Below are 461,373 nucleotides of genomic sequence, written 5' to 3' on the forward strand. Positions count from 1 at the left end.
CATAGAAGGCAACGCCGGTAGACCGCGCTGGGTTCACCGAGGTGTTGCTGACCGGGATAGAGATCAGGTGGATGAGCGTTAGGCCAAGGCCGATCGCAATCGGGGCAAAACCGGCTGGCGCCTTTGGCGAGGTCGAGCCCAGAATGATGATCAGGAACATCGCCGTCAAAACAACTTCTGCGATCAGAACTGCGTTCATCGAATAGCCGCCCGGTGACAGCTCACCAAAGCCATTGGAGGCAAAACCGCCTGCACCGCTCCAGTCCGCGGCTCCACTAGCGATCACGAACAATATGCCGGATGCGACGAATGCGCCCAGCACCTGAGCCGCCCAATATGGGATCAACTCAGCCCAGGAGAAACGTCCGCCAACGGCCAGGCCGAGCGAGACGGCAGGGTTGAAGTGGCCGCCAGAAATATGTCCCACGGTGTAAGCCATGGTCAGGACAGTCAGACCGAAAGCCAGCGATACGCCGACAAAACCGATCCCCAATTCAGGAAAAGCTGCTGCGAGCACCGCGGAACCGCAGCCTCCAAACACCAGCCAGAACGTGCCGAAGAATTCAGCGAATAGTTTTTTTGTCATTTTGGATCCCTCCCTCTCATTCTCGACGACCAGAACCGTCAGGGGAGCAGTGTTAACGCAGAATTCACCATAACGCTCGGCGAAATTATAAATTTACATTGCAGCGCCTGCGAGCGCAGCAATCTGCTTTAGCGCGAAATCCCCCGATCCCGATCAAGCAGCAATTGAAACAGGATTGCGCCAATTTGTCCATCAATGACGCCATCGATCAGCTCTGGCCGCCAGCGGCGCTGAAACGCCTCAACCGCTTTGATACCGTCGGTGATGTCATAACCATAGCGTTCCAGAGCGAGGTAAAATGCCCCATCATTGTCGAACGGATCGCCAAGTTCGAGCTTGGCTGGTTTGGCGAGAGTGAGGCCGCAGCGCGCGATCCGATCCCACGGGAACAGCTCGCCCGGATCGATCTTACGCGCCGGGGCAACATCGGAATGGCCGATCACATTGGCGCGTGGGATGTCATATTGCTTCACAATCCGCGCCATCAGCGGCACGAGCGCCTCGATCTGAGCCTCTGAAAACTCGCGGTAGCCAAGGCCGTGCCCCGGATGGTCAAGCTCAATCCCAATGCTGGCAGAATTCACATCACTCTCGCCCCGCCAATAGCTCTTGCCGGCATGCCAGGCCCGCTTTTCCTCAGGGACCAGCCGCGTGACGACACCGTCTTCGCTGATCAGGTAATGCGCGCTGACGCCTGCTTCCACGTCGCACAGACGCTCTATCGCGGCCTCGGCGCTTTCCATTTCGGTGTAATGGACGACCAGCATATTGATCGCCGTCTTGCGGTCGTTGAAATTGGGGGAGAGCCGCTCTGCATGGACCAGCTCATCGCCAGTGCCTAAGCTCGGCTTTGATCCCGGCTCTGGCCCCTTCCCCGGCCCAGCCACGAGCTTAGCCGATCATCCCGGCAGGCTGCGGCATAACCGCGCCCATCACCAGAGCATTGTCATCCAGCTTATATTGCAGGCCGCCGCCGTTTTCTTCCGCCAGCATTGCAATCATATGCGCCGCCGCCGTGCGGCTCGACAGTTCCGCCGGCTTCAAATCGCCTTGCAATGCGCTGCCGATATTCTCGTCGAAAGCGATCCGATTGCCGTTCGCGCGGACCACGATTTCGACATTGCCTTCGTGCAATTCTGCGCCAATATCCATCGTCCCGCCCCGGATCAGCGCATCGAGCGCAATGTGCGCCAGGTTCAGCATCACTTTCACCGCTGGCTTAGGCAGGGTTTTCTCGGTGATGGCCCAATTGAGCTGCACCTCTTTGGCGTCCGAGGCGAGCGCGGCGATCACATCATGCGCTTCTTCCACTGGCACAGCCTCGCCAAATCCGCCCGCCGCGCCGAACGCAAGACGGAAGAATTTGAGCTTGTCAATGCTGATCTTGGCGCTCTGTTCCAGCAGTTCGACCACCTTCTCGCGCATTTCGGGATCCTGCTCTTCAGCGAGCAGTTCCAGCCCATTGGCGAGCGCCCCAACGGGGGAGAGCATATCGTGGCAAAGCCGCGAGCACAGCAGGCTCGCGAGGTCAGTTGGCGAAGTCATGTTGACTGTCTTAGCCCTCCAAAGGCTGTCTGCAAAGCAATTCGAAGCCGCCTTCCACCGCACGGTAGAGGCCAAGCGCGCCCTCGCCTGCTATCACCCAGATCATTCCATCGCTCGCCGACATGGCTATGTCAGTCTTGGATGGCTGCGCTGGCCCGGCCGGGTGCGAATGGAAATAGCCCAAAACCTGCGGGCTATCACCCGTTCGCGCGGCGCGGTGCGCGTCAATAAGCGCCTGAGGATCGATTTCGAAATGGGTTTCCGGCGAAGGGTGAACATTGCGCGCCGGAATGAACCCGGTGACCTGCTCCGCGCCGTCTTGGGTGCGCGTGCCCGTCAAGATCCCGCATGCCTCAAGCGGGTGGGCATCGCGGGCTGCCTTGGCCAGTGCAGTGGCCACATCTCTTGTCACTGGGATCGCCATCGCGCATGGCCCTAGCATGAGCGGCGACAAAGTCATCACCGGCACAATTACGAACGCGGCGCGCCTCGATAAAGCGCTGGCCGAGGCGACCGAGCTGTCCCGTGCGCGGGTGCAGGCCCTGATCGCGGAGGGCCGCGTGACGCTGGGCTCTGCACCCGCCACCTCTCCCAGCGCCAAGGTGAAGGCCGGGGCCGAATTCTCGATCCATGTGCCCGCCGCCAGCGAAGCGGAGGCTCAGCCGCAGGATATTCCGATTGAGGCGGTGTTTGAGGATGAACATCTGATCGTGGTCAGCAAGCCCGCCGGGATGGTCGTTCACCCAGCGGCGGGCAATGTCGATGGCACGCTGGTCAATGCCCTGCTGCACCACTGCAAGGGCGAGCTGTCCGGCATTGGCGGGGTTGCGCGGCCCGGCATCGTCCACCGGATCGACAAGGATACCTCTGGCCTGCTGGTCGTCGCCAAATCCGACGCTGCGCACGAGGGGCTGGCCAGGCAATTCGCGGACCATTCGCTGCACCGCCGCTATATCGCGGTTTGCGCCGGCCATCCGGCGGAGAAAGAGGGAACAATTGACGAGCGAATCGGACGTTCAGACGCCAATCGCAAGAAAATGGCTGTGCTGGACAAGAATTCCTCGCGCGGGAAACATGCGGTAACCCATTATAAGGTGCTCGATCGGCTCGAATCGAGCGCGGTGATCGAATGCTGGCTGGAAACCGGGCGAACCCACCAGGTCCGCGTTCACTGTGCATCAATTGGCCATCCGCTATTAGGAGATCCAACTTACGGAAAGACACCCAAGACGCTGAAATCCCTGCTCACTTCGCTCAAATTCGCGCGGCAAGCGCTGCATGCGGCGGAATTGGGCTTTCTCCACCCGATTTCTGACGAAAAACTAAGGTTTCGCGTGGATTTACCGGAGGATATGCGGGAACTAATCGACGAACTGGGGCGTTTTAATCGATGAAAGTTGAAGCAAAATACAGCCAAGCAACGTATATGTAACCGCGTGGCCCGAAAAAACGGATGCTCATTAGAGGTCCAAACGCAGCGGGTTGACGCAAGAAAGGTTAGGAACACAGTGACTAAGACGAAAACGGCAGTCCCGGCCCTGAGCGGCGAGCAAAGCCTCAATCGCTATCTCTCCGAGATCAAGAAATATCCCGTGTTGACCGCTGAGCAGGAATATATGCTCGCGAAGCGCTATCAAGAACATGAAGACCCTGAGGCAGCATCTCAACTGGTGTCCAGCCACCTGCGACTCGTGGCGAAGATCGCCATGGGTTACCGCGGCTATGGCCTGCCGGTCAGCGACCTCATTTCAGAGGGCAATGTCGGCTTGATGCAGGGCGTCAAGAAATTCGAAGCCGATCGCGGCTTCCGCCTCGCGACCTATGCGATGTGGTGGATCAAGGCATCCATGCAGGAATTTATCCTGCGCAGCTGGTCGCTCGTAAAAATGGGCACCACTGCTGCTCAGAAAAAGCTGTTTTTCAACCTTCGCCGGATGAAGAAACAGCTTGAGGCGTACGAAGACACCGACCTGTCGCCCGAGGACGTGACCAAGATCGCAACCGATCTGGGCGTGCCGGAGCAGGAAGTCATCAACATGAACCGCCGCATGATGATGGGCGGCGATGGCTCCCTCAACGTGCCGATGCGCAATGGCGAGGACGGCTCTGGCGAATGGCAGGATTGGCTGACCGATGATCGTCCTTTGCAGGATGAGATGGTTGCGGATGCTGAGGAAGCCAATGTGCGCCATGAGATGCTGGTTGAGGCGATGGATAGCCTGAACGAGCGTGAGCAGCACATTCTGACCGAGCGCCGCCTGACCGAGAAACCGCAGACGCTCGAAGAGCTGAGCCAGGTTTACGAAGTGTCGCGCGAGCGCATTCGTCAGATCGAAGTGCGCGCCTTTGAGAAGCTGCAAAAAGCAATGCAGCGGATCGCGGGAGAGCGTTTGCTGCCTGGGGTGGCTTAAGCCTTAGGTCTGCTAAAAGAACACGAAAGGCGGTCCATTTCGGGCCGCCTTTTTTGTGTCCACCGCACCCGTCATCGCAGCGGATGCTGGGATCTCAAGCGTTGAAGTGCTTCGATCAGAAGCAGCGCTTCATCGCACTGGATCCCGGATCAAGTCCGGGATGACGTTGGAGGGTTTGGATGCGTTAGTTCGGCGAGCGCTCTAGCGGCGCGTCACAGACAGACACATAGAAGCGTTAGGGTGCTCCTCGAGCGTTTTGTGTTGGGCTGCTGCAAAACTCGATGTAGGATCATATCAATCAGGGGAACCCAAATGACAAACCGATTGATTTGGCGGGCATTACTGGCTCTTTGCATTGCGCTCGCACCCAATGCAGCGACTGCGCAGTCGCAGGTCGAAAACCCCGAAGATCCCTATGTGCATAAAGCGATTGGAATTGAGTTTCCGCAGCAGATCGAGAAATACATTCGGGCTCGTGTGATCGAGTACGACCAAGATGGAAGCGATGCGAGTATTGGATACATCTATGAGGGCGTGCATTCTGAATTCACGCTCTATATTTACCCTTCACGCGGAGAAACCTGCATTGGCCAGTTCGCAAGCGCGAACGACGCTATTGGCCAACGTGTCGGCTCAGCTCCTACCGAGCAAGACCCCGAGCACTTATTTCCGGCTTTTACCGATCTGGAGCAATATCAAGCACGCTATGACATTCCTTCAAGCTATTATGGACCTGAACATCCTGACATGGTCTCATACCTTTGGGTTGGGTGCACGCCCGGCGATCAATGGATCGTAAAATATCGTGGGTCTTTTCCACTTGAACTTGAACCGACAGCCGAAGCATTGGCAGAGGGGTTATTTGCCCGCATCGACTGGACCCCTTTGATACCGTCCCAATGATCCGCACGCTCGCTCGCTTTACGGCCAAGTTCCTGTTGTGGTTTTTCGGGATATCGCTCGCGCTGATCGTCCTGTTTAAATTCGTGCCCGTGCCGATCACCGCAACCATGCTGATGGATGAAAACTCCGTCACCAAGGATTGGGAAAGCCTGGACAATATCGATCCCAATCTGGTTGCCGCCGTTATCGCCGCGGAAGACAGCAAGTTCTGCACGCACACTGGCTTTGACACCGAAGCGATTGAAAAAGCGCTGGAATACAACGCAAAGGGGGCCGCATACGCGGCGGCTCCACCATATCGCAGCAGACCGCCAAGAACGTGTTCCTGTGGCAGGGCGGCGGGTATTTCCGCAAAGGGCTGGAGGCCTATTTTGCCTTTGCGATTGAGAAAATCTGGGGCAAGCGCCGGATTATGGAAGTCTATCTCAACGTCGCAGAAACCGGCATTGGCACATATGGCGCAGAGGCCGGGGCACAGCGCTATTTCGGCAAGTCTGCCGCACGGCTCGCCCCGATAGAGGCCGCCCGCATGGCCGCCGCCCTGCCCCTGCCCAAGAAACGCGCCGTTATCGCGCCCAGCGGATGGCTGGCCCGCCATGGCAACACGATCCGCGCCCGAATCAATGTGGTGAAACGTGACGGGCTGGATGATTGCGTCTACGATTAAGTGGATGGGGTCATCGCACGCACATAATCGTGATAATCACGCTCATGATGATGGGCACTCGCATGGTCATGCGCACAGCCATGCGCCGGGCCATTATGGGCATGGCCATTCCCACGCTCCGGCCGATTTCGGCATGGCCTTTGCCATCGGCATTGCGCTCAATTCGATCTTTGTCATTATCGAGGCCACATACGGCTTCCTATCGGGATCCATGGCGCTGGTCGCCGATGCGGGGCACAACCTGTCCGATGTACTCGCGCTGATCCTGGCCTGGGTCGCCAATATCGCCTCAAAAAAGCCCGCCAGCGCGCGCTATACCTATGGCTTCAAAAGCTCCACGATCCTGGCCGCGCTCGCCAATGCGCTGCTGCTGGCGATGGCGATTGGGGCAATCCTGTTTGAGACCGCGCACCGCCTGTTTGAACCGGCTCAGCCGCAAGGCATGGTGATGGTCGTGGTCGCCGGGATCGGCATTGTGATCAACACCGTCACCGCCCTGATGTTCATGCGGGGGAGCAAATCGGACCTTAATATCCACGGCGCGTTCCTGCATATGGCGGCCGACGCCCTGGTCTCGCTCGGCGTGGTAATCGCAGGAATTGCAATTATTTACAGCGGATCGGTGTGGATTGACCCACTTGTCAGCCTGATCATTGTTGGCGTAATTGCATGGGGAACATGGGGACTGGCCAAGGACAGCCTCAAAATGGGCTTGCTCGCCGTGCCTGCCGGGATTGACGAAGCCGATGTGCGGCTTCATTTGGCAGAGCTTGATGGAGTGGACGAAGTGCACAACCTGCATATCTGGCCAATGTCGACAACGGAAACCGCACTGACGGCGCACCTGGTGGCACCCGGCGGATGTGACGAAAGCTTTTTGCGCACAGTGACCGACCAGCTGGAGCAGAAATTCGGCATCAGCCACACCACCATTCAAATCCACCGCAAGCGTGATGATGCGGGCTGCTGTTGATGGCGGATGGGCCCACACCGGCCAGCGCGGAAGCGCGCGAGGCGCTAAAGGCGGCCATGGCGCGGCTGGCCGAGGGTGACCGCAGTGCGCTGGAAGATATTTATCGCGCCACACGGGTGAAACTGTTTGGGATTTGCTTGCGTATCTTAGGCGACAGGAAAGAAGCCGAGGACGCGTTGCAGGACGTCTATGTAAATCTGTGGCAAAGGGCGGATCGCTATGATCCCACCCGGGCGAGCCCGATCTCGTGGTTGGCGACGTTCGCGCGCAACCGCGCGATTGATCGTCTGCGCACGGGCAAGGTGCGCGGCGGCGCTGTGCCTGTGGAAGAGGCCGCTCCTCTGCCCGATCAGGCACCGCTGGCCGACAGTCTGCTGGTCGATGCGGAGCAAACCGCACAAATTCACACCTGCATTGAGGGGCTGGACGAAAACGCGCGCGGTCACATTCGCGCCGCCTTCTTCGATGGAAAGACCTATGCCGAGCTGGCTGAGCATGCCGATGTTCCGCTGGGCACGATGAAGAGCTGGATCCGCCGCGGGCTGCAACGCCTGCGCGCTTGCCTGGAGGCGAGCGAATGAGCGACGAGAACGGCATGGAACGCGAAGAGATCAAGCGCGACGATCCGATGTTGGCGGCGGAGTTCTCGCTTGGCCTGCTGGAAGGTCAGGAATTGCTTGCCGCGCGCGGGAAACTGGCCAGCGATCCCGACTTTGCCTGGCGCAAGGATTGGTGGGACAATTGGTTCGCACCGTGGACCGATGAAATCTCCGGCGCAGAGCCGAGCGCGAAGGTGTGGGATGAGATTGAAGCCCGCGTGCGTGCGGCATCAACCCATGCGGAGACAGGCCTGGACGGCGCCAATGTCGTAGAATTGCAAAGCAAGGTGCGACGCTGGCAATGGGTCAGCGCGCTAACCAGCGCAGCAGCGGTCGCGGCCCTTGCCTTGGTTGTCCTGCCGGCCGGTACGGACAGTGTTCCGACGCCCGGCGCGAGCGAAGCGCCGCAAATCGCGGCGGCAAACCCGCTGGTCGCACAAGTGCCGATTGGCGATACCGGTCTACGCCTCGATGTGACATATATGCCCGATAGCGAGCGCATGTTGGTGGGCGCGATTGGCCTGACTGCAGACGGCGTTCACGATCATGAGCTGTGGCTGGTGCCAGCCGATGGCAGCGCACTGCAATCCCTTGGTGTGGTGACGCCGGGCGAGGTCCGCAGTGTTACCTTACCGTCAGAGATCACTCAGAATATGGGTGATGGCGCCGAGCTGGTGCTGACGCGTGAACCGATTGGCGGCAAGCCAGAGGCGCAGGATGCCGGCCCCGTGGTTGCACAGGGCGCATTCAATCAGGTTTAGACCGCAGGCTTTCCGCCCGCTCCACTTACATTACCATTGGCGCGCTTTACGCCTGGCAGGCCAAAGCTCTGCCAGAAACCGGGTGCCTTGCGGATCGCGGCAACATCCGTCTTACCATTGAACAGCAGCCGCAGCAGCGCAAACCGGCGGACCATCGTTTCATGGAACAGGATCACCGTTGCCGCCGCCGTGACCGCCAACAACGCCCATTCCAGCGCAATCGGCCATTCCACATGGGTAAACCCGCGCCCGTAAATATAGACCAGACAATGGTGGAACAGATACATCGATAGAGCACTGTCGGCGAGCCACCGGGTGCGCAGGCTGTCGTTTGAAAAGTGGCGGTAAAAGAATTGGATCAGGAACAAGACGAGTGTCCAGATCGCCAACTGGTTGAGGAACAGCATCGCCATACCAGCCGCGAAGCCTTGATCAGGGTTCGCATACGGTTGGAAAGCGAAGGCCAGCACCGCAGCAAACGGCATCCATGCGCGCCATGTGCGCAGCCGGTTAAGCAGGCTAGGTGAAAGCGCAGCCGCCACACCGAGCACGAAGAAGGGAAACTCGCTGATCAGCTTGTACCAGCTTTGAAAGCCTGGAAAGAGCAATTCATACCCACCCGGCACCTGGCTAGCGACGGCGAAATTCACAGTGTTGGCCGCAGCCAATGCGAGCACGAATAGAGCAAAGGCCCAGCTTGACTTCAACCAATCAGCGGCGCGCTCCACCATGCGCAGCGCGCCTGTGCGGATCGCAGCCCCCTTCGGGATTGCAGCCTGGACGATGGCCGAGAAGATAAACATCGGCACCAGGCTGACCAGGAACCACAGATGCAGCGACCATTCCCCGCTGACCCAGATCTGCGCGAACCCGCCGCTGTCGATCCAGCGCATCAGTCCGCTGTCGCCGGTCTTGTCATTCCAGCGCAGGTAATGTTCCAGCATGTTGAACGACAGCGCGATCGCAATCAGTGGAACGACGGTTCGCATAAAACGATTGCGCAAAAACCCGCCCGGTGTGCGGCGCGCCAGCATGAGGACGGTGAAAAACCCGCCGACGAAGAAAAATGTCGGCGTGATCACCAGATGCAGACCGAAAATCACCCAATCGAAGAATTCATGGCGCTGTGCATTGCTGGTGATCCAGGGACGTGCAGGCGCGTATACCGTCGCCGCATGCAACGCGACCGACAGGAACATCAACACAGAGCGCATGCCGTCGATATCGTGATAATGTTGGGCTGGCTTCGAATTGGGCATTGAGGGTTATAGATCCGTCGCTTGATATTGAGAGCTGTGCTGGTCTGTCACACACTGCCTGCCGCTCGCTTGCAATCGCGCGCAAAGGCGCGTCCCAATTCGAGATGACGGCTCTTCAAAGCGTTAATCTCATGCCTTTTAAGAACCCCATAAAATCCGCGAAATTCAGAGCGTTTCCGTACAGTTTCTGTACCTGCGACAGAAAAATTTTCACATTGTCCGCATCCAGCACATGAGCGTTTGCGTAGCTCCCACCATGCAAGAACGGGAGGTCTTGCGGATAAAGGAGAACCCGAATGCCTAAGACCTCGACCAGTTCAAAAGTTAAGGCCGCCGCCCTTGCAGCGATCGCCGCAACCACCGGCTTTGCTGTGCTGAACACCACCCCGCTTGCGGCTCATGGCCACAAGAACGCTGAGAAAAGTCAGCCAAACATCGTACAAACCGCCCAGAGCACTGGCGTACACAACACGCTCGTCGCTGCCGTGACCGCCGCGGATCTCGCAGGCACGCTCCAAAACCCTGGCCCATTTACCGTGTTTGCGCCGACCGACGCGGCGTTCGCGAAGCTACCAGAAGGCACAGTCGACACACTGCTCAAACCTCAAAACAAGGGCACACTCACCAACGTGCTCGTCTACCACGCAGTGTCCGGCGCGGTATCGTCGAGCGACCTCGTAAAACTGATTAACAAACATGGTGGCGAAGCGACAATAGACACGCTCGCTGGTCAGAAACTGACGGCACGTCTTGTCGGCGACACCATCGTGATCACCGATGCAAAAGGCCGTGCGACCGCAGTGACCACCGCCGACATCATGACCTCAAACGGTGTCATCCATGTGACCGACGGCGTGTTCCTCCCCGCGTAAGAACACCGCCTTCCCCTTTCGCGCCGCTGCGTCCTTCCCTTCCCTCCCACATGCAGCGGTGCAAACCAAGAACCCCGCTTGGCTGAGTGATCGGCGAAGCGGGGTTTTTTAGTTTTGGGGATGAGTTGGTGGGATGTCGCTGTGATGACGGACGCTAGGCTTAGCCCGACCGGAGCCATGGACGCATGCGGTCTTCCAGCAAGTCGATCAGAGCCTGATCCATAAACGCAAAATCGTCCGGAATATTCAGAACGACAATCCGTTTGTTTTTCAGCGTCCCACGGTGGCCATTTCGCAGCTTTGTGCGGTGAACCCGTTCCATGACGAAGATGACATCGGCCCATTCAACTAGATCGTCGCTAAGCCCAGTATCAGCATTGCGATTCGTGCCCGCAGACATTGTCGCTATACCCGGAAGGTCGGCAAAAATATGCTCAGCTGTCGGACTGCGCAGCTTGTTCTGGCTGCAGACGAATAGAAAGTGACGCTTCGCGCTCATCCAGTCTGCTTTGGCCTCAATCGCTTCGCGCGCGCAAGCCTCGGCAAAGGGCTGGTCACTCTTCGGCGACGTTAAGCCGCCTCTTCCTTCTCTTCGCCCTTGCCGCCGAGCACCTGGACCGGCGCTTTTTTCCCTCGACCACTTCGGCATCGACCACAATTTCGGTCACGCCTTCAAGGTCGGGCAAGTCGAACATCGTGTCGAGCAAGATACCTTCGACGATTGAGCGCAGACCGCGCGCACCCGTCTTGCGCTTGATCGCGCGCTCCGCGATCGCTTTGAGGGCATCATCAGTGAAGGTCAGCTCGACATCTTCGAGCTCGAACAATTTGCCATATTGCTTCGAAATGGCGTTCTTAGGCTCGGTCAGGATAGTGACCAACGCATCGACATCCAGATCGTGCAGGGTCGCAATCACTGGCAGACGGCCAACGAATTCAGGGATCAGGCCGAATTTCAGCAGATCTTCCGGTTCGCTCAGCTCCAGCAATTCGCCCACATTGCGCTTGTCCGGGTCAGCAACATGGTTGCCAAAGCCAATCGAGCGCTTTTGCAGGCGATCAGCGATAATCTTGTCGAGGCCCGCAAACGCGCCGCCACAGATGAACAGGATGTTCGTGGTGTCGACTTGCAGGAATTCCTGCTGCGGGTGCTTGCGGCCGCCCTGCGGCGGGACAGAGGCGGTGGTGCCCTCCATCAGTTTCAGCAACGCCTGCTGAACCCCCTCACCCGACACGTCGCGGGTGATCGATGGATTTTCAGCCTTGCGGGTGATCTTGTCGATCTCGTCGATATAAACGATGCCGTGCTGCGCTTTTTCAACGTTGTAATCCGATGATTGCAGCAGCTTCAGGATGATGTTCTCAACATCTTCACCGACATAGCCCGCTTCCGTCAGAGTGGTCGCATCCGCCATGGTGAATGGCACGTCGAACGTGCGCGCCAGAGTTTGCGCGAGCAATGTCTTACCCGTGCCGGTCGGCCCGACTAGCAGGATGTTGGATTTCGCCAGCTCAACACCGTCGGCTTTGCCGGAATGCTTCAAGCGCTTGTAGTGGTTGTGAACCGCAACCGAGAGATTGCGCTTGGCGCTGTCCTGGCCGATCACATAATCATTGAGCGTTGCGAAGATTTCCGAAGGCGTTGGAACTTCGCCCTCTTTCTTGCCGGCGATGCCAGCCTTCGTCTCTTCACGAATGATGTCATTGCACAGCTCAACGCATTCATCACAGATGAACACGGTTGGCCCGGCAATGAGCTTGCGCACTTCATGCTGCGACTTCCCACAGAAGCTGCAATATAGGGTGCTCTTACTGTCAGTTCCGCTCAACTTGGTCATTTCCTATTGTCCTGGGCCTTCACTCGCACTGGTCTAAACTACAGCGTTTGTAATCCAATTACCAAACCGAGTGCCCGGTGGGGATTCGCTCAACAATATATAGGGCCGGTTGTGAATCAACATTAACGCGGCTCTTTTTGGGCGATTGCCCGGTTTTGGCGTCTTTAAAGTCGCACTTTGGCCGCCTGTGTCCCGGCGTGGGATGCCGAACGAGCGATTCTTAATCGCGATTCGGCCAAGCACGGCCAAAAATGCAGTTCAGACCGCTCGCCTTATTCCGGCGCGCCGCCCGAACCCTTCTCATCATCGCCCGAGTCGCCCTCTGGACGGGTCTCAAACACTTTATCGACCAGACCGAATTTCATCGCCTCGTCCGCTTCCAGAAAGGTGTCGCGGTCCATCGCCTTTTCGATCTCAGACAGTTTCTTGCCCGTGTACTTCACATAGAGATCATTCATGCTCTTTTTGATCCGCAGGATCTCACGCGCCTGAATCTCAATGTCAGAGGCCATGCCGCGCGCACCGCCGGATGGCTGGTGGATCATGATCCGCGAGTTTGGCAGAGCGACACGCATGCCCGGCTCACCAGCAGCGAGCAGGAAGCTGCCCATGGAGGCCGCCTGGCCCATGCAAACGGTCGAAACGCGCGGTTTGATGTATTGCATCGTATCGTGGATCGCCATGCCAGCGGTCACAACGCCGCCTGGCGAATTAATGTACATCGAAATTGGCTTCGACGGGTTTTCGCTTTCAAGGAACAACAACTGAGCCGTGATCAGCGAGGCCATGCCGTCTTCAACCTGGCCAGTTACGAAAACAATCCGCTCTCGCAGCAGGCGGGAGAAAATGTCAAAACTGCGTTCACCGCGGCTGGTTTGCTCAACCACCATCGGCACCAATGCGCCGGTTGCCGGATCGCGAGTGAATTGCCCCTGGGTGCCGTGCGTTTCGCCAGAATTGCCGAACAGGTTGATCATGTGCTGGTGGTCCTTCTTTATCTCGGTTCTGCTATGTCGGGGGCACACGGAAAATGTTCAAGGGCCTTAACCTTCACCTGTGCATTCAATCACAGTTTCTTTTTGCGAGATCAGACGCGTGAACGCACGCGCAAATGCCGCCAAACTGGAATGGAAATCCAGCCGGCGGCATTTCTGTATTGCTTAGTTTTAGCGCGGCAGCGGGCCGAGCCGCCACCTGTCTGTGGGCTTAAGCTGCGCGCACCTGCTTAAGGAATTCGGCGACCTGCTCACGCAGTTTCTCAGATTGGACCGACATTTCCTGCGAACTAGCGAGCATTTGCGTCGCTGTGCTGCCCGCCGTCATGGAAACTTCGCTCACATCTTCGATGGTCGCGCTGATATCTTGGGTATTACGGGCTGCCAAATCGATGCTTTGCGCCAGATCCTGACCAGCAACGGCCTGCTGATCGACGGCGCTGGCAATCGCGGTTGCGGTCGATTCCAGAGCAACCACTTCGGTCGAGATCAACGCCAGCGCAGACGCGCTTTCACCGGTTGCGTCCTGCATTTCGCGAATCAGACCCTCAACTTCTTCAGTCGCGCGTCCGGTTTGCGAGGCCAGCTCCTTCACTTCGGACGCGACGACAGAGAAGCCACGTCCCGCTTCACCGCCGCGAGCAGCTTCGATCGAGGCGTTAAGTGCGAGCAAGTTAGTGCGTTGAGCAATGCCGGCGATCACTTCAACGATCTGGCTGATGCGGTCGGCAGAACCGGTCAGACCGGTAATGGTTTCATCCGCTTTCGCAGCTGCTTCAGAAGCTTTGCGGGCGCGTTCAGACGACGAGGCCGCCTGGCGGCTAACCTCATTGATCGACATCGCAAACTCATCAGATGCCGACGCTGCGCCAGTGATGCCGTCCGATGCTTGCTTCAGGCTGGAATTGGCGGCGTTAACCGTCTGGGAAGAAGATTCGACATTACGCGCCAGATTGGTGGCGGAATCTTCCATTTGACTGGAGGCGGCGGCCACCCCGGAGGCGACATCGCCAACAGTCTTTTCAAATTTGTCGGCGAGCGACTTGAGCAATTTACGTTGCTCTTCCTGAGAACGTTCGCGTTCTTCTTTGATTTCACGCTCACTCTCAAGCTCACGCTCTAACTCGCGTTTGGCCTGCGCGTCAGCTTCGCTTTGAACGCCCCGCAAAACAGTAAGAGCAGCAGACAAAGTGCCGATCTCATCTTCGCGCTCAGCCGATGGGATCTCAAGGTCAGTTTCACCAGCGGCGATCCGTTCACTAACATCGCTGATGTCAACGATAGGTGCGACGACTTGTTTGGCGACCAGACGTTTGCCTAGGAATACCAAGCCGAGTGCGATGAGCAAACCAGCGATCAAGGAAGCGATCAGAACCTTGATTTCGAACAAGCCTTCGCCAGAGGCGGTTTTGACGCGGGCGGCCGCGTCTTCACGCACCTCAACAATCAGGCCGACGGTTGCGTCGATTGCCTCATAGCGTGGTCCAAGAAAGCTCTCTTGCAAGGCGATGTCACGCGGCGCATCGCGCACCTCACCCAGAATGGTGACGATGCCATTCAGCTCATTATCGAGCTGCAACACTTTGGGCATATAGGCTTCATCAACAGAACCCGCCGCAATCGCCAAACGGTCATTCATTTCAACCGCTTCATTGGCATATTTGAACGCAAGTTCTATACGTTCGTTGTCAAAGTTTCTCGCACGATAAGCGCCCATCTCGTCTTTTGAGAGCGAGACGTTTCTGTTCATACTTGCCGTAAGAAATGCGACTTCAGTCAAGCTGGCAAGCGTGTTGGAGCGTTGCTCCATCCGCAGAGCACCAATGGTGCCCACTGCGCCGAGCACCAAAACCAGCAAGGCGAACATATTGAACACCCGGCCAACCTGACCATTAATCGAACCGCTTTCAAAACGGCTTTTGACCCACGACATGCTGAACCTATTACTCATAATGCATGTTAACCCATTGTTCCTGGGGCCACGTCAGGCGACATGCCTACGTAAGTTGCCCTAAAATCGACTTAGGGTTTAGCCGCACATGGTTAAGGATGAGTTAGGATGGGCGCAGCGAACGCGGGCCTCACCTGCGTGCTGCTTACCAATACAAACGAGCCGCAACCCATTATCTGGATCACGGCTCGTTTTATGTCAGAGCTTTGCCTGGCTTGCCCCGCCACATCGCAGGGGCAAAGCGACCGCGCGTTATTTCTTCTTCGCGGGCGCTTTCTTAGCTGCCGGTTTCTTAGCTGCTGGTTTTTTAGCCGGAGCCTTTTTTGCAGGTGCCTTCTTGGCGGCTGGCTTTGCATCCGCTTTTGCCGCCGGTTTCTTGGCAGGAGCTTTCTTCGCCGGGGCTTTTTTGGCCGCCGGTTTCTTGGCTGGTGCCTTTTTCGCCGCTGGCTCTTTCTTATCCGCAGCCTTCGCAGGCGCTTTTTTCGCTGCCGGCTTCTTAGCTGGTGCCTTTTTCGCCGCCGCTTTCTTGGCCGGGGCCTTCTTCTTGGCGGCTGGCTTGCTATCAGCGGCTTCATCCGCTTCGATTGCAGCTTGCAGTTCTTCCTGCGTCACTTCACGCTCGGTGACTTCCGCCTTGTCAAACAGGAAGTCGACGACCTTGTCTTCATAGAGCGGCGCGCGCAGCTGAGCAGCGGCCATTGGCTCTTGCTGAATATACTGCATGAAACGCTCGCGATCTTCTTCGCGATATTGCTGAGCAGCTTGCTGCACCAGCATTTGCATTTCTTGAGCGGTCACTTCGACGCCATTTACCTGTCCGATTTCGCTGAGCAACAGGCCCAAACGCACGCGGCGCTCGGCGATAGAACGATATTCGTCCTTCTCCGCTTCGATTTCTTTCAAAGCGTCTTCAGGTTTCTCTTCCTTCGCGGCTTCTTGCTGAAGCTGAGCCCAGATTTGCTCAAATTCGGCATCAACCATGTTCTCTGGAACGGCAAAGTCATGACCCGCTGCCAATTGATCGAGCAAGGCACGCTTCATTTGTGTGCGTGTAAGACCAGCAGTCTGCTGTTCCAGCTGACTCTTCATGATCTCTTTCAACTTGTCGAGATCATCTAGGCCGAGGCCTTTGGCAAAACCATCGTCGATCTTGGTATCGGTTTCGACCTTTACTTGCTTCACAGTGATGTCGAACTGAACCGCTTTACCGGCGAGATGCGCGGCCTGGTAATCTTCAGGGAAGGTGACGTCGATGGTCTTCTCATCGCCGGTCTTCGAACCCGTCAACTGCTCTTCAAAGCCTGGGATGAACTGGCCTGAGCCGAGCACCAATGGCGCGTCTTCGGCTTTGCCGCCTTCAAACTCTTCGCCGTCAAGCTTACCCACGAAATCGATGATCAGCTGATCGCCATCCGCTGCCTTCTTCGATTTGGCTGCGTCTTTGTAGCTCTTGTTCTGACCAGCGAGACCTTGCAGCGCTTCTTCAATCTGTTCGTCCTTCACAGGAACGACCAGCTTCTCGAGTGTCAGGCCATCGGTGCTTGGCGCTTCAACCTCTGGGAGAATCTCAAGCTCAACCGAAATCTCGGCGTCTTTGCCTTCTTCATAGCCCTCGGCCAGCTCAACCTTAGGCTGCATCGCAGGACGCAGGCCTTCGTCGGTGAGCAATTTTTCCAGCGAATCGCGAATCGTGTCGTTCACAACCTGCGCATGCAGCTGTTCACCGTGCATTTTCTTGACGAGATTGGCTGGCACTTTGCCGGGACGGAAGCCAGGCATTTGCACCTGCGGGGCGACCTTCTTGATCTCCCCGTCAATCTTTTGCGCCAATTCCTTGGCAGTGACAGTGATCTGATAGGCGCGCTTCAGGCCTTCATTGGTGGTTTGCTTGGTCTGCATTGGAAAAACTGAAACCTTCTCAACAATCTCGTAAGTTCAGATACTTAACGTCGCAACGACGTGTATCTGATATGCGAATTCTCAACACCGGCGCGGAAAAACATTGGTGCGGGCGAAGGGACTCGAACCCCCACATCTTTCGATACTGGTACCTAAAACCAGCGCGTCTACCAATTCCGCCACGCCCGCTTGATTGAACGAAGCCGCGCGGGAAACCAACCGGCCCCCGCGCGCATTGCGCTCGCCTCTAGTCTGGTGCGCGAAAAAGGGCAAGCGGAACGATCTTGTTCCGCCGCGCACCTGCGACTATGGACGCTCCAGAACTTTCAAACGCTTGTCCCCGCCGTCTTTGGCCAACCCATGTGCATATCGCCATGAGTGGCCAGAATATCAGCGTGGGCAAACTCTGGATTTGGATAAAGAGCATGACTGAAGAAACAAAGCCAACGGCCGGCACCGACACGCCGCCAGATCATCTGTCTGTTAATCCGCGCAGCAAGCATTTCGATGCAGACGTTCTGCAGCGCGGGATCGGCATTCGTTTTAAGGACCGCGTGCGCAACGATATTGAGGAATACTCAATTTCCGAAGGCTGGGTGCGCGTACAGGCAGGCAAGACGGTCGACCGCAAAGGCCAGCCGCTCACCATCAAATTGAACGGCCCGGTAGAGGCATGGTTCGAAGACCTGGGCGACAGCCCGCCCATTGCCAAAGCGGAATAAACCCGCCGCTCGCCTACACCGCTGCTGCGGCGCAGGCCTGAACAGGACAGCGCGCGAGCGGTAAGGACAGCATCATGACACCGACAGATAAACCGCAAGTCATCATTATTGGCCGGCCCAATGTTGGCAAATCGACATTGTTCAACCGACTGGTGGGCAAAAAGCTCGCGCTGGTCGATGATCAGCCGGGCGTCACGCGTGATCGCCGAATGGGTGATGCCGAGCTTGCTGGCCTGGAATTCACCGTGGTCGACACAGCCGGGTGGGAAGATGAAGACCCCGACAGCCTTTCTGGTCGGATGCGTCAACAAACCGAGGTCAGCATTGAGGGCGCAGATGCGATCCTGTTCGTGATCGATGCACGCGCGGGCGTGACCCCACTCGATCAAGAGGTTGCCCGGTTCCTGCGCGAACAGCGCGAGATCAAGGGCGAGAAAGTGCCGGTCGTGCTCGTCGCGAACAAAGCCGAAGGCAAACAGGGCGAAGACGGCATTCTGGAAAGCTACTCGCTCGGCATGGGTGAGCCGATCGGGGTTTCCGCAGAGCATGGCGAAGGGGTCGCAGATATGTTTGGCGCGCTGTGGCCGCTGATCGGGGACAAGGCAGAGGCGCTGAAGGCCGCAGCACAATTTGCACTTGATGAGGGCGAAGAGGCCCCGCTCGGTCCGCTGAAGCTGGCGATTGTTGGCCGCCCGAACGCAGGCAAATCGACGCTGATCAACCGGATGCTGGGCGAGGACCGCCTGCTGACCGGGCCAGAAGCCGGGATCACTCGCGATTCGATCGCGATCGACTGGGACTGGACGGATCCCGACACAGGTGAGACGCGAGAGATCCGTCTGATCGACACCGCAGGCATGCGCAAGAAACGCAATGTGACCGAAAAGCTGGAGAAGCTGTCCGTCGCCGATGCCCGCCGCGCGGTGGACTTTGCCGAGGTCGTGGTGCTGCTGCTCGACGCGACTCAGGGGCTTGAGCACCAAGACCTCAAGATCGCCAGCATGTGCCTGGAAGAAGGCCGCGCGCTGATGATCGCTATCAACAAATGGGACATTGCCGAGGATCCCAGCGGATTGTTCAACGGCATTCGCCGCGCGCTCGATGATGGTCTGGCGCAGGTTCGCGGGCTGCCCCTGTTTGCGGTCTCTGCGAAGACCGGCAAAGGGCTCGACACCATGCTCTCAGGCGCGTTTGAAATTCGCGAAAGCTGGTCGAAGCGTGTGCCCACCGCCGCGCTCAACCGCTGGTTCGACGATGCGCTGGCGAACAATCCGCCGCCCGCACCAAAGGGCCGCCGGATCAAGCTGCGCTATATCACGCAGGTTGGCACCCGCCCGCCACGCTTTGTTGTGTTCGGCAGCCGTCTGGAAGTGCTCCCGACCAGCTACGAGCGCTATCTGGTGAACGGCATCCGCTCAAAACTCGGCTTTGACGCTGTGCCAGTGCGCGTGTCGTTGAAAAGCCCGAAGAACCCCTACAATGCCAATCGCGGCGGAGGCGGCAATTACTCAAGCGGGAGCGGGGATCGCTAATGCTCCTCGACCTGCTTGCCTCATCCGATATCGCCGCTGACCTCATCGAACGGACGTCCAGCACGATGCGCGTTCAGGAAATCGTCCGGCTCAGCCTGGCGCCAGCCTTCCTGCTCGCAGGGATCGGCGCGGTGATGAATGTGATGATGGCGCGGCTGATCTGGGTCGCGGGCCGGATTGAGCGGTTGGAAGAGCGTCTCACCCAGGATCGTCCTACTCGCGAACAGCGTGAGCTTGCCCGGCTGCTACATCGCCGCCAGCTGGTTCAGCGTTCTGTGATGTTCAGCACTGCCGCCGCACTCTCGATCTGCGTGGTGATCATCATGCTGTTTGTCAGCGCCTTTATCCGGCCTCAGATCGGGACGCTGATCGCGGGCGCCTGGATCGCGACCATGGGGTTTTTGACAACGGGCCTGGTGCATTTCGCGAAGGAGACATTGGTGGCCGCTGCCGGACAATCAGACAAAGCCACCCCTGATGATGGAAGCTAACACTATGCCTGTAGTGACCAATAAGAATGCAGCGTTCCGCCGTCCATTAACTGCTGCAATCGCGGCGCTCGCGCTGTTGGGATCGCCGGTACTGGCGCAGGATGATGTGCCAGAACAAGCTGAGCCTGTCTCTGCGCAGGAAGAGAGCGCAGAGACCCAAGAGGGCGTTTTCGGCTCTTCTGAAACACAATCGATCCTACCCTCCGATATTTCCGCTGATCAGTTCATCCAGTTCTTCACTCTGTTTTCGGCCAACCAGGAAATGAGCCAAGCGATCGATCCGTTGATCGCAGAAATGATGGCTGAAGGCCCGGTTGCCGAAAATTGGGAGCAATCGGGGATCGATATCCTTGCTGAGTTCGGCGCCAAACCGGGCGGTCTGGCAGAGAACCTGCTGCTGGATGAAAGCGATAGGGTCATCGCGGTCATAGACTTCTCAGGTATGGTCAGCCCTTCGCTTGAAGGCTTTCGCAGCTACGCGCTCAGGCCAGAAATTGCTGGTCAATCAGCTGAACGTGTATTTACGCAATTCGCACCGGGCATTTGGTTTGAGACTGCGCATCAAAGAGAGGTCCGCGGCAATGCGCTGTGCTACAGCGGCTACGTCGGTGTTACCCTCCATAGCAAAGTGCCGCACACCGAATGGAGTGAAGACGACTTGCTGAGTGCCGCGTTCATTTTTGCAATGGTGGACCGACTCGCAAGTCTCAATTTTTGCGCCGTCTACGACAAAGAGGAATCGGGCAATTATCCGAGCAAATTCTTCACCTTTAACGGAGCGTCGCTTCCGCAACTGGATGAAATGAACTCGGTTACGACCCTCCTGCCTCTAACCGAATTAGACGGTATTCTCCAAGGCAAGTGACCAGCCTAGGCTGCGCGCCTACCTGGGCCGCCGCTATAAATTTGCGCCAAACGTGAAAAAGGGCGGAGCTGCCTAAACCGCCCCGCCCTTCTCTATTGATAGACCTATCAGGTCGCTGAAGGCTACTCTGCGCCTGCTGGCTTGCTTTGCAATTGCACGTAATTCTCCAGCCCCATCCGCTCAATCATATCGAACTGAGTCTCGAGAAAGTCGACGTGCTCTTCTTCATTCGCAAGAATGCCAGCGAAGAGATCACGGCTCACATAATCCCGGACTTTCTCGCAATATTCAATCGCATCGGTCAGCAGCGGGATCGCGTCTTCTTCCACCGCCATGTCAGCCTTGAGGATCTCCTCAACCGTCTCGCCAACGCGCAAATTGTGGATCGCCTGAAAATTGGGCAGTCCGTTGAGGAACAGAATGCGCTCAGCCAGTTTGTCGGCGTGCTGCATTTCTTCGATGGATTCCCCGCGTTCATATTCGGCGAGTTTGGTGACGCCCCAATCGTCGAGCACGCGGTAATGCAACCAATACTGGTTGATCGCGGTTAGCTCGTTGGTGAGCGCCTTGTTGAGAAATTCGATGACTTTTGGATCGCCCTTCATGGGTGATGCTCCTTGAATAGATGGCGCGCTGTGGGGCGCGGATTGGCGGTGACACTGTTTTTGGTATGCGCACTATATGCGCGCAAAACCGCCACCATTCAAGGTATCGATCCATAAAAATGTATGATTTTCAGCTACTTGCGATGATCTCGCAATAGCGCCTCGCCAGTTCAGATTGCGAGTTCTTTGCAAGAAGCAAGGCGCTCAGCCACGCGGCGCACTTCATCCAGAATTTTGTCAGCATCTTGAAGGCATTGGCCGCAATTGGGACGCTTGCCGAGCTTCGCATAGACCGCTTCTGCATCGCCAGACGTACCGCGGCCCGCTTCACGCAGGTCAGATTCACGGATCGCATTGCAAATACAGATATACATGACGGCTTTTCGCTACTCCTGCGAATCAATTGCAAAAGTAATTTATGCGAATTAATCTCAATAGCAAGAGGATTCTACTCGGTCCGCACACCACGCGGCGTGCGAAACCCTCGAATCCGGCAGATAAGTCCTCGCCTCTGCGGGTGGACATGAGCCCTTGCGGTCACCGACGCGGCTGAACTCCGCTTCGTTATGTTTTGAGAGCAAAGCCTTTGGAGCCGACCGGGATAAAATCCGGATGGACGGATAGAGGGGCGAGCGGCTGCGGTTCTAAAATGAAGGAGCCATCACCGCCTCATCGGGAACAATCTGCCATAGGTCAGGCAGCGCCAAAGCCATTCCAGCGGGCCATAGCGGAACCTATCCAGCCAAGGCTTCGACCAGGCCAGCATAATGATGCAAACGGCCAACACCACCATGTAAAGCTGAGGTCGATTGAGCTCACCGAACAGGCCCAAGGCCCAGCCGTGGAATACAAACAGCATCAGCACCGAGGTGCCGATATAATTGGTGAAGGCGGCGCGTCCTGCGGCGGACACCCGCTGTCCCAGCCATCCGGTCGCCTTGGGGGCGAACAGCACCAGCAATGCCGCCATTCCCAGAACCATCATCAGTCTGGGTAGCGGGCTGATACCCACAAAGGCGGCGAGCGTTCCGTAATAGGTGAAGCCGTTTGACCTGGCCCACAGCGCAATCAGCAGATGCAGCAAGGCACCGCTGACAAGGCCGATCCAGCCCCATTTGCGCAAGGTCGAAGGTGCCCAACCCCCGCTGAAAAATCCCATCCGGTAAAGCGCCATACCGAGCAGCATCAGGGGAAATGTCTCAAGCGCAAAGAACATCGCATTGCCGAAGAGATCAAACCCATGTTCCTGCGCGCGGTGCTGAACAAACGCACCATAATCACCCGATTGCTTGATCTTCGTTTCAACCACATAGTCAGCTAATGCTTCTTGCTTGGCGCTCTCCAACCCATCACGCATCTCGCTGAACGCGGCTTGATCCCCCATCGGCGTGTCGGCCACAAAGGGTAATGGCACCATCATCAAAGCGTAGAGGATTGCGCCGACCAGATAGCCCAGCAGCCCGACCTTAAGTTGCGTTTCGGCCTGCCATTTGAGGCACGGCAATACGATCCACCCGACCAGCGCATAATAGGCCAGAATATCGCCCGCCCAGATGAAGAAGAAATGGATCAGACCAAACAGCAACAGCCAGAACAATCGCCGCGCCTGCAGCCAGCGCGTCTCGCCGCGCGCCCATGCCCGCTCCATAAACAGATAGAGCCCCGCGCCGAACAGGATGGTGAATAACCCCCGCATCTTGCCGTCTATCACGGTGAATTGCGCGACCCATTGCCACCCGCCAGGATCATTGGCGGGGACGAGAAACGCCTCGGGGAACATGTAAGCGCTAAACGGTTGGCCAAAGGCGATGATATTCGCGGCCAGAATGCCCATCACGGCAAAGCCGCGTATGAAATCGAGGCTGCTAATACGGTCTGCGGTTTTAGCAGGCCCTGCATCAGGCACGTCATCGCCAAACGTATGTTCGGCCGCTTGCTCGTTCAGCGTATCACTCATGCAGATCCCACCCTTTTCCGGGCTGCATGATAGCATGCCTTACCTTCAAGGAAAGTCGGGCTGCGGGTAGCGCGTGAGCAGCATTCGGGCTTTCACCGAACGACCAAGCGTTATTTCTTGGTGACGAGACAGCCTTGACCTTGAGCTTTCAAAGCGTTGCAGGCCTTTTGCGCCGATGCGCGTGAGGCAAAACCGCCCGCTTGCAGACGCGTGACCCGGCCTGCTGGAACCAGAATTTTGCGCGCGCCCCGCAATGCATTGGAACCGGAAAGCTTTTTCCAAAGCCGATCAGCATTGCCAGCCACGCCAAACGCACCGAGCTGAACCCGCCATGGGCCATTCCCCGCCGCGGCAACGCGCGGCGCAGGCGCAGCCGCGGGAGCCGGAGCAGCAGTGCTGGCAGTCGTAGGGCCGTTAAGACTAAAATTAGTGTTCAATTGCGACCCGTTTGACGAAGGGGCCGGTGTAGCTTGCGCGATCCTCGGCGCAGGCTGAGCGCCGGATGGCAGGCGATTAAGCTCCGCTTCGGCCAATTGCGCAGCGCGCAGCTTTGCAGCTTCTGCCTCCAAATCACGCGCGACTGACTGAGCCATTTGGCGCTGCTCAATCGGGATATAACGGTCCATTTGCGCCACGGCATCCTTTGCCTGTGGGAGCCCAGCAGAAACCGACAAGGTCAGAAAAGCATAGGCACGCACCCAGTCCTTTGGTGCGTAGTCGCCATTAAAATGCACCAGACCCAAAATATACTGCGCGCGCGGATCGCCGCGTTCCGCCGCCGCTGTTACCAGCGGCATAGCTTCTGATTGTTCGCCCTGCTGGAACAACAGCAGGCCGTAATTATCCGCCGCCTTTACGTGTCCCTTGCGCGCTGCCTCTGCGTAAAGAGCGCGAGCGCGCTCGACGTCGATTTCAACCCCGCGGCCAAGGCGGTACGCCTGGGCGAGGTTGAACATCGCATCGGCATCGCCGCGCCCAGCCGGGCCGCGCCATTGCTCAACTGCGGTGGTGAAATCGCCAGAGCTCCATGCGTCCACACCCGCCTTCACATCAGCCAATGCCGGCGCTGCTGCCATAGCGATAGCTGCGACTGCACCGCTTACGGCCAGCCGCATCCCGGCAAGCACGCGGGCAGGTGCAGACTTAGAATCGGCATCAAAGGCAAGGAAATGGACCATGATCATTCTCTTATAAATAGCGTCAAAACGTATTTTTACCGCGCGATTGCTGGCGCATCCGAGCGGGCAAGTGTGCCTTATAGTGAACGATCCGTTAGGAATTCGTTGCCATACCCTAATCGCAAGCAAGATGTTGGTTTCGCAAACCTCGTTAACTGTAAATTAGGGGTATCCTGCGATCTCAGTGTCATCCAAGCCGCAATCAGGCGGCGCCAACGGCCTAACAGGGGGACCAAGGCTTTGCGTGTACTAGCTTTAGCATCGCAGAAGGGCGGATCAGGGAAGACTACCCTTTCCGGACATCTCGCCGTCCAAGCACAGCGTGCGGGCGCTGGCCCAGTCGTATTGATCGACATCGATCCGCAAGGATCGCTAGCCGATTGGTGGAACGAGCGTGAGGCAGAATATCCTGCCTTTGCTCAGACGACTGTTGCTCGCCTCGCCAATGACCTTCAGGTTCTGCGTCAGCAGGGCTTTAAACTGGCTGTGATTGACACGCCGCCAGCGATCACCATGGCCATTCAGTCAGTTATCGGCGTTGCCGAGCTGATCGTGGTGCCAACTCGTCCAAGCCCGCATGATCTGCGCGCTGTTGGTGCGACGGTTGATCTGTGTGAGCGCGCTGGTAAGCCGCTGGTGTTCGTCGTGAACGCCGCGACGCCTAAGGCGAAGATCACTTCAGAAGCCGCCGTGGCCCTGTCACAGCACGGCACCGTTGCCCCGATCACGCTGCATCATCGCACCGATTATGCCGCCTCAATGATCGATGGCCGCACGGTTATGGAAGTTGATCCGGAAAGCCGCAGTGCGGCTGAAATGACAGCGCTTTGGAAGTATATTTCTGACCGGCTTGAGAAGAATTTCCGCCGCACCGTATTCGCCGCACCTGGCACTCAGCAGCAAGCTGTCGGCGGTGGCCGTCCAGCTGGCGGTGGTGGCTTCGGTCGCCGCGTCGCTCAATAAAGGAGCACCTGCGCGATGACTGAAGCAAGCTTTGCCTCGCTGAATTCCGCGCTGCTCGCTCGTAAGGGCGGGGCAAAACCGGCTATGCGCCCTCAGCTCACCAATCTTCCTGATGCAGGCAAGCCTGCAAATCTGGAAGACCTGGGCTGGAACGATATGGGTGCAGAGGACGAAACAGAGAACCAAGCGTCTAGCGCAAATGTGGTTCACTTGTCCCCGGCAGAACCCAATGACGCAGACGCTGAAGAGCATGAGTGGGACGAAAACGCGGACACACCCGATGTGCTGCGCCAGCAAGAAGAGCTGGCCACGCGCATTGAAGGGGAAGCCGCCGAAGCGCCCGCAGCGGTGCCTGCCAAAAAGAGCAGCAAGCCCGCCAAAAAGCGTAAATCCGCGAAAGCATCCGGCAGTTCATCTGGCCGCCGCGCTGCTTTCACTTTGCGGCTCGACACCGATCGCCATCTCAAACTTCGCCTTGCTGCGACAATGCAGGGCAAGAGCGCACAAGCGGTTGTTACCGAAGCGCTCGACGCCATGCTGGAGCAGATCGACGACCTCGATACGCTCGCGCAGAAGATGAAACGCGACTGATTTGTTAACTTTTTGCATCGTACCAAGACAGCAGAGTTACTCACAAGGACTATGACCATGGACCGCAGCGAAACCTACAAAATGACCGGCCCGAAAATGAGCCTCATTGTTTCGACCGCACTTGCGAGCGTTGCGCTTGCAGGATGCACCACCTCGGCTGCACCGCCTGCCCTCTCCTCTTTCAGCAAGGCGCAAACCGCGCTTGAAAAAGGTCAGGTCGATAAGGCTGTTACGCATGCTGAAGCAGCAGTTTTGGCTGATCCTCGCAATGCAGAATTCCGTGCGATGCTCGGCGCTGCTTATCTGGAATCGGGCCGCTTCCAATCGGCCGCGACCAGCTTTGACGATGCCCTGGAACTTGGCGACACCGATCCGCGCACTGTCCTCAGCTATGCGCTGGCTAAAACCGCGCTCGGCGACAAAGGCAGCGCGCTTGCGAAACTGGATGCATGGTCTTCTGATATTGATCCTGCTGATCTTGGCCTTGCCTATGCCTTGGCTGGCAAGCCGCAGCAGGGCGTCCACGTTCTGACCAATGCTCTACGCGGCGGCCAGAACAGTGCAAAGGTTCGTCAAAACCTCGCCTACACCTACGCCCTCGCCGGCAATTGGCGCGCTGCCCGCGTTATGGCGGCAGAAGATGTGCCAGCTGGTGAAGTGAACAACCGGATTGCTGAATGGGCCGCACAAAGCGCGCCTGAGCAATACCAAACCCGCGTCGCAGGCCTGCTGCGCGTAAACCCAGCGCAAGATGGCGGCCAGCCGCAATATCTCGCGCTGAACAATTTCCCAAGCCAAGACGTAATGGTTGCTGAGGCTGCTGCTCAGGCACCAGCAAATGCAGTGGAGCCAAGCGCAAGCGAAGCTCTCGCCTTTGGTGTTTCAAACGACAGCGCCGTTGAAACCTTCGATCCGGCACCTGCCGCGGCTCCTACACGGGTTGCTGAGGCACCCAAGCCTGCCCCGGCTCCGGCCCGCGCTCGCTTCGTTTCAAAGCCTGTCGTGCAGGCTCTGCCTGCAAGCTACACCAGTAAAGAGAAACGTCCAACACGAGTGGCTGCGGCGTCAAGCCAGCGCCGCATGGCAGCGGTCGCAAGCGGCTCTGCTGACACGCACATGGTTCAATTCGGCAGCTTCTCAAGCCGGGCCGAAGCCGACCGTGCCTGGAAAATCTACCAGTCACGCTATCCGCAGCTGAAAAATCACGATGTCGTGATCACGCAAGCTGAAGTGAAAGGCAAAACCTTCTTCCGCGTCGCCGCCGCAGGCTTTGGCCTCAGCAGCGCACGCAGCATGTGCTCGACCGTCCGTTCGGCCGGCAAAGGCTGTTTCGCCTATGCCAAGATCAACCCGCCAAAGGGTGCGATCGATCGCGGAGTGCGGATCGCAGCGCGCACAAGCTAAGATACAAAATCCCTCTGGAACTTTTCCAGAATTCAGCAAGACTGCCCCCGGTGTCGCGAAACGCCGGGGGCATTTTTTTGGGGTAATATATGCTGCGGGCTGGCTAGGTCAAACCACGACAAACGCCGCTTAAACGACCTGCACGCCGCCTTTGAACAGCGCCTTCACCCTGCCCTGAGTGCCTTGGCGGTCAAACGGGGTGTTATCGGCCGTCGCGGACATTTTGCGGCGATCGATGATCCACGGCGCTTCTGGATCGATCAGCGCAACATCCGCCTCCAGCCCGGCTTCTAGCTGGCCGGCTGGCACACTGAGTAACCGGGCCGGGTTGCCTGCGAGCAATGCAAAGGCGCGCGCCATATCAATCACCTCATCGCGTACCAGGGTCAGCGTCATCGCCAGCAAGGTCTCCGCCCCGGCCATCCCGGCCTCTGCATCCGCAAAGGGCAGGCGCTTATCCTCTGGCCCGCGTGGATCATGGCCCGACGCAATCACATCGACGGTACCGTCGCCAATCGCCGTAAGCGCCGCCTGCCGATCCGCTTCACTGCGAAGAGGCGGTGAGAATTTCGCGAAAGTCGGGAATTGCACCGTGGCGAGATCCGACAGCATGAAATGCGCAGGGGTGATCCCGCAGGTCACATTCACGCCGCGCGCCTTCGCCGCGCGCACCAGATCAAAACCCGCTTGCGTGGTCACCTGACGAATATGCAGCCGAGCGCCTGACATTTCAGCCAGCGTAATATCGCGCGCAATCGCCAGTGCCTCTGCCTCTGCCGGAGCGCTCGGCAAGCCCATGCGGGTCGCCATTTCGCCAGCGGTCGCCGCTGCCTCGCCGCTCAAGGCATCGTCCTCACCATGCGCGACAACGACCAGATCAAGTATTGCAGCATATTGCAGCACGCGCAGCATCACCCCGGAATCCGCAATCCAGCGCCGTCCGGTGGCAATCCCTCTCGCACCTGCATCCTGCATCAGTGCGATCTCTGCGAGCTCTCGCCCCTCCAGCGCGCAGGTCGCTGCCGCCAGTGGATGAACCCACAGGTCTGGCTTACCGCTTTTGGCGATCATGCTGACCCGGCTGGGGTAATCGAGCGGGGGGATTGATTCGGCATCAGAGCCGCGCGTGTGATCCCACCAAAATGAAACGACGCCTTGTCGATCCGGAACACGCCCAGATCCACCAGACCCGGCGCGATTATCTGTCCGCGCGCATTGACCACTTCGTCGCCGTCCTGCGCGGCAATATCTGCGCCGACTTCCGTGATCAGGCCGCCATCCAGCCGGATGCCGCCGCTGACCAGACCGCCGGGCATCGCCAATTGACCGCTAGTGATTGTGAGAGGCCGTGACTGCTTCATGATGCACTCCCCTCGCCAATATTCCAACCTTCAACCCCGCGCGCGCTGCGGGTCAGAATGTCAAGCGCTGCCATGCGGATTGCGACCCCCATCTCCACCTGCTGGGTGATGATCGACCGGTCGAGCATGTCAGCAACCTCGCTGTCGATCTCGACCCCGCGATTCATCGGACCGGGGTGCATCACCAGCGCATTTGGCGCCGCATTCGCAAGCCGTGCCTGCGTAAGGCCGTAGAGATGGTGATATTCGCGTTCAGATGGGATGAATTGCCCTTGCATACGTTCCGTTTGCAGGCGCAGCATCATCACCACATCTGCGCCCTTCAAAGCGTCATCGAAATTGTGGAACGGCTGCGCACCGATCGCCTCCACGCCTGCTGGCATTAAGGCCGGCGGTGCGCATAACCGCACGCTTGCACCCAATGCTTGCAGGCACAGCAGGTTGGAGCGCGCCACCCGGCTGTGCAGGATATCGCCGCATATTGTGATGGTGAGCCCGGTAAAATCCTCTGCAGTCTCGCCGCGTTTGCGCAGCGCATGCCTCAGAGCCATCGCATCGAGCAGCGCCTGGGTTGGGTGTTCGTGACTCCCATCGCCCGCATTCAACACGGGGCAGTCAACCTTGTCGGCGATCAATTGCGTCGCGCCGCTCGCCCCGTGGCGGATCACGATAGCATCAGGGCGCATTGCGTTAAGAGTGATCGCCGTATCGATCAGCGTCTCCCCTTTTTTACAGAGCTTTGCGCAGCATGCATATTCACCACATCCGCGCCCAGTCTTTTGCCCGCAATCTCAAAGCTGAGCAGCGTGCGGGTCGAGTTTTCAAAGAACGCGTTGATGATCGTTTGCCCGGCCAGCAGATCGGTGTGCTTGGAGGGTTGCCGGTTGAGCTCCACCCATTGCTCCGCAGACTCAAGCAGATAAAGGATCTCGTGGCGCTCCAGCTGGCCAATGCCAACCAGATCGCGATGCGGGAAGGCCAATCGGCCCGCTGGATAGCGGCCGGAGCCTGTGTTTTCGCCGGACAATGTCATTAAAGCCATGCCTTTAGTCGAGGGCTGTCGCACGCTCAACCCATTGATGGGTAAGTTTTGCGCTGTTTGCGATGGAAGTTTGCGCAAAGCATGCCTAGTTTAGGCGAAACACGCGCATGGCGCGCGATAATTGGGAATGATTTCATGAGTTTTGTGGGCAAGGTTTGGAAACTGCTGGTCGGTGTTAAAGACGGGCTGGTGCTGATTTTCATGCTGCTGTTCTTCATGGCGCTGTTCGCGGTGCTCTCCGCCCGCCCCAGCCCCGGCCAAGTGCGCGAAGGCGCGCTGCTGATCGAGCTGGATGGCTTTGTTGTAGAAGAACGTTCCGAGATTGACCCGCTGCAAACCTTCCTGAGCGGTCAGGCCCCTGTTGCCGAACACCAATCCCGCGATCTGGTCACCGCGCTCAACGCCGCGGCATCGGACGATCGGATCAAGGCTGTCGTATTCGATCTCTCCTCCTTTGTCGGCGGAGGCCAAGTGCACTTGCAGGCCATTGGCGAGGCGATGGACCGTGTCCGCAAAGCGGAAAAACCGGTGCTCACCTATGCACTTGGTTACGGCGATGATCACATGCATCTGGCCGCGCATGCAACCGAGGTATGGCTCAATCCGCAAGGTGTCGCATTGATTGCCGGGCCTGGTGGCAGCAATCTTTACTACGGCGATCTGCTGGAACGTTTGAATATCAACGCTCGCATCTACCGGGTTGGCACATTCAAATCGGCGGTTGAGCCTTACTCACGCAATTCCATGTCTGATGCCGCGCGCGAGAATCTGGCCGGATTGTTCGGTGCAATGTGGGAAGAATGGCAAGCCAACGTGAAGAAAGCCCGCCCATCGCTAGACCTTGAGCGGGTGACCAGCGATCCGGTAGAATGGATCACCGCATCACAAGGCGACCTGGCCAAGGCGGCGCTTGACGCTGGCCTGGTCGACAAGCTGGGCGACCAAATTTCCTTTGGTGAGCGCGTTGCCGAACTTTCAGGCGAAGACGCATGGAGCAAGAAACCGGGTGCCTTTGCAAAGGCTGAATTTGCCCCCTTCCTTGCCGATGTCACCCCATCGGCTTTTGGCAAGACCATCGGTGTCGTAACAGTCGCAGGCGTCATTGTAGACGGCGATGCTGGCCCTGGATCGGCCGGCGGAGAGCGGATCGCTGGTATACTCGACGAGGCGCTGGATGATGATCTTGCAGGCCTCGTCGTGCGTGTCGACTCCCCCGGTGGCTCTGTGTTCGCATCGGAAGAAATACGCCTCGCGATTGAGCGTCACCGGGCGAAAGACGTTCCGGTTGCCATCTCATTCGCCAATGTTGCGGCCAGCGGCGGCTATTGGGTTGCAACCGCAGGTGATCGGATATTCGCGCAACCGGAAACGATCACCGGTTCCATCGGTGTATTTTCCGTTCTGCCAACATTTGAAGGTGCTGCGGCGGAGCTTGGCGTGAATGCAGACGGCTATCGCACTACGCCATTATCGGGCCAACCTGATCCGATTGCGGGTTTCAGCCCAGAAGTTGACGCGATTTTGCAAGCTTCGGTTGAAAACACATATTCGGATTTCCTCGGCATTGTGGCGAAAGCTCGCAATATGGACAGCGCACGAGTTGATGAAATCGCGCAAGGGCGCGTTTGGGACGGCGGGACGGCGCGCCAACTCAAACTCGTCGATCAGTTCGGCGGGCTAGAAGAGGCGCTTGCCTGGGTCGCGGCCGAGGCAGAGCTTGAGGAAGACGGCTACAGTCCGCGCTTCCTTGGTGCTGGCACCGCGCAATATGATTCCCTGATCCGTCAAATGCTGACCAGCACCAGCCCGGAAACCGCGGGCACGCGCGGCGGCGATCTGTTTGCGATGGCCGCGCGGGAACGTGGCGTTCTGCTCGGCCAGCTCGCCAGCGACGTTGAGCGCCTGTCGGGGACGCCTGGGATACAGGCCTATTGCCTCGAATGCCCTGCGCCCCCCAGCGCCGCGCAGAATAGCAAGGGACAAGGCATACTGACCATGTTGAAGGCTCTGTTCGCGGATTAACGGGCGCGCGGACGACTGCAATTGGGCGGCCTAAATTGCTAAGGCGATTCTATGAGACGAGAGAAGTGCGCTTCTAGGAGCCCTTTTCCAGGCCTCTACTTACAGTCGACCTCAACCAAATCGGCGGCGGCGTTCCCTTTGGACGGGTACCGTTGCTGCATTCGCGCCCGCGCGGCCTTGCGCACCCTCGCCCCAGCCGCTGGTTGGCACATCAAATGCGCGAACGTAATCGGCAAAGCGCTCTGCCACCTCATCCGCGCTCACATGAAAATCACTGAGCCGGTAGACATGCGGATGGCGCTTCAGCGATTTTGACCGCTCCAGATAATCTGCCATCTTGGCCTCTGCCGGACCCATATCGAGATCGAGGAAGCGATAAATCCGCTCCATCTCACCGCGCCAATCGCGCTCCACATCGTCATATTGCACATCGATCATGCGCTCCGGCCCCAGCCCCTCGCGTGCCGCACGCATCCGCTCAATCTGCTGCTCGGTCTTAGCCAGCCAATCGCGCCCAATGCATGCTGGATCAACATGATCGGAATAGATGATCGTCTGATTCCAGGCGAGCGAGGCGGCGCTGCCAACAAGGCTCCTTGGATCGCGGTGGGCAAAGATCAGGCGCGCATCGGGAAACACATTCAGCAAGGCGGGCAGATCCAGCATGTGCTGCGGTGTCTTCAGGATCCACGGGCGCAGCGGAGAGGCTTGCTGTGACCAACCAATCAAGCGCAGCAGATTGGCGAGATGGCGGTAAGCCGGCGTCGCATCTTCAGCGGCGCACCACGAGGAATAGCTGGGCACCTGCCACTGCGCATCATGTTTCATGCCCCACATGCTGGAGACGAGCAGGCCCAGCTCCTCCTCCGGCTCAAAGGGGCCAGTGGGATGGATCGAGAGCGTGCGCGGATTGGCCGCCCGCGCGACCTTCATGATCCGCCGCGCCAGCACCGGGCGGAAATCCTCCGCTTTGCCCGCCAGCACGTCCTCAAAGTCCGGGCGCGGCACCGGGCTGATCGTTTCAAAACTGCGCATATGGGTGAACCGCCGATCGCTTGCCAGCAGCCGGTGCAGCCGCGTGGTGCCTGAGCGCATCGGACCCACGATCACCACTGGACGCGGAATTGGTCGCTCCAAAATTTCCGGGAACCGGTCGAACCAGTGCTGCGCCCACAACCGGTCGGTCAGCACTTTGTTGAATTGCAGCACCGCGCTGTGCTGCCCTGCGAGATTGAGCCGTGCCTCACTGCGCACCGCATCCAGCAGCACCTCAAAGGGTCGCTCAAACCATGGGTCGCCAAAATCGGCTAGGCCAGTCTTGCGCGCTGCATCCTCCATCAACGCACCCATACTGAAACGCGCCGGGGCCAAAGCACCCAATCGTTCACCCGCACCAAGCAGGCGGTTCAGCCCAGCGATAAATACGGTTCTTTGCGGCGGCGCGACCCGTCCGTGCTGCATGAGGTTACCCTCTGTTATTGCCCCTGTTCGCCGCGTTTGCCCAGCGGCGCTGATCTGACGTCAGGCCTCTGGTCTAGTCGGTTTGGATCACCGCGCAACCTGGTGCAGGGCACTTGTCCGCATATGCACTGGAATTTGGCCAGCCAAGCGGGCATAGGCTGGCCCCATGCACGATATTCGAATTATCCGAGACGATCCCGCCGCCTTTGATGCCATTTTGGCACGGCGCGGGCATAAACCTGTGGCGCAAAACATAGTGGCGTTGGATGAAGAGCGCCGCGCGGTCGCAACCAAGCTGCAAGAAGGACAAAGTCGCCGCAACGAGGCCTCTAAAGCGATCGGTCAAGCCATGGGCCAGGGCGACACCGCCAAGGCCGAAGCGCTGAAAGCAGAGGTCAGCGAGCTCAAAAAGACACTGCCCGCTTTGGAAGAGCAAGACCGCGAATTGGGCGAAAAGCTGAAGATGGCTTTGCTCGTTCTGCCCAATGTGCTGGCTGACAGCGTGCCAGACGGGACAAACGAAGACGACAATGTCTACTTGCGCGAATGGGGCGAGAAGCCGGTCTTTGATTTCGATCCACAGGAACACGCCGACATCGCCCCTGCGCTCGGCATGGACTTTGAGACTGGCGCGAAAATCTCTGGTGCGCGCTTCACGTTTCTGCGCGGAGATATTGCTCGTCTGCACCGGGCGCTGGGCCAATTCATGCTCGACACGAACACAAGCGAGCATGGCTACACCGAGTGTAATCCGCCGCTGCTGATCCGCGAAGAATCGGGCTATGGCACCGGTCAATTGCCGAAATTCGCCGAAGACCTGTTCCGCACCACAGAGGGCCATTTACTGATCTCCACCTCAGAGATGACGTTGGGCAATTCGTTCCGCGAGCAGATTTTTGAAGAGAGCGATTTTCCGATGCGGATCACCGCGCTGACCCCTTGCTTCCGCGCGGAGGCTGGCGCGGCGGGGCGCGACACTCGCGGCTTCATCCGCCAGCACCAATTTGAGAAGGTCGAGTTGATCAGCGCCGCCCTGCCCGACCATGCAGCGGAGGAACATGCGCGGATCACCGCCATTGCTGAAGGTTTGCTGCAAAAGCTTGGCCTGCACTACCGGGTGATGGAACTTTGCGCGGGCGACATGGGCGCGACCATGACGAAGACCTATGACCTGGAGGTTTGGCTGCCGGGACAAGGCGCCTACCGCGAGATCAGTTCCTGCTCGGATGGCGGCACCTATCAGCCGCGCCGGATGAACGCGCGTTACCGCCCAGAAGGCGAGAAAAAGACCGAGTATTTCCATCTTCTTAACGGCTCCGGCCTGGCAGTGGGCCGCACTCTGGTAGCAATCATGGAGAACTACCAACAGGCCGACGGCAGCGTTCTTATCCCAGAGGTTTTGCATCCATACATGGGCGGTGTGACCAAGCTGGAGCCTCAGGCAAAGGCAGGCGGCGCTTAATGCGCATATTGCTGACCAATGATGACGGCATCCACGCGCCGGGGCTTGAGGTGCTGGAAGAACTCGCGCGGCAGTTTTCAGACGACATCTGGGTTTGCGCCCCATCAGAGGAACAATCCGGCGCTGGTCACTCGCTGACACTCAATCAGCCAGTGCGCCTGCAGCAATTTGGCGAACGGCGCTATGCAGTCACTGGCACGCCGACCGACAGCGTAATGATGGCCCTGCGTGAGGTGATGGACAGCCCGCCGGACTTGATCCTGTCCGGTGTCAATCGCGGGGCAAACCTGGGCGATGACATCACCTATTCGGGCACCGTCTCCGCCGCGATCGAGGGTGCACTTGCCGGTATTCGTTCAATAGCTTTCTCGCAGGTTTACTCGCGCCAGAGCATGGAAGGCGCCGATCCCTTTGACGCCGCCCGCCAATGGGGCGCAAAGGTGATTGAGCCGCTGCTTGACGTGCAATTTGCCGAGCGCACGCTGATCAATGTCAATTTTCCGCCGCTTGAGGCCGATGCAATCAAAGGTATTCGCGTGGTTCGTCAGGGCTTTCACGATTACTCACGCGGCAGCATTGTCGAGGGATGCGACCCACGCGGCAGCCGCTATTTCTGGTTCGGTCTGCACGCCATTGAGCACACGCTCGATCACGGCACCGACCTAGAGGCGATTGACGATAGCTACATTGCCGTTACCCCTTTGCAGCTTGATTTGACGCATTATTCTTCGCTCGACATTCTAGCGGGGAAGCTCGCCGGATAGGGGCGCAGGACGGGGCATGGCCAAGCAACTCGACACTTTGTTACCCAAGGAAGCGCCCAAGCAGCGCAAGTCCGGTTTTCGCCCGTTAAGACGCGCGGTCAAAATCCCGGTGTGGGGCGATTTGGGCATTCGCCTGGGCCTGGCCCTACTGCTGATTTCCATCGTGGTCATGATCCATTGGTTCGATCGCGGCGGATTGGTCGACAGCGTCGATGGCGAGGTAAGCTTTCTCGACATCGTCTATTTCACCATGATTTCGATTACCACCACCGGCTTTGGCGATATCGCCCCGGTTACGGACCGGGCGCGGCTGGTCGAGGCGGTAATCGTGACTCCAATCCGATTTGCCGTGTTTTTCATCTTTGTGGGCACCGCCTACAATTTCATCATCAAGCGCAGCTGGGAGAAGTGGCGCATGAACCGCATTCAAGAGAAGCTCTCGAACCATGTCATCGTCCTCGGCTTTGGCGTTTCCGGCTCTGAAAGCGTCGCCGAACTGATCGAGCGCGGCATGGAGCCAAGCAATATCGTGGTCGTCGACCCGAGCGAGGACCGGCTGGTCGAAGCGGAAAAACTCGGCGTCAACGTGATGAACGCGGATGCGACCCGCGACCAAACCTTGAACGCGGTGCAGGTGGGCACCGCGCAATCGGTGTTGGTGTCCGCTGGCCGGGACGACACATCGATCCTGATCGTGCTGACTGTGCGCCATCTCGCGCCCAAAGTCCCGATCAGCGTCGTCGTGCGCGCCGATGATAACGAGCTGCTGGCGCGGCAAGCGGGCGCAGACAATGTCATCAACCCGGTGCGCTTTACCGGCCTGCTGCTGGCAGGCTCCGCGCGCGGCGCGCATATCTCGGACTACCTCGCAGACCTCGCCTCTGTCACAGGCCGCGTCCAGCTGGTCGAGCGGGTCGTGACCGAAGAGGAATGCGGCTGCTCCATCGAACAGCTCAGCACGGGTGGGCGCGGCCTGCGCGTTTACCGCGACGGCCGGGCAATCGGCTTTTGGGAAGACGAATGCCAGACCTTGCAAGCAGGCGACGTGGTGGTTGAGATCGTCCCGAGCATGAACGGCGAGACCAAGGGCGACGGGCACTAAGCCGGGCGGCACCCCATCTGATCTCGCCTAATGCTATGGCAGATAAGCGTGAACGAAGCCCATCGCGGTGTAGAACAGCAGCCAGTAACCTGCATCAATGAAGAACAGCGCTTTGCCCTTTTGCGAGAACAGGTAGGCCGTGCCCAGAGCCGGCACGATAAAGCCCAGCGCAACGCCAAATGCGGTCATCACCTTAGCCTTCACAGATAGATCTGCATCCAGCAATTCGTAGCTGTGAAAGGTGTGTGCGAGAGCCCAGCTGGCGAGCAGTGAGAACGCAAATGCTCCGCCATAGATCAGACCCATATTGCCTTCTTTGATCTGTTCTTCGGTCAGGCCGACAGCGCCCATCCATTTCTTGCCCATGACCGGTCCGTACCAAATGCCGCCCACCACAAATCCGGCGAGCGCGGCCAGAAAAACGGCCAGCCAATTCACATCAAACAGGTTCATAATTACCTCTCCCAAAGGCGCGACCCACCGCAAGTCCTAGCGCAAGTGGCTCGCGCGGTGTAGGGGCGCGGCCAGATATGACGACAAACACATCAACCACCGCTTTGCCTGACCCAAAGAAGGTCGGCATGGTCTCGCTCGGCTGCCCCAAGGCGCTGGTCGATTCCGAACGCATCCTCACGCGGCTGCGCGCCGATGGCTATGCCATGTCACCCGATTATGCCGGCGCGGACGTGGTGCTGGTCAACACTTGCGGGTTCCTGGACAGCGCGAAGGAAGAAAGCCTGGCTGCGATTGGCGAGGCGATCAATGAGAATGGCCGCGTTATCGTGACCGGCTGTATGGGCGAGGAAGCCGACACCATTCGCGCCGCGCACCCGCAAGTTCTGGCGGTCACTGGCGCGCATCAATATGAGCAGGTGGTGGAGGCCGTGCACGAGCATGCCCCGCCCAGCCAAGGGCCGTTTATCGACCTGATCCCGCAGCCGTCTGAGCACGACATCAAGCTGACCCCGCGCCATTACAGCTATCTCAAGATCTCTGAGGGCTGCAATCATTCCTGCGCATTCTGCATCATTCCGGATTTGCGCGGGAAACTCGCGAGCCGCCGGATTGACGCGGTGCTGCGCGAGGCGGAAAAACTGGTTGCCGCCGGTACAAACGAGCTGCTGGTGATCAGCCAGGATACGAGCGCTTACGGGGTCGATACCCGCCACGAAACCAAGCCCTGGAAGGGCCGCGAGCCGCGCGCGCATATGACAGACCTCGCCCGCGAGCTGGGCCAATTGCGCACGCAGTCGGGCCAAACGCCTTGGGTGCGCCTGCACTATGTCTATCCCTATCCGCATGTCGACAAGGTCATCCCGCTGATGGCCGAAGGCTTGCTGACGCCCTATCTCGACATTCCGTTTCAGCACGCTTCGCCCTCGGTTCTGAAACGCATGAAACGGCCCGCGAACGAGGCCAAAGTGCTGGAGCGGCTGCGCAATTGGCGCGATATCTGCCCCGATATTGCAATCCGATCGAGCTTCGTCGTCGGTTTCCCCGGCGAGACTGAAGACGACTTCAAATATCTGATCGATTGGCTGGAGGAGGCTCAGCTCGACCGCGTCGGCGCCTTCCGGTTTGAGCCGGTCGAGGGTGCGCAGGCCAATGCCCTGCCCGATCCCGTGCCAGAGGCGATCAAGGAAGAACGCTATACCCGGCTGATGGAAGTGACCGAGAGGATCAGCGCAGCCAAGCTAGCCGGCAAAGTCGGCCGCGCCTTGCCGGTGATCATCGACGAGGTCGGAGAGCCGGATGAGGACGGTGATATTGGAGCGAGCGGACGATCTCAGGCCGATGCGCCTGAAATCGACGGCCAAGTGCATTTGCGCAATGTCCCAGCTGATGTGACGCAAGGCGACATTGTCACCGCTGTCATCGAAGAGGCCGATGCGCATGATCTATTTGGCGTGATCGCCGAGCCTTAAGGCCAGACATCTAATTTTGGCTCGAGCCCCAGAGATAGAGACCGCCGATGATCAGCGCGATCACGAACAGCTGCTTCCAATAGGAACCAACGATCCCCGCAGGGATGAGCGGCACGAGGTAAAGCGGCCATCCCTCCAGCTCTGAGTTATCCGAGAGATAGCCGAGCGTTAGCAGGTAAGTGACGCCAAAGAACACGTAATTGCCTGCGGTCCATTGCTTTGCCGTGCTGTGGGCGGCGGCCTGATGCCGCGCCTTGGCAGGCTTTGCCCCGCGCTTCGTTGGCGCAGAGCCGCGCGCGGGCGATGGGTCCGCCACCGTTCCGGCGCCATGGCAATTCCAGCACGTGATCGTGTCGCGGTCACCAGTTCCGCTACCTCCGCATCCCATGCAAGCCTGGTTCATATGGCTGCCCTGGCCCGATCCGCCACAACTCGCACAATTGCGATAGCCATTGTCGATCTGGCCACCAGAGCAATATGGACAAACAGCCAACGCACCCTCCCCCTGACTTCAAGAATCGCGTGACACCAAGCTAGCGCACCAATCTTGAAACGAAAGAGGGATTCGATGCCTGTCGGGCCAAGACCATTCTGTGACACGTCATTAGACGAGCTTTACACGATCGCGATTGGCCCAATGGCAAAACAGTGGACCGTGATGGAACATTTGCCCTCTCCGGACAAAACGGCCACTGGTTGTGGCTGCTGGGCGCGGGCTAGAAGCAGAGGCGAGCTGGCTGAATATCCCAGACGGGACAATTGGGCCTGAAAGAGCGCAAGAAGCGCATATTTGAGGACAATGTGCCTGCCAGATTTGAGTGACCTATGCCCCTCGACATCCATGCGACCTTCACTTTCGAATTCGATGAGCCGGGCGATGCCTTGCTGCAGTTTCAGGTTGCGGAACTGCCCAGCCAGCGGATTCTCTCGCAGAACCTCGAACTGACAGACGAGGCAGCGAGCACTAGAGTGTCAGCGCATGATGGGATTGGCACACGCATTTGGGTGAGCAGCACCGGTCGGTTCGAAACCACATATCGCGCTAAGGTAGAGACGCAGCGTACCGCAGTAGAGCTGGCTACCCTGCCCCAGCTGGCCATGAGGTCCATCACTGGAGAGGCGGCGCAATATCTGTTCGATCTCGCGCTATTGCTCGGTCGGTCCGTTTCAAAACTTCGTCGAGGCGGAATTTTCCGGCACATCAGGCGGCGCGAGGATTGCCGCAATTGCAAGCTGGCTGACGGACAATATGCAATATGAGCCGGGAACAAGCGGCGAGCAAACCACCGCCACTGACAGCTTTGTCGCGCGCCAAGGGGTGTGCCGCGATTATGCCCATGTCCTGATCGCGCTGGCGCGGGCGTCGCAGATTCCTGCGCGCTATGTCGCCTGCTATGGCCCCGACGTAAGCCCGCAGGATTTTCACGCAGTGGCCGAAGTGTTTCTCGCCGATCCTGATCATCCGGAACACGAAGCATGGCACTTGGTAGATGCGACCGGGATGGCGAAACCGTCGGAGCTCGCAATTATCGGGGTCGGGCGCGATGCGGCAGATGTGAGTTTCCTCACAACGTTTGGTCCAGCGCGTTTTCTATCATCCAAGGTCGAGGTGAAGCGGATTTAAGATTTTCGGTTGCGACCGCGCCACCCGCACCCTTCCACCCGGATAGTATCCCGGTAGGCTCCGGGTGAAAGGGTGGAGGGCGCCGGTGGCTACGGCTTAGTCAAACGACAACCCAATCAAGAACTCCCGCGCTTCAGCAGCTTCACCGGCACGCGACGTATCCCGGAATGCGGCCCGCCAGAGGTCACAGCCTCGACCAGCAAACGCCCCGCCTGATCCAAATCCGGCTCGATCGTGCTGAGCGTTGGGCTGGACAGCTCACCCGCTTGCAATCCATCAAACCCGATCAGCTTGATCTCTTCCGGCATTTTGCGATCTGCCGCGTTCAGCGCCTCCAGCACGCCAAAGGCCAGCGCATCGCACACCGCGAATACACCATCCGCCGCAAAGCCATCGGCCAGCATTCGCTCCGCCGCCGCGCGCCCTTGGTCATGGCGGTCGTCTTCATCGCCGATTTCAACCAAATGCGCCTCTAGGCCAAGTTCTCTTGCGCGAGCGAGAAAAGTATCCGCACGCTCTGCAAACTGCCGCTGTGTGCCGCCGCGCGAGCCGATACAGGCCAGTTTCATACAGCCTTGCTCGGCCAGATGCTCTGCCGCCATGCGCGCACCCGCATCATTGTCGGACGAGACCCAGTCGAGATCTCCCAGCGGAGAACCCCAATAGGCGACCAGCTCGCTGGTCTCGCCAATCCCGCGAAAGTACTCCCAAGCCGGACGGTTCAGAGTGGTGCCGATCACGATCAATCCCTCGGCCTGGCCGCGCTCCACGTAATGACCAAACAGCTTGTCCTCATCGCCTTGCAGCGAAACCAGCACTTCAAGCCCGCGCTCGGCGGCCGCAGCGCAGACCCCGCCTAACAGCGCATAGGAAAACGGGTTCACATCGCGGGCATTGCCGCCTGGCTTGGTGATCACCACTGCCGCCAAAGTTCCGGTATGCCCGCGCCTTAGCCGCGCGGCGCGCTCGTCAACGAAATAGCCGAGCTCACTAGCCACCTCCAGCACGCGGCTGCGCGTGGCCTCGCTGATCACAGCCGAGCCGGATAGCGCGCGCGACACCGTCGACTGGCTCACGCCCGCCCGCTCTGCAACGTCAAAACTGGTAACCCGCGATTGTCTGCGCGCAGGATCCATCTTTCCCTCCCGATTAGCCTTGCTGGGCAATCTAGATAGCCTAGCTGAATAGCTATGCGAACCTATGGCCCAGCAATGCGCTTCGCGCTAGAACCCAATCGCCGCAATCCATAGCTGCGGCGCGCGGGAGAATTAAACGCATGCCTGAACCCAAGCTCTCTGCTGATCGATTGCTCTTGTTTGGAGCGACCGGCGATTTGTCGCGCAGAATGCTGTTGCCGAGCCTTTGTGCATTGGATGCAGACGGGCTGCTCTCGCCTGATCTGAAGATCATCGGCACCGCGCGCAGTAACATGGACGATGCGGAATTTCGCAATTTGGCGCGCGAGGCGCTGGAAACCTATCTGCCTGACGAACGGCGCGGCGGAATGGCAGCATTCCTCAATCGTCTGTCTTATCAGGCACTTGATGCCAGCACGCTCGACGGGTTTGACGCGCTTGCGGACAAAGTGAACGAGGCCGGCCCGAGCGATTCCGGCATGGCGATTTTCCTCTCAACCGCGCCCAGCCTGTTTGGCCCAACGATTGCTGGCCTGAAACACGCGGGGCTGACTGGTGACAATGTCCGTATGTGCCTGGAAAAGCCACTCGGGACTGATCTGGCGAGTAGCTGCGTCATCAATGACGCGGTCGCCGATGCATTCCCGGAAGACCGGATTTTCCGGATCGACCATTATCTCGGCAAGGAAACGGTGCAGAACCTGCTCGCCCTGCGCTTTGCTAATATTCTGTTCGAGCCGATCTGGAACTCGAACTATATCGACCATGTGCAGATCACGGTTGCCGAAACCGTTGGTTTGGAAGGGCGCGTTGCCTTTTATAACGATGCCGGGGCGCTGCGCGATATGGTTCAAAACCACATGCTGCAATTGCTGGCACTGGTGGCGATGGAGCCGCCGACCAGCTTTGATGCAACCGCAGTGCGCGATGAAAAGGTAAAGGTACTACGCGCCTTGCGCGAGGTTCAGGCCATCGAAACGGTGACGGGGCAATATCGCGCGGGCGCAATCGGCGGCGAGGCTGTCCCCGGCTATGACGAGGAGCTGGGCAAGCACTCTGACACCGAGACATTTACCGCGATCAAGGCGCATGTCGACAATTGGCGCTGGAAGGGCGTGCCATTTTACCTGCGCACCGGCAAACGCCTGCCCGAACGCGTGACCGAGATTGTCGTCAAATTCCGCTGCGTTCCGCACTCCATCTTTGAAGGCATGGGCGCAAGCATGCTGCCCAACCGGCTGGTGATCGGCATTCAGCCGGAAGAGAACATCTCGCTGTCTCTGATGGCGAAAGTGCCCGGCCTGGGCCAGGACGGCATTTCCCTACGCGAAGTGCCGCTCGACATTGCCATGCCCGATGCCTTTGTCGGCCAACACCGGCGGATCGCTTACGAGCGCCTGCTGCTCGATCTCATTCAAGGTGAGCAGACCTTGTTTGTGCGCCGCGACGAGGTGGAGGCGCAGTGGCAATGGGTCGATCAAGTCCGCAGCGCTTGGGAAGCCGCCGGGGTCAAGCCGCAAACCTACACCTCGGGTAGCTGGGGGCCGAGCAGCGCCATTGCCCTAACCGAACGCGATGGGGTGACTTGGCATGAGTAATCTCAACGATGTGATCCACCGGGTGACTGAGCGGGTGATTGAAAATTCACGCGCCAGCCGCTCCACCTATCTGGAGCTGATGAAGCGCGAGGGCGATCGCCGCCCTGAGCACAAGGATGTGGCGTGTTCCAACCTCGCCCACGCCTTTGCCGGCGCGCTGGAAGACCAAGACGCGATGAAGGGCGGGCGCGGCCCGAATGTCGGCATTGTCTCCGCCTATAACGACATGCTGTCCGCGCATCAGCCCTATGGCCGCTATCCCGACCGGCTGAAGATCTACGCCCGCGAAGTCGGCGCCACTGCACAGGTCGCTGGCGGCACGCCCGCCATGTGTGACGGAGTGACGCAGGGCGAGGATGGGATGGAGCTGTCGCTGTTCAGCCGCGATGTGATCGCAATGTCGACCGGCGTCGCCCTGTCGCACCAGATGTATGATGGGATCGCCTGCCTGGGCATTTGCGACAAGATCGTGCCCGGCCTGATGATCGGCGCATTGCGCTTTGGCCATTTACCCGCGATTTTTGTGCCCTCCGGCCCGATGCCATCGGGCATTTCCAACAAGCAGAAACAGGAAACCCGCCAGCTCTATGCCGAGGGCAAGGTTGACCGGGACGCCCTGCTTGAAAGCGAACTTGGCAGCTACCATTCGCCCGGCACCTGCACCTTCTATGGCACGGCCAATTCCAACCAGATGATGATGGAGATGATGGGGCTGCATGTGCCCGGCTCTGCCTTCGTCACGCCTGGCACGAAATTGCGCCAGGAGCTGGACCGTGCAGCCATGCACCGATTGGCCGAGCTTTCCGGCACGGCCGAACGCACACTGGCGCAAGTGGTCGATGAAAAGGCGATAATCAACGCGGCGATTGGCCTGCTCGCCACCGGTGGTTCGACCAATCACGCGATCCATATTCCGGCGATGGCGCGGGCCGCCGGCGTCATTTTTGACTGGGATGATCTGGCCGAGCTTTCCAGTGTCGTGCCCTTGGTTGCCCGTGTCTATCCCAATGGTTCCGGCGATGTGAACCAGTTCCATGCGGCGGGCGGCATGGCCTATGTCGCGCGCACTCTGCTGGAAGCCGGATTGTGTCACGGCGATATATTGACCATGTGGGACGGCGGATTTTCGGCCTACACTGCGGAGCCTGTGCTGGATGCCGAGCAGAAGCTGAGCTGGGTCGACGTGCCCGAAAGCCGTGATCTCGACATGCTGCGACCGGCCAGCGATCCTGTACAGCCCGATGGCGGAATGAGGCTGCTGACCGGTAATTTGGGCCGCGCGTGCTTCAAGTCCTCTGCGGTTGAGCGCGAACGCTGGACCGTCACGGCGCCCGCGCGCATTTTCGAAACGCAGGCTGACGTGGTCGCCGCGTTCAAGGCTGGCGAGCTCGACCGGGATGTTGTGGTCATCGTTAGGTTCCAGGGGCCGCGCGCCAATGGCATGCCAGAACTTCATGCGCTCACCCCTTCGCTCACCGTGCTGCAAAATCGCGGCCATAAGGTCGCATTGGTCACCGATGGCCGGATGTCCGGCGCGAGCGGGAAAGTGCCCGCCGCGATCCACATCACGCCAGAGGCCAAGGGCGGCGGGCCGCTTGCCCATTTGCAAGATGGCGATGTGATTACCGTTTGCGCGGAGACCGGAGAGCTGTCGACCACCGCCGATCTATCGGCGCGCAAACCCGCCGCTGACCCGGCGCAGGAACAAGGCGTGGGCCGCGAGCTGTTCCGCATGTTGCAAAACCAGGCCGACGGGGCGGAGCAAGGCGCCTCCGCCATGCTCGCCGCGGCGGGGCTGTAAAGCATGAGCAGCACGGATATCGTCGCGGTTGATATTGGCGGCACGCATGCCCGCTTTGCCATCGCCAGCGTTTCAGCAAATGGCGCAATCGCACTGGGTAATCCGACCACGCTTCACACAGAGGACCACGTCAGCTTCCAAACCGCTTGGGAGGATTACCGTGATCGTTCTGGCGGCACTCTGCCCCACAATGTTGCGCTGGCGATTGCTGGACCGATCACTGGCGAGGTGATCCGCTTCACCAACAACCCCTGGATCATCCGCCCTGCCCTGGTGAATGAGAAACTGGGCACCATCCGGCATACGATCGTCAATGATTTTGAAGCGGTCGCCTATGCAGTCGCGCGCCTGCCAGAGGAGCACTTTGTGCACTTGACTGGCCCGGAACAGCCGCTCGCCGCTACCGGCACGCTGAGCGTGATCGGCCCTGGCACGGGTCTGGGCGTCGCCCATCTTTGGCGCGGGGCGAATGGGGAATTTCGCGTGCAGGCGACCGAGGGCGGTCACCTCGATTTCGCTCCAGTGGATGCTATTGAAGACGCGATCCTTGCCCGGCTGCGCAAACGCCACAATCGCGTATCGGTGGAGCGGATCGTCTCTGGCCCCGGCATTGTCGACATCTACCAAACGCTTGCCGCACTGGAGAACCGCACAATCGCCGAATGCGATGATATCGAAATCTGGACCAAGGGCACGTCTGGCGAAGACAGTCTTGCCGCCGCCGCTGTTGACCGCTTTTGTATGGCACTGGGCAGTGTGGCCGGCGATATCGCGCTTGCCCAAGGCGGCTTTGACGGCGTCGTAATCGCGGGCGGACTTGGCTACCGGATTCGCGAAACGCTCGCTTCCTCTGGCTTTGCTGGCAGGTTCCGTCACAAGGGACGCTATCAAGAATTGATGGCCAGCATACCAGTCAAAATCGTCAGCCATCCGCAACCTGGCCTGCTCGGCGCAGCAACCGCATTTGCAAGAGAACATCTGTGAACACCAAGCCTTTGAAATCCGTCACTGATCTGCATGCCCGACTAAGCGATCTGCACCAGCAGACGCGCGAGACGCCGCTGTTCAATCCTGTGTTTCAGCTGGGGCTGGACCTCTCGCGCGCGCTCGAAGGCGGCAATGCCAATCTCGACGAGCTGGAGGCGATGGTGGCTGAGCTGGAATGCGCCAGCCTGCAATCGCGCGCCTCGCGCCTGCGCCGACTGGTGTCGCCCGTTTCGAATGAGGCGAACCGCGATGCGCTGAACGCCAGCCTCTTAGGCGTGAGCGATTTTGCTAAGCTGCGAGCGCGCTGGGAGAACCCCAGCCTACACGCGGTGTTCACCGCACACCCCACTTTCCTGCTGACGCCGGAGCAATCAGATGCGGTTGCCACCGCAGCCGGCAGCGACGGCGATATCGGCAAAGAGGTGTGCCTCACCGGGACAGAGCGCCCGGCGATCACCCTGCAATATGAGCACGGACGCGCAATGCGAGCCATCGGCCATGCTCAGGATGCGCGCGATGCCATCGTCGGTGATGTGCTGAGCCATGCGCAGGCAACTTGGCCCGACCAGTGGCAAGAGCTGGCCCCCGTACCGTTCCGCTTCGCCACCTGGGTCGGATATGACATGGATGGGCGGACCGACATCAAATGGTACACCTCCATCGGCTTCCGCCTCGCTGAAAAGGCGGAACGCCTGGGCCGCTATGCCGATAGCCTCGCCGCGATTAACGGCGAACACAGCCTGATCAAGACCCTGCGAGATGCCCAAAGCCATGCGGCCCTCAGCGCGCGCGAGTTTACCAGCGATCTTAGCTCTCCCGAGGCGCTTTCGCTCGCCGCGAACCGGCTGACCGCTGACAATCCGGCCAAGCTGCTGTCGCTCAAACCTGTGATTGCACAGCTGGAAGACGAGGCGAGCGCAGCGGAGGCCGCGCGCGCAGTTGCGCTGAAGACGCTGGCTGCGGCCATGCGCGCCGATGGCCTTGGCATGGCGCATGTGCATTTCCGCGTGAATGCGAAGCAGCTTCACAACGGCATCCGCCGCCGGATCGATCCGGACAACACGCTCGATCTGGCCAGCAAGGGCGCGATGGCTACCCTGCGCAAGCTGCTGGGCGAGGTGAAGCCGCTGCGCACCAATTTCGCTTCGCTCGCGATCGAAAGCTCCACTGCGATCCGGCAATTCCTAGCGATGGCGCAAATCCTGGGTTCTGTGGACGCGGACACACCGATCCGCATGCTGATCGCGGAATGCGAACAGCCATCGACTATTCTTGCTGCGCTCTATTTCTCAAAGCTGTTCGGGATCGAGGATAAGGTAGACGTATCGCCTTTGTTCGAAACCGAAAGCGCGCTGGAACACGGCGGACGTTTCCTAGAGGCGCTGTGCGCTGAGCCAGAATATCAGGCCTATGCCCGCACGCGAGGCAGAATGTGCATTCAAACTGGCTTTTCCGATGCGGGCCGGTTTGTGGGTCAAATCCCTGCCAGTCTCGCGATCGAGCGCCTGCAAGGGCGCATGGCACAAGCCATGGCGAAGAACGGCCTGAATGATGTCTCGGCGCTCATCTTCAACACACACGGCGAAAGCATGGGCCGCGGCGCGCACCCCAGCGGCTTTGATGACCGGCTTGCGTGGCCGCTAAGCCCGTGGGCCCGCAGCCGCTTTTCGGACAAAGACATCGTGCTGGAGCCTGAGGTCAGCTTCCAGGGCGGCGATGGCTATATGTTCTTCGCCACGCCAGAGCTGGCCCGAGCGACCCTGACCCGGATTGCGACCGCACCGCTCAATGATCCAGCGACGGCAGAGGATCCGTTCTACAGCCGTACGGACATCAGCCTCGATTTCTACCGCGCCATCCGCGCGAACCAGCGTCAGCACCTGCGCAGCCAGACCTATTCGCGCGCGGTCACCGCGTTCGGATTGGGTCTACTCAATTCCACCGGCAGCCGCGTTTCACGGCGTCAGTCTGACCTCTCGGCGGATCGTGATATGTCACTACGCCAAATCCGCGCGATCCCGCACAATTCGATCCTGCAACAACTCGGCTATCCGGTGAACATTATTTCCGGCATCGGCAGTGCGGCGGATGGCAATTATGAAGAGCTAGCCGCTCTGATCAAAGAGAGCCCACGCGGGCGCCAATTGATCCGCTTGGCGCGTGCATCCAATGCGCTGGCCAGCATCAAAACTGTCGCCGCCCACGGCGAATTGTTCAATTCCGCCTATTGGGCGAGCCGACCCTATCGCGGCACGGAAAGCCATCTGTCCGCCGCGTGCGAGACCTTGGCCGAATATCTCACCAAAGATGACCGTACCGGGGTGTTCCGCCGGCTCGCCTCGCGCTTGCGCGTCGACGCGCTCAAATTCCATCGCTTGCTCGATCTGATCCCAGACGAAGCGCCGCTGGAAGACCGCGAGAACACCCGCCGCACCATTGGCGCTGCTCAGGCGCTGCGCCTAGCGTTGATGCAGCATATTTTCCTGCGCGCCGTTTCAATCCCGGCCTTTAGCCGCGCGAACGATATTAGCCGCGACGATGTGCTGGAGATGGTATTCAGCCTCAGGATTGAAGACGCACTGGCGCAGCTCCGCCGTGCTTTCCCAACCTCATTCCCTCAGCCAGAGGATTTCGCCGTTGATGCAGCGAGCGATTATCCCGACGGGGACAATGAAGGTTACGCGCAGATTGGCCGTGATTACATCGATCCAATCGAGCGAGCTTACGATCTGATGCTGAGGTTGACGACGGCCATTGCCAACGAATTTGGCGCTCATGGGTGAACCATTAGAGCGGGACGAGTAGAAACAAAAATCAGCTAACGAACTACCTGATGTTAACATTTTCACATGGAGATCGTCTCGCGAAGGGACGCACAAGCGTTAGCCACTAGCGACTCACGAGATTTTACGGCATAAAGCGCGATATGTTGAAAATCATCAAATCTGCCCGCATTGCTGCCGCGGTCACCCTCGTCTCCCTGGCTGGTACATCAAGCCTAGCCGATGATCAGATCGCTGCCGCTGACGCGGCGGAGGCTGCAGAGCAAGTTGCCGATGCCGCTGCTCAAGAGGCAATCCGTCCAATCGACCCAACGACCGGCGGCGAAACCCTGGTGGTCGATCCAAGCCTGCCGACTCCATATGATGCAGAGGCCGCTGCGATTGCCGCTGGCCTGCCACCGATTGACGAGGTGGCACCTGAACTGCCGGTGCTCACGCCCCGCGCTGCTGGCCGGGAAGCCGGCGTGACAGCTGCCCGAACGATCTCACGCGAGGTGATCCAAGACGTACCTCCACCGCCGCCAGAGCCAGACGATCCATTCGTCGTCAATTCAATCCTGCCGATCGAAGGCACGATTAGGTATGGCGAGTGGTTCTGGGACGAAAGCAATGCGCCCAAGACGGGAAAGCTGGTAATCACAGTTGATCTTGATGCCCGCGTGATCAGCGCATTTCGCGATGGCCACGAAATCGGCACCGCTGTCGCTCTGCTCGGTACGAAATCTCATCCGACTCCGCTCGGCAAGTTCCCAATCCTGACGAAGGAAAAGGACAATGTGTCTGAGAAGTATAACAATGCGCCGATGCCTTACACGCTGCGCCTGACCTGGGATGGAATAGCCATTCATGGCTCACCAGTGCTCAATGGCTATGCCAGCCACGGCTGTGTGGGTGTGCCAGAAGAATTCGCAGCCAAACTGTTCGCCATCGCGAAGCGCGGCGACAAGGTTGTGATCACACGCGGCCAGATGATCGGCGTGGGGGACGCAATCATCTGATCCGCTGATGCGGTGTGCGCATTCCGCGCCGAGTGCTGCTTAATGCATCGCTCTGGGCGGTTCGGGGGCGAACCGCCACACTCGCGTCGTGATTCCTAAGTTCTCGATTTTTTCCGTTCCTGGCGTAATCAGCACGCCGCATAGTGAGGCATTTTCGCCCTCCCACAGGCGGTTGAACGCGCGGCCCGCTTCGCTGCGGCTCGCATTTCCACCCAGAGCAGCGATGATACGAATGATCGTCTCAATCGAAATCGCGCGTGGGACATTGGCGTAATATTTGTATTCGGGTGCGCCGCCGCTGCCCTCTTCTCGGTAAACCTGAGTTTCCCAATCCTCATCTGCGTACCATTCGATCGCGCGCCAGGCCTCGGTTAGGTGCTGCGCGCTATTTGCCAAAGCGCTGGCATCGAGCCAATCAGCCTCTGCGATACGTGCGCGCATCCGCGCCCGGTCAAAACGATCATCGCGGTTGGATGGGTCATCAGCGGCGGTGATCCCGGCATCCGCGACAATCTGCTCCAGCTCTGCCTTGCACCAGCTTAACAGCGGGCGCAGCAGCGCGATCTCAGTTCCGGGAAGTTTGGTCGCAGCGCGCACTCCGGCAAGACCGGACAGACCGCTGCCCCTGCCAAGGCGCATCAGCAGGGTTTCCGCCTGATCATCGGCATGATGGGCAGTTGCAACCGCTCCAAGCTGATATTCTGCGGCCCACTCGGAAAGCGCGGCGTAACGCGCATCGCGCGCTTTAGCCTGCACATTACCACTGGCAAGCTGGACACTCAGCGCGGTGAAAGGCACGCCGAGTTCTGCGCAAATGCGCTCCACCAACGCCACCTCGCTGGCAGCTTCAGCCCGAAGTCCGTGATTGACGCTGGCGACCGCGATTTCGCCGTCATTCTCGGCTGCGGACGCATGTGCAATCAACAGCATCGCAAGACTGTCTGCTCCACCTGAAACCGCCAAACCAAGCGGGCCCTTGCGTTCATCCAGCGGCCACAGCGAGAGCAAATCCTCCCGCCATCGCCTGGTCAGGTCAGATGAGACCGCCCTATCAATTGCAGGTCACTCGCTGGCGATTGCGCTCATATTGGTTGGACAGGCGCCCGCTGGCTAGCGCTGGATAGGTCTCGCCAAACTCCGCCAATGCGATGCAGGCCCGGTTTGTATCATTGAGCGCGATCATCGCCTCTGAGAGATAGAGCAGGCTGTCGGCAGCACGCGGGGCCTGACGGTCAGCCTGATAATTGCGCAGGAACCACTTGGCCGCCTCTTCCGGCATATTGTCGTCGAGATAGGCCCGGCCTAGCAAATTTCGGCCATAGGTTACGCGCCAATGCGAGCCATATTGCTCTACAAAACTGTTGAGCTGCTGGCGAGCTTCAGGGAAGTATCCAGCATTCCACAAGCGAAAGCCATAGGAATATTCATCATCCGCTGGGTCTTCAGTGATCGGCTTTGTGATCGCCTGAACCGCGGCGAGGCGCTCAGCGCTTGGTCCGCTGGCGGCATTGGAGGTGCTATCACCGGCAGACTGGCTGCCCGTATCGGATGCACCATCGCTCATCGCGCTAAGATTGCTATCCGATGCGCCAACGTCGGGTACCGTGTCGATGCTCGGCGCAGGAATGCTGCTCGATTCAAGCGCGGTCACGCGGGCTTCGACTTGACTGATCGAATTGCCATTCTGCTCTGCAAGGGCGGTCAGTTGCTGCAATTGCTGCTCCATCGCATCCAGCCGAGCGAGAATATCAGTCACCGCCGTGGTCGAATTGCTGTTTGTTGGGCGAGTTGTGGTTTCACCGGGCGCAATCTGCGGCTCAAAAAAGCGGCCATCGCCGCCAGGGAAGACATTGCGCTGGAGCGCGCGAATTTCCGCCTCGATCTTGCGCAGGCGCGCCTCAGAATTGTCCTGTGCCATAGCCGGTACAGGCGTGGTTGCGACGACCGCCGCGGCCAAACCAGCGGCGAGCAGTCGCCCTCCGGCCTTGGTGAAAAGAACACGGTTTGAAATGAGTGCGCGCATCTTTGATCTGGCTCCCTCTTTGCAATTGCGGCGCTTTACCAAGCGATTAAGACCCCCCGCCATGGCCAAAAGCCTCCGATCCTGAGGCTCTTACGGCAAGGCGCATGCATGATTTGACGCAAAGCGCATGAATATAGTCCGAATCTGTGCCGAGGTCATGACGTCAAGTCGAGGGTCATAGGGGCTAAAATCCGTGGGTAAGATGCTCCAACACGCCAAATTGCAGCATGCGCAGCACATTTCCCGCCGCATACCGGCATAATTTTAGTCTAGGATGGCCAAGTTCGCCCTACGTGTCTGGGGTCGCGTCTTCGCCAGCCTGCTGCGCGCGGGCAAGCAAAGCATCGGCAGAGATCGCAACATCGCGCATGATAAAATCATCCTCTGCCAATTTGGGCACAGACTTGCCATCTATGGTGATGGCAAAGGCATCAGGTCGCCCGGTCCATATTTGGGGGCCCTGGGCATCGGATGGGATTTCAAACCGTTCGCCGCTGGCCATCTGCTTTTGCAGCAGCTGGTTATCATGGGCGTCATAGAACTTAACCCAGACGCCCTCTTCCAATGCCGTAAAGACAACCTGCCCGTCGCCGCTCGCCGCGCCCGACGCGTTAGCGCCATCAGCTCCGTCTCCGGCGTTTTCGCCACCATCGGCCAAGACAGGCTCATCCCCCACCAGCGGCGCGGGGCCAGCACCAGAACCGTAGTAGGATGAATAGAACGTCGCCATTCCGGCAATCAACAGGACCGCCGCGAAGGCTCCTGCCCATGCAAGGCCAGAAGACGGCAGTTTCGCCGCATCACCCGGCTCCATGCCCAGCGGGACCAATTCGCGTCCGGCCTCTGCCGTACTGAGTTCCGCCCGAACCTGATCCGCGATCTGCGCCTCGTCCAACCCCATCATCCGCGCATAGGTGCGCGAAAAGCCAATCGCATAAGTGCGCGCTGGCAAGGCAGAAAAGTCGCCCGTTTCAATCACTTCCAGATGGCGTTCTGGAATGCGTGTTTCGGCTGTTACCTGCGTGAGCGAGAGACCGCGCTCCTTGCGCGCACGGCGCAATTGTGCGCCCACGCCCTCAAGAGGCAGTTCTTCAACCGCTGTTTCTTGTTCGTTGTCCATGACCCGAACCATACGACCTTTTGTTTGCGGGCCTTTGAACAGACCCTTATTTTTCCCCGAAGGTGCTAAACAGCAGACAATCGTTTGCAGCCTGCGCTGTCAAGCATTCTTGCAGTTCGCCGCAGCATCATTCCGACAGAACGGCGCTGACGCACGCTCAGTTAACGCACGAATACGTCAATCGGTTTCAATATCGCGATCAGCCGCCCAGCGGCTCAACTCATCGCGCAAATTGACGCTGGGGTCCGCCAGCCAGTCATTCATGCTCAGAGTTATGTCTTTAAGATCGACCTTGCGGACCAATTCCTTGATCGGACCAACCGCAGCTGGCGTAATTGAAAGTCGCCGAAAACCGATACCCAGCAGTGCCAAAGCCTCTAACCGGCGGCCACCCATCTCGCCGCATACACCGAGCGCCACATCCATACCCTCGGTCGATTGGGTGATCCGCCTTAGGAACCGCATGATCGAGGGGCTGAGCCAGTCATAGCGTTCGGCGAGCAAGGGGTTCGCGCGATCCGCAGCAAACAGGAATTGCGTGAGGTCATTTGTGCCGACTGAGAGAAAACTCAGCTTCGGGCAGAGAATATCGAGCACTTCGGCAAGCGCCGGTACCTCCAGCATGGCACCATAATAAATCGCATCCGGGATCAGCTTCTTCTTCGACCGCATAAACGCGAGCTGTTCTTCAAACACACTCTTGGCCGCATCAAATTCCCAAGGCTCTGAGACCATTGGGAACATAACGTATAGCGGACGGCTCGCAGAGGCTTCTAGCAAAGAGCGCGCTTGAACCTTCAGCAGGCCCTCACGCTCCAGCGCCAGGCGCAAGGCGCGCCAACCCATCGCCGGGTTCTCGTCATCATTTGCCTGGTTCGAGGCTAGATAGGGCACCGCCTTATCGCCGCCGATATCAACTGTGCGGAAAATCACCGGTTTATCGCCAGCCGCCTCCAGAACGTCGCGGTAAAGCTTCGTCTGCCGCTCTCGTTGCGGCAAGGTGGCGGAAACGAGAAATTGAAACTCCGTACGGAACAGGCCCACACCGTCCGCGCCTGTCATGGCCAGCGAGCTCATGTCATCGCGAAGCCCCGCATTCATCATCACTTCGATACGGGTACCGCAGCGCGTGAAAGGCTCCACATCGCGCAATTCCGCATAGGCGGCCTGCTTCTCACGGGATTTGGAAAAGCGCGCGTCAAATGCCTCGGCCATTTGTGCACTGGGCCTCACCGTCGCATTCGCCTTGTCCGCGTCGAGCAATATCTCATCGCCTTCACGTATAACTCCGCGCAGGCCAGTCGCACGGCCGAGCACTGGCACGCCCATGGCCCGCGCAACAATCACGACATGCGCGGTAAGCGAGCCCTCCTCCAGGATCACGCCTTTTAAGCGGCGGCGATCATATTCGAGCAATTCCGCCGGGCCCAGATTGCGCGCAATCAGGATAGTATCCCGGCGCAGACCCTGGCTGGCTGCCGTACCAAGCTGGCCAGAGACAATCCGCAGCAGCCGGTTGGATAGGTCCTCCAGATCATGCATGCGATCCGCCAACAGGGCGTCATCAATCTCGCGCATGCGCATCCGGGTGCGCTGCTGGACCCGCTCAATCGCGGCCTCAGCCGTCAACCCGCTGTCAATCGCCTCGTTGATGCGGCGCGACCACCCCTCATCATAGGCAAACATTTTGTAGGTCTCGAGCACTTCCTCGTGCTCTCCGCCGACCCCGAATTCCGCCTGGCTGGAGAGGTGATCAATCTGCTCGCGCATCTTGTCGAACGCGCGGTAGACCCGCGCCCGTTCGGCCTCAATATCATCGGCCATAACCTGTTCGATCTGCACCCGCGGCTGGTGGTAGACCGCCAGCCCGGAGGCCAACCCCTTCACCAAAGCCAGTCCATTCAAAGTCTGGGTGCCGGTCAAACCCTCGGCGAGGCCGCGTGCTTCCTCCTCATCAACCAATTCGGCATTGGCGATCAGTTCAGACAGCACCATTGCCGTGGTCTGCAGAGCCTCGATCTCGATATCTTCGTATCGGCGCGGCTCAACATGCTGGACGCAAAGCACGCCCACGGCTCGTTCCCGGTAAACAATTGGCACGCCGGCAAAGGAGTGGAATTTCTCTTCGCCCGTTTCTGGGCGGTAGAGAAAGTCAGGATGCGCCTTTGCCTCAGCAAGGTTGAGCGTCTCAACCTTGTCAGCGATCGTTCCGGTCAGCCCCTCGCCAATGGCCATGCGAGTCACGTGCACCGCTCCTTTGTTCAGACCCTTGGTCGCGAACAATTCCAGCATGCTTTCACGCAGCAAATAGATTGAGCACACCTCGCTGCTGAGAGTATCGCCAATGATATCGACGACAGAATCGAGCTTGCCTTGCGCGTGCATACGCGAAGCCATCACCTCATGCAGGCGGGTGAGAATTTGACGAGCAGAGGCGGCGGCGGACATCACCGCTCCTAACTAGGCAATGGCGCCTGCAAAAGCAAAGCCGCCACCAAGTGAAATTGCGTTTGTAATGGTGGCTTTGGATGCGGGCGCGCATTTAGGCCCTGTTGATTAACTCCCTCGGGGTCACGGCGACACAAGAAACGGCCAGATAAAGGAGTGAGGACGAAGGACATGCTCTTACATATTCAAGGACGAACGACGCTTAGCTGGCCGTTTCTTGTGTCGTCCCCGTTTTCGATCTCTTGTGGGATTCGACCAAAATTCGCCCTCACGGCGTTGCAATCACTTGAAAGTGCGCCGCACTTCCTGCGTGATTGCGCCTTGTGAAATGCGAATTTTGCTTCAAACCGTGACCCCGAGGGAGTTAATCAACAGGGCCTAAGTGCTGTGCGACCAGATCGAAGTTAGATGCGCTGAATCTCTTCCTTCAAACGCAATTTGCGCTTTTTTAGCGCTTGAATAGTGGCAGCATCAGGCACGGGCCGGTTCATCTCGTCGCGCAATTGGGCCTCTAGCCCCGCATGCTTTGTTTCAAGCGCATTGACGTGGGATAATCCTGCAAACGATGCCATAAATGATCTCCATCATGATGAGGTTAAACAAACCCCTGTTGGAGCGACTCGCCTGCGTGCGGACGAACCGCCGAGCGACATAGAACCATAAGATCGCCTGCTTGCAAAGCGGTACATTAAGGCCATTGCGTGGCACGTGGCTGGTATCAGGCAGGCGCCCTCGGCCAAGGCCTGCTTCTGCGAATTCGCAATCATAGTTGGCCGGAACGCTTCGGGCAGAAGTTTATTTGATAGGCTTATTGGTATCTTTGCGCGGATCGGCATAATGCGCACAAAGAGCAATGCATAAGAACACATAAGAAGAGTGATGCACCCGCATGAATCAGGCTGAACTTGAAAAGCGGCTGACCTTATTGGTGTCGGAGCACCGCGATCTGGACGTCGCGATTGATGCGCTGACAGAGGCGGGGCAGAAGAGCGGCTCGATCGATCAACTGCAAATCGCGCGGTTGAAGAAACGCAAATTGCGGCTGAAGGATCAGATCGCACTGATTGAGGACCGCCTGCTGCCGGATATCATCGCCTAGACCGCTGCGCAAAAGGCGAGAAAAGCTACCCGTTTGTGTGTCAGCACGGGACGGTTTATAATTTCGCTCAGATATTCTGGTTACCAAGCTGGCGGCACTTTCGCATCGAGCCTAGCAACTTGGGCCACATATGACCCGCACAACCAATCTCTCTCGCCCGATCATTGAGGCACTCTATTCCGAAGCTCTGGTGCTGGCGGATGATGTCCGCGCAGTGTTTGCACTGGGCGCCAAAGAGCCCGGCATGGGCGAGAATGACGAAGTGCGCCTTGCCCTCTCAATTGAAGGGCTGAAGACCACAACGCGCATGATGCATGTGCTGGCCTGGCTGTTGAATCAGCGCGCATATTTCTCTGGCGAACTGACAGAGAATCAGGTTCGCCGCCATGGCGAATTGCCCGGTGACCGCGACAGCGATGCAGCGCAATTGGCTAAGCTAGAGCCGGAAACCCGCGAACTGATCGAAGAGACCGTGAAGCTTCATCACCGGATTGCCCGGCTTGACGAGGCATGGCGCAAGGGCTTTGAAGTGGCCTCACCAGCGCGCGCGTTTCAGGACAAGATCGGCCGCGCCTTGGGGCGTTTCGGCTAAGGATTTCTCTGCGCGGGTGGCTATGGCATCCTAAGACTAAGCCGCCGCCAGCGCCTTCTTCCAACGGGCCAAGCGGTCTTCACGCACATCATCGGACATTGCCGGCGTAAAACTGTTGAGAGTGCCGCGCATCGCCTGCGCTGCCGTTGAGAGATCGCTGTGCATCCCCGCCCCAGCCGCCGCTAGCATCGCTGCGCCAAGCGCGGTCGTCTCGACGAATTCAGGCCGCTCGACGGTGATGTTCAGCACGTTGGCCAAATCCTGTGCCATCCAGTCATTGGCGCTCATCCCGCCATCGATCCGCAAGGTGCCCCAGCCGGTGCCATCCTTGGCAAAGGCCGATGCAAGGTCATGCGTTTGATGCGCCATCGCCTCCAAAGCTGCCCTGGCCAATTCCGCCTTACCACTCGCAAAGCTCAGTCCAGAAATAAGGCCGCGCGCCTCCGCCCGCCAATGCGGCGCGCCTAATCCGGCAAGCGCCGGGACAATCGTGACCCCGCCCGTGTCAGAGATACTGCGCGCCAGTTCCTCTGTCTGACTAGCAACGTCCACAATGCCGAGCGAATCTCTCAACCATTGGACCAGCGAGCCAGCCACGAAGACCGAGCCTTCAATCGCATAGGTCCGCTGCCCGCCAATCTGTGTGAGCACAGTCCCAAGCAGGCGGTTTTGCGAGCGCGGGATCTGCGCGCCTTGATTGGTCAGCACAAACGCGCCGGTCCCGTAGGTCGCCTTGGTTTCGCCCGGTGAGAGGCAGGCCTGACCAATCGTCGCCGCTTGCTGATCGCCGACCATGCCGGTGATCGGGATTGCCCGGCCAAAGATGTCAGGTGCCGTCTCAGCCAAGGCGCCAGACATATCGACTACCTCTGGCAAAGCGGATTGCGGCACGCCCAGCAATTCGCACAGCCCCACATCAAATTGCGCACCATCCAGCTCGAGCAGCAGCGTGCGGCTCGCATTGCTGGCATCAGAGATATGGCGTCCCGCTGTCAGCTTGAATGTCAGCCAGCTCTCAATCGTGCCAAAGGCCAAGGTGCCTCTATCCGCTGCACCGCGCACCTCGGGCGAATTGTCCATCAGCCAGCGCATTTTCGTGCCGGAGAAATAAGGGTCGAGCAGCAATCCGGTGCGCTTTTGCACATCCGCCTCATGCCCTTCCGCGCGTAGACCGACGCAAAATGGCTCCGTCCGCCGGTCCTGCCACACAATCGCGCGGGCCAGCGGCTCTCCAGTGTTTTTATCCCAAGCAACCACGGTCTCGCGCTGATTGGTGATGCCGATACAGGCGATGCGCTCTGCCCCGCCCGCTTTCTCGATCACAGCGCGCGCGCAGGCCAAGGTTTTGTCCCAAATCTCGGCCGCATCATGCTCAACCCAGCCTGCCTCAGGGTAATGCTGAGTCAGTTCTTCCTGAGCGCTGCCATGAAATGCACCCGCCGCATCGAACAGCATCGCACGGGTCGAGGTGGTGCCTTCATCTAGGACAAGGATGTAATCAGACATGGGATTCCCTCTATTTCTTTGCCTTTCCTAATCGGTCACGCAGCGACCGCAAGGCCGACAGAACTTCGTTGTGTTTTTCTGAGTACCGGAGCCGCCCACACCCTCCACCCGGATCGTATCCGAAACTATTCCGGGCGGCAGGGTGGAGGGTGTGGGCTGGCTAGGCAATTCTCGACAGAGAACTCAAACGCCTTCATACGCAAGTGCATGACCGGACTTCCTCAAAAACCCTGGCCGACGGGCACCGCTGAACAGCTCGATCCGCTGATCCGCCGGGTGCTTGCGCCCAATCCATCGCCTTACACCTACACTGGCACGCAGAGTTATGTTGTGGGCGCAGGCGACGATGTTGCGGTGATCGATCCCGGCCCCAATGAGCCCGCGCATATCGACGCCATTCTGGCCACAGTGGGTGAGGCGAAAATTACCGCGATCATGTGCACCCATACGCACCGCGATCACTCGCCCGCTGCCGCGCCATTGGCGCAGCGCACTGATGCGCCGATTGTTGGCTGTGCGCCGCTGGTGCTGAAATCTGATCGTCCGCGCGCCGACGAATCTTTTGACACCACCTATGCGCCTGACCGCGTTTTGGAAGACGGCGAGCAGATGACCGGCACGGGCTGGACGCTCACCGCCGTGCACACGCCGGGCCACACCTCCAACCATCTGTGCTTTGCGCTGGAAGAGAGCAAAGCTCTGTTCACCGGCGACCATGTGATGGGATGGTCGACCAGCGTCGTCATCCCGCCCGATGGCGACATGGGCGAATATATGAGAAGCCTGGAGCGGCTGATGGCGCGCGATGACACAGTCTATCACGCGGCCCATGGCGCCGCGATCACTAAGCCTCAACAACTGGTGCGCGGCATGATTGGCCATCGCCGTCAGCGCGAAAATCAAATTTTGCGTCTGATGGGCGAAGCCGCCCGGCCCATCCCGGAGTTTATTCCGGCGATGTACAAGGGGCTGGATGAGCGGCTGATCCCAGCGGCAGAAATGAGCGTCGAGGCACATCTCATCGATCTGGAAAAACGCGGGCTGGCGGCCCAGGACGCGGGCGTTTGGCGCACGATCTGAGCTGGGTTTAAACCACCAATTCTGCTCGATTTCGCCGCGTTTCCTACCTATATGACCCCAGCAACTGATTTTCACGGGATCTGATATTATGACCGCCCCAACCAAAGTGCCCTCTGGCAAAGACTTGCTGGCTGAAATTGATCGCCTGCGTAAAGAACGCAATGCTGTGATCCTGGCGCATTATTATCAGACGCCCGATATTCAGGACATCGCCGATTATGTCGGGGACTCGCTCCAGCTCAGCCAGATGGCGGCGGATACGGATGCGGATGTCATCGCCTTTTGCGGCGTGAAATTCATGGCCGATACTGCGAAAATCCTCTCGCCAGAGAAGATCGTAGTGCTGCCTGATATGGATGCCGGGTGCAGTCTGGAAGACAGCTGTCCTCCAGAGAAGTTCAAGGCCTTCCGCGAAGCGCATCCCGATCACATTGCGCTGACCTACATCAATTGCTCAACCGAGGTGAAAGCGCTCTCGGACATCATCGTCACCAGCTCCAGCGCGGAGACGATCCTGCAGCAAATTCCAGAAGATCAGAAGATCATCTTTGGCCCGGACCGGCATCTTGGCGGCTATCTGGCGCGCAAGTTCAACCGCGAAATGCTGCTGTGGCCGGGCGTGTGCATTGTGCACGAGGCATTCAGCGAGACGGAACTGCTCAAGCTTAAGGAACAGCACCCCGATGCGCCAATCGCCGCGCACCCGGAATGCCCGCCGACGATTGTCGATCATGCGGATTATGTCGGCTCAACCAGCGGCATTCTGAAGTTTGCCAAGGAATTCTCTGGCGACACGCTGATCGTCGCGACCGAGCCGCACATCATCCACCAGATGGAAAAGGCCCTGCCGGAAAAGAACTTTATCGGCGCGCCGGGCGCGGACGGAAACTGCTCCTGCAATATCTGCCCCTATATGGCGCTCAACACGATGGAGAAGCTCTATGTCGCGCTGCGCGATCTGGAGCCGCAAATCGTGATTGAAGAAGAGCTACGCCTAAAGGCCAAGGAGAGCCTCGACCGGATGCTCGGCATGGCCGGCGGCACGGTGGGCCTGGGCGATTTGGGCAAGGTGGCGTTCACGGCGGATTGAAACGTTTGCCCAACACGGCCGCAATCTCTCACTGGATAAAAGCTGACCGCGAGAGGTAGGCACTGCTTGGTCATGTGCGGTCACTTGACCTACCCGACTGTTGGGTCGGTGCAGGCTTCGTAAGAGATTTAGTGTGGGCGAAGCTGCACGACAAGAGAAGCCAAATTTCCGGTGACGTTGACGTAATTTGGTTCAACCCGGTTTCCGCATCCGAAGAGCGAGATCGCGCTCTCGAAATGCGGCTCCGTAACTTGGCACCCAAAGTCGAATGGTCAGTTAAGAACCAGGCGCGAATGCACAGTCGCAACCGTGACAATCCGTATACCTCAAGTGAAAATGCGATGCGACACTGGTGTGAGACAGCAACGGCGGTAGGTGTCAGGCGGAACAAAGACGATCACTGCGAAGTCTGTGCGCCCTTCGGCTTGGCGGATCTCTTCGAACTAAAAATTCGACCGACTGAGGACTTTCTCAAAACAAAGCGAGCCGAATTTGATGAACGCGTTTTTGGAAAGCGCTGGTTAGAGAGGTTTCCAAAGCTACGAATTGTAATCTAACCCCGCTTCATGCGAGCAATCACCAAAGCGCTCCCCACCAGCACCATCCCAAGCAGATCGAGCGGCGTCAGCACCTCGCCGAATACGCTGTATCCGATCAGCGCCGCGACCGCGGGCTGGGTCAGCAGCGCCAGCCCAATGATCAGCGGCGGGAAATGGCCAAGCGAATAGACCAGCAAGCCCTGCCCGATCAGTTGGCTGCTCACAAACAGGATCAGGATCGGTGTCCAATCGGTCGGCCAAACTGGCTCGCCCAGCGCCAGTGCCAGCACAAGCAACACCGGACACGCAAACACGCTGACCCAGACCAGCAGGCTCCACGAGCCAAACTGCGAGCGCGCGCCCTGCAAAGTGATCAGGTAAATCGCATAGAGTAGCCCCGCGGCGAGGCAGAACAGATCACCGACAAAGGTCGAGGTCGAAATCTCCAGGCTGCGTCCCATTAGGATCGCCGCACCGGCAAGGGCACAGATAATCGCGAGCCATTCAAACCCGCGCGGCAACATGCGCGCCATGATGAAGCCTGAAAACAGCAGGATGATCGACCCGGCATTGCCAAACAGGGTCGCATTGCCCAACCGGGTTAGTCCAATCCCGATATGCCAGCTCGCCAGATCCAGCGCGAAGGCGGTCGCGCCCAAAGCCACCAACACCATAGTCTTGCGCGGCATCCCGCCCAGCCGCTGGCCGCTCATCCGCGCGAACAGGATCAAAAATGGCAATGCCAGAAACAGGCGCCAGAACCCGGCGCTGACCGGGCCAGTGTCCGCCAGACGCACAAGCCACGGCCCGGTTGCAAGGGCGATATTTCCGCCCAGCAAAGCCGCGAGCAACATCACCGCTTTCGCATCGAACAGCTTTTTTGGGACGTCCCAGCGTTTTCCATGCTTGCGCCCTAGCCCGCAATTCCCCAAGTGCTCAAACACAAAAGATTGCAAAAGAGGACCAATCCTATGCACGATGCTCTCTTCCAGCCGCTGAAAATGGGCGCGCTTGAGGCCAAAAACCGTATTTTTATGGCGCCGCTCACACGCGGGCGCGCGGCCGAACCCATGTTTGTGCCGAACGCCTTGATGCGCACATATTATCGGCAGCGCGCGGGTGCTGGCATGATCCTGACCGAGGCAACCGGCATCAGCCGCGAAGGCCTCGGTTGGCCATCAGCGCCCGGCATCTGGACCGACGAGCAGACCGAAGCGTGGAAACCAATCGTTGAGGGCGTACACGAAGAAGGCGGTCTGATCGTCTTGCAGCTGTGGCATATGGGGCGGATCGTTCATCCCTATTTCCTCGATGGGAACCCGCCGCTTTCCGCCAGCGCGACGACTGCGCCGGGCGAAGCGCACACCCCCATCGGTAAGCAAGCCTATGCCGAAGCGCGCGCGGCCACGCTCGATGATATCAAGCGTACGATCGAGGATTATCGCCGCGCCGCTGAGAACGCCAAGAGGGCCGGGTTTGACGGCGTGCAATTACACGGTGCCAATGGTTATTTCATCGACCAGTTCCTGCGCGACAAGACGAACCTGCGTACCGACGAATATGGCGGTTCGCCTGAGAATCGCACGCGCTTGATGCGCGAAGTTCTCGAGGCGCTGATCGATGTCTGGGGCGCGGACCGCGTTGGCATTCGCCTGTCGCCCAATGGCGATTCGCAAGGCACGGACGACAGCAATCCAGAAGCAACCTTTGGCGCAGCGGCCAAGGTCTGCAATGATCTGAACCTCGCCTTTGTTGAGCTGCGCCAGCCAGGGCCGGATGGCACTTTTGGCCAAACGGACGTTCCGCAACAGGATCCACTTTTCCGCGAGCATTACAAAGGCCCGCTAATCCTCAATTCTGACTACAGCGCCGAGGAAGCGGATGCGGATGTGACCAGCGGTCGCTGCGACGCCGTCAGCTTTGGGCGCCCCTACATTTCCAACCCGGATCTTGACGTGCGGATCGCCAAAGGCGCGCATTTCAACCCGAACACGAATGTACCGAAGAGCTGGTACTTCCCAATTGCCGAAGGCTACACCGACTATCCAACGTTGATAGAAGAGCAGGCAGGCGCGGAAAACGCGGCCTAATTACTCGCCTGCGTCCTCTTCAGGGGCAGGTTCAGAAGGCGTTTCTGGGGCCGGAGCATCTGCGGATGTTTCGGCCTCTGCCGTTTCAGCCTCATCTTCACTGGCATCGCCAGCATCACTCGCATCGCTATCACCGCCCGAGGAGCTTGGCGCACCGCTTGCACGCGGGGCCAATGGCGATTGCGAGCGCACCTCCTCAAGGGGGAGCATGTCGTCGCTAATCGATCCGCCCAGCACTTCGCCTGTCGCTTCTGCCACCTCGCCGCCGCTGCTCGCCTCTGGCGCAGGATCATCACCGCACGCCGCCAGTGCCACGGCCAGCGGCGCAAGCATAAGCGGGTGGGCTTGAGTTATTGTGATGCGCATCGTCGTGCCTCGGCCTTATCGAGTGTTTCCAAAAACTCGCCAGCATGGGCGATCAGCGCCTCGTCCCATTTGGCGGGCGAAATGTCGAGGCCCAAGCGCGATAGGCTGGTGACCCCGTATTCTTCGATCCCGCACGGGACAATCCCGGTAAAATGGGTGAGATCCGGATCAAGATTGACCGAGAAGCCATGCATCGTGACCCAGCGACGCACGCGCACGCCGATCGCTCCGATCTTTGCCTCGCGCCCGTCGACATCCCGTGTCCAGATGCCCACCCGGCCATCGACTGCCCAACTTTCCACCCCGAATTCGCGCAAAGCGGCAATCACCCAGCCCTCCAGCGCATGAACAAAGCAACGTACATCTTTGCCGCGCCTATTCAGATCGAGCATAACATAACCAACCCGCTGACCCGGCCCGTGGTAAGTGTAGCGTCCGCCGCGCCCGGCCTTCACCACCTCAAATCGCGGATCGAGCAGCTCGTCCTCTGCAGCGCTGGTACCTGCGGTGTAGACCGGAGGATGTTCCAGCATCCAAACCTGCTCACGCGCGCTTCCCTCTGCAATCGCCTGGTTGCGCGCCTCCATCTCTGCCAGGGCGTCAGTGTAGGGCACCTGCCGCTCCTCACGCCGCCAATCGATCGCAGTGATCGAAGATGCGGGCAAGGTATCTGGTGATGTCTTGGCGGCAGCGGTCATATGATGATTGCTTGGGGGCATCGAGTGCGCTTATCAAGAGCGAAATTATCTAGGGGAAGTACACGTGAAGCTGGATATGGGCCAAGCCTGGACGCACGCAACCGCGATGCTCGGAGCCAATCGCGAGCTGGTGATTATCATCGCGGGCCTGTTTCTATTCCTACCGCAATTCGCATTGGCCGTGTTTCTTCCAGAAGCGGTGAACCCGCCGCCGCCGGCAGGCGATCCTTCTGACTTCCAAGCGATCATGGATGCATCGATGAGCGCGATGACCGAGCAGTACAGCAAGTACGGCTGGTTGTTCATCGGCATCACTCTATTTCAAACACTCGGAACCCTGGCATTGCTGACGTTACTAACGGACACATCCAGACCAACCGTGGGCGAGGCAATCAAACTTGGTGCACGCGGGCTGCTGCCTTATATTGGTGCAGCAATTATCATGGCGCTTGGCGCAGCTATTGTGATTGGCGTTCCGGTGGGCTTGCTAAGCGCGCTCGGCGGCCCGGCGGTTGCTCTCGCTGTGCTGATCGCAATTCCATTGGTCATATATGTCGCGATCAAGTTCTCGCTCTACACCGCCGTGATCGCGATTGAACGTGAGTACAATCCCATCAACGCGCTGAAGCGATCGTGGCAATTGACCAAGGGCAACAGCTTTCGCTTGTTGTTGTTCTTGTTCCTCCTTTTCCTCGCTTTTGGAGTCGTGTCGCTCGTCCTGACTTTGGTCACGGGTACGATCTTCGCCGCATTGGGCGGAACAATCGAGCAGATTGGCAACGGATTTATTGCTGCCTTGGTCAGCGCCGTATTGGGCGCAGTTTTTCTGGCCGTATTCGCAGCGGTCCATGCGCAATTGTCTGGCGATCAAGCTGGCCGCAATGTGCAGGATGTTTTTGAGTGAGGGCTGAGCAGAGCCTTACGCAGTCGCGGGTTTTGGCGGTTAGTCCTTAGGCTCTTTCCAGGCCCAATAGAGCTTGCACGGCAGGATGTTGAGCCATTCAAAACCTGCATCAATGCGCTCAAAGAACTTCGCCGATTCATCACGAACTGCCGAGCTGAACTGATAGGCGAGGAATGCGCCGTCTGGCTTGATCACTTTGTAGGTCGCCTCGGCAATCTTGGTCGCAACGCCTGCGGGCAGGGTTGAGAACGGCAGGCCTGACAGCACATAATCCGCATCAGACAGGCCGAGCTCAGCCAAGTGCTGCTCGACATGCTCAGCTGAGCCAAGCACCGCATGAAAGCGCGGATCGCGGATCGTCTTGGTCAGATAATCGATGTAGAGCGGGTTGGTGTCGATCACGACTAGCGCGCCATCCCCGCGCAGGCGATCGAGGACGGGACGGCAGAAGGTGCCGATGCCAGGGCCGTATTCCACGAACACCTCGCATTTGCCCCAATCCACCGGCTCCAGCATTTTTCGCACGGTAAAACGCGAGGATGGGATAATCGAGCCGACCATCCGGGGGTGCTCCACAAATCCGCGAAAAAACACCGCGCATTGCGCGCCGTAACGCTGCCAGCGTGCGCGCCAGCCGCCGCGGCTGCCAATTGCCAAATCTTCAGATTGCATCGAGTGGACCTATCGTCGCTTATGATAAGGGGGCAAACAAGAAACGCTGATCCGCCTTGCAGAGGCGCTAACCAATTGCAAGCCGAGGCGCGCTGGCCTAGCGCAACTGCGACCTATGACCGATGCAAAACCCGATCTCGAAACTCAGCCCGACAATGCGCTGAACACCGCCAGCGAGGGCACGAGGCAAAGTTCGGTTTCGCGCGGCCGCATGACATTACTGTTCACGGTTATGCTGGTAACGGCGGCGGGCAATACGGCGATGCAGTCGGTCATGCCCTCGATTGGCACCGCCCTAGAGGTCAACGATGTCTGGATCAGCCTAGCCTACAGCTGGTCTGCGCTGTTGTGGGTGGTGTGCGCGCCGATATGGGCGCGCAGATCAGACAAGCGCGGCCGCAAATCGATGATGGCGCTCGGTCTTACCGGCTTTGTTGTATCGATGGTGCTATGCGGAGCCGCGTTATGGGCGGGTCTCGCAGGCTTTATGACGGCCTTTTGGACCTTGATCGCCTTTGCTGCGGCGCGCAGCCTGTTTGGCGGATTTGGCAGCGCCGCACCGCCAGCCGTGCAGGCCTATGTCGCATCACGCACACCGCGTGCGGAGCGGACCAATGCGCTATCGCTCATTGCCTCCAGCTTTGGGCTTGGTACGGTGATTGGGCCAGTGCTGGCTCCCCTGATGGTGGTGACATTTCTGGGCATTGGGCTGGTTGGCCCATTCTTGGGCTTTGCGCTGCTTGGCCTCGCGGCGTTGGTGCTGCTGCGCTTGTACCTGCCCAATGACGTACCGCAATTTGCCGCGCGCGGACAGGCCGCCTCCTATTCTGGAGGGTCTGAAGGCCTCGAACTTGATCCGGACGATGAGGAAACGGACGGGCAGCCTAGCGCACCTGATCGCCTGAAGTGGCTAGATACACGGGTGCGTCCATGGGTTTTGGCGGGGCTGATCGGCGGCCATGCACAGGCCATGATCATGGGTATTACCGGGTTCTTGGTACTCGATCGGCTGAACCTGCGGGCTGATCCGGAACAAGGCGCAACCTATGTCAGCCTGGTGCTCGCCTTTGGCGCAGTGGCGACCTTGCTCGCACAATGGGGGCTAATCCCGCGCTTTAAGATGGGACCAAGGATAGCGACATTATCGGGCGTGATTGTTGCGGCGTTTGGAACTGCGATCCTGGGGGCAACCAACGAGCTGTTCGGCTTGTCGCTTGGCTATGCCATTGCCTCTTTGGGTTTTGGATTGTTCCGGCCAGGCACAACAGCGGGCACGTCTTTGGCCGTGACGCGGGCCGAGCAAGGGCAAGCGTCGGGCATTGTCGCGAGCGTTGCGGGCGCGAGCTTTATCTACGCCCCCGCGCTTGGCGTATGGCTGTATGGCATCAATGATTGGCTGGGTTTCGGCCTGGTGATCGTTCTGTGTCTGATTGTCGCGATCCTGGGCTGGCGAGGCCTTCAGGCCGACGCGCAACTGACCGGCAAAGAAGCTTAGAGGATCTCGCGCACCACGTCCTGCGGCCGGCAGAGCCGAACGCCCTTTTCAGTCTCAACCAGCGGGCGCTCCAACAACGACGAATCCGCCGCCATCGCATCGAGCACAATATCTGCCTCGGCATCTGGCAGTCCGCGTTCCGCCGCATCGGTGCCGCGCAGACGGAGCCCTTGCTGAGGGGTAATTCCAGCATCCCTGTAAAGCTGAGCCAGCTTTTCGCGGCTCGGCGCGTCTTTCAAATACAGCACCACATTGAGCTCAATGCCGTCTTGCTCTTCGAGGATTGCCAGGGCTTTGCGCGAGGTGCCGCATTTGGGATTGTGCCAGATGGTCGCTTTCATAGGTGCCGTTCCGCTTAGTGTTTGGATGGATGTTTCAGGCGCCAGATAACCGATTGCGCACACAAAAACCACACTTGCAATAAATAGTATTGCGAATCATTTTCAATTCACTTGCAAATGATAACGGCTTGCAATAGCAGCCTGTCCAACACTCTTTGGACGGAAAGATTCTCACCTATGAACACTCGCCTCTCCCGCGCTACTCTCCTACTAAGCAGCGCATGTTTTGCATTCCCAGCTATGGCCGAAACGGCTGATGATACGGGCGAAACAGGTTCCTCAGACGGAGCTCGGATCGTAGTCACGGGACAGGTGCTTCAATCAAACGAAATCAATTCGGTGAAAACGCCGACCCCAATCATCGACGTGCCGCAATCACTGTCCATCGTGACCTCTGAGCAGATCACTCAGCAGGGCTTTGACAGCATCGGCGACATCATCCTTTACACCCCCGGCGTCACCAACTCTCAAGGCGAAGGGCACCGAGATGCAGTGGTTTTCCGCGGAGTACGCTCCACGGCTGACTTCTATGTCGATGGCGTGCGCGACGACGTGCAATATTACCGCGGCCTCTACAATCTGGAGCAGGTTGAGATCCTGCGCGGACCCAACGCGCTGCTCTTCGGACGCGGTGGCACAGGCGGTGTCGTCAACCGTGTCACCAAAAAAGGCGTCATCGGCGAACAATTTGTCGGCTATCAGGGCTCTATCGACACATTTGGCGCATTCTCTGGTCAAGTGGACCTGAACCTAGCGACCAGCGAAAGCTCCGCCTTGCGGATCAATGCCTCATACGAAAATCTGAACAATCACCGCGACTTCTTTGACGGAGAGCGGATCGGCTTCAACCCGACTTTCCGCGCGCAGTTGGGGCCAGATACGATCATCGATCTGTCGTACGAATTTGCCGATCACGAACGCTTTATTGATCGCGGCATCCCATCAAACGATGCCGGCGATCCCGCACGTCAATTTATCGACATCACCTTTGCCGATCCGGAAAACAACTTCCTCGAATTCGAAGCGCATGTCTTTCGCGGGACGATCCAGCATGGCTTTTCAGAGAACCTAAAAGGCAATTTCACGGTCTCGTATGGCGATTACGACAAACTCTATTCGAACCTCTTCCCGGTCGGTTTTAACGAAGATACCGGTCTCGTGCGTCTCGACGGCTATGTCGACACCACTCAGCGCACCAACCTGGTCCTTTCCGGCAACCTTGTGGGCGAGTTTGAGACGGGCAGCGTTCTGCATACGCTGCTGTTCGGTGCTGAATACATCGACACGGTGAACAACAATGATCGCTTCAACACGGTCTTCGCAACTAGCGCATCGGACATCGCAGCAAACGATGCGGCCACCGCAGCAGGAGATCCGCTGCCGTTTCCGAACGCGGTGAGCCGGACCGACCAAGCCGATTTCTTTCCCGTTCGTCCGCTCTCTATCAGAAACTTTTCTGGCACCAGCGGATTTGTGGACGCCGCGGGCAATGTATTGGCGCGACCCGAGAGCTTCGCCTTTGGCGCGCTCAACGATGACACCGATGCCGATGTGCGGGTCTTCTCAATCTACGTACAGGATGAAATTGAACTGACTGACTGGCTCAACATCGTAGTTGGCGGACGCTATGATCGCTTCGAAATCGACGTTTTGAATGTGGCCAACGGCGATTTCCGCACGCGCACCGATGAAGAGTTCTCGCCGCGCGGCGGCCTCATCATCAAGCCGCAAGAAAACCTCTCAATCTACGCCAGCTATTCGGAAAGCTTCCTGCCGCGTTCGGGTGAGCAATTTGCCAATATCAACGGGAACAACGACGCGCTCGATCCCAACACATTCACCAATCTGGAGGCCGGCATCAAATGGGACGTCGCGCCCGGCCTCAACCTAACCGCTGCGGTGTTCGAGATTGAGCAATCCTCTCCAGTGGTCTCAGACTTGGATGCCGGATTGTTCGATATCATCGACACCCGGGTCCAAGGTTTTGAGCTGCAGGCGCAAGGCAAGGTGACCGATTGGTGGTTCGTTTCCGCAGGCTACAGCTATCTCGATGGCGAGCAGGCCAATGAGGCTTTGCGTCCGCGCGAATTGCCTGAGAACGCGTTTTCGATCTGGAACAATTTCCAGCCCACGGATCGCTTTGGGGTTGGGCTCGGCATCACCTATCAAGACGATAGCTTTGCCGACAATGGCAATAACGTCACGTTGCCTGACTATGCGCGGGTAGATTTGGCCGCATTTTACGATGTCTCCGACAATCTGCGCATTCAGGTGAATATCGAAAACCTGTTTGACGTTGATTACTTCCCGAATTCACACACCGCCGACAATATCACCGTGGGCGCGCCGCTAAACGCGCGCTTCACAATCAGCGGACGGTTCTAAAAAATTCAGTGGGCATGCGGTCTTGCCGGAGAAAATCCGGCAGGCCGCTACTCATTTGGTGAAGGGGACTCTTCCGCCACAGCCTCCGGCGGGGCACCCGTACCTGGGGTGCCATTGCCAACCCTGAGGGCCGGAACATTCTCTGCCGCGTCAGCCGAGCTGATGCCCGGTGCAGGCGCTGCGCTAATGCTCTCTTGCCTGCGGACGACCCGCCCCGCGCGCTCAACCGCGCGGATCAGGCGCGGATAGACACCGCAGCGACAGATGTTGGGAATCGCCGCTTCGATTTCCTGCTTGCTCGGCGCGGGATTGCGCTGAATGAGCGCCGCTGCGGCAATGACAATGCCCGGAGTGCAATAGCCGCATTGGATCGCTTGTTCGGCCACCATCGCCTGCTGAACAGGATGAGAGCGGTCGCGCGACAACCCCTCGATCGTAGTGATAAACCGGCCTTCAGCCTCGGCAATGGTAATCAGGCACGAGCGCAGCGCGGCGCCATCGACCAGAACCATGCAAGCGCCCACGCATGATCCTCCGCCGCAGCTTTTCGTGCCTGTAAGGTTCGCTGCCTCGCGCAGCGCGTAAAGCAGCGGAGTATCGGGATCCATGTCGAATTCGACTGGACGATCATTGACTGTCATGCGCGGCATCAGCGCATCCTAACCAGACAAGCCTGCTCGACGATCAGTCGCGCCAGGAGGTGTCGATCCGGTCAATCTTGCGCTTCCACGCCTCAAAATCGAACACACCTGCGCCGCCTTGGCTTTGCATGACGGAGATATCGCGTTGGTGCACATCGACGACCTCTTGAGGGACAATGTTGGGATTGCCCATACCTAGAGTTGCGACCTGAATTTCGCAGGCACGCTGGAGCGCCCACATCTTCACGAACATGCCCTGGATCGTTTTATCCATCACAACCGGGCCGTGATTGCGCAGCATCAAGATCGTATGATCGCCGAGGTTCTCGACAAGGCGCTCACCCTCTTCTTCGCGAACGGTGACGCCTTCAAAATCGTGATAACCAATCTGACCCTGGAAATTGCAGGCGTAAAAATTGGTCGGCATCAGGCCGTCTTTGTGGCTGCATACCGCCATCGTAGCAGTCGTGTGCACGTGACAGATCGCGTCTGCCCGCGCGCCCAAATGCTTATGGAAATAGGCATGCTGGGTAAAGCCGGCCTTGTTGACCATATATTGCGATTGCCCGACATTGTTGCCTTCAACGTCGATCTTTACAAGGTTGCTCGCTGTTACTTCATCATACAGCAGGCCGAAGGGATTGATGAGGAAGGTATCTTCCTCGCCCGGCACCTTAATCGAGATATGGTTGTAGATGGATTCGCCCCAGCCCAGATGGTCGAAAATCCGATAGCAGGCAGCGAGATCGAGCCGCGCCTGCCACTCTTCTTTGCTGCATTCGATGCTCGGTTTCAACTGGGTCGCCATTGGGCTCGCTCCTCAATACAAATTGTTGTTCGATGCACTTATCGCATGATTGCCGCGCGCGGCACAAGCATTTCGCCGATCACCGTCGCACTTTAGCGGCATTTCGCTTTGCCAAGCGGCGACAGCCCAGCTAGTCGCGGTGAGAAATGAGCAATACTGATCAGCCGCAATCGGCCGAACCCAAAAAGGTATCGGCCAAACTAGCCAGCGGCTCCATTCCCGGTCATTTGATATCGCAAACCATGCCTATGGTGATCGGTGTGGCCGCGATCATGTCGATTGGCCTCGTCGATTCCTATTTCATTGGTCAGTTGGGCAGCGCGGAGCTAGCCGCGATTGCTTTCGTCTTCCCCATATCTGTCGCGCTGAGCAGCCTGGGCGTCGGCGTAATGGTCGGCATCAATTCTGTGGTCGCGAGGGCGCTGGGCGAAGGTGACCGTGACAAAGCGCTGAGGCGGGCCAATTTTGGTGTGCTGTTTGCCATTGCAACCGGGCTGGCGATTGGGCTTACCCTATTCGCTATCCTCGATCCGCTGTTCAAGCTGATGAATGCGCAGGCGGAGCTACTGCCAATCATCAAGGTGTACATGCAGCCCTTTGCCCTGGGCTTTCCGTTGATCGTCATCATCATGGGTCTGAACGGTGTGCTGCGCGGACAAGGTGAGGCGCGCAAAACCAGCTATGTCTCGGTCACCTATGCGGCGGCCAATTGGGTACTCGATCCCATTTTGATCACCGGCGCATTCGGGTTTGAAGGCTATGGGATTATCGGCGCCGCCTATGCGACCATCATTGGCTGGGTCTTGGGCCTGATGGTAGCACTGTACCTGCTGTCGCGCACGCAATTGCCCTTCAGCCCGTCGCAGCTACGCGGCGGCGCAAAACTTGAACCGATGCTGGCAATGCTGCGCGTTGGTGTACCTGCAGCATGCTCGAATGCGATCAATCCGATTGGGCTCTCAATCCTCACCGCGCTGATCGCCGCAGAAGGTCAAGCCGCCGTCGCGGGCTTTGGCGCTGCGGGCCGGCTACAGAGCTTTGCGGTGGTGCCGCTGCTCGCGCTATCCGGCTCAATTGGTGCGATTGTCGGGCAGAATTGGGGCGCGCAGCAATTCGACCGAGCGCGCGAGGCCACCCTTTATGCTGGCGGTTTCTGCATTATTTGGGGCCTAACGCTGGCCATTGCCATGGTCGCAGCCGGGGAATGGTTCGCCGATTTCTTCACTGAAGACCCGGCGGTCATCGCCGAATTCGCACTTTACCTCCAGATCGCTGCCTGGGGCTATGCCGGGTTTGGCCTGCTGATTGTCGCCAATGGCATTTTGAACGCGGTCGACCGGGCAAGTTTTGCTCTGTTCCAATCGGTCTCTCGCGTCTTCCTGATCATGCTCCCTGTGGCATTCGTGCTGCAATCAGAACGGGGCAGCGCCGCCATCTACATCGCAGAACTCGCCGCAAACCTGTTTGGCGCGGTAAGCGCATGCCTGATTATCACCTTCGTTTTGCGCCGCGCGCGGTCCAGATAACATGCACAAAACACGGCTTTGGTGACCGTTCGTTAACCATCGTGAGCCATAGAGACCTCTGGAAACAATTAGGGGCAATGGCGTCATGGATGACCTGCTGGCGGATTTCGTCGCAGAAACCCGGGAAATGTTGGAGGCTAGCGAAGGCGAGATCATCGCCTGGGAAGCCGATCCAACAGATCGCGCGCGTTTGGATACGATTTTTCGGTTCGTGCACACGGTGAAGGGCAATTGCGGCTTCTTCGATTTTCCGCGTTTGGCGAGCTTAAGCCACGCCGCAGAAGATGCCCTGTCCGATTGCCGTGCTGGTCGGCGCGAAGCCGATAGCGCTCTGGTGAGCGCGGTTCTGGCCGTGATCGACCGGATCGTGGAAATGGTCGACATTATCGAGGCTGGCGATGAAATCCCTGAAGGCAGCGATGAAGCCCTGATCGCCGCATTGGGCGAGAACAGCGACCTGGCCGCAGGTGAGATTGATGGTTTGTCCGATCTGGTTGGCGCCGTTGAAGAGGTAGCCGCCGCGATAGAAAATGCCGAAGAAGGTGCTACTGACGAAGGGCAAGGCGAGCAAGAAGCCCCGCGCGCGCCGTCTCAAAATGCCGGTGTCCAGCGCTCCATCCGCCTGCCAGTTGACCTGCTTGATCGCGTAATGAGCGGCGTTTCCGACATGGTTCTGGCACGCAATGACTTGGCCCACCGCCTGCGTCAGGCAGGCAACCAGCCAACCATCGATGGCCCGTTTGAGCGCCTGACCACCATTCTTTCCGATGTCCGCGATGCCATCACCCGAATGCGCATGCAGCGGATCGAAACACTTTACACCGCCCTGCCCCGCTTGGTTCGCGATCTGTCGGCCGACCTTGGCAAACAGGTGATGATCGATCTGGAAGGCGGCGATGTTGAGCTCGACCGTGAGATGATCGAGACCGTCCGCGATCCACTGACCCATATTATCCGCAACGCGATCGATCATGGGATCGAAGAGCCGAGCAATCGCATGTCAAAGGGCAAGCGCGAGATCGGCATTTTGTCGATTTCTGCTCGTCAGTCTGGTAACACGATCTCCATCGTGGTTAGCGATGACGGCGATGGTCTGAATGAAGAGCGGATTGCCGCCAAAGCGGTTTCTGTTGGTCTGATCACCGCAGCCGAGCGCGCAGCAATGAGCCGCGAAAAAATCCTGCAACTTGTGTTCGAGCCTGGTTTCTCAACCGCCGAAACGATTAGCAATGTCTCAGGCCGCGGCGTTGGCCTTGATGTCGTTCGCGACAATCTAGAGCGCGTGGGAGGCTCCATCAGTGTCTCCAGCACGCCTGGTGTCGGGTCGATGTTCACTCTGAAGGTGCCGCTAACGCTTAGCATCATTGCAGGCCTCACAGTCGAAATCGGCGATCAGCGCTTTGCTATTCCGCAAAGTTACATCGAAGAGATTATCGATTCGACCTCAAAGTCACTCGATTTCACTCGAGTTGGCGAGACCGCTTTGATCACCTTCCGCGGCAACCGGATCCCATGCCTATCCTTGGCAGAGGTGCTGGGCCTACCGAGTACAGACATCGCCGAGGGTGAACACACCATGGTGCTATTGCGCCTGGCCAGCGGCGATCTGTTCGCATTGGCGATCGATCGCATTCACCACCACGGTGATCTGGTCGTCAAACCACTGGCTCCAGCGGTCATGAACTGCGGCGTCTATGCCGGTTCAACCCTGTTGGATGATGGACAACCGATCTTGCTGCTGGATGTGACCAATGTCGCAGCAGAACATGGTCTGGTCTCTGATGCCCGCACCCGCGTGCTGCAGGCGGCAAACGAGCAAGATCAAGACGCCGGTGAGGCGCTCAGCCGCGCCATGCTGTTCACCGATTACGAAGGCCGCAAGCGCGCCGTTCGTCTTGAGCTGGTCCAACGGATCGAAACCGCCAAGGCGAAAGAAGTCGACATTTCGCCGGATGGCAAGCGCGCCGTTATTGACGGTGTCATTCTGCCACTGGTCGGGCTGCCGGGCGGTCAAAAACCCACTGGCAAGATACGTCTATTGAGGTTGTCGGATGACACGTGCGAGTTGCTCTACGCCGTACGCGAGGTTGATGACGCCGTTGAATTGCAAAATGCGCTTAAACCGGTCGATGATGATCCGCTGGTAGAGGCTCTCACTCTGGTTGATGGACAGACAATCGCGCTCATCGATGGGCATGAGATCTTTGCTCGCTATGGCGAGCCACCAGAGCTGACAAGCAAGCCAACCTGTCATCTGCCCGACAGCGACTGGGCGCGCACAATCCTAGGCCCTCTGGTCAGCGCCGCCGGTTATGAAGTCGTAAGCGGCACTGACGAGGCAGGTGATATCGCCATCGTCCTGGATGACAGCGAACCAGATACGAACTTGGCCGAGGGCGAGTTCATTCGCCTTCGCAGCCATCCAGATACATCCGACAATGATGGCTCCATCTACCGCTATGATCGCGATGGATTGGTCGATGCGCTGCGCCGCGCACGCGCGGGAGGTAAGTGATGAACGATTTGATGGTCATGGTCGAAATTGGCGGCCGCAGCTGCGCATTGAACGCGCATGATGTTTCCTCTGTGATAGAGCTTGGCGTGGTCACGCCTGTGCCACGCACAGCTGACTTTATCGCTGGGATCACAGCTATGCGCAGCCAATCGCTGACCGTAATCGATTGCCGACGCGCCCTGGGCATGGATCCGAAGAAATTTCCGACCGATCACCGCGGTGCCGTGGTTTCGATCGCCAACCATTCCTACGCACTGATGGTTGATCGGATAGACGACATTAATACTGCTACGTCCGAAGCTGAGAATGTCAGCGGCGGGTTCGGGCCAGAATGGTCACGGATCACCACTGGGATGGTTGAAACCCCAACCGGCCCAGCTTTGCTGATCGATCTTGCTCTGCTCATCGCAGGTCCAGAATCTCTCGGAGCGGCTGCTTAAGACAAAACTTACGGGTGAGGCGTAAGCAACATCGAAGGAACAACAGGGGTCCTTATGAAAACGTGCCTGATAGTCGATGATTCGCGTGTAATCCGGAAGGTTTCAAGACATATTCTCGAAACCCTTGGATTCGTCGTGGACGAGGCCGAAAACGGCCAGATGGGGCTTGATCGCTGTGATGAGCAAATGCCCGATGTGGTGCTGCTCGATTGGAACATGCCGGTCATGACCGGTATCGAGTTTATCACACAGCTACGCAAGCGTCCGGATGGCGACAAACCTAAGGTCGTGTTCTGCACTACCGAAAATGATGTCGCGCACATTCGCGAGGCAATCCAAGCCGGTGCTGACGAATACGTCATGAAGCCGTTTGATCACGAAACACTCCAGATCAAACTGCAGCTGGTTGGATTCGCGTGAGCGCACACACACCCATATCTAAACGTCCTTTACGCAGGAATTCGCCCAGCAAAGAAACTGGCGATTCTTCTGTCAAAGTGATGATTGTCGACGATCTCGCTTACGGTTCGCACCGTTTTCAAGCGAATGGTTGAAAGTGACCAGGCGATGTCGATCGCTGGCACAGCGAGCAGTGCAGAACGCGCGATCGCAGAGCTTAAAACCACACATGCCGATGTAATTCTGCTCGACCTGGAAATGCCAGGAATGGGTGGGCTGGATGCCCTGCCCGAAATTCTCAAGACCGCAAAAGATACACAAGTCTTGGTCGTATCTTCGCTGACGCAAGACGGCGCAGAACACACAATGGCCGCTCTTTCCATGGGCGCAGCCGACACAATGCTAAAACCGCGCCCCGGCGGCTTCAACGAAGAATATCGCGAGCAATTGCTCGGCAAAATCAGAGCGCTGGGCAGCCATGAAGGCAAAAGCAATGACGCGGCTCCAAAGGCGACAGCCAAAAAGCCAGCGAAGCGCGCAATTGCTCCAGCGAAGAAACGCCCAGAGTTGCTGGCCATTGGCGCATCGACCGGCGGCATCCATGCGCTCAATCTGCTGCTGCGCGATTTGCCGCCGAGCTTCGACCTGCCAATCCTGGTCACTCAACATCTACCAGCGTCTTTTATCCCAGTCTTTGCCCGCCAAATCGAAGTCGCATGCGGGCGCAAGACGATGGTCGCTGAAGAAGGCACCGTCATCACGCCTGGGGAAATCGCTGTCGCGCCGGGGCATGGCCACATGACGCTGCGTCGCAGTGGTGACCGCTTGATCACCAAAACATCGAATGCGCCTGCGCGCAGTGGATGTATGCCGTCTGTCGACCCGATGTTGGAAAGCATTGCCGAAGTGTGCGGCGGTCAAGCCTTGGCGATTATCTTATCGGGCATGGGCCGCGACGGTGCGCAAGGCGCCGAGGCACTTTACAACAACGGCGGCGTTGTTTTTGCTCAGAACGCCGACACCAGCGCTGTCTGGGGTATGCCAGGCGCGGTAACAAAGGCCGGCCTCGCCAGTCTGGTCGGAACACCTGAGGATTTGCGTGAGGCGATGATCGCTCTTGCTGGCCCGGCGCGCGCGGATGCTGCAGCATGGAAGTAAGCGAAGCATCCCACCAGATTATCGCGGATCTCTTGGCCTCGCATACTGGGCAACACCTGACCGAAAGCCGCCGATGGCGAGTTGGCACGGCTCTATCCGGTGTGTTCCGCGAGCATGGCATTAGCAATATCGACCAGTTGGTTTGCCTATTGGCAGATCAGGGGCAGGAAAGCCTCGGCCAAAGCGTGGTCGAGGCACTGCTCAACAACGAAACCTATTTCTATCGCGACAAGCCAACTTTCGATCAGCTACCAGACAATGTTCTACCAGAGCTCGCCGAAAAACGCGCAGCAGCCAAGCGCCTCTCGATTTGGAGCGCCGGCTGTTCAACTGGGCAAGAAGTGCACTCAATCGCAATGATGTTTGCTGAGCAAGCAGCGCGTTGGCACGGCTGGACAATCGAAATTCTGGGAACAGATATTTCGCACAGTGCCATCGCCACCGCTCGCAGCGGCAGCTACACTCAGTTCGAAGTGCAGCGTGGCCTTAGCGTCGCGCAGATGCTGCGCCATTTTGATGAAACCACCACCGGTTGGCAGCTTCACGACGACGTCTTGGCCTACACCCGTTTTCAACAACACAATGTGCTCAAAGAACCGCCTAGCCGCCAGAAATTTGACTTGGTCTTGTGCCGCAATGTGCTGCTGTATTTTGACCCTGTCACACGCCAGGCAGCCTTTGAGCGTTTGCGCAGCGCGCTGGCACCCGATGGATTCTTGATGCTCGGCGCTGGGGAGACTGTGGTTGGGCAGACAGATGCCTTTGCGCCGATTTCAGGCCGCGCCAGCATTTACAGTCCGGTCTATGCTACTACTCAAGCCACACGCATGGCCGCAATCGGATAGATCACTCTTTGCTCACATCGTCAAAGTGCGCCGACAAATTCGTTCAGCAGCTACAATTTCACGAATGGCTCATGATAAAAATGTTATTTTTCAATAACTTCAATAAAACGCAATTTACGCTTCTTTAGCTAATTCCCCTTAGCAACGACATTCGCAAAAAAAGCGCCATAGAGCGCAATACGGGGAAATTTTGGTGCTAAACAAATTGACAACTTTACGGCTCACGCCGTCTACGATGGTCGTCGCACCATTCGTAATTTTGTCACTGATCTTTGGCGCCATCTCTCTCATCGTCATCATGAGCGACGAGATCGAGTTTCGCTCTCCCTCCAGCCTTTTGATTGCTGGGATCCTCGTCTACGCTGCAACCATCTTCTTGCTCAGCCGCCTTGGCCTAATGCAGGCCCGCGAGCTGGAGGCAATGACCACAACCGACACGCTAAGCCAACTGCCCAATCGGCGCGCTTTACACCAAGATATCGACAATGCTCTGCGCACGCCAACCGAGGTAGCAGTCGCCATTATCGACTTGGATAGCTTCAAGCAGGTCAACGATCATTTTGGCCATTCCGTCGGTGATCAGTTAATCCAGAAATGCTCCGACATTCTGCGATCCGCTAGTGAGCCAGAGGCGCGCTGCTATCGTTTGAGCGGCGATGAATTTGCAATTCTAATGGTCGGCGAAGTCGCGGGAACCATTCTGGAAGGCATGTCGCGCACCGTCCTGGAACAATTGGCCAAACCACTGGCGATCGGCGAACGCCGAATTCCCGTTGGAGCGAGCGTTGGCCTGGCCCGCTGCACGGGTGATGAGCCGGTCGAATCTTCGGAACTCATGCGCCGCAGCGACGTCGCTATGTTCATGTCAAAGCGCGGCGGCAAGATGCGTTGCACTTGGTTTAACGAGAACTTTGACCGTCGCCGCGAAGCCGTACGTGAACTCGATGAGGGCCTCCGTAAGGCTCTTGCAGAGGGTGAATTTGCACTGGCCTATCAACCGTTGGTGGATGCGGATGACGGCACGATCGTGGCGGTTGAATCACTCTTGCGCTGGAACCGTCCGGACGGAGAAAACATAGGTCCAAATGTGTTCATCCCGGTTGCTGAGGAATCCGGCCTGATCAATGCAATCGGTCTTTGGGTTCTGCGTCAGGCCGTAACCGATGCCTTGTCGTGGGACGAAATCAAGTTGTCTGTGAACATATCAGCGGCTCAATTACGTAATCCCGAGTTCCCGGTCCAATTGGGGCAAATTCTCGAAGAAAGCGGCTTCCCGCCGCAGCGTCTCGAGCTTGAAATCACAGAAACCTGCCTCGTGCTCGACCCAATCGTGGCGGAGCGCACGCTCGATGTCATTCGCGGCTTTGGCGTCAATGTGGCACTAGACGATTTCGGCACAGGTTACGCGTCAATTGGTTTCTTGCGCCAGTTCCGGTTTGAGAAGCTGAAGCTCGACCGTAGCCTTGTGGTCCAAGCCGGTGATGATGAAGGCAGCCGGGCGATGATGCTCTCCAGTATCGCTGTGGCGCGCGCTCTTAAGATGGAAGTGACTGCTGAGGGTGTAGAAACAACAGCTCAGGCTGATTTGGTTCGCACGGCCGGTTGCGATCAAATCCAAGGCTGGCTCTATTACAAGGCCATGCCCGCTGGTGAAATTGCAGGATTGCTTACCTCACCGACTGGAGAGGCTGGATGCGCAGCTGAGCTTAGCGACGAAACCGCGGCATAATTATCAATAATAAAATTCAATTATTGATACTGCATATTTATTATATCCAATATCAAGAAATTCACTTCAAATATAAATAATGACAATCCTAACATTCTAATGAAGGATTTATAAAGGATTTTCGTTCAGGAATTTTCTTAGACGACGACCTGAGTTGGGATATTCCGAAATGAACATTACGACGCAGCAGGAAGAGCTCGGACGGCTCGCAATGCCTGAATTTGCGCGCAAAATGGAAAAAGAGATCGCTGCTGAAATTGCGGATCTCGACCAGTCTACTGATCAAACGAACAAGAGTTTTCTCGACCGAATTAAGTGGTTTCGCAATTTGCGGATCGCTGGCAAGATCAAGGCAATATTCGGCACATTCTTTGCGGTTTGCTTCGCGATGACCCTCGTCCTCGGTCTCGGGCTGACCGAGCTGTGGCAGCGCACCCAGACCAATAATGAAATCAACAATGCGGTCCTCGCATCGGTTGATCTGCGCGGCACCACTGGAGAGCTACGCTACAATTCTGTTCGCTACATCTTCGGCGGCGAAGACATAGCGCTAGAGCGGCAGCGCGACAGTTACGAGGCGGCTCAAGCACAGGTTAACCAGATCGAAGGCATCGTCTCGGCGCAAGTTCCGCAAATGAGCGATCGACTGACGCAAATTCAGACCGATCTTGTTGCGTACAATGCCACATTCAACAATCTGCGAGATAGCTTGGAGCGAGAGGGTCGCAGCGAAGCATCCATTGCACTGTCTTACGAGCTATCAAACCAAGGCGATACTTTGTTTGCAGACTCACGGACTTTCGCAATCGACCTTTCTGTCTACGGCGAGCAAGTGCGCGAACGAGGTGTCGACTATTTCTTCGCCATGGTCGGGATCGTCGCTGCGCTTGGCTTCTTCGCGACACTCATCCTGCTGCTCGGCCTGCGTTACATGTCGTTCGGCATTGGCCACAGCATTTCAGACATTACAGAAGGCATGAACCGCTTGGCCAAGGGTGATCCCAATTTCGAGATACGCGGTCATGGCCGCGGCGATGAAATCGGCGACATGGCGAAATCGTTGGAGCTGTTCAAACGAGCCAACCGCCAAATGGAAATCTGGGCTCGCGAGCGAGCAAAGCGCGCTGAAGAACAGATCCAAGAGCAAAAAGAGCGCGAGCAAGAGCGCGATGAGAACGAGAAGCGCAAAGCGGAAATGCTCAATGAGCTCGCCAAGCAATTCGAGCAAACAGTAGGCGATGTTGTCCAAGGCGTGGCCGCCGCATCGAGCCAATTGCAAGTCACCGCAACCAATATGGCCTCTTCCGCTGAACAATCGAGCCAGCGCACTAGCGAGGTTGCACAAAGCATGAAAGAAGCCAATTCCGGCGCGACCGCTGCGGCAGCAGCAAGCGACGAGTTTGCCATGTCAATTGGCGAGATCAGCCGTCAAGCGACCTCTTCAAGCGAGCTCGCTCGTCTGGCAACCGATGCCACCAACGAAGCAGATACGACCATCTCGGAACTCTCAGCCTCTGCGGAACAAGTTGGCCAAGTGGTTGAACTGATCCAGACTATTGCTCAACGCACCAATCTGCTTGCGCTGAACGCCTCGATTGAGGCTGCGCGCGGCGGCGAGGCAGGACGCGGCTTTGCCGTGGTTGCTAGCGAAGTGAAAGAACTGGCGATGCAAACCAGCCGTGCGACTGAAGAAGTCGCCGCGCAGATCAGCGCCATGCAGGATACAACCGGCGCAAGCGTCAATGCTCTGCGCGCGATTGCCGGCCAGGTTCGCGATCTGGAAAGCACAGCGATCTCAATCGCCAGCGCCGTTGATCAGCAATCGGTCGCTGGGCAGGACCTCGCCCGAAGCATCGATATGGCTGCACGAGGAACCGATCAGGTGTCAGTCCACATTTCCGATGTGCGCGAATTGTCACTCTCAACCGGGACCGCCGCCGGCCAAGTGCTGACCAGTGCCACCGACCTTGAGGAACAGGCTGGCAGCCTGAAAGAACATGTACAGGCGTTTCTGACCCGCGTGCGTGCTGGATAAGGCCTCTACAAGCTCTCTAACGCGCCACCTCGGACCGCGTGTAGACAGCCGAGCCAACCGATCTCAGTGACAAATTTGGATGCTTTGCAAACCGCTTTTGCGATTCGTTCTAAGCAACATTGAGACGGTTTGGCATTAAACTTAAAGCAGGCTAATTTTTCCTGATTGCGCCTGTTGAAGGCCCCATTTACTCAAAATTTACTGCTGCGACGCAGCAGCTGTGCCACTTTGCTGATTTCAGCCGTCAATCGCAGCGCCGTCGATGGTCTTCAGACTTCTTAATATTTTAACCATTCACATCAATCCAAGTCCAACTGACCCTCTGTAGTCCATGCAACACGAAGGCGTCCCTGCACGCCGAATGATTGATTGGATGAACAGAATGGCTAACAAGTTTGCATCAGGAGTTGCTGGAATTGCGATAGCGGCATCGCTCGCAGCCCCTGCCTATGCGCAAGATCAAACGGTCGAAGAACTTCCTATTTTGGATGAAAGAGACCTCGTTCTTGCTAATGAACTGTCGGCTAACACGCATCGCCTGTTACCACTGAATGCTAAGACGGTGCAGGAAGATATCCTTAGCTCGCCAGCATTCGTCGCTTGGTCATCAGATCAAGCCACCGGCAATGTTGTCACCGCGACCCCAATCAACGCGGCCATCAACACTGTTCGCACGCCAGCCGCTCCAACCGTTAATACCGACCTCAGCGCAAACACAGGCCGTGTGACGCTGCGCAGCATCGACCCATTCTACGGCGACATTAATCCCTTCTATGGCGACATTGGCGCATTCTACGGCGACATTGGCGCGTTCTACGGTGATATTAACCCGTTCTATGGCGACATCGATGCCTTCTACGGCGACATCAGCCCCTTCTACGGCGACATCAGCCCCTTCTACGGCGACATTGGCGCGTTTTGGGGTGATATTGACGCATTCTATGGCGATATCGGCGCATTTGATGCGACCAACCTGAAACTGCTGGGTGATTTCTGGGCTGAGAGTGGCGCTCAAATGGCCGCTGCCGATGAAGTCTGGGGCAGCCTCAGATACACCGAAAGCAACGGCCAATTCACGCCTGTCTATGATGGCACCCCGAACCGCATCCTCAATGCGCTTGGCACGCTCATCGACCAAGCCGAAGCTCAGTTTGGTGCAGCCTATGAAGCCGAAACTGGCCGCTCTTTCCGTGATGATTTCGTCACAGAGGTTCTCGCGCGTCACGGCGTTGACCTGAACGACCGGGTTTCGCTCGCTGGCAAATCAGCCAATGATCGCGCCGCATTCTTCCTCGATTGGCACGACAGCCTGATGGGCTATTCCGGGATCGATCATGTTGATCACTGGATGAATACGATCAACTGGACCCCCTCAGTTACGCAAATTCAAGGTTCAGGGAGGCAGGCCGTTATCGGCGTGGTCGACGGCAGCTTTAGCGCCGATTCTGACCTTGCTGATAACATTGCCTGGTCGGGCGGCGGCGCAACATCGGTCAATGGCCATGGCGCAGGCGTTGCCAGCCTGATTGCCGCTGCGCATGATGGCGAAGGTATTTTGGGCATCGCGCCACAGGCACAGCTCGCAACATACAATCCATTTGATGCCGATAACACCGCGACTTGGGCCGGAGTGCAGCAGGGTATTGAAGAACTGCTACTCGCATATGTTGGCGGTAACGACACAGGCTATGTCAGTGTCGTGAACCTGTCGCTGGGCGAGAGTGGTTGGGCGGTCTCGCAAGGCCTGGCTGATGTATTGAACAGTAATCATCTGAGGCGGTACAATAATGAGACGACATATGTTGTCGCCGCTGGCAATGATGGCATTACGCAAACGGCTGATATTGATTGGGATTATTCCAGCGACACAACCTTTATTCTGGTAGGTTCGCTTGGTCTGAATGGTGAAATTTCCAGCTTCTCCAACCGTCCGGGCAGCGCCTGTCTGCTCGACAGGGGCGTATGTGAAGCCGGCAATGAGCTTTACAATCGTACGATTGTCGCACCGGGCGAGTTGATCCTTGTATCGGATGGCGCAGGCGGCGTGGTCCGCCGTTCAGGCACGTCTTTTGCTGCCCCTCTGGTATCAGGTGCCATTTCTCTGCTGCATGATCGCTGGACTTGGCTTGCACGCAATCCTGAAGAAACGGCAGAGATCATCTTCCGTTCTGCGCGCGATCTGGGCGCACCTGGAGTGGACGAAGTATATGGCCATGGGTTGCTGGACGTTGCAGCGTCGCAATCGCCGCTCGATTTCAATGCTTTGACATTCAAATCTCATCGCGGAAATGGCAAATCCACTGTCGCGGTCACCACTTCGGTCAGCGAGCTGCTTGGAGCGGGAATCCCAGGGCACTGGGAAACTGATGGGGCATTCATCACAGCGATCGAAAAGATCGGTAACACATACCGTGACTTTGCCATCCCGGTATCGTCACTCACATACGGCGGGACCACAGATGTGCTTGGCCGCGGTGAGCAGCGTTTCCAGGACTTCATCAGAGGCCGGTTTGAGAAATGGCTTCTCAGCAAAGGCACAGACAAGAATGGTAACGGCAAAGTTGGCGTGACCCAGATCACTTCTGCCGTTGCTCCAACTCGGGGCGAGTGGAGCCTGCAATATGATATGATCGCACCGCGTCTGACTGATGAAGGTGCCATTGATCCTGTCCACACCGCAGCCAGCCTGACTGATCCCAGCGGCAAGTTCTCTTTCACCGTGGGTCATGGCCAAGGCGCGCTTTCGCTGACCGGACAACGTTTCGGCTTGATCAGTGATCACGATCAGGATGTTGGCGGTGTGAACCCTATTTTGGGTCTTGCATCGGGTGAAGTCTTTGGTTCTGCAAGCTTCAAGCCAACGCCTTCGACCACCATCACTGCTGGTTTCAGCGAGGAACGCGAAGATTGGCAAGATATCTCGGGTGTGTCGGAACTGCAGCGTGAAATTCAGCGTAACCTTGGCGCGCGCGAGGCGCGTGCCATGACCCTTGGCGTTGAGCAGAAGGTGACAGACAATGTCTCGCTCAACATTCAATGGACCAATCTGCGTGAAGATGATGCGCTGTTGGGTGTGCAAACATCCTCTGACGAATTCCTCGGCAATGGTTCAAGAACGGACGCTGTGACCATTTCTGCGACCGTCAATGTTGGCCAGGGCTTTTCATTCGACCTGTCGGCAACCGGAGCGGGCACCGATACTGCTGGCGGCCAATTGTTCGCGAATAGCAATCGTATCACCAGCACCGCTGGCCAGATCACGATGAACAAGCGCGGCCTGATGGGCAGCAATGATGTGTTGCGCGTCTCAGTCGGCCAGCCGCTAACAGTGGAATCTGGGCAGCTTGAATTTACCTCAGAACAGGTTGTTGATCGTGAGACCGGCGAATTGGGTTTTGTGACCCAATCTATCGGTATTGAAACAAAACGCCGCATGACAGGGGAAATTGTTTACGCAACGCCGCTAAGCAAGTCTTCGGAGTTAGGATTGTTCGGTCGCTACATCAGCGATGGCGATGGCGATGACCGCCGCAGCTACGTGCTTGGTGCGAGTGTCGGCCTACGATTCTAATCCGAAACGGCAAATAGTCCGACCTTGAAGGTATCTATCAAGGCGGAATGGGGAAACAGGGGACTGACATGAGCAGACTGATCAAAGGATGGACCGCACTGCTTGCGGCTGCATTAGCGGTCTCTATGCCGGTGTCCGCCGCGGCGACTGCTCCTGCCCCCGCTGGCGCATTCGAAGACACGATTGCTGAGGCAAAGTCCCTGATGATGGGCGATTCTGCGCAGGCGCTTAAACTCGCCCGTGAAGCCAAAGATCTCGTTTCAGGCGACACTCAAGCTGAGACCAAGTCACGCCTGATCGCGCAATGGCTCGAAGGCGAAGCCCTGATGCGGCTCAATCGCGGCGACGAAGCGCAAACAATCATCGCATCGGCATTGAACGAAGTGGCTGAAAGCTTCCCTGGCGACAAACTGCACGCTGATCTGTTGCGTTCGCAAGCCTCTTATAAGGCTCGACAGGCTGAATATGGCGAAGCTCTCTCGTTCTTCCTCGAAGCGGATGAGCGCTACAAAGCTCTGGGCGAAAACCGCAGCCGCGCGATTGTGCTGCAAAATATCGGTTCGCTCTATTCTGATGCGCGAGATTATGAGCGCATGCTCGGCTATTACCGCCAGGCGGGCGAGGCCTATCCTGAAGACAACGCCCTCGCCCTCTCAGCGCACAACAACACCGGCAACGCGCTGAAGCAGCTCGATCGGTTGGAAGAGGCCGAGGACGAATTTCGTCAGGCGCTATCGGTGGCGGGGAAAATGTCGAGCCCGCTGCTAGAAGCTCGGATCCTGACCAATATCGCATCGACCCAATATCTGAACGGTCAATATGCCGCTGCGGAAGACACGGCGGCGCGCGGCCTACGCATCGCATACGACCAAGCGCCGGAATGGCGTCCATTCCTATATGGTGTGCGCGCACAAATCGAACTCAACCGCGGTGACCTGAACCGCGCCGGTGAATACATCGGCCGCGCATTTGACCGTCAGAAACTGGATGCGACCTCGCCTCTGTTCCGAGATTTTCACGATGCCGCCCACAAGATTTATTCTGCGCGCGGAGAGTACAAGCTCGCCGCCGATCACTTGGCCGCATTCCACCGGATTGAGGGCCAGGCACAGGATCTCTCCGCTGTCGCGAACAATGCCCTACTTGGTGCTCGCTTCGATGCAGAAAACAGAGAGCTGCGCATTTCGAAGCTGTCGGCAGAAAAAGAAGCGAACGAAGCCCGTCTGACCAGTGCGCAGAACCAAGTGTACTTGCTCTCAGCCGTCATCGGCCTCGTCATCGCTGCCTTCGTTGTCGCTCTCCTGATCCTGCGTACAGTGAACCGCAGCCGGGCCGCGATTAGCGCCGCGAATGAGAAGCTTACCTATGTGACCCAGCATGACAGCCTGACCGGGCTATTCTCGCGCGATCACTTCCGCAGCCAGCTTGAAAGCGTCTCTCAAACCTGCGCAGAAACAGGCGAGCAAGGCGTTCTGATGCTGATCGACCTTGATCGATTTAAGCAGGTGAACGACGTGTACGGTCACGCGGTCGGCGACAAACTGCTGGCAAAAGTGGCAGAGCGTTTCCGCATTGCTGCTGGGCCGGATGCCGTTATCGGCCGTTTGGGCGGCGATGAATTTGGCCTGTTCCTGCGGCCATCAACCAGCATTGAAGAAGCCGCCAAGGTTGCTGATAAGCTCATCGAGCAAGTTGGCGAGCTTTACCAGGTTGGCGATTTCGAACTCGCAGTTGGCGCATCGATTGGCCTGACGTCAATCACCGGCGGCGTCTCCGACAGTGTGTTGATGACCAATGCTGACCTTGCTCTCTACGAGGCCAAGCACCGCGGCCGCGGTACCCACGTGTCCTATGCGAAGAGCATGCGTGATCGCCTCGAAGATCGCTCTGACCTTGAAAACGATCTCTCGGCTGCGCTTGAGAACGGCCAGCTGTCGATTTCTTACCAACCAATCATCAGTGGTTCGAACCGCGAAGTGATGGGCCATGAAGCCTTGATGCGCTGGAACCACCCCGAACGAGGCATCGTCCCGCCAAGCGTGTTCATCCCCATCGCTGAAGAAGCGCTGCTGATAGAACAGCTCGGTGCGTGGATGCTGCGGTCCGCATGCGCAGAGGCCGTAAACTGGCCGGAGCATGTCAAACTTACCGTCAATGTCTCATCCTTGCAGCTTACGACCGGCGCGTTCCTCGCAACCGTGGTCGATGCGCTGGCTTCGAGCGGCCTTGCTCCAAATCGCCTGTTGCTGGAGCTCACTGAAACAATCCTGCTTGAAATGGACGACGAGCTTGAAGCTCAGCTCAAGAGCCTGCGAGAGCTTGGCGTGTCGTTTGCACTGGATGATTTTGGCCGCGGTTATTCATCGCTCAACTACATCGAGAAAATGAACTTCTCGATGATCAAGATTGACCGCGATTTTGTGCAAGCTGCGGCAGCTGGTTCGCGCAAGAGCCAAGCGGTTGTGACCGCTATCGTCTCGTTGGCGCGCTCGCTGGAGATTGATGTGACGGCAGAAGGTATCGAGCAAGAAGAGCAAGCTGAAGCGATGCTTGCGCTCGGTTGCTCTTGCTTCCAGGGCTTCCACTTTGGACGCCCTGAGCCGGTGGCGCATGACGGTTCTGAGGATGATGACGTCTCTGCTCTGAAAGTGGCATAAGCGCGTTACGCGCCAACCACGCCAAGGCCGAGAATACGGTTCGATACCTTGGGGCAAAGAGTGGCCTGCAAGCTGGAGTGGTAGTGGACCGAGCAACTTGCTTTCTCCTACTCAGTACCCAGCATCCTTCGCATCTGCACTAGCCATCGCGGTCGCCGGGGCAGCGACGGCAGTACGGATCAAAGTCTGAGCCTCAGCAATAGCAGCCACTTGTTCCATCTCCCCGGTCTGGATTTGCGTACCCATCTCAAGCAAACGGCCACTGATCACAGTACCTGTGTTTGCCTCTTCTTCGACGGTCACGCCATTGCCGCTTGCAATCGCCTTGTCCCATTCTGCTCGAACCACCGCCCAGTACTCTTCAGTTGCTGTCCAGTATGCGTCAGCGGCTTGGGCCGGATAGCCGTCAAACGCGACATAAGTGTTAAGCACACTCTCCTGTACATAAGGCACTGCTTTACCATCGACCCACTTCATCTTGGTGTTGTCCTGCCAGTGAATCCAGCCGCCAGGAAAAGGCTGATGACGGTTGATCGACTGGTAGTGGTCATATTCAGGGCTGCGCGTGGCATCGCGCCGCGCGAGTGGCCGTACCGTCCAATTGGAACGCCAGCGGCGCACGCCATTGGTGGTTTCCCACTGGCCCCAGCCAGCATAGCGCGGGCTGTCATCAACCTGATACACTGTTTGCGACCAACGGCCGGCACGCATGGGCTCGGGCACATCTTCGAGCAACCATTTGCCCGTGCTGTTGTACGTCAGGATCTGCTGGGGCTCATATTCCCAATCTTGCCGCCAATGCTTGATAACAAACGGATTCGCTTCCGGCCCGACTACCAGCAGGTGCTGCAGCACGATCTTGCGGCCCGTATCCTCGATTACCCGCACGCTTTCGTGCCCGCCAGAGATTTTGGCATCAATCGGCTCATAGTCTTCGCGCCATGGCGTGGTTTCTTTCATGTCGAAAGTGACCTTGAAATCGCCCGCCATTGCCAGAATATCGGCACGGTCCGCCTCGAAAGAGGCGCTTTCTTGTGCGGCGGTGCGCTGGCCAATTGGAGCGTCGGCGAGCGCTGGACTGGCGGCGAGAGCGATGGCGCAGACAGCGCTGCCAATTAGGTTTGGAAGTTTCATGGGTTCATTCTCCAAAGGTCAAAAGGTGGCGCTAAGCGAGACGCTGAAATTGCGGCCAGGCTGGGTGAAGGCCTCGGTGATGTCGGACGTTTCGGTGAGGCCGCGAACATCGCTCCAATAGGAATAAGTTTCATCCGTGATGTTGAAGAGACCAGCTCTGAGCGTGAACATGTCGTTGAAGCGATAGAATGCTGTCGCATCAAGAATCGCGAATTCGGCCGGGCGAAAGCAGGCATCACTACAAACGCCGACGGTTTCGTTCGCCTCTTTACGCGCATTGTAAGTCACGATTAGCTCGCCGCCGAACCGGCGGTCTGGATCACGGTAGCCGATGCCGAACACTGCATTGAGCGGATCTATGGTTGAGAGTGCGGCGATGGGTGCGCCGGGCGACCTAACTTCACCATCGGCATAGGCGATTGCAAAACGGGCGCGAAAACCGTTTTCGGCTTGGTAACTGGCCCGTGCTTCCACACCGTGAACCTTCACGCTGTCGAGGTTGATGAATTGAAACACCGCTGGATCAAACGGAGTGAACGTACCGCTGACCTGTTCCTGGCTGATGAAGTTGTCATAATCAGCGATAAAGCCGGTGAGCGACAAATCGATCGCATCCGTGCCGTAGCGCACACCGCCCTCCAACGTTTCGCTGGTTTCTGGTTCGAGATCTGGGTTGGGCGCAGAGGTGTAGCCAAAGGCCAGATTTTCAAAGAAGTTGTTGACCTGGCTTGGCGTTGGCGCCCGAAAACCGCGCGCGTAATTCGCAAACAAGCGGACATCGCCCCCGCCCAGCTTCAGCACCGCTCCGATTTTTGGCGATAGCTTCGAGCCGTCCTGACCCGTGGCTGTAAAGGTCGGCAAAAGCGGATCATCAGCTGGGTCGAGGTCATAAAAGTCGAACCGCACAGCCGGGTATAGCGTGAACGTACCACCAGCGATCTCTATCGCATCGCCAACGAAGATACCTCCCAATGTGAAGTCAGTGACTGGGAATGCTCTGCTCGGAAAGCTCTCTCCAAATGGAGGGACCACTCCGTCGCGCAGGCCTTCTTGCCGGGTGAAGCTAATGTCGCCGCCATAGGACAGTGTATGCGAGACCCCACCGGTTTCAAAGCTCGAACGGAAGTCTACGACGCCTCCATAGACGCGGTTCTCAAAGGTGTTGAGCCGTTCACGATCAGGACGCGGTGTTGCGCCGGTCGGCGAGCGATCTTCATCCGCAAACTGGCGATCTTCGCCATCCTGCCAATACGCCGCGAGATGAACATAGTCGATGAAGCTGGTACCAGCCTCACCAGCGGTCCATGTCCAATCGGCTGAAACGCGGGTGCGCTCGGTTGTATCGAGCGCAGTTAAGTCATCGACAATCCAGCTGGGGGTCGGTCCAAACAGAAACACCGGGCCGCGCCCGGTCAGCACATCGGAAAACACTTCGCGTTCAAGATACTCGCCAGTCAGACGGATGCGATGGCCGCCATCGCTCCACACCAGTTTGCCGAGCAATGCGTTGGACTCGCTATCCTGCGGATTAGGCAGCGTGCGCGTAGGGCCTTCGCCGCCGATGCTCGCTTGATTGTCCAATTCCTCGAAGTCGCGGCGCGAATAGGCAAGCAACGCAGAGAAATTTCCGACACTGCCCGCAATGGCAGACGTGCCAGCGAATTCATTGTCGGCGGAGCCATATTGTGCACGCATAAAGCCGCCGATGCGATTGCCGTCATCAATAAAATCTTCGGGGTCCGAAGTCGTGAAGCTGATCGCTCCTGCCAACCCATCACTGCCGTAAAATGCAGACGCAGGTCCGCGTAGTATCTCAACTGACTTGATCAGGCCAAGATCGCTAGCGCTGTCCCGCCCCACGCTCTGTGCGCCGAACGCAAAGCCTTGCGGCGTACGGATGCCATCAACTTGAATGAGCACGCGGTTGCCGCCGATACCGCGAATATTGAAATCCTCATTACCAGCGCGGCCAGTTGTGCCGAGCGCTGCGCCAAAGCGGGCCGGTGCACGGCGAACAGTCACTCCAGGCTCGAAGCGCACCAGGTCGCGAATGTCGGTGACCAGCTCATCCGCAATCTGTTCAGCATCAATAACCGTCACGGTTGCGGGCGCGTCAGCGATTGTTACCGGCGCCCGCGTAGCCGTGACTGTGATGGTGTTTTGGTCGGTTTGCTGATCTTCTGCGGCTTCTTCCGAAGCCTGCGCCGCGCAGGCGGACATAATAGCGATTGCAGAGCATGCTGCGCGGGCAGCATAACTGAAGCGGGATGATGACAAGTGATGTTCCTCCATAGCGAATCGCGAATGCGAGTCACTTGCATTAGCATCTAATGGAGTATGAAGCTTGTCAACGCATTGTTTCATTCACGCAGCCAGGAACCGCAAATCGAAGCCCTTCATGCGCACCGATCCGTCCAAACGAATGCTTTTGAGAAAAAGGGAGCTGATGCCCAGGGGCAAGTCCCATTATCTAGACGGCTAGCCAGTCGTGCAATTTGGCCGTTGGTTTACTGTGCCATTGGCTATCGGTTGCGAACTGCGGCCCAAACTTGTTCCACCGAAACCAGACAGTTTCATGCGTGAGGCCCATCGCGTGCTAGGCTAAAACATACACAACATTCCAAAGCGAAAGCAGGACGGGAAATACATCTGCACCGCAGTCCGAATGACCTCGAACGACGGGCCAGCATATGAAATGGACTAGTCAATTTAGCTGCCGGCTTATGAATCATATCACGCTTCTATCAGCGCTGAATTTAGCCTAGCCCACGGCGTCAGCATGAAAGGCTCAAGCCCCACGGATAGGTGCAAAAACGCGGTCGATAAACTCTTTCGCCTTCTCTTCTCGGTCAAATTTAGGGCGGCCGCCCGCTTCGCCCAGCTTTGCATCTTCGAGGGCAAGTAGGCGCTCTTCTTGTACCCACGTTTCCTGCGCGAGGTTCATAACTACCGCAACAAAACGATCCATTGCAGGGTCGGCGAAAAAGCGCGGATTACCCTGGTCGTCATAAAGGTTCGGCGGGCCATCTTCAGGGCGGAGAGCCGCGTCGCTCATTTCGTCCTCATTCACTTCTTGAATGCTCCAAACCCATACCACATCACACCTTCGGCCAAGCGGCCTGTCGTCTCTTGCCCAACGCCTTCAGACCGATCACCACGGGCGGCATCCGCCACGGCCTGCTCGCCGTAAATGCCAATCGAGGGCACAACAAACTCAAAGAACGCGTGCTCTTCAAAACCCGCGCGGGCACACAATTCGCCGGGCACTTCATCACGATACCCTTTGTAGTAAGGTTCGTTGTTGTAATAGCTATCCCAGTCCAGGTAGAAGCCATCAAAGGCCCCCATCTGCTCGTTTGGCGGCAACTCCATATGGATCATCAATCCACCTGATTTGAGCACGCGGTAGGCTTCATTGAACGCCTTGGCACGCTGCTTCTTCGACAATTCGTGCAAGAACATACTCGACCATACGACATCGAAGCTTTCGTCCTCGAACGCTAAATCATCCGCGCACATCTGGTGGAAGGCAATGTCCTGCCCCTGCATCTTGGCACGCGCGCTGCCATAGGTAAGCGGGCCAGGCGCAGCATCAATCCCGATCACTTCAGCGTCGGGATATGCCTGCTTCCACGGCAGGGTGTTGTGACCAATCGTGCAGCCAGTATCGAGGATCCGTTCCGGCACAAAATCAGGAAATCGCTGCTTCACGTATTGGCTCATCGACAAACCAATATCATCTAAGTTTGCGCCCATCAGACCCATCGAAAACACTGCGAGGCCGCGATCATAGACAGCACCTGCCTCTAAGCTGTCACTTCCTCGCGTATAGCTATCGGGCATCAGGTGCACGTCGATAGCGTGGACATTCTTGGGCACCTCTAGATTGGGATCTAAAGACACTGAACCTGGCGCATCCAGGGCCTTCTCAGCCTCGGCTGCCAACCGCTCACTTTCGCGCTCGACACCGTCGATAACGCTTGTCCAAACCATCTTTTGCGCCTGCACGCGCATCGCCGAATAGATGTTAAAGGCCAGATCTCCGCGCAAGGCTTGGTGCGCCTCGCGGCTCGTTTCCGGCTCATGGCCATGTTTCTTCTTAAAGGCAGGGGCTGCGCGCCGATCATAAGCAGAGCGCATATCGGCTGCGAGATCATTGAGGATCAGGCTGCGCATTCCGGATGTGAACCGGCCACGCGCAATTTCATCAGGCGTGGCATCCGCTTTCATTGGATGCTCAAGTTCGACCGTCATGGAGTGCCTCCCTTAGTGTCTCAAACAACCTCTACTGATCCTACTTGCAGTACGCGGTGACGAGGCTGCCAGACTAAAACGAACTTGTCTCTGATTGATGGAGTTTTGGCAAGGATCAGCGCAGATCGGACAACGAGAATCTGCACCTTAGTCATCACCCAGATACAGCCATAGGCTGCGCGCCAAGCCTTACCTGCGTCCAAAGAAAAACCAGCCGATGCACATGGCACCGGCTGGCTCCCCCATCGACCTAGACAGCCCAGGTCAATTTGGGATTAGAACTCGAAGCGAACGCGAACGCCGCCAGAGTGTGATTGATAGCCCGAAGCGAAACGGCCGCGGTATTCTGCACCGATTGACACACCGTTTTCGTTTACGAAGTCCAATCCTGCACCGATATCGAAGCGCGATTCCGAAGCTTCGTCAGCGACCAGTACGAAGCTGTCAGCGCCGCCATTGAACGATGCATTGACCGCCAATGGATCGCTGCTCAGGTCGTAAGCATAATCGATGCTTGCGAATGGGATAACACCCGTTTCAGATGCTCCGGCAACCTTCACACCAAGGCGCGCTTCGAAGAACTCGGCGCTTTCGCTGTCCAAGGTCAGACCAAGTCCGCCGGTTTCGGTGAAGGTATCACGCGACAGCTCTGAATAGCGCAGACCACCGTTCGGAGTGATCACCACGCCACCAGCATCAATGTCATACCCTGCATTCACGCTACCATAGATACCATCGACATCGCTCTCTCCGAAGATTTGAGCGCCGAAGGCACCGCGGCTGTTGTCAACCGAGCTGAATGAATAGCCGAGCTCTGCATTCACGAAGGCATTGCCCAGATCGAACCCAGCATAACCGCCCAGTTGGAAGGCGCTGATTTCGCTTTGTGCGTTCGCCGTGCCGTTCGCATCCACATCGATGTCAGCATAGTTGAACAATACACCGACAGTGGTCGTGTCGCTCAACTTGCGGTCGAGACCGAGAGTGAAGCCGATTGCGTCAGCATCGTATCCTTGTGAGCTGATGCTAGAGCCATCACGGTCCGCCGAACGGTAGAACGCTTGGCCCCACAGTCCAGTTTCCTCACCAGCCAGGCGTCCTTCCAACAGCGAGCTTGCGAAACGTTGGGTTTCGTAGATTTCGCGGGTCACGCCATCGTTGATGGCAGGAAGGAGGGCCAGTGACGCGGCTTCGAACTCGCTCGCAGACGTCACCGCATTCAGAGCATCAAAGACTGCTGCTGGCAGACGATTGTTCGCCGTGGCTGAAGTGATTGCACCGCCGAAGCTGTTGATATTCGCATCGGCTGAAACCGCGCCAAGATCAGCCGCCGCGAGCGACACTGATACAGAACCAAGGTTGACGGTAAAGTCGACCAGGAAGTCAGCATCGAGTACGTTCACGGTGGTGCCATTGTCGGTGAAAGCACCGGTTTCGGTGATCACGTCGATGATTTGGCCAATATCAGCAACACCGACTTGGTTGGTCGAGATGTTGATGGTGCTGCCAGCACCCAGCACTGTGTCACCATCGACCGCGAGCGCATCAGCACCCAGATCGAAAGCAAGAGTGCCGTTCGCTGTCAGGCTGCCTTCGATCGACCGCTGACCTTGGACAGTTACGATACTTGCCGCATCAGTGGTGACCGCGACACTGCTCAGGACATCGCCTGTCAGTGCAAAGTCACCCGCACCAATGCTGAGCGTGTCAGCAAAAGCTGATCCAACAAAGTTGCCATTCAGTGCGCCGCCATTCTGGACGAAGTTCAGTGCACCCAGCGCCGCTGAAGCATCAACCGCGTTTACTGCGCCAGTAATCGTACCAGAGTTGGTTACAGTTCCTGCGAAATCGACATTCTCGATCAACAGGCCAGCTCCTGTTTCCGAAGAAATTGTGCCGGTGTTGGTGATGTCACCGCCGACTGAGACGCCGTTAACGCTAGAGAACAGACGAACACCAGAGCTGTCACCACTTGGCAGTGCCGCGCCGCGTCCATCAATCGAACCTGAGTTGGTCAGGCTGAACGTACGTGTGTCGCCGTCGGCTGCGCCCAGCTGTAGTGAGACACCAGAGCCGCCAACAACCGCGTCAATCACACCATCATTGTTGATAGTGAAGCTGTTGGCCGTCCCGTCCGCATAGACGGTGCCATTGCGCTGATTGCCGGTGCCAAGGATCGAACCGCTATTGTTCACGGTCAGACCAATGCCATCAATGTTCAACGCCCGGCTGCCCGATGAGATCGTGCCAGAGTTGTTGACGATAGCATTGCTAAAGTCGCCCCCGCCAGCAGGCGTCGGGTTGCCGAAGTAAAGACCGTTTTGAACGCCCGAGATCGTGCCCGAGTTATCCAGCTTGCCTTCAAAGCTAACACCATTGACGAAGCGGATGCCCGCAGTCGTGCCGTTGGCCGCTTCGCTGTCGATCGTGCCAGTGTTGGTGATATTGCCAACAAACAGGCCATCGGTGGTGCCATCCAGCATGCCAGCCACGCGGGTCCGCTCAAAGCGTAGGCCATCGCCAGCGCCAGTTGCACCAGCAGCAGCGTTGCCGCGCCCCTGGATCGTGCCATCATTGGTGATGGTAAAGGCGTTGCCGCCGGTTGCAGCAGAGGCCAGCTCAACCGAGAAGCCTGCACCTTCCAGCCCAGCACCGGCATCAATAACGCCGCCCGCCAGATTGTTCAGAGCAAAATCCTGCGCAGTGCTATCCGCATAGACGGTGCCGTTACGCTGATTGCCGGTGCCAAGGATCGAACCGCTATTGTTCACGGTCAGACCAATGCCATCAATGTTCAGTGCCCGACTGCCAGAGCTAATCGTGCCAACGTTATCAACCACACCGCCGGTGTGATCTGCATCATTGCCGAAATAGAGACCATTCTGGGCACCGGAAATTTCACCGCCTACTTCATTGGTAAGGGTACCCTGGAAACCGATACGATTGGCAAAACGAATGCCCGCAACCGTTCCCTGTGTGCTCTCGGAATTGATCACGCCGGAATTGGTGATGTCACCTTCATAGATATAATCAGGCGCAAGCCCCGGGCCAAAGAAACGGATGCCGTCGCCAGCGGTCCCGCCCATTGGTGAGGCCTGGCCGCGGCCTTGGATAGTGCCCGCGTTGTTGATCGCCCCGCCGCGAGGCGCTCCACCGCCGCCAACTTCGATCGCAACGCCAGCGCCTTCAACGCCTGCATCGATGCTGCCAGTGGCCGAGTTGTTGATGGTGATATTGTTCGATGTGCGATTGCCATAGACGGCGCCATTGCGCTGGCTGCCAGTGCCGAGGATCACACCATCATTGTTAAGCGTCGCGTCGCTTCCGTCGAAATTAACAACGCGCGATGCGGCTTCGAGCCGGCCAGTCGCAGCATTATTGATCACGGCGCCGGTTGTGCCTTGGTTAACCTGGATCGTTTGCGTCACACCTGTGGTGGCCAGCGTGCCCGCATTGTCCACGGTCACCGCATTGTTGGCGACAACGACGACTGGTGCGCCATCAACCGTGCTGGTGACACCTGCTGCTGCTGAGATGGTCTCACCGTCTGCAGCCGACGTAACTGTTGCGAGGATTAATCATTGTGCTGCCTTTCATTTCCCAAAAATTGGATGAAGGCAGATCAGGGGGTAACCTGCCTTCGAGGCAGTGATCTATGGGCAGATATTCAACCTGTATAATACAAGCTTTTGATGATCGTGATAAGCTAATCTTATCACACAAGTCATTGATATATAATTGTAATCATTCACACAGAGAAGACCGACTTGCATTCGCAAGCCGGTTCCCAAAATGCGTTCTTGGCGCTGTATCTGAACGTTCGAGTGCTATACCGTGGAGGTTACATCTCCAGGTGGGAACGCGCGAATTTGATCGCACAATGCCATCAGGATGTGCTCCCTTGGGCACCCTTCGCGAGACAAAAATCCAATGTCGCGGCCGTAGTTCTCGTCCTCGATCTCAACAAAGCTGATATTCGGATTTGCCTGTTCCAAAAATGGGCGAGCCAGGATCGGCATGAGCGAGCAACCGACACCTTCGGCGAGATAGTGCGACATTGTCAGGAAGTTGTTCGCTAGGATCTGATGCGGCAAATCGATCCCGATATTCTTGCCCTGGCAGAGTGATAGTGTTTCTGCGCGCAGACAGTGCTCATCCGTCAGCAAAAGCAATTCCTCAGTGGGAATCTCGCTGGTGGCTACTTTGCTGGTGTTGGCCAGCCGGTGCGTGTTTGAGACAACCAGCATTAACGGTTCGCGAAAAACCGGCGTGAATTTATAACCCGACAATTCGATTGGGCCACTAACCAGGGCAACGTCGATCATCCTGTTTTCCAGCTCAGCCAACAGCTTTTGCGTCGGCTGCTCTCGATAGATGGTCATCAGCTCATCCGACAGAACTTTGATCGATTTCGAAATATACGGAACGATAAAGGGAGCCAGCGTTGGGATCATGCCGATGCGGAGAGGTGCGGCGAACGGATCGCGATATTCCGCAGCCGTGTCTGTAATCCGCTGCGCAGAATGCAACACGTCTTTGGCTGTGGCGACGATGCGGACGCCGGCATCCGTGGTCAAAACACCGCTGTTCGTGCGCGCGAACAGCTCGACACCTAGCCGCTCTTCCAACTTTTTCACTTGCGCGGAAAGCGCGGGCTGGCTCACGTGACATGCTTCGGCGGCCTTACCGAAGTTACGATACCGATCGATCGCCGTGACATATTCCAGATCGCGCAAATTCATGAGACCTCCCTCTGACTATGGAGGTGTTTCGCTGGATCAGGATATTTGGTTACAAGTGAGATCGAGTTCCGTGTGGATTGCTTCGCGTGTTCAACAAATCCTGCCGTCGTAGCGCTTTGGAGTGCCTCGACCTTCCGACGGTTTAATGGTCACCTGCGCAAACGTAGGCTCAGCTCGGTAGATCAGCGAACGGTAAGTATCCGGGTCAACTTTGCAGCCGGCATCAAAAGCCGGAGAACCCTGGACATCCGCCGTGAGGTGCCACAACTTCAGCGCCAACACCCCGAAGTCGCCCACAACAGCCACATTGATCGATGGATTTACTGAAGGCCGCTCTGCAGCGAGCGCACCATCATTCCATCAGCGACGAGCGTGGGATTAGGCGGCAAGTGTTCAGACACCCTCTCAAGCCAAGCCTTAATCGAAGGGGCGCAGCCGCGCTCAAACGCTCCTCGAGGCCGAACATATAGCCCCAGACCAATTGCGGAAAGACTGCCAGATCCAGCATAGTTGGCTTGCTAAAACCGCCTAGAAACGGCCCATCGCCAATATGCGCAACCAGCTCCCCTGCGAGCCGCATTTGCATGTCGGGAATGCTCTCGTTGAGATCCATGTGCTTGGCCATGGCCTGAATGAAGGGTGCACGGCGAAGCGCATCGGGCCAATGATGCCGGACCTCTTCTGGTAACGGCGTATGCGCGCTCAGCAGCGCCGCCAATCGCCACCCACGGTACCGGAACTGAAGGTTGTCTTCGCCGTCGATCGGGTATCGAAAAATGCTCATCAGGAAACTGTCGCTGATCCATGCATCAATCTCTTCAATCTTTGTGCGATGCTCAGGCGGGCAGAGCGGCTTTTCAGGAAATAGTTCGTCAAGCCAGTGGGCGTGTGCTGAGGATTCCGTCCGCCATTCCCCATCGATCTCTAGGACAGGGACCTGCGTTTTCCCGGTAAAGCCAATTGTCGCCTCCGGGTTGGTCGGATCGACCGGAACATGAGTGAATTCAATGTTCTTGTAGTAGAGGAAGCAACCTGTCTTGCGCACAAACGGGCTGGTTGCATATCCATAGAGTTTGACCTCGGTCATGGAATCACTTTCATCTCTTACTCAAAGCGGATCATCGGCAGGCAGGCTGGCCCGATCGGTTTGCTTATCAGTTAACCGCGTGATCCATTCAATCTTTCTTGCTGACGCTGAACAGGCAAATTGCCAAGAGCACAGTGACCAAGACGCCAGATGCTCCCGCAATCGGTGATGGGAAAAAGCCCTGAAAACCGAACATCATCACAATGGCGTTCGTCACGAACGCCAACGCGCCAACCACCACTGTCGCTCGGCCGACAACACGGTCACCCGCGCGCAACCTTGCCACGCCGAACACTACGGCTGCCAAGCCCAGCAGTATGTTCCCGGAATTGTAGCAGAAGAATGAAAGGTCGAGTATCGATGTTGCGACGTCGCTGAGGTCGTTATTGAGTTCTGCAGCCGCAGTGAATGGACCGAACTGCGTCAAGCCCAGACCGACTGCCAAAAGCTTGAGCAGGGCGCTGAGCGCGATTGCAGCAAAGCCCAAAGCGTGGCGCTTTACCAAGACCAAGGCTGATGCAGAGAACGCCGCCAACAGAACAAATAGGAGCCCCTCCAGCCTCCACATAAAGAGACGGTCAAAATCGGGAGCACCAAGAAATAGGGCAGTGTAGATCGGTTGTGTGATCGCCAGAAGCAACAGGAGCAATGCGACAATTTTGACAGTTCGGCTCTGTGTGAATTCCATCGTTACTTCCTTTATCGAATGTGGCGTTTGCAAGTGTTTGGCTAGACCGAAAAGGATGGCAGCAGTGCAGCTAGGCCGGAGGGACTTCCATGCCTGCCTGCACTGCCGCTCGTTCTGTCATGGTCGCATGCCATCGCTCGATGTTCTCGAAATTTTGCTGAGCCTGCTCGCTGACACGAGCAATCGCCGGTTTGGACCAGGGGTAGATCGCCATGTCAGCAACTGAATATTCGCCGGCGACAAATTTCCCTCGTGCCAATTGACGATCCAGCACGCCAAAGAGCCTTGCAGCCTCATCAAAGTATCGCCGCATGGCGTAGGGGAATTTCTCGTCTGCAATGTTCACGAAGTGATTGAGCTGGCCGAGCATAGGGCCGAGCCCTCCGGTCTGCCAGCTTAGCCATTCAAGAACGTTGATCCGTTTGAAAGGTGTTTCAGGAAGAAACTGACCAGATTTCTCAGCGAGGTAGATCAGGATCGCTGTGCTCTCAAAAACCGATCTACCGGTATCGTGATCATAGATTGCAGGGATTTTGTTGTTTGGGCTGATTTTCAAAAAGCTCTCGGCAAACTGCTCATCGTTTCTGAGATCGACCAAATGCACCGCATAGGGGAGACCCATCTCCTCCAACGCGATGGATATCTTGCGTCCATTTGGCGTCGCCCATGTGAACAGATCGATCAAACCGGTGCTCCTTTCCCAATGACAGATCGAGCTAACGTGCTATTTCTAGGGCGTCACACGAAGTTTACGCACCATTCCGGTGCGTAGATTAGCCATCATGAGAAGGACTATAGGAACATGCTGGGCGCCAAGGGCTTGGACTGGGAAGAACTAAAGAGCTTTGCCGTGGTCGCCGATGCTGGCTCAATCAGGCGCGCGGCGCGCGAGCTTGGCGTGCATCATTCAACGATTAGTCGCAGAATCGACAATCTCGAATATGCATTGGGGGCCAAGCTATTCCTGCGCCAACCGGAAGGTTACGTCCTTAGCGCAGCCGGGGAGGAGATGGTCACAGTTGTACGCGAATGCGGCATAAAGCTGAACGTTGCCGAGCGGCTCATCACTGGTCAGGATCGCGACCTCAACGGCACTGTTACGGTTACTATGGCAGGCCCTGTTGCAGAGCTTATCTTTGCCCCGCGGCTTGCCGAATTTGCAGATACACATCCTGACATAGAGGTGCGCATTGCCGCCACCACCCAAATTCTGGACATCTCACGGCGCGAGGCGGATGTTGCGATCCGCGTCGACAATAACCCACCCCAATCCCTCGTCGGCAAACGGTTGTTTCCCTATTACGAAGCCGCTTACGCATCGCAGGGTTATCTCGATGCCCATGATTTCGAGAGCGCGCCAGAAGCTGCAAGGTGGATTTGCTGGAAGGATACCCAGGATCGGTTCATCGACCGCACCAAAGAAGCCGGCTTTGGCAAGGTCCCGCTGTGGGGCTACTTCCTGATCCCGCCGTGCAACGAGCAGCCGCACGTGGAGGCCTGGGCCTGGCTTTACTGCCTTGTTTCATTGGCGATACCGATCCCGGTCTTGTTCGAGCGTCAGAGAGAAAGCCGCTAAAGGCGCGTGATATTTGGCTGCTGACCCATAGTGATCTGCGCCGCACTGCACGGATTAGGGCCTTTATGGAGTTTGCTGAAAAGGTCCTGCGCGAGGCGGAGCCAGTGTTTCAGGGAATTCAGCAGCACGATAGGTAGCCTGTTGTGTGGCGCGCTGACGCACCGGTTAGGTGCATAATGAACTCGTGACAACATACTGGCGCGCCTCCACCCTATCCGTCAGCAATGGGGTCAATTCAACCCTATGGTCAAACAAAGAGGGGTCCCATGACATATCCTTACACGGCCGCACTGGTCGGCGCATTCCTGTATATTCTTCAGCAAGGGCTGATGATGAACACCGGCACATATCGCGGCAAAGCGGGTATCGGTGTTGGGTTTGGCGATGATAAACATCTCGAACGCAAGATCCGCCGGCACGGGAACCTAGCCGAAAACGCAGCGATATTTATCGCCGTACTGGCACTAACTGAAATGCTTGTCGGCACCGGCCCAATCGTGATTGTCTTTGGCACTGTCTTTGCTCTTGCACGGGTCTCACATGCGTTCGCATTCAACTCACTCGGCGGTTCACACGAAAAGATCGAGGGTACGCAAAAGTACCTTTTGGCTCGCATGCTCGGCGCGTTCCTCAGTGGGCTGACTGGCATCTTGCTAAGCCTATTCCTGATCTACTCGGTCTTCACTGCAAATGCTTGAGAGGTCTGCTTGACCAAACGATCCGATCCCACAGGAGAGTATCGGAGCATGCCAGGTGCTTATTGCGCACACGCGTCGCCAAAGGGCTAAAGACCACTTTCACGAACCACTATACCGACGAAATATCATTGTCGGATGCGCTGGATAGCGGGACTGTTTCGCAGTACAATGCCGAGGGTATGGGCCGCAAAACTCTCATCTGATCGCAATTGCTAATGTGATCGGAAACTAAACTGCGTGCACGCTGGGTCGCGCTAGCAAGAAGGAGGAGTGAACCTACCATGCTCAAAGGGATACTCATTAGTGTTGGCGTTTTGATCGCCGCGATGGCCGTGACGGTCGCCTCTATGCAATCCTCAGAAGAGTGGAGCACAGGAGAGGTCGTTCGAACCCCAGACAGCCAATTTGAGAACCTCCCCGACTATGATTTTGAGCCAAACTATGTCGATGTCGCAGGATACAGAATCCACTACGTCGATGAAGGACCAAGCGATGGTCAAGTGGTTCTGTTAATGCATGGCCAGCCATCGTGGAGCTATCTCTATCGCCATATGATCCCACTGCTTAGCGATGCAGGTTACCGGGTAATTGCACCAGACAATGTGGGGTTCGGTAAGTCTGATAAGCCAGTAGACTGGTCAGATCATTCCTATCAGATGCACGTCGATGTCATGACCGGTTTCGTCGATGCGATTGGGATCGAAAACGCCACCCTGTTTGCCCAGGATTGGGGCGGATTGATTGGACTTCGGGCGGTTGAACAACGCCCTGACCGATTTGCTCGAATAATGCTGTCGAACACAACTTTGCCCGCCGCTGGCGGCGTGCAGGGCTGGTTCGGCTACCCCTTGTTTCGGGCGGCAGTGTGGAACGAAGGAGACGTTCAGGAACTGAACTTTGATGGCGAGGAGTTTTCGTTCACGACTTGGGTCGCCTATGCAAGAACAAGCGACAAATTCGACTTCTCAGTGCTTTTCCAGAACGGGACCACTCGCGATCTGTCAGAAGCTGAACTGGCAGCTTATGCAGCGCCATTTCCAACCGAAGAAACTATGGCTGGCGTGAGAATGTTTCCAACTCTGGTGGCAAGTCAGCTCCGACAGAATCAGGCGATTCTTGACGATTTTTACGCCAGTTGGGACAAGCCGTTGATCACGGCATTTGGGACAGATGACACTTTGATGGCCGGACTGGATAAGGATTGGCAAGAGCGCGTGCCCGGTGCCAAGGGACAAGCTCACACTTTGGTCGAAGGTGGTGCCCATTTCATTCAGGAAGACAAGCCAGAAGATCTTGTCGAGCTCTTGGACCAGTTCATTCAATCCAACTGACACTTGTTGGATACTCGCGGCCGGATAATTTTCTGACGCTCAGAAGGGCGCGGTCTGCTATCTGCATACACTTATTGCTGATTTTTCTACTTCGAGATGCCCAACCGGGCGCGACCGCACGCAATTACGGGCATCGCTAAACTCCACCAATTGCACGAAACATACAGTCCGCCGCGCGGATACTTCCTACTAACCCTTAGGCAGCGGCTGGCCTTCTCACCCTGATGAGAGACAGGTTCAGCTCTGTATTCCTGGTCGAACCGTATGACACCGTGGCACAACTCGATTGAGCTAAGGTGCGCATCAAACTGCTTACAGTTGGAACGCAAAAAAGCCTCACTGGTACCAGTGAGGCTAAACTATAATGGATTTTCAATGATACGATGGTTGCGGGGGTTGGATTTGAACCAACGACCTTCAGGTTATGAGGGCTCTTCGGCAGTCCTACCTCACCTTACGCTCCAGGACCTTAAAACCCTTATTTACAACGCGTTAGGTTGACTGTGAAAGCGTGTTGCGACTGAGTGCCTACGCGCGCTTTCGCGGCATTTCGTTCCCGCATGCTTCCTATATGCTTACGGATAGAGCCTCGAAATCGCCGCTGGTAACAGGAGGTGCAAAATGGCCAAGTTAACTAAGCGTCAGATCGAAACTCTCGAGCCGAACGAAAAAGACTATTTCGTGTGGGACACCGAGCTGTCTGGTTTCGGTATCAGAGTATTCCCAACCGGACGCAAGCAGTTCGTTGTTCAATACCGATATGGCCGTGTCTCACGCAGAATGAGCCTTGGCAGATTTGGCGCAATCACGCCTGATCAAGCTCGAGGATTGGCATTGGAGGCGTTAGTGAAGCTTCGCAATGACATCGACCCACTCGCTGAAAAGCGAGCGAAGCGAGATGCACTGCTCGTAAAGGAGTTAGCTGAACGGTTTGATGAAGAGCACATCGCCGTTCATCTGAAAGCGAGCACTGCCAAGGAGTATAGGCGCAATTTGGAGCTGTTCATCTTGCCAGCGATTGGGCATCTGAGGATCGTCGATGTCACACGCGCAGACATCGCAAAGTACCATCACGATTGGCGGCATCGCCCTTACCAGGCGAACCGGAACATCGAGATCATCTCTAAGATGTTCAATCTGGCTGAACTTTGGGGCCTAAGGCCCGATGGGACAAATCCCCGCCGCCACATCAAGAAGTATCCTGAGAAGAAGCGCGAGCGCTATTTCTCAGCTGGCGAGCTTCAAGCCATTGGCCGTGTCCTAGAGGAAATGGAAGAGGAGCGGATTGAGCTACCTTCAGCCATTGCAGCGATCCGGCTTCTACTCTTTACTGGCTGCCGTTTGAACGAGATCCTGACGCTCAAATGGAAGCATGTTGATCTCGCTAGCCCAGCACTCCGCCTGCCTGACTCTAAGACTGGCGCTAAAGTGGTGCATATAGGACAGGCGGCCGTTTCGGTGCTCCGACAGATCGAGCGGCTTGAGGACAATCCCTGGGTTATAATTGGCCGAAACCCCGGCGCACATCTAACTGATCTCCAGCCGTTCTGGCAGCGCGTCCGTGGACGTGCTGGGCTCAAGGACGCGCGGATCCATGATCTCAGGCATACATTTGCATCGATAGCGGTGAGCAACGGCCAAAGCCTGCCCATGATCGGCAAGCTCTTGGGGCATACACAAGTGCAAACGACAGCGCGCTATGCTCACCTTGCGAATGAGCCGGTGCTCGAAGCCGCCAACGACATCTCTTCCCTCATCGAAGAGAAACTCACCGCGAAATAGTCCGCCGGACCTTCGCTGCTGTCTTTTGAGCTTGAACTAACGCCCAGCCTCGTCAATTGTCGCCCTGCTCCCGAGAGATGCGGGAGCGGGGCTTAGGAACCTCTCTATCACAAACCGGTCACAGCATCACTGCGGCCGGATGGCGTTCACGCATGTCCAGCTGGCTTGCCAGTAAAGGTGTTCGCCCTGTGTGATAGCAGGTTTCTAACATCCGGCTTTGGCCGTCGCCCCAGGATCAACACGGGGCGGCGCTGGAGGCCTTTTTGCCAGCCGCCCTCAAGAACGGGTGGAATGATGCGTAATCTGAAATGGTGGCAATGGGTCCTAATAGTATTTTTCGGCATCCCCATGATTGGAGCCACAGTCGATGTACTGACCAACGGGACATCAAACTCTTCGTCCGATAAGGTTCGCTACCAGCCAGCAAATGCGGAATTCAGACCAATCAGCGGTGACGCGATCTTTGCAATGACGTTCAATCCAAAAGCAGACCCTGCTTTAATTCCGGAGATTGCTCGAGAGCACTGTGACGGCCGAGATTTCTGCAATGTCCTGGGTTGGACGGATCCAAAGTTCGCTGCAAAAGGCTTCCCTCTTACAGAACGTGAAAGTCACCAGCTAAAGTTTCAATACACCGTCAACCGAAATAGCGGATTGGAACAAGCGCTGTGGGACTGCAGAGTTTGGGACCAAGCCAATAAAGGCAAATGCCTGCCGTTCGACTAAGTTGGGCGCCATCATTGTCAGTTGAAGGCGGCTTTGCGCCCCAATCTCTGTCGTTCGAGGTGGCTTTGCCTGTGTCCGAAAGCGGACACTTGCGGACAGTTGATGAGTATTGGCTGTCATTGCTGGCCCCGCCGCGCAGCCTCTTCGGCTAGTCTGCGATACTCCAAGGCGAATGTGTCAAACTCATCCTGGAATTGGATATAGCGCGCATTCAGGACTGCGAGATGCGCTGCATTCTCGGTGACTGCCAACACCACTGGCATCACATCATCATTCAAAGAGAAGAGCGATTTCAAGTCCAGTAGTGCATTTCCAATCTCAGCCAAATCCAACAACACCGAGAGGGTTCCAAGAGCTTTACCCATCGGCGCGGCGGCCTTACCGAGCACCATCGACCGATACAGGCTGGATATTGATTGGCCTCCCGCAATTGCAGAGCTAAACAATTCACGCTCAGTGGCTGTTGGATCATAGTCGACTTGTGCTCGGCGAAAAATCTCTTGCATATCCCGATCAACTTCGAACTGATCGGGAGGATCGCCGGCTGCCTCTCGCTGCGCATATCCGGTTCTCAAGTTTTCAAGCAGCGGCACCAAAGCCTCTGCTTGTGCTTGAGCAACACCATCGCTTGTCAACACCGCTTTCACAGCATCAACCGCCGTTTCTGCCAACGCTCCGCGTAGAGAACCCACATCACCGAGTTCTTCGTAGAGATAGCGTGTATATGCTTCTTGCACCGCGCGGGCCTGTGCCAACTCTTCCGGCAAATCTTCTGATTTTCGAATTTCCAATGCCTGATCAAAAGCCTGCGCAAACAGCCAATGCTGCTGAATGGCTGCATGATTAAGGCTGGGGCAGTCTCGGTCACTTCGCACAGCATTGAGGAGTTCTTTTGTCGCTTGGCGATATTCGGAAATGATGTTCCGTCGATTGTCGCGCAGTACGTCATCTGGCCCGCCATTGCGGATGATTTGTCCGGTCAAGGCTTCCCAGCGGCGGATTTCCTCGTCTTGTTCCTCTTTGACAAAATCCGCCCTTATGTAAGGATAGCGTTTGCTGCCAATCACAGTTGGATCATTGTCAGCAATGCCCATGGTATCCTTTTCAAAAGCATCGATCAGTTGCTCTATCTCATCCCGCATGAAGCGCGTGTAAGTGCCGACTGAACACTTTGTGCCATTCGTCAAAGTTGGCTCTATTGTTGCACCGCTTACTTTGATCCACTCTGCGTGCCCGCTGAGGCCACCTTTCGCGGTTGGCAATAGCTGAAGTTTGGGATCCCCTTGATGGATTGCAATCAGCGTGTCCCGCCATTCATCGGATGAATTGGAGAGGTGCCGAAACTGTCCTTCGCCGGTTCGCACAGCATAAATGCTGGTTCCCGGCGCATTGGTAAATGGCTTGTCCAATCCCCTGAATACATACATGCCCTCGCGATATCCCGCCTCACGCGTCAATTCGCTGGTTTTGCCAATGCGGCCAACCACACGCCCATCTGACTCCATTGTAAAAATAAGAGTCGCTCCGCTGCGGGCTTGAGCGAAAGAGCCTGTACCTTCATATGTGGATTCCCAGGTTCCAAGCAGCCACTCGAAGGCCTCGCGCTTCTCCTCCAAATATTCGTCGGTCGATGTTGCAGCATCCGCAGGCTGGGAATATGCAAGATTAGGTGCGAAGGTCAGAGCTAGGACAACCCCAACCAATAGTTTCCACCATCTAGACTGATTCAGCATTCCTTCGATCTCCTTGCTGGATGCGCAAACACCAAACAGTGCTACGCTCCGATCGCTCGCCGGACATCCTGCACGAAATTCGTTCTGCGAATGATCTTATAGATTGTCCTTCCAAGCAGCATTCCTGGAATCCGCATTGGTCGGACGACTTGCAGCATCAAGACGACGCGCGGTTGCCCAGTTTCATTCCACACTTCGTGAGGGAATGTTTCATCAAAGACCAGCCACTCACCTTCGCGCCAATGCACGATTTCATTATCTATGCTCATTTCGCATCTCCCGTGGTTTGTGGGAATAACCAGTGGAAGATGACAATTGAGCCAGGCCTTGGTCAGCCCCCGATGCCGTGGAACATGTGCCTCTCCCTGCATGATCGAGAAGAAGGCGACAACTAGGCCTGGCACTGAATCAAGCAATTCAGCGGTGCGGGGGCACTTTGCCCGATTGGCACTGGATTTGAAGCCATATCCTTCAAAGAAAAAGCTCTTCCATTGCGGCCCATTGGCGATACGACGATGGTCGGGTGACACTTTGCCAAAATCAGGAATTTCTTCTTTCCCGATAAGGAGTGAGACTAGTTCTTGGTGTATTATCTGCCAGTTGTCCGCCAGCTCGGCGAGTTGTGGCAGGTCAGCAACTGATAACAGCGGGGTTGTTGCTATTTTGGATTGCTTGGCGAACCAGGCGTTTATGGGATCGCGCAGGCTCTTACCTAAACGCATAAGCATTGATTGTTTTGGACGTACGTAGCGGGGTCGCGCTCCCACGCTGCGCAGAGAGAGGGCGCCAGATTTACCAGCACTCGATTTCTCACTAACGTCGCTCCTAGCCACTGCAATTCCGCTCCTACCTCAGGTGTGCTTCGGTAGTGTCTAAGCAGTGGCCGTAACTGATACATCACCCCCGCGGGTTAGGCCAATTCGTTCATCCGAGCGAAGTCGAGAAACAGTCCGGCGATTGCGTCGGCATGAGTATGCTGTGCCAATTGCCCAGCGCCCTCGACGGGCAAGACCGTTACATGACTGTATTTCTGTGCGTAAAAACGCGCCCAATCCAATGGGCAGAACTTGTCCTCGGTTCCATTGGCATATGCCAGAGGACATTGCATACGCTCTATCCAACCTGACCAATCATCAAATATCCAGCCGGCATCACCTACAAATCCCTTATAGCCGCCATCACGGATCAGCTCTAACCCTTGGCGCAAGGCTTGGAGTGTGCTCCCATCGTCCAGTCCCGTCGCATCGCATGGACTGTTTGCATAGGATTGCCGGATAAAACGGTCTTCCCCTCCGGCGAGGGAGGTATAATTGGACGCCACCGATAGAAAGAAGCGCAACGCTTGTGGACTGGTCTTTGCAGTTCGCACTATCCGCTGTAACGGCGCCGGATAGTTTCTAATATCGTCCTCATCGATGCTCGGCACGCCCCCGGAAATGGCGAAGACGCCGTCTACAAGATGCGGGTGAAAAGTGGCGCTGGCGCAGCCATACATGATCCCTGATGTGTGAGTCATCAACGTGACCTTCTGAGCACCCAGCTGCTCCAGCAATGATGGGAAATCGCTGACCCATTGCTGGACCGGCGAGCGCCAATTCCGCTGCGGGTCTGATCGACCATATCCTGGCCTATCAACACGGATAAGTTGCCAGCCAACCTCAGTGATACGGTCAATGAAACCCTGCGGCAAGTTATGACCTTGCACCATACCGTGAAGATATAATAGGGCGCGCCCTTTGGCTGGCCCATGCCGATAAACCGCAATGCGCTGAACACTCCTCAACTGCACATATTGAGGCAGTCCGGCAGACGAATCCTGATGAGATGGTACGTGCCCCGTACCAACGAGCAGATGCAATCGCATAGCCAGCAGAATTGCCGATTCCCGGCCATCCACATCCAGTTTCCGGTATATTGCCTTCGATTGCGACTTTATTGTTTCAGGAGACTTTCCAGTCAGCCTTGAGATGGCGGAAAAACTGCGGCCTGCGCAAATGGATTGCATCAGTTCAGTTTCGGCCGGTGTCAGATCAAATTCGTCTCGCCAGATATCAACCAATGAGGCATCCCAGATCCCATCTGATGACTGCACAGAAATCAGATTTGATTGCTCGTCGGGTGATGCAGGCATTCGACGAAAGGAAAGGGCGAACAATCCTCCTTGCTGCTCGTCGGCGATCGTCAACAATCTTATCGGAAGTTTGGCTGCGTCTGCCACTTCCTGAATAGCATCACGAATTCTACTCTGTGTGCCTGCAGCCTCGGTGATATCCCAAATTTTTGTCTGCGCTGCGCGATATTTGTCCTTCCAACGCTCATTGCTTGAGAGGATTTGTCCAGCCCGATCAATCAAAGCGGCAGGAGCGCTTAAGCCTTGCAGATAGGACTGCGATGATATCTGGGATTCGCCAGCATGTTCGAGCCTTTCAGCGATTGCCAGAGCGCGATCGATATGTTCAGCTATAGGATCGTCTTCGAGCGAAGCAGCCAGCTCCAAATACAAGTCCCATTGCTCAGCGAACTTTTCATATGCAGTGGGTGACAAGGCCGCTTCATAAACGCGGCTTATTGTTTCAAGAACAACTCTTTGCTGCAAAACCCCCTACCCAAACCTCCGGCGTGCTTTGATCATAGGAGCCAGACCGACGCAATCGCGGTACTTAGCCTGGGCTGTCTAAACCGGTCGATGGCGCGACGCAATCGCCCCAAAAGCAGTCCGATCAACGCGGAGCATTCGAAGTCGCTTTTGTGCAGGCCATCAAGTGTCTAGCTTGCGATAGAAATTCCCCAATTGTTGACGGTCCGTTGTCGGCTCAATTGGTGATGCAACAAATTTCATCGAACCACTTTCCAGTGAGGTAGAACTTCACGTAGCAATGAGGGCCACATGCCAACTTACGAAAAACCAACACGCGTACTTATGCATGAATGGGCGAGTCAAAATCTCGAATCAGGGCAAACATTCGAAAAAGCCGAGGTAGTCGCTTGGTTTGCGAAACATTATCCACTCACAAAAAAGGGCACTGTAACGGCTCACGTCGAGGGCATGGCCGTCAATACTCGGGCTCGCCATAGCCATCCCGCGATCAAACCAGGTTCAGGTTACGACTTGTTCTATAAGGTTGGTCGCGGCACCTTTCGATTGTGGCAAGAGGCAAGCGATCCCGCTCCAACCTACAAAGCTCAGCACGAGCCGACGCTGCAGCAAAACGACGTTGACGAAGATGACGGGCCACAAGGCAGCACTTTCGCGTTGGAGGCACATCTACAAGACTTCCTTGTCAAGAACCTTGGTCAGATCGAGCAGGGCTTGATCCTATACGACGATGAGGGACTGACAGGCCGCGAATATCCTGCTGACAACCGTAGGATCGATATTCTTGCTGTCGATGCCAAGGGGGCGTTTGTCGTGATCGAAACAAAAGTTGGCAAAGCCTATGACCGCGTAATCGGCCAGCTCATGTTCTACAAAAACTGGGTTTCAGAAAACCTCGACACAAACAAGCCCGTGCGCGGGATCATCATTGGTTCCGAGATTAGTTCGTCGCTACGTCTTGCGACTAAGAATTTGCCGCATATCGAACTGGTTGAATATCAAATCGCGTTTTCAATTAGTAAAGTTCCCCAATGACCGGTGATTAGTTTGCTAGGTAGATGACGAAGCGTCAGCTTTCTATTGTCAACACGCCAATAGTGGACTTGCAGCTAACGGCCCATTTGCTGACACTCTCACCAAAAGAACAGTCTACTTGGTCTCCGGCACTTCTAGGCGCTGGCGCACTGCTAGTTCGAGAAGATACAATAGTTGCTCCACCTCGACGCACAGGCTTTCCGGAATCCTGCGGGCAGCTGGTCCTTCTACATGTCTGATTGCTGCCTCCATGTTCTCACGGGTCGCGAGTATTTCATCAGGGTCTAGCCCAGTCAAAAACTCTGCAGTCATACGAAATTCCCTTGGACGTAAAAATGCCGCATCAATCTTGGAAGCATACGCCAGTAAATCAAAGACTATCTGCCGAAATTCCACTTTTGTGTGAGATCAGCTAATGAAATCAAATTCTAACGCCACAAGATGTGCGATCTACACACGCCAGAGCATTTCTAAAGGCTTAGATGCTCACATGAACTCGCTCGCTACCCAGCGCGAAGTTTGCAGCGCGTACATTGCTAGCCAAAAATATAAATCCTGGACTGAACTCTCACAACGGTACGACGACAGCGGCCAGTCTGGGGGCGACTTGGATAGACCGGCACTGGCAGCGTTGATGCGAGATATCGAAGATGGAAAGATAGATAACGTAGTCGTCTACAAGGTTGATAGGCTCACTAGGAGCCTCATAGATTTTGTTCGGCTTATCGATCTCTTCGAGCAAAAGCGGATCAATCTAGTTTCGATATCTCAGGCGTTCGATACCTCTGACAGCATGGGTCGAATGGTTCTCAATATACTTCTCACGTTTTCACAGTTTGAAAGAGAAATGATCGCTGAACGTGTGCGAGACAGTTTGCGAGCACGTAAGCGTCACGGGAAAATTCACGGTGGAAAACCGCCCTTTGGTTACCAGCTAGTCGATGACGAACTGCAAATCGATGAACACGAGGCCGAGATTGTCAGGTTTGTCTTTGCCGAGTTTCTTCGAACTGAGCGCTACATCGCGGTCCAGCGAGCTGTTACCAAGCGTGGCTACGTTAGTTCGATGAAGCCTCTCAGGAAAGGAGGGCTCAGAGGAGGTACGCCCATACCTCCTAGAACTGTCTATTCGATTCTTCACAATCCAATCTACGTTGGAGAAATAAAGGGTCACGAACGAAATTACCCGGGAAGACATGAGCCTCTAGTATCCAGAGATACTTGGGAAACTGCCATCAAACTGACCAAGGCACGCCGCAAGCCAAAACCTCACGCAAAAGGCACTGAACACTTTCTCACAGGCCTGCTGAAGGATGAACTAGGACGGCCAATGTTTGTTGAAATCACGCGAAGCAAGGGCAAGGTTTTTACGTACTATACATCTGTCGCTTCCAGCTGGGCTCGCACCCATTACATAAAGGCTTATCGGACTCATGCTGGGCGCTTCGACGACCTCATGATTGCGGCCTTAGGCGAGCTACTATGTGATCGAACCCGGGTAAGGGCAGCGCTAAAGAAATTGGGCGTTCGAGATGAGGAGTTGGAAAAGCTAGCAAGTCTTGGATTAGATGCAGCCAAGCGGCTTAGCGAGATGCCGCGCCCGAAAGTGGCGGACGCGATCAAAGCACTGGTCTGCGAAATCGAACTAGGTCGAGAGCAAGTGTCAATTTCTATCCGAGCTAGTGAGCTGAAAAGATTCATCGAATGGGATGACGTGTCCACATTTAGCGCGCGTCCAGCCGATAGGCCATTGAGCGATGCACGGTTTGATTTTGTGATCGAAGTTCAAGCTACATCGACTGAGAAATGGATGAGGCTCAACATCAGTCCTCGCTGCGATGAGCTGGATTCGGCAATTGATAAACCGTTGGTGGACCTAATCAAAAGCGCAAGAGACGCTCAGCGATTGGTGGACGCTCACCGCAATCTTTCCATCCCTGATTTGGCAGAAAAGCGAGGCATTCGCCCCTCTCAGTTCGCGCGCCTTATCCGTGTGAATTACCTCGCACCTGACATAGTCACTTCGATCCTCGATGGCACGCAGCCTCAAGAACTCACGAGAAAAGGGTTGTTGAGTTCCAACATCCCTACCGATTGGGCTCTACAGCGCAGACTACTTGGATTTCCGGTGCCAGAACGAGAGCCAATCGTTCAACGCGACACGGGGTTGTGGAGCCCAAAGAGTGGTGCACAATGATAGGCGTCACCTAAGTTCGAAGAGAAGCAGAGTTCAGCGCGAGATTACTGACCGAATTTGGGGGAGGAGGATCACTCTGACCACTCTTACGGCGCTTCTTGGAAAGCAAGACACGCTGTCAATTGGCCGCGCTCTAGTCGCTAGCGTTTGTTCTCCCAGCAACGAACAAATCGTGCTCTGCACCATCCTCCCAAAGACGGTCTATTGCTTCGTCAATTAGAGGCTTGCTAGATACCGGGGCGAGACGGAAAGTCTCGCTCGGCAGGCCTTGCTCCAGTCGCACTCTCCTTCGCGCAGTGAGAAACTCTCTTACCTCATCAAACGATCGTGGTCCTGCATCTGGAGCAAAATTCTGAAGCCCCAAATCTCCCCTTTCGATCAAAAGTATGTATCTCTGTTCTTGCAAAGCCCCCTCCTGCTGAGCGAGGTGGTCGATTGTGCGAATTCTAAGAACTTAAGTTTTTCTGTAGTGCAGCGGTTGTATTCATTGGCTGCTTTCATCGGTTTTAGAATGAACTTTCCTACAGTTAACAATTCTGTCTATCTCAAGTGACCCAATCACAATCGGAGAAACTAATGGCAGATTTGGATACCTCACTCATCACAGCAATTGCAGGCTTGGTTACCGCGATAGCTTCACTAATCTGGGCAGTAAGGCGGCAACCTCAGGGCCGAGAAAAGAGCTAGTTACCCCAGGGAACTTGATCGGTTCATTGCTATGAATACCAAGTGACATGGATCATCATTTGGGATGTCAGCTTCCACCCCCAAGAGCTGATCGAAATCTGATCGGGCCGCAACTCCAAAAGCCGTCTGACAGCGTCGTATCAAGCTGTGACAAAAGCGGCTGGTCGGGTGTCGCCAGTTCTTGACGTCACATACTTGGCTTCTTGCTTGGATTGAGGGCCGAAGCTTCAATGTGGCCTCTTGTTCGCACGCGCCGATTTTCGATACGCTGACGGTGCTGTGCCAAACCATCTCTTCGCCGCAGCAATAAATGTTCTCTCCGACGAATAAACTAGGTAATGTGCCAAGTGACCAATCGCGATGTCAGACTTGATGAGAAGCCGGCTCGCAACGCCTCTCCTGGTATCGTCGAGGATTGTTGAAAAGTCAGTTTCTTCATCGACAAGCAGCCGCTGCAGCTTCTTTAGGCTCAGATCGAGCATAGCAGCAATGCCTCCTACGTTGCATTGATCGGTGCCAAAGACCTCACAGATCAACCTAGAAACCGAAGTGGAAACAATGCTGCAGAGCTCATCCTTTTGCCGGAAGAAGCGTGTCATGAAGTTGTCAATCAGCAGCGCAGACACGCGCTGCATAAAGGTTGGTGGATGAAGCAGGCAGGCATTGCGACGAGCTCAGTCTTCGCAGCGTCGAATACAATCTCACACCCAAAGATCTCTTCATGCAGACAACACTCTTCAGGCCTACTATGCCCAAAACTAACCCGCTTCAATTCCAACTCAGGAATGTGGATCTTGCCCATTCGAGCAAGCCCTCCCATCGTTGACTCAACGTTCTGCCGGCATGGTGGAGCAAATGGATGAATATGAAACCTGCACTTCATCTCGCCCGCATCTAGGTCATTACTGTACTCAAACCGGATGCCATTCCCATGTGCACTCTGGTAGCGAACCAGCAAGCGAAAGAAGTGATCGAGATCAATCGCGTTTCTCGCAATCCATATTGTCGGTCCGCTGTTAGGCCAGTGATCTGCAATAGTGGGGCAGAAGAGCAATCCGAAGTTTGGTTGGTATAGTTTTTCAGCGGTTAGCTCCAGAAACTCGCAACTCGCCCCAAACTCCAAGTAATCTTGCGACCCCCAAGAAACTTGGTAACCCGGCTGCCTTCAAAAGTTGATGCGGGTCTCCACCAAGCTCCCGGGTGAACTCAGGAATACCATCCAGACATATGGCACGTTGAAGCAGTTTTTCACGACGCATGATGTTCCCTATCGGAGGTGATTGTGGGCTTGTCACTATTTATTCGAGACCTGCTCTGTTCTTAAAAAGCGGCTGGAGTTTGGAAGCCACAAGAATTCCACAGACAAAGCGCAGTTCTCATGGTCGGAAAGAGCGTAAACTCATAATTCAGGACACAAGTTGCTTCCTGAAAGGTCAAAACAAAGAAATTCCTCGGAGATGTGTTTTATATCTCCGTAAAATCTTCGGGGGACCCAATGAATTTTTCTGCCTTTGACATCTGTGCGGATACCCGAATCATTCAAAAAAAGCGGATTTCTCTTGATCTCCTTTATCGGAATCGATGGGCAGGTATTTGCGGATTTGCAGCTGATTTTAAACTCCGAGAGATCATACTTCGTATCAGCGCGATTATTATTTTGGGAGGTTTGATTCTAGTCGAAGGGGTGTCCGCTCAAAGCACGGTGCGTCGCACCTGCGAGCCCGGTAACAACTCCGCTAATGGTCAGGTTGTTGATCGGCTCCGATTTCAGCAAGATTTTGCGCAGTTCAGCAACGTGCCCGACGATGCACGGTTTGTGTTCACTGTCCGCCAGAATGGCGGGCCGCAGAACGCGAGGAGATCGGGAGCGCGGATTACCCGCACAGGAGGGAATTTGCTGACCACCTACAACGTCAACTTTGGCCCCTTTGGAAGAAATGGCAGTCGCACAGAGACGCGGGTTGTCCGCAGCGGCACGGCCACGGGTGGAAGCGTGAATTTCCGCATACAGATCAACGGTAGTGGCGCGCCCCGGCGTACTGGTTGGCAGATTACCTGTCTCGATGATGGCCCAATTGTGACTGGTGATCAGGATCAAACTGTAAACTCAGGCGTGTTGGTAGAAGTCCCTGTTGTTGGAAGCGAACCGAATGATCCCGACCCAGTATCATACGCTTGGACGGGGCCTGCTGACATTGTTTTGCTCGATGCAGGTACCGCAACGCCTAGCTTTCAAGCCCCTATAATTCCGCCCGGAAGTCCACCTCGTATTATTCCTTTAACACTCACCGTTACCGATGATGACGGCGATCAAATCACCCGGACGGTCAACATTACGGTCCTCCCCGCTGTGCTTGCCGACCTAGTCACCACCAAAACGCTTCTATCGGGCACCAACACCCCTCGGGAAGGTGACACGGTAACTTACCAAATTGCCGTTCTGAACAATGGTCCATCAGATGCAACCGGTGTTGTCTTAACCGACCTCTTGCCCTCGGGCTTGACCGCGACGCTCAGCAACGGTGGCACCAATGATGGTTCAGGCAATGCTGTCGGTTCCTATGACGATGTCACAGGTGTTTGGAGTATCGGTGCGCTCTCCAATGGCGCAACAGTTACACTGACGCTTGAGGGCACTGTTAACAATGATCAGAACGGAAACACCATCATCAACTCGACCACCGCAGCCATTAGCAATCAGGTTGATCCGGAAACGGCAACTGATGACCTAACCGAGGAGGTAACAGTTCAGTTGGTTGCAGATCTGTCTATTACAAAGACAAATACCCCGGGCGTGAACGGAAATGTCGACCAAACCGGTGATACGGTGTCGTCTGGATCCACGGCCTCCTACACTATTGTGGTCACTAACAATGGACCAGATAGCGCCACTGGCGCGGTTGTTACAGACAATCCTTCGTCCGGCTTAAGTTGCAACGCGGCCGACACAGTGAGCATTACCGGCGACGGCGTTCCCTTGGGCAGCTTCACATTGTCGGACCTAACTGGAAGCGGAATCGCTTTGGGGACCTTGGACACTGGCCAGTCCACAACCTTGGTCTATTCCTGCACCGTCAACTAATGGCCTTCAATCAGTACTGACGCGGCCACGCTCGCTGTTCGATCCAGCGTTTGTCGAACCATTGGCATTCTGTCCGCTTTCACCCCCAGCATCCGCCATCGTCAGATCAGAAGGAATACGCTGCAAGCAGACGGCGCCGTTCCCGTTCATACCACCCCAGTCGCCAATATGACTCCTCGACACTCTCAGTTACGCCAGAGTGCGCATCAGCCTGCTTCCTATGTGCTTACAGTTCGAATGCAAAAAGCCCCACTGGTAACAGTGAGGCTGATTTATTATGCATTTTCAATTAGATGGTGGTTGCGGGGGTTGGATTTGAACCAACGACCTTCAGGTTATGAGCCTGACGAGCTACCGGACTGCTCCACCCCGCGGCACCGTTTGACGCCATTAGAGACGTCAAAAGGGCTGTCCTTGACGGATCAGCCCTTTGACTAGTGAATGGGTTTATCCCGCAATCCGCAAGCTACAATGCCTGGCAGCGACCTACTCTTCCATGCCTTAAGACATAGTACCATCGGCGCTATCTGGTTTCACGGCCGAGTTCGAGATGGGATCGGGTGGGTCACAGACGCTATGACCACCAAGCAATGAAGCTTGCGGAAAACGGGTTTAAATCGATGCACTTGGTTTAGTGTTCTTGGGCGTATCTGGCCTGAGAAATTCTCTACCAATCAATGAAAGCCACGCAGGGCTGACGTTGATGGTGCAGATTCTACAAGCGCGAACAGAACTATTAGGACTGGTTAGCTACACGCATTACTGCGCTTCCACACCCAGCCTATCAACGTAGTGGTCTACTACGGTTCGATGATACCTAATCTCAAGGGAGGCTTCCCGCTTAGATGCTTTCAGCGGTTATCCCGTCCATACATAGCTACCCAGCGGCACTCCTGGCGGAATGACTGGTACACCAGAGGTATGTTCACCCCGGTCCTCTCGTACTAGGGGCAACTCCTTTCAAGTATCGACGCCCACGGCAGATAGGGACCAAACTGTCTCGCGACGTTCTGAACCCAGCTCACGTACCACTTTAATTGGCGAACAGCCAAACCCTTGGGACCTGCTCCAGCCCCAGGATGTGATGAGCCGACATCGAGGTGCCAAACACTGCCGTCGATATGAGCTCTTGGGCAGTATCAGCCTGTTATCCCCGGCGTACCTTTTATCCGTTGAGCGATGGCCCTTCCACGAGGGACCACCGGATCACTATGACCGACTTTCGTCTCTGCTCGACCTGTCGGTCTCGCAGTCAGGCATGCTTATGCCATTGCACTCTCGCAGCCGGTTTCCAACCGGCCTGAGCATACCATCGCGCGCCTCCGTTACTCTTTAGGAGGCGACCGCCCCAGTCAAACTACCCGCCATAGAGGGTCCCTGGTCCGGATAACGGACCTAGGTTAGACATCAGAAAACAACAGGGTGGTATTTCACAGGTTGGCTCCACTCGGACTGGCGCCCAAGTTTCAAAGCCTCCCACCTATTCTACACAGTTCTTTCCTAATGCCACTCTAAAGCTGCAGTAAAGGTGCACGGGGTCTTTCCGTCTAACCGCGGGTACTCCGCATCTTCACGGAGAATTCAATTTCGCTGAGCATATCCTGGAGACAGTGGGGAAGTCGTTACGCCATTCGTGCAGGTCGGAACTTACCCGACAAGGAATTTCGCTACCTTAGGACCGTTATAGTTACGGCCGCCGTTTACTTGGGCTTCAATTCGGAGCTTGCACTCCTCCTCTTAACCTTCAAGCACCGGGCAGGCGTCAGACCCTATACGTCGTCTTGAAGCCGACTTAGCAGAGTCCTGTGTTTTTGATAAACAGTCGCTACCCCCTGGCCTGTGCCCCCTGATAAGAGTTGCCTCGAATCAGGGCCTCCTTCTTCCGAAGGTACGGAGGCAATTTGCCGAGTTCCTTCAGGATACTTCTCTCAAGCGCCTTGGTATACTCTACCTGACCACCTGTGTCGGTTTCGGGTACGGTCTATATGAAGAGGCTATTTCCTGGAACCGCTTGGCTGCTCCCTCAATCCAATAAGAGGAAACAACTTCCACGATCCGTCACACATCTTCAGGCCCACGAATATTAACGTGGTTCCCATCGACTACCCCCTTCGGGCTCGTCTTAGGGACCGGCTTACCCTGCTCCGATTAGCGTTGAGCAGGAACCCTTGGTCTTTCGGCGAGAGGGCATCTCACCCTCTTTATCGCTACTCATGTCAGCATTCGCACTTCCGATATCTCCACCGTCGGTTACCCTTCGGCTTCATCAACTTACGGAACGCTCCGCTACCGCTGCAGTAAACTGCAACCCTAAGCTTCGGTGAATACCTTTAGTCCCGTTACATCTTCGCCGCAGGAACCCTTATTTAGACCAGTGAGCTGTTACGCTTTCTTTAAAGGATGGCTGCTTCTAAGCCAACCTCCTGGTTGTTTTGGGATTCCCACATGCTTTCGCACTTAGGTATTACTTGGGGACCTTAGCTGTAGGTTAGGGCTGTTTCCCTTTTGACGACGGACCTTAGCACCCGCCGTCTGTCTGCCAGACAAGACTCGATGGTATTCGGAGTTTGGTTAGGTTTGGTACCGCTCGCGCAGCCCTAGCCCATCCAGTGCTCTACCCCCATCGGCATACATCTGACGCTCTACCTCAATAGATTTCGCGGAGAACCAGCTATTTCCCGGCTTGATTGGCCTTTCACCCCTAAACACAACTCATCCGAGCATTTTTCAACATGCAACGGTTCGGCCCTCCAGTGCGTGTTACCGCACCTTCAGCCTGGTCATGCCTAGATCGCCGGGGTTCGGGTCTAATCCAACATACTCAGTCGCCCTATTCAGACTCGCTTTCGCTTCGCCTACACCTAACGGCTTAAGCTTGCATGCTAGATTAAGTCACTGACCCATTATGCAAGAGGTACGCTGTCACCCCCTATGGGGCTCCAACTGCTTGTAAGCATCCGGTTTCAGGTACTGTTTCACTCCCCTAATCGGGGTGCTTTTCACCTTTCCCTCACGGTACTGTGTTCGCTATCGGTCATGTACGAGTATTTAGGCTTGGAGGGTGGTCCCCCCATGTTCAGACAGAATTTCACGTGTTCCGCCCTACTCAAGTCCTTTTCAATCATTTTTGCATACGGGACTGTCACCCACTACGGTCTCACTTTCCAGAGAGTTCTGCTAATTTATGAAAAGGCACTGGCCTGGTCCGCGTTCGCTCGCCACTACTAACGGAATCTCGGTTGATGTCTTTTCCTCCAGGTACTGAGATGTTTCAGTTCCCTGGGTTCGCTTCACCAAAGCTATATATTCACTAAGGTGATACCTTATCCACCTCTCTCGGATCACCCAAAGGTAACCAGAAAGAAATGGTGAAGGTGGGTTTCCCCATTCGGAAATCGCCGGATCAAAGATTGCTCACATCTCCCCGACGCTTATCGCAGCGTGCCACGTCCTTCTTCGCCTGTACATGCCAAGGCATCCACCAAATGCTCTTACCTCACGCTTGAGAATCCACACCATCAACGACAAGCCTGCATAAAAGCTGCCGTCTTCATGATAGTGCAGAGAATTATCTCAGCCAGATAATCAATTTGATTGATTTGTGATGGCACCATCCCTCCAGCCAGAGCCTAAGCCCTTACCAGCAAGACGATACCGCCACGGCATCGATTTAAAAACCCATTCACAATGTCAAATGATGTGCGGCCGAAGCCGCATACTCGCGATCAGAGTAAACTCTGCGCGAGATCCGCTTTCTTTTCATCCTGGAGTACGATCTAATTTGTCTGGTGGAGCCTATCGGGATCGAACCGATGACCCCCTGCTTGCAAAGCAGGTGCTCTCCCAGCTGAGCTAAGGCCCCTAAAGACCAGACAATAACTGGTAGGTCCGAGTGGATTTGAACCACCGACCTCACCCTTATCAGGGGTGCGCTCTAACCAACTGAGCTACGGACCTACACTCCTCGAGCGGCCGTTAGACCGCGAGGGGCGTGAGCCAGCTCAGGTGTTTGCACCACACGCAGCTTTCCAGCTGCCCGAGGGCAATCTCCAGTGATGAAAGGACATGAGGACGACGGCAATGTTCTTTGGAAATTACGAAGCTCTTCCCGACGCAAGGCCAGGCGCTTTCGTAAATATCCTTAGAAAGGAGGTGATCCAGCCGCAGGTTCCCCTACGGCTACCTTGTTACGACTTCACCCCAGTCGCTGATCCCACCGTGGCTAGCTGCCTCCTAAAAGGTTAGCGCACTATCTTCGGGTGAAACCAACTCCCATGGTGTGACGGGCGGTGTGTACAAGGCCTGGGAACGTATTCACCGCGGCATGCTGATCCGCGATTACTAGCGATTCCGCCTTCATGCTCTCGAGTTGCAGAGAACAATCCGAACTGAGACAACTTTTGGAGATTAGCTCACACTTGCGTGATAGCTGCCCACTGTAGTTGCCATTGTAGCACGTGTGTAGCCCAGCCTGTAAGGGCCATGAGGACTTGACGTCATCCCCACCTTCCTCCGGCTTATCACCGGCAGTTTCCTTAAAGTGCCCAACTAAATGATGGCAACTAAGGATGAGGGTTGCGCTCGTTGCGGGACTTAACCCAACATCTCACGACACGAGCTGACGACAGCCATGCAGCACCTGTCACTAGGTCCCCGAAGGGAAGGAATCTGTCTCCAGAAACCGTCCTAGGATGTCAAAGGCTGGTAAGGTTCTGCGCGTTGCTTCGAATTAAACCACATGCTCCACCGCTTGTGCAGGCCCCCGTCAATTCCTTTGAGTTTTAATCTTGCGACCGTACTCCCCAGGCGGATAACTTAATGCGTTAGCTGCGCCACCCAAGCTCTATGAGCCCGGACAGCTAGTTATCATCGTTTACGGCGTGGACTACCAGGGTATCTAATCCTGTTTGCTCCCCACGCTTTCGCACCTCAGCGTCAATAATTGTCCAGTAAGTCGCCTTCGCCACTGGTGTTCTTCCGAATATCTACGAATTTCACCTCTACACTCGGAATTCCACTTACCTCTCCAATATTCTAGCTCACCAGTTTCAAGGGCAGTTCCGGAGTTGAGCTCCGGGATTTCACCCCTGACTTGATAAGCCGCCTACGCGCGCTTTACGCCCAGTAATTCCGAACAACGCTAGCTCCCTCCGTATTACCGCGGCTGCTGGCACGGAGTTAGCCGGAGCTTATTCTCTAGGTACTGTCATTATCATCCCTAGTAAAAGAGCTTTACAACCCTAAGGCCTTCATCACTCACGCGGCATTGCTGGATCAGGCTTTCGCCCATTGTCCAATATTCCCCACTGCTGCCTCCCGTAGGAGTCTGGGCCGTGTCTCAGTCCCAGTGTGGCTGATCATCCTCTCAGACCAGCTATAGATCGTCGACTTGGTAGGCCATTACCCCACCAACTATCTAATCTAACGCGGGCCCATCTAAAGGCGATAAATCTTTGGTCCGAAGACATTATCCGGTATTAGCTCAAATTTCTCTGAGTTATTCCGAACCTAAAGGCAGGTTCCCACGCGTTACGCACCCGTGCGCCACTCACCCCGAAGGGTTCGTTCGACTTGCATGTGTTAGGCATGCCGCCAGCGTTCGTTCTGAGCCAGGATCAAACTCTCAAGTTTGTGTCACATACAAAACCAGCACGAACCGAAGTTCGTTAGCCAGTCAAGCATGAGCTTCAAGGAGCCGATTACCTGCTGTCAAACGTAATGGATACGAATGAACATGCATCATTAAGGATGTGCGTGGTGCACTTCCAAAATGTGGCAATCGGCATAATTTAACCGGTATCCAGAGCCTTAAAATCCCTGGACCGGGCGCCGTCGCCCACATGTCCCTTCATCATATACTAACAATGTCAAAGAGCCATCCAACATAAGAAGCGGACAACAATGGTTCCCCGATTTGCACCGGGGGCCGGTTGTCCGTTTATGTTGGCGACCGTTGCGATCGAAGCCGGTAAAAGCCGTCAGCGCCGCGTCGGTGGAGGTCATCTAGGCGGGGACTGAGATTCGGTCAACGCCTTTTTGCAATTTTATTTCAAAGAACCTCAAAACCCACGCTTTTCCGAGGGTTTCACGGCACTCTAGCCTGCTCAAAATGGGGTCATACGGCTCATTTTCAACACTTGGCCGCAATGAATCGCTGAAATTGCTCACGCTGCGTGGTCCGATTTGGCCATTTGGAAAGGCAGATTCTTCACCTTTTAAGGTTAAGGGCCATGGGATGAGCGGGACGCACCCTATTTCCGGAGCAAATTCGGCCGATGATTCGCGCACAGGCGATAACCTGCATGCCGCAAAGCTGGAGGGTGTGGAGCAAAGCACAGACGGATTTGCCGGACGCGTTCGGTCCGCGGTGAAATGGCGGTGGGGCACGCAGGTCGCGGCTCAGATCATTACCTGGACTTCTACCATATTGGTCGTGCGCCTGCTCGAGCCAACCGACTACGGCCTGTTTGCCATGACCCAAGTGGTCTTGGCCGCGCTCGCGATCCTCAACGGCCAAAGCTTTGCGACATCTCTGGTGCAGACCGAGAAGATTGACGAGCGGCGCATCGGGCAAATCTTTGGGCTGCTGCTCTTGTTCAACGGATCAATGGCGCTCGTGCAGTTTCTGTTTGCGCCTTATGCGGCCACTTACTTTGGAGAACCCTTGGTCGCGGACATGCTTCGGATCCAAGCGGTGATCTTCTTCACGGTACCGTTTACCGCCCTACCCTCTGAGCTACTGGCTCGGCGATTGGAATTCCGCAAGCAAGGTCAGGTCAATATGGCCTGCGCCGCCATCGGAGCCATCACCGCTCTGTCGCTCGCATGGCTTGGCTTTGGCGTTTGGTCGCTGGTTTACGCCCCGATCGCCATGTTCATCAGCCGGGCCATTGGGCTTTCCATCGCAGCGCGCCTGTTAGTGAAGCCGATATTCGATCCGCGCGGCGCACTGGGATCTCGTAACTTTTGGCGGCACGCTGACGCTCTGCCAAATCTTCTGGATCATCCAGAGCCAGAGCGACATCGTGATCGCCGGCCGCCAAATGTCGACCTATGACCTAGGCCTTTACTCAGAGGCCCTATTCCTAACCCTCATCGTCACTGGCAGATTCTTGCCGCCGATCAACGAGGTTGGCCTTGCTGCCTATTCAGAGCTGCACCGCGCCAACAAGCCGCTGGGTCCATATTTCTTGAAGACGGCGCGAATGGTCATGATGGTGACCGCACCTATATATGTCGGGCTGGCGCTTACCAGTGAAGCAGCCATATTGACGCTGTTTGGCGAGAAATGGGCCGGGATGATCCCGATTGTCGGCGGGCTGGCGCTCGCAATGCCATTCTTTGCGTTGCATCTGATCTGCTCGCCAGTGACCAATGCCATGGGCCGCACGCAGGTCTATCTAACGACCAGCCTTTCAGGCGCCATCATTATGCCGATTGCATTCCTTTGGGGCGTTCAGTTCGGAGCGATGGGGCTGGTTCATGCCTGGTGGGTCGCTGCGCCATTGCTGTGCTGCATCACACTATCGCTCACTTTGCCACGCATCGGTGCCTCACCGCTCGCTCTTTTGAAGGAGGTAGCGCCAACTGCGATTGCTTGCGGCGCAATGGCGCTCGCCGTGCTCACTCTGCAAAGATACGCGGCTTTCGGCTCGCCGCTGCTTGACCTGGTATGGAACGGGTTTGCCGGGGCAAGTGTCTATGCCGCCACTTTCTGGTTCGGTTGGAAGGTCAAAGTGCGCGAGACCTGGAATTTGCTGCGCAATCGAGGCGCTGAGCCAGCCTTGGCAAAAGATTAAAGCTCCCGCAAACGCAACCCTATCTCACTTCGGCTTGGGGAATCGCCGATCGTCTGATAGTCTAATTCCCTCAGGCAGCGCACAGCATCCCAGCATGCGCTCATGGTAGGACACATTATGCATTCTCTCTGGTACGGACCCGCACTTTCCCTGGCATTCATTGGCATGGGGCAGCAGCAGGGGGATCAATCGATCGCGCCCAACTTCACCAATCCGAACACCGAGATCTTAAGCCTTGAAGAAGAGCGCAATGAACGCATGACTGTGCCGGTCACTATCGACGGTGCTGGTCCTTACAACTTCATGATCGATACCGGCAGCCAGGCAACCGCTGTCACACACCGCATCAACAATGCGTTGGGCCTGGAATCGCTTGGTATGGCGACCCTAGTCGGGATGGCCAGCCGCCGCCCGGTCGAGGTGGTGGAATTGGACAGCCTGGAACTCGGGGGAAGCACGATCCACAATCTTGCGGCTCCGGTTCTCTACAGGGACCATGTTGGTGCCGACGGCATCATCGGGCTCGATACCTTGCAAGATTTCAGAGTGCTGATTGATTTCCGCGAAGAAACCATGGTGATTGAAGACGTCACCAAACAGAAAACCAGCCGAAGAGGCTTTGAAATCGTGGTGCGGGCGCGCCACAAGCTGGGACAATTGCTGATTACAAACGCGCGGGTTGAAGGAGTGATGACCACAGTCATTATCGATACGGGCGCGCAGGCTAGCCTCGCCAACAACACGCTGCGCAGGCGCATTCGCACCAAGCGCGCCGAAACCGTGCAGACCACTGACGTCAACGGCGTTTCCGCCTCTGGTGAAATGTCATTTGTAAGAAGACTCGAGATCGGTGGGGTCAATCTTAGTAATGTGCCGATTACCTTCGCCGACACACCAGCCTTTGAAGCGCTTGGCCTCAAGGACAAGCCGGTGCTGTCGTTGGGTATGAACCATCTGCGGTTATTTGACCGAGTCGCAATCGACTTCTCGCGCCAACGTGTGCTGTTTGACCTCCCACGCTCGGCGGACAGGGGATTACGCGACATAACGCATTCGGCCCGCTACAACTAAGCTCCAAGATTACACCACCCTCTTGAGAGCCTTGCGCTTGGCGTAAGGTGCGCCCACATGGTCGCCACCGATGCCGCCTGACACATCCACATCTGCCGACCATACAAACCGCCCGCCTGAGGCGGAAAGCTGGGCAACGCTAAAACGATTTCTCCCCTACCTCTGGCCCAATGACAATCCGGGCCTGCGCTGGCGCATCGTCATTGCGATGGTCCTTGTACTAGCGGCTAAGGGCGTCACATTGGCGCTCCCATTCGCCTATAAACATGCCGCCGATGCGATGGCCGGACCAGTCAGCGAGGGCGCAACCGTCGCTCTGGCATTGGTGGTCGCATACGGACTGGGCCGCTTCACCTCACTGCTGTTCGACAATTTGCGCAACATCGTGTTCGAGCGTGTCGGTCAGGCCGCGACCTTGAGCCTGGCGGAAGATGTCTTCCACCGGTTGCACCGTCTGAGCCTGCGTTTTCATCTGTCGCGCCGCACGGGAGAAGTCACCAAGATCATCGAACGCGGAACGAAGAGCATCGACATGATGCTCTACTTCCTGCTGTTCAACATCGCGCCGACCGCCATTGAGCTGATCGCGGTGGGAGTAATTTTCTACCTCAATTTTGGGTGGGAGCTGGTCGCCGCCACCGCCGTCACGGTGGTCACTTATATTGCGGTCACGCGCTGGATCACCGAGTGGCGCACGAAGTTGCGGCGCGAGATGAATGATCTTGATGGTCAGGCATTGCACCGCGCGGTCGACTCGCTGCTGAACTTTGAAACCGTAAAATATTTTGGCGCTGAGGAGCGCGAGGAAAAGCGCTACAGCCAGGCTGCTCGTGCCTATGCCGAGGCTGCAATCAAGAGTGAGAACTCACTCGGTCTGCTCAACATAACGCAATCGCTGATCACCAACGCTCTGATGGCAGGCGCGATGGCCTACACTGTGTGGGGCTGGAGCAAGGGCGAGCTGACAGTCGGTGATCTGGTGCTGGTCAACACCTTCCTGATGCAGTTGTTCCGCCCGCTCGATCTGCTCGGTTGGGTGTATCGCACGATCCGTCAAGGCCTCGTCGATATGGCTGAGATGTTCAAATTGATGGATACAGAGGTTGAGGTGCGAGATGCACCAGACGCTCCTGCGCTCATCGTTCGCCAACCTCATTTGGCATTCGACAATGTCACCTTCGGCTACGAGCCAGAACGGACGATCCTTCACGGGCTGAGCTTTGAAGTGCCGGCCTCCGGCAGTATCGCAATTGTTGGACCCTCGGGCGCAGGAAAGAGCACCATCGGGCGGTTGCTGTTCCGTTTCTACGATCCAACCTCCGGTCGGATCTTGATCGACGGCCAAGACATTGCTGAGGTCGCGCAAGACAGCGTGCGCGAAGCAATAGGTATCGTCCCGCAGGATAGCGTGCTGTTCAACGATACGCTGCATTACAATATCGGCTATGGCGCTGCCGGTGCGAACAACGATGTGATAGAGAAGGCCGCTCAGGACGCGGCGCTGACGCCGCTCATTGCTGGATTGCCCGATGGGTTTGAGACCATGGTCGGCGAACGCGGTCTGAAGCTATCCGGCGGCGAAAAGCAACGGGTGGCGATTGCTCGCACGCTTGTCAAAGACCCGCCAATCCTGCTGCTCGATGAGGCGACTAGCGCGCTCGATACGCGGACCGAGCAAGAAATATTGGCCACTTTGCGTCGCATCGCCGCTGGCCGGACGACCATCGCAATCGCGCACCGGCTGTCAACAATTGCCGATGCGGATCAGATCATCGTGCTGGAGACTGGGCGCCTTGCCGAGCAAGGCACGCATTCCGAGCTGCTCGGCAGGCGCGGTCTCTATGCCGAAATGTGGGCGCGACAGGCCAATGAGAGCGCAGAAGAGACGGCAGGCATTGCAGAGCGATGAGAGGCAAAACGCCCCTCACCGCTCCTCATGTCTGGTCTTTATTCGCCCACTGAGGCTGAACCGGATGGCTTACGCAAATCGCTCGCTGCTAGGTCAAGATCGTCAAAAGCGATCACCTCAACCTCGCCGCGCAGAGCCTGAAGATCTTCCAAGAAGTCCTCAGCCTTACCGACGATCACCAGCGATGTGCGATCTTTAGTCAAATATTCCGCCGCAACCTGTGCCGCTTCTTCAGCGCTCACATCCGACAAACGATCAGCGATCTGGAACGCCTCATCCGGCTCAAGCCCGCGCAGCATTGCACCAGCAACCAGCCCATTAAAGCCGCCGCTGGTTTCCAGGCTGCGAGCGATCGCTCCGCCTAGGAACAGACGGCGCTTCTCGATTGCGTCTTCGCTCGCTGGCTGAGCGCTCAGCTTCTCAAACTCATCGAAAAAGACCGCTGCGACCTCATCCGCCGTCGCGTGATCAGTCTGCGCAACTGCGCGCCAAACGGCTGCATCTGCAAGCTGAAGCATTTGGGAATAGGCGCCGTAAGCCAACGCACGCTTGGTCCGAATCTCTTCAAACAAGCGCCCGTTGGAGCCTGAACCAAGCACGGTATTGGCCAGCCACACAGGATAGAAATCCTCGTCCGAACGCGAAGTGCCGCGAACACCGGCAATCACAGCGGCTTGGCCAGCATTAGGCATATCAATCACCAAGGTGCGCGGAGCAGTGCCGCTACCAGCAGGGTTCTGAACCTCGGCGGGCGGCGCGCTGCTGGTCTGCCATTCGCCAAACAGATCCCCTGCCAACGTTGCAGCCTCTTCTGCGGCAATGCCGCCGCTCACCACAATCTTCGCCGACCGCGGATGCCAATAGGCGGCGCGACTAGCCAGCAAGTCTTCGCGGGTAATATTGGGAATACTGCTCACTGTGGCCACCCGGCCATATGGGGCGTCGCCATACATCACGCGGGTCGCGACCAATCCGGCCAGCGAGCTTGGATCGTTAAGCGTCGCGTCAAGTCCATCCAACGCCCGTTGACGTTCCCGTTCCAATTCCTCGCTTGGGTAGCTGGCATTCTGGATGATATCGACCAGAACCTCTCCTGCCTTATTCAGATTGACCGCAGGCGCGGTAAGGCTGGCAAAGGTGCCGTCCTGGCCGGTACTTATGTTGAGCGAAGCACCAAGCGATTCCAATGTCACTGCAATTTCAGGAGCGCTCCGCGTTGTCGTTCCTTGATCGGCCAGGCTTGCAACAAATCCAGCAAGGCCTGCCTTGTCAGCCGGATCGCTTGCGTTCCCTCCAGGGAATACGACGGTGATTGTTGCGATTGGCACATCGCTGGTCTGGGTTGTGACCAGCGGAATGCCATTGGCCAGCGTGCTCGTCACAAAGTCGCTACGCACAACCTCCGGCGCATCAATAGGAGCCGGGGGTGCCATGCGCTCACCTTCAGGCAGCAGCTCCAGCGGTGCACCCGTGGCGGGCGGCACGGTTCCATAGTTAGGGCGCGGCGCCGGATTAGCATAGCTGGACGGATCGTCCTCACCAGCAGCATAGGTCATGGCGACTTTCACATTCGGATCGAGCCATTTGGCAGCCACGCGTCGCACGTCTTCGGTTGTGACCGAAGCGATTCTGACTAAGCGCGCATCAGCGGCATCGGGATCGCCGGTTGAGACCAAAGCCTCACCCAGCTCAAAAGCGCGTCCACGCACAGTCTGACGCCTCGACAGAGCAGAGGAGAATATCTCGTTCTTAGCCTCGGTCAGCTCCGCTGCGCTCACCAGCTCTGTACGAACACGCTCCAACTCAGCGTTCAAAATCGCATTCGCTTCTTCGGAATTTGCTGTCGGGCTGAGCACCGCGAAATTGGCGATAAAGCCGCCGTCCATCGTCATTGTATCGAAATGCGCCGCCTGAACCGCTTTGCCGCTACGCACCAAAGCCGTGTGCAACCGGCTACTCTGTCCACGCGACATGATCTCAGATAACACTTCGATCGCGGCTGCATCCTCGCTGCTAACAGAGGGCGCTTTCCAAATGCCGCCGACAACAGGCAGAGACACATTAGGCGCGGTTGCAGCGATTGAACGCGGTTCCGTGCGTATAGGCTCTTCGCCTTCGATCTTTAGGCTGATCGGATTGGCGCGCGGCTCGATATCGGCGAAATATTGATCGACCAACCCACGCAGTTTTCCCATTTCGAAATTGCCCGCAACGATCAACGTTGCCGTGTCGGGACCATAATAGGCCTGATGGAACGCCCGGGCGTCTTCCAACGTGGCCGAATCCAAATCTTCGATCGATCCAATACCAGGACGGCGCATAGGCAGCACATCAAAAGCGTTCTCTGGAATCACGACCCGCTGGAGCCGGCCATAAGGCGGCGCAAGCACGCGGGTGCGCAGTTCCTCTTTCACCACATTGCGCTCATTCTCAAACACTTCGGCATCGACCACTGGGAATGCCATCCGCTCGCGGTGGGTCCACAGCATCGTCTCAAGATATTGCGCAGGCACCGTTTCAAAATAATTGGTGCGGTCGATCCAGTTTGAGGCATTGCGCTGGCCGCCAACATCCTCGGTTAGCTTATTGATCATGTTGTACGGCATATTCACCGTTTTGCGGCTGAGGATATGCTCGAACAAATGCGAAAAGCCCGAGCGGCCTTCCGGGTCGTGTTTCGACCCAACCTTGTACCACAGCGACGTCGTTACGTTGGCCGTTGTATTGTCTGGCAGGGCGATCACCGTCAGGCCATTGTCCAGCTGCCAACGAGTATATTCGATCTTAGGAGCAGAGAGAGTTGGGGCCTCCTGCGCGCCATCACCGGAATGGTCATCGGCAAAGGCGGGCGCGCTAAAGGCTAAGGCAACGGTTGCAACGCTGGCAAGAAAAGTACGGTGAAATGTCTGAGTGATCATGCTTTCAGTCCCCGGTCATGAAAGTGTTGGGAGCTGTTAGAGCCTTCTTAGCCTGTAAGCTCAAGCGATGATCGGGGCCTTGCTCGCCGAACGGCTGAGAATCATCGATCTGCGTCGTTGGCGAGTGCACTCAATATCCGGACCGCTTCGTCTCTGCGATCCCACGGTACAAACAGATGATCATGGTGAAACGCTGCAATGACATTGCAGGCGATGCCCGCCCCCGCCAGCGCAGTGGATGCAGCGGCAGTTAGGCCCACGCCTTCCAGATCAGAGTGCACTTGCAAGGTGATCCTCGCGAACCGGGGCAGGCCCGCCGCCATCTCCCATTCCTGGTCCAGCGCGAACACATAAGTCGTGCCCTCGTCCTCGTGGACGGAGGCGAACATGCCGCTCAGTTCAATCGAAAAATCGGTCCAGCGATCCTCCGACATGAACACATAAGGCAGGTCATGCAGCAACGGATCCATTCCCTTGAGCATGCCAGACAGGTCACTGATAGGTTTACTCGTCATAGGATATACTTCGACAGATCGCTATTGCCGGCAAGCTCAGTCAAGCGGCCGCGCACATAATCCGCGTCGATTGTAATGGTTTCGCCAGTGTGCTCTTCCGCTTCAAAGCTGATCTCTTCGAGCAATTTTTCCATCACGGTCTGCAAGCGCCGCGCACCAATATTCTCGATGCTCTCGTTCACTTGCGCGGCAATCTTGGCGATTTCCCTCACCGCATCATCCTTGAAATCCAAAGTGACATCTTCAGTCCCGATCAGCGCGCGATATTGCTCGACCAGATTGGCCTTTGTCTCACCGAGAATGCGCACGAAGTCTTCTTCGGTCAACGCGCGCAGCTCAACCCGGATCGGCAAGCGACCCTGCAATTCAGGCAGCATGTCTGATGGCTTGGCCAAGTGAAACGCCCCACTGGCGATAAACAGCACGTGGTCCGTCTTCATCGGGCCATATTTGGTGCTGACCGTTGTTCCTTCAATCAACGGTAGAAGGTCGCGCTGCACGCCCTCGCGACTAACCGAACCACCGCGAACATCAGAGACGGCGATTTTATCGATCTCGTCTAGGAACACGATCCCGTTGGTTTCGGCATTACGCAATGCCGTTTGCGCAACGTCATCATCATCGAGCCGCTTGTCCGCCTCTTCATCGACAAGCTTGTCCCACGCCTCTGGCACACGCATTTTGCGGCGCTTTGTGGGGGTCTTGCCGAGCGCCTTACCCATCATATCTGACAGGTCGATCATGCCCATATTGCCGCCCATATTGCCCATATCAAACGGCATATTGGGCGTCTCAGTCACGTCGATTTCGACCTCGACCTCATTCATTGCATCTTGCACAATGCGCTGACGGAAGCTCTCACGGGTTGCCTCTGAGGCGTTGTCGCCGACCAATGCGTTGAGCAGACGCTCCATCGCCGCATCGGAAGCAGCTTCGCGGACAGCATCTCGGCGGCGCTCTTTTTCAAGCCGGATCGCTTCTTCGGCCAGGTCGCGGGCAATCTGCTCCACATCGCGGCCGACATATCCGACCTCGGTGAACTTGGTGGCCTCGATCTTCACAAAGGGCGCTTCTGCGAGCTTGGCGAGGCGTCGGCTGATCTCCGTTTTACCGCAGCCCGTTGGACCGATCATCAGAATGTTCTTAGGCGTGACCTCGTCGCGCAGATCCGCGTTCAGTCTCTGCCGGCGCCAGCGATTGCGCAGAGCGACCGCGACGGCGCGCTTGGCGTCCTTTTGGCCGATGATATGCTCATCCAGCGCGGCAACAATTGCCTTGGGTGTAAGATTGTCTGTCATGATTATCCGTCAGGAAGAAAGAGGAAGCTCAGCGATCGGCGAACAACGAACTTAAACCGTTTCGAGTGTCACATTGCCATTGGTAAAGACGCAGATGTCCGCTGCCACTGCCATAGCCTTGGTCGCGATCTGCTCCGCATCTTTCTCATAGTCGGCCAGTGCCTTGGCCGCGGCAAGCGCATAATTGCCGCCTGATCCAATCGCCGCAATGCCGCCTTCCGGCTCCAGCACGTCTCCATTGCCGGTTAGCACCAGCAAGGTCTCGCTGTCTGCGACGATCATCAAGGCTTCAAGATTGCGAAGATATTTATCAGTCCGCCAATCCTTGGCAAGCTCCACCGCCGCGCGCAGCAATTGACCGGAATATTGTTCCAGCTTTTTCTCAAGCCGTTCAAACAGGGTGAAGGCATCGGCGGTCGCGCCTGCAAAGCCAGCAACAACCTTGCCGCCCTCGCCAATTCTGCGAACCTTGCGAGCGTTGGGTTTCATCACGGTATTACCCATGGAGACCTGGCCATCGCCAGCGATGACGATTTTGCCATCGCGCTTAACGCCAACAATGGTGGTGCCGTGCCACTGGGTCAGGCCGTGGCTCGCCGTATCGTTACTCATGGCAGGCGATATGGGCGCTCAATTCCGGCAATCAAGCAAGCGCTATTGCGGTCCGCCCGGCCCAACGCCGGAGCCAACCGTGCCGATATTGCCAAACAGGTCTTCTAGGAAACCGCGCTCGCGGCCCAGGGTCGGCGTCTTATCACCATCAGGTGAGAGGAAGACGACTTGATCAAGTCCAGCGTTTTCGACGGAGGCGACATTGCCCTCTGCATCAAATTTAACCGCCAGAACGGAATGTTGGCGAATGCGCGGGCGCACCAATGGACGGCGGCCGGTGACGCTGGAGACATAATACCAAGTTGGTTCACCATATTGACTGGTGAAGCTCGGGCGGCCCAAGGTACCCTCGACAGAGCGCTGATTATCAATCCCAGGTTGGACCGATTGAAGCAGGACGTTGTCGACGACATAACCGCGCGTCTCTCGAATAGAAGAACACCCGGCCAGCACCAGTCCAGCACCGCCCACCAAGATCAGCACGCGTGCCTTTCGCCAGATGTTCGCGCCCGCTGCACTATCAAGCCTATTCATCGTGTCCGCCAATCCTTCAATTCATGACCAATCTGAGGCCATCTATTGCCGCATTTCAGCGGCTTCCTATATCACATCTCGCAAGGCTTTAAGCGGCTGATCCGCACCTTGCAACGCCGCTGTCTATCGCAGCTGGGGTGAACTGGTTGAATTCTGGCTGAATGCGGCGGAGAATCGTGCCCGCGAGGCTGAATGTTGAGGCGAAAGGGCCCTGAATGTCATTCCTATCGAAACTGCTCGGCACGGCGCCTGATCCGCGTGAGAAAGTGCGACCCCTGTGGCACCGTGTAATCGAGCTTGCGCGAGAGCCAAGCTATTATTCTGAATGCGGCGTCGATGACAGTGTGGATGGCCGGTTTGACATGATCACCGCTGTGCTCAGCGTCGCGATCCTGCGCCTAGAGGCAGCAGAGATGCGTAGCGAAAGCGCTTTGCTCGCAGAATTGTTTGTTGAGGACATGGAGGGCCAATTGCGCGAATTTGGCGTCAACGATGTGGTCGTGGGCAAGCGGGTCGGCAAATTAATGGGCGTGCTTGGCGGCCGGTTGGGCGCCTATCGCAGCGCCTTTGGCGAAAGCAATGCCGCCAAAATTACAGACGCGGTCGCGCGCAATGTGACATTTTTGGAAGGCCGCGATGAAGCGGTATCGGCGACTTGTGTTTCAGGTAAGTTGCAAGAGCTTTCGGTCCGTCTGGCCGCGCTGAGCGATGAGCAAGTGATTAAGGCAGACAGCGTAGCATGAGCGCATCTGAACTCAGCCGAATGGTCAAGGTCCGTCCTCTGCCTGCAAAGCCTGTCGTGATTGAGGCGGATGACGCGGAAAGGAGCGCTCTGGCGAGCCGGTTTGCGCTGGCCAGCATATCCTCCTTAAGCGCCGAGATGTCTCTAGAAAGTGCTACGACTGACGCAGTGCTGGCCAATGGAACAATGCACGCCAAATTCACACAGATTTGCGCCGTATCGGGCGAGGAATTTCAGGTCGAGGTAAGCGAAGAGATTGCGCTCAAATTCGTCGATGCGGAAACGACCCGCGCCGCCCTCGCCGATGCCAGCGAAGACCTCGAAATTGAACTCTCGGATGAAGATCTCGACGAGATTGAATATTCGGGCGACGCCTTTGATCTGGGCGAAGCGGTCGCGCAAAGCCTGGGCCTAGCGATTGATCCTTACGCAGAAGGACCAAACGCCGATGCGGTCCGCACCAAGGCAGGCATTGTCGCGGAAGGTGAGCAAGACGGCCCGATGGCAGAAATGCTCGCCGCGCTTAAGAAGAGTTAGTCCGCCTTCCACGGATTGAAGAACAGCTCCTCGACCGCAACATCGAAATAGGCGGCCAAGCGGTACGCCATCGGCAGTGAGGGATCGTATTTGTCGGCCTCCACGGCGATGATAGTCTGGCGCGAAACCTCCAAAGCCTCAGCAAGATCAGCCTGATTAAGGCCCCGCCCTTTACGCAGATCGCGCAGGCAATTCTTCATTCTACCGCGCCCCGGCCGCGAAATTTCCAGACGAGCCAGACAATAAGCATTCCGGCAAACTCAGCGCCGAATACGTACCCTGCTCCCATGCTCATTTCACTGTGCCGACCGGTCATCACTACCAGGGTGATCAGCATAACCACCGCACCGATGTTTCCACCCCACCACCAGCTAATCAGTTGACCCTGCTGCTGCAGGTCATCGGTTTTTTGCCACCACAGCCAAGATGCGAAAGCAACGACGCCTGCAACCACAAACAAGGCAGGCAGGACAACTTCTGGATTCTCAACACCGCCAGTCGCCGGCACGGTTCTTCCGATTATGAAACCCGCAACGAGAGCGGACCCAAAAGCCAAAGCAGCCGCCAGCCAAAACATCTTGCGATACGTCATTTACGCATTCCTCTATTGCAACAACAATGTACAAACTTTTTAACATTTTTTGGGAAATGTCAAACTCTTTTAACATTTCACATTTCGGCAAACAAAAAGCCCCGCAGAATTGTCTGCGAGGCCCTTTGATGTTTGGGTTGGTTTGAACCGATCAAAACGGGATGTCATCGTCGAGGTCATCGTAACCTCCGCCGCCGCCAGCGTTCCCGCCGCCTTGATTGCCCCCGCCAGAGCTGCCCCCAGAACCACCACCTTGGTTCCAACTGCCTCCGCCTTGGCCGCCGCCTGAGCGACCACCACCGCCGCCTTCGCCGCGACCATCAAGCATGGTCAACGTGCCATCAAAGCCGCGCAGCACCACTTCAGTGGAATAGCGATCATTGCCCGATTGATCTTGCCATTTGCGGGTCTGAAGCTTGCCCTCGATGAAGACCTTTGAACCCTTCTTGAGATAGTTTTCGACCACGTTGACCAGGCCCTCTGAGAAGATCGCTACGGTATGCCATTCGGTGCGTTCTTGCCGCTCACCTGTGTTGCGGTCTTTCCAGGTCTCGCTGGTCGCGATGCGCAGGTTGGCAACCTTGCCGCCATTCTGAAAACTGCGAATTTCGGGGTCAGCGCCCAAATTGCCGATCAGCATTACCTTGTTGAGCGAACCCGCCATGTCTTGAAACCCTTTGCTTGTGTTGCTGGGAACGCGGCAATGCCCGCGGCCCATGTTTGCGATTCCCTGATGTCATAAGCGAGCAGGCAGGCAGAGGCGAGCGCTGAACACGCTTATCCACCTCCATCTTAGAGGAACCTTATGTGCTTGGGTAACGCAGACGTCCGAGGAAGCGTGACAGGCTGAAGGTCTCGCGTTCGCCGCCTAAAAACTTCGCCTTGGCTTTTTCAAACTTCATGACGCCATCGATGCGGCGATCGAGGAAGGCATAGGTTGTCTCTTTGCCTTCACTGTCGTCGTTCACGAACACGGCCAGTGTCGCGCTGTAGATTCCGGCCAGGATCGTGCGCTTCGTATAATGGTTGTAATCGGTCGCGGTGTCACCAGCGAGCCGCCACATCAAGTCAGCGGAGCTCCAGCCGATTTTGAGCGATGCAGGCGCGTTGTGCGGCATGGCCATGATCGACAGCGCCCGGCGTAGAGCCTCATCCAGGCCATCAACCGCTTTCAAGCGAAACGCGACCAGCTCACGAATGCGCTCGCGGATCTTCAGCTCACCGAGCTTTTCAGCGGGCCATTCCGCCTCCATTTGCGCGTCGATATTCTCGATCCACGCCTTGATCATATCCATCGCGCCGCCAGGATAGGCCAGCTTTGCGACATCTGGATCGGCGCCTGCCATATCCGCGGCAGCGAGCAGAGCCGTTTCGTTCCAGCCATCAAAGATGGCCGAGGCCGCGATATCCGGGGCCAACGCGACGCGCAGCTCATCCAGGGTCATGTCAGAAAAGTCGGTCATCTCAAAAGAAGGCCCGTAGTTGCGATCCGTTCCCTTTTCTTCGCGCTCTTTGTCGGCGCGCGTGAACTCCGCGAGGATAGCGCTGTTGGAATTCATCAACTCAACATAGTCCCGCGCCGAACGTCCGGAATTGTCATTGCGGTCTGGGTCAGCCCCTTTTTCCAGGAGCAAACGGATAACCGCAGTGTCGCGTCGATGCACGGCAGCAATCAGCGGGGTTTCGCCAGCCTTATCGCTTACGTCTACCTGTGCGCCGCGTTTAACCAGTTCCTCCACCCCATCAACAAAGCCCAGCGTGGTGGCCATTTGCAGCGGAGTTACGCCTTTCTTATCGCGGATATTGGGATTGGCACCGCGTTGCAGCAGGAAGCGCACCCAAACAGTGTCTCGCCTAGCCACCACGATGTGCAGGCCGGTCTCACCAGAGGTGATGTCGCGGCTGTTTATGATGGTCGTCCCCGGCTCATTCAGAAAATCTGTCGCCGCATCACCGTCACGGTCTTTCACCGCCTTTAGAAACTCAAATCCGTCGGAAAAACCCTGAGCTGCCAGAGGGGCTGTCATCACCGCTCCACCAAGTCCCAAAGCCATTGCTCCGCCGCAAGACAATACCGCCGCAGCGCTAACACTGCGCAAAAATGAGCGCCCCAAGCTTCTATCCTTTCACATTTCCTGCCAGATCATTATTGAGGACGCAGTTAAGCGAAGCCCCAATGTTTCGATCCGTTTGAACCAAGCCCAGTTAGCAGACCATGAACCAGCGCGCCAACACCTTGAATCCAGCACCGCGTTTTTTTGCGAGCCTTGCGCTTGCCGCCAGCCTGGCATTGGCAGGCTGCTCTGGCATGCCAAACCCTGCAGAAGACGCCGGGGGGCCGCCGCTGGCTGGCGCCGATATCGGCGGCCCGTTTGAGCTGATCAACTCCGCAGGAGAAACGGTGCGCTGGGCCGACTTTGATGGACAATATCGCATCGTCTATTTCGGCTTTGCCTTTTGTCCGGACGTATGCCCCACCGATGTGCAGCGCATGATCCAGGGACTTGGTCAATTTGCCGAGATCTCTCCGGAGCGTGCTGACAACATCCAACCGATCTTTATTTCCGTCGATACAGAGCGCGACACGCCGGAGATCGTTGGCGAATTTACCTCAGCCTTTTCTGATGAGCTGATCGGCCTCACGGGCAGCGCCGAACAGGTCAAAACAGCAGCGGACAATTTCCGCATCTTCTACGAGCGCGGCGAAGACACGCCAGGCGGCGGATATCTGATCAACCACTCCGCCATCACTTATCTGTTTGGGCCTGGCGGCGAACCGCTCGCCACTTTACCAACCGATCAGGGGCCAGAGGCGGTTGCAGCAGAACTCGACAAATGGGTGAGCTAAGAGACGAATTTTGGACGCTTAAGCTGGCAGAGCTTAACCGCGCCGAATGGGAAGCCTTATGCGATGGCTGCGGACGCTGCTGCCTGCATAAAATCGAAGACGCTGACACGGGCGAAATCACCGACACCAATGTCGCCTGCAAATTGCTCGATTGCGACAGCGCGCAGTGCAGCGATTATCGCAACCGCAAGGCCTTCGTGCCGGATTGCCTGCGCCTTACACTCAAGATCGTAGAGGACGTCCCCTGGCTGCCCTCGACTTGCGCCTATCGAATGCGCGCAGAGGGGCGCGATTTGCTGGATTGGCATTATTTGATCAGCGGAGACCGCGAAACGGTGAAAAACGCCGGAGTGTCAGTGGCTGGCCGGGTTGTAAGCGAGAATGGCGCTGGCCCGCTGGAACATCATATCGTCGAATGGGATGAAGGCGTAGGCAACTCGCCTTTCGTAAAGGCGGCACCATGATTGATTGGCTGCGCCGCGCCGAGACCAAAACGCCCGTCACCCACGAGATTGAGCTGGGCGATCAAACCCTACCCATTGCGCTCAGGCGCATGAAAAATGCGAAGCGGCTGACCTTGCGTCTTGCGCCTGATGGCAGTGAAGTGCGCATCAGCATGCCTGCCTGGGCGCGCACGGGCGAGGCGATCAATTTTGCCCGCTCGCGCACCGAATGGCTAACCGAGCAATTGGCGCGCATCCCGCGCCGCTGTGTGCCCCAGCCTGGCGGTGAAATCCTGTTTCGCGGTGAGCCACTCGTGGTTGACTGGTCGCAGGATGCCCCCCGCCGCCCGCGCAAAATAGGCGAGCAGATACAGATTGGCGGGCCGGAAAACGCGCTGGAGAAACGCCTCAAAAGCTGGCTCGAACGTGAGGCTCTGGCGCTGTTTGAACAAGACGTGTCGGACTATTGCGAGCGGGCCAAGCTGGAAAAAGTGCCCGTTGGTCTATCACGCGCGCAAAAACGCTGGGGCAGTTGCTCTGAGAAAAGCCGCATCCGTATCAATTGGCGATTGGTGCAGGCACCAGATTTCGTCAGGCGCTCAGTGGCCGCGCATGAGGTTACCCATCTGATCCATTTCGATCACAGTCCGGCATTTTACGCGCTGCTCGATGATCTCTACGAAGAGGATATCAGCCGCGCCGATCGCTGGTTGAAGGAACAAGGCCGCACGCTTTACGCCAGCTTTGGCTAGACCAAGCGACCGTGCAAAAGCACCACTGGCATAGCGTCCATTTGCGCCCTATATTGCGGGCATGCTGTCGAAATCGCGTTTCAATCCAAAGGCCGGCATTGCAGACTTCTGGTCGGAGTTTCGCAAGCCTAATCCCTATCGCTGGCCGATCCTGTTCGTGTCTTCGCTGCCGTTTGCGCTCATCATGCTGTGGGCGACATCGGAAACCGTATACCTACCGCCTGAACGCCCGAGCGTGACCTACATCACCAGCTTTGCGCCGGATCGCACTGACGAAGAAATCATCGCCTCCAACGAGGAAAATCAGACCGCGAAAGACGAGCGCGCAGCCCGGATCGCGGAATATGAGCAACGCAAACGCGACGCTTACAAGGCCCTAGGCGCAGCGAGCGGTTTCGACGTTGAAGAAATGGAGCGCCAAGCGGAGGCGGACCGCGCCGCAGAAGCCGCAGCCGAAGCGGCGCGTCTTGAGGCGCTTTCATCCCGCAACCAGCAGACATCCGCGGCGACCAGTGAAAGCGAAACACCATAGCGTTGCGGGCCGCACATTCCGACGATGTCTGGATGGAGGCAGCCGCCCGGCTGTCTGCTCGCGCCCGCCCACTCAGCCGCCCCAATCCAGGCGTAGCCGCGCTGATCGTGCGCGATGGACGGCTAATTGCTCGCGGTTGGACACAGGCTGGTGGCCGCCCGCATGCAGAGGCGCACGCCCTATCCACTCTAGGCCCAGACGGCGCGAAAGGCGCGACCATCTACGTGACGCTGGAGCCATGCGCGCACACATCAGAGCGTGGGCCATCCTGCGCAGACCTACTTGTTGCAGCTAAGCCCGCGCGCGTTGTGATCGGACAGAGTGACCCCGATCCGCGCACCGCGGGCGCTGGCATAGAGCGCCTGCGCGCGGCCGGGGTTGAGATTGCCGTGCTGGAGCACACAGGCGCACAGCGCAGCCTCGCCGGCTATTTGACGCGGGCCAAGCTTAGCCGCCCCTATGTGACGCTAAAGCTCGCTATGTCATTGGATGGCTGCATCGCGCTGGCCGATGGGACCAGCCAATGGATCACTGGCGAGGCTTCGCGCGCGCATGTTCACGCTCAGCGGGCTCGCCATGATGCGATTCTGGTCGGTGGCGGCACTTGGCGCGCGGACAAGCCGCGTCTCGATGTTCGACTGCCCGGTCTTGAAGCGCGCAGTCCCTCGCGCGTCGTGCTGACCCGCGGCAACGTGCCGGAGGGCGTTGAAGCCCTAAGCACGCCAAGCGAGATCAGCGCTCTTGAAAGCGTACAGCACCTCTATGTTGAAGGCGGCGCGCAAACAGCGGCAAGCTTTCTGAAACAAGACCTCGTTGACGAGCTTCACCTTTACCGCGCGCCCATTGTCATCGGCGACGGCCTGCGCGGCCTAGGGGCATTGGAAATGAAATCGCTGGACACGGCGCATGGCCGGTGGATCAGGACGGATCAACGCCAGCTTGGCAGAGACACGTTCACGTCGTATCTGCGTCAGCGCTAACAAGGAACGCATTCATGTTTACCGGAATTGTTACCGCCATCGGCACGATCCAGTCTCTCGATCAGCGTGGCGATTTGCGCGTTCGAATTGCCGCCCCATTGGACCCTGCCCGGATCGACATTGGCGCTTCTATCGCTTGCTCCGGCGTTTGCCTGACGGTGATTGATCGCGGCGGAGAGGCCGGTGATGCCTGGTTCGACGTGGATGTCTCAGGCGAGACTGTGTCCTGCACAGTAAGGGATATGTGGACCGAGGGCCGCATACTCAACATTGAGCCCAGCCTGCGCGTTGGCGACGAGATTGGCGGCCATATCGTGACCGGCCATGTCGATTCGATTGGTGAGGTTGTGCTGGCCAAAGAGCAGGGCGATTCCTGGAAAGTCGCAATCCGCGCGCGGGCCAGCATGGCCCCCTTCATCGCGGCCAAGGGATCAATCACCGTTGATGGCGTGTCGCTAACGGTGAATGATGTGCGTGATCGCCAGGATGGTGCCTGCGACTTTGCACTCAATATCATTCCGCACACCAGCGAGGTCACCACACTTGGTCGGCTCACGACGGGTGATCAGGTCAATCTGGAAATTGACGTGCTCGCGCGCTACCTAAAGCGGATGCAAGGTCTGCAAGCGGCGCCTTAACTCTCATCAGCTTCGTCATCTGAAGCTTTCAGGACGAGCGGCCCAGAGGCGAAGCTCTCCGCAGTAATCTCATAGACGATGTGGAGCACCCGTTTGCCCTGATATTGGGTCAGTTCAGTGCGGCGCGAACGCTCTGCACCAATATTCTCGAGCGCAATGCGAGAACGATAATTGGTCTCACCCACCCGAAAGTCGATCCGCGCAACGCTCTCAAAAGCGTGCTCAAGCATCAATCGTTTCATCTCTTGATTGATGCCCCGACCCCAATATTTTGAGGCAAGAAACGTCCAACCGATCTCCACCGACCCGCCATCCGCTTCGTCAAACACCTGAAACCGGGTCGAACCGATGATAGCATCTTTGGCCTTGTCGATGATCGCCAGAGCCCCACCTTGTGCCATCGCATCGTCAAAAAATGGACGGAACACATCTTCCCGCCAGCGGTCATGCATCGGGTGCTGTTCCCACACGGCAGGATCAGAGGCGATGGCAAACAGCGCCTCCCAATCGTCTTCGTGCAGAGGTCTTAAGAGAACCCGCTCCCCTTCCAAGGTTGGCTGACGGTCCACTCGCGCTGTCCTTAACCGGTTACATCAGCGACAGCGGCAATGAATTTGTCAATATTGCCCATGTTCAAACCAGCGATGTTGATACGGCCCGATGCGGCCATATAAATTCCATGGTCTTCACGAAGCGTCGCCACTTGCTCCTTGCTCACCGGAAGAACAGAGAACAGGCCGTTTTGCTGACCCAGCGGCGCCAGATCGACCCCGCCAGTCTGTCCAGCATCTGCAAGGCGCGTCCGCACTTGGCGCATCCGCTCACGCATGGTGTCCAGTTCATCGAGCCAAAGCCGTGTGAGTTCTCCATCGCGCAGGATCTCACGCACCGCTGAGCCGCCATGGTCAGGCGGCATAGACCAGCTTGCCCGTGCCAGTGCATTGGCGTTCGAGAACGCCTTATCGAGCACGGCCTGATCGTCGGCCATGATGTAAAACGCCCCAACGCGGTCGCGGTACATGCCAAAGTTCTTGTCGCAGCTGTAGGCGATGAAGGCCTCTGGCACTTTGGCTAGTACGCTGCGCAGTCCCGCTGCGTCTTCTTCCAGCCCATCGCCGAGCCCTTGATAGGCGGTGTCGATGATCGGGAAGATGCCTGTTTCCGCTATGGCATCGCCAATCGCGTCCCATTGTGCAGAGGTGTATTCCACACCCGTCGGATTGTGACAGCAACCATGCAGAAGAATGCCCGAATTGGGCTGCGCAGAGCGAATGGCCTCTAGCACGTCATCAATATTGGCTGTCCCGTCCGCCTTGGCGTGTTCAAACGGAGCGAATTCAAGCTCAATGTCGCGAAAGATTTGCGCATGGTTTGGCCAACTTGGCGTGCCCATATACAGCCGCTCCAGCCCAGCCTTCTGCGCCAAAGCCGCCGCAAGCCGAACAGCGCCGGTCCCGCCGGGAGTCTGCATTCCCGCGATCCGCCCGCCCATCGTCGCATCATCACCAAAGATATAGGGCATCAGCGCATTGACGAAGCCCATATCGCCCTCTGGCCCGAGATAGCTTTTGCTGTCCTGATTATCGACCAACCGCTGCTCTGCCGCCTTGATCGCGGCGAACACCGGCGTGTCGCCGTCATCCGTGCGATAGACACCGACACCAAGGTCGATCTTATCGGTGCGACTGTCGTCAGCGTAAAGCTTGATCAACGCGAGCAGCGCGTCGGGCGATTGGGTTTCGAGTCGATTGAGCATAACGCCATGCGCAATGCCGCCTGGCGAGCGATGCCGCAACCAGCTTTTGCGCCATTTTGGCTAAGTTATACGGAACAATTCCGGTTTTGCTTAGAACGGCAGCCAACGCTGCTTCTTGGAAAACTTCATGTAGCCCGCGTTCACGCCCAGCCGTAGGCCAGCACCAACCCGGATCGGGATCAGCACAACGTCGCCCTTGCGCATGTAGCTCGCGTGCATACCGCCCACGAGATAGGCTTGACCTTCGCCCGCTGGATAGCGCTCGTAGAGCTCCTCAGTGTCATGCAGGTTGTAAACCAGCACGAAGGTGTTGCCCGCGTTTGCGCCCGCATCAAAACCAATCGATGGTCCGGTCCAATAGACTTTGCGCTGACCTTCGATCTTATGGTGCAACATGCCCGAGCCATAGCGCGCGCCAACGATAAACGCACCGCCAGCTTCGCGTCCGATGATATAGCCGTTGGGCTCGCCCTGTTTCTTGAGCAAATCTTCGATCAATCCGGCCAGACCCTCTGCGCCTTTACCAAACACGCCCTCAGCCGCGCCAATCAGATCATCTTCGCCATAGGTGTCGGCATTGGCGGCCTGGATCGATGGATCAACGCCAACCTCGCCAGCCGCATCAGGGTTCGACCATTCCGGGGCTGTTTGTGCATCGGTGGAGTAGGTGGCGAATTCATCATCGAAGGTCGGCTGAGCCGGCTGCGATGCGGGAGCGGAAACTCCCCACTCAGTCGAAGAATTATTGTTCGCTGGTACTGGCACTGGGGTATTGCTGCCCGTTGCCGCGGCACTTGCAGGGTCGAGCAAATCGCCATCGATTGGAGCAAGATCAGCCTGCGCAGAGGCATCATAGGCCTCATCAGGATCGAATGACTCAACCCCTTGGGCCGCCAGGGGCGCGCTCAAAAGCGCGATACTTCCCGCAAGAGCGAGACCCGTTCGAGTGATCAGCTGCTGTAAAACCATCAGGTTTGACCTTCCTATTTTCGTCTTCAGGCCTGTTCAGGGCCGAGCAGAGTCCTTTGCTGCACGCACGACAATTGCCCGGCGATGAATCGAATCGAAAACGCGATGAAGCGAATCGATTTCCCGATAGATTGCGAAAATGCGACGCTTTAGAGCCAGTCTGATGCGCATAATCATGGCGCGAACCCGCCTATGCCACCGATCAGATCGACACGATCCGCCTATCTTCGCAAATTTTTTGAAAAGAGGTACCTTGCCGCTGGCAATCGCCGCGCCTATAGCGCGCCTTCGCAGCGAAAACGCAGTGCGAGCGTTGCGGAGACGTGGGTGAGTGGCTGAAACCAGTTCCCTGCTAAGGAACCATACCTACTACGGGTATCGAGGGTTCGAATCCCTCCGTCTCCGCCACCATTCTTCAAAAGTTACGAGAGTGACCAAGCGGCGAAGACAAGCGCGCTGATTTGTATCCCTGCCTCAATATGTGGCGGTTGCCGGGCTGACTTTCTTTTCTGCGTCTTTCGCCAAAGCCTTTGTCAGTTCGTCTGCGCTCATCGGTTGGCCAAACAGAAAACCTTGAACCGCATCGGCCCCAACACGCTTGGCAACCAAAAGATCGACTTCGCTTTCGATCCCCTCCAGCAAGCACGCAACCCCCAAAGTGCGCGCCATGCCAGCGAGGGAGAAGAGCACCTTCTCTGTCATGGGATCGCCTGAGTTCTCCATCAGCGATCGGTCCACTTTTAGCTTTTCAATTGGCAAACGCCTCAGATAGCTGAAGTTGGAATAGCCGGTGCCAAAGTCATCCAGAGCTATAGAGAAGCCAATCTCGGAAAGGCGCTTGAGATTGGTGGTCGCTTTGTCGAGGTCAATCATCATGGCCGTCTCGGTCACCTCGAATTCGACCAAGGCCGGGTCAATTTCAAACTCTTCAGCCATTTCGACTATCTGATCAATGCTCGGATCACTGATCAGATCGTGGCACGAAAGGTTGATAGCGATCGGCACCGGAGCTGCCCACATCGATAGCGTGCGGAACGCCTGCTCGACGACCGTCAAAGTGATCTGCGTAATCAGGCCGCTTTCTTCTGCCACCTTAATAAATTTGCTCGGCTCCACTTCGCCGATAATCGGACTTGACCAACGCGCCAAAGCCTCCGCCCTGACAATCCGATTATGGCGCAGGTCCACCTGCGGTTGATACAGCAGTTCAATTTCATCTGGCAGGCTCGCAAAGCGAAGCGCCTGCTCGACCTTGTAACGTTCATCTGCCTGCCTTGCATGGACTTCGGTGAAGATTACCGTGCGGTTTTTGCCTTGCTTTTTGGCCGCCATCAAAGCGTAATCGGCTTCATTGATTTGCGACCGCGCCCCTTGGGTCAAGTCCATCATCTTGCATCCCATGGACCCTGAGACGCGCACATAGCGCCCTTCGATCACATAGGATTTGGCAAGCTCTTCCAGCAATTCATCGCACCAGGCTCTGACGTCCGTTTCATCACCGCTGGACTTGAGGATGATATTAAATTCATCACCGCCCATCCGGCTGACATGCGCCGTGTCACCGCAATGGGCCATAAGCCGTTCGGACACTTCCTTAAGCAGCAGATCGCCGACCAAATGGCCGTGCACATCATTGACCGCCTTAAATCCATCAAGATCGACTAGGATCAGCCATAGGTTTTGCACCTGTGCCTTTGGATCGTCCCGGCTTTCTTTTGCTTGGCGGCTGATATCATGCTTTGATTTGCGAAGAGCCTCGAAGAATGCGCGGCGATTGGGCAGGCCAGTTAGGCTGTCGGAGAGCGATTTGTGCCGCAAACTCTCGCCAACCACTCGGGCTTCTTCCAGTTGATGTTCAGCGTCGAGCTTTGAAGTGGCGATGTAAGTGATCGCTTTGCGCAGGTAATAGGTGATCGAGAGCGAGGCCATGATCGCGCCGAAAATCAGAAAACCATAAGTCGCCTGATCACTCGTCTCAAGCCTCGGGACGTAGGTGAGGAAAGCGAGACATGCGAAGACGATTGAAAGCACGGATTGGCGCGTGCTGACGCTGGAAAGTGCAAACAGCATCACCAGAATCACGAAGTAAACCATCTTTTCGGGCTCAAACATCAGATTGAGCGTTGTCACGACGTTCATCACAACCAAAAAGTTCAGAACGACCAGCAGGCGTTCCAGCATTTCGATCTCAGTCTTTTCACGCAGCCGAAAAAAACCGACGACGGCAATAACAGAAGTTAGCGACGCGATGCCGACGACGGCCCAGAGATCAAAGCCTTCAAAGTAAAAGAAATTAGTCGGTAGGAGCAGTAGATAATACGCAGCAAAAACTGCGAAATAGCCACGAATAATCGGCCGATAGATCTCCTGCACCGCCGAGGCAGTTTTGGATGTCATTGAGGCTGATAGCTTCGCCATTGGCGTTTACGCTCCGAGATCGAAGGAAACCCAATAGATGTAAGTGGTTAAGGCGAGGTAAGCATTCGCACGCAGATTCTGCGGTCAAATCTTCATTAATTCTGAGATTTGTGCTGTTGAAATGGCGCCGAAGTAATGCCGTCAGCTGTTTGAGTTAGGTAGAATGTTCTTCGCGCGCCAATTCATGCAGCCAATCGGCGTGACGCGGGGCTTTCTTCGTCTCTGACCATTCATCCAGCATCAGCGGGGCAACCCGCTTTAACTCCGCATATTGCTCGGCTGTGCCGATGTCGGCGGCGAGTTCGACGCGGTGACCATTGGGATCGAAGAAATAGATCGACTTAAAAATGCCGTGATGCGTGGGGCCAAGCACATCGATCCCCTGCGCCTCCACATGGGCCTTTGCCGCGAGCAATTCGGCTTCGCTACCCACCCGGAAGGCCAAATGTTGCACCCAGGCCGGCGTGTTCTCGTCGCGCCCCATATCTGGTTGATTGGGCAGCTCGAAAAATGCCAGAATATTGCCGTTCCCCGCATCAAGAAAGACATGCATGTATGGATCATAATCGCCCGTCGAAGGGACATGATCCTCGGCAAAAGCCGTCGTGTATTCCATGCCCATGACGCGGGCGTACCATTCGACGGTCTCTTTGGCGTCCTTGCAGCGATAGGCGACGTGATGGACGCCGCCCAGTTTCACGGGATGAGAGTTAGCGGCCGCGCTCATTCAGCCGGCTCTTTTTCAACATCAAGGACACCGCGCGCGACCTGATCGCGCTCAATGCTCTCAAACAGAGCTTTGAAATTACCTTCACCAAAACCGTCTTTGTAGTCGCCCACGCGCTGAATGAATTCGAAGAAGACCGGGCCGATACGTGGTTCTGCGAAGATCTGGAGAAGCAAGCGAGGGCTGCCGCCTTCGGTCGTTCCATCTAGCAATATTCCGCGCGACTTAAGCGCTGCTTCGTCTTGACCATGGCCTGGCAGGCGTTCCGGCAGCATCTGATAGTATGTCTCAGGCGGGGCAGTCATAAAAGGCACATCCAGCTGCTTAAGACTGTCCCAACACGCAACCAGATCATCACAGATCAGGGCAATGTGCTGAATGCCTTCGCCGTTATATTCGCGCAGATATTCCTCGATCTGTCCCTTGCCGTTTTCGCCTTCCTCGTTCAGCGGAATGCGGATTTTGCCATCAGGTGCTGTAAGCGCCTTCGAAGTGAGGCCGGTATACTCGCCCTTGATATCGAAATAACGGATTTCCTGGAAGTTGAAGAGCTGCTCATAGAAGTCGGCCCAGTAGGCCATCCGCCCTCCATAGACGTTGTGCGTCAAGTGATCGATCAATTGGAAACCGCAACCTTCAGGGTGCTTTTCGACGCCAGGAAGGTATTCAAAGTCGATGTCGTAAATAGACAGGCCTTCGCCCGCGTCATCAGCATAGCGATCAATCAGATAGAGGATCGATCCACCAATTCCGCGAATGGCCGGAATGCTGAGCTCCATTGGGCCAGGAGCATTGGCAACAGGCTCTGCACCTTGCTCCAAAACATGCTCATAAGCAGCAGCGGCATCACGTACACGGAAACCCATGCTGCAAGCGCCAGGGCCGTGCTCACGCGCAAAGTACCAAGCGGCGCTGCGCGGTTCATAATTCACGATTAGATTGATGCCGCCCTGACGCCACAGATTGACGTCCTTGGACCGGTGCGTCGCTACATGGGTGAAGCCCATGGCTTCAAAAACAGGTTCGAGCATGCCCTTTTCAGGAGCGCAAAACTCAACAAACTCAAAGCCATCAAGGCCAGCCGGATTATCGAACAGATCAGATGGATGCTTGGTCATGCGCACGCCTACTCAAGAGTTAGTTGGTTACGTTTGTAACTAAATACTCTGTTCGTGGCACTATGTCAAAGGGCAAACGCACCGATTTTGGAGTGGAACCCCCAGGGCTAGGCCCCAACGTCTTTGCTAAACGACGCGCCCAATGTTGCGCCTGCGCTTATCCTGAGTGACGGCCAGTTTTGCGCCGAATGGTTGCCCTCCAAGAAAGGCTTTTGCGGTCGCTTCATCGCTGAGATCAGCATTGCCGCTCACACGCTCTCCATTGGCGTTCCGGCCGAGCCAGATGGCATCGCTGCCCACCTTTGAGTGATTGATCGTATAGCTTTCAACGGTGGCGCTATCGAATGGTCCCTCACCGCGCGGCACGGCATTTGTGGCCATGGGCAGCTTCTCAAACCGGTCATTTGCTGACCAATCTGCGGGCTCGGCCGAGTAAATACCAGTCGCATATTTGCTCATCCAACCGCCATTTGCTCCGACCAAAGCGTACGCGCCGCGATTGCTGCGGACGCGCTCCACGGCCTCGCAAATCGCATGGGCTGAGTAATTGTTACCGGCACCGCCAAAGAACGGCAGCCCGCCGGTCAACGTCAGCCCGCGCGGGTCATCATGCGCGATGCAAAAATGCTCGCATTGGTTGAACACTGGGATCGCGAAACAGGAGTAAAAGTCGAGAAATTGCATCTCTGTCATGTTCCTGCCTGCGCGTTCCAATGCTGCCTCAACGCTGGCAATTGAGGCCGGATTGGCGGACAGATCTGGTCGCTGAGACAGTTCCAACTCGGTCGCCGATGACACCGCATGGATATGCACCCATTGGTCTTCGGGCACACCCAGCTCGCGCGCTTTTCCGGCACTGGCGAGGATGATCGCGGCCGCTTGGTTCACCTGATCACGGGCAACCGTCATTCGCGCATAGGGTTCTGCAACAATCCGGTTGCGGTCCGTGATTGTTGCCAGTTCTTCGGCTGTGCGCTCTTTGGGGGCCGCTGCATGAGGATTGCTCGCCGCGACCCTGGTAAAAGGCGCAAACAGCTCACCAATCTCGCGGCGATATTCGTCGAGGTTCTTACCTGTCTTCGCGCGCCGCGCGTTTTCGGCCAGGGCGTAGAGCGGGATGGCGCCGGTTGCGCCATGCGCGAACAGACCCAGCTCCATCAGCCCGTCATTGCCGAACCCGCGATCTTCGAGCTGCCCACCAACCTCTTCTGACCAGTCTGGCTTCTCGCCCTTCGCCGCCAGAGCAAGAAAGGTGGAGATCGCCTCTGATCCGACAATCGCCGCGCAATCGGATTTGCCAGCCGCAATGTCGCTCGCAAACTCGCCAACCAAATGCTGATTGTACTGGCCGCCAGTGGTCGAGAGGATCGCGCGTTCAGGGTCCGCACCCACCCGTTTCGCAAAGCTGCGCGGAACATTATCCGATGCGCCAAAGGGCGGTTGGCGGTCCGGACGCGACAATTCAAACGCCCGGATCGCCGCCAGAGTATCAATCGCCGAAGCAACATCCCCGTCTGCGCCAGTATCAGCAATAGCCGCCGCGAGAGCCCGCCCTCCCAGATCAGCATAGGACAGCGCTTCGTAGCCGGCCTGCTGGACCCGTTCGGAATGTTGACCAACGCCAATAATGACGGGCGTGTTGTCAGCAATCATATACTTAGCCTTAGTCTACGAAATCAGTCACACGCTCGACAACAATCGCCGGAGCCATACCGCCCGCCGCACACATCGTGACGAGGCCGTAGCGCTTGTCTTGCCGCTCAAGCTCATCCACCACAGTGCCGATCAGGATCGACCCGGTTGCGCCAATCGGATGGCCGAGAGCGATAGAACCGCCGTTCACATTGACCTTGTCCCAATCGAGATCAAGATCGCGGACAAATTTGGCCGCTACAACCGCAAACGCCTCGTTGATTTCAAACAGGTCGATGTCGTCTTTGGTCAGGCCGGCCTTTTCCAACACCTTCTTGGCCGCTGGCACCGGCGCGTTGAGCATTAAAGTGGGATCATCACCCATATTTGCCGTGGCAACGATGCGTGCGCGCGGCTTCAATCCGTTTTTCTGAGCGTAGTCTTTGCTCGCGACCAGAACCGCCGCCGCGCCATCAACCACGCCGGAAGAATTGCCCGCATGGTGGAAGTTCTGAATGTCGACATCAGGATACTTCTGATTGATCAGCCCGCGAAATGTGGTGCCATTGGCATCCAGCGGAACGTCTGCGATCTTGGTGAATGCAGGTTGCAGCTCAGCCAGCCCTTCACGCGTGGTTTGCGGACGCGGATACTCATCCTTGTCGAGGATCACATTGCCCTCATCATCGACCACAGGGACAACAGAGTTATTAAATCGGCCCGCCTCGATGGCTTCGGCGGCGCGCTGCTGAGAGCGATATCCAACCTCGTCCAATTCCTCGCGAGTAAAGCCCTCAATTGTGGCAATTGCATCGCCGCAAATGCCCTGATGCGATTGCGGATGAACGCTTTGCAGGCGCTCGTTATAGCTGCCCATCATTGGCGGCTTTATACCAGCCTTCATCTTCTCCTGCGCCATAGCAGCGGTAAGGCTCATCATCTCTGTCCCGCCTGCAACTACGCAGTCTTCCATACCGCTCATTACCTGAGCGGCCGCCAAACTCACCGAGGTGATGCCGCCGCCACAAAACCGGTCGAGCGTCGTGCCGCTAGAGGTTATGTCATAGCCTGCATCGAGTGCAGCCATCCGGCCAAGATCGCCAGCCTGCATCCCGTCCTGCGTGGAAACCGACCAGATCACATCATCAACTGTGCCGGTGTCCAGGTTGTTACGATCCTTGATCGCCCGCATCACGGTTGCCGCGAGATGCTGCGGATGTTCTGCTGCCAGAGCGCCTTTACCCTGCTTGCCAATTCCGCGCGGGGTGCGCACCGCATCGATGATATATGCCTCAGCCATGATTTCCTCTTCCACTTTTCCAAATTGCAGTTGACGTGTCCGTAAACCGCCTGCACCACTGATACAAGAATTCAGTTTCAAATCGAAATGGCAAAATGAACCGCCATCAGAAAAATGGAGAGAGCGAATGAGCGAAGGCGCAACTCAAGAAGTGCTAACCGAGGAACGTGATGGCGTCTTGATCATGACGATCAATCGGCCGGAAGCCAAAAACGCAATGACGAAAGCGGCATCCGAAGCGATTGCCGCAGCGCTAGATCGGCTGGATGCAGAAGACCACCTGCGCGTAGGCATCATTACCGGCGCTGGCGGCACATTCTGCTCCGGCATGGATCTAAAGGGCTTCCTGCGCGGCGAGACCCCGAGCGTGCCGGGCCGCGGCTTTGGCGGACTTACGGAAAAGGGCCCGGCTAAGCCGTTGATCGCAGCGGTTGAAGGCTACGCGCTGGCCGGCGGAATGGAGCTGATGATCTCTTGCGACCTGATCGTCGCCAATAAGGACTCGAAATTCGGCATTCCGGAGGCGAAGCGCGGGCTCGTTGCAGCAGCGGGCGGCCTCATCAAACTACCAACAATGATCCCACCCAAGATTGCGATGGAACTGGCACTAACTGGTGAGTTCATCGGTACGGACCGGGCTTATGAATTGGGCCTGCTCAACCATGTGACTGATGGGCCAGCACTCGACGCGGCATTGGAACTGGCCAAGAAAATTACGGCCAATGGTCCGCTCGCGGTCAAGGTCTCGAAACAGATCGTCGCCGAATCCCGCCTGTGGGGCGATGACGAGCGCTGGAAAGAACAGGCTAAGCTGATGGGACCAATCTTCGTCTCGGATGATGCGCGCGAAGGCGCAGCGGCCTTCGCGGAGAAGCGCGCGCCCAATTGGAAGGGTAAGTAGAAAATAGTTTTTGCTTGAGAGGCCGGGGCCGCCCGCGCCCTCCACCCTTCCGCCCGGATTATCCCGGTAGGCTCCGAGTGGAAGGGTGGAGGGCGCGGGTGGTCTCGGTGCACAGGAGAGAGAAATGCCAGTCATCAATGTAGCGCAGCCAGAATTCATGGAAGACGAAGAGATTTCGATCTTCGCTGACGCGGTTGGCAAATTTTATCAGCAACATGCACCGGAAAAGCGCATCCTAAAATGGCGCGAAGACGGTCAGGTAGAACGCGAGTTTTGGAATGAGGCCGGCGAAGCGGGTCTGCTCGGTGTCTCTGTGCCGGAAGAATATGGCGGGCACGGCGGCGATTTCCGTCACGACATCGTTGTGATCGACCAACAGGCAAAGCACGGCGTCGAAGGGTTCGCCGCTAGCCTGCACAACACCGTGATCCTGCCATATCTCGTGCGTCACGGCACGGAAGAGCAGAAGAAGAAGTATCTGCCCAAGCTGGTGACCGGCGAGCTCGTCAGTGCGATTGCGATGACTGAACCCGGCGTTGGGTCAGATCTACAAAGCATCACGACGACGGCGCTGAAGGATGGCAATGGCTACCGCATCAACGGCGCCAAGACCTATATCTCTAGCGGGCAGACAGCCGATTTCATTATCGTTGTCGCCAAGACTGATCCCAATGAACGCGCAAAGGGCATCTCGCTTATGCTGCTCGAAACCGAGGGTGCAGAGGGGTTCCAACGCGGCAAAAAGCTCGACAAGATCGGGATGGACGCGGCGGACACCTCAGAGCTGTTCTTCGACGACGTGTTCGTTCCAGCGGAAAATGTGCTGGGCGGGGTAGAGGGCAAAGGCTTTTATCAGCTGATGGGCGAGCTGCCTCAGGAACGCTTGATCATTGCCATGGGCGCGATGACAGGAATCGAAAAGGCGCTCGAGACCACCATGGAGTTCGTCAAGGATCGCAAGGCCTTTGGTCAGACCATCTGGGATTTCCAGAACACGCAGTTTGTGATGGCTGAGCTGGCTGCTCGCAGCACAGCAGCGCGGGTCTTCGTCAATCATTGCATCGCCTTGCACCTGAAGGGTGAGCTGGATGTGCCCACCGCGTGCATGGCCAAACTCATGGTCACAGAACTGCAGGGTGAAGTCGTCGATAAATGCCTGCAGTTCCACGGCGGGGCTGGCTTCATCAACGACTATCCAATCGCTCGCATGTACCGCGACTGCCGCATCACACGGATCTTTGGCGGCTCAAACGAAGTAATGAAAATGGTGATCGCCCGCGGGATGTAAGGTTCAGCGCACTACGCCGAACAGCACCCACGCGGAGCATCTCACATATAAAAAGGGGCGGCTCGCTTATGCGGACCGCCCCTTCTCTTTGCCCTCTCCCAAAGGCAAATTAGCTGATCGACAAAGTGGTCAGAACTTTGCTCGCACAGTCACGCCATAGGTGCGCGGCTCTTCGAGGAACGCACTGCGACCCTCAGTGCCCGCAGCGACTGAGCCAACCAATGGAGTGTTGAACGTGATCGCACGCGTCACCTCATTGGTGACATTACGACCCCAAAGCTCGATTGTGTATGTGTCACTCGGATCAGTGAAACCAAGTCGCAAGTTCAGCTTAGCGTTGGCGTCCTGAACATCGAACGGAATAAGACCAAGACCGTCTTGCGGATTGGTGCTCGTCCGACGGTCCGATTCATAGCGCAGGTTTGCATTGGCCAGCATGTTCCAGCCACCCCCGCTAATCGGACCATCATAGGTCATTCCGAAGATTCCCACGATTTCAGGTGCGTTGGTTAGCGAGGAACCGCACAACCCAGCAGCCGGATTGGCTCCACCTGCGGCAATCAGGCTTGCGTCGCAGTTGGCGCCATATTGCGCGTCCGTATATGTGACGGCAACTGTGTTGCTGATGTAATCGGTCCATTGCGCAAACAGCTCAAGCTCAATGCCTTTCGAAGAAACATCATCGACGTTGAACGTCTGGAACTGTGTGCCAGTGAATTCAAGCACCTGAAAATCGGCCAGGTCGGAGTAAAACAACGCGATATTAGCGCGTGCCCGTCCATCCAATAACGTGGATTTCAGACCGATTTCATAAGCATCAATCTCTTCCGAACGGAATCTGGGATCAGCTCCGCCGATCGCAGCCGACGCATCGAGATTGAAACCGCCCGCTTTGTAGCCGTGCGTAAAACCAGCATAGAGAAGCAGATCTGCATTCGGTTCGTAGCCAACCTGCGCGGTGTAGATAAATTCATCGTCAGTGAACGTATCGTCAAATTCGACAGGCAGGCCTGCCGTCGCAGGGTTGGTTCCACCAAAGGGATCGGCTGGCGCTGCGAAAACAAAGCAGTTGAGTGCTGCCCCTGCGCCCGCAATCGCCGGAATTTGCAAAGCGCCTGCACCAGCTGGGCCAAAGATGGGTGCCAGCGCACCGTTAATCGCGTCCAGCCCCGTAGTATCTCCGCCAGCCGCGGCACCAAGTGCCTGTTGAAGCCCGCCAAAGAACGCACGGCTCGCGGCGCACGCATTGCCGGTTGAACTCAGCTGATCGTAGCGAGCATCCTTCTGGTCATCGACATAACGCGCACCCAGAGTGATACTCAATTCATCCGTCACATTGAAAATGTTGTGAGTGAAGACAGAGAAAGAAGTGCCTTCCTGTTCAAACCGGTTGAGACTTGACTGCGCTGCAATCGGGCTTTGCGCAAAGGCTCCCTGCGCAAAAGCCGCGTCGGTCGGATCAAGCACACCGTTAGAGAAGATTGAACCGGCATCGGCGACACCCTGGAGTGCAAAACCAGGCAGACCGAAGGACTGGCCGATCAGATCGCCAAACTCTGGTCCCAGACCGAGAGCGAACTCTTCGACAATCTGCTCGTCAGAGTAGAACACTCCGACCAGCCAATCGACTACGCCATCAAAGGCATCGCCTTGCAAACGTCCTTCGACTGTCCAGGTTTTGATGTCGTCAAAAGTGGGCGGTGTTCCGGCTGGGAATGTCGATCCTGACACGGAATAGACGAGCCCCCCGTTAAAATCGTCCTGCCGGCTTTCACCAAGGAAGTCGCGATAGGAGCCGATGATGGTCAAATCAGCACCACCCAAATCCCAGTTCAACTCGGCAGAGACACCCCATTGCTCGATATCGTTCTCGAAGCCCTGTGAGTTCGAAATCCGATCGAGCGGAAATGGGAACTCGTTAGTCGTTAAAGTCCCAGGCGCCTGTGTGCCATTAGGGAAAAGCGCATCTGAAACCGCCTGAGGCGCGCCTGTTGCCGGGCGCAGGGTAACCGAATCACAGCAATTCTCATCAGTTTGCTGATAGTCGGCGATCAATCGCAAGCTTAAATCCGCGCTCGGTTCCCACAAAAGTTGGCCACGCAATAGAAAGCGATCTCGGTCGTTCGATTCTGTCCCATTGAACGGATTGGTCACGAAACCATCACGCTGACGATAGGAGCCGCTAAAGCGAACACCCAGCGAGTCCTCTACCAGAGGCGCATTTAATGCGCCTTGGACGTTGATCAGATCGAAATTTCCGTATGTCGCCGTCACTTCGCCGCCAAACTCGTCCAGTTCAGGCAGCTTATGGCGAACGACCAGCGCACCGGCTGTTGTATTGCGTCCAAACAGTGTGCCTTGGGGACCGCGCAGAACCTCGAGCTGAGCCACATCCACCAGCTCGCCAAGAGCGATCCCGGGACGTGACTGATAGACACCATCGATGAACACACCAACGGCGCTTTCAAGGCCAATGTTGTTGCCGGTCGTACCTACCCCGCGCAAGCGGATCGAGGTGCCCTGCGATTCCGTTTGAGAGGATTGAATATTAAAACTTGCAGAAACAGCGCCCAGCGTTTGGATATTTGCGATCCCTTGCTGTTCGAGCTGCTGCGGCGTGACCGCCGTCACGGCGATTGGAATATCCTGAACGTCCGATGCGCGCCGCGTCGCGGTAACGATAATTACGTTATCCGGAGCCTCAGGTTGGGCCGACGCTTCTGCGTCTTGCGCGAATGCCGGTGCTGTGAATGAACTGCAGGCCATTAGGCCAGCCGCGTATACTGCGAACTTTTTCGTCATAGGTTTCCTCTCCAACAAACCGATGTCTTATTTTTTATGGACCGCAGACTAGTCACGCGTGAATTCAATTCGCAAGGGCGCGGCGCTAGTTCTCAATGATTGATGCAAAAATGCAACATATCGTGCTGCAGCGCAGCAAAAATGCAATTTCTGCTGTGCCTGCGAAATATCCTTGCGGGTTAGTCGGAATTAGCCCGCATAGCGGCTAGGTCAGTTTTGCCGCTGAATTAAAGACCGTAACGCAGGCCAAACCACACAGTGCGCGGCACTCCGAGATCAATCGCACCGTTCGAATTGCGGGTGACGATTTCTTCATCCAGCAAGTTCTCACCGCGCAGCACAGCTGAGAATTGCCCGGCAATTGGCACTTGGAAAAACGCATCAAGAGTGGTTGCCGCAGGCAAGGACGTGGTTTCTTGATCGTCCTCGAACTGAGCGCCAGTGTGGCGCAGCGTGCCTGCGAGCCGCCAACCTTCGGCTGGTTGCCACGCAAGCGTCGCGGAGAAAGCAAGCTTTGGCGTTTGCGGAGGGCGATTGCCGTCGAGCGCGATCGATGCACCGGATCCAGCGATCTCAGCATCCGTGTAGGCAAGCGAACCGTTGAAGGTCACCTGACCCAATTCGAGCCCAAGCGCGGCCTCAACCCCTTGCGCTTCAATGGCTGGCAGGTTTTGCCGCTGCCGCAAGGTCGGCGTGAGCGTCACGTTTGCAATGGCGTTCTCAACCTGATTGTCAAACGCAGTCAAAGCCAGACTGACATTCTCATTGGGCCGCCAATCCAAACCAATTTCAAACCCTTCGAGCCGCTCATTTTCGAGCGCCGCATTGGCCTGTGTCACAACAGGAAACACCACAAAGGGACGGTACAGCTCGTTCAAGGTTGGCAGTCGCAAGCCGGTATAGGCCGCCGCGCGCAGGGCCAGACCGCCGCCAACATCATAGGATGCGCCGGCACGCCAAGAAAGCGTCCAGTCGCTGCGACCAGGAGCGATCGTTTCGCTGACCAACGCCCCGCCTGCATCGACAGCCCGGAAGAAGCCATCGGAGATTACTGTGCGGTCGGCCCGCAAACCACCCGTCAGCAGCAGCGCACCAATCTGCCAATCGTCCTCGACGAACAGGCCGAGATCGCTGTTGGTGCCGCCCGCGCGGCGGCGTTCGCGCAAATTGCCAGTGAAGGCACTGAATGCCTCCTCCTGAAGCTCACCATCAGAGCGGCGATAGTCCACGCCCAGCCGGACATTGTGACCGCCGCCAACCGGCGGGCGCACTTCGATTTTGCCGCCAAGCCCGGTTGAGGGCGTGTTGCGCTGATCAAGCACGCGCACAAAGCGGGTGGAGCTGATCACGATATTGGAGAAATTACGCGCCTGAACATAGGCCAACGCATCAAACTGCCAATCGCCTCGGCCCACGAATCTGATACTGGCGTCTTGGCCTTCGCTGGTCGAATCAGCACCGTCAAAGCGCAGCGTGCGCGCATCATCAAAGACCTGCACCCGCGCTTGCAATTCAACGTCATTGGTCAACGGCGCTGCGGCGCGCACTCCGACACTCCAGCTATCAAAAGCAGCCCGCGCTGTTGCGGGTACGCGTTGGTCCTGAGGCGTAGTGAAGAACCCCTGCCCGCGGTCCCACCGGCCGCTCACAACCGCAAAACCGGAGCCTAGATTGGCACCAAGACTGGCGCTCGCTTCGGTTTCCTCACGGTCGTTCACCAGCAGGCTAGCGTTCACCGGACCAAGCGTATCGAGGCCCGCGCTTTCAAGCTCAATCGTGCCTGCCAGCGCGCCCGCGCCAAACGGGCCAGAGCCGCCACCACGCGTAACGCGCACCCGGCCCAATTGCTCCGGTGCGATCGAACTGAGCGGGACGAAACCAAAGAACGGGTCGGTGATCGGCACACCATCAAGCACCACCAATGCGCGGCTTGTCGCATTGCCGCCTAGCGCCCTCAGGGTAACGCCCTGTGCGCTGGGGTTGGAAGAGCGGCTGTCGGAGCGGCGGAACTGCTGGAAACCGGCGACATTGCGCAACGCATCCTCGATCCGGCCAGAGCCGGTAGCGATTATCGCATCGCGGTCAATTTCGCTCGACGCATAGACACCGGTGGATGCTGCCTGTTCCAGCCCTTCACCGGTGACGACAATCACATTGTCATCGACATCGGAATCGGAACCTTGATCTTGAGCATAAAGCGGGGCGGATAGAACGAGGGGGAGAGCGGCCGAGAGCGACCATCGTATTTTCAACATGAGCAGGCGCTTAGCGCAGCCGCACACGCAAGTCAGTTGCAAAATGCAATCGTGACTCGCTTTTACAGCCATCGTGTGCTTACCTCCACACCAATAGGAGAGAGAAGACGATGCTGGCCACTGCACCAGAGGTTGATGTTCTAATTGTTGGAGCCGGAATTTCCGGCATCGGCATGGCTGCGCACATGGAAATGAAATCGCCGCATCATTCCTATGCGATCGTCGAACAGCGCGACAATTTGGGCGGGACTTGGGATCTGTTCCGCTATCCCGGCATCCGGTCTGACAGCGATATGCACACGCTGGGTTTTGATTTTGAGCCTTGGCGTCACGAGAAAAGCATCGCTGATGCACCATCCATCCTCGAATACCTCAACAAAATCGCCGATGAGCACGGCATTCGCCAGCATATCCGCTTTGGTCACAAAGTGATCTCAGCCGATTTCCGCGATGACGAGGCCCGCTGGCATGTCGAGATGGAGTTGGGTGATGGCACCCGCACTCGCATCACCGCAAACTTCCTTTACCTCGGCTCTGGCTATTACGACTATGATGAGCCGTTCGACCCCGGGTTCGATCTGGGCGAATTTGAGGGCACGGTGCTGCACCCGCAATTCTGGCCAGAGGATTTGGACTACAACGGTAAGCGCGTGGTCGTAATCGGCTCCGGCGCGACAGCGGTTACGATCGTGCCTTCGATGGCAGACAAAGCCGCCAAGGTTACGATGCTCCAAAGAACACCCACCTGGATGTTCTCGCATCCTGCGAAAGATAGATTCGCCAATTTCCTACGCAAGGTGCTGCCAGAAAAGCTCGCCTATAAGATCACCCGGTTCAAAAATATCTGGATGCAGGACTACGCGTTCAAAACAGCGCGTGACAAACCGCAGAAGGTCAAGGACAACCTCTACAAACGGATCGAGAAGGCGCTCGGCAAGCACTACGACAAGGCCGCCTTCACCCCGCCCTACAACCCCTGGGAACAGCGCCTGTGCCTGGTGCCCGATGCCGATCTGTTCGAGGCTATGAAGGCTGGTAAAGCTGAGATTGTCACTGGGCATATTGCAAAATTTGAGAAAGGCGGCGTGCGGCTGAAATCCAGGGAGCTGATTGAGGCCGACATTGTCGTAACGGCAACCGGATTGAAGCTCGCTGTCGCAGGCAAGATCGCGCTTAGCCAAAACGGCACCCCAACGGATCTCAGCCAGCGCTTTTATTACAAAGGCTGCATGTTCTCTAATCTGCCCAACCTTGCTGTGGTTTTCGGTTATCTAAACGCCAGCTGGACCCTGAGGGCGGATATCAATTCAGATTACATCTGCAGGCTGCTCAATCACATGCGCGAGACCGGCACAACCATTGCCACCCCCACCCTCACCCAAGAGGCGGAAGCGGGCTTGGAAGAGGATGATATTTTCGATTTCTCCAGCGGCTATATTCAGCGCGGCAAGCACATCATGCCAAAGAACGCGGTTGATTACCCGTGGCGGCTCAATCAGGAATATGTGCTCGACCGGAAACGGATGGCGAGCGACCCTCTGGACGATGGTTGGCTGAATTTCAGCAACACCAGAGAAGAAACAGGTGCATCAGGCGGTGAACTTCAAGCGGCGGATTAGGCACACACGCAAGAGCGCAAACGCTTGAGGTCAAAGCAAGACTCACCTAGGCCGTTCGCCCATGACCACATCGGATAAAATCTGGACTGCGGGCCTCGTCATTATCGGTGATGAGATCCTTTCCGGCCGCACCCAAGACAAGAACATTGCACAGGTCGCATCCTGGCTGCAGGTGCAAGGCATCCGTCTGGCAGAGGTGCGGGTGGTGCCCGATGTCGAGGACAAGATTGTCGAGGCGGTCAACGCTCTGCGCGCTGACAATGACTATCTGTTCACCACCGGCGGGATAGGTCCAACGCATGACGACATCACAGTCGATGCCGTTTCCAAGGCGCTCGGCGTGCCCGTCGTCATCAATGAAGAAGCGCGGGCATTGTTGACCCGCTATTATGAAGACAAAGGCGGGATCAACGAAGGCCGTCTGCGCATGGCCCGCGTGCCTGACGGCGCTGAGCTGATCCCCAATCGCATGTCCGGCGCACCCGGTATCCGGCGCGGCAATGTGATCTTGATGGCCGGTGTCCCGCATATCGCCGCAGGCATGCTGGATGCACTCACTGGCAAGTTGGAAGGCGGCGCGCCGCTGATCACAGAGACCGTCGGCTGCTGGATCGCGGAAAGCGAAGTCGCGAAACTGCTGGCCGAAATCGAACAGGCCCATGAAGGATGCCAGATTGGCTCCTACCCGTTCTTTCGTGAAGGCAAAGTGGGCGCCAATTTTGTGCTGCGCTCAACCGACTCAGAAACGCTGAAATCATGCGTCGATGCGCTGTGCGATGGGCTAGCAACAAGCGGTTATGATTTCACTCCAGGCGGTATTTAACCAGAAATCGGCAAAGATTGGCGCGTCCTTACAAGGAATCGCCGTTATTTCTATTTCGGACAAAAGCAAATTGCGTCATCTTCTCTTTGTCTAATCAAAGGGGAGATTGTGAGATGCCCAACCCATCACCTTCCGTCATTACCGCACTTGCTCCCAGTAATGTGCGGCCCTTGGGAAAGACTGCTGAAGGCCATCCGGTTGTTCGCGTCGAAGCGGGGCCAGATGGCGAACGCGCAGACTACATCATTGCAGACGCCGGCGCGGTTGCGCTCGAAGGCGAAGCGATCAACCGGGCTGAGGCCAATTCCATCCAGGTGGATGACAATCTGATCGAAGTCGTGGCACAGCGCCGCGCAAGCTTTGAACATGCCTATGTTGAGGCCTTGTTTGGCGGCCCACCGCCCAGCGGCACTATTGAGGACATCGTCAACAATGCGATGCGCTGGATCGCGATCCTGCCTGACAGCACGCGAGTGGACGTGAAGCGCGGCCTGTTCCTGTTGGAACTGTGGCTGCGGCGCAGCTTCACCGAACTCTCAATCGCGGAACGCCAACAGCGACTGACGGACAAGATTGCCGAGGCTGATTTTGGAATCATCCGCTCGCTTGGGCGGCTAAGGACGGTGTTCTACTCCGCCTATTATCAGCAGCCCGGCAGCTGGAACGGCATCGGTTTCGTCCCCCCGCAATCGCGCGCCAATGCAAAGCCATTTGCAGACACCGATGATCTCACCTGCAGCGATCTGGCCGATACCGAAAACTGCGATTGGCTGGTGATTGGCTCTGGCGCGGGAGGAGCCGCTGCTGCCGCCGCGCTTGCGGCCAAAGGCGACAGTGTTTTGATCATTGAAAAGGGCGATTATTGGTCGACGGCGGAGATCCGTCATAGAGACGCAGAGCAATATGCTGGCATGTATATTGGCGGCGGCTTGATGACCTCCAGCAATCGCGAGATTGCGATCCTTCAGGCCGAGTGCATTGGCGGATCATCTCTGGTCAATAACGGGATTTGTTTCCGCCCCGACCAGGCCAATCCGCACCCACGCACGCAGGATGTGATCCAGCATTGGAAAGACGAATATGGGGTCGATGTGAACGCTGGCGGCAAGCTGACCGCAGCGTTTGACCATTTGTGGACTCGGCTCGGCATTGCGGAAATCCCCGAGGAAATATCAGGACCAAACGGCGCGCATCTACGCACTGCTTGGAATGCATTTAAAGCTCAGGGTCACGGCCGCGCGGACGATGCCAATGTCGAGGCCACTCGGTTTGAGAAGAACTATGGCCATGGTTCGCGCAAATGCTGGGGCTGCGGCTATTGCAATTCCGGCTGCGCCTATGATCGCAAGAGTTCGGTTGTCCAAACCCTGCTGAAAGACGCCCTAGCAAACGGTGCGCGGATTGCGGAAAACACCGCCGCCTTTCGCATCAATATTGGCTGGAACCTGCACAACAAGCCGGTGAAATCGGTTGAGGCGCGCCAAAACGGCCGTCATGTGCGCATTCGCCCGGCCAAGGGTGCAATTATAGCGGCGGGCACTGGCGCGTCCTCGGCCCTGATGGAACGGTTCAATTTTGCCGATATTGGCGAGCAGATTGCCTGCAATCTGGCCTGCCCGGTGATCGCAAAAATGCCTCATCCGGTGAACAGTTGGGACGGCGTGCAGATGGGCACTTATGTCGACCGCGGCGATCACCTGATCGAAAGCTGGTTCCACCCGCCCGCCACTTTCTCTGCCTCAATGGGCGGATGGTTCGGTGAATACGTCCGCCGGATGGAATCCTATTCGAACCTCGTTTGTCTCGGCATCCTCATGCCTGTCAGCGATATGGGCGAGGTAAAAGGCGGACAGTTCAGGGTCAAATTGAAACGCAAGCACCGCGAGCAATTGCGCGGATTTGTGATCGATACTGTAAAGATGCACTTCGCCGGCGGAGCAGAGGAGGTTTACCTACCCACCTCCAGCAATGTCACCGTTCGGCCAGGCGACGATATTGAGGCTCTGGTGGAGCAACACCTCAAAGACGGGCACGACTTCATTGTCAGCACGTCCCACCCGCAAGGGGGCAATGTGATGGGTTCAAACCCCAACCGATCTGTGGTGGGCGCAGACTTGAAGGTGCATGGCACCGGCAACCTCTATGTCGCTGATGCGAGCGTGTTCCCATCCTCAATTCGGATCAACGCGCAAATGTTCACCATGGCGATGGCGCATTCTGTCTTTGCGTGACGGGCCACCTTTGCATGACGGGATTGCGGCATGGGTCGCTCAAACGACCCTTTAACCCTTTTTCGTTATTCCGCAGGCGCGATGACGCAGGCCTTTATCACAATTGATACCGAATATTCCGCCGGGCTGTTCACCGGCGTGAGTAAGGCGGAGCGGGAAAGCAATTTCGCGCGCTCCATCGCCTGCATTACGCCCGACGGTCCGGCCGGGATCACGCACAAGCTTGCCAAGTTTGCCGAACACAATTTGAAGGCTGTGTTTTTCGTCGATCCTATGCCTGCCATGATCTGGGGTATTGCCGCGATCGAAGATGTGGTCGGACCAATCATCGAAGCCGGTCAGGATGTTCAACTGCATTGCCATACCGAATGGCTGGAATTGGCCGGTTCTGCAGCCGTCCTGAAAGACCGCATGGGCGGCAATATCAAAGACTTCACATTCGAAGAACAATGCCAGCTGCTCGAATATGCACGCGATGTGCTAATCGCGGCAGGGGCACCCAAACCGGTCGCCTTTAGAGCCGGCAATTATGGCGCGAACAATGACACATTGCGAGCGTTGGCCGCCATCGGAGTGCGCTATGACAGCAGCCATTGCCCCGCTCTGGTGGAAGGCGGCGCATGCGAGATTGCGTTGACCGAACGCGACCGCTCGCCAATGCTGTATGAAGGGATCATCGAGGTACCAGTGGGCGCGATTGCGACCATCACCGGCGGTCTGCGCCACGCTCAGATAACCGCGCTTTCGCTCGGCGAAATGACTGCGGCATTACGATATGCGCGCAGCACCGATCAACCCAGTTTTACGCTGGTGACGCACAGTTTTGAGCTGGTTAATCGCACCAAGATGACGCTGAACCGGGTTGTGAACACGCGGTTTGAAGGCCTGTGTGAGGCGCTCGCGGAAATGGAGGGCGTCACTACCAGCAATTACCGGGACACCCCGCCGCTTCATGGCTCCGCCGCAAACCCGCTGCCGTCCAACCCGCTGCCCGCAAACCCGCTGCGCACTGGTTGGCGCATTGCAGAGCAGTTCGCATCAAATACGTTCTACGGCGCGCTTTGATGATAGGCGCAAGCACCTCTATTGACTTCACAGTCGGTTCGCGGCGCTTGCTGTCCGTCGGCCGGGCGCTGTCGACCTGGGCCTTCACCTTGCAAGACGTGCTGGCAGCAGACGATGCGCCTTTAAGTGCAGCGAAGTCGGGGCCGGACGGACTGCGCATCCTATCCGCACCGCAATCCGCTGTGGCCGCGATTCAGGCGCAATTCCCGCAGTACCTGATCGGCGGACGGCAGGATTATCAGCGCCACTATATCGATATGCGACCGGCGGTTTGTCCGAGTTATGAAGATTATCTCGCCCGCTTTTCCGGCAAGACTCGCTCCACCCTGCGGCGTAAACAGCGCAAGCTGGCGAGTGAGGCAGGCGAGGGCTTTGCCATTACAGAGCACCGGACGCCAGACGAAGTCGCCGCGTTTTTCGATGCGGCGCTGCCATTGTCGGCCAAGACCTATCAGGCGCGCCTGCTTGACGCTGGCCTGCCGGAAACGCCGGAGGCAAGGACCAAGCTGCTCACCAAGGCAGAAGCAGGCGAAATGCGCTGTTATCTGCTGCATGCTGGCCCCAAAGGTGCCAGTAAGCCGATCGCCTATCTGTCTCTGCCGGTAATCGGCGACACGCTTGTCTATGCACATCTAGGCTATGACCCGGAATGGTCGCGGTTCTCGCCAGGCACAGTGTTGCAGATGGAAGCGCTAGAACGCCTGTTTGCGGAAGCGCGCTTTGCCTATTTCGATTTCACGGAAGGCGACGGCGCGCATAAAGCCATGTTTGGTAGCGATAGCATAGACTGCGCTAGCTTCGTGATGCTGAAACCAAGCGTTGCCAATCGCACATTGCTCAGCGCTCGCGCCGGATTTGATGGTTTGGTTGCAGGGACCAAAAGCGTCGCAGGACGCTCAGGGGCATTGGGCAAATTTCGCGGCTTGCTAAGGGCCTAGATACAAAAAGGGCCGGAAGCTTCTGCTCCCAGCCCCTTCTATCAGTATGAACCAATTGGTTCCGGAGGAACCGCAAGGCCGACTGGCCGCCCGCAGCGATGCGACCGCAAGGTCGCATGAGCGAGGAAGCGAGAGCGCGGATGCGCACTCGCCCCAAGTCAATTATGCGCCTTCGATCTCAGCGAAGTCGATCTTAACACCTGGACCCATGGTCGAGGTCAGAGTGACCTTCTTCACATATTTGCCCTTTGCGCCCGATGGCTTGGCTTTGACAATCGCTTGCGTCAGCGCTTCAAAGTTTGCCTTCAGCGCATCGTCAGAGAACGACAGCTTGCCGATGCCGGTGTGGACAATGCCCATCTTCTCAACGCGGAACTCAACCTGGCCGCCCTTGGCGTCCTTAACGGCTTGCTCAACATTTGGAGTGACCGTGCCCAGCTTCGGGTTTGGCATCAGGCCTTTTGGACCCAGAACCTTACCGAGGCGGCCAACAACGCCCATCATGTCCGGAGTCGCGATGATCCGGTCATAGTCGAGATTGCCAGCCTGCATGTCTTCCATGAGGTCTTCCGCGCCAACTTTGTCAGCGCCAGCGGCAGTGGCCTTATCCGCATTATCACCGCGCGCAAACACAGCAACTTTCACGTCTTTACCGGTGCCTGATGGCAGCGAGACCATGCCACGAACCATTTGGTCAGCGTGGCGTGGGTCAACACCCAGGTTCATTGCAATCTCTACAGTCTCGTCGAACTTCTTCGACGCATGCTCGCGCAGGGTCTTAATCGCATCGTCAACGCCGTAGAGCTTTTCTGAATCGAGCTCAGCGCGCAGTTTTTGATTTTTGGTAAGCTTCACCATGATCAGCCCTCCACCACTTCGAGGCCCATCGAACGAGCAGAGCCCGCGATGATCTTCACAGCCTGGTCAATATCGTTCGCATTGAGGTCTTTCATTTTCGCCTCAGCGATTTCCTTCAGCGCGCTGGTCTTGATCGATCCAGCAACAACCTTGCCCGGCTCGCCAGAGCCTTTCTTCAGCTTCGCGGCCTTCTTGATCAGGTACGATGCTGGCGGGGTTTTGGTGGTGAAGGTGAACGAGCGATCCGCATAAACCGTAATGGTCGTCGGGATCGGGGCATTCTTCTCAAGGTCCTGTGTCGCGGCGTTAAACGCCTTACAGAATTCCATGATGTTCACGCCGCGCTGGCCCAATGCTGGGCCGATTGGCGGTGATGGATTTGCTGTACCAGCTGGAACTTGCAGCTTGATATAGCCTTCGATTTTCTTGGCCACGCAGGGCCTCCTTTCACACTGTCAGATGCGCGTTTCAGCTCACCTGCATGTTAAGCGGTCAAACAGCCCATTTGCATGAGCCTCCCGCACGAGATTTCCGTCAGCAATGCCGCGGAAGCGGGCGCAATAGCCATGCGCGCCCAAAATGCAAGCAAAACTCGACGCCCTACGCCCAGCAAGGAGGGGGCCCGTGGTCGTCGCTATTGGCGCTCTTCTAAGCACACAATGTAATCGGTGGGCGCGCATCTCATTAAATTGCCCGCATTTACTTTAGCGCAATAGGTGCCGGTTATTTCGCGAGGTCAAGTAATTCTGGGGGACTAAAACCATGATCCATGTAGCCGTACGCGTGCGCGAAATCGTTTCTAGCAATGTTGATAGCATGGCCAAGAAGGCCAGCGATCCGCGCAAGATGCTGCGTCTTCTCCTTACCGAGATCGAAGAAAGCCTGATTGGCTTGCACAGCGATGCCTTGAAAACGCGCCGCGAGCACGAACGCACCACGCGCAAGGCACAGCGAACCTCAGAACAAGCCGAGGAATGGACCGCCAAGGCGAAGATTGCGGTCGATCACAAGCGCGAAGATTTGGCGCGATCAGCCCTGCTCGCCCGCGAGGACGGCCGGAATCAAGCGAGCCTCTTGGAAGAAGAAGCAAGCAAGCTGAGCGACGCAGTGGCTGAAATGGAAGACGCAATCGCGCAGCTCGAAACCAAGCGTAGCGATGTACTTCAGCAGCTTAAACAACTGCCTGACCCATCCTCCTCATCGAACCAAGCAGCGGCGGCTGGCGACAGCAAGACCGCACGCCGGATGGACCGGATTGATAGCATCGAGCGCCGCGTTGGATTTGGCACAGAGGGAGCAATCAAGGAGGCTCCAACCAATATCGAGGCCGAGATCGCGGCCCTGCAGCTCGATAGCAACATCGATGCAGAGCTATCAGCAATGAAGAAGCCCGCTGCCAAATCATCTGCGAAACGGAGCGGCAAGAAAGCGAAGTAGGCCGTTCAGCTTGTACCGCGCCGACGTGCTAGCTCCGCGCGCGGCGTTTTCATGCCCTTGGTCCGGCTGGTGAAGTGATATTTGCGGCATAGCTCGCAGCGATAGGCACGCAGCTTAAACGGTGCCGCCTCGGCGGCTGCCTCAGCCTCATGGGCAGAGGCAAAACGCGTCTTCTTGCGGCAAATGGAAAGCTTGGTCTTCATAAAGCAGCCTTTACCTAAGGCGTGGTTGTGACCTCGAACTTATCAACCCAGGCCACGCCTTCGCCATCCATAATCTCCGTGCCCACTTCGATATCTGCAACATAGAACTGTTGAAGTCCGAGATCTTTGAATAGCGGGTCCGCAAGCAAGCTTGCCGCGTCAAATCGCATTTCGAATGACGGTTCTTCGGCTTTGATCGCCAAATAAATCCATTGGTTATCGTTTACGCCGGACGCGTCGCCCCAATTTCGATCAAGCCAAACTGACCATTTCTGACCGCCATCCTCGATTACGCCGATGCGCTCACCAGCCGGATCCATCTGCCCTTTGGTCGCATAGGTCCAAAACATGATTTCGGCGCGGATGATCGCGCGGTTTTGCTCATCACCAATCTCGGGACTGTCGACCAGCCACATGGTGGTCGCGATGTTGTAATTGCCGTTTGAAACGACACGCAGCCTATGCGCGATTTCGAGCTTTTGCGTATCGGCCAGAGCCAATGGGAAACGGTCGTCAATCTTGGGCAGCGGATCCCAAGGCGAAGAACCAATCTTTACCTGGGGCTGAGCGAAGATGTCGCTGCTGGAGTCCGGCCACCGCCAATACCAGCCATAGGTCGGATTATCGGCGTTGCCGCCTTCGACAATGCATTGGCGCCAATCGAAGCCGCCTGCTGCACCCTTGTTCCAGACATTGTTGTAATAGATCGCGCCGCCATGTTCGACGGATACATAGTCAGCGCAATTGAGCTCGGTGAACTCAGGCAGATCGATAGGAATTGGCTCTTCAGCACAACTAAGCAGAGCCAACACACCGAGGAGCGGTGCGGCCTTTGCCAATCGATGCAAACGTGAACGCAATGCGCCTACTTGACCAGTTCAACCTGTTCAAAGTCGAGCTCAACAGGGGTCGCCCGGCCAAAGATCGATACCGATACCTTGACCTTCGCCTTGTCGAAGTCGAGCTCTTCGACCACGCCATTAAAGCTGGCGAATGGCCCGTCGAGCACTTTGACGCTGTCGCCAATCTCGTAATCGACATTGACTTGCTGCTTGGGTGCAGCCTTCGCCTCTTCGACCCCGCCGAAATAGCGCGCGGCCTCTTTTTCGCTGATCGGTTGCGGCTTGTTGTTGTTGCCGAGAAAACCGGTGACCTTCGGCGTGTTTTTGACGAGGTGATAAATGTCGTCATTCATCCGCAGCTTCGCCAAAACATAGCCCGGCATAAACTTGCGTTCGACCTGAACCTTCTTACCGCGTTTCACCTCGGTAATGGTCTCGGTCGGCACTTCGACTTCCTCAACGCCCTCGGACAAGCCAAGCCGCTCAGCCTCAGAGATAATCGCCTCTTTGACCTTGTTTTCGAAGCCCGAATAAGCGTGGATGATGTACCAGCGAGCCATGATTAATCCCTAGAAAGTCGAAAATGAACCGGTGAACCAAGCGGCGGGCACTGCCTCGCCGCGGGTCAATTTACGCGAGTGTTAGCAGCCAGCTGACGATAGCGCTGAAGACAGAATCAACGCCGAGGAAGAACAGCGACAAAATCACCATCATGATAAAGACGAAAATCGCGGTGCGGATCGTCTCTTCACGCGTCGGCCACACAACCTTGCTGGTCTCAGACCGAACCTGGTTCATGAACTCAGCGGGTGATGTTCTGCTCTTTTTCTCTTCGGCCATAATGTTTAAGCCTTGTCGTCCTTGAATACTCTCGCGGGTCTTTCCGCCATAGACTTTCAGGTAGGGTTCTACGCCGCCCCGGACAAGGTCCGGGAGGGGCTGGTCTGATTATCAATGTCTGAAAGACGGCTGCGTACTTACTAGCGAGCCGCAGCAATAGCAAGCGCTCTCGACCACGAAATCCGATTCCAGACCTCGCTCACAAGGCGAAAGTTAAAAAGCTGGCCAAGGCGCAGGCACCGCTCTAGCGTGCGCCGCTTCATGCCAAGGGGATTACTCCGGGCATTCGCTATTAATTCAATTCCTTGGGGGATACGCCGAATCATGGCAGCAACAGACACCGGATCAAAGTCGCTGGTCGACCACGTGGTCAATGTTTCCGATTTCATATGGGGCGGCGAATGGAACGGTGAACCCGTCTCATGGCTCAGCATCGGCGATGTTGCCGTTCCTCCGATGGTGGTGGTCCTGCTCGGTGTGGGCATGTACATGATGATTGGACTTCGGTTTTACCCGATCGTCAAATTTTGGTCTGCGCTCAAAGGCCTGTTCAAAAGCCGTAAGGGCGAAGGCTCAGGAGAAATCTCACCATTCGCGGCGCTTTCTACCGCACTTTCCGGTCAAGTCGGTACCGGCAACCTCGCTGGCGTGGCCTTTGCTATTGCCTGGGGCGGACCGGGCGCTGTCTTTTGGATGTGGGTCACGGCACTGATCGGCATGGCACTGGCCTTTGCAGAGGGTTCATTGGCGATCAGATACCGGGAGAAGACGTCTGACGGCACGTACCGCGGCGGCCCCATGACATACATTATGATGGGTCTTGGTCCGAAATATACGTGGCTAGCGATCATCTTTTGCCTCGGCACCTTGTTCTCCGCCCTTGTTACCGGGAATTCAATCCAGGCCAACGAGGTGGCAACCGGCCTCAATGAGCTGTTTGGAATTGAGCGCTGGGTTGGCGGTCTCGTCGTCGCTTTTGCCGTTTTCGTAGTGATCATCGGCGGGATCAAATCTATCGGCAATGTCGCAGAGCGAGTGGTGCCTGTTATGGCTGCGGCGTACATTGTGCTGGCCATTATTGCCTTGATACTGAATGCTGGCGACCTGCCAGAAACGTTCAGTCGCATATTCGCAGGCGCGTTTAACAACCAGGCCGCAGAAGGCGGTTTTGTTGGCGCATTGATTATCATCGCAATCCGTGCAGGCGTTGCTCGCGGACTGTTCTCTAACGAGGCTGGCCAAGGTTCGACACCGATCGCGCACGCGGTGGCGCAGACCAACGATCCTGAACAGCAAGGCCGTATGGCGATGCTGGGTACTTTCATCGATACAATCGTGATTTGTACGATGACCGCACTGGTAATCCTGACCGTCCAAGGTGACTTCACCGGTGGCGGCCAAGCTGTTGACCATGTCTGGCAGTCAGACCTGAGCACGGTAGAAACAGCCGGTGTCTCGACCACAATCGCCGCTTATGCCGCGGCATTCCCAACGCTGATCGCAGGCGTACCGTTGGGAACTTTGGTGGTAAGCGTAGCGCTCATCTTGTTTGTGTTCACCACCTTGCTCACCTGGAGTTATTACGGTGAGCGAGCGATCACCTTCCTCTATGACCGGGTCCCTGGTTCAACCCGTGGCGGCGAGAAGATCCTGCATATCATCTGGCGAGTGATCTGGTGCGTCGCGATCTTTGTTGGCGCAACGCAGCCTTCGCAATTGGTTTGGCGCCTCGGCGATATTTCCAACGCTGCAATGACCCTACCAAACCTGCTCGCTCTGATCTTGCTATCTGGCGTAGTGTTCAAACTCGCTCGCGGAGACAAGACTGCTGGCGAAGATCACCATGCAGACACGCCGGAAGAACCAGAGGAATACTAAGCCCTAAACATGAAGGGCCGGTCTGCCAGGTACAGACCGGCCCTTTTGGGGTATGAGACAGTTGGAGTTATCGGATCGCCTAGAGGCGGCCCTTGGTTCAGCGTCTGAAAAACAAGCGAACAAAACGTTCGCCCGCACCCGGTTCATCATATTCCATCGGACGAATGGGGCCGTGTTTTTTCCGCCGCAGCAACTCATCAGTGTACGGTCTGGGGCTAGACCAGTGATCTCGCTTGCTACCGTTCTGACTGACTACACCTGACAGACGCCTCTCCATGAATAGCTCCATGCTGTTGGCCCATTGAGATAGTCGTCTCGCTGGGACGTGCTTCATATGGCTCAAAGTCGTTCGCAAGAAACAACTGCTGGATTAAGGTGTACCCCCAATTGACCCGGGAATAATTGTCGGAACGCGACAATCTGATGACGTGTTTGACCTTGGCCAGTGGCATTAGGTCGCCGCCTGTCCAGCCTGAACGGATTTCACACGCAATGCTCGCTCGAATCGGCGCTGCAGTTTCTCGAATGTGGGGAAATGGCAGGGGCACAGAGACTCGAACTCTGGACCTTCGGTTTTGGAGACCGACGCTCTACCAACTGAGCTACGCCCCTGCATGGGCGGGCTGCGCATTAGATCAGCAAATCAGGATAGGCAACACAAGATCAACATACTTATGGTGAGGGCACATCTCATCCTGCTATAGGTAGGCGCAATATGCACTCGCCCTTCCCCTCGCCAATCCCGCCCGACATGCTGTTGCTCGCCTATCAAAGCGGCATTTTCCCGATGGCGGACCGGCGCGATGATCCTGATGTCTTTTGGGTCGAGCCGCGTGAGCGCGCGATTGTTCCGCTTGAGACCTTCCGCATGTCGAAATCACTACGCAAGACCGTGAGGCAGGATCGCTTCGCCGTCACGCTCAACCGCGATTTCTCCACCGTGATGCAGGCCTGCGCCGCGCCGCGTCCGGGCCATCCGGAGAGCTGGATCAGCGAGCGGATCATTGCCAGCTACAAGGAGCTGCACGCGCATGGATCGGCGCATTCCATCGAATGCTGGATCACGCCAGAACAGGAGGATGGCAGCGCGCCAGTGCTCGCCGGCGGACTCTATGGTGTGTCGTTCGACCGGGTGTTCTGCGGGGAAAGCATGTTTTCGCGCGCGGACAATGCCAGCAAGGTCGCGCTGACGTGGCTGGTCGCACTGCTGAGGCACGCGGGATATGAGCTGCTCGACTGCCAGTTCATGACCGATCATCTCGCGTCTTTGGGTGCAGTCGAAATGCCTCAAGCAGATTATCTGGAACTGGTTCAGAAAGCCCGCGAAGCGCCGCCTCGGCTCAGTCTAAACCAAGCATTTAGAGAATTCGCCGATCCCGGCGCTCATTCCCCAGGTCACTCTTCGCCAGGAAAGGCCATCGCGCAATCTTTGACCCAGACGTCATAGACCGGGTGCTCAACCACATTCAGGCTGGGTGAATTTTTGAACAGCCATCCGGAAAAGACCGTTCCAAAATCATCTGAACCGCGCTCTTGCACCAGCACCTGGACAAAGGCGCCAGTTTCCTGAGGCATTTCCCATGGCGCGGTGCGCTCGCACGCCTGAAGCCGGATCACGACCGGGCCAGAACGGCGGGTTTCACCCGGCTTGATCTCAAAATCCTGGCTAACGTTATTGCGCTTGTTCAGCAGACCAATGGTCGCCACGCGTTCGGTCATCGGGGTCGCACCCTCAACCTCTTCCACGTCGATTTCGGAAACTTCCGAACCTTCCAGGCCTTCTGGTACTTCGGTGGCGCGGGCGGCCGGCTCCGTTTCAGGAGCGCCGCTTTCGCACGCAGCCAATGCCAGCGCCAATACGGGAATGAAAGCCGCGCGCATCAGGCTCACCCCTCCGGGGTCCACGCCTCGTAATCTCCAACTGCGCGGGCGCGTTTGCCGCCCTTTTCCAGTGCGCCTTGCGGACGGTAAGCTTGGGCTGTGCCGGTCGCATTCGGGGTGTAATCCGCTTCCCAGATCTTTGCCGGGGGCAGGTTACTCTCTGGTACATCATCGAACGAGCCATGCAGCCATCCATGCCATTCTGAGGGCACTCGGCTGGAATCGTTGGCGCCGTCATAGATCACCCAGCGCCGCTCACGACTGATATTGGAGCCATTGGGCTTATCGCCCGCACGCGGATTCTTGGCCTGGCGATAATATTTATTGCCCTGCGCATCGGTGCCAACATGCTCGCCATTGCGGCCCGACCACAGAAGCGTACCGATGGTGGCGCCGTCCCACCAAGTGAAGATTTTTCCGAATAATCCCATGGGCGAAGCGATTAGTATGATTCGGTGCGGGCTTCAAGCGCCAGGAGACGCGGATTTGGGCATTCTCGCACCCGCGGCGCGTCAGCAGGAGCGAAGGTTACTCAGGCAGCTTGTACGTCACGAGGTCTCCGGGCTTGATGCCCAGCTCTTCTGACAGGCCTGCACGCACTTCAAACACCGCGCTGGCGATCCCTTTCGAAGGCACCGATCCGAGCGAATAGGGCACAGTGTTGGCGGCAATATTGCTGATCCGGCCGTCCGTGCCGATGAAGATAATATCGAGCGAGAGCGGTGTGTTCTTCATCCAAAAGCTGCGCTGCTCCGGCGGGTAAGAGGGAAACAGCATGGCCTCATCATCGCCAAGCTCGGTACGGAACATCAGTCCGCGAGCCTGCTCTTGCGGGGTGATGGCGAGCTCTGTGTTGAACACATGCGTACCCGCTGCGCCTTCGATGGTGACGTCGATCACCTGCAAGGTTGAAACCGGATGATAGCGCGGTGCCTCTTGGGTCACCACGGTCGTATCAGCGCCACTGCTGGCCGATTGGCTGCCCGCCGCCTCAGGCCCAGCCTCTGCCGGCGAACATGCGGCAAGCATGGCTGCCAAAATAAGCGATGCAGACTTCACCACGGCCCCGCGCCCGTGCGGCCAAATTCCTCGCTCTCGCTGTCCTCGTCCTGCGCCTCGGCTAACCATTGTTCTATCTCTTCCTCGTTCTCAGCGCTCACAATAAAGCGCGCGGCGGCAAAGTCATGCCCGCCTCTTAGCATCGCTGCAATCTGCTTTTCGCGCAGCTTGGGATCCATGTCTTTCTGGCAAAACGGGCCAAAGCGGCGTTTCTTTGCGAGCAATATCGCCGCATGCCGGGCCGCCGCCTCGCTGGGGGTCTGATCGCTGCGCACGCCCTCTTCAATGCCAGCCGCATAGAGCGCTTGATCCACCCGCCTAGCGCCAAGGCCGCGCGCCATCATGTCGCGGCTCTTTGCTTTGGCATAGGCCGCATCATCGACATAACCCAGCTCGATCAGGCGCTCAACAATTGCGCGCACATCAAGCCGGGGCTGAGCGCCGTCGTCATCATCATCGGCTCCCGCGACCCCGCGTTCGCGAATTTTGCGCGCCAGATAGGCCTCAAGTTTGGCCCCGCTGGTCGCAAAACGAGCGACATAGGAAAGTGCTAAATCACGCAAGGAAGTTTCATCGAGCGGGCGGCGGCGACGGCTCGCTCGGTCGTTTCTTGCGCCATGTTTTGCGCGACTCGCCGAGAAGGGTTTGGTATCTTTTGAAACCATCTTGCCTTATTGGTGCCACACTCGTTATCAAATAGCTAAGTGTGGAGCGTGTTGGATTAGATGTCCAGCGCGCAACGCAGACGGGATTTGGCGTGCTATGCCGCGCTGTAACTGACGGGTTTCGCTAGAAAATTATGACCGACGCCGCATTGACGCCGACGCCGAATGATTGCGAATTGCCGCGCATCAGAGCGCAGTTTGAGACGTTCAACGACGCGATTGACTACGCTGCGAAGAGCCAAAAGGGCCTCAACTTCCATGATATGCGTGGACAATTAGAGCGCGTTTACCCCTATTCTGAGCTTCGCGAAGACGCCCTTGTCATGGCTCGCCGCCTCACCGCGAGCGGGATTGGCAAGGAAGATCGCATCGCCCTGATCGCGGAAACCGGACCGGAATTTGCCGCCCTGTTTTGTGCCTGCGTCTATGTTGGCGCGTGGCCCGTGCCTCTACCGCTACCAACCAGCTTTGGCGGCAAGGAAAGCTTCATCGATCAGCTTGCGGTGCAATTGAACAGCTCCGATCCAAAGATCCTGATCTATCCAGAAGAAATCGCTGAAATGGCGAGCGCTGCGGCGACACGCCAAGGTTGTCCCAGTGAAAGCTGGCAGGATTTCGTGAAACGCGAGGCGCCCGAATGCGAGCTGCCGAAAGCTGATCCGGAAGACATCTGCTATTTGCAATATTCCTCTGGCTCGACGCGCTTCCCCACTGGGGTTGCGGTGACCCATCGGGCTCTGCTGCATAATCTTTATGGCCATTCAACCAGCATGCAACTCGGCGAGAACGAACGCTGCGTCAGCTGGCTGCCGTGGTATCACGATATGGGTCTGGTCGGATGCTTCCTGTCTCTGATCGCCAATCAGGTTTCCGGCGATTATCTTAAACCAGACGCCTTCGCCCGCCGACCGCTAGCATGGCTCGACGTGATCAGCCGCAATCCTGGCAGCACGCTCTCTTACTCACCGACCTTTGGCTATGACATTTGCGCGCGCCGCATTTCCAGCCAGAGCAATGTCGCGGAACGTTTTGACCTGTCGCGCTGGCGCGTCGCGGGCAACGGTGCAGATATGATCCGCCCGGACGTCATGCAAAGCTTCGTCAACGCCTTTGCAGACGCTGGCTTTAGAGCGAGCGCCTTTACCCCCTCATACGGCCTGGCTGAGGCGGTTCTGGCGGTAACTGTGATGCCGCCAGGCGAAGGCATTCGGGTTGAGCTGGTCGAGGAAGAGCGCCTGTCCGGCACGCCGCGCGACATCTCACGCCCGGCCCGCTACCGAGCGATCGTCAATTGCGGCAAGACCCTGCCCGATATGGAAGTCGAAATTCGCGGCGAAGACGGCCATGCCCGCGGCGACCATCAAATCGGCAAAGTCTGGTGCCGCGGCCCCAGCGTGATGCATTCTTACTTCCGCAATGAAGAAGCGACCGAGGATTGCCTGGTCGATGGCTGGCTCGATACCGGTGATATGGGATATTTGGCCGACGGCTATCTGTTCATTGTCGGCCGCGCCAAGGACATGATCATCATCAACGGTAAGAACCACTGGCCGCAGGATATTGAATGGGCGGTCGAGCAATTGCCCGGCTTCAACCACGGCGACATCGCCGCGTTCTCGATCGAAACCGACAATGGCGAAGAAGCGCCCGCTGTGCTGGTCCATTGCCGCGTCTCTGACCCGGCGGAGCGCATTCACCTACGCGAGCAGATCGCCGACAAGGTCCGCTCGGTCACCGGTATGAGCTGCGTTGTCGAATTGGTGCCGCCGCGCACTTTGCCGCGCACCTCCTCTGGAAAGCTAAGCCGGGCCAAGGCGAAGAAGCTCTACCTGTCAGGCGAGATTGTCCCGCTGGAGCTGGCGGCTTAGTCTATTAAGTTTGAGCAATCGCTCAAACCTGCTGAGCCACCCGCTCCATACTCGATAGCAAACCTATTCGGACAGATCAGCCCAGCGCGCGCGCACTGTACCAGAGCTCGCCTCGACGCGGGCCTGCAAGCTGTTTTCCGCCATCAGCTCGGCGGCACGGGCGGCATTTTCTGCATTGCCCGAAATCACCACAGGCACATCGAGCCTTTGCCCCGCCCAAGCGATGACGAGCAGCGAAGTCATGCCTGCGGCTGTTGGCTCGCCCTCTTCAAATTCGATTGTTTCCGGCAGGCGCCCCATTGGTGGGAGCAGTTCGATAGTCCATTCTGGCTCAGTCGCAGCAATCCGTTCCTCCAGCGTGCGATAGGCGGACAGGGACGCACCATCGAGCCGCTTAGAACGCACCATCGCCTTGCGCCGCGTGCGATCAACCAAGACGTCCTCAACCGGAACGCCTGCGATCAGCGCCAATCGCTGAGCCAGGTTTTCCGCGCGCGCTGTCGCGGCGGCCTCTTCATTGGCGCGAGTGGCGGAAATTTCGGCCTCTTCAGCCGCGCTGGCGCTGGTTCCGACCTGGTATTGCGTCAGGGTCAGTTCGACCGGACGCCCCAGCCGACTCATCAATGCACGTTCAACATCCGTTTCCGCATCCGCGCGCAGTCGCGGCGTCAGGACGGTGGCATTCACACCCAGCCCTTCTCCGCCAAATTCAATCTCCATTTCGCTCAGGCGAGAGCGATCATCAAAGGTCTCAACGATCTCGCTGCGGACAATCCGCTGAGCATTCGCCTCCCACGCGATTTGGCTAAGCGACAGGCCCAAAGGCACGGCGAGCGCGATAAAGACCACCGCCACCATCAGATTTTGAAAATAGGTTTGCCGCTGGCTGAGTGCATGGCGGAAACCATAGAGGCGCGCCATCGCCCAGGCGACCAGCGCAATCGTGATAAGGTTGGTGACATACAGCAGCAGCGCGCCGGAGAAGACCGTCCAGTTCGAGGTCGCCAGGCCAAAGCCGACAACCGCAAGCGGCGGCATCAAAGCGGTCGCAATCGCAACGCCTACAATCGTGCCCTCGCGCCCGCGGATCATCGCATAGGCACCCGCCAGCGCCGAAAACAGCGCGACCATCAGATCAAACAAGTTGGGCCGGGTGCGCGCTGCGATCTCTGGCGTAATCGTCTGGATCGGCGAGAAAAACACGATCAGCGCGCATAGAGCGACCGCCATCACACTGCCCCAGGCCAGGCTGCGCGCAGATTGTTTCAGCCACTGATAATCGCCAATCGCCAGGGCAAAGCCGAGGCCCATAATTGGCCCCATCAACGGGGAGAGCAACATCGCGCCGATCACCACCGCTGGTGAGGACAGCAGCAGGCCGAGGATCGCGATCCCGCCGCTCATCGCGGTCATAAACAGATAGCGCTCTGAAAGGGCGCAATCCTCGCGCCGCTTCTCAATCACGCTCGATTGCTGGACGGTCCCCACAACATCTTCGAGCCACCACCGCCGCCAGCTAAACAGGACACGCGAAAAGCTCGATTTTGAAGGGGTGGGATCGGGATGGCCGGTCGCCCTGGAGGCAGCAGATGTACCCGCAGCCGATGACGCCGCCGCCATGGCCGAGCCTTGCCCCGTATTGCGCGCGGTGTCCTGGTCCTCGCTCAAATTCGCCCTGCGATCCCCATCATTCTGCATGATTATGTCCGTGTCTTTCTATGCTCACTCCTATGCGGTTACGCGTAAAATCCCGCAAACAAAAGCATGCTCGCGAATGCCCGGCTGTCACGCCGGGGCCAGCGCACGCTTTTGAATGGACGCATGCCCAGCGATAAGGCACTATCTTGAATAGTGTGTCTTAGATTACTAATACAGTAAGAGAGATGCAGCCAGTTCAAGCCGCTGCCACCAGCATATAGGCTGGCGTAAGCCACGACTTCAGGGAGTTGAAGAAGCCCGATGAATACGACGGAAACCACCACCAAGACGGCCACCGATTTTGAATTGAGCCCGCCAGATCCCGTGCCAGCGGTTGCGCCGGAAAAGGCCGCAGGGCTGGTCCCGGTGGACGAGGAAAAGAAGTCCAAGCTCGATGAGAAGGTCGATGGCTTTGTGACGGAACTCGTTGCTGAGGACGCCAATTCACCAGCCTTTGGCGAGAAGGTCGATCAGATCACGCGCATGGGACAGGAGCAAATCCGCGCCGCCGCCGCAATGTCCAACCGCTTCCTCGATCGCCCAGTGCGCTCAATGGACGGTGACGGCACAGTTGGCGCCGATCTGGCGGAGCTGCGGCGCACGGTCGAAGACCTCGATCCGGGCCGCAAGGGTAAGCTGCTGGCGCCGCGCAAGCTGTTTGGCATAATCCCGTTCGGTAACAAGTTGCAGAACTATTTTGACAGCTACACCTCTTCTCAGGGCCACATTCAGGCCATCCTGGAGCGTCTTTCATCCGGTAAGAAAGAACTGCACGAGGACAATGCAGCGATTGACGTCGAACGGCAAAAGCTGTGGGCGGCAATGGGTGAACTGGAGCAGATGATCCACATCGCCAAGAAGCTCGATGCCAAGCTTGAGGCGAAAGCCGATGAGCTGGATACGACCGATCCCGCCAAGGCAAAAGCTCTGCGCGAAAGCGCGCTGTTCTATGTCCGCCAACGCACGCAAGATCTGCTGACGCAAATGGCGGTCAGCGTTCAAGGTTATCTCAGCCTTGATCTGGTGAAGAAAAACAACGTCGAGCTGGTCAAGGGCGTGGACCGCGCCAGCACCACGACCGTGGGCGCATTGCGCACGGCGGTGACGGTGGCTCAGGCGATGACCAACCAGCGGCTTGTGCTGGGCCAGATTACCGCGCTCAACCAGACCACAAGCGACATTATCGATTCCACCAGCACGCTGCTGCGCGAGCAGACCGGCCAAATCCACGAGCAGGCAGCCTCCAGCACCATTCCATTGGAAACGCTGCAGCGCGCGTTCCAGAACATCTATGACACGATGGACGAGGTCGACGAGTTCAAGGTGAAGGCGCTGGCCAGCATGAAGCAAACCGTCACCGTTCTGACCGATGAGGTTGAGAAGTCGAAAGGCTATATCGCCCGCGCAGAAGGACAAGCGCAGGCTGAGGCCAAGGTCTCCTCTGAGCCGTCATTACTGGCGCTGGAGAGCTAAGGCTGGCGATGCAAGATACCACCACACAATCGGATCAGATCCTGAGCGCGGCGGGCAAGAGCCTGCAGGTGCAGCGCGAAGGCGGCACGCACCGGCCCGGCGATAGCATCGGCAAAGGATCCGCTGGGCTAAAGACCAAGAACTTGCTCAAGAAGGTGCGCAATATCGTACTTGCGGTGTTCGCGATTTGGTTAGGAGCAGGCATTGCGGGCGCCATGTTCAATGGCATCCAATTTTGGGGCCTTATGGCAGTCGTTGTCGCTACTGCCGTCGCCGTCGCGGTCTTCTCGAGTTTTCCCAAGATCAAAGTGCCCAAGCGCACTGAGCTGAAGCAGGGCGAACCGAAACAAATGGTCGCCCGCACCGAGCTGTGGCTGGAGGCTCAGCGCCCCGCCCTGCCCCCACCGGCGGTGAAGCTGGTCGATGAGCTTGGCGTGCAATTGGATGCCCTCGGGCTGCAACTGGAAACGGTCGATCAATCCCACCCCAGCGTCGCCGAAGTGCGCGAGCTGGTGGGTGAATATATCCCTGAGACAATCGACAACTACCGGAAAATTCCGGAGCATTTGCGCAGCGAAGATCACGTCGGCAAATCGGCTGATGACCGTCTGGCTGATAGCCTAGGCAAGATCAGCGGTGAGCTGGACCGCGTCACCCGCCGCCTGGCGGAGGGCGCGTTAGACGATCTGGCGATCAAGGACCGTTATCTCGAATACCGCTATGGCGGGGCAGAGGCCCTGGAGGACACGCCGAAATGAGAATTGCCCTGCCGCACGAATTGGGGCGCGAGGAGGTTCGCCGCCGCATGCACGAACATGCTGGTGAAATCGGCGGGTTTTTCCCTGAAGGCATGGCCGAGGTTGAAACGTCTTGGCCGCATGAAGACAGAATGGACCTGCAGGTCAGTGTTTTCGGCCAGAGCGTTACCGGCTTTGTAGAAGTGGAAGACACACAGGCGATCATTGAGTTTGAACTGCCGGTAATCTTGAGCATGGCCAAACCGCTAATTGAAAAGGCCGTTCGAAAAGAAGGCGGCAGATTGCTCGAAAAGCACTAGAGCGTATTCCTTCCTCCAATGCAGCAGAGGCGGCGCGCTCAAACCTGTTTGGCGCTAATCAGCAAAGTCACCTTGGCATCGGAAAAGTCGAACAGCTTAAGGCCGCTCGCAACCACACATTCACCGGCTTGGGCGCGCGTATCGTCGCCAGCGCCCTCCGCCTGAGCAGACCATCTGACCTCACCTTCGATTGGCAACACCAACATCGGGCCGTCAAAGGCCGCGCTGGTTTCTGCATCCGGAACACCCTCAACCCGGTCGACACGGAAATGCGGCGCATCGAACAGGGCCTGCCCTCGTTCGGCAATCGTGCCTGCATGCCTGGCCTCATACCTGCCGCAGCTCGCAACAGCCATCGCGCGCTCTAAATGCAGTTCGCGTGGGCGACCGTAATCATACAATCGGAAGGTGGTATCGCTGTTCTGCTGCACCTCGATCAGCTTCAATCCCGGCCCAATTGCATGGACCGTCCCCGCTGGCAGAAAGAACAGATCGCCAGCCTTCGCCTCATACCAGGTCAGCAGGCCTTCAATATCACCGCTGATCGCGGCCTGTTTCATTTGCTCAGACGTGACCGGCTCTTCAAATCCAATTGCCAGCTTCGCACCCGGCTGTGCATCCAGCACCAGCCAGCATTCGTCTTTGCCCGCTTCATCGCCCTGGGCATCGTCATCACCCGGGTGCACCTGAACCGACAATTTCTCGCTGGTGAAAAGATATTTGACCAGCAGTTGTTCCAGCTCTGGAGGGGGTTCAAACCAGACCTCACCGACCAGCATTGGCCGGCCGTCAGGGCCCTTGGTTCGCGCGACCGACCGGCGATCAAACGGCGAGGGTAAATTGGCCCGCCCCCATACCTTCTCAACCCGGCGCGTGGCAAGCTTGCGAGCGAAGTGTCCCGGCTCCGTTTCGAAGCGCTTGGTTGCTGGATTAGGGCTCATTACTCATTTGGTCCTGAGAGCTTGCCCACTTTCTGTGCGCCATCGCGGGTGGTTACCAATACCTCGTCGCCATCGACGATGATGCACACATCCTCAAGCCCAATTGCAGAAATACGCGGTCCATCGCTGATCGCGAGCACGTTTTTGCAATCGGCAAGCTCGCCATTTTCGGGGGCGACATTTCCGCTCTCACCACTTTGCAGTGCATCATGCAGCGCGGCCCAATTGCCAATGTCCGACCAGCCCATATCAGCGGGCACCATGGCCGCCCGCGCGGTGTTTTCCATAACCGCATAATCCACCGACTCGCCGGTGATCGCCGCAAAGGCATCGCTGGATGGATTGAACCGCGTGCCTTCCTCGTCACCATGATCGACAGCACGCTGAACCAGCTCCGCCATATCCGGGCGATGCGCAGTCAATTCGTCCAAAAACGCACCCGCACGAAAGGCAAAAATGCCTCCGTTCCAGCTGTAATCACCGCTGTCGAGATAGGCCCGCGCTGTCTCCAAATCTGGCTTTTCGACAAAGCGCTCAATCACAAAACCACCCGGTAAAGGCTCGCCGCGCCTCAGATAGCCATAGCCCGTTTCAGGGCGATCTGCCGCGATCCCAAAGGAAACCAGGTGGTCGTCCTCCGCCAACTCAGCAGCAGCACTGGCGGCTGCGCAAAAGGCTGCTGTATCCGCAATGTGATGGTCGCTCGGGCACACCAGCATGATCGCAGTCGGATCAAGCCGCGCCGCAGCCAGCGCAATGGCCGGGGCCGTATTGCGTGCCGCCGGTTCAATGATCAGCTTTGCGGTGCAGGATATGTCCGCCAATTGCCGCTCTATCAGATCCGCATGCGCCTGACCCGCCACAACCATAGGCGCTGCGAACTGCCCGGCCTCATTGGTCCGTTCAATCGCCTGCTGAAACAAAGTCGTCTCGCCGATCAACGGCAGGAACGGCTTTGGCTTGTCCCGGCGACTAACCGGCCACAGCCGAGTGCCCGCGCCGCCGCACAAGATAACAGGATGAATTTTGGCTGAGGTCATAGGGCAGGAGTCATAGCGCGAGAGGGACTAACGATGGGTAACAAGGGTCAGGACCCCGGGATATCAAAACCACCTTTGCCGCCAATAGAACGGCGCTGCAACAGGATTACCATTGGCATCTTGAGCCGGCCGAAAACCCAGCCTGCTCTCGACCAACTGGCAAGTGATGCGGTCGGCCTCTGCGTCCGGGCTAGCCCGATAGATTGAGCAATTGCGGGCACGCCCATCAACCCCAACCGTCACTTTCACGATCACTTCGGTTCCGCGCCGCGCTTTGCGGCCACCCTCTGGGACTGGATAATCGCGCGCATTGTTGATCGATCCGGATATATGGACCGGCTTGCTGACAGCAATGCCGCCCTGCCCGCCGCCGCGATTGCCGCTGCCTGTGCCCAGGCCGCTGCCCGCTGCGCCCGTGCCATCGCCGGTCTCACGAGCGCCAGAATTGACCGCCGTGCCGGTTGATGAGGCGCGCGGTTGAGGGCGGTCTTGCTTTACCAGCACCTTCGGAGTGGGCGCGGTGACGGGTTTCGGCACGGCCTGGCGCCCTGGATCGCCTTGCGCGCCCTCATCAGGTTGCGGCTCATTTTCAGGTGGTGGCGGATCTGGCGGAGCAGTAATCGTTACCGAGAATGTCGAGACGACGCTGCGTTCAACCGATGCCGTCAAGTCAGGCGCAAAGGCACGGGCAAGACCATAGAGCGCGGCCAAATGAGCCAGCACGATGAAAACCAGCAAGGGCCAACGCGGTCGGCGGCCACGCGCCGCATAGTTCGCTTTTGCCATAACCTCCCCATTGTCCTTTGCGTCTTTAGGTATTTGTCCGCATCTCAACGCGAACGCGGCGGTATGCACTATACGCCATTGTTCAAGGGTTAGCGATGGAGTGCAAGGTTCGTGCACGCAGTAAAACCCACAGAGCCGGCGCGCCTGGCTTGCTTTGCAATAGGTACGATCGACCGCCGCAGCGCGATGGGCGCGGCAATTGGCTTTGTCGTGTTTGCAGCGCTGGCGATCATCAGCCTCGAATTATCGCGTTTTGGCGGCGCCTTGGCCAAGATTTGGCTCCCGAATGCGGTCGCTGTAGCGTTTCTGCTGCGCGCCCGATTGAACAATGAAATCCCATTTTTGGCCGCGATCTTTGTGTCAGGCTTTATTGGCAATCTCAGTCCCGATTTCCCGCTTCATCAGCCGCTGGTGTTTGCCGCAGCCAATATCGTCGACATTGCGATTGTCGTCTCTCTCGTACGGCTAGCGTGCGGGACGCATCCCGACATGACCAACCTGGAGCACCTGGCCAAGATTGTCCTGGTCGGCGGGCTGGTTGGTCCTTTGCTGTCCGCATTCGTCGCAGTGCTTGCGATGGTTCCTGACATGGCGGCCATGGCTGACACGGTGAAGACATGGTTCCTTACCGACAGCCTCGGCATGGTGTTGATCGTTCCGACAGCCTTGCTCCTCTATGACGCCATCCGAAACTATCGACGCCCTGACAATGCGCAGCTGATTGAGCGATCCGTCTTACTGGTGGCGGGCGCCGGTTGCGCTTTCCTGGTGTTCTACCAACCCAGCTATCCACTGCTGTTTCTGATCCCGCCGATCACTTTGCTGCATGCATTTCGTTTAGGCAGCACGGGCACCGCGATCTTCGTGGTATTGCTGGCGTTTGTCGCCATGGCCATGACCTGGAGCGGACACGGCCCCATTTCAGCGGCCGGCGCGCCCGCTCAGATGCAGGCGCATCTGCTCCAGGCGTTTGTCGCTGCCAACTTTCTAACAGGCCTGCCTGTTGCCGTTATTCTGGCCGGGCGCGAACGGATGATAGAGGAGTTGGAAATAGGTCGGCGTGAGCTAGCCCTATTGGCGGACAACACCACCGATGCATTGATGTGTTTTGACCTTGAGGGGCGCTGCACATACGCCTCGCCATCGGTTGCGAGCGTGATGGGAGAGTCGCCAGAGAACTTCATCGGGAAGCGGCCTAGCGATCGCACACACGAGGATTCTCGCGAACTCATCTCTGAAGCCCAGGAGCGCTTGATCTCCGGCGCAAGCACAAATGAGCGCTTCACCTATCGCCGCTTTTCCGACAGCGAGGACGGCCTGCCAGTTTTCATCGAGGCAGAATGCGCGATCGCTTACAGCCCCGAAACCGGACAGCGCGAGGGCATTGTTGTTTCAGCACGAAATGTGACTGAGCGAGTGGAGCTGGAACTCCTGCTTACCCGCGCCCGGCGCAAGGCAGAGCGTGCAGCGCGGGCGAAATCAGAATTTCTCGCCAATATGAGCCATGAAATCCGCACCCCCATGAACGGCGTGCTCGGATTTGCGGAACTGACCTTGCAAAATGAGCTCGATCCAGAGCAACGCCGGAACGTGGATCTGATAGTGCAATCGGGTCGTTCCATGATGTTGCTGCTCAATGACATCCTCGATTTCTCCAAGATAGAAGCGGGGCAGATCAGCATCGACAAGCAAGCCCTCGATCTCGATGCGACCCTGGAGGAATGCACCGCCCTGCACCGGCCAAGCGCCGAGAAAAAAGGCCTAGAGCTCCATTTCGAAAGCGAAGCAGACGAATCCTGGGTGACAACCGATGGGCTGCGTGTGCGGCAAATTGCCCTCAACCTGATCGCCAATGCGATCAAATTTACCGAGTTCGGCCGCGTCACGGTTAGCTATCGGATTGAGACCGGCAAGATCATTGTTCAAGTGTTCGACACCGGAATCGGGATCAGTCCCGAACGCCTGAGCAGCATCTTCAAACCCTTTACTCAGGGTGAGAACAGCACAGCGCGCCGATATGGCGGGACTGGACTGGGCCTTTCCATCAGCCGTCAACTGGCTGAATTGCTGGGCGGTAGCTTGAATGTCCAAAGCGAGCCAGGGCGCGGCTCATGCTTCACACTGACACTGCCATTTTCCAAAGCCCAACCCTTGCCAGCACTGGAACCTGCATCCGAACCGCCAAAGCCAGAGCAGTTGCCGCGCGGATCGCGCATCTTGCTGGCGGAGGATCACGATGTGAACCGCCTGCTGGCCACGGAAATGCTCGAGCAATGCGGCCAGAACGTCGCGACCGCGCATGATGGGAATGAAGCGATCGCTATGGTGATCGACGCATACCTCCGCGGCGATCCCTATGACCTTGTATTGATGGATGTGCAGATGCCGGGGTGTGACGGTTATGCCGCAACCCGCGCGATCCGCGGCGAAGGGATTGGCGGAGATATTCTGCCGATCATAGCGCTCACCGCCAATGCGTTTCCCGAAGACATCACCGCTGCGCGCGAATCCGGCATGCAGGCACATCTCGCCAAACCGCTCCAATTCACCAAGCTGGCCCGTGCCCTTCAGCGCTGGCTACCGACCAGGATTATCGATGCCGGTCCTTCGGCTCAGCACGAAGACGATCCCCTACAACAACAGCTCTCGGATCGTGAAGGCGCGCCAGAAAGCCATGCTGAACTTGCAGCCAGCTCGCAGATTATCGACTTTCCGGCCCCTCCAGGCGAGCAATTCCACTCGCATTCCCCCGCCTTGCTGCAACGGTGGGAAACCCGCCGTGAGGAGGCTTTGGAAGCGCTGCAAACCGCGCTCAGCCTAGGCGGTTTTGATGAAGAGCAAAAGGAGGAGGTGATGCGGCTGCTGCACAAGCTTGCCGGAACCGCTGCCATGTTTGGAGAGGCGGAGCTGGGCGACCGGGCTGCCATGTTGGAACGAGCACTGCGCAGCGAGTTTGATCCTACGGTCCAACTTAATTTGCTGCGCGATGTGCTCAGCATTGCCGAGGACCGAGACCAAACCGCAGCGCGAAGCGGCGGCGCTGGCGGTTAAACCAGTCCTCAAAACGCAAACGGCGGAGCCCGTTAAGGCCCCGCCGCTCGTTTCGTTAGTCAGTATGCGACGAATTAGAATTCGTAGCGAGCACCGACTTGAATGCGCCATGCAGTGTTAGATTCGAAGGTGTTGGCTTCGCCTGCACCATCGTTGAAGTTTGTGATGACGTAACGACCTTGGTCGTCAAACGCACCATCGACAAGATCGACACGGCCATCAAAACCACCGAGTGCACGGCGAGTGTTCCAGCCGCTGTCGAGGAAGTTGAGGAAGTTGTCGAAGTCAGCAAACAACTCGATCTTATCGTCCTTGATACCAGTCAAGCTTCCAAGGAATGGAAGTTCCTGACTGATCCGTAGGTCCATGTCGAAGAACCAGCTGTTGCGGCATTGATTGCGCTCAACCGTCTGACCCGGGGTAAAGTTGCAGTTCAGATTGCTATCAACACCTTCACCAGTCTCAATAGCGGCAAGCAGCCTTGTTACCGCGTCAGCCTGATCAGCTAGAAGCGCCGCGCGTTGATCAGCATCGGCGACGTTGCTAAAGTCGGTTAGATTCGGATCGTTCACACCGGTCGGCACATAAAGCAACGCGTTCTGTTCAGCCGAGTTCGTGTCATTGAAGAATGGGCGGCCATCATCAAACACTAGGCTGTATGGGCGGCCTTCCGATGCACGGAAGAAAATGCCCAGCGAAGTGCTGTAATCATCGAAGAACTCTTCGCGGAAGTTGAACGCTGCTGTAAAGTTGTGACGCGTTTCAAAGCCAGACTGCGAAACTGCAAGGTTCTGACGGTCGAAGGCAGGCGTATTGTCAAAGTTTGACGTAGCCGTTGCAGAACGGAAGTTAATCGTTTGCTCTGAGTCACTGAAAGCATAACCGAAGCTGAGGTTCACACTGCCATTCTCGGTAAAGACACCTTCGTCGAAACGCTTAGACAGAAGCAACGAGAAGTTGTGGCTGTCGAAGCTTGGACCGTTGGTTAGCTGCAAGAAATCGTCGAGGCGCGTATTAAAGCAGGCAGGAGTAACATTCGAATATGTTGGCACGCCGCCCGTTGTCTGCAACTCTGCGTTACAGCCCGCAGCCAGTGGGTCGATTGGCCGCAGAATTGGTCGGCCATCTACGGTGAACCCGTTGTTACCTAGCGAAGGATCAACGACTTGCACCAGATCGACGACGCTGAGTGTGTCATTGAAGCGAGTGTAGATGTAGTCCGCGTTTAGACGCCAATCGCTAAAGAACCCGGTCTCGGTACCGAAGTTGGTTGCGAAACCAATGTTGGCGCGAACTGCTGTTGGAATGTCGAAGTCTGGGTCCGTCGATTGAACATCCGCTTCACCCGCAGCCGCACCAGCTGACGCCGCTGCAATCGCGCATGCAGGGAAGCCGGTGAAGTTACCACCGGTAACAACATCAATCTGACCTGTTGCAGCATCAACTGTTAGGTCTGCTGGGTCACAATCGAACGTATCTCCGTTCTGAGTCGAGAAACCATTATTGGAGAACGCGTTCGAGAAAAACACGACAGGGTCGCCGCCAGCGAAGACACCGACGCCGCCGGTTAGGCTCGAGTTACTGAAGAACCCATCATTGTCGAACTCATAGGTAGCTGCGACGCGTGGCAGGACAACCGGGGCAATACTGCCGAATGAATTGGCATTGGTGAAGCCAAAACGCTCAGTGAACAGTGGATTGTTCCGAGGGGCATCGCCATCATAGAGCTGAACACGGATGCCCGCCGTGACGTTGAGTTGATCAGTTGCCTGCCATTCATCCTGAGCGAATACCGAATAGATGCGACGACTGAACAGAGCTGCTGCTTCGTTGATATCACCTGAGCCAGTGGCTGCGATTGTGCCACCATTGAACCCGAAGAATACGTTTGACGCAGTGCCGCTGTTACCGAGCAAACCTTCTTCAAAGTCAGCCAAATTGTCGAAGAAAAGCGAGCCCGTCGCGTTAATCGCAAACAGGTTGAACACTTCCAAATCGTTGATTTCGGCGCCAAGCTTCACAAAGTGGCCAGAGCCAGCATCAACATTCAGGATGAAGCGAGCTTGGTCAATCTTGGTGTCCAGCTGGTTAGCCGAACGGAACACGCCTGGGCCAGTGGCAAGGCGACCATTGTCGCCTGGGCCAACAGTGCCAACAACCAAGCGCACCGTTGGATTTTCAGATTGCGCTTCTCCAAAACCAACTGGACCTTGAACATCGCCCACTTCTGCGCGGCTAAGGCGCAGTTCGGTTGAAATCGTATCGCTCCAATCGGAATAAAGACGCAGCGAATAGTAATCCGAGATCGTGCCTTCGTCTTCAAACGAGTTGAAGCCGCCGAATTCGTTGTTCAGGTTGTCTGTCTCAATATTGCTTTCTTCAAGACGCTGATAGGTTGCCTCAAGACGGTGGTCGTCGTTAATCTGTGCGTCGAGACGGCCAAAATAGCGAACGTTTGTTTCCGGAAGTTGTGTGGGAATTCCGCCTACATCCTGTCCATAAACGCGGTTTGCAATCTCAGCGAATTGGTCAAATTGAGCCTGGGTGAAGAAATCAACTCCTGTGGTTCCTGGGCCACCGTTGAAACCGTCACCGAGATCAACTTCTTCATAACCGAAAGAGAAGAACAGACGATCTTTGATAATCGGACCAGAGAGTGTCACACCCCAACGTTGCTCGCGGCCAGCGTTGAAATCATCGACATCACCGTCAGCTTGCTCAACTGAGTCAGCTTGGAATCCTTCGTCAAAATAGGTGTAGAAGGCCGAACCGCTAAATTCGTTGGTACCGGCCTTGGTAACAACGTTAACAAGACAGCCGGTGAAGTCCGAATATTCCACATCAAACGGCGCGAATTCAACCGATGTCTGTTCGATAACATCGAATGGCAACGGCAGCGAGTTGCGTGAAGCGAATGGGGTACCGTTCAAGCCAAACGCGTCAGATTGGATAATGCCATCTACCGTAAAGGTGTTGGCCCGGTCATTGCCACCCAGACATGAGATACGGTCAACATCGTTAGAACGTTCCAGGCTGACGCGCGGATCAAGCCGGATGATATCGCGGACGTCGCGGGTGATTGATGGGAAAGCTTCGAGCGTTTGCGTGTCGAAAGCTGTGCCCGGGCCAACTGCGAGCTGGGTTACGCCAGCACGGGCGCCGGTCACGATGATCACATTGTCGGTGCCGCCAGCTGCGCTTGCTTCGAGAGTGAAGCGGAATGCGGTGTTACCTGAAATGCTTGTGAAGACATCTTCGACCGTCTGACCTTCAAAGCCAGGTGCAGTTACTGTGACGGTGTACGGGCCACCGGGCGGCAATGAACCGACCCGGAAATTACCATCCGCTCCTGCCGTAACTTCGCGAACGGCGCCGGTGCGCGTGTCGGTGATGGTTGCGGTCGCACCTGGAAGCGCATTGCCGCTAACGTCGATTACCGAGCCTTCGATGCCGGATGTAATGCTTTGCGCGGCGGCTGGCGCTGCGATGGTTGCCGCGGCTGAGAGGCTTACGACGCTCGCCGCCAAGAGATATTTGAGTTTCATTGGTAGAGTCCCCTGATCACAGTGGATGGATGTGAACACGCCCCCAATAGGGCCGTTGCGGGACGCTAAAAAGACCGATTTGTGACAAATCCGTTACGCTATCCACTGCCTGAGCGGCCGAGCGCAATCATGACAGAGTTTTCCACCGCAAGACTCGCGGTTTCCTGCAGGTTAGCGGCCTGGTGTTGCTGCAGTGCAACAAAATATTAGATTCGTGACGATTTCGGTCAGTGGAGGGCTGATCAGGCCAGATTGATCTCGCGCAGGCGCTGCATCAGAAAGTCATGGGCTGAAATTGGCTCTGCGGGTGCCGAGTCGCTCGATGCGTCGGTGCAGCTTGCCAGCGGCTCGATCAGGTAATCAGGCCGGAAATGCAGGAAAAAAGGCATAGAGTAGCGCGATCTTTGTGCCGCCGGGCCGCGCGGGTTCACCACCCGGTGAGTGGTTGAGCGCAGGCGGCCATTCGTCAGCCGCTCCAGCATATCGCCAACATTGATGACCAATGCGCCCTCAGGCACATCAATCGCCTTCCACTCGCCACCCTTGGTCAGCAGTTCGAGCCCGGCCTCTTCTGCGCCGAGCAACAAAGTGATGGTGTTGATATCGCCATGCGCAGCGGCGCGGATCGCGCCCTCTGGTGCATCGGGGCCGAGCGGCGGATAATGCAGCAGACGCATCACCGAATTGCCGTCCTCAACCGTCGCTGCGAAGAAATCCTGCGGCAGTTCCAGATGCAGCGCAATCGCCTCCAGCGCGCGCGCGCCGGCCTCTTCAAACGCGGCGTAAAGCTCGCTGAAGGTGCCCTCAAATCCGCCCACCTCGGTGGGCCACACATTCGGCCCCATGAACTCTGCCAGCGGGTGATCGGCGGGCAGGCCCCGGCCAACGTGCCAGAATTCCTTCAGGTCATGGACGCTCGCATCCTTGGCCTTCTCCGTGCCGAACGGGGTATAGCCGCGCGCGCCGCCTCCGCCCTCGATCTTATACGCCCGCTTGACCTCGTCAGGCAGCGCAAAGAACTCTTTGGACAGCGCCTCAGCCCGGTCGATCAACTCCTGGGGGATGCCATGGTCGCGCACAACCGCGAAACCATATTCGGCAAAGCTGCGGCCAAGCTCGTCAGAGATCGTCTCCAGCGGCTGAGCCAGAGAGACAATTGCGATATCAGGGGCGGTATCAGTCATAGCTAAGTACGTAATACCTATGCTGCGATTGTTCCAGCCTACAGCGGCAAGAACAGGCCAGCCAGCGCTGCGCTCATCAGGTTGGCGAGGCTACCAGCGGCAAGCGCTTTCAACCCGAGCTTCGCAATCACGGGGCGCTGGTTCGGGGCCAAGCCGCCCGTCACCGCCATCTGGATCGCGATGGAGGAGAAGTTCGCAAACCCGCACAAAGCAAAGGTGACAACCGCGCGGCTGCGCTCGGTCAGGCCTTCGACCGCGCCCAGTTCGATGAAGGCGACAAATTCGTTGAGCACGATCTTGGTCCCGAACAATCCGCCCGCAATCTGCGCCTGATCCCAATCCGAAATCCCGATCAGGAACATCACCGGCGCGAACAAATAGCCGAGCAATTGCTGGAACGAGATATCGGGATAGCCGAACCAGCCCCCGACCCCGCCGAGGAGACCATTTGCCAGCGCAACCAGCGCAACAAACACCATCACCATCGCGCCTACGGCCACGGCCAGCTTTACGCCCGTGGTGGTGCCCTGGGCCGCCGCTTCGATGATATTGGCGGGCTTTTCGCCCTCTTCAAAGGTCTCCGACACGGTCGCATCCGCGATCAGCGCGTCATGCGCCGCCGCCTCTTCTGGATCATCCGGCATGATGATCTTCGCCATCAAAATGCCGCCTGGCGCGGACATAAACGCTGCCGCCAGCAAATAGGGCACCGCCTCATCGCCCAAGAAAGACGCATAGGCGGCGAGGATTGTGCCCGCGACCCCGGCCATGCCGACGCACATCAATGTGAACAATCGCGATGGCGGCAAGGCGGCGAGGTAAGGCCGCACGACCAACGGGCTTTCGGATTGGCCGACAAAGATGTTGGCCGCGCTGCCCAGCGCCTCAACCTTGCTGATCCCGGTCAGCCAGCCAATCGCCCCGCCCAGCCAGCGCACCAGACGCTGCATAATGCCCAGGTAATAGAGGATCGAAACCAGCGCCGCGAAGAACACGATCACCGGCAAGGCCGCGATCAGGAACGTGTTGGCAAAGGGATTGCCACCCATCGGGCCGAACAGGGTCTCAATCCCCTGCACAGAATAGCTGAGCAAGGCGATCACGCCGTTCGACATAAATTCAATCGCGCCAACGCCAAAATCCGTGCGCAATACGAGCAGCGCCATCAGCGCCTGCAGGGCAAAGGCGGCGCCAACCACGCGCAGTTTGATGCGCTTTTTCCCATTGGACAGCAGAAAGGCGATGGCCAGGATCGCAGCGATCCCGATAAGGCTGAGAACAAATGGCGGCATGTTTAAGCGCGAGGCTCCCCTAAATGCGCGTACCCTGCGCAAACAACATGCGCGCCGCGATGTCCCGGCACGCGGGAGGGAACCTTGCCGCTTGCGCGCAAACAGTCAATTCTCGCGGGTGTGAGAGGCGTTGATAGCGCGCGCGCCATCGCTTTTCTTTTCCGCCCGTGGAACTTACACGTGATCCATGAACACAGCGACACCGGCGCAGGCCCAATCCACCAGCGAAACGTCCCCAGCCGCCAGCGCGGCCGACATGATACAGATGCCGCGCGGGCTGTTTGTCTATCTGATGCTGTATGGCGGGATGACGGTGCTGGCAGGCGTGTTGGCGTTTAAGCAAGTGCAATTGTGGCCGACCGATCTAGCGGTGGAATCGGGCATTTTCGCGTTTCTCATTCTGGTCGTGATTTCCAGCACAGTGTCACAGCTCTATGGTCAGAAATACGCGACCCGGATCGTTTGGCTGGGGTTTGTGCCGCTGCTGATCGCCAGCGTGCTGATGCAATTGGTGCTGGCTCTGCCCCCCTCAGTGGAAATGCTGAGCGGGCGTGCAGACGACCTCGCCGCGTTTGAACGAGTGCACAACACCGTATGGCGCGTATGGGCGGCGGGTCCAGCGGCCTATATCGTGTCGCTGCTGCTCAATATCTGGATCTTTGACCGGCTGCGCGGCAGCGGAGAGGCCAGCACGATCGGCCTGATGATCCGCGGCGCGGTGGCCTCTGCGCTCAGCCAAGCAGTGGACTCGGTGATCTTCATCACCCTCGCCTTCTACAAGTTATTCGACATCACCGACCTGCTGATCGGACAAGTGATCGCAAAGGTGGCGCTGTCAATTGTGCTGGTGCCGTTCCTGATCACCGGCGGCGTGCGTCTGGCAAAGTGGCTTGATGCGCGAGGGTGATGTTGGTGTTGTGGCGGCGCATTGGTGTTGCCATTGTGATCCCGGCATCCTGAAACCATACGCGTCATCCTGAACTTGGTTGACCTGCGGTCAGCTGCGCTTCCAGGATAACCGTTGCAGCTCGCGCGAGACCAAAAGGGTTATCCCGGATCAGGTCTGCTTTGCAGAGCTACGCTTCCCGGGATGACGATTGAGGTGCGCCTGGTTGCTGACAAACGTAACTTGTTCCCCGCGCCACCCCAAATCCAATCCCGTCATGCTGAACTCGTTTCAGCATCCATCGCTGCGCTCCAACGAAGATATTCGTCCTGAGGATGGACCCTGAACCAAGTTCAGGGTGACGAAACAAGACAAGGCACGGCAGCGCGTGGATTTTCCTACTTGAGGGCGACTGGCTATGCCGGGCCTATGCTTTTGCTCGCCGCGCTCCAACACCCGACTAATCGACCCACTCGATCAATCGCCCCATCTGTGATCGATTGGTTTTTCGCCCCAAGACTGTGTTCCAGCCGCTCCAAGCGTGCTTCACCAACGACGAGTGGAGCGGTCATCAAGCGCTTCGGCGCAGGCGCCCTACTCGGTCAGGAACTGCGGCGTCAGTCGCTTGTCCGAGGCTTGCTCATAGGCATAGCCCGCCTTCAGCAGCAGATGCTCCGACCACTTACCCGCGTAGAAGCTGATCCCAATCGGCAGACCCTCGATCCCGCCCATCGGCACGGTCAGGTGCGGATAGCCAGAGGTCGCGGGCAGCCAGCTCGCGCTCGGCCCGGAGAACGTGTCGCCATCGCCCAGGGTGGAGCGCCATGCCGGCCCCAGCGTCGGCGAGACCAGCACGGCGACGTCGTTCTCGCGCAGCAGGCGGTCAATGCCCTGCTCGCCCGCAACCCGCTTGGTCGTCTTGAGCGCCGCCAGATAGCGAGGATCGGTCAGGCCCTTCTGCTCTTGCGCTTGCAGGAACAGCTCCTGGCCGAAATGCGGCATCTCAACCTCGGCATTGGCCGTGTTGTAAGCGATGAGATCAGCCAGGGTTCGCGTCGTCACGGCCTTCGGCGTGGTGGCGAGATAGGCGTTGAGATCGGCCTTGAACTCGGTCAGCAGGATGAGGAACTCCGCCTCGCCCAGCGCCTCTTGATCGCTGTCGCTGATGCCGCGAGCCTCGATCTCGACCAGCACCGCACCCTGCGCCTCCATCACGGAGAGGGCGGCGTCGAACTGCTCTATGATCGCGGGGTTGTCGCCCACCTGATCTCGCATCACGCCGATCCGCATGCCCTTGAGGCCGTCCGGAGTAAGCTCCGCCGTGTAGTCAGCTTTCTGACCATCCGCCTCTGCGGTCGCGGCGTCATCCGGGTCGGTGCCGGCCATCGCGGTGAGCATCATGGCGGCATCCATCACGCTGCGCGTCATCGGCCCGGCGGTGTCCTGAGTGTGGCTGATCGGGACGACATGGGTGCGCGAAACCAGCCCGACGGTCGGCTTCAGACCGACCACGCCATTGGCAGAGGACGGGCACATGATCGAACCGTCGGTCTCCGTGCCGATCGTGCCCGCAGCCAGCGCCGCCGCCATGGCAGAGCCGCTACCACTGGAAGAGCCGCAGGAGTTGAACGGCAGGCGGTGCGGGTTCTTGACCAGCCCGGCGACCGAGGTCCAGCCGCTGGTGGAATTGGTGGAGCGGAAGTTCGCCCATTGCGAAAGGTTAGTCTTGCCCAGGATGATCGCGCCTGCATCCTTGAGGCGGCGGATCAGCGGCGCGTCGCGGTCTGTCACATTGTCGCTGAGCGCGGTGGAGCCGGCGGTGGTGGGGACGGGACCAGCGACCTCGATGTTGTCCTTCACCAGCAGAGGGATGCCGTGGAGGCTGCCCAACTCATCGCCATCACAGCGCTCTGCATCGCTGGCCTGCGCGAGTTCCAGCGCGTCAGGCATCAGCGAGAGGACGGCATTGAGCTGGGGTCCGCCATCGGCATCGTCGAGCTTCTCGATCCGCGCAAGATAGGCTGTAACAATGGCCTCGCTTGAGGTCTCACCCGCCTCCAGCATACGCGCGAGGTCCGCTAGGGAGTGGTCCTCCACATTGCCAAGGTTGGCGCTGGCCGCGGCCAGCTCTGGCACAGCGCAGGTGCCCGAACCGAAAGCGGTGCCAATCGCATCACACGCCGTTAGCGACGCACATGCCGCTACGCTCAAAACCACCCTACGCAGCATCAACCACCTCATCGTTTGTCATAATAGCCCAAAACACCAAGGGGCGGAGCAGTGTGGTAACTGCCCCGCCCCTTGGTGTCACTGTTTGCGGCTCAATTTGTCCGCATGCCAATGGTTAGATCAGAACGATCCGGATACGCCGAAGAAGAAGAAACGGCCACGTGGGCTAACCGGGCGGGCCAAGCTGCCAAGGAACGGTTCTTCATCCGTAAGGTTGTTCACTCCGCCAAACAGCTGGATATCATCACGAAGATCATAGCTTACGCTGATATCATGCTCGAGGGAGCTGCCGGTGGTGAGCTGAGAAGGATCAGCCAGCCCCACGTTCGGTGAAACGACTACAGCGTCACCAACGATCTCAACATCGGTCGCTGCCGCGTTGGAGAACTGCAGTGCAGAATCTTCAAAACGACCTCTCCAACCGATGTTCCAACCTTCAAACTGCCAGTTTACGCCAAAATTGACGATCCAATCCGGATTGCCAACCACCCCGAGTAGATCACTGACTGTAGCTTGGTCAGCAATCAGCAATTGCTGTTGGAGTGGGTCAGGTTCGGAAGCGATTGTTTGCGCAATTACCGGATCGCTTTCCGTGAAACGCTCAATGAAGTGCGTGCCCGCTGCAGACAGCTGGAATTCGCCCCAATTGCCATTTCCAAACGGAGCATCGAAAGTATAGCGCGCTTCGAAGTCAACGCCTCGTGCACGAAGTACCGACAGGTTGATATTCCCGGAAGTAAAGCCGGAAATCGCGCCACCATTGTTCGCATCACGTTGAATTGCATCACAGAACTGGTTGTCAGTCGAAGGTAAGTCAACGCAGGCCGACGCAATAGCCGCACCGGTCAGACTACCCACAGCATCGGTAATTTCGATGTCATAATAGTCTGCAAGAACAACCAAACCGTCCAAGGCTCCACCGAAAATGCTGTTACCGGGTTCGAAGATTCCGCCAATTGTCAAACTATCGGAGGTTTCTTCTATCAAGTCCGGATTGCCGCCAGTCGTGCCAGTAACAAACGCGGTCAAAAAGTTTGATGAATCAAACCCTGGCGCAACGAATTCTGCGCAATTTGTCGGACGATTGGCACTGCCATTGTTGATGTTGCCATCGTCACAAGGGTCAGCGTCCACGCCAATGAATGCAGCCAATTGTGGATTGAACAGCTCACCAATGTTTGGAGCACGAATAGCTCGAGACAAGGTGCCACGCAGAGTAAACCAGTCAACTGGGCGGTACGTAGCACCGAACGAATAGGTTTCTGTGCTTCCGATCGTGTTGTAATCAGAGATGCGGCCCGAGGCGGTCACCTCCAAGTAGTCTGCAAACGGAAGATCCGCCAGCAATGGCAACTTAATTTCACCAAAACCTTCGTAAACGCTGATGCCTTGGCCGTCAGTCGGAGAGACGTTCACGACCGTGCTAGCATTACCAACTACGTTGCCTTCAATTGAACGGAAGCTGTCTGGAATGAATTGTGACGTGTCTCTGCGCCACTCGAAACCAGCGGCAAAGCCGACTGGCCCGCCAGGAAGCTCAAAGAAATTGCCAGTGTCGCCAGAAATGACAGCTAGGAACTGCTGCTGCTCAATTGTGGTGTCGTTTTCTAGGTCAGCAAAGGCGAAAGCAGCGCCTGCACCCTGAATAGCTTGCGAGCCAAGAATATTTACAGGCGCGCACTGCCCATCACCGATTGCGAACGTAACTGGCCGGGTCAAGCTGCCAACGTCGGTTGGATTGCCATCAGCTCCGACGAGTTGTGTCCCAGCTGCAAATAGCGGCGGTCCACCAACGAAAAGAGCAGCGGGTGATGGCAGACCGGTTAACTCTGACCGGCACACGATATCGCCAACCTGGGCGGAGCCTGCATCAATAACGAGATCCTGCCCACCGCGAATTGCATTGAGGGTGCCAGGTCCGCCGGCCGCAAAAGCAGCATTTGGATTGGTTCCATCAAGGTCCGCTGCCGTCAGTGCCACTGCATCAATGGCGGTGAAGTAACGGTCATTCAGACGAGAGGCGCGAGCAATACTGTTTATGTCAGTACGACCCCAGGAATACGAAACTTCAAAGTCGACATTCGTTCCAGGAATCTCGCCTTTGAAACCACCGGTCGCACGGATCGTTGAACGCTCCACGGTCGTGCCAGCGCCAATTTCCGAACCCAGATTGTCGCGCGCGACAAAGATACTTGGCGTCGAGGCCGGGTCCAAAGCATCAAGGATCGGGATTTGATCCTGAATAGCCTGCGGAAGGAAAGGGTTGTCCAGAGCGATCGGAATATCATCGGAGAATGGAATTCCCGCGATATTGCTGGTTTCAGTATATGCAAACTTAGCGTCCGCGAAGAATGTAATTCCGCTGGTAATTTCATAGTCAACGCCAGCCGCCGCGACCACACGGGTCAGGTCAGGGATCAGGCTGAGACCGGGTGCGGTTTGGCCGATAGGAATACCGTCGCCGCCGATGGCGTTAAATGCACCGGTTGAAATGCCCGGATTAAACGCTCGAACTGCACCCGTGACGGGATCGATAACCTGCAACACTGGAATAGTCGTACCAGGAATGTTCGGCACTGTATCCGTTGCTGGGTTAAAGTTAGTAACAAAGGAACCCAGCGCACCAAACGGGAACGCGAACGGCGTTGGGTCAACAGCGATGGTCGAACCTGCGCTAGATACTGGGAGTGTGCGATTTGGCACGAAGGCTTGCTCTGCGTCAGGATCAAGCCCCAAGATACCATTCAAGAACGCATTACTGTTGTTCAATGAGGAAAAACCGGCAGCAGCAAAACCCGGCCGATCACCGTTCAAAATACCTTCGGATTGCGAGTACTCAACGGCGAAAACAACGCTACCTCGCTCATCACCGAAAGTACCGCCGCCAGCGACCGAACCGAAAAACTCCTCTGAGTCACCTTCATCGCTTACGCCGCCCTGAAGACGGTATTCGAGACCATCAAAATCTCGGCCCGAGCGAGTGATGTAATTGACGACGCCTGAAACAGCATCCGCACCATAAACTGCCGATGCACCGCCTGTCAGGACCTCGACACTCGAAATGAGCGCCGATGGGATTGAGCCTACATCAACCGTCGCAGTGCCTGCGAGACCAGGGACGTGTCGGCGACCATCTTGCAACACCAACGTACGGTTAGCTCCGAGCTGGCGTAAGTTCAGCGTGCTGGCACCAGACAAAGCGAGGCCTTGAGCTGTATCAAGCGTTGATGGGTCCGAACCCTGCAATGCAGGAATTTCACGGAGTGTTTGAGAGATGTCGATCTCACCAGCATTACGAAACTCTTCCGCTGTGAGCACCTGAACAGGACTTGGCAAAGCAGTCGTCGAGTCGGTCGCAATGCGCGAACCGGTAACAACAATTGTATTCTCTTCTTCGACCGTCTCTTCATCCGGCCCAGACTGCGCATGAGCGGCAAATGGCACCATGCTGGTCGCGGCGAGGAGCAGTGCGTGACCTGAAAGTTTAAAGCTGCGCATAAAATTCCCTGTTTGTTGTTTTCTCTTCCCGTGAGAAAACTTGCTGCAATGCAATATAGTGTCAAGACGATATGGAGCGATTGGCGTTCGAAAGACGCTTCAAAGGCAATTTTGTTGCAAAAATGCACGCATCACAACCGTCCAGGAGCGTAGAGGGCCTTTTGGACGTGCGGCGATGCGCCTAATCCGACGGTACAGGCGCGGAAAAGCATCGTGCCAGTTGCTTACTCCGACTTGTAAACTTCGCCCTGCTTCATGACGAAGGTCACATTTTCGAGCAGTGAGATGTCCTCCAAAGGATTACCGCGAACCGCGATGATATCGCCCGAGGCGCCGACCTTGATCACACCGACATTTCCCTTTTGGCCCAAAGCTTCAGCGGCATTATATGTCGCTGCCCGCAGGGCTTCCGCAGAGGTCATGCCAAAACGCACCATGCGCGAGAGCTGCTTCGCGTTATCACCATGGGGGTAGACCCCGGCATCAGTACCCAGCACCATTTTCACGCCAGCTTCATGCGCCCGGCGGAAATTTTCGCGCTGCGTCTGGCCAGTCATCCGCTCTTTTTCCAGGCTCTCGGGCAAAATTCCTGCTGCCTCCCCCTCACCCAAGATGAACTCAGTGACGTAAATGTCCATCGACAGGAATGCGCCGTTCTCTCTCGCCAGCCTGATGCCTTCGTCATCGATGAAGCTTGCATGCTCAATCGTATCGACGCCCGCCTTCAGAGCATTGATGATGCCTTCGCTTCCGTGCGCATGGCTAGCGACCTTCATCCCGTGGCTGTGCGCTTCTTGGGTAAGCGCGGTCAGCTCTTCCAGAGTGTATTGCGGCGCACCAACTTTTGTCCCTTTGGACAGAACACCGCCGGTAGAGCAGGTCTTGATCAAATCGGCGCCAAACTTTCGGTTTTTGCGCACTTTGGAACGCGCGGCCCACGGGCTGTCAGCCACGCCTTCGCCAATTGCTTCATATTCTGGGGGCAGGAGATTGTTATCCGAGCAATGCCCGCCAGTAATCCCGATCGGCGGACCAGAGACGAACATGCGCGGTCCAGGCACGTCGCCTTCTGCGATCGCATCGCGCAATGCGACATCGCCAAAACTGCCCGCGCCAACATTGCGCACCGTTGTAAACCCAGCCATCAGCGTGGTCTTGGCGTTCACCACGCCAGTGATCGTTGCGCGCTCATCAGAAATTGCGAGCCTGCGATAGCCGTGGCTATCGGAATCGCTGGTCAGGTGAACGTGCATATCAATCAAACCTGGCATGATCGTCATTTCGCCGAGATCAATGACTTCATCAGCCTCCACATCGGCCGCTTCATTGAAGGAAATATCGGTGATTACGCCGTCAGTGATTGTAATCACCGGGTCATTGAGCAGCCGCCCACTTTCCACATCGACCATACTGTCGGACGTAACAATAACCGTCTCCGCCACAAGCGCCGTGGAGCTGAGGAGCAATGATGAAGTGAAAGCAATGACCGGCAGTTTCAAGCATATTCCCCTTGTTGCATTGCAGCGAGAGTTAGCAGCTTTCCGGCGCGCGGCAAGAGCAAGCGCTAGCCTAGCTGGCTTCTTGCTTTCAACACCGCCAGCGCGCCTGATCAAGTCGCCGACAAGTTGCCTGATTCTAGGTCCCACACACGCGCTGTGCCATCAAGACTGGCCGTTACAGCTAGAGAATAGTCGGGACTGATTTCTATTGAAGCAATATCACCAAAGCCATGATCTAAATGGTCTTTCAATGTCCTGATATGCCTTCTAGACAAAGCATCCCAAAGCCTAACTCTCGCATCACTATCCGCTGTGGCAAGTGCTCGACCATCTGGGCCTAGGCTTGCATAAATGACGGGATGGTCTTCGCTGCGAAAGATGTCTTCGCTTTTGAAAGTATTGCCCAGGTCACCACGACACCGTCAGCAACCGACTCATCGCGCCACGCCATGGGGTTGGAGCGCCGACGAAAACGCGGGAGCAATTGCAGGACCAAACAGATGCAGAGACCTACGATGAGAACAGCGTTCAGGAACAGGGATGTGGCATAGCTATCCGTCAGTTGCATGAGACCGTCTGCCTAGGGAGTTCATTAATAAGAGACGTGATCGTAGCTGAAGGAACGCTGCATTCGCCAGCCATTTTTGGTTTTGATCCAAAGGGTAAACAGCCGCGCAATGTCGGTCAGTTCTTCCCGGCCATCTGGGTGGATCGCGTAAAATTCATGCGTCGCCGTTTGGATCGCTCCATACAATCGGTCACCATTGTACATCGGGAAAACAACCATCGTGTGAGGCAAAAGCCGACGGTGAGCGCGATAGTCATTGTCGCATACGGACCTGTCCAGGCTGTCGACAAAGCTCGCCTTTGAACCATTTGTGCCCGCAAGATCGTGATAGAATTCAAAGTCTGCGGCGGTGACATCCCTGATCCGCTCCATGTTGCACTGGTTGAAGCCTTGCTCAAAAAGGACGGCGTCAAGCTGCAAGACGATGTCGTAAAGCTCCCGCTCATCGCCATTCGGCGCTCTCTGATGCGCGTTGTCCAATGGCGTTGTGCAGCTTGCCAATACTGCACAAAGCACTGCTTTGATGGTTGATTTAATCAGCATGACTCGACCGTTCACTTGTGCAAGATGTCGAGCCAGTGATCGTTTGCGTGGAACTCTTCGACGACGTTGCGGATGACGACCTCGCCATTTGATCCGTTGGTCAGAACGACGAGGCCAAACTCTTTCTCGGGGACAAAATAGGCCAGTGAGCGAACGCCCCAGTCCCCGCCGCGATGCATGATGATGGTCTCGTCCTGGTACGCCAATATACCCCAGCCTAGCGCATATCCCGATTGAGTTTCGACAAGGCAGTTTTGATAAGCGTAATCGCAAACACTTTCCTCGCCTGGATGATCAATCACATAACGCTTTGATGCGAATTGGTGGGTCAGGCCCTGATTCCGCATGACCGCCAGCATAAATCGCGCATATGCAGAGGATGTCGCAAGGACATCACCCGCTGCATTCCATTCAGAATGCCTCGGCGCCGCGCCATATTCGCTTTGAGGGCCTTTGGGGGCGGCCAATCGCCCTTCGAACTCATCTTGATAAATATAGGATAGATCACGCAAATCCAACGCGTTGAACACGCGCTCCACAGCCAACATGTCGAAAGCCTGTCCGAGTTTATTTTCCGCCGCTCTGGCCGCATAGCGGTAACCTTCTCCGGAATATCCGAATTGTGTTCCTGGGTCCCATCGAATGCTGAAAGTCTGGTTGGGCTGCTCATGCCGCCAGTTTGGAAAACCCGTTTGGTGCGACAACGCTAGGCGAGGCGTCAGCCAATGATGTCGTGCATCCTGTACAACTGCCGGGTCCGTCCAGAATAGTGATAAAGGCTCATCAAGCTGGAAGTCTCCATCTTGCGCAAGCCTCAAGAAGACCTCAGCCGTGATGGGCTTTGTGAGCGATGCAATATTGTAAATCGTCTGATTTGTGGCTGGCTGTCCAGGCGCTTGCTCGCCAAACGTGCCAGCCCACGCAATCTCACTATCATGGATCAACGCGATGGACGCGCTGGGCACGTCATTGGCACTGAGCCATGCGGGAACCTGCCGCTCAATGCGGCTAACGGCTTCCTCCCATGGCTGTGCCGGTTGAGCATGGAGGTTGGCCGCATCGAATGTACAAGCCAGACCTATGCAAGTGTAAGTGAAGGCCTTTCGCATTGTGATCTCCCTCTAAAATCAGTCGGAGGTTAGATGCGCCAAGAGGGTTATTGGATGTGGCTTTTTGAAAATTAGAAAAATTTTTGGGTGGGACATCCAAATGTTGAAGCTGTGCATCTAAGCTTGAAGCCAACGCTTGCTAGAGAGGAACGGGATCAATGGGGTGGAGGGAAATTGAGGCGGTTCTGCCAAACCTCTTTGTGACGGGAGTTGTGATCACGCTACTCGCGTCATGGCTTTTTCAATATCTTAAGAGCAGGCATAACAAGGCTATCGTTTTGAAGCTTTTGGAAACGCAGTCAGACATAAATGTCGATCAAATCCGGCTGATCGTTCAACCGCCAAAAGACCCGCTTTCTGACCTGAGGCGGGGGGTCTTGCTTCTCGGCCTTGGCATCGCTTGCGCGGTTGCTGCCATGTGGATGATGGACCCAGAGTATAGGTTTGCTTTGCTCGGTCTTTCAGCCTTCCCGGTAACTATTGGGTCGATCCACCTGCTGTTCCATTTCTTTATCAACAAGCGCGGGAGCAAAGGCGAAGGTTAGGGCAAGACGGTGAGAGATCTAGCTGACGCTAAGCTGGTGGTGTTGGCCGCGACGCTTCAAGACAAAGGCGCCTACACCGAATTGTTTCGCAGACATTGTCCGGTGCTGCAGGCCTTTCTCCTCCGCCTTGCCGGCCATCAGGCCGATGCTGAAGATCTGACGCAGGCGACGTTCCTAAAGGCATTTGACAAATTGCCGCAATTCCGAGCGGAAGCGAGCTTTAAAACCTGGTTATTCAGGATCGGATACACTGAGTTTCTTCAGCACCAACGCAGCCAACGATATCAAGAACGGCTTAGAAACGATCTGCTCACTGAATATCCCAACAGCAACCCTTTGTCTCAGGACACTGCGATAGATTTGGAGAAAGGGCTGGCGCAATTAAGTGCTGAAGAGAGATCGGCTATTCTCTTATGTGACGCTGTTGGTTTTTCGAACAAGGATACAGCGGAAACTATGTCCGTGCCGCTCGGTTCCATGAAGACATATTTGAGACGCGCACGGCGTAAATTGCGTATCCATATGGAAGGGGAGAGAGGCCATGACGGATCAGTCTGACGATCAACCAATAGAACTGCTCGCTGCCGATCACGCTCGGATCGTGAAGGAGGGAGAAGGCGAAAACGGTCAGCCTTCACCATTTAGGATGATCCGGGCGATGATATGGATGAAAGCCGTATGGCGCACAGCGTTGATGTCCTGCGCGATCCTGATTGCTGTTGTTGTTATCGACAATTACATTCTCTGGCATTCTGACACCGAACCAACAACGCGTTGGATCACAGTGATCATTATGTCTGTGATTTTCTCCGTCATACATCTGACAGCAGGGAGGGATGGCTAAAGGTAGATGCTCTGGATCAATTCGTTCAATTCCTGAGCGATTTCATTCAAGTATGCGTCCGCTTTCACCTCCCAAAGTGGGCGAGTTTCGAACTGAAGTGCAAATCCCAAATCGGTCTGTCAGGTCTACCACTCCGCGATCCAAAAGCAGCTAGTTAGCCGTCGACTCAAATGCAGACACTCGAAAGAGACAGAATGGGTCAGGAGCAGGTGCGCCATATCGTGGAGCGCTACGTTAAGCTGGGCACCGTCCCAGCTTTGATCGAAGAACTAGCGCGCGAGGGATATCGCACCAAGGTCCAACATCGTGCGAGCGGGCCGCATCGCGGCGGCATCCGCTACGCTCCGCTCGCGGCACGCTGTACCATCTGCTTTCAAACCCTATCTATCGCGGGATGATCGTGCACAAAGGAGAAAGCTTTAAGGGCGAGCATAGCGCGATCGTCGGCGAAGAGCTTTGGAATAAGGTTCAAGCAACTAGGGCAAAGCACACAGCCGGTGCTTCAAAGCGACGCATTGCTGACCAGCCAAGTTTGCTCACCGGCCTCCTCGAAGACCAATATGGAAGGCCGATGACGCCCAGCCATTCTGGCAAAAGCCGAAAGGCAAAGCGTTATCGCTATTATGTAACCCGGCCTGATAGGTGCGGCGGCCGCCAGGCATGCCGTGTTTCAGCAAATGATCTTGAGCAATTGATCTGCAGAGAGCTAGCCGCAAAGCTCAGTCATGATGGATTCTTGCTCGATTGTTTGGGCCGTCAGATCAGTGATGCAGGCGTGCTTAGAGAGCTCCGGAACCAAGCTAAACTGACGGCCTCTCAACTGCGCAGCGATAAGCCCACCGACAAAGTCCGATTGCTGCATAGCTTGCTTAACACCGTAAAGTTGGACGAGGGCGAGATCAGACTCACCCTTGATCGTGCTGGCTTAGGCCAAGTGCTGGGTGTCTGCATAAGGGACCTTGTGCTCGCCAATCCATCGCTTTCAATGAATGCGCTTGCCAAGCAGCAAGGGCGGTGCCGAACTAGGCTCACCAAATTGGTCGGTATCTCTTGCCTAGCTCCTCATCTCGTTGAAGCGATAGCGGGAGGCAGGCAGCCAGCAGCACTCACAGCAGAAAAATTGCTAGCGAAACAGCTGCCGCTAGCTTGGGCGGAGCAAGCCAGTGGGTTTGAGGGTTAGTCTGCTATGATGTGACCTATAGGTTGCTTCTGCAGCACCTTGAGACCTTCACGAAGCGAGATCCGCTCAACTCGCTTGGCGTTCACAATTGGGACCGTAAGGCTCTTTGCTGGCTAAGATCGAAAAGCGGACATTCCGCTTTCGACCCAATTGCGGACGTTCAGCATTCGGTGGGTCAATAGCGAAAAATGATCAATTTTTGCTACGCAATCGAGCTAATCGAGGCGGAAATTTGGAGTTCTCGATGAGGCAATCTGCGAATTCTGCAAATATTGCGCGGGTCCGATCTGGAGCATCTGTGGCGACATGGTGGCCAGATTGGAGAACCTCGACGCGGCCCGGTAGCTCCTTGGTCTTGGCCAGATAATCGCTTGTCCGTGGGTCATCGGAACCGAGAACAGTTCTCGAGCAAGGTGAAGAGCTTAGCGATATGTCCTTCCAAGGATAATCGCGCTCTCCGACGTATTTAGGCACAAACTCATGCATTGGGAGCATGATTGAGTGGTCGAACTCGGCCTCCGCCGGGGAACCTGAATATATATTGAAGTGCACATATTGACCCCAGAAACCTCCTTGGGCCTCAGCCTCAGCCAACTTTTCTTGCGCGATTGAAGCAGAATTTCGAATGTGGTGTTGAAGACCATCCATGACGGGCACCAGAGCGAGGATGTCTGCGCCTCTTAATCTTTCTGCGCCTAGCGCACCATAAGCCAGATGGTTCCCAAGGCTGGTCGTCAGCAAAGGCGGTTCGACAATGGCTTGATCACGATAATAGTCTATGGCGTTTTGAACATCTTCAATCGCGAGTCCCATCTCGTCGGGGGCATTGAAAGTCCGCAAATTCATGCCCCAATAGCCGACCGATACAATTGTGAAGCCTCGTTCCATCAAACTGTAGTAGGGAGACTTCGCCATCTCTCCATACAAGAGGTCTTCGAGTTGATTTTCTCTTGCATTCTGGATGAACTCATAGGTGATCGCAGGGTCGACCGCGAATGGCTCATCACCAGGGCCGCCCGGGATATCGATGACAAAACGTCCCTCGTCGGGGACATCCATAAGCCGGGTTTCGACAATTGGAACCTGCCCCCCTTCGAAACGCAGGCTAATGAGCGAGGATGTAACGCCCTGCGCACTCCAAGTTTCACACACGCGCCGCTTTGCGACTAAGTCGTCCTCCGAAAAATTGCGAACCTGGCAGTCTAGCCAGTCATAACCAAATCGCCCCTTAGTATGCTCGGAGCGCGAATTTTCCACCATTTCTCGCAGGTTTTGGTTGAAGACTACCTTTCCAGACTGTCTCGCGCCATCATGCTGCCCCCATCGGTAACCAGCCCACAGTACCACAGCCGCGATCATCAATAGGGCGGTTGTAATAGCCAAAATTCTAGTGATTTTTGGGCTGAACATTTTGGCAGAGTAAGGTCAATTTTTTAGATTCCCAAATGAAAATGACGCTTTGTTATCGTTAAGCTCAGCGAAAGAGGTACGGCTGATGACGTTGGAGCGTCCACTTACACCTCCAACTTCGGTTGCTGAGAGGAGGCTCGAACTGGGCCGGTAGCGGACTGGCTGGTTCGGACCAACCAAGGCTGAAAGGCCGATTTCTACTTCCAAGCCAATCCCGAAACATCTCGATGTCGACCCTCATCCTTGGCACCGATCCGTTTCAATCTTGAGCTGGCTTACCTGATCGAACGGATGCGGCTGGCGCTGAAGACTGCAATCACAGCAAGTCCCGCGGAAATTTGCATAAGCGGCGTAAGCTCAGATTGAGACAATTCACTGGAACTAAGAATGATCGCGAGGCTTGGAGCGATGATAGCTGGCAGCGTGTTCGTGAGGTTCATGATGCCCAATGTTCTGGCCCGTGATTTGGAGCTAGCCAGCAATTGCGTCACGATTGCGGTGTCGATCGTAAGGAACGCCGTAAGTCCGGCAATGAACGCGATATAGGCGGCCAAGACCACGTTCCATACCGGCAACAAAACCATGCTAGCCAGAGCAATTGCGATGGCACACGCCGCACTGAGTAGGAACGCCTTGCGGGCGCGCAATCGATCAGAGAAATAGCCGATCAGCAAAGCAGTGAGAATTGCTACCGGGGCCGCGCCAGAGGTCATGATGCCCATGGCTTGCTCCGCAGAACTGGCCGGAAACTTGGCCTCGTATCTGACCACATCTTGTAGGTAGTAGATCAGATAACCAAAGATCACCGCGCCGGACACTTGGATGCAAAATCGTGCAATCCAAGCCCAGACAAGGTCATTCCCGGGAGGGCTATCCGTTCTTGCTAGCAGCAGGTCTTGCGGTTCTGCATGCGAGAGGTTCGGCTGTGCTCTGGCTAGAATGAGCAATGGCATGATCAGGATAAAGATGATGATTGCGATCGCCAAAAGCCGCTGATCATTGGTTTCAAACAGTGGTCTGGTCAAAATAGCGACGGCAAAAGTACCAATCGGCAACCCCATATTGACCAAGGCGGCTATGCGCCCCTTCGCATGATGCGGGACTTTGTCAGCGATAAGCGCGCCCAGCGGTGAAAAGAGAAAGTTCAAACTCAGCTGGAACAGCACAATCGAAAAGATGAGCGCCGTCCATGAATTGGCATTGGCGAAGACCAGGTAGGATATGAGGATCGCGCCGAGACTGGCAGTGATCTGTACAATCCGGCTGCCGCGTCGCTCAAATAGCCTGTCGCTGACCCATCCTGCTGCGATATTGGCAAGGCTTGCGGTTATTGCCCCTGCGAGCAACGTGAAGCTGAGCAATAACAACTTGTCGTCTGGCGCAATCTCCTCCGCCTTGAGCGGCAGAATAAGAACCAAGAGCGGCACAAATGCGATGGTTGCACCAGCGTTTGCCGCAGCATAGCCAGCTACGAATAGGCCCAGTTTTGATGGCTCGTCGCTTGCCGTCATTCCGGAGCAGGTCCGGTCGTCCTGCGAATGATGAGCTCAAATGGAAGAGTGATTTCAGCCCCTTCTTGACTGTCAATTTTCTGCTCGATCAGCTCACTTGCGGCGCGGCGAGCCATAGCTGCAATAGGCTGCCGAATTGCGGTAAGCGGCGGCACGCTAAAACGGACGCCCGGTGTATCATCGAAGCTGATCACCGAGAGGTCTTCGGGCACGCGAATACCAAATTCGTCGGCCTGATGCAGGACAGCGAATGCCATCTCATCATTGCTGGCCAGGATCGCAGTGGGCCTATTTTCTGACGCGAAGAGGTTCTTTGCCGCCAGTTCGCCAGAAGCAAAGCTGAAGTCACCTGGCTGCTCCCAATCTGGATCAATCGGCGAATTGGCCTCGGCCATTGCTTCACGATAACCCTTCAACCGCGAAGAAGACGCAAGATAGTCTGAGCTGCCCGCGATGAACGCAACTTTGCGATGTCCCAAGCCAACCAAGCATTGTGTTGCCGCTTGAGCCGCCGCCATGTCATCCATCACGATATTGATGCCGTCGGTTTTGTTTGAGGAACCGATCCGCGCAAAAGGCGTCCCGTTTGCCATCAGCAGATCGGCCAAGTCCTGATTTTCGCTATGCGGGGGCGTTAAGATGACACCATCCGGGCGAAGCGACGACAGCGCGCCGGCCAACTGCTTTGCAGCAGCAGGATTTTCTGTGTCGACCAAGTCGAAGATGAGGCGAAAGCCGTTCTTCTCGCATTCCATCATGCCGCCAAACAGCATTTGATCGACCCAGTCATTTCCGCGCCCGACACCCCAGTTATCCAGTGTCCGCGCCCGGTCATTGATCGCGAGAATCAAGTAGGATCGATTGCCCCCCATTCTGCGCGCGGCGATGTTTGGAACGTAGCCGAGTTGGTCAATTGCGGTTTGGACCTTCTCTCTCAAGGCCACTTTTACATTCGGAGATTTGTTGATGACGCGCGAGACGGTCTGGTGCGAGACGCCAGCCGCCGCTGCCACATCCCGGATTGTTGGGGACTTTGTTCGCGATTCGCTCGCCAATTTCTTCCCCCTAAGACATGGGTGGACCATCCCAGCCACCATAATTCGCTGCGCACCCTACCAAAATTGTCACACAAAACCAGTAAAATGTGAACGATCACATTTTTTAGTTGTGAACGATCACATTTTCATTCTATGCATGACTCATACGCAATTCGTGACAAGCGAATGCAAGGGGAGAGGCAGGATGATTCTACGTCGTACAATTCTATTGGCAGGTGTCGCGGGTGTTGCGCTGGCACAGCCGGCTTTGGCTCAAGAGCAAACCACACAGGGCGAAGCCGAGCCAGCGGCTGAGGCCGAAGATACGAGTTCCGACAACTCAATCATTGTTACCGCCGATCGGCGCGAGCAATCACTGCAGGATTTCGCCGGAACTGCATTTGCTATTAGCGGCGAAGATCTGCGAGCCATCGGCGTGCAGAACGTCACCGACCTGCAAGAGAGCATTCCCGGGCTTTCGATCGCCAACAACCAAGGCAATATCGAAGTCTTCATTCGCGGCATCGGTAGCACCAACAACACCGAGCTGGGCGATCCCGCCGCAGCGTTTCACTTCGATGGTGTGAACATTCCGCGGCCGCGCGGCATCGGCTCTGCCTTTCACGATATTCAGCGTGTTGAGGTGAACGTTGGACCACAGGGCACGTTGCGGGGGCGCAACGCCACCGCTGGCTCTATCAATGCAATCACTATCCGTCCCGGACTCGGCTCACTCGATGGTTCAATCGAAGCGGAGTATGGGAACTTCGATCACCTCTCTCTACGCGGCACACTCAATGTGCCGATCGGTGACGATGTAGCGGTTCGTTTCTCTGGGCTCTATCTGGAGCACGATTCCTATTACAACAACGTCGGGCCTGTTCAGGGCATTGACGTGGCGGAGGCAGAAGAGAACTTCGCTGGCCGCGCTCAGATATATTGGGAGCCAACCGATCGCTTCTCAATTTTGCTCGCGGGCGAATACATCGACGAAGGCGGCACAGGCTATACCGGTTCCAACTTCGCACTGCCGCTTGGCGTCGCTGAAGAGCTATCAGAAATCGAAAATCGCGAAGTGTCTTTGGACGAAATCGGCATTGGCGATCCGCGCGATGTAATTGCGCGCGGAATCACTCCAATCTTGGACACCCAGCACTGGGGCATTCGCGCCCATATTCAATATGAGGGCGATGGCTTTAACATTGAATACACCGGTAGCTACCGGGACATTGATTATGATTACACCGCGACCACGCCGCTGACCCCCAATTTTCCGGGTGTGCTTGACCGGCTTGCAGGCATCCCGCTTGATGGCAGTGCGCCGGGTGTGGACCCAGCGATTATATTGGCGGAATCGCTCGACAATTTCTCACGCTTTCAATCGATCACAGATCTCGCGCTCTCACTTCCATGAGTTGCGGCTCTTCAACAACGAAGGGCCTTTGATCTGGAGCTTGGGCGCACAATTCATCCGTGAGGACCAATTCTCGTTCTTGGCTTCAACTGGAGACCGTAGTCCGTTTTTCCAAGGCATTGAGTTTAACACCAATGTCGATACCGAATCCTATGGTGCCTATGCCGATGTGACCTATTCGGTGACGGATCAATTCCGCGTGACTGGCGGTATCCGCTATACCGACGACAGCAAAGAACGCTCCGGCGTCGCTGCCCGCTATGGCATTGCCTTGGGTGATGATAACTTCAACTGCTGCCTAGGGGTACGAGTAGGTACGGAAGGGTTCGAATTTGCTGGCCGCGGCCGCACGATCTTCAATCCCGATACAGATGGTGATGGCATCATCTCTGAAGCGGAGACCTTTGCCTTTCACCGTAATGGCATCGCTGTGTTTGGCGCGCGCGACAACCTCGGCGCTATTTTGGACGCGGGTCCGATCCAGGGGCACTTTGATGATGTTCCCAATGGCGTCCCATGCCTGGATACAAATTCAGGCGACGGACTAACCTGTGATGGTTTCGCGGCGACAACTCAGTTTACGTTCTCAGTCCCGTTCCAAGGTCAGATCTTCCAACAACAAGGTAACTTTGACGATAGCTTCGTCGATTGGCGCCTACGTGCAGAATATGACATCACAGAAGACAACCTGCTCTATGCCTTGGTCGCAAACGGCCATAAATCGGGCGGTTTCAACGACAATATCGGTGATCTGGGACCTGCTCCGACGTTCGATACTGAAAATGTTGTTCTCTATGAAATCGGCAGCAAGAACCAGTTCGACATCGGCGATGTTGGTGTCCGTCTGAATGCTTCCCTCTTCTACAATGATTATAGTGACCAGGTTTTCACAGGCCTGCTGAGCGTTCAGACTGCGGTTGATTTCACCAACAGCTTTGGCGGCGATATCATCGCACCACCTGACGGCACCAACACAGATCTGGTCGTGTCATTCACCTTCAACGCAGCCGACTCAGAGATCTATGGTGCGCAGATAGATGGCGGATTTGATCTGCCACATAACATCAAGATAGATTTCTCCGCCCTGTGGCTCGAAGCTGAAATCTTGGATTCTGTCGCAATTCCAGACTTCCGCTTCCAACCTGATGTGGATGCGGTGAACTCGGGACTTCGCGAGATCGAGGGTTTCCGTCCGCCGCGCACTCCGCGTTGGCAGCTGAACAGCAAGATTTCGCAAGTGTTTGAATTGCCAACGGGGCAATTGGATTACGTGATCTCGATGGGGTATCGCTCATCGCAGTTCCATACCATTTTCAACAGCAACCAATTTGACGAAAACGGTCTGAACCCAGTGCAGGTAACCAATGGTCGGTTGCTGGATCGGATTGATGGCTACTTCACCATGGATATCGGTGCGGGTTGGACGATCGATGACGAAGGCAAATATCGACTTGAGGCCTATGCCAACAATGTGACCAATGCGGTGCACGAGGCGGCGATCCAGATCACTCAGTTCGACAACACCCGGTTCTTCACCCGGCCGCGGACCTATGGTGCGCGCATCCGCGCCAAGTTCTAGGCGCTAGCAGCTAAGGGAATATTGGCGCTGTGCGAGGGCACACGCCGATATTCCCGCCGATTGTGTTGTTGGAGAGGATTGGCGAGCTATGATGAAATCACTCAGTATTTGTGTTCTCGCGGCCGGTTCGCTGGCTGGAATTGCCGGCTCTGCGATTGGTCAAGATAACGCTGCGAACGCACCGGAAGTAGTCACGGATACGGCATCGACCATGTCCAAAGTCGCTGGCGAAACTGTCCAAACGAAAGTTCCAGTCGGCTATGAATTGGTGTGGTCGGATGAGTTCGATCAGCCCGGCCTGCCTGATCCGTCGAAATGGAAGTACGATGTCTATCGCAATGCGGACGGCTGGTACAATAACGAAAGACAATATTACTCGGCCTCTCGCCTCAAGAATTCGCGGGTGGAAAACGGTCACCTGATCATTGAAGCTCACCGCGAGGAACTGACCAAAGACGAGTTCCCAGACTGGGGCGGCCAAGATTACAGTTCCGCTCGCCTCATGACCAAAGGCTTAGGCGATTGGACCTATGGTTTCTTTGAAATCCGGGCCCAAATCCCCTGCGGTTTGGGTGCGTGGCCTGCGATCTGGACCTTGCCATCCGATCCCGATGTTGAATGGCCCTCCGGCGGGGAGATTGATATTATGGAGCATGTCGGCTTCGAACCCGGCACCATCCATCATAGCGTCCATACCACAGCGTTTAATTTCTCTCGCGGATCGCAGATGACGTCAAAGCACGATCTGCCCGCGGCATGCGATGCAATGCAGAAATACCAACTTCTGTGGACGCCTGATTTCCTGCTGTTTGGCGTCAATGATCAACCCAAATGGCTGTTCAAAAAGGAAAGCTCGAACAAGAAACGCTGGCCGTTCACAAGGCCGCAGCACCTGCTGGTAAACCTTGCGGTGGGCGGCAATTGGGGCGGGCAGAAAGGCCTTGATAGCGACATTTTTCCTGCCCGGATGGAGGTCGATTACGTGCGTGTCTATCAACCATCGACCCAAGCTGGAGATGAGCAATGATCCGCTCTTTGATTGCAATTGCCTCTTTGGCGCTGCTGGCCTCATGCTCGCTGGCGCAGGATCCGGCGGAAACGCGGGCACTCCAATTGCTGGAGCGGATGACCGTGGAGGAAAAGGTCGGCCAGATCATTCAGGCTGATATCGCCTCAGTCACTCCGCAAGATGTGACGACATATAATCTTGGCTCAGTGCTCAACGGCGGCAATTCTGCCCCCGGCGGCGCGAAGACCGCCCTCCCAGAAGAGTGGATCGCACTGGCTGATGAATATTGGGAGGCGTCGACTGACACGTCCGATGGCGGTGTTGGTATTCCGCTATTGTGGGGCACGGATGCAGTGCATGGTCATAACAACCTCCAATCCGCGACGATCTTTCCGCACAACATCGGACTTGGCGCGGCCAATGATCCCGAATTGATCGGACGGATCGCGCAGGTCACGGCCCGCGAAATTCGCGCCACGGGAATTGATTGGACCTTCGCCCCGACTTTGGCGGTTGCCCGCGATGACCGCTGGGGTCGCACATATGAAAGCTATTCTGAAAACCCTGAGATTGTCGCGCGCTATTCCGCAGCGATGGTCGAGGGTTTGCAAGGCAAATCAGGCGAAGATGGCTTCTTGCTGGGCGAAAACGTGATTGGCACGGCCAAGCATTTCATCGGTGATGGCGGTACGGGCCTCGGCATCGACAAGGGCGATACACAGGGGGATCTTGCCGACGTTTTGGAGCTGCATGGTGCCGGTTATGGCCCCGCCATCGACGCCGATGTGCAAGTTGTCATGGCGAGCTTCTCCAGCGTGAATGGCCGCAAGATGCACGGTTATCAGGAACTGCTTGATGATCATCTGCGCGGCGAACTGGGCTTTGAAGGCTTCGTTATTGGCGACTGGAACGGTCACGCGGAAATTCCGGGCTGCACAGCGACCAAGTGTGTCGCGGCGCTCGATGCCGGGCTCGACATGTATATGGCACCAGACAGTTGGCGCGGGCTCTATGACGAGTTGCTGGCCGCTGCGAAATCGGGCGAGCTCGATATCGACCGGCTTGATGAAGCTGTGCTGCGCATTTTGAAGGTGAAGATCCGTGCTGGCTTGCTTGATGCGGTCAAACCGTCAGAGCGTGCTGCGAGCACGCCCGCCGCATTGGGCGCAGATGAGCATCGCACCATTGCCCGTGAGGCGGTTCGCAAATCATTGGTGCTGCTCAAGAACAATGGATCAGTTCTGCCATTACAACCGGGGCAAAATGTCATTGTTACCGGCAGCGGCGCCGACAGCATCCAACAACAAACCGGCGGATGGACGCTCAATTGGCAGGGCACTGGCAATACGAATGACGAGTTTTTGGCCGCGCAGAGCATCTTTGCAGGGCTGAGCGAAGCGCTCGAAGCCATAGGCGGCACGGCTACTTTGGTGAGCGGCAATGGCTCTTCGATCGATGCTGATGTGGCGGTCGTGGTCTTCGGTGAAGAACCCTATGCCGAATATCGAGGAGACCGATCAGATCTTGTCTATGAAACAAGCGAAGGCGCTGATCTGGCATTGCTGAAATCGTTCAAGGAACGCGGCATACCAGTTGTCGCAGTGTTTCTGTCGGGCCGCCCACTATGGGTGAATGCCCATATCAATGCCTCGGATGCATTCGTTGCGGCATGGTTGCCCGGGACAGAGGGTGGCGGCGTCGCGGACGTATTGGTTGGGGGTATTGAGGGCGCGGCCCGTCACGATTTTGACGGCACACTCTCCTTCACCTGGCCAGCTCTCGGAGATGGCAAGCCGATCAATGGGAAGGATGCAGACGGCGCATTGTTCACCCTCGGCTATGGGCTGAGCTATGGCTCAACAAAAGCGCTAGAGCAGCTCTCAGAGGATCCCGGAATTGACTTGAGTAGCGCCTTTGATGGGACAATCTTTGCTCGCGGAGACGCGGCGTCTGGATTCAGTGTCTTTCTTGGCGACAGTTCGAATGCGAATATTCCGCTGACTTCACTCGCCGGGCAAAGCTTGTCGGGCTCGATCAGCGTCAAAGGCGTTGATCACTTGGTGCAAGAAGATGCGCGAAAGATCACTTGGGACGGCAATGGCCAGGGACAATATAGTCTTCGTGCCAATCGAGAGCTCGACATTGGCGCTTCTGATCTATCAGCTTCGCTTGATCTGGTGATTGAATGGAATGTCGAAACCGTCCTGACAGATGAACTTGAGTTGATTGTGGGGTGCGGAGAGGGCTGCTCCGGCGTGCTGGACATCACTCAAATCGCGCGGCAGGCGATCGACAGGGGATGGACCAGCGTTCGCGTACCTTTGACGTGCTTTGAGCAGGCTGGGCTCGACAAGGGGCGTGTGAAGACACCCTTCGCTTTACGGAGCAGTGGGCGAGCACAGATTTCGATCCATTCGGTTACTTTTGAAGAGCGCGGTTCAGAACAGATCGAGTGCTCAATATATCGGTAACGGCCGGTCTAAGGCATAGAAAAGCGCTCCTTACACGCGCTTTGAGGGAGACGAGTTTGTGACGCTTGAGACGATCGATGTAGTGATCATTGTTGGTTATGCAGTTGCGTTGCTTGGGATAGCCTTGGCGGTGAGCCGGGAGCCTAAGGGGCGGGATAAGAACACCGAGGATTACTTTTTGGCCGGGCGGGCTTTGCCGTGGTGGGCAATCGGTGCCTCGCTGATTGCATCGAACATCTCAGCTGAACAGATTATTGGCCAGTCGGGTCAGGGCTTTGCCGTGGGCATGGCGATTGCGGCCTATGAATGGCAGGCGGCGCTGGTCCTGATCATCGTTGCAAAATACTTCCTACCGATCTTTTTGAAGCGGCGCATTTATACGATGCCGCAATTCCTCGAGCAGCGCTATGGCGGCGGCGTGAAGACGCTGATGAGCGTGTTCTGGGTCGCGCTGTACACTGCGGTGAACCTTACAACGGTGCTGTGGTTGGGCGGCCTTGCGGTGGAAAGCCTGACGGGGTGGAGCGTGCTTGCCTCCATGGCGGCACTGGCGGCCTTTGCGGCGCTGTACTCGCTTTATGGCGGGCTTAAAGCCGTGGCGCTGACGGACATCATCCAGGTGGTCATCCTGATCCTGGGCGGCTTTGCGATCACATGGTTTGCATTGGACGCTCTGCCTGCGGATGGCGCGCTGGGCGGGCTGGGTTATCTGATGGGTGAGATGCCGGGCCACTTTGAGATGATCCTGGAGCCTGAGCATCCTGCCTATAGCAATCTGCCGGGTATCTGGACGCTGCTGGGCGGGCTGTGGGTGCTGCACTTCAGCTATTGGGGGTTCAACCAATACATCATCCAGCGCGCGCTTGGCGCAGAAAACCTGGGCGAGGCGCAAAAGGGTTTGGCCTTTGCTGCGTTCCTAAAACTGGTGGTGCCGTTTATCGTTGTGATCCCTGGGATTGCTGCGGTTATTCTGGCTCAGCAAGGCGCGCTTGATGGCACGGCTCTGGCAGAGCGTTCAGACCGCACCTATGGCGAGCTGATGGGCTTTGCCCCTGCTGGCCTGCGCGGTCTTGTGTTTGCGGCATTAATCGCGGCGGTGGTCAGCTCGCTGGCTTCGATGATGAACTCGATCTCAACGATCTTCACAATGGACCTCTATCGCAGCGTCAAACCGGAAGAGAGCGAGCGGCATTATGTGACTGTCGGCCGTGTGGCTGCCTTTACCGCTATGGCGCTGGCACTGGTTCTGGCTCAGCCGTTCCTGGGCGGGTTTGAAAGCGCGTTCCAAACGGTTCAGGAATACACTGGCTATATCGCGCCGGGCATTGTGATCGTGTTCCTGCTTGGCTTCTTTGACAAGCGTGCCAATGCAGCCGGCGCCTTTACCGCGCTGATCGGATCGGTTGCGCTCAACATTATCGTCAACGCGGCGCTGCCCGATCTGCCATTTGTGGTGCGGATCTGGATCGTGTTCTTGGTTGGCCTGGTTGCAGCAGCTGTCGTCTCACGCATGACGGCGGCGCCTGATGAAGAGCAGACTGTGAAGCTGGGCGACATCGCCTTCGCCACCAGCGCGCTGTTCAACACGCTGGCAACCATCACCATCGCTATCCTCATCGGTCTCTACGCATACCTGTGGTAAAGGGAAGCTAAGAGCAGTTCCGATTTCGCTCGCATCTAGAATATAAAGAGAGACGCAAGTTGGGCTCCTGAACGTCCGCTTTCATCCCCAAATCGGCCTAATCTTGAAATGAGGCCCAACTTGAGGAACGGTCTGTGGCGTTTCACTCTGACTGGTCTGTAGGCTGTTACCCCATCAATTCAACTTGTTAAGTTGAAATGCTGGCCCACAACATCGTTGCAAAAGAGAGTCCACTGGCAACACTGCGAACCCAATGACGCGGACTCCATAGGTTCAGGAGTCGTTTGGTTTCCTCCTCACTTCGATTGGCGGTAGTATCAAGCAATTGGTCGTTTATGGGTTTTAGGACCACCACCGTGTAGGGAATGACGAATAGTAAAAGACCAGCCCCGATCAACCAAACCATGCTCCCCTCAAAGAACCACATAACCGCTGCGGCCAATGTTCCGACTAATGCCGCGACTATCTGCATTGGCGCTGCCAGTCCGTACATTGGAGGGAAGAATGCAGAAGCAAACGGAATGCCAGCCCGCATGGTGGCAGGATGTTGTGCGATTGAAATGTAAACTGCTGCTCCAAAAAAGGTTCCGCAGAAAAACAGCGCTACCAACTCTACTAACAACATAAGACCGCTCCGATCATTGCTACATCATCCTTGCGTAGCATGCTTTGGCATGATCATCGAATGCACGAGATGCCGCAAATTTGATCAGATGCCCTTGCCGTTAACCTGATATCCCCCATGTCCGCTTCCACCCCCAAAAGCGGACGTTGAACGATGGCTCGAACTGGGCCGATTGCGGAATGGCCGCTTTACACGTCGATCGGCTAGAAAGCAGACCTTCAGCTCACGACCCAAAAATGGTCGCCACACAATGACGCATTGCCGATGTGCTCGCGGGCGTATGCATGAGCATTTGCCCGAAAAGCCCTCCCAATGGAACGCTTTCCCTCAGCCAGTCTCGAACAGATTGTCATCGGAATTGCGATCAACATATTTGTTGTAGGGGTCGATCCCGACATATGTCGGTTGCTTGTCGGTAACGATCCGAATTTGCTGCTCTCCGCTTTTTACCGGCTGTCGCTCCATCAAGAGGACATTCGATTTATCGAACGCCCCGAGGCCAGGTCGGGCCGTAAACGCCCCCACTTCGATCTGGTCGGCTAGCGGCGCTTCTGTCTCAGCACCTTCTCCATCGGCATAGAATTTGGCCGCGCTTACCGTGATGACTGTTTCCCATGAACCATCTGGCAATTCGCTGCTCTCTGCCTCTTCAACCTTGAGATCATACAGCGTGATCTTGCGCAGCAGATCCTCAACCAGCTGGCGCTCTTCAGCATTGCGGGCGAGGCTTTCAAAGCCCTCTACCAGATCGGTTGAGATCGCATAAGGAGGCCCCTTGAAGCGATAGCGATCAAGCAGCTCGGAAAGCATCACATTGACACGGTCTTCGCCAAGCCTGTCCTGAAGCAGATACATAACGACTGCGCCTTTGCGGTAGTGGATGTAGCCCTGATCCTCAACCTGGACGAGTGGCAGCTCTTCAATCGCTTCACCGCCGCGTGAGGTGAGGTAATTGTCGAGCTCAAATTTGAGGAAGCGCCGCATTTGGTCTTCCCCATAGATTTCCTTCATCACCATCATGGCTGAATATTGCGCCATGGTTTCGACCAAGATCGTCCCGCCTTGTTGGTTAGCGCTGATGATCTGGTGCGCCCAATATTGGTGGGCGACCTCGTGGGCGACAACATAAGTCACTGCATCGATGTCACCCTCATCAGCGTAATCGGCAACAAAGCCTATGCTTTCGGAATAGGGCATCGTGCCAGCGAAAGCCTGCGCAAAGCTGGCGTAGCCGGGAAACTCAATGATGCGGGCATGCGGGAACTGATATGGTCCCAAATTTGCCCGGTAGTATTTGAGCGATTTCTCCAGGGCGTTGAGCATGCGCTCAACATTGGTGTCGTGCGTCTCGTGGTAATAGACCTGCAGCTCTACGCCATCGACATTGCGCGTCGCAATTTCGTAGTCGGCGGACTGAATGGAGAAGAACGAGAGGATTGGACTTTCAGAAACGAAGCGCGCGGTACGCCTGCCCCCTTCGACCTCGTCCGATACGCGCACACCCGGCGCAATGGGCGTTTGGCCAGCATCGGTCGTCACCGTGATGTCAGCTGTGACCCAGTCTGCGCCAACATAGTTCTCCTGCCTCGACGCCTCGTCTCCAAGCGGCGCAGGGCGTAGCTCAGATGGTAGATCATATTCACGGCGCGTCGCCCGATCTTGCAGCAGGCCCGAACGGTTCATACCGATTTGCGGCGCGAATTCTGAATTGTTCAGGAAGGTGCCGTTCTTCACAAGGCGCGTATCGTTCCCGCTTGCACGGATGCCGCGTTGCCAACGCCTAGTCTCGAAAGTCAGTTCGCTGGTCGCCCCAGGGGCCAAGGGCTCATCGAACCGATAAATGCGGTACTTGAACTTCTCATCATTGGTCTCGAGCGTAGCGCCCGCCACCTCAATGCCCAGGATTTCGGCATCTGCATCTGGCAGGCGCACATGCAGATGCTCAATCACCTCGTCGGTGTCATTGAGGATCGCATAACGTCCCCTCGCCTCCATCCGTATCTCCTCAGGAAAGAGATCAACCTCGAGGCTGACTTGCGTGACGGCCGGCTGCACCAGAGTTTCGTACTGGAGGTACTTTTTCTCATATTCAGCAAGCGTCGCTTCATTGTCGTCGCTAGTCCGGTACTGCTCCACCCGATTCATCTGGTTGAACAGATAACCGCCAGTAACAGCAGCGAGCAGAACGCCAACGCCCAACATGGCACCTGCAGGCGATTTAAGGCCCTCGGGCAATCGCTTCAGGCGCGGCTTCAGCGCAGCGTCCGCGCCGCGGCGCCACAGCAAGTGCGCGAGCACAGCAAGGATCAGCGCGAAAGCGCCCCAATATAGCCTCAGCCCCCACCCAAGAGCATCCCCAACGGCGTTCCCGTTGATGTCGGAAACCGGGTTTCCGCCCGTCGAACCGTAGAGATAGAGCGGATGCTCAAAGCCCAGGTTCGACAGTACAAGCTGCGCTACGATGTAGATCACCATGATGCCCCAACCGACGAACTTATTCGGGCTAAGCGCCTGCACAAACACGGCAAGGATTGCGGTAATCAGCATGTTGATAGAAAAGGGCAACAGGTACCAATCGAGATACTTGCCGATCTCTGGCGTGGCCCCGCGAATGGACTGGATCAGGACGGCTGACACGACACTTGCCAGAAGTGCGGTGAACAAGACAACGCCCACAGCAATCGTCTTTGGCACCATGTAACTCCACCCGGGGACCGATGTGGAATCAATCAGCTCATGCATTTTGCGGTCGCGGTCACGCCACACCAACTCGCCAGCATAGTAGATGGCGATGATAACCGGGATGATGCCGAAACCGCCCTGCAGGATAGGAATGACCGTAAATGTCAGCGGTCGGCTCGGCGTCCCATACAGCTGGTTGCCGAGGAGCAAAGCGCCCGATGTATTGAACAGACCGACGAGGATCAGAACGAAAAACGCCGGGTGTTTGATGACCTGCGCCACCTCGAACCGGGTCCGAGTGATCAATCGCACCCATGCGCTATTCTCTGGACGCAAGGCTGGAAGAGTTTCGACAATACGCGGCTCAACCTTGGCAAGCTTCGCCTGCTTTTTGGCTTCCTTCCGCAGTTTGCGCTTGGAGACGCCTTTCTCTGTGAAGCTGAAACGCCAATAGGCAAGGCCCAGCATCACCAATGCAAAGCCGATCCAGATGATACGATTAGCCAGCAATCCGCCTTCTAACGCGGGTACCAGAACATTGGATTCCGCCGCAGTCCAATAGCGGGTCGCATTGGCAAGAGCACCAAGACCAAAGGGCTCAAACAATGCCGCGACATCTTGCAAATCAGGCCGGCCCTGGACTGCTGAAATCAGAACCGTCCAAAGGACCAGGAACGCCACAACCGCGACATAGGTGTACATCATTGACCGGGTCATGGTCGCGACTGCGAAGAACAGCGCGGAGACCATGAACAAGCCTGGCAATGCGAACACGAAATAGGCGCTGGCGTAGTATGATAGCTTGTTCGGCCCGAGGGTCTCTGGATCGACCCAGGGCATGAGTGAACCGAGCCAGATCGCCAGTGGGACAGTCGCAAATGCGAGGGTTGCAGCTAAGAATGCGCCCAAAAATCGCCCAAGCAAATAGTCGAATTTCCCGACCTGCGTTGAACGGACCATTGGCCCAAAACCGCTCTCATCATCACGCACAATCACATTCGCCACAAATGCGGTGGAGACGAACATGAAAAACACGGTCAAAACCAGGTGCGTCTGGATTATGGCGAGCGGGCTATTGGCGTTGATATTCCCGCCGCTGCCGATCTGAATGTCACTGCTGGTTGCCGCGCCAAAGGTGATCAGGAAGAATATGACAGCGGCAACCCAGAAAACCGGATTACGCAATTGATAGCGCAATTCGAATGCGGTGATTTTACCGAACATTGCGGTTCTCCTCAGGCCGCAGCAGAAGCAGCGGGAACATCACGGCGCGAATGCGCGAGGGTCGAGAAATAGACATCCTCAAGACCACCATCGATGCTCGAAAAACCGTCTCCCGGATCGCTATCCGACAGTATGTGCACGATGGTCCGTCCGGCAAAAAGCCTGGTCGAGATGACTTCGTACTGCTCTCGCACCTTTGCGAGATCGGAGCGGTCAATCGTCTTCGCCCAAACGGTACCGCGCGCTCTTTCGATCAGGTCTTTAGGGGCGCCTTCAAGCTTGATTTCGCCCTGTACGATCACGGCCATGTTAGGGCAAAGGTCCGATACGTCCTCAACAATGTGGGTTGAAAGAATGACCACAACGTTCTCACCAATTTCGGCTAGCAGGTTAAGGAAGCGGTTGCGCTCTTCAGGATCCAGACCGGCGGTTGGCTCATCAACGATGATAAGCTGAGGGTTGCCAATCAAGGCCTGAGCAATGCCAAAACGCTGCCGCATACCCCCAGAAAAGCCGGCAATGGCCTTCTTACGCACGTCCCACAGGTTCGTTTGCGCCAGTAATGTTTCGACCGTGTCTTTTCGTTCGGAGGAGGACGCGACGCCTTTGAGCACGGCCATATGGTCGAGCATATCGTAAGCCGAAACACGGGGATACACGCCAAAATCTTGCGGCAAGTAGCCAAGCGTTTCGCGTAGTTTCTCAGGTGTAGCGAGCACATCGATATCGCCAAATTTAATCGTGCCTTCGCTCGGTGTTTGCAGCGTGGCGACCGTCCGCATCAGAGTGCTCTTGCCCGCCCCATTGGGCCCCAACAGGCCGAACATCCCGTTGGGTATGGTCAGCGATACGTTGTTAAGGGCTCGTGTTCCGTTCCCATAAACATGGGTGACGCCGTTCAGCTCGAGCATAATACAATCCCTCCGTTTGGAAGAAGGGTATCAGGGTGTCATACATTGATAAAGCACCTCTGTCGAAAAATATGTGCTGTTCGACCGGGTGGTAATTTTCGCCTTGCACCGCTCGTTGTCACCCATTCAACGCAAAAGCCCTTCAGCCAGGATCCGCTTTCACCCCCATGTGCCGCCAGAACTGATGCTGATCGTTCAATCCGATTGCGGTCTGTCAGCTAAATCGGTGTGACATCGAAGAGCGGCTGGTCGGCCAACGACCCAAATGCTGACGCCAGCCAAGAGTAGATATATCGCGCTGATGCCGTTCGAGAAGAATATCGATTCAAGGCATCGAAGCTACGTCGTCCGCGAGGAACTGGATTGCATCCGCATAGCCGGTGAACAGCCCGTTTTCTGGGAATAGGTCAACCTTTCGTTCGGGAAGGATTCCTTGGCCTTCGTACCAATTACCATCGGCGTCCAGCACCTGCTGATACGCGATTGTCACGCGGAACCCGCGCGGTAGAGGTTTCGGGAGAAGCGATGAGATATCGCCTCTTGTGGTCTCTCCGACATGTTCGACGTGCGGCAGTGCGCGCATCATGAGGACGAATGCCTCAGCCGCGCTCGCTGTAATCTCGCTTGATACCAGTTGGATGCGCTTCGGTTCTTTGTCACGCGACGGCGACAAGCGAACGGTTTGATCCGGCACGCCAGTGACGCGGTAGGTCAACACATCGCGGGGCAGGTCGAGAAAGTGTTCAACGACGGTCATCGCCGCTGCGTCGTTGCCGCCGCCATTGTGGGCGACATCCAATACTATTCGTTCGGTTGGTTCGAGGTCATTGCTCATGCGTTCCAAGCTCTCTCTGAGGGCCGAGAGTTCAGCTTGCCTTGACGGAGACTTTTCCAGGAATCCACTGAAGCGGTTTATCCGCAGATAACCCACAGTACCGCTAATCACTCCCCATTCGAGAGCGGCATCTGCGCCGACGCGGTGAGTGCCAACGTCCAACAGGTCGATCGCGGAGTCCCTAACCGTCCGGCTCCAGTCCGCGACGAATTGCCTCTCAGTTACGCTTCGGTCAGTTTGCGCCCATGCTACTGCTAGGCGTTGCCTTAGCTTAGGGCTTCCAGCGTTGAAGAACCGATCTTCTCTGGTGAGGTTAACATGACCGTCTCTGAGTGGAGCCAGCATCTCCGAAATCAGATCGAACAGTTCGTCATCTGAGCGAACTGACAGAGCACGAGGCCGAAACAGTTCCCTCTGCGCATTCCAATCGACGCTGCGCTCCGCGAAGGCCATGTAGTGGCGGTCGAACACTTCCCATACCGCGTCGAACACATCGATGAGCGGTGCACCCGCAACAATCGACTGATCGAGACACCGCCTAGGCTCCCCTTGTAATTTGACGTATTCTAGCGGGTTCTGGAGTAGAGCCGGATTTTCTCTGTAATCGTAGTAATGGAAGTACGCGCGTTCGGATCGTTCATTAAAGTCAACAAGCGAGAACGCGGGGACTACGCCTGTGTCCGCGATGCAGAAGTCACCATATTCATGGAATATCTCCCTATGCCCATCTCCAAAGACAGCGACATGCCCAAGGCCTGGATTTCCCCAAACGCCTAACAAGTGTGCCTTTGCATCAGCGGAATTCATGGCGGTCCAATTTCGTTCGACCCGTGTTTGACTTGGAGACGAACAGCCCGACAAAGGAGCCACTAGAAGGAGAATTGGGAGCGTTAATCTCTGCGTATTAGGTTGATCACGCATTATGACCCTCTCATTTTCCTAGGCCTATCCTACTGGTTAAACGCCATTAAGAAACAGCATCACCTCAAGTCCTAGATCGGACACTTGGTTTGCATTGGTGAAAACAACTATCCCCCAACCTTGATCTTTCTCGATGGCTATCGCGCTTGAGAAGCCGGGATTGTTACCATTGTGGACATGGAATTTGCCCAAAGGGGTATCGAATATGGCAAAGCCAAGCGCGTAGTCTTGCGACAGGATAAGCGGATTGCCATCACTTGGTACTGGTGCATTCTGCGCAGCGAGATAGGCTTGATAGGACGCCTCAGAAAGCACCTCTGCGTCCATCAGACCGATAAGCCATTTGGAAAAGTCAGCGGCCTCTGAATGGACGCCATAAGCTGCGCCAAAATCCTCATAAGAATTTGCTTCAATAACGCGAACCGGCGCGCCGTCTACATGGGGAGTGACTCTACGCGCAAGCAAAGCGCTCGAGGGAACAATTTGAGTTTGGGTTAGGCCAAGCGGCTGCGCAACCCTTTCTTGGAAAAGCGCTTCTAGACCTGCGTGATCGACGCCTGCGATCTCTTGCAGGACGAGCGACAGATATTGATAGGCTTCGCCCGAATAAGAAAATCCGGCTCCAGGTTCGAATTGCAGGAACAGCTGGTTGTCCTCAAAGTCGGTGCGCCAGTTGGGCAAACCAGTCTGATGAGAAAGCGCCATACGGGCCGTGATCAGTTTGTAGCGATCATCATGCGCGATATCAGGGTTGGGCAGGTATTCATGTAGCGACCGATCAAGGTCAAGCAGGCCTTCTTCGACGAAAGTCATCACGAAAAAACCAAACAAGGGCTTTGTGATCGAGGCGCCCTGAAAGATCGAGCATCGGTTCACTGGCTCCCTTGTCGTGGAGTTCGCTTCGCCAAGTGCCCGGTGGTAGACGACCTTCTTATTGTTGATCACAGCAACAGAAACGCCCGGAATATTGCGAGCTTCCATCCGCTCAAGCAAAAAACGATCTAAGCTTTCGGCTGGCACGGCACCGCCAACCAGATTTTTCAATTCTGAGGCAGCATGAATGCTCGATTGCGCACAATCCGCGGATGGGAATGGTGTGGTCGCGGGCGAAGAATGGGGTTCATCCGCCAGCACAGGGGCGGCCAATGACGCTGAGAGGACCAGAGAAAGAGGGCCAAGACAGCAGGAAAGACGGAACATTCGGTTCTCCATTGAAAAGGAAAGTGTCACGAATGTTCTGTGATTTCACGTAGCAGATGTCTGTTCGGAATCGAATCCACCCGAATTTTTCGCTTCTTGCTTAGACTTTTTCAATTTTGCACAGGCGTGTAGGGCCTCTTGGCGGCTTCGCGCAATTCGCGCCGTCTGAATTCAGACGGCGTCTCGTTTTCAAGCGCTCTGAAAGCACGATTGAATGTCGAAAGCGTCTTGTATCCCGCATCCATGGCAATGGTGAGGATCGGCGTTTGAGCTAGTTCGAGGTTTTGCAGATCGGATTTTGCATGCTCTAACCTGTACGCATTCAGATAGGCCGCAAAGTTCCGATATCCGAGCGTCTGATTGATGAGACGCCTCAACTGGTGTTCGGGCAGCCCGATTTTCTCGGCCAAAGATGTGACCGTTAGGTTTTGGTCTGTGTAGCCACAATGGTCTTCCATATACTCAGCAAGTTTCCGGAACGCGCTTTCCATTCGTTCGGGTATGGCGACATCAGGCATCAAGCCTTGTTTTTTGTTTTCCAAAAACAGCTTTTGCGGCGTCAGTTTGGTAAGCCAAATATTGGCCCATAGGAGCATGGGAAGAACGGTCGCGTGGATAAACACCGCTTCCAGTTCTCTGGAGTATCCTACCAATTCCATAATCAGATTTGTGCCGCCAGTGACGGCGACAAAAAACACGAACCAAAGCCTCGCTCGCCGCCGCTCTTCGACTAGATCCGCCCTTAGCCCCGTGATGGCGATCCACATGATGTGAAACATCAAAAGGATGTTCAACACATAGGAACCTATGAGCCGAAACTCGTAAGCAGGCGGAAAGATGCCCACCCCTTGAAGACTCCAACCCAGTTTGAACAAGCAGGCCGCGGCCATTATCGCCCAATCAATGGATATCGGGCTATAGTCGTCTTCCAAAATTGATCGAGCAAGCCACCAGAGGAGCGCTGAACCTGGAATAGAAACGAACAATGCTGCGACATAAATGGAATAAGGCAGCCCAAGCTCGCTTGGCATTGTGTGGAGAGACGACGCGATTGATGTCGTCAAAAAGCAGGCCGCTAATACCGCTTTGACGCTTTGCCTCGCATCGCGGATCAGCAATACAATCAAGACGAAACACAGGGTGAGGTTGGGAAAGCGGACCAGACTGTCGAGCAATAGCATTGGGCACCTGTATTCAAGTGAACCCCGCGCACATCACCGATGATGGTTCGATCTGCAATTTCGAAAAGACGAAGATTCAAAATTGCACATAGTTTTTCGGTTTCGTGCAGCGTCCAACGTTCCCATTTCGTCAATCATTATCCGTCGCGCTGCGCCATTGATGCCAGCATTGAACTGACACCTTCGAAGTTTTGGCGCTTAGGCTTCTTGATTGGGCAAGGCCAAGAGCGTCTGTAGCTCATCTGTAGCAACGATCAGCTCTCGTTGGGCTGCAAGTTCTCTGGCGATCCTGGCATCAATTCTCTGGCCGCCGTCAGAAGCCATAACAATCTCCAAATAAGGAGAATTTTTGAGCCAGTTCCTATCCCGCCAACCAAGGCTGACAGCCTGCAATATCAGATTGGCACTTTCGCTGGAGTTGCCTAAGGCCGCATCCACTTCGGCCAGTTGGATAAGTGTCAATGCTTCTGTTCCTCCAGCAATAGCGTCCCGCTTTTCTTTAGGAAAGAGCCTCTCTGCGACGCTAGGATCTCCATTGGCGGCAGCACTTGCTGCAAGCAAATAATGCCCTCTCCAGCCCGCATCACGAAGGGCTTTTTGAGCTTCCTTTTCTCGGCCTAGTTGAATTAGCACGCGGCCCTTTAGTGCCAACAGTTGAGGGGATGATCGGTCGTCGCCATCATATTGCTCAATAGCCGAAAGCGCTTCATCGGGGCGCCCGGCTCGAATGTGGCTGGCCGCTATCTCTTGCGTAACGACAACTTGACCCGGGTTGAGCAGCGAGGCTTGCTGCCTCCACCAAGGCGCAGAAGGATCTTCGATCAACTCTTGGATCTGCGCGATCTGGATCTCAGCATAACGCGAACGGCCGCCAAATTCGCGTGCTTTCGCCTCAAGCAGCAGAGCCTGTTGCAGATCACCTTTTAGGAGCAGCAGATGGGCTGCGCTCGAGATAGCAGGAGCGTTTTCAGGATTGATTTCATACGCCCGACGGTAGGCGGCAAGCGCCTCGTCCGGGCGTGCCAGAGAGCTGAGAACATACCCAAGGGCCGACCAGGCATTACTGTTTCTTGGTTGTTCCTCGATCAAGGAGCGCGCAAGGCTTTCAGCCTCTATTTTCTCCTCATAGTCACCTCGGAACTTTGTGGCATATGTGGTCAGGGCAAAACTGAGTGTGAGGCGCGCATCGAACATTTGTGGGTCTTCAACCAAGGCTGCCCTCAGCATTTCAATCGCCCGTTCGGTCTCCGCTGGTTGGTGTAGCTCCAGCTGCGCCTTCGCCCGATCGACCAAGAGGTTGGCGCTACTTTCATTGGCGATAGGTTGTCCGCTCGCTTGGACCTCGATCTCATCGCCCCAGTGAGGCAACCCAGCGATCACTAGACTCAATACGACCACCAATACGCTTGCCGAAGCTGCCATCGCTGGCATCGATGACCACATCATTCGACCAGATTCCGGTTGCTCCTCCATTCCCGTCTGCCGGATGACAGGCCCCATAATCGCATAGCCTGCCCCTCGAACTGTCCGGATATAGCGAGGCGCTTTGGGATCATCGCCAATTGCCTTTCTAAGCAGAGCAATACGCTGAGTAATCGTATCCCCGCTGACGTGAGGCGTCTTCCAGACTTTCAGGGAAAGGTCCTCAAGACTAAGAGGCTCCGCCGCTGAGCTGAGCAAAGCTTGAAACAGATCAAAAGTAAGGTCCGAAAGCTTAAGCTGCGTCCCATCCTTTGTGACGATCCGTTTGTCGCCATCAACAATCAGGTCCTCAATCTCAAAAACGGTGCGCATTTTCAAAACTTCACTCAAATCATTGCCTTCAAGAATCTTCAGAATAATTCATGTGACGCCGTGCGAGTGAATACCCACAGTCTGCACATCCATCCAAATTGGACACAAGGAAATGGAATGCGCTCTCAAACGGTTTTCTCGTCATTGACTCTTTTGCTTTCCAGCATAACTTACACGAGTTCGGCTGTTGCCCAACAGGTTGCTCCCCCTATGGGCTTGTGGACTTGGCAAGCTGAAGAGCGACCTGCCATTATCGATCTCACTATCGAACTGACCGAGGGCACTTGGATCGCAAGTTTCATGGGGCAACGGGTAATCGCTTCGCAACACGGTGGAGAAGTTTCATTTAGTGCTGCTGACGGGAGCGAATTTAGCGCTCGATTGAGTTCGGACCGATCAACACTAAGCGGCTATTGGAAGCAGCCAGAGGCGGCCCATCATTACCAAGCAGTTGTCACGCCCGTTGAGCTTTACGCATCGGATACCAATCACTGGCAGGCTGAATTCTCCATTCAGCCGCGTCCATTCCGAGTCTTTCTCGATGTTTTCGAGCACAAAGAGGAAGGCACTTCAGCCCTTATCCGCAACCCGGAAGGCAATGACATACTTGGGAGTTTGCGTTTCAACCTTCAGTTGCGCGGCGACCAATGGAGCTTAGTCAACGCATGGGATGGTAACGAGGAAGTTCATGTTTTGCGCCGCGATAGTGCTGGCAACCTTGTGCTGTTTCATAGTGATCTGGGCAGAAACATTGCGCTCACACCTTCAGGTAGCGAGTCCACCTCTGGCTATCTAGCGCGCCAGACCGACGACAGGTCAGGTACGTTCCGATCGCCAACTCAGCTGGATGATGGTTGGACCATCGCTCAGCCAAATGAAGTGGGATTCGACGCAGACGAGTTATCCGCTCTAACCCGCAGGATTGCGAACCTTGATCCTCAGAACGACCCTGCGCTCTTGATCCATTCGGTACTCGTCGCTCGGCACGGAAAGCTCGTCTACGAAGAGTACTTCTACGGTCACGATCGAAATGCCCGTCATGACGTTAGATCGCTTGGCAAGGTGTTTGGTTCAGTAATGATCGGTGCATTGCAACAACAAGGTGTGGCAATCAGTTCCGATCATCGTCCTATCCCCGACCTTTTGCGAGGAGCAGGCCGTGAAATTGGCGACCCTCGCAAGGCCAATATCACGCTTGCGAACCTGCTGACGTATACGAGCGGCCTCGATTGTGATGTTAACTCAGCGAGTTCAGCGGGATCGGAATTCGCAATGTGGCGACAGACCGATGAAGAAAACTATTGGCTCTTTACCGCCGGGCTTCCCCAATTGTACAATCCGGGAGAACGCTATGCTTATTGTTCGGGGAGTGCCAATTTGGTGGGGTCGAGCCTGGCCGCATTCGATGATCGTCCCGTCCATGTCCTATTCAACGACCTGATTGCCAAGCCTCTAGAATTCGGCGCGTATCATTGGCCGGTCGCACCAGACGGACAGGGCTACCTAGGCGGTGGGATGTACATGCTGCCCCGCGACATACTGAAGCTGGGGGCGATGTATGCAAATGAAGGTCAATGGGCGGGGGAACAGATTATTGCTCCATCCTGGATTGAGGAATCTACGCGCGCGCATCTATCAGTGACTCCCGAGACGACAGGCATGAGCGAGGAGCAGTTTCAGAACAACTATTTTGGCGGACAGCAAGGCTATATTTGGGCTGTGAATGAGTTCGCTCACGAAGGGCGACGATTCAGTTATTACCAGGCCAGCGGCAATGGTGGTCAATTACTGATTGTTGTTCCGCAATTGGAGCTCGCCATCGTTGTTACCGGCGGAAACTATCGAATGGGTGGCATTTGGGGCCGATGGGGCAGAGCCATTGTCGAGGATTTTCTGTTTTCGGCTATGACTGACCTCAAATCAGAGTCCGTTCCTTAAGTGGTGACGCCTTTGCGGCCGAGGCCCTTATAAATACCAACAACCCGCCGCCAGCTGTAAGGATTGGATGGAAAGACGATATGCGTATTCAAACTTTGTTTTGCGCTGCTGCCCTTTTGGCTCTTGTTTCAATAGCACCTGGGGACTTGCTCCATCGGCAAATGGAACTGTGTCTTCAGAATTGACTTCACTAGCATCGAGCGCGGGCTCGGAGGCCGAAGAAATCGCGCCCTATGTCTTGTCCCAAAGCGAAGTACGTGAAGTCCACTCTGAAACTCTTGGACGAGCCTATCGACTTCAAATCAAGCTACCGCCCGGATACGACGACGCTGACAATGCGCAGCGCCAATATCCCGTTATTTATTTCAACGATGCAACTTACACATGGCAGACGGCTGTACGTGTTACGATTTTCCCGTTCCACACGGACGTGTTCGAAGACGCTATACTGATCGGAATAAGCCATGCCGTCGGCGAAAAATCGCAGCTGAGTCGCACCCGCGACTACACGCCAACCGACGATCCGAACACGCGTTTCCCATCAGGAGGCGCGCGCGAATACCTCACGTTTTTGAAAGACGAGGTTCTTCCGTTTGTCGAAACAGTCCACCGGGCTGATCCTGATCGACGCGTCTTGTCAGGGGTGAGCTATGGCGGGCTTTTTGGCGCATATGCGCTGCTTGAAGAGCCCGGGCTATTTCAGGATTACATTCTGACCAGTCCTTCGCTGTGGCATAATGATCGCGCGATGTTCGATCTTGAAGAACAAGTTGCCGCGTCCGGAAAGGAACTTAGCGGCAGAGTATACTTCGCAACCGGAGAAACTGAGGTGCCCACAGTCTCTCCCGGGTTCTATGACATGGTCAGTCAACAGCGATCGTTCGCGGAAAGGTTGCGGTCCCGACGATACGAAAGCCTCGAAGTGCGTGATGAGATCATTGAAGACGGAACCCATCTCACGACTTACCCTATAGGCTTAACAAGAGCACTTAGATGGCTCTTACCCGGCAATGAGCCTTATCATGGCTAGAATTTCCATCATCGATAAAGGTCCACTAACATCGCAGAAGTGGACGCTGGCAAAGTCTAGGCCAGCACACCTAATTCCTATCAGATCTCGGTCTTCTCAGCGAGCGTGAGAGCGTCCTCTATGTCGACGCCAAGGTATCGAACCGTGTTCTCAATCTTGGAATGGCCAAGCAGAATTTGGATCGCTCGGATGTTCCCCGTGGCTTTGTAGATGATTGAAGCTTTGGTCCGCCGCAGTGAGTGCGTTCCGTACTCCTGGGGCGTAGGCCGATCGCCTCAACCCACTCATCAACCAGACGAGCATACTGCCGCGTGCTGAGAATACCGCGAGCGATCATTCCGGCTGGGAAACACAAAGTCCTCGACGTCACCACCTCTGAGTTCCAGCCAGGCGAACAGACTGGCACGTGCGTCCGCCGCAATCTCGAACTGAACAGGTCTGCCAGTCTTGCGCTGCGTGATTGTCACTCGTGACCTGATTTCTGGACCACTAACCAGATCACCGATCTTCAATTCGACAAGGTCACAGCCTCGCAGCTTGCTATCGATCGCCAAATCAAACATCGCGCGATCTCGAATGCGTTCTTCGCGATCGAGGAAGAAACGGATCGCCCAGATCTGTTTCTGGTTGAATGGACGCTTGGGACCAATCTTCGCTCCGAAGTTCCAGGGCGCTCGATTTTGGCCAGCAGGGTCAAAGTGTGAATAGGTCATCTTCGTTCTCCTGGGTCGGAATGGCCGAGAAGAATGTCAGCTTTCGGCATCAATTTCTCGAAAGGCTATGCCTTGGATTGGGGCGCGTTGCAGTCATTCACTCAAAACGCGAGCCGCACGGACTAGCGCGGAGATTCTGTCGCTTGAATTCTTCAGTTGATCCAAGACCGCATTCAGTTCGTCTGAGGGTTCGGAAGAAACTTTAAGCGCTAGGAAGCTGTTGTCTTCCATCTCGGTGCCGATCTGAGCGCAAATGCCGACAATCAATTGTTTGGTGTGTCTATCCACTCCGCAACCAAGCCATCGATCAGCGCACAAGTCCACCCACGAAAACATGGATTTGCAGTCGGGTTCCGCGCCAGTGGAGAAAATAAGCCAGCCCTCGAAGAACTATTCACAGGCATCGCCTAAGTCTCCGGCTGCAAGCCGGATACTTTTATCACCATAGCGACGCAGAACCCCGCCTCTTCTGGCCACTATTGCGTTTCCAGATAGCTGCAGTCTGAAGATCAGGACTGTTTGGTGCGGTCGAGAAGACTCGAACTTCCACGGGCGTTAGCCCACAACGACCTCAACGTTGCGCGTCTACCAGTTCCGCCACGACCGCACACAGTCAGCAGGGGCAGGCGATGCCTCACCCCTCGGTAGGAGCGCGCCCCTAGCAAGGGGTATCGGCCACGGCAAGCACTTTGCTGTGCCGCGGCAAAATTGCATCAAAACTGCGCTTAGTTGGGTGCCCAACCGATTTCTGCAAAGCGAGCTGTCGCTGGCACATCGGTAACCGCTTCAGTCACCGTCATGGTCTCGCCTGGGGCCAGCTGTGACTGCGGCGGAGCAACATTCCAATCGAACACAATCCGCTCTCGCTCATCGCGCAGGACGATGCGCAGCGACGGCACATCAACCGTTTCGCGGCCAGTGTTGGTGATTGTGCCGCGCGCGCGGAAAATCTCTGTGCCGCTGGGCAGGGTTTCGGTGCGTTGCTCAGCGGCAGGGAAATCCAGCTCAAGATCAGACTGGCCGATCCCGAATACAGGCCGGTTGAACGGTGCCCAATCGGGCATGCCGTAATAATTTACTGCGGCAATGGTGCCTGCGGCAAGTAAGGCGAAAATCGCAGCCGCCGCAGTCCACATTTTGAGCGGATTACGGCGCGAGGTGAAAGGCGGGCGATAGTCGAAACGCGAGCCCTCATCGCTATCATATTCTTCGGCCTCAGCGGACTCATCAGCACCGTCACCGTCGTAGCTGCTTGAACTATAGGACGCGGCTGGACCGATATCGTGATTGGTGCTTTCTTCGGCAGTATCGTTTGGGTGAGCTTGATCTTCCGCTTCCGGCTCTTGGTCGAGCGGTGCGCGATCTCGATGAAGAGCCGATGCGGCTGATGCCGCCGCTGCGCTGACCGCATCTTTTGTGGCAGCAGGTCGGTCACTGGTGCGCCAATGATTGATCGAAGGCGCGCTAGGCGCTTCTTCCGCGTCCGCCTCAGGTTCTGGGGCAGAGGGCGGCGCTGCCTGGGGCGCTGCGGGTGGAGACGGTGGCGGTGTAGCAGGCTCTGCAGCCGGTTCTGGCGCTGCGACCTCAGCCTGAGGTGGCAAATCAAACACCGCCTCTTGAAACCAACTATGCTTGCACTTGGCGCAGCGCACGGTCCGCCCGTCATCGCCAATGGCGTTGTCCGGGACAACATAGCGTGTGTTGCAGGCAGGGCAGGCTATAATCATGGTTATTACGGCAATACGCGCCCCTAAGTTGCGCACAAGTGCATCAGGACCTTTGGGCCGCAAATGTTGGCTTTTTTCCACATTGCTGCGCTTGTTTCGCGCGCTGAGCACTATGGGCTTTTCCCCTCGGCAGGCATGGGATAGGGGCATAGCCATGAATGAACGCGCAGGCGATACGGTGAATTTCGACAATGTCGGGCTGCGCTATGGAACCGAGCCTGAAGTGCTGAGCGACCTCAGTTTCACGCTCTTTCCCGGCAGTTTCTACTTTCTCACCGGGGCAAGCGGGGCCGGAAAAACCAGTCTGCTCAAACTGCTGTATCTGGCTCAGCGCCCCTCGCGCGGCGGCATCCGCATGTTCGGCAAGGATATGATCACCCTGCCTAGGGAGCAATTGCCGACCTATCGCAGGCGGTTGGGCGTGGTGTTTCAGGACTTTCGTCTGGTGAAGCACTTAACTGCGTTCGATAATGTTGCCTTACCGCTGAGGCTGGCCGGTGTGCCCGAAAGCGAGCTGCAAAAGCCAGTTGATGATATGCTCGATTGGGTGGGGCTGTCACACCGGGTGAAGGCCCGCCCAGCAACAATGTCCGGCGGGGAACAGCAACGCGTCGCCATTGCGCGCGCGGTAATCGGGCGGCCCGATATGCTGATCGCCGATGAGCCAACCGGCAATGTCGATCCGGAAATGGCGCTCAAACTGCTGCGACTGTTTGAGGCACTAAACCGGCTCGGCACGACAGTTGTTGTTGCCACTCACGATGTGCACTTGCTCAAAAAAGTGCCGGAATCGCTAATCATGCGGCTTAACAAGGGCCGCTTGACCGATCCGACAGGCGCGCTGAAATTCCCGCCGCGTAGCTCTGGGCCAATGGGAGGCGGGCAATGAGCACGCCGCCATTTGCAACAGAGCTGGCCGATAACACGCCTGCAAAAGCTCCGGGGCCGCTCAAGGGCAGCGCCGCTGCGCTGTTGGTGCCGCAGGCGAGACTGTCTGGCCCGATCCCTTGGGTGATCGCGATCATGATCGCTCTGGTCGTGATTGCAGCCGCAGGCGGCCTGGCCCTCAACAATCTGACTGGCAATGCGCGCGCTGAATTGTCCGGCGCGGTGACAATCCAGATTACTGAGGCGAATGAAACGCTGCGGAAACAAAAGGCAGCGACAGCAGCCGAAGTGCTGACGGCTCAAGACATCGTGGCGAGCCTAAGGGTGGTGCCAGAAGAAGAGCTGGACGAGATGCTGCGCCCATGGCTGGGCGATGGAGCGGGCAATCAGGATTTGCCGATCCCGGCGCTGATCGATGTGCAATTAAACAGCGCCAGTGGACCACAGGAAATCGCTCGGCTTCAGGCGGCGCTGGATGCAGATGTGCCGGGTGCCCGGGTCGATGCACAATCAGAATGGCTGCAACCAGTCTATGCGGCGCTGTCATCGCTGCAATATCTGGCGCTGGCACTGATCGCCTTGCTGACCTTTGCCTGCGCGGCAGCCGTGTGGTTGGCGGCGCGCAGCGCCTTTTCCAACCACAAGGAAACGGTTGAAATTATGCATCTGCTCGGCGGAACCGATGCTCAGATCACACGGATATTCCAGCGTTCGGTTGTGCGCGATGCAGCCTTTGGCGGGCTGGTCGGCTTAGGTCTGGGGGCAGGCGCGGTTTGGCTGCTCGGGCGTCAGTTTGCTGCTCTGGACAGCGGGATGGTGGCCGGCGGCGTTCTGGGTATGAGTGATTGGATCATCATCGCGTTGATCCCTCTCGCTGGCGTTGCATTGGCGCTGATCACCGGGCGCTACACCATCCTGATGGCTCTGCGGAGGATGCTGTGATCAAACGCATTCTTTCGGCGATCTTCTTATTTTGGGCGATCGGGTTCCTGGCCTTTGCCACCACCTTGCCTCAGCCTTCGCCTATAACTGGCGATGCGGCGGCCAAGACCGATGCGGTGATTGTGCCAACAGGGGGCGCAGGCCGGATCGCGCGCGGGCTGGAAGTGCTCGACAGCGGGGCGGCGGAAATGATGCTGGTCAGCGGGGTCGACCGCGAAGTGAAACCGGCAGAGTTTGCAGCGCAGTTCACCGTTGATGACGCGCGCATGGAATGCTGTGTCACGCTTGGCTTTGCCGCTGTCGATACGCGCAGCAATGCCTCCGAAACGGCTCAATGGGTTGAAACCAACGAGATCAAATCTCTGCGACTGGTCACGACCGACTGGCATATGCGGCGTGCAGCGGGTGAATTGTCGCGCAAACTCCCTGAGGGCGTTGTCGTTGTGCGCGATGCCGTGACCTCCAACCCCAGCCTTTCCAGCCTGTTTCTCGAATATCACAAGTTGCTGGCGAGCTGGGCCGCGGGCCTAGTCAACCTCTAACGAGCGTGGCGATGTTTAGAAGCCTTATCAGCGCATTACGCAGCATGGTGTTCTATCCCGTGTTCTACGGGGTCAGCGCGATGCTGGTCGTGGCCGCTATGCTGGCGCTGACATTCCGGCGCGGCGCCCTGCGCGGCATAGTGCGCCGCTGGACCGATTGGCACCGTTGGTGCCTGCGCGTCATTATCGGCATCACAGTCAAGGTCGAAGGCGAACTGGCGACTGGCCCGGTGCTCTATGTGATCAAGCATGAGAGTTTTTTCGAGGCGATTGACGCGCCTACATTGCTCCGCTGGCCCGCCGTGTTCACCAAGCGCGAGCTGTTTAATATTCCCGGCTGGGGGCGAGCAGCGATAATCTATGGCCTCATCCCGGTTTCCCGTGATGGCGGAGCAAGCGCACTGCGAAAAATGCTAAGCGCGGCCAAAGGGATGGTGACTGAAGGACGTCCGCTCGTGATCTTCCCAGAGGGCACACGCGTGCCGCATGGCGAGAGCCCGCCAATGCGCGCGGGCTTTGCAGGGATCTATAAGTTGGTCAAACTACCGGTTGTGCCGGTCGCCGTGGACAGCGGGCCGCTCTATCACGGATGGATCAAGCGTTCGGGCGTGATTACTTATAAGGTGGGTGAGATGGTCCCGCCCGGCCTACCGCGCGAAGAGGCGGAACAGCGGGTCCATACGGCGATGAATGCGCTTAATGATCCCGGCCAAAGTCTGGACTCTCATCGTCCTGACCTTCTTCGATAATCTTGCGCCGGATTGTCCGCGTTCGGCTGAACAATTCCTCCAGCGTTTCTCCGTCACCCGATCGGATCGCGCGCTGCAATGCGGTTAGGTCTTCGCTGAAACGGCCCAGCATTTCGAGGACGGCGGCCTTGTTGTTCAAGAACACATCGCGCCACATCACTGGATCAGAAGCGGCGATCCGGGTGAAATCGCGAAAACCGCCGGCGGAGTATTTGATCACTTCGCCGCGTGTCACCTCTTCTAGGTCGCTGGCGGTGCCAACAATTGTAAAGGCGATCAGGTGCGGGATATGGCTGGTCACAGCGAGCACCAGATCGTGATGCTCGGCATCCATAATCTCGATACGTGCGCCCAGCTTTGTCCAAAAGCCCTTGAGAGCCTCCAGAGCAGCCGCATCCGCGCCATCAGGAGGCGTCAGGATGCACCAGCGATTTGTGAACAGCGAGGCGAAGCCAGCCTCCGGCCCGCTTTGCTCCGTCCCGGCAACAGGGTGCGCGGGGATAATCGTGTGGCCGGGCAATGTAGCAGCGAGATCAGCGAGAACGCTGGTCTTGGAGGAACCAACATCGCTGATGATCGCATCCGGCTTGAGCGCACCAGCAAGAGCCTTTGCTGCGCTGGCCATCGCGCCAACGGGGACACATAATATCACGAGATCGGCGCCGCGCACGGCATCTTCGGCGCTATCACAAACCTGGCTGGTCAGGCCGCGCTTGCGAGCGGCGTCGCGCACGGCAGGGTCCGCATCATAACCGAAGGTCGTGATCTCTGGCGCATGTTCACTGGCTGCGAGACCGATGGAGCCGCCAAGCAGGCCAAGCCCGATGATGGCAACCGACTGAATGGTCATGTCGGCTCTCCGCACAGCGCACGCAGAGTGGCGACGACCTGCTCCATATGCTCTTCGCTGCCTATCGTGATGCGCAGCGCATTGGGCAAGCCCTGGCCCGGCATGTGGCGTACGGCGTAACCTGCTTCGCTGAGAGTCCTGAGAGCGCTCTCGGCGCTGACATCGCCTTCAAACAGGACCAACATGAAGTTCGCCTGGCTTGGGATCGCCCGCAGACCATGATTCCCAAGCGCGGCAATCGCGCCTGCCAGTTTCGCACGGCCCGCCGCATTCACTTCCCGCGAGTGGGCAACGAATTGTTGATCAGCCAAGGCCGCAATCGCAGCGTTCTGCCCCTGCGTCGAAACGTTGAATGCCCCGCGCAAACGATTGAGCGCGTCGATCAGATTGGGTGCGCCCGTGGCCCATCCAATCCGCAGACCGGCGAGCCCATAGGCTTTGGAGAAGGTTCGCGTCACCAGCACATTGTTTGCGCTTGCCGCCAGCTCCAGGCCGCCATCATGCATGTCTTCCTCAACATATTCACCGTAAGCTTGGTCCAGCACCAACAGTACAGTGGGCGGAAGGCCCGCATGCAGGCGGCGCACCTCATCCCGGCCAATTGCGGTGCCGCCGGGATTGTTTGGATTGTCGAGCAAGACGACCTTGGTCTTGTCGGTGACACGCCCAAGGATATTGTCGACCGACGCGACAAAATCATCATCCTCGACGAACACTGGCGTCGCGCCAAATTTGCGCGCAATCAGGGGATACAGCGAAAAGGAGTATTTTGAGAAAAGCACTTCATCGCCTGGTCCGGCAAAGGCCTGAACCGCGCAATGCAGAAGCTCGCCAGAGCCGGTACCACACACAATCTGAGCGGGGTCAATACCGTGCAGAGTGCCGATCGCATCTGCCAGTGGCAGCGCGCCTGGATCAGGATAAAGCTCTGGATGGCCGGGTTCACGCAGAGCCTCCAGCGCGGCCTTGCTGCATCCCAGAGGGTTCTCATTAGCAGACAGTTTGACCAATTCACGACCATCGTCGGCCTTGGACTGGCCAGGCACATAGGCGCGAATTTCATTGATCCAGGGCTTCAGTTCAGGTTGCATTGGCATAGTAGCCGCGCGCATAACCGCTCTTGCTGATAAAAAACAGCGCAATTGACACTCGCGTCATGCTCGCCCAATCCCCGCAGCCCGATGGCCACACCACCCACCTCTAAGAGCTTTGCGCTCCCCGATGATCTGCCGCTCGATTGCGGGCAGGCGCTGAGCGATGTGCAGATTGCTTATGAGAGTTATGGCGAACTTGCGCCGGACAAATCCAATGCGGTTCTAATCTGCCACGCGCTGACGGGCGACCAATATATCGCCAGTCCGCATCCTGTGACCGGAAAGCCCGGCTGGTGGGAGCGGATGGTCGGCCCCGGTAAGCCGATCGACACCAACCGGTTTCATGTCATTTGCGCCAATGTCATCGGCAGCTGCATGGGCTCCACCGGGCCGATGAGCGAAGGACCAGATGGCAAGCCTTATGCTATGCAATTTCCTGTCATCACCATTCGGGACATGGTGCGCGGCCTGGTCGCTTTGCTCGATGGCTTGGGCATCGAGCGGCTTCACACGGTAGTAGGCGGATCAATGGGCGGGATGCAGGCGCTCAGCCTAGCTGCCAATTGGCCGGACCGTGCCGAGCGGGTGCTGGTGATCGCTTCAACCGCGCGTCATTCGGCGCAGAACATCGCCTTTCACGAGGTTGGCCGCCAAGCGATTATGGCTGATCCAGCGTGGCAGGACGGTGACTATTATGCGAGCGATGCCTCGCCTGATAATGGCCTCGCCGTGGCGCGGATGGCGGCGCATATCACCTATCTTTCCGAAGAGGGCCTGACCGCGAAGTTTGGTCGGCGCCTCCAAGACCGCTCATCAAAGAGCTTCGGCTTCGATGCTGATTTTCAGGTGGAGAGCTATCTGCGCTATCAGGGCAGCGGCTTTACGCAGCGGTTCGATGCCAATTCTTATCTCTACATCACCCGTGCGATGGACTATTTCGATCTTGCGGAGGAGTTTGCCAGCACGCCGGGCAGCGGCAAACTCGCGGATGCCTTTGCAGGCGCAAGCTCGCGCTTTTGCCTCGTCAGCTTCGACACTGATTGGCTTTATCCCACCGCGGAAAGCCGCCATATCGTCCATGCGCTGAACGCGGCAGGAGCTAAGGTAAGCTTTGTCGAGCTCTCCGCCCCGCATGGCCATGACAGCTTTCTGCTGGAACATGCGGCGCTCGACCGTGTGGTACAGGGATTTCTCGAATGACGCTCAGGCCTGATCTGGCCGCGATTGCCGCACATGTCGCGAAAGGCAGCCGAGTGCTCGATATCGGCTGCGGTGATGGGGCTTTGATGACGGAGCTGGAGAGCAAGCTCGGCGTGGATGCACGGGGACTTGAGCTTAACCCAGCTCAGGTGGAACGCTGCGTCGCGCGCGGGCTGTCTGTGGTTCAGGGCGATGCCGATCGCGATCTTGCCAATTACCCGGATAAGGCGTTCGACTACGCCATCCTCAGCCAAACCTTGCAAACGGCAGAGCGGCCTGATCGGATGCTCGACGAGCTGCTCCGGGTCGGCACAAAGGCCTTTGTCAGCTTTCCCAACTTTGCCCATTGGCGCACCCGCGCGGCGCTGATGTTTGGGGGCCGTATGCCGGTGACCAGTGCACTGCCGCTAAGCTGGTATGAAACGCAGAACATCCACCATGTGACGATTGATGATTTTCGTGAATTGGCTCGGGCCAAGAGCGCGCGGATTGAGCGCAGCTGGTTTTTCGCCAATGAAAAACAAATCGGCGCACCAGCAGCTAACTGGCGCGCCGAATTCGCTGTGTTTGAGCTGAGCCGTTAAATCACAGCTGCTTGGATCATGGGACTAGTCGGTTGCCGATTGTTTTGGTTCCATCGATTGAGAACTCGGCATATCCATCCCCTTTGATGTCATTTGCTTCGATGCGGCCAGCCACATCGACTCGGATCAAATGAACATCGCTGAATGCACCAGGCTCAGTCAGACGAACGCCTGTCCATGCGTGAGTGCTGTAGACTTCGTCCAGCTTTGCTTTTTGTTCTTCTAGTTTAGTTGCCAGCCCCGATGTGTTCACATCGGAAAGTTTTACAAGATAATCGTCTAGGTTAAACTCAGCAGCATTCCCGCTAACTGAAATTTCGACCTGCTGTGGCTCTTGAAATTGGCCAGTATTCGAGTCCATCCGCATGCTCAGCAATTTACGCGGATCTTCAGGGTCTTGATAATCGACCGTGCACGTTTGCAACTGCCCTTTCGGTTCGTCTTCGCTTGGGTCTACATCCGAGCCTTCACTAAAGAACGACGCGATTTCCGCAACCTTTGCATCGGCTCCAAGCTTCTCTGCCGCAGCCTTGAAACACACATCTGGTCCATCAGCGAACGTGGGAGCATTGGCGCTGCCAGACAGCTCATCTGCCGCGCCTTCAACTTGAGCGGCTATTGTATCAAGTGCCTCTCCTGCTTCGTCTGTCGCATCGTCTGCACCGCTGCATGCCGCCAGCCCGATTGACAACGACGTCGCCGCCAACATTGATCTCCATCGCGTATCAAACTTCATCTTCACCCTTCCATTATTATTAGTGGGGCCGCTAAAGCGCCCCGTGAAGCTATCGTCAACAGCATTAAACCAAGTTGACGCGTTGGAAGGGCTCGATTGAAGCGGACGGCAACATTGTGTTGCGCCCCATCGATCTCGCCTCTCCCTCAACGCTATTTAGCCAGGACGGTGAATGCCGCAGACTTTGTGGCCGTCTGGATCTGTGAAGTAACAAAGGTTCATCGTTCCCATTGATCCTTCACGCGGGCCGGGAGGGTCCTCGATGCTGGTGCCGCCATTCGCTACCGCAACATCATGCAATTCCTGCACTTGCTCCAATGAATTGCACTTAAAACCAACGGTGAAACCGTTTGATGGCAGAGCGGGCTCGCCATTGATTGGTTCACTAATTGAGAATGTGTCGCCATCGTGCATATAAAACAGGCGCGTTTGCCCGGTATCGTTGACATGCGCCATTGGCTCGCCCGCACCGAGCACGCTGAGAACCTTGCTGTAGAAGGCTTTTGACCGTTCAATATCATTGGAACCGATCATGATGTGATTTAGCATTGTAGGTTGTCTCCTCTGTGAGTCTCCACGAAGCTGGTAGCATGGCGTTCAGATTGATTGCTATAGGCAACTGACATGAGCTCTTTTCAAATGTTCGCCGCTTTGCTGCTGGCGCAAGCTGGCCCTGGCGCTGCACTCACACCTATGGCCAACGAAGTGTCCAGCGCTGCTGACCTTTCCAGCGAAAACCGCGCGATTGTGCGGTGTTCAGCGGCATTTTCACTGATTGCCTATAGCCAGGAAAGTGGCAACGCAGATGCGCAAAAATGGCCCGCGATGTCGGAGCGAGGGCGCGAATTCTTCGTGCGTGCGTTGGCGGGATTGATGGATGAGACTGGGCTAAATCGCGACGGTGTGTCGGAGTTGGTGGCTAATGAAGCGCTGGCGTTGATCAATAATGGCAATCTCAATGATGTTATGCCTGCCTGTTTGCTGATGCTGGAAACCTCCGGGGTTTAGCAAGCCTCCGGCTCAGTGCGGCCTCTGCGTTCAGGTTCAAGTCATTGAATATGAACTAATGCATGGGTAACCCAAAATTTCAGGAGGAATTTCCATGCGCGCTTTGCCTATTGCCGCCGCTGCTGTGTTGGCACTTGCCACCCCGTCCATCGCCTTTGCGCAGGATGCAGCAGATATCCCGCCAAGCGACGCGAAAAGTTCGCTTTCGCAATTGTCGGAAAAACTGTCCGACCCTGCGTTTCAGGATCAGGCCGCTGTTATGGCAGAGATATTGCTGGGCACCGTTTTGGAATTGCCGATCGGGCCGATGGCTGAGGCCTTGGACAAGGCGACCGGAGGCCAGGGGCCAGACATTGATCCAGATGCCCGCGTGAGAGACCTCGCGCCAGAGGCAGATGAACTGCCTGAGCAATTATCGAGTGAACTGCCCCGCGCCATGAATGCAATGAGCGGGATGGCCGAAGGACTGGAGCTGATGCTGCCTGCTTTGCGCGATATGGCGGAGCGGATGAAAGGCGCGCTGGATGAGGCGCGCGTGCGCTAAAGCGCGGACAGCGGCTTGCGAATGCAGGCCGCGGGTTCGATTCACAAGACTTTACGCGAAATCAAGTGGACGCGGGGCCTGCGCTGAGGCATGAAACTCTGCGCTATGTACCGCCTTCACCAATTCCCGCTCTGTCCTTTTAGCCGTAAGGTTCGGCTGCTGATGGGCGAGAAGAATATCGCCTATGAATTGGTGCGCGAAGACCCATGGGCGGCCTCTGACATGTTCTTCAACCTCAATCCGGCTGGCCGGACGCCCGTTCTGGTTGATGCAGAGCGCGAGATCGTGATCAGCGACAGCCGCGCGATTGCGGAATATTTTGAAGAAACTGTCGACACCGCGCCAATGATCAATGGCACGGCAACGGGCCGCGCGGAAATCCGCCGTCTGGTCGCCTTGTTTGATGAGAATTTCTACGCCGATGTCACTGCGCCCCTGCTGTCGGAGCGGATGAAGAAGCGCATTGTCCTACGCCAGCCGCCAGATTCCAAGGTTTTGCGGGTCGCCATGAAGCTCGCTCATGGCCATCTGGATTATATGGATTGGCTGATCGACAATCGCCCGTGGCTCGCCGGATCGACCATGAGCATGGCAGACCTTGCGGCCGCTGCGCAGATTTCGGTTGCGGACTATCTCGGTGGAATTGACTGGACCGGGCATGAGCAAACGCGCGGATGGTACGCAGTGTTCAAGAGCCGCCCGAGCTTCCGCCCGCTGCTGACTGAGCGAATGGACGTGATCAAGCCGCCGGCGCATTATGCCCTCGTCGATGGGTAGGAAAACGCGCGCTTACTCCTATATTCCTCCTATATTCGGCACCACACGGCCCTGAGGGCCGCAAGGCCGACTGGCCGCCCGCAGCGACGCGATCTTTGATCGTTTGAGCGAGGATAGCCAAGGGACCGGATGGTCCCGCCGGCGCCTGAGGAGAAAATAGATGAAGTCCGACCCCAAAGCCACCAGCGATGCCGAATGGCGCGAGAAGCTGTCCCCAGAACAATATCACGTACTGCGCGACGCGGGCACAGAGCGGGCCTTCACCGGCGAGTACGACAAGCATTTCGAGGAGGGCGAATACACCTGTGCTGGCTGCGGCACCGCGCTATTTGCAAGCGATGCGAAGTACAACAGTGGATGCGGCTGGCCCGCGTTTACGAAGCCAACAGATGCTGAAACCGTCGAGGAAAAGCGTGATGTTTCGCATGGCATGATCCGCACCGAGGTGCTGTGTGCTGCATGCGGTGGCCATTTGGGCCATGTCTTTCCCGATGGACCGCCAGAGGCAGGCGGCCTGCGTTATTGCATCAATTCCGCCAGCCTCGATTTCGCGTCGGATAAGGCTGGTTCTGAGTAGCAATAACCCGTTTTGGACGATGCCCACATTGCGATTACCGTTCACGCCGGGTTAGGACAGAACCATGCAGGTCAATCGCGGGTTAAAACGCGCGATTTTGGGCGCGAAAGGGATAGGCCAAGCCGGTAATGTCGAAACGGGGAAACCAACTGCAGAACAAGGGCAAGCGCGGTAGCCGCCGCGCGGCCGCGGAGCGTGCGGGCGGTTCCAAACGGACAAGCAGCAAAGGCAAAGGTAAGTCGGCAAAAGACGCAAAACCTCCATCCGCGTTTCGCAAATGGCTCAAGCGGATTGTCCTATGGGGCGGCGGGGTCGCCCTGCTCGGTGTTATCTTCCTTACTGTTGCAGTGGGATTTGCTGCGCGTGAGCTACCAAGTTTCTACCAGTTGAAAGCAACCCAAAACGCGCAAACCATTCTGGTGCGGGCGCGCGATGGGACAGAGATTGTCGAGCTTGGCCCAAGTTTCGGCGAATGGCTGGCCTACGAAGAGATCCCGAAAAATATGACCAACGCCATGATCGCGGTGGAGGATCGCCGCTATCATTCGCATTACGGGATTGATCCAATCCGCCTGACCGGGGCGATCGTCGAAGGTGTTACGGGGTCGAGAGCGCGGCTGGGCGGCACCTCCACCATTACCCAGCAGCTAGCGCGAAATCTGTTTCTCAATTCCAATCGCACTGTTGACCGTAAGGCGCGCGAGGCCGTGCTGGCCATGGCGCTGGAATGGAAATTTTCGAAAGAACAGATTCTCGAACTTTATCTCAACAAGGTCTATTTTGGTGGCGGCGCCTATGGGATCGACAGCGCGAGCCGCAAATTCTTCAGCCACCCAGCCAAAGAGTTGAGCGTGGCAGAGGCTTCGATCATTGCTGGCCTGGTGAAGGCACCGAGCCGCTATTCACCGACTGCGGATGTTCAGGCCGCCGTTGACCGTGCGCAAACCGTCCTGCGCCTAATGAATGAGCAGGGCTATATCACCTCAGAAGAAGCCTCGGTTGATGTGAGCGCGGTGAATTTGCGCCAGCAGAGCGGACAGAACTCTGTGCGTTATTTCACCGATTGGGCTTTGCCTCAGCTCGATCTGTTGCTGCCGGAGACTTATGAGCCGATTGAAGTCTGGACGACGCTGGATGTGGGCATGCAGCGCGCGGCGACCGCGTCGATTGATGCAAACACGCCAGACGGTTCGCAGGGTGCACTGGTTAGCCTCGACCGCGACGGCGCGATCTTGGCGATGGTTGGCGGCACGGATTATGTCGAAAGCAATTACAACCGTGCGACCAACGCCATGCGACAGCCCGGTTCCTCGTGGAAATTATTCGTCTATCTCGCTGCGCTAGAGGCTGGCTATACGCCGGATGACCGCGTGGTCGACACGCCGGTCACGATTGATGGATGGACCCCGCGCAATTCCAGTGGGCGCAATGTGGGCGAGACGAGCCTGCGAACCAGCTTTGCCTTCTCGATCAACACGGTTGCGGCGCAATTAGGCAATGAGGTTGGCTTTGGCACCGTAGCCTCAATGGCTCGCCGGTTTGGGGTCACGACGCCGATCTCTACTTTCCCTTCAATGGTGCTGGGTTCGTCCGAGGTTCGTCTGATTGATATGACCCGCGCATTCGCGGCTGTCTCCGCACGCGGCAAAGCAATTGAGCCCTATGGCATATTGCGCGTGACCAGCGCTAATGGCGAGGTCATTTATAAGCACGAGAAGTCGACCGAGACGACTTTGGTGCCTGATTATGTGGCCGCTGGGATCACGGACCTGCTGCAAAGCGCGGTGGCAACTGGCACAGGCCGCGCGGCGCAGATTGGCCGTCCCGTTGCTGGTAAGACCGGCACCACCAGCTCCAACAAAGACGGCTGGTTCGTCGGCTTTTCTTCCGGTGTCACCACCGGCGTTTGGATGGGCCGCGATGATGCAAAGCGTGTGTCCGGCCTGCAAGGCGGGCGGGCCCCAGCACAGGCGTTTGCCGCTTACATGCGCTATGCGGTCAAGGATCGTCCGGTTGAGAAATTTGATACCGATCTGAAACTGCCGGAATGGCAGCTCGAGCCCGATGACGAGTTCCTTTATGGCGATCCGGACGACTACTATTTCATCGACGAGCAGGGCAATCTGATTGAGCCGGGAAGGCGCGAAGCAGAGAGTGACGTGCCATTCGGTATAGAGGGCGAGCGCGCTGAACCAAGTGGCGTGGAAGAACCGCCCCAAGCGGCGAGCGATGATTTCCTAGAGCAGGCCACAGGGCAGAACCTGCCACCTGATCCAGGCGTGCCGGGCGACGGGACCCGGCGGGATCCCCCGCCACCGCCACCGCGGCAAGATCGCACCGGGCAAGAAGGTTTTGTCTCAATCAACTAGAGATAGCACCGCGTGGTGCTGTAGAGGTCGCGGCAATCGGCGTAGACTCTATCCGCGATCGTCAACCTTTATCGCGCCCCGCCTTTCTGGCCTATACGAAAAGAGGCGCCGCGGTCTGTCCGCAACGCCCCTCCGTTTGATCGGTTTGAACCTTCAGATCAGCGTAGGCGGACCGGCAGGTAACGCGCTGGCTGACCTGGACGTTGCATACGCAGCAGCAGGGCATCGCGGTCATCAGCCTCTGCTTGAGTGATGATCTGACGCAGGTCATCCACGCTGGCGATGTCCTGATAATTCGCCGACAGAATGATATCTCGGCGGCGCAGGCCTTTCCGGCCGGCATCCGAGTTAGGGTCAACGGCGGTGATCGCCACCCCGGTCGTGCCTTCTTCCGCACGCAATTGACGGATGATCTCTGGTGTCAGGTCAACAACCTGAAGCCCGAGCTTCTCTTCGATGAAGCCGTCGGAATCGCCCGGTTCCATCTGAGCGTCATCATCATCTTCGCTGAACATCTGCTGTTGGCGAAGCTCAGCCTCTGTTGGGCGCTTGCCCACAGTCGCGTTAACGGTGCGGCGCTGGCCATCACGCAGCAGTTCAATTGGGATTTGTGTACCCGGCGCGATATTGGCAACGAGGAACGACAATGTCTGTTCGTTCGTGACGTCCTTGCCGTCAATCTTCAACACCACATCACCCGCTTGAATGCCAGCAACGTCCGCTGCGGCGTCATCCTGCACACTTTGGACGAATTCACCGCGATTGCGTGGAAGCCCGAGCGAGTCTGCCAAATCGTCAGTGATTGGCTGAATGCTGACGCCCAAGAAGCCGCGCTCAATCTCTTGACCACTCTTAAGCTGCTCTACGATCGGAACAGCGACCTCGGCAGGGATCGCAAAGCCGATCCCGACACTGCCGCCTGTTGGCGAGAAAATCGCATTGTTGATGCCGATCACATTGCCCTGCATGTCGAACAAGGGTCCGCCGGAATTGCCGCGGTTGATGCTGGCATCGGTCTGGATGTAGCGATCATATGCGCCGCCGCCGGTGTTGCGCAGCACCGCGGAAACTATGCCGCTAGTTACTGTTCCGCCAAGGCCGAACGGGTTGCCGATTGCAACGACCCAGTCGCCGACCCGCGCTTCGGCAGAATTGCCGAACTTCACGAATGGGAAATCATTGCCAGATTGGATCTTGAGAACCGCCAAATCTGATGCGGCATCGGCGCCGACCAGTTCAGCCTCATATTCCGTGCCATCAGGCATGGTGATGGTGATCTCTTCCAGGGTTGCCCGTTCATTGGGGGCGACCACGTGGTTGTTGGTAACCACAAAGCCATCTGCGGATATGATAAAGCCTGAACCAAGCGATTGCGCTTCACGAGTTTGCGGCTGCGCCGGACCATTGCCACCGCCGCGGCGGCGGTTGAACAGATCCGCAAAAGGTGTGCCTTGGAACGGATTGCGGCTTTGCACCTCGACCCGCTGACGGGTGGCGATGTTGACCACCGCAGGCTGCAATTGCTCGGTTAGATCAGCAAAGCTGGCCGGTGCACCCGCGCGGGGAACCACCTGACTCATCACCCGGTCATCATTTTGCGCAACTTGTGCGCCAGCAGGCTGGCCAGTTACCAGCGAAATCGTTGCGCCGCCCACAAGCAGTGCACTCGTCAGTCCATAAACATAACGCACTTTGTTCACGTCCTCTCGTTCCTCTTTACAAGTTTGCGCTTAGCACGCCTTCATGAATACGAGCGAGCCTGCTAAACAGTTACGCCCTTACAATGGCCCAAGACGCACTTAACGCAGTTTGAACGACAAATGTAGTCGGTCAGACCCGCTATACGGTTCGTCGGAAGTCGTCCGATACCCGATGCGGTGTAGCGTCAGGTGATCGGGCGAAGGTGTTATTGCCCCCGAAATTCGCGAAAATACTCATTGTCCTCCGACAGGACCATAGAGCTGTTGCCCTTGCCGTCGATAAAGGTCCGGCGATAGCTCTCCATCGCGCGGTAGAAGTTATAAAAGCCAGGATCCTTGCCATAGGCGGCCGCATAGGTGTTGGCGGCATTCGCCTCTGCCTCTGCGCGAATGATCTGCGCATTCTTGCGGCCTTGTGCACGGATTGTCGCGGCTTCTTCCTGCCGGTCCGATTGCATCCGGGTAAAGGCGGCTTGCAGAGGTGTGCCCTCTGGCAAATCGGCTGCCTTAATCCGTACATCGATAATCTGCACACCGTATTGGCGAGCCTGAGCATCGAGCTTGTCGCGGATGTTGTTCATTGCATTGCCGCGCTCTGCGGTCAGCAGGCTGGCAAAGGTCCGGCGGCCCAGTTCCTGACGCAGAACCGAAGTCAAGATTGGCGACAATTGTGAGCGTAAGCGGCTTTCATCGCCAGCGCTCTGAACCATCGTCACCGGTTGGATAATCCGGAAGCGTGCATAGGCGTTCACCTGCAGGCGTTGCTGGTCGCTGGTCAGCACTTGCTGATTGTCCATATCGAGGTCGAGCACGCGGCGCTCCACCATCTGAACCCGGTCAACGAATGGAATACGGTACCACAGGCCCGCCTTCGTATCGCCAAAGGGGACATCCGGACGGAAGATGTTCACCACTGAATGCGGTTCACCCGTGCGGATGATGACCGCTTGCTTGCTCTCTGGGACGATGAACAGGCTGGAGGCTGTTGCCACCAGCAAGACGCCGAGCGCGATGAAGGCGAAGCGATATTTTTGCCAAGTTGCATCCATGATCATTGCCCCCCTTGCGGTGCGGGTTGCGCCGGTGTTGCGGTTTGCGCGGCGGTCGCGCGGCGCTGCACTTCACTTAGCGGCAGGTAAGAGGTGACCCCATCGGCCTCGATGATGGTCTTGTCAGTGTTCGCCAGAACAGCCTCCATGGTCTCATAATACAGTCGGCGGCGGGTAACCTCTGGGGCAAGGCGATACTCGCCGTAGATCTGGTTAAATTCGGCCGCATCACCTTCTGCGCGGGCCAGCAATTGCTGGGCATAGCGGCGCGCTTGGTTGATCTCCTGCTCAGCGTTTTGCTGCGCAGCGAGCACGTCGTTAAACGCCTCGATCACCTGCTCTGGTGGATCGGCTTTGTCGATTTCGATGCCTTGTACGGCAATACCGGAGCCATAGGCATCCAGAATTGTCTGCATCCGCATTAGCACGTTCTGCTCAATATCTGCCCGGCCTTCACCAGAAATCACATTGTCGAGCGTCATCTCTGCAACAGAGGAACGCATGGCGGTTTCCGCCGCCTCTTGGACCGTCTCAATCGGTTCAGCGAGCTGGAATTCAAACAGCGTCAAATCTTTGATGTTCCAGCGAATAAGATAGCTTAGATCGACGAGGTTTTGGTCGCCGGTCAGGATCAGCTTCTTAGGCACATCGACGGAGCGAATTTCGCTGACGTCCTCGGCCTTCACCTGCTGAATCGGCCAAGGCAGGGTGAGCTCAGTACCAGGATTGAGCGTTTCAGAATATTTGCCGCCAAACCAGGTGACGACCGCTTGCTCACGGGGTTGGATGAAATGGAAGCTGGTGGAAAACAACCAGATCGCGCCAATACCAACCGCTATGATCGGCAGCCAGCTCTTGCCGCCCTGCCGCTCTGGCAGGCGGAATTTGGGTCCGCCCGGTCCGCCGCTGCCGCCGCGATTGGGGCCTTCTGGGCCGCGGTTCTTAAAGATATCTTCGATGCTGGCAGAACGCCGTTTGTCGTCTCCGCCGCCCGGCAGCCACGGGTTGCGCGGTCCGCCGCCCTTGTCACCATCACCTGTTTCGTCGCCGCCTGAACCCCAGGGGTTCTTCTTTCCAGCCATCGCCAAACCGATTGCGCCAAGGCCAGTGGCCGCTCCATCAGAGGAGCGCGAAACGAAACGTTTTTTCAAACCGTCAAAAATTCTCATATGCCTTTTATAGGGTGCACTTTTACGAAAAACAGGCCCTATGCAAAAACAAGGATTACGCGGGCGATTTTGCTGCTAGAGGCGTGTCACCATGAGCGAGCCTAAAAACGCCACCGATGATCAAGAGCGATTGCTGACTGCTATCAAAGCGGGAGCTGGAGATAGCCTGGCCGAACGGGTGACTTCCGCGCGAATGATCGCGGGCCGAGCCGTCGTGGTGGTGGAAGCGGCGGGGCTTTCTGGCAGCGAGCGCAAAGATACAGAGCAGCAAATAGACGCTGCCCTCAGCCCTCTGGATGGTGTTAGCGAAGTTCGCGTTGCCCTAATGGGAGAGCGGGTGAAGCGCCGGATCATTGCCGTTGGCTCAGGCAAAGGCGGGGTCGGCAAATCAACCCTGACAGCCAACCTTGGCATTGCACTCGCCGTTTTGGGCCACAAGGTGGGCGTGATTGATGCAGACATTTACGGTCCTTCTCAGCCCAAACTGCTCGGCACAGAAGGCAAGAAACCGGTCGCTGAGAACGAGCAATTGATCCCGCTTGAAAGCCCGCACGGGCTCAAAATGCTCTCAATGGGAAATCTCGCCAAGCCAGCTCAGGCGCTCGCATGGCGCGGCCCGATGGTCGGCAATGCGCTGACGCAATTGGTCGAAGGTGATTGGGGCGACACCGAATTGTTGCTCATCGACTTGCCGCCCGGAACCGGCGATGTGCAACTGTCTATGCTCCAAAAGCATAAGCCCGATGGTGCGGTTTTGGTTTCAACTCCTCAAGATCTTGCGTTGATTGATGCAGCGCGCGCTGGCCAGTTGTTTGAAACTGGCAAGGTTCCGATTATCGGTCTGGTTGAGAATATGGCGGGCTATGCCTGCCCACATTGCGGCGAAATGAGCGATCCGTTTGGCAAAGGTGGCTTTGAAACTTTGGCGCAGCGTCTCGACATTCCATTCTTGGGCCGTATTCCGCTCAGCATGGATGTGAGAGTGGCCGGCGATAAAGGCAGTAATCTGGTCGCGACAGACAGCGACACCGGGGCGGCCTTCCGTTTGATCGCGCAGAAGCTCGCCACCTGGCTAGAGCAAGAGGCGGGCTAGCACGATGGAGCTGACACGCCGCGGATTGCTCACCGGTGCCGCTGCAGGCGGCGGCTTGGTGGTCGCCTGGTGGCTCTATCCGCGTACCTTCCCCAGCCCGCTCATCCCGAGCGAGGGTGAGCATGTGTTCGATGCTTGGCTCAAAATCGCGGAGGATGGGGTGGTGACCGTGGCAGTGCCGCAGCTTGAAATGGGGCAAGGAATCACAACCCTTTTGCCGCAAATTGTGACTCAGGAATTGGGCGCAGACTGGCGGCAAATTGCGGTCGAACCGGCCCCGGTTAGCGGCGCCTATGCCAACATTCCGCTGGCGCGCAAATGGTCGGCGCTGTGGGATGGTTGGGGGCAAGGTCTCTCCGAGATGAGCGATGAGTTCTTAGCGGCGAAATTCGCGCGCGATGCCCGTTTTTCAGCGACAGCGGATGGCACCAGCATCGCTGCCTTCGAGGAACCATGCCGATACGCGGCGGCATCTGCGCGGGCCATGCTGGCTCAAGCCGCCGCTGATCGTTGGGATGTATCCTGGGAGCAATGCGTGGTCGAAAACGGCTTTGTTCGCTACGGGGAAGGGCGCGTTACCTTTGGAGAGCTTGCCGCCGAAGCCGCAACCAAGGAAGCACCCGATCCGCCACCCATGCTGACCACGCCCCCTGGCGAGAAGCCAGTCCCGGGCGAGGACGCCGCGCCGATGGCCTTTCCGCGCATTGATATGCCGTCCAAGGTGGACGGAACGCATCAATTTGCCGCTGACGTGCGCTTGCCCGGAATGCTCTATGCGGCGATCCGCCATGGTCCGGTCGATGGCGCCACTCTGACCGGCTTTGACAAGCGCCGCAGGCGCGGGATCATCAGCGTGATTGAGGGCAAGCGTTGGCTCGCCGCAGTCGCCAGCAATTGGTGGGCGGCGCAGCGCGGACTGGCCGCGATGAAACCGCAATTCGCAACGGAGTTTCCCGCCGATAGCGGCGCGATTGCCGCCCGGCTTCAGACAATGGTCACCGGCGGCGATTCCTTTCGCATTGCAATCGAGGGCTTTGGCGAGGAAGGTATCAGCCGGATCGATTTTGCCCGACAATATGAGGTTGAAGCCGCGATCCCCGCGCCGCTGGAGACCGCGAGCGCCACTGCCAGATATCAAGACGGCACGCTGGAGCTGTGGATGGCGACCCAGGCGCCAGAGAGCGCCCGGATTGCGGCGGCGCACGCGATCGGGATCCAGCCTGAGGATGTAGTCCTTTATCCAATGCCAGCAGGCGGCAGTTTTGATCGCCGTCTAGAAAATGATCATGCCATCGAAATTGCTCTCATCGCCCGCGAGCTCGCTGAAAGCCATGGCGCGCCCGTTCAGCTCGTATGGTCGCGGCGTGAGGAAATTGTGCAGTCGCGCCCGCGCACCCCAGCTTCAATGCTGCTCGGAACGCAGCTATCACCGGATGGATCGGGCCGCATTGATGGCTTGCGCACCCGGATCGCTTGCCCGCCGAGCAATCTGGAATTTGGCAAACGCCTGTTTGAAAACCTCACCCCATCCGCTGCCATGCGAGAGACAGCGGGCGCAAAAGACGCGCTCGCCTGCGAGGGCGCGGTTCCGGCCTATGCCATCCCCAGCGTGATCGTCGATCATGTGCCGACCGAGATTGGCCTGCCGACCGGGCGGATGCGCGGCAATGCGCATTGCTACACCGCCTTTGCGACCGAGAGCCTGATTGACGAGATCGCGGCCGAACACTCGCGCGAGCCGCTGTCCTACCGCATTGCCATGCTGGGCCAGGATGTGAGACTTGCCGCCTGTCTGCAGCGCGCGGCACAAATGGCGGAATGGGACGGCGGCGCCGATCAAAGCGGTCAGGGCCTTGCCTGCCACCGGATTGGAGATGCGACCACTGGCGCGCGGATCGCCTGCATTGCCACCGCGCGGGCGGGTGAAGGCGGCGTGCGCGTCACGCGGCTAACAGCGGCAGTTGATATCGGGCGGATTATCAACCTCGACATCGCGCGCCAGCAAATCGAGGGAGGGTTGATCTTTGGCATCGGCCTCGCTCTGGGCGCGCCGATCCGATATTCCGAAGGCGTGCCAGCGGCACTTGATATGGACGAGCTTGGCCTGCCCGCACTGGCCGATTGCCCCGAGATCGAAGTGGAATTTATCGCCAATGAAGCCGCCCCTGCTGACCCCGGAGAACTAGGAGCAGCGGTAGCCGCTCCGGCGATTGCGAATGCATTGTTTTCCGCCACGGGCTTGAGACTTCGCCGCCTGCCCCTACTTTCAGGCGGCATATGATTGCTCAGCAACGCCTTTTTCGCGCCAAACGCTCATGACTTGGCAGCCGCAGTTTCTGCCAAACGACCACCCGCCTGTCTCTAGCGGATCGGTTGGCGTCCTGATGATCAATCTGGGCACGCCAGAGGCCCCTACTCCTGGCGCCGTGAAGGCGTATCTCAAGCAATTCCTCTCAGACCGCCGGGTCATCGAGATTCCGGCCTTGCTATGGCAGCCATTGCTGCGCGGGGTCATTCTCAACACCCGGCCAAAGAAAAGCGCCAAGGCCTATTCCAAGGTTTGGACAGAGCGCGGCTCGCCGCTTGCCGATATCACCGCGCGCCAATCCGAAGCGATTGCCGGGAAAATGGGCGAGAACGTTCATGTCGAATATGCCATGCGGTATGGCTCGCCATCCATTGAAGAGCGCTTGCTCAAACTGACCGAGGCGGGCTGCGACCGGATATTGATCGCGCCGCTCTATCCGCAATATTGCGCCGCGACGACTGCCACTGTGTTTGACGAGGTCGCACGGGTGCTGGGCGAGATGCGCTGGCAACCGGCTTTGCGGTTTTTGCCGCCCTATCATGATGATCCGGCCTATCTTGACGCGCTGACGCAAGATCTGACCCGGCAGGTTGAGGCTCTGACATTCAAGCCGGAGGTGCTGCTGCTATCGTTCCATGGCATGCCTTTGCGCACTCTCGAGCTAGGCGATCCCTATCATTGCCATTGCCATAAGAGCGCGCGCCTGCTGCGCGAACGCTTAGAAGTTCTGCCGCAATTTGCTGGCGTGCGGTTTGAGACAAGCTTTCAATCCCGCTTTGGCCCGGCTCAATGGCTTGAGCCGGCGACTGACGACACGCTGACCAAAGAAGGCGAGCAGGGGACGAAGCGCATTGCCGTCGCCGCCCCAGGATTCTCGGCTGATTGTGTCGAGACGCTTGAAGAGCTCGCGCTAGAAGGGGCGGAGATATTCGAAGAAGCTGGCGGGGAAGACTACGCCGTGCTCGATTGCCTGAACACCAGCGCATCCGGCCTTACGCTGCTTGAAAGCATGGTGAAGCGCGAACTGGGCGGCTGGATTTAGCGCGCCTTCGCAGATCACGCTGGATTTGATAGCCATCGCTGCTTACAGTGAGGTAAGTTGTAAATCCGAACCTTATCAAGGACGCGCTGATGGCCACGCTCGCCGACACAAACGCCGCCGCTGAAAAAGCGCAAGAGACGCCGCCGACCCATTGGACGGAGGGCAATCCAGAGCCTGAAGATTTGGCGCATATTCCCGGCGATGCTGGGTGGCCCGTTGTGGGCAACACTTTCAAGATGCTGGCCGACCCCCACGCTTTCACCAGCAATATGGTTGAGACCCATGGCCGGGTTTATAAGAACCGCGCCTTTGGCGGCTGGAATGTCGCTTTGGTTGGCGCGGAGGCCAATGAGTTGGTCATGTTCAATAAGGAGAAAATCTTCTCCAGCGAACAGGGCTGGGGCCCGGTGCTCGATCAATTGTTCCCACGCGGATTGATGCTGCTCGATTTCGATCACCACCGGATCGATCGCCGAGCGCTGTCGATTGCGTTTAAGCCAGGCCCCATGCGTCATTATTCTGGTGCATTGAACAACGGCATGTCAGCTGAAGTCGCGAGCTGGGCAGGCAAGATGGAGTTTTATCCAGCTATCAAGAAGCTGACGCTTGATCTGGCAGCAGACAGTTTCATCGGGATTGAGTGGGGGCCAGAGGCCGATAAGATCAACGAAGCTTTCGTCGACATGGTACAGGCTTCGGTCGCACCTGTGCGATCCCCCTTCCTTTCACGAAGATGAAAAGGGGTGTTGATGGCCGCGCATTCCTGGTGGACTATTTCACCAAGGAAACACATCGCCGCCGGGCCGAGGGCGGCGGGCAGGACATGTTCAGCCAGTTCGCCACGGCGACCCGTGAAGATGGATCACTGTTGCCGGTCGATGAAGTGGTCGATCACATGAACTTCTTGATGATGGCCGCGCATGACACGATCACATCAAGCGCAACCTCGCTGGTCTATTTGCTAGCCAAGAACCCGGAATGGCAGGCAAAGCTGCGCGACGAGATCATGGCGGTTACAGGCGGGCCAGATGGCTCGGGCGAGCCGCGACCGCTTGATTACGATGATATGGGCAAGCTTGAGTTGACCGAGATGGCATTCAAGGAATCTTTGCGGATCATGCCGCCAGTTCCATCAATGCCGCGCCGCGCACTGAAGAGCTTTGAATATGACGGCTATCGCATTCCTGCGGGCACGCCGGTGGGTATCAACATCTATTGGACCCATCACAGCACGGATTATTGGGACGATCCCTACACCTTTGATCCGATGCGCTTCACACCCGATCAGGTGAAGGCACGGCACAAATACGCCTGGGTGCCGTTTGGCGGCGGCGCGCACATGTGCCTGGGTCTGCATTTTGCCTACATGCAAGTGAAAGTGCTGATCACGCAGATATTGCAGCGGTATGAGATCGTGGTTGAGGAAGGCTATGATCCTGACTGGCAAGCCTGGCCAATCCCTCAGCCAAAAGATGGCCTGAAGGTAGAATTTAAGCCTCTTTGATTTGCGTACGCCATCCGGCGTGCGATTTCCTCACTAATGCGACCATAGATCGCATCGCTCCGGGCGGGCAGTCGCCCTTGCGGTTCGCCACGGGCGAACTGTCGATCCTGACCATGAATCTGGAATGTTAAAAATCCCAGGCGATGCCTTCGCGCTCCCAATCGCCATAGCGTGTCGGCGATAATTCGCGCGGTTCGTCCTTTAGCGGATCGACCACTTTCGGCTTAGGCACCGGGTCATTGCCCCAATGCGCAGGCTTGGTGAAATTCTTCGCAGCTTCTGATTTCTGTTTTGTCATCGCATATTAGAAATGCGCGAGCTGGCGCTTAGTTTCAAGTGCGGCTATTCGCCTGATCCATGCCAAGTATTTCTGGACTTCCCGCGCGCCGCGCTGCGCTGCAAATGCTCGACGCTGTTTTGCGCCGGGGTGAGACTTTGGAGCAGGCCGAGGGCGCGGCCACTCGCAAACTGCACACTGGTGAGGACAAAGCGCTGGCCCGTGCGATTGTCAGCGAGGCTCTGCGCTGGCTTGGCGATTTTGACGCGCTGATCGACAGCGCGACCAAGAAACGATTGGCTGATGATGTAAAAGTGCGCAGCGTTTTGCGCCTGATGCTGGCTCAGGCTTTACGGCTAAACACGCCGCCCCATGCGGTGATCGCGACGGGCCTGCCGCTGCTATCTGGCGGTCCACGCCGGCTGGCGCATGGTGTCTTTTCCGCTTTGATTAAACGAGAGCTGACCCTGCCAGATGCGCCCAACCTGCCTCAGCGAGCGCAGGAGCGGTGGGGCGATAGGGCTGCACAAATTGCGCCGGGATTAGCCGATCCTCCAGAACTTGATCTGCGTTTGAAAGATCCGTCCAGCACGGCTGAACAAGCGGTGGCCATGGGCGGGGTCAGCCTCGCGCCGGGCCATATCCGCTTGCCGCGCGGAACCTCGGTCGAAAAACTGCCCGGCTTTACCGATGGCAATTGGTGGGTGCAGGATTTGGCCGCGCAATTGCCCGCGCATCTGCTCGGAGATGGCGAAGGTCGTCACGCGCTCGACCTTTGCGCTGCGCCCGGCGGCAAGACCATGCAACTGGCCGCGCAAGGCTGGAACGTAACGGCGCTCGATATCAGTAAGCGGCGACTTGGTTTGCTCAAGGAAAATTTGAAACGCACCGGGCTTAAGGCCTCCCCCGTCCGCGCCGACGCCGCCAAGTGGGAGCCAAAGCATCACTATGATGCGATCCTGCTCGATGCGCCGTGCACCGCGACCGGCACCTGCCGCCGCCACCCCGATGTGCTCCACCGTATTGGCGGCGCCCAGATTGAAGAGATGACTAGCCTTCAGATCATGCTGATCGAACGCGCTACCCAATGGCTGAAACCCGGTGGTACGTTGATTTACGCTGTGTGTTCTTTGGAGCCTGAAGAAGGCGAGGCCCAGGCGCGCCGCATCGCCGATGAGCACGGGCTGAAGCTATTGCCTGTGACCGCAGATGAACTGCCCGATGGAATGGAGCCGAGCGAAGAGGGGCACGTCCGCACGCATCCTGGCATGTTGGCCGATAAAGGCGGGGTCGATGGGTTCTTTATCGCCCGGTTCATGAAACCGGAATAATCAGACCTCAACCCATGTCATATTCAGCACCGCGCAGGACCGGCCAAGTTGGCTGACACGGAGCACAGCAGTTTGGCCTTGTTGCTGCTCAATCGTGATCGAAATCGCTGTGCCCAGCTCGATGTAACGGTGCATATCCATCTCACCATGTGCAATCAGTACAGCCGAGCCTTCGCATAGGAGGCTCACCGTCTGCCGTGCCAATTCCGCGAGATGTGGCGCGTTCACATGGTCACCTGATCCGCTGAAGAACGGATGGCCGGGCATCAGGCCATTTTCCCTAGTGACAAGCGCGGTCGCGGCAAGGCCCTCCTGCGAGATCCACCAAAGGGCCAATCAATGGCGGCTCGCGTTCCGTCAGGCCCAGTAACTCGCGCGGCGCATAGCCAAACTGCATCGAAGCAGGTGCATCTTGCATGGCCGAGGCTTTGGAGTCTTCGCGCCATTTCTCAAAGTTGCGAGTTCTGAAGACAACACCCTTGCCGCCCATGCGCGCAATTGGGCGATCCTGCGCATCAAACAACTCGGTTCTAAACGCCAGCTCGCCGTCATCCCCGCTGAGGGCAAAGAACCCGCGCGCTGCCTGACCCGCATTAAGATCGTCCAGCGTCCAATCCGTCCAGGTCAGCGCGCTCCATTTGCTGTCATCACGCGTACCCAGGGCGGCGGTGGCGCCAACACTAGTCCAGAAATTTTGAGTCTGGATTACAAGCGGATGTTGTGCGGGCAGAGCAAGCCAGGGCCATTCGGCCGTATCTTGCGAACATTCAAACGCTACCGAGCCGTCGCTCAGCACCTTGTGATTGGCAGTATATGACCGGGCAAGCTGCATAGATCAGCCGCACGTTACGCCTTCACCTTGTTTTGAAAGCTTTTGCGCAACTTCATCAGTTTCGGCGGGATTGTCGCCAGGCAATATGGGTTTCTTTGGCCCTCACCATCCCAATATTCCTGATGGTAATTCTCCGCTGAATACCATTCGCATGGCCCTTCAATCGTGGTCACAGCTTGACCAGAATTTTCCGTATTCCAGCGCCCAATCGCGGCTTCTGCTTCTTCCCGCTGAGCATCGCTGAGCGGAAAAATCGCGCTGCGGTATTGGGTGCCGACATCATTGCCCTGGCGGTTCAGCTGGGTCGGATCATGGGTACCCAAGAACACATCATAAATCTCTGGCAGGCTGATTGTCGCTGGATCGAAAGTCACGCGGATACCCTCGGCATGACCAGTCGTTCCGCTGCACACTTCTTTGTAGGTCGGGTTGGGATTATCGCCGCCAATGTAGCCGCTTTCCACCTCACTCACGCCGACCACATCGCGAAAGACTGCTTCGGTGCACCAAAAACATCCACCTGCAACAATTGCCTGTTCCATCGATCAAAACTCCTTGTTGGGTGAGGAGATAAGAACACTGAGCCGGTTTGTCATTAGCCCGTTCTGGTCACACGTCGGTCGATGGGCAACTTGTCTTCGCCCGCTCAGCGGCTATTGAAGGGCGCAATCGTTCGATCAAAATGAGGACACCTCCAATGAAGCCCCTATTTTTTGCCCCTTTTGCCGCTCTCGCTGGTCTCGCAGCGCTGTCACCAGTGACACCTGCGATGGCTGAAGATAATGTTGCTGCGCCTAGTCTTGCCGAAGTGCTGGCGCATGAGCGTCGCGATAACGACCGTGCGCGCGATCAATATCGCAACCCGGCCGAAACACTGGCGTTCTTTCAGGTTGAGCCGACCCATACAGTGGTTGAATATGGGCCTGGCGGCGGCTGGTACACCCGAGTGCTCGCCCCTTATTTGATGCCTGCTGGCAAATATATGGCGATCAACCAAGACAGCGATGGCCGCAATTACCGAACACGGGCACAAGAAGCGCGCACCAAGAGCTGGACTGAAAATTTCAAATCAGGCTTGGCTGAGGCGATGGGCATTGAGGCCGATGCTGTCACCGCGTTTGAAACAGATGAAATGCCAGAAGACGTGGCTGGCACGGTCGACCGCGTTTTGATCTTTCGTTCGATGCACGGTCTCGTCAACGGCAACCGCGCAGACGAAGTTCTTGGCGTGATTCGCACGATGTTGGAGGATGATGGAATGGTCGGCGTGGTTCAGCACCGCGCGCCTGAAGGGGCGAATTTTGACGACTATAATCCGGTTCCAGGATATATTCCGACCGAGCGCCTATTGTCGGTCTTTACGGCGGCAGGTTTCGAACTGGTCGCATCGTCTGAAATTAATGCCAACCCGCAAGATCCAGCCAATTGGGAGCGCGGCGTTTGGACGTTGCCTCCGGTCCTCGCTACTGGCGAAGATGATCCCCGCCGCAGCGAGTATCTCAGCATCGGCGAAAGCGACCGTATGACGCTGCTCTTCAAGAAAGCGAACTGAGGCTCACGCCAAGGAGAAAACCCATGATGCGATCTCTGACTTTAGCCGCCGCGAGCGCATTTGCCCTGTCGGCTTGTGCGCCTGATGCGGGTGAGAACGGCGGCGCTGAAACAGCGGCCCAGGGCAGCGCGCTGGAAACCGTGCTGACCGCTGATCTGCGCGCGGATGACAAGGCGCGCGATGCCTTTCGCAATCCCTCTGAGACGCTGGCGTTTTTTCAAGTGCAGCCTGACCACACCGTCATCGAATATGCGCCAGGCGGCGGCTGGTACACGCGTATCCTGGCACCTTTGGTGAGCGATGAGGGCAGCTATATTGCGGTTGGCTTCCCACCAGAGGCGGGCGCCAGCATTGGCGAGGAATTCGTTGCCCGCGTGCGCGAGGGCGGCGAAACTTTCGCGGCGACGCAGTCTGAGGCGCTTGGCATTCCGGCGGAGAAATTGCCGTTCTATTTCGGCAATGCGATGCCTGAGGAGCTGAATGGCACGGTCGACCGCGTGCTGATCTTTCGCATGATGCACAACCTCAAACGTTGGGGCATTGATGACAGCGAAATCACGGCTCTTAAAGCGGCTTTGAAGCCCGGCGGCATGCTGGGCGTGGTCCAGCACCGCGCCAAAGCGGATGCGAGCGATGAGTTTGCAGATGGCAATGCAGGTTACCTCAAGCAGGCGGAACTGATCGCCTATTTCGAGGGTCAAGGCTTTGAACTTGTCGATACATCTGAGATCAATGCCAACCCCAATGACACCACCGATCACCCGAACGGCGTATGGTCTTTGCCGCCCAGCTTTGCTGGCGGTGATGAGGGGCGTGAGGAGCTGACGGCGATTGGTGAGAGCGATCGCATGACGCTGTTGTTCAAGAAGGCTGAATGATCGCTAACAGCGGCGGCAGTAGCAGAACGAGGTAAATCCGCGCGATGACCCAGCTTACCGTCGCCGCCCTTCAGCTTGCCCTTGGACACAAGGACGAAGCTCAGAACATCGCTGCCGTCGGCGCTCTGGTGAAGGAAGCTGCAGCTAAGGGCGCTCAGCTAATTCTGCCGCCCGAACTCTTCTCTGGCCCCTATTTTTGCCGTGAGGAAGACGAAGCGCTGTTCGCCCTGGCACGGCCAACGGCAGAGCATCCGAGCGTCATCGCCATGCGTGAGCTAGCGGCGAGCCTCAAAGTCACGATCCCGACCAGCTTTTTTGAGCGTGACGGCCACCACTACTACAATACTCTCGCGATGATCGGCCCTGATGGCGAAATCATGGGCACATATCGCAAAAGCCACATTCCCGATGGGCCAGGCTATGAGGAAAAGTTCTATTTCCGGCCTGGCAATGATGGCTTCAAAGTATGGGACGTGCCACTGGGCGGCGGAGAAACCGCGCGCATCGGCGTAGGCATCTGTTGGGATCAATGGTATCCAGAGGCAGCCCGCGTGATGGCTCTGAAAGAGGCAGAGGTGCTGCTCTATCCCACTGCGATCGGTTCGGAGCCCTATGACGCCGAGCTCGACACCAGCCGCATGTGGCGCAGGGCGATGGTCGGCCATGCCGTCTCCAATTGCATGCCCGTGGTCGCCAGCAACCGTATCGGCGTAGAGGGCCCGGCTGAGGCCGCTCAGAATTTCTACGGCCATTCGTTCATCAGCGATGAGTGGGGCGATCTGGTGGCGGAATATGGTGCGGAGGAGAGCGGCGTTTTGATCGCAGAGCTCGATCTTGCCCGCGCTGCGAAGCACCGGGCGGGCATGGGTTTCTTTAGAGATCGCCGCCCGCAGCTTTATGGCAGAATTGCTGAAGACATTTGAGGTCGCCGGTTTGAGCGCTCACACTTACCTGATCGCGCTTGGTTCCAATATGCGCGTGCCGGGCATTGGCCAGCCGCGAGAGGTGGTGCGCACCGCATTTTCAGCGCTCGGCGATATTGGTGATATGCTCGCTGTCTCTCCGATTATAGCGAGCGCTCCGATTGGCCCGTCCCAGCACACTTATGCCAATGCGGCCGCCGTTATCGAATGCGAGCATACACCTCTTGCTCTGCTGGATACCCTGCAGCAAATCGAGCGGGAATTCGGTAGGACCCGCCGCGGGCGGCGCTGGCGTGCGCGCCCACTCGATCTCGACATCATTCTTTGGAGCGGGGGGATATGGGCCAGCGAACGGCTGTCGATCCCGCATCCACGCATGCACGAACGCCGCTTTGTGCTCGGACCCGCTGCGGCAATTGCGCCCACTTGGCGCGATCCCTTAAGCGGACTTTTTCTAAGCCAGCTCAATGCACGCTTGACCAGGCAGCGCGCTCTATCTAGGTGAGCGCTCCGGCAGCGCTGCTTGCGGCGCGATTCCATGCCATGTGTGGGTCCTTAGCTCAGTCGGTAGAGCAACTGACTTTTAATCAGTAGGTCGCTGGTTCGAACCCAGCAGGACTCACCACCTTTGCAATAACTTAGGACATTCTGAGTTTCGGTAGTGCTACTCCAGCAATCACGGAGTAAGCACGTGAGCGCTGCTGACTGAACCGAGGGTCCTTCTCAAGAACTTCCTGTCCGCATGCGGTATAGGACCCCACCCTCGGCGGCTCTGGAATTTGCTACCAATGTTGTTAACGGCAACGCATTCCTTGATCACTGCTATAATTACTTGATTGACAAATTAATCAATCGAATACTTGCTACAAAATATTATAAAGCGGTCTCAAGTTTGATGACGTGAAGTTACGATTGAGGAGGCATTCTTGCACGCTTGATGCAGGTCACGCCCCTTCATTTGACAGGGTGCAAGTATGAAAATTGACCGTATCAGAGTTAAGAACTTTCGCCTTCTGTCTGACATAGAATTGGACCTCGAGGACCAGACGACCGTAGTCGTAGGACGAAACAACAGCGGGAAGACTTCACTCTATGAGATTCTCAGGAGATTCTTAGATGATCGAGGTAAGAGTTTCGCGATCGAGGACTTCTCCACCGCATCTTATTCCGACTTTGTTAGCGCGGCTGCGGCCTATGCAGAAGGAAGGCCTGAAGAGGAAGTCAGAGAGCTTCTTCCGGCAATCGAACTAAGACTCTTTTTTAAATATGATCCAACGGTTCCAGACTATGGTGCTTTGTCTCCATTTATAGTCGACTTGGATCCTGCCGCTGATGTGGCGGTATGTGTTTTGCGATTCTCGCTCGAGGATGGGCGAATAGTGGATCTCTTCGCTGACGCTCCTGGTCAACTTGATGTTCTGGAGAACCAAAGGAAGCTCCTGCAACTGATTCGAGATCGACTAAAGGCAAATTTTGGAGTTGAAATGTGGGCTGAGGATCCGAATGATTCTACCAACCGCGGCACGATCTCCCCGTCGAACCTATCTTCGCTGCTCAACACAGGCTTTATCAACGCGCAGCGCGGACTTGACGACGAGTCTCAAGGTGAAGCTGACATCTTAGGGCGAGTCTTGGAACAACTGTTCTTGGCCGCACGAGAACCGAATGCAGATCCAAATGATCGACAACTGGCTGAGTCTCTCGAAGGAGCCATTGAAGATGTCCAAGCAACGTTAGAGGAGAACGTCAGGGGAGAACTCGACAAGCTCCTACCGCAACTAAGCACGTTTGGTTTCGGTGCTTTGAATGACACCGAGTTGCTAACAGAGATCACTCTTGAGGTGGCCCGCCTAATCTCAAACTTCACGACAGTCAGATACAAAGGCTACTCCGGAATTGCGCTCCCGGAGTCATACAACGGCCTAGGCGTGCGCAACCTGATCCTGATTCTCATGCGGATCGTTAGTTTCTTCAAACGTTACCGTTCCGCAGATGAAACTCCGGGCATGCAGGTGATCTTTATTGAGGAACCGGAAGCGCATCTTCATCCTCAAATGCAGGAAGTCTTCATTCGCCAACTGGAGGCACTGGTTACCAACCTAGTCGAAGCCGACGCGACCGCGGAGTCGTGGCCCGTACAATTCGTTGTTTCGACTCACTCGTCTCACATTGCCAATGAGGCGGGTTTTGAGTGCATTCGTTATTTCCTTTGCGCTCAATCCTCAGGCATTGACGGAATTCGGACGGCCACGGTGAAAGATCTTCGCCAAGGACTGAAAGATATCGATCCTGGGGTCAGAGATTTCCTACACAAATACATAACGCTAACTCGTTGCGATCTCTTTTTTGCCGACAAGGCAATTCTTGTCGAGGGAATGAGTGAAAGGCTTATGGTCCCGGTTATGCTTGGCAAACTCGCCCCTCTTGATGATGGCAAACCAGAAGCGACGGCTCAGTACATCACCCTTATCGAAGTTGGCGGAGCATACGCGCACCATTTCTTCGAGTTCCTTCAATTCCTCGAGCTTAAGACCTTGATCGTCACCGACGTCGATGCGGTCGGACAAGACGATGGGGCGGGACAATGGAAGGGGAAAGTGGTCTCTGAAGGGGGCAGAACGAGCAACGTCACGCTCCGCAACTGGTTCGGCGAGGACCCATGCGAGTTGGCAAGCCTCCATTCCAAGAGCGAAGTTGACAAAACTGATGGCAAGCTTCGTATTGCCTATCAAACAATCGAACATCACTCGGGTGCATGCGGGCGGACGTTTGAAGACGCGTTTGTTCTAAAGAACTACGAAAAATTTGAACTCGTTGAGGACAACGCCATCGACGCTGAAAAAGAAGCGCAACGCCTCGCCGGACAAGAGAAAAAATCCGCGTTTGCGTTACACTATGCCGTTTATGACAATGAGTGGGAGACGCCTAAGTACATTGAAGATGGTCTAGTTTGGCTGAGGACAGACGTCACGGGCGGCGATGGGGCTGCTGTTGGTGCTAGCGATGGTTGACCAGGATCTATCTCCCGCTGAAAAAGCGAGTCGAGAGGCATTGACGAAAGTGATCAATCAATTGGAGGCGCGTCACTCCTTTAGATTGGAAGCCGGAGCGGGTGCTGGAAAGACATATTCATTGGTCAGAGCATTACGTTGGCTAATAGATCAGCGCCAAGGCGAGTTTGCCAAAAAACAACAGCGTGTCGCATGTATCACCTACACGAACGCCGCAAAGGACGAGATCGAAGAACGGATCGATAATCATCCTCTAATCGAAGTCGCAACAATCCACTCATTCTGCTGGCACCTTATAAGCCCGTTCCAAAGACAACTGTTGGAAGAAGTGACTAAGCTTCAGGCCTGGGTACCGAAACTCGAGGAGGTCGGTGAGATCGACGATCGACGGATCGAATACAATCTTGGGTTTCGCTTCGTTACAGATGACGTTGTTTCGCTTCATCACGATGATGTGATCCCGCTCACTGTTGAAATGATGCAGCATGCGAAGTTTCGCACAATCATGACCGCAAAGTTCCCTGTGATCCTCATCGACGAATATCAGGACACAGACATTCAATGGGCAAACGCAATAGTCGAGCATTTCATTGAAGGGGAAACTGGGCCTCAGTTTGGTTTCTTTGGTGACCATTGGCAGAAGATCTATGGACCTGGATGCGGAAAAATTGATCACCCCAACATCGCCACCATCGGAAAAGAAGCAAATTTTCGATCCACGAGCACGATCGTTGCCAAGCTCAATCAGATGCGGCCAGAACTACCGCAATTTCCAGAGGATCCCGATAGCATTGGGTCGATCAAAGCCTTTCACACGAATGGTTGGACAGGCGAACGGAGAGGGGGGCAAGGCGGAGGACATTGGAAAGGGGATTTGCCAGCCACCGCGGCTCGAGTGGCCTACGAACTGGTTCTCGAAAATCTGACAGATCAAGGTTGGGATTTGAACGACTCGTCTTCAAGAATATTGATGCTCACCCACAAGGGACTAGCGACGGAGCAAGGCTATCTAGGAATAGCCTCCAACTTCACGTTCAACGATGACTTTCTCCTTCCCGATCAACCGCACCTCAAGTTTCTTACACGCACAATAGAACCTGCTCGAATCGCATTCTCAGAGAAAAGATATGGGGGGATGATGGACGCCCTTTCGTCCAAACTTCCAAGCATAAAGGGCGCTGGCGATAAGGTGCGCTGGTCCGAGCATATGGAGCAATTGAATGAGTTGATGACAAATGCATCGATAGGGGAGGTCTTGAGTTTCATAAATGACGCGGAAGTCATTCCACTTCCTGATGACGTGCTGAAGCTTGATCAAATGCTTTTGGAACAGGCTGAAGTTGACGATCCTGATCGGAGAATTGGCGAGCTAAAGTCCTTGAGGATGCTTCCATACTCCGAGGTGGCTGGCCTAACCCGCTATCTGTCTGGACATTCTCCTTTCGAAACTAAGCATGGCGTAAAAGGGCTTGAGTTTGACGACGTTCTGGTGGTCGTTGGCAGGGGCTGGAATAAGTACAACTTTGGGCAGATGCTAGAATGGACCCAAACGGGAGTGCCGGTTGGCAAGCAGGAGGCATATGAGCGGAACCGGAACCTATTTTATGTCTGTTGTTCCAGAGCAAAGAAGCGACTTGCACTCCTGTTTACTCAAGAGTTATCCGCTGACGCCCTCGCGACTCTCGCAAATTGGTTCGGTGATGAGAACATTGATCAACTACATCTTTGAGTCTTTCAGATAGGATGTAGTCTAGCCATTGGCCGCGCGCGCTCAAAGATGAAGCTATGCCGCTTGTCAGACTTCATCTAGACCGCAATCGGTTGACTTTCTGCATTCGCTACGCGAACAGCCCCTATGATTTTGACAAAGCCTCACAGCCCGACAAGCTTTACAATCGCGATTTACTCGCGAGAGTTGCTGTGCGCGCAATTGCCCCGCCAGAACAATTTGGGAGTGGTGGGCGAAGTCTGATCTTTTCTTGGAATTGATGAGTGATTTTCGCCCTTTCGGATACGACAATCCGGAAGGGTTTTTTATTGGGTTTTTTTGGTGACATGCTGCTGACGATTTCAACGACGCACAAACCGGCATCTGATCTGGGCTTCCTACTGATGAAGAACCCTGACAACTTGCATGAGGTTGATCTCTCTTTTGGGAAGGGAACGGTGTTCTTTCCCGAAGCATCCGACGACGCGTGCACGGTAGCCCTGTCACTCGACATTGATCCGGTGCAACTGGTTCGCGGGAAGGGGCGGCACCGCGGCGCTGAAGATCAGTATGTGAATGACCGGCCTTATGCCGCATCGTCCTTGCTTTCTGTCGCGCTTTCCCGAGCGTTTGGGACGGCGCTCAGCGGCAGATCGAAGCATAGGCAGGAACTGGCTGAGACTTCCATCCCACTCAAGGCGACGATTGCTCCGTTACCTGTGCGCGGCGACAGGCAAATTGTCGAACAGCTTTTCGAGCCACTGGGCTATTCGGTTGCGGTAGAACCGTTTGAGCTTGACCCTCAGCATCCTGAGTGGGGAACCAGTCCATATGTGAAGCTTACTATCAGCGGCAGTCATAAGATCGGTGATCTGCTCAGCCACCTCTACGTCCTTATCCCAGTCCTTGATGCCAACAAGCACTATTACATGGGCGATGACGAAGTGGAGAAGCTGCTGCGTAAGGGCGAAGGCTGGCTCGAAGGACATCCGCACAAAGATCTTATCGCACAGCGCTACCTGCGCTTTCGGTCGCTCTCGCGTGCCGCTCTCAGGCGGCTCGACGAGAGTGTTGAGCCGGAACCTGCCGAAGCAATGGCGGAGAAGGATCAAGCTGAAGACGCTATAGAGAAACCAATTCGGCTGAACGAGCAGCGTATACTTTCGATCATGGCTGAACTCGATAGGTCTGGCGCTTCGTCTGTGCTCGACCTTGGGTGCGGCGAAGGTAAGTTGCTCAAGCGGCTGGTTCAGAAGTCTCAGTTCCGCAAAATCCTGGGCTTAGAGGTCGCACCACAAGTTCTCGGCATTGCTGCGGAGAAGCTGAAGCTAGAGCGAATGGGCGATCATCAGCGCGAGCGCATTGAGCTAGTGCAAGGGTCTCTGGTTTACCGTGACGACCGCCTGAAGGGTTTTGATGCCGCGACCGTCGTCGAGGTGATTGAGCATATGGATGCCGAGAGGCTTCCCGCCTTTGCCGATGCGCTCTTCGGTTATGCAAAACCTGGCACCGTGTTGATGAGCACACCCAACAGCGAATACAATGTGCTCTTCGAGGGCATGGAACCTGGCGCGCTACGTCACCCCGACCATCGGTTTGAGTGGACGCGCTCAGAGTTTGAGGATTGGTCGAAGGCTCAGGCGGAGAAGTTCGGCTATGACGTGTCTTTCACTGCCGTCGGCGAAGTCCACGAAGACCACGGCGCGCCGACCCAGATGGCTGTCTTCCGTCGAAGTGATGGAGGCTCGAAATGATGGAGTTTCAGTCTTCGATCTCACCGGAAATCCGCTCCCAAATCATGTCTCAGCTTAGTGACGTTGAGCAGGCAGAAGGCGTGCGCATCCTTTTCGCGATCGAAAGCGGAAGCAGGGCTTGGGGTTTTCCCTCCCCGGACAGCGACTATGATGTTCGCTTCGTCTATGCGCGTCCGGCCGACTGGTATCTGTCCATTCACCCTGGGCGGGACGTCATTGAACGACCCATTGAAGACGATTGGGACGTCAACGGCTGGGATGTCCGCAAGGCGCTCGGGCTTTTGCTCAAGCCAAACCCTGTCCTGCTAGAATGGCTATCCAGTCCGGTCAGATACCTCTGGCATGACGAGTTGTGTGAGAAGCTCATCCACTTCAGCCAACAGGTTGCGCATGGGTTAGCTTGCCTGAATCACTATCGTCGTCTCGGCGAGCGGCAGTGGAACACCTACATCGATGGACGGGATGAGATCAGTCTCAAGAAGTATCTCTATGTCGTGAGGCCTGCGATGGCGATCCGCTGGACCCGGACGCACCCAGAGGTCATTCCTCCGATGAACTTTCAGGCATTGCTCGATGGCTGTGATCTGGATGAGCAAACAACGGAACGGCTGGCCAGCATTCTCGAGGCCAAAAGCAAAGCGAAAGAGCTAGGCACTGGATCGCGAGAACCACTGATCGACGCGCTTGTCCAAACCGAATTTGAGCACGCCCGGAACGCTGCATCAGACATTGAAAAGAGCAGGGTTGATTTGCGCCCGGAAGCGGATCGGCTCTTCAGAGAAATTATCAAAGACACGAACCATGACTGAGACCAAAGAGATTTCCATTCCCGAGTTCGCGCTGGTCCTGCTGATCGGTGCATCAGGCACGGGCAAGTCAACATTTGCGGCAAAGCACTTCTTACCGACCGAGGTTGTGTCTTCAGACAAAGCACGCGGCTGGGTTGGCGATGATGAGACCGATCAATCCGTAACCGGTGATGCCTTCGACATCGTCAAGGCGATCATCGAAAAGCGGCTAAAAAACCGGAAGCTGACAGTGGTCGATGCGACCAACGTCCAGCCGGCTGCGCGAAAGTCTATGGTGGCGCTTGCACGAAAGTGGCACGCTCTTCCTGTTGGAATCGTGTTCAGGCTACCAGAAAGCCTCGCGATTGAGCGCAACAAGCAACGGCCAGATCGGCAGTTTGGGCCGGGTCCTGTTAAACGGCAGATGATCGATCTCAAGCGCTCGTTCCGCAACATGAAGCGCGAGGGTATCCGCGCGACGCATGTCTTGAACTCGGTCGAAGAAATTGACGCCGTGAAGATCTCGCGCGCCAAGCTTTGGAATGACAGGCGCGAAGAGGTTGGCCCGTTCGACATCATCGGCGATGTTCATGGCTGCGCTGACGAGCTTGAGACCCTGCTGGTAAAACTGGGCTACTCAGTTTCATGGAAAGACGGCGAACCCGAGGTGCAAGCGCCTGCAGGACGCAAGGCTGTGTTCGTAGGCGACCTGGTGGATCGCGGCCCCCGCTCGCCCGACGTGCTGCGGATCGCCAAGCATATGGTCGGTAGCGACATCGCCTTGGCGGTCGTTGGCAACCACGATGATAAGCTTAAGCGCTTCCTCGATGGGCGTAAGGTCAAGCTCACCCATGGCCTTGCCGAAACGGCCGATCAGCTTGAATCCGAAAGCGATGAATTCAAACAAGGTATGCGTGAATGGCTCGATGGCCTGATCAGCCACTACGTTCTCGATAGCGGCAACCTCGTTGTCGCTCACGCTGGTCTGAAGGAAGAAATGCAGGGCCGTGCGTCGGGGGCGATCCGCAGTTTCTGCATGTATGGCGAAACAACGGGAGAGACCGATGAATATGGTCTTCCTGTGCGCTATAACTGGGCGGCTGAGTATTCAGGCAAAGCCAAAGTCGTTTACGGTCACACGCCAGTCCCTGAAGCTCATTGGACTAATGGTACGATCTGCATCGACACGGGCTGCGTTTTCGGCGGCAAGCTGACTGCGCTGCAATACCCTGAGATGGAACTTGTCGAAGTTCCGGCAGAGAAGACCTATTACGAGCCTATCAAACCGCTGGACGCAGAGGTCATTGGCAACGATCAGGATGCTGGCAAGCTCAACATCTCGCATGTTCTTGGCAAGCAGGCGATTGAGACCCGCGACATGGGCATCGTCATGGTGCGCGAAGACGAAAGCGCCGCGGCGTTGGAAGTGATGAGCCGTTTTGCGGCTGATCCGCGTTGGCTCGTCCATTTGCCTCCGACCATGTCACCGCCTGAGACCAGTGAGAAAGACGGCTGGCTTGAGCGACCCGAAGAAGCCTTTGCTTATTTCAAAGGCCAGGGTGTCGAGACCGTTGTAGCCGAGAAGAAGCATATGGGGTCGCGCGCACTCGTGACGATCGCTCGCGATGAAGAGGTGGCGGCAAAACGCTTTGACGTGACCGATGGCTCAACTGGCATTGTTGTCAGTCGCACCGGACGGCGCTTCTTCCCCAATACGCAGCACGAGAGGGCTGTAGTGGAACGCTTGCACGCAGCCATGCAGGCATGCGGGATGTGGGATGAACTCGATGCGGACTGGGCGCTCTGGGACGCGGAGATCATGCCGTGGAACCTGAAAGCGAGCGGTCTCATCAGCCAACAATACGCGCCCGTTGGGGCTGCGTCTGTCGCAGGTCTCGGCGAAACGGTGCAGCTATTCGAGGCTGCCAAAGCACGGGGCCTGCCAGTTGATGACTTGCTGGCTCAATCCGCGACCCGGCAAGCCAATGCGCACGCCTATCGCACGGCCTACAACCACTATGTCGGTGCAACAGAGAGCTTCGATGACATCGAAATCGCTCCGTTCCATCTGCTCGCGTCTGGCAATGCTGTGCACTCAGACAAGGATCATGTCTGGCACATGAGCCATGCTCATCGTCTTGCTGGGGCCGATCCAAGCCTGTTCACGGCTACGCCTTATCACGTGATCGACTTGAGCGATGAAGCTCAGGTCGAGAAGGCGATCGGTTGGTGGGAGGAGATTACCGCCAGTGGTGGCGAAGGCATGGTAGTCAAGCCGCTGCAGTTCTCAGTCCGGGGCAAGAGAGGTCTAGTCCAGCCGGCGATCAAGGTGCGGGGCAAGGAGTATCTGCGGATCATCTATGGTCCTGACTACGACATGCCGGCAAACCTTAAGCGACTTAAGCGTCGCGGGCTTGGTCAGAAACGCCGGATGGCGCTGCGTGAATTCGCACTTGGCATGGAAGGTCTCCATCGATTTGTCGAGAACGCACCGTTCAGCCACGTTCATCAATGTGCTTTTGGTGTGTTGGCTATGGAGAGCGAACCGGTTGATCCAAGGCTTTGATAAGTGGAGACCGTTACGGCCACCTAACACTTCACTCCCTGCATACCGCGTTCTTCGCGTTGTCGTTAGGCGCATTTGCTAAGCGGTTGTCACCTCAGGCAGCAAGGGTATTTCCTCTGTTGTGGCAAGTCTTCTGGGTCTGTTCCATCCACTGCACCAGATGCGACTAGGTCTCTCAAGGACGTTGAATTCGCAGCCATCCTTGCTTGGCTCATTAATGACGCATCGCCTCCGGGCGGGAACTCACCGCCATCAGTCTCAAAGGCGCAAAGCTGGCTGGCTCTAATCACGGCACCGTACCTGTTCTGCGCCTCGTACTCGATACTCACGAACAGGAGACCGGGGTCCTCGTTGGCCAACAGAGGAGGGTTTACTGTGATCTCATCAAGTTCCTGAGCCGATATAGACTCATGCTTGGTCACAACCTCGACACGATCATAGCTTGCTGGTGACCGCAGAGTTTCGTTCAAGAAATGCTCGCAGGCCTGAACTTCAGGTGCATCAAGAGCATTGGTAAATTGATTACAGCCTACGAGCAAAATCGCAGGCCCCAATAACAATGGACGCATATAATACCTCTCATGCTCAGCCCGGCTGGAGCCGGGCGGTTCAAAACGCACGAGCACGAGGCAGTACGCCTCCCTTATTCGCCGTGAGGCTATTTTATTCAGGAGCCACCCGACAGAGGCGGCTCGTGCTCAGCGCGTCATGCGCACCGCGAATGCTTTTGACGACATAACGCGGTGAACACTGTGTAACGCCTGTTTGTGAATTGAGCTAGGTGTCACGTGACACTAAAAAACAGCACTAGGAGGGAGGGACAGTTTCTAGTGACTAGAAACGAAACAGTAGAAACGGTCGAGCGCCGATTTTTGGTGCACCCGTCAGGTGGACGCAAGGAAAGTTTGTGACTGAAGGTTGAGGAAAATTCAAAGTCAGCGACCAGAGCTACCTATCTAGCTTGTCCCAAGTTCTGTTTCTCATACCGTGAGTACCAAGGCCACTGGCTTTTGTTGTGGTCTGGAGGAGTAGGTATAGGGGACAACCCCCACCACGATTGGTGAAGGCCGTCCCCTATCCTAGTGATGATCTCACCTGGCTTCCGTCGCCGGCTGTCGTCACAGGTCCACTTGTAGGCGAGCAAACCCCAAGTGATCGTCAGCTTCTTTACGACACCAAATGCTCCGTGCCGGAGATCCGTGGGCATCTGACTTTAGGGTGCCCTTCCGGTATATGATCTCACCCCCGTGGTACCGGATTGCACAGGTCAGGCCACTGTCTCTAGCCGTCCCCGACCTGCGATTGGAGGTTGCTGGTTAGTCGTCAGACCAAGGTGGAACATCTTGGCTGGTGCTTTGCTTGGCCTGTCTTTCAAGCCAATCATGTAGGTCGGGAGTTCGATATGCCACAGCGCGTCCCAACTTCACAAACTTGGGACCTTTGCCTGTCACTCGCCATTTGTTGAGCGTGCTTACGCTGAGGCCAAGATAACCTGCGGCCTCCTTCACTCTCATCACTGTCATGAATTGCCTCCGATTCGATTGGAAGCGACTGAATGACCTGCGCATTTCGAGAAGAGGCATCTTCGGAAAAATTCAGAAGACCATCACGTTGGTTCCGATTTGGCACGAACCCTTTGGATCGATTTGGTCCAAGTTGCCTCATGCGCGACTAAGTCTTGCTCTGCGCTGGAACGTCTTTGGCCTGCAGCTATGATGTGTTCTCGCTGTCGGGCAACCTCCTCCCAGCTTTGCCTCTCTCCGAGACGTTCGAATTCCCAGACCTTTGTCAAAAACTCGATCAGAGACTTCTTGCCACGGACAATTCTTGTATCTGGTTCCGATGGTGACATCGCCATCGCTATTGAAACTCTTACGCCCAATTTGTCTTTTGGTGTTCTGAAGCGAAACCGCTCGAGGTCTTCGTCACCATCTCGGATCGCTTCTAGGTCCGCCCCTCTCCCTAGTGCCGACCCCGATCCTTGACCGCCTTCCGATGCTGGCGAATGCAACTGCCTTAGATTTTCGGCCGCAGTGCTTCCCGAAGAACTGAGCCGTGAGAGTGTTTTTAGCAGTTGATCCAGTTCGCAAAGATCAACGGGAATTCCGTTCTTCTGTCGGCTCTCGAATAGCGCTGCGTTTCCAACCGGTGAGAGTGACTCAAGTAATTTCTCGAGGGTTTCTGCATTTTTCCGAATATCATCAAGGTGCTTCGCAGTGGTTCCAGCGGACGGGTTTTCCATCGAGTATGCGACGTCTGCCCAAAAATGCCTAATATGGTCTTCTATTTTGCGCGCGGTGTCGAGATGAATGCCTTTACGCCAGTCAGTAGCTGCCTTCACGCTACCTTCTCCGAGATAGGTACTACGTTTGCACTTTCAGAATTCGCGATCCCATTGGCCGGATCTGTCAATAAACGGTCAATGCCTTCGGCCCACGCCTTGGCAGCCGCCCGCTTCTCTGCTGCCCAATCGTACCGTTGATAAACCCCGGCTACACCCGACTTGGCACCGCTCAGATGGTTCAAGAGAGCTTCGGTGACTTCAAACCTAACTCCAAGCCGCTGCATTCCCGTTGCGAATGTTCGACGGAGATCGTGCAACTTCCAGTGAGGAATACCATAGCCAAGCTTCTTGGAAGTCTTGTGGTCCAATTTGCTCTTGGGTTTGCTCCAGCCGGTCGGTGCAGTTGTACCAGTGCTTGAAAAGATCATGTCCGATTGTCGCAATTCGAAACATGCGCGAAGCTCTTCGACCGCCAGTCTGTTTAGGGGCACAAGATGTGCGACACCATTCTTCGCAACATCGGCTGGTATAACCCACTCCGCTGTCTCAAGGTCTACCTCACTCCAACGGATCGCACTAACTTCTGAACGACGTTGTCCGGTAGCAATGAGCAAACGGATCATTGGGCCAAACGGAAAAGCGATCTCCGTTGACGCTTGCCAGATCGCCGCCAATTCTGTGTCATTCAGAACTCGATCTCTGGCTCTAACTGCTGGCGGAGAAGACATTTCTGACATTGGTGAATTGTCTAGATCGCCTCTTTCAGTGGCCCACTTAAAGAGCTTGCGCAGGATGGCATGAAGCTGGCGCGCAGTCGCTGGTCTTGTCTCTCCGACGGTTTCAATAAGGGTCGCTATATCGCGCCGTGTGATCTGGTTGATTGGTTTGGCTTGGAAAACAGGAACTGCATTGAAATTCAGAGCGCTTTCAGTCTGCTTCCATGAACGCTGTTGATGCGACTTCGCGTATCTATCGATGAAGACAGATACATACGAATTGAATGCAAGATCGCGTGCCATGAGGCGGGTCTGCCGCTCCTCTTCGGCTGGATCTTTTCCTGACTTTGCAGCAATCAGAAGCTGCTGCGCTCGCCCCCTCGCTTGTTCAGGCGTCCAAGGCGCTCCGTGCTTGCCGATGGTATAGCGCCGTGCAGGCGTGCTGCGACCACCCATGCGGTATTGAACTACATAACTCTTCGAGCCGTTCCTAGTGACCTTCAGTCCGAAACCAGTCAGTGCCGTGTCCCAATAGAATGTGTCAGACGAACCTTGCGCGACCGCATCCACGTTCCTTTTGTTGATCTTGAGCTTCGGCATATCACCTTTCCAGTAAGCACGTAGTAAGCACGTAGTAAGCACACGCGATACAGCTTTAGATGACTAGAGGAAAGATAAAGATAACCAGGAGGCTGTTTTGACAGGGGAATGGGACATTCTGGAAACTCGATAGAATTCGAGGAAACCGTGATCTTCTAACTTTTAATCAGTAGGTCGCTGGTTCGAACCCAGCAGGACTCACCATCCATTTCCATCGAAAATCATTTTCCGGAGTCTCCGCCCCCGAGGCGGAAATTGTGCCCGCAATTCCGGGGCTTTGCGGAGCTGGAAGTTCGGCGAGGGGTCGATGGAGACGCAATGGCCTACCAATTCGCGCCTGAAATGCGCGAAGTTCTCCGCGGTCGATTTGGTGACCTACTGTTTTGTTTTCAGATGGTTGGGAACCCGAGCGCTAAACGTTGTTCAACGAAACGGATCGGGAGATCAGCCATGCGCCACAGGTTGCGGGGACTGAGCTCTTTCGGTTGACTGCCGTTCAAGATGGACCGGATGATATTCGGATCGAGATAGCTCAAGCGAGCAAGGCGCTGCAGATGGCGAAGCCTGGTACTCTTAGTCGACCGGATTGTTTTTTCGTCCATTTGGAGCAGATCTTCCCTTGCGGTAAAGGACCGGCCAAGCAGTTCGAACACGCGATGATCTCTTACCACGCGAACTGGCTGAGATGGCTGCAAGCGCATCCGAGACTCGTGCCCATAGTTCCGACGCACGAGTGCTATCTTGAAGTCCGCTTTGATTGTTCTGGTGTCATTGCTTGCAACGACACCTAATGCAGCGGCCGGTTCAAACGACCCGTCGATCTCGTTCTCGCTGACAGTAACCCGAAGGCTTAGTTGGGTTAGGACCTCGCTAGCCCTATTCACCGGAAGTTGCTCGACCTGGGCGGCCAACTGCGCGGCCCTTGCGAAGATCCCCTTCTTCTCATCAGCCGATCTTGAAGTAACCTGCTCCCGCATATTAGCATTGGCCCGCAGCCATTGTGCGATTGCTCTACGGATTGACTGTTCGATTTCACCAGCGGGCAGTCTTAGCGCAGGGGACTCTGCATCATCATTCATATTGGAAGCGTAATAGGTGTAACGCCGGCCGTGGTTTTTGGTGTGGGTTGGCGACATGGGACGACCGCGGTCGTCCCAGATCATTCCAGCGAGAAGCGCCATTCTTCGCTTAGGTCCGCCTGCTGATCCAGGCGATGTGCGATCCACTAGCTTTGCTTGCACCGCATCGAATGTTTCTCGGTCAACGATCGCATCATGCTGACCTGAATATATCTTATCTTTATGGCGCACTTTACCGACATAGATCGGATTTGAGAGCAGATGTTTGAGCGCGCCTCGTTTGATTGGGTTGCCGCCCATCGCATTGCCTCTTTTGGAGATTCGCCGTTTGCTGACAAAGCCATCGCGCCGGAGCTCATAAACCAGTGCCTTGATTGAGTCTGCCTTGAGATAGCGCTGCATAATCTCACGCACCGTATTCGCCTCTTCAGGAATGACGATAAGCTTGCGATCGACGGCGTCATAGCCAAGCGGCACGCCGCCGCCCATCCACATGCCCTTGGCCTTGGATGCCGCGATCTTATCGCGGATACGCTCTGCTCCAACCTCTCGCTCAAATTGGGCAAAGGATAAAAGCACATTGAGCGTAAGCCGACCCATCGAACTGGTGGTGGAGAACGCTTGAGTAACGCTTACGAATGAGGCTTCGGCAGCATCGAGCACATCCACGATCTTGGCGAAGTCCGCGAGACTGCGGGTTAGTCGGTCGATTTTGTACACTACTACCACATCAACCTTGCCCGAGCGCACATCATCAAGCAGTTGCTGAAGTGCTGGTCGTTCCAATGTTCCGCCAGAGTGCCCGCCATCGTCGTAGAGTTCTGGCAAGAGCGTCCAGCCCTCATGTTGCTGGCTAAGTACGTACGCGGCGCATGCTTCCCTTTGAGCATCGAGGCTGTTGAAGTCTTTATCCAGGCCCTCATCTGTCGACTTTCGGGTGTAGATAGCGCAGCGCAGCTTCTTATCTGTCTTAGCCATTGGCAACCACATTCAGCTCACCGAGCCGCGGGCTGTTTAATCCAAAGAAGCGCGGGCCTGACTACTTAGCTCCAGTTATATGACTTGCCACCGCGCTCAATGATCCGAATGTCTGTCCTCGGTACTCGCAGCCGCTTTCCAGCACGACCACCTCATGGACTTCTCCATGCCATGTTCGCGATAGCCATGTCCCCGGCTTGACCTCAGTCGACACACGTCCCTCTTTGCGGCACTCATCTTTGCGCCCGAGAGTGCCAAGCTGCCGGAGATCAGCCTTGGTGAGTTTACCGGCTTCTCGCTCCTGGTAGTGGGCAGCTAAAGCGCGCTGCAGTAGCGGCAAGCTAAATGACGGAGGTGCTGGCGTTCCAAACGCATTGCGCCATGCCAAGCGGAGCTCCGGAGTTCTCATTTGCTCGAGAGCGCAAATCTTCTCTTCGATATCCATGGCGGCATGAATGCTCGAGTTCCGCCACTAGTCGAGTGCTTTGTGCGTACATCTGCTCTTTGCAGTGGACTTGTGCTGAAGTTCGAGCATCACCGTGTCCATGGACGACATCGACCGTGAACTGATCAACCTTCTGAGCACCAAGATCGGTATGCTGATGGAAGACCACAGCGCGCTCGCGCTAACGATTGGAGGTCTATCGGATGACGAAAGAAAGGCAGCCATCAACGAACTGGCTTACTCTTCAAGGAAAATCGCAGCACTAACCGCCGCTATTCAATCCATCGCGGAATGACTGCAATGCGCCCCAATCTAAGACGTAGTGATCCGGATTTTGACCTCCGAAAGCCGACATTGGTTCGCGGGCAACACTCTCACTTAGCGGTTGGTTTTTTGCCTTGGGCTCTATTGCTGGGTACGCAGACCGCAAATCAGTGGTTCGAAAGGATGCCAAGTGGAATTTCTTCCTATAACAAGCCAAGACGCAGTACCAGGTTGTAAATCCAAAACTTATCCGGGCATTCAGACACCAAGAGGCACCCTTACACATCAATAATATTTGTTGATTGATTAGCTATTAAAGTCTAAATCTCCAATGAGCAGTTTGGAAGTGAAAATCCCTGCAAAGACGGCTTTTGCTCGGCAACCCAAGCAGGACGACCGAAGAAACAAGCGATGATCTCAGACCTAACAAATCGTACTGTGATGTTGAGCGGAGCTTCATCCGGCATTGGTGCGCATCTCGCACGTGTCCTTGCCAAAGCAGGGGCAAACGTCATTCTCGGTGCGCGTAGGACTGAGAGAACCGAAGCACTCGCAGGTGAAATCGAGGGCGCTGGGGGAAAGTCCTTGGCCGTGGCTCTCGATGTGACCGATGAAGAGTCTGTTATTGCGGCCTACGACAAAGCTGAAGCCACTTTCGGCACTGTGGACACGGTCATCGCAAATGCGGGGTCGGCTGCGAATGGTCGTTCAACCGATGTGCGGCTTGAAGGCATTCGAACGGTTCTCGATACTAATTTTCTTGGCGTCTACTTGCTTGCCCGCGAGGGCGCAAAGCGGATGATTGCGGCCGACAGTGCGAATCCGATCGAGGGCCGCATTGTGCTGATCGGTTCGATTACCGCACAGATGAACGCGCCTGGCGATGCTGCCTACGGTGCCAGCAAGGCGGGGGTTACTCATCTTGGGCGGCTATTCGCACGTGAATGGGTGCGCAAAGGTATCAACGTCAACACCATCCAGCCCGGCTATATCCGCACTGAAATCGTCGGCGACTGGTTCGATACTGAGGGCGGCGAGCGACAGATTGCCGGTTGGCATCGCAGACGATTGATGGATATCGACGCGCTTGATGATCTAACCCTGTATCTGTGCTCGGACGCTTCCCGCCACGTCACGGGCGGGACGTTTACCGTGGACGACGGACAGTCGCTCTAACGGCCCTGACCAACCCAAGCCAATTCTAAGAAACAAAGGATGCATCTCATGGCGAAAGTACTTTTTATCGAAGCCAGCCCGCGCAAAGAGACCTCGTATTCTTCGCAAGTCGCCAATGAATTTCTGGAAAGCTACAAGGCAGCCAATCCTGACGATGAGCTTGAGCATTTGCCTTTGTTTGAGACCGAACTGGCCCCGCTTGGAATGCAAGGCGCGAACCAGAAAATGGAAAACCTCATGAAGCTGATGACTACCGGATCAGGGATCGCGGCGCAGGGCGAATGGGCAGGCGTGATGCAAGAGATTGAGCGGCTGAAGTCAGCGGACAAAGTGGTATTGTCGATGGCGATGTGGAACTTTTCAATTCCTTACCGCCTTAAGCATTGGATCGACCTTGTAACCCAAGTTGGCGTGACGGTGATGGTCAACAATAAGTTTGAGTATGTGGGCCAAATCACAAACCGGCCTTTGCAAGTGATCATGGCAAGCGGCAGCCCGTATGAGGACCGTTTTCCGCTGGCATCTGACGCGCCCAAGACGGACTTTGCAAGCACCTATATCGATCACATTTTCCGCTTCCTGGGCTTTACCGACATCAACCTAATCCGCGTTCAGCCGACGGGTATGCCAGGACCGGCACTGGATGAAGCGCTGGCCAAGGCGAAAGAAGCAGCGAGCGCTGCGGCTAAGGCCTTCTAAGGAAAACCAAAGGCTAGCTTTGATATTGACGCAAGTCCTCTTGGAGTGAAGCGCAGAGCGCGTTGCCGCTTTCGCTCGCGCCAAAGATATAACGATCAGGTCTAACAAGAACTGCGTTGCCCCCGGTAAACTCGGCCAGCATCCCATCGGCGTCCTGAAAGTCTTGACCGATCACAAAGACCGATCCGCCCAACTCTTCTTTGAACCAAGAGATAGCTGCGCCCTCAGTCTGTTCTGACAGCAAGAGCACAAACCCGTGCCCGATCACTTCATCGAGCAGCGTGCGCTGGCCTGAGGCATCGGCTACTTCGGGCTGACACAATCGCCTACCGCATAGGCGATGTCCTGTACCAATCAGCCCGCCTTTATAGGCAGGGAAACTATCATCCGAATTGGCAACCCCGCCAAGCCTTGGGAATACACTCACCAGCCAAAAACCAAAATTCCGCTTGATCTGTTCCCATTTGCTGGTCGTGCTCAGCATTAGCCCCGTGCGTGAGGCTCTATTGATCACCTTCTCGCAATGCGGCCAGCGTTCCTCGTGATAGGTATCGAGAATGCGGTCATCTGCTTTGCCGTCAAATATCAGATCGAACAGAAAACTCAGATGAGCGGCGTCTCGCAGGCCCATGTTTAGCCCCTGTCCAGCGAAGGGCGAGGTTTGGTGGGCGGCATCGCCAGCCAGCAAAATCCGGTCTTTACGCCATATATCCGGCATTCCTGCATAGAAATTGTAAGGAGCGCAGCGCTGAATCTCGATTGATGAGGTATCGATGTAGTTGGATATGTGTGCAAGCGCATCATCATGGGTGAACTGATCGGCCAGTTCCTCGTCGATCTCAAAATCGAAGCGTAGATGACCGCGGCAACCTTTAACGAACACCGTTGCCCCGTTTGGCCGACACATGAATTCCGAGAAGTCTTCCAGCCTCGCCCAATAGGCGTGGTCGTGAACGACAACGTCAATCACGATCCATTTGCGGCGATAGTTGAAGTCAATTCGCTTCGCGCCGATGGACCGGCGGCATAGGCTCGCCCCGCCATCGGACCCGACGATATATTGGCCTGTGAACTCGGTCTCCTCGCCCGTCTCCGTGTTCCTTGCTGTCAAGGTCGCATGGTCAGAGCCCGATTCAACGCCGAGAACTTCATATCCAAGGAAGCTATCGACCTTCACGCCCAAATCGAAACCTTCGCGCAGCAGGCGTTCAAGAGTTGGCTGGTGGAACATGGTTCCCACACCCGAGTGGCCAAAGCTTGGCGGAACGTTGCTATAGTCCATTTCGACCAAGGTCTTGCGCTTGTGATTGACCATGCGAAAGGTCTGGAATGGCTTCGCGTCATCCGGAAACATCCGGTCCATAATGCCCATGCGCTGATAAATACGGCAGCTTTCCGGATCGAACATCATTGCGCGGGGGCAGTGAAACACGTCCTTGTCCCGGTCGAATATCGCAACCGAATGTCCACTCTCGCGCAGCAAGTTTGCGAGCGTCGCGCCGACTGGACCGCACCCGACAATTAGTACGTCATATTGCTTGCCAGGCATTCTTAAGCTCCGTGTTGCGCCACCTTGCGGCGGCGACGCAGCCAACGGAACGCGAGAAATAGGATAAGGCCAACGACACCAAGAATACCTACCAGCAGGATGATGCGACCGGTGGGATTGGCCAACGTGTTAACAAAACTGAACTTTGCGCTGCACCACCAATTGCACTCACCTTCGTACCAGATATTCGATCGCAGGCTGCGGCGCGGATAAGGTGGAATGACGCCGTTTTCCTCAGCAAACGCATCATAGCCTGCAACCATTTCGGTGATTACCTCTGGACGCGCTTCGGCAAGGTTTTTGGTGGCGCTGGGATCGGCCACGATGTCGTAAAGTTCCCATTCACCGCTTCCGAAGGGAGGGCTTAGCCAAACCGCTTTCCAACGCCCTTTTCGCGCCATGCGATTGCCAAACAGCTCGTTGAAAAAGATGCGTGTTTCATCGAAGCTCGCCTCTTCGAAAATCGGAACGATCGAGGTGCCTTGCGGTTGCAGCCTGCCCTCATAGAGTGGATCGGCAGCGGGATTGATGCCGGCCAGCTCATAAACCGTTGGCACCAGATCGGTGACATGCGCGGGCATGGTGCGCGTCACCCCGCTTTCCAATCCTGGCCCGGCGACAATAAGAGGAGAGCGTACACCACCTTCGCTCACCGTACCTTTGAACCTACTAAACGGAGTGTTGCTCGCATGCGCCCAGTCGCTGCCCATGGAAGTGAAGGAACCCTTCTGCCCCATCTCTTCGGGGCTGAGGTCGAAATTCTCATGCAGCCACTCGCGCGTGTTGCCGCGATAGGCGAGCGGTGTGGTGACCGCTGCGCCATTGTCCGACATGAACATGATGTAGGTGTTCGACAGCTGACCGTTCTCTTCGAGACGCGCGATGACCCGGCCCAGCTCGGCATCGAGCAATTCGACCATGGAAGCGTAGATTTCCATGCGTTTGGCATGGGTACGGCGTTCCTCATCGCTTCTCTCAGTCCAAGGTGCTTGGTGGGAATCGAGCCATGCTGGGAAATTGAGCGCACTCGCCATTTCAGCGTCGGCGCGGATGTGACCGAGTTCAGTGAGGCGTTGGCGCCGTTCTTCACGTGATACCTCGGGGCCATCGTCGAACACGCCCTTATAGCGATCAAGCCATTCATCGGGCACCTGCAAGGGATCATGCGGCGCTGTGTAGGTCAGATAGGCAAAAAAGGGCTGGTCACCGGCCTCATTGATATATTCGATGATCTTATCGGTGTAGCCGATGGTGGAGTAAAAATCGCTAGCCAGCTGCGTCGGCTGTCCATTCTCGAGGTAGGTCACGTTTTCTGAAGGCGTGATCATTTTTGCATCGGCGAAATGGCTTGCGCCGCCTTCGACAAGGCCGAAACTGCGTGCAAACCCGCGACGGTGAGGGCGTTGTTCCTCATCAATGGCAAGGTGCCACTTGCCGCTCATCATGGTGCTGTAGCCATGGGCACGCAGCATCTCTGCGACTGTAACCACACCATCATGCAGCTGAGCACCATAAGCGAGGTGGCCCATCTGATTGTCCGCCTGGAGATTGTACATGGTGCCGACGCCGGCGGCATGATTGCTGACCCCGGTCATCAGCATGGCCCGCGTCGGAGAGCAGGTTGGTGCCACATAGAAATGCGACATGAAGATGCCGCGTTGCGCCAGACTATCCAGCGTAGGCGTTTTAATCCGACTGCCAAGAAACCCGGGATCAGACCAGCCCAGATCATCTGCCACTACGATCAGGAAATTGGGGCGCTGTCCCTCCTGCGCCGCGACCGGGAACGCGGTCAATGCCATCAGCACGGCGCAAATGCGGAAGAAATGCCTGATCATCAGCTGGGGTTCTCCGTCTTTTTGCCACCGCCAAACCACATCCGGCGCAGCACGCTGTCTTTTTGAACAAACTGATGTAGAAAGGCGGCGGTGATGTGGACGGCGAGCAAGCCGATCAGCAGCCAAGTACCGACCTCGTGCAGGAAGCGTCGCCCGTCGAAATCGCTAGAGCCAAGAAAGCCGAACGCCTCGCGAACGTCGAACGCCCCATATGGCATTACGGCATATTCATGCGCGGCCGCCGTATAGATGCCGGTCGCTGGCACATAGATCATCAGCGCGTAGAGCAGGAGGTGCGAGACCTTTGATAAGGTGCGTTGTATTGGCGCAACCGTCTCTGGCAGCGCTGGTGGCGGGTTTCCAAGGCGCCACAATATGCGCAAGACCAGTAAGGTTATGACAGTAAAGCCCAGTGTCGAGTGCCCCCTCAGAGAGAAAGTCATATCATCCGGGTTTGTGATGTCTTCAAAGCCTTGGCCGAACACCAACATCATGATGATCAGCAGCGCGATCGCCCAATGCAGGAATTTGGCGACGCCGGTATAGTGGACTGGAGTTCTTGTGTTCACGATGTTTGCCCCAAATTGTGAAACGTCTCTAGTTGGCGTGCTTCGCTGCGCGGTCTTCGTCGCTCATCATGGAAGGGGGCCGCTTTTCCATTGGTATCATCGCGAATTGCTCATCAGGCATCGCGAACAAACCTTGGAGAAGCTGTGCGGGGCGATCCGGATTATAGCTGTCGGGATTATAACCGGGATTCGGGATTTTTCCGCCTTGGCCTTCAAATTCAATAGGGTTTGTAAACTTGGCCAATTCCTCATCGCTGATCCCGGCGAGTTCCTGCACTTCAGGATCGATCCAATCCTTTGGCCCGATCGGATAATCGGCATTGCCGAATGTCGCGACCTCAAGGCAGGTGTCTTCTGGTCCTTGAAAATAGATGCTGTGACACATGCCATGGTCCATCGGACCCATGACATTGTACCCACGCGAACGGATGCGATCGCGCATGTTGAGCAGGTCATCAAGCGTGTCGACGTTGAACGCGAGGTGCTGCATTGTGCCCGGCGCGGAAGGCCCGCCTGTATGGCCTGGATTGGTCACACCATATTCGACCTTAGCGTCTTTGTTTGCGGGATTGAAAACGAAGGCAACCTGGCTGCTATCATTCATTTCAAGGAAGCCATGCCAGCATCCCTCGACCCCGTGCATCCAGTAAAGCGCAACAAGTCGGAAGCCCAGCACATCGGTGTAGAACTCGATCTGCTCTTTCATATTATTTGTTGAAATTGCCAGATGGTTGAGGCCGTTCGCCTTGATGTTCTGTGTCATGGTTCAGTTTCCTTCGATTAAATCTGTTTTCGCACCCGCGCTAGAAGTGAAGTCCCTGCACCACTAGATGACGCCAGCTTTGACGAGAGCAGCAATCTCCGCTGCCGATAGGTCCAACATCTGCTGGTAGACTTCATCATTGTCGATGCCCGGCTTTGCAGGAGCGTTGCGCCGGATGGATGACGGGTTTGTCGAGAATTTTGGGAAGGTGCTTTGCATCTTCACGGACCCATAAACCGGGTGCTCCCGCTCCACGATCGCTTCACGCGCCGCGAAGTGCGGATCAGTCAGCATATCCGGTGCGGTGTAGACCCGCCCGGCCGGCACACTGTGTTCGGCCATCAACCTATCAAGTTCATTGATGGTAAGTGTTTTTGTCCATTCTGCGATAATCTCATCAAGCTCTGCCTGATGCGTGCCCCGTGCAATATGCGTCGCATAGCGTTCATCCTGGGCCAATTGCGGTTGACCCATCGCCTCAGCGAGCCTCGCGAAAATCGCATCACCATTGCCGCCGATCATGTATTCGCCGTCGCTACACGGATAGACATTGGAGGGCGCAATGCCGGGCAGGATCGAGCCGGACCGTTCACGCACGAGGTCCATCACATCATATTCGGCGACAAGGCTTTCCATTACCTGCAAGACGCTCTCATAGAGAGCAGCATCAACCACTTGGCCTCGGCCCGTGCGTTCACGCGCTTGGAGGGCGGCCAACGCGCCCATGCAACCGTAGGTGGCGGCAAGTGTGTCACCGATGGATATGCCAGCGCGAGACGGCGGCCGATCCGGTTCACCAGTAATTGCGCGCAAACCGCCCATAGCCTCGCCAATCCCGCCAAAGCCTGCCCGCGAGGAATAGGGGCCGGTCTGGCCATAGCCCGAGATACGAACAATGATGAGGCCCGGGTTGATCGCATGCAGCTCGTCTGGGGACATGCCCCATTTTTCCATCGTGCCGGGCTTGAAGTTCTCGATCATGATATCGGCACCGGCTACGAGGTCCCGAGCCAGTTTCTGACCCTCCGGCACGCGTAAATTGGCGGTGACCGAGCGCTTGTTGCGGCCGATGACTTCCCACCAAACCTTATGCTCGCCATTGCCCCATTGGCGCATTGGATCGCCGGCTCCGGGCGGTTCGACTTTGATGACATCCGCGCCCATGTCGCCCAGCAGCTGCCCGCAAAATGGTCCGGCGATCAACTGGCCGAATTCGATCACTCGGATGCCCTTGAGCGCGCCCTGGTTCTCATCCGTCATTTTCTGCTCCCAGGGCAATAAAGTCACCAGCTTTGGCGAGTTTAGAAGGCAGGGATTTGTCCATTACGCCTTCCAGCCATTGCGAAGCGCTGAGTAGCTTATCGAGATCAAGCCCGGTTTCTACGCCCGAACGCACCAGCATATACGCGGCGTCCTCGGTTGCGACGTTGCCTGCGGCTCCGGGAGCAAACGGACATCCGCCCAAGCCGCCAAGCGATGCGTCGATTACATCGACGCCTGCGCCTAGCGCTGCCCAGATATTGGCAATGCCAGTATTGCGGGTGTCATGGAAATGCGCGCGCATCGCGATTTTTTCCGGCAGCAATTCACGCAAACGGGCGAACAATTCCTCGACCTGCCCCGGTACGCCAACCCCGATTGTGTCAGCCAGCGCAATTTCCAGCGGTTCTTCCTCGGCAAGTTCGCTGGCGATACGCAGCACAGTATCGGTCTGAACCGGACCTTCAAAAGGGCAGCCGAAGGCAGTCGCGATGGTGACTTGTGCTTTCAGCCCTTCGGCTTTGGCAAAGCGGATCATTTCACGATTTTCCCGGATGCATTGATCAGTTGTCTGACCCTGGTTTTTCAGGCCAAACGCATCGCTTGCAACCGCCACGCACCCGGCCTCATCGACCCCGCGCCTGTCGCTCTCACGCGTTGCAAGGGCACGCAGAACACTTCGTTTGTTGAGGCACAATCCGATGTAGGTCACGTCCTTGCGATCAGGCAGGCGCGCAATGACATCTTCCGCATCGGCCATCTGTGGAACTCGCTTTGGATGCACGAAGCTGGCTACCTCGATCCTGCGACTACCGGCCTCGATTGCGCGTTCGATAAGGGCAACCTTGTTTGCAGTGGAGACAAGCGTCCCCTCATTCTGCAGGCCGTCGCGTGGCCCGACCTCAACCATCTCGACCGTTCGCGTCATCGGCATGCCTTCGACACTTTTTCTCTTCCGGTCATAGAGCCTCTCCCCAGGCGCGATGCGTTCAGCGTAGGTCCTGACGTTCCAACCAGTTCATCACGAGGCTCGCCGCCTCTTTCGCCTTGTCGGGTTGCATGGCGTAATAGTGGGTTGCACCTTCGATCTGATGCAGCTCTTTATTGTCGTGGTCTACGCCATCAAAGATCGCTTGGGTGTGGCTAGGCGTGCAGGCATCATCGGCCGTGTTGCCAACCACCAGAACGGGCTTGGTCACATGGGCGAGGCTCGTTGGACCATGGGCATTGGCATCGTCATAGCTCCATTGCGAAAGCCAGCTGCGAAGAGTGCTGAACCGTGCCAGCCCGACTGGGCCATTATTTACGACTTTCGGATCGCCGAGATAGCACCAGCCGGGCTTTCGATCATTGGGATCAACAGCGGGGTCGAGCCAACGTGGATCGGCCATCGTGCCATGCGTCGTGAAGGCAAATTCTTCATTCTCACGGCCTTTATCGGCCAATTCCTGAAGCTTGTGCTTCACCCAAGCGGTGATCTTGCGATTGCGGGCGATCTGCGCCGCCCGATAGCGTTCGAGGAACTCAGCCGAGTAAGGCGGCTTCACTTCTTCTCCATACAAATCGAGCGACGGGTCGCGCTTGTCGGGGTCCGCTTCATCGAGGATGGAGGCGTCCATCCATTGAGTCAAAGTGTGATGGCGCGAGACGTGCGCTGCCATCTGGATCATCCCATCAGCAGGAACAAGGCCTGCCTCGGTCAGATCAACCCCGCCGCCGCACGGGCTCGACGTGACCGTCGGGTTCTCAGCTTGAGATTGATAATAGGCAGATAGCGAGCCGCCACCGCTCCAGCCGAGCAAGATCACATTCTTATAGCCCAGAAACTCCTTGGCATGCTTGACTGCAGAGCCGAGGTCGACCGCGCACTTTTCCATATTGAGCGCGTAATCCGCACCGCGATAGCGCCCGTCACATGCCAGCACGTGCACGCCCTGCTGCACAAACTCGTTCATGATCGGCAGCCAGCCCGTGCCGCCAATAGGGTGCATCGTCACCAGGCAGGTATCGGACGGCACCTGCGAACGGATCAGCGTGCAGAACACCACGACGACACCCTCGGTCCCGCCATAGGTTGCCTTGAACTTTTCTTGCTCCATCGAGACAAGCGGGAACGGCGTTCGTGTGATTTCATGAGCTGACATTGTGGTACTCCCCTACCGTAATCGACGAATGGACCAGGGTGCTGAGCGCAGGTCTTTGCCAGTTCGATTACAGCACTGTTGTTCGGTAACAGTTATTTGTCAGCGGATCAATAACTTGATGGCGCGTTGACTTGACGGTGCAAAAGGAGCCGCAAAGAGTGCAACGAGTTTGCGCCAATCAGTCCGTCAAAGAAAAGGTGACCGGCATCGCTGCCGGCCACCAGTTCAGCCCACTTGGAGAGGTGGGCCAAAATTAGAACTGAGTGCGAACCGTCACACCATAAGTACGGGGATCTTCAAGGAACGCACCGCGCGAACGTGCCCCGGCAACCCCGCGCAGCGGCGTATTGAACGTCACATTGCGGGTTTGCTCGTTGAAGATATTGTTGCCCCAGAACTCAACTGTGAAGCTCTCGCTTGGCGTGGTGAAGCCGATCCGTGCATTGGCTTTGACATTCGCATCTTGAATATCAAACGGCAGCAGAATGTCCGAACCCACTTCGCTCGCTTGTGTGCTGGTCCGACGATCGGTTTCGTAGCGAACATTGAAGCTTGCTACCATGCCCCAACCTGAATCCGTGATGAGAGCATCGTAAACCATGCCCGCATTTATCACGAACCGTGGTGCGTTCGTTAGATCGTTTCCGCACAGGTTTGCTGCTTGCGGTAACGGATTGACATCGCCAGCCACGCAATCGCTCGGATAGCGTGCATCAGCGTAAGTCATCGAAGTGTTGATGCCGATCTCATCGCTTGCCTGCAGCTGGAACTCCAGCTCAGCGCCCGTGCTCTTCGCGGATGGCACGTTAAAGGTTTGGAACGCAACACCAGTGAACTCGAGCACCTGGAAGTCCGACAGATCCTGATGGAACAGAGCCAAGTTAGCCGTACCGCGGCCACCAAATAGCGTTGCTTTGACGCCAAGCTCATAAGCATCGATCAGCTCTGAACGGAAACGGGGATCCAATCCGCCTACGGCAGCAGATGCATCGAGGTTATAGCCGCCCGACTTATATCCATGCGTAAAGCTTGCATATGTATTGATGTCAGGAGTTGGCTCCCAGGCGACTTTACCAGTGTAGATCAGCTCATCATCGTTGAACTCATCAAACGCGCCGCCTAGTGCGCCGTCACCGAAGGTAAGCGGCAATCCGACTGCTCCGGGCACATCAGCTGGAGCGGCGAAGACAAAGCACAGCAGACCGTTGAGGCCCGTCGCACCGAAAGCTGGATTGGTCGTCAGGCACGGATCATTTGAGGCTGCAATTTGCCTGAATGCGCCCCTTTTCTTGTCATCAGTATACCGTAAGCCGACAGTAAAGCTGAGCGTATCCGTTACATTGAATGTATTATGCGTGAAGATCGACCAGCTTTGCGCGTCTTGCGTGAAGACGTTTTGGGCAAAGGCACCAGTGAAATCGACATTTGTGACCGCATTTGGATTGCCCGCCAAACCGCCGGTGCCTACAAAGGCCAACGTATCAACGCTAGGCTGCCCAATGGCGGTCAAGAAAGCATTGATGTATGCCTCGTAATCTGGACCAAGGCCAAGGCTTCCTTCTGGATTTGTACTGATTTGTTCGTCTGCATAATAAACGCCAACCAACCAGTCCAAAGCGCCATCGAATGCTTCACCTTGCAGGCGAAGCTCTTGCGTGATTGTTTCGATCTCGGTGGTATTTGGAATGTTATTAGGGTTGTTAAAAATAGAGTCGCCCGTGCCGACCGAGAAGACAGCAAGCCCAATGTAATCTGTGCTGCGCGATGTGAAGGCGTCAAAGTCACGGTAAGACCCGATATAGGTTAGCGACGCATTATCGCCAATATCCCAGTTCAGCTCGGCCGAGAAGCCAATGTTGTCAAAACCGTTTGCCAAATCACTTGTTGTATTGGTCAGGCGCTCAAAAAAGGCGCTGCCTTGGTTGTCCGGGCTTCCGATAAAGGGAGCGCCGCCATCAGCAGGCAGGCCATTGGCCAAGAATGCAGCGCCACTGGCGAACAGTTCGGATTCGCGCACAAGGACAGCTGAACAGCACGATTCATCGGCGCTTGAAAAGTCGGCGATCAATCGCAGGCTCAAATCAGCCGATGGCTCAAAATAGAGCTGACCACGAATGCCATAACGGTCCCGGTTGTTATGCTCTTCACCAAGCTGATTGGTCAAAAGGCCGTCGCGGCTGCGATAAGAACCTGAAATGCGGACGCCAACAGAGTCTTCAACAAGCGGAGCACTGATCCCGCCCTGGACATTGATTAAGTTGAAATTGCCATAGGTCGCATTGGCAAAGCCTTCTACGCCGTTGAGGTTTGGCTTTTTGGTGGTGATGTTCAGTGCACCAGCCGACGTGTTGCGGCCAAACAACGTGCCTTGAGGGCCGCGAAGGATCTCGACCCGTTCCACATCAACAAGATCGCCCAAGGCCGCCCCCGGACGTGAGAGATAGACGCCATCCAAGAACACGCCAACCGCGCTTTCCAGACCGATATTGTTGCCGGTTGTGCCGACACCGCGAATACGAATGGTTGTTCCGCCCGTTTCGGTGTCAGAGGAGTTCAAGTTGAAGCTTGGCGATACAGCACTCAAAGACCGTATGTCCGCAATCCCTTGGCGGTCGAGATCTTCTGTGCCAACGGCGGTCACAGCGAGCGGGATATCTTGAAGATCCTGTTCGCGGCGTGTCGCCGTCACGATAATGACATTGCGGCCATCATCTTCGCTTGCGACATCTTGCGATTGTTGCGCCATTGCCGGTGCGGTGAACGAACTGCAGGCCATTAGGCCTGCAGCGTAAGCTGCAAACTTGCGTGTCATAGTTTTCCCTCTCCCAAGCCTCGCTCGACATTTTTGCCGATGCGAGTCCCCTACTCTCAAATAAGATTGTTATACGTCCAACAGATAACATGCAAGAGAATGACTTTTGACACTCTCTTCCTACTCATAATATGAGGGATTCCGATTTGCTTCTGACCCGTTACCCGGCCCAATTCACATTCTAATGCGACAGGTTGCACTTACCCTGACAAGACCAATGCAAAGTTCTATCGCGAGGACGTCTGGATAGTAGGCTCAATGATCCGAGCCGCGTTGACACCTGCCTCGAGCAATCTCTATTCGAACGCCAAGCAGACCGTCTGTTTAATTGGGAAGGTCACAAACAGCATGGGATCGATTCATGACTAAGATAAAGCGCCGGACTCAAGCTGAGCGGCGCGAAAAGGCAGAGACCCAAATGCTGGATCAAGCGGTGAAGCTTGTTGGTAAACTCGGCTATGACGGCTTTACACTCGCAGACGTTGCTGAAAGTGCTGGCTATAGCAGAGGTCTTCCAGCTCACTATTTTGGCAGCAAAGAAGATCTTCTCGCCCGTGTAGCAGAGCATGTGGTTAGCACTTACAACAAAGGTGCAGCAAGCATCTCCTCGCACGAACGCGGGCTACCAACGTTGGTTGCGCTGGTACGCAGCTATGTGACGGGCCATGGGGTGGAAATTCGAACCCTTCAGATTTTGATCGCGCAAGCCCTTGTTAGTCCTAGATTGCGAAAAACCATCGCGAAGCTCAATGCCGAGGGAAAGAAGGGTATCGAAGCCGAGATCAGAAGCGGAATAGAACTGGGCAATATCCGCGCAGATATTGATCCATCAGCGCAAGCGCCCGTGATCTATTCTTTTCTGCGTGGACAGATGGCATTTGCAGCACTGGATAAGTCATTCGATCAGAATGCGGCAGGCGAAGAGTTCATTGCCACCATGAGCAGTCGACTGGCACCGTAAGAACCGCCGAAAGGCAACCATTTAATGATGAGTTCGATTGAAGTGAGCCGATCAGCTCATCCCGCCGCGTGCACCGCCACTAACCGTCAACACCTGCCCTGTAACATAATCCGAGAGCGGAGAGGCGAGCCAAAAGATCGATTCCGCTGCCTCGCGGATTGAACCTGAACGGCCGAGCGTGATCATTGGATTTGGCTTCGTCGCGTAGATTTCTTCCTGTGTAGGCTTGTGATCTGGATCGACCTTTACGCCCATACGCGCAGCTTGCTTCGCAGTCATCCCGACATGGATCTTTCGGCCGTCCACTTCGATGACTTCGTCTTCGGATTGCGGTTGACCAAACCGTGTCTGGATTACCCCGAATGCGACGGCGTTGGAATTGACGCGGTACCGGCCCCATTCTTGAGCCAAGGTGCGCATCAGGCCAAGCATCCCGGCTTTTGCAGAGGCGTAATTGCCCGCGCCCATCAGGCCCCATTGCCCCGCCATTGAGGAAACCATGATCATCTTGCGATAATCGGCCCCTCCGCTTGCGTCTTCTTTCTCAGCTGCCGCCTTGAATATGGGAGCACATGCGCGCGAAATTCGGAACGGTACGATGAGATGGATATCGAGCATTGCCTGAAATTGCTCGTCGGTCATGGAATGGATGCCGCCATCCCAGGCATAGCCAGCGTTGTTAACGACAATGTCGAGACGGCCCCATTCCTTTGCAGTTCCATGGACAAGCTCGTCGCAGGCACCCTCCGCCAGCAAATCGCCAACAAATGCGCTGGCGCTTTCTGATCCAAAGGTGCCGTTGATGTCGCGGGCGGCTTTTTGGGCCGCGTCCGCATCAACGTCTGCGATAACCACATGGGCGCCGTTCGCAGCAAGCATTTCAGACGTCGCACCGCCAATACCGCGGCTACCACCGGTTACAATGGCCACTTTGTCTTTCAGAAGATCGCTTTTGAGGCGTGGTTCAATAAGCACGAGAAGTTTCCCTTGATCTGGTCGCCAATTGTTTAGTTCGACAGGACGTGGACGTAACAAACCGCGCCAACACCAACCATATGCGCAAGGCCATGCTTGGCATTCGGCTGTTGACGCTCTCTCGCTTCCCCGCGCAGCTGCATTGTCAGTTCACCAATTTGTCCGACACCGGTTGGCCCGACCGGATGGCCCATCGCGATAAGGCCGCCAGAGGGGCTGATCGCGCATTGCCCGCCAATATCCCAATGGCCATCTTTCAGCATCGGGATGAATTCACCCGGATTACAGATGCCCGTCGCCTCGGCGTAGAGCAGTTCCTCGGTGGCGAAGGCATCGTGCAGTTCGATCACGTCGAGATCACCCGGTGTTATCTGTGCCTCGGCGATCGCGCGCATCATGATTTCATTGCTGAGCGCGGTGTCCGGATTGAGCCCCTGATTGGCCTTCTCGCTGCCTGCCGCCGATGAAGCGACGCGGATTGCCCGGAATGGATCAATGCCCAAACGTTTAATCCCCTCTTGCGAGGCGACGATTACAGCAGCAGCACCTTCGCCAATGGGGCAGCATTGCAAGGCGGTCAGTGTGCCGGAAATTGGTGGAGCTCCAATCACATCGTCCAAACTGCGAACCTTCTGCCGTTGGGCATTGGGGTTTTTCGCGCCATTTGCGTGGTTTTTGACCGCGATCCGGGCAACATCTTCTGGAGCAATGCCATGACGATGGCTGTACTCGTCGGTCAGCAAAGCAAAATGCGTGAACGGGGCAATTGCGTCATCTGCCAGATTGTCGATACCCGTTTTTGAGCGGAACACACCCTTCTTTGGCGGTTTGTCTACGCCAACGGCAAGGGCCACATCGCTGATACCACTGGCGACTTCGATGCAAGCGTGGCGAAACGCGGTAGAACCGGAGGCCGAGGCATTTTCAACGTGGACGATCGGTTTGCCCAATGCGCCAAGGTGGCTAAGCATCGGGCGTCCCACGGCCATTCCTAAAAGTGCATGGGCGACATAAGAACTCTCAACGCCTTCCCATTCAATTCCTGCATCAGAAAGCGCACCCCGGACGGCTTTTAGTCCAAGCTCAACATAGGGGGTGGCAGAGGCATGCTGGTAGCGGTGAAAGCCAACGCCAACGACATAAACCGGCGCAAGATCAGAGATCAGTTTAGCCATCGTCAGTTTCCTTTCCCAGCTGGGGCAAATCGCAGATCATGTTCGCCTTTGCCTTCGCGCGGTTGCGGCACCAGTGTCGCCTCCATCGCATCGCCCGGGGTGAGCTGCGCCCCAGGCTCCACAGCAAGCATGGTGCGCACTTTGGGTCCGTCTTCAAGCTCAATCGAGCCGACGGTAAAAGGCGCGGGGAGGGCGGGGTTCATCGACATGAATACCGGAGCGCTGCAAATAAGCGTGCCGCGACCGGTTAGTTTTTGAGGAGCGAGATCCTTTGATCCGCAAACCTGGCATCCATAGGTCTGCATGGGGAAGAACACAGCGCCGCAAGCGTTGCATTTGCCGCCCAAGAGCGCTGGAACATTTGCGGCAGCGTCGGTGCCTCCGGCGGAAAACAACGCGTCGTTGGCGCCATCCATGATCTTCTCCTTGTTACGCGGCAGCTCTTCGCATTGGCTTGGGCCGCCTTCAAGTCATTTATTTGCTCACTGGCAAATATGTTGATGTGGCTTGCGTTTCATTACGCTACCTCCAGCTCCACTTTGTCATTGGGCGCGCCGAGATGGCGTCCTGCAATCCAGAAATGAACTGCCGACCAAACGTTCACAGCCAAAAAGATGCATAAGGTATAGCGCAGCGAATCCGAGCCATATTCCGGTTTGAGCAGATCGCTCAAAATGCCCACGCCTTGCGGGCCCAGCCCCATGCCAATGATGTTGAGCAGAAACATGGATATCGCCGATGCGACGGCGCGCATGCGAGGTTGAACCAAGTTTTGGATGAGAGCGGTGGAGGGCGCAAGATAAAAGCCGCCGAGCAATGCCGGAACTGCGTAGAAGCAAAGCGCCAACCAGTAGCTATCAATCGTGAACCACAGGATCGAGAATGGAACCACGATCACCATGGCAACAGCCATCGCCCACGCACGCCAGCGCTCGTCAAACTGACCGAGATAGTCGGTCACCCGGCCCGACATAAACGTGCCTATCGCTCCGCCAATCCCAGCGAAAAGGGCCAGTGTCAGTCCGATCTCGGTACCGCTCAATTCATGCGTGCGAACCAGAAATGCCGGTGTCCAAACAATCATTCCGTAGCCAACAAAACCACCCAGGGACTTGCCGATTAAGATGTGGCGTATCGCCTTGTTCTTGAACATGTGCCGGACAGTTGGCCCAACCGATGCCTTGTCATCAGGCGAGGATTGCGGAGGCACTGGCGGTTCGGGCACCACAAACAGCACCATAATTCCAAGGAGAATGCCGGGAACAGCGACGATGATAAATGTCTGCCGCCAGCCAACGGTATCAAGGAGAAATCCGCCTCCAAGGAAGGCGAGCAACACGCCAAGACTGGCGCCCATGGCAAAAACACTCATCGCAGTCGCGCGGCGTTTTTCGTCGAACAGCGACGAGATAATCGAGATTGAGGCCGGTGTGGATCCGGCTTCTCCGACTGCCACACCCATTCGCGCGAAAGCCATCTGAGCATAGGTGTTCACGATCCCGCACACCGCCGTCATCGCACTCCAGACGATGACAGAGGCGGCAATGATGTTGCGGCGATAACCCTTGTCGGCAACCACTGCGATCGGGATAGCGAGGAACGTGTAGAACACCGCAAACGCCAACCCAACGAGGAAGCCCATCTGCGTATCGCTTGCGCCCAAATCCTGTTTGATCGGTTCGAGCAGGATACCCATTATCTGGCGATCGAGTTGGCTGCAGGCATAGACCGCGCATAGCATCGCCACGGTAAGCCACGGCCGCGTTGTTGCGGGGGTTTCCGATGCGGTCTGTGCAGCGGAGCTCATTTCCCTGTCCAGACCGGATCCCGTTTCTCGGCGAATGCCTTCATGCCTTCGATGCGGTCCGCCGAATTCATCATTGGTTCGACGATAGGCCCTTGTTCTTTCCAAGCCTGTTTATCTTCCCACTGTTCCGTTGCAGAACGATAAGCCAGTGCTTTGGAAGCTTTGACCGCAATCGGACCATTGCGCGCAATTAGTTTGGCAAAGCGCATTGCCTCGTCCATCACGTCTTCGGATTTCACCACGCTGTTGACGTAGCCAAAGTGATGCATGTCTTGCGCTGATTTGGGCTCAGCGGTGATCACCATTTCCATCGCGATATTATGCGGGATCCGGTGGGGCAGGCGGAAGCATCCGCCGCCCACTGCAACCAATCCGCGCTTTGCCTCGGCAAGTCCGAATACGGATTGCTCGGACGCAACAATGATATCGCAGCATAAGGTCAGCTCCATCCCGCCAGCCAGCGCTTGTCCATCTACAGCAGCGATGAGCGGTTTTTCAGGTGGCTTGCTCATGATGCCAAAACCACCGCGATTTGGCGTCGCAGCCATCTCACCTTTCAAAGCCGCTTTCAGGTCTTGCCCCGCAGAAAAGGTCGGGCCCTTCGCGCAAATGATGGCGCAACGAAGCTCAGTATCGGCTTCGTAATCATCGATAATTTGTTCCATCTCATCAGCCATCGCCCGATTAAAGGCGTTGCGAGATTCCTGACGGTCGAGCGTTATGATCAGCACATGACCGCGTGTTTCGGTTGTAATGTACGTCATCTCAAGCCTCTCCAATATTTTGCCACGGATCAAACCGCGCGCTCGCGGCCTTCCCAGAAGGGCGCCCGCAAATCCTTCTTCAGCAGCTTGCCCATGGTGTTGCGCGGCAATTCGTCACGAAACTCTATGACGCGCGGTCTTTTGTATGACGCAAGATGTTCGCTTGCGAAGTCGCGCAGCTGATCTTCGCCCAAGCTTCTGCCCGGCTTGAGTTCGACAAAGGCCATCACCTTCTCGCCGAATTCTTCGTCCGGCACGCCGATCACTGCAACGTCCTGAATATCGGAATGGCGAATGAGAGCCGCCTCGATTTCGGCTGGATAGATGTTTACGCCGCCCGATATGATCATGTCTTTGACCCTGTCCGTGATGTAGATATAGCCATCCTCGTCAAGCATCGCTGCATCTCCGACACGGAAGTAGCCGCGCTCATCCAGCGTATCACTGTCCAGCAGGTTAGCATTCACATAGTTGCGGATGGTGACAGGTGTATTGATCCAGATCTCGCCAGCTTTTCCAGCGGGAAGCACATTGCCATCCTCATCGCGGATTTCGATGAGCACGTGTTTGTGCGGTTTGCCCGATGATCCCGGCTTTAGCTTTTGCTCCTCAGGAGCCAAATTGCTGATCATGCCTACTTCGGTCGCGCCATAGCTTTCGTGCAAAACTTCACCGAAGAACGAACGGATCCACTCCTTTAGCGACGTCGGAACAGGGGCTGCACCAACGCCAAGCGAGCGGAGCGAAGACACGTCGTATTTGTTCAGTGTCTCTTCTGGCAGGCCATTGATCCGTTTGTACATGGTCGGCACGCCGGTCCAGAATGTGACCTTGTGTTGCTCCATCAATTGGAGAGTGCCTTCGGGATCGAAACGCTGCTGTAAAACCCCAGTGTTGCCGCTCGCCAAAGTTCCGCGCACGAGCCACTGGCCCTGCGCCATGATGCATCGGCATCGAGATGAGAACCACATCGCCGGGTAACTGCGGCCGGGCGGCAGCCATCGATTGGAAATATTCCATGATCTTTTGCATGTCCGCGCCTTCACCCGGACTCATATTCACGCCCTTCGGCAGGCCGGTCGTGCCGGAGGTGTAGATGATCAGCGGTGCCTCGCCTTTGGAAAAACGTTCAGGGGCCTCGTCCGCGATCAGCTCTTCGTAGGAAACAAACTCATCCGCCTGGACCTCGATCGAGACCTTAAGCTTGAGCGGAACACCTTCGAATGCAGGTAGCAGTGCCGCCGGATCAGGATCGTCACAGATCAGCACTTTGGCATCACTGTTGGTCAGGACGTAATTCACCTCACTGGGTGTAAGCCGCCAGTTTAGACCTAGGATTGAACAGCCAAGTTTTGCTGCAGCTGACGCGATGATGGCCCACTCCAACCGTATTTGCAGGCGAGTGACGATAACGTCGCCCGCTTCAACTCCTAGTCGCGCAAAACCTTCCGCGATCGCGTTAGCCTGCACATTCCAATCGCCGTAAGTCAGCGATTTTTCGCCCTCTACCAGGGCCGGCGCGTCCGGTTTCTCAGAAGCCCAATATTCGACCGTGCGTGGCGTGGGCGCTTCCGCCATTGCCTCATTAGAATTGGCTGTTCTTACATCGCTCATGGCGACTCTCCTAAGTCAAATATTACGAGCTCTTTTTTGTCATATGCTTACTTGTTGTTCAACAAGATTAAACTGATGCGATAAGTCTATCTAATTGATCTTTAGAGTATTATCTCAAGCAACCGATTGCCTGCCGTTCTGCTCAAGGAAATGGCCCGGTTCCGGAGAAAGGGAACCGGGCCACAGTGGAGAGCTAGTTAGAAGGTCTGCGAGTTTGGAGCAGCGGCATTTGCGTCTTCTACCAATCGAACTTTAGTGAAATACCATATTCAGCAGGATTGCCGAGGAAGCCGTCCCTGAATCCCGGCTGGAACACTGACGAGAAAATCAAGCTGTTATAGACCTCGTCCGTGCAGTTGCGGCAAAATGCCGAGACCTGGAACTGTTCACCGATATTGAGGCCAGCTGAAACATTCAGCAAACCATAGCCATCGACTGTGAGTTCACTGCCGTCGCTGGCAACGCGGGTGCTGGTGAAGGTCGAGGACTGAAAGTAATATTCTGGCCGCGCGAAAAATTCGAGCCTGTCAGACAATGGCAGCTCAAGGCTGGCAAAGACAGCTCCACTCCACTCTGGGGCCGCGCCTAGGTTCTGTCCTCCCAGAGGAGGTTCCCCATTTGCAACACTTGGCACCTCGGCACCAAATTCAGTGTCGAGGTAGCTGACATTTGCACCCAGACTTAAGTTTGGCGAGATTCTTGCCGCTGCTTCGATTTCGAGTCCCTGGCTTCGGGCACTACCTGCATTAGATACAAAGAAGCCCGTACCGGTGAAGGTGTTTTGCTGAAGGTCTGAGATATCGGCGCGGAACGCGGTAAGGTTAAACGTGATCCGCCGATCCCAGAACTGCGAACGAAGTCCCAATTCGTAGGAATCAACGGTCTCATCCTCGAAGGTCGGATCAAGCGGGTCGCACGCGAACACAGTTAGTGGCCCGCCCATAAATGCGACCGTATTGTTAGGCGAACAGGCTGGATTAACAGAAAATTGTCGTCCCGCAGAATCGCGGCCAAGCGCTATACCGCCCGCTTTAAAGCCACGCGAATAGCTTGCGTAAGCCATGATATCTGGCGTGAACTGGTAACTAAGCGATGCGGTGCCGGAAAAGTCACTTTGGTTAAACGACTCTGTATATGGGAATGACTCAAACCCGATTGGCGCAAAACCGGTAACCGGCAGATTCGAAGCGGGGTTGTCAAAGAAGGGAGTTTGGACCGCATCCTTCTCTTCCCTCGTCCAACGCAGGCCTACGGTAAGCTTCAAACCATCCGCGATTTCAAAAATATTGTGCGTGAAGATCGAGAAGCTGGTGGCATCCTGACGCGCGACATTGCCGTACGCAGCTTCTTGCGCCGGATAGATCGGAGGAAGTCCAAGGAAACCGGCCCAAGCATTAAGATCGCTGCCAATTGAGATATTCCCCGCGGTATCAATCCTTTCATCCGCAAAGAATCCGCCAACCAACCAGTCTAGGCGACCATCAAACGCATCGCCCTGCAAACGAATTTCCTGGGTAAAGGTCCGGATCCCAAAATCAATTTGTTGCCCGAGCAAGTCCAGACCGGAGAAATCAACATCGTTGGTGGTGAAGTCATCAAAATTGCGATACGCGGTTACCGATGAAAGCTCAGCACCGCCCAAATCGATATTGAGCTGAAGCTGGATCCCGCGATCTCTGTTCGTGTTAATCACCGGACGATTGACCGAAGTCGTGAACTCGGTCGGCGTCGCAGGATTAGGGAAGCTTGCTCCATTGGCAGCCGCAAGCATAGCGCCGAGCGTGGGCAAAGGATTATCGGGATTGGAAAAGCGCACAGATTGGCAGCACGATTCATCTATTTCAGAGTAATCGCCAATAATATATGCCTCAAATCCGGGCGAAATCTCCCAAAGCAACTTGCCTGAAAACGTGAAACGATTGCGATCATTGTAAGATGTGTCGCGCAAGGGATCATCTACGAAGCCGTCGCGGTTCTGATAACCGAAACTGAAGCGCAAAGCAGCTTTGTCTTGAGCGACTGGAACATTGGTCGCTCCGCGGAAACGAACAAGGTCATGATTGCCGACCGTCAACTCTCCAAAACCTTCGAAATCACTGAGGTTAGGACGCCGAGTTGTCACTTTGATAACACCAGCCGTCGTGTTCTTTCCGAACAACGTGCCTTGCGGACCGCGCAGCACTTCCAGGCCGGAGATATCGACTAAATCGCCCAAGCCATTGCCAGATCTTGCGCGATAAACATCATCGATCACCAGGCCAACGGCAGCCTCAATCCCGGGATCGCTACCGGCCGTGCCAAAGCCGCGTAGAAAGAAAGAGCTCGAAGTCGCTGGGCGGTTGGCAGTCGATGCCTGAAAACCGGGTGTCGACGTCTGCAGATCAATGACGTCAGTGATGCGTGCTTGCTCCAGCGCTTCCCCGCTAAAAGCGGTCACCGAGATTGGTACTTCTTGCAAATTCTGATCACGGCGCTGGGCTGTGACCACAATCACATTTTCATCAGCACTGTCTGCTGATTCTTCATCATTGTCTTGCGCATGTGCCGCCATTGGTAGCGCCAAGGCAGCAAGTGCTACGGATGAAAGGATAATTCCACGCATAAACTCTTCTCCCAAAAGCCGGCGCAAGACATCTTTTGATGTTCATTGTGCGCTCAGTAAGTGCGAGCCTATACATATTTGTTGATCAGGCAATATATATTTGTTTGTTAGACAATATGTGCAGCAAGTCCCGTGTGACCCCTACGAGTTCGAAGATTCTTGCACGTCGTTTCGCGGGAGACTGCGAGTATCAGAACACACTTATGTTGTTCGATGACTGTGTGGCCGATTACCTAGTGACCTTAGTTGGCTACTTTCTTACGCCTGAAAAACAACTGTCGCAGCGCCCAGGCGCCAATCAATCCGACCAACAAGGTGCCGATGCCCCACATTGCTAGCCGCAAAGGCCCCATCACTGCCATGATCGTACCCAGTGTTAGCTTTGTGTCGGCGTGCGACGTGGGCTGAGAGTGATGCGCAGATGGATTAACTCCATCAAAGGCCACGCGGTCCCAAATCTTGCGTTCTGCACTTACCGGGTCTTTCTCAACTCTACTTTCCAGATTCAGCACCATCGTCGCGCGTGTCTGCGCATCATAGGATGGCCATTCACCTAAAGAGTTAGTGCTGGGATCGCCGCTGCGGGCAAAGGCTATCCACGCATCCTGAACCCGGTCGGAGAATTGTTGCAAGGATTGGCCGTTCTCGTCAGTCACTAAAATGTGATGCTGTCTGGTTTGCGGCGCATCCAGATTTCCGAAGACGATCGGTATATCCATTGCATGGGGGCTGCCCACCTTGCTGCCAGGGACATTCGTTTCAAATTCGAATAGGTACATCCACACCGGATGCCCATTCGCGCTCATCTTTTCGGCAAGACGAATGCTTGGCATTCTGAAGAGAGCGTCTCCCATCACCGCCATGCCAAACTCGCCATCGCTTAAGCTTGGACGCTCTGATTTGTAGGCATTGTAAACAGCGGCGCTTCGCCCACCGGTAAGCGCGTCGAGCCAAGGCTGGTAAAAATCGAAAGGCAGTCTAGCTATGCCGTTTAGATGCGCCCAATTACGAAACTCATCGCGATTGGTGCCAATCATCACAGGCACCGGAGTGAAGTCAGTGTCTGCCAAATTCTCACCATAGAATTCGGTCAAAATTTCTCCATCCAGACTCGGTAGAAACGAGCCCAAAGTGTAGCCTTGCCCTGGCCCTGAAAGATATGATGTCTGAAGATCCAAAATCTCTTCAGCGCTCAGAGCCTTCAAATCCGCAACCGTTTCGAGCCCGCCTTCCTCCATGATACTGCGCGTTACGAACGCTGACTCTTTCTTAGTCGTCAGGATGAACGGATGGCCCGATTGGATAATCCCCCTTGCGAACAAACCGCGCGCGAGCTTGGTGTTGAGTAAGGTGCCGACCGATACGGCCCCTGCGGATTCGCCAAAGATGGTGACGTTTTGGGGGTCGCCGCCAAAGGTCGATATATTGTCGTTGATCCAGCGCAGGGCAGCGACCTGATCGAGCACGCCATTATTGCCGCTGGTGCGATAGGCATCTCCGCCCAGATGAGTGAGATCCATCCACCCTAAGATCCCAAGCCGATACTGAATGGTCACCACGATCATTTTGCCGCGTCTCGCCAACCGCTCGCCGTTTATGACTTCGGTTCGCGCTGAACCGAATTGATATCCGCCACCGTGGATCCAGACCATCACCGGGAGATCGCTTATGTCGCCTTCCGGTCTCCAGATGTTCAAAGAGAGGCAATCCTCGCTTGAGTTTTCGATCCTGATATTGCCGCGCGTTGGGTCAACGCTTGGGCAGGCTGGCCCGAAGCTTGTGGCTTCCAATGGCACGTTCCAGACGGGCGGCGCACCGGGCGGCATGAACCGTCCTTCCCCTTCAGTCGAGGGCGCGAAGGGGATGCCCAAAAAGGATTCAATCCCGTCATTGGATTGCCCAATGACCTCTCCGGATTTGGTTTCCACGCTAGGCTGACTTTGTGCCAAGGCTGCGGCACCAAAGAGCCAGAAACAGACGGCGGATAGGAGGGCCCAGTTGGCCATGCGAAAACGAGAGCGTTCAGATGCCATTGTGTTGATCCCTAACTGCTCAATGCACGCGGCGCTCTTGTCCTTCCCAATACCGCTCTTTCACAACCCGCCTTAGGGTTTTGCCAACCGCGCTTTTGGGTAGGGCATCGACAAAATCGACGCTTCGTGGAGCTTTGAAACGCGCGAGCCGCTCAGAGCAATGTGCGACCAATTTTTCTTCGCTTGTATCAGCTTTGATCACGACAACCGCCTTGACCGCTTCACCCCATTTATCATCTGGAACTCCGACGACAGCAGCCTCGAAAACGGCTGGGTGTTCCATCAATGCATTCTCGACTTCGGCTGGATAGACATTGAAGCCGCCCGAAATGATCATGTCGGATTTGCGATCGACCAGATACAAATACCCGTCGCCATCAATCCGGCCCATGTCGCGGGTGTAAAGCCAACCGTCCTTGATCGTATCGGCGGTAAGTTCAGGCGCGTTCCAATAGCCTTTCATCACCATGTCACCTCGCACGATGATCTCGCCAATATCACCGGCCGGGACGTCGCCCCCGTCTTCATCGACTATGCGAATATCGGCCTCGAAAGAGGGCCTCCCCGCTGATGTCAGTCGATGCGCGAGTGAAGGATCGTTGACCGCCAGATGATCCTCCAATCCAAGGCTTGAAATCACTGCCGTCGATTCTGTCTGCCCGTAACCTTGCGACAGAACCGGCCCAAAAGCTGCAATCGCCTGCTTGATACGTTCAGGGGCCATCGGCGCTGTTCCGTAAGTTATCTTGGCAAGCGAAGAGAGATCGCGGGTTTTGATATCGGGGCATTCGAGGAGCATGTTGATCATCGTCGGGACCAACAGCACGTCTGTGACTTTGTACTCCTCGACGATCCGCAAAAAGTCAGACGGCTCGAATTTTGTGAGGAGCAGATTGCTTCTACCGGACAACATGTTTGCCAATATCTGTCCGCCAGCGGCATGTGTGATTGGCGCTACATAGGCCGAAAGCCTCGGCTCCGTTGCATCAACGCCCTGCGCGATGAGATAGGCCCGAGTGAGGCAAATCCAATTGCCATGCGTTAGCATAGCCGCCTTGAGAACGCCTGAGGTCCCGGATGTATAGGCAAGCTTGTAGAGGCTATCCTTGTCTAACTCTGCTGTGATCGGATCGGCGCTTCCCCCGTTCTTGAAAGCCTCAAAGTCAGTCCAACCGAGTCCTGGATCAACCTCGCCAACGACCACGACCTTGCTTACGCCGTCGACGCCCTCAAGGCTTGCCCTAGCAAGATCTGCCAAGCCAGCATGGGTGAACAGGATCGAGGCGCCGCTGTCCTCAAGCATACCCTTGAGTTCGCCGGCCGAAACACGTGCATTCAGCGGCACCTTCACAATCCCGGTCTTCATAATCGCACCATCGACGGCAATCGCCTGATGACAATTGGGCATAAGGATTGCCGCGCGGTCTCCCATCTTAACGCCATCTGCGATCATTGCATTGGCCAACCGGGTCGCGCTCTCGCCCAGCTGATCGTAGCTTATCCGATCAGCTCCATCGATAATCGCTTCCTTATCTCCAAAGGCCGCAATGGCGCGGTCAAAGTGCGTTCCAAGGTGCATTGTTCTCTCCCAAACGCGCCAGCGGCCTCTGTTCAACGCTGCGTCGCATTTCCCCATGATCAGCCGTGTTTCCCCGGATGACAATATATTTGACGGCCAACAAGTATCATGCTTGATGATGAGTCAAGAACAATGTCCCATTGGGTGAGGAAATTCGCGCATGTATCAATTCTCGGAAGAAACGACTGCGATTGTCGAACTGGTCCGGCGATTGGTCAAAGATCACCAGATGCCGCTCGAAAGGCGCATATTGGCGGGCGAAACGCTTGTCCCTGAGGATTTTCGACCGGGACGCGACGCTGCAAAGGCGGCTGGTCTCTGGGGGCTAACAGCTCCAGAATCGCTTGGCGGAATTGAACTGCCGATTGTCACCTACCTCGCCATCTTTGAAGAGAAATGTAAGTGCCTGGCCGAGCTCCAATTTGGTGGAAGCAGTACGCTAACCAATCTCTACGGGTTGGAAGGCGAGCAGAAGAAGCTGTATCTTGACCCGCTTCTTGCTGGCGAAAAGCGGCATTGCTTCGCTCAGACAGAGCCGAGTGGCGGCGCCGACCCGGCCATGTCCGTCAACACCAAGGCAACTCGCGACGCCGATGGCGGCGGCTGGGTTATCAATGGCGACAAGATCTGGATCAGCAACTTTGCCCATGCAGATTATGTATTCGTCGTCGCTCGTACCGAAAAGGGTAAGGGAGCCGCCGGCATTTCCATGTTTGCTGTCGAGACAGACAATCCGGGTATCACGGCACGCGAAATTTCTATGCTGGGTCAGTTCAAAACACACCAGTTGATTTTCGACGATTGCAAGGTTGACGAGCTTTCCTTGATCGGAGGCGAAGGTGCAGGCTTTAAGGGGGCTCAGAAAGCCCTGTCTGCCGCCCGCTTCGAAGTCGGTGCACGCGCTCTGGGTATCGCCCAGCGTTGTTACGACATGATGGTGGACTATGCCAAAACGCGTCACGCTTTCGGGAGCGCATTGAGCGAAAAGCAGGCTATCCAGTCGATGATTGTCGACAGCTGGATCGAGATCCAACAGAACCGGTTGTTGATGTATGCTTGTGCTGAAAAAGCAGATCAAGGCCTCGACACACGGGTTGAAGCAAGCATGATCAAGATGGTCTGCACCGAAATGGTGAACAAGGTCATCGATCGTGCAATCCAAATCCACGGCGGGGCGGGCGGAACATATGAGAGTCCACTCGCCCATTGGTTCGATGGCCAAAGGCTGGCCCGTATTTATGAAGGGCCGACCGAAGTGCACAAATACCGGGTGATGGCGCGGCAATTGTTAAAATGACGGGTGTTCTTGCCGGCGTAAGGATTATTGAGATCTCCGGCATTGGTCCGGGGCCGTTTTGCGGCATGTTGCTTGCCGACTTAGGGGCGGAGGTCATCGCGATTGAGCGCCCTGCCGCAGACATCGGCAAAGCTCGGCCTCAGCAGATTTATCATCGGGGCAAGAGCTCGATCGTACTCGACCTTAAAGCACCTGAAGCGGCAGAGGTCGTGCTCGAACTGCTTTCCGGTGCAGACGCGTTGATCGAAGGAATGCGCCCCGGCGTGATGGAGCGTTTGGGTCTCGGCCCAGGCGTGTGTCTCGAGCGCAACCCAGCGCTGGTCTATGGGCGAATGACCGGCTGGGGACAGACGGGTCCGCTCGCCAACGCCGCCGGACACGATAGCAATTACACAGGCCTATCAGGGGCGCTTTGGTATGCCGGGGCATCCGGCAGCGCGCCGCAGGCGCCTTCTACAGTGCTGGGCGATATCGCTGGTGGTGCGCTTTATCTGGCGCTCGGGATCCTGTCTGGCGTGCTAAGCGTGAGGTCAGGCGGACAGGGCCAGGTTGTCGATGCCGCGATCGTCGATGGATCGGCAAATCTGCTCAATCTGCTTTTGTCTATGGTGGCGGCGACGGGCGGCGGTTTCGTCAGAGATGCCCAGGCGTTCGACAGCTCGCATTGGGCTGGGCAAAGCTATCGCTGCGCCGATGGCGGCTGGATCAATATTGCTCCGCTTGAACCGCAGTTTTACGCTGAACTCATAGAACGGCTTGGGCTTGGCGCAGATGAGCGCTTTACAAAAGGGCAGTTCAATCCGGCCCTCTGGCCCGAGTTACGCGATGAACTCACGCAGCTATTTGCAAAACAACCGCGCGCGCATTGGCAATCGCTTCTCGAAGGCACGGACAGCTGCTTTGCCCCAGTCCTTGCCCCTGATGCAGCGGCGCAGCATCCTCATATGGCGCACCGGGAAGTCTATCACCGAGTGGACGACGTTTTGCAGGCCAAACCCGCACCGGAATTTTCACGCGATGCCAGCGCCGCTCCGCGAGCGGTTCCGCCAAGGGGACATGACTGGAAGAAAGTTCTTTCTGACGCCGGTTACAGCTCCGCGCAGATCGAACAACTTATCGCGAACGGCACAGTGTCGACGTCATAAATCGAAACGAACGGTTACCGAAGGACCTCACCAAATGGACAAAGATATTCTCGATCAATCAGGCCGCGTTTCACTGGTAACTGGCGCGGGGCAAGGTGTGGGCCGACAGATCGCCCTTCACCTGTCTGCGCACAATAGCGGCGGCGTCGCCGTGAACGATTACCATCTCGATAGAGCTGAAGCCGTTGTAGAAGAAATTCGAGCCGAGGGTGGCAAGGCGATTGCCGTTCAGTCGGACGTTACCGATTTCGATGCGGTCAAAGCCATGTTTGCGAAAGTCAAAGCTGACTTGGGTCCGGTCGGGACGTTGATCAACAATGCTGGCAATATGGGTGCAAACCCGACCGCAGATGTGATGAAACCGTTCTGGGAAACCGGACCAGACGTTTGGAACCAGTCGATCGGCGTCAATCTCTATGGCGTTATGAATTGCACCGCTGCCGTCATGCCAGGTTTGATCGAGCGAAACGCTCCGGGCCGTATCATCACCATTATCTCTGATGCAGCCCGTAATGGCGATGCGGGACTTGAAATGTATGCCGGCGCGAAAGCCGGTGCGGCAGGCTTTATGCGCAGCGTCGCACGCACCGCCGCACGGTTTCAGGTCAACGCGAACTGCATAGCGATCTCTGCGACCCGCACCCCGGCGATTGAAGCGCAATTGGCCGACGCAGAACGGGTGAAGAAGATGTTCTCTCGCTACATCGTCCGGCGTCCGGGCGAACCCGATGACATCGCCAACATGGCGCTCTTCCTCGCCTCTGATGCGAGTTCATGGATCAGTGGGCAGACGTATCCAGTGAATGGCGGGTTTACGCTCGCGCTCTGAGCATAATTAGAAAGGGAGAGATGGATGACGCGGGATAAGGGAATGCTGGCACCGACTATCAGAGGCGCTCAACTGAATCACTCCATTTGCCGTCCGTTCGTGGGCATTGCTGTGTCTGCAAGTGCACTGGCAACAACCGCTTGCGTGTCACCTCAAGCGACAGGGCCTGAGCTAGACCTTGCAACGCTTGAAGAGGTAGCCTCGGTCGACGAACGCTTCCAGTCCTACAACGTCGAAATGGTCGAAGTCACTGGAGGACGCTTTTGGGCTCCCTACGCCAATCGCAATGGTGAGCGTTATCGGATGCGTCCTCCGATGGACCTCTCTTCGCAGCGCCTGCGCAATCTCGCTCGCCATCTTGGCCCGGCCTATGTCCGAGTGAGTGGCACATGGGCCAACAGCACCTATGTTCAAGTTGAGAACGAGGCTTTCGAAGCTCCGCCGAGTGGCTTTGAGCAAGTCCTTACCCGAGACCAGTGGCTGGGCCTTGTCGCCTTCGCGCAGGACGTTGATGCGAAGATCGTAACCAGCTTCGCTATCACTGCCGGGGCACGAGACGAAAGCGGTGCACTGGCAAACAGAGCAGGCCCAAAGACTGCTCGATCTAACGCGCGAGGCTGGCGGAGAAATTGCTGCTGCCGAGTTTGCGAACGAACCCAACGCCACTGCGCTTGGCCGTTTCCCGGCAGGCTATAGCGCTGGTGACTACGGCAGAGACTTCGCAATCTTCCGCAACTGGGCTAGAGCCAACGCGCCCGAATTGACCATCCTTGGCCCCGGCAGCGTAGGCGAAGGGGCAATCTTCGGGAGCATTCCAGTCGCTGCGCAGTCAGCCTTCCTTAGCACTTCTGACATGTTGAGCTTCAATCCGGATAGCGTCGATGCCTTCTCGTATCATTTCTACGGCGCAGTGTCGGAGCGTTGTGAAGGTTTGGGCGTCGATGTGGCCAGTTTCGACGATGTCCTTTTGCCTGAATGGCTAGACCGGACGCTTGCTGACCATCAGTTCTATTCGGCACAACGAGACGAGCATGAACCCGGAAAGCCGATCTGGCTTACCGAAACAGCACAAGCTGCATGTGGAGGAAGCCCTTGGGCGGCGTCATTCACTGACAGTTTCCGATATGTGAACCAACAGGGCAAGCTAGCCCAGCTCGGTGTCCAAGTTGTCATGCACAATACACTGGCCGCATCCGACTATGCGTTGATTGATGAAGATACATTGGAGCCGCGCCCCAACTACTGGGCTGCATTGCTGTGGCGCCGAACGATGGGTTCAACCGTTCTTGCCTCCCCGTCTTCGCCATCATCTGAGCTGCGGATGTTCGCCCATTGTTTGCCAAAGGATGATGGCGGGGTTGGATTGGCAATTCTCAATCTGGGAGACGATGCTCATTCCATTGCGCTTGGCAGAGAGGTGGAGGTCTATAGCCTGACCGCTTCCGAACTCGCATCTGAAGACGTGCTCATCAATCAATCGAAGCCAAAGATGACGGATGACGGAACGATAATTGGCTTATCTCCACTGATCCAAAATGGCGCTAATCTGGCACCGCATTCAATCACATTCGTGGCAGCCAAAGGTGCGGGCAATCGAGAATGCAGGGCCTGATCGGCTCAGTGAGCAAGTCCAACGTAAGCAGGGGAATCTAGAATGGCGCGCAAAGTAGTCAAAGGAATTGGCTTACTAGTCGTCGCGATAGCAGTGCTCGTACTGCTTGCGATCGGCGGACTTTGGGTTTCCTCCGCGATGCAGTCCCGGTCCAATTTGGCCGAGCTTGGAGAGCGTGCCGAGGTGATCGATGTTGACGGTCTTTCCTTCCGCGACCTCAATAAGAATGGCGAACTCGACGCGTATGAAGACGCTAGAGCGCCCGTGGATGATCGGGTCGAAGACTTGCTGAGCCAAATGACGCTTGAGGAAAAAGCGGGCCTCATGTTCATTAACTTCACGACGGTCAGTTCCGATGGCGAACTGTCTGAAAGCCTAAGTTTGTCGGACCCGCAAAGCCTAGTCTTCTCCACGAATAGTGAACTCCTGATCGCGAAGAAAATGAATCATTTCAGCTTGGCTGTGCCGGTCGAGGACGTCGAGAGATTCGTGGCTTGGTCAAATGCGCTGCAAGTCGCCGCTGAGCGCACAAGACTTGGCATACCGGTCACGCTGGCAACGGACCCGAGGCATGGGGTTACCACTGGTGGCGGCGTGGCCCTTCCAGCAGGAGCCTTTTCGCAATGGCCCGACCCGATTGGCCTGGCGGCAATGAACGATCCCGAGCTGGTTCGCGAATTCGCAGATATGGCGCGGCAAGAATATCGCGCTGTGGGATTGCATTTGGCTTTGCACCCGACCGCCGATCTCGCGACAGAGCCGCGCTGGGCCCGCATTGCGACTACATTTGGCGAGGACGCAAATTTGTCTGCAGCTCTGACCAAAGCCTATGTCTTGGGGATGCAAGGCGAGGAGCTAGGCCCGCAAAGCGTTGCCACTATGGTCAAGCACTTTAGCGGTGGAGGACCGCAAGAGAACGGAGAGGACGCCCATTTCGAATATGGGCGTGAACAGGTCTATCCTGGCGACAATTTCGACTATCACCTTATACCGTTTGAAGAGGGTGCATTCCCAGCGGGAGCCGCTCAGATCATGCCGTACTATGGCATTCCCATGGGTCAGACCGATGAGAATGTCGGTTTTGCCTATAGCAAAGCGATCATCACCGGCTTGCTGCGCGAACGCTATGGCTTTGACGGCGTCGTTTGCACGGATTGGGGATTGATCTCGGACACGGAGATCCTCGGCGCATTCACTGTGCTGCCAGCGCGGGCATGGGGTGTTGAAGACCTCACTCCCAAAGAGCGCATGTTGAAGATCATCGAAGCGGGTAATGACATGCTTGGAGGGGAGGAGATCCCAGAGCTTCTGGTCGAACTGGTCCGCGAAGGCTCAATCAGCGAGCGGCGGATCGATCGGTCGGTGCGACGGATATTGCGGGACAAATTCCGCCTCGGACTGTTCGACAATCCTTATGTCGATGCAGACGCAGCCAAGAAACTTGTCGGAAACGCAGACTTTGTAGCAGCTGGCCTTGAGGCGCAGCGGCGATCACTGGTTCTTCTCAAGAATGGTCAAGAGCCGGGCGCTCCGACCCTTCCGTTGCAAGGAAAACCGAAACTCTATGTCGAGAATGTCGATCCAGGAGTAGCAGGCCAATACGCGCAGCTGGTTGAAAGCCCCGAAGAAGCTGATTTCGCTATTGTTCGTACGAATGCTCCCTATGAGCCGCGTGAGGGATTGTTCGAAAGCATCATGCATGCAGGTGATCTGAGTTTCGCGGAGCCTGAGAGGCGGCGGCTGATCGACCTGGCTGGTCAGGTGCCGCTGATCCTCGATATCTACTTGGATCGGCCGGCGGTGTTTCCTGAAATCGCCGATAGCAGTGCTGCTGTGATTGGCAGTTTCGGCGTGAGCGATGCTGTCTTGCTCGAACTGGTGTTTGGCAAGTTCGAGCCCTCGGGCAAGCTGCCTTTTGAGCTTCCTTCATCAATGGCGGCGGTTGAGGCCCAGTTTGAAGATGTTCCGTATGACAGCGCCAATCCGTTGTTCGAGTTTGGGCACGGATTGACCTTTGGGAACGTTGGATCGGACGAAAACAGTGATGCGGGCGATACCGTGCAAGCCGAGTTGGTGGGATCCGAATAGGAGATGGTAATGGCGATCGTGCGCAAATGGCTAAAACGACTTGGCCTCGTCTTGCTGCTTCCGGCTTTACTCGTAGTGGTCGCTCTTATCTGGGTTGGTGGAACGCTCTTGTTCTACAGTCAATCGGATGATGAAACGCACTTGGCATTCAAGCAGGAATACCTCGAAAAGCTAGAACAGGAATCGGAGAGGGCTGATCTGTCAGACAGATCCAAGCGCCCGAACATCATATTCATCCTCTATGATGATCTGGGATATGGCGACATCGGTGCCTTTGGCGCTCAGGCCATCGCAACGCCGAATATTGACGCATTGGCCGACGGCGGGATCAAACTCACCCACTTCTACTCTCCTTCGCCCGTATGCACTCCATCGCGTGCAGGGTTTCTCACCGGCCGGATGCCGCCCCGTGCTGGCCTTTCAAATGTCGTGTTCCCTGGCACAAGCCCACTCAGCGCAGTGACCAAGCTGAACGGCCTGAATGTTCGCCTTCCTGCTGAGGAAATCACTATTGCAGACATGCTAGGCGCCGCTGGCTATCGGACTTCCATGGTCGGTAAATGGCATGTCGGAGAGAGCAGCCCCTCCTTACCGAACGACTTTGGTTTTCAGAGCTTTTTCGGCTCACTGCACAGCAACGATATGGAGCCTTTTGCGCTCTACCGCGACAAAGAGATCGAGGTTGAGCACCCCGTTGACCAAACCAAGCTAGATGCGCTCTACACCCAAGAGGCGATAGGTATCATCGAGCGAGAAGCCGGAAACAGCGAAGCGCCGTTCTACCTCTACTTCGCGCATAATTTCCCACACGTTCCTCTCCATGTCGAAGCTGGTCATGAAGGACATTCTCAAGCTGGCCTTTATGGCGATGTCATCGAGTCTCTTGATGATGGTGTCGGGCGCATAGTCGCCGCTCTCGAGCAGGCTGATGCGCTCGAGGATACAATCATCATAATCACCAGCGACAACGGCCCTTGGTGGCAAGGCGATCCCTCTGCATTGCGAGGCCGCAAGGGCAAGACTTGGGAGGGCGGCATGAGGGTGCCATTTATTATCCATTGGCCTGCGCGTCTCGAAGCCGGACAAGAGCTATCGGATATGGCTATGGGTATCGATCTCTTGCCTTCGTTAGCGGATTGGCTTGGGCTATCACTGCCCAAGGATCGCATCATTGATGGTCGTTCGATTGCATCGATGCTCGAGGACAACGCGGGCACCCCGCATGAATATCTCTATTACTTCGCGGTTGATGAGGCGCTCGCGCTCAGAAACGCGACGCACAAGTATCATGGCGTGCGCAACGTCAACTATGGTCCGATGAATATGCCGTTCGCCTTTTCATCGGCGGAAGGACCGTGGCTGATCAATCTCGAACTTGACCAGCGAGAAGCTTACGATACCTCGCTGCATAACCCTGAGTTGGCAGCCGTCATGGCGGCTGCGCTGGCAGAGAAGCGAGCAGAGATGGAGACCAACCCACGCGGGTGGATCGAGCAGTAAACACGGGACACGGCCAATTCTTGAATAGGCAAGTCGCGATAAGACTTACCCTAGTCTACAAGCTGGCCTGCTTTCACAGCAAGAGTCTTCGCCAACCTTTCGATGACATCAATCGATGGATTGCGCGCTGCCCTCTCCAAGTCGCTGATGTAAGTCCTATGGATATCGGCCTGATGCGCAAATTCCTCCTGGCTCCAACCTTTCTCAAGACGGAGCTTGCGCAAGTTTGCGGCGAGGCGTTGACGAATATCCACGTCCACAGTTGAGGCGTATGTCGCTGATCAATCTACAGACGATAAGTGACATTTTTACTTGGCTGCGTGGGCTAAGCGAGCAGTAGTTGATGTCACTTATCGACTACAGGAGCGCAACTATGATCTTGGCAGCACTACTTCTTTCAACCGCTGTGGAAGGAGGGCTGCAGCAAGAAGCGACTGCGGAGATTGTCTACGCCCTTGACCGAGAGCTCCGGGAGCCAGAGTCTTTGAGAGACCTGCGTGTTTGTGAGGTCACCGAGAACGAAGAGGGTTGGATCACAACGATCTCCTACCGGGCTCGTAACGGCTTTGGCGGCTTTGACCGACAGGTCGCTTTTGCGAAGGACTATGGTGATGGCGTCGAGATCGACACCCGGCTGTCGCGCATGCCCGAGTTCAAGGACATCTATGAAAGGCAGGTGGAGAAGGCGCGAGGCTGCCCGCAGATTTCAAACGAAGAGATCAAGGCAATCAGGGGTGCGGCCAATGACTAGGGTCAAGTCGCGATTGTTCGCTGGCATGGCGTTTCCAATGCTTGTCGCTTCAGGTTGCAATTCAGGCCCACCGCTTCCCGATCACACTATTGATCGCGAGCCGCTCTATGAGAACAACGCTCGCGTAACTGTTCGTGTGCGCACCGACATAAGCCGAGCTGAATGTGAGGTGCTGATCGATGAATATCGATCAATTGCTGGGCCCACAGGTCAGGTGGCAGTTCGCAAGCCTAGTGCGAAGCTCGAAGGTCAGGTCCTCCCTTGGTGTGTCGACAATCAAGATGGCCGAGGCATTACCTTCAATACCGACTGGTTCTAGCGAATGGACAGGTCGTGTGACTGACTAGCAGTGAGACGTCACTCATTCGAGGAGGTACGGATCATCGACAACATTCTCGTCTTCGAGGCGGCGCAGAGCGATATGACCATCGCTTGCGGCATAGAATTCGTACCTGCCAAGCGCCTGGCTGAGGATCTTTGGGTCCATTGGCGGAACGTCGTCCCCGATCTCCTTATCGATATAGACCTGTGCCCTTGTCAGGATACACAGGAATACAGAGATAAACTCAATTCCGAGCACTTCCAAATTTCCCGGACGCACTTCTTCGGGGGGCTCTTCTTCCGGCCCGTACTTTTCGTACAGCTCCAGCATCCTGAAGAATGAGGTGTCAGATCCTTCGATGATCATCTTCTGAGCGCGTTTGATGATCACCTCGCCCATCGACTTGGTGATCTTCTTGTCCCTAACATTAAGTTCGATACGATCACGAAAGAGCTTCCTGAGGACCGCTTCGGCTGAGCTCTCACCCTTCGGCCGCCCAGGACCGCCAGGATTGCCATTCTTGAATTGGGTCTCGACCGGCGGATTTGCGTGCCCAAGGGGCTTGCTCGGATCGTGTGGGGTGCGATTGTTTTTGGCCAATGTGAATGGTCCTTTCAGCTTAGTAATAAAGGGGAAAGTTCAGCCAGCGCTGCTCAGGGCGCGGAATGAATCACCATTTTGATCGACTGCATCGCCGTCGATTTCCTTCAGCAGTCGTTCGACCGCGAGGTCGACGTAGTGGGGATCAATCTCGATCCCGTAGCAATGACGTTTAGTGCGAGCAGCGGCGAGCGCAGTGCTGCCAGAACCCAGAAAGGCATCGACGACCAGATCGCCAGCAGCGGTGCTGTCCATGATTGCATCGGCAATCATCTGAGTGTTTTTGACCGTAGGGTGCATCGCAAGGTTGTCTTCGCGATCTTCGCTGAAGCCGGTGCAACCTGCATACTCCCAGACATTGGTCCGGAACCGCCCATGCTTACCGAGCTCAACATTGTTCTGGTGTGAGGCCCCACCCTTGCGGAACACGCAGACAAGCTCATGGCGTGACCTATACAGCGATCCCATACCCGCCGCCGATTTAACCCAAACGCACAGATTGATCAGGCTCTCATAGACATTCCGTCCTTCACGGATCATCAGCTCGATCGAACGCCAGTCGATGAACTGATAGGAAAGCGAACCGGTGCGGGCGTGGCGTTCCTGAAGCTCAAATGCCTTGCGGATGAAGTCAGCGAATTCTTCCTCGCTCATTTCGCCTGACCCTTGAGCAAACTCGCTGTGCTGGCCGGAAGAACTGACGTGCCCATTCACAGGAACATTGAACGGCATGTCGCTGATGACAACATCGGCCTCGCAACCGTTCATCAGCTCAGCCCACAGCTCAGGATCAAGCGCGCTTCCGCGTGCAATCCGATGAGGACCAATCTGCCAGATTGTTCCAAGTTCTGAGATCGCATCCCGCTCACATGAAGGAGCTGGCGGTGCTTCTTCTTCCTCTTCGTCGAGCTCGCTGCGGAATGCTTCTGCAAGCGCGTCCGCCTCACCCACTTCGAAGCCAAGCGCTTCTGCGTCGAATTCAAGGTCCCACTCCATCTGGAATGCCATTTCCTCTTGAAGCAGGTCCAGTGACCAGTCGCCTTTCAAGGCAATGGCATTGTCGGCGAGCCGGTAGGCGCGGCGTTCATTCCCATCGAGGTGGGAGAGGATGATTGCAGGGACTGTACTCATCCCAAGCTGTTTTGCTGCATGAAGGCGCGCATGGCCTGCGATCAGCTCGTGCTTACCAGAAACGGCGTCGGGAGGAGCAATCAGAAGCGGATTGTTGAACCCATGCTTGTTGACGCTCTTCTTGAGCATCGCAATCTGATCTTCTTGATGCTCTTCTTGAGCATTGCGATCTGATCTTCGGGGTAATCGCGGGGATTGTCGTCGTAGGGCTCGATCTTATCGAGCGGCAGTTCGATGATTTCCAGGGCTTCGATGTTTTTGAGCATTGGTGCCTCCATTCAGATGAAGGCACGTGAAGTATTCACATTCTTGCTAAGAATCGAATAGGCGTCTGAAGGATTGGCCAGTTATGCGGTCTTGGCGCGTCGTCTAGCTCTAGCCTCGCGGTCCAATGCATTCCAGATCGTCTTCCAGGGTAGGCTTGGATCAACCTGCTCGAAAAATAACCGGGTCAAACCTGAAATCGATTTGTCGCTTGTAATCCGTCCGACACTGCAAGGCTCACTAGCAAACCGCTCAAATATCGCGATGAGTTCCCCAGCCGCACCGACAAGCGCTCTGTTCGCATAGTCGCCTGCTGAAAGTATCTCGGCAGCCTGAAGTGCAGCTATTCGAAGCAACTTAATGTTTGGATTGATGGTCATCCACTTCTCAGGCGAAGTTCCATCAACCCATTCCTCGGAAGAGAGCAGTGCCGCCCAAAGTCTTGTTTGAACATCTGTATCGAACTCAATCCGAATTCGATGCCACTGCTCAATAGTTTCTGTGCTTGCGATCTCTTGTAGCTGTGATCTGATGATCTCGCGTGAGGATGCGGGGCGCGATTTCCAGCCACGATATGCGTTGGCGAGTGAAGTAAGTTCCTGGCAGGCAATATCTTTGGTTTGGTCCTCCACATCGAGCTTGAGCGCAAACTGCTCGATAATGCCCTCTTTGAATTCAAAGGGTTCAATTTCGTACTCGACCGGCAAGACCGGCTTCGTCGCGACTTGTCGTCGCTTTGCGCGGTTCCGGATGCGTGATGTCTGGACTGCCATTCCCGAATTCCAACGATCGCCTTGCCGATATCCTAGAGATGCTTCCCGTTATTGAGAGACTTCACTCCCGTTTTAGAATGCACGGGAGAGTCGCGTAAAGGCGTGCAAATCCGAGGGTTGTGGGCGACTATGCGCCGTTCAATGAGCCGAAAATCCCGTTAAACTCCCGTTTTTACGGGAATTGGCGCGCAAGACTGGTTAGAGATGGACTGCGCCATTCACCATCCATTTCCAAACTAACATCGGTTTCTGGAGTCTCCGCCGGCGAGGCGGAAATTGTGCCCGCAATTCCAGGGCTTTGCGGAGACGGAAATCGAGTGACGCGCCCCAACTTCAGAATTCGGTCTACTGTGCCCGTTCCGCGCGCTCTCCAGCCCTCATCCAAGCTGCGATTCTCGACAAATTTGACCGCAGCCTATTAACATTATTGTTAATCAGAAAAGCCCCCTCAGCCCCCGAATTCTGCGACGAATGGCTATAAATCCAAGGTGAGTTGCATTGACTGCAATTCAAAACAGGCGCAATCTTCAAGGGTGTTCTGATGTCGCATCAGCGCATGTAGCATTGGGCGCAAGCAAGCTACGTTCCCTGAACCTTTAAGGCAGGGCAATTAGAGAAAAATATAACCATCGGGTCAGAAATCGGCACGCGGTAAGGCGTGCTGCAATTCTGGCTGCATGGGCGATTTTTGGAACGATGCGTGAGGTAAGGTGCGCGTGAGGTCGGCTGCTGCTGGCCGCAGAGGGGCAATGCCAGATGATGAAGCAAATTGACACGCAAGCGCTCATAAGTCGGGGGCACACACTCAACCGTGCGGTTCCGCCGCCCGCCGCCTTGCCGCCGTTGAGCGGAGCCATGCACGGCACCGATGCGATCCTTTCTGCCCAAGAACGGCTGAACAAACGCACCCATATCATGCTCGATAGGACTGGTGCGATCATCGCCATTGGCGAGCAGGCCAAGTCGAAAATTGCAGAACTGAACTGCTATTCGATCATAGATGGCCGGTTGGTCGGCAACAAGACCGACGCCAAGGAACCCCTGGAGCGCATGTTGAAGTTGGACGCGGGCGCAGTCGACAGCGCCATCATTCCCTGCAACACCTTGCGCGGTCATGTATTGCTGTCTGCTACCGGGCTTTGCCAAGATACCATTTTGGTCAGCCTGCATATCGCCAGCCCCGGCCATGGCGCTGAACTGGTCGACCTGACAAAGGCGTTTGGCCTGACGCCAAGCGAAGCGCATATCGTCGAATTGCTGCTGGGTGGTCACGGCCCATCCAAGATCAGCGAGGAGCTGAATATCTCTGTCCACACCGTGCGCGCGCACCTGCGCCATTGTTATGACAAGCTGGGCGTTAGCTCGCGCGAAGAATTGTGGCAGACACTCGCACCCTATCAAATCTAATCTACACAGTAATATACTGAAACGTGTCGTTTTTTTACAAATTTCTATAGTCATATTTGACTACTAAACCTGTGTGATGCGGCCGAAAACGAATCGGCATATAACTCCAATCATATTCAACGAACGGGTCGTCTGGAGCAATCGCTCCTTCGTCTTGGTCTGACGGCAAATATGCCGCGTACACCTTGGCGAACCACTGTATTTAACAGGGATAGGCGACATGTATATTCTACAAGAACTGCCAAGCTTTGCCGGCCGCGCTGGTGTCCTAGCGACTGGTGCCAGCCTTTTGGCCATCACAGCCATCCCTGCCGCCGCGCAAGAGGGCGAGTTCCCTTCCAATAAGGATCAACACCCTGGCGAGATCGTATATGCTCGCGATGTGCCCTATGGCACGGCCACCCGGCGCATCGCGCAAGGTGAGGCCAGCACGGTTGCGCCCGATCAATCCAAACTCATCCTGGAATCAATGCTTATCGGCCTAGAGCCGATGTCCGATGCTGACCAAGCTGGTGTCACAGCCCCACTCTCCCGCACCCTGAATGTGGCGAACCAAGCGGTCAGCATCGGACTAACCCCAGTCACAGGGCCGCAAAGCTCTGGCGATTTCACCCGTTCTGAAAGTGGCGCGAGCTCGGCTGGCGGCATTGTGGGTCGCGGCCTCAGCGTCCTGCCATCCGCGCTCAGCGTGATCTCTCGCACAGCGGGGAGCGGACAATGAAAAGCGCGCGAACCCTTCTTAGCAGCGCTGCGTTGCTGCTGCCGATCTTGGCATCACCGCTTGCGGCGCAGCCAGCCGAGGCGGGGCAAGCCGAGGCAGAGCAAGACAGCATCGAAATCGCAGCGGACACGCTCAGCGACAATGGCGGACGCGTGGCTGTGAATATTGCCGCTGGTGATGGGAACCAGCAATTGGGCAGCGCCGTGGTGGCGATGGGCGATATCGCGATCACCGGCCACAGCGCCGAGCAAATGATGGACGTGCCCAGCGGCGCTGACCGCGCAACATCCATCACAATCGGCGCAGGCGCGCTGTCAAACAACACCGGCATGGTGAGCCTCAATCTCACCGCCGGCACACACAACCAGTCAGCCAATTTGGCTGCACTGGCTCTAGGAAACAACGGAGTGGTCTCTGACCAGATGCTCGCCCAGTCGAGCGCTCCCACAGATCCGACGGGTTCACCAGCCCAAGCTCTCAAAACCAGCAATGATCGCATCGACATCGATGACGCTGCATTCGCTGGGAACAGCGGGCTTGTGCAGGTGAATGTTGTCGGAGGCGAGAGGAATTCCTCTGCCAACACCTTCGCGCTGAACATCTCGGCCGGGGGCAAACCTTGAACCGAAGCAATGGAGTAAGGACTATGAAAAAGGTAATGCTAGCTACGGTGGCGGTTTCGGCTTTGGCCGTAACTGCCCCCGCCATGGCACAAGACGGCGGCGAAGTTGGAGGCCAAGACGGCGAATCCAGCCTTGAAGTTGATCTGCGCTATGCGAACAACATCGACACCAGTGTGACCACCGATGTCACCTATGAGAAAGACGTCGCCCTTCGCGGTGCCGTTCGTCTCCGGGGGGAAATCGAAGTCGACAGCTCAGCTGTTGCGGTCACTGATGCGAAGCAATTCCTCACTGGCGTAGTGGTAAACTACCGCGAGGAAAATGAGCTCAACGGTGAAAACGGATTTGTCGATCCGGTTTTCGGCCAGGGCTATAGCGAGCCAGGCGATCTGCCAGGCGGCTTCTTCGATGGTGAATTGCAGCCGCAAATTCGCGCTGGATTCTTCGCGCCGATTATCAACACGGTTGACGCGTTCAATGTCGATTCCTCGGGTAACATCGGGGTCAACCTGGCGGCTGGTTATTTCAACCAGCAAATGAACAGCGCGTCGATTTCTGTGTCGGCAAACAGCGATCCTGAAGCATCAGGCGGTTGGGCAGAAGCGTCCACCACCGGACTGCAATCACTGATCGGTGTGGCACAATTCGCTGCTGAAGACTTCCTCGACGAAGATGATCCCGAAGCTGGCGGCGGCCGCAACAACTTCCGCGATCGCAACACCATTCTTGGTGCGACGATCACGGGTTCAGGCAATATCGGCGTCAACGTGGCGACAGGCAGCCTCAATCAGCAATCCAACCTGATGACGCTGGCCACCGCAAACGATGCCGATCTGGCAGAGGCCAATGCTGGTCTGGTTCAAACCGCTCTTTTGAGCCGGGTTGAGCAGCAAGACAGCATTAACTCGATCTCTGGTCTCGATGTCAGCGGTGCCTCAGGCAACATCGGCGTGAACTTCGCCGCTGGTGTCGGCAACCAGCAAACCAACTCGCTGACTATCGCAGCATCGCAAGGCGGCGGTGACGCCGGCGGCGGCGGCGCTCCTGGCGACGGCAGCTAATCGATTGCCCGCGCGGGCGGGGGAGAGGAGACCTTACCTTCTCCCCTCCCCCACCTTCCCCAGCCGCGCAAACGGCTTGGGGAAGGTCCCCCGCTCGCAAAAGCCCAGCTCGCACGAGTTAGGGAAGCCCTCTGCCCGAAGCATGGAGCAGGTTTACAATGTCTCAGAATTCACTCTTTCGGTCAAAAATGCGTGGACTCGCATTGGTAGGCGTGTGCGCGGCGATGGTTTCCGCCTGCAGCACCGCTCCGGCTGGAAAGACACCGGTCTGGCTCGGCCAGATCTCCCCAGGTTCCCCCGTGATCAGCGCGCAGCCGCGCAGCTGGAAAGCCCAGAAATTCGACCATCTCGTGCGGCAAGAAGCCGACTTTAGCTGCGGCGCAGCGGTGCTCGCAACGATATTCAACTATGCCTATGGGCACACCACGACCGAGCGGCAGGTGCTGGTCAATATGCTCAAGATCGCAGATCCTGACCTTGTCCGGCAAAAGGGTTTCTCGCTGCTCGACATGAAGACCTATGCGACCTCTCTCGGGATGAGCGCAGAAGGCTATCGGATTGATTACGATCAGCTCGCCAGCCTGGAATTCCCCGCCATCGTCTTGATCGATGTGCGCGGCTACAAACATTTCGTCATCGCTCGCAAAGTCTTCGGAGACAGGATCGCGATCGGTGACCCAGCCCTCGGCAATCGCACAATGACCCGCGACAAATTTGAAAGCGCGTGGAACGGCATTGCGTTTGTCGTCGTGGGCGAAGGCTATGACCCGGACAGTGTTCTGGTCGATCCGCCCTCACCGCTTTCTGCGCGGCGCCTGCTGATGACTACCGCCAGCCTGCCCGCCACCGAAGCCGCCGAATACGGCTTTTCACCCGGATATGATTTTTGACCACCCTAGCGCCCCCAAAGGAGGATGCCATGCGCACGCCAACAGCCAGACAAACGGCTCTAAAATCGAGTGTCACAGCAGCGGCACTCTCCATTTCACTGGTTTACGCAGCGGGCTCTGCACCAGCGGCTGCGAAAGATCATTTCGCTTCGCTGGGCGATCTCGGCGCGCCGGTGGATGACGAGGAACTGGGCGAGGTGCGCGGCAAGTTCATCCGGCCAGGCGAGGTATCGTTCTTTGGCATTTCCATGGTCACCAGTTGGCAGGATGAAAGCGGGATCACCACGACCGCACGGCTGATGTTCAATGTCAGCTTTCTGGACAGCGGCAGCGGCGGCGATCCAGCTCCGCAATTGCTGGTGGGTTGGACCCGTGAGGGCGACCCAGCCATGGATGTGACAGACAGCCATTCCGGCTACACCCCCGTCATCACAGCGCAAGAGGTGCTGCCCGTGGGTGAGCTCGGCAGCACGCAGGGCGCAGCGCAAGCGAATATCATCGCAGGAGCAGACAACTCGGCGATCAATGGCATGCAAATCGCTTTGGTTCCGTCTTCAGACATCGCGGCGATAAACACCGATGGTCTCACCCCGATTACCGAGACAACCGGTACTTCGTTCGCCGATGGCGATGCTCTGGAATTCCGCGTCGGCACCAACGAGCTGGCGCTCGCACTGTCCGGTAATGGTGGCAGCGACAGCGCGCTGCAAAGCGTCGGCGGTGATCTCGGCCGGATGCTACAGCAGACCACGATCAACAGCGATGGCAATCTGGTCGGCAATACCGCCGCGATCATCATTGGGACGGACATTGGATCGACCGATTTCAACGCCGTGCGGGCGACAGAGGCCCTGTCCGTGATGCGCGGCCACGGTTTCTAAGCAGCAATTTTCAAAGGTGGTAAGGCCATGAAAAAACTCTCTCTCATCACGCTGGCGGCGGCTGTGTTTGCGGCATCCGCCCCAGCCCAGGCAGAAAACGCCAGCGGGCAATTCGCCGTCGAAGGGCCGGGCCGGCTGACCTGCGCCGCTTTCACCGATGCGCGCAGCGACAAAGGCTCAGCAGAATTCCAACGTCTCATCGGGTTTGTTGAGGGCTATCTCAGCGCTGCCAACCGCTATGAACCGAACACCTTTGATCTATCGCCGTGGCACAATGCGGCGGCGTTTGACCTGATCCTGGAAAAGCACTGCACCGACAATCCTGAGGATACGATCGTCGGCGTGGCGCAAAAAATGGTCTCGGCCCTGCGCCCAGTTCGCGTCGCCGATTATTCGCCAATGGTCGAGGTGGGCTCAGGCGAGAACCGCGCCTTTGTTTACAAGACGATCCTGCGCCGCACTCAGGCCGCCCTGCGCTCACGCGGGCTGTATGAGGGCGAGGAAAACGGCAGCTACTCGCCGCAAATGCGCGATGCGCTGCTCGCCTTTCAGAAACAGAGTGATCTTTTTGAGACCGGCGTGCCCGATCCGGCCACGCTTTGGACACTGCTCAATCCGTAACCACGGATGAGCTTAACCAGACGGGTCGTCAGGTAAGAGGACGAAAGTCATGGACCGCACATTTACACGAGCCGCCTTGATCGCGAGCAGCGCGGCCGCGCTCACGCTGCCTTTTTCGGCATCTGCTCAGGACCTTGAGACCGAGGTCGAGCAATTGCGCGCGCAAGTTGCCGAGATGGAGGAGCGAGAGGCGCGCGCCAATGCACGTTTGCAAGCGTTAGAAGAGCGGCTGCTGCACATTGAGGCAGAACCAATTTCGCCGGACGAAGCGCTGACCATCAGAGGCCGCGCTATGCCTGCGCAGACCCGGCCAATGACGCTCAATCCCTCACTTGATAACTTCCGCGGGGCGTACCCTACGCTTACCCGAGAAGGCGAGGCCCGGCTGGTGCAAATCCAGCAGGCCGAAGACGCCGCCCAAGCCCCCGGACTGAGCGATCAGGCAGAGGAGGAGAGCGTTCAAAAGGCACCTGATGCCTCCGCAGCCGTGGAAGACATCGTGCAGGAACAACAGGGCCTCCAGACCAGCCGCTGGGGCGCTGATCTATCGGTCGGCTATTCCCGCTTCAGCGACGCACGAATCAACCTCGATGGCTTCCTGGCATTGGATGCAATCTTCCTCGGCACGATCAGCATTGACGAGGTGGACGCTGACATCTTCACCAGCGAGGCCACGTTGCGTTACGGCGTGAATGACAAGCTGTTCCTCGATGCCAGCGCACCATTCCTCTACCGCACATCGACCTTCCGCAGTGGCGGAGCTGGCGGCGCAGCGAATGCGCCAATTGAGGCCAGCGTTAGCGATGGCGGGCTAGGCGATATGAGCGTCGGTGCGAGCTATCAATTGCTCGCCGAAACGCTGCGCCGCCCGAATGTCGTGCTCAGCGGCCGGGTCAAAGTGCCGACCGGGCAAGAGCCGTTTGGGATTGATTTTGTTGAAGTTGTCGGCAGTGAAGGCAATTTACAGGTACCGGAAAAACTCGCCACGGGCAGCGGCGTTTACGGCGCATCGCTTGGCGTCTCCGTGCTCAAATCGCTTGATCCCCTGGTGGTGTTTGGCAGCGTGAATTACTTCCGCAATTTTGAGCGTAACTTTGGCGACATTGACGAGAGCCCCGGCCCGCAACCGGGCCGGGTCGATGTTGGCGACGCCGTGCAACTCGGGGCTGGCCTGGCCTTTGCGCTCAATGATCGATCGAGCATTTCCATGTCTTACTCACAGCGCGTGGTTGCTCGCTCGCGTATCCGCCTGGAGGGGCAGGAGTGGCAGCGCATCGTCGGCAGCCAGGCCAATGTCGCGCTGGTTAATTTGGGTGCCACATTCTCGCTGGGACAACAGCTCTCACTGGTTTCGACCGTTGGAATTGGGCTCACCGATGACAGCCCTGATATGGTGGTTGGCCTGCGACTGCCGTACCGTTTCTGAAACAATCTAAAGCGAGCCGGAGGACGCCAATGTCTTAGCATCATCTTACGTAAAAGTGACCGTTTTTTCGGTGTGTTGAGGTTCGCCTAACCCCGCGAAGACACGCTTTTCCCACTGCCACACATTCAGGAAGCGATCAATTCCCAACGTATCTTAGCCAAACGATTTTGCCCGAATCGGGCGATGCCGTTAACCGTGATACGTGACGAATCCAGATCCCCTGACCATCCAGCGGCAACACGCAGCCGACTTGCTCGCCAGTTTGACCGACCGTCAGACGGAAGTGATGGAGCATGCCGCGGCTCATTTGCCGAACAAAGAAATCGCCCGAAAGCTGGGCCTCTCGCCCAGCACCATTGAGCAACGCTTTCAATATGTGAAGGCAAAGCTTGAGACCACTGACCGCGCATCCACCATCCGCGAATATGTTCGCCTGCGCGCAATATGCGGTCAAACCACATATGGGTTTTCCCATCTCGATCCAGAGCCTGAATTTGACCAATTGGGTGGCCAAGACGCGGTTCAAGAAAATCGACCAGCCCCGCCAAATTTGGCCACTGATGACTATTCGTCGCTCGATTTTCCGCCTTCGCGCCTTGAGGTATTGGATGGAAAATACGGCCCGTGGTGGCGGCTATTGGTGATCTTCACGATCGCCTTTACCATCGCCGCTACAGCCCTGATTGTAACCGCAATCAGCGTCACAGTTGGTGATATTCTCTGACCATGCCTGCAACCCCCAAGCACGATGGTGCGCATGGAGAATTTTATGAAAATGACAGCACAAGACCTCGAACTTGCCAATCAAATCAGCGACCTTAATCACCTGCTGGCGGCTGACACAGATACTAATCTGGGGCAAATCGGCGAACTACTCAGCCTCGCAACCAAGGCTCGGATTGAGATGGATGTTGACGTCATCGACGGCCAACGTCCGATCAGTCACCTGACCGATGCGATGCGCAGTGTCGCTGAAGCGCGCAAAAGCCTTGCTTTGGCGCACTCGGCAATGGATAGGCTGATCAAAGAACAGGCCGAAGTTCCATTTATCTGTCCTGACAGAGCAGCTGATGCCCAGCCAGCTCCAGTCCTAAAAATAGCGAGCTAAGATTTTGCTGCCAGACATTACTGAACCTAGCATTGCACTGTTTTTCAGTGTCTTTGTGCTAGCTTTAGCATTGTCTGCTTGGCTTGGTGGGGCACCGGAACGCACCGGTGCCTCATTCCTTGTCTCCACTGTGATCATACAAAGTATCGCTTATTCGTCAATTTCACCCGACTTTTGGGAGGTCAATACTGTTGCTCTTTTAGTTGATGCAATCGGATTCATTGGGTTTGGTGCGATTGCACTTAATGCGAACAGGGTTTGGCCACTTTTCGCTGCAGGGCTGCAATTAATTAGCCTGTCAGGGCACTTCGCTAGACAGGTAGAAGATGACGTGCTTGATTTGGCCTATGCAACAATGACAGCAACACCGACTGGAGTCGTTTTGTTGCTCCTTATATTTGGTACCCTGTTCCATCAAAGGCGGCTTAAGAAATTGGGTAAGGATCTGCCCTGGACTGATTTTGAACTATGGCGAGAATTGTGGCGCGCACCATCTAAGCAATATATCGATGAGCATCGGGTCGCATTTTCGCGCAGCTGGATCGGAGCGCCCGTTGCTGTCTGTGGAATGCTCGTGATCTGCTATTGCATCAGCGCCTTGGTGATACCTGAGACCCCAGAAATTGCTCTCGGTACGGTGACTGCCTTGTCGGCCATCGGCGGCGCAGCAATTGTCGGCGGAACTTGGCTGCATCAGCGCGAAACAGCGCGACACTTAACTGAGACCAAGGCATTCCGCGACAAATGGAAATTCGGCGTACCCATGCCGCAATCATCTGGCGCCTAAAACTAGGCTGGTACGAGGGCTATCGGAGACGCGGCACACCTATCGAAAGATTTCCTACGTATCCGCGCTTTGCTATTTCAGCCGACATGATGATCTTGCCAAAACACCATTCCTACGGCCATTTTCCAGGTCTGGAACGAGCAATCGCCAAAAGTCACACATCCGGCAGTTTGTGTGGGATTAAGCAATTGTTCTTAAGCGTGAAATTCCAAAAGTCACACTTTTGCAAATCGTATATGTGTTCCAAGCTGAAACCATCCAGTTCGAGGGTTTTGCAAAATTACCAAGGCATTTCAGCCACAAACGTGATAGGGGGCTGGCCGTCACACCATTGCACCAGGAACTGCCCTATGTCGTCCAACCGTCTTTCCCGCCCTGTCTTTGCGTTCGCAATGATTGGCGCATTGGCCGCCTGCGGCGAAGCCGCCAACGACGCAGCGGCGCCCGAGGCGGTAGAGATCGCCAGTGAAGACGCCTCCATCATTGAGGTGCGGCAGGGCAACTTTGAAGAAATCGGCGACGCATTCAAGGCGATCCGCGGCCAGTTGGAAGCCGGCGCGCCAGACTTCGGCGTGATCGAGGCGAGTGCGGGCACGATCAACGCCAATGCGCAAAGGATCCAGGAGCACTTCCCAGAGGGTACAGGCGTAGACTCAGGCGCGGATACCGAAGCGCTGGAGAGCATTTGGGAGAAACCTGAAGAGTTCGCAGTCGCCGCGCAAAAGCTGGTCGACACCAGTGCCGCTTTGGCCGCAGCCGCTGGCACAGGCGATATGGCCGCAGTCGGCGAAGGGGTGAAGAACATGGGCGGGTCTTGCAAGGCCTGCCACGACAACTTCCGCCTCGACAAAGACTGAGTGAGGCACTCTGGCTGGGCCGTGTTGTGAGGTTGCCATCTGCGAGAAGGGCCTGCCTCGAACTGGCTCAGGAATGATCCATGTTGCGTCAGAAAACACCGATTTGGGATTGGCCTGTGCGGCTCTCGCATTGGGGGTTTGCACTGCTCGTCCCGGCAATGTGGTGGACCGCCGAAAACGGCGAGATGGGCTGGCACATGCGCACTGGGCCTCGTACTTCTCGCATTGGTGCTGTTCCGTATCCTGTGGGGCTTGGTCGGCAGCGAGACGGCGCGCTTCAACAGCTTCCTTCGCTCGCCGTGGGCAGGTCTGCAAGACCTATTTGGGCGTTATAAACGCAGCCCTTTGGCCATCGGTCATAGCCCGTCCGGCGGGTGGAGCGTTGCGGCTTTGCTTCTGGTAATGCTCGCTCAGGCCAGCATGGGGCTGTTCGCTGGTGACCCATATGACGGCGCGACAGGGCCGCTCAATTCGCTGGTCGGAGTGATGACGGCGGACTGGCTCACCGACTGGCACGAAACAGGCTTCTGGGTACTCGTCGCATTGATTGCGCTGCACTTACTCGCAGTGTTTGGATACCAATTCCTTGGCAAGCGCAATCTCATCGGCTCGATGATCACTGGCGCGGCGAAGTTCGACAAACCAGTAGCGGGCAATGCCGGTGGATCGACATTCAGAGCGTTCATGTGCCTAGCGCTGGCAGGCGGCGTCGCAACGGCAATCGGTACTGGCTTGGTCGCACACTGGCTAAGCGGGTAGCTGCGCAATCTCCGCGCCTTATACAAATACGATGCATTCACTCCGAATTTCGGGAAACAGCGGCACCTTCAAGCGTTGGGTCAGAAACGAAATGCACATTTCCACCTAAGGGAACCAATACGTGATTAACAAAGTGAGCGAAGCCCTACGCGACTTCCTCAAACAGGAAAGCGCGGGCGGCATAGTCCTGATCGCGGCGGCGGCATTAGCCCTGCTGGCGGCGAATTCGCCCTTCGCGGCCGCCTATTTCGATGGCTTGAATACGCAAGTGACCGTCGCCGTCGGCAACTTCGCAATCGATAAGGCGCTGATCCTGTGGATCAATGACGGCCTGATGGCGGTATTCTTCTTCCTAATTGGATTGGAAGTGAAGCGCGAGGTTATCCAGGGCCAGCTATCTAGCTGGGACAAAGCCTCACTTCCATTGGTCGCAGCAATTGGCGGCATGGCAATCCCGGCGCTGATCTTCCTCTCGATCAATTCCGGAACCCCGGTAAACCAAGCTGGCTGGGCAATCCCAGCGGCGACAGACATCGCCTTTGCGCTGGGTATCTTGTCATTGCTTGGCCCGCGAGTGCCCGTTGCGCTCAAAGCCCTGCTGCTCGCGATTGCTGTAATCGATGATATCGGCGCGATTGCCATCATCGCCCTGTTCTACTCAGGCACGCTCGACACCGATATGCTGGTGGGTGCTGCGATTGCCTTTGCCGCCCTGATAGCGGTCAACCGCATGCGGATCGGCTCCAGCATTCCCTACGTGCTGCTGACCATTGTGATGTGGGTCTTTGTGCTGAAATCTGGCGTGCACGCAACATTGGCCGGCGTTGCCGCAGCGATGACCGTCCCGTTGGCCGCGCGCGGCGGCTCAGAGCCGCTGCTGCGGATGGAGCACGCTCTGCACCCTTGGGTTGCGTTCATGATCATCCCAATCTTCGGCTTTGCCAATGCTGGCGTCAGCCTGTCGGGCATTTCTCCGGCTGATCTCGCCGCACCGCTGCCGCTAGGCATCGCGCTTGGCCTGTTGATCGGCAAGCAAATCGGCGTCTTCGGGTTTGCCTTTGTCGCTGTGAAAGTCGGAATCGCCAAGCTGCCAGAAGGAGTAAACTGGAAGCAGATCCACGGCCTCTCTCTGCTCGCAGCCATCGGCTTCACCATGAGCCTGTTCATCGGCAACCTGGCCTTTGCAGACCCAGCTCAGGTTGATGCGGTCAAGCTCGGCGTGTTGTCGGGATCGCTGGTGTCGGCTCTGGCGGGCTTCTTCTTGTTGAAGATTACCCTGCCCAAAGAACCCGCCCCCGCTCCAGTGGAAGCAGCAAGTGTTGCGTCCTGATTTGAGGGCTTTACAGCACAGGGCATGAGAAGACCTGCGTTGAAGACAGTCGAAATTGGGGGCTGCGACCTAGCCTATTGGGAGTGGCCAGGCGCCCCAGAGAGCGGCGGATCACCGCTTGTCTTTGCGCATGCAACCGGCTTCCATGGCCGAGTGTTTGATCCGATCATCGAACGCTTTCCTGAGCGAAGAATTATCTCGCTGAATCTGCGCGGGCACGGCCAATCAGAAGGTGGACCAATCGCCAATTGGGCTGAAATCGCCGATGACATTGCGGCCATGCTAGCCCACCTCGACCTGAGTCAGGTGATAGGCATTGGGCATTCGATGGGTGCGCATGCATTGCTACAGGCAGCGCATGACCATCCACATCTCTTCAAACAGCATATCCTGTTTGACCCAACCGTGCTGCCACCCGAGTTCTATGAACTGGAGCAAGACCTGTTCACCGCCAACAACCCTCATCCCGCGGTCCGGCGAAAGCGCGAATTTGCCACGGTCCAGGCGATGATGGAGCGATTTGAGGACCGCGAGCCCTACAGCCTGTTCGACCGCCGTGTATTCGCCGACTATTGCCGATATGGGCTCGTGCCTGCTGAGAATCGCGATGGAATGGAACTCGCATGCTCGCCAGAGGTTGAGGCGGGTGTCTATGCAAGCAGCCGCAGCAACAGCGGCATTCATGCAGCCGCTTCCAAGGTCGCCATTCCGGTGCTGATTGTGCGGGCAAAGCAGACTGGGCTGAACGACTTCAAATCCTCGCCAACGTGGCCCGGACTAGCGGCAGCAATGCCCAATGCAACCGACATGCACAGGCCAGACCGTACGCACTTTCACCCACTGGAATATCCAGAGGATGCCGCACGGATTATCGCTGAGGCTCTGCTGCCCTGATGCACGCTTGTGCTCCAGCGACTATGCCGCCTCGGGGATACTGTCACTGACACTGCCTGGGGTGCGCACAGCTTGTGTCGCTTGCAAAAGATCGTTTAGATCACCGCGGACGGTCACAATTTCGGCCAGGATCGGCTGGGTCATATTGCGCCGGATCTGCGCCGCTAGACCGCCATAGAATTGCACCAAAGCTGCGCGCAAAGGATTGTCGGAGGCTACTCCGCGGCACAGCCAAAGGGTGATCCCATGCGCGCGGGACAAGGGATCGCGCGCGGCTTTGCCGCCCGCTGCGCAGGCAAGCTCAGCCTGACGCAATGCCGCTACAGCCTCCTCCAAACATATCCGGGTCAGGTCATCGCCGCCGGATGCTTCAATCCGGGCATCAAGGTCGACCTTGCGATACGCCGCAGCGGGGTTTTGAGAAAATGGCCTCATATCCTATCCCCCTAGTTTCGGTTGAGGTCGAAATGGGCGCACAGGATTACGAAGTTCTGCTGGGCGGGGTCAGCCTCGCTCACGGCCGAGTTCGCCCCGACCGTTTGCTGGCGATTGACGCAGGCGATGTCCGCCAGGGCCACGGCCTAACCGGCGAGGCAACGCGCGACCCAAGCTTTGACTGCCCGGCAATCTGGATCGAGCCGCGCGAGCGTGACCATGCGATTGCGGAAGGTTTCCTGACCGTCGATCCCAGCACAGTCATTGCCACCCATGCCAATCAAGCACTGCTCGCACAGGCCCAGGAACTCCTCGGACCTGAGGAAGTGCGCGAATTGCTAGATGCGCTCAAAGAAAGCTCACCCAGCCTCGTTGAAACCGTCCATCCAGAGCCATTATCACTGGCCGCGATCACCCGCATCTTCCGTGCCTTGATCGCCGATGGAATTGGCCTAGGCCATCCACAAGCGGTCCTCACCAGCCTCGCGCTCGCCCTGCAACGCACACAGGAATTTGACCTGCTGGTCGATGCGGTGCGCGCCGATATGGGCGCAAAGCTGATCGCGCGAATTTGTGAGCCGGGTGCACGGCTGAGGGTGGCGACCCTGGATGCCAACCTCGAGGCCGCGATCCTCGGCAGCGTGCCGGATCCCGCCACGGGCCAGCCGCTGATCGAGCCGGAATGCGGCAGCATGATTGCCGAAACACTCACCCGGATTTTGGAGGCAGAAGGCGAACCGATTGCACTGATTGTTCAACCGCCTGTACGCCGTTCGATTGCTACCCTGCTCAATCAGCGGGTTCCGCGCTGTTTAGTGCTGTCGATCAACGAATTGCCAACGACCCAGCCGGTCGAGGTGGTCGGCGTGATTGGCGCGGAGACTGAAACCGCGCCGCCTGCCGCCGCTTTACCAGATGAAACAGCGGCGACGGCCGCCCAAGACGAGCCAGGAGCAATGGCCGCATGAAACACGATCCCAGCAGCTTTACGAGAACCGCGCCCACCGGGGTGGCGGGCTATGGTGCTTCAAACCGGGCAGAGATAGACGACCGCGTTCGCCGCTTCATGCCGCTCGTCCGCAGCACAGCCTGGCATGTCTATGGGATGGGCCGCGAGGGATTAGAGGTTGAAGACCTGATGCAGGTCGGTGTCATCGCGCTCACCGAATGCTCCATGCGGCATTCCGGCCCGACCGAAGACGGCTTTGCCGCATATGCGAAAATTCGGGTGCGCGGGGCAATGCTCGATCAGATCCGCAAGCTGATGAACGACAGCCGCACAGCGCGGAAGAAACGCGCCTATTACGAGGCTGCACTGAGCGAATTGCGCGCAGAACTGGGGCGCGAACCCAGCCGCGCAGAAATCGGAGATCGCCTGAAAATATCCGATGCCGAATTGCTGGAGATTGAGGCGTCCGGCGTCACCGTCACCTCAATCTCAGAGGAATATGATGAAACCAGCACGGCCTTTGCCAGCGACGATCCAGACCCATTCGAGGTCCTTTCAGACATGGAAGACCGCGAGCGCTTGATCCGGGCCATGACCGAATTGCCAGACCGGCTAAAGCTGGTGCTGCAATTGTTCTTCGTTTAGGAAATGAACCTCACCGAGATCGCTGAGATTTTGGAGGTCAGCGTCCCGCGCGTGCACCAACTCAGAGCCAAGGCTCTGAAGGATCTGCGCACTCTGATCGAAGCGGATTAGCCTCTATTGACTGCCCCCATCACCGTCTCCGTGGTTGTGGCCGCCGCCCGCATGGGTCGCCGCCTCTGATCCGCCAGCATTGCCTCCTTGGCCGCTTTCCCACCAATAGGCGCGGCGCCCACCAGTGCCGGTTGCGACTTCCTGCATAGTCGCGGTGTCGTACATCCGGCCGCCGATCATTACGCTTTCGATTTTGTCTGTGTCGCGGATATTGGCAGTTGGATCAGCGCTCAACACCAGCAAATCTGCTAGCTTGCCGACTTCAAGACTGCCCACGTCCTTTTGCATACCCAGCGATTCCGCAGGCCAAATAGTTGCGGTTTTGAGCGCTTCAACCGGGGTCATCCCGCCGCGCGCAAAGGTCCAAATTTCCCAGTGAGCACCAATGCCAGGTTGCTGACCATGCGCGCCGATAGAAACCTTCACGCCGCGATCCGAAATCTTCTTCGCCTCGCGCGCAGCGTTGTCGTCAACGAATGCCCATTCGGGTGCCTTAGTCCGCCGCGCGGTGGCCGCGAGCAGCACCTTGGGCGGGGTGTGGATCATCAACGGATGATCGAACACGTCGGTCGCCTGCCGCCAATAAGGATCGCCGGCAAGCCCACCATAAGTCACATTCAGCGTAGGGGTGTAATTCGAGTTTGATTGGCCGAAGAATTGCAGCACGTCCTCGTAAAGCACATCGCCCGGTACATTGTGCTCGATAGTCGAATTGCCATCCGCGATGAGGTTCATATCCATCCCGAACAGCGAGCCACCTTCGGCGACGTTGAGCATATTCTCTTCAGCCGCTGCGCGCGCCACCATCTGGCGTTGGTCGCGCCGGGGTTGGTTGTAGTTCTTAACCGAAATGCCGCCCTGCGCCTTGATCCGGTGGACATGCGCGAGCGCATCTTCGTAAGAGTCGATCCGCGCATACACGCTCGGAGCCTTCGCACCGTAGATGATCTCTCCGGTAGAAAAGATGCGCGGGGCGAGCAACGTGCCCGCCATCTGCCGCTCGGCTGAAGCAAAGATCAGGCTGGAATTGCTCGAGGGGTTGTGCGTCGTCGTAGTGCCGAGCGCTAAATCTTGCACGAGGCTCCAGTTCTGCTGCGGGACCAAATCGCCCGTGCCGTGGGGGCCATGATGGTGCGCATCGACAAAGCCAGGCATGATCACCTTGCCGCTGGCATCGACCATTGTCGCGCCGCTGGGAATGGCCACCTCGCCCGCCGCGCCAATCGCCGCAATCCGGTCGCCCTCGATCACGATCACGCCGTTCTCGATCATACCCGCGTCTTGGGTGCCCAGCCCAGCGGCCATAGTCAGTACTTTCGCGCCGGTAATGACAACCGTGCCACTGGGCTTTTCAGCGGTAATTGTGACCGCCATCGAAATGCCGCTGTCCGGCTCTTCATAACCATCTGCGTCATCCTCACCCTTGGGCGCGTTGCGGAAGAAATCGCTAACTTGCGTTTGCTTCAGCTCCGGCCCGATCGACCAGAACAGGGTCTCTCCTCCGCGCGCCCAGCCGAGGTAATCCGCCCCGCCGCTAGACACCTTGGTAACCGGAACAGGTCCCTTGGTCTCGTTCACATCGACCGGCTTGCCGCCCGGAATAACCGGCATGGCAAACACTTCGTAATTCTGGCGAAAGGCGATGGTTTTGCCATCCGGCGAAACCTGAAAATCATTGACCAGAGTGCCGGTTGCATGGGTGCGCTTTTTCTCGCCATCAAAGTCGGCCGACATGAGAGCCAGCTTGTCGCCATCGCGGCCGATCATGAAAATGCGGGTCGCATCCGCGCCGAATTGCGGGCGCGAGCCGGAGCGGGCGACCATTTTGGGCGCGCCGCCGCCAACGGCCTGCAGATAGATTCCGGTGTTCTCGGAAAATTCCGGCGCGGTGAGATAGCCGCCGCTGCGCTTTTCATAGGCGACCATGGCGCCATCAGGTGAAAAGGCGAGATTAGCGTAATGCCCTGGCTGCTGAGAGATTACCCGCGCGCCCGAACCGTCAGCATTGGCGACAAGGATTTGACCCAGCCCCTCGTCCGTCCAACGGACGAACGCGATGCGCGATCCATCGCGGCTGTAAGCGGGATAGGCTTCGACAGCATCATCGCTGCCGCCGATCAAAGGACGGGCTGCGTCTCGGCCCCGCGCGGACTTCGTATAGAGCTTGCCAAGGCTCTCAAACACCACGCGGCTGCCATCAGGGGACAATGTGCCGAACTTCGCCATCTTGGTGGCAAAGCGATCAGGCGAGACCTCGATCTCAGGATGCGGCGCGTCGGCAATGCCGCGCGTGTCGCTGATACTGAATGGGATCACCGCATGGCCAGACCCATCGCGGTTCACGCGGTTCAATTTGCCGCCCGCCCAGAACACGATGGACTGGCTATCAGGCGTCCAATCCATATTGGGATAGACCCCGGTTACCGCCCAGGTTTCCTGCACATCGAGGTCTAGCGCGCCGTAAACCATCCGCTCCCGCCCGCTGGCGATTTCCTTGACCCACAATTGCGAAGTGTCTTTGTCGCGCCGCACAAACGCGATCTCAGTTCCGTCAGGCGAAGGCGCAGGGCGCACCGCGCCGCCATAACCATCGACCGCCGTGGTCACTTCGCCTGTTTCCAGATCGTGCCGTTCAATCGCAAAGATACCGGCATTGGAATCCTGCGCATAGATAAAGGTGTTACCCGGTGTCGTGTTGCGCGTGTAGTAAATCGCCTTGCCATCGGGCGCGAACACCGGCTCACCCAGCTCTTTCTGCAAGGCTTCGCTGGCGCGCTTCACCACCTGCACACCGCCGCCGCCAGAAATGTGGTACATCCAGATCTCACCCGTGCCGAGCGAACGCTGCGTCGTAAAATGCTTCTTGGCCGCAATAAAGCGCCCGTCCGGCGACCAGGTTGGCTGATTGAGCAGGCGGAATTCTTCCTTGGTCAGCTGACGTTTGTCAGAGCCATCGGCATTCATCACCCAGATATTGTTCGCCCCGCCGCGATCCGAGGTAAAGGCAATGCGCGAGCCATCAGGCGAAAAGCGCGGATGCACTTCCCAGCTTAGCCCTTCGGCAATGCGCGTAGGCGTGCCGCCGGTGATCGGCATGGTGTAGATATCGCCAAGCATGGTGAAGGCGAGCGTGTCGCCATCGGGCGCGACGTCCACGTCCATCCACGTGCCTTCATCGGTCTCAATCGGCACTTGTTCGACTGTCGCACCCTTAGGCGCTTCGATGTCCCATTCTTTGTCGTCCTGCGCGAGGGCCGCGCCGGGCATGGCGAGCATGGAACCCGCGAGAAGGGTGCCAATAACGTGAGGTGCGAAGCGGCGCATGGTAAGTCTCTCCCTGTGTTGGGACTGAGACTAGCGCGGCGCAACGATATTGCTAGAGCTTGATAGAAGTCGTTAGTCGAATTGCCCGCGTTTCGGCCCCAAATAGCCAAACAGATAGGCCGCCACCTTGCGCATCTGAATTTCCTCGCTGCCCTCCGTAATCCGATAGCGGCGGTGGTGGCGATAGATATGTTCGAACGGCGTGTGCCGCGAATAGCCGATGCCGCCATGGACCTGCATCGCCCGATCCGCCGCCTCGCAACACAGCCGGTTAGCCCAGTAGTTGCACATCGAGACCTTGTCGGAGATCGTCCGTTCGATCTCTTCATGCGGCATGTTATCCATTTCCCACGCAGTCTTGAAAATCAGCAGACGCAGCATCTCGGCCTGCGTGGCCAGCTCGACCAACGGGAACTGGATCGCCTGGTTTTTCGCCAGTTCCTCGCCGAAAGGTTTGCGCTCCCGTGCGTATTTCACACTCTCGTCGATGCAGAACATCGCCGCGCCGCAAGAACTCGCCGCCTGCCGGATGCGGTTCTGGTGGACGAAGCTCTGTGCCAGTGCGAGACCGCGCCCTTCCACGCCAAGGATCGCACTGTCCGGCACCCACACGTCCTTGACCGAAAGCCGCGGGTGATCAGTGGGCATGTTAAAGGTCCACATCCACTCCTCGATCTTGATGCCGGGATTAGGGTTGGGGACCAGGAAACAGGTGATGCCGCTGGCATCGCCCGCCGCGCCGCCAGTGCGCGCGAACATCGCACAATGGGTCGCGGCGTGCATGCCGGTGATCCACATCTTCTCGCCATTGATCAGCCAGCCATCGACACCGTCGCGTGCCTCACGCACTGCGTGTGTCTCCATATGGGTGGCGTCAGATCCGTGATGCGGCTCGGTAAGGCCAAAGGCGAGGCGCGTTCTACGCTCGAAACCTCCAAGGATGAATTCCTGTTTCTGCTCATCGGTCCCCCATTGATCGAACATAGCGACAAAGGGGAAGTTGCCGACGATCGAGTGCTCGTTCTGAAGGTCGTTGTGCAGGCCGAGACCCGCCCTCGTAAAGTGCTCGCGGATTACCGCCATCCAGAGGTTCGATCCGTCTTTGCCGCCATATTGAGCAGGTGCTGAGAAACGCCAGTGTCCGGCAGCATCGGCGCGGCGCGTGGCCTCCTTGAGCAGTTCTTCCCACTCTTCGCGCGGCAGGCCCCCACGATCCCAATCGGTGCGCGAATGCTCACGGCGGTGGTCGAAGAAGCGGATATTGTCGTCGGCGTTTTCGAGCGGTTTGATCTCGGCCTCGATAAAGGCGTCGAGTTCATCAAGATAAGCTTGAAGGTCGGTGGGAATTGCGAAGTGCATTTAGTCTTCTCCAGTCCATAATTTCCACGCCGCTTCAAGCGCAGGGTATTTCGGCACATCCACCGTCAGCTTTTCCAGCGCTGCTTCCTTCATTTCGGCAAGAAGACCTGGTGATGCCAGCGTTTCGTCACCGCTTAGAATGTCCTGCACCAATTCGTAATCCGAATGCGGCGGCAGAATGGCGTCGTCTCGTGTGATCATGCCCAGAGCATTACGCGCCACCGCAAGCTGGAAACGATCATGTCCTTCGACCTTATCTTTAAGCGTGGCCAACCATTCTGAGATCGCGGCCGCCATCTCTCCTGTGGTCGCTTCACCGCGTTCAGCTGCGGCAGAGATGTCCGGATCAACTTTCTGCGCGCGCTCTCCATCCGGCGCGTCTTCCTCCAGCAGCATCAACAAATCGAGCTCCTGCTCGCTCGTGCGCCTAGAGATCACCACGCGCTCCAGCATGCGGTCCTCACCGCTGCGCCAAAATTGCGCCATCTTGAGGCAGCCCAGAGCCCACCACACAGTGCGATGGATCAGCCAATAACGGAAGCGGGCAGGGTCGACTGTGTGGCCACTCTCGGCCTCATATGCGGCAAAGTAAGCCTCCAGCGAGCCAAGCCCGAGGGCAGGCCGATCATACCGCGCAAACCGCCACACCGCCATACAGCCAAAGGCCAGGTCTTCATGCGGATCGCCGAAATGCGCGAGTTCCCAATCAAGCACCCCCGTAAGATGCCCCTCCTCCGCCAGCAAATTGCCGAGTCTGTAATCACCGTGATTGAGCACGGGTTCGCAAGGCTCAGGACAATTGTCCTCCATCCATTTCAGACCCAGCGCGATGATCGGGCGGTCGCCGCCCGCCTCCTCAAACTGCGCGCGCAGATCGGCAATGGCCTCTCGGTAGTCCATCACCGGCACCGCATCGGGCACATCATCGCGGGTCAGCGAGTGAATACGGGCGAGGTCCTGCGCCGCCTCTCGCAGCAGAGCATCCGCCTCGTCAAACTGCAGGATCACCTTAGGGTCGGCCGTGCCCGGCAATGCGCGCATCACGAAGCCGCTGCCAATGCCGTCCTCCGGCTGTAGCTCCGCAATAACCTCAGGCGCGGTCATACCGGCAGCATTTGCGGCGCGGATCACTGCTGCCTCGGTATCGTGACCAAACGGGCGATCATTCATAAACTTCAGGCTGGGCGCACGGCGCAGGACGAAGCCCTCGCTGTCGCTGAAGAACCGCCAGCTCTCCATAGTCGCACCGCCGGTCAGCCGCTCCAGCCCGACCGGAGCTTCCATGCCTGCGCGCGCCAAAACCCGGCTCAGCCCTTCGATCAGATCATTGGCGCCAAATGTCATCACTTCCCCTCACGTCCATTCGCTGTAAGAAGTGCACGCAGATAGGGCCGACCGCAAGCTCTTCGCTCATCGCAATGGGAAAGACCACGACCGCAATGAAGAAACGATACGTAGCGCTGAGCGCCCTCGCCCTGCTCGGAATTGGTGCAGGCACCGCGGCCTATGTCGCTAGTCCGACCGTACATGAGGGTATGGATGGCGAGACTCCGAAGCTGGGGCGCTATGGCGAGTATCAAGTCGGTACCGAGGAGACGGTGTTCAGCCTGCCCGGTCGGCTGACCTTCACCAAGTTGGGTCTGGCGAGCGGACAGGTCGAAGAGCACGTGCGCGAACTCAAGGTACGCATGTTCTATCCGGCCAGTGCGGCTTCTGGCGCAGAACCGATCACTTACGAGCACACCATGATGCCGCCAGCGATGGAGCCGGTATCGCTGGAGTACACCGGACGAGCTTTTGCAGGCGCGGAGCCGCTCTCAGACCAGCAATTTCCCCTGGTTGTTATGAGCCACGGCTTTAACGGCTGGAGCACGCAGTTCAGCAATCTGGCGGAACACATCGCCTCGCGCGGCTATGTCGTTGCCTCCATTGATCACGGCGATATGCGGATCGAGGGCGTAACCGACTTCCTCTATTCCTTTACCAAGGTCCTGGTCGATCGCTCTCTCGATCAGCGCCAAGTGCTCGGCGAACTGGTCTCGCGCAGCGCCTCTGGTCAGACAGGCGTATACAGTGCGATTGACCCAGAGCACATCGCGGTCATTGGCTACTCCATGGGTGGTTATGGGGCGCTGGCAACAGCGGGCGGCGACTATGACTATGACAGCGAGACCTTTGCCCAAGTGCCCGAGGATGCGCTGGCGCAACTGCGCGAAGCGGCGAGTGAGGATGCTGGGGTGGATGCCGTCGTGGCCTTTGCCCCATGGGGCGGACAACCGGACAACCGTGTATGGAGCGATGAGACGCTAAGCCAGATCAGTGCGCCGGTGCTGATGGTCGCTGGCAGCGAAGATGACGTTTCCAACTACGCAGACGGCATTAGCTGGATTTTCGACCAATTGACCGGGACCGCTCGGCATATGCTGGTCTACCGCGAGGCCCGCCATAATACCGTCGGCAATGACTTCACCGTTCCGGATGATGCGCCGTTTCGCGTCGCGGAGTTCCTGGCCGAACCGGTGTGGCGGCAAGACCGCATCAACGGCATCAACCAGCATTTCGTCGCCGCTTTCCTCGACCTGCATTTGAAGGGCGATGCGGACAAGGCGAGCTATCTCGACGTGCCAGCGCCGAACTCCAACGACAGCAGCTGGGAAACCAGCTTTGGCGAACAGCTCAATGGCAAGTTTGCCGGACCGGACGAGCCAGAGCATTGGCGCGGTTTCCAGAACCGCTGGGCCGTGGGCCTCGATCTACTGCGCAAACCAGCGGGTGAATAGCGCACATTCTTAGGCAGGCACGTCCGCTCCAGACAGAGCCGCTTGGGCCAAGCACTGCTGCGCCTTCCATAGATCAGAGTTTGGTCGGTGTTTGGAACACAGTTCGCGTTTTCAAAAGTGTGACCTTTGGCAGAGAGGCACACGTTTTCAGAGCTTTAGAGCAGTTCGCGCGATGCAATGTGTGACTTTTGAGCGAATCGGCGCAAACCGTGCCTTTGCCGTTTAAAAATAGACGGTCACACCTGGTGATAGACGTTTCAAAGAGCCTCCAGCGTCCTATCGACACCGCTACGAGTAGGAAAACCGCGCGCTTGGTTGGTTTGCATTGGCGCCGCGCCTGCCCAACTCTCCCTGCACAAAAGCAAACGGCCACCCAGTTTCCTGAGCGGCCGCTGCTTAAATCGTAAAAGCTTGGATGAGCTTGGTAGCGCTGTCCTAGCTCAACTGTTTACGCATCCGCTTCGCGCGGGATTGCGGGCTGGGGTGCGTCTTCAGCAGATCAATTCCGCCGCCAGAGCTCAGTTCACCCAGTTTCTCCATCGCTGTGATGCAGGCCTGCGCATCATAATTATTGGCGCGCATAAATTCGATCGCATAATCGTCTGATTTACGCTCGGCCTTTTGCGAATGCTGTGCGGTGACAACATCGCCAAACATCTTGCCCAGCTCTGAATTGGCCAGCCGGCGAACATCACTGCTCGCTGTACCGGCTACGCTAAGCGCTGCATCTTGTTGCAAAGAGCGCTTCATACGCTTTTTGCCATGCTCCAGCTTAACGTGGCCGATCTCATGACCGATCACACAGCGCAGCTCATCATCTTCAAACTTGTCCATCAGGCCAGCGAAGACACGCACCGTTCCATCACCCATGGCAAAGGCGTTCACGTCCTTCACAAGATAGGCCTTAATGTCGAGATCGAGCCCGTCGTAGCTGTCTAGCCCCTCGGTAAGGGCAGCCAGCCGCTGACCATAGGGATCATCCAAGGTGGCAACCGGGTTCTGGCTATCCATTTCCTCGGACATTTGACTGAAGAAAACGACGATTTCCTCATCAGAGAAGCTCGCCGCCTCCGCGACCTTCTTGGCTGATTTGACGACATTGCCGACATTAAACTGCGCCTGCAAAGGCATCGCTGCGCCCAGTCCAGCAACAGCAGCCACCGCTGCCAGCATTATGCCGCGCGACTTAGAAAATTTGAGCGCCATGATTGTGCGACCCCTCCTGATCAATAACATTCACATACCGGGATTATGCCGGAACATTGTCTTTCTTTACAGTAATTACTTGCGGATATGTAAATTCCTTCAGGCCTTCCTTGCCATATTCCGCGCCAAAGCCTGATTGCTTGTGCCCGCCAAACGGAGCGAAGGGTGACAAATGCATGAACTCGTTGACCCACACGGTGCCGGTTTCCAGCTGTTCTGCAATCTCAACGCCTTTGTCTGCATCGGCCGTCCAAACCGCACCTGCCAGGCCATATTCCGAATTGTTGGCACGCTGGATCACTTCTTCTTCGGAGGAGAATTTCATCAGCGGCATAACCGGGCCAAATTGCTCCTCGGCCACGATCCGCGCATCTTCCGGCGGATTGTCGAGAATGGTGATCGGCACGTAATAGCCAGAGCCTGATGGATCAGTGTCACCGCCGACCAGGAATTTATAGCCGTTGTCCTTGGCGTCCTCTATCAACTCAACCACGCGGTCAAACTGCTTCTTGTTCTGGATCGGTCCAACGCCGGTACCTTGCTGAGCGCCATCGCCCACCTTCACCTGGCTCGCATATTCGGCGATCGCAGCGGACAGCTCGTCATAGATATCTTCATGGATATATATGCGCTTGGCCGCGATGCAGACCTGGCCAGCATTCTGGAAACTGGACCAGAATAATTGCTCCGCCACCTTCTTGGGATCGGCATCCGGCATGACGATGGAGGCATCATTGCCGCCCAGCTCCAGCGTGATGCGTTTCAGGTCGGCACTTGCGCCTTCCATGATCTTCTTGCCCGTCGCGGTTGAACCAGTGAAGGTTACCTTGTCGATATCTGGATGCGACGTGATCATCGGGCCAAGATCATCATTGCCGGTGATAATGTTGACGACGCCTGCCGGCACTTTGTCCGCGATCAGCTCTGCAATGCGCAATGTTGCCAGCGGTGTGAAAGGCGAAGTCTTGAGCACAATCGTGCAGCCAGAAAGCATCGCTGGTACGATCTTCTGGATCGCCATCATGACCGGAAAGTTCCACGGCACAATGCCGCCGACCACGCCGACCGGGACGCGGCGCGTACGGCTCAGGCGGGCATCGCTGTCTTCGTTGATCTCATCTTCCAGCTCGAGGGTCGATTGTGCCGCGGACATAGCGGCGGCCCCATAAATTTCGCCTTTGGCTTGCTCATGCGGCTTGCCCTGCTCGCTAGTCAGCAAACGGAACAGCTCGTCGGCATTTTCCTTGATCGCGCCGGAAATCGCCATAATCGCCGCGCGGCGTTCTTCCAGCGGGGTTTTCTTCCAGGTCTTAAATGCTGCGCGGGCTGCGGCGACCGCTTGGTCCAGCTCCGCCTGACCGCAGACCGGCACCTGGCCGATGACTTCTTCATTGGCCGGATTGACCACGTCGAGCACGTCGGTGGTGGAAATCATCTCGCCATTGATGAGATTTTTGTACTGGGTGACCATGGAAATGCCTCTCTCGAATCTTTTCTGGATTTGTGTTGGCAATCAACGTGGACCTTTGGCCAGCAAAGTTCAATCGCATTTGCAGGCTCACACGATAATGCTTGCGATCTCCAGCGACCACGATCAATTGCGGAGTGCAACCGAAAATCTGGCACCGGCCCGGAAAAGGAAGACGATATGTCCGACGCCCCAAACGACCTTGTCATCTATGGCAGCCCCATCTCTCCATTCGTACGCAAAGTTGCCAGTGTCTGCCTTGAAAAGGGCGCTGGCTTTGATGTCGAACCAGTCAACGTGTTCGATCCTCCACAATGGTTCAAAGACATTTCGCCAATGAAGCGCATTCCCGTGCTGCGCGACCGCGCGGTCGCGGCTGAGGGAACAGACGGCACCATTGCCGATTCCTCTGCAATCTGCGGCTATATCGAGGCGAAGCATCCCAACCCTGCGCTCTACCCTGCCGAGCCATTTGCCCGCGGGCGGGCGCTGTTTTTCGAAGAATACGCCGACACCATGCTGGCTCCCGCCGGGGGTCTCGGCATCTTTCGCCCAATCTTCTTTTCGATCACCAAAGGCGAGGCGCCTGATCTGGAGACCGCGCGCGAGACATGGGCGACAAAACTGCCGCCAGTGTTCGAATATCTGGAGAGCGCACTGGGCGACAATGAGTTTTTTGCTGGTAACGCGCTGTCGATTGCGGATATTTCGGTCGCCTGTTGCCTGATGCAGGTTTCGCTCGTCGCTGAAACCCCGCTGAATAAATGGCCTCGCTTCGCAGCGCATTTTGAACGGATGCAGGCGCGACCATCGATTGCCGGCCCGTTTGCTCAGGCGGGCAAAGCCGTTCGCAAAGCCTTGCCCGAACCCTTCGATCTGACTTAACGCTTTCTTGGCGGTTCCGCCCGCATCGGACACGCTCTTTCGCGCAATTTTTAAAGGATGAAACGCATGGCCGGCCCATGGACAATCGGGATTATCGGAGGCTCGGGTCTCTACAATATCGAAGGGCTGAAAGAGCAGCAATGGATCGCGGTGGAGACCCCTTGGGGCGAGCCATCGGACGAGATTCTGTGCGGGCGGATCGGCGATGTTCGGGTGCGATTCCTGCCGCGTCATGGCAGGGGCCATCCAATTACCCCAAGCGAGGTGAATTCGCGGGCCAATGTGGATGCGCTAAAACGCGCGGGCTGCACCGACATTCTGGCCATTTCGGCGGTGGGATCCCTACGAGAGGAGCTGCCTCCGGGCCATTTCGTCGTGGTCGATCAGTTCATCGATCAGACCAAAGGGCGCCCCTCAACCTATTACGGCTCGGGCTTTGTGACCCATGTCTCCATGGCCGATCCGGTGTGCGGCCGGCTGTCGCAAATGGCCGTCGATGCGATCACCGAGGCGAAGGGCAAGGTCACCGCTGGGGCAACCTATCTGGCGATGGAAGGACCGCAGTTCTCCACCCGCGCGGAAAGCAGGATGTACCGCGAATGGGGCGCCGATGTGATCGGAATGACCGCCATGCCAGAGGCAAAACTCGCCCGCGAAGCAGAGCTGCCCTATGCGCTGATCGGCATGGTCACCGACTATGATTGCTGGCGTGAGGGCGATGAGGTCGACGTGGCGCAAGTTGTCACCCAGATGCAGGCTAATGGCGATCTGGCGCGCGAAATGATCGTGCGTTTGATCAATGCGCTGCCTGATGGGCGCAAACCCTCACCAATTGATACCGCTTTAGATGATGCAGTGATCACCGCGCCTGATGAGCATGATCCGGAATTGGTTGCCCGTCTGGATGCGGTCGCAGGCCGTTTGATCGGGCCGCTCTAACCCCACGCCCAGCGACGCCAGTATTGGCGTGTGTCGCAAGGGCTTGCGCGGCGATCCATCCAGGTTCAGATCACCGGATCAGTGCAATCATATAAGTGCGAATCGCAAGCTGTGACGAACCTTCAACCGCTCGACCGATCTGATCTGCGCCGCGCCTATCGCGCGGAGGAAAACGCCTGCATTGCAGAGCGCATTGAGCAGGCCGCCCCCGCCTCGCGCCTGCATCAGGCCTCGGCTGAACTGGCGACCCAATTGATCGAGGGCGCGCGCACGAAAAAGGCCAGCGGGATCGACGCTTTCTTGCAGCAGTTCGGGCTCGACACAGAGGAGGGCATCGCCCTGATGTGCATGGCAGAGGCACTGCTGCGCGTACCCGATGCGAGCACCGCCGATGCACTGATCAAGGACAAGATCGCGCGCGTAGATTGGTCGGAGCATTTGGGCGAAAGCTCCTCCACCTTCGTCAACGCGGCGACATTCTCTCTGATGCTGACCGGCGAGGTGATCGACCCGCCAGAGGCGCATCAGCGCGGCATGGGGTCCAGCCTGAAACGCGCGGTTAACAGACTCGGCGAGCCTGTGGTGCGCAAGGCGACCTTACAGGCGATGAAAATCCTCGGCGGGCAATTCGTCTTTGGCCGGGACATCGACGAGGCACTGGACCGAGCCAAGCCGGAACGCGCCAAGGGTCTCACGCACAGTTTCGACATGCTGGGCGAAGCGGCAATGACCTTTGCCGATGCCGCGCGCTATCGCGAGGCGTATGAAGGCGCGGTCGAAAGGCTTGCAAAAGAGGCCAAGGGAGGGATCGGACCCTCGCCGGGAATATCGGTGAAACTGTCGGCCCTGCATCCAAAGTATGACTTTTTGCATGCGGATCAGGCCCGCACCGACCTGGTGCCAATCGTTCGCGCGCTGGCCGAAAAGGCGCGCGATGCCGACATCCATTTCACCATAGATGCGGAGGAAGCCGAACGCCTCGAACTCTCGCTCGACATTATCGAAGAACTGATGGCCGATGACAGCCTGTTCGTGCGCGCCGATGGATCGCGCTGGGAGGGGTTTGGCCTCGCCCTGCAGGCCTATCAAAAACGCGGGCTGCCGCTGTGCGATTGGGCCGCCAAGCTAGCGCGCCGCCATGGCCGCAAGCTGTTCGTTCGCCTTGTCAAAGGTGCCTATTGGGACAGCGAGATCAAGCTCGCCCAGGTCGGCGGCCTCAGCGATTATCCGGTGTTCACGCGCAAGCTTGCCACCGATGTCAGCTACCTCGCCTGCGCAGCGCGATTGTTTGAGCACGCCGATGTGATCCGCCCCGCCTTTGCCACTCACAACGCCTACACCATCGCGGCGGTCAAAAGCCTGGCCGCAGGCAAATCATATGAATTCCAGCGCCTGCACGGCATGGGCGAGGAGGTGTATGATGCGCTGGCCGCTCTGGAGGGTAACAACCGTACGCCGGTGCGCATTTATGCACCGGTTGGCGGGCACAAGGAACTGCTCGCATATCTCGTGCGCCGCCTGCTCGAAAACGGCGCCAACACCAGTTTCGTAAACCGGATGGGCGATGCCGATATCCCCGCCGCTGATCTGGCCGGGGACCCGGTTGCGCAGCTGGCCGGATGCTCACCCTTTCGCAATCCCAACATTCCCCTGCCTGCCGACATTTTTGAGGGCCGAACAAACAGCGCCGGGATCGACCTGTCAGACCCCCTGGCGCGCGGCCCGCTGGAGGTTCGCCTTGGCGAGCTGGCTCAGCAGCAATGGAACGCCAGCCCCACCTTTGTCAGTGAAGAGCCGGGCGAGATCGCGCCGATCACCATGCCGTATGATCTGGGCAGCCAGGTGGGCACGCGCCGCGACGCGACGGCAGAGGAAGTCGATTATGCAATCACCAGTGCGCTCGCGATCCAGCCGGGCTGGGATGCGCTGGGCGGGGAAAGCCGGGCCGCGCTGCTCGATGAGGCTGCCAATCTGTTCGAGGCGCATTCGGCCGAATTCCTATCCCTATGCCAACGCGAGGCGGGTAAAACCCTGCCCGATGCGGTTCTGGAGCTGCGCGAAGCGGTCGATTTCCTGCGCTATTACGCGTGCGAGGCGCGCCGCCAATTCGCCGAACCGACCGTGCTGCCCGGCCCCACTGGCGAAGAAAACCTGCTATCGCTGCATGGACGCGGTGTGTTCGCCACGATCAGCCCGTGGAACTTCCCGCTCGCCATCTTCATCGGCATGGCATCCGCCGCGCTGGCCGCCGGCAATGCTGTGATTGCCAAGCCTGCTGAGCAGACCCCGTTGATCGCGGCGCTGGCCGTGAAATTGTGCCATGAGGCGGGCATCCCGGCAGAGGCTCTGCAATTGCTGCCAGGGGCCGGCGATGTCGGGCAAATGATCACCTCTGACCCGCGCATTGCCGGGGTGGCCTTCACCGGCTCCACAGAGACCGCGCGCGCCATCAATCTGGCACTGGCGGGCCGCGACGGCCCGATCGCCACCCTGATTGCGGAAACTGGCGGGCAAAACGCGATGATCGTCGATTCCTCCGCCTTGCCAGAGCAAGTCGTGCGCGACGTTCTGGCCAGCGCATTTCAAAGCGCGGGCCAGCGCTGCTCCGCGCTGCGCGTACTCTATTTACAAGAAGATGTTGCGGATGAAATGCTGGCCATGATCCGCGGCGGTTTCGATGCGCTGAGCATTGGTGATCCGCGCCAGCTCTCAACTGACGTTGGCCCGGTGATTGATCCCGATGCTCAAGCCGCACTGGAACGCCATGTGGCCCGGCGAGAGCAGCTGGGCGGCACCGTCTGGCGCGGTGAACTGCCCATCGGCACAGAGCATGGTTGCTTCGTCGCGCCTACAATCATCGAAATCGACTCTATCCTGGATCTGAAGCGTGAGAATTTCGGCCCTGTCCTGCATGTTGCCCGCTTCGCGGCGAGCGAGCTTGACCAAGTCGTCGCCGATATCAACGCCACTGGATTTGGCCTGACTTTGGGTCTTCACAGCAGGATAGAGAACACCCGTAAGCGCGTGCAAGCTACCGCGCAGGTCGGCAATTTCTACGTCAATCGCAATCAGATCGGCGCAGTGGTGGAAAGCCAGCCATTCGGCGGCGAGGGCCTGTCGGGCACCGGACCAAAGGCGGGCGGCCCGCATTACCTCGCGCGCTTCGCAACCGAACGCGTCAGTTGCACAGACACAACGGCGGCGGGCGGCAATGCCAGCCTTTTGGGGCAGCCCGCTGCGCCAACCCTTGCGAATTGAGCGAGCTTCGATTTATCACGCCGCCCATGAAACGGATCGCCACCCTCATCGTCACTCTGCTCGCTCTGATTTGGAGCGGGCCCGCCTTTGCGGCGGTGACCATGCATTTTCACAGCTTCAACGGATCGGTGCTGTTTGGGCGCTATCCCCATACCTTCATCGTGCTGGAGGGGACGCTGGGATCGGGCAAAGTGGTGAACGAGAATTATGGCTTCACCGCGAAGAAGGTATCGCCCGCGATTTTGAACGGGCCGGTGGTGCACGACATCAGCGTGGAGAAACCGAAATACCTCAAGAAAACCAACCGCCACTTCAGCGTACGGCTAACCGATGCGCAATATGAGCGGGTGAAGGCCGAGGTGAGCAGATGGCGCAATGCGCCGGGCAAATATTACGATCTCGATACGCGCAATTGCATCCACTTTGTCGGCGCAATGGCGCAGATCGCCGGGCTAAAAGTGAACTACCCCGACAACATGCTGAGACGGCCGAAGAAATGGCTGAACCATGTAACCGGGCTTAATCCGGCGCTGGGCGCGAAGGTGATTAAGTGAGGTGGGGCATTTGGTTTTTCGGTAAAGCATCAATAGATCGAAGCGCGAAGCAACCCCTCATGGACTTAGAACCTTCAGCCATCTAGCGATACTGTATGTCTAAAGAAGCCTCAAAGTTGCTGTCATATTGGCTGCGCCATAAACCAAGCGCAGGTGGACTAGTCTTGGATAGGGCAGGCTGGGCCAGCGTCCAAGACGTGCGGTCGTCACTGGCCAAGAAAAATATAGACCTAGCACTGCTAGAGCGGGTGGTCGCAGACAATGACAAACAACGGTTTGAGTTTTCGGCAGACGGCACAAACATTCGTGCAAGGCAAGGTCATTCCATCGACGTCAATTTGGATTGGCCTATAAAATCGCCGCCTGAATTCCTTTACCACGGAACCGTCGAGCGGTTCCTAGATTCGATCTTGGCCGAAGGCCTCAAACCGATGGCACGGCACCATGTTCATCTGTCCCCCGACATAGAAACAGCGACTGGAGTGGGAAGCCGTCGGGGTTCGCCAATAATTCTCCGTATCGCTGCGGCCGAAATGGAAGCTTCCGGCCTTGTGTTTCGCGTTTCGAGCAACAATGTCTGGCTCGTTGATACGGTCTCACCAAGCTTCCTTGAGCGACTCTAGTCATTAGCAATTTCAGCTCGTAGCTGGTTGCCTTTCGTAGTTTCCTATATCTAGGTGCAACGGTCGATTCCCACATTTAGGCATGTCGTAATTCGCACCTAAGTCCGCAAGACACCCACACCTAAAACCTTAGCCGCGCTTGCCCCGGCGCGCTGGTTCGGGAATCAATCGCGCATGGCGATTCTTTCAGACAAGTGGATTAGATCCAAGGCGCAAGACGAGGGCATGATTGAGCCCTTTGTTGAGGCTCAGCGGCGCGAGGGCGTCATTTCTTATGGCCTCTCTTCCTATGGCTATGACGCGCGGGTCGCGGATGAGTTCAAGATCTTCACCAATGTGAATTCGGCCACAGTTGACCCCAAGAGCTTTGACGCGGGCAGCTTGGTCGACCGCAAGACCGATGTCTGCATCATCCCGCCCAATTCCTTCGCATTGGCGCGCACAGTCGAATATTTCCGCGTGCCCGAAGACGTGCTGGTAATCTGCCTCGGCAAGAGCACCTATGCGCGCTGCGGCATCATTGTGAATGTCACCCCTTTGGAGCCGGGCTGGGAGGGGCATGTGACGCTGGAATTTTCCAACACCACGCCGCTGCCGGCCAAGATTTACGCCAATGAGGGCGCGTGCCAGTTCCTGTTCCTGAAGGGCAATGAACGCTGCGAGACGAGCTATAGGGACCGCGCGGGCAAATATATGGGCCAACGCGGTGTGACCTTGCCAAGGTTGTAGGCCTGGTTCCTGGCCGCCCGCTCCCTCCACCCTTCCACCCGGAGCCTGCCGGGAACACTATCCGGGTGGAAGGGTGGAGGAAGCAGGGTGGTGAGACGCGAGCGATAGCGAGCCACTAGAAAAGGATACTGCACCCATGACCATCGCCAAATTTCCATTCTGGCGGGTCGTGCCATCTGAGAGTGGGCGCGAGGACGAGTATATTCTCCCGATCACCAGGCCCGCCACCGTCGGCCCACCCGGCAATCCGCATATCATGGGCGGCGCGTGCCTGGGGGCGGCGGTTGACGCATTGGAGCTAGCTAGCCAGCAGTCCCTGCTGTGGGCGACCATCCAGTTTCGTATCCCGAGCCAAGGCGCAGAGGAACTCACCATCCGCTGCGAGCAAGTGGGCGGTGGGCGCAGCATTGGCCAATGGCAGGCGGATGTCCTCTTAAACGGGCGAGTGATCCAAATGGTCACCGCAGCAGTCGGCGCGCGCGAGCCGAGCGAGCAAGTGCTGTTTGCGAAAATGCCCGATGTCCCTCCGCCAGATAACTGCCCGGAGAAGCCGAAGGACGCCAATGGCTTTGACGACAATTTGCCCGGCCAGCTAGAACGGCGCACCGCGCTTGAAGACAATGAGCGCGGGATTGAGGCGGTGTGGTCGCGGTCCAAAGCGGGCTTTGCCAACGATGCTGGCTTGCTGGCGGTAATCTCGGACTTTTTCCTAGGTGCGCACCCGCGCGCGCATGGCGGATCGAGCTTGGACGCAACCTTCCGTTTCATACAGTCGGCGCCGCCGGGATGGGTATTGTCCATAACACAGATGTCCGCCTTTGATCGCGGCGTGGCTCAGGGCCAAGCGCAGCATTTTAGCGAAGACGGTACTTTGCTGGCGATCTCCAGCCAGACCGGCGTGGTGCCGCGCGTTCCCCTCTCCGACCTCACTTAGGAACCTCGCCTGCCGTAACGGCTTTGACTCTCCCGCTCCGCACGCGCATCAAGTCTGCGCAAGAGGAGAGTTTTCGTATGGCTAAGACCGAATTCGACATCATCATCTATGGCGCCACCGGGTTCACCGGGCGGCTCGTTGCTGAGTATCTGAGCAATCATTATGAAAGCCGCGATGATGCGCCCAGCTGGGCAATGGCCGGACGCAGCCTGGAAAAGCTGGAGGCGGTTCGCGATGAAATCGGTGCGCCAGCGAGCACGCCATTGGTGGTGGCTGATGCCGATGACATGGCCAGCCTTGAGGCTATGTGCGAGCGAACCAAGGTCGTGCTGACCACGGTCGGACCGTACCAGCTTTACGGTGACAGTCTGGTCGAGGCCTGTGTCAAAACCGGCACTGATTACACCGATCTGTGCGGCGAGCCGACCTGGATGCGTGAAAAGATCGACCAGTTCGGCGATGCCGCCAAGGCCAGCGGTGCGCGCATCTGCTTCTCCAGCGGGTTCGATTCCATCCCCTTCGACCTCGGCGTGTTGATGGCTCAGAAAGAAGCGGCGAAGCGCTTTGGCAAGCCAGCTCCGAGAGTTCGCGGCCGCGTGCGTGCGATGGCGGGCGGCGCGTCAGGCGGCACCGTGGCCAGCATGACCGAAACGATGAAGGCAGTGGCCAAGAACCCCAAGCTCATCAATGTGCTGCGCAGCTCTTTCGGCCTCACCCCAGGGTTCGAAGGGCCAAGTCAGCCCTCTGGCATGGTCCCGACCTATGAGAAAGACCTCGACAAATGGGCCGCCCCGTTTGTGATGGCCGCAATCAACACCAAGAACGTGCACCGCACCAATTTCCTGCTCGGCTACCCGTATGGCGAGGATTTCGTCTATGATGAGATGGTGCTGACCAGCCCAGGCGAAGCGGGCAAAAAAATGGCTAATGCCGCCGCTGAGATGATGAAAAACCCCTTTGGCGCCAAACCGCCCAAGCCGGGCGAAGGGCCAAGCAAGGAAGAGCGTGAGAACGGATTTTACGACGTGCTGTTTGTGGCTGATATGCCGGATGGTGAGAGCCTGCATTACGGCGTCAAAGGCAAATATGATCCAGGTTACGGCTCGACCAGTCGGATGATCGCAGAAACCGCGATTGGCCTGCTCAGTTGCCAGGCCGAAGGCGGCATTGGCACGCCGGGTTCCTTCATGGGCGAGGATCTGGTCAAGCGGCTCGAAGAGCATGCTGACCTGACGTTTGCTCTGGAGAATTAATCCGCGGCCAAAGCCGAAACGAAGCATAGAAAAAGGGCAGGCCTGGCATTCGCCTGACCTGCCCTTTTTATTGCGTTCCCGCTTAAGCGGCCAAGTTAGAAGCTGAAGCGGACGTTCGCTTTCAAATTGCGCCCGGCCAGCGGCACGAAATCCTTCGTGAAGCTTGCATGCCGGCGGCCAACAACATCGAACAGATTATCGACGCCGACCACCAGAGTTACGTTCTCACGGCTCGGCAGAGGGCGCCAGGCCACCGATAGATTCACAAACGCAAATGCATCGGTTTCTGTTTCAAAGGCGTCGATATCGTCTTGCTCGCCAAACCATTGCACCTCTGCGCGCGCGTCAAACGCATCAGTTTGCAACTCCAGCGCACCCAGCAATTCAATCGGCGGAATGCGTGGCACTGCGGTGCCATCGTCAAGCTCTGCCTGAATGTAGGAACCGCGCAGGTCCGCCAGCAATTCCATCTCGCCCGTTTTGAACAATGGGAATTGGACGTCGCCTTCGATCCCGAAATAGTTCGCATCATCCTGAAGGAAGACGAACACTGGCAGACCGTCCTCTTCCTCGCCATTACCGGAGAGGAAGATGTAGTCGTCGAACCATTGGTTGTAGACGGCGACATTGAATTTCGCCGGACCCACTTGGCCCCGCGCGAAAACTTCAACGCCCCATGCGCTTTCGGTCGACAGTGTGGTGTCCCCAATTTCGAACTGCTGGGTCGCAATGTGTGGGCCATTGGCGAACAATTCTTCCGCCGCCGGAGCGCGTTCTGCGCGCGAGACATTTACGCCAGCGCGAAAGGCCTCGTCGGCCTCGTAGACCAGACCGAGTGCGCCTGAGAAATTGGTGAAATCACGCGAGACGCCCAGGTCCTGCGAGGAGACGTCGGTGAATTCGATCCGGCCGGCGGCCTCCAATTGAATGGGACCGGGGCCGAATTCCTGCAGCGCAAACAGCGCAAATTGATCGGTGGTGTTCGGGGCGACAAAGGCCTCCTCCCCGATCGCCTGGAAATCGCGGTAGGTGTATTGCAGGCCAATCGAACCGCGCGACGGCCCAGTTTCGCTTTGCGTCAGTTCAACCCGCGCCTCTACGCTTTCGACATCGAACACGGTGCCGATTTCATCGCCTTCAAATTCGGTGTGGGTGTAATCGGAATAGCCAAATCGAACCTTCAGCCGCTCAAAAAAGCCATCGCCCAGGTCGAGATCGGCAAGGAAGTCTGCACGGAATTGCTCGAGGCCGATGGTGACGATTTCCTCACCCTCTTCCTCGCCTTCTTCTCCCTCTTCACCTTCGCCCTCGGCGTGCTCTGTGCCCGGACGACCGGGTACACCATAGTCGGTGTCGTAAAAGCCAATCGACGCGCCAAAGACGTTATTACCAGAGATAAAGCTGAGGCCGGCATTGGCGGTCCAGGTTTCGGTTGCGGAGTTGGGAATGACGCCGCGCGCTTCGGCTGCTTCACGCAGTTCCGCGGCCTCTTCAACCTCGCCTTCGGCTTCTTCTTCATCCGCCAGCTCGAAAATTTCATCGCGCAGTTCCGGTGCGATTTGGAAACCGCCGATCTCCAGATCATTGGTGTTGCGATAGCTGCCGTCGACGTGGAACACGAAATTGCTGCCCAGTGGCACGTCGAGTGATGCGCCAAGATTGCGCAGGTCGCTGGCGGTGTCAGCCGCCACAATCGCATCGAAATGCAGTGCCTCATCTGGGATCCGACGCGGAATGCGCTTATCAATCACATTGACAGCGCCGCCGATTGCCTGGCTGCCGAATAAAAGCACTGCCGGGCCGCGCAGAACCTCGATCCGCTCGGTCGTCAGCGGCTCAATCGTAGTCGCGTGGTCGGCAGATGTGTTGGAGACATCAGCCGTTCCCAGACCGTCGACCAGAATGCGCACGCGCTCACCTTGGAAGCCGCGCAGAACCGGGCGCGATGCGCCGGGAGAAAAGCTGGTGGCGGACACGCCAGGCAACTTGGCCAGGACTTCGCCGATCTGCCCGTTCAGGTTTTTCTGTATGTCTTCAACGTCCAGCACGGATGTACCGGCGAGAACATCCAATTGCTCCAGCCCAGAGGCGCTGACGATGATGTTGCCTTCGTAATCGACTTGGCGATTGTGCAGATCGTCTGCGAGGCGTTCCTCGGCCTGATCAGCGTCTGGTTCCGCTTGCGCCTGGGCGGCGGCGGGAGTTGCAATCAGCCCAAGCGAAAGAACAGTGGCAAGCGCCAAATGAGAAGTTGTCGGTTTCATGATCGTCCCTGATCGAGATTATTGAATGTGATAACGTAACACGCCACTAGCAGAGGCGCTCATGGTTGCAAGCATGATCTTTGGTGCTTCGACGAATCGCTGTGAATGGCCGATGAGCAGCAAGGCAAGCCGCCCTGCGCCGCGCGCTAATTCAAAGGGGCAAGTGTAGAAGCCGCGCCAACCATATGCGCTGCCCCAAATAGGCGATGCATTCGTCGAATGAAGTAATGGAGCGGGCGAGGCGATTCGAACGCCCGACCCCAACCTTGGCAATATTCGATGCGATGCTAAATAATTGATTCATAATAATAAGATTTGATCAACCTCATTCCGAATACAATCCGGTGATAACAAACAATAGCCTACCCGCAGTGGATCGCCGCTTGAGAAATAAAATTCAAGAAAATGCCGATTGGGTCTTGAACGGTTAAAAATGCCTGCTTGTATGGTGGAAGAGAAACACATTCTCTCTCACATTTATCATCAACAACAAGAGGTTCGATTTTTCGGATTACACACCCCTATGCCAACAACATATTCAACTGCACCTTCAAAAATCTCGACATCCAAGCTCCGCTTTCATCAGGAGGTTAACGGACAGCATGAGGGGATGGCTTTCGAATACAGATTCGGTGACCAAACAGTTCAGATCATCATCGTCAATGGACTGGTGTTCAACATATCGCTGTTCGACAACACTCAAGAGAGGTTGGTCGGTTCTCACCCTCACCACTTTGTCATTGCCGAACTGACTCCAGACGAACCTGAATTCGATTGGAACCACGAAACCGTCCACTGATCGATTTCAGATATGGACGACGTTACTGAAGACCGGGTCACAAAGACCCGGTTTCAATCCGCATTCAGGTCCTTCGTGGACCTCAGCAGGTTTCATGAACCCTACTCTGTGACACTCACGCTGAAGCAGTCGTTCGTGACCACCTTGGATCACATGACTGTCCATTCACGGATCGATCGTTATCGAGCGGTTCAGAATTTTCGGCACTTCATGAACCTGCTAAATAGACGGGTCTTCGGACACAGCTTCGTCCGTCATGGGAAGCGGGTTCAAGTCATCCCCGTCCTTGAGGGTGGGGACACCACACGGCTTCACTATCACTGTGTGATAGACTGCCCACGAACCAACATCGATCATGTCTCATTCGACGACATGATCCGTCTCTGCTGGTCAGAGACCGACTATGGATACCACGAAGTGGATGTCCAACCAGATTCAGACATTGGCTGGATCAACTACATAAGCAAGCAGCGTGGGAAACCCGACTTCGATCAATCGATCGACTGGGAAAATCTCCACCAGATCTGACCGCTGGGTATAGACCCCTTTCAATCAGCTTACATTCGAGAAGCAAAAGCAGGGCCGTTCACGTGAACGGCCTTGATTCTAAACTTACGTAAAGTTCAAATATATCATGAGGTTACAATGCTCGATCAGAGTTACAATCGTTGGTGGAAACGGAAGCAAGCAGAAGAGAAACGCAGGCGCGATATCAGAGACGCACAAGAGGCGCTGGATGCTGAGATCCAATGGCAAATGACGAGAAAGGAAGAAGCAGAGGACTATTGCTGTCCTCGCTTCGAGAAATATGACTCCGGTGAAGACTTCATTCAGCTAAGGGACAAAGAGAACATGTTCACGGTAGGCGGACACCTAATGTGGTACGAGAACGCAATCGACATTTTGAAGCAGCACATTCCAAATTTGGAGTATGATCCGCGGATTGTGTGGGATTGCCCGTATGAGTACAGTCTATCGTAAAACGCTCGGAGTTTAAGCTATGAGCTTGATATGTTTTTCGATAGTCTTCAACGCATGACTACGCTGAACCTCCACGCGAAGCAGGACTATCTTGAGCGAGAAGCAAGGTCCAGCGATCCACTCAAAGCGCTAGGCGAGTTCGTTTGGAATTCGCTAGATGCCGAAGCGACAACGGTAGACGTTACATTCGCGCGAAACGATCTTGGCGGCATCACGGCCATTGAGATAGCCGACAACGGACACGGAATCGGCTTCAAACAAGCGCACGAAGACTTCGGAAATCTCGGGGACTCATGGAAGCGCAAAGCCCACAGGACTTCAGAACTGAAAAGGGCGATCCATGGGAAAGAAGGACGTGGGCGTCTCAGGTTCTATTCGCTGGCACGATCTTGCACCTGGACTACCGTTGTGAAGGGCGAAGAAGTCCTTCAGGACTTTGAGATCAAGATAACAGCCAATTCTCTTGAGAAATGCGACATTTCCGACCCCTCTGAATCGACCCATATCGCGACTGGTACGGTCGTGACGATGAAAGGGCTTAAGGATACATTCGATGACCTATCGAGCATCGCCTCGTTCAAGGCATTCAGCTCGATCTTCGCTCCATATATCCTGCAGTATCCTGACGTAGAGATTTTGTTCGACAACAGAAAGGTAGACCCCTCAATCACAGTCGAGCGGTGGACAGAGATACCTCAGTCCACACTGCAGTTGTCTGACCGTCAGCTTGATGATCTCAAGCTAAAAGTGATCGAATGGAACAGCACTGTTGAAGCCAGACAGATTCATTTCGGTGGAGAAGATGGCATTGTCCTAGGATCGCAACCAGCTCACGTGACCGCACCGGGTTTCGAATATTCGGCCTATGCATACAGCGCCTATTTTCAAGAACTAGCGGATCAAAATTTACTAGAATTGGACGATCTGAACGACGCTGATTTCATGGTGGTCATGGAGCATATCAGGTCTGAACTAGGCGACTACTTTCGTGCTCGGCAGAGCGAAAAGGCCCTTGGTGTTATCCAAGACCTGAAAGATGCCGGAGCATATCCATATGAAGGCGACCCTAAGGATAAAGTCGAGCTAAGAGAGCGGCAGGTCTTTGATTTAGCTACCTATGCAGTCTCATCATATTCTAGAGATTTCAAGCGAGCCGAACCTTCGCTTCAGAAGATGACTTTGACACTTCTCAAGGAGGCAGTGAAGCGGAACCCTGACGAGCTTTCCACGATTCTAAGAGCGGTAGTCAACCTCCCGAAGAAAAAACAATCCGAGTTCTCTTCTTTGCTAAAGAAAACAGAACTTGGGAACATAATCAACGCGTCAACGCTCGTTTCCGAGCGATTGGTCGTCTTGGAGGTGCTGAAGGGAATTGTCTTCAATCCAAAGTTTCGGAGCACCGTCAGGGAAAGAGGCGAACTTGACGTGCTGATCAGAGATCACACTTGGCTCTTTGGAGAGCACTTCCACATCACGGTTTCGGAAGCTGGATTGACGAGAGTTATGAACCGCGTCTCGGATGACCTCGGCAGCAAGAAGACTAGACGTCGTGTCACGAAAAAAGATGGCAAAACTGGCCGAGTCGACAATTTCCTAGGCCGCCGCGTACCGAATCCTGACCCAGCGAAACGTGAGTATATTCTAATAGAGCTGAAGCGACCGTCGCTCGACATCGGGCGAAAGGAGCTGGATCAAGTCGAGGACTACCTTAACGCCATACGCGATCTCGACGATTTCAAACGCACCGACACCTCATGGAATTTCTTTGTAATCTCCGGGTCTCATAAGGACGAGATCGAAGCGAGGGTGAACCCAGCAGATAGACCGAAAGGCCTCTTCTTGGATGGAAGCAACTTCAAGGTCTGGGTAAAAACTTGGTCGGAGATCATTCGAGAAAATGAGGCACGACTCAAGTTTGTTAGCGATGAACTCCAGATCGAAGTAACTGATGCTGAGATTGAGGAAAGAATAATGAACCTCAAGGATCTAGTGACAAGCTAATATTCAAGCTTCTCGAGTTGTCGAGACAACAAATCTGTCCGACCCGTCAAACACAAACCAACGATTGCTTTTGACGGAGACGGTCAATGACGCGGTATGTCGCTTATCTTAGGGTTTCAACGTCGAAGCAGGGAAGGTCGGGGCTGGGTCTGGCTGCTCAACGCTCAGCGATTGATAGCTTCCTCTCGGAAGATGATGAGCTTGTAGCTGAGTTCGTTGAAACGCAATCGGGTTCAAAGGACGAACGAACTGAACTCTGGAAAGCGTTGAACGAAGCCAAGAGAGAATCGGCAACACTGGTAATTGCCAAGCTGGATAGATTCTCACGGAAGGTCAGTTTCATCTCCCGGATCATGGATGAAGGTGTCCGTCTCGTGGTTGCCGAGATGCCGACCGCGACCGATTTCCAGCTGCACATATTTGCTGCTCTGGCTCAGGAGGAGCGGAGATTGATTTCTGAACGGACAAAGGCCGCGTTAGCGGTAGCCAAGGAGCGGGGAGTTATTCTCGGTCGAAATGGCAAGCGGCTGGCTGCCGAGCATAAGGCTGCTGCCGTGAGTTTTGCCGAGCAGCTAAGGCCCGTAATCGAACCTATGGTTCAATGCGGTATGTCGTTCGCTGAAATCGCTCGGCAAATGAATGACCGTTCGATACCGACAGCAAAGGGCGGGAGCTTTCATCCCCAGACGATCAAAAACCTCACTGTCAAACTCGGCTTGAACTAGATGTCAAAGGTCTCTGGAAAGGTATCGATTGCGCTGGCGAATAGCTGAACTGGATCAGCGTTCATGGCCTTGGCCAGCACATAGAATTCCAAAATATCAACTCGGCGTTGTCCACGTTCGATATTGCTGATGTAGCTTTGATCTTTCTTGAGCTTATCGGCAACATCGACCTGTCGGAGACCAGCAGAATGTCGAGCGGCTATCAGGACTTTGACAAGCCTCTCATTCGCTTCTGTAAACAATGACTTTGACATTCCGGCCTGTCTCTGGAGAGGGCCGTTTGCTTACATGCAGTTATCGGATATGCAGTTTTTGCATTTTAATGTTGGGAGTTTGCTTCATGAGATTTCTTGTCGATCTATACCGCTATCTGATCATCGCGATTTGTGGCCTCGTTTTGGTCGCCCTGACATACGGGATCGTAAGCGGAATAGGATCGGGTCTGTTTGATACGGCTGCCGGCCCGTTATGGGTTTTTGGAGCTGTCATCGTCGTGGTCTCGATGATCTTGGGGCTGGGCTTGGTCGCCATCGCTATCTCTATCCATGATCGACACGCTGAATTGGTCAGCGAGGTCGAACGTATTGCCGATCTCATCGAGTATCGTGGGATTGGTCAGTCAGAGAACCACAATGGCGAGTGATACTTCGTCACATTGGAAGGTGGGTGTTGCCTTCGTTCTGGCATGTGTCACCATCGGGGCGCTGATCGCTATTGTCAGCATGACCGATGAATCTGACAGAGCTCCAGTCAGTCAACAAGATACGGGATCGGCATACGTAGCTACAAACTCCCAGTCTCCCGATGGAAGCGAATCGTACTCTGATGATGCACCCGCCAATGATGAGCCTGTGTCTAGCTTCAGACCAACTTTGACAGGCGATAGGCAATTCGACTCGGCGCTTTGGGCTTGGAAGATGATCGAAGCTGAGCATGGTTCTCAAACGACAGCGGCATTTGAAGAATACGGAGACCCATGTGATGAGGGTATGGATTGCTGGGATGACACTACTGTTGAAGTAATGTTCAAGGGAAGGCGGCTGCTATCCTCGTTGGTCAGACAGGATCAATATCATGGGGGCGCACACGGCGTCGTCTATGTTGGTGATTATCACTTCGATTTGCTGACCCAAGAACAGCTGAGGTTTGGCGACCTGTTTAAAACCTGGTCAACCGTTCGACCGGTTCTTCAAAGGGCCTTTTGTCAAAACCTACAGAGAAATCGAGAACTTGACTGGCCGGAAATCGAGTGTCCCAACATAGAGGAGACTGCGTTGGTCTTAGCTAGGGACGGAAGCAGTAGCGTCGGCAAGGCCACGATGATCGTGGCCTATACCAGTGACTATCAGCTTGGCTCTTATGTGGCTGGCCGCGAGTCCGTCCCGATCATGATCGACAAGGTGATATACGACCAATTGAAGGACCAGTATCAGTCAGAGATTGCCTTCTAAGGGTCAATCAGAATGTAGCGGGTTCATCCCTTCTTGAACTTCTCTCGGATGGCCGATGAAGCCGCTTCGAGTTGATCGTCTAGCTTACCAGCGAGGACCATTCCACGAACCTCACAAAGAGCATGTTCGACTTCATCAAGGTTCTGGCATTCGATGGAGACCATTCCCTTTTGGAGTTCGATCACTTGCTTCCCGTATTTGATCGGAAGGTAATATGTTCCCTCAGCTGACATCCATAGCCAAGCTGCTCGCGGCCTTTGTCCTTCGATGATCTGCCGAACATAACCAATCTGCTGGTCGATCCGATGGACCAACCGCCCACGACGTTGAACTTCTGGAGAGACAGTCTTCGGACGGCTTTTTGATGTGAACTTGAGTTTCATTGGGTTCCTCCTTTGATGATTGCTGGAAGTCCCTTTGAAACTGTGGTGAGACAACGGCTCAGTTGGTCAACCAACCAAATTCAGTCTTCTTCCCGGAACTGGAGGAGCTTCTCCGACCATGAGAACGAGTCCGTGACTTGGTCAGCTCTTCAGCTGCCGAGACGTTTGTCGTGTGACCATAGTGCTTTTCCAACATCGACACTGAGGTCCCCATATTCTGAGCTAAAGCGTAGTGGTTGGTTCCTTCGAGAAGCCTGAAGGTGGCATATGTGTGTCTGAGGGAATAAACCGTCCGCTTGTCACCGAACGAGTCAAATTCAACCCCTGCTGATCGGATCAGGGAATTGAACGACTTCTTGAAGCTCTTGATTGGTCTTCCGTCCGGGTGGCTGAAGATATAACTGTCTGGGGAAGGTTCAGTCTTCGTCCCATTGATATTCGAGAGCTCCTCCGTTCGAAGTTCGAGTAATCTTCGAAAGTACTTTTTCACATCTGTGTTCCGAGCCACGACCTCTCGTACTCCCGTCTTTCCTCGAACCGTCAGAACGACGAACGACTCCCCTTCACCGTCTCCAAGTTCCTCTCGGATATCCCTCCATTTCAATCCATGAGCTTCACCGACACGGATGCCAGTATTGCCGAGGATCAGAACATAGTCCCTCAGCATAGAACGGTCTCTGAGGGTCTTTCCGTTCGTTACCTTGATGAACTCCCGAAGATGTCGAACCAGCGTTCTCCACGCTTGAGAATCGAAATGAGGACGTCTTGAGGCTTGGGTTTTAATTCGAGGAAATTTCGGAAGCTCGTCGATGAAGCCTGCTTCAATACACCAGTTCAGAAAGTGTCTGAGGTCGGATTGAATCCGCTTGATCGAATTTTCAGACAGCGAACCCTTGGTCGATTGTTTCGATAGCTCATCGTAGAGCTGGGTGATCGTTCTGGTGTCGAGCTGATCGAAGGTCTTTTTTTCCAGAAATGATCGGCACCTATCAATCAATAGCAACTTGTAGTGGATGGACAGCGCCGAACGCTGACTGTCGAATCTATCGACGTATTCATCGATAGCCTTTCCGATCCTTTGTCCTTGTTGTTCAGGACCACTCAGAATCCTCACCAGTTCCTTGTGATAAAGATCATCAGCAAACTTGTAGGCTTCGTGTTCGTCAGTCGTTCGGGTGGATCGGTTGATATATCCTCGTCGACCGGGAACCTTCAGCCGACAGAACCATGTTGGCTTTTTGTAGTCCCCACGGATGTAGAGATAGATAGCTCCGTCCTTAAAAGTCCTCGAAACGAGAGTGGTTTTTTCCGAGTTGACCAGAGCTTGGTCGTCCGAATCTGATTTTTCAGACGGTGTCATGACATTATCAACCCCCAACGAATTCCCCTAGAATTCGGATATCCGAATATGATCCGAACATGCACGAATTCAGCCTCCGAGAAAACGGCGACATGCAAAAGCATTGATTTTAAAGAGAAAATGGAGCGGGCGAGGCGATTCGAACGCCCGACCCCAACCTTGGCAAGGTTGTGCTCTACCCCTGAGCTACGCCCGCTCACTGACGCTCTGCGTGGATGCGATAGATTCGCTATTCCTCGCCGGGGAGGTGGGCAGCTAGCAGCGAGCACGCAGGCCTGCAAGTCTAAAAGTCATTTGCCGCAAAAAGTCTCATGATTTGGCAACTGACCGATTGCCAAACGCGCCCGCACCAGCAAAACTCAGACCTTCACATTCATCGCCGCGCGCCCCACATTGCGTGGTGTCACAGCAATTGCGCGCATACGCGCGGCACAAACAGGAGCAAACCCCTTGGCCAGCATGGGTCTCAATCTTGAAGAGCAAAAGGCGGTTGATCGGTTCCGCACCGAAGTGGTCGAGCCGTCACAGACGAAACTGGTGATCCTAGACTTTTGGGCGGAATGGTGTGGGCCGTGCAAGGCGCTGGCCCCGATGCTGGAAAAAGTCGCCGCTGAATACGCCGACAAGGGTGTGGTGCTGGCGAAGCTCAACGTCGATGAAGAGAAATTCATCGCCGGTCAGTTTCAGGTCAAATCGATCCCGACTGTCTATGCGATGTTTCAGGGTCAGCCGGTTGCCGACCTGACCAGCGCGCGTAGCGAATCGCAGCTAAAGGGTGCGCTTGATCAACTGCTCTCGCAATTGCCAATCCAGGCAGACGCGGCCGATGGCGAACCGCAAGGCCCTACGCCAGAAGAAATCGAGCAAGCCATCGGCATGGCGGAGCAATCGCTGATGGAAGGCGATGCAGACCGTGCGGCGGGCATGTTTGCTCAGATCACCGAATTTGCGCCCGGCCATGCGATTGCGCATTCCGGCCTGGTCCGTGCGCTCATCCAATTGGGCAAGACCGAGGAAGCCGGCCAGGTTTTGGCTGCGATCGAAGAAGACGAGAGCCTGGCGAAAGACCCAGCGATTGCAGCGGCCAGAAGCGCGCTCGATCTTGCCGGAACGCAGATTGACGACAGCGAGCTTGCCGGACTGCAAAGCGCCGCCAAGGCCGCACCAGAGGATATGGATGCGCAATTGGCCTATGCCGAGGCAGCATTTGCGGGCGGAGAGCGCGATACCGCGGCTGACACGCTGCTCGCCATGGTCACCGCTGACCGCGAATGGAACGATGGCGCAGCGAAAGCCAAGCTGCTGCAAATCTTTGAAGCCACCGGCCTGGAAGACGAATGGGTTGTCGCCACTCGCCGCCGCCTGTCAAAGATCCTGTTCGGCTAAGCATAGCATGACCACCCGCCTCTCCATCTTCCCCCTGCCCGGCGCGATCCTGTTTCCAGGATTGCAATTGCCGCTGCATATCTTTGAGCCGCGCTATCGCTCGCTGGTGGGTGATGCCTTGGTGCGGGACCGCAAGATCGCTCTGATCCAGCCGCAACGTTCAATCGACGGCGCGCCGCTTTATACGATCGGCTGCGTCGGGCGCATTGGTGAAGTCGAGGCGATGGAGGATGGCCGCTACAACCTGATCCTTGAGGGCGAGGCCCGCTTTAAGCTGATCCGCGAATTGGATGTCGCCACCGCCTTTCGCCAGGTCGAAGGCGAGCTGATCGAAGATGACGAGAACGACGTGCTTAGCGCGATTGAGCGCGCAGGCTTTGAACAAGAGGCCCGCCGGTTCGCCAGCGCTCAGGGTTACAGCGTTGATTGGGATTCGGTCGAACGGCTCGATGATTTCTCGCTCATCAATGGCGTCTCGCAAATCGCGCCGTTTGATCCCGCGTCCAAGCAAGCATTGCTTGAGGCTGAGAATATCCATGCGCGGTGCGAACTGCTGATCCAGCTGATGCAATTCTTTGGCCACGGCGATGGCGGCGAAGAGATTATGACACTGCAGTAGCCCGGGGCTCTGACCTGGCATTGCGGCGCATCGCGTCGACAGGGCCGACTGGCAGCTATTTCTCCGGAACTGGCAGGCTCTTTAGCAAAGCGGTGAGGGCCATAAACGCCCGGCGCTCGGCATTGCTCTTGTTGTAATTCTCGGTCTGAACAACCAGCACAGCGTCCATGTTCGGCACCACGGCGACGATATTGCCGCCATTGCCCTTCATCATCCACGCCGCTTCAAACCCGCGCGACGAGCGCAGCGGCATCGCCCACCACAACCTGCCATAATAGACATGTTCGCCGAGTTGATGGCGCGGGGTCAGCATGGATTTGATCCATTCGCGCGGGACAATCCGCTCGCCCTCCCAAACTCCCATGTTCAGCACCATCCGGCCGATCTTGAGCAAGGCGGTATCGCTGATCGTCAGCTGGCCGCCGGATTGCACCTCGCCGCTGCGTGAGCGCCGCCAGTCTGCGCCCTCGATCCCCAGTGGATCAAACAACCGCCGCTGGACATACAGATCGAACCGCTCGCCCACCGCCTTCTCCACCACCTGACCCAGCAGGAACACCCCCGCCGTGCAGTAGGAAAATGGTCCGTCGCCGTCTGCATCACGAGTGTATTCGCGCGCGGGCAGGCCGAGCGCGAAATCGCGCCAGATGCGTGTGCGATACATCCTTTCTTCCTGACCCGGCGAACGGCGCTTCCAATCGTTGCAATCAAGCGCGGATGACATCGATAGTAGGTCGCCAATGGTTATCGCAACGTGCGCCCCTTCGCGCGGCGAACCGAGAAAAGGCCAGACTTTCACATCAACCCCGGCGAGCTTTCCATCAGCAATCGCCGCTCCCACGGCGAGCGCCGTTATCGATTTACCAGCCGATTTAATATCAACCCGGTCGCCCAGTTCGCCTTTGTCAAAGCGCTTGCGATAGACAGTTTCGCCGTGCTGCTCAGCAGACAGCGCCCGGATCTTACCCAGATCGCCGGCCTGAATCTGCGCCTCAATCTGCCCAAGGGTCAGCTGCGCCAAGGGTTCGCTGCGGGATTGAGCGGCTGCGGGCGGTGGCATGAAACACACAAGTGCCAGGACAAATGGCCAGACGTGAGCAAACCCTGCCCGCAAACACTTTTCGAAATGGATCACGCGCCCTCCCAAACAGCTCCGGGATAGGGTTGCCGCCAAAAGCATGAATATGAGCGGAATGAAAGCGCGCGCAATCGTCAAAGCCCGGCGGTTGGCCCCGGGAGCTGAGCGCTTCTGCAACCTCAAGTCGCAGCTCAACACTGGCAGCCTGCCTCCAACCGAACTAAACGGTTACTTATGAATGTTCAGGTCTTTGCCACTCGTGGTGAGCGCACCCGCGCCCACATCGTCTCTGTTGCCGCCGGCCTGTTCTGGCGCCGCAATTTCCACGGCGTTGCCGTCGACGAGGTGGCCAGCGCAGCGGAAGTCAACAAAGCCACCATCTATCGCTATTTCGCCGACAAGCGTGATTTAGCCCTCGCCGTTGTCAAACAGCATGGAGCCGCCACTCTGGAGATGGTTTTCCAGTCCAGCGCGGAGCACAATGCAGCGCCGGAGGCCCGCCTCGCAGGTATTTATTACCATATCTACAGCGTGCATGCTGAACTTTGCGAAGAAGAGGGCGATGTGCACGGCTGCCCTATTGTTGGCCTCGCGCTGGAACTTGGCCAGGACATGCCAGAAGTGCGCGTTGAGGCGGCGCGCATATTCGACGCGGTCGAGGCGCATATGCGCGAAATCGCGGCGGATGCCATTGCTTCTGGCCATGCAGCAGGCGATCCAAAGATGCTGGGGCGTACGCTTACTCAATTGCTCCACGGTGCCTTCACTTCAGCGCGCCTCTCATCCGAACCAGAACGCATTCTGGACGCCGGCTACGCCTCGCTCAGCCTGATTGGCTTTCCCGAAACAGACATTCTTGACCCAAAGGCGAATTGATCATGAACCTGCCAATATACTCCGCACTCCTGGGTACTTTCCTGATAGTCTTGCAAGTCGGCTTAATGCTGAGCGTTGGCCTGCACCGGTCAAAAGGTCAGTTCATTGGCAATGGCGATGACCGCGATCTGGAGCGCAAGGTGCGCCGACATGGCAATCTGGCTGAAAATTCCGGGCTTTTTCTGGCGGTAATTGCCCTGCTTGAGATAATGGTGGGGCAAACCACATATGTCTTCGCGCTGTGCGTCCTGTTCGCCGTGGCTCGCGTGCTTCACGCGCTTGGATTTTCGTCGCTGGCAGGGTCGCACGGCGAAGACCTTTCCGGAGGCCGAAAAGTCTTTGCAGGAATGCGGGCAATGGGCGCGATGGGCACACTGCTAACCGCGGTAGGCCTGACCTACGGGATCCTTTCAAACTTGCCCGCGGCGGCCTAGCTTAGGAAATCGCCGAGCCGCCCAGCGCAAACGCACCGCGCAGGCCGTCGATCACATATTGCGCCGCAAGCGCCGCAAGCAAAACGCCGAGCAAACGGGTAATCACCGCCTCCACCTTATCGCCAAACACGCGCATCAGCGGACCCGCCGCTACCAGCGCAATGGCCGTAATCACGAGTACCAATCCAAGCGCCGCGAACACTTCGATGGTTTGAGCGGTTCCATCCGCCTCGTTCATCAGCAGCATGACGGCGGCGATCGCGCCGGGCCCAGCAAGCATCGGCATAGCCATTGGGAAGACGGAAACGTCCTCAATTTCTGGGTCGGCGCTGATCTTGTCGGCGCGTTCATTACGGCGCTGCGTGCGCTTTTCAAACACCATCTCAAACGCGATCCAAAACAGCATCAGCCCGCCCGCAATGCGGAACGAGTTGAGCTCGATATGCAAGGCCGACAGCAGATCTTCGCCAAAGAACGCAAAGATCACGAGAATGACGGCGGCAATCCCACTGGCCCGCAGCGCCATATTGCGAGCCTGGGCGGGTGTCGCCCCCTTGGTCAAGCCCGCATAAATCGGCGCACAGCCGGGCGGGTCGATCACGACAAACAGAGTGACAAAAGCCGATACGAAAAGTTCGGGCAACATGGTCCTTATTCCCTTGTCTCAAGCGCCAGGTTAAGAGACTCGTCATAGGCGGTCTGCCAGCTACCCTTGCTCAGATAGTCGAGCACAAACCGGCGGCGCGTATCGCTGTATTGCAGCCAGCGCCAACGCAAAGTGCCATCGCGCGACAGCTTTCCGCCCTCGGTGTAGCCATCGCCAATTGTCACAGGTGGCGGTGGCGGGATGGTCTCGCCGCGGCGCGAGCAATCGGCCACATCCGCGCGAATGGAATCGAGCGCGGTCACCACAATGTCGCCCTCTTGCGGAGCCTCGCGCGGTGGCGGCTGCGGGTTGTCTGGACCGAATACAAAATAGGAATAGCGATAGTCGTTCTCGGCCTGACGCTCCCACACCGCAATGTAATTGCCAACAATTCCGTCCTTGTCGCGGAAGCGCCCCTGACTGACAGCAGTCGCCCCATCACAGCTCATCCAGACACTACGCGTGCCCCATGCAGGAGCTTCGCTGGGATCATTGTTGAAGCCGCTAGCGCTGGCCACACTAACCAGGCCTTCTCCCAAATGGATTTGGCCGCCCAGAGTGGCGAATTGCTGCAACGCGGTGCGGACACCTTGCTCCTTGCCGGTGCGGGAAAATGCAATCTCGGTCGCAACAATACGGCTTGGCTGAGCCTCGCCCGGTGCACCGACGAGAGCGCGGTTGATGACTTCATTTGACGGACCGCGCTGCGGAGCGCCGCAGGCTGATAACGCGGCCAAGCCGGCCAGCACCAATGTGCGATTAAATGCGCGGATCATCAACTACTCCGTTCGTGCTGAGCCTGTCGAAGCACTGTCCTTATTTCTACACCGACGCTCTTGGTAACAGAACGGCCCTTCGACAAGCTCAGGGCAAACGGGATTTTTGTTTATGCTAAAGCCCCTCCGGCGCGGCAAGGTCCGCATTGCGATGTGCGGCGACCAAAGTGTTGCGCAGCAACACGGCAATCGTCATCGGGCCAACCCCGCCGGGCACTGGCGTGATCGCGGCGGCCACTTCGCTGGCCTCGTCATAGGCGACGTCGCCCACAAGTCGGCCTTTCTCCGCGCCGGGTTCTGGCGGCAATCGGTTAATGCCAACATCAATCACAGTCGCGCCATCCTTCAGCCAGTCCCTGCCAATCATCTCTGGCCGACCAACTGCCGCAACAACGATGTCCGCGCGCTTAACAACGCCTGCCAAGCCCTTGGTCCGGCTGTGTGCGATAGTGACGGTGGCATTGGCATCAAGCAGCAGTTGAGCCATCGGCTTACCGACAATGTTGGAACGACCAATGACAACCGCCTCAAGCCCGGAAAGGTCGCCCAGCCGGTCGGTCAACAGCATCATACAGCCCAGCGGAGTGCACGGGACAAAGCCCGATTGTCCAACCGACAGCCGACCAGCATTGATCACGTGGAAGCCATCAACGTCCTTATCCGGACTGATCGAGGCAATGATCGATTGCTCATCGAGATGGCCAGGCAGCGGCAGTTGAACCAATATGCCATCGACCGCTTCATCATTGTTGAGCTGATCCACCAGGGCGAGCAAATCCGCCTCGCTGGTATCGGCGGGCAGGCGGTGTTCAAAGCTTTCCATATTGGCGGCGACGGTCGCCTTGCCTTTGGAGCGGACATAGACGTTGCTCGCCGGATCCTCTCCCACCAGCACCACGGCGAGGCCCGGCTTGCGCCCGGCGGCTTCGGCAAATGCAGCCGCTGATGCGCCAACGCGCTCGCGCAATTTGGCCGCGAAGGCTTTTCCGTCAATTCGTGTGGCGGTCATTCTGGCATGCTTCCGATGAAATTGAGTGAGGTCAAACGCTGTTAATCACTGCACCCAGGATGATCAGGATAATTTGCAGCGTGATGATCAGCACAAGAGGCGAGAAATCAATCGCACCCGTTGCTGGCATGATGTTGCGTATCGGGCGCAGCACCGGGTCCAGCAGGCTGTTAATCGAGTTGTAGAACGACATCAGAAACTGATTGGATGGGCTCACCACGTTAAAGGCGAACAGCAGGCCAATCACAAATTGAATGATGATGAGCATGATCAGCGCGCTCGTGAGCAGCGAGACAATGTCGTAAACGGCGTATAATCCTTGCATCATTTGGTCTTTTCATTGGTGGGTGGGGCATCGCATGCACCACTCGGTTGAAGTCCCTAAGGCCGTATTACCCGACTAATACGCTTCATTCCAGCTTTAACAGTGGTTTTACGCGTGCACCAGCGTGCCAGCGCCGCGTGCTGTGAAGAATTCCAGCAGCATTGCGTGCGCCACCCGGCCATCCAGCACAACCGCCGCTTCACAGCCGGATTCGACAGCTGTTACGCAAGTCTCCAGCTTGGGCACCATGCCGCCTTTGATCACGCCGCTATCACGCAATGTGCCGATTTGCTCCGGATTGAGATCGGTCAAGAGTTCGCCATCTGCATCAAGCACACCCGCCACATCGGTGAGCAGGAATAAGCGCGCCGCGCCCAGCGCCGCCGCAATCGCGCCTGCCATCGTATCGGCGTTGATATTGTAAGTCGCGCCGTCTTCCCCGGCGGCGATAGGCGCGATGACCGGGATCATTCCGGCGGCAACAGCAGTGTCGATCACGCTGGTGTCCACCTCTGCCGGTTCGCCGACAAAGCCGAGGTCTACCACCTGCTCAATATGGCTTTCCGGATCGCGCGTGGTACGTTCTACTTTGCGCGCGCGTACCAGCCCACCGTCCTTGCCAGAGATGCCTAGCGCCTTGCCGCCCGCCTCTGCCAACCAGCCGACCAGCTGTTTGTTGATCGCGCCGGACAGGACCATCTCCGCGACCTTTGCGGTCGCTTCATCGGTAACACGCAAGCCATCCACAAAGGTGGTTTCAACGCCGAGCTTCTCCAACATCTCACCAATTTGTGGGCCGCCGCCATGGACAACGACCGGATTAATCCCGACCGCCCTGAGCAGCACAATATCTTCTGCAAAATCACGCGCAGCCTGAGGATTGCCCATCGCGTGCCCGCCATATTTCACCACAAAGGTGCGCCCGGCATAACGCTGAAAATAGGGCAGCGCCTCGATTAAGACCTGCGCCTTGGCGATCTCTTGGGCTTGCGTCTCGCTGGATGCGGTCATGGATAACGCTCTTCTTTGTTCAAATTTCGCGGGCGCCTCGAGGCTATTACAACCTCGGCGCTGAGCGCAGCGCTTAGCGGTTAACTCGCTCGCTGGAAAGCGCTGTGCAGAGCTGCAGCCACGCCAAATCGCACCTTCGGGCTTGCAATTGAATTGCATGGGCGCTTAGACCTCTAAAGCGCGGACTGCGAACTGCTCATGAGGCGGTGTATGCGTTACCCCGCCGACTGGAATTTCTGGAGGACAATATGATCACGACTCGCACTAAAGGTTCATTCACTCTCGCAATCGCAGCAGGCCTTGCCGCAGCATGTTCAGGTGGCGGTTCAGCCCCAGCTGCTGAAGAAGAGGCTGCGGCAACCACCGAAGCAGAAGCTCTCGCAGCGGCCGGTGGCGGCGAAAAAGAGAAGTGCTTCGGCGTTTCGCTCGCTGGTAAGAACGACTGCGCTGCAGGCCCAGGCACGAGCTGCGCTGGCACAAGCACCGAAGACTATCAAGGCAACGCCTGGACCTATGTTGATGCTGGCACATGTGTCGACATCGAAACGCCAAATGGCAAAGGTTCGCTGACCGAGATCACTGCCTGAGCTGGCGAATATCTGGGCAGAGGCCCGGATCTGATATGTATGAGGGCCGCTGGGAGCAATCCTTAGCGGCCCTTTGCTTTGGCAGGCTACGCTCGGGCTTTGCTTTGCCGCTTGCGACGCTGCTACATGGCGGCGATGTTCAAGCGACGATCAGACATTTCGCGCAGAAGCTGGTGGGCACCGGCGCGTGTGATTGTACTGGCCCTGGCCGTAACCGCGCTGTGGTGGTTCGTGTATCGCCCGCTGACCGCTGAGGGTGAATGGATCAGAATTGAGCAAGACTACGGCCTATGTGCCATGCGCAGCGATAGGGCCGTCCAAGGTTGCGTGATTGATGGCGATACGCTGGCGATCGGTTTTGGCGAACGAGCCCGACGGATCCGATTTACCGGGTTCGACGCGCCAGAACTGGACGGGGCCTGCGAGGCGGAACAGACGCGCGCCATCCAGGCTCGCGATTTCCTCCATACGTGGCTGAGCGACGCGGCGTTTGAATGGAGCGGCGCGGGCCAACCGCCCTATGACCAATATGGCCGCGAGCTGCGCGAGGTAAGGCGCAAGCAATCTAGCAATCGCCATGAGTACTTGGCTGAAACCATGATCGAGCGCGATCTTGCCGCCCCATCCGGTTGGGGCACAACCCCGCGCAATTGGTGCGAATGAGAGCACAGCAGCCTGCCTCTTCTCCCCCGGGTGCAGTTGCACAACCTGCACGGTTCGCTACGTAGAAGCATATAGACGCATCTCATGGGGGATCACGCAATGAACGATACCAACACCAACAGCCCGGAGCCAAGCTCTGGCAATCGTCAGCCCACGCCGCATAACGGAGGCTTTGACGCCAACCGCCCCACCATCATCAGCCTGCTCTATCTTGCTAGCTTTCTGACCGGGATCACAGGCATTGTTGGCGTTGTGCTTGCCCATATATGGCAAGGCGAAGATCAAGAGCCGTGGATGGCCTCGCACTTCACCTATCTCATCCGCACCTTCTGGATCGGCTTCGTCGCCTCGATCGTCGCAGGTCTGCTGACCATCGTGCTGATCGGCTTTCTGCTGCTTCCAGTCATCGCTGTCTGGGTTGGCGTGCGCAGCGTGATGAGCTTCCTGAAAGCGCAAAAGCAAGAGCCTATGCCAGACCCAGAGACACTGGCGTTTTAGGGCGCGCCCGACACCGCGCTGCTGGCAGCGCTTGACCCACGATCGGGGCCGGCCATGCGCTGGCCCCGTTTCGTATGCCGGCACAGAGTAGCGAAGCCACTCCTTCATCCCGCCTTCTCTGAACTCCCGGGTACGTAGCAGCCCTAAGGATTCGACCGGATAATGCCGTGAGCCTTGCTGGGCCATTGCATGGGGATGGCTCTCCGCACCCTCCCCTTTCACCTGGGTCTGACTTGCGCGTCCCTGGCCGCGTTCATGACCATGGCCTTCACTCCGTCGCTGAGCGGTATCGCCCAAGCCCAAGCGAGCGAAGTCGCCGACACCGAACGCGCCCACTTCCCGGTCTGCGTCGGCTCTGGCCGGATCACCTGCATCGTCGATGGCGACACGATCTGGTATCGCGGGACCAAGATCCGCATCGCCGATATCGATACGCCGGAGGTCTCCCGTCCCTCCTGCCCGCGCGAGGCACGCCTGGGCGGTGAGGCAACCGCGCGCATGCAGGCGCTGCTGAGCGCCGGACCATTCAGCCTGGGGCCAAGCGCCGATGGTCGCACGTCTGATCACTATGGCCGCGCGCTCCAGGTGGTGACCCGCAATGGCCAGAGCCTGGGCATGATGCTCGTCCGCGAAGGCCTCGCTGAGGAGTGGGGCGGGCCGCGCATCAACTGGTGCTGATCGGGTGGCGCGGGCCGCGCCGCGCTGATACCACGCGGTATGATCACCATTCTCAGATTCGCCGCGCCAGGCATCGCCGCCCTCTCGCTCACCGCCGCTTGCACCCAACCAGCCGAAGACGCAGCGCTGCCAGCGGCCGCTGACACTCAGGCTGAGTTCTGGGCCGCGCTCTCCAGCCATTGCGGCAAGGCCTATGCTGGCCAGCTCACCAGCGAGGACGAGGCGGATGCGGACTTCGTCGGCAAGGCCATGGTCATGCAGGTCCGCGAATGCAGCGATACGCGCATCGCCATCCCCTTTCACATCGAGACCCAGCCCGGCGTGTGGGACCGATCGCGCACCTGGCTGATCACCGGGACCGATGCCGGTCTGCGCCTTAAGCATGATCACCGCCACGAGGACGGCGAGGAGGACGAGGTCACCATGTATGGCGGCGACACCGCCAATGCTGGCACCGCCATGCGTCAGGAGTTCCCCGTCGACGCAGAGAGCATCGCCCTGTTTGAGCGTCCTCAGTTCGGCGACACGTACTGCGCCTCTGTGGTCAACATCTGGAGTGTCGAGGTCGACCCAGCGGACAGCGAGACGCCCACCTTTGCCTATACCCTCAACCGCCCGATCCGCATGGCCCGTGACAAGGGCAATGATGGCTCCTGCCCGGGCCGCTACATGGGCCGCACCTTCCGGGTTGAGTTCGACCTGACGAAGGAGGTGGAGGCCCCGCCCGCCGCCTGGGGCCATGTGTAGGCGCACGCTCCGCGCCAGCGCACCCGCACTCGGTTCGTCGCGGCTAAGCCACGCTTGGAACGCCTGGAACACAGTCTTAGCGCTTAAATCCAATCGATCACAAAGCGTGCCTTTGATCGCTTTTTCCGATTGAAACTGCACGTGATCCATCCACGCTGTGTACCCGCGCAGGGCCCCTGTAGGAAAGCAATGCTGGCGACCCGATGCCTCGGTTCAGCGGCCCCAATCGTCCGAACCGCCCTCGTTAAAGGTATTCTCGTCACCGCCGCACAGACAGAGCTGCGCACGACCTATTCGTCATCGGGCCTGTGGTGTAGCGTGAAGCGTGCGCTAGGCCGCGAAGGATGATGCGATGGCAAAGGTAAACGCATGCGATGTGCTGGAGGGCAGCCTGCTCGCCGAATTTGGCGGGCCGGATGATTACCGCGATTGCTTTGCGCGCGCGGTGCCGGGCGAGGTGACGCTGGCGGCGTTTATTGAGCGGTTTTATTGCAGCATGGCGTTCCGGCCGGAGCGGCTGGCGCTGGGCCTGATCGGACGCGGCGCGAGCAATGCAGATGCGGCAAAGCTGGCGCGCGGCGAAGCGCAGACCTTCGCGGCGTGGAATGTGGTGGATCGGTGGGAGACTGATGCAGAAGGCTTGGTCGCGGAGCACGGACCCGCAGGGTCCGCAAGCCCATGTGGGCGCCCGCAGGCCCGAGAGGGCCGAGGAGATCGCGCGCCGGATGGCGTGCGGAACACAAAAAACCGCAAATCCTCTTGCGCGATTTCTCTGGCGCAACCGCGAGCTGGCTGTCGGTTCAACCCGGCGAGGGCAGCACGGTTTTGATGTTTGGCAGCTGGCTGACCCGGCCCGACCGCCCGCTCGTCAAAGCCGCGATCCCGTTTCATGTGTGGTATTCTAAGGTGCTAATTCGGCTGAAATTCTAAGAAACAATCAGTTAGAGACCTGCACGCCGCAGATCAGCAATTAGCCTAGCGCGCGACTCTTCAACCTTCTGTTTTGATATCTTCTTTTGTTGAAGAAATGCCTCTTGCGGGTTTGAGATAGGCAGAAGCAGGCTTAGTTGCTTTTCACGCTTTCCGCTAAATGACATTTGCCTTGCTCCCCTCGTCACGCATTAAGTTTATCGATCACGATATTCTCTGTAGTAGTATACGAGTCCAGTGGACTTGCGAAGATCGGCTTAGCCTGTGCAGGATTCATCTCAACGAATTTTCCACCAATTTTACGCTCCCGGCCAGTGCTAGAAAACAGGCGCAGAGAGGTTTTCGGAGCGAATCCCTCATACTGAAGAAACCTGACTTTCTTGTCTTCTGTTTCAGAGAGGGTGATGGAATCGCTATGCAGATCTAACGCTAAACTTTTTGAGTATGGCTCCACATAGAAAACCGTAGTTACTCCAGCGGCAACGATGTGGCGGGCGCAATTGTGGCATGGGAATGTAGTCGTAAAGAGTGTTGCTCCCACGGTTGAACCATTTCCAAGCCTTGCCACCGATACGATCGCCTCCATCTCTGCATGGACAGATCTGGAAAACTCAATCAAGTTTGCAACACCGCCATCCATAGTCCGTTCGACAATGTCAGGCGCATCTTTTTCAGTAGTCTTCACAGCCGAAGCAATTTGCTCGGCAAGATCCTTTTTATGCTTGTCGTTATGGCACTCCTTGCCCTGCCAACGGAAACAACGGTTATCCGCCTCCTCTTTCTCAGCGTACAGTCCGCCCCCAAATTTAGGGACATCGTTGCAACCGACACCGAGTAAGTCGCCAGCGCTATCGTAAATTGCGGCACCGACCTGTCGCGAAAGGCAAGCCGATCTCACTGCAGCTGCAGCAGCCTCCATCATTCCCTTTTCATATTGGGTGGGCGTATGAAGTTTAACGCCAAAAATAGTCTGTGTGAAACGTTCAACTGGCGCGCGAATATCATCAATATTCTCAGAGGAATTTCTTATAAAGAAATTTGCTTGATGCGCAGTCTTACTAACCTTTTGCCCAGCCTTAAGCTCTTCATCGTAGTCACGCCTCATGGCGTATCGGGCTGCCTCTTGATCCATACCAGATCGCTGTAGCCTGGCTAAACGAGTGTCTTCTGGCGCAAAAACACTGACAACCCACAGCAGGTCACCATAAACTTGGCGTAACTTCTTTAGTTCAGCAGGATTTTTCAATGAGTCGAGAAAGAACACTCGTCTCGCAGGAACCACAACTCGAACGCCGTCTACGGTATTATACCCGTCACGCTGATCACGCTCTATAGCAATACGCTCAATAGCGCGGTCGACAATGTAGTCATCGCCAAATTTCTTACGCAGTTCATTTCCTACATTCTGATAGCTGTCCACCCTTTGGTCTGCCGTAAGGCTATCACCAATCTCAAGCGACACTTCTGCCGCATGATCTTTAATAATCGAGCTAAGGGTTATCCTAATAGGAACGTACCCATACTCATCTTTAAGAAGCGCAGCCATGTCCGTCGCTACTGAGGTACACCCAGAGCCTACAGGTCCAACTAGCGCTACTATCAACTCTTCGCTTAGTCGGTCATCAATACCTGCAAATTTTGGCTTCTGTTCTGCACCAGCTTTATCGTTTGCAGCGCTTAGCGCAGGACTCATATTCCCTCCCCCAAATTATAGTATTAATTTGGAAGAGGGGTTTTGTTTGTCAAGTAATAATGGAATGTAAGTCCGCAATCACTCCGCCGCTTCGGTTTCTCCGAACATATCCGGGCCGCCTTCATCCGCTGCCTCTTCGTTCGCCGCGTTCGCTTTCTGGCGGTTGTCGAAGCTGGACCACACGGTGTTCCAGTCGCCCTTGGTCGCGCCTTTTGAATATTCGGTCGCGCGGGTTTCGAAGAAGTTTGCGTGCTCAACACCGTTCAGCAGCGGGCTGAGCCATGGCAGTGGGTGCTCATCGATCATGTAGATCGGCTGAAGGCCCAGCTGGCCCAGGCGCCAATCGGCGATGTAGCGGATGTACTTCTTGATTTCCTTCGCGCTCATCCCGTTAACCGGGCCCATTTCAAACGCGAGGTCGATGAACGCATCCTCCAGCCGCACGGTCTTCTGGCAGACATCGACGATGTCTTCCTTCACCGCCTTGGTCAGGCAATCACGCTCTTCACAGAAGGTGTGGAACATCTTGATGATGCCTTCGCAGTGCAGCGATTCGTCGCGCACGGACCAGCTGACGATTTGCCCCATGCCCTTCATCTTGTTGAAGCGCGGGAAGTTCATCAGCATCGCAAAGGACGCGAACAATTGCAGCCCCTCGGTAAAGCCGCCGAACATGGCGAGCGTGCGGGCAATATCCTCGTCGGTGTCGACGGTGAATTGCTGCATGTAATCATGCTTGTCGGCCATTTCCTCATATTCGAGGAAGGCGGAATATTCGCTTTCCGGCATGCCGATCGTATCGAGCAGGTGGCTGTACGCCGCGATATGCACCGTCTCCATATTGGAGAATGCGGTGAGCATCATTTTGATCTCGGTCGGCTTGAACACGCGGCCATATTTGTCGTGATAGCAATCCTGCACTTCGACGTCGGCCTGAGTGAAGAATCGGAAGATTTGCGTGAGCAGATTGCGCTCATGCTCAGTGATCTTTTGCGCCCAGTCGCGGCAATCCTCACCCAGCGGCACTTCCTCTGGCATCCAGTGGATTTGCTGTTGACGTTTCCAGAAGTCGTAAGCCCACGGATATTCAAACGGCTTGTAGGTCTTGCGGGCTTCGAGCAACGACATGTGGTGTTCCTTAGATTGGTGTTCTTTGGCTCTTATAGGGAATCAAACTACGAAACCGAAGGCAAGGAGGTTGATTCATGCGGGGATAAACCGTGCAAAATGTGAGTCGAACCGTGTGGGGGCATCCGTCCTCTTCCGCGGCCTTGCAGCCCATGCAACGGCCCCGCGCGCGTCTGGTGCAAGTGCCGCCATCTGCGCATATAAAGTGCATAGCATATTACGCGATACTAACCCAGAATTAAGCACCTCTTGCTAGGCGCGCGGTAATGGGTGTTTTACGGCAATTCTTTCCAGCACATGATGGGCTGGTGCGCGCAGCAAGCAAGGCTGCTGGCTCGGATGCGGGCGGCCATGCTGGTGCAGCGCCTGCTCGCGCGCCTCAAACACTGCCTGCGGCCACCTTTGCGCCCGCTCAAGGCAGCGGCGATGCGCCGGCCAGCGATACAGACACCAGCGGGCCGTATCTCGACGCGGCGGCGCTCGACACGGTCATCCGCGATGGCTCTGCCGAAGGCTCCTGGCCATTGCCGATCCGCCAAAGCTATGCGCGCGAGACCGTGGCGCGGCAAAAATCTGACCATCGGTTCTTGTTCGTTCTCGGGTTTTTGATCGGGCTTGCTACGATCCTGCTTGATCTGATGATCTACCCGGCAATAGCCGCCGAGGGGGCCTTTTTAAGGGCAATTGTAATCATTCCCATCACCGCTCTTGGCCTGGTGGCGGGCGCGCGCGGATGGCACAGGCTTATGTCGGTATGCTTGGGAATAGCCCCGATCGCATTTGTCGCGGTGATCGTCCATCTGGCGCTACAAATGCCGACAGAAAATACCGCGCGCTATCTCACTGCCACGGGACTTATCATTGGCATCGCCAATATCGTCTTTCCGTACTCCATGCGCCAGTTGTTGGCGTTTAACGCCGCCTTTATCAGCGCCGCATTTGGCATGGTGATGCTTGGCAGCTCTGATGGTTTTGCGCACTATCTAGACTACCTCGCCCTGCTGTTCGTGGTGAGCGGCGCGACTCTGCCGCTGGCATACCGGATCGAACGGCTGCGCCAGCGAAATTTCCTGCTCAGCCTACGTGCCTCCGAAACATCGCGCGAGCTGACTTTAGCGAACCGGGCTTTGCGTGAATTGTCAGAGCGAGACCCGCTCACCGGGATGGGCAACCGGCGCTATTTTGAGCAGGCCTTCGCCAAGAAGATCACACCGGCGGGCCAGGCCGATGATGCGGGCGCCATGCTCTCAAGTGGCCGTATCGCGATCATGATGATTGATCTGGACAGCTTCAAACTGTTCAATGACACCAACGGACACCGGGCGGGCGATCAATGCCTGCTGCTGGTCGCGCGCGCATTACAGCGCGTATTCAGCGATAGCGATGGAATTGTCGCGCGCTATGGCGGAGAGGAATTTGTCGCTGCCATTCGCGAACGCGCACCCGGCGATGCCGCGCGCCTGGCGGAGGAGGTTCGCCATGCAGTGGCGACCATGAAGCTGCCTGCCAATGTGAACAACACCTCGCGCATTACCACATCGGTGGGCGTAGCGCTGTCGCCAGCCACAGCCACGCTGCCGCGCGAAGATCTGATCGAGATGGCGGATGCGGCGCTTTACAATGCGAAGCGAAGTGGCCGTGACCGAATTGAAGTGGTCGAGGTTGCAAAGCCGATGCGCCTTAGCGCTTGATGGCCACGCGCCGCATGGCTCGCCTAGTCAGAGCGGCGGCTCTTTGATCCGAAGAAACTGCCCCCGCCCAGCACTGTGATGCCAAGGAAGAAGCCAAAATCATACCAGGCGCCTTTATTGGGCACGGCGTAGACGGCAATGTCCGGATTGAACAAAGACCCTATCCAGGCCCATGGAAAGACGAACCCATGCCATAGGCCCCACAGGAAACCGGGCGTTCCTTCATCACTGGCGACCCCGGCATCAATCTGGCTGGCGCAGGCGGACAGCAGCACAATCAATCCAGCCGCGGTGAGCACGCGCAGCGGGCTCATGATAGTCCCGCCTCAATTCCAATCCAGATCTGTGGTTGCATCGCTCAAAAAACCTCGATTGCGCCAACATCCGGCAAGACAAATTTCAAGATAACATAGGCCAGCAAGGGAAGCGAAACGGAAGCGAGCATCATCAGATTGACGACATTATCGCGCATCATCCCGCGCGCTCGCATGAACATGAAAATCGGAATGTCTATAATCGCGACAAACAATAAGAACCCAGGCAAAACAATATCTAAGCTCATTTTATCCTCGCGCGGCTTGGGCGGGTAATGCGGCGTCTAAACAAAGCGGCGGGCCGATCCGCCCCTGCTTTCGTCGCGGTAAGCCTTTGCCGCCGCGTTCCAATCCGCCGCAGCCAACGCGGTGAAGACACGGTCTGGCAATGGTCGGGTGAAGGCCAATCCGGCATTGCCGCCAATTTGCCAGGCGACCTCGGCCAGATGCGGACCGGTGCCCGCGATATACAGGCGAACATATTCGCCGAGCTTAAGGCGCCCCTGCCGGTCGTGGATCATGCAGCCGCCAGCGGACAAATCCTCAAGCTCCACATCCCACTGCATCCCGCGCGATGTGCGGTATGATCCAGTGGCGTTGAGCGGGACACGTGTAGATTGCCGGGTTTTCATAGCGTTAGGCATACAACCATGAGTTTGATGCAAAGAAAAGCCCCTATGCACAATTGCTTGATATGAAGGGCGAATGCGGGGCGTGGATCACCCAATTGAATGTAAAGTCTCTGGGCGAAAACGCCATGAAAAAGCCCCCGAAAGCGTGACGCTCGCGGGGGCCTTTATCATTGAATTGACTCTGCGAACTCACTGGCAGCTGAGGCACTCATCATAATCTGTTTCTGGCACACCCAGATCCGCCTTCAGCTCAATCTCTGGTGCGTCGGCGGTGTTGTCCGCCTCCACTCCGCCGGCAAAGCCTGCGCGCTGGATTGATTTGGAGCGGAGATAATAGAGCGATTTGATGCCCTTCTCCCACGCCTGGAAGTGCAGCTGCATCAAATCCCATTTCTCGACATCGGCCGGAATGAACAGGTTCAGCGATTGCGCCTGGTCGACATAAGGCGAACGGTCCGCGGCGAATTCGAGCAGCCAGCGCTGATCGATTTCAAAGCTGGTTTTGAACGATGCCTTTTCTTCGTCGGTCAGGAAGTCGAGGTGTTGGACGCTGCCGCCCTTCTCCAGGATCGAATTCCAGACATTGTTGGAATCCTTCGACTTCTCACGCAGCACTTTTTCCAAATATGGGTTCTTCACAATGAAGCTGCCCGATAAGGTTTTGTGCGTGTAGATATTCGCTGGGATCGGCTCGATACAGGCACTGGTGCCGCCGCAAATGATCGAGATCGACGCGGTCGGTGCAATCGCCATCTTACAGCTAAAGCGCTCCATCGCGCCCATGTCGGCCGCATCGGGGCAAGGCCCGCGTTCCTGCGCCAGCAGCATGCTCGCCTCAGACGCCTTGGCCTGAATATGCTTGAACATTTTGAGGTTCAGCGCCTTGGTCATGGCGCTTTCAAAGCCGAGCCCCTTCGATTGCAGGAAGGAGTGGAAGCCCATGACACCCAGACCCACGCTGCGCTCGCGCTCTGCGGAATATTTGGCGCGGGCCATCTCGTCCGGTGCGCGGTCGATGTAGTCCTGAAGCACGTTGTCGAGCATGCGCATCACGTCTTCGATGAACTGCTTGTCGCCGTTCCACTCATCCCATTTTTCCAGGTTGAGCGAAGACAGGCAGCACACAGCCGTGCGGTCATTGCCGAGGTGGTCAATGCCGGTTGGCAGAGTGATTTCGCTGCACAGGTTGGAGGTTGAAACCTTCAGGCCCAGATCGCGGTGATGCTTTGGCATCATGCGGTTCACCGTGTCGCTAAACACAATATATGGCTCACCGGTTGCCAGGCGGGTCTCAACCAGTTTCTGGAACAGGCTGCGGGCATCGACTTCGCCGCGCACTTCCCCGGTCTTTGGCGACTTTAGGTCAAACATGTCGCCAGAACGGACCGCTTCCATAAATTCGTCGGTCAGCAGCACGCCGTGGTGCAGGTTCAACGCCTTGCGGTTGAAATCGCCCGATGGCTTACGGATTTCGAGGAATTCCTCAATTTCCGGGTGCGATACGTCGAGATAGCATGCCGCAGAGCCGCGTCGCAGCGAACCTTGCGAGATCGCCAGAGTGAGGCTGTCCATCACCCGCACGAACGGGATGATACCGCTGGTCTTGCCGTTTAGGCCAACCGGTTCACCAATGCCGCGCACATTGCCCCAATAGGTGCCAATGCCGCCGCCTTTGGAGGCCAGCCAGACGTTTTCATTCCAGGTGCCAACAATGCCATCGAGGCTGTCTGACACAGAGTTCAGATAGCAGCTGATTGGCAGGCCGCGCGAGGTGCCGCCGTTCGACAGGACCGGGGTTGCCGGCATGAACCACAGCTTTGAAATATAATCATACAGACGCTGGGCGTGATCCTGATCATCGGCATAGGCATCGGCCACGCGGGCGAACAGGTCCTGGAAACTTTCACCGGGAAGCAGGTAGCGATCGATCAGCGTCTCTTTGCCGAACTCGGTCAGATTGTCATCGCGCGATGAATCAGTTTTCACGTCGAACCGGCGATCATTGACCTTCTTGCTGTCAGGCTCAGCCGCAGCTTTTGCCACTTCCGTCATCGCGCCAGCCAAGGCCTCGCCCGCTTTCGCGGCGACCAATTCTTCGCTGCCTCTATCGTCTGCTTGCATATCCATCGCCTGCTTTTCGGTTGCGCTGCCTTCGCCTGATGATTTGGCCTCTGCTGGGGCCACGTCAGTCTGCTGGTCGAGACCGTCGGTCACACCCATGGCTGCATCGTCTCCGTTCCGAAAATCCATTTATCCTTGCCCCGCTTATGCCTCGCAGTGGTTTTATCCTTACCCATGCGATGTTCTTTATGTGTTCGACTCGGCAGGACGTGTCCCACCTAGCATTAAAAGTACCCCAGGGCGCGGATTACTTATCCCCGCTACCCACAGCCCCAGCCGCATTTTGCCCCATCTTCAGACCGAATCTGCCCCCATCGCAGATATGGTGTCTGCACCTGACTTTAACTAGGTCTTGTGGGTGTCCTTGCGGCAAGAACCACTAAATACTGAATCAGAGGGGCCTCAGACGCAAGAGGGTAAATGTAAATTTACCATGTCGATCGGCTCAAACGGCTGGTGTGTTATATCGCTGCAACGCCGCGACGCGCCGGAAATGCTAGGGTCGTCAAACGCGCAAGCCCTAAAATGAATCTGCGAAAAAATTTTTGCGGGCAAAACCGTGATGAAGACCCTTTGAATCATTCGAATCGAACCGCGCAATTTTTGAATATGCCTGAGCCTGCAGTCGCAAAATGATGCAGGCGTCCCTGATCATGAGGGCGAGCGAGACGCAATGAACAGATCAGCGCTCCAGCGCAGCTTTGGCGGACCGGTGTTGAAGCGCTCTTTTGGCGTGTCGGCGGTGGCCAGCATCGCATTGACCGCTATCAATCACGGCTCATGCGATTAATGCGTCCTGACCCTAAGCCGCGACCGTTTCACCGGCGCTGGCCGACGCAGCATGCTCGGCGATCTCTCCCGCGATCTGATCAATCAGCGGCACCGGCAGATCGTGGCCCCATCCCGGGATCGTCACCAGCTTTGCGCCTTTAATCGCCGCAGCGGTTGCGCGGCCACCCTCGACCTTAACCAGCGGATCATCCTCGCCGTGCAGCACCAATGTCGGCGTGCTGACACTGGCCAGCCGAGCAGTGCGATCGCCATCGTCAATAATCGCGGCAAGCTGGCGCGGCAGGCCAGCGGGATAGACGCTGCGCTGGACCCCGGCGCGCACTCGCTCACGCTGCCAATCGGGATCGGCGCGGTAGCCGGGCGAACCAATCGCCTGCACGACCTTCATCCCGTGCTCGATCAGATACTCTTCCTCCATGGAAGTCAGCGGCGCTGTGAGTGTTTCAATCGCCTGCTTGTCCGCCTGAGGCAATTTGGGATCGCCCGTGGTGGAGAAAATCGAGGTTAGCGAGAGCAGCTTGTGCCCATGATGCACCGCCATCAATTGCGCGATCATCCCGCCCATGCTTGCGCCAACCACATGTGCCTGGTCGATGCCTAAGGCATCGAGCAAGGCCGCGCCATCATCGGCCATATCTTTCAGCGTGTAAGGCACCTTTGCGGGCCAGCCGATCTTTGCGCGCAGCACCTGCCACACCACGCCGGGCGCCTTCGCACCTTCAAATTTTTGAGACAAGCCAATGTCGCGATTGTCATAGCGGATCACGCGGTGCCCCTTGGCCACCAGCGCCTCAACCAGCTCAATCGGCCACAAGGTCATTTGCGCGCCCAGCCCCATCACCAGCAACAAGGGTGGATGGCCCGCTTCGCCATGCTCTTCGTAAAACAGTTCAATTCCATTGGCGGTGATGCTGGGCATATTGGGTGTTTCCTCTCATTCTTACGAATGACGATAACACGCGATTCTGCCCGGGCAAGATGACGTAAGGGAAGCCAAAGCCACGCACCGCAACCCGCCCCTTGTTTTGGCAAGAGGCGGGCGCGGGTCATGCCGCCGAGGCGGCAACTGAGAAAAGCATCAGGCCACTTAAATCCCGACGGTGATGAATTCGCGACTCTCATCGGCCGAGGCCAGGCGGGTGCGCTCTGACTTTTTGAGTTCGGCGGCCAGCCGATCATGGATATGGGCATTGTCAGCAAAGATGATACTGGCCAGAAAGCGCGCCTTCGCCCGGTTCGCCACGGGCACTTCGTCCAGCGTGTCGAGTTTGCGCACCGCGCGCTTGGCCAGCCGCTCAGCGATCCAATTGGCGCCGCTCTTGTACAGCTTTATATTATCGGCCCTGCCGTCTTCGCCCAACGTAAAGCTGACCTGGACGATACCATTGTTGGGCCGAAGCCTTGCTGAGCTCGGCCTATGCGAGAGTGCACGGTTTAGATCGCGCGTTGTCTTCTCTCGCCACTCCGCCATCGCAGGCTTGGATTGAACAACGATGGGCTCATCACCGCCTGCCAGTGCGGGGGTAGCGGCAGGCAATGACAGCATCAGCGCAAATGCGCTGCTGGCGGCTAGTTTGGTAAGGGAATTCATTGGATCATCCTCTATAAGGTCTCTGGATGATCGGCCTTGAGACCGTCAGCGCCGAGCACAGTCCCAACACTCGTGCAATGGCATCTTTGGTCGATCGGACGCGGCGGATTTGTGCTACTCAGCGGGAAGAGAAAAGCACAGGGGATCTTCCGCTCGCGTCCAATTGCAAACTGGAACAGGGTTGGGGGCAACGCAATTGCCGCTCGCTTAGTGGGCGATCAGGCTGGACGAACGACGGCTGTGATCGGCGAGCGGGGAATATGGACCGACGAAGGGAAAGGCGTCTTATCCAGGGCGGCGGGGGTACGCAGCGCGAGACGGCGGTCCGGCAAGCACGTTCAAGGCCGCCAGTCAGGCCCAGCGACTGGGAAGCCTTCCGCCTCCAGTTGATCGAGAACGCCGTTCTCCTCAGCCAGCACGCGCAAGGGAACGACCGCCAATGTGACCCCCGTCTCGCCGCCAGCCTCGGCAATCATACCAGTCCATTGGTCGCGGATTTCCGTGCCCAGTTCTTGATCCGCCCACGGCCAGCATTGGCCCAGCGCAATCTCCAGCGGGTTCGCCATCACGGCGGGCACATCAAAGCTGCGCCAATCATCACCGCGTTTCTCAATCAGCTCTGGCCCGATTTCCGTCGCCGTCATCGCCGCCTCCAGACACGGGATGTGTGAGGCAGGCTCTGCCGCGGCCAGATCATCGAGCAGGTCTTCGCCGCGAAACCGCTGAGGCCGGATAATTGGCACATCGGCCTTATCCGCCGCCTTGCGCACGATGTCAGTCGCATCTTTAGTAGTTTCATCATCAAAATCGAGCCGCCGCGCGAGCAGGTCAAACGCCGTCATCAAGAAACTGCCGCGCGCGTAATCCTTGTCATAAGTCGTCTCCAGCGCGCTCAGCCGCGCCAGCTGCGCCTCATCGAGATAATCGGCCGCGACCGATTTCTTGGGCAGCTTGGTAAAGCTCCCGCCGCTGAAAATCAGGCGGAAGACATCGCCCGGAGACACCTTGGGCTGGGCGCGGATGATCACGCGCTGCGCCTCTCCAGCGACCTCTTTCAGCCGATCAGGTTGCCACGGCGTCGCCTTGGGCACGGCGGCAATCTCGCCGACCAAAATGATAGTGCCGCTTGCCGTGTCGATCGTCCACATCGGCGCACCGGAACGCTGAGCGGTAACGACGATTGAATTGGTGGTGCTGGCGGCGCCCAGCTCGGCCTCGTCCTGCGCCTGAGCCATCAAGGGCTCACCCGCGATCATGGCAAGCGCAGCGAGACACGCTGCCGATCCCGCAATACGCTTCATAAATAGGGGCCTTCCGATTGACGCGGCTATTCGCTGATATCGGACAGATCAACAGCCTTGAGCTGAACAACGAATGAAGTCATGCCGTCTTCCTCTCCGCTGGTGCAATTGATCCGGATCAGCTTGCCCGACCCGCGGCCCACGGTGAAATAATCGAGCACTTCATCAGGCTTACAATCAGCAACCGGCAATTGCCGTTCTGCAAACATTGCACGCGTCGAGATGGTCGACAACCGAGGATGGTCGGCCACATTGCGCACCATAGAGCCATTCAGTTCGGACAAGGTTATCGCCACCTCGTCCAGCGTGATCCGATAGTCTGTGTCTGCGCCATAGCTGACCGTGATGGCGTCTGCGCCCAGAGCAATTTCCGGCGTGATCCACTCCGCGCTGACGGCGGCGGCCCAGGGAATTGCACTATGTTCTGCCAAAACCTTATAGGGGTTTTCCGGCTCTAGCCCTTCGTCTCGGCGCGTTACAAAATCGAGCTGATCGCCGCGGTCATCATATTCGCGAAACTGCGTGACCCGGTCGAGCACCCAGCTTGTCTCCTCGCCCGTTTCAAGGTCGACGCGCACCAAATGGCTTTCGACCCGCAGGCTTTCATGCAGGCCGAGATTGTCGGTCGATGTGCGGGTGACGAACAAATGCGTATCGCTGACGCCGAATGGCTCTTCGCGAATGTCGATAACATCGGGCGGGGTCGCGAGCGCAGGCTGCGCGGCGAAGGTGAGGGTTAGGGCGGCGAGCGGAATGGAGAGTTTGCGGATCATGTTCATAGTAGAAGTACGCTTTTGCATAGACGGTTGCTGCCTCGCTTACTCGATCATCGCCTCGATCGTTTCGCGCGGGTAGTTTATAAACTCGCGATAGATCCGAAAATGCTCAGTGTCTTCTAGTGTAACAGGCTGAAGCCCAAACCGATTGATCTGCCAAAGTTCGGCATCGGGAAGCGCCATTAGTATTGGGGAATGAGTCGCCATAATTACCTGAGACTTCCCTTCACGCTGCATCCCTCGAAGGACTTTGAGGAAGTCGAATTGACGGTTGGGTGAAAGCGCGGACTCAGGTTCATCGAAAAAATAGATACCTTGCTGGCCCAAACGTTCACTGAAGAATTCCAGAAAACCCTCTCCGTGTGAAAGAGAAAGATAGTCGGCCGTTGGTGAATTAACATCATCAAGATATCGAGCTACATCGAAGAAAGTCTCTGACCTAAAAAACCAACCTTTCTTCATTTGAGGAAGCCAGGAGCACTTCAACAGCTTACCCAAATCGGCACCATCATCACCAGAGGCGTGAGAATTGGTCACCGCACTCATTCCAGTCGCTCCGCCTTTATCACTAAACCCGCAGGCGTGCGCGACAGCTTCTAGAATGGTCGATTTTCCCGAGCCATTTTCGCCAACGATAATGGTAATGGGATTATCGAAACCAATATCCAAACCGGCATTCTTTACTAACGACAAGTTGAGCGGATACTGATCCCAATCGACCCAATCCGGCCATTCCTGTTCGTCTTTCTGAGGCAACCAAACTCGCTTCAAAAAAGGCGGAAGCAAAGAAGTATCACGGCGCCTGCGAGCCATCTAAGGCACCAGCACCGTATCTTGCGGCACTTCGTCCATCTCCGGATAATCGAGCGTGTAGTGGAGGCCCCGGCTCTCGTGCCGCGCCAGTGCGCTCCTTACGATCAGCTTGGCCGCCTGAAGCAGATTGCGCAGCTCAATCAGGTCGGTGGTGACGACAAAACTGCCGTAGTAATCCTCAACCTCCTGGCTCAGCAGATCGATCCGGTTGGCCGCGCGCTCTAGCCGTTTGGTGGTGCGCACGATCCCGACATAGTTCCACATGAAGCGGCGGATTTCGGTCCAGTTTTGCTTGATGACAACTTGCTCATCGCTGTCTGCCACGCGGGTCGCGTCCCACTCTCGGATCGCAGGCGGCTGTGGCAGGTCAGCCCATTTGGACAAAATGTCTGACGCCGCTGCTTCGCCGTAAACAAAGCATTCCAGCAGACTGTTTGACGCCAGCCGGTTCGCGCCGTGCAGGCCGCTTTCGGTGCATTCGCCCGCCGCCCACAGGCCGGGCAGGTCGGTGCTCGCATCCAGCCCCACGACCACCCCGCCGCAGGTGTAATGCTGGGCCGGGACAACCGGGATCGGCTGGCTCGTCATATCGATCCCAAGCCCAGTCAGCTTTTCATCGATGGTCGGGAAATGCTCGCGCACAAATTCCGGCGGTTGATGGCTGATATCGAGGTGGACATAGTCGAGACCATCGCGCTTGATCTGATCATCAATCGCGCGCGCCACGACATCGCGCGGGGCCAGCTCCATCCGTTCCGCATCGTAATCCGCCATAAACCGGTGCCCAGTTTCCGGGTGCAGCAAATGCCCGCCTTCGCCGCGCACCGCCTCTGTGATCAGGAAGTTTTTGACCTCCAGATTATACAGACACGTCGGGTGAAACTGCATCATCTCCATATTGGAGACGCGGGCACCCGCACGCCACGCCATCGCGATGCCATCGCCGGTTGCCCCGCGCGGCGCGGTGGAAAATTGATAGACGCGCCCCGCGCCGCCCGCCGCCAGCACGGTCGCCCGCGCAACATGGCTTTCGACCTCGCCAGTTTCCTCGTTGAGAGCATAGACGCCCCAGACATGGCCTGCGCCGGAATAGCTGGTGCGGTGGCGATCCGTGATAAGGTCAATGCAGGTCCGCCCGGCCAACATGGTGATGTTCGGATTGGCGTTCGCAGCGTTGAGCAGCGCCTCTTGCACCGCCCAGCCGGTCGCATCATCAACATGCACGATCCGCCGATGCGAATGCCCGCCCTCGCGCGTCAAATGCAGATCGCCGGAATCCTGGTTGAACGGCACGCCCAGCTCAACCAAACGGTCGATGCTCGCCGGCGCCTGCTCGATCACAAACTCCACCGTCTCACGGTCGTTTAGGCCGGCGCCCGCCACCATCGTATCGCGCACATGGTTTTCAAATGTGTCGCCCGCATCCAGAACGGCGGCGATCCCGCCCTGTGCCCACGCGGTCGATCCGCCGGTCAGCGAACCCTTGGCCAGCACCAGCACGCGCTTGGTCTCTGCCAGCGCGAGCGCAGCGGTGAGGCCCGCCGCGCCAGAGCCGATAACGATAATGTCATACACCTTACGTCCAGACAAAATAATCCTCCGCCCAGGTGGAGCGTCCAAGTGCGGCGTCTATCTGCACGCTATCCCAGTTGCCCAAGCTGGTGAGAATAGGAAGGCTACAGTGCTTAAGCGAACCGTTGACCAACGATGGACGCCATATACTGTTATTTTTCCTTTTGCTTTTCAAGATTGTCAATCATTTTGGTTGTGATTTGGGACCACCCTAAAAACATCCCGATGCCGACACAAATGATTGGGAACCAAGTGGTAAATTCGCTACCGGTAATCGCCAGAACAACACCAATAATCGCTGCAATGCCCGGAACTATCCTGAGCTTTCTCATCAAAACCGCGATTTCCTCGGGTGATTTTTGTTCTGCCATCAATTTACTCCTAAACCGTTTCGCTGACGAGCGCGCATAGCGGGCAAGTCCATTCCTCAATAACGTGTCGAACCCGTTTGGCTAGTTTGCTGTTACCGTATGGTTTCATAAGAGTTTCATAGTGGTAACAACGCGACCAGTGACCTTAGACTCACCTATGGGATAAGATGTCGTCAGTCATTGGGCCTAATGGCTGTCCTACTGCGGCGCTGTAAGCCTACAGCTTAGCCCGCGACAAGACGATCAAAGCGCATAGCAATCGAGATCTTCAGCGACGCTGACGGGGCCAGAGTAATTCTTGGCAATCGCGGCGAGGCCATTTTCCAGATCATCCAACGACCGCTTCATATTATGGGTTAGCACCACGCGCGCAGGCGCCACTGCGCCCGCCAGCTCGCCAATTTCCTCTGGCGTGCGGTGCAGACCGCGCGGCTGGCCCGCCTGACCATTGATCACATGATGCGCGAACAGGATCGTGGGTTTGCTGCCGATAAGCTCGCTGGCAAAGCGCTCGCTTTGCGCGCTTTGATCTCCGGTGATGACAAAACTTGCCTCGCCCACTTCCACCGCAAAGCCCAGCGCCGGGGCGGCGGCATGGTTCACCGGATAGGCAATTACCGAATAGTCGTTCGATACGTCCAGGCCTGCGGGTGCGCCCGCGCCTTGATCGGCCGCGATATCAGTAACAAGCAGCTCGCGCTTATTCTCGCTGCCATCGTCATAACCGCCGAGATAGGCGAAAGCGCCGCCATCTTTGGAAAGCAGGCGATCCAGAAATTCGCTGGTGCCGGGGAAGCGTTCCGCGCCGTCCGGCCCGTAAACCAGCAGCGGCAAGCCGGGGCCTTCAAACCCGCCAGTGTTCAGAATGCCTGCAAGGCCGCCAGCATGGTCCCCATGCAAGTGGGTGAGCAATATCGCATCGAGCGTGGCGACCTTGCCGCCTGCCTGAGCGAACCTCAGGAAACTGCCGGGTCCCGCATCGATCAGCAGCCGCGCCTCGCCGTCGATCCACAGCAGGTAGCTGGTGCCTGCACGGTCTGCCTCCGCAATCGGTCCGCCGCTGCCCAGCACTTGCAAGGCGGCGCCTTCGCTGGGGCATTTGGCAGGCTGCTCACCGCGCGGAATATTGGTGGCCACAGCAGTGATTTCAGCAGTGGAGGCCTGAGCATCGCTGCCGATGCTGGCCAATGAGCACGCACTGAGCGCGAGAGCCGCCAATGCCGTGCTGGTCGTTCTCAATGCGTGCATCCCAGTTCTCCTTTATTGGCGGCCAACCCTAGCTCGTCAGCTGGACGAACACATCCTCCAGGTCCGCCTCGCGCGTGGTCACATCCTCAATCGTCAGGCCCTGACTTTGCAGAATCGCTAGCACCTGACCTGCGTTAAGCTCGTCCTTGTCATAGGTCACCTCGACCCCGCGCTCACCCGCAAGCTCTACCTTGGTAAAGGCCTCATGCGAGGGCGCTTTGGTAAGGTCGGCATCCACTGTGACCGCGACGATTTTCTCGCGCGCCATATCCACCAGCTCACGCGTCGGCTTGTCCGCAATCAGCTCACCATGGTTGATGATCGCAATCCGGTCGCACAATTCCTCAGCCTCTTCGAGGTAATGCGTGGTCAGCACGACCGTGACGCCGTCATCATTGAGCTGGGTGACGAGCTCCCACAATTGCCGCCTCAGCTCCACATCCACCCCGGCAGTCGGCTCGTCCAGCACCAGGATCGGCGGCGAGTGCACCATGGCTTTTGCCACCAGCAGCCTCCGCTTCATCCCGCCGGACAATGTGCGTGCATAGGCATTGCGCTTATCAGCCAGGCGGACAGCGGCGAGCAATTCCTCGCTGCGCCGATCCGCGGCCGGAATGCCGTAAAATCCGCCCTGGTTTTCCAGCACTTCATAGGGCGTAAAAAACGGGTCAAACACGATTTCCTGCGGGACAATGCCAATCGCGCGGCTGGCGTTGCGGCGCTGGCTATCAATGTCAAAGCCCCAGATGTTCACATTGCCGCCGGTCTTATTGACCAGCCCGGCAAGCGTGTTGATGAGCGTGGATTTGCCCGCGCCATTGGGACCAAGCAGACCAAAGATCTGGCCTTGCGGCACATCAAAGCTCACATCATTGAGCGCAAGCTTACCCTCTGCCTCGCCACCTTTCGCGCCCTTTGGCGCGGCATAGCGCTTGGTCAGATTCCGGATCGAAATTGCGGGCTCATTGCTCATGCGCCTCCCCATAAACGAGCGCCGTGCCTGCGCAAGGCCTGCGATACGTAGATAGCGCGCAAACGAACGATTGAATTTGCGCCACTTCGCGATTATCGCGCTTGGCCATGAATACCGCTCCACCAGATGTGCTGATCGTTGAAACCCGCCGCGTGAGCTGTGACGGGGCCAGCGGCATTCGCGGCGGCAAGGACTATCGCCCTGCCGCATTAGGCCATCCGCGCATCTATCTGGAGATTGACGAGCACGGCTATGTCGATTGCGGCTATTGCGACCGGCGCTTTGTGCTGAAAGGCGGGCCAGCCGACGGCGTGGACCAGGCCAGCCTGCCTGATATTTCAGAAGGCGGCGATCCCGGCCACCGGTAATGGACCCAAAATGCCTGATGGGGCACGACCAAAACCAACCCCGCATGCCCAACCCACACGTGCGAAGAGTCAGCCATCGTTCACCTGACACGCTTTATCTGCTATGGCTTAGGGTCTTAGCGTAGGAGAATGTTCATGGTTCGCTCGTCTAAATTTCTCGCCCTTGCTGCCGCCAGCCTGGCCGGTGCCGCTGCGCTTGGCACGCCCGCTGTGATGGCCAAAGACAAGCCCACTGGCGAAGAGAAACTGGAAAAGATGCTTGAAGGACGCGTCGCCGGTGAACCGGTACGGTGCATCCGTGAGAAGGCCAACCGCAGAATGCGCACGATCAATGACACCGCCTATGTCTATGGCAGTGGCAACACGATCTATGTTCAGCGCACACGCCGTCCGGAAAGCATTGATGATGATGATATTCTGGTGATCCGCAAGTTCGGCACATCACAGCTGTGCCGCTTAGATCAAATCACCACGGTTGATCGGATCAGTGGTTTCTTCACCGGCGCGGTCTTCTTTGAGGATTTTGTCCCCTACACCCGTGCGGACAAGGCGGAAAACGCCGACAGTTAGGCATTTTCTTACGGAGCAGAGCAGGCGACCCTCTCTGGCACGTCAGTCTTATAGCGCTCTTCCAATGCATCGCGGTAAGCGCGCCTGCGCGGACGCAGTTCATCAATCGGCGGCATGGATGCAGCCAGGACATCATCCAGGTCTTGCCGGATGTTGGCCTGCGCCATTTGTGTGACTGATACCTTATACTGGCTGAGAACCTCCTCAGCCTCTGGTGCCCAATCACCATCGCTCTCACTCAGTAAAGCGGCCAGTTCCTCGCGGCGCCAGTGCACCTCTTCGCTACGCTCGGTCGGGGTTGGCATCTCTTTATACAGCGCGCTTCGCTCGCTTGCCGACAGATCACGCGGTGCCGCAATGACCCGGCGCGGGTTGAGGGCAGCATCGGCAGCGGCGCTCGGCGAGCGATCCGGCAAGGTCAAACTGGCCGGCATCCCAGCGATACTTGCCGACTCTTCCACTATGGGCAGGCGATCTTCCATAAAATTGCGCACCCGCGCGGCGCCATGAACCTCTCCGAGAAGCCAGCTAAGAATGCAGGGTGCCGCCATCGCCAAAATCCAAAACTCAAGTGCGATAAATTCCTGCATGGGCAGTCCCCGACTGAGCGCCAGCATCTTAGCCGGTGCAGCGTTTTTCCAAGTTGTCGATCCCTCAGCAGGCCTTTTCCGGCGCGCTGTTCAACCTAACTACCCGAAAGGTCGCGCTGTTTTCATTCGGTTGACTACGAAGCGCGGCATTAAGCAGCCACAAACCATAGCTCACGCATCGCCGAAAATCGCCGCGTCATCTTAGTTTGCAAGTGGTTTTGCGCTCGCGTTAGGGGATGCCCTTAAGCCGACATTTGCCCATTCATGCGCGCCAGTATCGTTTCCGCTTCACTCATGATGCCATCAATCAATTCCTGGCAGGTCGGAATATCATTGATCAGGCCAGCGACCATGCCGCAACTCCACGCGCCCTTATCCATGTCGCCTTCCATCATGATCGATGGATAAACGCCTGCGACCTCATCGATGATGTCCTCAAATTTGAGGTCATCGCCAAGCCGCTTTTCCTTCTCGATCAGGCGCTCAACCGCGGCATTGGTCATCACCCGCTCTGTGTTGCGCAGTGGGCGCATGACCAGCCGGGTGTCGAGTTCGGATGCGGCGACAATCGCCTTTTTCACGTTTTCGTGAACGGGCGCCTCCTGCGTCGCAATAAAACGCGTGCCCATATTCATGCCTTGCGCGCCCATTGCCAGGCTGGCGACGAGTGAACGGCCATCCGCCATACCGCCAGAGGATACGAAGGGAATTTCCAGCTCATCGGCGGCGCGCGGCAACAGGATGAAGTTTGGAATATCATCTTCGCCCGGATGCCCGCCGCATTCAAAACCATCCACGCTTACCGCATCACAGCCGATTTCTTGCGCTTTCAAAGAGTGGCGCACGCTGGTGCATTTGTGGATCACCTTGATCCCGGCATCTTTTAGCGGGGGAAGCAATTCAGATGGGTTGCGGCCAGCGGTCTCCACCACTTTCACGCCGCCTTCGATGACGGCCTTCACAATCGCTGGATAGTCTGGCGGGGTCAGCGTTGGCAGGATGGTGATGTTCACGCCGAACGGCTTGTCCGTCATATCCTTGCAGCGGGCGATTTCATTCGCGAGGTCCGCTGGCGTCTTTTGCGTCAGACCGGTGATAATCCCGAGGCCGCCCGCATTGGAAACAGCCGCTGCCATTTCAGCAAATCCGACATAATGCATCCCACCCTGAATAATCGGGTGCTGGATACCAAACATTTCGGTGATTGCGGTTTTCATAAGCGTGATCCTCTCGCATTTGTATCTTGAACGCAGGGATTGCGAAGAATCGCGCCGCTTGCAAGCATGCTTTTGGGGAGGGCGTTACTAAACGGAGCGCGCCGTAGCGTAAGGTGCGAGGCCCGCCGTCACCTTACCGCCCGCGACGCATTCACCGTCAATGCAATGCCGCCCAATATCATCGCGCCGCCAATGACGGCGCCCATCGTCAGCGCCTCTGCCAGAAACAGCGCCCCGCCCAAGGCTGCGACCACAGGCGTTGCCAATTGCACGCTGGCGACCGTCGCCAGGCCGAGCTGAGGTGCAACCTTGTACCAAACCACATAGCCCAGCGCCGATGTGACCACGCCAGAGATTACCGCCAGCAATACGCCGTCCCAGCGCGGCATAGTGCCATCGAGCAAGAGCATAGGTGCGACGATAATGCTGGCGATCAGGAAATACCTGGCGGTGCTGCCTGTTGCTCCGCCCGGCGCGGTGCCCGATCCGCGCCCGATCAGAGTGTACACGCCCTAGGCCATGCCCGCCCCCGCCATCAGCAGACCGGGCAAAAGGCCCGCCGCGCTGCGTCCCGCCTCCCAAGGGGTGAGCACGTAGACCAATCCGCCCAGCGCCAGCATCAGGCCGAGCCAGCCACGCGCGATCAATCGCTCTCCGCGAACCACTCCGATGGTAATGATCGTTGCCTGGACAAAGCCGAACAGGATGAGTGCGCCGATCCCGGCACTCAAATGGAGATAGGCAAGCGAGAACCCGGCGACATAGGCCGCGAGCGCGAACGCCCCGGGCAGATCGCGATGCGATGGCCGCGCGCCCAAAAACGGTAAGAGAACCAAGGCTCCCGAAGCCAGGCGGATCGCAGAATACGCGCCTGCCTCAATCGCGCCGTCAGCCAAAGCGGCCCGCGCCAGCAGCGAATTGCCGGCAAAGGCAGCGACCGCGAGCGCGGCAAGCAATCCGGTCAACAGCGCACCCGCCTTCATGGCCGCGCCGCCCGGCCCGTATCGCAATCTTCGCGGGCGGGGCATCCCTCGCATGCGGCTTTGCGTGGGCGGCAATGCGTCTGTCCCAATTTCTTGAGCAGGAGGTGGTGCTCGTCCATGTCCTCTGCGCTCCATTCCGGTGGCACAATCGGCATTAGCGCATCATAGGCGCGCGCGGTATCCGCTTTGACCGGGACAATCCCCATACGCTGCATGATCCGCCGGTGATGCCCGTCAATCACCATCGCCTTGCGATTGAAGGTGCTGGCATTCATCACCCCGGCGCTGTTCTTGCGCGCGACGCCGAGCAGCGTCTCCAGCCACGCCATCGCATCCTCGGTGGGCAGGTTGGAGAGGTGCCGCAGATCGACCGAGCCGCGTTCTTCAATGATCGCATTCAAGCATTGTTTCAGCCGCTTTGCTGCCACGCTGGGGAAGGTCTGGCGCTGCAATCGCGCCTCCAGCTCCGTTTCATCTGCCTCGGCCACCGCCTCCCACGATCCATATTCCGCCAGCAAAGCGTCGGTCGATGCGTTGGAGGCCGCCGTCTTGGTCTGCGCGCCGATCACCCCGTGAACCAGCACCCAGACAGGATCGCGGCGCTTATCGGCCGGGCGAATGATCCGTCCGAATGACGCGATCAATCCCGTCTGCAAACGGCGCAGTGTTTCGGTGCGCGGATCAGAGCCGAGGTCGAGCTGCATATCTCTTCCTTAGCGTGAAAAGCGGGTCTGCATAGCGGGCTTAGATTTGCGACTCGCTGGCGCGCCTCATTCATGGCACGATGACACAACCCGCCCGATAACGGTCGCATAGGAGAATTGCACGATGACATCCGCCCAAGCCCCAATCGCTTCGCCCTTCGGATATCGCTCAACCGCGCGCGAAGTGGCGGACGGGATCGACCTGTCCGGCAAAGTGGTGGTGGTAACGGGCGGCTATTCCGGACTTGGGACCGAAACCGTGCGGGCGCTCGTTGGCACTGGAGCGAAGGTGATTGTCGGCGCGCGCCGGGTAGAACAAGCCCGTGAGGTCTTAGCCGATATGCCCGGCGAGATCGCAATCCTAGAGCTTGATCTCTCTGCGCCCAGTTCAATCGACGCCTTTGCAATCGCGCTGGCCGAACGCACGGACCGCGTGGATATTCTGGTCAACAATGCCGCGATCATGGCCTGCCCTCTGGCGCGCGATGACCGCGGATATGAGGCGCAATTCGCGACCAACCACCTGGGCCATTTTCACATGACCTCGCGCCTCTGGCCCATGCTGAAGGCGGCGGGCAAGGCCCGCGTTGTCGCGCTCTCCTCGATCGGGCACCGCCTCAATGGGCTGGATCTGGAAGACCTCAATTTCGAACGGCGCGATTATGACAAATGGCTCGCCTATGGTCAGGCAAAGTCCGCCAATGCGCTGTTCGCGCTCCATCTCGACAGACTGGGCGAGCCGCACGGCGTGCGCGCCTTTGCCGTCCATCCCGGTGGGATCGCCACCCCGCTCCAGCGCTATTTAACGATGGAAGAACAGGTCGCGATGGGCTGGTATGACGAGGAAGGGAACGTGCACGAGGCGTTCAAATCCACCGAGGAAGGCGCCGCGACCAGCACTTGGTGTGCCGTCTCGCCGCTGCTCGATGGCATGGGCGGGGTTTACTGCGAGGATTGCAATATTGGCGCGATGGCGAGCGAAGACACGCCGCGCGGCTCCGGCGTCTATCCGCATATCCGCGATGAGGCCTTGGCTGAGGCTTTGTGGGTCAAATCAGAAGAGCTGACCGGCGTTCAGTTCGCGGCCTAAGCGCGCGCCTTACGCCGGATGATCCAACCGCTCAGTACCAAGGCAATACAGGGCAGCCAGATCCATTTAAGTTCTGACGCCAGCGTCACCACTCCGCGCGCGGAGAAGAAATCCGCCCCAATAGGAGAGACGCGCACAGGCGTGTAAGGCGCAAAGATGCGGGCGTTGTCGAACGGCCACCACAATGCCGCGCCCAGCCCGCCGCTGGTCAGCGTGTCGAGCAGCCCGTGGCTGGCCATCGCAAAGGTTAGGAAAACCCAGGCGCCCAAACTTCGCGCCTCTTTCCAGACCAACGCGGTGGCGGCGGCAAACAATGCGGCAAAGGCGAGCGAATGCGTAGCGCCGCGGTGCCCCCATTCATGCGCGTAGTCGATCCCTAGGGGAAAGCCGATGACATCAGCGTCCGGCAGAATCGCAAAGGCGGCCCCGGCAATGGCAAGCTTTGGCGAAATGCGCCCGCGCCCCGCAGCAGCGGCGAGCGCTAACGGAACAATGGCGTGGGTGAAGATGGTGGGCATTACAGAGTGGTACCTCTTGCTTTGCGCTTGTGCGATGGCAGCGGGCTGACCACCAAGGACCGCGGGAACAATCCGTTCGTCCTGAGCCTGTCGAAGGATGAACGTTGAGAGATCACTTCACGCACGCTTCGAGCGAGCAAGAACCGATATCTTTTCCCAATCCCCTTCAATCAACGCCTCTTTCTTTGCGCGCGACCACCCTTTGATCTGCCTCTCCGCCGCCAATGCTTCGTGCCTGGTTGGAAAGTTTTGGCTCCACACCAAGGCGACGGGCCTACGGTTTCGGGTGTATCCAGCGACCGAGCCTGATCGATGCCGAGCCATGCGCAATTCCAAATTGTCGGTATGACCGGCGTAATAGCGACCATCCGCGCATCGCAACATGTAAGCCCAGAATTCCATCTGCAAATTCTATGACATTATCGTCCTTCGACAAGCTCAGGACGAACAGAGGAAGGGGAAACGGTGGATCAATCCGCGTCGCAAGTTACTCCCACTCAATCGTGCCCGGCGGTTTGCTGGTGTAGTCATAGACCACGCGGTTGATGCCCTGCACCTCGTTTACGATGCGGGTTGCGCAGCCGGTTAGGAAGCTGGCGTCGAACGGATAGACATCCGCCGTCATGCCGTCGGTGCTGGTGACCGCGCGCAGGCCGCAGACATTGTCATAGGTACGGTGGTCGCCCATCACGCCGACGGTTTTGACCGGCAGCAGAACGGCGAATGCCTGCCAGATGGCGTCGTACAATCCAGCGTTCCGGATCTCTTCGAGATAGATCGCATCCGCCTTGCGCAAGATATCGCAGCGTTCTTTGTTTACTTCGCCCGGAATGCGGATCGCGAGGCCCGGACCGGGGAAGGGATGGCGGCCAACGAATTGCTCATCCAGGCCAAGTTCCCGGCCCAGCGCGCGCACTTCATCCTTAAACAGCTCCCGCAACGGCTCGACCAACTCCATCTTCATCCGCTCTGGCAGGCCGCCGACATTATGGTGGCTCTTGATCGTCACCGATGGCCCGCCGGTGAAAGAGACGGACTCAATCACATCGGGATAAAGCGTGCCCTGCGCGAGGAAATCGGCCCCGCCCAATTTGTTCGCCTCTTCTTCAAACACGGCGATGAATTCGCCGCCGATGAATTTGCGCTTCGCCTCTGGATCAGAGACACCGGACAGGCCCGCCATAAAGCGTTCCTCCGCGTCCACCACCACCAGCGGAATGTTGTAATGATCGCGGAACAAGCTCTCAACCTGCTCGCGTTCATTGAGGCGCAGCAAGCCATGATCAACGAACACGCAGGTCAGCTGATCGCCGATTGCCTCGTGGATCAGGATCGCGGCAACAGAGCTATCGACCCCGCCGGACAATCCGCAAATCACGCGGCCAGAGCCAACCTGTTCGCGGATTTCGGCGATCTTTGTCTCGCGGTAAGCAGCCATGGTCCAATCGCCCGCCAGCCCGCAGACCTTATGCACGAAGTTCGCCAGCAGCTTCCCACCATCGGGCGTGTGGACGACCTCTGGGTGGAATTGCGTGCCGTAATATTGCCGCTGCTCATCGGCGATCACCGCAAAGGGTGCACCGTCGCTGGTCGCGACAATCTCAAAGCCGGGGGCAAATTTGGTAACCTTGTCACCGTGGCTCATCCACACCTGATGGCGCTCGCCCTCGGCCCAAAGCCCGTCGAACAGAGCGCAGGATTTCGTCACGGTTAGGAACGCGCGGCCAAATTCGCCGCCGTCTCCGGTCTCGTGGCCGGGGCGCACTTCGCCGCCCAGCTGGTGCGACATCACCTGCTGGCCATAACAAATGCCCAGGATCGGCACGCCGGCATCAAACAGCACCTGTGGCGCGCGCGGGGAACCCTCGTCCGGAACGCTGGCCGGTGATCCAGACAGAATAACGCCCTTCGGCTTCATCCGGTGAAAGGCTTCCTCCGCCAGAGTGAAGGGGGCAATCTCTGAGTAGACCCCAGCCTCGCGCACGCGGCGTGCAATCAGTTGGGTCACTTGGCTGCCGAAATCGACGATTAGGATGGAATCGGGCGTATGGGTGTCTGACATGCGGGCCGGGTTAGGCAGCGGCTGCGGCCAAGTCCAGTGGTGCACGAGCGGCTTTGCGCAATCATGCGAAGCGTGCATCAACTATGTTGCAAAAAACGCAAAGGCTTTGCGAATTTTGGCATTTGAGTTCGATTGCATGAAACACCATTTGTCTCTTGCAACAACGAACCGAGCCTCCTCTCCCGCTCTCTTCGTTGTCGCACCGGTGATGGCTAAGCTTCCCTCGCTGGCCATCACCAGCCTGCTTATCGTCCCCAGTCACGGGGCAAAGCGAGTCGGCGGACGCAGAGCCTGAGGCGCGAGCAATCGCGCAGCACGGCAGAAACGAACGTCGCCCGCCCGCCAGCGCCCTCCCCCGGGTGCATGATGCGGACCCTCCCTTCCCGTGCGAAGGGGGCGATAAGCCCAGCAGGCATAAGAGACGCGGTCGGCTTGTCCTCCCTCAGGGCCTTCCCTCGGCCCCTCTGGCGGCCGCGTCTCGATTGCCTGCGATCTACATATCGAACGGGACGGTCTGAATTGTGCCGCTTACGCGGCGCGAAGCACCCTCTGCGCCTGACATCTGCGAAATATGTGGTCGTGGATACGTAATGAACACATGGCAGTGTGTAACTTTATTGCGGTCCTTGCGAAACTATAGCCGACACCAAATTCAAGACTCATTCAAAGGAATTCAAAATGCGTATCATCTCTGAGAAAATTCTCGCCCTGACCGTTGCCCTCGCCGTAAGCGGCGCTTCGTTTCAGGCCATCCTCGTCTAAAAATCAAAAATAATTATTTATTTTATTCAATGACGTAGACGATTAATTACGAAAAAGTAAAAAAGTTCGCGTTGGTCTGTAACGCAATCGGCAAACCCCGCGAACTCTCATATGCAAGCCCGAGAACAACCCCTCGGGTCGCACAATGCGCGGTCACTGGCTCACCCCCCTGACCCCCCTTGAAGCTGGTGGCCGCGCCCCCTCTCATAAGAAAAGACGATCTGAGTGAACGAGCTCAGCCTATCCTGCGAGAGACTCTGCTTGCTCACGCAACTCCGTCTTCAGCAATTTACCAATGTGGCTGCGCGGCATTTCCGCAATCACATGCAATTGCGACAGCCGCTGGGTCTTGCCCAACCGCGTGTTTACCGCGCCGCAAATCTCGGCCGCATCGCGCCCCGCCTTATCCAGCACAACAAAGCCGACCGGCGTCTCGCCCCATTGCTTTGATGCGATCCCAACCACGGCTGCCTCGACCACGTCTGCTTCTTTCTCCAACTCCGCCTCCAGATCGCTGGGGTAGATGTTAAAGCCGCCAGAGATGATCATATCTTTGGCGCGACCGACCAGCTCGACAAAGCCTTCCGCATCAACCCGGCCAATATCGCCCATCCGCATCCAGACCTCGCCGGTTGCGGGATCGGTCCATTGCGCCTCAGCGGTTTTGCCTGGCTGGTTCTTATAACCCGCCATCATGGTGTGCGAGCGCCCGATGAGGTTACCGGGCGTGCCAGCAGGCACAGGCTGATCCTCATCATCCAGCACCTTGAGCTCACTACCCGGAGCGGGCCGCCCAACCGTGTGCAGCTTTTCCGGGAATTCGTGACACGCCAGCAGGCACACGACGCCGCCTTCCGTCATCGAGTAAATCTCGATCAAGCCGCCCGGCATGCGGGAGAGCACCTCACGCTTCAGCTCAGCGGAGAAGGGCGCAGAGGTGCAATATTTGAGCGCGAGCGAAGTCAGATCAAAATCGTTAAACCGCGCAAAATCCATCAGCCGCTGATATTGCACCGGGACCAGCATGGTCACATTGGTGCGGTCAGATTGAGCATGGGTGAGCCAGCGCTCGCAATCAAACTTGCCCATGATGCGCACGGTCCCGCCTGCCAGCAGCGGCGGCAGGAATGCGACCATGGTGGTGTTGGAATAGAGCGGCGTGCTGGAGAGCGAACGAACCTCCAGCCCCGCCTCCAGATAAGAGACAGCGGTCGTGGCAAATTGCCGCCACCGCATTTGATGCGAATGAACGATCCCCTTGGGAATGCCAGTTGTCCCGCTGGAATAGATGATGTTGAAGGCGTCTTTCGGATCCGGTTTAAACGCTGGGGCATCGGTGCCCACGGGCGCCATCCAACTGCCCACATCTTCGAGCGGCACGTGCTCAAGTTCCGGCAGGAATGCCGCGCCCAACTCATCTGCTTTCGCAGCGTCGATAAACAGATGCCGTGCACCGGAATCTTTCGCCATCCCTGCCAATTGCTCTGGCGATGCGCTGGTTGTGAGCGGCGCGGCGACCCCGCCTGCGCGCACGGCGGCCAGAAAGACCACGGCGTAATTGATGCGGGATGTGCCAAGGATCGCGACCGATTGCCCGCGCTCCAACCCCGTTTCCACCAGCCGCGCAGCAAGCCTTGCCGTATTTTGGTCTAACTCAGCCCAGGTAATCGATCTCTGCTCATCAAGCAGAGCGAGCTTATCGGGCTGGATTTCGGCCCATGCGCTGAGGATTTCGGGAAAGGAGCCATAGGGCTCTGTCAGACGGGCAAGCATTGTGTTGGTGGTCATGAGACACAGGTGTAGGCCGCTCATTCACCGAAGGAAAGCAGGGCTACTTAAATGATCAAACGGTGACTTCGACCAGATCTTCAAGCGCTTGATCGAGCCTTGGATAGGCGAAACGAAAGTCGCTTTCTAGAGTGCGCCGGGGGACCACCTTCTGACCTTCCAAAAGGATCGAAGCACGCTCCGCACCGACTAGCCATGCGATCAGCCAGCTTGGCGCTCGCCAAACAATGGGCCGGCGAAGATAGCGAGCAAATGTGCGAATGAATTCTTCACTGGTAACACTCTCAGGCGCAACCGCATTGAACCGACCATCCAGCTCTGGGCGGTCGATCAAATGTACAAATAGAGCAGCGCAATCATCGATATGAATCCAAGGAAATGGCTGACGACCCTCGCCTATGACGCACCCCAGCCCAAGGCAGAAAGGCAACCTTATAATTGGGAGAAAGCCGCGTGATCTTCCGATCCTCCACAAACGTGATACGAAATTCTGACGCCTCACCGCACCTAATACGATAGCTATTCTAATCTTGGCGTGACGCACACGGGACGTATCGACATTCTCGGCAGCCTGCTCCCACAAGCCAACCAATTCGGCAGGGAAGTCGATCCCCATCGGTTCTGCATCTTCATCGAGTTCTGGATATTGCTCTACCTGGCCAATCTCTCCAGTACCGTAAAAACACTTACCAGCTGTTGAGACGAACAGTTCGGGCGGCGATTCTGACGAATTGATCGCACCAACAAGGGTCTCAGTCGTCTCAACTCGCGAGCTTATAACTTCGCTGCGATATTCTGCATTCCATCTTCGACGAGGGTTGAGAATGTGCAACCCTGCAAGATTGATGACAGCATCGCAGGGCGGCAGGCCATCGGCGGCAAGTTGGTCCCAGGTGATCTCGATCAGGGCCAGCAAAGCGGCTAATCCATGTGACCCGATCGCCGCGTTCTCGGAGTTGGTCAGTGATCGCGCTTCCGACGAAACCAGAACCGCCACCAATAACAATATGTTTACCCAAGGCCCTGCCCCTTACTTGATACATGTGTAACGACGTCACAGCCTTGCCCCACAACACTGACTGCAATGATAGATAGCCTTGCGTTCAAACCAGTTAACGCTTCGCGTACGCACGATCTGGCGAGGGTCAGTGCATTTCCGGCTCGCCTTTCCAGCGCAGCGATAGTCGCGGCGGCGGCGGAATCGTCTAGCGGGATCCTAATTTCGCATCTGGTCCATGATCTTGCGCAGTTGCGTCAAGAGTGGGTGGATTTTCTCCAGCAATTCTGGCGGCACCTGAGCATTCATATCCGCAATCGGAGCGGCCAATCCGGCGATGCATTGTTCGCGCATGGATCGTCCCTTGTCCGTGATGCTCACCCGTTTTCCGCGGCCATCGTCTGGGTTTGCCGTGATCTCGACCAATCCCGACCGCTCTAAACGAGACAAGGTGTTGCTCATAGTTGGGCGGCTGACCTGAAAATCCTCGGCCAATTGCGCGGGGGTACGGTATTCATGGCCCAAGCGGACAAAGTGATTGAGGATACCGAACTGCGCGATGCTCATACTGCGCGGCAAGACCTGGGTGAAGGCATGGCTGGCCAGCTGATCAATGATCCCGATTTCGGTGAACACACCAAATGCAAGCTGGTCGGACGAGGTCATGCCAAACGGGTCTCCAACGGCCAGCGCGGTGCCGGGCCTGTCACTGGTCCATAGCCCACCCGCGCCAGCATCTGAACCCGCTCTGCCCCGCTTGCACCCAAAAGGCTGTGCACGCGGCGGTACATCGGCTGAACCTCGGCATATTCCTGTAGGCTCTGGCTCATCGGGTGCATGCCCAGGCTCAACGCGTTGGCCTGCAAATTCGCCCGAACATATTGGCGACCCGCCTCAAGTTGGTCGGCGCGCGAATTGCCTGGCGTTGTGATCCAGATCAATGCTGGGATAGAGCCATAGGTTCGGCGCATCATATCAAGGCCCTGCTGAAAGCCGGAGCTTTGCGGGTCGGCCAAGTCTGCGCGGATCACGAAACCCGTCAGCTTACCAGCTTCGATCATCGGACCGTGCAATTCGATCCCATCTGGATTTGCATCCACCTCTGCATGACCAATCCGCATCAGCTCGACGCTCTCCATATTGGCGGCGTGGGTCGTCATCTCGGTCTCAATGCCGGCAACGATCTCTGCACGTAGCTGATCAAGGAATGCGCTATCGTTGGAGAATGATCCGCCCGATGCGGTGATCGCTTCCAGATCCTTGCGCGCGACCTTCCGCCCTAAATCATATTCCTCTTTGTTGGAGCGGCGCCGAACAATTTGCGGGAACAACGGATCGCCTTGCGGCGCGGTGCTGGGCGCGAAAGTAAGACGCGCAATCGGGCGCGTGTCGAGCGCGCTTGGGCTATCGCCTTCGGGGAAAGGATCGATCGTCATCTCCACCCCGCGTTGGGCCGCGGCGATACGCGCGGTTTCCAGGAATGTCCCAAAACCGATGGTTATTTGGCGATCAAACGGATCGGTAATCGGCAGATCGCGTGACAGATCAGTGGTGATTATCGCTTCGTCTTCACCAATCAACTGGATCACCCACGGTTGGCGATTGTGCGGATTGGGCGCCAGGATCGCATGCCGGAACGCATCGAGCCTCACATCCTGCGGTGGAGTAGGATCGAGATCCCATGGGCCAAAGGCGGTTTGCGGCGTGCGCGTAACCCGCCAGGCCCCGCCTGCGGCCACCAATGCCATTCCGCCTAAACCCGCGGCCAAAATGCCTCTGCGCGAAACCACCATCTCTCATCTCTAATATTTAATTAGATAGCTAACTATCTTAAGATAGAGAGAAATGCAAGTGGCCGGTTTTGGCACACCGGCAGGCCGCAATTTGCACGGGCAAAAATGGTTGGTGGAAAAGCTCCTTCCAAGGGCGGCAAAAGCTTGGGGTTAGCCCGCAGAGCGCCTATATGATGGGCATGGATGAGAACACCCCAGAAACACCCGAAAACACTCCTGAAATCGGCTCCAGGCCCGAAAAACAGCAGGGCGAATATGGCGCCGATTCGATCAAGGTTCTGAAAGGTCTTGATGCGGTGCGCAAACGCCCTGGCATGTATATCGGCGACACCGATGACGGGTCGGGCCTGCACCACATGGTGTTTGAGGTATCGGACAACGCAATTGACGAAGCGCTGGCAGGGCATTGCGACCTCGTACTGATAGAGCTCAATGCCGATGGCAGCGTTTCCGTAGAGGACAATGGCCGCGGCATTCCCGTTGGCATGCACAAGGAAGAAGGCGTGTCCGCCGCCGAGGTCATCATGACCCAGCTGCACGCAGGCGGTAAGTTCGAAAACACCTCTGACGACAATGCCTATAAGGTTTCTGGCGGCCTGCACGGCGTGGGCGTTTCCGTGGTCAACGCTCTGTCAGAATGGCTGGAGCTGAAAATCTGGCGCGATGGCAAAGAGCACTGGATGCGCTTTGAACACGGCGATGCGGTAAAAAGCCTCGAAGTGCTGGGCGACGCACCCAAGGTTGATCAGAACCCGGACGACAATGGCTTTAAGAAGGGCACCCGTGTGACCTTTATGGCCAGCGAGACGACCTTCAAAAACGTCACCGTGTTCGATTTTGACAAGCTGGAGCATCGCTACCGCGAGCTTGCTTTCCTGAACTCCGGCGTGCGCATTCTGCTGCGCGACAATCGCGGCGAGGAAGTGCTGGAGCATGATCTGTTTTACGAAGGTGGGATCGCCGCATTCGTGCGCTATCTTGACCGCAATAAAGAGGCGCTGATCACCAATCCGATCTCTGTCTCGGCAGAGAAAGAGGGCATTGGGATCGACGTCGCGCTGGAGTGGAACGACAGCTATTACGAGAACGTCCTCACCTTTACCAACAACATTCCTCAGCGCGATGGCGGCACGCACCTCGCTGCCTTCCGCGCGGCGCTGACCCGGACGCTCAACAATTACGCAGCGGCCAGCGGCCTGCTCAAAAAAGAAAAGGTCAGCCTGTCGGGCGAGGATATGCGCGAGGGCCTGACCGCGATTGTCAGCGTGAAATTGCCTGATCCGAAGTTCTCCTCACAAACGAAAGACAAGCTGGTCAGCTCTGAAGTGCGCCAGCCGCTGGAATCGCTGATGGGTGAGAAGATGACCGAATGGCTGGAGGAAAACCCAGCCGAAGCGAAAATCATCGTCCAAAAGATCATCGATGCCGCCGCCGCTCGCGAAGCGGCCAAGCGCGCCCGCGAAATGAGCCGCAAGGGCGCGATGTCCGTCGCATCCCTGCCCGGCAAGCTCGCCGATTGTCAGGAACGCGACGCGACCAAGGCCGAACTGTTCCTGGTCGAGGGCGATTCCGCTGGCGGCTCCGCCAAGCAAGGACGCGACCGCAAGACCCAGGCGATCCTGCCGCTCAAAGGTAAGATCCTCAATGTGGAGCGCGCGCGGTTTGACCGGATCATCTCATCGAAGGAGGTCGGCACGCTGATCCAGGCGATGGGCACCGGCATTCGCGATGAATTCAACCTTGAGAAGCTGCGCTATCACAAAATCGTGATCATGACCGATGCTGACGTAGACGGTGCGCACATCCGCACCCTGCTGCTCACCTTCTTCCATCGGCAAATGCCAGAGATCGTGAAAGCCGGACACCTCTTCATCGCTCAGCCGCCGCTGTATAAGGTCGCGAAGGGCCGAAGTGAGGTCTACCTCAAGGATGACCGCGAGCTTGATCGTTATCTGATCCAAGGCGGATTGCAGGGCCGCGTCCTAGACAGCGGCAGCACGCAGCGCAGCGGCAATGAGCTGGAGGCGTTGGTCGATCACGCACTGCGCATGCGCAATCTTATCGCCTTTGCACCGCGCCGCTATAACTCCGCCATTATCGAGGCGATGGCGCTCGCCGGGGTTTTCAATCCCGATGATCTTGGCTCTGCCGAAGCGCTCGATAAAGCCGCTGCGCGCCTGCAATCCGGCGATGCGGATGCGAAATGGAGCGCGCGCCGTACCGAAGATGGCAGCATTGCCTTTGAGCGTCTGTGGCGCGGCGTCACCGATGCGCATTTGTTTGAGGCGAAGTTCCTCGAAAGCGCCGAGGCGCGCAAAATGCACAGCGTCGCTGGCGAAGAGGCAGACGTTTACGAGACACCCAACGTTCTGATCAAATCCACTGCCAGCGATAGCGATGACGCAGGCGAAGAGAGCGGTGATGACACGCCGGTCGCCGTAAGCGGCGATGATGCGATCACCCGCCCGACAGAACTGCTAGATGCGGTTCTGGCCGCTGGCCGCAAAGGCCTCTCGATCAGCCGCTATAAAGGTCTGGGAGAGATGAACGCGGAGCAATTGTGGGAAACCACGCTTGATCCAGAGGCGCGCGTGCTGCTGCAGGTGAAGGTCGAAGACGCGGACGTAACGGATGAGATTTTCACCCGCCTGATGGGCGATGTGGTGGAGCCGCGCCGCGAATTCATTCAGGACAACGCTCTCAACGTCGCGAACCTTGATGTCTGACGACTTCAAGAACCGCTTGGGGCTCTGAACGTCGCAAACCTGGATGTGTAGGGGTTAACGGAGCCGATCCGCGGCTTCAAAAACCCTGACCCATCCGTCATCGCTCGCGGGCCTTATGGCGCGGAGACTCTTGAAACCGCCCGTGTTTTGGCCGAGATGGAACGCTATGAGCGAAGCCCATCACAAAACCCCGCTAGAGCAATCCAGTTTCCTATTGCTGGTCGCCGCTGTCACCGTCCTGCTGCTGGTGATTGTCTGGCCGTTTTTTAACCCACTGCTGTGGGCGGCGCTGGCCGCCGTTATGTTCCGCCCGCTGCACCGCTGGGTTCTGGCACGCGTTGGCGGACGGATGAACCCGGCCGCCGGGATCACCATGCTGATCATCACCTTTGCGGTGCTGCTGCCTGCGCTGTTTATCGGTGGATTGGTGATCGACGAGGCAGCAAGTGTCGTCGCTGCATTCCAAAATGGCGAGATCGACATCGCCGCATGGTTCAACACGGTATACACCGCAATTCCATTGTCGATCCGTGAGAATCTGGAAACGTCCGGTTGGACCGACCTCTCCAATCTTCAGGCCCGGGCGCAGGAGGTGATCGGCGAAAGCGCCGGGATCATCGCACGACAAGCGGTCGCCGTGGGTGGCGGCGCGCTCGGCTTTTTCCTCAGCTTCACCATCGGGCTGTATGTGACATTCTTCCTGCTGCGTGATGGCAAGCGGGTGGGCGAAACGATCCTCTCCAGCCTGCCATTGGAGCGGCCGATCGCGGACCGGTTAGCGGAGCGCTTCCTCTCTATTGTCCGCGCCACAGTCAAAGGTTCGTTAGTCGTTGGTGTGGTCCAAGGAGCATTGGGCGCAATCACATTCTGGATCGCAGGCATTCCCTCGGCCATCCTCTTCGGGGTAGTGATGGCGATCCTGTCGTTGATCCCGGCGGTCGGCACGGCGCTCGTGTGGCTTCCGGCAGCCATTTATCTGCTAGCGGTTGGTGAGATATGGCAGGGCGTATTCGTGCTGTTTTCCGGAGCATTGGTAATCGGCATGGCTGATAATGTGTTGCGCCCCATTCTGGTGGGCCGCGACACCGGCATTCCCGATTGGATCATTCTGGTTACGACATTGGGCGGGATCGCCTTTGCAGGCTTTTCTGGCATCGTCCTGGGTCCTCTGGTCGCGGGACTGTTCCTTGCCAGCTGGTCAATCCTACAGGAACAGCGCGCCGAGGGCGAGGAGAGCGCTCCAACCTCACCCGCCGCCTAAGCCGATGCAGTGATGGATTGAAATATGCGTGTGTCCTGCCCATGTTATGCGGGTGAGAGACAGCCCAGCAACATCGGATAGAGCCCAGTAATGCAGTCTGTGGTGAAACCCGGCAGTCAAGCCGAGCAGGTCGGGCGGCTCATTCTGGCGGTGGTCGTGATCCTGTTCATCCCGGCACTGCCGTTTGGCAATTACATCATCTATCCATTCTCAATCCTCACCACATGGTTCCACGAAATGGGCCACGGGATGACCGCGATTTTGACCGGTCAGGAATTTGAGCGGCTGCTGATCTATGCCGATGGATCGGGCGTCGCCGAAAGCCGCCTCGACAGTGATGCCGGCCCCTTCACCAGAGCCGCGATTGCCGCTGGCGGTCCGCTGGCGCCCAGCGTGGTTGGCGCGGCGTTGATCCTGGCCAGCGCCAATGCGAAATATTGGCGGCCTGCTCTGTTCGCGTTGGCTGGAGCAATTGCGATCTCCACCGTCTTCTATGTCCGCTCCGGCGTGGGTCTGGCAATGCTGCCACTGGTCGGCGCGCTGATCGGCGTGATCGCGTGGCGCGCGCCCGATGGGCTCGCCCGCTTTGCACTGCAATTTCTCGGCATGCTGGCAGCGATGAGTATGCTGCGTGATTTCGACTATCTGTTTACCGAACGCACGGTGATCGGTGGCAATCCCATGCTGTCGGATACCGGCGCAATTGAAGCGGCGCTGTGGCTGCCGCATTGGTTTTGGGCGGCGGCTCTGATTGCGACATCCACGCTGATGATCGGGGCAAGCCTGAAATATGCGCTGTCTGACAAAAGCAAACCGCGCAGCCCCCTGCCGCGCCCCAACAATGTGCTGCAATTTAGGGATCGGAACGATTGACGTTCGCTGGCAGCGCTAGGCCACGATCCGGCCTATGTCGCTATCCTGATCGTGTTGACCCCGCCCGCTGAACCGCCCGCTTCGCCAGACAATCCGACAAAGATAGTGTCGACGATCCGTGCAAGCTTTTCTTCGTTCAGCTTGTCGCCAAGATAGATCAGCGAATCCGGCAGGGTATAGTTCGAAACCATCTGATTGATCAGCGAGAGTGCCTCATCAATCTCTAGCCCAGCAAAATAACCCTCAGCCTGCGCCTCAGCGATCAATTCGCACTGGTAGTGATCCGCAAGGTCAACATAGCTACGAACCCGCTCAAATTGCGCCGCGCCCATTTCGCAAATGATCGCAAAAAAACCGGGATCAGCTTTGAACCGGTCGCGCGAAATGACGAAGCGCCGCCGGAAAAATTCGTACATTTTGCGATTGGGCGGCAGGTCAGTTGCCAGCACTTCTTCCATCGCATCCATATGCGGACGCAGCCACAATCCCGCGACCGCATCGAACACATCGTCTTCATCAACGAAAACCTGCTCAAACCGGGCGCGCGACAGGCCACTTTCCGAAACAACCACAGGATGTGTGACTTCGGTGCCGCGTTGATCCACCAGATCGAGTACCAATTGCGCGATCCGCTCGCGCTCGCTCTCGATTGTATCCTTGGTCAACGGCATCTGGACTACCCTCCTAATCCTGACGCTTATGTAGGGGCGCACCGAGGCGTGTTAAAGGCATAAGGCAGCACTTTTGCAGGTTGAATTGGTAAATTATGCGCCGGGCAGTTTCATTCGACCGTAATCAGACGTCGTTCTTGCCATCAATGATGGCCTGGGCCTGAGCCTCCAGCACTTTATAGCGCGGATAGTCAGGGATTTTCGACAGCAGCCACTCGGCGATTTTCATCAGGTCTTCGCCGTAATTCCCGCTGGGTATCATCGGCGGGCCAAAGCCAATCGTCTTCTTCTCATTGTCGGCATAGGCCGGAACAATCGGCACGCCAGCGGCCTGAGCGATGTGATAAAAGCCGGACTTCCACTTGCCATCGGAAGAACGCGTGCCCTCCGCCGCCATCACCAGCGCCAGCTCTTCGCGTGCGGCGAATTCCTCGGCAACTTGCTCAACCGCGCTGTTGCTCTTGGTGCGGTCGACCGGAATGCCGCCCATATCGAGCATGAAATTGCGCATGATCCCCTGGAACAGAGTGTGCTTGCCCATGAAGTTCGACTTCACCTGTTCAACATCGGTCGCGCCAGCGAAGAAGACGAAATCCCAATTGGAGGTGTGCGGCGCGCCCGCGATGACATATTTCTTTATGTCTTTGGGCAGCGGGCTGGCGATTTTCCAGCCATTCCAATTGTAAATCCAGATAATAATGCGGCGTACGATCCGCGAGAGGATCGTTGGCTTGCGCAGCTCTTTGCTCGGTATGGTTTCGGTCAATTCTCTCTCCCCCAGCAACTGGGTGAGGGCGTTGTGCCCTTATTGTAGGCAGTTACGCAAGGGCGGGGGTGAGGGTTTCAGTCAAGCTTCGTCTATCTACTCGTCATGCTGAACTCGTTTCAGCATCCATCTTCAATCAATCAGCAAAGTTGGGATTTGGGGATGGACCCTGAACCAAGTCCAGGGTGACGCTCGATTTAGGACAAGTCTTCGAAATCCTTGCGGGCTTCTTGCCATGCTTCCCATGCATTTTCAGGATCAATGTCCAAGTAGCCCCGTCCCTCAATCACTTCGAGATGCTGCTCTCGAGTCATTGCAATTGCCTCGGATGTATCTCGTATCTCAATAACCTCCTGCTCAGTGAGGGGAGCGCCTTTCTCACGTTCCTTGTTCAACAAAACAGCCACCAGCGCAGGGACATGTACAATATCGAGCAAGCCGACCTCCTCTACATCCTGAACACGCCAAAGCTTGGGCGCTCTGGGATTGGTGCTTCCAGCGTCGCGGCGAAGGCCAGGCCGAGCACATCGCGGGTCTGCGCTGGGTCGATCACCCCATCATCCCACAGGCGCGCGGTCGCATAATAGGGATTGCCCTCATCCTCATATTTCTGGCGGATCGGGGCTTTGAAGGCTTCGGTCTCATCCTCCGACCATTTGTCAGCATCGCGGTGAACCGTGGCGAGCACGGATGCCGCCTGCTCTCCGCCCATCACGCTGATCCGCGCATTGGGCCAGGTGAACAGGAAGCGCGGGGAATACGCCCGCCCGCACATGCCGTAATTGCCAGCACCGAAAGACCCGCCAATCACCACAGTGATCTTGGGCACGGTCGCGGTCGCAACTGCGGTCACCAGCTTCGCGCCATGCTTGGCGATGCCTTCCGCTTCATATTTGCCGCCGACCATAAAGCCGGAGATATTTTGCAGGAACAACAGCGGAATGCGGCGTTGCTGCGCCAGCTCGATAAAGTGCGCGCCCTTTTGCGCGCTTTCTGAAAACAGCACACCGTTGTTGGCCAGGATCGCGACCGGCATGCCCCAGATATGCGCAAAGCCGCACACCAAAGTGCTGCCGTAATGCGCTTTGAACTCGTGAAATTCGCTGCCATCGACCAGCCGCGCGATGATCTCTTTCACATCATAGGGCGCGCGCACATCATCCGGCACGACAGAGTAAAGCTCGTCCGCGTCGAACTTTGGCGGGCGCGGGTCTTTGCTCGCAATATCGCTTGCGGCTCCTGTGTTTGCGCCAAGGTGCGAGATGATGTCGCGCACGATCGTCAGCGCGTGCTCATCATTTTCGGCCAGATGATCGACCACGCCCGATTTCTTCGCATGCAGATCGCCTCCGCCCAGATCTTCGGCGGTGATTTCCTCGCCCGTCGCCGCCTTCACCAGCGGTGGACCTGCGAGGAAGATCGTGCCCTGCTCGCGCACAATCACCGTCTCGTCTGACATCGCGGGCACATAGGCACCGCCTGCGGTGCAACTGCCCATCACGCAGGCGATTTGCGGAATGCCGAGGGCCGACATATTGGCTTGATTGAAGAAGATACGCCCGAAGTGATCGCGATCCGGGAAGACCTCGGCCTGATGCGGCAGGTTGGCCCCGCCGCTATCGACCAGATAAATACACGGCAGGCGGTTCTCCTGCGCGATTTCCTGCGCGCGCAGATGCTTTTTGACCGTCATTGGATAATAGGTGCCGCCCTTCACCGTGGCATCATTGCACACGATCATCACCTGACGGCCCGACACGCGGCCAATCCCCGCGATCATGCCAGCACCGGGAATATCGGTATCGTAAAGACCATTGGCGGCGAGCTGGCCGATCTCAAGGAATGGCGAACCGGGATCGAGCAGGCGTTCGACCCGTTCCCTCGGCAGCAATTTGCCGCGCGACACATGGCGCTCTCGGCTGCGCTCTGATCCGCCCAACGCAGCCTGCGCAACGCTCGCACGCAGATCACTCGCCAGCGCCTGGTTATGAGCGGCGCGCGCCTTCGCCTCTGGCGCCTCGCGGTCGATTTTTGACGTCAACACAGGGGCGGTCATCTGTAAGCTCCGATCAGGGCGAGAATTCCGGCAACCCCCATGGGTATCCAGCCGGGGTGTTTGAAATGAGAGGTCGCAATATCCGCTAGACCCAGAGCGATCCAGAACAATCCAATCAGCACCACCAGCCCGCGCGGTGTATCTGGCCAGGCCACGGCGGCGGCGCTCAAGATCATAAAGGCGGACAGCGCGTGCCACAGATAGCGCAGAAGGATGGGAGCGGTTTCCATATCAGGATGCGGGTTGCCGCCCTCAAGCATGGGACCAAGCACCGAGTTCGCCCCGCCGGTCGAGTGCAAAATCGCAGTGATCACCATCACCGCGGCCGACAGCAACAGCCAGATTGACGTTCCGATCAAGCGTCGTCCCCCAAGCCCTTTACAATGATCGCTTCCGCCGTGCTGCCCGCATCGCGGAATTTGCTGCGCGACACATGCCGCTCTCGGCTGCGTTCTGACCCGCCAAGCGCAGCCTTTGCAACGTATTCGCGCAGATCGGTTTCAAGCCCGCGATTGTGCTCCGCCCGCACTTTCGCCTCAGGGCTTTCCATATCGAGCTTGGATGTGAGAGTGAGTGCGGTCATTGAGCAGAGCGCCTCCATTGGGATTGATCACAGCGTGGGTCTGGTTTCCGTCGGTTAGAACGTATACGGGCACATTCCCTCGCCGCTTCGATAAAATCAGACGGTTCAGGAATCCGGCTAGGCATTGGACAGCCTTTGGCATTCAACAACATTATTCCTGAGTTTATCGCGAGCCATCGACTGTTCATCCAGATAGCGCGCACTGTTTGTGGGTGTCCCCCAGAACCACTGACCTCATCTCTGGCATCAATTGCTGCGATCTGTTTTTCATGCTCGACAATTTGCGCCATGATCTTCTGGCAATCTCCCGCATTAGCAAGCTGCGCGACTCTGGCACTTTGTGAGGGATCAAGCGAAGCAGGCTGTGCTGCAAGGTCCGTTGACACCTGTAGTATTCCGAGGCTGCAAATAGCTGATACTAAGAATTTTTTAGACATAGCACTCTCCGCTTTTACCAAATTGTACTGATTGAATTCACCCAGCCGCCCCAATCAGTTCGCGCCCGATCAGCATCCGGCGAATTTCATTCGTCCCGGCGCCAATATCGAGCAGCTTCGCATCGCGCATATAGCGCTCCACTGGCCAGTCCTTGGTATAGCCAGCGCCGCCCAGCGCTTGCACGCTTTCGGCAGCCACGCGGAAGGCGTTCTCGCTCGCTAGCAGGATCACGCCCGCCGCATCAAACCGGGTGGTTTGATCGCCGTCACACGCCTTCGCCACCGCGTAGGTGTAGCTCCGCGCCGATTGCAGCGCGACATACATGTCGGCAACCTTGGCCTGCATCAATTGGAAGCTGCCGATTGGCTTACCAAACTGCTTGCGCTCGCGAAGATAGGGAATGACGGTATCGAGGCAGGCCTGCATAATGCCCAGCTGAAGCCCAGCGAGCACCACGCGCTCATAATCCAACCCGCTCATCAACACGCCGACGCCGCCGTTCACCGGCCCCATCACGCGGTCTTCTGGAATATGACAATCGTCAAAAACCAGCTCTGACGTGGGCGATCCGCGCATGCCGACCTTGTCGATCTTCTGACCGATGGAGAAACCTGCATCACCCTTTTCGATCAGAAAGGCTGTGATCCCGCGCGAGCCCGCATTGCCATCAGTTTTGGCATAGACCACCAAAGTGTCCGCCTCTGGCGCATTGGTGATCCAGAACTTGGTGCCGTTGAGCACATATCCGCCCTGAACAGCTTCAGCCTTCAGCTTCATTGAGACCACGTCCGACCCAGCGCTCGCTTCGCTCATCGCCAGCGATCCGACATGCTCGCCGCTGATCAATCCGGGCAGATATTTCGCCTTTTGCTCTTCATTGCCCCACCGGCGGATCTGATTGATGCACAGGTTGGAATGCGCACCATAGGACAGGCCAACGCTGGCCGACGCCCGGCTGACTTCCTCAACCGCGATCACATGCTCCAGATAGCCCAGGCCTAGGCCGCCATCGGCTTCGTCCACGGTCAACCCGTGCAGGCCCAGCTCCCCCATTGGTTGCCACAATTCGCGCGGGAACCAGTCTTCGCGGTCGGCCTTTTCTGCCAGCGGCATGATCTGCTCATCGGCAAAACGGCCAACGCTGTCGCGGATCATCTCGGCCGCTTCGCCGAGCTGAAAATCAAAGTCTGGGGTGGCGCGCATTTTTCATTACCTTGCGTGAAATAATATGTTCCACTCGCCATATCATTGCGCGGCCTAAGCGCAAACTCTCTAAGCACGCTTCCCTCGGTGCTGAACCTCAATTTGAGCTCAGACGTGATTACTGTATGTGAAGCCTGAAAGGACCTGTTCCCTGACACTTTTGGACTCGCCCCCTGGCCATCTGACCAGTCTCCCGCAAAGGAGTTTTGCGAAGAGCGCAGCCGACTACGCGTGCTGGCGAGCTTCGATCTGGACGGTGTGAGCGGCGATCCGGAATTGGTGCGTTTGGTCAAGTTTGCCGCGAAATTATGCGACGCTCCGTCGGCATCGGTCAGCCTGGTCGAGGAAGAGCGGCAGCGCTTTATCGCCAGTGAAGGGCTGGACATAACCGAAACCCCGCGCTCGACCAGTTTTTGCGCGCAAACCATGCTCGGCGATGATCTGCTGGAAGTGCTCGATGCAGCCCATGACGCGCGGTTCCAGGACTATGCTTTGGTGCGTGAGGCTTCGCACCTACGCTATTATGTGGGGGCACCGCTGATCTCGTCCGAAGGCGCGCCGATGGGTGCCCTATGCGTGACCGACACGAACGCACACTCGCAAGGTCTGTCAGAGTTGCAGCGCGGCGGACTGATCGTGCTGGCCGACGCGGTAAAGCGACGCTTAGAGGCGCACCGGCAGGCGCATCTGGCCGTCTTTGAGCTTAAGGAAAGCGCAGAACGCGTGCAGTTCATCCTCGACGGCGTGCCGGATATCGCCTGGTCGGCTGCGCCCGGCCCAGTGTTCGACAATTTCAACGCGCGTTTCACAGAGGTAACCGGAGGCACGCCACCCAGCGGCGTGGATGATTGGCGCGCATTCATTCACCCTGACGACTTCGAAGCGTCCTTGGCTAAGTTCCAAAAAACCATGGCAACCGCCAGCGAATTTGCCGATGAGTGGCGCCTGCGCCAGGCCGATGGCTCTTACCGCTATGTCATCTCGCGCGCAGTTCCGTCGACCGATGATCCGGCCACTGCGCGCTGGTTTGGCACACTGACCGACATCGACGATCGTTATCGAATGTCGCAAGAGCGCGAATTACTTGCGGGCGAGCTGGCGCACCGGATCAAGAACATCTTTTCGGTGATCACCGGACTGATCTCACTGCGGTCGCGCGGGGATGATGCCAATCAGAAATTCGCCGAAGAACTCAACACCAATCTTCGCGCGCTCGCCCGGGCACAGGAATTCGCCATGCCGGTCAGCGGCAGCCGCGGCGAAACGCTGGCCGATTTGCTACGCGTATTGATGGCCCCATACGGCGCGGACAGCTCTGATATCGTCAGCATTGCCGGCGATAATGTCGACTTTGGAGGGGGCGCGGCGACACCTCTGGCACTGATATTCCACGAGCTGGCAACCAATGCCGCCAAATATGGCGCGCTTAGCGTTCCCGTGGGCCGGGTGGCGATTGATATCAGACAAGCCGGCAATGATGTCACAATCACATGGAGCGAAATCGGCGGGCCTAAGACCGCCGAGCCGCAGGAAACCGGCTTTGGCTCGCGCTTGATCAGCATGGCCATCGATCATCAATTGGGCGGCTCCATGACCCAGGACTGGCAGAAAAGCGGCCTGATCATCACAATAAGTGTTCCGCGAGAGCGCCTAACCCAGTAGGCTCCTTGCCATGCTCTTACGATCACGCACATTCAGTCTTTTCGTCGGCGGCCTGTCTTTCACGCTCGCCGCCTGCGCACCAGCGGAGGACAGCAGCTCTGATGGTGCAGATACGGCCTCTGAAACACCGAGCAATAGCTCCGCACCGACTGCAGCATCCAACGATGCGCCAATGGCGAAAACCGGCTGGGTCGCAATTGGAACAGACGGCGCGGTCTACACCACATTCTTTGACCCCGATGGCACGTACCGCGATTTTCGCAATGGCGATCCTGTGCAGCAGGGCAGTTGGGAGCGGCGCGAGGATGCGCGGCTGTGCCTGATCCCTGCGGGCGAGCAAGTGCGCGGCGAATGCTGGTCAACCGGCGCGGTGGATGATGAAGGCAACATGCGCACCGTCGATGGGACGGGCCGAGCGATTGAGCTGAGACGCGTGACCTATGTCGCGCCAGCAGTCCCTGCCCAAGATAACGAAGTGGCGGACAATGCCGAAGGCGAGGGTGAGGGTTAAGCCATCACCTCACCGACCTTGCTGAAATTTGAGGGCGCCAGTCGCCAATACGGCGATGTGATCGCGGTGGGTTCGGTTGACCTCGAGATCGCCAAAGGCAGCTTCGTCGCTTTGGTCGGGGCATCCGGATCTGGCAAATCGACGCTCCTCAAAATGGTCAACACTTTGGAAGTGCCCAGCGCCGGTAGAATCCTGTTCGCGGGCGATGATGTCTCCGCTCAGCCGCCAGCAGCTCTGCGCCGCCGGATCGGCTATGTCTTTCAAGGGATCGGTCTGTTCCCGCATCTGCGCGTGGGAGAGAACATCGCAATCGGTCCGCGCCTCGCGGGTGAGACTTTGGACGCACAGCGCATTACGCAGCTGCTCGAACTGGTGGAACTGGAAGGCGCAATGGCGAATAGAATGCCGGACGAGCTGTCTGGCGGTCAGCGCCAGCGGGTCGGCGTCGCCCGTGCGCTAGCGATTGAGCCGGAATTGCTGCTGATGGATGAGCCGTTTGGCGCGCTCGATCCGATCACGCGCGATGCCCTGGGCGAAACCGTCAGAGAGCTGCATGAACGCCTCGGCCTCACCACCATCATGGTGACCCACGATATGGCCGAGGCTCTGCTGCTGGCGGACCGAGTGCTGGTGATGGAAGCGGGCGCGATCGTCGCCGATGAAACGGCGCATGCACTGCTCGCAGGCAAAGGCGGAGACACTGCGCAAGGCCTCGTCGCTGTGCCGCGCCAGCAAGCGGAAAAGCTCGCTGCGATGGAGGCGAGCGGGCCAAAGTGAGCGAATTTCTCGACATACTCTTTGGCCTTGGCGACAAGCTGACTGCGCATATCGTGCTCGCGGCCAGCGCGATTGGCCTTGGCATTGCAGTTGGTCTGCCGCTCGCAGTCTGGGCTAGCCGCTCGCGCCCTGTCGCACGGGTCGCATTGGGCTTTGCGAGCCTCGTTCAGACCATCCCAGCGCTGGCATTGCTGGCGCTTTTCTTCCCGATTCTACTGAGCCTGCGCGCCGTGTTTGGCGAAGGCCTGCCGACGCTCGGCTTTCTACCCGCGCTGCTCGCACTCGCGCTCTATGCCCTGCTGCCGATCCTGCGCAATGCCGTGACCGCACAGGCCAATCTCGATCCCGGCGTGCTGGAAGCGGCCGATGGCGTCGGCATGACCAGCTGGCAGAAATTGCGGCTGGTTGAGGCCCCGCTATCCGCGCCCTTCATCATGGCCGGCATTCGCACCGCCAGCGTATGGACCATTGGCGCGGCCACGCTCTCCACCACGATTGGCCAGCCGAGCCTGGGCGATCCGATCTTTGCCGGGCTGCAGACGCAGAACTGGGCGCTGGTGCTGGCAGGCTGTTTCGCCAGCGCGGCTCTGGCGCTGATCGCGGACAATTTGCTTGGCCTGATCGAGCGCGGCCTTGCCCGCCGATCGAAAGTCATGTGGGGCAGCGGGCTGATCGCGGTTGCCGCTGGTATTGTCGCAGCGCTCAGCGTGCAATTCGGCGGGACAAAGGAAGACATGATCATCATCGCGTCGAAGCAATTCTCCGAGCAATACATCCTCGCGCAATTGATCGGATCGCGGCTGGAGGCGGCGGGCTATGCAGTTGAATACCGCGACGGCCTGGGCTCGGCCGTGGTGCACAATGCGGTCACCAGCTCAGCGATCGATATCTCGGTCGATTACACCGGCACGATCTGGACCAACAATTTGAAACGCACCGACAATCCAGGGCGCGAGGCGATGTACCAGACCATCAAGGACTGGGAGGCGGAGGAGAACGGCGTGCTCGTGCTCGGGCGGCTGGGGTTTGAGAACGCCTATGCCTTCGCCATGCGCGAAGATCGCGCAGCGGAATTGGGCCTCACCTCGCTGGAGGATTTGGTCCGTGTCGCCCCTCAGCTGACCGTTGGCGGCGATCCCGAATTCTTCGAACGCCCAGAATGGATCGCGGTGCGCGATGCCTATGGCATGCGCTTTGGCCAAACGCGCAATTTCTCGCCAACCTTCATGTACAATGCACTGACCTCTGGCGAGGCCGATGTGATCAGCGCCTACACCTCCGACGGGCGCATTGCGGCGGACCGGCTCGTGGTGCTGGACGACCCACGCGAGGCTTTGCCCAGCTATGATGCGATGCTGATGATTTCGCCGCGCCGGGCGAATGATGCGGCGCTTCTGGCGGTGCTTGAACCGTTGATCGGAGCCATCAGCGTCGATGCCATGCGCGAGGCGAACTTCGCCGTCGACCGGCAAGAGGATAAGCTCAGCCCGAAAGAGGCGGCTGAGCAATTGGCCGTTGAACTAGGCTTAGACTAGCGCGCTTTACGCCACAGCTGTGTTTGGCAAAATGGGCCGATACATCCCTTCACTTCCAAGACGTTCGCGCTTTTGCGGCGCAAGACTGAACGATAGCTTTTGCCATCATTTGGATCGTAAATGCGTCCGCGCCAAACATCGCCATCTTGTTTGAAACTGGTCAGGATTGGCAGGCCCAGCAGCTTGCGGTTCCGCTTTGCTTTGTCAGGATTGTAAATATCACGCTGATCGGCCCCATCAGGCGGAGTGACAAGAAAACGTGCGATCCTGCCGCAGGTGGTTGCACCGCATTTGCCAATAGAAACGACCGCATCTTTATCTTCCGTAACCCAGCGCCCCGAGATCGGATCAGCGGCGTAGGCCGGGCTGGCAGTCGCCGCGATGGCAGCCAGAACGGGGGCGACGATAGCAAAGCGCAGCTGCATCATATTCTCCAAAATTATAGGCACGGTTATAAAAGAGCATTCGCAGGCGGAGCGCCAGTGGTTACAACCCGCTCAAAAGCCGGCGCCATGCTTGGGCCAGCCGCCGCCCGACAGGCCTATGACCTTGAACAGCTCACCCATTTGCCCGGCCTCCACCAGCCGGTCTCTTTGTCGTTGAAGCTTGGCCGCATTTTCTGGCGATTGCCGCTGCAATGCCTCCAGCCGCGCATCGATCCCGAGCGCGCTCAGCCATTGCCCCTGCGTGGTCAACCCCATGACATTCGCACCGTGCTGCTCCGCCGTCTCGCTTAGCTGGCCAAAATCGACATGCGCGGTCAGGTCTGCCTCACCCGGCGTGGCAAAGACATCGACCTTTTGATGCGCACGGATCGCTTGCAGGGTTGAGCCGGGAATGAGTTTCGCCGCGCCATAATCCACCACCAGCGCCGCGCCGCCTTGACCTGTGAGCCGCTCGGCAATCTCGGCCATAACGCTCGCGGCGGCAGGACAAGTCTCGATCAATGTGCCTTCAGCGGCACCGCGCCACTGCTCCGGGACGGCGGCATCCATCGGCTTGTCACCGGCAACGAAGACGAGGTCGTCGCCCTCCAACCCGATCATCCGTTCGCGCCAGCCGCCGGGCGTGCGCAGCAATTGGCGGATCGGCAGCGCATCGAAAAATTCATTCGCCACCAGTAGGATCGGCGCATCATCAGGCAGGCTGCCAACATCATCGTGATGCGTAGCGCCAGACATGGCGCCGCGTTGAACGGCGCGCAGGCTTTCCGACCCCTCAACAAAATGCACTTGAGGCTTAAGCCCGAAACGCGCCGCCGTGCGCAGAGCATCACTAGCCAGTGTGCCGCGTCCTGGGCCAAGCTCGACATAATGGACATGCTCTGGTGAGCCCATTTGCGACCACAGATCCGCCAGCCACAGGCCGATCAGCTCACCGAACATCTGGCTGATTTCAGGCGCAGTGATAAAATCACCGCCACTGCCCAGCGGATCGCGGCTGGTGTAATAGCGCGCGTTGCTCTCACCCATGAATTGCGGCAGGCTGATCGGCCCAGTCTCTCGGATCAACCGGCGAAACATGGCCGTCAGCTCGCCAGTGGCGCGCTCACTCATGCGGAGGCCGACGCGCTCCCGCCGGTGCCGACAGGCTTTTTCATGACTGCATACGCCGTTACGGCCAGACCGATCAGGATAATTGGAATGGTCAACCATTGACCCTGGCTAAGGCCGGTCTCAGTGACCCGGTAGGCCAGCTGAGCATCGGGCTCGCGGAAGAATTCATTGATAAAGCGTGCGCTGCCAATGCCGAGCAGGAACACGCCCGAGAGCAGCCCGCGGCGATAGCGCGCGCCGGTTTTCCAGAACAGCAGCAACAAAATAATGAGCAGCAGCAGGCCTTCGAGCCCCGCTTGGTAGAGCTGGCTGGGATGGCGAGCGACTTCGCCCCCGCCGGGAAAGATCATACCCCAGGCGACATCCGTCGGGCGACCCCACAACTCACCATTGTTGAAATTGGCCAGCCGTCCCAGGAACATACCCATCGGTACGGTGGTGCAAACATAGTCGGCGACCCGCACGAAATCGAGCTTGCCAGACCAAGAGACCCAAACCATCGCCGTGAGCACACCGAGAAGGCCGCCGTGGAAGCTCATGCCGCCGTCCCACAGCCTCAGCAGCTTCCAGCTGACAAAGCCCTCTCCGCTGAAATCGGTAAACAGTTCAGGCTGATAGAACATGGCATAGCCCAATCGCCCGCCAAGGATCACGCCAAGTGTGCAATAGAAAAACAGATCATCGGCGTGCCGCTGAGCCATCGGGGCGCCGGGCTGCTTGAGCATTTTGGACACGTGCCAATAAGCAAAAATAACGCCCAGCAGATAGGCCAGCGAATAATATCGCAAGGTGAAGAAGCCCAGATCAATGCCCGGCGTAAATCCAAGCTCTGCCCAATAGATTGGGTCGGCGGCGCCGCTGGCGGCGAGTAATGACAGCACGAAGCGAACCTCTTATTCACGCAAATGAGACGTCAAAGCGCCTTTGACGCGCCCTTGATGCGCGGCTTTTGGCACAGCGAATGGCCCGGGGGAACCCTCCGTTATCGGTGCGCATTACAAGTAAGAGGAAAACGGGCGTCGGTTTGCGCTTGCCGCACGCTGGCGCTCACCTAAAAAGAATAAAAAGATAAGGAGAGAGATTCGCATGCCCACACAGCTGGACACTGCACTTGAGGCGATCATCGGAGAGTTGACCAAAGAAGGTCAGCCATTTGTCACCAAACAGGTTGAACGTGGCGGGGTGGAAATGCCCGCATTTCTGGGCGCGCCGCCAACTTTGGCGCATTATTTCGCGCATTTCTGCAACGAGCACAAAGATGTAGAATTTTTGGTCGATGGCGATCTGCGCATGACCTTTGGCGAATGCTGGCATGCGGCAACCCATGTTGCCCACGGTCTAGCGACCCAGCATGACGTGCAGAAAGGCGACCGGATCGGGATCGCGGCACGCAATTCGGCCAATTGGATGATCGCCTATATGGGCATCATCATGGCTGGCGGCTGCGCGACCTTGCTCAACGGTTTCTGGTCGGGTGATGAGCTCGCCTACGGTATCCGCCTGGCTGAATGTAAAGCGGTGGTGGTTGATGCGGGCCGGGCGAAACGTCTGGAAGGCACAGATCACAGCGCCAAGCTGATCATGATGGAGCACGACTGCGCGCCATCACAGGGCCTCAAGGCGACTTGGGCCGAGGGGCAGACCGCCATGGCGATGCTCGGCCAGTTGGGCGCAGATGACCTGGCGACCATTCTCTACACCTCTGGATCGACCGGCCAGTCGAAAGGCGCATGGTCCGATCACCTCGGCGTGGTCAGCGGTACAATGAACTATGTAGCGCAAAGCGCGATGGCCAAGCTGTTGCTGGAAAGTCAGGGTCAGGAACTCGCTGACCAGCCATGTGCGCTGATCGCTGTGCCGCTGTTCCATGTCACCGGCGAAATTCCGCTATTCCTTCAATCCTATGCGATTGGCCGCAAGCTGGTGCTGATGCCGAAATGGGACGCAGAAGATGCGCTACGCCTGATGGAGGCAGAAAACGTAACCTATTTCGTTGGCGTTCCGCTGATGAGCTATGAGATGGCGACCCATCCAAACCGCGGCAGCTACGATCTTTCCGCTTGTAAGAGCTTTGCCGCTGGCGGGGCGCCCCGCCCGGTTGAACACGTCAACAAGATCAAGGAAGCCTTCCCAGAAGGCTTCCCGCTGCTCGGCTATGGCCTGACTGAAACCAATGCGGTGGGCTGCGGCAATTTCAACGAAAATTACATAGCGAAGCCAGGATCGACCGGCAAAGCCAGCCTGCCACTGGTTGATCTGCGCATCCTCAATGATGACGGCGATGAGCTGGCTCAGGGCGATGTTGGGGAGGTCTGCATCCGCTCGGTCGCGAATTTCCGTGGCTATTGGAATAATGACGAGGCAACCGCCGCCGCTTTCACCGACAATCAGTTCTTCCGCACTGGTGATCTCGGTTATCTCGATGAAGATGGCTATCTCTTCATCGTCGACCGCAAGAAAGACATTATCATTCGCGGCGGTGAGAACATCACCTGCATCGAAGTGGAAGATGCGATCTATGCGCATGCCGACATCGCAGAATGCTCTGTTTTCGGCCTACCGGATGAGCGCATGGGCGAAGTGCCAGCGGCGATTTTCCGCGTGAAAGACAGTGCGGCGGCGATGAACCAGGCGCAGTTGCGTGAGTTTCTGCTCGGCCGGATTGCGCCGTTCAAAGTACCACTGGAAGAGCATATCTTCGTCTCAACCGAAGCGCTGCCGCGCCTCGGCACGCAGAAGATCGACAAGAAGAGCCTGCGCGAGCAATTCACCGCGCAAATGGAACAAGCATGAGGGCGCCGGGCACGCTGCATAGAGCATGACGGCTGTGCCCGGCCCTGCGAAAACGCCGCGCGTGCCTCGACAGCGCGCGATCATCGATCGCCGTGCTCTGGCAGAGCAGGTCACTGCTCTCGCTGAGGAGCGCGGGGCCGATGGGCGCACTCAGATTGTCGAGACGCTGCGCAGCGCCTTGGACACGGGCCGCGCGGAACTATCTGAACGGCTAAAACAAAAGCCCTCCGCCGGGCACGAATGCGTCGCGGGCCATGCCTTTCTGGTCGATCAATTGGTACGCGTGATCCACGATTACGTAACCAGCCATGTCTATCCCGTCGCCAACCGTACCACCGCGGAACGTCTCTCAATCCTGGCGGTCGGCGGTTATGGCCGCGCGGAAATGGCGCCGCATTCCGATGTCGACATCGCCTTTATCACCCCGATGAAGCGCGCGCCCTGGTGCGAGCAGGTGATTGAGGCGATCCTCTATCTGATGTGGGATTTGGGCCTGAAGGTCGGACATTCCAGCCGCACCATTGCCGACACGATGAGCATGGCCCAGGAGGATCTGACGATCCGCACCGCTCTGCTCGAAGGGCGCTTCATCTGGGGCGACCAGCCGCTCTATGACCAGCTCAGCACCCGTTTCTGGAGCGAGGTTGTCAGCGGCAGCGAGCGGCAATTCCTCACCCAAAAGCTCGACGAGCGCAACGAGCGGCACAAGCGGATGGGCAACAGCCGCTATGTCGTGGAGCCGAACATCAAAGAGGGCAAAGGCGGCCTGCGCGATCTGCAAACATTGTATTGGATCGGCAAATATATTCACCGCGCCCGCAATGCCGCCGATCTGGTCGATGTCGGCCTGCTGACTAGCCAAGAATATCGCAGTTTCCGCCGCGCAGAAGGATTCTTGCTCGCGGTGCGATGCCACATGCACGATCTTACCGACAGAGCTGAAGATCGGCTGACCTTTGACCTGCAGCGGCAGGTAGCAGAGCGGATGAATTTTGCCGATCGGCCAGGCAAGAGCGCGGTTGAACGCTTCATGCAGTTCTATTTCCTGCAGGCAAAAAGGGTGGGCAGCCTGACCGGCGTGTTCCTGGCTCACCTGGATCAGAAGTTCGCGAAGAAACGCGCCTCCAGCGGCTTTTTTGCAGGCTGGGGTCAAAAATCTCGTACGCTCAAAGGCTACACCGTGTTTGGCGGCAAGATTAAGGCCCCGACCAACAAATGGTTCCGCGATGATCCGGTCCGCCTGATTGAACTGTTCCAACTGGCGGAAGCGGAGGGTCTTGAGGTTCATCCCGAAACCATGCGCCAGGCCGACCGTGACAGCCGCCTGATCAACCGCGCAGTCCGCCGGGATAAGCGCGCCAATGCTCTGTTCCTGTCGCTGCTCGGCGGCCGCAATGATCCTGAAACGGCATTGCGCTGGATGAATGAGGCAGGCGTTTTTGGCCGCTTCGTCCCCGATTTTGGCCGGGTGAACGCTCAGATGCAGTTCGACATGTATCACCACTATACCGTCGACGAACATACGATCCGCGCGATTGGCCTGCTCAACAAGATCGAAAAGGGCGAGCTGAAGGACGACCACCCGCGCGCCACGCGGATCATTCACAAGCTCAAATCGCGCCGCGCGCTGTATGTCGCGGTGCTGCTGCATGACATTGCCAAGGGACGAGGCGGCGATCATTCGGTGCTGGGCGCAGAAGTCGCCGAAGAGCTGTGCCCGCGCTTTGGCCTGGATGAAGAAGAGACAGAGTTGGTCGCGTGGCTGGTGCTGCAACATCTGCTGATGAGCTCCACCGCGCAAAAGCGTGACCTCACCGACCCGCAGACCATCGAAACCTTCGTGGCGGAGGTGCAAAGCCTGGAGCGTCTGCGCAATCTGGCGATCCTGACCGCAGTCGACATTCGCGCGGTTGGCCCCGGCACCTGGAACAGCTGGAAAGGCCAGCTGCTAGGCGAATTGTTTGACGGGGCGCAAGAGCGCCTGCGGCTTGGCCATATGCGGCATGGCCGCAAGGAACGCGTTGCTGCCAAGAAAGCAGCGGCGGGCGAATTGCTGGGCGAGAAATCGGCGTTGGTCGAGGAAGTCGGCGATCTGCTGAGCGATGCCTATTGGATCGCTGAACCGGTGGACATCATCGCGCTCAACCTGGTTCAATATGATGTGGCCCGCAAAGTTGAAGACCATCTCTCGATCCATTGCGAAGTCTATGAACAGCGCGGCGCGACCCTCGTCAGTGTGATCGCGGCCGACGATGCGGGCCTGTTTTACCGTATTGCCGGCGGCATCCATCTGGCCGGTGCAAACATTATTGATGCCCGCATTCACACCGCGAAGAGTGGTTATGCCGTCGATAATTTCCTGGTTCAGGATCAACATGGCCAGCCGTTCAGCGAAGACACACAAATTGCGCGCCTGAAGACAGCGATCACAGACGCACTGACGGGCAAGACCTCTTTGGTGCCGAAACTGGCCGCCCGCCCGCTGCCGCATCGCCAGTCAAAGGCGTTTTCCGTCGCTCCGCGGGTCAATTTCGACAACGATGCCTCTGGCCGCTTCACCCTGATAGAGGTGACCGCGCGCGATCGCCCGGCGTTGCTCAACCGCTTGGCCCATGCGCTCTATCAGTCGAACCTGATCGTCCATTCGGCCCATATCACCGCATATGGGGAGCGGGTGGTGGATACGTTCTATGTGACTGATTTGACCGGTGCGAAGGTCAAGGCGGCAGAGCGGTTGAATGAAATTCGCAGCGCTCTGCTAGAGGCGGCAAGCGATGAGAAACAGCGCCAGCTGGAGAAGGTTTGAGGGTGGTTTGCTCTGCGGACCCCAGCCACCCGCTCCCTCCACCCTTCCACCCGGATGGTATCCCGGTAGGCTCCGGGTGGAAGGGTGGAGGGAGCGGGTGGCTGGGCCTAATCAAACCAAACTAACCGTCTGCCATCACCAATAGCAGCGCGATCTTGCGACTATCAAAACCGACAAAAGCCCATTCAAAGGTCGCATCAGAAATCGGGTTCCACAATCCATCAAACCGATTGCTCAGGATCGTGCGATGCGCAGACTCAAAGGCGTTGATGAACGCATTTGCGCAGGCTCCCGCGCGCCCTGCGCCTAGCCATTGTTGGCGCTGCACCATCTCGCGCTCAAACGCGTCGGACATGACTGTAAGCGCCGCTCTTGCTCCGCTGGCATCCGCGCTCGCATCAAGCATCTCCCAATTGAAGCCGATTTGCTTGAAGCCAAATTGAGCGACAAACCTGTCCGCAATCACGCTGGGCGCATCGAAGCATTCCTCGAAGGATGCATATTCAAAACGAACATCCGCCACCGCGCCAAGAGGTTCCAGCCAGTCGGCACCAAAGGCCTTTAGCTCGGCAAGATCATCAGGCGCTGCGGCACTCATCGAGCCTTAGCCCCCACGCGCACCGAACAGGGCCGTGCCTACCCGCACATGCGTCGCGCCCAGCTGGACCGCCGTCTCATAATCGCCGCTCATCCCCATGGAGAGGCCCGCAAGGCCATTGTCCTGCGCAATCTTATGGAGCAGCGCGAAAAACGGCGCAGGCTCGATGCCGGCAGGCGGCAAGCACATCAGGCCCGCGACCGGAATGCCCGCCTCGCGCGCCTTGGCGAGCAAATCCGGTACATCGGCAATGGCGCAGCCGCCCTTTTGCTCTTCCGCGCCAATATTGACCTGGATAAAACACGGCACCTTTCTGCCCGTCTTGTCCATCGCCTTGGCCAGAGCTTTCAGCAGGCTTGCCCGATCAAGCCCATGGATACAGTCGAACAATTCCACCGCATCCTCCGCCTTGTTCGATTGCAATTGCCCGATCAGATGCAGCTCCACATCGGGATATTGCGCGCGCAATGCGGGCCATTTATCCTGCGCCTCTTGCACGCGGTTTTCGCCAAACACACGCTGCCCCTCCTCCAGCAGCGGCACAATCCGCTCTGCCGGATGGGTTTTGCTGACTGCGATCAGGGTGACATCCTGAGCTTCACGCCGCGCAATCTTGCACATCTTGGCAATTTTGGCCTGCACTTCGCCAAGCGGTGTCTGAGCTAATTCCATATCGTCTTGTCCTTTGCCCGCGCTATAGCGGAGCCATGGCGTCACACCAGACCATCGCTGCCGGCTTGCCCAATTTGTGGCTCATCTCTGATGCGCGCAATGATGCTGGGCTGGAGCAGGCCCTGCGCGCCTTGCCGGGCGGCAGCGGGTTTATCTATCGCCATTATCATTTAGGCGACCCAGCCCGGTGGGAGCGATTTCGCGCGCTGCGCAAGGTTGCCAAGGCGCGCGGACATGTGGTCATTTTAGCCGATAGCGCGCTGACCGCGCGGGAATGGGGCGCAGATGGCATTTACGGTCCGGTCCGATCTTTGACCCCGCGCCGCTCAGACATGCTGCATCTCGCCACCGCACATGACCTGCGTGAAATTGGCCTTGCGAACCGCTTTGGCGCGGATGCTGTGCTACTCTCACCGGTGTTCCCAACCCGCTCTCATCCCGGCGGCAAAGTGCTTGGAACCACTCGTTTTCAGAGCCTTAGCCAGTATTCCCATACGCCTGTAATCGCATTGGGAGGGATGAATGCTCAGCGTGCAAAGCGGCTAGCGTGGCACAGTCATTCTGTGCGCTGGGCCGCGATCGACGGGCTTTCCTGAGCTACCTGTAAGAGGACCGTTACCGCCCGCACCCTCCACCCTTCCACCCGGATCAGCTTCGGAAAACATCCGAGTGAAAGGGTGGAGTGCGTGTATCCAAACCAGCCAGTTTCACCGTACTATCGCTCTTGGCTTGACCCCGAGTCCTCGCTCTGCGATTCTTGGGCGACCAATTCAAAGGACGCGAGAATATGGCGACACGGGCCATCAACACCAGAAAAGCCAATCCAGACTGGCGGGCAGCTTTCCGCCGGTCGATGCGCCGCTTTGCGCAGATGACAGGCGCGGCCGCGCTGATCGGGACGCTCGGCTTTCTCTCGCTCTCGCTCGCCAGCTACACCCAAACCGATCCCAGCCCCTCAACCGCCGCTGCGGCCAACGAAGTCAGCAATTGGATGGGTGTGTGGGGCGCATGGGCGGCCGACCGGGTTCTGTTCGCATTTGGCCTGACCGCGATCCTGCTCTTGCCGCTGCTCTATATCTCGGCGCGCAAATTGTGGCTCGATGTTGAAAACGGCGATGAAGAAGAGACCACGCGTTGGTGGCTGCCCACTGGCCTGCTGCTGATCGCAATGGTCCTGCTATCCACTGTGCTGTCGCTCGCCTTTGACGGGACGGGCGGCACTTTGCCCGCACAATTGGGCGGCGTTTCGGGCTTACTTGGAGCCTCCGCCATCGAGGCAGTGGCTGGAAGGTTCGGCGAAGGTGCACAAGGCTGGGTCATCTTGGGTCTAGCGCTCGCTTCACTCGCCGCCGGTGTCGCGCTGCTCACGCGTATCTTCGCGATTGATTGGCGGGCGCTGCTGACCCTGCCAGACTTTGTACGCGGCAAATTGCTGGCGCGCGTGCCCGGCTTTGGGGGCCTGCCCGACGGGCCTGACCTGTCGCTGCCCAAGCTGTCCAGTGAGCCGAAAAAGGCCAAAGCCAAGGGTAAGGACAAGGCCGAGCCGGTCATTGAGCCATCCCCGCGCCGCGCGCCGGAAATCACCGATCCGTCTGCCCCGCCAAAACGCGCGGCCATGGCCAAAACAAAGCAGCGCGATATGTTCGCGACCTATGATCTACCCAGCCTAGATCTCCTCACCCCGCCGCCAGAGGACTTCGCGCCCAGGCTCGACAAGCTGGCGCTGGAGCGCAATGCGCGCCTGCTCGAAAACGTCCTCGACGATTTCAATGTGAAGGGCGAGATCACTGCCGTTCGCACTGGTCCCGTCGTCACCATGTACGAGCTGGAGCCTGCGCCGGGCATCAAGGCCAGCCGTGTGGTTGGCCTGGCCGAAGATATCGCGCGCAACATGTCGGCCATTTCAGCCCGCGTCTCGCCGATCCCCGGTAAGACCGTAATGGGCATTGAGTTGCCTAACGCAGACCGGCAAATGGTGATGCTGAAAGAGCTCGCCGCCTGCGCGGACTTTGCCGAAAGCAAGGGCGCATTGCCGATGATTCTGGGCAAGGACATCGCCGGTGAGCCGATCATCGCCGACCTTGCCGCGATGCCGCATTTGCTCGTCGCAGGCACCACCGGCTCTGGTAAATCGGTTGGTCTCAACTGTATTCTGCTGTCGCTGCTCTACCGCTTCACGCCGGCGGAATGCCGCATGATCCTGATCGATCCCAAGGTGCTGGAGCTGGCCAGCTACGACGACATTCCGCACCTGCTCTCACCCGTCGTGACAGAGCCGCACAAGAGCGTGCGGGCGCTCAAATGGGCGGTTGAGGAGATGGAGCGGCGTTATCGCATGATGTCCTCGGTCAACTCGCGCAATATCGGCAATTTCAACGAGAAGGTGAGCGCGGCTGCGGCCAAGGGCACGCCGCTGGGCCGCCGCGTGCAGACCGGATTTGATCCAGAAACCGGTGAAGAGCTGTATGAAGAGGAGCAGCTCGATTATGAACCATTGCCGCTGATCGTGCTGATCGTCGACGAGCTAGCCGACTTGATGGTCACCGTCGGCAAAGAGATCGAGGTTCTGATCCAGCGCCTCAGCCAGAAATCGCGCGCGGCCGGTATTCACCTGATCATGGCGACCCAGCGCCCATCGGTCGACGTCATCACCGGCGTGATCAAAGCCAACTTGCCGACCCGCATCAGCTTTAAGGTCACCAGCCGCATCGACAGCCGCACCATTCTGGGCGAGCAAGGCGCAGAGCAACTGCTGGGCAAAGGCGACATGCTGTATAAGCCAAACACCGGCGCGATGATCCGGGTCCACGGTCCGTTTGTCTCGGACGAAGAAGTTGAAGCGGTGGCTGACTTCTGGCGCGCTCAGGGCAAGCCTGACTATGTCGATGCGGTCACCGAGGAACCTGAAGACGGCGGCGGATTTGCCTTTGAAGACGAGATGACCGCCAGCGACGATCCGGCCGAGCGCAAGTATCGCCAGGCCTGCCAGGCAGTGTTTGAAGCGCAAAAGGCCAGCGGTTCCTGGCTGCAACGGCAAATGGGCGTCGGCTACAACACGGCAGCGAAATGGATCGAGCGGATGGAAGGCGAAGGTCTGGTCGGCCCAGCGAACCACGTCGGTCGGCGCGAGATTTACCGCGATCAGGACGGCAACCCGATCTAAGGCGGCTGGCCATGCCCGATGAAACCATGCAGCCGGGCGAGCGGAACCACGCAATCATCCTGTTCGATGCCGAATGCGTGCTGTGTTCGGCGAATGCGCGGTTCGTTCTAAAATTTGACCACACGGCTCATTTTCGCCTCGCCTCCATGCAAAGTGATGTTGGCGCCGATCTGTTTAGGCGTTTCGACATTGACCCCAGCGATCCCGACACAATCATCGTGCTTGAAGGCGCGCATGCCCGGCGCGACAGCGACGCAGTGATCGCCATTTACGAAGGGCTTGGCTGGCCGTGGAAGGCGGCAAAAGTGCTGCGCATATTCCCGCGCGCGATGCGCGATCCGGTTTACCGCCTGATTGCGCGCAACCGCTATAAGATCTTTGGCAAGCGCGAGACCTGCTGGCTGCCGCCGGAGCATTTGCGGGACCGCATGCTGTGAAGACAGCGGTGATAATCGGCGGCTATGGCGGGTTTGGGGCCCGGCTTGCGCGGCGATTGGACGTAGACGGTTGGCACCTCATCATCGCTGGCAGAAGCACCGAGAAAGCTGATGCAATGGCCAGCACATTGCAGTCCGCCAAAGGAATTCGGCTCGATCGCGGCGGTGACATTGCCCCATGCTTGGAGGCTCACACCCCCTTGTTCCTCATCGATGCAGCCGGCCCCTTTCAAGACAGCGATTACAAGGTGCCTGAGGCCTGCTGCGCACTCGGGGTGCATTATCTCGACCTTGCTGATGCGCGCGCATTTGTAACCGGCATCAGCGCGATGGATGCGCGAGCACGGGACGCGGGCGTGGCGGTGATTTCAGGAGCCTCCAGCGTTCCCGCGCTGTCTAGCGCGGTGCTGCGCGATCTCACCCAAGACTGCGAGGCGGTGACGCGGGTCGATATGGCGATTAGCGCTTCTGACAAGGCCAGCGCGGGCACTTCGGTCGCATCGGCGATCCTGTCTTACGTGGGTCAGAAGCTGCGCATCTGGCAGGGGCAGCGGTGGGGAACCTCGCATGGCTGGCAGCAGGTGGAACGAATAGGACTGAAGACTAAGGACGGCACGCGTATCTCGCGGCTGGTGGCTCTGGCGGATGTGCCCGATCTTGACCTCGTCCCCGCCTCTCTACCCGGAAAGCCGGCGACACGGTTTAGCGCCGGGCCGGAGTTCGGCTTCCAGGTGGTTGCCATGTGGCTGCTCAGTTGGACGGTGCGCTGGGGCTGGCTGCGTTCTTTGGTCGGATTGCGCAGGCTATTGCTGCCGCTGCAAAAACTCACCCAGCCATTTTCCGACGGCAACAGCTTTATGACGGTGCGCGCGTGCGTAAAAGGCTCCGACGGGTTTGAGAAACGCGCATGGCATCTGATCGCCAAGGATGGAAACGGCCCGGAGATCCCGGTCTTCGCCGCGCAATTGCTAGCCAACGCATTGGCAGGTGCAAAGGTGACCGCTGGTGCAAGAGCGGCCCATGAAGAGCTGACGCTTGCTCAGTTTGAGCCGCTGTTCAGCGAGCTTGACCTGGAGACGAGCACTAGCGCGGTCCCGTACGTTGCGCTCTACAAAAGAGTGCTCGGCGATAACTTCGAGCGCCTACCCAAGGCAGTGCGAGACTTACATATGCTCTGCGGAGACGCCGGTGCGCAGGGAAGTGCCACGGTCACTCGCGGGACGAACATTGTCGCTCGGCTGATTGCCGCCATCATCCGCTTTCCAGAGGCGGGAGAACACCAGCTGCACCTTGAATTTCGCGAGGATCATGGCCGCGAAAAATGGATCCGCGATTTCAGTGGACGCCGGTTTCACAGCGTTCTGGCAGAGGTGGACGGCCATTTGACCGAACGCTTTGGCCCATTGCGTTTCACTTTCGATCTGCCTGTCAGCGAACAAGGATTAGAAATGCAGATCACGCGCTGGACGGCCTTTGGCATTCCCATGCCGATGATGCTCGCGCCGCGCGTAAAGGCCAGCGAGACCCAGGATGGCGAAGACTTCATTTTCGATGTGGCCATGGCCCTGCCGCTGATCGGCGATCTGGTCCATTACAAAGGGCGACTACGGCCCACCTGAGCGACGCTGTAGAACTGCCAAAAGCAAAGGCGCGGCCCAGCATCAAGCCAGACCGCGCCCTCACGCAAATTCTATCGCTGATTACTCGGCCGCTGGCGCTTCCAGCTCAGCCTTGGTCAGTGTCAGAAGGTCGGTCACCCGCGCTTCGTTCGCCGCCATCACGTCGGCTGGCGATGCGACCAGGCCGATCTTGGCGAGCGGACCGTCAGCCTTCCAGTTCTTCACCCATTCAGCCAGGTACAGGTCGAGGCCTGGGATCGCGCTCATGTGGTTTTTCTTCACATAGACATAGAGCGGACGCGCGCCAGGATAAGCAAAGCTGGCGATGTTGTCATATGTCGGATCGACTTCGTTCATCGGCAGGCCTTTGACCTTGTCGGCGTTCTCTTCGAGGTAAGAGAAGCCGAACACGCCGACCGCACCGGGATCATTTTCGATCTTTTGAACGATCAGATTGTCCTGCTCGCTCTGGTCAACATAGGCACCGTCGCTGCGCACTTCGGTGCAAACCTGCTGATGTTTGTCTTTATCTTCCGCTTTCAGTGCTTCCATTTCTGGATTGCTGTCACAGCCAGCCTCAAGCACCAATTCTTTCAGCGCGTCGCGCGTGCCAGAGGTTGATGGCGGGCCGTAAACCAGGATCGGCTCAGCAGGCAGCGATGGATCAACATCGGCCCAGGTCTTGGCTGTTTGCTCGCCGCCATATGGGCTTTTTGCCAGCGCTTCGTAAACGATCCTTGGTGTGAGGTTCAGCGTGATGCCGTCTTGCGCAGCGGCAAACGCAATCCCGTCGAGGCCAACTTGCAATTCGATGATGTCATTAACACCGTTCGATGCGCAGGTCTCAAATTCACTGACCTTCATACGGCGTGATGCGTTGACCATGTCGGGTGTGTCGGCGCCTTCACCGCCGCAGAACAGCTTAATGCCGCCGCCAGAACCGGTGGATTCGATCAATGGTGATTTGTAGTCAGGGTTCGAGCGAGCGAAACTCTCTGCCACTTGCTTGGCAAATGGATAGACCGTCGACGAGCCAACAGCGCGGATCGAGATCGCGGGCACCGCCACCACCAGCGCCTTCGCTGCAACCAGCGACTGCGACCGAAGCCATAAGAGAGATTGCAATTGTTTTAGTGAGTTTCATCAGGATAGTCCTTGATAGAAGAATTCATGGGCGCGCTATGCGGCCTTTGTGACATGCTTATGACAGCAACAGGCGAAACGCAGAGCGTACCCCGCCATGCCGCCGCCGCGTAATTAGAAGTCGATCTGAGCGCGAATGCCAAAGGAATCCACGCCGTAAGACGTATCACCCGTGGCCGTTGGCAAGACCGCATCATTGTACTGCAGGCGACCGTAATTTGCGAGCAGCATGGTGTAATCGGTTGGCTTCCAAGCCAATGAGACGAAATAGCCGTTTTGCTGACCGCCCAGGATCGGCCCATCATTAAGGTCCAAATAGTCATAACGGAGGTTTAGCTGAAGCGATCCAAAGCCGCCCTCACCAACCGGATTCGCTGGCTTAGAGCGGCCAAAGACCCCACTCTTGTACCCGCGTGTATCCCCTTTGGTCAGGTAATAACCAACGCTCGCATAACCGCCAAAAAATGTCGGATCGGAGGCCGCCAGCGGGGTGTCGACAGTTTGCCAGAAAGTTTCAGCCTGTGCATGAAAACGCCCAGCAAGTACCGCAGCCTCTAACCCAACGCCCAACTCACTTTCCGCCGCAAAATTGCCAGTGCTTATGAACCGGTCAGAGGTGAAGTGGACCAGTGGCCGTTGGCGATAACGAACCGTGCTGCCGTCTTCGAGACTGTTGTAATGCAGCGAGCCGCCAAAGTGCAGCTGTGTATCGCCGACCTTGGGCATGAACACCGCCCGGCCATCCACGCTCCAATTTTGATTGGAGAGATCATCCATATTGTCAGTGAACACCCCGCCTTGCAGCAAGACATCACCCGCGTTGTATTCCGCGCCAATCCCGACGCGGCGCTCAAAACCAAACGCATCGGTAAAGGCAGCACGTTCTAGAAAAGTTGTGTGGACGCTGCTGGTGAGTTCTTCCAAACCTTGGAAGGTGTTAAAATGGCCAGCACTGATCTTAAGGCCGTCATCCTTATACGTGATAATCGCATCGGTGACGGTTAGATCGCTTCCGGCAAAATCAACCTCCACTTTGTAGCCAAAGCCTCCGGGAATTGAACCCGACACACCCAAACGCGCTCGGCGCGCTTCGCTGCCAAAGCCTTCATTGCCGGTGGCACCGTCCGGCGCGTTCACAAAGCCCGCATCATATTGCAAACGACCACGTGGCTTGAAGCTCCAACCGCCTTTGCCTTTGATCTCTGGCGCCCCTTTAAAGGCAATGGTGGTTCCATCGTCTTCTTGCTGAGTTTCCTGAACAGCCGCGATCGCCGTTCCGGCGGACTTAGCCTCGGCTTTCGCCGCCACGGCCTCCGCTTCGACCTCTTCCAGCTCACCTTCGAGCTGATCAATTCTGGCCGCCATTGCGGCCATTTGCGCGCGCATTTGCGCCATTTCTTCGCGCAGATCGCCGCCGTCTTGAGCGCTGGCAGGGGTGGAAACCACCATGGCGCCAGCGAGTGCAATAAGTGAAGTTTTACGTGTCATTGGATTCCCCAACCTTTGCAGATTCGAGACGCCTCTATGACCGGTATGCGACGGATTAGTGACAATCGCTGCCATAACTTTTCAACAGGCCAAACATTGCAGCGATACCGTACGGCTCACCGGCGCCACACGACCCGCATCGCCTGACCAAGAGCCTCAGAGCGAATACTTGGAAGCATTTGTCACAGCGCGAAAAACGTCGGATTTTCTTACAAGATTTTAACCTGCTCTAAGGAGTTTTACCGTAGTTAACATCTCGTGACACGGGTGGGTATTAACGATCTTCTTCTGGCGCTGATTTTCGCGCTGACGGCCGCACTGGGCATGTCGCCCGCTGCAGCGGCAGAAACGCGTGCGCCGTGCATTGTCTCAGGTGTGTTGGTGGACGCATCGGGTCAAACTCCAAAAGTTAACGCAGCGGCCAACACCGAGCAGAACTGGAATTGCGAACCCTTAACCAATGAGCCCGCTGGCGGGGATTGGACTTTGCGGTTCGATATCGCTGAGGGCGAGACCGCACCCAAAGTGCTCTACACACGGCTCGGCCATTTCGATCAACTCGATCTGGCGGTGCAAGACGCCAACGGTCGCTGGACATATGAGACGAAAACGCTCGCCGATATGCACAGCGCGATCGGCTCTCCGTACATTTACACGGACCTGCCGGGCAGCAACGTGCCGCCGCGCCAAGTGCTGGCGGCCTTCACTGGCAATGGTCATGGCCCAACCCTCACCCGGGCCAAGCTGATTGAAGAAGCTCCTGGCCTCAGTGAGGGCGACGTCGCTGCCTTGCTTGCATTGGCCGCCTTGATCGGCGTGCTGCTGATCCCGATCGCGCTCGACGGGGCATTTTTGATGGTGCTGCGCCAGTCCTTCCTCGCTTGGCACATTGCTCTTTCAGTTGTGTTTGCCATCATGATCGCGACGCGGGCCAATCTGTTTGGCCTGCTGATGCCCATGAGCGCCGAGGTTTTGCGCATCGGCCTGATCATGAGCATGGGGTTGGGTGTGGCGGTCGCGCTGATGTTCACCCGCAGTTTCATTGAACCGGGCAAGATCTCGGCCAAGCTCCATCGCATCATTCCTTATGCAGCAGTTTGGACCGTCGCCGTCAGCATCATCCATGCGGCATCCTTGGATGTGCTTCGCCCCCTTGGCGGCAATTTCCATTCATTCAGCATGGCCGTACCGATCATCGTGCTGGTCATGGCCCTGGTTGATGCCTGGCGCCGGGGCAGTCGTTCGGTGAAGTTCCAGGTGTTCGGTTGGGCGCCCATGTTCTTGGCGACCTTCATCCAGATTGTGACCCATGTCTTCCCACTGGGTGTGCAACAAGACGCGCTGCCAATTTTCTATATCGGCATTCTGTCAGAGGGCATTGGCACAGCTTTGGGTGTGGCGGACCGTTTCCTACAAATCCGCCGCGAGCGTGACCGGGCCCTGCGCGATGCGCGCGAGCTCACACATTTGTCAGAACATGATCCGCTCACCGGCCTGCTCAATCGCCGCGCGGTGGAAACGCGCTTCGATGATCTGCGCGAGCAAGGGTTTGACACATTCGCTTTGCTTGATCTCGACCGCTTCAAACTAGTCAATGACCGGTTTGGTCACCAGGCTGGCGATGCTGCCCTAACAGCCTGCGCGGATGCAATTCGCGGCGGCGAGAACCGCGATTCGATTGCGGTGCGCCTGGGCGGCGAGGAATTTGTGATCCTGCTACGCGGCAAGAACACGCGCCAGCGCGCGGAGGCTTTTCGTGAAGCGATCCCGGTGCGAATTATGCATCAGGTTGAGGGGCTGGATATGCCAGTCACCGCCAGCATGGGGCTGATCGAATTGCCGCGCCATGACACGACCATGATGACCTTTGATGACATGTACGCCCGCGCCGACATGCTGCTGTACGAAGCGAAGGCCGCTGGCCGCAACCGCATGAATTATGAGCGTCTGACCCTGTTTGCAGGCTCACCCAAGAGAAGCGCAGAAAAAACCGCTGCCTAACCAGCAGCCGTCGATGCTCGCCAAGCGCGATATCGCTTTGCCCGCTGCGCCGCGCGCCATTGATCGGCCAGCAATGCCCGAATAGGCCAGCCGCCATTCCCTGCCGGATTTCCCTTGGCCATACTTTCCAATTGCGCCTTGGTAAGCGCCATTGTTGCCAGCGCTTTCAGCGTATCGTTCGACCAATTGGCCTCTGGCAATTTCACATCCGCATTCTGTTTAGTTTGCCAATGTTTAGGCAAAGCTGGATCAGCAGCCAGCGCGCGGGCAATGCCGAGCAACTCGACACCGAAGCCGTTCTCGTCCTGCGCCAGCGCTGCCTCTGCCACGTCCAGCTTTGTAATCCCGCCCGTCACCATGATCGGCATGTCCGCGACCTTGGCAATATCGCGGGCAAAATCGACGAAATAGGCCTCGCGCTTTTCGGTTGAAGTGCTGGGCGCCTCCTCTTGCGGATTGCCCTGCATCGCCGGGCTTTCATAGGATCCGCCGGACAGCTCAACAAAGTCGATCCCGCGCCCTTTGAGCCATTGGACCACCTGGCGAGCATCTTCAAATTCAAAACCGCCGCGCTGAAAATCAGCGGAATTGAGCTTAATTCCGACGCCAAAGCCCTTGCTCACCCGCGCGCGGACAGCATCGACGATTGCGAGCAGAAAGCGCGCCCGGTTTTCCAGACTGCCGCCCCACTCATCGCTGCGCTGATTGGTCAGCGGAGAGAGGAACTGGCTAACCAAATAACCATGCGCGCCGTGGATCTGAACCCCGTCAATCCCAGCGGCCTCAGCCAGCTCCGCTGTGTCAGCAAAGCGGGCGATGATCGCAGCTATCTCATCCGTTTCGAGCGCGCGCACCGGCGCAAATAGAGAAGAGAATTTGCCCAGGTTAAGCTCCACACCCGATGGCGAGACAGCGGTTTCTCCCATGTTCTTATAAAGCTGACGGCCCGGATGGCTGATCTGGAGCCAGAATTGACCGCCGCCTGATTTGGCCTGTGTCGCCCAGTGTTTGAACGGGGCAAGATCAGTGCCCTTTTGCAGGACAACGCCGCCCGGCCCAGTCAACGCGGATGGGTCAACCATGACATTACCCGACAGGATCAAACCTGCGCCGCCATCCGCCCATTGCTGATAGAGGCTGAACAGCTTCTCGCCCGGCAATTGGCCAGGCTGGACCGCAAGGTTCTCCTCCATCGCCGCCTTGCAAATACGGTTGGTCAGGATCGTGCCATTGGGCAGCGTCAAAGATTCAAAAAGCAGGTTGGTCATGAATTCTCACTGATTTGAAATGGAGCGATGACTTTTGGGCGCACGCGGGCCAGGCGCTGGCTCGCGCGCTCCAGCATCGCCCATGTGGTGCGGGCCGCGACGATTACTTTGCCGTTGGCATCGCGAAACTCAACAAGACGGTCGGACTTCGCGCCCTTGGGCGGGTCGGGTATCCAGGTTGTGCCCTCACAGCTCTCGCCGCTGGCAATATTGCCTCGGTAGTCAATCTCATGCCGGATCACGACCCAGAAGAACGCCTCAACATGAGTGGGATCAGCCGCCGCTTCCCAATGCGCGGTCGCAAGGTCCTGGATCCACTGGACCCAGACCGAATTGTTCACATGGCCAAGCTCGTCAATATGCTGCGGCTCAGCAGTGAAGGTGCGGGCAAACTTTCCAGTCACTTCGCCGCTCAATTGCCTGCCTTATCAGTTGCTTCGTCTGTCATCCCCATCTGCCACAGGATGAAGGCGAATTCTTCGGCCGTTTCGCGCAAGGAATTCCACCGGCCCGATTGGCCGCCATGCCCGGCGCCCATATTGGTCTTCATCAGCAGAATGTTGTCATCGGTCTTTGTGTCGCGCAGCTTGGCAACCCATTTGGCCGGTTCCCAGTATGTCACGCGCGGATCATTGAGGCCCGCTGTCACCAGCATCGGCGGGTAATCCTGAGCCTTCACCTGATCATAGGGCGAGTAGCTGAGGATATAGGCAAAGGCCTGCTTGCTCTCAATCGGATTGCCCCATTCCTGCCATTCGCCGGGGGTCAAAGGCAGGCTTTCATCCAGCATGGTGCTCAGCACATCGACAAACGGCACGTGGCTGACAATGGCGCCATATTGCGCCGGGTCTTGATTGATGATCGCCCCCATCAATTCGCCGCCTGCTGAGCCGCCGCTGGCGGTAACTTTACCCTCTGCGGTGTAGCCCTGAGCAATCAGGCCACGGCCCACATCGACGAAATCGTTGAAGGTGTTGGTGCGCTCATTCAGTTTGCCCTGAAGGTACCAGCGCCGCCCCAGGTCATCGCCGCCCCTGATATGGGCGATGGCATAGGCAAAGCCGCGATCAACCAGGCTGAGGCGCGTGGTCGAAAAGCCCGGCGGCACGGCATAGCCATAGGCACCGTAGGCATAGAGGTGGAGCGGGCCGGGGCCTTCTACGCCTCGCGTCGAGAGCAGATCCTTACGGTCTTTGCGGTAGACGATGCTGACCGGCACCATTGTGCCATCACGGGCCTCAACCTCCAGCCGCTCTGTTGCGTAAAGGCTGGCGTCATAGCCGCTTGGGATTTCCTGCTGCTTGAGCAGTGTGAGGTCAGCGCTCGCCACGTCATAGTCATAGACCGAATCCGGTGTGATCATGCTCTCGTATGACAGGCGCAGGGTCGACACATCATATTCGGGATTGTTGGACAGCCCCGCTGAATAGCTAGCCTCGGGAAAGGCGATTGGCTTGACCACCGTCGGCGCGTCATATTGCCGTAGCTGGATCTGATCGAGGCCGTTCAAACGCCCCTCGGTCACGAAGAAATCCTTAAACAGCTCAAAATCAGTGAGGTAAAACTCGTTTGAGCCCGCGATCACCGTTTCCCAAGTGCCCGGCGCATCGATGCTCGCCTTTGCCAGGCGGAAATTGATGTGCTCATCATTGGTCCAGATGAACAGCTCCCCATCGCGCACATCGACCGAATATTCGACGCCCTTTTGCCGCGCCTTCACGAGGATCTGCTCGCCGGTCGGATTGTCCGCACGCACCAGGCGCACTTCGCTGGTTTCATTGTCGCCGCTGGCAATCACCAGCCAGTCTTCCTGGGCGGTCAGGCCGGTGCCGACAGAGAAGCTCTCATCGGCTTCCTTGTAGAGCACAACGTCCTCTTCCGATGGCGTTCCGATGACGTGCAATTTCGCCTCGAGCGTGCGCCAATTTTCGCTCGATGGGCCGTAGACCAGCGCAGTGTCATTCGCGACCCAGGTCAGGCCGCTGCGCAGGTTGGGGATTTCGTCATCTAGCAATTCGCCGGTCTGCAAATCCTTGATCCGCCCGGTGTAGCGTTCCGCTCCGCTGGTGTCGGTGGAATAGGCGAGGAAACGGCCATTCTGACTGATCGAAGCCGCGCCAAGGCGGAAATATTCCAGCCCTTCGGCCAGCACGTTCTCGTCTAGAATGAGCTGCGCCTCCGCCGCATCCCCATCGGCCACCGCTTTGCGGTAATGCTTGCGGTACTGCGCGCCCTCTTCAAACTCTGACCAATAGAGGTAGTCGCCATCCTTTTGCGGAACCGTGCTATCGTCTTCCTTGATACGCGCGCGCATTTCGGTGAACAGCGCCTCGGTGACGCCCGCCTGCGAGCCCATATTTGCCTCAAACCAGGCGTTTTCGGCCTTCACATAACCCAGCACATCCTCATCATCGATCACCGGATAGGATTGGTCTTTGAGCCAGTGATAGGGATCAGAAACCGTGATCCCGTGATGGGTGAATGTGTGTTCGCGCTTTTCCGCAATCGGCGGAGAGGTGGGGGCCGTCTGGCCCGTTTCACTGGTCACGTTGGGTTGGTCCTCTTGGGTCATTGCCTGGGCGGATTGGATCGGCAGAGCGGCCAGCGCGATGGCTAGCGTGAATTCGCAGGCTGACACGCTCGAAAGCGAGGACGCACCAGTGCTTGCCATGGATTGAGCCGATCCTTTGCCAAATTATCGCAGCGCTTTAAATACCGCGCGCTGCAAACTATGCTATTGTCATAGCCGATCAATTGCGCGTCGCAAGCGCACGCCCCGTTAGGAAACGACCAAATGCTGATGCAAACCCATGAAGCCCGCCTGTCCGCCATGCGTGAGGAGTTGAAACGCCGCGATCTTACCGGGTTTGTCGTGCCCATCTCTGACGAACATATGAGCGAATATGTTGGCGACTATGCTCAGAGGCTTGCCTGGCTCACCGGGTTCGGCGGATCGGCCGGTTTTGCGGTCGTCACTCTGGATCATGCCGCGATGTTCGTGGATGGTCGCTATACGGTGCAAGTCCGCGATCAGGTCGACGGCGCGCTCTACGAATATCGCAGCATTCCGGGTGACAACTTCGCCGCATGGCTGGCTAGTAACGCTGAACAGGGCGCAAAAATCGGCTATGACGCATGGCTGCATACGGCAGGCTGGGCGAAGCAGACCGGCGCACAGCTCACAGCCAACGGGCTGGAACTCGTCGCGACCAGCAGCAATCCGATTGATGCCGTGTGGCAGGATCAGCCAGAACCCTCGCTTGCCCCCGCGATTGTTCACGAGGATATCCATGCGGGCGCCAATTCGGCGGAAAAGCGCGCGCAAATCGCCGATTGGCTGAAAGAGAATGGCCATGATGCGCTGGTGGTATCGGCGCTCGATTCGATCGCTTGGTTGCTCAATATTCGCGGACAGGATGTGACCCATACGCCGGTGGCATTGTCCTATCTGATCGCTCATGCTGATGGCCACGCGGAGTTGTTTATTGCGCCTGAAAAAGTCACTCCGGAGCTGGTTCAGCATCTGGGCAATGCGGTCACGATCCGCGCGCGCGATGAATTCAGCGCGGCACTGAATGAAATGGGCGGCAAGAGCGTGAGCGTTGATCCCAATTTCGGCGTGGCGGCCATTGCCCAAACCCTGACCAAAGCAGGCGCGAAAGTGGCGCTGAAAGCCGACCCGACGATCCTAGCCAAAGCGATCAAGAACCCGGTCGAGCAGCAGGGCCACCGCGACGCGCAGGCGCGTGACGGGGCGGCGGTTGCCCGCTTCCTGCGCTGGCTGGAGGTGACCGCGCCAAGCGGCGAGGTGGACGAGCTGGCTGCGGCAGCGAAGCTGGAAGAATTTCGCCGCGAGCATGAGGGTTTGCGCGATCTTTCCTTCGACACCATCTCAGCCGCCGCTGGTCATGCCGCGCTGCCGCATTACAAGGTCGATGAAGACAGCAATATCGCCATACCGCCCGGCAGCATTTATCTGGTCGATTCCGGCGGGCAATATTCCGACGGCACGACCGATATCACCCGCACGGTGTGGATCGGAACAGCCGATGGCAGCGCAGAACCAAGCCAGGAAATGCGCGACCGCAACACGCGCGTTCTTAAAGGGCATATCCAGATCGCTAAAGCTGTATTCCCACAGGGCACCAGCGGCGGGCAATTGGATGCGCTCGCGCGGCAATATCTGTGGGAGGCAGGCGTCGATTACGCCCACGGCACCGGCCATGGTGTCGGCAGCTTCCTCGCCGTGCACGAAGGGCCTCAGCGCATTGCGAAGCCGTCGGGCGGGCAGGCTGGGACAGGGCACGAACTGCATGCCGGCATGTTCCTCTCCAACGAGCCGGGCTATTACAAGCCCGACGCCTTTGGCATTCGGATCGAGAACCTGGTGCTGGTCGAGGAACGCCAGATTGAGCAGGCGGAGGGCACCTATCTGGGGTTTGAAACGCTTACTTTCGTGCCGCTGGATCGCAAGCTGATCGACAAGGCGCTGCTGACACAAAGTGAGATTGCCTGGGTCGACGGCTATCACGATCAAGTGCGCGCTTTGCTTGCCCCGCAGCTGGATGGCGAAGACCTTGCGTGGCTGGAGCGGGAATGCGCACCGCTCTAACCGGCGGTATGCAAACGTTAATCTAGAGCGCTTGCGATCCTCTCTTTGTTCCTGTAATGTTCCATTCATCGAGTCGTATTGGTGCTGGGCCGATGCGCGCATTTTGAGGAGGAACAATCATGATCGGCTATGTAACCCTGGGCACCAATGATCTGCCGCGCGCAGCGGAGTTTTACGACGCCATTGCAGAGCAATTTGGCGTTGGCCGCATGATGGAATTTGAGACATTCATCGCCTGGGGCTCGATGGGCGGCGCACCGGGCGTTGCCGCGACCAAGCCATTTGACGAGCAAGAAGCGACCGCAGGCAATGGTACGATGGTCGCATTGCAGGTTGATAGCCCGGAAAAAGTGCAGGCTGTCTATGATGTGGCAATGGCGAAGGGCGGCAGCGACGAAGGCGCTCCGGGGCCGCGCGGCGATGATGGCTTTTACGCGGGCTATTTCCGCGATCCTGACGGCAATAAGCTCAACGTCTTTTGCATGACCCAAGGCGGCTAAATTCAGCCGGAGGAACCCATCATGACCGCGCGCAAATTGAGCGATAGCTTTATCCATCTGGGGTTGGGCGCAAGCTCACATCCACAGCCACCCTTTTCTGGCATGGAATGGTATGCCGATTATGGCGCGCGGCATGGCAAGGACGGTCCGGAAGGACGGCTCGTCTCGCAGCACAGCTTTACTGAAAGCTGGGACGTGTGGGAAATGCATCCAAGGGGCAGCGAAGTGGTGATTTGCACCACTGGGGAGATGGTGCTGACCCAAGAGTTTCCCGATGGGAAGATAGCAAAAGTGCCGCTTATTGCCGGTGAATATGCGATCAATCCGCCGGGCGTCTGGCACACTGCAGACGTGACCAGCGAAGCGACCGCGATCTTCATCACCGCCGGAGAGGGAACTGAGCACCGCACTCGTTGAGCTTGCGCCATAGCCGCAGACTGTCGGCGAGATGAACAGTCACGTGTGACTGATACAAAGCGCGACAATTTGGCGGCGATCCGAGATAATCCTGCGACATGCACGGCTTAGAAGGGGTCTTATGAGCCGCGGTGGACGCATAGAGCGACATACCCCTGCGTAAAAAGCCAAACCTTCCCCAAGGACTGGCTAATAGCGGGCCTTCGCTTCCTCCCTGCGAAGAGCCAAGCCAGTGCGCCGCCGCGGCTCTTCTGATAGACCTTCAACGAGGAGCAATACGCATGAAAAAGATCACCCTCACATTGTCCGCTGCGGCACTGGCAGTTGGTATTGGCGGCGCAGGCGCTGCTATGGCCGACCATCACGGCGGCAAAGGCAAAGCAGACGCAAACGGCGACGGTGTCGTCTCATTGCAGGAAATGAAGGCGAAGAGCGCTGAGCGTTTCGCCAGGTTGGACGCCAATTCTGATGGCGTTTTGAACGCAGAAGATCGCACAACCAAACGCGCAGAGCGCTTTGCCGCCGCCGACACCAACAATGATGGCGAGCTGTCCAAAGCCGAAATGGCCGCAGCGCGCGAGGCCCGCAACGCGAAACGCGAAGAACGCCGAGCCAAGCGGGCTGAAAAACGCTTTGCAAGACTCGATAGCGACAACAGCGGCGGCGTAAGCCAAGCTGAAATGGCCGCTGCCAAGGAGACGCGCAAAGCACGGCGCGGTGAGCGGCACGGAGGCGATAGAGCCGCGCGCGGTGGACGCCGAGGCGGAGACCGCATGATGCGGATGATGCGCCGAGCCGACACCAATAACGACCAAGCGGTTAGCCGCGCAGAATTTGATGCCGCGATTGAGGCCAGGTTTACCCGGATAGACGCCGATGGCTCCGGCACAATAACCGCCGAAGAACGCAAGGCTGCCCGCGAAGCCCGCCGCGCTCAGCGTCAGGAACGTCGCGGAGCACGCTGATAGCGCCGCGAATTGGCGCAAAGCACAAGGCCCGGCCCGCTCGCCGCTCACTTACGAGTTGCGCAGCGGGTCGGCACGCGCCATTCCCGCATGGCATAGACTATGACCGATCCGGCCCACACCTCGATCCTGCTCGTCGATGACGAGGCGACCCTGCGCGAACCGCTGGCCGAATATCTGACGGGTCAGGGCTTTACTGTCACCGAAGCGCAAAGCGCCGCTGCCGCGCGCACGGAGCTGCTCAAGGCCAAGCCCGACATCGTTCTGCTCGACATCATGATGCCGGGCGAAGACGGCCTTTCGCTGTGCCGCCATATGGTCGAAACCCAGCAATTGCCCGTCATCCTGCTGACCGCGCGCGGGGAGCCGACCGACCGGATCGTTGGCCTGGAGCTGGGCGCGGATGACTATGTCGTGAAACCATTCGAACCGCGGGAGCTAGTCGCGCGCATCCGCTCTGTCCTGCGCCGCGCTCAGCGGGGCCCGGCCGCACCTTTGGATGCTCAGGATCTCCATTATGGCTTCGAAGGTTGGTCGCTTGACCCCCTAAAGCGCAAGCTGACCGATCCAGAAGGCATCACCGTGCCCATTTCAACCGCTGAATTTCGGCTGCTGCGCGCTCTGCTCGATCATCCACGCAGTGTGCTGGACCGCGATCAATTGCTCGACATGGTTCAAGGGCGCGAGGCACATTTATTTGACCGAGCGGTTGATAATCAGGTCAGCCGCCTGCGCCGCAAGATCGAGGTCGACAGCCGCGATCCACAATTGATCCTGACGGTGCGCGGTGGAGGATACCGCTTTGCCGCTCAGGTCACCCGCTTTGCACCCGATGCGCCCGCATGAAGCACCTGCTGCCTCAAAGCCTGCTGGGCCAGGTGATGCTTGTGCTGGCGATTGGCCTGATGGCTGGACAGGCGATATCCGCCGCCTTGCTGTACCGCGCGGCGGAGCAGCGCCGCGAAACCGGCCTGGTCAGTGCGCTGGCGTTTCAGCTGGTAGCGGAAAGCGGACGATCAGATCTGGCGGGAAGAGAAGTGCGCCGAGCAGCACGCCGCGAAGCTCGCAGAGCAGACCGGATCGCACGCGGATTGCCGATCAGGGACCGCCGCGCTGACGGCGAAGGCAGACCTGGAGGCCGTCCCTTTGCGCGGCCATTCAGGCTGGGCATTGAATACACCGAAAAGCTTCCAATTGGTGCCCAAGAACCGCGACTGCCCGATTATGAAAGCGCGCTGCGCGAGGTCTTGACCCAGCAAGATGTGGAGGCCGGATATATCATCATCGCGCGGCGGATCGCGGGTGATGATCCGTTTGTAAAAGAGCGTATGCAGGATCGGCCTCGCCTGCGCTCACCGGGATGGGAGGAACGACCGATATTGGTTGCCGCCATCCAGCGCGCCGATGAGGCCGGATGGCTGATTGCCCGCGTCCCAGAGCCGCGCGCACCGCGCAATGCGATTGGTACGATCCTCCTACAAACTGCCGTCATCTTCGCCATTCTGTTTGCGCTGCTCTATTTCGTTCTGCGGCGGATCACCCGGCCATTGGCGGCACTTACAGCGCGGGTCGGTGACTTTTCGCGCCAGCCCGATCAAGCGGTGAAACTGGAAGAACGCGGACCCGGCGACATGCGGCGGCTGATCGCGGCGCATAACGCGATGGAGGCGCGGATTGCCGCCTTGCTCGACGAGAAAGACGTGATGCTCGGCGCGATTGGTCATGATCTCAAGACGCCTCTGGCGGCTTTGAGAGTGCGGATCGAAAGTGTGCCCGACGATATCCAGCGCGAGCGCATGGCGGACAGCATTGAAGACATTACCAAGACGCTGGATGACATTCTGGTGCTGGCCCGGGTCGGCCGGGTGAACAACGGTTTTGAAGATGTCGATCTGGCGGCGCTGACAACCAGCATTGCTGAAGAATTTGAGGACCTGGGCGAGCCGATCACGCTCGAAGATCCTCCGCGCCTGGTGGCGCGCGCGCAGGTCACATGGCTAAAGCGGGCGCTGCGCAATCTCATCGCCAATGCCCTGCGCTACGCCAAGAGCGCGAAGGTCTCTCTTCTCGATGAGGGTGAAGCGATCATCTTGCGCGTCGATGATGCGGGTCCCGGAATTCCGCCGAGCGATATTGAGGCGATGATGGAACCCTTCACGCGCGGCGAAGCCTCGCGCAACCGCGCAACAGGCGGCGCGGGTCTGGGTCTAACGCTGGCGCGCGCCATTGCTGAGCAGCACGATGGGACGCTGACACTTTCCAATTTGCGCGAGGGCGACACGGTCACGGGCCTGCGGGCAGAGATTGCGCTTCCAAAGGGCGAAAACACAGGGCAAAGATAGCACCAAACAATACAACCGGAGTACCCCCTTGCCCCATACTCTCTACGCCGCCCCGATCTCGCTCTATTCCGGCAAGGCGCGCAGCTATCTCGATTGGAAGCAGGTGGATTACACGGAGGTGCTCTCCACCCCAGATGTCTATGCCAAGGTCATCATTCCGAATGTCGGGCGCCCGGTAATCCCGGTGATGCAGAAAGATGATGGCTCAATCCTGCAGGACACCACGCTGATCATTGATCATTTTGAAGCCAGCGAAGGCGGGCCGTCGGTCTATCCGGATACGCCGCGCCAGCGACTAGCCGCGCTGCTGCTCGAATGCTTTGGCGATGAATGGCTGGTGATCCCGGCGATGCATTATCGCTGGAACTACAACGAAGAGTGGGTTTACGGCGAATTTGGCAAAACCGCGCTGCCCGATGGTACGCTGGAGGAGCAATATGCGACCGGCAAAGAGCGTGGTAGCATGTTCCGCGGCTTCGTTCCTATGCTTGGCATCAATGACGCAACAATCCCGGCGGTTGAGGCGAGCTATGAGGCTCTGCTGGCCGATTTGGACGCGCATTTTGCAGTGCATCCTTTCCTATTGGGATCGCGGCCCTCGATCGGGGATTTGGGCCTGATCGGGCCGCTCTATGCCCACCTTTACCGCGACCCAGCATCGGGCGAGATTATGGAACAATTGGCTCCGCGAGTGGCCGAATGGGTCCGCCGCATGGTCGATGTGAAGGCGCCGCTGTCGGGCGAGTTCCTGCCCAATGACGAAATTCCCGAGACGCTGCTGCCAGTGCTGGCGCGGATGATGGGTGAGCAAGTGCCCTATCTTGCGAAAGTGGCGAACATGTTTGGTGAGTGGCTGACCGCCAATCCGGACACGGAGATCCCCCGCGCGGTTGGCATGGCAGACTTCACGATTGAGGGCACCAGTGGTCAGCGCATCGCTGTGCCCTTTAGCCTGTGGATGCTGCAGCGCGGGCTCGACTATCTCGCCTCGCTTGAGGGGTCAGGCCGCGATGCTTGCGAAGAAATGCTGCGTTCGGTCGGCGGCGAAGCGCTGCTTCAATTCAAAATGCCTGCGCGGCTGAAGTTCGAAAATCACGTTCTCAAAACCGCTTGATCGCTGAGTCAACGGGCCAGCTGGCGTTCCTTATCGCCGTATAGCTCCCCTGCGGGCGAGCCGATCAGAATGCTATTTTCTGTCGCGGAATACCGCATCTCACTGGTCAAAAGGGCACGAAATTCAGCGTCCTTTATGTCATCCGCGCTGGTGCAATTTTCACCTTCGGTAACAGCCAAATCTACGATGCTAATCCGATTTCCGTCCAGCACGTATCCACCAACGAAGGAGGCGCAGCTGAACTTCGCGGCGACTCTGTCGTCACTAAATCGAAGGTATTGATTATCCGCCGTTTTAACATAGGGTGATCGCTCTGAATTTAGTAGAAAAGCCTCCCATGCGGTGCCTGACAACAGCATCTGGTTAGACGCTGTTACTTCCGCCTTTCGCAGAGCTCCTTCTATAGTTACGGTACCAGTTACAGTACCATCATGCTCAGAGATCAGCATGATCCGACCATTGCCCAGATCACGGGCCGTAAATCCACCGCCAACTATCTGCGCCACCGTCTGGCCCTGCGCCAGCATTCTACGCCCCCTTGAGGTGTTTGCCGTGCAACCCTTGAGTGTCTGCGAACCCGGACCGGCGAAGTATCGCGCGCCATTGGCAAGGCCTTGGCCAAAGTAGCTGTTGCAGCCATCATAGCCGCCATATTCAGATGGGGTAAATTGCACACTAAAGCTGCTCAATGCACGCTTACCATTGACCGCAACCACCATATAGCCGCCATTCAACCGCTCTGCAGTCGGTCCGCTGTTTACATCTATGCCCGGATCGGATGCGATGGGACCAGGTGTTGCACAACTGGAGAGCGCAACCGAAATTGCGAATAGGGCGAAAGTCGGCTTCATCGCATCAAGCCCCCGATAAGGTTCCTCACAAATCGCCCAGCCACCGGCCCGGCCAGATCGGTCGCGATGGAACCCACCGCAGATTTGATGCCGGATTTCATCGGGTTGGCGCGCGATTTCTTGCCGAGAATTGCAGAGGCAGCTGCACCAGCCATTCCGCCAGCGGCCACTTTCGTGCCGCGCGAAATGGCCTTTTCCCACATACTCTTGGTTTTGCGCGGGCGCTTGCGCACCTCCTCCTCGCCTTGCTCCTCAACCTCCTGCGCGGTTTCAGCGGCATCGGCGGTTTTGGCAGCCAGAATTTCCTCTGCGCTCTCGCGGTCGATCGCCTCATCATATTTGTTTTCAAACGGGCTGATCGATTGAATAATCGCGCGCTCTTTGGCGGTCACCGGGCCGAGGCGCGAACGCGGCGGCTTGATCAAAGTCCGCTGCACCACGGTCGGCGCGCCATCTTCGTCCAGGGTCGAGACCAGCGCCTCGCCCACTTTCAGCTCCGTAATCGCTTCTTCGACATCGAGGTCGGGATTGATCCGGAATGTTTCCGCCGCCGCCTTGATCGCGCGCTGATCGCGCGGGGTGAAGGCGCGCAAGGCATGCTGCACCCGATTGCCCAGCTGGCCTGCGACCTCTTCGGGAATGTCGATTGGATTTTGCGTCACGAAGAATACGCCAACGCCTTTTGAGCGGATCAGGCGAACGACCTGTTCAATCTTTTCCTCCAGCGCTTTGGGTGCATCATCGAACAGCAGGTGCGCCTCATCAAAGAAGAACACGAGCTTGGGTTTCTCAGGATCGCCAACCTCGGGCAGGCTCTCAAACAGCTCCGCCAGCAGCCACAGCAGGAAGGTGGCGTACAGTTTCGGGCTACGCATCAACTTGTCGGCGGCCAGCACGTTGACGATGCCGCGCCCGGTTTCATCACATTGCAAGAAGTCGTCGATTTCCAGCGCAGGCTCGCCAAAGAAGTAATCCGCACCTTGCGCTTCAAAGCTCAGCAATTGGCGCTGGATCGCGCCGACCGATTGCTTGGACACGTTCCCGTACTTGCCGGAGAGCTCCTTGGCGTTCTCATTGGCCCATTGCAGCATGCTCTGCAGATCGCCGAAATCGAGCAGCAGCAGGCCATTATCGTCGGCATGGCGGAAGATGATTTGCAACACGCCTTCCTGCGTGTCGTTGAGATCGAGCAGCCGCGAGAGCAGCAGCGGCCCCATCTCAGAAATGGTCGTGCGGATCGGATGGCCTTGCTCGCCGTACAGATCCCAGAAGACCACCGGATTATCGGAATAATCATAGTCGTCCATGCCCAGCTCTTTGGCCCGCCCTTCAAGCTTATCAGCGTGTTTGAACTTTGCACTGCCGGGCATGGCGATGCCGGACAGATCGCCTTTTACGTCCGCGACGAACACCGGCACACCATTGGCAGAAAAGCTCTCAGCCAACCCCTGCAAGGTGACCGTCTTACCCGTGCCGGTTGCGCCCGCGATCAATCCGTGACGGTTCGACCGGCTGAGTGCGAGATGCTGATTCTCGCCATTGCTGCCCAGCCCCAGAAAGATTTCGCCTGGAATATCGCCCATGTTTGGATACCGCCCTTTTTTATCATTTTGTCTTACCGAATGTGTGAAGTGAGAGGGCCAAACGGTCAAGGTGTCGCTTGCGCGCAGTGACGTATGCCGCGACATAGGTGGTCGACTTGAAGCGTGGATGCTCTAAAGGCTGGGCACATGGGTGAGGCTACTGCGTTTATTCTGCTGGACGATGCGCGCGAGGAAAATGCCGATGGCGCCGCCGCCGCGCCTGCGCGCCTGTATGAAAACCCCCGCCAGATTTTCGCCGCCTACCGCCCGGATGAAGTAGAGCGAGCCTTAACTGATGCGCGCGCTGCGCAAGCTGAGCAAGGCGGCGAGCTGGCCGGTTACATTGCCTATGAAGCGGGCCTCGCGCTGGAGCCGAAGCTGGCCAAACTCGCCGCCAATCGCAGCGGCGCAAACGGTCCACTGGTGTGGCTCGGCCTGTTTGATAGGGCAGAGGAAATCCCCGCTGGCAATGTGCCAGGCTGGCTGGCTATGCGCGCTGAGGACAGCTGCACTGACACAGGCGGCACAGGCGCGTCCTCGATCGGTCCGCTCGACCCCGGGCTTTCCCCCGGAGGATACGCCAAAGCGTTCGAGGCTCTGCAGGAGACGATCCGCGCAGGCGATATTTATCAGGCCAATCTCACCTATCCGCTGGCCGGATCGTACCGCGGCGATCCGCTGGCGATCTATGCGCAGCTGCGCGGCGCGGCGAGCGCTGGCTATGGCGGGATTGTGTTTGATGGCTCGCATTGGCTGCTAAGCTTCTCTCCAGAGCTGTTTGTCGCGCTCGATGGCAAAGATGCCAAAGCCAAACCGATGAAGGGCACGCGGCCGCGCGGGCATGATGCCGCGTCCGATGCGGCGCTGGCCGATGATCTGGCGACATCGGAGAAAGACAAAGCGGAAAACCTGATGATCGTTGACCTGATGCGCAATGATCTCAGCCGTATTTCAGAGCCTGGCAGCGTACAGGTCGACAAGCCCTTTGCGGTCGAGAGCTATCCGACATTGCATCAAATGGTCTCTACGGTACGCGCCCGCCTGACACCAGAGAACGGCCCGGTTGATCTGGTGCGCGCCTTGTTTCCCTGCGGATCGATCACCGGCGCCCCAAAAATCCGCGCGATGGAGCTGATCGGCGATTATGAGCGAGACGCGCGCGGCCCCTATTGCGGCGCAATTGGCCGGATTGATGCCGATGGCTCGGCTGCCTTCAACGTCGCCATTCGGACCCTGCGCCTCACCCCAATTGAGAACGCACAAGGCAATGCCGTACTGGGCGTGGGTTCCGCGATTGTCGCCGATAGCGAGATGATCGCAGAGCGGCGCGAAAGCGAGGTCAAAGCCGGGTTCGTGCGGCGTGCCTCACCCGATCACACAGCCCCGCAAGTGGACCTGATTGAGACCATGCGGTTTGAGCCGGAAAGCGGGATCGACCTGCTGGAGCTGCATCTGGGCCGGATGAAAGCGAGCGCGGCGACGCTTGGCTTTTCATTTGATCGCCATGCTGCGCGCAATCAGATTCAGGCGCTGTGTTTTGATCTGGAGGCGGCGTGCAAGGTTCGCCTTCTGGTCTCTCGGCTAGGCTCGCTTGCTTTGGAAACAGGGCCGCTGCCTGCGCCCAAAGGCACGGGGTTTGAGTGCATTGCTCTGCCGCTGCCGCTGGATCCGTCAGACTGGCGTTTGTCGCACAAGACGTCCGATCGCAGCTTTTACGAAGACGGGCTGATTGCTGCGCGCGCTTATGGCGCAGATGAAGCCATCTTCGTGCGCGACGATGGCCTCGTGACAGAGGGCAGTTTCAGCAATGTCTTTGTGGCAAAAGACACTGGCGATAAGGATAGTGTGCTGCTGACCCCGCCCGCCACGCTCGGCCTGTTGCCTGGAATATTGCGCCAACATCTGATCTCTGAAGGCCGAGCAGTCGAAGCAGAACTCACACTTGCCGATCTCGAAAATGGTTTTGTGCTAGGCAATGCCTTGCGCGGGCTAAATCCAGCCCGGCTCAAACTTTCATAAAGGCGCCCTGCCCAATGCTCCCGATATTGTTCGAAGATGGCGAGGCCCTCGTGATCAATAAGCCTGCCGGCCTGCCAGTGGATCGTCCGCGGCGCGGCGGACCGTGCCTATTCGATCACCTTGATGAGCTGAAATTGGGATTTCAGCGATTGCCGCATGCGGTTCACCGGCTGGATACAGACACCAGCGGCTGCTTACTGCTGGCTCGCAATCCCAAGGCGCTAAAGCGTTTCAACAAGGCGTTTGAAGATCGCGCCGTTTCTAAGACCTATCTGGCGGTGCTCGACGCGGTGCCAGCGGAAAACTCTGGCACGATTGAACTGGCGCTGTCTAAGATTAGCTCGGCTGAAAAGGGCTGGCGCATGATCGCGGCGAAAAAGGGCAAGCCTGCTATCTCGCATTGGGAGGTGTTGCAGACAATTGGCGACGGCGACAAACAGCGCTCTCTAATCCGCTTTCGGCCAGAGACCGGGCGCACGCACCAATTGCGGGTTCACGCCCTGCTGGGCCTGGGCGCCCCCCTGCTAGGCGATCCGGTTTACGGGCCGGTGCGCGGGCAGAACAAGGGTGCAGGCCGCACCATGCTGCACGCTGAAACCATTGGCATTGCGCGCAGCACCAAGCCGACGATCACCGCCCATGCTCCATTTCCAGAGGATTTCGTGCGTGCTGGCCTGACTGCGCCCGCTCCGCCCGAGGTCACCGAACCCGCCATCAACGCCGAACAGGACGATGGATAAAGACCTGCTAGAACGCGCGCACGCCCAGGCGCAGGAGAGCTTCCTCGCAGGCTCCGGCCCGGGCGGGCAGAACGCCAATAAGGTCGCGACCGAAGTGCAGTTGCGCGTCAATATTTACGCTCTGCGCCTGCCCCCGCCGGTGTTTGCGCGGCTCCGAACAATCGCCGGTAGCAAGCTGACGGCGGCAGGCGAACTGATGATCACGGCGCGCGAACATCGCACGCAGGAGGCCAATCGCGGCCTAGCCCGAGAGAAGCTGGAAAGCCTGCTGGAAGAGGCCCATAAGCAGCCCAAGCGGCGAGCCAAAACCCGGATCAACCGGGTGGGCAAGACCAAGCGACTCAAATCGAAGAAAGCGCGCGGCACGGTGAAGGCCAATCGCGGTAAGCCCAGCCGCTCTGATTGGTAGGCTCACGCCCGCGCCGAATAGTCAGATTCGCTTGACTCTGGGCGGTGAATCGATAAATGGCGCGGCTTGCAAGGCGATGCTCCGCGCGTCGCCTGATTTTTTCGGCTCAAACCCGTTTGCTTGGGTGGGCCCACCAGATAGAATTAGGATAACGCGATGGCGAAGCCCGCAACCGTCAAGATCAAGCTCGTCTCGACCGCCGACACGGGTTTTTATTACACGACCAAAAAGAACCCGCGCAACATCACCGAAAAGATGGTGTTCCGTAAGTACGACCCGGTTGTTCGTAAGCATGTCGAATTCAAAGAAGCCAAAATCAAGTAAGCTTCTGACCACGGCTTTCCGGCTGATCACGGCCGATCAGGCGGCCTGCGGTACTCCAGACCTTTAGCGGATGCGCCCCGCATACGGCGCCCATGACCGCGCTTTGGCGCGGTTTTGCGTTATTAGGCCCGGCTGACCGCGTGTATCCCCGCTTAAGCGCTTGCAAAACGCTCAGTTCAGCCGCAGTTCAACGCCAACGCATTAATCGCAGGGGTTATGAGCATGAACCTTTTTAGATTTTCCAAGCCCTTCGCCGCCGCTACCGCGAGCGCAGCAGCAATTGCCGCCGCTTTTGGCTTGCCCGCAGAAACCAGCTTTGCCCCTGCACCGCCCGCTTATGCGCAAGCGAATGATCTTGATGTGGCCGCCGGCGCGTTGCGCGCGATCTCAACCATGAGGGCCGATTTCTCGCAAATTGACCGTCAGGGCAATGTGATCGCGGGCGAAATGACGCTGAAACGGCCGGGCAAAATCCGCTTCGAATATGAGAAGGGGACCGACCTGCTCGTCGTCTCCAACGGCAAATCGCTCTATCTGATCGACTATACCGTTGATCAGGTCGAACGCTGGCCGATCAGAAATTCGCCGCTCGGTGCGCTGCTAGATCCCACCCGCGATGTGAAAAAATTCGGCAAGATGATGCCAACCGGCAATGACGATGTGATCAGCGTCGAAGTGCGCGATCCAAAGCGGCCTGAATTTGGCGTGATCAATATGATCTTTGTTCGCGACGGCACCGCACCTGGTGGATGGCAGTTGACCCATTGGGTCGCGCTTGATTCGCAGAATCACCGAACTACCGTTCGGCTAAAGAATCATCGCTATGGCATGTCGGTTGCTGACAGCGCATTCAGATTTAGAGATCCGCGCAAATCATCTCGTCGACCGGGTTGAACGGTTTGACCGCGTTTAGTTGTAGGAATACGACAAAGCCCGGCACATATTCATTTACCTGTAAGGCGAATAGGCGTAATTTTCTTTTGCAAATCAGTTGAGGGCGGGTTTCCCCCTGTTGCCCCAACCCTTGTTCAGGCTGATTTGTACAAGCGTGACGAACGCTCACATGGAACCCTTGCCCCATTGCCCCCGGGGTGAGGGTTTTTTGTTTTCTATTCGCCTTATGCTTGCTGCGAATTACAAACCGTTCGGCTTCCGGTGCTCACGCACAAAAGTGCGCCTCGCGCCGGTTCCAACGGCTCACAATTCTCGCTGGCGCCTAAGCCAAATATCTTTCTGCTTTATTCCCAGCCGAAGGCGCTGCGGATGATATCGTACACAACGTTCTGTTCGATCACGCCGCGCGCTTTGTCCGCGCCGGGGCCTTGGGCATAAAGCGCCACGTCCTCACCAGCGTGGGTCTCGCTGCCCGTCGGTATTGCGGATTGCTGGCGTGCATTGATGCCTGTCTCTGGAATCGGGCGTTCGGCCAGGTTTGCGATAGATCCCGGTCCATTCACATAGCCAAGCGTCGTATAAGGCCTGCCATCTTCCGCCTTTGCCGCCTCGGCCACTTCAGCGCCGCCGCTCTCTGGCGGGACAACGAGGCCAAGAATGTCATTCCCGCGCCTCGGATAACCAGCGATGGTGAAGACGTGGCTGTGATCCGCCGTCACCATGATCAGCGTTTCTTCCGGATCGGTATTGTCGATGGCATATTGGATCGCATTGGCGAATTCGACTGTCTCTTCCAAAGCAAATCCCGCCTTGCCCGCGTGGTGACCGTGATCAATCCGCCCGCTTTCGACCATCAGGTAATAACCATCCGGATCAGACTTAAGGCGCGCAATCGCTTGGCTAGTCATCTCGGTCAAGGTCGGCTCGCTCGCGCCTTTGTCACTGCCGTCCATCCGCTCTGCCATGTATGTCATATGGCTGGGCGAAAAGAGACCAAGCACCGGCTTGTCCTTTGGCGCGGCATCCAAACCAGCAGCATCGCGTACAAGAGTGCCGCTGGTGCGGGCGACCCAGTCAGCCGGAAGGTTTGCATTGGAATTCAACCGGCGGCTCCCATCTTCAACCCCATCTCCAAAGAACAATGCAGACCCGCCGCCCAGCGCCACCTGAAAATCGGCGTTAATCAACTGCGTCGCGACATCATCGCATCCCAGCCCGCGTTGATCCTCTGGAATGCCATTGTCCGCTTCCCAATTGCGATCGGCGCTGCGCGCATAGACACTCGCCGGCGTCGCATGCGTAATCCGCGCGGTGGAAACGATGCCCAAAGCAAGGCCTCGCCGATTCACTTCTTCGCCCAGAAGAGGCAAGGGATTGGCAAGGCCCGACGCACAATCGGCTCGAACGACATCTGGCCCTACGCCCAGCACACCGATTTTCGTCTTTTGCCCTGAATGCATTGCGGTGGCTGTGCCCGCGCTATCGGGCACCTGCGCGTTGGTGTTATAGGTCTTCACCAGCGCGACATTGTCGAACTTTTCAAACGGCAGGACATATTCCTCGCCCGATTGTCCGCGTTTTTGCCCGGCATAAATCCGCGCAGCAGTGATCGTCGAGATGCCCATGCCATCACCGATGAACAGGATGACGTTCTTGGCTTTCTTGGGCGCAGGAGCCTCATCTGCGGCCACCGGTGTAGGCGTACTCACCACCCCTTGTGATCCATCAGCATAGGTACATGCGCCTAAAGAGAGCGCAGCCCCAGTGATCAGCAGATTGAGCGAGCGGGTGAGTTTCATAATTGGACCTCTCAGGAAAATCTCGACCTTCGCTATCGCGTTTCATTGCGACGGTAAAATGAAAGCTGGCGTTTCTTGTTGAGACGAGGCGTCGCCTGTTGTTGAGACGAGCCATGCGTGCGGACTGGCTGGGTTCATAAACAGACACGCTAGATTTTGTGCCCAGCTCTGCCTAAGCCTGCGCGCATGATCTCTATTGCCACTTGGAATATCAATTCTGTCCGCCTGCGCCTGCCCCAAGTTGAGCGCTTTCTTGCCGAGCATTCGCCCGACATCCTGTGCCTGCAGGAAATCAAATGTCAGGAGCATCAGTTTCCCGCTGAGGCGCTGGCTAAGCTAGGTTACGAACATATCGCGGTGCACGGGCAGAAAGGCTATCACGGAGTGGCCACAATCAGCCGCGTGCCTCTGCGCGAATATTCGCGGCACGATTGGCAGGCCAATGGCGAGGCGCGCCATGTCGGTGTAGAGCTGCTCGATGCGCCAGATGGCAAGGCTATGATGTGCCTCGACAATGTTTATGTGCCCGCTGGCGGCGATGTCCCCGATCGCGAGGTGAACACCAAGTTTGGCCAAAAGCTCGATTTTCTAGCCCGCATGACCGATTGGGCCGACTCGATTGAGCAGCCGACAATGATCGTAGGCGATTTCAATATCGCTCCGCTGGAAAGCGACGTGTGGGGACACAAACAGCTCTTGAAAGTCGTCAGCCACACCCCGCTTGAGGTGGACACCTTGGACAAGTTCAAGGCCGCCCATCAATGGGTCGATGTCGGGCGCGAGTTTATCAAAGACCCAGAGCGCTATTATAGCTGGTGGTCGTACCGCTCGCCCGATTACCGCAAGAATGATCGCGGGCGCAGGCTTGACCATATGTGGGCCAGCCCGGCGCTGGCGGCCAAGGCGTCCGGCCACCGCATCGTGGAAGATGCGCGAAGCTGGGAAAAGCCATCCGATCACATTCCGCTAATCACAGAGTTTTCGCTCTGAGCGAGGCGCCTGCCTCCGATCTCTCACCCGCTCGGCGCGCGGCGCAAGCGGTCGATGCCCTACGCCATGGCTGGCCCTTGGCCTTTGCCGGTGGGCCGGTCTTGCTGCCGGTGGAAACCGCGATTGCGCGAGAAGCCACTGCGCCGCAAATGCTGATTTCGGCAGCACGGGCAGCGACCCTGAAGCTCGCCAATCAGCGCGCCGCCGCTGTCCCGCACGCCCCGGTCCTGATCTGCGGTGGAGATTCATTCAGCCTGCGAGAGGCTTTGCCGATTGCGGACCCGGCGCTGGATCTTAACAACCCGCTGAAGGGGCCCTTCCGCGCGGAGAGACTGGAATGGGAAGAGACCGCCGCTGCCGCGCTCGAACTGGCGCGGATCGCAGGGATATTGCCCGCCTTCCTGGTCAATCCGGACAATGCTGGCGAAGCGCAAGGTATCGCTGCATCCGACCTTACCCATTATTCCGCCACAGGCGCGCTCAGCATCGCGACCCGGGCGCGGCTGCCGGTGAACGCCAGCGATACGGCGGAGATCGTCGCCTTCCGCTCCAGCGCCGATACACGCGAGCATGTGGCGCTGATCATTGGCGCGCAAAGCGGCGACAAACAGCCGCTGGTACGACTTCATTCTGAATGCCTCACTGGCGATATCCTGGGCAGCCTCAAATGCGATTGCGGGCCTCAGCTCGACGCG

General features: G+C 57.1%; 406 protein-coding genes, 9 tRNA genes, 3 rRNA genes and 9 pseudogenes (2 of these 427 running past the window's edge). 211 read left to right on the top strand and 216 right to left on the bottom strand.

Annotation, left to right across the window (positions count from 1 at the left end; genetic code table 11):
- The 4 genes from aqpZ to AC0V6O_RS12290 form a co-directional block, all read right to left on the bottom strand.
- Nucleotides 1-586 carry the 5' portion of an aquaporin Z gene (aqpZ, locus tag AC0V6O_RS12275; RefSeq protein WP_472639541.1) on the bottom strand. The gene continues 128 nt to the left of window position 1, outside the view, so only the first 586 of its 714 coding nucleotides appear in the window; the start codon lies at nt 584-586; its stop codon lies off the left edge, out of view.
- A 128-nt stretch (nt 587-714) separates the two neighbouring features.
- Nucleotides 715-1,353, bottom strand: coding sequence for an N-acetylmuramoyl-L-alanine amidase (locus tag AC0V6O_RS12280; RefSeq protein WP_486145621.1), 639 nt, complete (start codon nt 1,351-1,353; stop codon nt 715-717).
- 124 nt (nt 1,354-1,477) lie between these two features.
- Nucleotides 1,478-2,131: a histidine phosphotransferase family protein gene (locus tag AC0V6O_RS12285; protein ID WP_486144385.1), complete on the bottom strand. Its 654-nt coding sequence runs from the start codon at nt 2,129-2,131 to the stop codon at nt 1,478-1,480.
- Nucleotides 2,132-2,141: 10 nt separating this feature from the next.
- Nucleotides 2,142-2,531, bottom strand: coding sequence for a M67 family metallopeptidase (locus AC0V6O_RS12290; RefSeq protein ID WP_486144387.1), 390 nt, complete (start codon nt 2,529-2,531; stop codon nt 2,142-2,144).
- A gap of 40 nt (nt 2,532-2,571) precedes the next feature.
- Between AC0V6O_RS12290 and AC0V6O_RS12295 the strand changes: the two genes are divergently transcribed.
- The 7 genes and pseudogenes from AC0V6O_RS12295 to AC0V6O_RS12325 all read left to right on the top strand — a co-directional run bounded on the left by AC0V6O_RS12295 (nt 2,572) and on the right by AC0V6O_RS12325 (nt 8,445).
- Nucleotides 2,572-3,525, top strand: coding sequence for an RluA family pseudouridine synthase (locus AC0V6O_RS12295; protein WP_486144389.1), 954 nt, complete (start codon nt 2,572-2,574; stop codon nt 3,523-3,525).
- Between the two features lie 114 nt (nt 3,526-3,639).
- Nucleotides 3,640-4,542: an RNA polymerase sigma factor RpoH gene (gene rpoH, locus AC0V6O_RS12300; protein ID WP_472639545.1), complete on the top strand. Its 903-nt coding sequence runs from the start codon at nt 3,640-3,642 to the stop codon at nt 4,540-4,542.
- Nucleotides 4,543-4,866: 324 nt separating this feature from the next.
- On the top strand, nt 4,867-5,445 hold the full coding sequence (locus AC0V6O_RS12305) for a hypothetical protein (RefSeq protein WP_486144391.1): 579 nt from the start codon (nt 4,867-4,869) through the stop codon (nt 5,443-5,445).
- A pseudogene (gene mtgA, locus AC0V6O_RS12310) lies at nt 5,442-6,112 on the top strand (monofunctional biosynthetic peptidoglycan transglycosylase). Before AC0V6O_RS12305 ends, mtgA begins: the two are co-directional and overlap by 4 nt.
- Nucleotides 6,113-6,116: 4 nt before the next feature.
- The gene (locus AC0V6O_RS12315; RefSeq protein WP_486144393.1) at nt 6,117-7,085 is read left to right on the top strand and encodes a cation diffusion facilitator family transporter; all 969 of its coding nucleotides are present in this window, start codon (nt 6,117-6,119) and stop codon (nt 7,083-7,085) included.
- Complete coding sequence (locus AC0V6O_RS12320; RefSeq protein WP_486144395.1) at nt 7,085-7,666, top strand: sigma-70 family RNA polymerase sigma factor; 582 nt, start codon at nt 7,085-7,087, stop codon at nt 7,664-7,666. Before AC0V6O_RS12315 ends, AC0V6O_RS12320 begins: the two co-directional genes overlap by 1 nt.
- Entirely contained in the window at nt 7,663-8,445 is a 783-nt protein-coding gene (locus AC0V6O_RS12325) for an anti-sigma factor (protein WP_486144397.1), read from the top strand. The genes AC0V6O_RS12320 and AC0V6O_RS12325 overlap by 4 nt, the downstream gene beginning before the upstream one ends.
- Here AC0V6O_RS12325 and AC0V6O_RS12330 read toward each other — a convergent pair.
- Nucleotides 8,442-9,704 (bottom strand): acyltransferase family protein, encoded by a 1,263-nt coding sequence (locus AC0V6O_RS12330; RefSeq protein ID WP_486144399.1) that lies wholly within the window; start codon nt 9,702-9,704, stop codon nt 8,442-8,444. The two genes, AC0V6O_RS12325 and AC0V6O_RS12330, sit on opposite strands and share 4 nt — an antisense overlap.
- 296 nt (nt 9,705-10,000) lie before the next feature.
- Here AC0V6O_RS12330 and AC0V6O_RS12335 point away from each other — a divergent pair, with 296 nt between their 5' ends.
- Nucleotides 10,001-10,576, top strand: a complete 576-nt coding sequence (locus tag AC0V6O_RS12335; RefSeq protein WP_486144401.1) for a fasciclin domain-containing protein — start codon at nt 10,001-10,003, stop codon at nt 10,574-10,576.
- Between the two features lie 160 nt (nt 10,577-10,736).
- Here AC0V6O_RS12335 and AC0V6O_RS12340 read toward each other — a convergent pair whose 3' ends face one another.
- The 6 genes and pseudogenes from AC0V6O_RS12340 to AC0V6O_RS12365 form a co-directional block, all read right to left on the bottom strand.
- A complete protein-coding gene (locus AC0V6O_RS12340; protein ID WP_486144403.1) occupies nt 10,737-11,075 on the bottom strand; it encodes a low molecular weight protein tyrosine phosphatase family protein in 339 nt (112 codons plus the stop codon).
- Between the two features lie 71 nt (nt 11,076-11,146).
- Nucleotides 11,147-12,414 (bottom strand): annotated as a pseudogene (gene clpX, locus AC0V6O_RS12345) (ATP-dependent Clp protease ATP-binding subunit ClpX).
- Between the two features lie 272 nt (nt 12,415-12,686).
- Complete coding sequence (locus AC0V6O_RS12350; RefSeq protein WP_472639556.1) at nt 12,687-13,391, bottom strand: ATP-dependent Clp protease proteolytic subunit; 705 nt, start codon at nt 13,389-13,391, stop codon at nt 12,687-12,689.
- A gap of 229 nt (nt 13,392-13,620) precedes the next feature.
- On the bottom strand, nt 13,621-15,342 hold the full coding sequence (locus AC0V6O_RS12355; RefSeq protein ID WP_472639557.1) for a methyl-accepting chemotaxis protein: 1,722 nt from the start codon (nt 15,340-15,342) through the stop codon (nt 13,621-13,623).
- A gap of 270 nt (nt 15,343-15,612) precedes the next feature.
- Nucleotides 15,613-17,259, bottom strand: a complete 1,647-nt coding sequence (gene tig, locus AC0V6O_RS12360) for a trigger factor (protein ID WP_486144406.1) — start codon at nt 17,257-17,259, stop codon at nt 15,613-15,615.
- A gap of 104 nt (nt 17,260-17,363) precedes the next feature.
- Nucleotides 17,364-17,448 (bottom strand) — tRNA-Leu (locus AC0V6O_RS12365).
- 236 nt (nt 17,449-17,684) lie between these two features.
- Between AC0V6O_RS12365 and AC0V6O_RS12370 the strand changes: the two genes are divergently transcribed.
- The 4 genes from AC0V6O_RS12370 (at nt 17,685) to AC0V6O_RS12385 (ending at nt 20,869) form a co-directional block, all read left to right on the top strand.
- Nucleotides 17,685-17,981: a DUF3297 family protein gene (locus AC0V6O_RS12370; RefSeq protein ID WP_486144408.1), complete on the top strand. Its 297-nt coding sequence runs from the start codon at nt 17,685-17,687 to the stop codon at nt 17,979-17,981.
- A 74-nt stretch (nt 17,982-18,055) separates the two neighbouring features.
- Nucleotides 18,056-19,513 carry a ribosome biogenesis GTPase Der gene (der, locus tag AC0V6O_RS12375; protein WP_486144410.1) on the top strand — a complete coding sequence of 486 codons (1,458 nt, stop codon included), beginning with the start codon at nt 18,056-18,058 and terminating at the stop codon, nt 19,511-19,513.
- A complete protein-coding gene (locus AC0V6O_RS12380) occupies nt 19,513-20,004 on the top strand; it encodes a DUF2721 domain-containing protein (RefSeq protein WP_486144412.1) in 492 nt (163 codons plus the stop codon). Before der ends, AC0V6O_RS12380 begins: the two co-directional genes overlap by 1 nt.
- Nucleotides 19,991-20,869: a hypothetical protein gene (locus tag AC0V6O_RS12385; RefSeq protein WP_486144414.1), complete on the top strand. Its 879-nt coding sequence runs from the start codon at nt 19,991-19,993 to the stop codon at nt 20,867-20,869. Before AC0V6O_RS12380 ends, AC0V6O_RS12385 begins: the two co-directional genes overlap by 14 nt.
- A gap of 122 nt (nt 20,870-20,991) precedes the next feature.
- On the opposite strand, the gene bfr is transcribed toward AC0V6O_RS12385, so the two are convergent.
- The 4 genes from bfr to AC0V6O_RS12405 form a co-directional block, all read right to left on the bottom strand.
- Nucleotides 20,992-21,474, bottom strand: a complete 483-nt coding sequence (gene bfr / locus AC0V6O_RS12390; protein ID WP_472639561.1) for a bacterioferritin — start codon at nt 21,472-21,474, stop codon at nt 20,992-20,994.
- A 170-nt stretch (nt 21,475-21,644) separates the two neighbouring features.
- Nucleotides 21,645-21,848, bottom strand: a complete 204-nt coding sequence (locus AC0V6O_RS12395; RefSeq protein ID WP_486144416.1) for a (2Fe-2S)-binding protein — start codon at nt 21,846-21,848, stop codon at nt 21,645-21,647.
- A 287-nt stretch (nt 21,849-22,135) separates the two neighbouring features.
- Nucleotides 22,136-23,431, bottom strand: coding sequence for a DUF418 domain-containing protein (locus tag AC0V6O_RS12400; protein WP_486144418.1), 1,296 nt, complete (start codon nt 23,429-23,431; stop codon nt 22,136-22,138).
- Between the two features lie 110 nt (nt 23,432-23,541).
- Nucleotides 23,542-24,609, bottom strand: coding sequence for an SPOR domain-containing protein (locus AC0V6O_RS12405; protein WP_486144420.1), 1,068 nt, complete (start codon nt 24,607-24,609; stop codon nt 23,542-23,544).
- A gap of 240 nt (nt 24,610-24,849) precedes the next feature.
- Between AC0V6O_RS12405 and AC0V6O_RS12410 the strand changes: the two genes are divergently transcribed.
- From AC0V6O_RS12410 to AC0V6O_RS12420, 3 genes are read left to right on the top strand one after another with little or no spacing between them, the layout of a single operon-like run.
- A complete protein-coding gene (locus AC0V6O_RS12410; protein ID WP_472639565.1) occupies nt 24,850-25,572 on the top strand; it encodes an AAA family ATPase in 723 nt (240 codons plus the stop codon).
- A gap of 15 nt (nt 25,573-25,587) precedes the next feature.
- The gene (locus AC0V6O_RS12415; RefSeq protein WP_486144422.1) at nt 25,588-26,163 is read left to right on the top strand and encodes a hypothetical protein; all 576 of its coding nucleotides are present in this window, start codon (nt 25,588-25,590) and stop codon (nt 26,161-26,163) included.
- Between the two features lie 57 nt (nt 26,164-26,220).
- Nucleotides 26,221-27,567: an SPOR domain-containing protein gene (locus AC0V6O_RS12420; protein ID WP_486144424.1), complete on the top strand. Its 1,347-nt coding sequence runs from the start codon at nt 26,221-26,223 to the stop codon at nt 27,565-27,567.
- Nucleotides 27,568-27,696: 129 nt separating this feature from the next.
- Here AC0V6O_RS12420 and AC0V6O_RS12425 read toward each other — a convergent pair.
- A pseudogene (locus tag AC0V6O_RS12425) lies at nt 27,697-28,928 on the bottom strand (dihydroorotase).
- Nucleotides 28,925-29,961: pseudogene (locus AC0V6O_RS12430) on the bottom strand (aspartate carbamoyltransferase catalytic subunit). Before AC0V6O_RS12430 ends, AC0V6O_RS12425 begins: the two co-directional pseudogenes overlap by 4 nt.
- 144 nt (nt 29,962-30,105) lie before the next feature.
- Between AC0V6O_RS12430 and sppA the strand changes: the two are divergent.
- Nucleotides 30,106-31,992, top strand: coding sequence for a signal peptide peptidase SppA (sppA, locus tag AC0V6O_RS12435; protein WP_486145623.1), 1,887 nt, complete (start codon nt 30,106-30,108; stop codon nt 31,990-31,992).
- Between the two features lie 111 nt (nt 31,993-32,103).
- Here the strand turns inward: sppA and AC0V6O_RS12440 are convergent, their stop codons facing one another.
- The gene (locus AC0V6O_RS12440; protein ID WP_486144426.1) at nt 32,104-33,453 is read right to left on the bottom strand and encodes a sulfotransferase family protein; all 1,350 of its coding nucleotides are present in this window, start codon (nt 33,451-33,453) and stop codon (nt 32,104-32,106) included.
- A gap of 166 nt (nt 33,454-33,619) precedes the next feature.
- Here AC0V6O_RS12440 and serS point away from each other — a divergent pair, with 166 nt between their 5' ends.
- From serS to AC0V6O_RS12455, 3 genes are read left to right on the top strand one after another with little or no spacing between them, the layout of a single operon-like run.
- The gene (gene serS, locus AC0V6O_RS12445) at nt 33,620-34,915 is read left to right on the top strand and encodes a serine--tRNA ligase (RefSeq protein ID WP_486144428.1); all 1,296 of its coding nucleotides are present in this window, start codon (nt 33,620-33,622) and stop codon (nt 34,913-34,915) included.
- Nucleotides 34,915-35,679, top strand: coding sequence for a 5'/3'-nucleotidase SurE (gene surE / locus AC0V6O_RS12450; RefSeq protein ID WP_486144430.1), 765 nt, complete (start codon nt 34,915-34,917; stop codon nt 35,677-35,679). Before serS ends, surE begins: the two co-directional genes overlap by 1 nt.
- Nucleotides 35,680-35,695: 16 nt before the next feature.
- Nucleotides 35,696-36,781 carry a potassium channel family protein gene (locus AC0V6O_RS12455; protein WP_486144432.1) on the top strand — a complete coding sequence of 362 codons (1,086 nt, stop codon included), beginning with the start codon at nt 35,696-35,698 and terminating at the stop codon, nt 36,779-36,781.
- A gap of 33 nt (nt 36,782-36,814) precedes the next feature.
- Here AC0V6O_RS12455 and AC0V6O_RS12460 read toward each other — a convergent pair whose 3' ends face one another.
- Complete coding sequence (locus AC0V6O_RS12460; RefSeq protein WP_472639576.1) at nt 36,815-37,234, bottom strand: DUF1761 domain-containing protein; 420 nt, start codon at nt 37,232-37,234, stop codon at nt 36,815-36,817.
- Between the two features lie 77 nt (nt 37,235-37,311).
- On the opposite strand from AC0V6O_RS12460, the gene rimO reads away from it, so the two are divergent.
- On the top strand, nt 37,312-38,706 hold the full coding sequence (rimO, locus tag AC0V6O_RS12465) for a 30S ribosomal protein S12 methylthiotransferase RimO (RefSeq protein WP_486144435.1): 1,395 nt from the start codon (nt 37,312-37,314) through the stop codon (nt 38,704-38,706).
- A 10-nt stretch (nt 38,707-38,716) separates the two neighbouring features.
- Here the strand turns inward: rimO and AC0V6O_RS12470 are convergent, their stop codons facing one another.
- The gene (locus AC0V6O_RS12470; RefSeq protein WP_486144437.1) at nt 38,717-39,109 is read right to left on the bottom strand and encodes a hypothetical protein; all 393 of its coding nucleotides are present in this window, start codon (nt 39,107-39,109) and stop codon (nt 38,717-38,719) included.
- Nucleotides 39,110-39,531: 422 nt separating this feature from the next.
- Between AC0V6O_RS12470 and AC0V6O_RS12475 the strand changes: the two genes are divergently transcribed.
- Both AC0V6O_RS12475 and AC0V6O_RS12480 read left to right on the top strand, forming a co-directional pair.
- Nucleotides 39,532-39,966 (top strand): hypothetical protein, encoded by a 435-nt coding sequence (locus AC0V6O_RS12475; RefSeq protein ID WP_486144439.1) that lies wholly within the window; start codon nt 39,532-39,534, stop codon nt 39,964-39,966.
- On the top strand, nt 39,956-40,330 hold the full coding sequence (locus AC0V6O_RS12480) for a transglutaminase-like domain-containing protein (protein ID WP_486144441.1): 375 nt from the start codon (nt 39,956-39,958) through the stop codon (nt 40,328-40,330). Before AC0V6O_RS12475 ends, AC0V6O_RS12480 begins: the two co-directional genes overlap by 11 nt.
- 116 nt (nt 40,331-40,446) lie before the next feature.
- Here the strand turns inward: AC0V6O_RS12480 and AC0V6O_RS12485 are convergent, their stop codons facing one another.
- Nucleotides 40,447-41,466, bottom strand: coding sequence for a LacI family DNA-binding transcriptional regulator (locus tag AC0V6O_RS12485; RefSeq protein WP_486144443.1), 1,020 nt, complete (start codon nt 41,464-41,466; stop codon nt 40,447-40,449).
- 140 nt (nt 41,467-41,606) lie between these two features.
- Here AC0V6O_RS12485 and zwf point away from each other — a divergent pair, with 140 nt between their 5' ends.
- The 5 genes from zwf (at nt 41,607) to AC0V6O_RS12510 (ending at nt 49,633) form a co-directional block, all read left to right on the top strand.
- The gene (zwf, locus tag AC0V6O_RS12490) at nt 41,607-43,064 is read left to right on the top strand and encodes a glucose-6-phosphate dehydrogenase (protein WP_486144445.1); all 1,458 of its coding nucleotides are present in this window, start codon (nt 41,607-41,609) and stop codon (nt 43,062-43,064) included.
- Nucleotides 43,057-44,865 (top strand): phosphogluconate dehydratase, encoded by a 1,809-nt coding sequence (gene edd, locus AC0V6O_RS12495; protein ID WP_486144447.1) that lies wholly within the window; start codon nt 43,057-43,059, stop codon nt 44,863-44,865. The genes zwf and edd overlap by 8 nt, the downstream gene beginning before the upstream one ends.
- A 3-nt stretch (nt 44,866-44,868) precedes the next feature.
- On the top strand, nt 44,869-45,849 hold the full coding sequence (gene glk, locus AC0V6O_RS12500) for a glucokinase (RefSeq protein ID WP_486144449.1): 981 nt from the start codon (nt 44,869-44,871) through the stop codon (nt 45,847-45,849).
- Nucleotides 45,846-48,635: a phosphoenolpyruvate carboxylase gene (locus AC0V6O_RS12505; protein WP_486144451.1), complete on the top strand. Its 2,790-nt coding sequence runs from the start codon at nt 45,846-45,848 to the stop codon at nt 48,633-48,635. The genes glk and AC0V6O_RS12505 overlap by 4 nt, the downstream gene beginning before the upstream one ends.
- A gap of 143 nt (nt 48,636-48,778) precedes the next feature.
- Nucleotides 48,779-49,633: a L,D-transpeptidase family protein gene (locus AC0V6O_RS12510; RefSeq protein ID WP_486144453.1), complete on the top strand. Its 855-nt coding sequence runs from the start codon at nt 48,779-48,781 to the stop codon at nt 49,631-49,633.
- A gap of 39 nt (nt 49,634-49,672) precedes the next feature.
- On the opposite strand, the gene tilS is transcribed toward AC0V6O_RS12510, so the two are convergent.
- The 5 genes from tilS to AC0V6O_RS12535 form a co-directional block, all read right to left on the bottom strand.
- On the bottom strand, nt 49,673-50,641 hold the full coding sequence (tilS, locus tag AC0V6O_RS12515) for a tRNA lysidine(34) synthetase TilS (protein ID WP_486144455.1): 969 nt from the start codon (nt 50,639-50,641) through the stop codon (nt 49,673-49,675).
- A 43-nt stretch (nt 50,642-50,684) separates the two neighbouring features.
- Entirely contained in the window at nt 50,685-51,656 is a 972-nt protein-coding gene (locus AC0V6O_RS12520) for a tetratricopeptide repeat protein (protein WP_486144457.1), read from the bottom strand.
- A 289-nt stretch (nt 51,657-51,945) separates the two neighbouring features.
- The gene (locus AC0V6O_RS12525) at nt 51,946-52,776 is read right to left on the bottom strand and encodes a RodZ domain-containing protein (RefSeq protein WP_486144459.1); all 831 of its coding nucleotides are present in this window, start codon (nt 52,774-52,776) and stop codon (nt 51,946-51,948) included.
- Nucleotides 52,777-52,953: 177 nt separating this feature from the next.
- Complete coding sequence (gene ptsP, locus AC0V6O_RS12530; protein WP_486144461.1) at nt 52,954-55,224, bottom strand: phosphoenolpyruvate--protein phosphotransferase; 2,271 nt, start codon at nt 55,222-55,224, stop codon at nt 52,954-52,956.
- Nucleotides 55,225-55,628: 404 nt separating this feature from the next.
- Nucleotides 55,629-55,796 carry a YdcH family protein gene (locus AC0V6O_RS12535; RefSeq protein WP_472639584.1) on the bottom strand — a complete coding sequence of 56 codons (168 nt, stop codon included), beginning with the start codon at nt 55,794-55,796 and terminating at the stop codon, nt 55,629-55,631.
- A gap of 317 nt (nt 55,797-56,113) precedes the next feature.
- Between AC0V6O_RS12535 and AC0V6O_RS12540 the strand changes: the two genes are divergently transcribed.
- Both AC0V6O_RS12540 and AC0V6O_RS12545 read left to right on the top strand, forming a co-directional pair.
- Nucleotides 56,114-56,323: a YdcH family protein gene (locus tag AC0V6O_RS12540; protein WP_486144463.1), complete on the top strand. Its 210-nt coding sequence runs from the start codon at nt 56,114-56,116 to the stop codon at nt 56,321-56,323.
- 130 nt (nt 56,324-56,453) lie between these two features.
- Nucleotides 56,454-56,915 (top strand): DUF1465 family protein, encoded by a 462-nt coding sequence (locus AC0V6O_RS12545; RefSeq protein ID WP_472639586.1) that lies wholly within the window; start codon nt 56,454-56,456, stop codon nt 56,913-56,915.
- A 36-nt stretch (nt 56,916-56,951) separates the two neighbouring features.
- On the opposite strand, the gene glpK is transcribed toward AC0V6O_RS12545, so the two are convergent.
- A complete protein-coding gene (glpK, locus tag AC0V6O_RS12550) occupies nt 56,952-58,421 on the bottom strand; it encodes a glycerol kinase GlpK (protein ID WP_486144466.1) in 1,470 nt (489 codons plus the stop codon).
- A 207-nt stretch (nt 58,422-58,628) separates the two neighbouring features.
- Here glpK and AC0V6O_RS12555 point away from each other — a divergent pair, with 207 nt between their 5' ends.
- The 3 genes from AC0V6O_RS12555 to AC0V6O_RS12565 all read left to right on the top strand — a co-directional run bounded on the left by AC0V6O_RS12555 (nt 58,629) and on the right by AC0V6O_RS12565 (nt 61,148).
- Nucleotides 58,629-59,501, top strand: coding sequence for an MBL fold metallo-hydrolase (locus tag AC0V6O_RS12555; RefSeq protein ID WP_486144468.1), 873 nt, complete (start codon nt 58,629-58,631; stop codon nt 59,499-59,501).
- Between the two features lie 88 nt (nt 59,502-59,589).
- Nucleotides 59,590-60,591, top strand: coding sequence for a quinolinate synthase NadA (nadA, locus tag AC0V6O_RS12560; RefSeq protein ID WP_486144470.1), 1,002 nt, complete (start codon nt 59,590-59,592; stop codon nt 60,589-60,591).
- A gap of 74 nt (nt 60,592-60,665) precedes the next feature.
- Nucleotides 60,666-61,148 (top strand): nucleotidyltransferase family protein, encoded by a 483-nt coding sequence (locus AC0V6O_RS12565; RefSeq protein WP_486144472.1) that lies wholly within the window; start codon nt 60,666-60,668, stop codon nt 61,146-61,148.
- On the opposite strand, the gene AC0V6O_RS12570 is transcribed toward AC0V6O_RS12565, so the two are convergent.
- Nucleotides 61,145-61,984, bottom strand: a complete 840-nt coding sequence (locus AC0V6O_RS12570; protein ID WP_486145625.1) for a DMT family transporter — start codon at nt 61,982-61,984, stop codon at nt 61,145-61,147. The genes AC0V6O_RS12565 and AC0V6O_RS12570 overlap by 4 nt on opposite strands.
- Nucleotides 61,985-62,101: 117 nt before the next feature.
- Here AC0V6O_RS12570 and AC0V6O_RS12575 point away from each other — a divergent pair, with 117 nt between their 5' ends.
- Complete coding sequence (locus AC0V6O_RS12575; protein WP_486144474.1) at nt 62,102-63,220, top strand: alkene reductase; 1,119 nt, start codon at nt 62,102-62,104, stop codon at nt 63,218-63,220.
- Here the strand turns inward: AC0V6O_RS12575 and AC0V6O_RS12580 are convergent, their stop codons facing one another.
- Nucleotides 63,221-63,586, bottom strand: a complete 366-nt coding sequence (locus tag AC0V6O_RS12580; RefSeq protein WP_486144476.1) for a hypothetical protein — start codon at nt 63,584-63,586, stop codon at nt 63,221-63,223.
- The gene (gene lipB / locus AC0V6O_RS12585; protein WP_486144478.1) at nt 63,571-64,284 is read right to left on the bottom strand and encodes a lipoyl(octanoyl) transferase LipB; all 714 of its coding nucleotides are present in this window, start codon (nt 64,282-64,284) and stop codon (nt 63,571-63,573) included. The genes AC0V6O_RS12580 and lipB overlap by 16 nt, the downstream gene beginning before the upstream one ends.
- A gap of 64 nt (nt 64,285-64,348) precedes the next feature.
- Here lipB and AC0V6O_RS12590 point away from each other — a divergent pair, with 64 nt between their 5' ends.
- Nucleotides 64,349-65,188: a DUF7847 domain-containing protein gene (locus AC0V6O_RS12590; RefSeq protein ID WP_486144480.1), complete on the top strand. Its 840-nt coding sequence runs from the start codon at nt 64,349-64,351 to the stop codon at nt 65,186-65,188.
- A gap of 39 nt (nt 65,189-65,227) precedes the next feature.
- Here the strand turns inward: AC0V6O_RS12590 and AC0V6O_RS12595 are convergent, their stop codons facing one another.
- Nucleotides 65,228-65,860, bottom strand: coding sequence for a class I SAM-dependent methyltransferase (locus tag AC0V6O_RS12595; RefSeq protein WP_486144482.1), 633 nt, complete (start codon nt 65,858-65,860; stop codon nt 65,228-65,230).
- Nucleotides 65,861-65,975: 115 nt separating this feature from the next.
- Between AC0V6O_RS12595 and AC0V6O_RS12600 the strand changes: the two genes are divergently transcribed.
- On the top strand, nt 65,976-67,355 hold the full coding sequence (locus AC0V6O_RS12600; protein WP_486144484.1) for an MFS transporter: 1,380 nt from the start codon (nt 65,976-65,978) through the stop codon (nt 67,353-67,355).
- Here AC0V6O_RS12600 and AC0V6O_RS12605 read toward each other — a convergent pair.
- Complete coding sequence (locus AC0V6O_RS12605; RefSeq protein WP_486144486.1) at nt 67,352-67,696, bottom strand: ArsC/Spx/MgsR family protein; 345 nt, start codon at nt 67,694-67,696, stop codon at nt 67,352-67,354. The two genes, AC0V6O_RS12600 and AC0V6O_RS12605, sit on opposite strands and share 4 nt — an antisense overlap.
- Before the next feature lie 240 nt (nt 67,697-67,936).
- Here AC0V6O_RS12605 and AC0V6O_RS12610 point away from each other — a divergent pair, with 240 nt between their 5' ends.
- Nucleotides 67,937-70,081 carry a TonB-dependent receptor gene (locus AC0V6O_RS12610; RefSeq protein WP_486144488.1) on the top strand — a complete coding sequence of 715 codons (2,145 nt, stop codon included), beginning with the start codon at nt 67,937-67,939 and terminating at the stop codon, nt 70,079-70,081.
- Nucleotides 70,082-70,128: 47 nt separating this feature from the next.
- On the opposite strand, the gene AC0V6O_RS12615 is transcribed toward AC0V6O_RS12610, so the two are convergent.
- Both AC0V6O_RS12615 and AC0V6O_RS12620 read right to left on the bottom strand, forming a co-directional pair.
- Nucleotides 70,129-70,731 carry a (2Fe-2S)-binding protein gene (locus tag AC0V6O_RS12615; protein ID WP_486144490.1) on the bottom strand — a complete coding sequence of 201 codons (603 nt, stop codon included), beginning with the start codon at nt 70,729-70,731 and terminating at the stop codon, nt 70,129-70,131.
- 34 nt (nt 70,732-70,765) lie between these two features.
- A complete protein-coding gene (locus tag AC0V6O_RS12620) occupies nt 70,766-71,530 on the bottom strand; it encodes a class II aldolase/adducin family protein (RefSeq protein ID WP_472639596.1) in 765 nt (254 codons plus the stop codon).
- A gap of 146 nt (nt 71,531-71,676) precedes the next feature.
- On the opposite strand from AC0V6O_RS12620, the gene AC0V6O_RS12625 reads away from it, so the two are divergent.
- From AC0V6O_RS12625 to AC0V6O_RS12670, 10 genes are all read left to right on the top strand, one after another.
- Nucleotides 71,677-73,056 (top strand): MATE family efflux transporter, encoded by a 1,380-nt coding sequence (locus tag AC0V6O_RS12625; protein WP_486144492.1) that lies wholly within the window; start codon nt 71,677-71,679, stop codon nt 73,054-73,056.
- Nucleotides 73,057-73,141: 85 nt separating this feature from the next.
- Nucleotides 73,142-75,571 carry a chemotaxis protein CheA gene (locus AC0V6O_RS12630; RefSeq protein WP_486144494.1) on the top strand — a complete coding sequence of 810 codons (2,430 nt, stop codon included), beginning with the start codon at nt 73,142-73,144 and terminating at the stop codon, nt 75,569-75,571.
- Entirely contained in the window at nt 75,571-76,011 is a 441-nt protein-coding gene (locus AC0V6O_RS12635; protein ID WP_486144496.1) for a chemotaxis protein CheW, read from the top strand. The genes AC0V6O_RS12630 and AC0V6O_RS12635 overlap by 1 nt, the downstream gene beginning before the upstream one ends.
- A gap of 54 nt (nt 76,012-76,065) precedes the next feature.
- Nucleotides 76,066-76,431 (top strand): response regulator, encoded by a 366-nt coding sequence (locus tag AC0V6O_RS12640; protein ID WP_486144498.1) that lies wholly within the window; start codon nt 76,066-76,068, stop codon nt 76,429-76,431.
- Nucleotides 76,432-76,557: 126 nt separating this feature from the next.
- Complete coding sequence (cheB, locus tag AC0V6O_RS12645; RefSeq protein WP_486144500.1) at nt 76,558-77,568, top strand: chemotaxis-specific protein-glutamate methyltransferase CheB; 1,011 nt, start codon at nt 76,558-76,560, stop codon at nt 77,566-77,568.
- A complete protein-coding gene (locus AC0V6O_RS12650; protein WP_486144502.1) occupies nt 77,559-78,413 on the top strand; it encodes a CheR family methyltransferase in 855 nt (284 codons plus the stop codon). Before cheB ends, AC0V6O_RS12650 begins: the two co-directional genes overlap by 10 nt.
- Nucleotides 78,414-78,711: 298 nt before the next feature.
- Nucleotides 78,712-80,142: a putative bifunctional diguanylate cyclase/phosphodiesterase gene (locus AC0V6O_RS12655; RefSeq protein WP_486144504.1), complete on the top strand. Its 1,431-nt coding sequence runs from the start codon at nt 78,712-78,714 to the stop codon at nt 80,140-80,142.
- A 169-nt stretch (nt 80,143-80,311) separates the two neighbouring features.
- Nucleotides 80,312-82,177 (top strand): methyl-accepting chemotaxis protein, encoded by a 1,866-nt coding sequence (locus tag AC0V6O_RS12660; RefSeq protein WP_486144506.1) that lies wholly within the window; start codon nt 80,312-80,314, stop codon nt 82,175-82,177.
- Nucleotides 82,178-82,559: 382 nt separating this feature from the next.
- Nucleotides 82,560-85,748 carry a S8 family peptidase gene (locus AC0V6O_RS12665; RefSeq protein ID WP_486144508.1) on the top strand — a complete coding sequence of 1,063 codons (3,189 nt, stop codon included), beginning with the start codon at nt 82,560-82,562 and terminating at the stop codon, nt 85,746-85,748.
- 68 nt (nt 85,749-85,816) lie between these two features.
- Entirely contained in the window at nt 85,817-88,405 is a 2,589-nt protein-coding gene (locus tag AC0V6O_RS12670; RefSeq protein WP_486144510.1) for an EAL domain-containing protein, read from the top strand.
- A 111-nt stretch (nt 88,406-88,516) separates the two neighbouring features.
- Here the strand turns inward: AC0V6O_RS12670 and AC0V6O_RS12675 are convergent, their stop codons facing one another.
- The 9 genes from AC0V6O_RS12675 to AC0V6O_RS12715 form a co-directional block, all read right to left on the bottom strand.
- Complete coding sequence (locus AC0V6O_RS12675) at nt 88,517-89,539, bottom strand: DUF6607 family protein (protein ID WP_486144512.1); 1,023 nt, start codon at nt 89,537-89,539, stop codon at nt 88,517-88,519.
- Between the two features lie 18 nt (nt 89,540-89,557).
- On the bottom strand, nt 89,558-91,816 hold the full coding sequence (locus AC0V6O_RS12680) for a TonB-dependent hemoglobin/transferrin/lactoferrin family receptor (RefSeq protein ID WP_486144514.1): 2,259 nt from the start codon (nt 91,814-91,816) through the stop codon (nt 89,558-89,560).
- A 511-nt stretch (nt 91,817-92,327) separates the two neighbouring features.
- Nucleotides 92,328-92,594 (bottom strand): hypothetical protein, encoded by a 267-nt coding sequence (locus AC0V6O_RS12685; protein ID WP_486144516.1) that lies wholly within the window; start codon nt 92,592-92,594, stop codon nt 92,328-92,330.
- Nucleotides 92,595-92,605: 11 nt separating this feature from the next.
- The gene (locus AC0V6O_RS12690; protein WP_486144518.1) at nt 92,606-93,793 is read right to left on the bottom strand and encodes a class I SAM-dependent methyltransferase; all 1,188 of its coding nucleotides are present in this window, start codon (nt 93,791-93,793) and stop codon (nt 92,606-92,608) included.
- Nucleotides 93,794-94,068: 275 nt separating this feature from the next.
- The gene (locus AC0V6O_RS12695; RefSeq protein WP_486144520.1) at nt 94,069-97,260 is read right to left on the bottom strand and encodes an autotransporter outer membrane beta-barrel domain-containing protein; all 3,192 of its coding nucleotides are present in this window, start codon (nt 97,258-97,260) and stop codon (nt 94,069-94,071) included.
- 360 nt (nt 97,261-97,620) lie between these two features.
- Entirely contained in the window at nt 97,621-98,535 is a 915-nt protein-coding gene (locus AC0V6O_RS12700; protein ID WP_486144522.1) for a LysR substrate-binding domain-containing protein, read from the bottom strand.
- Between the two features lie 352 nt (nt 98,536-98,887).
- A complete protein-coding gene (locus tag AC0V6O_RS12705; RefSeq protein WP_486144524.1) occupies nt 98,888-99,622 on the bottom strand; it encodes a glutathione S-transferase family protein in 735 nt (244 codons plus the stop codon).
- An 88-nt stretch (nt 99,623-99,710) separates the two neighbouring features.
- On the bottom strand, nt 99,711-100,310 hold the full coding sequence (locus AC0V6O_RS12710) for a thiamine biosynthesis protein ThiC (protein ID WP_486144526.1): 600 nt from the start codon (nt 100,308-100,310) through the stop codon (nt 99,711-99,713).
- A 70-nt stretch (nt 100,311-100,380) separates the two neighbouring features.
- Nucleotides 100,381-100,995: a glutathione S-transferase N-terminal domain-containing protein gene (locus AC0V6O_RS12715; protein ID WP_486144528.1), complete on the bottom strand. Its 615-nt coding sequence runs from the start codon at nt 100,993-100,995 to the stop codon at nt 100,381-100,383.
- 117 nt (nt 100,996-101,112) lie between these two features.
- Between AC0V6O_RS12715 and AC0V6O_RS12720 the strand changes: the two genes are divergently transcribed.
- The 6 genes from AC0V6O_RS12720 (at nt 101,113) to AC0V6O_RS12745 (ending at nt 106,423) form a co-directional block, all read left to right on the top strand.
- Entirely contained in the window at nt 101,113-101,886 is a 774-nt protein-coding gene (locus AC0V6O_RS12720) for a LysR family transcriptional regulator (RefSeq protein WP_486144530.1), read from the top strand.
- Entirely contained in the window at nt 101,781-102,023 is a 243-nt protein-coding gene (locus AC0V6O_RS12725) for a LysR substrate-binding domain-containing protein (protein WP_486144532.1), read from the top strand. The genes AC0V6O_RS12720 and AC0V6O_RS12725 overlap by 106 nt, the downstream gene beginning before the upstream one ends.
- 129 nt (nt 102,024-102,152) lie before the next feature.
- The gene (locus AC0V6O_RS12730; protein ID WP_486144534.1) at nt 102,153-102,584 is read left to right on the top strand and encodes an MAPEG family protein; all 432 of its coding nucleotides are present in this window, start codon (nt 102,153-102,155) and stop codon (nt 102,582-102,584) included.
- 281 nt (nt 102,585-102,865) lie between these two features.
- A complete protein-coding gene (locus AC0V6O_RS12735) occupies nt 102,866-103,915 on the top strand; it encodes a haloalkane dehalogenase (protein ID WP_486144536.1) in 1,050 nt (349 codons plus the stop codon).
- 621 nt (nt 103,916-104,536) lie between these two features.
- Nucleotides 104,537-105,697 carry a tyrosine-type recombinase/integrase gene (locus AC0V6O_RS12740; RefSeq protein ID WP_486144538.1) on the top strand — a complete coding sequence of 387 codons (1,161 nt, stop codon included), beginning with the start codon at nt 104,537-104,539 and terminating at the stop codon, nt 105,695-105,697.
- A 291-nt stretch (nt 105,698-105,988) separates the two neighbouring features.
- The gene (locus tag AC0V6O_RS12745; protein ID WP_486144540.1) at nt 105,989-106,423 is read left to right on the top strand and encodes a hypothetical protein; all 435 of its coding nucleotides are present in this window, start codon (nt 105,989-105,991) and stop codon (nt 106,421-106,423) included.
- A gap of 116 nt (nt 106,424-106,539) precedes the next feature.
- Here AC0V6O_RS12745 and AC0V6O_RS12750 read toward each other — a convergent pair whose 3' ends face one another.
- The 3 genes from AC0V6O_RS12750 to AC0V6O_RS12760 all read right to left on the bottom strand — a co-directional run bounded on the left by AC0V6O_RS12750 (nt 106,540) and on the right by AC0V6O_RS12760 (nt 110,752).
- Entirely contained in the window at nt 106,540-108,156 is a 1,617-nt protein-coding gene (locus AC0V6O_RS12750; RefSeq protein WP_486144542.1) for a hypothetical protein, read from the bottom strand.
- 41 nt (nt 108,157-108,197) lie between these two features.
- Nucleotides 108,198-108,989, bottom strand: coding sequence for an aspartyl/asparaginyl beta-hydroxylase domain-containing protein (locus tag AC0V6O_RS12755; RefSeq protein WP_486144544.1), 792 nt, complete (start codon nt 108,987-108,989; stop codon nt 108,198-108,200).
- Nucleotides 108,990-109,066: 77 nt separating this feature from the next.
- A complete protein-coding gene (locus tag AC0V6O_RS12760) occupies nt 109,067-110,752 on the bottom strand; it encodes a bifunctional helix-turn-helix transcriptional regulator/alpha/beta hydrolase (RefSeq protein WP_486144546.1) in 1,686 nt (561 codons plus the stop codon).
- A gap of 291 nt (nt 110,753-111,043) precedes the next feature.
- On the opposite strand from AC0V6O_RS12760, the gene AC0V6O_RS12765 reads away from it, so the two are divergent.
- Nucleotides 111,044-111,787: an endonuclease NucS domain-containing protein gene (locus tag AC0V6O_RS12765; protein WP_486144548.1), complete on the top strand. Its 744-nt coding sequence runs from the start codon at nt 111,044-111,046 to the stop codon at nt 111,785-111,787.
- A 114-nt stretch (nt 111,788-111,901) separates the two neighbouring features.
- Here the strand turns inward: AC0V6O_RS12765 and AC0V6O_RS12770 are convergent, their stop codons facing one another.
- Entirely contained in the window at nt 111,902-112,183 is a 282-nt protein-coding gene (locus AC0V6O_RS12770; protein WP_486144550.1) for a hypothetical protein, read from the bottom strand.
- A 19-nt stretch (nt 112,184-112,202) separates the two neighbouring features.
- Between AC0V6O_RS12770 and AC0V6O_RS12775 the strand changes: the two genes are divergently transcribed.
- A complete protein-coding gene (locus AC0V6O_RS12775; protein WP_486144552.1) occupies nt 112,203-113,984 on the top strand; it encodes a recombinase family protein in 1,782 nt (593 codons plus the stop codon).
- Nucleotides 113,985-114,898: 914 nt separating this feature from the next.
- Here the strand turns inward: AC0V6O_RS12775 and AC0V6O_RS12780 are convergent.
- Nucleotides 114,899-115,270, bottom strand: a complete 372-nt coding sequence (locus AC0V6O_RS12780; RefSeq protein ID WP_486144554.1) for a helix-turn-helix domain-containing protein — start codon at nt 115,268-115,270, stop codon at nt 114,899-114,901.
- A gap of 11 nt (nt 115,271-115,281) precedes the next feature.
- Nucleotides 115,282-115,794: an AraC family transcriptional regulator ligand-binding domain-containing protein gene (locus AC0V6O_RS12785; protein ID WP_486144556.1), complete on the bottom strand. Its 513-nt coding sequence runs from the start codon at nt 115,792-115,794 to the stop codon at nt 115,282-115,284.
- Between the two features lie 672 nt (nt 115,795-116,466).
- Here AC0V6O_RS12785 and AC0V6O_RS12790 point away from each other — a divergent pair.
- The gene (locus AC0V6O_RS12790) at nt 116,467-117,753 is read left to right on the top strand and encodes a DUF11 domain-containing protein (protein ID WP_486144558.1); all 1,287 of its coding nucleotides are present in this window, start codon (nt 116,467-116,469) and stop codon (nt 117,751-117,753) included.
- 6 nt (nt 117,754-117,759) lie between these two features.
- On the opposite strand, the gene AC0V6O_RS12795 is transcribed toward AC0V6O_RS12790, so the two are convergent.
- The 7 genes from AC0V6O_RS12795 to AC0V6O_RS12825 all read right to left on the bottom strand — a co-directional run bounded on the left by AC0V6O_RS12795 (nt 117,760) and on the right by AC0V6O_RS12825 (nt 123,384).
- Nucleotides 117,760-117,903: a hypothetical protein gene (locus AC0V6O_RS12795; RefSeq protein ID WP_486144560.1), complete on the bottom strand. Its 144-nt coding sequence runs from the start codon at nt 117,901-117,903 to the stop codon at nt 117,760-117,762.
- Between the two features lie 147 nt (nt 117,904-118,050).
- Nucleotides 118,051-118,127: transfer RNA gene (locus AC0V6O_RS12800), tRNA-Met, on the bottom strand.
- A 99-nt stretch (nt 118,128-118,226) separates the two neighbouring features.
- Nucleotides 118,227-118,341, bottom strand: a 5S ribosomal RNA gene (gene rrf / locus AC0V6O_RS12805).
- Between the two features lie 128 nt (nt 118,342-118,469).
- Nucleotides 118,470-121,258 (bottom strand): 23S ribosomal RNA (locus tag AC0V6O_RS12810).
- Nucleotides 121,259-121,539: 281 nt separating this feature from the next.
- Nucleotides 121,540-121,615, bottom strand: a tRNA-Ala gene (locus AC0V6O_RS12815).
- An 18-nt stretch (nt 121,616-121,633) separates the two neighbouring features.
- Nucleotides 121,634-121,710: transfer RNA gene (locus tag AC0V6O_RS12820), tRNA-Ile, on the bottom strand.
- A gap of 188 nt (nt 121,711-121,898) precedes the next feature.
- Nucleotides 121,899-123,384: ribosomal RNA gene (locus AC0V6O_RS12825) — 16S ribosomal RNA — on the bottom strand.
- The 16S, 23S and 5S rRNA genes sit together here with 3 tRNA genes alongside, the layout of an rRNA operon.
- A 604-nt stretch (nt 123,385-123,988) precedes the next feature.
- On the opposite strand from AC0V6O_RS12825, the gene AC0V6O_RS12830 reads away from it, so the two are divergent.
- The 4 genes from AC0V6O_RS12830 (at nt 123,989) to AC0V6O_RS12845 (ending at nt 128,532) form a co-directional block, all read left to right on the top strand.
- On the top strand, nt 123,989-124,810 hold the full coding sequence (locus tag AC0V6O_RS12830) for an oligosaccharide flippase family protein (RefSeq protein ID WP_486144562.1): 822 nt from the start codon (nt 123,989-123,991) through the stop codon (nt 124,808-124,810).
- Entirely contained in the window at nt 124,758-125,552 is a 795-nt protein-coding gene (locus AC0V6O_RS12835; protein ID WP_486145627.1) for an oligosaccharide flippase family protein, read from the top strand. Before AC0V6O_RS12830 ends, AC0V6O_RS12835 begins: the two co-directional genes overlap by 53 nt.
- A 117-nt stretch (nt 125,553-125,669) precedes the next feature.
- Nucleotides 125,670-126,623: an aspartyl protease family protein gene (locus AC0V6O_RS12840; protein WP_486144564.1), complete on the top strand. Its 954-nt coding sequence runs from the start codon at nt 125,670-125,672 to the stop codon at nt 126,621-126,623.
- 70 nt (nt 126,624-126,693) lie between these two features.
- Entirely contained in the window at nt 126,694-128,532 is a 1,839-nt protein-coding gene (locus tag AC0V6O_RS12845) for an ABCB family ABC transporter ATP-binding protein/permease (RefSeq protein WP_472639628.1), read from the top strand.
- A 38-nt stretch (nt 128,533-128,570) separates the two neighbouring features.
- Here the strand turns inward: AC0V6O_RS12845 and AC0V6O_RS12850 are convergent, their stop codons facing one another.
- The 5 genes from AC0V6O_RS12850 to AC0V6O_RS12870 form a co-directional block, all read right to left on the bottom strand.
- A complete protein-coding gene (locus AC0V6O_RS12850) occupies nt 128,571-131,450 on the bottom strand; it encodes a M16 family metallopeptidase (protein WP_486144566.1) in 2,880 nt (959 codons plus the stop codon).
- 101 nt (nt 131,451-131,551) lie between these two features.
- The gene (locus AC0V6O_RS12855; RefSeq protein ID WP_472639630.1) at nt 131,552-131,965 is read right to left on the bottom strand and encodes an ACT domain-containing protein; all 414 of its coding nucleotides are present in this window, start codon (nt 131,963-131,965) and stop codon (nt 131,552-131,554) included.
- On the bottom strand, nt 131,962-133,263 hold the full coding sequence (hslU, locus tag AC0V6O_RS12860; protein ID WP_486144569.1) for an ATP-dependent protease ATPase subunit HslU: 1,302 nt from the start codon (nt 133,261-133,263) through the stop codon (nt 131,962-131,964). Before hslU ends, AC0V6O_RS12855 begins: the two co-directional genes overlap by 4 nt.
- A 51-nt stretch (nt 133,264-133,314) precedes the next feature.
- Nucleotides 133,315-133,875 carry an ATP-dependent protease subunit HslV gene (gene hslV, locus AC0V6O_RS12865; RefSeq protein ID WP_472639632.1) on the bottom strand — a complete coding sequence of 187 codons (561 nt, stop codon included), beginning with the start codon at nt 133,873-133,875 and terminating at the stop codon, nt 133,315-133,317.
- A gap of 42 nt (nt 133,876-133,917) precedes the next feature.
- Nucleotides 133,918-134,409 (bottom strand): outer membrane protein assembly factor BamE, encoded by a 492-nt coding sequence (locus tag AC0V6O_RS12870; RefSeq protein WP_486144571.1) that lies wholly within the window; start codon nt 134,407-134,409, stop codon nt 133,918-133,920.
- A gap of 215 nt (nt 134,410-134,624) precedes the next feature.
- Between AC0V6O_RS12870 and AC0V6O_RS12875 the strand changes: the two genes are divergently transcribed.
- Both AC0V6O_RS12875 and AC0V6O_RS12880 read left to right on the top strand, forming a co-directional pair.
- On the top strand, nt 134,625-135,152 hold the full coding sequence (locus AC0V6O_RS12875) for a ubiquinol-cytochrome C chaperone family protein (RefSeq protein WP_486144573.1): 528 nt from the start codon (nt 134,625-134,627) through the stop codon (nt 135,150-135,152).
- On the top strand, nt 135,149-135,688 hold the full coding sequence (locus tag AC0V6O_RS12880; RefSeq protein WP_486144575.1) for a YceD family protein: 540 nt from the start codon (nt 135,149-135,151) through the stop codon (nt 135,686-135,688). The genes AC0V6O_RS12875 and AC0V6O_RS12880 overlap by 4 nt, the downstream gene beginning before the upstream one ends.
- On the opposite strand, the gene AC0V6O_RS12885 is transcribed toward AC0V6O_RS12880, so the two are convergent.
- From AC0V6O_RS12885 to AC0V6O_RS12905, 5 genes and pseudogenes are all read right to left on the bottom strand, one after another.
- Nucleotides 135,685-135,888, bottom strand: a complete 204-nt coding sequence (locus tag AC0V6O_RS12885; RefSeq protein ID WP_472639636.1) for a helix-turn-helix transcriptional regulator — start codon at nt 135,886-135,888, stop codon at nt 135,685-135,687. The genes AC0V6O_RS12880 and AC0V6O_RS12885 overlap by 4 nt on opposite strands.
- Entirely contained in the window at nt 135,885-136,265 is a 381-nt protein-coding gene (locus AC0V6O_RS12890) for a hypothetical protein (RefSeq protein WP_486144577.1), read from the bottom strand. Before AC0V6O_RS12890 ends, AC0V6O_RS12885 begins: the two co-directional genes overlap by 4 nt.
- 166 nt (nt 136,266-136,431) lie before the next feature.
- Complete coding sequence (locus AC0V6O_RS12895) at nt 136,432-136,944, bottom strand: single-stranded DNA-binding protein (RefSeq protein WP_486144579.1); 513 nt, start codon at nt 136,942-136,944, stop codon at nt 136,432-136,434.
- A 139-nt stretch (nt 136,945-137,083) separates the two neighbouring features.
- Nucleotides 137,084-137,743 carry a COQ9 family protein gene (locus AC0V6O_RS12900; protein WP_486145629.1) on the bottom strand — a complete coding sequence of 220 codons (660 nt, stop codon included), beginning with the start codon at nt 137,741-137,743 and terminating at the stop codon, nt 137,084-137,086.
- A gap of 117 nt (nt 137,744-137,860) precedes the next feature.
- Nucleotides 137,861-138,334: pseudogene (locus AC0V6O_RS12905) on the bottom strand (ankyrin repeat domain-containing protein); the annotation flags it as partial.
- A 161-nt stretch (nt 138,335-138,495) separates the two neighbouring features.
- On the opposite strand from AC0V6O_RS12905, the gene AC0V6O_RS12910 reads away from it, so the two are divergent.
- The 6 genes from AC0V6O_RS12910 to AC0V6O_RS12935 all read left to right on the top strand — a co-directional run bounded on the left by AC0V6O_RS12910 (nt 138,496) and on the right by AC0V6O_RS12935 (nt 142,473).
- Nucleotides 138,496-139,128 carry an SCO family protein gene (locus AC0V6O_RS12910; RefSeq protein ID WP_486144581.1) on the top strand — a complete coding sequence of 211 codons (633 nt, stop codon included), beginning with the start codon at nt 138,496-138,498 and terminating at the stop codon, nt 139,126-139,128.
- Complete coding sequence (locus AC0V6O_RS12915) at nt 139,116-139,592, top strand: YcgN family cysteine cluster protein (RefSeq protein ID WP_486144584.1); 477 nt, start codon at nt 139,116-139,118, stop codon at nt 139,590-139,592. The genes AC0V6O_RS12910 and AC0V6O_RS12915 overlap by 13 nt, the downstream gene beginning before the upstream one ends.
- The gene (locus tag AC0V6O_RS12920; RefSeq protein ID WP_486144586.1) at nt 139,589-140,323 is read left to right on the top strand and encodes a M48 family metallopeptidase; all 735 of its coding nucleotides are present in this window, start codon (nt 139,589-139,591) and stop codon (nt 140,321-140,323) included. Before AC0V6O_RS12915 ends, AC0V6O_RS12920 begins: the two co-directional genes overlap by 4 nt.
- 61 nt (nt 140,324-140,384) lie before the next feature.
- Nucleotides 140,385-140,855 carry a hypothetical protein gene (locus AC0V6O_RS12925; RefSeq protein ID WP_472639644.1) on the top strand — a complete coding sequence of 157 codons (471 nt, stop codon included), beginning with the start codon at nt 140,385-140,387 and terminating at the stop codon, nt 140,853-140,855.
- Nucleotides 140,856-140,887: 32 nt separating this feature from the next.
- A complete protein-coding gene (ribD, locus tag AC0V6O_RS12930) occupies nt 140,888-141,835 on the top strand; it encodes a bifunctional diaminohydroxyphosphoribosylaminopyrimidine deaminase/5-amino-6-(5-phosphoribosylamino)uracil reductase RibD (RefSeq protein ID WP_486144589.1) in 948 nt (315 codons plus the stop codon).
- A gap of 14 nt (nt 141,836-141,849) precedes the next feature.
- Nucleotides 141,850-142,473: a riboflavin synthase gene (locus AC0V6O_RS12935; RefSeq protein ID WP_486144591.1), complete on the top strand. Its 624-nt coding sequence runs from the start codon at nt 141,850-141,852 to the stop codon at nt 142,471-142,473.
- Here AC0V6O_RS12935 and AC0V6O_RS12940 read toward each other — a convergent pair.
- The 3 genes from AC0V6O_RS12940 to AC0V6O_RS12950 all read right to left on the bottom strand — a co-directional run bounded on the left by AC0V6O_RS12940 (nt 142,470) and on the right by AC0V6O_RS12950 (nt 145,198).
- Nucleotides 142,470-143,042 carry a GNAT family N-acetyltransferase gene (locus AC0V6O_RS12940; RefSeq protein WP_486144593.1) on the bottom strand — a complete coding sequence of 191 codons (573 nt, stop codon included), beginning with the start codon at nt 143,040-143,042 and terminating at the stop codon, nt 142,470-142,472. The two genes, AC0V6O_RS12935 and AC0V6O_RS12940, sit on opposite strands and share 4 nt — an antisense overlap.
- Before the next feature lie 11 nt (nt 143,043-143,053).
- Nucleotides 143,054-144,229, bottom strand: a complete 1,176-nt coding sequence (locus tag AC0V6O_RS12945) for an amino acid aminotransferase (RefSeq protein WP_486144595.1) — start codon at nt 144,227-144,229, stop codon at nt 143,054-143,056.
- A gap of 90 nt (nt 144,230-144,319) precedes the next feature.
- Nucleotides 144,320-145,198, bottom strand: a complete 879-nt coding sequence (locus AC0V6O_RS12950; RefSeq protein WP_486144597.1) for an EipA family protein — start codon at nt 145,196-145,198, stop codon at nt 144,320-144,322.
- Nucleotides 145,199-145,515: 317 nt separating this feature from the next.
- On the opposite strand from AC0V6O_RS12950, the gene AC0V6O_RS12955 reads away from it, so the two are divergent.
- Nucleotides 145,516-145,606: transfer RNA gene (locus AC0V6O_RS12955), tRNA-Ser, on the top strand.
- A 66-nt stretch (nt 145,607-145,672) separates the two neighbouring features.
- On the opposite strand, the gene AC0V6O_RS12960 is transcribed toward AC0V6O_RS12955, so the two are convergent.
- The 5 genes from AC0V6O_RS12960 to AC0V6O_RS12980 all read right to left on the bottom strand — a co-directional run bounded on the left by AC0V6O_RS12960 (nt 145,673) and on the right by AC0V6O_RS12980 (nt 152,393).
- Complete coding sequence (locus AC0V6O_RS12960) at nt 145,673-147,595, bottom strand: putative bifunctional diguanylate cyclase/phosphodiesterase (RefSeq protein ID WP_486144599.1); 1,923 nt, start codon at nt 147,593-147,595, stop codon at nt 145,673-145,675.
- 175 nt (nt 147,596-147,770) lie between these two features.
- Nucleotides 147,771-148,343, bottom strand: coding sequence for a VOC family protein (locus AC0V6O_RS12965; RefSeq protein ID WP_486144601.1), 573 nt, complete (start codon nt 148,341-148,343; stop codon nt 147,771-147,773).
- Complete coding sequence (gene hppD, locus AC0V6O_RS12970; protein ID WP_486144603.1) at nt 148,340-149,461, bottom strand: 4-hydroxyphenylpyruvate dioxygenase; 1,122 nt, start codon at nt 149,459-149,461, stop codon at nt 148,340-148,342. Before hppD ends, AC0V6O_RS12965 begins: the two co-directional genes overlap by 4 nt.
- A 126-nt stretch (nt 149,462-149,587) precedes the next feature.
- Nucleotides 149,588-151,114, bottom strand: a complete 1,527-nt coding sequence (locus AC0V6O_RS12975) for an acetyl-CoA acetyltransferase (protein ID WP_486144605.1) — start codon at nt 151,112-151,114, stop codon at nt 149,588-149,590.
- Nucleotides 151,115-151,124: 10 nt separating this feature from the next.
- The gene (locus tag AC0V6O_RS12980; RefSeq protein ID WP_486144607.1) at nt 151,125-152,393 is read right to left on the bottom strand and encodes an acetyl-CoA C-acetyltransferase; all 1,269 of its coding nucleotides are present in this window, start codon (nt 152,391-152,393) and stop codon (nt 151,125-151,127) included.
- Nucleotides 152,394-152,520: 127 nt separating this feature from the next.
- Here AC0V6O_RS12980 and AC0V6O_RS12985 point away from each other — a divergent pair, with 127 nt between their 5' ends.
- Both AC0V6O_RS12985 and AC0V6O_RS12990 read left to right on the top strand, forming a co-directional pair.
- Nucleotides 152,521-153,294 (top strand): crotonase/enoyl-CoA hydratase family protein, encoded by a 774-nt coding sequence (locus AC0V6O_RS12985; protein WP_486144609.1) that lies wholly within the window; start codon nt 152,521-152,523, stop codon nt 153,292-153,294.
- Between the two features lie 124 nt (nt 153,295-153,418).
- Nucleotides 153,419-154,582, top strand: coding sequence for an acyl-CoA dehydrogenase family protein (locus tag AC0V6O_RS12990; protein ID WP_486144611.1), 1,164 nt, complete (start codon nt 153,419-153,421; stop codon nt 154,580-154,582).
- A gap of 129 nt (nt 154,583-154,711) precedes the next feature.
- On the opposite strand, the gene AC0V6O_RS12995 is transcribed toward AC0V6O_RS12990, so the two are convergent.
- Nucleotides 154,712-157,384, bottom strand: a complete 2,673-nt coding sequence (locus tag AC0V6O_RS12995; RefSeq protein ID WP_486144613.1) for a TonB-dependent receptor — start codon at nt 157,382-157,384, stop codon at nt 154,712-154,714.
- Between the two features lie 227 nt (nt 157,385-157,611).
- Nucleotides 157,612-159,639 carry a TonB-dependent receptor plug domain-containing protein gene (locus AC0V6O_RS13000; RefSeq protein WP_486144615.1) on the bottom strand — a complete coding sequence of 676 codons (2,028 nt, stop codon included), beginning with the start codon at nt 159,637-159,639 and terminating at the stop codon, nt 157,612-157,614.
- Between the two features lie 110 nt (nt 159,640-159,749).
- Here AC0V6O_RS13000 and AC0V6O_RS13005 point away from each other — a divergent pair, with 110 nt between their 5' ends.
- From AC0V6O_RS13005 to AC0V6O_RS13025, 5 genes are all read left to right on the top strand, one after another.
- Nucleotides 159,750-161,258, top strand: a complete 1,509-nt coding sequence (locus AC0V6O_RS13005; RefSeq protein ID WP_486144617.1) for a flavin-containing monooxygenase — start codon at nt 159,750-159,752, stop codon at nt 161,256-161,258.
- 61 nt (nt 161,259-161,319) lie between these two features.
- Complete coding sequence (locus AC0V6O_RS13010) at nt 161,320-162,081, top strand: competence/damage-inducible protein A (protein WP_486144619.1); 762 nt, start codon at nt 161,320-161,322, stop codon at nt 162,079-162,081.
- Between the two features lie 170 nt (nt 162,082-162,251).
- The gene (locus AC0V6O_RS13015) at nt 162,252-164,312 is read left to right on the top strand and encodes a GMC family oxidoreductase (RefSeq protein ID WP_486144621.1); all 2,061 of its coding nucleotides are present in this window, start codon (nt 162,252-162,254) and stop codon (nt 164,310-164,312) included.
- Nucleotides 164,313-164,342: 30 nt separating this feature from the next.
- The gene (locus tag AC0V6O_RS13020; protein WP_486144623.1) at nt 164,343-165,377 is read left to right on the top strand and encodes a polysaccharide deacetylase family protein; all 1,035 of its coding nucleotides are present in this window, start codon (nt 164,343-164,345) and stop codon (nt 165,375-165,377) included.
- Nucleotides 165,377-166,315 (top strand): GNAT family N-acetyltransferase, encoded by a 939-nt coding sequence (locus tag AC0V6O_RS13025; protein WP_486144625.1) that lies wholly within the window; start codon nt 165,377-165,379, stop codon nt 166,313-166,315. The genes AC0V6O_RS13020 and AC0V6O_RS13025 overlap by 1 nt, the downstream gene beginning before the upstream one ends.
- A gap of 162 nt (nt 166,316-166,477) precedes the next feature.
- Here the strand turns inward: AC0V6O_RS13025 and rplA are convergent, their stop codons facing one another.
- Entirely contained in the window at nt 166,478-167,173 is a 696-nt protein-coding gene (gene rplA / locus AC0V6O_RS13030) for a 50S ribosomal protein L1 (RefSeq protein ID WP_472639660.1), read from the bottom strand.
- A 2-nt stretch (nt 167,174-167,175) separates the two neighbouring features.
- On the bottom strand, nt 167,176-167,607 hold the full coding sequence (rplK, locus tag AC0V6O_RS13035; RefSeq protein WP_486144628.1) for a 50S ribosomal protein L11: 432 nt from the start codon (nt 167,605-167,607) through the stop codon (nt 167,176-167,178).
- Between the two features lie 328 nt (nt 167,608-167,935).
- Here rplK and AC0V6O_RS13040 point away from each other — a divergent pair, with 328 nt between their 5' ends.
- The gene (locus AC0V6O_RS13040; RefSeq protein WP_486144630.1) at nt 167,936-168,610 is read left to right on the top strand and encodes a PspA/IM30 family protein; all 675 of its coding nucleotides are present in this window, start codon (nt 167,936-167,938) and stop codon (nt 168,608-168,610) included.
- Between the two features lie 5 nt (nt 168,611-168,615).
- Here the strand turns inward: AC0V6O_RS13040 and AC0V6O_RS13045 are convergent, their stop codons facing one another.
- The 4 genes from AC0V6O_RS13045 to secE form a co-directional block, all read right to left on the bottom strand.
- A complete protein-coding gene (locus tag AC0V6O_RS13045; RefSeq protein WP_486144632.1) occupies nt 168,616-168,813 on the bottom strand; it encodes a hypothetical protein in 198 nt (65 codons plus the stop codon).
- A gap of 14 nt (nt 168,814-168,827) precedes the next feature.
- The gene (locus tag AC0V6O_RS13050; protein ID WP_486144634.1) at nt 168,828-169,652 is read right to left on the bottom strand and encodes a GH12 family glycosyl hydrolase domain-containing protein; all 825 of its coding nucleotides are present in this window, start codon (nt 169,650-169,652) and stop codon (nt 168,828-168,830) included.
- Nucleotides 169,653-169,678: 26 nt separating this feature from the next.
- On the bottom strand, nt 169,679-170,215 hold the full coding sequence (gene nusG, locus AC0V6O_RS13055; RefSeq protein WP_472639664.1) for a transcription termination/antitermination protein NusG: 537 nt from the start codon (nt 170,213-170,215) through the stop codon (nt 169,679-169,681).
- Nucleotides 170,216-170,285: 70 nt separating this feature from the next.
- Complete coding sequence (gene secE / locus AC0V6O_RS13060; protein ID WP_472644251.1) at nt 170,286-170,495, bottom strand: preprotein translocase subunit SecE; 210 nt, start codon at nt 170,493-170,495, stop codon at nt 170,286-170,288.
- Nucleotides 170,496-170,819: 324 nt separating this feature from the next.
- Between secE and AC0V6O_RS13065 the strand changes: the two genes are divergently transcribed.
- Nucleotides 170,820-172,373, top strand: coding sequence for an alanine/glycine:cation symporter family protein (locus AC0V6O_RS13065; RefSeq protein ID WP_486144637.1), 1,554 nt, complete (start codon nt 170,820-170,822; stop codon nt 172,371-172,373).
- Between the two features lie 536 nt (nt 172,374-172,909).
- Here AC0V6O_RS13065 and AC0V6O_RS13070 read toward each other — a convergent pair.
- Nucleotides 172,910-172,985 (bottom strand) — tRNA-Trp (locus AC0V6O_RS13070).
- Nucleotides 172,986-173,088: 103 nt separating this feature from the next.
- Here AC0V6O_RS13070 and aat point away from each other — a divergent pair.
- Entirely contained in the window at nt 173,089-173,820 is a 732-nt protein-coding gene (gene aat / locus AC0V6O_RS13075; RefSeq protein WP_472639667.1) for a leucyl/phenylalanyl-tRNA--protein transferase, read from the top strand.
- Here the strand turns inward: aat and AC0V6O_RS13080 are convergent.
- The 4 genes from AC0V6O_RS13080 to AC0V6O_RS13095 all read right to left on the bottom strand — a co-directional run bounded on the left by AC0V6O_RS13080 (nt 173,769) and on the right by AC0V6O_RS13095 (nt 175,876).
- On the bottom strand, nt 173,769-174,254 hold the full coding sequence (locus AC0V6O_RS13080; RefSeq protein WP_486144639.1) for a DUF2155 domain-containing protein: 486 nt from the start codon (nt 174,252-174,254) through the stop codon (nt 173,769-173,771). The genes aat and AC0V6O_RS13080 overlap by 52 nt on opposite strands.
- Before the next feature lie 5 nt (nt 174,255-174,259).
- Nucleotides 174,260-174,685 carry an NADH:ubiquinone oxidoreductase subunit NDUFA12 gene (locus AC0V6O_RS13085; RefSeq protein ID WP_486144641.1) on the bottom strand — a complete coding sequence of 142 codons (426 nt, stop codon included), beginning with the start codon at nt 174,683-174,685 and terminating at the stop codon, nt 174,260-174,262.
- Nucleotides 174,686-174,782: 97 nt separating this feature from the next.
- Complete coding sequence (locus AC0V6O_RS13090; protein ID WP_486144643.1) at nt 174,783-175,316, bottom strand: DUF192 domain-containing protein; 534 nt, start codon at nt 175,314-175,316, stop codon at nt 174,783-174,785.
- The gene (locus AC0V6O_RS13095; RefSeq protein ID WP_486144645.1) at nt 175,310-175,876 is read right to left on the bottom strand and encodes a regulatory protein RecX; all 567 of its coding nucleotides are present in this window, start codon (nt 175,874-175,876) and stop codon (nt 175,310-175,312) included. The genes AC0V6O_RS13090 and AC0V6O_RS13095 overlap by 7 nt, the downstream gene beginning before the upstream one ends.
- Before the next feature lie 236 nt (nt 175,877-176,112).
- Between AC0V6O_RS13095 and AC0V6O_RS13100 the strand changes: the two genes are divergently transcribed.
- Nucleotides 176,113-177,846 (top strand): fatty acyl-AMP ligase, encoded by a 1,734-nt coding sequence (locus AC0V6O_RS13100; RefSeq protein ID WP_486144647.1) that lies wholly within the window; start codon nt 176,113-176,115, stop codon nt 177,844-177,846.
- 63 nt (nt 177,847-177,909) lie between these two features.
- On the opposite strand, the gene AC0V6O_RS13105 is transcribed toward AC0V6O_RS13100, so the two are convergent.
- Nucleotides 177,910-179,544 carry a TIGR00341 family protein gene (locus tag AC0V6O_RS13105; RefSeq protein WP_486144649.1) on the bottom strand — a complete coding sequence of 545 codons (1,635 nt, stop codon included), beginning with the start codon at nt 179,542-179,544 and terminating at the stop codon, nt 177,910-177,912.
- Nucleotides 179,545-179,805: 261 nt separating this feature from the next.
- On the opposite strand from AC0V6O_RS13105, the gene AC0V6O_RS13110 reads away from it, so the two are divergent.
- From AC0V6O_RS13110 to AC0V6O_RS13120, 3 genes are read left to right on the top strand one after another with little or no spacing between them, the layout of a single operon-like run.
- A complete protein-coding gene (locus AC0V6O_RS13110) occupies nt 179,806-181,017 on the top strand; it encodes a toxic anion resistance protein (protein WP_486144651.1) in 1,212 nt (403 codons plus the stop codon).
- A gap of 8 nt (nt 181,018-181,025) precedes the next feature.
- Nucleotides 181,026-181,775, top strand: a complete 750-nt coding sequence (locus AC0V6O_RS13115) for a hypothetical protein (RefSeq protein ID WP_486144653.1) — start codon at nt 181,026-181,028, stop codon at nt 181,773-181,775.
- Nucleotides 181,772-182,074: a polyhydroxyalkanoic acid system family protein gene (locus AC0V6O_RS13120; protein ID WP_472639677.1), complete on the top strand. Its 303-nt coding sequence runs from the start codon at nt 181,772-181,774 to the stop codon at nt 182,072-182,074. Before AC0V6O_RS13115 ends, AC0V6O_RS13120 begins: the two co-directional genes overlap by 4 nt.
- Nucleotides 182,075-182,112: 38 nt before the next feature.
- Here the strand turns inward: AC0V6O_RS13120 and AC0V6O_RS13125 are convergent, their stop codons facing one another.
- From AC0V6O_RS13125 to AC0V6O_RS13135, 3 genes are all read right to left on the bottom strand, one after another.
- On the bottom strand, nt 182,113-183,015 hold the full coding sequence (locus AC0V6O_RS13125; protein ID WP_486144655.1) for a class I mannose-6-phosphate isomerase: 903 nt from the start codon (nt 183,013-183,015) through the stop codon (nt 182,113-182,115).
- Complete coding sequence (locus tag AC0V6O_RS13130) at nt 183,015-184,055, bottom strand: mannose-1-phosphate guanylyltransferase (protein ID WP_486144657.1); 1,041 nt, start codon at nt 184,053-184,055, stop codon at nt 183,015-183,017. The genes AC0V6O_RS13125 and AC0V6O_RS13130 overlap by 1 nt, the downstream gene beginning before the upstream one ends.
- Nucleotides 184,056-184,118: 63 nt before the next feature.
- Nucleotides 184,119-184,841, bottom strand: coding sequence for an energy transducer TonB (locus AC0V6O_RS13135; RefSeq protein ID WP_486144659.1), 723 nt, complete (start codon nt 184,839-184,841; stop codon nt 184,119-184,121).
- 111 nt (nt 184,842-184,952) lie between these two features.
- Here AC0V6O_RS13135 and AC0V6O_RS13140 point away from each other — a divergent pair, with 111 nt between their 5' ends.
- A complete protein-coding gene (locus AC0V6O_RS13140; protein ID WP_486144661.1) occupies nt 184,953-187,892 on the top strand; it encodes an ATP-binding protein in 2,940 nt (979 codons plus the stop codon).
- A 74-nt stretch (nt 187,893-187,966) separates the two neighbouring features.
- On the opposite strand, the gene AC0V6O_RS13145 is transcribed toward AC0V6O_RS13140, so the two are convergent.
- The 3 genes from AC0V6O_RS13145 to AC0V6O_RS13155 form a co-directional block, all read right to left on the bottom strand.
- Nucleotides 187,967-191,437, bottom strand: coding sequence for a TonB-dependent receptor (locus tag AC0V6O_RS13145; protein ID WP_486144663.1), 3,471 nt, complete (start codon nt 191,435-191,437; stop codon nt 187,967-187,969).
- A 242-nt stretch (nt 191,438-191,679) separates the two neighbouring features.
- A complete protein-coding gene (locus AC0V6O_RS13150) occupies nt 191,680-192,621 on the bottom strand; it encodes an isopenicillin N synthase family dioxygenase (RefSeq protein WP_486144665.1) in 942 nt (313 codons plus the stop codon).
- 38 nt (nt 192,622-192,659) lie between these two features.
- Nucleotides 192,660-193,913, bottom strand: a complete 1,254-nt coding sequence (locus tag AC0V6O_RS13155) for a NupC/NupG family nucleoside CNT transporter (protein WP_486144667.1) — start codon at nt 193,911-193,913, stop codon at nt 192,660-192,662.
- Nucleotides 193,914-194,100: 187 nt separating this feature from the next.
- Between AC0V6O_RS13155 and AC0V6O_RS13160 the strand changes: the two genes are divergently transcribed.
- Entirely contained in the window at nt 194,101-194,820 is a 720-nt protein-coding gene (locus AC0V6O_RS13160; RefSeq protein WP_486144669.1) for a queuosine precursor transporter, read from the top strand.
- Nucleotides 194,821-195,393: 573 nt separating this feature from the next.
- On the opposite strand, the gene AC0V6O_RS13165 is transcribed toward AC0V6O_RS13160, so the two are convergent.
- The 6 genes from AC0V6O_RS13165 to AC0V6O_RS13190 form a co-directional block, all read right to left on the bottom strand.
- Entirely contained in the window at nt 195,394-197,028 is a 1,635-nt protein-coding gene (locus AC0V6O_RS13165; protein ID WP_486144671.1) for an amidase, read from the bottom strand.
- 120 nt (nt 197,029-197,148) lie between these two features.
- A complete protein-coding gene (locus AC0V6O_RS13170; RefSeq protein ID WP_486144673.1) occupies nt 197,149-200,526 on the bottom strand; it encodes a TonB-dependent receptor domain-containing protein in 3,378 nt (1,125 codons plus the stop codon).
- 224 nt (nt 200,527-200,750) lie between these two features.
- Nucleotides 200,751-202,025: a Xaa-Pro dipeptidase gene (locus AC0V6O_RS13175; protein ID WP_486144675.1), complete on the bottom strand. Its 1,275-nt coding sequence runs from the start codon at nt 202,023-202,025 to the stop codon at nt 200,751-200,753.
- Between the two features lie 110 nt (nt 202,026-202,135).
- Nucleotides 202,136-202,432, bottom strand: a complete 297-nt coding sequence (locus AC0V6O_RS13180; RefSeq protein ID WP_486145631.1) for a WD40 repeat domain-containing protein — start codon at nt 202,430-202,432, stop codon at nt 202,136-202,138.
- Between the two features lie 185 nt (nt 202,433-202,617).
- Nucleotides 202,618-203,136 carry a hypothetical protein gene (locus AC0V6O_RS13185; protein WP_486144677.1) on the bottom strand — a complete coding sequence of 173 codons (519 nt, stop codon included), beginning with the start codon at nt 203,134-203,136 and terminating at the stop codon, nt 202,618-202,620.
- Between the two features lie 11 nt (nt 203,137-203,147).
- Nucleotides 203,148-204,245, bottom strand: coding sequence for a serine hydrolase domain-containing protein (locus AC0V6O_RS13190; protein WP_486144679.1), 1,098 nt, complete (start codon nt 204,243-204,245; stop codon nt 203,148-203,150).
- Nucleotides 204,246-204,403: 158 nt separating this feature from the next.
- On the opposite strand from AC0V6O_RS13190, the gene AC0V6O_RS13195 reads away from it, so the two are divergent.
- The 5 genes from AC0V6O_RS13195 (at nt 204,404) to AC0V6O_RS13215 (ending at nt 206,814) form a co-directional block, all read left to right on the top strand.
- Nucleotides 204,404-204,790 (top strand): hypothetical protein, encoded by a 387-nt coding sequence (locus AC0V6O_RS13195; protein ID WP_486144681.1) that lies wholly within the window; start codon nt 204,404-204,406, stop codon nt 204,788-204,790.
- A gap of 42 nt (nt 204,791-204,832) precedes the next feature.
- Nucleotides 204,833-205,348, top strand: a complete 516-nt coding sequence (locus tag AC0V6O_RS13200) for an RNA polymerase sigma factor (RefSeq protein ID WP_486144683.1) — start codon at nt 204,833-204,835, stop codon at nt 205,346-205,348.
- The gene (locus tag AC0V6O_RS13205) at nt 205,332-205,634 is read left to right on the top strand and encodes a hypothetical protein (RefSeq protein WP_486144685.1); all 303 of its coding nucleotides are present in this window, start codon (nt 205,332-205,334) and stop codon (nt 205,632-205,634) included. The genes AC0V6O_RS13200 and AC0V6O_RS13205 overlap by 17 nt, the downstream gene beginning before the upstream one ends.
- Before the next feature lie 170 nt (nt 205,635-205,804).
- Complete coding sequence (locus tag AC0V6O_RS13210; RefSeq protein WP_486144687.1) at nt 205,805-206,032, top strand: hypothetical protein; 228 nt, start codon at nt 205,805-205,807, stop codon at nt 206,030-206,032.
- Complete coding sequence (locus tag AC0V6O_RS13215) at nt 206,029-206,814, top strand: hypothetical protein (protein ID WP_486144689.1); 786 nt, start codon at nt 206,029-206,031, stop codon at nt 206,812-206,814. Before AC0V6O_RS13210 ends, AC0V6O_RS13215 begins: the two co-directional genes overlap by 4 nt.
- A gap of 192 nt (nt 206,815-207,006) precedes the next feature.
- On the opposite strand, the gene AC0V6O_RS13220 is transcribed toward AC0V6O_RS13215, so the two are convergent.
- The 3 genes from AC0V6O_RS13220 to AC0V6O_RS13230 all read right to left on the bottom strand — a co-directional run bounded on the left by AC0V6O_RS13220 (nt 207,007) and on the right by AC0V6O_RS13230 (nt 210,748).
- Nucleotides 207,007-208,197: a hypothetical protein gene (locus AC0V6O_RS13220; protein WP_486144690.1), complete on the bottom strand. Its 1,191-nt coding sequence runs from the start codon at nt 208,195-208,197 to the stop codon at nt 207,007-207,009.
- A 302-nt stretch (nt 208,198-208,499) separates the two neighbouring features.
- Nucleotides 208,500-209,735: an MFS transporter gene (locus tag AC0V6O_RS13225; protein ID WP_486144692.1), complete on the bottom strand. Its 1,236-nt coding sequence runs from the start codon at nt 209,733-209,735 to the stop codon at nt 208,500-208,502.
- A complete protein-coding gene (locus tag AC0V6O_RS13230) occupies nt 209,732-210,748 on the bottom strand; it encodes a LacI family DNA-binding transcriptional regulator (RefSeq protein ID WP_486144694.1) in 1,017 nt (338 codons plus the stop codon). The genes AC0V6O_RS13225 and AC0V6O_RS13230 overlap by 4 nt, the downstream gene beginning before the upstream one ends.
- Nucleotides 210,749-210,977: 229 nt before the next feature.
- On the opposite strand from AC0V6O_RS13230, the gene AC0V6O_RS13235 reads away from it, so the two are divergent.
- The 5 genes from AC0V6O_RS13235 (at nt 210,978) to AC0V6O_RS13255 (ending at nt 218,887) form a co-directional block, all read left to right on the top strand.
- On the top strand, nt 210,978-212,186 hold the full coding sequence (locus tag AC0V6O_RS13235) for a TonB-dependent receptor plug domain-containing protein (protein WP_486144696.1): 1,209 nt from the start codon (nt 210,978-210,980) through the stop codon (nt 212,184-212,186).
- A 1-nt stretch (nt 212,187) separates the two neighbouring features.
- A complete protein-coding gene (locus AC0V6O_RS13240) occupies nt 212,188-213,765 on the top strand; it encodes a TonB-dependent receptor domain-containing protein (protein WP_486144698.1) in 1,578 nt (525 codons plus the stop codon).
- A gap of 88 nt (nt 213,766-213,853) precedes the next feature.
- Nucleotides 213,854-214,792, top strand: coding sequence for a glycoside hydrolase family 16 protein (locus AC0V6O_RS13245; protein ID WP_486144700.1), 939 nt, complete (start codon nt 213,854-213,856; stop codon nt 214,790-214,792).
- Nucleotides 214,789-217,245, top strand: coding sequence for a glycoside hydrolase family 3 protein (locus AC0V6O_RS13250; protein ID WP_486144702.1), 2,457 nt, complete (start codon nt 214,789-214,791; stop codon nt 217,243-217,245). Before AC0V6O_RS13245 ends, AC0V6O_RS13250 begins: the two co-directional genes overlap by 4 nt.
- 58 nt (nt 217,246-217,303) lie before the next feature.
- The gene (locus tag AC0V6O_RS13255) at nt 217,304-218,887 is read left to right on the top strand and encodes a sodium:solute symporter family transporter (RefSeq protein ID WP_486141803.1); all 1,584 of its coding nucleotides are present in this window, start codon (nt 217,304-217,306) and stop codon (nt 218,885-218,887) included.
- Between the two features lie 187 nt (nt 218,888-219,074).
- Here AC0V6O_RS13255 and AC0V6O_RS13260 read toward each other — a convergent pair whose 3' ends face one another.
- From AC0V6O_RS13260 to AC0V6O_RS13290, 7 genes are all read right to left on the bottom strand, one after another.
- On the bottom strand, nt 219,075-219,512 hold the full coding sequence (locus tag AC0V6O_RS13260; protein WP_486144704.1) for an anthrone oxygenase family protein: 438 nt from the start codon (nt 219,510-219,512) through the stop codon (nt 219,075-219,077).
- Between the two features lie 327 nt (nt 219,513-219,839).
- Entirely contained in the window at nt 219,840-223,418 is a 3,579-nt protein-coding gene (locus AC0V6O_RS13265) for an ABC transporter permease/M1 family aminopeptidase (RefSeq protein ID WP_486144706.1), read from the bottom strand.
- Nucleotides 223,419-223,429: 11 nt separating this feature from the next.
- On the bottom strand, nt 223,430-224,329 hold the full coding sequence (locus AC0V6O_RS13270; protein WP_486144708.1) for an ABC transporter ATP-binding protein: 900 nt from the start codon (nt 224,327-224,329) through the stop codon (nt 223,430-223,432).
- 325 nt (nt 224,330-224,654) lie between these two features.
- Entirely contained in the window at nt 224,655-225,971 is a 1,317-nt protein-coding gene (locus tag AC0V6O_RS13275) for a S41 family peptidase (protein WP_486144710.1), read from the bottom strand.
- A gap of 150 nt (nt 225,972-226,121) precedes the next feature.
- Nucleotides 226,122-227,129 carry a serine hydrolase domain-containing protein gene (locus tag AC0V6O_RS13280; RefSeq protein ID WP_486144712.1) on the bottom strand — a complete coding sequence of 336 codons (1,008 nt, stop codon included), beginning with the start codon at nt 227,127-227,129 and terminating at the stop codon, nt 226,122-226,124.
- A 266-nt stretch (nt 227,130-227,395) separates the two neighbouring features.
- Nucleotides 227,396-228,466 carry an AraC family transcriptional regulator gene (locus AC0V6O_RS13285; protein ID WP_486144714.1) on the bottom strand — a complete coding sequence of 357 codons (1,071 nt, stop codon included), beginning with the start codon at nt 228,464-228,466 and terminating at the stop codon, nt 227,396-227,398.
- A gap of 198 nt (nt 228,467-228,664) precedes the next feature.
- Entirely contained in the window at nt 228,665-230,146 is a 1,482-nt protein-coding gene (locus AC0V6O_RS13290; protein WP_486144716.1) for a tetratricopeptide repeat protein, read from the bottom strand.
- Nucleotides 230,147-230,149: 3 nt separating this feature from the next.
- On the opposite strand from AC0V6O_RS13290, the gene AC0V6O_RS13295 reads away from it, so the two are divergent.
- Together AC0V6O_RS13295 and AC0V6O_RS13300 are read left to right on the top strand one after the other, a co-directional pair.
- Nucleotides 230,150-232,198 (top strand): serine hydrolase domain-containing protein, encoded by a 2,049-nt coding sequence (locus AC0V6O_RS13295; RefSeq protein ID WP_486144718.1) that lies wholly within the window; start codon nt 230,150-230,152, stop codon nt 232,196-232,198.
- 181 nt (nt 232,199-232,379) lie between these two features.
- Nucleotides 232,380-233,228 carry an alpha/beta hydrolase gene (locus AC0V6O_RS13300; RefSeq protein WP_486144720.1) on the top strand — a complete coding sequence of 283 codons (849 nt, stop codon included), beginning with the start codon at nt 232,380-232,382 and terminating at the stop codon, nt 233,226-233,228.
- An 80-nt stretch (nt 233,229-233,308) separates the two neighbouring features.
- On the opposite strand, the pseudogene AC0V6O_RS13305 reads toward AC0V6O_RS13300, so the two are convergent.
- From AC0V6O_RS13305 to AC0V6O_RS13315, 3 genes and pseudogenes are all read right to left on the bottom strand, one after another.
- Nucleotides 233,309-233,941: pseudogene (locus tag AC0V6O_RS13305) on the bottom strand (tyrosine-type recombinase/integrase).
- A gap of 520 nt (nt 233,942-234,461) precedes the next feature.
- Nucleotides 234,462-234,548, bottom strand: a tRNA-Leu gene (locus tag AC0V6O_RS13310).
- 118 nt (nt 234,549-234,666) lie between these two features.
- Nucleotides 234,667-235,668: a zinc-ribbon domain-containing protein gene (locus tag AC0V6O_RS13315; RefSeq protein WP_486144722.1), complete on the bottom strand. Its 1,002-nt coding sequence runs from the start codon at nt 235,666-235,668 to the stop codon at nt 234,667-234,669.
- 154 nt (nt 235,669-235,822) lie between these two features.
- On the opposite strand from AC0V6O_RS13315, the gene ftsE reads away from it, so the two are divergent.
- Genes ftsE through AC0V6O_RS13335 form a run of 4 tightly spaced genes read left to right on the top strand, consistent with a single transcriptional unit; the run spans nt 235,823 to nt 238,789 of the window.
- Entirely contained in the window at nt 235,823-236,557 is a 735-nt protein-coding gene (gene ftsE, locus AC0V6O_RS13320; RefSeq protein ID WP_486144724.1) for a cell division ATP-binding protein FtsE, read from the top strand.
- Nucleotides 236,554-237,498 carry a cell division protein FtsX gene (locus AC0V6O_RS13325; RefSeq protein ID WP_486144726.1) on the top strand — a complete coding sequence of 315 codons (945 nt, stop codon included), beginning with the start codon at nt 236,554-236,556 and terminating at the stop codon, nt 237,496-237,498. Before ftsE ends, AC0V6O_RS13325 begins: the two co-directional genes overlap by 4 nt.
- The gene (locus AC0V6O_RS13330; protein WP_486144728.1) at nt 237,495-238,040 is read left to right on the top strand and encodes a YdcF family protein; all 546 of its coding nucleotides are present in this window, start codon (nt 237,495-237,497) and stop codon (nt 238,038-238,040) included. Before AC0V6O_RS13325 ends, AC0V6O_RS13330 begins: the two co-directional genes overlap by 4 nt.
- A gap of 11 nt (nt 238,041-238,051) precedes the next feature.
- A complete protein-coding gene (locus AC0V6O_RS13335; RefSeq protein WP_486144730.1) occupies nt 238,052-238,789 on the top strand; it encodes a lysophospholipid acyltransferase family protein in 738 nt (245 codons plus the stop codon).
- Here the strand turns inward: AC0V6O_RS13335 and AC0V6O_RS13340 are convergent.
- Together AC0V6O_RS13340 and AC0V6O_RS13345 are read right to left on the bottom strand one after the other, a co-directional pair.
- The gene (locus AC0V6O_RS13340) at nt 238,737-239,639 is read right to left on the bottom strand and encodes a prephenate/arogenate dehydrogenase family protein (RefSeq protein ID WP_486144732.1); all 903 of its coding nucleotides are present in this window, start codon (nt 239,637-239,639) and stop codon (nt 238,737-238,739) included. The two genes, AC0V6O_RS13335 and AC0V6O_RS13340, sit on opposite strands and share 53 nt — an antisense overlap.
- Entirely contained in the window at nt 239,636-240,736 is a 1,101-nt protein-coding gene (locus AC0V6O_RS13345) for a pyridoxal phosphate-dependent aminotransferase (RefSeq protein ID WP_486145633.1), read from the bottom strand. Before AC0V6O_RS13345 ends, AC0V6O_RS13340 begins: the two co-directional genes overlap by 4 nt.
- A gap of 84 nt (nt 240,737-240,820) precedes the next feature.
- Here AC0V6O_RS13345 and metX point away from each other — a divergent pair, with 84 nt between their 5' ends.
- Nucleotides 240,821-241,933, top strand: coding sequence for a homoserine O-acetyltransferase MetX (gene metX / locus AC0V6O_RS13350; protein ID WP_486144734.1), 1,113 nt, complete (start codon nt 240,821-240,823; stop codon nt 241,931-241,933).
- A complete protein-coding gene (metW, locus tag AC0V6O_RS13355; RefSeq protein ID WP_486144736.1) occupies nt 241,930-242,517 on the top strand; it encodes a methionine biosynthesis protein MetW in 588 nt (195 codons plus the stop codon). The genes metX and metW overlap by 4 nt, the downstream gene beginning before the upstream one ends.
- A 16-nt stretch (nt 242,518-242,533) precedes the next feature.
- Here metW and AC0V6O_RS13360 read toward each other — a convergent pair whose 3' ends face one another.
- A complete protein-coding gene (locus AC0V6O_RS13360; RefSeq protein ID WP_486144738.1) occupies nt 242,534-243,226 on the bottom strand; it encodes a hypothetical protein in 693 nt (230 codons plus the stop codon).
- Between the two features lie 183 nt (nt 243,227-243,409).
- On the bottom strand, nt 243,410-243,802 hold the full coding sequence (locus AC0V6O_RS13365; protein WP_486144740.1) for a VOC family protein: 393 nt from the start codon (nt 243,800-243,802) through the stop codon (nt 243,410-243,412).
- 75 nt (nt 243,803-243,877) lie between these two features.
- Here AC0V6O_RS13365 and AC0V6O_RS13370 point away from each other — a divergent pair, with 75 nt between their 5' ends.
- The 5 genes from AC0V6O_RS13370 to AC0V6O_RS13390 all read left to right on the top strand — a co-directional run bounded on the left by AC0V6O_RS13370 (nt 243,878) and on the right by AC0V6O_RS13390 (nt 248,528).
- Nucleotides 243,878-244,261 carry a hypothetical protein gene (locus AC0V6O_RS13370; RefSeq protein ID WP_486144742.1) on the top strand — a complete coding sequence of 128 codons (384 nt, stop codon included), beginning with the start codon at nt 243,878-243,880 and terminating at the stop codon, nt 244,259-244,261.
- Between the two features lie 94 nt (nt 244,262-244,355).
- On the top strand, nt 244,356-244,805 hold the full coding sequence (locus AC0V6O_RS13375) for a hypothetical protein (RefSeq protein ID WP_486144744.1): 450 nt from the start codon (nt 244,356-244,358) through the stop codon (nt 244,803-244,805).
- Nucleotides 244,806-244,910: 105 nt separating this feature from the next.
- A complete protein-coding gene (locus tag AC0V6O_RS13380; RefSeq protein WP_486137442.1) occupies nt 244,911-245,582 on the top strand; it encodes a glutathione S-transferase family protein in 672 nt (223 codons plus the stop codon).
- A 160-nt stretch (nt 245,583-245,742) separates the two neighbouring features.
- Nucleotides 245,743-246,159 carry a peptide-methionine (R)-S-oxide reductase MsrB gene (gene msrB, locus AC0V6O_RS13385; RefSeq protein WP_486144746.1) on the top strand — a complete coding sequence of 139 codons (417 nt, stop codon included), beginning with the start codon at nt 245,743-245,745 and terminating at the stop codon, nt 246,157-246,159.
- Between the two features lie 128 nt (nt 246,160-246,287).
- Complete coding sequence (locus tag AC0V6O_RS13390; protein ID WP_486144748.1) at nt 246,288-248,528, top strand: transglycosylase domain-containing protein; 2,241 nt, start codon at nt 246,288-246,290, stop codon at nt 248,526-248,528.
- 158 nt (nt 248,529-248,686) lie between these two features.
- Here AC0V6O_RS13390 and AC0V6O_RS13395 read toward each other — a convergent pair whose 3' ends face one another.
- The 3 genes from AC0V6O_RS13395 to hflK all read right to left on the bottom strand — a co-directional run bounded on the left by AC0V6O_RS13395 (nt 248,687) and on the right by hflK (nt 252,359).
- Entirely contained in the window at nt 248,687-250,228 is a 1,542-nt protein-coding gene (locus AC0V6O_RS13395) for a Do family serine endopeptidase (RefSeq protein WP_486144750.1), read from the bottom strand.
- A gap of 206 nt (nt 250,229-250,434) precedes the next feature.
- Nucleotides 250,435-251,277, bottom strand: a complete 843-nt coding sequence (gene hflC, locus AC0V6O_RS13400; protein ID WP_486144752.1) for a protease modulator HflC — start codon at nt 251,275-251,277, stop codon at nt 250,435-250,437.
- Between the two features lie 2 nt (nt 251,278-251,279).
- Nucleotides 251,280-252,359 (bottom strand): protease modulator HflK, encoded by a 1,080-nt coding sequence (hflK, locus tag AC0V6O_RS13405; RefSeq protein WP_486145635.1) that lies wholly within the window; start codon nt 252,357-252,359, stop codon nt 251,280-251,282.
- 178 nt (nt 252,360-252,537) lie between these two features.
- Here hflK and AC0V6O_RS13410 point away from each other — a divergent pair, with 178 nt between their 5' ends.
- From AC0V6O_RS13410 to AC0V6O_RS13425, 4 genes and pseudogenes are all read left to right on the top strand, one after another.
- Nucleotides 252,538-253,539: an Mrp/NBP35 family ATP-binding protein gene (locus AC0V6O_RS13410; protein WP_486144754.1), complete on the top strand. Its 1,002-nt coding sequence runs from the start codon at nt 252,538-252,540 to the stop codon at nt 253,537-253,539.
- Between the two features lie 4 nt (nt 253,540-253,543).
- The gene (locus tag AC0V6O_RS13415; protein WP_486144756.1) at nt 253,544-255,820 is read left to right on the top strand and encodes a molybdopterin cofactor-binding domain-containing protein; all 2,277 of its coding nucleotides are present in this window, start codon (nt 253,544-253,546) and stop codon (nt 255,818-255,820) included.
- A gap of 34 nt (nt 255,821-255,854) precedes the next feature.
- The gene (gene hemH / locus AC0V6O_RS13420; RefSeq protein ID WP_486144758.1) at nt 255,855-256,889 is read left to right on the top strand and encodes a ferrochelatase; all 1,035 of its coding nucleotides are present in this window, start codon (nt 255,855-255,857) and stop codon (nt 256,887-256,889) included.
- A gap of 89 nt (nt 256,890-256,978) precedes the next feature.
- Nucleotides 256,979-258,393 (top strand): annotated as a pseudogene (locus tag AC0V6O_RS13425) (cytochrome P450).
- A gap of 127 nt (nt 258,394-258,520) precedes the next feature.
- Here the strand turns inward: AC0V6O_RS13425 and AC0V6O_RS13430 are convergent.
- The gene (locus AC0V6O_RS13430; RefSeq protein ID WP_472640602.1) at nt 258,521-258,691 is read right to left on the bottom strand and encodes a DUF1674 domain-containing protein; all 171 of its coding nucleotides are present in this window, start codon (nt 258,689-258,691) and stop codon (nt 258,521-258,523) included.
- A gap of 59 nt (nt 258,692-258,750) precedes the next feature.
- On the opposite strand from AC0V6O_RS13430, the gene AC0V6O_RS13435 reads away from it, so the two are divergent.
- Nucleotides 258,751-260,001, top strand: coding sequence for an RsmB/NOP family class I SAM-dependent RNA methyltransferase (locus tag AC0V6O_RS13435; protein WP_486144760.1), 1,251 nt, complete (start codon nt 258,751-258,753; stop codon nt 259,999-260,001).
- Here AC0V6O_RS13435 and AC0V6O_RS13440 read toward each other — a convergent pair whose 3' ends face one another.
- The 3 genes from AC0V6O_RS13440 to msrA are packed head-to-tail and all read right to left on the bottom strand — an operon-like array spanning nt 260,002 to nt 261,375.
- Nucleotides 260,002-260,268 carry a hypothetical protein gene (locus tag AC0V6O_RS13440; RefSeq protein WP_486144762.1) on the bottom strand — a complete coding sequence of 89 codons (267 nt, stop codon included), beginning with the start codon at nt 260,266-260,268 and terminating at the stop codon, nt 260,002-260,004.
- A gap of 13 nt (nt 260,269-260,281) precedes the next feature.
- A complete protein-coding gene (locus tag AC0V6O_RS13445; protein WP_486144764.1) occupies nt 260,282-260,833 on the bottom strand; it encodes a hypothetical protein in 552 nt (183 codons plus the stop codon).
- A gap of 14 nt (nt 260,834-260,847) precedes the next feature.
- Nucleotides 260,848-261,375, bottom strand: coding sequence for a peptide-methionine (S)-S-oxide reductase MsrA (gene msrA, locus AC0V6O_RS13450; protein ID WP_472640604.1), 528 nt, complete (start codon nt 261,373-261,375; stop codon nt 260,848-260,850).
- A 155-nt stretch (nt 261,376-261,530) separates the two neighbouring features.
- Between msrA and AC0V6O_RS13455 the strand changes: the two genes are divergently transcribed.
- The 10 genes from AC0V6O_RS13455 to AC0V6O_RS13500 all read left to right on the top strand — a co-directional run bounded on the left by AC0V6O_RS13455 (nt 261,531) and on the right by AC0V6O_RS13500 (nt 274,013).
- A complete protein-coding gene (locus AC0V6O_RS13455; protein ID WP_472640605.1) occupies nt 261,531-262,385 on the top strand; it encodes a class I SAM-dependent methyltransferase in 855 nt (284 codons plus the stop codon).
- Nucleotides 262,386-262,408: 23 nt separating this feature from the next.
- A complete protein-coding gene (locus AC0V6O_RS13460) occupies nt 262,409-263,263 on the top strand; it encodes a class I SAM-dependent methyltransferase (protein WP_486144767.1) in 855 nt (284 codons plus the stop codon).
- Nucleotides 263,264-263,307: 44 nt separating this feature from the next.
- Entirely contained in the window at nt 263,308-264,186 is an 879-nt protein-coding gene (aguB, locus tag AC0V6O_RS13465; RefSeq protein WP_486144769.1) for an N-carbamoylputrescine amidase, read from the top strand.
- Nucleotides 264,161-264,691: a 2-amino-4-hydroxy-6-hydroxymethyldihydropteridine diphosphokinase gene (gene folK / locus AC0V6O_RS13470; protein ID WP_486144771.1), complete on the top strand. Its 531-nt coding sequence runs from the start codon at nt 264,161-264,163 to the stop codon at nt 264,689-264,691. The genes aguB and folK overlap by 26 nt, the downstream gene beginning before the upstream one ends.
- 44 nt (nt 264,692-264,735) lie before the next feature.
- Nucleotides 264,736-264,811 (top strand) — tRNA-Lys (locus AC0V6O_RS13475).
- 349 nt (nt 264,812-265,160) lie between these two features.
- A complete protein-coding gene (locus AC0V6O_RS13480) occupies nt 265,161-267,197 on the top strand; it encodes an ATP-dependent nuclease (RefSeq protein WP_486144773.1) in 2,037 nt (678 codons plus the stop codon).
- A complete protein-coding gene (locus AC0V6O_RS13485; protein ID WP_472640608.1) occupies nt 267,166-268,926 on the top strand; it encodes a UvrD-helicase domain-containing protein in 1,761 nt (586 codons plus the stop codon). Before AC0V6O_RS13480 ends, AC0V6O_RS13485 begins: the two co-directional genes overlap by 32 nt.
- A gap of 308 nt (nt 268,927-269,234) precedes the next feature.
- Nucleotides 269,235-270,659 carry a 3' terminal RNA ribose 2'-O-methyltransferase Hen1 gene (locus AC0V6O_RS13490; protein WP_486144776.1) on the top strand — a complete coding sequence of 475 codons (1,425 nt, stop codon included), beginning with the start codon at nt 269,235-269,237 and terminating at the stop codon, nt 270,657-270,659.
- Nucleotides 270,656-271,468, top strand: a complete 813-nt coding sequence (locus AC0V6O_RS13495) for a nucleotidyltransferase domain-containing protein (protein WP_472640610.1) — start codon at nt 270,656-270,658, stop codon at nt 271,466-271,468. Before AC0V6O_RS13490 ends, AC0V6O_RS13495 begins: the two co-directional genes overlap by 4 nt.
- Nucleotides 271,461-274,013, top strand: a complete 2,553-nt coding sequence (locus AC0V6O_RS13500) for a polynucleotide kinase-phosphatase (RefSeq protein WP_486144778.1) — start codon at nt 271,461-271,463, stop codon at nt 274,011-274,013. The genes AC0V6O_RS13495 and AC0V6O_RS13500 overlap by 8 nt, the downstream gene beginning before the upstream one ends.
- A 1,316-nt stretch (nt 274,014-275,329) precedes the next feature.
- Here the strand turns inward: AC0V6O_RS13500 and AC0V6O_RS13505 are convergent.
- From AC0V6O_RS13505 to AC0V6O_RS13525, 5 genes are all read right to left on the bottom strand, one after another.
- Complete coding sequence (locus AC0V6O_RS13505; protein WP_486144780.1) at nt 275,330-275,596, bottom strand: helix-turn-helix transcriptional regulator; 267 nt, start codon at nt 275,594-275,596, stop codon at nt 275,330-275,332.
- 23 nt (nt 275,597-275,619) lie between these two features.
- Nucleotides 275,620-276,354, bottom strand: a complete 735-nt coding sequence (locus tag AC0V6O_RS13510) for a hypothetical protein (protein ID WP_486144782.1) — start codon at nt 276,352-276,354, stop codon at nt 275,620-275,622.
- Complete coding sequence (locus tag AC0V6O_RS13515) at nt 276,351-277,613, bottom strand: tyrosine-type recombinase/integrase (protein ID WP_486144784.1); 1,263 nt, start codon at nt 277,611-277,613, stop codon at nt 276,351-276,353. The genes AC0V6O_RS13510 and AC0V6O_RS13515 overlap by 4 nt, the downstream gene beginning before the upstream one ends.
- Before the next feature lie 389 nt (nt 277,614-278,002).
- Nucleotides 278,003-279,670: a recombinase family protein gene (locus AC0V6O_RS13520; protein ID WP_486144786.1), complete on the bottom strand. Its 1,668-nt coding sequence runs from the start codon at nt 279,668-279,670 to the stop codon at nt 278,003-278,005.
- Nucleotides 279,671-279,731: 61 nt separating this feature from the next.
- Nucleotides 279,732-280,115, bottom strand: coding sequence for a DUF2924 domain-containing protein (locus tag AC0V6O_RS13525; protein ID WP_486144788.1), 384 nt, complete (start codon nt 280,113-280,115; stop codon nt 279,732-279,734).
- Nucleotides 280,116-280,215: 100 nt separating this feature from the next.
- Between AC0V6O_RS13525 and AC0V6O_RS13530 the strand changes: the two genes are divergently transcribed.
- The 3 genes from AC0V6O_RS13530 to AC0V6O_RS13540 all read left to right on the top strand — a co-directional run bounded on the left by AC0V6O_RS13530 (nt 280,216) and on the right by AC0V6O_RS13540 (nt 282,254).
- Nucleotides 280,216-280,410: a hypothetical protein gene (locus AC0V6O_RS13530; RefSeq protein ID WP_486144790.1), complete on the top strand. Its 195-nt coding sequence runs from the start codon at nt 280,216-280,218 to the stop codon at nt 280,408-280,410.
- Between the two features lie 380 nt (nt 280,411-280,790).
- Nucleotides 280,791-281,555: an SDR family NAD(P)-dependent oxidoreductase gene (locus AC0V6O_RS13535; RefSeq protein WP_486144792.1), complete on the top strand. Its 765-nt coding sequence runs from the start codon at nt 280,791-280,793 to the stop codon at nt 281,553-281,555.
- A gap of 48 nt (nt 281,556-281,603) precedes the next feature.
- Nucleotides 281,604-282,254 (top strand): FMN-dependent NADH-azoreductase, encoded by a 651-nt coding sequence (locus tag AC0V6O_RS13540; protein ID WP_486144794.1) that lies wholly within the window; start codon nt 281,604-281,606, stop codon nt 282,252-282,254.
- A 13-nt stretch (nt 282,255-282,267) separates the two neighbouring features.
- Here the strand turns inward: AC0V6O_RS13540 and AC0V6O_RS13545 are convergent, their stop codons facing one another.
- The 8 genes from AC0V6O_RS13545 to AC0V6O_RS13580 all read right to left on the bottom strand — a co-directional run bounded on the left by AC0V6O_RS13545 (nt 282,268) and on the right by AC0V6O_RS13580 (nt 293,189).
- Complete coding sequence (locus AC0V6O_RS13545; protein WP_486144796.1) at nt 282,268-283,803, bottom strand: FAD-dependent monooxygenase; 1,536 nt, start codon at nt 283,801-283,803, stop codon at nt 282,268-282,270.
- Nucleotides 283,804-283,805: 2 nt separating this feature from the next.
- The gene (locus tag AC0V6O_RS13550) at nt 283,806-285,641 is read right to left on the bottom strand and encodes an arylsulfatase (protein WP_486144798.1); all 1,836 of its coding nucleotides are present in this window, start codon (nt 285,639-285,641) and stop codon (nt 283,806-283,808) included.
- Nucleotides 285,641-286,210, bottom strand: coding sequence for a cytochrome b (locus AC0V6O_RS13555; protein ID WP_486144800.1), 570 nt, complete (start codon nt 286,208-286,210; stop codon nt 285,641-285,643). The genes AC0V6O_RS13550 and AC0V6O_RS13555 overlap by 1 nt, the downstream gene beginning before the upstream one ends.
- A 28-nt stretch (nt 286,211-286,238) precedes the next feature.
- On the bottom strand, nt 286,239-286,973 hold the full coding sequence (locus tag AC0V6O_RS13560) for a VOC family protein (protein WP_486144802.1): 735 nt from the start codon (nt 286,971-286,973) through the stop codon (nt 286,239-286,241).
- Nucleotides 286,974-287,036: 63 nt separating this feature from the next.
- A complete protein-coding gene (locus AC0V6O_RS13565) occupies nt 287,037-288,233 on the bottom strand; it encodes a CaiB/BaiF CoA transferase family protein (RefSeq protein ID WP_486144804.1) in 1,197 nt (398 codons plus the stop codon).
- Nucleotides 288,223-289,161, bottom strand: a complete 939-nt coding sequence (locus AC0V6O_RS13570; protein WP_486144806.1) for a hydroxymethylglutaryl-CoA lyase — start codon at nt 289,159-289,161, stop codon at nt 288,223-288,225. The genes AC0V6O_RS13565 and AC0V6O_RS13570 overlap by 11 nt, the downstream gene beginning before the upstream one ends.
- 61 nt (nt 289,162-289,222) lie before the next feature.
- Nucleotides 289,223-290,377 (bottom strand): alpha/beta hydrolase, encoded by a 1,155-nt coding sequence (locus AC0V6O_RS13575; protein ID WP_486144808.1) that lies wholly within the window; start codon nt 290,375-290,377, stop codon nt 289,223-289,225.
- 253 nt (nt 290,378-290,630) lie between these two features.
- Nucleotides 290,631-293,189: a TonB-dependent receptor gene (locus AC0V6O_RS13580; RefSeq protein WP_486144810.1), complete on the bottom strand. Its 2,559-nt coding sequence runs from the start codon at nt 293,187-293,189 to the stop codon at nt 290,631-290,633.
- A 418-nt stretch (nt 293,190-293,607) separates the two neighbouring features.
- Here AC0V6O_RS13580 and AC0V6O_RS13585 point away from each other — a divergent pair, with 418 nt between their 5' ends.
- A complete protein-coding gene (locus AC0V6O_RS13585; protein ID WP_486144812.1) occupies nt 293,608-294,150 on the top strand; it encodes a TetR/AcrR family transcriptional regulator in 543 nt (180 codons plus the stop codon).
- A gap of 51 nt (nt 294,151-294,201) precedes the next feature.
- On the opposite strand, the gene AC0V6O_RS13590 is transcribed toward AC0V6O_RS13585, so the two are convergent.
- The 10 genes and pseudogenes from AC0V6O_RS13590 to AC0V6O_RS13635 all read right to left on the bottom strand — a co-directional run bounded on the left by AC0V6O_RS13590 (nt 294,202) and on the right by AC0V6O_RS13635 (nt 306,699).
- Complete coding sequence (locus tag AC0V6O_RS13590; RefSeq protein ID WP_486144814.1) at nt 294,202-295,125, bottom strand: SDR family NAD(P)-dependent oxidoreductase; 924 nt, start codon at nt 295,123-295,125, stop codon at nt 294,202-294,204.
- 32 nt (nt 295,126-295,157) lie between these two features.
- The gene (locus tag AC0V6O_RS13595; RefSeq protein ID WP_486144816.1) at nt 295,158-296,300 is read right to left on the bottom strand and encodes a thiolase family protein; all 1,143 of its coding nucleotides are present in this window, start codon (nt 296,298-296,300) and stop codon (nt 295,158-295,160) included.
- A gap of 2 nt (nt 296,301-296,302) precedes the next feature.
- Nucleotides 296,303-296,716, bottom strand: coding sequence for a Zn-ribbon domain-containing OB-fold protein (locus tag AC0V6O_RS13600; protein ID WP_486144818.1), 414 nt, complete (start codon nt 296,714-296,716; stop codon nt 296,303-296,305).
- Nucleotides 296,717-296,817: 101 nt separating this feature from the next.
- Complete coding sequence (locus AC0V6O_RS13605) at nt 296,818-298,107, bottom strand: spinster family MFS transporter (protein ID WP_486144820.1); 1,290 nt, start codon at nt 298,105-298,107, stop codon at nt 296,818-296,820.
- On the bottom strand, nt 298,104-298,871 hold the full coding sequence (locus AC0V6O_RS13610) for a crotonase/enoyl-CoA hydratase family protein (protein WP_486144822.1): 768 nt from the start codon (nt 298,869-298,871) through the stop codon (nt 298,104-298,106). Before AC0V6O_RS13610 ends, AC0V6O_RS13605 begins: the two co-directional genes overlap by 4 nt.
- A gap of 29 nt (nt 298,872-298,900) precedes the next feature.
- A complete protein-coding gene (locus tag AC0V6O_RS13615) occupies nt 298,901-299,842 on the bottom strand; it encodes a class I adenylate-forming enzyme family protein (protein WP_486145637.1) in 942 nt (313 codons plus the stop codon).
- Nucleotides 299,814-300,485, bottom strand: a pseudogene (locus tag AC0V6O_RS13620) (AMP-binding protein); the annotation flags it as partial. The pseudogene AC0V6O_RS13620 and the gene AC0V6O_RS13615, both read right to left, overlap by 29 nt.
- 238 nt (nt 300,486-300,723) lie before the next feature.
- Nucleotides 300,724-303,087 (bottom strand): TonB-dependent receptor, encoded by a 2,364-nt coding sequence (locus AC0V6O_RS13625; RefSeq protein ID WP_486144824.1) that lies wholly within the window; start codon nt 303,085-303,087, stop codon nt 300,724-300,726.
- Nucleotides 303,088-303,329: 242 nt separating this feature from the next.
- Entirely contained in the window at nt 303,330-305,015 is a 1,686-nt protein-coding gene (locus AC0V6O_RS13630) for a carboxylesterase/lipase family protein (RefSeq protein ID WP_486144826.1), read from the bottom strand.
- A gap of 124 nt (nt 305,016-305,139) precedes the next feature.
- On the bottom strand, nt 305,140-306,699 hold the full coding sequence (locus AC0V6O_RS13635) for a class I adenylate-forming enzyme family protein (RefSeq protein ID WP_486144828.1): 1,560 nt from the start codon (nt 306,697-306,699) through the stop codon (nt 305,140-305,142).
- Nucleotides 306,700-306,859: 160 nt separating this feature from the next.
- Here AC0V6O_RS13635 and AC0V6O_RS13640 point away from each other — a divergent pair, with 160 nt between their 5' ends.
- The 6 genes from AC0V6O_RS13640 to AC0V6O_RS13665 all read left to right on the top strand — a co-directional run bounded on the left by AC0V6O_RS13640 (nt 306,860) and on the right by AC0V6O_RS13665 (nt 315,170).
- Nucleotides 306,860-307,996 carry an acyl-CoA dehydrogenase family protein gene (locus AC0V6O_RS13640; protein WP_486144830.1) on the top strand — a complete coding sequence of 379 codons (1,137 nt, stop codon included), beginning with the start codon at nt 306,860-306,862 and terminating at the stop codon, nt 307,994-307,996.
- On the top strand, nt 307,993-309,141 hold the full coding sequence (locus tag AC0V6O_RS13645; protein WP_486144832.1) for a CaiB/BaiF CoA transferase family protein: 1,149 nt from the start codon (nt 307,993-307,995) through the stop codon (nt 309,139-309,141). The genes AC0V6O_RS13640 and AC0V6O_RS13645 overlap by 4 nt, the downstream gene beginning before the upstream one ends.
- A gap of 34 nt (nt 309,142-309,175) precedes the next feature.
- Nucleotides 309,176-309,970 (top strand): SDR family NAD(P)-dependent oxidoreductase, encoded by a 795-nt coding sequence (locus AC0V6O_RS13650; protein ID WP_486144834.1) that lies wholly within the window; start codon nt 309,176-309,178, stop codon nt 309,968-309,970.
- 565 nt (nt 309,971-310,535) lie between these two features.
- On the top strand, nt 310,536-311,582 hold the full coding sequence (locus AC0V6O_RS13655) for a glycosyl hydrolase family 79 N-terminal domain-containing protein (RefSeq protein WP_486144836.1): 1,047 nt from the start codon (nt 310,536-310,538) through the stop codon (nt 311,580-311,582).
- 42 nt (nt 311,583-311,624) lie between these two features.
- Complete coding sequence (locus tag AC0V6O_RS13660; RefSeq protein WP_486144838.1) at nt 311,625-313,670, top strand: glycoside hydrolase family 3 protein; 2,046 nt, start codon at nt 311,625-311,627, stop codon at nt 313,668-313,670.
- 9 nt (nt 313,671-313,679) lie between these two features.
- The gene (locus AC0V6O_RS13665; protein WP_486144840.1) at nt 313,680-315,170 is read left to right on the top strand and encodes a sulfatase family protein; all 1,491 of its coding nucleotides are present in this window, start codon (nt 313,680-313,682) and stop codon (nt 315,168-315,170) included.
- A 50-nt stretch (nt 315,171-315,220) separates the two neighbouring features.
- Here AC0V6O_RS13665 and AC0V6O_RS13670 read toward each other — a convergent pair whose 3' ends face one another.
- The gene (locus tag AC0V6O_RS13670) at nt 315,221-315,430 is read right to left on the bottom strand and encodes a helix-turn-helix domain-containing protein (RefSeq protein WP_486144842.1); all 210 of its coding nucleotides are present in this window, start codon (nt 315,428-315,430) and stop codon (nt 315,221-315,223) included.
- 113 nt (nt 315,431-315,543) lie between these two features.
- Here AC0V6O_RS13670 and AC0V6O_RS13675 point away from each other — a divergent pair, with 113 nt between their 5' ends.
- Together AC0V6O_RS13675 and AC0V6O_RS13680 are read left to right on the top strand one after the other, a co-directional pair.
- Entirely contained in the window at nt 315,544-315,921 is a 378-nt protein-coding gene (locus AC0V6O_RS13675; protein WP_486144844.1) for a hypothetical protein, read from the top strand.
- Nucleotides 315,914-316,240 carry a hypothetical protein gene (locus AC0V6O_RS13680; RefSeq protein ID WP_486144846.1) on the top strand — a complete coding sequence of 109 codons (327 nt, stop codon included), beginning with the start codon at nt 315,914-315,916 and terminating at the stop codon, nt 316,238-316,240. Before AC0V6O_RS13675 ends, AC0V6O_RS13680 begins: the two co-directional genes overlap by 8 nt.
- A 42-nt stretch (nt 316,241-316,282) precedes the next feature.
- Here AC0V6O_RS13680 and AC0V6O_RS13685 read toward each other — a convergent pair whose 3' ends face one another.
- The 4 genes from AC0V6O_RS13685 to AC0V6O_RS13700 form a co-directional block, all read right to left on the bottom strand.
- Nucleotides 316,283-316,843, bottom strand: a complete 561-nt coding sequence (locus tag AC0V6O_RS13685; RefSeq protein WP_486144848.1) for a DUF5681 domain-containing protein — start codon at nt 316,841-316,843, stop codon at nt 316,283-316,285.
- 39 nt (nt 316,844-316,882) lie between these two features.
- Entirely contained in the window at nt 316,883-318,103 is a 1,221-nt protein-coding gene (locus AC0V6O_RS13690; RefSeq protein ID WP_486144850.1) for a DNA modification methylase, read from the bottom strand.
- On the bottom strand, nt 318,055-318,240 hold the full coding sequence (locus AC0V6O_RS13695) for a hypothetical protein (RefSeq protein WP_486144852.1): 186 nt from the start codon (nt 318,238-318,240) through the stop codon (nt 318,055-318,057). Before AC0V6O_RS13695 ends, AC0V6O_RS13690 begins: the two co-directional genes overlap by 49 nt.
- 81 nt (nt 318,241-318,321) lie before the next feature.
- Nucleotides 318,322-318,945 (bottom strand): hypothetical protein, encoded by a 624-nt coding sequence (locus AC0V6O_RS13700; RefSeq protein WP_486144854.1) that lies wholly within the window; start codon nt 318,943-318,945, stop codon nt 318,322-318,324.
- A gap of 822 nt (nt 318,946-319,767) precedes the next feature.
- On the opposite strand from AC0V6O_RS13700, the gene AC0V6O_RS13705 reads away from it, so the two are divergent.
- From AC0V6O_RS13705 to AC0V6O_RS13775, 15 genes are all read left to right on the top strand, one after another.
- The gene (locus AC0V6O_RS13705) at nt 319,768-320,418 is read left to right on the top strand and encodes a helix-turn-helix transcriptional regulator (protein WP_472639839.1); all 651 of its coding nucleotides are present in this window, start codon (nt 319,768-319,770) and stop codon (nt 320,416-320,418) included.
- 220 nt (nt 320,419-320,638) lie between these two features.
- Complete coding sequence (locus AC0V6O_RS13710; protein WP_486144856.1) at nt 320,639-321,139, top strand: hypothetical protein; 501 nt, start codon at nt 320,639-320,641, stop codon at nt 321,137-321,139.
- On the top strand, nt 321,136-321,762 hold the full coding sequence (locus AC0V6O_RS13715) for a hypothetical protein (protein ID WP_486144858.1): 627 nt from the start codon (nt 321,136-321,138) through the stop codon (nt 321,760-321,762). Before AC0V6O_RS13710 ends, AC0V6O_RS13715 begins: the two co-directional genes overlap by 4 nt.
- A gap of 23 nt (nt 321,763-321,785) precedes the next feature.
- Nucleotides 321,786-322,823: a hypothetical protein gene (locus tag AC0V6O_RS13720; protein ID WP_472639843.1), complete on the top strand. Its 1,038-nt coding sequence runs from the start codon at nt 321,786-321,788 to the stop codon at nt 322,821-322,823.
- Between the two features lie 188 nt (nt 322,824-323,011).
- Complete coding sequence (locus AC0V6O_RS13725) at nt 323,012-323,713, top strand: C39 family peptidase (RefSeq protein WP_472639844.1); 702 nt, start codon at nt 323,012-323,014, stop codon at nt 323,711-323,713.
- A gap of 29 nt (nt 323,714-323,742) precedes the next feature.
- Nucleotides 323,743-324,594, top strand: coding sequence for a hypothetical protein (locus AC0V6O_RS13730; protein ID WP_486144861.1), 852 nt, complete (start codon nt 323,743-323,745; stop codon nt 324,592-324,594).
- Between the two features lie 27 nt (nt 324,595-324,621).
- Entirely contained in the window at nt 324,622-325,215 is a 594-nt protein-coding gene (locus AC0V6O_RS13735) for a peptidoglycan-binding domain-containing protein (protein WP_486144863.1), read from the top strand.
- A gap of 49 nt (nt 325,216-325,264) precedes the next feature.
- Nucleotides 325,265-326,641 carry a transporter family protein gene (locus AC0V6O_RS13740; protein ID WP_486144865.1) on the top strand — a complete coding sequence of 459 codons (1,377 nt, stop codon included), beginning with the start codon at nt 325,265-325,267 and terminating at the stop codon, nt 326,639-326,641.
- 202 nt (nt 326,642-326,843) lie between these two features.
- On the top strand, nt 326,844-327,365 hold the full coding sequence (locus tag AC0V6O_RS13745) for a LuxR C-terminal-related transcriptional regulator (RefSeq protein ID WP_486144867.1): 522 nt from the start codon (nt 326,844-326,846) through the stop codon (nt 327,363-327,365).
- Nucleotides 327,366-327,410: 45 nt separating this feature from the next.
- Nucleotides 327,411-327,749 carry a hypothetical protein gene (locus tag AC0V6O_RS13750; RefSeq protein ID WP_486144869.1) on the top strand — a complete coding sequence of 113 codons (339 nt, stop codon included), beginning with the start codon at nt 327,411-327,413 and terminating at the stop codon, nt 327,747-327,749.
- Nucleotides 327,750-327,753: 4 nt separating this feature from the next.
- The gene (locus AC0V6O_RS13755; protein ID WP_486144871.1) at nt 327,754-328,536 is read left to right on the top strand and encodes a hypothetical protein; all 783 of its coding nucleotides are present in this window, start codon (nt 327,754-327,756) and stop codon (nt 328,534-328,536) included.
- Nucleotides 328,537-328,886: 350 nt separating this feature from the next.
- On the top strand, nt 328,887-329,393 hold the full coding sequence (locus AC0V6O_RS13760) for a c-type cytochrome (RefSeq protein WP_486144873.1): 507 nt from the start codon (nt 328,887-328,889) through the stop codon (nt 329,391-329,393).
- A gap of 228 nt (nt 329,394-329,621) precedes the next feature.
- Complete coding sequence (locus AC0V6O_RS13765) at nt 329,622-330,152, top strand: cytochrome b/b6 domain-containing protein (RefSeq protein WP_486144875.1); 531 nt, start codon at nt 329,622-329,624, stop codon at nt 330,150-330,152.
- Between the two features lie 121 nt (nt 330,153-330,273).
- Entirely contained in the window at nt 330,274-331,482 is a 1,209-nt protein-coding gene (gene nhaA / locus AC0V6O_RS13770) for a Na+/H+ antiporter NhaA (protein WP_486144877.1), read from the top strand.
- A 24-nt stretch (nt 331,483-331,506) separates the two neighbouring features.
- On the top strand, nt 331,507-332,376 hold the full coding sequence (locus AC0V6O_RS13775) for an alpha/beta fold hydrolase (RefSeq protein ID WP_486144879.1): 870 nt from the start codon (nt 331,507-331,509) through the stop codon (nt 332,374-332,376).
- Between the two features lie 21 nt (nt 332,377-332,397).
- On the opposite strand, the gene AC0V6O_RS13780 is transcribed toward AC0V6O_RS13775, so the two are convergent.
- On the bottom strand, nt 332,398-332,811 hold the full coding sequence (locus AC0V6O_RS13780; RefSeq protein ID WP_486144881.1) for a hypothetical protein: 414 nt from the start codon (nt 332,809-332,811) through the stop codon (nt 332,398-332,400).
- On the opposite strand from AC0V6O_RS13780, the gene AC0V6O_RS13785 reads away from it, so the two are divergent.
- Genes AC0V6O_RS13785 through AC0V6O_RS13795 form a run of 3 tightly spaced genes read left to right on the top strand, consistent with a single transcriptional unit; the run spans nt 332,802 to nt 334,516 of the window.
- Nucleotides 332,802-333,779 (top strand): FHIPEP family type III secretion protein, encoded by a 978-nt coding sequence (locus AC0V6O_RS13785; protein WP_486144883.1) that lies wholly within the window; start codon nt 332,802-332,804, stop codon nt 333,777-333,779. The genes AC0V6O_RS13780 and AC0V6O_RS13785 overlap by 10 nt on opposite strands.
- A complete protein-coding gene (locus tag AC0V6O_RS13790) occupies nt 333,776-334,405 on the top strand; it encodes a sigma-70 family RNA polymerase sigma factor (protein WP_486144885.1) in 630 nt (209 codons plus the stop codon). Before AC0V6O_RS13785 ends, AC0V6O_RS13790 begins: the two co-directional genes overlap by 4 nt.
- A gap of 3 nt (nt 334,406-334,408) precedes the next feature.
- Nucleotides 334,409-334,516: a sigma factor-like helix-turn-helix DNA-binding protein gene (locus AC0V6O_RS13795; RefSeq protein ID WP_486144887.1), complete on the top strand. Its 108-nt coding sequence runs from the start codon at nt 334,409-334,411 to the stop codon at nt 334,514-334,516.
- Between the two features lie 3 nt (nt 334,517-334,519).
- On the opposite strand, the gene AC0V6O_RS13800 is transcribed toward AC0V6O_RS13795, so the two are convergent.
- The 3 genes from AC0V6O_RS13800 to AC0V6O_RS13810 all read right to left on the bottom strand — a co-directional run bounded on the left by AC0V6O_RS13800 (nt 334,520) and on the right by AC0V6O_RS13810 (nt 340,543).
- Nucleotides 334,520-337,840, bottom strand: a complete 3,321-nt coding sequence (locus AC0V6O_RS13800; RefSeq protein WP_486144889.1) for an amidohydrolase family protein — start codon at nt 337,838-337,840, stop codon at nt 334,520-334,522.
- A 72-nt stretch (nt 337,841-337,912) separates the two neighbouring features.
- Nucleotides 337,913-339,199: an acyl-CoA dehydrogenase family protein gene (locus AC0V6O_RS13805; RefSeq protein ID WP_486144891.1), complete on the bottom strand. Its 1,287-nt coding sequence runs from the start codon at nt 339,197-339,199 to the stop codon at nt 337,913-337,915.
- On the bottom strand, nt 339,200-340,543 hold the full coding sequence (locus AC0V6O_RS13810; protein WP_486144893.1) for a phosphotransferase: 1,344 nt from the start codon (nt 340,541-340,543) through the stop codon (nt 339,200-339,202). It abuts the gene before it with no gap.
- Nucleotides 340,544-340,638: 95 nt separating this feature from the next.
- Between AC0V6O_RS13810 and AC0V6O_RS13815 the strand changes: the two genes are divergently transcribed.
- A complete protein-coding gene (locus AC0V6O_RS13815) occupies nt 340,639-341,979 on the top strand; it encodes an alpha/beta hydrolase family protein (RefSeq protein ID WP_486144895.1) in 1,341 nt (446 codons plus the stop codon).
- A gap of 435 nt (nt 341,980-342,414) precedes the next feature.
- Here the strand turns inward: AC0V6O_RS13815 and AC0V6O_RS13820 are convergent, their stop codons facing one another.
- Nucleotides 342,415-343,185 carry a M48 family metallopeptidase gene (locus tag AC0V6O_RS13820; protein WP_486144897.1) on the bottom strand — a complete coding sequence of 257 codons (771 nt, stop codon included), beginning with the start codon at nt 343,183-343,185 and terminating at the stop codon, nt 342,415-342,417.
- 43 nt (nt 343,186-343,228) lie between these two features.
- The gene (locus tag AC0V6O_RS13825; RefSeq protein WP_486144898.1) at nt 343,229-344,656 is read right to left on the bottom strand and encodes an aldehyde dehydrogenase family protein; all 1,428 of its coding nucleotides are present in this window, start codon (nt 344,654-344,656) and stop codon (nt 343,229-343,231) included.
- A 177-nt stretch (nt 344,657-344,833) separates the two neighbouring features.
- Between AC0V6O_RS13825 and AC0V6O_RS13830 the strand changes: the two genes are divergently transcribed.
- From AC0V6O_RS13830 to AC0V6O_RS13865, 8 genes are all read left to right on the top strand, one after another.
- Nucleotides 344,834-345,538, top strand: a complete 705-nt coding sequence (locus tag AC0V6O_RS13830) for a glutathione S-transferase family protein (protein WP_486144899.1) — start codon at nt 344,834-344,836, stop codon at nt 345,536-345,538.
- 66 nt (nt 345,539-345,604) lie between these two features.
- Nucleotides 345,605-346,477 carry an S-methyl-5'-thioadenosine phosphorylase gene (mtnP, locus tag AC0V6O_RS13835; RefSeq protein ID WP_486145639.1) on the top strand — a complete coding sequence of 291 codons (873 nt, stop codon included), beginning with the start codon at nt 345,605-345,607 and terminating at the stop codon, nt 346,475-346,477.
- Between the two features lie 111 nt (nt 346,478-346,588).
- Nucleotides 346,589-349,735, top strand: a complete 3,147-nt coding sequence (gene putA / locus AC0V6O_RS13840; RefSeq protein WP_486144900.1) for a bifunctional proline dehydrogenase/L-glutamate gamma-semialdehyde dehydrogenase PutA — start codon at nt 346,589-346,591, stop codon at nt 349,733-349,735.
- A gap of 26 nt (nt 349,736-349,761) precedes the next feature.
- Entirely contained in the window at nt 349,762-350,289 is a 528-nt protein-coding gene (locus tag AC0V6O_RS13845) for a hypothetical protein (RefSeq protein ID WP_486144901.1), read from the top strand.
- 95 nt (nt 350,290-350,384) lie between these two features.
- The gene (locus tag AC0V6O_RS13850; protein WP_486144902.1) at nt 350,385-350,912 is read left to right on the top strand and encodes an RNA 2'-phosphotransferase; all 528 of its coding nucleotides are present in this window, start codon (nt 350,385-350,387) and stop codon (nt 350,910-350,912) included.
- Nucleotides 350,913-351,086: 174 nt separating this feature from the next.
- Nucleotides 351,087-351,641, top strand: a complete 555-nt coding sequence (dcd, locus tag AC0V6O_RS13855; RefSeq protein ID WP_486144903.1) for a dCTP deaminase — start codon at nt 351,087-351,089, stop codon at nt 351,639-351,641.
- A 136-nt stretch (nt 351,642-351,777) separates the two neighbouring features.
- Complete coding sequence (locus AC0V6O_RS13860; protein ID WP_486144905.1) at nt 351,778-352,575, top strand: thioesterase family protein; 798 nt, start codon at nt 351,778-351,780, stop codon at nt 352,573-352,575.
- 77 nt (nt 352,576-352,652) lie between these two features.
- Nucleotides 352,653-353,828: a saccharopine dehydrogenase family protein gene (locus AC0V6O_RS13865; protein ID WP_486144907.1), complete on the top strand. Its 1,176-nt coding sequence runs from the start codon at nt 352,653-352,655 to the stop codon at nt 353,826-353,828.
- A 95-nt stretch (nt 353,829-353,923) separates the two neighbouring features.
- Here AC0V6O_RS13865 and AC0V6O_RS13870 read toward each other — a convergent pair whose 3' ends face one another.
- Nucleotides 353,924-356,092, bottom strand: a complete 2,169-nt coding sequence (locus AC0V6O_RS13870) for a TonB-dependent receptor (RefSeq protein ID WP_486144909.1) — start codon at nt 356,090-356,092, stop codon at nt 353,924-353,926.
- 445 nt (nt 356,093-356,537) lie between these two features.
- Between AC0V6O_RS13870 and AC0V6O_RS13875 the strand changes: the two genes are divergently transcribed.
- From AC0V6O_RS13875 to AC0V6O_RS13895, 5 genes are all read left to right on the top strand, one after another.
- On the top strand, nt 356,538-356,891 hold the full coding sequence (locus AC0V6O_RS13875) for a hypothetical protein (RefSeq protein ID WP_486144911.1): 354 nt from the start codon (nt 356,538-356,540) through the stop codon (nt 356,889-356,891).
- 153 nt (nt 356,892-357,044) lie between these two features.
- Complete coding sequence (locus AC0V6O_RS13880; protein WP_486145641.1) at nt 357,045-357,419, top strand: hypothetical protein; 375 nt, start codon at nt 357,045-357,047, stop codon at nt 357,417-357,419.
- A 117-nt stretch (nt 357,420-357,536) separates the two neighbouring features.
- Nucleotides 357,537-357,872 (top strand): hypothetical protein, encoded by a 336-nt coding sequence (locus AC0V6O_RS13885; protein WP_486144913.1) that lies wholly within the window; start codon nt 357,537-357,539, stop codon nt 357,870-357,872.
- A gap of 54 nt (nt 357,873-357,926) precedes the next feature.
- A complete protein-coding gene (locus AC0V6O_RS13890; protein ID WP_486144915.1) occupies nt 357,927-359,873 on the top strand; it encodes an ATP-binding protein in 1,947 nt (648 codons plus the stop codon).
- 86 nt (nt 359,874-359,959) lie between these two features.
- Nucleotides 359,960-360,598, top strand: a complete 639-nt coding sequence (locus tag AC0V6O_RS13895) for a recombinase family protein (protein ID WP_486144917.1) — start codon at nt 359,960-359,962, stop codon at nt 360,596-360,598.
- Here AC0V6O_RS13895 and AC0V6O_RS13900 read toward each other — a convergent pair.
- The gene (locus AC0V6O_RS13900) at nt 360,595-360,852 is read right to left on the bottom strand and encodes a helix-turn-helix domain-containing protein (protein ID WP_486144919.1); all 258 of its coding nucleotides are present in this window, start codon (nt 360,850-360,852) and stop codon (nt 360,595-360,597) included. The two genes, AC0V6O_RS13895 and AC0V6O_RS13900, sit on opposite strands and share 4 nt — an antisense overlap.
- 86 nt (nt 360,853-360,938) lie before the next feature.
- Between AC0V6O_RS13900 and AC0V6O_RS13905 the strand changes: the two genes are divergently transcribed.
- On the top strand, nt 360,939-361,241 hold the full coding sequence (locus AC0V6O_RS13905) for a hypothetical protein (protein WP_486144921.1): 303 nt from the start codon (nt 360,939-360,941) through the stop codon (nt 361,239-361,241).
- Complete coding sequence (locus AC0V6O_RS13910; RefSeq protein ID WP_486144923.1) at nt 361,231-362,049, top strand: hypothetical protein; 819 nt, start codon at nt 361,231-361,233, stop codon at nt 362,047-362,049. The genes AC0V6O_RS13905 and AC0V6O_RS13910 overlap by 11 nt, the downstream gene beginning before the upstream one ends.
- Nucleotides 362,050-362,072: 23 nt before the next feature.
- Here AC0V6O_RS13910 and AC0V6O_RS13915 read toward each other — a convergent pair whose 3' ends face one another.
- From AC0V6O_RS13915 to AC0V6O_RS13925, 3 genes are all read right to left on the bottom strand, one after another.
- On the bottom strand, nt 362,073-362,432 hold the full coding sequence (locus AC0V6O_RS13915) for a hypothetical protein (protein ID WP_486144925.1): 360 nt from the start codon (nt 362,430-362,432) through the stop codon (nt 362,073-362,075).
- 58 nt (nt 362,433-362,490) lie between these two features.
- On the bottom strand, nt 362,491-363,792 hold the full coding sequence (locus AC0V6O_RS13920) for a tyrosine-type recombinase/integrase (protein WP_486144927.1): 1,302 nt from the start codon (nt 363,790-363,792) through the stop codon (nt 362,491-362,493).
- Nucleotides 363,793-363,913: 121 nt separating this feature from the next.
- Nucleotides 363,914-363,988 (bottom strand) — tRNA-Gly (locus AC0V6O_RS13925).
- 263 nt (nt 363,989-364,251) lie between these two features.
- Here AC0V6O_RS13925 and AC0V6O_RS13930 point away from each other — a divergent pair.
- Both AC0V6O_RS13930 and AC0V6O_RS13935 read left to right on the top strand, forming a co-directional pair.
- Nucleotides 364,252-365,178, top strand: coding sequence for a tetratricopeptide repeat protein (locus AC0V6O_RS13930; RefSeq protein ID WP_486145643.1), 927 nt, complete (start codon nt 364,252-364,254; stop codon nt 365,176-365,178).
- Between the two features lie 7 nt (nt 365,179-365,185).
- The gene (locus AC0V6O_RS13935) at nt 365,186-365,797 is read left to right on the top strand and encodes an LON peptidase substrate-binding domain-containing protein (protein WP_472639891.1); all 612 of its coding nucleotides are present in this window, start codon (nt 365,186-365,188) and stop codon (nt 365,795-365,797) included.
- A gap of 55 nt (nt 365,798-365,852) precedes the next feature.
- Here AC0V6O_RS13935 and AC0V6O_RS13940 read toward each other — a convergent pair whose 3' ends face one another.
- On the bottom strand, nt 365,853-366,857 hold the full coding sequence (locus AC0V6O_RS13940) for a serine hydrolase domain-containing protein (RefSeq protein WP_486144929.1): 1,005 nt from the start codon (nt 366,855-366,857) through the stop codon (nt 365,853-365,855).
- Nucleotides 366,858-367,109: 252 nt separating this feature from the next.
- On the opposite strand from AC0V6O_RS13940, the gene AC0V6O_RS13945 reads away from it, so the two are divergent.
- Together AC0V6O_RS13945 and AC0V6O_RS13950 are read left to right on the top strand one after the other, a co-directional pair.
- The gene (locus AC0V6O_RS13945) at nt 367,110-367,751 is read left to right on the top strand and encodes a TetR/AcrR family transcriptional regulator (RefSeq protein ID WP_486144931.1); all 642 of its coding nucleotides are present in this window, start codon (nt 367,110-367,112) and stop codon (nt 367,749-367,751) included.
- Between the two features lie 2 nt (nt 367,752-367,753).
- Complete coding sequence (locus AC0V6O_RS13950) at nt 367,754-368,185, top strand: MAPEG family protein (RefSeq protein WP_486144933.1); 432 nt, start codon at nt 367,754-367,756, stop codon at nt 368,183-368,185.
- Nucleotide 368,186: 1 nt separating this feature from the next.
- Here AC0V6O_RS13950 and AC0V6O_RS13955 read toward each other — a convergent pair whose 3' ends face one another.
- From AC0V6O_RS13955 to argB, 5 genes are all read right to left on the bottom strand, one after another.
- A complete protein-coding gene (locus AC0V6O_RS13955; protein WP_472640828.1) occupies nt 368,187-368,828 on the bottom strand; it encodes a MarC family protein in 642 nt (213 codons plus the stop codon).
- An 8-nt stretch (nt 368,829-368,836) separates the two neighbouring features.
- Nucleotides 368,837-369,607, bottom strand: coding sequence for a hypothetical protein (locus AC0V6O_RS13960; RefSeq protein WP_486144935.1), 771 nt, complete (start codon nt 369,605-369,607; stop codon nt 368,837-368,839).
- A 115-nt stretch (nt 369,608-369,722) separates the two neighbouring features.
- Entirely contained in the window at nt 369,723-370,616 is an 894-nt protein-coding gene (gene folD / locus AC0V6O_RS13965) for a bifunctional methylenetetrahydrofolate dehydrogenase/methenyltetrahydrofolate cyclohydrolase FolD (RefSeq protein ID WP_486144937.1), read from the bottom strand.
- A 31-nt stretch (nt 370,617-370,647) separates the two neighbouring features.
- Complete coding sequence (locus AC0V6O_RS13970; protein ID WP_472640829.1) at nt 370,648-370,941, bottom strand: YggT family protein; 294 nt, start codon at nt 370,939-370,941, stop codon at nt 370,648-370,650.
- A gap of 108 nt (nt 370,942-371,049) precedes the next feature.
- On the bottom strand, nt 371,050-371,952 hold the full coding sequence (gene argB, locus AC0V6O_RS13975; protein ID WP_472639895.1) for an acetylglutamate kinase: 903 nt from the start codon (nt 371,950-371,952) through the stop codon (nt 371,050-371,052).
- Between the two features lie 251 nt (nt 371,953-372,203).
- Here argB and AC0V6O_RS13980 point away from each other — a divergent pair, with 251 nt between their 5' ends.
- From AC0V6O_RS13980 to AC0V6O_RS14010, 7 genes are all read left to right on the top strand, one after another.
- On the top strand, nt 372,204-372,539 hold the full coding sequence (locus AC0V6O_RS13980) for a BufA1 family periplasmic bufferin-type metallophore (protein ID WP_472640830.1): 336 nt from the start codon (nt 372,204-372,206) through the stop codon (nt 372,537-372,539).
- 126 nt (nt 372,540-372,665) lie between these two features.
- A complete protein-coding gene (locus AC0V6O_RS13985; RefSeq protein ID WP_486144940.1) occupies nt 372,666-373,202 on the top strand; it encodes a thermonuclease family protein in 537 nt (178 codons plus the stop codon).
- A 99-nt stretch (nt 373,203-373,301) separates the two neighbouring features.
- Complete coding sequence (locus tag AC0V6O_RS13990) at nt 373,302-373,700, top strand: DUF4870 family protein (protein ID WP_472639897.1); 399 nt, start codon at nt 373,302-373,304, stop codon at nt 373,698-373,700.
- A 261-nt stretch (nt 373,701-373,961) separates the two neighbouring features.
- Nucleotides 373,962-374,378: a thermonuclease family protein gene (locus AC0V6O_RS13995; RefSeq protein ID WP_486144942.1), complete on the top strand. Its 417-nt coding sequence runs from the start codon at nt 373,962-373,964 to the stop codon at nt 374,376-374,378.
- Nucleotides 374,379-374,417: 39 nt separating this feature from the next.
- Nucleotides 374,418-375,125 (top strand): hypothetical protein, encoded by a 708-nt coding sequence (locus AC0V6O_RS14000; RefSeq protein WP_486144944.1) that lies wholly within the window; start codon nt 374,418-374,420, stop codon nt 375,123-375,125.
- 189 nt (nt 375,126-375,314) lie between these two features.
- On the top strand, nt 375,315-375,473 hold the full coding sequence (locus AC0V6O_RS14005; protein ID WP_486144946.1) for a hypothetical protein: 159 nt from the start codon (nt 375,315-375,317) through the stop codon (nt 375,471-375,473).
- A 4-nt stretch (nt 375,474-375,477) separates the two neighbouring features.
- Nucleotides 375,478-375,954, top strand: coding sequence for a hypothetical protein (locus AC0V6O_RS14010; RefSeq protein ID WP_486144948.1), 477 nt, complete (start codon nt 375,478-375,480; stop codon nt 375,952-375,954).
- Nucleotides 375,955-376,239: 285 nt separating this feature from the next.
- On the opposite strand, the gene AC0V6O_RS14015 is transcribed toward AC0V6O_RS14010, so the two are convergent.
- Nucleotides 376,240-377,748 carry an anti-phage dCTP deaminase gene (locus tag AC0V6O_RS14015; RefSeq protein WP_486144950.1) on the bottom strand — a complete coding sequence of 503 codons (1,509 nt, stop codon included), beginning with the start codon at nt 377,746-377,748 and terminating at the stop codon, nt 376,240-376,242.
- Between the two features lie 78 nt (nt 377,749-377,826).
- Entirely contained in the window at nt 377,827-378,876 is a 1,050-nt protein-coding gene (locus AC0V6O_RS14020; RefSeq protein ID WP_472639903.1) for a ribonucleotide-diphosphate reductase subunit beta, read from the bottom strand.
- 266 nt (nt 378,877-379,142) lie between these two features.
- Between AC0V6O_RS14020 and AC0V6O_RS14025 the strand changes: the two genes are divergently transcribed.
- The gene (locus AC0V6O_RS14025) at nt 379,143-380,567 is read left to right on the top strand and encodes a GGDEF domain-containing protein (protein WP_486144952.1); all 1,425 of its coding nucleotides are present in this window, start codon (nt 379,143-379,145) and stop codon (nt 380,565-380,567) included.
- A 23-nt stretch (nt 380,568-380,590) separates the two neighbouring features.
- On the opposite strand, the gene AC0V6O_RS14030 is transcribed toward AC0V6O_RS14025, so the two are convergent.
- From AC0V6O_RS14030 to AC0V6O_RS14090, 13 genes are all read right to left on the bottom strand, one after another.
- On the bottom strand, nt 380,591-380,881 hold the full coding sequence (locus tag AC0V6O_RS14030) for a hypothetical protein (RefSeq protein WP_472639905.1): 291 nt from the start codon (nt 380,879-380,881) through the stop codon (nt 380,591-380,593).
- Between the two features lie 44 nt (nt 380,882-380,925).
- Entirely contained in the window at nt 380,926-381,129 is a 204-nt protein-coding gene (locus AC0V6O_RS14035) for a hypothetical protein (protein ID WP_472639906.1), read from the bottom strand.
- Between the two features lie 36 nt (nt 381,130-381,165).
- Complete coding sequence (locus tag AC0V6O_RS14040) at nt 381,166-381,513, bottom strand: PilZ domain-containing protein (RefSeq protein WP_472639907.1); 348 nt, start codon at nt 381,511-381,513, stop codon at nt 381,166-381,168.
- 189 nt (nt 381,514-381,702) lie between these two features.
- Nucleotides 381,703-383,763 carry a ribonucleoside-diphosphate reductase subunit alpha gene (locus tag AC0V6O_RS14045; RefSeq protein WP_486144955.1) on the bottom strand — a complete coding sequence of 687 codons (2,061 nt, stop codon included), beginning with the start codon at nt 383,761-383,763 and terminating at the stop codon, nt 381,703-381,705.
- A 673-nt stretch (nt 383,764-384,436) separates the two neighbouring features.
- Entirely contained in the window at nt 384,437-385,345 is a 909-nt protein-coding gene (locus tag AC0V6O_RS14050) for an alpha/beta fold hydrolase (RefSeq protein WP_486144957.1), read from the bottom strand.
- Between the two features lie 168 nt (nt 385,346-385,513).
- Nucleotides 385,514-386,017, bottom strand: a complete 504-nt coding sequence (locus AC0V6O_RS14055; protein ID WP_472639910.1) for an energy transducer TonB — start codon at nt 386,015-386,017, stop codon at nt 385,514-385,516.
- Between the two features lie 338 nt (nt 386,018-386,355).
- Nucleotides 386,356-387,318 carry a TraB/GumN family protein gene (locus tag AC0V6O_RS14060; RefSeq protein WP_486144960.1) on the bottom strand — a complete coding sequence of 321 codons (963 nt, stop codon included), beginning with the start codon at nt 387,316-387,318 and terminating at the stop codon, nt 386,356-386,358.
- Between the two features lie 26 nt (nt 387,319-387,344).
- Nucleotides 387,345-388,118, bottom strand: a complete 774-nt coding sequence (locus tag AC0V6O_RS14065; RefSeq protein WP_486144962.1) for a hypothetical protein — start codon at nt 388,116-388,118, stop codon at nt 387,345-387,347.
- A gap of 18 nt (nt 388,119-388,136) precedes the next feature.
- On the bottom strand, nt 388,137-388,907 hold the full coding sequence (locus AC0V6O_RS14070) for an AAA family ATPase (protein WP_486144964.1): 771 nt from the start codon (nt 388,905-388,907) through the stop codon (nt 388,137-388,139).
- A complete protein-coding gene (gene nadB / locus AC0V6O_RS14075; protein ID WP_486144966.1) occupies nt 388,908-390,497 on the bottom strand; it encodes an L-aspartate oxidase in 1,590 nt (529 codons plus the stop codon). It lies immediately after the preceding gene.
- A gap of 134 nt (nt 390,498-390,631) precedes the next feature.
- The gene (locus AC0V6O_RS14080) at nt 390,632-390,850 is read right to left on the bottom strand and encodes a hypothetical protein (protein ID WP_472639914.1); all 219 of its coding nucleotides are present in this window, start codon (nt 390,848-390,850) and stop codon (nt 390,632-390,634) included.
- 243 nt (nt 390,851-391,093) lie between these two features.
- Nucleotides 391,094-392,098, bottom strand: a complete 1,005-nt coding sequence (locus AC0V6O_RS14085; RefSeq protein WP_486144968.1) for an MBL fold metallo-hydrolase — start codon at nt 392,096-392,098, stop codon at nt 391,094-391,096.
- Nucleotides 392,099-392,126: 28 nt separating this feature from the next.
- Nucleotides 392,127-393,071 carry an ABC transporter ATP-binding protein gene (locus AC0V6O_RS14090; RefSeq protein ID WP_486144970.1) on the bottom strand — a complete coding sequence of 315 codons (945 nt, stop codon included), beginning with the start codon at nt 393,069-393,071 and terminating at the stop codon, nt 392,127-392,129.
- A gap of 107 nt (nt 393,072-393,178) precedes the next feature.
- Between AC0V6O_RS14090 and AC0V6O_RS14095 the strand changes: the two genes are divergently transcribed.
- Nucleotides 393,179-393,439 carry a zinc-finger domain-containing protein gene (locus tag AC0V6O_RS14095; protein ID WP_486144972.1) on the top strand — a complete coding sequence of 87 codons (261 nt, stop codon included), beginning with the start codon at nt 393,179-393,181 and terminating at the stop codon, nt 393,437-393,439.
- Between the two features lie 135 nt (nt 393,440-393,574).
- Entirely contained in the window at nt 393,575-394,009 is a 435-nt protein-coding gene (locus AC0V6O_RS14100; protein ID WP_486144974.1) for a hypothetical protein, read from the top strand.
- 8 nt (nt 394,010-394,017) lie between these two features.
- On the opposite strand, the gene AC0V6O_RS14105 is transcribed toward AC0V6O_RS14100, so the two are convergent.
- From AC0V6O_RS14105 to AC0V6O_RS14125, 5 genes are all read right to left on the bottom strand, one after another.
- Nucleotides 394,018-394,599, bottom strand: coding sequence for a hypothetical protein (locus tag AC0V6O_RS14105; RefSeq protein ID WP_486144976.1), 582 nt, complete (start codon nt 394,597-394,599; stop codon nt 394,018-394,020).
- Nucleotides 394,600-394,841: 242 nt separating this feature from the next.
- Complete coding sequence (locus AC0V6O_RS14110) at nt 394,842-395,816, bottom strand: NAD(P)H-dependent flavin oxidoreductase (RefSeq protein ID WP_472639920.1); 975 nt, start codon at nt 395,814-395,816, stop codon at nt 394,842-394,844.
- A 128-nt stretch (nt 395,817-395,944) separates the two neighbouring features.
- Entirely contained in the window at nt 395,945-396,325 is a 381-nt protein-coding gene (locus tag AC0V6O_RS14115) for an EamA family transporter (protein WP_486144979.1), read from the bottom strand.
- A gap of 3 nt (nt 396,326-396,328) precedes the next feature.
- Nucleotides 396,329-396,799, bottom strand: a complete 471-nt coding sequence (locus AC0V6O_RS14120) for a hypothetical protein (protein ID WP_486144981.1) — start codon at nt 396,797-396,799, stop codon at nt 396,329-396,331.
- Nucleotides 396,796-397,503, bottom strand: a complete 708-nt coding sequence (locus AC0V6O_RS14125; protein ID WP_486144983.1) for an endonuclease III domain-containing protein — start codon at nt 397,501-397,503, stop codon at nt 396,796-396,798. The genes AC0V6O_RS14120 and AC0V6O_RS14125 overlap by 4 nt, the downstream gene beginning before the upstream one ends.
- A gap of 124 nt (nt 397,504-397,627) precedes the next feature.
- Between AC0V6O_RS14125 and AC0V6O_RS14130 the strand changes: the two genes are divergently transcribed.
- Nucleotides 397,628-398,593 carry an oxidoreductase gene (locus AC0V6O_RS14130; protein WP_486144985.1) on the top strand — a complete coding sequence of 322 codons (966 nt, stop codon included), beginning with the start codon at nt 397,628-397,630 and terminating at the stop codon, nt 398,591-398,593.
- On the opposite strand, the gene AC0V6O_RS14135 is transcribed toward AC0V6O_RS14130, so the two are convergent.
- The 7 genes from AC0V6O_RS14135 to AC0V6O_RS14165 all read right to left on the bottom strand — a co-directional run bounded on the left by AC0V6O_RS14135 (nt 398,590) and on the right by AC0V6O_RS14165 (nt 406,489).
- Nucleotides 398,590-399,111 carry a metal-dependent hydrolase gene (locus tag AC0V6O_RS14135; RefSeq protein WP_486144987.1) on the bottom strand — a complete coding sequence of 174 codons (522 nt, stop codon included), beginning with the start codon at nt 399,109-399,111 and terminating at the stop codon, nt 398,590-398,592. The two genes, AC0V6O_RS14130 and AC0V6O_RS14135, sit on opposite strands and share 4 nt — an antisense overlap.
- Before the next feature lie 117 nt (nt 399,112-399,228).
- On the bottom strand, nt 399,229-399,513 hold the full coding sequence (locus AC0V6O_RS14140; protein WP_486144989.1) for a GIY-YIG nuclease family protein: 285 nt from the start codon (nt 399,511-399,513) through the stop codon (nt 399,229-399,231).
- Between the two features lie 85 nt (nt 399,514-399,598).
- Nucleotides 399,599-401,173, bottom strand: a complete 1,575-nt coding sequence (gene guaA / locus AC0V6O_RS14145) for a glutamine-hydrolyzing GMP synthase (RefSeq protein ID WP_486145646.1) — start codon at nt 401,171-401,173, stop codon at nt 399,599-399,601.
- Nucleotides 401,174-402,175: 1,002 nt separating this feature from the next.
- Complete coding sequence (locus AC0V6O_RS14150) at nt 402,176-403,747, bottom strand: AMP-binding protein (protein ID WP_486144991.1); 1,572 nt, start codon at nt 403,745-403,747, stop codon at nt 402,176-402,178.
- 31 nt (nt 403,748-403,778) lie between these two features.
- Nucleotides 403,779-404,639, bottom strand: coding sequence for an epimerase (locus AC0V6O_RS14155; protein WP_486144993.1), 861 nt, complete (start codon nt 404,637-404,639; stop codon nt 403,779-403,781).
- A gap of 300 nt (nt 404,640-404,939) precedes the next feature.
- Complete coding sequence (locus tag AC0V6O_RS14160; protein WP_486144995.1) at nt 404,940-405,386, bottom strand: MarR family winged helix-turn-helix transcriptional regulator; 447 nt, start codon at nt 405,384-405,386, stop codon at nt 404,940-404,942.
- Nucleotides 405,383-406,489: an Acg family FMN-binding oxidoreductase gene (locus AC0V6O_RS14165; protein WP_486144997.1), complete on the bottom strand. Its 1,107-nt coding sequence runs from the start codon at nt 406,487-406,489 to the stop codon at nt 405,383-405,385. The genes AC0V6O_RS14160 and AC0V6O_RS14165 overlap by 4 nt, the downstream gene beginning before the upstream one ends.
- A 203-nt stretch (nt 406,490-406,692) precedes the next feature.
- Here AC0V6O_RS14165 and gyrB point away from each other — a divergent pair, with 203 nt between their 5' ends.
- From gyrB to AC0V6O_RS14180, 3 genes are all read left to right on the top strand, one after another.
- On the top strand, nt 406,693-409,239 hold the full coding sequence (gene gyrB / locus AC0V6O_RS14170; protein ID WP_486144999.1) for a DNA topoisomerase (ATP-hydrolyzing) subunit B: 2,547 nt from the start codon (nt 406,693-406,695) through the stop codon (nt 409,237-409,239).
- Nucleotides 409,240-409,405: 166 nt separating this feature from the next.
- Nucleotides 409,406-410,500 (top strand): AI-2E family transporter, encoded by a 1,095-nt coding sequence (locus AC0V6O_RS14175; RefSeq protein WP_486145001.1) that lies wholly within the window; start codon nt 409,406-409,408, stop codon nt 410,498-410,500.
- A 90-nt stretch (nt 410,501-410,590) separates the two neighbouring features.
- Entirely contained in the window at nt 410,591-411,373 is a 783-nt protein-coding gene (locus AC0V6O_RS14180; protein WP_486145003.1) for a M50 family metallopeptidase, read from the top strand.
- Nucleotides 411,374-411,405: 32 nt separating this feature from the next.
- Here the strand turns inward: AC0V6O_RS14180 and AC0V6O_RS14185 are convergent, their stop codons facing one another.
- From AC0V6O_RS14185 to AC0V6O_RS14215, 7 genes are all read right to left on the bottom strand, one after another.
- Entirely contained in the window at nt 411,406-412,044 is a 639-nt protein-coding gene (locus tag AC0V6O_RS14185; protein ID WP_486145005.1) for a hypothetical protein, read from the bottom strand.
- A 124-nt stretch (nt 412,045-412,168) separates the two neighbouring features.
- On the bottom strand, nt 412,169-412,810 hold the full coding sequence (locus AC0V6O_RS14190; protein ID WP_486145007.1) for a lysophospholipid acyltransferase family protein: 642 nt from the start codon (nt 412,808-412,810) through the stop codon (nt 412,169-412,171).
- Between the two features lie 197 nt (nt 412,811-413,007).
- On the bottom strand, nt 413,008-413,247 hold the full coding sequence (locus tag AC0V6O_RS14195) for a hypothetical protein (protein WP_486145009.1): 240 nt from the start codon (nt 413,245-413,247) through the stop codon (nt 413,008-413,010).
- Nucleotides 413,248-413,258: 11 nt separating this feature from the next.
- Complete coding sequence (locus AC0V6O_RS14200; RefSeq protein WP_486145011.1) at nt 413,259-414,866, bottom strand: carboxyl transferase domain-containing protein; 1,608 nt, start codon at nt 414,864-414,866, stop codon at nt 413,259-413,261.
- A complete protein-coding gene (locus AC0V6O_RS14205; protein ID WP_486145013.1) occupies nt 414,863-415,225 on the bottom strand; it encodes a hypothetical protein in 363 nt (120 codons plus the stop codon). Before AC0V6O_RS14205 ends, AC0V6O_RS14200 begins: the two co-directional genes overlap by 4 nt.
- Nucleotides 415,222-415,449: a hypothetical protein gene (locus AC0V6O_RS14210; protein WP_486145015.1), complete on the bottom strand. Its 228-nt coding sequence runs from the start codon at nt 415,447-415,449 to the stop codon at nt 415,222-415,224. The genes AC0V6O_RS14205 and AC0V6O_RS14210 overlap by 4 nt, the downstream gene beginning before the upstream one ends.
- Nucleotides 415,450-415,923: 474 nt before the next feature.
- Nucleotides 415,924-417,090, bottom strand: coding sequence for an isovaleryl-CoA dehydrogenase (locus AC0V6O_RS14215; protein ID WP_486145017.1), 1,167 nt, complete (start codon nt 417,088-417,090; stop codon nt 415,924-415,926).
- A gap of 231 nt (nt 417,091-417,321) precedes the next feature.
- Between AC0V6O_RS14215 and AC0V6O_RS14220 the strand changes: the two genes are divergently transcribed.
- The 4 genes from AC0V6O_RS14220 to AC0V6O_RS14235 are packed head-to-tail and all read left to right on the top strand — an operon-like array spanning nt 417,322 to nt 421,575.
- Nucleotides 417,322-418,752, top strand: coding sequence for an HWE histidine kinase domain-containing protein (locus AC0V6O_RS14220; RefSeq protein ID WP_486145019.1), 1,431 nt, complete (start codon nt 417,322-417,324; stop codon nt 418,750-418,752).
- Between the two features lie 10 nt (nt 418,753-418,762).
- Nucleotides 418,763-419,263: a hypothetical protein gene (locus AC0V6O_RS14225; protein ID WP_486145021.1), complete on the top strand. Its 501-nt coding sequence runs from the start codon at nt 418,763-418,765 to the stop codon at nt 419,261-419,263.
- A gap of 21 nt (nt 419,264-419,284) precedes the next feature.
- A complete protein-coding gene (locus AC0V6O_RS14230) occupies nt 419,285-420,040 on the top strand; it encodes an ATP-binding cassette domain-containing protein (protein WP_486145648.1) in 756 nt (251 codons plus the stop codon).
- Entirely contained in the window at nt 420,037-421,575 is a 1,539-nt protein-coding gene (locus AC0V6O_RS14235) for a glycine betaine ABC transporter substrate-binding protein (RefSeq protein WP_486145023.1), read from the top strand. The genes AC0V6O_RS14230 and AC0V6O_RS14235 overlap by 4 nt, the downstream gene beginning before the upstream one ends.
- Here the strand turns inward: AC0V6O_RS14235 and AC0V6O_RS14240 are convergent.
- The 3 genes from AC0V6O_RS14240 to lgt all read right to left on the bottom strand — a co-directional run bounded on the left by AC0V6O_RS14240 (nt 421,572) and on the right by lgt (nt 424,012).
- Nucleotides 421,572-422,003, bottom strand: a complete 432-nt coding sequence (locus AC0V6O_RS14240; RefSeq protein WP_486145025.1) for a DUF2147 domain-containing protein — start codon at nt 422,001-422,003, stop codon at nt 421,572-421,574. The two genes, AC0V6O_RS14235 and AC0V6O_RS14240, sit on opposite strands and share 4 nt — an antisense overlap.
- Before the next feature lie 69 nt (nt 422,004-422,072).
- Nucleotides 422,073-423,131 carry a class I SAM-dependent methyltransferase gene (locus tag AC0V6O_RS14245; protein WP_472639945.1) on the bottom strand — a complete coding sequence of 353 codons (1,059 nt, stop codon included), beginning with the start codon at nt 423,129-423,131 and terminating at the stop codon, nt 422,073-422,075.
- On the bottom strand, nt 423,128-424,012 hold the full coding sequence (gene lgt, locus AC0V6O_RS14250) for a prolipoprotein diacylglyceryl transferase (protein ID WP_486145028.1): 885 nt from the start codon (nt 424,010-424,012) through the stop codon (nt 423,128-423,130). Before lgt ends, AC0V6O_RS14245 begins: the two co-directional genes overlap by 4 nt.
- Before the next feature lie 205 nt (nt 424,013-424,217).
- On the opposite strand from lgt, the gene AC0V6O_RS14255 reads away from it, so the two are divergent.
- Nucleotides 424,218-425,924, top strand: coding sequence for a class I adenylate-forming enzyme family protein (locus AC0V6O_RS14255; protein WP_486145030.1), 1,707 nt, complete (start codon nt 424,218-424,220; stop codon nt 425,922-425,924).
- Between the two features lie 25 nt (nt 425,925-425,949).
- Nucleotides 425,950-428,730, top strand: a complete 2,781-nt coding sequence (locus tag AC0V6O_RS14260; protein ID WP_486145032.1) for a [protein-PII] uridylyltransferase — start codon at nt 425,950-425,952, stop codon at nt 428,728-428,730.
- A 121-nt stretch (nt 428,731-428,851) separates the two neighbouring features.
- Here the strand turns inward: AC0V6O_RS14260 and AC0V6O_RS14265 are convergent, their stop codons facing one another.
- Nucleotides 428,852-429,328, bottom strand: a complete 477-nt coding sequence (locus AC0V6O_RS14265) for a hypothetical protein (protein WP_486145034.1) — start codon at nt 429,326-429,328, stop codon at nt 428,852-428,854.
- 6 nt (nt 429,329-429,334) lie between these two features.
- Nucleotides 429,335-430,000 (bottom strand): YggS family pyridoxal phosphate-dependent enzyme, encoded by a 666-nt coding sequence (locus tag AC0V6O_RS14270; protein WP_486145036.1) that lies wholly within the window; start codon nt 429,998-430,000, stop codon nt 429,335-429,337.
- Nucleotides 430,001-430,035: 35 nt separating this feature from the next.
- Between AC0V6O_RS14270 and AC0V6O_RS14275 the strand changes: the two genes are divergently transcribed.
- The 4 genes from AC0V6O_RS14275 (at nt 430,036) to AC0V6O_RS14290 (ending at nt 435,219) form a co-directional block, all read left to right on the top strand.
- Complete coding sequence (locus tag AC0V6O_RS14275) at nt 430,036-430,596, top strand: thiamine phosphate synthase (protein WP_486145038.1); 561 nt, start codon at nt 430,036-430,038, stop codon at nt 430,594-430,596.
- Nucleotides 430,597-430,787: 191 nt separating this feature from the next.
- Nucleotides 430,788-433,163, top strand: a complete 2,376-nt coding sequence (locus AC0V6O_RS14280) for an FtsK/SpoIIIE family DNA translocase (RefSeq protein ID WP_486145040.1) — start codon at nt 430,788-430,790, stop codon at nt 433,161-433,163.
- Between the two features lie 11 nt (nt 433,164-433,174).
- Complete coding sequence (locus AC0V6O_RS14285; RefSeq protein ID WP_486145042.1) at nt 433,175-433,600, top strand: thiol-disulfide oxidoreductase DCC family protein; 426 nt, start codon at nt 433,175-433,177, stop codon at nt 433,598-433,600.
- Nucleotides 433,597-435,219, top strand: coding sequence for a saccharopine dehydrogenase family protein (locus AC0V6O_RS14290; protein WP_486145044.1), 1,623 nt, complete (start codon nt 433,597-433,599; stop codon nt 435,217-435,219). Before AC0V6O_RS14285 ends, AC0V6O_RS14290 begins: the two co-directional genes overlap by 4 nt.
- A gap of 81 nt (nt 435,220-435,300) precedes the next feature.
- Here AC0V6O_RS14290 and AC0V6O_RS14295 read toward each other — a convergent pair.
- Nucleotides 435,301-436,363 (bottom strand): annotated as a pseudogene (locus tag AC0V6O_RS14295) (substrate-binding domain-containing protein).
- Between the two features lie 113 nt (nt 436,364-436,476).
- Nucleotides 436,477-437,850: an OprO/OprP family phosphate-selective porin gene (locus tag AC0V6O_RS14300; RefSeq protein WP_486145046.1), complete on the bottom strand. Its 1,374-nt coding sequence runs from the start codon at nt 437,848-437,850 to the stop codon at nt 436,477-436,479.
- A 324-nt stretch (nt 437,851-438,174) separates the two neighbouring features.
- On the opposite strand from AC0V6O_RS14300, the gene AC0V6O_RS14305 reads away from it, so the two are divergent.
- Nucleotides 438,175-439,851, top strand: coding sequence for a sensor domain-containing diguanylate cyclase (locus AC0V6O_RS14305; RefSeq protein WP_486145048.1), 1,677 nt, complete (start codon nt 438,175-438,177; stop codon nt 439,849-439,851).
- Here AC0V6O_RS14305 and AC0V6O_RS14310 read toward each other — a convergent pair.
- The 3 genes from AC0V6O_RS14310 to AC0V6O_RS14320 are packed head-to-tail and all read right to left on the bottom strand — an operon-like array spanning nt 439,848 to nt 443,691.
- A complete protein-coding gene (locus AC0V6O_RS14310; RefSeq protein ID WP_486145050.1) occupies nt 439,848-441,119 on the bottom strand; it encodes an NADH:flavin oxidoreductase/NADH oxidase family protein in 1,272 nt (423 codons plus the stop codon). The two genes, AC0V6O_RS14305 and AC0V6O_RS14310, sit on opposite strands and share 4 nt — an antisense overlap.
- Nucleotides 441,116-441,523 carry an acyl-CoA thioesterase gene (locus tag AC0V6O_RS14315; protein ID WP_486145052.1) on the bottom strand — a complete coding sequence of 136 codons (408 nt, stop codon included), beginning with the start codon at nt 441,521-441,523 and terminating at the stop codon, nt 441,116-441,118. The genes AC0V6O_RS14310 and AC0V6O_RS14315 overlap by 4 nt, the downstream gene beginning before the upstream one ends.
- An 8-nt stretch (nt 441,524-441,531) precedes the next feature.
- Entirely contained in the window at nt 441,532-443,691 is a 2,160-nt protein-coding gene (locus tag AC0V6O_RS14320; RefSeq protein WP_486145650.1) for a S9 family peptidase, read from the bottom strand.
- 222 nt (nt 443,692-443,913) lie between these two features.
- On the opposite strand from AC0V6O_RS14320, the gene AC0V6O_RS14325 reads away from it, so the two are divergent.
- The 7 genes from AC0V6O_RS14325 (at nt 443,914) to AC0V6O_RS14355 (ending at nt 451,069) form a co-directional block, all read left to right on the top strand.
- On the top strand, nt 443,914-445,731 hold the full coding sequence (locus tag AC0V6O_RS14325; protein ID WP_486145054.1) for an aminopeptidase P family protein: 1,818 nt from the start codon (nt 443,914-443,916) through the stop codon (nt 445,729-445,731).
- A 119-nt stretch (nt 445,732-445,850) separates the two neighbouring features.
- Nucleotides 445,851-446,231 (top strand): VOC family protein, encoded by a 381-nt coding sequence (locus AC0V6O_RS14330; RefSeq protein WP_472639962.1) that lies wholly within the window; start codon nt 445,851-445,853, stop codon nt 446,229-446,231.
- A gap of 21 nt (nt 446,232-446,252) precedes the next feature.
- Complete coding sequence (locus AC0V6O_RS14335) at nt 446,253-446,648, top strand: cupin (RefSeq protein WP_486145057.1); 396 nt, start codon at nt 446,253-446,255, stop codon at nt 446,646-446,648.
- Between the two features lie 281 nt (nt 446,649-446,929).
- Nucleotides 446,930-447,613: a hypothetical protein gene (locus AC0V6O_RS14340; RefSeq protein ID WP_486145059.1), complete on the top strand. Its 684-nt coding sequence runs from the start codon at nt 446,930-446,932 to the stop codon at nt 447,611-447,613.
- A 102-nt stretch (nt 447,614-447,715) separates the two neighbouring features.
- Nucleotides 447,716-448,459 carry a response regulator gene (locus AC0V6O_RS14345; RefSeq protein ID WP_486145061.1) on the top strand — a complete coding sequence of 248 codons (744 nt, stop codon included), beginning with the start codon at nt 447,716-447,718 and terminating at the stop codon, nt 448,457-448,459.
- Entirely contained in the window at nt 448,456-449,955 is a 1,500-nt protein-coding gene (locus AC0V6O_RS14350) for a sensor histidine kinase (RefSeq protein WP_486145063.1), read from the top strand. Before AC0V6O_RS14345 ends, AC0V6O_RS14350 begins: the two co-directional genes overlap by 4 nt.
- 28 nt (nt 449,956-449,983) lie before the next feature.
- Nucleotides 449,984-451,069 carry a glutathione S-transferase family protein gene (locus AC0V6O_RS14355; protein WP_486145065.1) on the top strand — a complete coding sequence of 362 codons (1,086 nt, stop codon included), beginning with the start codon at nt 449,984-449,986 and terminating at the stop codon, nt 451,067-451,069.
- 8 nt (nt 451,070-451,077) lie between these two features.
- Here AC0V6O_RS14355 and AC0V6O_RS14360 read toward each other — a convergent pair whose 3' ends face one another.
- Nucleotides 451,078-451,920, bottom strand: a complete 843-nt coding sequence (locus AC0V6O_RS14360; protein WP_486145067.1) for an META domain-containing protein — start codon at nt 451,918-451,920, stop codon at nt 451,078-451,080.
- The gene (locus AC0V6O_RS14365) at nt 451,917-453,503 is read right to left on the bottom strand and encodes a helicase HerA-like domain-containing protein (protein WP_486145069.1); all 1,587 of its coding nucleotides are present in this window, start codon (nt 453,501-453,503) and stop codon (nt 451,917-451,919) included. Before AC0V6O_RS14365 ends, AC0V6O_RS14360 begins: the two co-directional genes overlap by 4 nt.
- A 147-nt stretch (nt 453,504-453,650) precedes the next feature.
- On the opposite strand from AC0V6O_RS14365, the gene pabB reads away from it, so the two are divergent.
- From pabB to AC0V6O_RS14390, 5 genes are all read left to right on the top strand, one after another.
- The gene (gene pabB, locus AC0V6O_RS14370; RefSeq protein WP_486145071.1) at nt 453,651-455,522 is read left to right on the top strand and encodes an aminodeoxychorismate synthase component I; all 1,872 of its coding nucleotides are present in this window, start codon (nt 453,651-453,653) and stop codon (nt 455,520-455,522) included.
- 14 nt (nt 455,523-455,536) lie between these two features.
- Nucleotides 455,537-456,262, top strand: coding sequence for an RluA family pseudouridine synthase (locus AC0V6O_RS14375; RefSeq protein WP_486145073.1), 726 nt, complete (start codon nt 455,537-455,539; stop codon nt 456,260-456,262).
- Complete coding sequence (arfB, locus tag AC0V6O_RS14380) at nt 456,255-456,671, top strand: alternative ribosome rescue aminoacyl-tRNA hydrolase ArfB (RefSeq protein WP_486145075.1); 417 nt, start codon at nt 456,255-456,257, stop codon at nt 456,669-456,671. The genes AC0V6O_RS14375 and arfB overlap by 8 nt, the downstream gene beginning before the upstream one ends.
- Before the next feature lie 156 nt (nt 456,672-456,827).
- Complete coding sequence (gene rpmG, locus AC0V6O_RS14385; RefSeq protein ID WP_472639973.1) at nt 456,828-456,995, top strand: 50S ribosomal protein L33; 168 nt, start codon at nt 456,828-456,830, stop codon at nt 456,993-456,995.
- 222 nt (nt 456,996-457,217) lie between these two features.
- Nucleotides 457,218-457,889 (top strand): LolA family protein, encoded by a 672-nt coding sequence (locus tag AC0V6O_RS14390; protein WP_486145077.1) that lies wholly within the window; start codon nt 457,218-457,220, stop codon nt 457,887-457,889.
- A 344-nt stretch (nt 457,890-458,233) separates the two neighbouring features.
- Here the strand turns inward: AC0V6O_RS14390 and AC0V6O_RS14395 are convergent, their stop codons facing one another.
- Complete coding sequence (locus AC0V6O_RS14395) at nt 458,234-459,688, bottom strand: alkaline phosphatase (protein ID WP_486145079.1); 1,455 nt, start codon at nt 459,686-459,688, stop codon at nt 458,234-458,236.
- 186 nt (nt 459,689-459,874) lie between these two features.
- On the opposite strand from AC0V6O_RS14395, the gene AC0V6O_RS14400 reads away from it, so the two are divergent.
- Both AC0V6O_RS14400 and ribA read left to right on the top strand, forming a co-directional pair.
- On the top strand, nt 459,875-460,678 hold the full coding sequence (locus AC0V6O_RS14400) for an exodeoxyribonuclease III (RefSeq protein ID WP_486145081.1): 804 nt from the start codon (nt 459,875-459,877) through the stop codon (nt 460,676-460,678).
- A gap of 77 nt (nt 460,679-460,755) precedes the next feature.
- A protein-coding gene (gene ribA, locus AC0V6O_RS14405) for a GTP cyclohydrolase II (RefSeq protein WP_486145083.1) crosses the window boundary here: on the top strand, nt 460,756-461,373 show its 5' portion. The gene runs 381 nt beyond the window's last position; the window shows 618 of its 999 coding nt (coding positions 1-618); its start codon is at nt 460,756-460,758; its stop codon lies off the right edge, out of view.

The organism is Erythrobacter sp. JB2-19, assembly GCF_057365005.1.

Excerpts from the sequence above, each read along its gene's own strand:
- AC0V6O_RS12990 (WP_486144611.1), top strand. The coding sequence starts at position 153,419 with ATGCCAGTCATCAATGTAGCGCAGCCAGAATTCATGGAAGACGAAGAG.
- AC0V6O_RS13690 (WP_486144850.1), bottom strand. The coding sequence starts at position 318,103 with ATGCTCAAGAAGAGCGTCAACAAGCATGGGTTCAACAATCCGCTTCTG.
- AC0V6O_RS13545 (WP_486144796.1), bottom strand. The coding sequence starts at position 283,803 with ATGCCTGGCAAGCAATATGACGTACTAATTGTCGGGTGCGGTCCAGTC.
- AC0V6O_RS12340 (WP_486144403.1), bottom strand. The coding sequence starts at position 11,075 with ATGAGCGCGAAGCGTCACTTTCTATTCGTCTGCAGCCAGAACAAGCTG.
- AC0V6O_RS13665 (WP_486144840.1), top strand. The coding sequence starts at position 313,680 with ATGGCGATCGTGCGCAAATGGCTAAAACGACTTGGCCTCGTCTTGCTG.
- AC0V6O_RS12830 (WP_486144562.1), top strand. The coding sequence starts at position 123,989 with ATGAGCGGGACGCACCCTATTTCCGGAGCAAATTCGGCCGATGATTCG.
- AC0V6O_RS13605 (WP_486144820.1), bottom strand. The coding sequence starts at position 298,107 with ATGAGCTCCGCTGCACAGACCGCATCGGAAACCCCCGCAACAACGCGG.
- AC0V6O_RS13120 (WP_472639677.1), top strand. The coding sequence starts at position 181,772 with ATGAGAATTGCCCTGCCGCACGAATTGGGGCGCGAGGAGGTTCGCCGC.
- ftsE (WP_486144724.1), top strand. The coding sequence starts at position 235,823 with ATGAATGAACGCGCAGGCGATACGGTGAATTTCGACAATGTCGGGCTG.
- AC0V6O_RS13505 (WP_486144780.1), bottom strand. The coding sequence starts at position 275,596 with ATGCCTCTTCTCGAAATGCGCAGGTCATTCAGTCGCTTCCAATCGAAT.
- edd (WP_486144447.1), top strand. The coding sequence starts at position 43,057 with ATGAGTAATCTCAACGATGTGATCCACCGGGTGACTGAGCGGGTGATT.
- AC0V6O_RS12630 (WP_486144494.1), top strand. The coding sequence starts at position 73,142 with ATGGATGACCTGCTGGCGGATTTCGTCGCAGAAACCCGGGAAATGTTG.
- AC0V6O_RS12475 (WP_486144439.1), top strand. The coding sequence starts at position 39,532 with ATGCCCCTCGACATCCATGCGACCTTCACTTTCGAATTCGATGAGCCG.
- AC0V6O_RS13785 (WP_486144883.1), top strand. The coding sequence starts at position 332,802 with ATGGCCTCATATCCTATCCCCCTAGTTTCGGTTGAGGTCGAAATGGGC.
- AC0V6O_RS12335 (WP_486144401.1), top strand. The coding sequence starts at position 10,001 with ATGCCTAAGACCTCGACCAGTTCAAAAGTTAAGGCCGCCGCCCTTGCA.
- AC0V6O_RS13245 (WP_486144700.1), top strand. The coding sequence starts at position 213,854 with ATGATGAAATCACTCAGTATTTGTGTTCTCGCGGCCGGTTCGCTGGCT.
- AC0V6O_RS12595 (WP_486144482.1), bottom strand. The coding sequence starts at position 65,860 with ATGCAATCTGAAGATTTGGCAATTGGCAGCCGCGGCGGCTGGCGCGCA.
- AC0V6O_RS13725 (WP_472639844.1), top strand. The coding sequence starts at position 323,012 with ATGCGTGGACTCGCATTGGTAGGCGTGTGCGCGGCGATGGTTTCCGCC.
- AC0V6O_RS13695 (WP_486144852.1), bottom strand. The coding sequence starts at position 318,240 with ATGCTCAAAAACATCGAAGCCCTGGAAATCATCGAACTGCCGCTCGAT.
- AC0V6O_RS13580 (WP_486144810.1), bottom strand. The coding sequence starts at position 293,189 with ATGACACGCAAGTTTGCAGCTTACGCTGCAGGCCTAATGGCCTGCAGT.
- AC0V6O_RS13190 (WP_486144679.1), bottom strand. The coding sequence starts at position 204,245 with ATGCGAAAGGCCTTCACTTACACTTGCATAGGTCTGGCTTGTACATTC.
- msrB (WP_486144746.1), top strand. The coding sequence starts at position 245,743 with ATGAAGTCCGACCCCAAAGCCACCAGCGATGCCGAATGGCGCGAGAAG.
- cheB (WP_486144500.1), top strand. The coding sequence starts at position 76,558 with ATGGTTGAAAGTGACCAGGCGATGTCGATCGCTGGCACAGCGAGCAGT.
- AC0V6O_RS13640 (WP_486144830.1), top strand. The coding sequence starts at position 306,860 with ATGTATCAATTCTCGGAAGAAACGACTGCGATTGTCGAACTGGTCCGG.
- AC0V6O_RS14345 (WP_486145061.1), top strand. The coding sequence starts at position 447,716 with ATGACCGATCCGGCCCACACCTCGATCCTGCTCGTCGATGACGAGGCG.
- glk (WP_486144449.1), top strand. The coding sequence starts at position 44,869 with ATGAGCAGCACGGATATCGTCGCGGTTGATATTGGCGGCACGCATGCC.
- AC0V6O_RS13710 (WP_486144856.1), top strand. The coding sequence starts at position 320,639 with ATGTATATTCTACAAGAACTGCCAAGCTTTGCCGGCCGCGCTGGTGTC.
- AC0V6O_RS13020 (WP_486144623.1), top strand. The coding sequence starts at position 164,343 with ATGGGTCGCTCAAACGACCCTTTAACCCTTTTTCGTTATTCCGCAGGC.
- AC0V6O_RS14045 (WP_486144955.1), bottom strand. The coding sequence starts at position 383,763 with ATGGATTTTCGGAACGGAGACGATGCAGCCATGGGTGTGACCGACGGT.
- AC0V6O_RS12580 (WP_486144476.1), bottom strand. The coding sequence starts at position 63,586 with ATGCGCATCACAATAACTCAAGCCCACCCGCTTATGCTTGCGCCGCTG.
- AC0V6O_RS13390 (WP_486144748.1), top strand. The coding sequence starts at position 246,288 with ATGTCGAAACGGGGAAACCAACTGCAGAACAAGGGCAAGCGCGGTAGC.
- AC0V6O_RS12985 (WP_486144609.1), top strand. The coding sequence starts at position 152,521 with ATGAGCGAAGGCGCAACTCAAGAAGTGCTAACCGAGGAACGTGATGGC.
- AC0V6O_RS12900 (WP_486145629.1), bottom strand. The coding sequence starts at position 137,743 with ATGACCGACTTTTCTGACATGACCCTGGATGAGCTGCGCGTCGCGTTG.
- AC0V6O_RS14260 (WP_486145032.1), top strand. The coding sequence starts at position 425,950 with ATGACGGCTGTGCCCGGCCCTGCGAAAACGCCGCGCGTGCCTCGACAG.
- AC0V6O_RS12285 (WP_486144385.1), bottom strand. The coding sequence starts at position 2,131 with ATGACTTCGCCAACTGACCTCGCGAGCCTGCTGTGCTCGCGGCTTTGC.
- hflK (WP_486145635.1), bottom strand. The coding sequence starts at position 252,359 with ATGGCTGGAAAGAAGAACCCCTGGGGTTCAGGCGGCGACGAAACAGGT.
- AC0V6O_RS14180 (WP_486145003.1), top strand. The coding sequence starts at position 410,591 with ATGCAGTCTGTGGTGAAACCCGGCAGTCAAGCCGAGCAGGTCGGGCGG.
- AC0V6O_RS12740 (WP_486144538.1), top strand. The coding sequence starts at position 104,537 with ATGGCCAAGTTAACTAAGCGTCAGATCGAAACTCTCGAGCCGAACGAA.
- AC0V6O_RS13760 (WP_486144873.1), top strand. The coding sequence starts at position 328,887 with ATGTCGTCCAACCGTCTTTCCCGCCCTGTCTTTGCGTTCGCAATGATT.
- AC0V6O_RS13565 (WP_486144804.1), bottom strand. The coding sequence starts at position 288,233 with ATGACGGATGAGAACCAGGGCGCGCTCAAGGGCATCCGAGTGATCGAA.
- AC0V6O_RS13225 (WP_486144692.1), bottom strand. The coding sequence starts at position 209,735 with ATGACGGCAAGCGACGAGCCATCAAAACTGGGCCTATTCGTAGCTGGC.
- AC0V6O_RS13650 (WP_486144834.1), top strand. The coding sequence starts at position 309,176 with ATGGACAAAGATATTCTCGATCAATCAGGCCGCGTTTCACTGGTAACT.
- AC0V6O_RS13680 (WP_486144846.1), top strand. The coding sequence starts at position 315,914 with ATGACTAGGGTCAAGTCGCGATTGTTCGCTGGCATGGCGTTTCCAATG.
- AC0V6O_RS14255 (WP_486145030.1), top strand. The coding sequence starts at position 424,218 with ATGCCCACACAGCTGGACACTGCACTTGAGGCGATCATCGGAGAGTTG.
- AC0V6O_RS13615 (WP_486145637.1), bottom strand. The coding sequence starts at position 299,842 with ATGTGGTTCTCATCTCGATGCCGATGCATCATGGCGCAGGGCCAGTGG.
- AC0V6O_RS13940 (WP_486144929.1), bottom strand. The coding sequence starts at position 366,857 with ATGCCACCGCCCGCAGCCGCTCAATCCCGCAGCGAACCCTTGGCGCAG.
- AC0V6O_RS13830 (WP_486144899.1), top strand. The coding sequence starts at position 344,834 with ATGTCCGACGCCCCAAACGACCTTGTCATCTATGGCAGCCCCATCTCT.
- AC0V6O_RS13905 (WP_486144921.1), top strand. The coding sequence starts at position 360,939 with ATGAGATTTCTTGTCGATCTATACCGCTATCTGATCATCGCGATTTGT.
- gyrB (WP_486144999.1), top strand. The coding sequence starts at position 406,693 with ATGGATGAGAACACCCCAGAAACACCCGAAAACACTCCTGAAATCGGC.
- AC0V6O_RS12720 (WP_486144530.1), top strand. The coding sequence starts at position 101,113 with ATGCTGGGCGCCAAGGGCTTGGACTGGGAAGAACTAAAGAGCTTTGCC.
- AC0V6O_RS13380 (WP_486137442.1), top strand. The coding sequence starts at position 244,911 with ATGTACCGCCTTCACCAATTCCCGCTCTGTCCTTTTAGCCGTAAGGTT.
- AC0V6O_RS12895 (WP_486144579.1), bottom strand. The coding sequence starts at position 136,944 with ATGGCGGGTTCGCTCAACAAGGTAATGCTGATCGGCAATTTGGGCGCT.
- glpK (WP_486144466.1), bottom strand. The coding sequence starts at position 58,421 with ATGTCTGATTACATCCTTGTCCTAGATGAAGGCACCACCTCGACCCGT.
- AC0V6O_RS13815 (WP_486144895.1), top strand. The coding sequence starts at position 340,639 with ATGAAGAAACGATACGTAGCGCTGAGCGCCCTCGCCCTGCTCGGAATT.
- AC0V6O_RS13100 (WP_486144647.1), top strand. The coding sequence starts at position 176,113 with ATGACCGACGCCGCATTGACGCCGACGCCGAATGATTGCGAATTGCCG.
- AC0V6O_RS12710 (WP_486144526.1), bottom strand. The coding sequence starts at position 100,310 with ATGGAATTCACACAGAGCCGAACTGTCAAAATTGTCGCATTGCTCCTG.
- AC0V6O_RS14000 (WP_486144944.1), top strand. The coding sequence starts at position 374,418 with ATGATCACCATTCTCAGATTCGCCGCGCCAGGCATCGCCGCCCTCTCG.
- AC0V6O_RS13810 (WP_486144893.1), bottom strand. The coding sequence starts at position 340,543 with ATGACATTTGGCGCCAATGATCTGATCGAAGGGCTGAGCCGGGTTTTG.
- AC0V6O_RS14305 (WP_486145048.1), top strand. The coding sequence starts at position 438,175 with ATGTCGCCCGCTGCAGCGGCAGAAACGCGTGCGCCGTGCATTGTCTCA.
- AC0V6O_RS13500 (WP_486144778.1), top strand. The coding sequence starts at position 271,461 with ATGACTGAGACCAAAGAGATTTCCATTCCCGAGTTCGCGCTGGTCCTG.
- argB (WP_472639895.1), bottom strand. The coding sequence starts at position 371,952 with ATGACCGCATCCAGCGAGACGCAAGCCCAAGAGATCGCCAAGGCGCAG.
- msrA (WP_472640604.1), bottom strand. The coding sequence starts at position 261,375 with ATGGAACAGGCAATTGTTGCAGGTGGATGTTTTTGGTGCACCGAAGCA.
- AC0V6O_RS13875 (WP_486144911.1), top strand. The coding sequence starts at position 356,538 with ATGGTGGAAGAGAAACACATTCTCTCTCACATTTATCATCAACAACAA.
- hppD (WP_486144603.1), bottom strand. The coding sequence starts at position 149,461 with ATGACCAAGCATCCATCTGATCTGTTCGATAATCCGGCTGGCCTTGAT.
- AC0V6O_RS12535 (WP_472639584.1), bottom strand. The coding sequence starts at position 55,796 with ATGGCATCGTTTGCAGGATTATCCCACGTCAATGCGCTTGAAACAAAG.
- AC0V6O_RS14110 (WP_472639920.1), bottom strand. The coding sequence starts at position 395,816 with ATGAAAACCGCAATCACCGAAATGTTTGGTATCCAGCACCCGATTATT.
- AC0V6O_RS14035 (WP_472639906.1), bottom strand. The coding sequence starts at position 381,129 with ATGAGCTTAGATATTGTTTTGCCTGGGTTCTTATTGTTTGTCGCGATT.
- AC0V6O_RS13130 (WP_486144657.1), bottom strand. The coding sequence starts at position 184,055 with ATGACCTCAGCCAAAATTCATCCTGTTATCTTGTGCGGCGGCGCGGGC.
- AC0V6O_RS12600 (WP_486144484.1), top strand. The coding sequence starts at position 65,976 with ATGACCGATGCAAAACCCGATCTCGAAACTCAGCCCGACAATGCGCTG.
- AC0V6O_RS13165 (WP_486144671.1), bottom strand. The coding sequence starts at position 197,028 with ATGCTGCGTAGGGTGGTTTTGAGCGTAGCGGCATGTGCGTCGCTAACG.
- AC0V6O_RS13845 (WP_486144901.1), top strand. The coding sequence starts at position 349,762 with ATGAAACGGATCGCCACCCTCATCGTCACTCTGCTCGCTCTGATTTGG.
- AC0V6O_RS13870 (WP_486144909.1), bottom strand. The coding sequence starts at position 356,092 with ATGAAACCGACAACTTCTCATTTGGCGCTTGCCACTGTTCTTTCGCTT.
- AC0V6O_RS13890 (WP_486144915.1), top strand. The coding sequence starts at position 357,927 with ATGACTACGCTGAACCTCCACGCGAAGCAGGACTATCTTGAGCGAGAA.
- AC0V6O_RS13415 (WP_486144756.1), top strand. The coding sequence starts at position 253,544 with ATGGAGCTGACACGCCGCGGATTGCTCACCGGTGCCGCTGCAGGCGGC.
- AC0V6O_RS13260 (WP_486144704.1), bottom strand. The coding sequence starts at position 219,512 with ATGTTGTTAGTAGAGTTGGTAGCGCTGTTTTTCTGCGGAACCTTTTTT.
- AC0V6O_RS13880 (WP_486145641.1), top strand. The coding sequence starts at position 357,045 with ATGACTGTCCATTCACGGATCGATCGTTATCGAGCGGTTCAGAATTTT.
- AC0V6O_RS13430 (WP_472640602.1), bottom strand. The coding sequence starts at position 258,691 with ATGACAAAACAGAAATCAGAAGCTGCGAAGAATTTCACCAAGCCTGCG.
- AC0V6O_RS12995 (WP_486144613.1), bottom strand. The coding sequence starts at position 157,384 with ATGACGAAAAAGTTCGCAGTATACGCGGCTGGCCTAATGGCCTGCAGT.
- AC0V6O_RS13520 (WP_486144786.1), bottom strand. The coding sequence starts at position 279,670 with ATGGCTAAGACAGATAAGAAGCTGCGCTGCGCTATCTACACCCGAAAG.
- AC0V6O_RS12570 (WP_486145625.1), bottom strand. The coding sequence starts at position 61,984 with ATGTTGCTCGCGGCTTTGCTGGGCGGAAATATCGCCCTTGCAACCGGG.
- AC0V6O_RS13895 (WP_486144917.1), top strand. The coding sequence starts at position 359,960 with ATGACGCGGTATGTCGCTTATCTTAGGGTTTCAACGTCGAAGCAGGGA.
- AC0V6O_RS14040 (WP_472639907.1), bottom strand. The coding sequence starts at position 381,513 with ATGAAAACCCGGCAATCTACACGTGTCCCGCTCAACGCCACTGGATCA.
- AC0V6O_RS12675 (WP_486144512.1), bottom strand. The coding sequence starts at position 89,539 with ATGAAACTTCCAAACCTAATTGGCAGCGCTGTCTGCGCCATCGCTCTC.
- AC0V6O_RS14055 (WP_472639910.1), bottom strand. The coding sequence starts at position 386,017 with ATGAATTCCCTTACCAAACTAGCCGCCAGCAGCGCATTTGCGCTGATG.
- folD (WP_486144937.1), bottom strand. The coding sequence starts at position 370,616 with ATGACCGCCACACGAATTGACGGAAAAGCCTTCGCGGCCAAATTGCGC.
- AC0V6O_RS14200 (WP_486145011.1), bottom strand. The coding sequence starts at position 414,866 with ATGACCGCCCCTGTGTTGACGTCAAAAATCGACCGCGAGGCGCCAGAG.
- AC0V6O_RS12355 (WP_472639557.1), bottom strand. The coding sequence starts at position 15,342 with ATGTCGTGGGTCAAAAGCCGTTTTGAAAGCGGTTCGATTAATGGTCAG.
- AC0V6O_RS14125 (WP_486144983.1), bottom strand. The coding sequence starts at position 397,503 with ATGCAGCTCGACCTCGGCTCTGATCCGCGCACCGAAACACTGCGCCGT.
- AC0V6O_RS13365 (WP_486144740.1), bottom strand. The coding sequence starts at position 243,802 with ATGCTAAATCACATCATGATCGGTTCCAATGATATTGAACGGTCAAAA.
- AC0V6O_RS14330 (WP_472639962.1), top strand. The coding sequence starts at position 445,851 with ATGATCGGCTATGTAACCCTGGGCACCAATGATCTGCCGCGCGCAGCG.
- tig (WP_486144406.1), bottom strand. The coding sequence starts at position 17,259 with ATGCAGACCAAGCAAACCACCAATGAAGGCCTGAAGCGCGCCTATCAG.
- serS (WP_486144428.1), top strand. The coding sequence starts at position 33,620 with ATGCACGATATTCGAATTATCCGAGACGATCCCGCCGCCTTTGATGCC.
- AC0V6O_RS12460 (WP_472639576.1), bottom strand. The coding sequence starts at position 37,234 with ATGAACCTGTTTGATGTGAATTGGCTGGCCGTTTTTCTGGCCGCGCTC.
- AC0V6O_RS12370 (WP_486144408.1), top strand. The coding sequence starts at position 17,685 with ATGACTGAAGAAACAAAGCCAACGGCCGGCACCGACACGCCGCCAGAT.
- AC0V6O_RS13080 (WP_486144639.1), bottom strand. The coding sequence starts at position 174,254 with ATGCGCGCGGCTTTCATTCCCGTATTGGCGCTGGCATTGGCTGCGTGC.
- AC0V6O_RS12295 (WP_486144389.1), top strand. The coding sequence starts at position 2,572 with ATGAGCGGCGACAAAGTCATCACCGGCACAATTACGAACGCGGCGCGC.
- aguB (WP_486144769.1), top strand. The coding sequence starts at position 263,308 with ATGACCCAGCTTACCGTCGCCGCCCTTCAGCTTGCCCTTGGACACAAG.
- AC0V6O_RS13105 (WP_486144649.1), bottom strand. The coding sequence starts at position 179,544 with ATGCAGAATGATGGGGATCGCAGGGCGAATTTGAGCGAGGACCAGGAC.
- AC0V6O_RS13790 (WP_486144885.1), top strand. The coding sequence starts at position 333,776 with ATGAAACACGATCCCAGCAGCTTTACGAGAACCGCGCCCACCGGGGTG.
- AC0V6O_RS13645 (WP_486144832.1), top strand. The coding sequence starts at position 307,993 with ATGACGGGTGTTCTTGCCGGCGTAAGGATTATTGAGATCTCCGGCATT.
- AC0V6O_RS12735 (WP_486144536.1), top strand. The coding sequence starts at position 102,866 with ATGCTCAAAGGGATACTCATTAGTGTTGGCGTTTTGATCGCCGCGATG.
- AC0V6O_RS12655 (WP_486144504.1), top strand. The coding sequence starts at position 78,712 with ATGAGCGACGAGATCGAGTTTCGCTCTCCCTCCAGCCTTTTGATTGCT.
- AC0V6O_RS12605 (WP_486144486.1), bottom strand. The coding sequence starts at position 67,696 with ATGAAAGCGACCATCTGGCACAATCCCAAATGCGGCACCTCGCGCAAA.
- AC0V6O_RS12480 (WP_486144441.1), top strand. The coding sequence starts at position 39,956 with ATGCAATATGAGCCGGGAACAAGCGGCGAGCAAACCACCGCCACTGAC.
- ribD (WP_486144589.1), top strand. The coding sequence starts at position 140,888 with ATGGAGGCAGCCGCCCGGCTGTCTGCTCGCGCCCGCCCACTCAGCCGC.
- AC0V6O_RS14150 (WP_486144991.1), bottom strand. The coding sequence starts at position 403,747 with ATGAGCGGCCTACACCTGTGTCTCATGACCACCAACACAATGCTTGCC.
- AC0V6O_RS13445 (WP_486144764.1), bottom strand. The coding sequence starts at position 260,833 with ATGCAGCTTGCCCGGTCATATACTGCCAATCACAAGGTGCTGAGCGAC.
- rpmG (WP_472639973.1), top strand. The coding sequence starts at position 456,828 with ATGGCGAAGCCCGCAACCGTCAAGATCAAGCTCGTCTCGACCGCCGAC.
- AC0V6O_RS13550 (WP_486144798.1), bottom strand. The coding sequence starts at position 285,641 with ATGATCAGGCATTTCTTCCGCATTTGCGCCGTGCTGATGGCATTGACC.
- AC0V6O_RS12455 (WP_486144432.1), top strand. The coding sequence starts at position 35,696 with ATGGCCAAGCAACTCGACACTTTGTTACCCAAGGAAGCGCCCAAGCAG.
- AC0V6O_RS12485 (WP_486144443.1), bottom strand. The coding sequence starts at position 41,466 with ATGGATCCTGCGCGCAGACAATCGCGGGTTACCAGTTTTGACGTTGCA.
- AC0V6O_RS12945 (WP_486144595.1), bottom strand. The coding sequence starts at position 144,229 with ATGCTCAATCGACTCGAAACCCAATCGCCCGACGCGCTGCTCGCGTTG.
- AC0V6O_RS12575 (WP_486144474.1), top strand. The coding sequence starts at position 62,102 with ATGCACGATGCTCTCTTCCAGCCGCTGAAAATGGGCGCGCTTGAGGCC.
- AC0V6O_RS14060 (WP_486144960.1), bottom strand. The coding sequence starts at position 387,318 with ATGAAGCGTATTGCGGGATCGGCAGCGTGTCTCGCTGCGCTTGCCATG.
- AC0V6O_RS13025 (WP_486144625.1), top strand. The coding sequence starts at position 165,377 with ATGATAGGCGCAAGCACCTCTATTGACTTCACAGTCGGTTCGCGGCGC.
- AC0V6O_RS13265 (WP_486144706.1), bottom strand. The coding sequence starts at position 223,418 with ATGTTCGGTAAAATCACCGCATTCGAATTGCGCTATCAATTGCGTAAT.
- AC0V6O_RS13675 (WP_486144844.1), top strand. The coding sequence starts at position 315,544 with ATGATCTTGGCAGCACTACTTCTTTCAACCGCTGTGGAAGGAGGGCTG.
- AC0V6O_RS13800 (WP_486144889.1), bottom strand. The coding sequence starts at position 337,840 with ATGCGCCGCTTCGCACCTCACGTTATTGGCACCCTTCTCGCGGGTTCC.
- AC0V6O_RS12380 (WP_486144412.1), top strand. The coding sequence starts at position 19,513 with ATGCTCCTCGACCTGCTTGCCTCATCCGATATCGCCGCTGACCTCATC.
- hslU (WP_486144569.1), bottom strand. The coding sequence starts at position 133,263 with ATGACAGACAATCTTACACCCAAGGCAATTGTTGCCGCGCTGGATGAG.
- AC0V6O_RS12280 (WP_486145621.1), bottom strand. The coding sequence starts at position 1,353 with ATGCTGGTCGTCCATTACACCGAAATGGAAAGCGCCGAGGCCGCGATA.
- AC0V6O_RS12320 (WP_486144395.1), top strand. The coding sequence starts at position 7,085 with ATGGCGGATGGGCCCACACCGGCCAGCGCGGAAGCGCGCGAGGCGCTA.
- AC0V6O_RS13000 (WP_486144615.1), bottom strand. The coding sequence starts at position 159,639 with ATGTTGAAAATACGATGGTCGCTCTCGGCCGCTCTCCCCCTCGTTCTA.
- AC0V6O_RS14215 (WP_486145017.1), bottom strand. The coding sequence starts at position 417,090 with ATGCGCGCCACCCCAGACTTTGATTTTCAGCTCGGCGAAGCGGCCGAG.
- AC0V6O_RS14140 (WP_486144989.1), bottom strand. The coding sequence starts at position 399,513 with ATGGAATTCTGGGCTTACATGTTGCGATGCGCGGATGGTCGCTATTAC.
- AC0V6O_RS14265 (WP_486145034.1), bottom strand. The coding sequence starts at position 429,328 with ATGAGTGCCGCAGCGCCTGATGATCTTGCCGAGCTAAAGGCCTTTGGT.
- AC0V6O_RS12730 (WP_486144534.1), top strand. The coding sequence starts at position 102,153 with ATGACATATCCTTACACGGCCGCACTGGTCGGCGCATTCCTGTATATT.
- AC0V6O_RS13730 (WP_486144861.1), top strand. The coding sequence starts at position 323,743 with ATGCGCACGCCAACAGCCAGACAAACGGCTCTAAAATCGAGTGTCACA.
- AC0V6O_RS13370 (WP_486144742.1), top strand. The coding sequence starts at position 243,878 with ATGAGCTCTTTTCAAATGTTCGCCGCTTTGCTGCTGGCGCAAGCTGGC.
- AC0V6O_RS12920 (WP_486144586.1), top strand. The coding sequence starts at position 139,589 with ATGATTGATTGGCTGCGCCGCGCCGAGACCAAAACGCCCGTCACCCAC.
- AC0V6O_RS12555 (WP_486144468.1), top strand. The coding sequence starts at position 58,629 with ATGACCGGACTTCCTCAAAAACCCTGGCCGACGGGCACCGCTGAACAG.
- AC0V6O_RS13005 (WP_486144617.1), top strand. The coding sequence starts at position 159,750 with ATGCTGGCCACTGCACCAGAGGTTGATGTTCTAATTGTTGGAGCCGGA.
- AC0V6O_RS13040 (WP_486144630.1), top strand. The coding sequence starts at position 167,936 with ATGATCCATGTAGCCGTACGCGTGCGCGAAATCGTTTCTAGCAATGTT.
- AC0V6O_RS13600 (WP_486144818.1), bottom strand. The coding sequence starts at position 296,716 with ATGGATGGCGCCAACGACGCGTTGTTTTCCGCCGGAGGCACCGACGCT.
- rplA (WP_472639660.1), bottom strand. The coding sequence starts at position 167,173 with ATGGTGAAGCTTACCAAAAATCAAAAACTGCGCGCTGAGCTCGATTCA.
- AC0V6O_RS14010 (WP_486144948.1), top strand. The coding sequence starts at position 375,478 with ATGGCAAAGGTAAACGCATGCGATGTGCTGGAGGGCAGCCTGCTCGCC.
- AC0V6O_RS14090 (WP_486144970.1), bottom strand. The coding sequence starts at position 393,071 with ATGAGCAATGAGCCCGCAATTTCGATCCGGAATCTGACCAAGCGCTAT.
- AC0V6O_RS12385 (WP_486144414.1), top strand. The coding sequence starts at position 19,991 with ATGATGGAAGCTAACACTATGCCTGTAGTGACCAATAAGAATGCAGCG.
- AC0V6O_RS12635 (WP_486144496.1), top strand. The coding sequence starts at position 75,571 with ATGAACGATTTGATGGTCATGGTCGAAATTGGCGGCCGCAGCTGCGCA.
- AC0V6O_RS12855 (WP_472639630.1), bottom strand. The coding sequence starts at position 131,965 with ATGACGAGTAAACCTATCAGTGACCTGTCTGGCATGCTCAAGGGAATG.
- AC0V6O_RS12745 (WP_486144540.1), top strand. The coding sequence starts at position 105,989 with ATGATGCGTAATCTGAAATGGTGGCAATGGGTCCTAATAGTATTTTTC.
- AC0V6O_RS13970 (WP_472640829.1), bottom strand. The coding sequence starts at position 370,941 with ATGCAAGGATTATACGCCGTTTACGACATTGTCTCGCTGCTCACGAGC.
- AC0V6O_RS12910 (WP_486144581.1), top strand. The coding sequence starts at position 138,496 with ATGAACCAGCGCGCCAACACCTTGAATCCAGCACCGCGTTTTTTTGCG.
- AC0V6O_RS13935 (WP_472639891.1), top strand. The coding sequence starts at position 365,186 with ATGACCACCCGCCTCTCCATCTTCCCCCTGCCCGGCGCGATCCTGTTT.
- AC0V6O_RS13585 (WP_486144812.1), top strand. The coding sequence starts at position 293,608 with ATGCTGGATCAAGCGGTGAAGCTTGTTGGTAAACTCGGCTATGACGGC.
- AC0V6O_RS13610 (WP_486144822.1), bottom strand. The coding sequence starts at position 298,871 with ATGACGTACATTACAACCGAAACACGCGGTCATGTGCTGATCATAACG.
- mtnP (WP_486145639.1), top strand. The coding sequence starts at position 345,605 with ATGGCCGGCCCATGGACAATCGGGATTATCGGAGGCTCGGGTCTCTAC.
- AC0V6O_RS13110 (WP_486144651.1), top strand. The coding sequence starts at position 179,806 with ATGAATACGACGGAAACCACCACCAAGACGGCCACCGATTTTGAATTG.
- AC0V6O_RS13160 (WP_486144669.1), top strand. The coding sequence starts at position 194,101 with ATGAACACAGCGACACCGGCGCAGGCCCAATCCACCAGCGAAACGTCC.
- AC0V6O_RS12650 (WP_486144502.1), top strand. The coding sequence starts at position 77,559 with ATGGAAGTAAGCGAAGCATCCCACCAGATTATCGCGGATCTCTTGGCC.
- AC0V6O_RS14020 (WP_472639903.1), bottom strand. The coding sequence starts at position 378,876 with ATGTCGTTGCTCGAAGCCCGCAAGACCTACAAGCCGTTTGAATATCCG.
- AC0V6O_RS13275 (WP_486144710.1), bottom strand. The coding sequence starts at position 225,971 with ATGAATTCCGCTGATGCAAAGGCACACTTGTTAGGCGTTTGGGGAAAT.
- AC0V6O_RS13360 (WP_486144738.1), bottom strand. The coding sequence starts at position 243,226 with ATGTTGGCGGCGACGTCGTTGTCAATCGGGCTGGCGGCATGCAGCGGT.
- AC0V6O_RS12400 (WP_486144418.1), bottom strand. The coding sequence starts at position 23,431 with ATGAGTGATACGCTGAACGAGCAAGCGGCCGAACATACGTTTGGCGAT.
- AC0V6O_RS14365 (WP_486145069.1), bottom strand. The coding sequence starts at position 453,503 with ATGGGCGATATTCCAGGCGAAATCTTTCTGGGGCTGGGCAGCAATGGC.
- AC0V6O_RS12700 (WP_486144522.1), bottom strand. The coding sequence starts at position 98,535 with ATGAATTTGCGCGATCTGGAATATGTCACGGCGATCGATCGGTATCGT.
- AC0V6O_RS13705 (WP_472639839.1), top strand. The coding sequence starts at position 319,768 with ATGATGAAGCAAATTGACACGCAAGCGCTCATAAGTCGGGGGCACACA.
- AC0V6O_RS13455 (WP_472640605.1), top strand. The coding sequence starts at position 261,531 with ATGAAGCCCCTATTTTTTGCCCCTTTTGCCGCTCTCGCTGGTCTCGCA.
- AC0V6O_RS13515 (WP_486144784.1), bottom strand. The coding sequence starts at position 277,613 with ATGCCGAAGCTCAAGATCAACAAAAGGAACGTGGATGCGGTCGCGCAA.
- AC0V6O_RS14400 (WP_486145081.1), top strand. The coding sequence starts at position 459,875 with ATGATCTCTATTGCCACTTGGAATATCAATTCTGTCCGCCTGCGCCTG.
- AC0V6O_RS13915 (WP_486144925.1), bottom strand. The coding sequence starts at position 362,432 with ATGAAACTCAAGTTCACATCAAAAAGCCGTCCGAAGACTGTCTCTCCA.
- AC0V6O_RS13625 (WP_486144824.1), bottom strand. The coding sequence starts at position 303,087 with ATGCGTGGAATTATCCTTTCATCCGTAGCACTTGCTGCCTTGGCGCTA.
- surE (WP_486144430.1), top strand. The coding sequence starts at position 34,915 with ATGCGCATATTGCTGACCAATGATGACGGCATCCACGCGCCGGGGCTT.
- AC0V6O_RS13340 (WP_486144732.1), bottom strand. The coding sequence starts at position 239,639 with ATGACCATTCAGTCGGTTGCCATCATCGGGCTTGGCCTGCTTGGCGGC.
- AC0V6O_RS12925 (WP_472639644.1), top strand. The coding sequence starts at position 140,385 with ATGCTGTCGAAATCGCGTTTCAATCCAAAGGCCGGCATTGCAGACTTC.
- nadA (WP_486144470.1), top strand. The coding sequence starts at position 59,590 with ATGACCGCCCCAACCAAAGTGCCCTCTGGCAAAGACTTGCTGGCTGAA.
- AC0V6O_RS12915 (WP_486144584.1), top strand. The coding sequence starts at position 139,116 with ATGGGTGAGCTAAGAGACGAATTTTGGACGCTTAAGCTGGCAGAGCTT.
- AC0V6O_RS12640 (WP_486144498.1), top strand. The coding sequence starts at position 76,066 with ATGAAAACGTGCCTGATAGTCGATGATTCGCGTGTAATCCGGAAGGTT.
- AC0V6O_RS13750 (WP_486144869.1), top strand. The coding sequence starts at position 327,411 with ATGAAAATGACAGCACAAGACCTCGAACTTGCCAATCAAATCAGCGAC.
- guaA (WP_486145646.1), bottom strand. The coding sequence starts at position 401,173 with ATGTCAGACACCCATACGCCCGATTCCATCCTAATCGTCGATTTCGGC.
- AC0V6O_RS14225 (WP_486145021.1), top strand. The coding sequence starts at position 418,763 with ATGCTCTTACGATCACGCACATTCAGTCTTTTCGTCGGCGGCCTGTCT.
- AC0V6O_RS13235 (WP_486144696.1), top strand. The coding sequence starts at position 210,978 with ATGATTCTACGTCGTACAATTCTATTGGCAGGTGTCGCGGGTGTTGCG.
- arfB (WP_486145075.1), top strand. The coding sequence starts at position 456,255 with ATGGATAAAGACCTGCTAGAACGCGCGCACGCCCAGGCGCAGGAGAGC.
- AC0V6O_RS14015 (WP_486144950.1), bottom strand. The coding sequence starts at position 377,748 with ATGAGTCCTGCGCTAAGCGCTGCAAACGATAAAGCTGGTGCAGAACAG.
- dcd (WP_486144903.1), top strand. The coding sequence starts at position 351,087 with ATGGCGATTCTTTCAGACAAGTGGATTAGATCCAAGGCGCAAGACGAG.
- AC0V6O_RS13495 (WP_472640610.1), top strand. The coding sequence starts at position 270,656 with ATGATGGAGTTTCAGTCTTCGATCTCACCGGAAATCCGCTCCCAAATC.
- AC0V6O_RS13435 (WP_486144760.1), top strand. The coding sequence starts at position 258,751 with ATGCCAAGTATTTCTGGACTTCCCGCGCGCCGCGCTGCGCTGCAAATG.
- AC0V6O_RS13900 (WP_486144919.1), bottom strand. The coding sequence starts at position 360,852 with ATGTCAAAGTCATTGTTTACAGAAGCGAATGAGAGGCTTGTCAAAGTC.
- AC0V6O_RS13125 (WP_486144655.1), bottom strand. The coding sequence starts at position 183,015 with ATGAGCCCTAATCCAGCAACCAAGCGCTTCGAAACGGAGCCGGGACAC.
- pabB (WP_486145071.1), top strand. The coding sequence starts at position 453,651 with ATGGGTGAGGCTACTGCGTTTATTCTGCTGGACGATGCGCGCGAGGAA.
- AC0V6O_RS13865 (WP_486144907.1), top strand. The coding sequence starts at position 352,653 with ATGGCTAAGACCGAATTCGACATCATCATCTATGGCGCCACCGGGTTC.
- AC0V6O_RS12950 (WP_486144597.1), bottom strand. The coding sequence starts at position 145,198 with ATGGTTTTACAGCAGCTGATCACTCGAACGGGTCTCGCTCTTGCGGGA.
- secE (WP_472644251.1), bottom strand. The coding sequence starts at position 170,495 with ATGGCCGAAGAGAAAAAGAGCAGAACATCACCCGCTGAGTTCATGAAC.
- AC0V6O_RS12840 (WP_486144564.1), top strand. The coding sequence starts at position 125,670 with ATGCATTCTCTCTGGTACGGACCCGCACTTTCCCTGGCATTCATTGGC.
- AC0V6O_RS13480 (WP_486144773.1), top strand. The coding sequence starts at position 265,161 with ATGAAAATTGACCGTATCAGAGTTAAGAACTTTCGCCTTCTGTCTGAC.
- AC0V6O_RS12685 (WP_486144516.1), bottom strand. The coding sequence starts at position 92,594 with ATGAGCGACGCGGCTCTCCGCCCTGAAGATGGCCCGCCGAACCTTTAT.
- AC0V6O_RS12965 (WP_486144601.1), bottom strand. The coding sequence starts at position 148,343 with ATGAGCGCGGCCGCTAACTCTCATCCCGTGAAACTGGGCGGCGTCCAT.
- AC0V6O_RS13010 (WP_486144619.1), top strand. The coding sequence starts at position 161,320 with ATGACCACATCGGATAAAATCTGGACTGCGGGCCTCGTCATTATCGGT.
- AC0V6O_RS12315 (WP_486144393.1), top strand. The coding sequence starts at position 6,117 with ATGGGGTCATCGCACGCACATAATCGTGATAATCACGCTCATGATGAT.
- AC0V6O_RS13535 (WP_486144792.1), top strand. The coding sequence starts at position 280,791 with ATGATCTCAGACCTAACAAATCGTACTGTGATGTTGAGCGGAGCTTCA.
- AC0V6O_RS14390 (WP_486145077.1), top strand. The coding sequence starts at position 457,218 with ATGAACCTTTTTAGATTTTCCAAGCCCTTCGCCGCCGCTACCGCGAGC.
- ptsP (WP_486144461.1), bottom strand. The coding sequence starts at position 55,224 with ATGTCCGCCGCCGCCTCTGCTCGTCAAATTCTCACCCGCCTGCATGAG.
- AC0V6O_RS13525 (WP_486144788.1), bottom strand. The coding sequence starts at position 280,115 with ATGGATATCGAAGAGAAGATTTGCGCTCTCGAGCAAATGAGAACTCCG.
- AC0V6O_RS13850 (WP_486144902.1), top strand. The coding sequence starts at position 350,385 with ATGTCTAAAGAAGCCTCAAAGTTGCTGTCATATTGGCTGCGCCATAAA.
- AC0V6O_RS13570 (WP_486144806.1), bottom strand. The coding sequence starts at position 289,161 with ATGACGCGAACGGTCGAGATGGTTGAGGTCGGGCCACGCGACGGCCTG.
- zwf (WP_486144445.1), top strand. The coding sequence starts at position 41,607 with ATGCCTGAACCCAAGCTCTCTGCTGATCGATTGCTCTTGTTTGGAGCG.
- AC0V6O_RS13170 (WP_486144673.1), bottom strand. The coding sequence starts at position 200,526 with ATGCGCAGCTTTAAACTTTCAGGTCACGCACTGCTCCTCGCCGCGACC.
- AC0V6O_RS13910 (WP_486144923.1), top strand. The coding sequence starts at position 361,231 with ATGGCGAGTGATACTTCGTCACATTGGAAGGTGGGTGTTGCCTTCGTT.
- AC0V6O_RS13780 (WP_486144881.1), bottom strand. The coding sequence starts at position 332,811 with ATGAGGCCATTTTCTCAAAACCCCGCTGCGGCGTATCGCAAGGTCGAC.
- AC0V6O_RS13715 (WP_486144858.1), top strand. The coding sequence starts at position 321,136 with ATGAAAAGCGCGCGAACCCTTCTTAGCAGCGCTGCGTTGCTGCTGCCG.
- hemH (WP_486144758.1), top strand. The coding sequence starts at position 255,855 with ATGACTTGGCAGCCGCAGTTTCTGCCAAACGACCACCCGCCTGTCTCT.
- AC0V6O_RS14245 (WP_472639945.1), bottom strand. The coding sequence starts at position 423,131 with ATGAGTGAGCGCGCCACTGGCGAGCTGACGGCCATGTTTCGCCGGTTG.
- AC0V6O_RS14130 (WP_486144985.1), top strand. The coding sequence starts at position 397,628 with ATGACATCCGCCCAAGCCCCAATCGCTTCGCCCTTCGGATATCGCTCA.
- AC0V6O_RS12870 (WP_486144571.1), bottom strand. The coding sequence starts at position 134,409 with ATGAATAGGCTTGATAGTGCAGCGGGCGCGAACATCTGGCGAAAGGCA.
- AC0V6O_RS13460 (WP_486144767.1), top strand. The coding sequence starts at position 262,409 with ATGATGCGATCTCTGACTTTAGCCGCCGCGAGCGCATTTGCCCTGTCG.
- AC0V6O_RS14325 (WP_486145054.1), top strand. The coding sequence starts at position 443,914 with ATGCTGATGCAAACCCATGAAGCCCGCCTGTCCGCCATGCGTGAGGAG.
- AC0V6O_RS12975 (WP_486144605.1), bottom strand. The coding sequence starts at position 151,114 with ATGATTGCTGACAACACGCCCGTCATTATTGGCGTTGGTCAACATTCC.
- AC0V6O_RS14395 (WP_486145079.1), bottom strand. The coding sequence starts at position 459,688 with ATGAAACTCACCCGCTCGCTCAATCTGCTGATCACTGGGGCTGCGCTC.
- AC0V6O_RS14310 (WP_486145050.1), bottom strand. The coding sequence starts at position 441,119 with ATGACCAACCTGCTTTTTGAATCTTTGACGCTGCCCAATGGCACGATC.
- AC0V6O_RS13210 (WP_486144687.1), top strand. The coding sequence starts at position 205,805 with ATGCAGACACTCGAAAGAGACAGAATGGGTCAGGAGCAGGTGCGCCAT.
- AC0V6O_RS12540 (WP_486144463.1), top strand. The coding sequence starts at position 56,114 with ATGAATCAGGCTGAACTTGAAAAGCGGCTGACCTTATTGGTGTCGGAG.
- AC0V6O_RS12935 (WP_486144591.1), top strand. The coding sequence starts at position 141,850 with ATGTTTACCGGAATTGTTACCGCCATCGGCACGATCCAGTCTCTCGAT.
- bfr (WP_472639561.1), bottom strand. The coding sequence starts at position 21,474 with ATGAAGGGCGATCCAAAAGTCATCGAATTTCTCAACAAGGCGCTCACC.
- AC0V6O_RS12420 (WP_486144424.1), top strand. The coding sequence starts at position 26,221 with ATGGACCGCAGCGAAACCTACAAAATGACCGGCCCGAAAATGAGCCTC.
- AC0V6O_RS14270 (WP_486145036.1), bottom strand. The coding sequence starts at position 430,000 with ATGGAATTAGCTCAGACACCGCTTGGCGAAGTGCAGGCCAAAATTGCC.
- AC0V6O_RS14360 (WP_486145067.1), bottom strand. The coding sequence starts at position 451,920 with ATGAAGCCGACTTTCGCCCTATTCGCAATTTCGGTTGCGCTCTCCAGT.
- AC0V6O_RS12350 (WP_472639556.1), bottom strand. The coding sequence starts at position 13,391 with ATGATCAACCTGTTCGGCAATTCTGGCGAAACGCACGGCACCCAGGGG.
- hslV (WP_472639632.1), bottom strand. The coding sequence starts at position 133,875 with ATGAGTAACGATACGGCGAGCCACGGCCTGACCCAGTGGCACGGCACC.
- AC0V6O_RS14095 (WP_486144972.1), top strand. The coding sequence starts at position 393,179 with ATGAATACCGCTCCACCAGATGTGCTGATCGTTGAAACCCGCCGCGTG.
- AC0V6O_RS12765 (WP_486144548.1), top strand. The coding sequence starts at position 111,044 with ATGCCAACTTACGAAAAACCAACACGCGTACTTATGCATGAATGGGCG.
- AC0V6O_RS14320 (WP_486145650.1), bottom strand. The coding sequence starts at position 443,691 with ATGACCCAAGAGGACCAACCCAACGTGACCAGTGAAACGGGCCAGACG.
- AC0V6O_RS14070 (WP_486144964.1), bottom strand. The coding sequence starts at position 388,907 with ATGGCTCGCAGGCGCCGTGATACTTCTTTGCTTCCGCCTTTTTTGAAG.
- AC0V6O_RS14300 (WP_486145046.1), bottom strand. The coding sequence starts at position 437,850 with ATGACACGTAAAACTTCACTTATTGCACTCGCTGGCGCCATGGTGGTT.
- AC0V6O_RS13930 (WP_486145643.1), top strand. The coding sequence starts at position 364,252 with ATGGGTCTCAATCTTGAAGAGCAAAAGGCGGTTGATCGGTTCCGCACC.
- AC0V6O_RS13115 (WP_486144653.1), top strand. The coding sequence starts at position 181,026 with ATGCAAGATACCACCACACAATCGGATCAGATCCTGAGCGCGGCGGGC.
- AC0V6O_RS14275 (WP_486145038.1), top strand. The coding sequence starts at position 430,036 with ATGGCGTCACACCAGACCATCGCTGCCGGCTTGCCCAATTTGTGGCTC.
- AC0V6O_RS12545 (WP_472639586.1), top strand. The coding sequence starts at position 56,454 with ATGACCCGCACAACCAATCTCTCTCGCCCGATCATTGAGGCACTCTAT.
- AC0V6O_RS12625 (WP_486144492.1), top strand. The coding sequence starts at position 71,677 with ATGAGCAATACTGATCAGCCGCAATCGGCCGAACCCAAAAAGGTATCG.
- AC0V6O_RS13335 (WP_486144730.1), top strand. The coding sequence starts at position 238,052 with ATGTTTAGAAGCCTTATCAGCGCATTACGCAGCATGGTGTTCTATCCC.
- AC0V6O_RS13145 (WP_486144663.1), bottom strand. The coding sequence starts at position 191,437 with ATGAAACTCAAATATCTCTTGGCGGCGAGCGTCGTAAGCCTCTCAGCC.
- AC0V6O_RS12850 (WP_486144566.1), bottom strand. The coding sequence starts at position 131,450 with ATGATCACTCAGACATTTCACCGTACTTTTCTTGCCAGCGTTGCAACC.
- AC0V6O_RS12885 (WP_472639636.1), bottom strand. The coding sequence starts at position 135,888 with ATGAAGAATTGCCTGCGCGATCTGCGTAAAGGGCGGGGCCTTAATCAG.
- AC0V6O_RS14030 (WP_472639905.1), bottom strand. The coding sequence starts at position 380,881 with ATGAGCCCGCTGCGCGTGCTCACCGCGGCTGGATTGATTGTGCTGCTG.
- AC0V6O_RS12845 (WP_472639628.1), top strand. The coding sequence starts at position 126,694 with ATGCCGCCTGACACATCCACATCTGCCGACCATACAAACCGCCCGCCT.
- AC0V6O_RS12780 (WP_486144554.1), bottom strand. The coding sequence starts at position 115,270 with ATGACACGCTTCTTCCGGCAAAAGGATGAGCTCTGCAGCATTGTTTCC.
- AC0V6O_RS12615 (WP_486144490.1), bottom strand. The coding sequence starts at position 70,731 with ATGCCGCGCATGACAGTCAATGATCGTCCAGTCGAATTCGACATGGAT.
- AC0V6O_RS13575 (WP_486144808.1), bottom strand. The coding sequence starts at position 290,377 with ATGTCAGCTCATGAAATCACACGAACGCCGTTCCCGCTTGTCTCGATG.
- AC0V6O_RS13530 (WP_486144790.1), top strand. The coding sequence starts at position 280,216 with ATGGACGACATCGACCGTGAACTGATCAACCTTCTGAGCACCAAGATC.
- AC0V6O_RS13740 (WP_486144865.1), top strand. The coding sequence starts at position 325,265 with ATGGACCGCACATTTACACGAGCCGCCTTGATCGCGAGCAGCGCGGCC.
- AC0V6O_RS13820 (WP_486144897.1), bottom strand. The coding sequence starts at position 343,185 with ATGGCGCTCAAATTTTCTAAGTCGCGCGGCATAATGCTGGCAGCGGTG.
- AC0V6O_RS12405 (WP_486144420.1), bottom strand. The coding sequence starts at position 24,609 with ATGGTCCATTTCCTTGCCTTTGATGCCGATTCTAAGTCTGCACCTGCC.
- AC0V6O_RS13195 (WP_486144681.1), top strand. The coding sequence starts at position 204,404 with ATGGGGTGGAGGGAAATTGAGGCGGTTCTGCCAAACCTCTTTGTGACG.
- AC0V6O_RS13660 (WP_486144838.1), top strand. The coding sequence starts at position 311,625 with ATGGCGCGCAAAGTAGTCAAAGGAATTGGCTTACTAGTCGTCGCGATA.
- AC0V6O_RS14080 (WP_472639914.1), bottom strand. The coding sequence starts at position 390,850 with ATGGCAGAACAAAAATCACCCGAGGAAATCGCGGTTTTGATGAGAAAG.
- AC0V6O_RS13250 (WP_486144702.1), top strand. The coding sequence starts at position 214,789 with ATGATCCGCTCTTTGATTGCAATTGCCTCTTTGGCGCTGCTGGCCTCA.
- AC0V6O_RS12775 (WP_486144552.1), top strand. The coding sequence starts at position 112,203 with ATGAAATCAAATTCTAACGCCACAAGATGTGCGATCTACACACGCCAG.
- AC0V6O_RS13345 (WP_486145633.1), bottom strand. The coding sequence starts at position 240,736 with ATGCCAATGCAACCTGAACTGAAGCCCTGGATCAATGAAATTCGCGCC.
- AC0V6O_RS13270 (WP_486144708.1), bottom strand. The coding sequence starts at position 224,329 with ATGCTCGAGCTGAACGGCGTCACCCATGTTTATGGGAACGGAACACGA.
- AC0V6O_RS13315 (WP_486144722.1), bottom strand. The coding sequence starts at position 235,668 with ATGATTATAGCCTGCCCTGCCTGCAACACACGCTATGTTGTCCCGGAC.
- AC0V6O_RS12690 (WP_486144518.1), bottom strand. The coding sequence starts at position 93,793 with ATGACGGTCGAACTTGAGCATCCAATGAAAGCGGATGCCACGCCTGAT.
- AC0V6O_RS13635 (WP_486144828.1), bottom strand. The coding sequence starts at position 306,699 with ATGCACCTTGGAACGCACTTTGACCGCGCCATTGCGGCCTTTGGAGAT.
- AC0V6O_RS13375 (WP_486144744.1), top strand. The coding sequence starts at position 244,356 with ATGCGCGCTTTGCCTATTGCCGCCGCTGCTGTGTTGGCACTTGCCACC.
- AC0V6O_RS12890 (WP_486144577.1), bottom strand. The coding sequence starts at position 136,265 with ATGTTTTGGCTGGCGGCTGCTTTGGCTTTTGGGTCCGCTCTCGTTGCG.
- AC0V6O_RS12415 (WP_486144422.1), top strand. The coding sequence starts at position 25,588 with ATGACTGAAGCAAGCTTTGCCTCGCTGAATTCCGCGCTGCTCGCTCGT.
- AC0V6O_RS13805 (WP_486144891.1), bottom strand. The coding sequence starts at position 339,199 with ATGCACTTCGCAATTCCCACCGACCTTCAAGCTTATCTTGATGAACTC.
- AC0V6O_RS14375 (WP_486145073.1), top strand. The coding sequence starts at position 455,537 with ATGCTCCCGATATTGTTCGAAGATGGCGAGGCCCTCGTGATCAATAAG.
- AC0V6O_RS13990 (WP_472639897.1), top strand. The coding sequence starts at position 373,302 with ATGAACGATACCAACACCAACAGCCCGGAGCCAAGCTCTGGCAATCGT.
- AC0V6O_RS12960 (WP_486144599.1), bottom strand. The coding sequence starts at position 147,595 with ATGACATCCAAAACTGCCTCGGCGGTGCAGGAGATCTATCGGCCGATT.
- AC0V6O_RS14285 (WP_486145042.1), top strand. The coding sequence starts at position 433,175 with ATGCCCGATGAAACCATGCAGCCGGGCGAGCGGAACCACGCAATCATC.
- AC0V6O_RS13155 (WP_486144667.1), bottom strand. The coding sequence starts at position 193,913 with ATGCCGCCATTTGTTCTCAGCCTTATCGGGATCGCTGCGATCCTGGCC.
- rimO (WP_486144435.1), top strand. The coding sequence starts at position 37,312 with ATGACGACAAACACATCAACCACCGCTTTGCCTGACCCAAAGAAGGTC.
- AC0V6O_RS13185 (WP_486144677.1), bottom strand. The coding sequence starts at position 203,136 with ATGCTGATTAAATCAACCATCAAAGCAGTGCTTTGTGCAGTATTGGCA.
- AC0V6O_RS13825 (WP_486144898.1), bottom strand. The coding sequence starts at position 344,656 with ATGGTCACCCAGTACAAAAATCTCATCAATGGCGAGATGATTTCCACC.
- AC0V6O_RS12660 (WP_486144506.1), top strand. The coding sequence starts at position 80,312 with ATGAACATTACGACGCAGCAGGAAGAGCTCGGACGGCTCGCAATGCCT.
- AC0V6O_RS14085 (WP_486144968.1), bottom strand. The coding sequence starts at position 392,098 with ATGCACGCATTGAGAACGACCAGCACGGCATTGGCGGCTCTCGCGCTC.
- AC0V6O_RS13135 (WP_486144659.1), bottom strand. The coding sequence starts at position 184,841 with ATGGCAAAAGCGAACTATGCGGCGCGTGGCCGCCGACCGCGTTGGCCC.
- aat (WP_472639667.1), top strand. The coding sequence starts at position 173,089 with ATGCACTCGCCCTTCCCCTCGCCAATCCCGCCCGACATGCTGTTGCTC.
- hflC (WP_486144752.1), bottom strand. The coding sequence starts at position 251,277 with ATGGATGCAACTTGGCAAAAATATCGCTTCGCCTTCATCGCGCTCGGC.
- AC0V6O_RS14120 (WP_486144981.1), bottom strand. The coding sequence starts at position 396,799 with ATGAAGGCGGGTGCGCTGTTGACCGGATTGCTTGCCGCGCTCGCGGTC.
- AC0V6O_RS12980 (WP_486144607.1), bottom strand. The coding sequence starts at position 152,393 with ATGGCTGAGGCATATATCATCGATGCGGTGCGCACCCCGCGCGGAATT.
- AC0V6O_RS13860 (WP_486144905.1), top strand. The coding sequence starts at position 351,778 with ATGACCATCGCCAAATTTCCATTCTGGCGGGTCGTGCCATCTGAGAGT.
- lipB (WP_486144478.1), bottom strand. The coding sequence starts at position 64,284 with ATGACCGCTGCCGCCAAGACATCACCAGATACCTTGCCCGCATCTTCG.
- nusG (WP_472639664.1), bottom strand. The coding sequence starts at position 170,215 with ATGGCTCGCTGGTACATCATCCACGCTTATTCGGGCTTCGAAAACAAG.
- AC0V6O_RS14050 (WP_486144957.1), bottom strand. The coding sequence starts at position 385,345 with ATGCCCAGCATCACCGCCAATGGAATTGAACTGTTTTACGAAGAGCAT.
- metW (WP_486144736.1), top strand. The coding sequence starts at position 241,930 with ATGACGCTCAGGCCTGATCTGGCCGCGATTGCCGCACATGTCGCGAAA.
- AC0V6O_RS14240 (WP_486145025.1), bottom strand. The coding sequence starts at position 422,003 with ATGATGCAGCTGCGCTTTGCTATCGTCGCCCCCGTTCTGGCTGCCATC.
- AC0V6O_RS13795 (WP_486144887.1), top strand. The coding sequence starts at position 334,409 with ATGAACCTCACCGAGATCGCTGAGATTTTGGAGGTCAGCGTCCCGCGC.
- AC0V6O_RS14340 (WP_486145059.1), top strand. The coding sequence starts at position 446,930 with ATGAAAAAGATCACCCTCACATTGTCCGCTGCGGCACTGGCAGTTGGT.
- AC0V6O_RS12795 (WP_486144560.1), bottom strand. The coding sequence starts at position 117,903 with ATGAACGGGAACGGCGCCGTCTGCTTGCAGCGTATTCCTTCTGATCTG.
- AC0V6O_RS13325 (WP_486144726.1), top strand. The coding sequence starts at position 236,554 with ATGAGCACGCCGCCATTTGCAACAGAGCTGGCCGATAACACGCCTGCA.
- AC0V6O_RS13440 (WP_486144762.1), bottom strand. The coding sequence starts at position 260,268 with ATGCCCGGCCATCCGTTCTTCAGCGGATCAGGTGACCATGTGAACGCG.
- AC0V6O_RS13150 (WP_486144665.1), bottom strand. The coding sequence starts at position 192,621 with ATGACTGATACCGCCCCTGATATCGCAATTGTCTCTCTGGCTCAGCCG.
- AC0V6O_RS14350 (WP_486145063.1), top strand. The coding sequence starts at position 448,456 with ATGAAGCACCTGCTGCCTCAAAGCCTGCTGGGCCAGGTGATGCTTGTG.
- AC0V6O_RS12525 (WP_486144459.1), bottom strand. The coding sequence starts at position 52,776 with ATGGACAACGAACAAGAAACAGCGGTTGAAGAACTGCCTCTTGAGGGC.
- sppA (WP_486145623.1), top strand. The coding sequence starts at position 30,106 with ATGAGTTTTGTGGGCAAGGTTTGGAAACTGCTGGTCGGTGTTAAAGAC.
- AC0V6O_RS14335 (WP_486145057.1), top strand. The coding sequence starts at position 446,253 with ATGACCGCGCGCAAATTGAGCGATAGCTTTATCCATCTGGGGTTGGGC.
- AC0V6O_RS13285 (WP_486144714.1), bottom strand. The coding sequence starts at position 228,466 with ATGCTATTGCTCGACAGTCTGGTCCGCTTTCCCAACCTCACCCTGTGT.
- AC0V6O_RS12665 (WP_486144508.1), top strand. The coding sequence starts at position 82,560 with ATGGCTAACAAGTTTGCATCAGGAGTTGCTGGAATTGCGATAGCGGCA.
- AC0V6O_RS13560 (WP_486144802.1), bottom strand. The coding sequence starts at position 286,973 with ATGACACAGAACATCAAGGCGAACGGCCTCAACCATCTGGCAATTTCA.
- AC0V6O_RS14160 (WP_486144995.1), bottom strand. The coding sequence starts at position 405,386 with ATGACCTCGTCCGACCAGCTTGCATTTGGTGTGTTCACCGAAATCGGG.
- AC0V6O_RS13950 (WP_486144933.1), top strand. The coding sequence starts at position 367,754 with ATGAACCTGCCAATATACTCCGCACTCCTGGGTACTTTCCTGATAGTC.
- folK (WP_486144771.1), top strand. The coding sequence starts at position 264,161 with ATGGCAGAATTGCTGAAGACATTTGAGGTCGCCGGTTTGAGCGCTCAC.
- AC0V6O_RS12325 (WP_486144397.1), top strand. The coding sequence starts at position 7,663 with ATGAGCGACGAGAACGGCATGGAACGCGAAGAGATCAAGCGCGACGAT.
- AC0V6O_RS12330 (WP_486144399.1), bottom strand. The coding sequence starts at position 9,704 with ATGCCCAATTCGAAGCCAGCCCAACATTATCACGATATCGACGGCATG.
- AC0V6O_RS12620 (WP_472639596.1), bottom strand. The coding sequence starts at position 71,530 with ATGGCGACCCAGTTGAAACCGAGCATCGAATGCAGCAAAGAAGAGTGG.
- AC0V6O_RS12750 (WP_486144542.1), bottom strand. The coding sequence starts at position 108,156 with ATGCTGAATCAGTCTAGATGGTGGAAACTATTGGTTGGGGTTGTCCTA.
- AC0V6O_RS14065 (WP_486144962.1), bottom strand. The coding sequence starts at position 388,118 with ATGCAAAAGCGTACTTCTACTATGAACATGATCCGCAAACTCTCCATT.
- AC0V6O_RS13045 (WP_486144632.1), bottom strand. The coding sequence starts at position 168,813 with ATGAAGACCAAGCTTTCCATTTGCCGCAAGAAGACGCGTTTTGCCTCT.
- der (WP_486144410.1), top strand. The coding sequence starts at position 18,056 with ATGACACCGACAGATAAACCGCAAGTCATCATTATTGGCCGGCCCAAT.
- AC0V6O_RS13920 (WP_486144927.1), bottom strand. The coding sequence starts at position 363,792 with ATGACACCGTCTGAAAAATCAGATTCGGACGACCAAGCTCTGGTCAAC.
- AC0V6O_RS13540 (WP_486144794.1), top strand. The coding sequence starts at position 281,604 with ATGGCGAAAGTACTTTTTATCGAAGCCAGCCCGCGCAAAGAGACCTCG.
- AC0V6O_RS14105 (WP_486144976.1), bottom strand. The coding sequence starts at position 394,599 with ATGCAGGAATTTATCGCACTTGAGTTTTGGATTTTGGCGATGGCGGCA.
- AC0V6O_RS13960 (WP_486144935.1), bottom strand. The coding sequence starts at position 369,607 with ATGATCCGCGCATTTAATCGCACATTGGTGCTGGCCGGCTTGGCCGCG.
- AC0V6O_RS13085 (WP_486144641.1), bottom strand. The coding sequence starts at position 174,685 with ATGGGATTATTCGGAAAAATCTTCACTTGGTGGGACGGCGCCACCATC.
- AC0V6O_RS12610 (WP_486144488.1), top strand. The coding sequence starts at position 67,937 with ATGGCCGAAACGGCTGATGATACGGGCGAAACAGGTTCCTCAGACGGA.
- AC0V6O_RS13485 (WP_472640608.1), top strand. The coding sequence starts at position 267,166 with ATGGGGCTGCTGTTGGTGCTAGCGATGGTTGACCAGGATCTATCTCCC.
- AC0V6O_RS12670 (WP_486144510.1), top strand. The coding sequence starts at position 85,817 with ATGAGCAGACTGATCAAAGGATGGACCGCACTGCTTGCGGCTGCATTA.
- AC0V6O_RS14005 (WP_486144946.1), top strand. The coding sequence starts at position 375,315 with ATGCTGGCGACCCGATGCCTCGGTTCAGCGGCCCCAATCGTCCGAACC.
- AC0V6O_RS13885 (WP_486144913.1), top strand. The coding sequence starts at position 357,537 with ATGCTCGATCAGAGTTACAATCGTTGGTGGAAACGGAAGCAAGCAGAA.
- AC0V6O_RS13995 (WP_486144942.1), top strand. The coding sequence starts at position 373,962 with ATGGCCTTCACTCCGTCGCTGAGCGGTATCGCCCAAGCCCAAGCGAGC.
- AC0V6O_RS14210 (WP_486145015.1), bottom strand. The coding sequence starts at position 415,449 with ATGACCGCACTCACTCTCACATCCAAGCTCGATATGGAAAGCCCTGAG.
- AC0V6O_RS14280 (WP_486145040.1), top strand. The coding sequence starts at position 430,788 with ATGGCGACACGGGCCATCAACACCAGAAAAGCCAATCCAGACTGGCGG.
- AC0V6O_RS12875 (WP_486144573.1), top strand. The coding sequence starts at position 134,625 with ATGTCATTCCTATCGAAACTGCTCGGCACGGCGCCTGATCCGCGTGAG.
- AC0V6O_RS13735 (WP_486144863.1), top strand. The coding sequence starts at position 324,622 with ATGAAAAAACTCTCTCTCATCACGCTGGCGGCGGCTGTGTTTGCGGCA.
- AC0V6O_RS12510 (WP_486144453.1), top strand. The coding sequence starts at position 48,779 with ATGTTGAAAATCATCAAATCTGCCCGCATTGCTGCCGCGGTCACCCTC.
- AC0V6O_RS14135 (WP_486144987.1), bottom strand. The coding sequence starts at position 399,111 with ATGCCCACCATCTTCACCCACGCCATTGTTCCGTTAGCGCTCGCCGCT.
- AC0V6O_RS13720 (WP_472639843.1), top strand. The coding sequence starts at position 321,786 with ATGAAAAAGGTAATGCTAGCTACGGTGGCGGTTTCGGCTTTGGCCGTA.
- AC0V6O_RS13595 (WP_486144816.1), bottom strand. The coding sequence starts at position 296,300 with ATGGCTAAACTGATCTCTGATCTTGCGCCGGTTTATGTCGTTGGCGTT.
- AC0V6O_RS12470 (WP_486144437.1), bottom strand. The coding sequence starts at position 39,109 with ATGAACCAGGCTTGCATGGGATGCGGAGGTAGCGGAACTGGTGACCGC.
- AC0V6O_RS13985 (WP_486144940.1), top strand. The coding sequence starts at position 372,666 with ATGGCGGCGATGTTCAAGCGACGATCAGACATTTCGCGCAGAAGCTGG.
- AC0V6O_RS14185 (WP_486145005.1), bottom strand. The coding sequence starts at position 412,044 with ATGCCGTTGACCAAGGATACAATCGAGAGCGAGCGCGAGCGGATCGCG.
- AC0V6O_RS12440 (WP_486144426.1), bottom strand. The coding sequence starts at position 33,453 with ATGCAGCACGGACGGGTCGCGCCGCCGCAAAGAACCGTATTTATCGCT.
- AC0V6O_RS13775 (WP_486144879.1), top strand. The coding sequence starts at position 331,507 with ATGAGAAGACCTGCGTTGAAGACAGTCGAAATTGGGGGCTGCGACCTA.
- AC0V6O_RS13065 (WP_486144637.1), top strand. The coding sequence starts at position 170,820 with ATGGCAGCAACAGACACCGGATCAAAGTCGCTGGTCGACCACGTGGTC.
- AC0V6O_RS13410 (WP_486144754.1), top strand. The coding sequence starts at position 252,538 with ATGAGCGAGCCTAAAAACGCCACCGATGATCAAGAGCGATTGCTGACT.
- AC0V6O_RS14025 (WP_486144952.1), top strand. The coding sequence starts at position 379,143 with ATGGGTGTTTTACGGCAATTCTTTCCAGCACATGATGGGCTGGTGCGC.
- AC0V6O_RS13215 (WP_486144689.1), top strand. The coding sequence starts at position 206,029 with ATGATCGTGCACAAAGGAGAAAGCTTTAAGGGCGAGCATAGCGCGATC.
- AC0V6O_RS12705 (WP_486144524.1), bottom strand. The coding sequence starts at position 99,622 with ATGACCGAGGTCAAACTCTATGGATATGCAACCAGCCCGTTTGTGCGC.
- metX (WP_486144734.1), top strand. The coding sequence starts at position 240,821 with ATGGCCACACCACCCACCTCTAAGAGCTTTGCGCTCCCCGATGATCTG.
- AC0V6O_RS12880 (WP_486144575.1), top strand. The coding sequence starts at position 135,149 with ATGAGCGCATCTGAACTCAGCCGAATGGTCAAGGTCCGTCCTCTGCCT.
- AC0V6O_RS12395 (WP_486144416.1), bottom strand. The coding sequence starts at position 21,848 with ATGTATATCTGTATTTGCAATGCGATCCGTGAATCTGACCTGCGTGAA.
- AC0V6O_RS13945 (WP_486144931.1), top strand. The coding sequence starts at position 367,110 with ATGAATGTTCAGGTCTTTGCCACTCGTGGTGAGCGCACCCGCGCCCAC.
- AC0V6O_RS12520 (WP_486144457.1), bottom strand. The coding sequence starts at position 51,656 with ATGCGCGCACTCATTTCAAACCGTGTTCTTTTCACCAAGGCCGGAGGG.
- AC0V6O_RS13205 (WP_486144685.1), top strand. The coding sequence starts at position 205,332 with ATGACGGATCAGTCTGACGATCAACCAATAGAACTGCTCGCTGCCGAT.
- AC0V6O_RS14100 (WP_486144974.1), top strand. The coding sequence starts at position 393,575 with ATGGTTCGCTCGTCTAAATTTCTCGCCCTTGCTGCCGCCAGCCTGGCC.
- AC0V6O_RS14175 (WP_486145001.1), top strand. The coding sequence starts at position 409,406 with ATGAGCGAAGCCCATCACAAAACCCCGCTAGAGCAATCCAGTTTCCTA.